This is a genomic window from Pseudomonas arsenicoxydans (assembly GCF_006438915.1).
Taxonomy (GTDB): domain Bacteria; phylum Pseudomonadota; class Gammaproteobacteria; order Pseudomonadales; family Pseudomonadaceae; genus Aquipseudomonas; species Aquipseudomonas arsenicoxydans_A.
The window spans coordinates 337,522-668,610 of record NZ_RCZE01000002.1 but is presented as its reverse complement, the minus strand read 5'-3'; the positions used below and the strand labels follow the sequence as shown (position 1 = coordinate 668,610).

Sequence of the window (331,089 nt, the reverse complement as noted above, 5' to 3'; positions counted from 1 at the left end):
TGCGGATTGATCCGGATTTCAAGGTTGTCTTTAGAAACGTCGATGCCTGCGCAGGAAAACATAGCCAAACCCTCTTACACTCAAAGGTGAGAGCGCTCTGGCTGGGCTCCACGCTTGTAACTGTTCGAGGTAGGCTCGTTCAACTGTTCGGGCTCAATAACCAGAGTGGAGGGGTGAATGGCAGCGTGGGCTCCCACACGTGCTTTAAGCACTCCGGGCGTTCAGCTTGCCACTCACCGCTCTCATCACCAGTCTAATTCCTGCGCAAGACACAAGCGGGCTTGCTCGCGAAGGCGGCTGAACAGTCACCACAAATGCCAGATTTTTATTCAGGCTTCTGATAACTCTCAATCACTTCCTGCGCAGCCCGAAACGCATCAATCGCCGCCGGCGCACCGGCATACACCGCGCAATGCAGCAGCGTTTCACGAATCTCTTCCACGGTGCAGCCGTTGTTCAGAGCGCCACGCACATGGCCTTTCAATTCCTGTGGGCACTTCAGCGCCGTCAGCGCGGCGAGGGTGATCAGGCTGCGGGTTTTCAGTTCCAGGCCCTCGCGGTTCCACACAGCGCCCCAGGCGTGTTCATTGACGAAGTCCTGCAACGGCTGGGTGAACTCGGTGGCATTGCCCAGTGCACGGTCGACGAAAGCGTCGCCCATCACTTGGCGGCGGACTTCAACGCCAGGTTTTTTATTGTCGGTCATGGCACATCCCTCTTGTGGTGTTGGCGACGCCAGGCGAGCAGCGACGTGAGCAGCAGAAACGCCACCAGCGCCGGCAGGACGAAAAACAGCATCAAATGTTCAAGCTTGCCGGCCAGTGGCATGCCGGTGGTGAACGACACCACGTGCAGCCCATACGCCAGGTACAAACACAGGCACAGCAAACCTTCGGCCCGGGTCACCCGGTAGCCGGTGTAGAACAGCGGCAGGCAAAATACCGCGACGCCGAGCATTACCGGCAAGTCGAAATCCAGGGCGTTAGGTGACACCGACAGCGGCGAAGGCGCGATCAACGCCGTCACGCCGAGCACGCCCAACAGGTTGAACAGGTTGCTGCCGATCACGTTGCCCACGGCGATGTCGCGCTGACCGCGCAGGGCGGCGATCAAGGAGGTGGCGAGTTCCGGCAGGGAGGTGCTGATGGCGACGATGGTCAGGCCGATGATTCGTTCCGACAATCCAAGGTCGGTTGCCACTACAACGGCCGCGCCCAGCAGCAGGTGTCCGGCGTAAACCAGCATTGCCAACCCGACCACGATCATCAGCAGGCTGCTGAACCAGGGCGCGGCCTGACTGTGCGGATCACTCGATGGCGGACGGGCCGAGTGCCGCGACTGGCGCAGTAGCAAGCCCAGGTACAGCGCCAGCGCCGCCAGCAGGATCATGCCATCGGTGCGGGTCAGTTGTTCATTCCACGCCAGCACGAACACCAGCAGGCTGGCGCCGATCATCAGCGGAATATCCAGGCGCACCAGTTGCCGCGAAACCCGCAGCGGAATGATCAGCGCCGAGAGCCCGAGGGTGACGAGAATGTTGAAGATGCTGCTGCCGATCACACTGCCGACGGCAATGTCGGCATTGTCCGCCAGGGTGGCTTGCAGGCTGACGGCCATCTGTGGCGCACTGCTGCCGAGGGCGACGATGGTCAGGCCGATGATCAGTGGCCGTACGTGCCATCGGGCCGCGAGGCGCACGGCGGCACGCACCATCAGCTCAGCGCCGAAGATCAGTAGAACCAGGCCGCTGAGCAGTTCTATCACGCTGATCAGGGGTATATCGGCAAGTCCGAAAATGGTCGGTGCTCCGTCTGTCAGTCGTCGAGGGCTTGCACGCGAACCTTGGCGGTACCGCTGCTGATCATGCCCAGGCGTTCGGCGGCTGCATGGGACAGATCGATCAGGCGCCCGCGGGTATGCGGCCCACGGTCGTTGATGCGGACCACGCAAGATTTGTCGTTGTTCAGGTTGGTGACCTTCACCCGCGTGCCGAAAGGCAACTGGCGGTGGGCGGCGGTCATGGAATTCTTGTCGAAATGCTCGCCACTGGCGGTGCGTTTGCCTTGGTGCTTGGCGCCGTAATAGGACGCCGTGCCGGTCTTGTCGTAGCCGTGTGGATCGATGACATCGTTACTGGCGCAACCGGCCAGCAGAGCGAGCAGGGCGCAGGCACCGAGTAGACGCTTCATTTAAGAGTTTCCACAAACAAATGTGGGAGCGGGCTTGCTCGCGAAAGCGGTCTGACAGTAGACATTTATATCGACTGATACGACGCTTTCGCGAGCAAGCCCGCTCCCACAGGGATTTGAGCCAGGCTTTGAAACTGGCTCCATGCTCATCAGCCTTCGAGCTTGCTTTTCAGCAGTTCGTTGACCTGTTGCGGGTTGGCCTTGCCTTTGGAGGCTTTCATGGCCTGGCCGACGAAGAAGCCGAACATCTTGCCGCGTTTGGCTTCGTCTGCCGCACGGTACTGTTCAACCTGTTCGGCGTTGGCCGCGAGCATTTCGTCCAGCACCGCCGAGATCGCACCGGTGTCGGTCACTTGCTTCAGGCCGCGCTTGTCGATGATCTCGTCCGCGCTGCCTTCGCCGCTGGCCATCGCTTCAAACACCACCTTGGCGATCTTGCCGGAGATGGTGTTGTCCTTGATGCGCAGCAGCATGCCGCCCAGTTGCTCGGCTGAAACCGGCGAGTCTTCGATGTCCAGGCCTTGCTTGTTGAGCAGGCTGCCCAACTCGACCATCACCCAGTTCGCCGCCAGTTTGGCGTCGCCGCCGATGCTTGCGACTTTCTCGAAATAATCGGCTTGCTCGCGACTGGTCGCCAACACGCTGGCGTCGTAGACCGACAGACCGAATTGCTCCTGGAAACGCTCGCGCTTTTGCGGTGGCAATTCCGGCAGGGTCGCGCGCACGTCGTCGAGGAACGAGTCTTCGATGACCACGGGCAGCAGGTCCGGATCGGGGAAGTAACGGTAGTCGTTGGCTTCCTCTTTGCTGCGCATCGGACGGGTTTCGTCCTTGTTCGGATCGTACAGGCGGGTCTGCTGGATCACTTTGCCGCCGTCTTCGATCAGCTCGATCTGGCGCTGCACTTCGCTGTTGATCGCTTTTTCGATAAAGCGGAACGAGTTGACGTTCTTGATCTCGCAGCGAGTACCGAACTCAACCTGACCTTTCGGACGGATCGACACGTTGCAGTCGCAACGAAGCGAGCCTTCGGCCATGTTGCCGTCGCAGATGCCGAGGTAACGTACCAGCGCGTGGACGGTCTTGACGTAAGCCACGGCTTCCTTGGCGCTGCGCATGTCCGGCTCGGAGACGATTTCCAGCAGCGGCGTGCCGGCACGGTTCAGGTCGATGCCAGTGGCACCGTTGAACTCTTCGTGCAGGCTTTTACCGGCGTCTTCTTCCAGGTGCGCACGGGTCACGCCGACACGTTTGATCGTGCCGTCTTCCATGGCGATGTCCAGGTGGCCCTTGCCGACGATCGGCAATTCCATCTGGCTGATCTGGTAGCCCTTCGGCAAGTCCGGGTAGAAATAGTTTTTACGGGCGAACACGTTGTGCTGACCGATTTCGGCGTCAATCGCCAGACCGAACATCACCGCCATGCGCACCGCTTCCTGGTTCAGCACCGGCAGCACGCCGGGCATGCCCAGGTCGACGAGGCTGGCCTGGGTGTTCGGCTCGGAACCGAACGTGGTGGAACTACCGGAAAAGATTTTCGACCGGGTGGTGAGCTGGGTATGAATCTCCAGCCCGATCACGACTTCCCATTGCATGTGTGTCTCCTCAGAAGCCGGTTGGGGTGCGGGTGTGCCAGTCAGTGTTTAACTGATACTGGTGCGCAACGTTGAGCAAACGGCCTTCCTGGAAATAGGGAGCGAGCAACTGCACGCCCACCGGCAGACCGTCGACAAAACCGGCGGGCATGGACAAGCCCGGCAGGCCAGCGAGGTTGGCGGTGATGGTGTAGACGTCTTCCAGATAAGCAGCGACCGGGTCGCTGTTCTTGGCGCCGAGCTTCCAGGCCGGGTTCGGCGTGGTTGGGCCGAGGATGATGTCGACCTCTTTGAAGGCAGCCATGAAGTCGTTCTTGATCAAGCGACGGATCTTCTGGGCCTTCAGGTAGTAGGCGTCGTAGTAACCGGCGGACAGCGCGTAGGCACCGACCATGATCCGGCGCTGTACTTCCGGGCCGAACCCTTCGCCACGAGAGCGCTTGTACAGGTCGATCAGGTCTTTCGGGTTCTCGCAGCGATGGCCAAAGCGTACGCCGTCGAAACGCGACAGGTTGGACGAGGCTTCTGCCGGGGCGATCACGTAGTACGCAGGAATCGCGTGCTGCATGTTCGGCAGGCTGATTTCCTTGATCACGGCGCCGAGTTTTTCCAGCTCCTTGACGCTGTTGTGGATCAGCTCGGCAATGCGCGGGTCGAGACCGGCGCTGAAATACTCTTTCGGCACGCCAATGCGCAGACCTTGTAGCGAACCGTTGAGGCTGGCGCTGTAATCAGGCACTGGCTCGTCGATGCTGGTGGAGTCGTTCGGGTCGAAACCGGCCATGCCTTGCAGCAAGATCGCGCAGTCTTCGGCGGTGCGGGCCAGAGGACCGCCCTGATCGAGGCTGGAGGCGTAGGCGATCATGCCCCAGCGCGAAACGCGACCGTACGTCGGTTTCAGGCCGGTGAGGTTGGTCAGTGCGGCGGGCTGCCGGATCGAGCCGCCCGTGTCAGTGCCGGTGGCCGCAGGCAGCAGGCGCGCGGCAACCGCGGCCGCCGAACCGCCTGACGAACCGCCAGGCACGTGTTCCAGGTTCCACGGGTTTTTCACCGGGCCGTAGTAGCTCGACTCGTTGGCCGACCCCATGGCGAATTCGTCCATGTTGGTCTTGCCCAGGGTCACGGTCCCGGCAGCGGCCAGCTTGGCGACGACAGTGGCGTCGTACGGCGCTTTAAAGTTGTCGAGCATCTTCGAGCCGCAGCTGGTGCGGATGCCCTGGGTGCAGAACAGGTCTTTGTGGGCAATCGGCGCGCCGAGCAGGGCGCCGCTCTCACCATTGGCCCGGCGTGCGTCAGCGGCTTTCGCCTGCTGGAGCGCCAGGTCTTCGGTGAGGCTGATGAAACTGTTGAGCTGAGGATCAAGCAGGGCGATACGCGCCAGCAGGGTCTTGGTCAGCTCTTCGGAAGAAAACTTTTTTTCGGCGAGTCCGCGGGCGATCTCGGCCAGAGTCATGTGATGCATTGCAGGCTCTTTCCCTTTAGTCGATGACTTTCGGAACCAGGTACAGGCCGTTTTCGACCGCTGGTGCGATGGACTGATAGGCCTCGCGATGATTGGTCTCGGTCACGACGTCTGCACGCAGGCGCTGGCTGGCTTCCAATGGGTGGGCCAGCGGCTCGATACCGTCGGTATTGACCGCCTGCATTTCGTCGACCAGGCCCAGAATGCTGTTCAGGGCCGAAGTGATGTGTGGAAGATCGGCATCATTAAGGCCCAGGCAGGCCAAATGAGCGATTTTTTCCACGTCGGAGCGTTCAAGCGCCATTGCGATTCTCCAGTGGAATACAGAACGGACGGCGTCCGTGTGTTAGATTGTCGGAACACTACCGCATTTCTACGGTCATAAGGCCGCGATTGTGGGGGTTGGTGCACAGAAAAGCGGCCAATTTAACATATTGGCGCCTTGCCCAAAATCCCTGTCGTTGTTAGAGTTTGCCGCACTTTTTTACCCACGCGTTGCCTAGGGTCCCTTTCCCATGTTCAAGAAACTGCGTGGCATGTTTTCCAGCGATCTTTCCATTGACCTGGGCACTGCCAACACCCTTATTTACGTGCGCGAGCGCGGTATCGTCCTGAATGAGCCATCGGTTGTGGCTATTCGGACACACGGTAACCAGAAAAGTGTCGTAGCTGTCGGCACCGAGGCGAAGCGCATGCTCGGCCGAACGCCGGGCAACATTGCTGCCATTCGTCCGATGAAGGACGGCGTGATTGCCGACTTCAGCGTTTGCGAAAAGATGCTGCAATACTTTATCAACAAGGTTCACGAAAACAGCTTCCTGCAGCCTAGCCCTCGTGTGCTGATCTGCGTTCCGTGCAAATCCACTCAGGTTGAGCGTCGAGCCATCCGTGAATCGGCCCTTGGTGCCGGTGCTCGTGAAGTGTTCCTGATCGAAGAGCCAATGGCTGCTGCGATCGGTGCCGGCCTGCCGGTTGAAGAAGCACGCGGTTCGATGGTGGTCGATATTGGTGGTGGTACTACCGAAATCGCCCTGATCTCCCTGAACGGTGTGGTTTACGCCGAATCCGTACGGGTTGGCGGCGACCGCTTCGACGAAGCAATTATCACCTACGTGCGTCGTAACTACGGCAGCCTGATCGGCGAATCTACCGCCGAGCGCATCAAGCAGGAAATCGGCACAGCCTACCCGGGCGGCGAAGTTCGCGAAGTCGATGTTCGTGGTCGTAACCTGGCCGAAGGCGTTCCACGTGCGTTCACCCTGAACTCCAATGAAGTGCTGGAAGCTCTGCAAGAGTCTCTGGCCACCATCGTTCAGGCTGTGAAAAGCGCACTGGAGCAATCGCCTCCGGAGCTGGCGTCCGATATCGCCGAGCGCGGTCTGGTACTGACCGGTGGTGGCGCCTTGCTGCGTGACCTCGACAAGTTGCTGGCCCAGGAAACAGGTCTACCGGTGATCGTTGCCGAAGACCCGCTGACCTGCGTTGCTCGCGGCGGTGGCCGTGCCTTGGAAATGATGGATAAACACACCATGGACCTGCTCTCCAGCGAATAAGTCGCCGGATTGCCTCTATGCTGTTGAGCGCGCAGGCGGCACTTTGCAGTGCTGCCTGTTGGCGTTTATCTTCTGTCAGTCTGCATCCAGGCCGGTTTGATGCCGTATGAGTAAAGAGAACATTTGCCTGGGAGGAGCGGCTTATTAAACCGCTTTTTTCCAAAGGTCCTTCACTGGGCGTGCGCTTATTGGTGCTGGTCGTGCTTTCGATCGCGCTGATGGTGGTCGATGCCCGCTTCACACTGCTCAAGCCAGTGCGTAGCCAAATGTCGCTGGTGCTGATGCAGTCTTACTGGATCACCGACCTGCCGCAGCGGCTATGGCAGGGTGTGGCCAGCCAATTTGGCAGCCGGACCGAGCTCGTCGCCGAAAACGAAAAACTCAAGACCGAAAACCTGCTGTTGCAGGGGCGCATGCAGAAGCTTGCCGCCCTCACCGAGCAGAACGTTCGGCTGCGCGAGTTGCTCAACTCTTCCGCACTGGTCAACGAGAAGGTCGAAGTGGCCGAGTTGATCGGCATGGACCCGAACCCCTTCACCCATCGCATCATCATCAACAAGGGTGAACGCGACGGTGTGATCCTCGGTCAGCCGGTGCTCGATGCCCGCGGCCTGATGGGACAGGTGGTCGAGTTGATGCCTTACACCTCCCGTGTTTTGCTGCTGACCGACACGACCCACAGCATTCCGGTGCAGGTGAACCGTAACGGGCTGCGGGCGATTGCCAGCGGCACCGGCAACCCGGAGCGCCTTGAACTGCGTCACGTAGCGGACACCGCCGACATCAAGGAAGGTGATCTGCTGGTCAGCTCCGGCCTGGGTCAGCGGTTCCCGGCGGGTTACCCGGTGGCGACGGTCAAGGAAGTGATTCACGATTCCGGCCAGCCATTTGCCATTGTGCGCGCCGTGCCAACCGCTGCGCTGAACCGCAGTCGTTATCTGCTGCTGGTGTTCAGCGATGGCCGCACCGCCGAAGAACGCGCCAACGATGCGGCCCAGGCACAAGAGGCACTGGACCAGCACGGCGGCGGCCCGATCATTCCGGCCACCGTACCGAAACCGGTTCCTGCGGCCGCTGTGGCCCCTGCTGCACCTGTCACCAGCCCGGCGCCCGCTGCACCGGCCCCAGCAACTGCGGCGCCTGCAACCCCGGCCAAACCGGCCAAGCCCGCCGCTGCCAAGCCGCCTGCCGCCAGTAAACCGCCGGCCGCGAAGCCTGCTGCCAAACCGCCTGTCCCCGAACCGGCTGCCACTGGGAGACAAGAATAATGGTCGGCGTCAAAGCCTCCCGAAACGGCTGGATTGTCTGGTTGACGTTCGCTATCGGCCTGTTGCTCAGCGTTTCACCGCTGCCGCAATTCATGGAAATCCTCCGCCCGTTGTGGCTGGCGTTGCTGCTCGCGTTCTGGGCGCTGACCCTGCCGCAAAAAGTCGGCATGGTCACCGCCTGGTGCCTGGGGCTGGCCGAAGATGTGCTGTACGGCACGTTGCTTGGCCAGAATGCGTTGATCCTGACCTTGATCACCTTCCTGGTGCTGTCGCTGCAACAGCGCTTGCGCATGTTTCCGATGTGGCAACAGAGCTTGGTCATCCTGGTGATCTTCGGCCTCGCGCAGCTTGTTCAGTTGTGGCTGAGTGCCTTGACCGGTAACCGGCAGCCAACCTTGGCGCTGGTGCTGCCGGCACTGGTCAGCGCGTTGTTGTGGCCTTGGGTCAGCTACGGTTTGCGTGGGCTGCGTCGGCGCTACAAAATCAATTAATTCGGTCAGGCATTGGCCCGCACTAGACAGGGAGATGTCTTGATGAAACAGCTATACCTCGCCTCAGCCTCGCCGCGTCGGCGTGAACTGCTCACGCAGATCGGCGTGCCGTTCTGCGCCATCAGCGCGGACATCGATGAAACCCCCTTGATTCAAGAATCCCCGTCGGCCTATGTCGAGCGCCTTGCGCGCGGTAAAGCCGAGGCCGGTCGCGGGTTAGTCGTGTCCGACACCGATTTTTGCGTACTGGGCGCCGACACCGCCGTGGTGCTGGAAGGCAAAATTCTTGGCAAACCGGTGGACGAAGCTGACGCGTGCGCCATGCTTATGCTGTTGGCCGGTCGTGAACATGAAGTGCTGACCGCCATCGCCGTACTCGACGCCGAGCGCTGCGAGTCTCGGGTGGTGCGCAGTCTGGTGCGGTTTCGCAACATCAGTCGCGAAGAAGCGGCAGCCTACTGGGTCAGCCGCGAGCCTCGCGACAAGGCGGGTGGCTACGGCATTCAGGGCCTGGGTGCAGTCTTTGTTGCTGGGCTCAACGGCAGTTATTCGGCGGTGGTCGGGTTGCCGCTGTGCGAAACCGCAGAACTGCTCGGCCATTTCGGCATACCCTGTTGGCAAACACTTAACGCGCGCTGAGCGTCGTACTGACAAGATGCAGCCATTATCGTGAACATGCCTGAACGAGACCCTGCCATGAGTGAAGAGATTCTGATCAACATCACGCCGATGGAATCGCGCGTGGCGGTGGTCGAAAACGGTGTTCTGCAAGAGGTCCACGTCGAGCGTACGCAAAAGCGCGGGATCGTCGGCAACATCTATAAAGGCAAGGTCGTACGGGTTTTGCCAGGCATGCAGGCGGCGTTCGTCGACATCGGCCTGGACCGTGCGGCATTCATTCACGCCTCGGAAATTTCCCTGCGCGAAGGTCCTGCGGTCGAAAGCATCAGCGCTCTGGTCCATGAAGGCCAGAGCCTGGTGGTCCAGGTCACCAAGGACCCGATCGGTTCCAAAGGCGCACGCCTGACGACGCAGCTGTCGATTCCATCGCGCTATCTGGTGTACATGCCGCGCACGGCTCACGTCGGTATTTCACTGAAGATCGAAGATGAGGCCGAGCGCGAGCGCCTCAAGCAAGTGGTCACCGATTGTGTGGCCAAAGAAGGCATCAAGGAGGCCGGCGGTTTCATTTTGCGCACCGCTGCCGAAGGGGCGGGCGCCGATGAGATCCTCATGGACATCCGCTACCTGCGCCGTCTCTGGGACCAGATCAACGAACAGATCAAAACCATCAGCGCACCGAGTGTGATCTACGAAGACCTCGGCCTCGCGTTACGCACCCTGCGTGACCTGGTGAGCCCTAAGATCGAGAAGATCCGCATCGATTCCCGGGAAACCTTCCAGAAAACCACGCAGTTCGTCGCCGAACTGATGCCGGAAATCGCCGATCGTCTGGAGCATTATCCGGGCGAGCGGCCTATTTTCGATTTGTATGGCGTCGAAGACGAAATCCAGAAAGCCCTGGAGCGCAAAGTCCCGCTCAAGTCCGGCGGTTATCTGGTGGTCGATCCGGCGGAAGCCATGAGCACCATCGACGTCAACACCGGGGCCTTCGTCGGCCATCGCAACCTTGAAGAAACCATCTTCAAGACGAACCTTGAAGCCGCCACCGCCATTGCCCGTCAACTGCGCCTGCGCAATCTGGGCGGGATCATCATCATCGACTTCATTGACATGGAAGACGAGGAACACCAGCGCCAGGTATTGCGCACGCTCGAGAAGCAGCTGGAACGCGACCACGCCAAGACCAACATCATCGGCATCACCGAGTTGGGCCTGGTGCAGATGACCCGCAAGCGCACCCGCGAAAGTCTTGAACAAGTGCTGTGCGAACCGTGCAGCAGCTGTCAGGGCCGGGGCAAGTTGAAGACGCCGGAAACGGTCTGCTACGAAATTTTCCGCGAAATCCTCCGCGAAGCGCGCGCCTATCAAGCGGAAGGCTATCGTGTATTGGCGAACCAGAAAGTCGTCGACCGTTTGCTCGACGAAGAGTCAGGCAACGTTGCCGAGCTGGAAGGGTTTATCGGACGCACGATCCGATTCCAGGTGGAAACCATGTATTCCCAGGAACAATACGACGTGGTGTTGCTCTGAATCGCTTTGTTTCAACCTTACTAGAACAGCTGGCCTCAGCTTTTTGCAGTATTTTTGCCATGGGAGCCACCTGACATGGAACGTCTGACACGCATTTTGGTTGCATTGACCCGCTGGGGTCTGGGCCTGTGCGCGTTGGTACTGGTGTTGATGGCGTTGTACGTCAGCCTCGGCCGAGAGCTGACGCCTCTGGTGGCCGAATACCGTGTCGACGTCGAAACCAAAGCCACCGAGGCTTTGGGCATGCCGCTGCAAATCGGCAAGCTGGAAGGCAACTGGAGTGGTTTTGCGCCGATCCTGCTGGCTCATGACGTGACCGTCGGCGAAGGTGCCAATGCCCTGCACCTGGATCAGGTGCGTGCGGTGCCGGACATTTGGGAAAGCCTATTGGCCCGCCAGGTGCGCATCGCTCATCTGGAGTTGAACGGCCTGAAGATCAGCCTCAAGGAAGGCGACGACGGCCAGTGGACGCTGGAAGGTTTGCCGGTGCAGAAGGATCAGCCGCTTGATCCGGAACAACTGCTCAACCGCATGCAAATGGTCCAACAGCTCTCGGTGATCGACAGTCAAGTGACCTTGCAGCCCTTGGACCAACCGCCGCTGACCTTGACCTATGTCGGCTTCAATCTGAAAACCGGTACTTCTCGCCAACGCCTCGATGCGCGAATGACCTTGCCCGATGGCCAGCCAGTGGCCATGAGCCTGCGCACCCGCATCCAGGCCAGTCAGTGGCGGGACGGTGAAGCCGAGGCTTACTTGAGCCTGCCGCAAAGCGACTGGTCGAAATGGCTGCCCGGGCGCCTCACCCAACAATGGAGTTTTTCCGAGATCAAGGCCGGTGGCGAGCTCTGGATCAATTGGGGCAAGGGCGAACTGCAATCCGCGGCCATTCGCTTGAACGCCCCGCAAGTCAAAGGCGCCTACGCCGAACGCAAGCCGATCCAGATCAACAATCTGGCGCTCAATGGCTATTTCCAGCGCAGCACAGAAGGCGTGGTGGTGACGCTGGATTCCCTGGCCATGAACTTCGGCGAGACGCGCTGGGAATCGCATCTGCAACTCACACAAACCTCAGCCACCGACAAGGTCGAAGAACTCTGGCACCTGCAAGCCGACCGCGTCGACCTCACCCCGCTCACGCCGTTGCTGAACGCCCTGGGCCCGCTGCCCGAAGGTGTCGCCACGGCGGTCGAAAAACTCAAGGTGACTGGTGGGCTGCGCAATGTACTGATCGACTTGCGCCCCAATGCCACCGACGACAGCAAGTTCAGCTTCGCCGCGAACCTCGACCGGGTAGGTTTTGATGCCTATCACGGCGCTCCGGCGGCACGAAATGTCAGCGGTAGCATCAGCGGTGACCTCGGCAAGGGTGAATTGCGCATGGACAGCAAGGACTTTGTCCTGCACCTGGCCCCGATTTTTGCCAAGCCATGGCAATACCTCCAGGCCAACGCGACGCTGACCTGGAAGCTCGACAAAGAAGGTTTCACCCTGATCGCGCCGTACCTCAAGGTGCTCGGCGAAGAGGGCAAGATTGCCGGTGACTTCCTGATCCGCCTGCATTTCGATCACACCCAGGAAGACTACATGGACCTGCGGGTCGGCATGGTCGAGGGAGACGGTCGCTACACTGCCAAGTACCTGCCGAGCATGCTCAGCCCGGCGCTCGACGAATGGTTGCGTACGGCCATTCTAAAGGGCGCGGTAGACGAAGGTTTCTTCCAGTATCAGGGCTCGCTGAACCATGGTGCGGCCGATACCGCCCGCAGCATCAGCCTGTTCTTCAAGGTGCACGATGCCGAACTGGCGTTTCAGCCGGGCTGGCCGCATGTCAGCAAGGTCACCGGTGATGTGTTTGTGGAAGACAGTGGCGTGCGGGTTCTGGCTAGCAAGGGCCAGTTGCTCGACACCCAGGTGCGCGACATTTACGTCAATATTCCCCATGTCCCCGATGGCAAAAACGTCCATCTGTTCCTCGACGGTGGATTCGCCGGCGGCTTGGGCGATGGCCTGAAAATTCTGCAGGAAGCGCCGATCGGCACCGCTGAGACGTTCGCCAAATGGGAAGGCGAGGGCGAGCTGCAAGGCAAGTTGAATCTGGATATCCCGCTGGCCAAAGGCGAGCAACCGAAGATTCTCGTCGACTTCAAGACTGCCAAGGCACGCCTGAAACTGGCCGACCCCGCGCTGGAGTTGACGCAACTCAAGGGTGATTTCCGCTTTGACAGCACCAAGGGATTAAGCGGACAGAACATCAGGGCCCGCGCTTTTGACAAGCCTGTCACCGCGCGGATTTTCGCCGATGGCAATGCGGGCAACATCAAGACACGCGTCACGGCTTCCGGTCAGGTCGAGGTCAAGAAACTCACGGACTGGTTGAGCGTTACTCAGCCATTGCCGGTTTCCGGGGTGATCCCGTATCAGTTGCAACTGAACCTGGCTGGCGGCGACAGTCAGTTGATGGTCAATTCCAACCTCAAGGGTGTGAAGGTCGATCTGCCGGCCCCGTTCGGCATGACGGCCGAAGACAGCCGTGACACGACGTTCCGCATGACCCTGCAGGGGCCGGAACGGCGCTACTGGGTCAATTATGGTCAGTTGGCAAACTTCACGTTTGCAGCACCGAGCGGCAATTTTGCCGAAGGCCGCGGTGAGCTGTTCCTCGGTGGTGGCGATGCGATATTGCCCGGCGCCAAAGGCCTGCGGGTACGCGGTGTGCTGTCGGAGCTGGATGTCGGTCCCTGGCAGGACTTGGTGGGCAAGTACGCCGGTCAGGATCCTGGTGGCAGTGCCAAGCAGTTTTTCAGCGGTGCAGACTTACAGATTGGCAAGCTCAGTGCGCTGGGCACGACCCTCGATCAGGCTTCCGTACAGGTGAATCGAAAGCCCGCCAGTTGGGCGTTGCAACTCGATAGCCAGCAGGTCAAGGGCACCGTCGGTGTTCCCGATGCGAAAGCCGCACCGATCACGGTCAATCTGCAATACGTGCGGCTGCCCGCGGCGGATCCCAAGGTGGTGGCCGACGAGAACTCGCCCGATCCACTGGCTACGGTCGACCCGACAAAGATTCCGGCACTGGACATCACCATCAACCAGCTGTTCCTGGGGCCGGATCTGGTGGGCGGTTGGTCGCTCAAAGTCCGTCCGACCGCCAAGGGCATTGCGCTCAACTCCCTGGACATGGGCCTCAAAGGAATTCTGTTACAAGGCAGTGGCGGCTGGGAAGGTGTGCCCGGTAGTTCCAGCAGTTGGTACAAGGGGCGGATCAGCGGCAAGAATCTCGCCGATGTCCTCAAAGGCTGGGGCTTTGCGCCGAGTGTCACGAGTGAGTCATTTCATATGGACGTTGACGGTCGCTGGCCCGGTTCGCCGGCCTGGCTGGCCAGCAAGCGTTTCTCCGGCACCCTTGATGCAACCCTTACCAAGGGCGAAATTGTTGAGGTCGATGCCAGTGCCCAGGCCCTGAAAGTTTTCGGCCTGCTTAATTTCAACTCCATCGGTCGACGTTTGCGCCTGGACTTTTCCGACTTGTTTGGCAAAGGCCTGAGTTATGACCGGGTCAAAGGATTGCTGGTCGGCACCAATGGCGTTTACGTCACCCGTGAACCGATCCGAATGACCGGTCCGTCCACGAACATTGAACTTAATGGCACCTTGAACCTGGTCGGTGACCGGATAGATGCCAAGTTGCTGGTGTCGTTGCCGGTGGCCACTAACTTGCCGATCGCGGCATTGATCGTTGGCGCGCCCGCTGTCGGCGGCGCGCTGTTCCTGATCGACCGACTGATAGGTGACCGCATGTCTCGTTTTGCCAGTGTGCAATACACCGTCAAAGGTCCCTGGAAAGATCCGAAATTCACCTTTGACAAGCCTTTTTGAAAAGCCACGTCTTAGCCGATGGAGTAGCATGACGAAGGTCTCGTAGCAGCCTTCCGCGGTTGCTACAGGTGGCTGACACTTCTCAAGTAAGGAAAGACCATGTCGGTAGCGGTTATTCAAATGGTCAGCCAGAGCGACGTACTGGCCAACCTGACCCAGGCCCGCCGGCTGCTTGAGCAGGCAGCGGCCGGTGGTGCGCAACTCGCCGTATTGCCGGAAAACTTCGCCGCCATGGGCCGCCGCGACATCGCCGACATCGGCCGCGCCGAGGCATTGGGTGACGGCCCGATCCTGCCATGGTTGAAACAGACCGCACTCGACCTCAAGTTATGGATAGTCGCCGGCACATTGCCGTTGCCGCCAGTGGATCAACCGACGGCGAAGGTGCATGCCTGCTCGTTGTTGGTGAATGATCATGGCGAGACGGTAGCGCGCTACGACAAGCTGCACTTGTTCGATGTCGACGTGGCAGATAATCGAGGGCGTTATCGCGAGTCCGATGACTATGCTTATGGCAGTGGGATAGTCGTGGCGGATACGCCGGTCGGTCGAGTCGGCCTGACGGTGTGTTACGACCTGCGCTTCCCGGAGCTGTACAGCGAATTACGTGCTGCCGGGGCGGAGTTGATTACCGCGCCGTCGGCGTTTACGGCGGTGACCGGCGCGGCACATTGGGATGTACTGATTCGCGCCCGGGCCATCGAGACTCAATGTTATGTGCTGGCGGCCGCTCAGGGTGGAACGCATCCGGGGCCGCGAGAAACCTGGGGGCATGCCGCAATCGTCGACCCCTGGGGCCGGGTGCTGGCACAACAGGATCAAGGCGAGGCCGTGCTGCTGGCCGAACGCGATAGCAGCGAACAGGCGTCCATCAGGGCGCGGATGCCGGTGTCCAGTCACCGGCGCTTTTTCTCGCAGGGCGCTCAGCGACCTGCCTCAGAACGATGAATTTAAGGCGTAAAGCATATGAGCGAGTTGTTGTCCTCAGTCAGTGAACACCTCCTGGCGCCCGGCGGCGTAACAATCGAGAGCCTGCAAGGCGTGCTCGGTGATCTGGCCGGCCCGGGCATCGATGCCGCCGACCTGTATTTCCAGGGGCAGATTTCCGAGTCCTGGGCACTGGAAGACGGGATCGTCAAGGAAGGCAGTTTCAACCTCGACCAAGGCGTCGGTGTGCGTGCGCAATCGGGTGAAAAAACCGGTTTTGCCTACAGCAATGCCATCACTCTGGAAGCCCTGGGTGCTGCGGCTCGTGCTGCGCGTTCGATCTCCCGCGCCGGGCAGAACGGCACGGTGCAGGCGTTCACCACCCAGGACGTCGCCCAGTTATACGGACCGGACAACCCGCTGGAAGTGATCTCCCGCGCCGAGAAAGTCGAACTGCTCAAGCGCATCGATGCGGCCACCCGTGCCCTCGATCCACGGATTCAGCAAGTGACCGTGAGCATGGCCGGTGTCTGGGAGCGCATCCTCGTTGCCTCCACCGATGGCAGCCTGGCCGCCGATGTACGGCCGCTGGTGCGCTTCAATGTGAGCGTGATCGTCGAGCAAAACGGTCGCCGCGAGCGCGGTGGTCATGGCGGTGGCGGGCGTACCGATTACCGCTATTTCCTCAGTGATGACCGCGCCATGGGCTACGCCCGTGAAGCGTTGCGTCAGGCACTGGTCAACCTTGAAGCCATTCCGGCGCCGGCCGGCACGTTACCGGTGGTGTTGGGTTCCGGCTGGTCCGGCGTGCTGCTGCACGAAGCCGTCGGCCACGGTCTGGAAGGTGACTTCAACCGCAAGGGCAGTTCGGCCTACAGCGGGCGCATGGGCGAGATGGTTGCCTCCAAGCTGTGCACCATCGTCGATGACGGCACGCTGGCCGGCCGTCGTGGCTCCCTGAGCGTCGACGACGAAGGCACCCCGACCGAGTGCACCACGCTGATCGAAAACGGCGTACTCAAAGGCTACATGCAGGACAAGCTCAACGCGCGGCTGATGGGCGTGGCCCGTACCGGTAACGGTCGCCGCGAATCCTACGCGCACCTGCCGATGCCGCGCATGACCAATACCTACATGCTGGCGGGCGAAAGCGATCCGGCGGAAATCATCGCTTCGGTGAAACGCGGCATCTACTGCGCCAACCTCGGCGGCGGCCAGGTGGACATCACCAGCGGCAAGTTCGTGTTCTCCACCAGCGAGGCGTACCTGATCGAAGACGGCAAGATTACCGCCCCGGTCAAAGGCGCGACGTTGATCGGCAACGGTCCGGAAGCCATGAGCAAGGTGTCGATGGTCGGTAACGATCTGGCGCTGGACAGTGGCGTGGGGACGTGTGGCAAGGATGGGCAGTCGGTGCCGGTGGGTGTCGGCCAGCCAACGCTGAAAATCGATGCGATCACTGTGGGTGGCACAGGATCGTAAGCAGGTAAGTGGCTATTGAAAAAAGTGAAGCTTCGGGTGAGCCGCGTGCGGCTCACCCGAGAAGGGACTTAACGCAGACCGCGTTGAGTCTCGTCCAGCTCACGGATGTACTTGAAGATTTTACGGCTCGATGCCGGTGGCTTGTTGGTCGCCAGTTCGTGCTGGGCCTGACGGATCAGGGAGCGCAATTGCTGACGATCAGCCTCCGGGTAATCGAGCACGAACTTCTCCAGGACTGCATCGTCGCCCGCGATCAAGCGATCGCGCCAGCGTTCCAGGCCATGGAAACGTTCGTTGTACTGCCGGGTGGAGGCATCGAGTTGATCGAGCAACATCAGAATCGCGTCAGTGTCCTGATCGCGCATCAGTTTGCCGATGAACATAAGGTGCCGTTTACGCGCGATATTCGCGGTGTGCTTGGGCGCATCGGCCAGGGCCCGGCGCATAGCGTCGGTCAACGGCAGTTTTGCCAGCAAGTCAGGCTTGAGTGTTGTAAGGCGCTCGCCAAGGTCAACCAGAGCATGAAGCTCGCGTTTAACCTGGGATTTGCTTTTTTCTCCCGTATCGAGGGAGTCGTCGTAAGAATCAACCATGGTGGCCGTCCGCAAAGAAACGCCGCCATGATAACCAGTCGGGGGCCGCTTGTCCGGCCCGGTCGCTCGAAGGCCTTACCGAAAGCAGAATTTGAGTGGAGAACAGCATGAGTGCAGTTGAAAGCGTCGGCCCACAAGCGTTGCCGGCACTGCAAGAACAAGTCGAGCAGATCATCGCTGAAGCCAAGCGCCAGGGTGCCAGTGCCTGTGAAGTGGCGGTGTCGCTGGAGCAGGGTCTGTCCACGTCGGTCCGTCAGCGCGAGGTCGAAACCGTCGAATTCAACCGCGATCAGGGCTTTGGCATTACCTTGTACGTCGGTCAGCGCAAAGGCTCGGCCAGTACCTCGGCGAGTGGCCCTGAGGCCATTCGCGAAACCGTCGCGGCGGCGCTGGCCATCGCCAAGCACACCTCCGAAGACGAAGCCTCGGGCCTGGCTGATGCCGCGCTGATGGCCCGCGACCTGCAGGATTTCGACCTGTTCCACCAATGGGACATCACCCCGGAACAAGCCATCGAACAAGCGCTGGCCTGCGAAGCCGCCGCGTTTGCCACTGACAGCCGGATCAAGAATGCCGATGGCACCACCCTCAGCACCCATCAGGGTTGCCGCGTGTACGGCAACAGCCACGGGTTTATCGGTGGTTACGCATCGACCCGTCACAGCTTGAGCTGCGTGATGATCGCCGAGGCCGATGGCCAGATGCAGCGTGATTACTGGTATGACGTGAACCGTCAGGGCAATTTGCTGGCCGACCCGGTAAGCATCGGCCAGCGTGCTGCGCAACGGGCGGCGAGCCGTTTGGGTGCGCGTCCGGTGCCGACCTGCGAAGTGCCGGTACTGTTTTCCGCCGAGTTGGCGGGTGGTCTGTTCGGCAGCTTCCTGTCGGCGATTTCCGGCGGCAGTCTGTACCGCAAATCCTCGTTCCTCGAAGGCACCCTGGGTCAGAAGCTGTTCCCGGAATGGTTGACCATTGATGAGCGTCCGCACTTGATGCGCGCCATGGGCAGCTCGGCGTTCGATGGCGATGGCCTGGCGACCTACGCCAAACCGTTCGTCGAAAAGGGTGAGTTGGTGTCCTACATCCTCGGCACGTACTCCGGGCGCAAACTCGGCATGCCGAGCACCGCCAATGCCGGCGGCGTGCATAACCTGTTCGTCACCCATGGCGATGAAAATCAGGCGGCGTTGCTGCGTCGCATGGGTCGTGGCCTGCTGGTCACGGAGCTGATGGGCCAGGGCCTGAACATGGTCACCGGCGATTACTCCCGTGGGGCGGCGGGTTACTGGGTCGAGAACGGCGAAATCCAGTTCGCGGTGCAGGAAGTGACCATCGCCGGCAACATGCGCGATATGTTCAAGCAGATCATTGCAGTCGGTAATGACCTGGAGCTGCGCAGCAACATTCGCACCGGTTCAGTGCTGATCGAGCGGATGACGGTGGCGGGTAGCTAAACTTTACCGCTAGACAAAAGGCGCGCCATCCAATCGGGTGGCGCGCCTTTTTTATGCGCCTTGCATCGCCCTTGAATGTTTGGACTTGAAGGCGGGCGGGCTAGCAAAGGGGCATGCGAAGGATTGAGGTTTACTCGCCTTCGTCGAAGAAGTCATTGATCAACTTCACCAGTGCGTCCAGCGCTTCCTGTTCTTGCTCGCCTTCGGTACTCAGGTGGATTGTGGTGCCCTTGCCGGCCGCGAGCATCATCATGGCCATGATGCTTTTACCGTCGACCATCGATTCTGGCGTCCGCCCGGCTCTGATCTGGCACGGATACTGACCCGCCACTCCAACGAATTTTGCAGAAGCACGGGCATGCAGGCCCAGCTTGTTGATGATTTCGATTTCCAGAGCAGGCATCGCGGTGTGAATCCTTTAGCTGAGGTCGCGGTGGCGGACCTGGACGTTCTTCAGGGATTGTTGCAGAACCTGGCCCAGACGTTCGGTCAGGTAGACGGAGCGGTGATGCCCGCCGGTGCAGCCAATGGCGATGGTGACATAAGCACGATTGCTGGCGGCAAAGCGCGGCAACCACTTGAGCAGATACGACGATATGTCCTGGAACATTTCTTCGACGTCCGGTTGAGCGGCCAGGTATTCGGCCACCGGTTGATCGAGCCCGGATTGCGCGCGCAGCTCCGGTTTCCAGTAAGGGTTGGGCAGGCAACGCACGTCGAACACCAGGTCCGCGTCCACCGGCATGCCACGCTTGAATCCGAAAGACTCGACCAGAAATGCAGTACCGGCTTCCGGCTGGTTCAGCAGGCGCAGCTTGATGGTGTCGCGCAACTGGTACAGGTTCAGATTCGTGGTATTGATCTTGAGGTCGGCCAGATCGACGATCGGACCCAGCAGATTGCTTTCGTCCTCGATCGCCTCGGCCAACGAACGGTTGGCGGTGCTCAGCGGGTGACGACGACGGGTTTCGGAAAAGCGCTTGAGCAGGGTTTCTTCGTCGGCGTCCAGGTACAGCACATCGCACTTGATATGCCGGCTACGGACTTCTTCGAGCAGCTCGGGAAAGCGTGACAGGTGGCTCGGCAGGTTGCGCGCATCGATGGACACGGCGACCAGCGGCTGTGCCAGTTCGGTATGAATCAGTGCACGTTCGGCCAATTCCGGCAGCAAGCCGGCGGGCAGGTTGTCGATGCAGTAGTAGCCGTTGTCCTCGAGAACATCGAGTACGGTACTTTTACCTGAGCCGGAACGGCCACTGACGATGATCAAGCGCATGGTTACGGACCGTTTTGCTCGTCCAGGACAACCTGATACAAGGCTTCGTTGCTCGGGGCGCTGCGAAGACGATCGCGGACTTCCTTGCGATCGAGCATGCTGGCGATCTGGCGGAGCAGTTCAAGGTGCGCATCGGTAGCCGCTTGCGGGACCAGCAGTACGAACAGCAGGTCAACCGGAGCGCCGTCGATGGCGTCGAAATCGATAGGGGCGTCGAGGTGCATCAAGGCGCTGATGGGCGACTCGCAACCCTTTAGACGGCAGTGGGGGATGGCGATGCCGTTGCCAAAACCGGTCGAGCCTAGTTTTTCACGGGCAACCAAAGCCTCGAAGACATCTTGCATCTCCAGATCCGGCACTTCCCGGGCAATCAGGTTGGCAATTTGCTCGAGGGCTTTCTTTTTACTGCCGCCCGGCACGTTCACGAGGGAACGGCCGGGGGTCAGGATGTTTTCAAGTCGGATCATGGGTTGGGAGTGTTAACGACCGGTTGCACCCTGGAGGAGGCTCTGGGTCTTTTCCTTATGCTTTTTGAGTTGTTTATCCAGCTTGTCGGTCAGTGAGTCGATCGCCGCGTACATATCGGTATGTTCCGCGTTGGCGACCACTTCACTGCCGGGAATATGCAAGGTGGCTTCAATTTTCTGCTTCAGCTTTTCGACGCACATCGTGACTTGCACGTTGGTGATCTTGTCGAAATGTCCTTCGAGCTTCTTGAGTTTGAGCTCGATGTAGTCGCGCAGAGGTTGGGTCACTTCCAGTTGGTGTCCACTGATGTTGACTTGCATACAGCTTCTCCTTCGTTGCCAGTGCATAAAGCGGTAGATCAGATGATCTACCACTGGAACGCTGTGGCGTGGCTCTACATCAACCGCTTGCGTTCGCTCGAAGGCGCGATCCCTAAGGATTCGCGGTACTTGGCGACGGTGCGGCGAGCCACCTGAATGCCTTGTGCCTCCAGTAAACCAGCGATCTTGCTGTCACTCAACGGCTTTTTCTGATTTTCCGCGGCAACCAGTTTTTTGATGATCGCGCGGATCGCCGTGGACGAGCATTCGCCGCCTTCGGAGGTGCTGACGTGACTGGAGAAAAAGTATTTCAACTCATAAATACCACGAGGGGTATGCATGAATTTTTGCGTGGTCACCCGTGAAATCGTCGATTCGTGCATGCCCACCGCTTCGGCGATGTCATGCAGGACCAGCGGCTTCATGGCTTCGTCGCCGTATTCGAGGAAGCCGCGCTGATGCTCGACGATCTGGGTGGCGACTTTCATCAGGGTTTCATTGCGACTTTGCAGACTCTTGATGAACCAGCGAGCCTCTTGCAATTGATTGCGCATGAAGGTGTTGTCGGCGCTGGTGTCGGCGCGACGAACAAACCCGGCGTATTGGGCGTTGACCCGCAGCCTTGGCACCGACTCCTGGTTCAGTTCCACCAGCCAGCGTTCGTTGTCCTTGCGCACGATCACGTCCGGAACGACGTACTCGGCTTCGCTGGATTCGATCTGCGAGCCTGGGCGCGGGTTGAGGCTCTGGACCAGTTCGATGACCTGGCGCAGTTCATCTTCCTTGAGCTTCATGCGGCGCATCAACTGGCTGTAGTCGCGACTGCCGAGCAAATCGATGTAGTCGGTGACCAGGCGTTTGGCTTCGGCCAGCCAAGGCGTCTTGGCAGGCAATTGGCGCAGTTGCAGCAGCAGGCATTCGCCCAGGTTGCGCGCGCCGATGCCGGCCGGTTCGAATTGCTGGATGCGGTGCAGGACGGCTTCGATTTCGTCCAGTTCGATGTCCAGTTCCGGATCGAAGGCTTCGAGGATCTCCTCGAGGGTTTCATCCAGGTAACCCTGATTGTTGATGCAGTCGATCAGGGTCACGGCGATCAGGCGATCGGTGTCGGACATCGGGGCCAGGTTCAGTTGCCAGAGCAGGTGGCTTTGCAGGCTCTCGCCAGCCGAAGTGCGAGTGGTGAAGTCCCATTCGTCGTCATCGTTGCTCGGCAGGCTGCTGGCGCTGGTCTGGTAGACGTCTTCCCACGCGGTGTCGACGGGCAGTTCATTGGGAATGCGCTCGTTCCAGTCGCCTTCCTCGAGGTTGTCCACCGTCGGGGCAGTTTCCTGGTAGGAGGGTTCCGAAACATCGGCATTGGGTTGCTGTTCGGCTTTGTCGGCCAAGGGGTCGGCGTTGTCGAAGTCGTCGCCTTCTTCCTGGCGTTCGAGCATCGGATTGGACTCCAGGGCCTCCTGGATTTCCTGTTGCAGGTCCAGGGTCGACAATTGGAGCAGGCGGATGGCCTGTTGCAGCTGCGGTGTCATCGTCAGCTGCTGGCCCATTCTCAAGACTAGCGATGGTTTCATGGCAGGGGCTTAACACCTTATTCGCCGGCGCACATGCGCCATCCACTACAGGGCGCCGGAGCGCCAAACATAAGCAAATTATATGCCTGAATCTGAAGTGTTTGCCTAGAGCGCTGTAACAATAAAAACCTGTTGATTTTTATCGTAGAAAGCGCTCAGTCGACTAGTCAGACACCTCAACGCTTACAGGCGGAACTCATGGCCCAGATAGACTTCTTTAACCAGGTCGTTGGCCAGGATAGTGGCGGAGTCGCCTTCGGCGATCAGCTGGCCATCGTTGACGATGTAGGCGGTTTCGCAAATATCCAGGGTTTCACGGACGTTGTGGTCAGTGATCAGCACGCCAATGCCCTTGGCCTTGAGGTGGTAGATGATCTGCTTGATGTCTCCGACCGAAATCGGGTCCACGCCGGCGAAAGGTTCGTCGAGCAGGATGAATTTCGGATTGGTGGCCAGTGCGCGAGCGATTTCCACGCGGCGACGCTCACCACCGGACAGGCTCATGCCGAGGTTGTCGCGGATGTGGCTGATGTGGAATTCCTGCAGCAGGCTTTCCAGCTCTTTGCGACGCCCGGCCTTGTCGAGCTCCTTGCGGGTCTCGAGGATGGCCATGATGTTGTCGGCTACCGAGAGTTTGCGGAAGATCGACGCTTCTTGCGGCAGATAGCCGATACCGGCCTTGGCACGACCGTGCATTGGCTGGTGGCTGACGTCCAGATCATCGATCAGCACGCGGCCCTGATCGGCCTGCACCAGGCCGACAATCATGTAGAAGCAGGTGGTCTTGCCGGCGCCGTTGGGACCCAGCAGGCCGACGATTTGACCGCTGTCGATCGACAGGCTGACGTCGCGCACGACCTGGCGGCTCTTGTAGCTCTTGGCCAGATGCTGAGCTTTCAGAGTTGCCATTACTGGGCCTTCTGCTCGTCGGTTTTCTTCTTCGGCTGGATCACCATGTCAATGCGTGGGCGCGCCTCAGTGACCTTGTTGCCTGTCGCACGGCCAGCGCTGGCAAGCTTCTTGACTGTGTCGTAGACGATTTTCTCGCCCAGGGTGGTGTTGTTGTCTTTGTCGACAACTTTTGCCTTGTCGATCAGCACGACGCGGTTTTGCGCAGCGTGGTACTGGATGGTGACACCCCAGCCCTGGACAGGCTTGGTATCGCCGGCGGTCTGCAGTTGCTCGAAGTAGGCGAGGTTGCCCACCGAGGTCACAACGTCGATCTGACCGTCCGTGGTGCGGGTGATGGTCACGGTATTGCCGGTGACCTTCATCGAGCCCTGGGTAATGATCACGTCACCTTTATAGGTGGCAACGCCATTCTTGTCGTCCAGTTGGGCATCGTCGGCCTGAATGCGGATAGGCTGCTCTTGATCGTTCGGCAGAGCCCAGGCGCTCACGCTTCCCAGTGCTGCGCCCAGACTGAGCAAAATAGGGAGGGTTTTAACGAGCCTCATACTGTCCTCTTACGTTAGATAGCAGGTGTATCCTGCTTTCTTTCAAGTACGCTTTCATTCCGTTGCCTGTCGATACACCGCCAGCGCCGTCGATTCTAACGGGTTGGTCGGTCTGCGCATATTGTTGCTGCGGGAACACAGTCATACGGGTGGTGGTAATCAGGGTCTTGCGGTTTTTTTCGTCGAAACGGGTAATGCGTACCGAATCGATCAGCTCGACCTGGGTCCCGTCCGGATTGACTTCGCCGCGCTCGCTCTGGACGTGCCAGGGAAACTGGGTGCCGCGAAACATGTTCAGGTCAGGATTGGTCAGCAACGTGACTTCGGACGCTTTCAGGTGCTCGACCTTGTCGGACGTCATTTCATACTGCAATTTGCCGTCCGGCAGGTACTGCACGCTGTGGGCGTTGAGTGCGTAGTAGTCGATCGCGCTTTCGTCGACAGCTGCAACTGTCTTGTCGAGGAAGCGCTCCGGGCTGATGTTCCAGTAGCCGACCGCAGCGAACAGCGCCGCGATGCAACTGAACAGCAGGATGTTACGAAACTTTTTGTTCAGCATAATGGGCTCACAGGTACGCGGCGTTGGCCGCATCGAGGCGGCCCTGGGCGCGCAGGATCAATTCGCAGAATTCGCGAGCGGCACCTTCGCCACCACGGGCGACGGTAATGCCATGGGCATTTTCACGCACGAAGCTGGCAGCGTTGGCTACCGCCATGCCCAGGCCGACGCGGCGAATCACCGGCAGGTCCGGCAGGTCGTCACCGAGGTAGGCCACTTGCTCATAGCTTAGGTTGAGTTGGGCCAGAAGTTCGTCCAGCACCACCAGTTTGTCTTCGCGACCTTGATAAAGGTGCGGGATGCCGAGGTTTTTTGCTCGCCGTTCGACCACCGGGGTCTTGCGACCGCTGATGATAGCTGTCTGTACGCCCGCCGCCATCAACATCTTGATGCCTTGACCGTCGAGGGTATTGAACGTCTTGAACTCACTGCCGTCTTCGAGGAAGTACAGGCGCCCGTCAGTCAGCACGCCGTCGACGTCGAACACGGCGAGTTTGATCTGTTTGCCGCGTTGCAGCAGGTCGGAACTCATTACATTACTCCTGCACGCAGCAAGTCGTGCATGTTCAAGGCGCCGACCGGACGGTCTTCGCTGTCGACCACGACCAGCGCGTTGATTTTGTGGTCTTCCATGATTTTCAGAGCCTCGGCGGCGAGCATTTCGGCCCGTGCTGTCTTGCCGTGAGCGGTCATGACCTGGTCGATGGTGGCGCTGTGGATGTCGATGCTGCGATCCAGTGTCCGGCGCAGATCACCGTCAGTGAAGATCCCTGCCAGTTTGCCGTCGGCTTCCAGAATGACGGTCATGCCCAGGCCCTTGCGGGTCATTTCCATCAGCGCGTCCTTGAGCAAGGTGGCGCGTTGAACCTGCGGCAGCTCTTGCCCGGCGTGCATGACGTTTTCCACTTTCAGCAGCAGGCGTCGGCCCAGCGCACCACCGGGGTGGGAAAAGGCGAAGTCTTCAGCCGTAAAACCGCGCGCTTCCAGCAACGCAACGGCCAGGGCGTCGCCCATCACCAAGGCTGCAGTGGTGGAGGAGGTCGGTGCCAGGTTCAGCGGGCAGGCTTCGTGTTCGACGTGAACGTTGAGGTTGACCTCGGCAGCCTTGGCCAGCGGTGAATCCGGGTTGCCGGTCACGCTGATCAACTGAATGCCCAGACGCTTGATCAGGGGCAGCAGGGTGACGATTTCGTTGGTGGAGCCGGAGTTCGACAGGGCCAGGATGATGTCGTCCCGCGTGATCATGCCCATGTCGCCGTGGCTGGCTTCGGCCGGGTGCACGAAAAAAGCCGTGGTGCCGGTGCTGGCCAGGGTCGCGGCGATCTTGTTGCCGATGTGCCCGGATTTACCCATGCCGACTACTACCACGCGGCCTTTGCTGGCCAGAATCATCTCGCAAGCGCGTACGAAATCAGCGTCGATGTGGGGCAGCAAGCCTTCTACGGCTTCCAGTTCGAGGCGGATGGTGCGTTGTGCTGATTGAATCAGGTCGCTGGATTGGCTCATGTCAGAAATCGTATAGCCTGATGAAAAGGCGGCGATTATAGCGGTAATGATCAAAACCCTCACGCTAGTTCGTCACGCTTTGTCATTCCCTGTACCCGAATCCTCTCTAAACGAGGCTTTTTGCCTGTCAAGTTACTGAACATGGTCGGGCTTGGGCCTTGGGCGCCAGACCTTTGCAGTGATATAGTTCGCCGCCAGTTCGGCCTGCCCGGGGAGGTATGTGCTTTCGTCAGAGAGCCAGGCGTCCGAGTGAGAGGCTGCATCGCAAGGAGTTTAGATGAGTGCCGATAACGCCTACGCGGTCGAGCTGAAGGGACTGTCCTTCAAGCGCGGTACGCGCAGCATTTTCAATAACGTCGATATCCGTATCCCGCGCGGGAAAGTCACCGGCATCATGGGGCCTTCCGGGTGTGGCAAAACCACGCTGTTGCGATTGATGGGCGCACAATTGCGTCCATCAAAGGGCGAAGTCTGGGTTAACGGCCAGAACCTGCCCAAGTTGTCGCGCAGTGATCTGTTCGATGCGCGCAAGCACATGGGGGTGTTGTTCCAGAGCGGCGCCCTGTTCACCGACCTCGATGTGTTCGAGAACGTCGCGTTCCCGCTGCGCGTTCATACCGAGCTGCCGGAAGAAATGATCCGCGACATCGTCCTGCTTAAATTGCAGGCCGTGGGCTTGCGTGGCGCCATCGACCTGATGCCTGACGAGTTGTCCGGCGGCATGAAGCGTCGTGTTGCACTGGCCCGGGCGATTGCCCTTGATCCGCAGATCCTCATGTACGACGAGCCCTTTGTTGGCCAGGACCCCATTGCCATGGGCGTACTGGTGCGCTTGATTCGCCTGCTCAACGATGCCCTGGGTATCACCAGTATCGTGGTGTCCCACGATCTGGCCGAAACCGCGAGCATCGCCGATTACATCTATGTCGTCGGCGAAGGTCAGGTGTTGGGGCAGGGGACTCCCGAGGAATTGATGAACTCGCAGGAGCCACGGATCCGTCAATTCATGACCGGCGAACCCGACGGTCCGGTCGCATACCACTTTCCAGCGACGGATTACCGCGCAGATCTTCTGGGGAAGCGTTGATGCGCAAGATTTCATTAATAGAGCGCGTGCGCCGGTTTGGCCATGCCGCCATCGACGTGCTGGCGGTGTTCGGCCGCTCGACGATTTTCCTGTTCCATGCCTTGCTCGGTCGCGGTGGCATTGGTGGTGGCTTTGGCCTACTGATCAAACAGCTGCATTCAGTTGGCGTGATGTCCCTGGTGATCATTGTCGTCTCCGGCGTGTTCATCGGGATGGTGCTGGCGCTGCAAGGCTTCAACATTCTGTCCAGCTACGGCTCGGAACAGGCGGTCGGGCAGATGGTGGCGCTGACGCTACTGCGTGAACTGGGGCCTGTGGTGACGGCATTGCTGTTTGCCGGGCGTGCCGGTTCGGCGCTGACAGCGGAAATCGGCAACATGAAATCCACCGAACAGTTGTCCAGTCTGGAAATGATTGGTGTCGACCCGCTCAAATATATCGTTGCCCCGCGCCTGTGGGCCGGCTTCATTTCCCTGCCGGTGCTGGCGATGATTTTCAGCGTGGTGGGTATCTGGGGCGGTTCGTGGGTGGCCGTCGACTGGCTTGGTGTGTATGAAGGTTCGTACTGGTCAAACATGCAAAACAGCGTGACGTTCACTGATGATGTGCTCAATGGCATCATCAAAAGCATCGTTTTCGCCTTCGTAGTGACCTGGATCGCCGTATTCCAAGGCTATGACTGTGAGCCCACTTCCGAGGGGATCAGTCGTGCCACTACCAAGACCGTGGTGTATGCCTCTTTGGCTGTACTCGGCCTGGACTTTATTCTGACCGCCTTGATGTTTGGAGATTTCTGATGCAAAACCGCACCCTGGAAATCGGTGTCGGCCTTTTCTTGCTGGCTGGCATCCTGGCTTTATTGCTGCTGGCGTTGCGGGTGAGTGGTCTGTCCCCGAGCCCGAACACTGACACTTATAAACTTTATGCGTACTTCGACAATATCGCCGGTTTGACGGTCAGAGCTAAAGTGACCATGGCCGGTGTGACCATCGGCAAGGTCACGGCGATCGATCTGGACCGCGACAGCTTCACCGGCCGGGTGACCATGCAACTGGAAAAGCGCGTAGATAACCTGCCGACTGACTCCACTGCATCTATCCTCACCGCTGGCCTGTTGGGCGAGAAGTACATCGGTATCAGCGTGGGCGGCGAAGAAGCCTTGCTCAAGGATGGTGGGACCATCCACGACACCCAGTCGTCGCTGGTGCTCGAGGACCTGATCGGTAAATTCCTGCTCAATACCGTTAGCAAAGACGCCAAATGAGGAGCTTTTGAATGATCTCTACCTTGCGACGTGGCCTGTTGGTTGTACTCGCGGCACTGCCGTTGATGGCTAACGCCGTGGCGGCGCCTTCCGCGCACGATCTGGTACAGGACACCACCAACCGGATGCTGGCCGATCTGTCGGCTAATAAAGAGAAGTACAAGCAGGACCCGCAGGACTTCTATACGGCGTTGAACACGATCGTCGGGCCTGTAGTGGATGCCGAGGGCATCTCCAAAAGCATCATGACGGTCAAGTATTCGAAGAAAGCCACACCGGCACAGATGAAAACCTTTGAAGAAAACTTCAAGAAGGGCCTGTTCCAGTTTTATGGCAATGCGTTGCTCGAGTACAACAACCAGGGCATCACCGTTGACCCGGCCAAAGACGAATCGGGCGATCGCACCAGCGTTGGCATGACCGTCAAGGGCAGCAATGGCGCGATTTACCCCGTGCAGTACACACTCGAGAAGATCAATGGCGAGTGGAAACTGCGCAACGTAATCATCAACGGCATCAACATCGGCAAGCTGTTCCGTGATCAGTTCGCTGATGCGATGCAGCGCAATGGTAACGACCTGGACAAGACCATCAATGGTTGGGCCGGGGAAGTCGCCAAGGCCAAGGAAAAAGCCCCGGATGCCGCTGGGAAGCAAGCACAATGAGTGTGTCGGCCATTCGCATGAGCGAGTCCGGCGAACTTCGGCTTAGCGGCATGCTGGACTACCGCACCGGCCCGGGTCTGCGCAAGCAGGGGCAGGCGTTGATCAAGTCCAGCACCGCGACTGAACTGGTGGTCGACTGCTCGGCAGTGTTGAAATCGAGCAGCGTCGGCTTGTCGCTGCTGCTGTGCTTCATGCGTGATGCAGAGGCGGCCGGCAAGGCGCTGAGCATCCGCGGGATGCCCGAAGACATGCGTGAAATCGCTCAGGTCAGCGAATTGACCGAGCTGTTGGCGCACCCCTGACCGCATCTATAAAGAAGCCCCCCGTCAGAGTCCTGCTTAGCGGGGTTCGCAGGCGCGGGGCTTTTTTGTATGATGTCCGACCCGTGCGCACAGGGCGCCGATTGAGGTTGAGCATGCAGGCCGTAGAAGTGAAGAGCTTCCTTGAAGGAAAGCTGCCCGGAACGTTGGTAGAAGTTGAGGGCGAAGGCTGCAATTTCCAGCTGAACGTGATTAGCGATGAACTGGCGGCGTTGAGCCCGGTGAAGCGTCAGCAGCAGATCTATGCCCATTTGAACCCATGGATCACCGATGGCAGCATCCATGCGGTCACTATGAAATTTTTCAGCAGCGCGGCCTGGGCCGAGCGCACCTGAGCCCAAGGGCGTCGAGATTCTTATGGATAAATTGATTATTACCGGTGGCGTTCGTCTTGATGGCGAAATCCGCATCTCCGGGGCAAAGAACTCTGCCCTGCCGATCCTGGCTGCCACCCTGCTGTGTGATGGCCCGGTGACCGTGGCCAACCTGCCGCACCTGCACGACATCACCACGATGATCGAGCTGTTCGGTCGCATGGGCATCGAGCCGGTGATCGACGAGAAGCTCAGCGTCGAAATCGACCCGCGCACCATCAAGACCCTGATCGCCCCGTACGAACTGGTTAAAACCATGCGTGCGTCGATCCTGGTGCTGGGCCCAATGGTTGCTCGTTTCGGTGAAGCCGAAGTCGCACTGCCTGGCGGTTGCGCCATCGGTTCGCGTCCGGTTGACCTGCACATCCGCGGCCTCGAAGCCATGGGTGCGGTCATCGACGTCGAAGGCGGCTACATCAAGGCCAAGGCGCCTGAAGGTGGCCTGCGTGGCGCGCACTTCTTCTTCGACACCGTCAGCGTGACCGGTACCGAAAACATCATGATGGCGGCCGCTCTGGCCAAGGGCCGCAGCGTGTTGCAGAACGCCGCTCGCGAACCTGAAGTCATCGACCTGGCGAACTTCTTGATCGCCATGGGTGCCAAGATCACTGGCGCCGGCACTGACACCATCACCATTGATGGCGTTGAGCGTCTGCACCCGACCACCTACAAAGTGATGCCCGACCGCATTGAAACCGGCACCTACCTGGTGGCGGCTGCCGTGACTGGCGGTCGTGTGAAGGTCAAGGACACTGATCCGACCATTCTTGAAGCCGTTCTGGAAAAACTCCGCGAGTCGGGTGCCGAAATCACCTGCGGCGAAGACTGGATCGAGCTGAACATGCACGGCAAGCGGCCAAAAGCCGTCAACGTGCGGACCGCTCCATACCCGGCGTTCCCGACCGACATGCAAGCGCAGTTCATTTCCCTCAACGCCATCGCCGAAGGCACGGGCGCTGTGATCGAGACGATCTTCGAAAACCGCTTCATGCACGTTTACGAACTGCACCGCATGGGCGCCAAGATTCAGGTCGAAGGCAACACGGCCATCGTTACCGGCACCGAGACGCTCAAAGGCGCGCCAGTCATGGCCACCGACCTGCGTGCTTCGGCCAGCCTGGTGATCTCGGCACTGATCGCTGAAGGCGACACCCTGATCGACCGCATCTACCACATCGACCGTGGTTACGAGTGCATCGAAGAGAAACTGCAGATGCTCGGCGCCAAGATCCGCCGCGTACCGGGCTAGTTTCAGCTGCATGGGCATAAGGACATGCCCGTTGAACTGTTTAAGTCGAGCCGGTTTCCGGCTCGATGTGTGTCCGGCGCCGTTTGCGACCGGGCATGAGTACCTTGATAAGGACTGACGTTTCCCATGTTGACCATCGCACTGTCCAAGGGCCGCATCCTTGACGACACCCTGCCGCTTCTGGCTGAAGCGGGCATCGTGCCGACCGAGAATCCGGACAAGAGCCGCAAGCTGATCATTCCCACGACCCAGCCTGACGTACGTCTGCTGATCGTGCGCGCCACCGACGTGCCGACGTATGTCGAGCATGGTGCCGCGGACCTCGGTGTCGCCGGTAAAGATGTGTTGATGGAATATGGCGGCCAGGGCCTGTACGAGCCTCTGGACCTGCGCATTGCCCTCTGCAAGCTGATGACCGCCGGCCGTGTCGGTGATGTCGAGCCCAAGGGCCGCCTGCGGGTCGCCACCAAGTTCGTCAACGTTGCCAAGCGTTACTACGCCGAGCAGGGTCGTCAGGTCGACATCATCAAGCTGTACGGCTCGATGGAGCTGGCGCCGCTGATCGGACTGGCGGACAAGATCATCGACGTGGTCGACACCGGCAACACCCTGCGCGCCAATGGCCTGGAGCCCCAGGATTTCATTGCCGACATCAGCTCCCGGCTGATCGTCAACAAAGCTTCGATGAAAATGCAGCACGCCCGTATCCAGGCGTTGATCGACACCCTGCGCAAGGCAGTGGAGTCTCGACACCGCGGCTGATTCACCTGCGCGACGTCAAGTCGCGCCGTCTATCCGCCTCATAGCCAGAATTCTCAGGTGCCCAAGCGGATCGAATGTTAGCTTCGGGCGCCTGAGTTTTTTGCCATTCCTATGAGGCTCTCGCTATGACCGCACCGACTGCAATTCGCCGACTCAACGCTGCTGACCCGGATTTCGCACATCATCTGGATCATCTGCTGAGCTGGGAAAGTGTGTCTGACGACTCGGTCAATCAGCGGGTGCTGGACATCATCAAAGCCGTGCGCGAGCGTGGCGATGCGGCGCTGGTGGAATTCACCCAGAAGTTCGACGGCCTGCAGGTCGCTTCGATGGCCGACCTGATCCTGCCGCGTGAGCGCCTGGAACTGGCCTTGACACGGATCACCGTGCCGCAACGCGAAGCCCTGGAAAAAGCCGCGTGTCGGGTACGCAGTTACCACGAAAAGCAAAAACAGGATTCCTGGAGCTACACCGAAGCCGACGGCACGGTGCTGGGCCAGAAGGTCACGCCACTGGATCGCGCCGGTCTGTATGTACCAGGCGGTAAAGCGTCGTACCCGTCTTCGGTGCTGATGAACGCGATCCCGGCCAAGGTGGCGGGCGTGACCGAAGTGGTCATGGTGGTGCCGACCCCGCGCGGTGAAATCAACGAACTGGTGCTGGCTGCCGCCTGCATCGCCGGTGTGGACCGGGTGTTTACCATCGGTGGTGCCCAAGCGGTTGCCGCGCTGGCTTACGGCACCGAAAGCGTGCCGAAGGTCGACAAAGTGGTGGGCCCGGGCAACATCTATGTCGCCACCGCCAAACGTCATGTGTTTGGTCAGGTCGGTATCGACATGATCGCCGGCCCGTCCGAGATTCTCGTGGTATGCGACGGCCAGACCGATCCGGACTGGATCGCCATGGACCTGTTCTCCCAGGCCGAGCACGATGAAGACGCCCAGGCGATTCTGGTCAGCCCGGACGCCGAGTTCCTCGACAAGGTCGCCGCGAGCATTGCCAAGCTGCTGCCAACCATGGAGCGTGCCGAGATCATCGAAACTTCGATCAATGGCCGTGGTGCGTTGATCAAGGTCCGCGACATGGAACAAGCCATTGAAGTGGCCAACCGCATCGCGCCGGAGCACCTTGAGTTGTCGGTCGCTGATCCGCAGGCCTGGTTGCCGCAGATCCGTCACGCGGGCGCGATCTTCATGGGCCGTCACACCTCCGAAGCCTTGGGCGACTACTGCGCCGGTCCGAACCACGTGTTGCCGACGTCTGGCACCGCGCGTTTCTCCTCGCCGCTGGGTGTGTACGATTTCCAGAAACGCTCCTCGATCATCTTCTGTTCCGAGCAAGGTGCCTCCGAGTTGGGCAAGACCGCTTCCGTACTGGCCCGTGGCGAGTCGCTGACCGCCCACGCCCGCAGCGCCGAATACCGCATCATCGAAGACAAGCAGGGGAACTGAGCATGAGTAAATTCTGGAGCCCCTTCGTCAAGAGCCTGGTGCCTTACGTGCCGGGCGAGCAGCCGAAATTGACGAAACTGGTGAAGCTCAACACCAACGAAAACCCTTACGGGCCATCGCCTAAAGCCCTGGCCGCGATGCAGACCGAACTGAACGACAATTTGCGTTTGTACCCGGACCCGAACAGCGACTTGCTCAAACAAGCTGTCGCCAGGTACTACGGCGTGCAAGGCAATCAGGTGTTCCTCGGCAACGGTTCCGATGAAGTCCTGGCGCACATCTTCCACGGTTTGCTGCAACACGATCAGCCGCTGCTGTTCCCGGACATCAGCTACAGCTTCTATCCGGTTTACTGCGGGTTGTATGGCATCAAGTTCGATGCCGTACCGCTGGACGAGCAGTTCCAGATCAACCCGGCCGACTACGCCAAACCGAACGGCGGGATCATCTTCCCGAACCCGAACGCACCGACCGGTTGCCTGCTGGCGCTGGACGCCGTTGAGCAGATCCTCAAGGCCAGCCCGGATTCAGTGGTCGTGGTAGATGAGGCCTACATCGACTTCGGCGGTGAGACGGCAATCACGTTGGTGGACCGTTATCCGAACCTGCTTGTAACTCAGACTCTGTCCAAATCCCGTTCACTGGCCGGCCTGCGAGTTGGCCTGGCGGTGGGACATCCGGACTTGATCGAGGCGCTGGAGCGGATCAAGAACAGCTTCAACTCTTATCCGTTGGATCGTCTGGCGATTGTCGGGGCTGCCGCTGCGTTCGAAGATCGCGAGTACTTCGACAAGACCTGTCAGCTTGTAATCGAGAGTCGCGACAAGGTCGTCGGGCAACTGCAGGCGAAGGGATTTGAGGTGTTGCCGTCGGCAGCGAACTTTATTTTTGCCCGTCATCCCCAGCACGATGCAGCAGGGTTGGCGGCGAAGTTGCGTGAGCAAGGCGTGATCGTTCGGCACTTCAAGCAGGAACGGATTGCCCAGTTCCTGCGGATCTCCATCGGCACACCTGAGCAGAATCAGGCGCTGATCGACGGCCTCGGCGACCTCTAAACCACCACCTCGACCCTGTGGGAGCGTGGCTTGCCCGCGATGAACGATAACGCGGTGTACCTGATACACCGCGGTGTTCCCATCGCGGGCAAGCCACGCTCCCACAGTTTTTTGGGATGTCTGCTTACTCTTCTTCTTTCTCTTTGACTGGCGCAGGTGGCGGGCGCAGGCCGATCTCGGCGGTGAGCTTGAGCTCCTTGCCATTGCGCATCACCTGAACCGTGACCTTGTCCGTCGGCTTGATCCGCGCGACCTGGTTCATCGAACGGCGACCATCGCCGGCCGGCTCGCCGTCAATGCTGAGGATCACATCCCCCAGTTGCAGGCCGGCCTTCTGCGCCGGACCGTCACGGAAAATCCCCGCGACCACAATCCCCGGACGTCCCGACAGACCGAAAGACTCCGCCAGTTCCTGGCTCAACGGCTGCACTTCAATGCCCAACCAGCCGCGAATCACCTGGCCGTGTTCGATGATCGACTTCATCACTTCCATCGCCAGCTTGACCGGGATCGCAAAACCGATGCCTTGCGAGCCGCCGGACTTGGAGAAAATCGCGGTGTTGATGCCGGTCAGGTTGCCATTGGCGTCCACCAGCGCACCGCCGGAGTTACCGGGGTTGATCGCGGCGTCGGTCTGGATGAAATCTTCGTAGTTGTTCAGGCCCAGCTGGTTGCGGCCGGTGGCGCTGATGATGCCCATGGTCACGGTCTGGCCGACACCGAACGGGTTGCCGATGGCCAGCGCCACGTCGCCGATGCGGATGTTGTCGGAACGGCCGATGGTGATTGCCGGCAAGGTTTTCAGGTCGATCTTCAATACCGCGAGATCGGTTTCCGGGTCGCTGCCGATCACGCGGGCCAGGGTCTCACGGCCATCCTTGAGCGCCACGACAATCTGGTCTGCACCGGTGGTGACGTGGTTATTGGTCAGGATGTAGCCTTCCGGGCTCATGATCACGCCGGACCCCAGGCTCGATTCCATGCGCTTCTGCTTGGGTGAGTTGTCACCGAAGAAGCGGCGGAATTGCGGGTCTTCGAACAGCGGATGATTCGGTTTGTTGATGACTTTGGTGGTGTACAGGTTGACTACCGCAGGTGCGGCGATAACCACGGCGTCGGCATAGGACACCGGTCCCTGTTGCACGCTGGTGGTTTGCGGCGCTTGCTGCAAGTTCACATCGAGGCTCGGAAGCCCGACCCACTGTGGGTAACGCTGAATTATCAAAAGAGCGATAAGCACGCCGGCCAACAGCGGCCAGCCGGAAAAACGCAGCGCCTTGAGCATTAAGCACTTCCTGAAAGGTTGCAGGCGGTATGAGACCGCCCATAATGTCGCGCATTATACGAGGCCAAGCGCGCCTCTGAACGGGATATTTAGGAGTCTTTTATGGCCGTCGCCCTGAGCACCCTGGTCGAAGAAGCCGACCGTTACCTCTCCAGTGCCAAAATTGCTGATTATTGCCCCAACGGCTTGCAGGTCGAGGGCCGGCCGCAAGTGATGCGCATTGTCAGTGGCGTCACGGCGAGCCAGGCACTGCTGGACGCTGCGGTCGAAGCCGAGGCCGATCTGGTGCTGGTGCATCACGGTTATTTCTGGAAAGGCGAGAACCCGTGCATCACCGGCATGAAGCAGCGTCGATTGAAAACCTTGCTCAAGCACGATATCAGCCTGCTGTCTTATCACTTGCCACTGGACCTGCACCCGGAAGTCGGCAATAACGTGCAACTGGCACGTCAGCTCGACATTACCGTCGAAGGTCCGCTGGATCCGGACAATTCTAAAGTTGTTGGCCTGGTTGGTTCGTTGAGCGAACCGGTGACGCCGCGTGATTTCGCCCGTCGCGTCCAGGAAGTCATGGGCCGCGAGCCGCTGCTGATCGAAGGCAGCGAGATGATTCGCCGGGTCGGTTGGTGCACGGGCGGCGGTCAGGGTTACATCGATCAGGCGGTGTTGGCCGGTGTCGATCTGTATCTCAGTGGTGAAGCCTCGGAGCAGACCTTTCACAGCGCCCGGGAAAACGACATCAGCTTCATCGCCGCCGGCCATCACGCCACCGAGCGTTATGGTGTCCAGGCCTTAGGCGATTATCTGGCGCGCCGGTTTGCCCTCGAACATATCTTCATTGATTGCCCGAATCCGATCTGAGATCCACCACTGATCAAAATGTGGGAGCGGGCTTGCTCGCGAATGCTGGCTCACATTCAACATATTTATCGACTGACACACCGCTTTCGCGAGCAAGCCCGCTCCCACAAGGGGCCGTGTAGCCCAAACGAGGGGGTATATTCATATGCCCTTTCGATCTAGTTGGCGTCCTGATTAGAAGAGGTCGCTGTGCTAGGATTCCTCGCTCGAACACGGCCCGCTGGCCGTCCATAAGATCGTTTTCGTGAGTAGCCATGGTCGACAAACTGACGCATCTGAAACAGCTGGAGGCCGAAAGCATCCACATCATCCGCGAGGTCGCCGCCGAGTTCGATAACCCGGTGATGCTGTACTCCGTCGGTAAAGATTCCGCCGTGATGCTGCACCTTGCGCGCAAGGCATTCTTCCCGGGCAAGCTGCCGTTCCCGGTGATGCACGTTGACACCCGGTGGAAGTTCAAGGAAATGTACGCGTTCCGCGACCGTATGGTTGAAGAACTCGGCCTTGACCTGCTGGTGCACGTCAACCCTGATGGTGTTGCACAGGGCATCAACCCGCTGACCCACGGCAGTGCCAAGCACACCGATATCATGAAAACCGAAGGCCTCAAGCAGGCCCTCGACAAGTATGGTTTCGACGCCGCTTTCGGTGGCGCCCGTCGTGACGAAGAGAAATCCCGCGCCAAAGAACGCGTGTATTCCTTCCGCGACACCAAGCACCGCTGGGACCCGAAAAACCAGCGTCCAGAGCTGTGGAACGTCTACAACGGCAACGTCAACAAGGGCGAATCCATTCGTGTGTTCCCTTTGTCGAACTGGACCGAACTGGACATCTGGCAGTACATCTACCTCGAAGGCATCCCGATTGTGCCGCTGTATTTCGCCGCCGAGCGCGACGTCATCGAGATGAATGGCACCTGGATCATGATCGACGACGAACGCCTGCTCAATCACCTGAGCGATGAAGACAAGGCGCGCATCGTCAAGAAGAAGGTCCGTTTCCGTACGCTGGGTGACTACCCGCTGACCGGTGCGGTCGAGTCCGAGGCTGTCACGCTGACCGACATCATTCAGGAAATGCTCCTGACGCGAACTTCCGAACGCCAGGGCCGGGTCATCGACCACGATGGCGCAGGCTCGATGGAAGAAAAGAAACGTCAGGGTTATTTCTAAGGGGTTGTCATGTCGCACGTATCTGATTTGATCAGCGAGGACATCCTCGCCTACCTGGGCCAGCACGAACGCAAGGAAATGCTGCGCTTTCTGACCTGTGGCAACGTCGACGACGGCAAGAGCACCCTGATCGGGCGCCTGCTGCACGACTCCAAGATGATCTACGAAGATCACCTGGAAGCCATTACCCGCGACTCGAAAAAAGTCGGCACCACCGGCGATGACATCGACCTGGCATTGCTGGTCGACGGCTTGCAGGCCGAGCGTGAGCAGGGCATCACCATCGATGTCGCTTACCGCTATTTCTCCACCGCCAAGCGCAAATTCATCATTGCCGACACCCCCGGCCATGAGCAGTACACCCGCAACATGGCCACCGGTGCTTCTACCTGTGACCTGGCGATCATCCTGATCGACGCCCGTTACGGCGTGCAGACTCAGACCCGTCGCCATAGCTTCATCGCCTCGTTGCTGGGCATCAAACACATCGTGGTGGCCGTCAACAAGATGGACATCAATGGATTTGACCAAAGCGTGTTTGAGTCGATCAAGGCCGATTACCTGAAGTTCGCCGAAGGCATCGCGTTCAAGCCGACCACCATGGCCTTCGTGCCGATGTCGGCGTTGAAAGGCGACAACGTGGTGAACAAGTCCGAGCGCTCGCCGTGGTACACCGGCCAGTCGCTGATGGAAATTCTGGAAACCGTCGAAATCGCCAGCGACCGCAACTACACCGACCTGCGTTTCCCGGTGCAGTACGTCAACCGTCCGAACCTGAACTTCCGTGGTTTTGCCGGCACCCTGGCCAGCGGCATTGTGCACAAGGGCGACGAAGTCGTTGTGCTGCCGTCGGGCAAGAGCAGCCGCGTGAAATCCATCGTCACCTTCGAAGGTGAACTGGAGCACGCAGGTCCGGGTCAGGCTGTGACGCTGACCATGGAAGACGAGATCGACATCTCCCGCGGCGATTTGCTGGTACACGCCGACAACCTGCCGCAAGTGACCGACGCCTTCGACGCCATGCTGGTGTGGATGGCCGAAGAGCCGATGCTGCCGGGCAAGAAATACGACATCAAGCGCGCGACCTCGTATGTGCCGGGTTCGATCACCAGCATCGTCAACCGCGTTGACGTCAACACGCTGGAAGAAGGCCCGGCCAGCGCCTTGCAGTTGAACGAGATCGGTCGGGTCAAGATCAGCCTCGACGCGGCCATCGCGCTGGACGGTTACGCGAGCAACCGCACCACCGGTTCGTTCATCGTCATTGACCGTTTGACCAATGGCACCGTCGCGGCCGGCATGATCATCGCTCAGCCAGTGGCCCATGGCAGCGCTACGCATCATGGCAAACTCGCTCACGTCGCCACCGAAGAACGCGCCCAGCGCTTCGGCCAGCAACCGGCCACCGTGTTATTCAGCGGCCTGTCGGGCGCAGGCAAAAGCACCTTGGCCTACGCGGTTGAACGCAAGCTGTTCGACATGGGCCGCGCAGTGTTTGTGCTTGATGGCCAGAACCTGCGTCACGACCTGAACAAAGGTCTGCCACAGGATCGCGCCGGACGTACCGAGAACTGGCGTCGTGCGGCACACGTTGCGCGTCAGTTCAACGAAGCCGGTTTGCTGACGCTGGCAGCGTTTGTTGCGCCGAGTGCTGAAGGTCGTGAGCAGGCCAGGGAACTGATCGGCAAAGAGCGTTTGCTGACCGTTTACGTCCAGGCCTCGCCGGCGGTCTGTGCCGAGCGTGACCCGCAAGGTCTGTATGCGGCGGCCGGGGATAACATCCCGGGCGATTCCTTCCCGTTCGATGTGCCGTTGGATGCTGACCTTGTGGTCGACACCCAGTCGCTGTCGCTGGAAGAAAGCGTCAAGCAAGTGCTGGATCTGCTGCGTAGCCGCGGCGCGATCTAAGCATTAGCCGCCAATAAAAAACCCGCCGATGAGTGATCATCGGCGGGTTTTTTTGTGTCTGGGAGGACGCCTTCGCGAGCAAGCCCGCTCCCACATTCAATCTCTGGCGTTCGCGAAACCTGTGTTCACTGAAGATCTAATGTGGGAGCGGGCTTGCTCGCGAATAGGCCGGTACAGGCGACTCAAACCTTGGCGGGATACTCCCGATGCATCTGCCCCAGCAACGCATCCTTATCCAGCCACAACTGATTGATCCACCCCTGAAACTGCAACCGATACTCGCCATCCTGGTCGTAGTTCTTGCCGATAAACTGCGGCGGAATCTTCAGCTCCTGAAAATGCACGACCACGTCGTTCACATTCCCGCAGAGCAAATCCCAATACCCCGGACGCCCGCCCGGATAGTGAATCGTCACGTTGACGATGGATTCCAGCTGCTCGCCCATCGCATCCAGCACAAACGCAATGCCACCGGCCTTGGGTTTGAGCAAATACTTGAACGGTGATTTCTGCTGCGCGTGTTTACCTTCGGTGAAGCGAGTGCCCTCAACGAAGTTGAAAATCCCCACCGGGCTGTTGCGAAACTTCGCGCAGGTCTTGCGCGTGGTTTCCAGGTCTTTGCCTTTCTTCTCCGGGTGCTTTTCCAGATACGCCTTGGAATAGCGCTTCATGAACGGAAAGCCCAGCGTCCACCAGGCCAGACCAATCACCGGCACCCAGATCAGCTCCTGTTTCAGAAAAAACTTCAGCGGCTGGATGCGGCGGTTGAGTACGTATTGCAGCACCATGATGTCGACCCAGCTCTGGTGGTTGCTGGTGATCAGGTACGAGTGCTGATAGTCCAGGCCTTCCAGGCCGCTGAGGTGCCAGCGGGTACGGCAGACCAGGTTCATCCACGCTTTGTTGTTGCTGATCCAGGCTTCATGGGTGTGGCTCATCAGCCAGCGTGTGAAGCGTTGGGTGATGGCGAACGGGAGCACCTTGAAAATCGCCACGAAGAACAGAAACGAGCACAGCAGAAGGGTATTGAGGGCCAGCAACAACGAAGCAATCACACCGCGCACGGCGGCAGGCAGGGAATCCAGCATTTAAACATCCATAGGTCGGTTGGCAGCCTGAATCGCGGTCAACGCGATGGTGTAGACGATGTCATCGACTTGCGCGCCGCGCGGCAGGTCGTTCACCGGTTTGCGCAGGCCTTGCAGCATCGGTCCGAGACTCACGCAGTCGGCGCTGCGTTGCACGGCTTTGTGGGTGGTGTTGCCGGTATTCAGGTCGGGGAACACGAACACCGTGGCGCGACCGGCGACCTGGCTATTCGGCGCCAGTTGCTTGGCCACCGTTTCGTTGGCCGCGGCGTCGTATTGCAACGGACCATCGATCAGCAGCGAGTTTTGCTGTTCGTGGGCGAGCAATGTCGCTTCGCGAACTTTCTCGACCTCTTCGCCGCTGGCGGACTCACCGCTGGAATAGCTGATCATCGCCACGCGTGGCGTGATGCCGAACGCGGCCGCCGAGTCGGCGCTTTGCAGGGCGATCTCGGCCAGTTCGCTGGCGCTCGGGTGCGGGTTCATCACGCAATCGCCGTAGACCAGCACTTCTTCCGGAAACAGCATGAAGAACACCGACGACACCAAGGTGCAGCCCGGTGCCGTTTTAATCAGCTGCAGGGCAGGGCGGATGGTGTTGGCGGTGGAGTGGATGACGCCGGAGACGAGGCCATCGACTTCATCCAGCGCCAGCATCATGGTGCCGATCACCACGGTGTCTTCCAGTTGCTGCTCGGCCATCGGCGCGTTGAGACTTTTACTTTTGCGCAGCGCAACCATCGGCTCGACGTAGCGTTCGCGGATCAGATCCGGGTCGAGGATCTCCAGCCCCGGCGGCAGCTCGATGCCTTGAGCGCGAGCCACGGCTTCGACGTCCGCCGGCTTCGCCAGCAACACGCAACGGGCAATGCCACGAGCCTGGCAGATCGCCGCGGCTTGCACGGTCAACGGCTCACTGCCTTCTGGCAGCACGATACGTTTGTTCGCCGCCTGGGCGCGTTGGATCAATTGGTAGCGGAACACAGCGGGCGACAGGCGCATCTCACGCGGGGTGCCGCAGCGCTGGTGCAGCCAGTTGGCATCGAGGTGGCTGGCGACGAAGTCGGTGATGATCTCCGCACGCTCGCGGTCGTCGATGGGGATTTCCTTGTTCAAGCCGTTCAATTGGTTGGCGGTGTCGTAGGAGCCCGTGCTCACCGACAACACCGGCAAACCCGCCTGCAACGCGCCACGGCACAAGTCCATGATGCGCGGGTCGGGCAGGGTGTCGCTGGTCAGCAGCAGGCCGGCCAGCGGCACGCCGTTCATGGCCGCGAGGCTGACGGCGAGGATGATGTCGTCGCGATCACCGGGTGTCACCACCAGCACGCCGGGCTTGAGCAGCTCCACGGTGTTGCGCATGGTGCGGGCGCAGATGATGATGTTGGTCATGCGCCGTGTTTCGTAATCGCCGGCATTGAGGATTTGTGCGCCCATCAGGTCGGCGACGTCACGGGTGCGCGGGGCATTCAATTCCGGCCGGAACGGGATGCAGCCCAGCAAACGGAAATCTCCGCTGCGCAGCAACGGCGAGTGCTCCTTCAAGCGCGAGGCGTAGACGTCCATGCTTTCGTCGGTCTTGACCTTATTGAGGATCACACCGAGGACTTTCGGGTCTTTCGGCCCGCCGAACAGTTGCGCCTGCAATTCCACGCGGCCAGAGAGTTCTGACAGGGCTTCGCTTTCCGGCGCCGAGACCAGAATCACATCGGCATCCAGGCTCTTGGCCAAATGCAGGTTGACCCGTGCTGCGTAGCTGGCGCTGCGGGTCGGGACCATGCCTTCGACGACCAGCACGTCCTTGCCGACAGCGGCTTGCTGATAAAGGGTGATGATTTCTTCGAGCAGTTCATCCAGCTGACCATCGCCGAGCATGCGCTCGACGTGCGCCAGGCCCAGTGGCTGCGGCGGCCGCAAGCCGTGGGTGCGGGCCACCAGTTCGGTGGAACGTTCCGGGCCGGTGTCACCCGGATGGGGCTGGGCAATCGGTTTGAAAAAGCCGACTTTGAGGCCAGCGCGCTCAAGCGTGCGCACCAGCCCGAGGCTGATGGAGGTCAGACCCACACCAAAATCGGTGGGTGCGATAAAAAAAGTTTGCATGCGGATTCTCTAAGGGAGCATGGCAAAGGCGATCGTTTATACCTGACGATCTACCGAAATTCAGTCGCCAAGGTTATCGCTAACCGGGCCTTGTGCGCACCAACCGCAGTCAAAGGGCTGGCCTATTTTTTCAATACGTTGCGCAGGGTCCAGGACCCAGGCACGCGATTGCCACGGTGGCTGGTGGCGCAGGTGCTGGCTGTGGCCACAGGAAAGCTCGGCCACCCAATGACCGTCCTCATCCTGATGGAAGCCTGTGACCGTTGCGCCTGGCGTCGCCAACCTTCCGTCCGGGTTGTGTTCGCTTTCGGGCGATGGCTTCGCTAAACTTGGCCTTTCTTCATTCTTATGCAAAAGGTCTCGCCCCATGCTGATCGCCGCCAATAAGGCTGTCTCCATCGACTATACCCTGACCAACGACGCTGGTGAGGTCATCGACAGCTCCGCCGGTGGCGCGCCGCTGGTCTACCTGCAAGGCGCAGGTAACATCATCCCGGGCCTGGAAAAGGCTCTGGAAGGCAAAGCTGTCGGCGACGAGCTGACCGTAGCCGTTGAACCTGAAGATGCCTACGGCGAGTACGCTGCCGAACTGGTCAGCACCCTGAGCCGCAGCATGTTCGAAGGCGTCGACGAACTGGAAGTGGGCATGCAGTTCCACGCTTCCGCTCCGGATGGCCAAATGCAGATCGTCACCATTCGCGATCTGGACGGCGACGAAGTCACCGTCGACGGCAACCACCCGTTGGCCGGCCAGCGCCTGAATTTCCAGGTCAAGATCATCGACATCCGTGACGCCAGCCAGGAAGAAATCGCTCATGGTCACGTCCATGGCGAAGGTGGCCATCACCACTGATTTTCTGCGCTAAGCTCAGAGAACTGGAGAGGCGCCCGAGGGCGCCTTTTTAGTCGGCGGCTGTCCTTGGGGGCACCGCCAAGTGGCTGTTTCGAGAAGAACACGGGAATTTGGAGTTCGTCATGAGTGCTTTTCACGAGCTTAAGTTGACAGCCCTGGATGGACAGGAGCTACCGCTGGCGCCATTCAAAGGGCAAGTCGTGCTGGTGGTCAACGTCGCCTCCAAATGTGGCTTGACCCCACAGTACGCGGCGCTGGAAAACCTCTACCAGCAATTCAAAGGTAAGGGTTTCAGCGTACTCGGCTTGCCTTGCAATCAGTTTGCCGGGCAGGAGCCGGGTTCCGAGCAGGAAATCCAGGAGTTTTGCAGCCTCAACTATGGCGTGACCTTTCCGTTGTCCAGCAAGCTGGAAGTCAACGGACATGAGCGTCATCAGCTCTACCGCCTGCTGGCGGGCGAGGGCGCGGAATTCCCGGGTGACATTACCTGGAACTTCGAAAAGTTCCTGCTGGGCAAGGACGGTCGTGTGCTGGCGCGGTTTTCCCCGCGTACGGCGCCGGATGATCCAACGATCGTGCATGCGATTGAAAAAGCGCTGAGCTGAACCCCAAAAAATCGCAGCCCTCGGGCTGCGATTTTTTATGCCTGCCTTTTGACCCTTAATCACCCAGATCAATAGTGCTGGGCAGCGCTTTGAACTGCGCATATTATCGCCGTCATAAAATTCCATCCCGTCGATATCGTTTTCGTGGAGTGCCTCATGCCCGTTAAAGCCCTGTTTAAACCGTTCCACCTCGGCACCCTCGAACTGCCGACCCGCGTCGTCATGGCGCCGATGACCCGCTCGTTTTCGCCGGGTGGCGTGCCTAATTCCAAAGTGATCGAGTACTACCGTCGTCGCGCCGCCGCAGGCGTGGGCTTGATCATCACCGAAGGCACCACCATCGGTCACAAGGCGTCGAACGGCTACCCGAACGTGCCGCATTTCTACGGTGAAGCCGCACTGGCCGGCTGGAAGAAAGTCGTCGATGCGGTTCACGCTGAGGGCGGCAAGATCGTTCCACAGCTGTGGCATGTCGGCAGCGTGCGCCGTATCGGCACCGAACCGGATGCGAGCGTCCCGGGTTACGGCCCGTCGGAAAAATTGAAGGACGGTCAGGTCGTGGTTCACGGCATGACTAAACAAGACATCCAGGACGTGATCGCCGCGTTCGCCCAGGCCGCCAAGGATGCCCAGAGCATTGGCATGGACGGCGTTGAAATCCACGGTGCCCACGGTTATCTGGTCGATCAGTTCTTCTGGGAAGGCAGCAACCAGCGCACCGACGAATACGGTGGCGACCTGGCTGGCCGTTCGCGTTTTGCCATTGAGTTGATCCAGGCCGTGCGTGCCGCGGTCGGCGAAGGCTTCCCGATCATCTTCCGTTTCTCGCAGTGGAAACAGCAGGATTACACCGCGCGTCTGGTGCAAACGCCGGAAGCGCTGGGCGAGTTCCTCAAGCCGTTGTCCGACGCCGGCGTGGATATTTTCCACTGCTCGACGCGCCGTTTCTGGGAGCCGGAATTCGATGGCTCCGAACTGAACCTGGCCGGTTGGACTCGCAAGCTCACCGGTAAGCCGACCATCACCGTGGGCAGTGTGGGTCTGGATGGCGAGTTCCTGCAGTTCATGGTCAACACTGACAAGATCGCGCAGCCAGCCAGCCTGGAAAAACTGCTGGAGCGCCTGAACAATGACGAGTTCGACCTGGTGGCGGTAGGGCGTGCGCTGCTGGTGGATCCGGACTGGGCGCAGAAAGTGCGCGACGGGCGTGAGGAAGACATCCTGCCGTTCAGCCGTGAGGCGTTGATGACCTTGGTTTAAATTGTCTGCAAGGTCTTCTTCGCGAGCAAGCCCGCTCCCACATTTGATCGCGTTTCTGCGAAAAAACGCGGTCTAATGTGGGAGCGGGCTTGCTCGCGAAGACGGATTCAATGTCACCATGCAGTCAGGATAAGGTCTGTGCCCCAGGAACCACCACTTCCCCCACACAAGCCCCCCGCAACTGCCCCTCGAACTGCTCGATAATCGCCGCCCAACCCTGCCGGCTAGCATGCTGACGGGCATTCAAGCGCACGCAGCGCAATGTCTCGCGCTCTTCCAGCAGCCACGCTGCCGCGTCGCAAAACGCCTCTTCATCCCCCGGCATCGCCAGCACGCCGTTATAGCCATGTCGGATATGTTGAGCGGCGGCCGCCTGATCGTAAGCCACCACACCCAACCCCGAGGCCAATGCCTCAAGCACCACGTTGCCGAAGGTTTCGGTCATGCTCGGAAACAGGAACACATCACCGGATGCGTAGTGACTGGCCAACGCTTCGCCACGTTGTGAACCGCAGAAAACCGCCTCGGGCAGTTCCTGCTCCAGCACCGCTCGTTGCGGGCCGTCACCGATCACGATCAAACGCAGGTTGCGCTGTGGATAAGTGGCCTTCAGTGCGTCGAAACTGCGCTTGAGCAATCCGAGGTTTTTCTCCGGGGCCAAGCGCCCGACATGAATGATCGCGATGTCGTTCTCGGTCAGTCCCCACTGTTCGCGCAGCGATGCCAGCCTTTTGCTCGGATGAAACAATTGGCTGTCGACCCCCCGGGAGAGCAAGGCCAGGCGTTCGAAGCTGCGACGCTCAAGCTCCATCCGCTGGCTGGGGCTCGGCACCAGGGTCAGAGTCGACCGGTTGTGGAACCAGCGCAGGTAGTGAGTGAGCATTCGCGTCAGCAATCCCAGCCCGTATTGGCTCGAGTACTGCTGAAAGTTGGTGTGAAAACCGCTGACCACCGAAATTCCCAGGCGCCGTGCCGCGCGTAACGCAGACAAGCCCAGTGGCCCTTCGGTTGCGATGTACAGCACGTCCGGTCGATGCCGGGTCCAGCGCCTGAGCAACTTGTGCATCGACGACTGGCCCCATTGCAGGCCGGGATAGCCCGGCAGCGGCCAGCCACGACACAACAGCAAATCATCGTCACCGCTTATCTGCTGATCACACAGTTGGCGTGGCCGGACCAATTCCACCTGGTGCCCGCGCGCGCGCAAACCGTCGCACAAGCGGCCAAGGGTATTGGCCACGCCGTTGATTTCCGGTGGGAAGGTTTCGGTGATCAGAGTGATATGCAGAGCTGTCGTCATGACCTCAGTGTCGGCTGAGGCCATGTCGTCATTGTTGCGTTTCGATGATGGATTTATGACGCGGAGGCCCTTAGGGGCGGCAGATACGGCCAGTCATCAACGTTCCGGTGGCGCGAAGGCAACCGAACGGGTAATCGGTTGCACCTCCTTCATGGTGTTGGCCGCGTGCGGTGATCCCCATGAACGTTGCCCGATGGGTTGCATCCATAGAATCAGATGCGACCAGATTTTCTCAGCTGACAGGTAATCGGGTTCATCGGCCCATATTTGTATGCCTCCCCCTTTCATCGCAGGGTGGACTGAATCGATGATCGTCACGCTTTGACCGGCCTTGTCCATGAAATGGTTGGGGCGCCAGAAATCGTAAAGTCCATAAGGCGAATGCTTGCGATCCACCAGATTGCTCCAGTCGGATCGGATGACAAAGTAGAAGTCGCCGTGGGCATTGAGCACGGTGTACCCGGCATCGATCAGCGCTTGTACGTTTTTCTCACTGCGAACGCTGCCCCAGATACTCCAGCAAAGTATTTCAACGGCGGTATCGACCTGGATCACTTGATTGTCTTGAACGACGGCATCGTTCCATATGCGTGCAGTCTTGCCATTCTCGCGCACGAAACCCGCCAGCTCATTGACGAATTGTCGGACGCCATCGCGCGAGTTGGCGCCTGGTTTTCCCGAAGCCTGCCGTGCGTATTCAGCCAGTTTTGGCGTGTTGTAGGGGGTGATCGGAGCGAGGAAATACTCGTCGGCTTCCAGATTGACATGGGTGCAGTCTGGAAACATGTGGAACACATCCTTGAGGAGCTCTTTGACAAAGCGGCGTGCGGCCGGAAGGCTGAAATCCAGCGCTTTGGGCACAACGGTGCCATCGCTCAGGTGCAGTTGAAATTCGGGCTTGTTGCGCAGTATGAAATTCATATGCCCAGGCGATTCAATCCCGGGAATGACGTTGATGTGGTACGAGGCAGCGGTGTCGAGTATCTCTTTGAGTTCCTCTACGCTCCAGGCATCCGCACTGGATAGGTCTGGATGAGAAGGAAACACGATCCGAACACCCTCATTGTCGGTGAGGTGAAGATACAGCGTGTTGAGCTGGTTCCACGCCATCTCGCGCAGCAGGTTTTTGATCCATTCAGGGCTGTAATACTTGCGCCCGACATCAAGCAGAACGGAGCGCTCGGCATAAGCAGGAGCGTCAATGACCACTCCTGGGGCAAGTGTGGCGCAAACCAGTGCTGCTTTATGCAAGGTCGTCAATGCCCGGGCCATGGCTTCCGGGTTTTTTGCGGTGACGCGAATGGCGTCGGTAATATCGATGCGGTAGGCCTCGTTCAGGCCTTTGGCGGGTATCGGGACTTGCGCCGTATCAGGCGCAGACATATTCAACACGACATCCCCCCGACTCTGCGGCGGACTGCCTGAGGCGAGCATTACGGCGGGTGGTTTGCTGAGACCGGCGGCAACGGCGAGCCCGAATGCCAATCGTGTCGCCAACGGGCGGATGCGCTCATCGTCGATGAGAATACGCGTGCTTTCGTTGAGGGTGCAGGCGACCCCGGCAACAGGCTGTGCATAGCGTACTGCCGGACTCAGGCCGGCCCAGGCAAAGCGCTCGCCGGGAGTATTTCCGGTCGTGTGGATTGTCGTTGCGGCAGAGGCGAGGGGGGGAGCGGGTAATGGCATTGAATAAAATCTCCATAAATTGAGGTCACGTCTCTTCCTTGATGCATGAGAATTCTCATGCAGGTGGACCTCATGATTTATTGGATACGTCATTCCTGATATTGGCTACTGTCAGCAATAGCCGGTTATAAATATTCACCAAGAGATACGGATGTTCAGGCGGTGCTTCGTTCCAGCGTGTCAGCTCCACGCTCCCTCACCCAAAACAATGTTGCCCCCGCCACAGCCGCCGGCATCATCAAAATGTTGACCACCGGAATCAGCAGCACCAGATAGACGATCCCGCCAAAGCTCATGCTCTGCCAGCGCTTCTGCCGCAACCAGGCGAGCATTTCGTTCCAGCCCAGCTTGTGGTTATCCGCGGGGTAGTCGATGTATTGGATCGCCATCATCCACACCCCGAACAGCAGCCACAGCGGCGCGGCGATGATGTTCACCACGGGGATGAAGGAGAGAATGAACAGCCCGAGCGCCCGGGGCAGGAAGTAGCCGAGTTTGCGCATCTCCCGGGACAGGGTGCGCGGGATCATGGCGATCAGTTCGCCCCAGCTGAAGGACGGGAAATCGTCGGTGCCGCGTACCACCACTTCGACTTTCTCCGCGAGGAAGCCGTTGAAGGGGGCGGCGATGACGTTGGCGAGCATGGTGAAGGTGAAAAACACCATCAGCACCACCAGCACCACAAAAATCGGCCAGAGAATGTAACTGAGAAAACTCAGCCAGTCGGGGAGGGTGGGCATCAGCGTATCGACCCACAGACTAAATTGATGGCCGGCCAGGTAAATCAATCCGACGAACAGCACCAGGTTGATGGCCAGCGGCAACAACACGAATAAACGCAGGCTGGGGCTGAGGACCAACTTGAGGCCTTCGCGCAAGTATTGCGGTCCAGACAGGACGGGTGCGGGCATAACGTGCTCCGGGCAGAGGGAAACGCGCCGACCTTACCGGCTTTGCCGAAAGGGCGAAAGCGCGGCAGCGGTATCGACATTCACTGTAACAAAGACGCCTATATAGTCGCCGCAGTGGGATAGAGACCACCTATGAGCTGGATTGTTAATCCGTATTTCCTTAATCTTCGCCCCCTCGATACGCTGCACCCAATCTTTTTGCAGGACTGTCGTACTCAAGCCTTCCCCAAGGTCAACCACGGTCCTTTTTTATTCCCGCCGGCAACCCGGCGTTCCGCGCCCGGTGTCCAGGGCCGGTCAACAGGAGCAGGTCATGTCTGAAGTCCGTCATTCGCGAGTGATTATTCTCGGTTCCGGCCCTGCCGGTTACAGCGCTGCGGTCTATGCCGCCCGTGCCAACCTCAAGCCGTTGTTGATCACCGGCATGCAAGCCGGCGGTCAACTGACCACCACCACCGAAGTCGACAACTGGCCGGGCGACGTCCACGGTCTGACCGGCCCGGCGTTGATGGAACGCATGAAAGAGCACGCCGAGCGTTTTGAAACCGAGATCGTTTTCGATCACATCAATGCCGTGGACTTTGCTTCCAAGCCGTACACCCTGATCGGCGACAGCGCGAAGTACACCTGCGACGCGCTGATCATCGCGACCGGCGCCAGCGCTCGTTACTTGGGCCTGCCGTCCGAAGAAGCGTTCATGGGCAAAGGCGTGTCGGCCTGCGCGACCTGCGACGGTTTCTTCTATCGCAACAAGCCAGTGGCTGTGGTTGGCGGTGGCAACACCGCGGTTGAAGAAGCCCTGTACCTGGCCAACATCGCCAGCAAGGTGACCCTGATCCACCGTCGCGAAACCTTCCGCGCCGAGAAGATCCTGATCGACAAGCTGAATGCCCGGGTTGCCGAAGGCAAGATCGAGCTGAAACTGAACTCGAACCTGGACGAAGTCCTGGGCGACAACATGGGCGTGACCGGTGCTCGCCTGAAGAACAACGACGGCAGCTTCGACGAGCTCAAAGTCGACGGCGTGTTCATCGCCATCGGCCACACCCCGAACACTTCGTTGTTCGAAGGTCAGCTGACGTTGAAAGACGGCTATCTGGTAGTGCAGGGCGGCCGTGAAGGCAACGCCACGGCGACCAGCGTCGAAGGTATCTTTGCCGCCGGTGACGTGGCTGACCACGTTTACCGTCAGGCCATTACCTCGGCCGGCGCTGGCTGCATGGCGGCACTGGACACCGAGCGTTACCTGGACGACCTGCAGAACGCCAAGTTCTGAGATCGTTGAAATGAAAAAACCGGCCTCGGCCGGTTTTTTTTTCCTCGATTTTGGGTTCAGTCCAGTTTTTTCAGGCAGGCCTCAAGGATGTCCAGCCCTTCCTCCAGCACCGAGGCTTCGGTGGTCAGCGGCGCCAGCAGGCGGATGATGTGGCGCGACTTGCCGCTGGGCATCAGCAGCAAGCCTGCCTCCCGGGCTAACGCCAGCAGTTGCGTCAACTGGGCCGGCGCCGGTGTGCCATCGGCATTGGCCAGTTCAATGCCGCGCATCGCGCCAACGCCGGTCAAGCGCCCCAGGTAAGGTGAAAGTTTGCTGTCATGCCAGGCGTGGTAACGGCTGACGATCGCTTCTTCCTGTTGCGCGCCCCAGGCTTGCAGGTTGGCATCCGTCATTTCGTCCAGTGTCGCCAGCCCGGCGGCGCAGGCGATGGGATTGCCCGAGTAAGTCCCGCCCAGACCGCCCTTGGGCAACGTGTCGAGCAATGCCTTGCGCCCGACCACCGCACCCAGCGGCACGCCACCGGCAATGCTTTTGCCCAGCAGGATCAAATCCGGCTCAATGCCCAGCCGCGAAAACGCAAAGCGCTCGCCGGTGCGGCCGAAGCCAGACTGGATTTCATCGACGATCAGCAGGATGTTCTTTTCATCACAGAACGTGCGCAGCGCTTGGGCGAACTCGACGTCCATCGCCAGGAAGCCTGCTTCACCCTGCACCGGTTCAACAATAAAACACGCCACGTCTTCAACGTCGATCTCGACGCTGAACAGTCGGTCCATGGCCTTCAGCGCTTCGGCGCAGGTCACGCCGTTGTCCTTGCTCGGGTAGGGCAAGTGAAACACCGGGCCGGGAAGCACGCCGACTTTCTGTTTGTAGGGGGCGACCTTGCCGTTGAGGTTGAGGGTGGCGAGGGTGCGGCCGTGGAAGGCGCTGTCGAAGGCGATCACGGCGGTGCGGCCGGTGGCGCCACGGACGATCTTCAGGGCGTTTTCCGCCGCTTCCGCGCCGCTGTTGGTGAGCATGCCGCTGACCGGGTAATTCACCGGGATGAACGCGGTCAGGCGTTCCATCAGTTCGAGGTAGGGCACATGCGGGGCGGCGTTGAACGCGTAGTGGGTCAGGCGGGTGGCTTGTTCGCGAATGGCGTCGACGATGCGCGGGTGGCAATGGCCGAGGTTCAGCACGCCGATGCCACCGACGAAGTCGATGTAGCGTTTGCCATCGGTGTCCCAGACCTCGGCATTTTTGCCGTGGCTGAGCGTGACAGGATGAACGATGTTGATCGACCGGCTGATGGATTCGCTGCTCATGGATGACCGACTCTGAAGAAGGGATGCTTCTTTTTATCTAAGCCGTGAGCAGCGGTGCCCGGCAAACGAAATAAAGTCGCCGGGTCAATCTTAAAAGTCGGGATGTGTGCGAACAGGAGATGGGCAGGTGAAGCGCGGCCTGTGGCGAGGGAGCTTGCTCCCGCTGGGTCGCGCAGCGGCCCCAAAAAAAGAGGGACCGCTACGCAGTCCAGCGGGAGCAAGCTCCCTCGCCACAGGTTTCGTATCAGCCGTAAATCAGCGGCGAGTCAGTGGTTGCTGAGTGAACTTCACGCCTGCCAACCCATGGGCAATCAGCGCGCGGATATTGCCGTGGTCGCTGCCTTCAGGCGTTGCCACCACCGAGCGGTAATGCTCGCCAAACGCCAGCAGCGCTTCTTCATCGTTCAGACCTTCCAGCAGCGCCAGACCCAGGGTCTTGCACGAACCTTCGTTCTGACCTGCGGCGTTTTCTACGCCACCGTTGTTGAAGGCTTGGGGCTGATAGTCGTAATTGGCGGCGATGAAGGCCAGGGTGTCGGCAAAGACGTGTTCGCCGCTCTTGAGGCTGGCGCGCAGGGTGTTCAAATCACTCATTGGGTTTTCCTTTGGCGAACGCCGCTTGTTGTTCGGCGCTGGCTTCTTGCTGGTATTGGGCTTTCCATTCGGCGTACGGCATGCCGTAAACCACTTCGCGGGCGTCATCGAGGCTGACGTCGATCTGGCGTTCGTCGGCCGCGGCCTTGTACCACTTGGACAGGCAGTTGCGGCAGAAACCGGAGAGGTTCATCAGGTCAATGTTCTGTACATCCTTGCGGCTGTCCAGATGGGCCACCAGCCGGCGAAAGGCGGCGGCTTCAAGTTCCAGGCGTTGTTGATCGTTCATGGCGGGCTCTGTGCGGTCAAATCGTGACGCGGATGATAAAAGTCTGACGACCAATGCGCCAGACGCGGTCAGCGGCTCGCCGCCAGGGTAATCGACACCGATTCGGCGAATCGCAGGGCGTGAGGTTTATCGACTTCAACCTCGGCGTACAGCACCGACGTGTTGGCCATGACCAGATCGAGGATTTCCTGGGTCAGGCGTTCCAGCAGCGCAAAGCGATTGCCTTCAACATGGGCGATGATTGCCTTGGTGATGGTGCGGTAGTTCAGCGCGTGATCGATGTCGTTATCGCGCACCGCTTCCTGGGCCGCATACAGGATGGTCAGGTTGATCAGTACATCCTGCTTGTTGAGGATTTCATCCTCGTTGATTCCGATGAAGGTCCGCAGGCACAGGTCCTTGACCCGGATGCGTGCCATGCCTGGTTGAAGTTGTGGCATTACGACGTGCTCCGTCCAATCAATTGCAAGAACTCCTGACGGGTGTTGCTCGACTCGCGGAAGGCGCCGAGCATCACCGAGGTGTTCATGGTTGAATTCTGTTTCTCGACACCGCGCATCATCATGCACATGTGTTTGGCTTCGATGACCACCGCGACGCCTGCCGCGCCGGTCACCTGTTGCACCGCATCGGCGATTTGCCGGGTGAGGTTTTCCTGGATTTGCAGGCGACGGGCAAACATGTCCACCAGCCGCGCAATTTTCGACAGGCCCAGCACCTTGCCGGTTGGAATATAAGCCACATGGGCCTTGCCGATGAAGGGCAGCAGGTGATGTTCGCAGAGCGAGTACAGCTCGATGTTGTCGACGATGACCATTTCATCGTTGTCAGAGGCGAACAGCGCGCCGTTGACGATCTCGTCGACACTTTGTTCGTAACCATGGCAGAGGTACTGCATGGCTTTGGCCGCGCGCGCCGGGGTGTCGATCAGGCCTTCGCGATCCGGGTTTTCACCGAGACCGATGAGGATCTCGCGGTAGCTTTGGGACAGCGCGTTCTGGGGCAGGATTAGCGTCATGGAACATCCTCGCGGGGCATCTTATTTGATGTGCCTTCCGCCATTGACGGTCAGGGTGGTGCCGGTGACATAGGGGTTGTCGAGCAAGTAGCGCAGGCTCTGGTAAATCACTTCGCTGCCAGGCTCGATGCCCAGCGCGGACTTGGCCAGCGCCTTGGCGCGGTAAGCCGCGTCGTCCTCGGGGTTGAACATTAGCAGGGCGGGCGCGATACCGTTGACCTTGATTGTCGGCGCGTATTTCGCGGCGAAGGACAGGGTCAGGCTGTCGAGCCCGGCTTTGCTGGCGCAGTAGGCGATGTGCCGGCTGCTGCCCTTGCGGGTCACGTCATCGCTGATGTGCACAATGTCCGCCGGGTGTGAGCGTTGCAGCAAGTCGGCACAGTGCAGGTTGATCAGGTAGGGCGCAAGCATGTGCACGCTGAACATGCGGGTGAAGGCGGCGGCGTCGTTGTCCGGCGTTTCGCTCAGCCATTCGGAGGCGTTGTGGACAATCGCCCGCAGGCTGTCGGTGTGGGTTTTCAGATCGGCAATGAACGCGAGGATTCCAGTCTCAGTGGAAAAATCAGCAAACACTGCGATAGCGCCCAGATCGCGCAATGCCTGGACGCCGGGGCGTTCGCTGCGGTAGCTGAAGATGACCCGATGGCCGTCTTCAATCAAACGCTGCGCACAATGCAGGCCGACACGCTGGCCGGCACCGGTGATGAGGATTGGGGCTGCGGAAGAGGTCATGAACGGCTCGCGTCGCGGTAAGGGCAAAACTATACCAGCGACGGGAGGCGTGTACCTAGGTTGGTGACGGCTTAGCGGTTCTGTGTGGAAGGCTGGACGGTCAATGGTCGTGCCGGCGTGCTGTTCAGCCAGTTGGCCAGCAGACGGGTCGACAAAGGAATGAAGAAGTAGACCATCAACGGCGTCAGGCACAGCGTGCTGACAAGCACCCGTGGCAGCAGGCTCACTTCGTTCAGCAAAGGCCCCAGGACAAAGTTGAACAACAGGGACACCGGAAAGAAAGCCAACCAGATCGCCACGGCCTGTTTCCAGCGTGGCGGGCGCTGACCGACTGCGCCGAACCAGCCTTCGATGCCGCTGACGCGATGTTCCGTCTTGTGGGCAAACAAGTCGCTGCCGCGCGCCAGCCAGGCCGTGCGCGAGGCAGAGTGTTCCCAGGCGTGCATGGTCTGCTCATTGGCAAAGCGGAAAATAATCTGGAATTCGTCATCGTCGGGCGGCGGAGCGAGCACGCCAGAGCCGAGATAACCGGGAAAATCGGTGGCCAGTTGTTCGCCTTCGCGCAACCAGAGCATTAAGTCCTGATAGCGCCCTTCGGCAACGCGGCGCGCAACCATCAGCGTGACGGGTGAGGTAGACATCATGTATCTCCGTAGACGTTTGCGTTACACCGGGTAGGCGTTTCGCCAGGCACAGCACCGGGGTGGTGGGCTGCGACTTGAGACAAGCAAGGATTATTCCTGATTATGAATATTTCACCAGAGGCGTCTGTCTATTATTAACTCCTTGAACAGTCGGGGGGGAGGAGAGTTAAAATGGGATCCAATTTGCTTGTGGACGTCGACGATCCGATGCCTGTCCAGACTGACGCTACTTCTGTCCCGCAATCGAATGTTTCCCTGGATCGGGAAGAACTCTTTCCTATTCGCGAGGTGGCGCGGCTGACAGGTATCAATCCGGTTACGCTGCGGGCCTGGGAGCGGCGTTATGGTCTGATCCAGCCCACGCGCACTGAAAGTGGGCACCGCTTGTACTCGATGGCCGATATCGAGCGCGTTCGCAGCATCCTTGGCTGGGTCGAGCGCGGCGTCGCGGTCAGCAAGGTTGGCAAGATTCTGGCCAAGATCGAACCGCTCAAGACGCTGGCACATATCATCCCCAACGAACTCGTTCACGCTGACTATGAGCAATGGCAGGAACAAGTCCTGGCCGCGGTGAAGGCCTTTGACGAGGTTCAGCTGGAGCAGGTTTATGGGCAGATCTTCTCCAGCTACCCGCTCTCAGTGGTGTTCGAGGACATATTGCTGCCGCTCTGGAAGCAATTGCTGCACCACAATGAAGCCTTCGGCCTGACCAGCAAATGGCTATTTCTGGACGGCTTTCTGCGTTCTCGCGTGTTGCAACGGCTGCTGCTGGTGCGTGTCATGCAGCCGCGTCGGATCATCGTCTGCGCCTTGGCCGACCAGGCCCGTGAACTGGAAATTCTGGTCACCGCGTTGTACTTGAGCAGCGTTGATTCGGCGATTCAGTTGCTGGCGATTGGTCAGCCCTTCGATGAGTTGACTCTGATCTGTGAGCGGGTCAAACCCCAGGCCTTGGTGTTGGTGTCCAATCACGCGCCGACCGCAGAATTGCCTCGGCTGCTAAATCGTCTGGCCATGAGCCTGGATTGTCAGTTGTTGCTCGCCGGTGATGCGTCGGAACTGGCTCAGGAAAGCCTGGCCGGGTCGTCGATCGGTTGTCTGGGGAATCAGGGGACGGTGATGCGCCAGCGTCTGAAACAGTTCCTGGCGGGAAATCTGGATACCTGAGATTCAGGTATGTAGGGCGGGGTGTGTCAGGCGATGTTGCTGAAGGATGTACTGGCGCAGACGTTCGGTTTCATCCTTGTCAGACTGACTCAACTCGTAGGCGTAGAAACCCTGTTCGGTTTCACGCTCAAAGGTGCCGCGCAATGCGATCCGTTCATAGCCTGACGGGCTGAACCACAAGGCGAAATGCTTGGGTGGCTTGGTCTTGTTGCGCACTTCCAGTAATACGCCCTTGAACGACACTTCATGTACAAACATTGTGCCTGGCTGGCCTTTGGCGTTTTCCAGCGCCACCGGCTCTTCAAGGACCAGGCGCCAAGGACGGACCATCGGCCCGTCTTCATAAATGCTTGGCACGCCCAGACGCAAATGCAGCGCATGAAACTCGTCTTCCACCAGGTGCAAGGGGAAGGTCATTTGCTGGTTTTCGAAGTTGGCCTGGATGGTAACTTGCTCATGAGCCGCGAGGCGTGTGAGCAAATCACGTATCTGCGAACCACCGTTGACAAGCAGGCTCGACGTCGCATCCCGCACATTGAGCTGCGGGTTGTGTTGCATGGTCTGGATAAAATCCAGCTCATCCTGAGTGAGGAGTGCGTCGCGCTGCATGGCTTGCTCGAAAGATATAGTTACAAAATCATTGGTGATTGTAGTTAATGACACTTAATTCGCAGTTTTGTTTGCGCCGTTCGTCGCTTTCAGCGCAGATAGTTCGGCGAGCGCCTCGGCCAACTGTGTTTCCAGTTGCGCAACGCGTTGCTGCGCTTTGACTTGCGTGGTGACGTCCTTTTGCACGCCGACGAAATAAGTCTGCCCGTCGCTCGGGTTTTTCACCGTCGACAGTGAGAGTTCATTCCAGAAAGGTGTGCCGTCCTTGCGGTAGTTCCTGAGGATTTCCCGGCAGGATCCCTCGTTGTTCAAGGCCGCGCGAATGATTGGAAGTGCTTCCTGATCCCGGTCGCCCGACTGCAAGAAACGACAATCCTGATAGAGGATTTCTTCGCTGGTGTAACCCGTCAGTCGCTCGAACGCCGGGTTGACGTAAATGAGGATGTTGTCCTGCTCGCCTTCCTTTTCGGCAATCACGATGCCGTCGTTGGAGGCGTTGATCACCATTTGCAGCAGTTGGGCATTGATCATCGGAGAATCCTTTCCGGTGTGAGGGTGTGTTGCATTCTAAAAGAACAATGCAAGTCCTGCTGTTAATATCCGGTCTTTCGCTCAGTTTCAGGATCAGATTGATGAAAGTTGCCATCCTTTCCGGCTCGGTGTACGGCACGGCTGAAGAAGTCGCCCGTCACGCCTCGAATATTTTGAAAGCCGCCGGTTTCGAAACCCTGCACAACTCGCGCGCGTCACTGGCCGATGTCCTGGCTTTCGAACCGCAAGCGTTTCTGGCCGTGACGTCGACCACCGGCATGGGTGAATTGCCCGACAACCTGCAACCGTTGTATTCGATGATTCGCGATCAACTGCCTGCCGCCTGGCGCGGTCTGCCGGGAGCGGTCATCGCCTTGGGTGATGCGAGCTATGGCGATACGTTCTGTGGCGGCGGCGAACAAATGCGCGAATTGTTCGGTGAACTGGGCCTGCGCGAAGCACTGCCGATGCTGCGCCTGGACGCCAGCGAAACAGTGACCCCGGAAACCGATGCCGAGCCGTGGCTGGCGGAATTGGTCAGCGTTTTGCGCTGAAGATGAGGCTCGTCATACTTCTGACGAGCTCGCTGAGTCTGGTCACTGCAGGGTTACTGGCGTCGGTCCTTTGACATGGATCCAGGCTCATTGCGCCACTGACTCGCTAGGCCATCAAGCTGGCTGCCAATGCTACTACACGAAAACCGGGGGCTGACTAGACTGCTATTACGACAGCAAAACAATAAGAACAGGAGGTCTTGCCGTGAATGTTGCCCCCGTCCAGTCACCCCACAGTGTCAAAGGTCAGGTCAGCGCCGCCGAGTGGCAAACCCGCGTCGATCTGGCGGCCTGTTATCGCTTGGTTGCCGCGCATGGCTGGGACGATCTGATCTTTACGCACATCTCGGCCAAAGTGCCGGGCACCGAAGATTTTCTGATCAACCCGTTCGGGCTGATGTTTCACGAAATCACCGCGTCCAGTCTGGTCAAGGTCGATCAGGCTGGCAACAAGCTGATGGACAGTCCTTACGAGATCAACCCGGCGGGCTACACCATTCACAGTGCCGTGCATGAAGTTCGCCACGATGTGGTTTGCGTATTGCACACCCACACCGCTGCCGGCGTCGCGGTTTCGGCGCAAAAGCAGGGCATTCTGCCAATCAGCCAGCAATCCTTGTTTGTCCTGTCCAGCCTGGCTTACCACGCTTACGAAGGCGTTGCGCTGAACCATGAAGAAAAAGCGCGCCTGCAAGCCGACCTTGGTGAAAACAACTTCCTGATGCTGCACAACCACGGTCTGCTGACCTGTGGCGGCACCATCGCCGACACGTTCCTGATGATGTTTACCTTCCAGCGCGCCTGCGATATCCAGGTGCTGGCACAGAATGGCGGCGCCGAATTGATCTCCATCGAACCGCAGATTCTGGCGGGCGCCAAAGCGATGATCGCCGGCGTGACCAAAAGTGCTCAAGGGATGGGTGGCGCGCTGGCCTGGCCGGCGCTGCTACGCAAACTCGATCAACAAGACCCGAGTTATAAACTCTAATGGAACTTGCCGAGATCCCCCTGTGTGTCTGGCGCAAACGCGGCCAGATGTTCGTATTCCGTGGCCAGACCATTCGCTATTGGACGGCGGGGCAGGGTGAGCCGCTGTTGCTCATCCATGGTTTTCCGACCGCCAGTTGGGATTGGCATTACTTGTGGCAACCACTGGCGCAGCGCTATCGGGTGATTGCCTGCGACATGCTCGGCTTTGGTGACTCCGCCAAGCCGGTGGACCACGAATACAGCCTGCTCGAACAGGCCGACTTGCAACAGGCGTTGCTGGCGCATTTGAGTGTCACGCAACCGGTGCACGTACTGGCTCACGACTATGGCGACAGCGTGGCGCAGGAACTGTTGGCCCGGCACTACGAAACCCGCATTCACCTCGCCAGTTGTGTGTTTCTCAACGGTGGCCTGTTTCCCGAAACCCATCGTCCGCTGCTGGCGCAAAAACTGCTGCTCAGCCCCTTGGGCTGGATGATTGGCCGCGCCTTCACGCGTGACGCGCTGGTGAAGAGTTTTCGGCAGATTTTCGGGCGGATGACCCGACCGACTGAAAGTGAAATGGATGATTTCTGGGGGTTGATCGATAGCAATCACGGCCAGCGGATCATGCATAAACTCATCACCTACATTCCCGAACGGCGTGTCCATCGCGATCGATGGGTCAGCGCCATGCAGCGCGGTGAAGTGCCGCTGCGCGTGATTGATGGCGAAGTTGATCCGATTTCCGGTGCGCACATGGTCGCGCGCTATCGGGAGTTGATCCCCAACCCGGACACAGTCCTGCTGGCCGAGATTGGCCATTACCCACAGACCGAAGCCCCGGCGCAGGTGCTCAAGCATTACCTGGATTTTCGTGATCGGCTGATTTTGCCGCCGCGCAGGTTCGCGTACTCCTGATTATCCCCCTGCCTTATCGGGCACCATTCAGCCTCTCCCCTGTTCATTGTGACCAGCAGCGTCGTGCCTGACACTCGGGCTTATTGTCCCTGGCCTGCTGGAGTTCCCCCCCATGAATGAGTCTGTGCGCTTCGAAGATAAAGTCGTGATCGTCACCGGTGCAGGCGGCGGCCTGGGCCGGGCACATGCGCTGCTGTTCGCCAAACAGGGCGCCAAAGTGCTGGTCAACGATCTCGGCGGTTCGGCGCAAGGCGAGGGCGCCAACGCGTCCGCAGCAGACCGTGTGGTAGCCGAGATTCGTGAGGCGGGCGGCATCGCCGAAGCCAACCATGATTCCGTCACCGATGGCGACAAAATCGTCCAGCACGCACTCGACGTTTTCGGCCGTGTCGATGTGGTGGTCAACAATGCCGGAATCCTGCGCGACAAGACTTTCCACAAAATGGACGACGCCGACTGGGACCTGGTTTACCGCGTTCACGTCGAAGGCGCCTACAAAGTCACCCGCGCTGCCTGGCCACATATGCGTGAGCAAAACTATGGCCGCGTGATCTTCACCGCATCGACCTCCGGCATCTACGGCAACTTCGGCCAGTCCAACTACGGCATGGCCAAACTCGGCCTCTATGGCCTGACTCGCACACTGGCCATCGAAGGCCGCAAGAACAACATCCTGGTCAACGCCATCGCGCCGACTGGCGGCACCCGCATGACCGAGGGCCTGATCCCGCCGCAAGTGTTCGAACAGCTCAAACCGGAACTGGTCAGCCCGCTGGTGGTGTATCTGGCCAGTGAAAACTGCAAAGAAACGTCCGGATTGTTTGAAGTCGGTGGCGGCTGGATGGGCAAGGTGCGCTGGGAACGCAGCCTGGGTGCCGGGTTCGATCCGCGGGTGGGCTTTTCACCGGAAGATGTGGCGGCGCAGTGGGAGCAGATTTGTGACTTTGAAGGGGCGGCGCATCCGAAGGACAATATTGAAGCGCTGAAGGAAATGATGGGCAATTTGCAGAAGTTTTCCCTCTGAACGAGATGCACCCCTGCGCAGGGCTTGCCTGAGTCGTGCGTTCTTCCCGCCGGTTCTCATCCTCACAAAACCATCGCCCATAAAAAAGGCCGCTGCAAACGCAGCGGCCAAGTAAGACGTTGGATCAGGAGCTACAAATCAACGTCTGTGTACACGGGGCGATCAATCGAAAATGCGTCGATTCATCTGAATTCTGTCGCCGATGGCGTGGGTTGATCACACCCCATGGCTTCGTGCTGCCCGGCGGATCACCGTGAAAGCCCGGCAAGAATAAGCCGTTGAGCCCTAAGGAAAAATAGCGATTCGCAACATGCAGTGTTGCAGCATGAGTAACAGTCCCGGCACACCACACCCATGCGTCTGACTGATAACCCTCTATCCAGCCCATCCATGCCCCGCGCAAACCCGCGCCCTGTCTGACCATTCATCCTTTAGAGGTACACCGCGAATACCTCCTTGGTGCGCTTATCGCTCCCCGGTTGCGGCAGTAGGGTGGGGCCTTCTGTCACTCACCGGGGAAGACGCATGACAAAAACAACAATGCGCGCCATCTTCAAACCGCACGCGCTGGCCGCTGCGGTGGCCTTGGGTTGCTGTGCCCAGGCGCAGGCTGTTTCATTCAATATCGGCGAGATCGAGGGCACGTTTGACTCCTCGCTGTCCGTCGGCGCGAGTTGGGGCATGCGCGATGCCGAGAAATCTTTGGTGGGCACCGTCAACGGCGGGACCGGGCAGTCGTCGACCGGTGATGACGGGAGGCAGAACTTCGGGAAGGGCGAAACCTTTTCCAAAATCGTCAAAGGCATCCACGACCTCGAATTGAAGTATGGCGACACCGGTGTGTTCGTGCGGGGCAAGTACTGGTACGACTTCGAATTGGAGGACGAAGATCGCCCGTTCAAGCAAATCAGCGACCACGGCCGCAAGGAAGGCGCCAAGTCTGCCGGCGCGCAAATTCTCGACGCTTTCGTTTATCACAACTACGCCATCGCCGACCTGCCGGGCAGCGTGCGCGCCGGTAAGCAGGTGGTGAGCTGGGGCGAAAGTACCTTCATCGGCAACTCGATCAACAGCATCAACCCGATCGACGTTTCTGCATTTCGCCGTCCCGGTGCAGAGATCAAGGAAGGCCTGATTCCGGTGAACATGCTGTACGTCTCCCAAGGCCTGACGGATCAGCTCTCGGTCGACGGGTTCTACCAACTGGAATGGGACCAGACTGTTCTCGATAACTGCGGCACCTTCTTCGCTGTCGACGTGGCGGCGGACGGTTGCAACAACAACTACACCGTCGGCAGCCCGGCGATTGCTCCGCTGGCGCCGCTGGCAGCCGCGTTTGGCCAACCTATCCTGGTGACCCGCGAAGGGGTGGTGGTTCCCCGTGGTGGCGACCGCGATGCTCGGGATTCCGGGCAGTGGGGCACCGCGTTGCGCTGGCTCGGTGATGACACCGAGTACGGCTTGTACTTCATGAACTACCACAGCCGCACACCGACGGTGGGCACCGTCACGGCCGGCGCGTCGACACTGGCGAGCCTGCCGGGCATGGTCGGTATCGCCAACCGCCTGGCACCCGGTAGCGGTGCGGGGCTGGCGCAAAGTGTGATGTTGGGTCGCGGCCAGTATTACCTCGACTACCCCGAAGACATTCGTCTCTACGGCGCGAGCTTCTCCACCACCTTGCCGACCGGCACGGCGTGGAGCGGCGAGATCAGCTATCGCCCGAATGCTCCGGTGCAGGTCAACACCAACGACCTGACCCTGGCCTTGATCAACCCGATTGCCGGCGGTGCCGCCTCGCCCATCGCGACGACGCCTGGCGCCGACAACAAAGGCTACCGTCGCAAGGAAGTCACGCAGATCCAGAGCACCCTGACGCAGTTCTTCGATCAGGTTCTGGGCGCGCAACGACTGACCGTGGTCGGTGAAGCGGCGGTGGTTCACGTCGGTGGGCTGGAGGGGCGCAGCCAACTGCGTTACGGCCGCGACTCGGTCTATGGCCAGTACGGTTTCGGTGGCGACACCGAAGGCTTTGTCACCTCGACCTCGTGGGGCTACCGCGCCCGGGCGATCCTCGATTACGCCGACGTGTTCGCCGGGGTCAACCTCAAACCCAACCTGTCCTGGTCGCATGACGTTGCCGGTTACGGTCCCAACGGGCTGTTCAACGAAGGCGTCAAGGCGGTCAGCGTCGGTGTCGATGCCGACTATCGCAACACCTATACCGCGAGCCTCAGTTACACCGACTTCTTTGGTGGTGACTACAACGTCCTCGAAGACCGCGACTTCGTGGCGCTGAGCTTCGGCGTGAACTTCTGATCTGGCTGAGAAGGATGATTTCAATGCGCAAGATGATTCTGCAATGCGGCGCCCTGGCCCTGAGCTTGCTGGCTGCCAACGTGATGGCGGCGGTGTCGCCGGAAGAAGCGAACAAACTCGGCACCAGCCTCACGCCGCTGGGGGCCGAGAAGGCCGGCAACGCCGACGGCTCGATCCCGGCCTGGACCGGTGGCATTCCAAAAAATGCTGGCGCGGTGGACAGCAAAGGCTTTCTCGCTGACCCGTTCGCCAGCGAAAAACCGCTGTTCGTGATCACCCCGGCAACCGTCGACAAGTACAAGGACAAATTGTCGGAAGGCCAGGTGGCGATGTTCAAGCGCTACCCTCAAACCTACAGGATCCCGGTCTACCCGACCCATCGCACCGTGGGCGTGCCGCCGGAAATCTACGAGTCGGCCAAGCGCAGTGCGCTGAACGTAAGCACCATCAACGACGGTAACGGCCTGGCCGGGTTCACCGGTAACCGCTACTACGCGTTCCCTATTCCCAAGAACGGTGTCGAAGTGATGTGGAACCACATCACCCGTTACCACGGCGGTAACCTCAAACGCATCATCACCCAAGTGACCCCGCAAACGAACGGCAGCTACACGCCGATCCGCTTCGAGGAAGAAATCGCCGTCCCGCAGCTGATGAAGGACCTGGACGCGGACAAATCCGCCAACGTGCTGACCTTCTTCAAACAGTCGGTCACCGCGCCGGCGCGTCTGGCGGGTAACGTGCTGCTGGTGCACGAAACCCTCGATCAGGTGAAGGAACCGCGTCTGGCGTGGATCTACAACGCCGGCCAGCGTCGCGTACGTCGCGCCCCGCAAGTGGCCTATGACGGCCCGGGCACCGCCGCTGACGGTCTGCGCACCTCCGACAACTTCGACATGTTCTCCGGTGCGCCGGATCGCTACGACTGGAAACTGATCGGCAAGAAGGAAATGTACATCCCGTACAACAGCTACAAACTCGACTCGCCGAGCCTCAAGTACGACGACATCGTCAAGGCCGGCCACATCAATCAGGACCTGACCCGTTATGAGCTGCACCGCGTCTGGGAAGTGGTCGGCACGGTCAAGCCAAGCGAGCGTCACATCTACGCCAAGCGCCACATGTACATCGACGAAGACAGCTGGCAAGTGGCATTGGCGGATCACTACGACGGTCGCGGGCAACTGTGGCGAGTGGCCGAAGGGCATGCGCAGTATTACTACGATCACCAGGCTCAGGCGTACACGCTGGAAGCGCTCTACGACATCATTGCCGGCCGGTACATCGCCCTGGGGATGAAGAACGAAGAGAAGCACAGTTTCGAGTTTGGTTTCGACGCCAAGATTGCCGACTACACGCCATCGGCGCTGCGTGCAGAGGGGGTTCGGTAAGGGCTTAACCCACTCACCGTGCAAAAGGCGACCGACGGGTCGCCTTTTTTATGGCTGTCGATCAACGTCCTGAATACTTCTCAACAAGCGGGTTAGACAGGTCTAGGGTGGCCGCACAACTATAAAAAGGCACGCTGCAATGACCGCCATGACCCCGTGTCTGGACCGTTCCGGATTCCTGCCCCGTCTGTCCTCACATCACCTGTCGCGTGAACGCTTGAGCGAGCCGTTGCTGGCGTCGAACGCACGGGTGAAATTGATCTGCGCACCTGCCGGCAGTGGCAAGTCGGCGTTGCTTGCCGACTGTCTGTTGCAAGCGCCGCCGCAGTATCGGGTGTGTTGGTTGCCGTTGTCGGGCACAGCCATGAACGTGGAGGATTTTCGTCAGCGCGTGGCTGAGGCATTGGGATTGGCGTCATCGGAGGAAACCGCGCTGCTCGGCTCGCTGGCTCGTTTGCAATCGCCGACCTGGTTGTTTCTTGACGATTTTTGCCGTGTCCCGAACCCCGAACTCGACCTGCTGCTGGACCGCATGCTGGCTGTCAGCAGCCCGATGTTGACCTGGTGGCTGGGGACTCGCCGTCGCCCGCAATGCAACTGGCCACGGTTGCTGCTCGATGATGAACTGTACGAGTGTGAGCGCTCGACGCTGGCCTTCAAGCAAACTGAAATTGCCTCGCTGTTGCGCCACCTGACGCCGGCCGATGCCAACACCGCCGCCAGCAAGATCATTCAGGGCAGTGGCGGTTGGTGCGCCGGGGTGCGCGTGGCATTGCTGCAAAAATGCGACTGGTCACGCAGCGACACACTTCACGGTCGACCGGACACATTGCTCGATTACCTCGAACACGAACTGTTCACCAGCCTGACCCCTGAGTTGACGGAGGCCTGGCGGGTACTCGCGCATTTGCCTCGCTTCAATGCATGTCTGTGCGATCACCTGTTTGGCGCAGGGGAGGGCGCGCAATGCCTGAAGACGTTGCAGGATCTGGGGTGCTTTATCGAGCCTTGGCAGGACTCGGCCGACTGGCTGCAGATCTTCCCTCCACTCATGCAATTGATGCGTGATGAACAATGGCCGGCCGGACGTTCCTGGCATCGCCGCGCCTGTCAGTGGTTCGCCGCTGAGCAGGACTGGAAAGCGGCGTTCGAACAGGCCTTGCTGGCTGAAGAATCTGAGGTCGCGGTGAGTCTGTTGCAGCACTTCAGTTTCGAGCATTTGTTCGAGGCGCAGACGGTCGTGCTGTTGTTGCGTTTGTATGAGCATCAAGGCGCAGAGCTGATGTTCGGCTCACCGCAATTGGTCGGCTTGATCACCGCGGCATTGTTGTTTGCCGGGCGATTCGAACAAGCCGCCGTTTGCATCGAACAGTTGTCGCGCTTTACCCCGCAACCCTCGGCGGTACAGCAGCGGCAACTGATCGCACGGTGGCAGGCGCAACAGGGTTGGTTGCTGCATTTGCAGGGACGTATGGAAGGCTCGCGTGCGCATTTTCTGGACGCGCTCAGCGAGCTCTGCCCTGACCTGTGGACCGTGCGCTTGATGTGCCTGTCGGGTCTGACGCAACAGGCCCTTCTGCGGGGCGAACTCGATGTGGCGCAGGCGTTGAATCGCGAGGCGCTGTGCCTGGCGCGTGCGCAGGGCTCGCTGGTGTTCGAAGGGCTGCTGGAACTCGATCATGCGCAATTGCTTGAACAGCGTGGCGCTCCCCAGCGTGCCGAAAGCCTGCTCGCGAACATCCATGAATTGCTCAATCAACCCGTCGAGCGACCTGTGCCGTTGCTGGGTCGAATCGCGCTGCGTCGTGGTCGGCTCGCACTCTGCCAGGGCGACGATGAGCGCGCCGAAGTGTTCTTTCAAACCGGCCTGGAACAGTGCTTGTGCAACCACGACAAACGCGTGCTGTACGGCTTTCTGGGTCTTGCGCAACTGGCGGCTAATCAGCGCGACTATGCCCAGGCGTTCGTCTTGCTGCGCGATGCCGAGAGACTGATGCAGCAACGGCATATTCCGGACACGGTCTACCGCAGCGTCCTGCTGCAAGTCAGCAGCCATTTCTGGTTGCAACAGGGACGTGCCGAACGGGTGTGCGAAGCGTTGAGTCGTGTGCTCAAGCACTATCGCGGTCCGCAGGCGCGGCAGGCACCCCCGGCCACGCTTGAGCTGATCCCGCGTATCGAATACCTGTTGATCATCGCAAGGTTTCGGACCGAGCCGGATACGGGCGAGGCGGCGGCACAACTTGAGTCATTGATGAAGCAGGCGCAGACCCAGGGCATGTGGTTGCTCGCGACTGAATTGCAATTGGCCCTGGCTGAAGTGCTGTGGCTCGAAGGCCAAGCCACGAAGGCTATTGATGTATTGCAGGAGGGCTTGCGCAACGTTACACGGTATCAGGCGCATCAAGTACTCAATGAATTGCGCCAGCGTCAGCCGTTATTGTTTGTCGACGAACAGGCTTCTCCAGGGGCGTGTCATCAGCCATGCAGTCGTTTAGATACCGTGGAAACCTTGAGCCAGCGTGAACTGCAAGTATTGAAGCTGGTGGCCCTCGGTCATTCCAATCAGGAGATTGCAGATACGCTGTTTATTTCTTTGCATACGGTCAAAACCCACACCCGGCGTATACATGGAAAGTTGCGGGTCGAAAGACGCACGCAAGCCGTGGCGAAGGCCAAAGCGTTGGGGTTGTGGGGTTGAAACCGAATGTAAGTTAGAGGGCTTGCTTGATAGATAAAATCCACCCGTTACACCGTGTTTGAGTTGTAAATAGTTGGTATTGCTTAAGCGCTTTGGTGGTGCGTGCTCCTTGGATAATTTGACGAGGCAGATTTCCTGGCTTTGTGTTTATTTTCTGAGGGCATTTAGATGAACGTAATGAACAAGTACCTACCTGTTGATAACGGTAACCGTCCGCAATGGCTCGAGCGCGCCAGTAGTCGGGAACAACTTGATTATGGCGAACTGGAGCAACAGTTAATCGCCAGCCAGGCTGAACTGGATAAGCAATTGGGCGCGTATGTCAGTCTGCGGACCTTCGCAAAAAACTTTGCCAGTCAACTGCTACAGCTGGAATTTGGTATCACCCTGGATCCTGACAGTCTGATGACCACCCGCCGTTATCTCTTCGATGTAGCCGGGCGTCGGGTCACCCAGGAGGACAAGCGTTGCCTCACGGATTTGCTACTGTGCGGCCTGCACGATGAAGGTGGGCGGGGATGGGTCACGTTTGTCGGTGAGCATCTACCCTCTGAACTGAACCAGCAATGGTTGGAAAAGGTGCTGACCGACGACGTGCGCGCTGCCTACGGTGTTGAAATTCGGGCTTTGTACCAGCGCAGTGAGGTGCTCGCCGCCATGACGCGCTTCAGCCGGGATGAATTGCTGCTGAGTGCCTTGGGCGCGAAGCTCCGCAGGCATCTGGACGACAGCGATTTTCAGCGGGTTCAACGCGCGGTGAACGGCGATGCGAACCTGATGATTGCGCCATTACAGCTGCGTGACGATACGCGCCCACTCTTGGGATTGGTTGCTGTCGGCAGCCGCACGCCCGGCAACGAGGACTGGCTGCTGTATGCGCCGGATTCGCCTGGCGGGCAGGACTGGTACCCATTGCCATCCCTCAGGCGCCTGAGCCTTGATATCGGCGCCTGGACGGCTACGCCGCAGGGCCGCGATTACCTGCTCTGGCGCTCCCATGCGCTGGATCGCGAGGCCATCAGTGGTTATTTGAAACAAGTCTTCAAACTACCCGGCCTATGGCGTGGCGTGGAGCTAGCCCCTACCCCATACACAGGAACCGAGGTACTAAACCCGCTTGTTTATAATCATCGAGCCTGGTTGGTCGCACAGGAAGAAAGCCACACGCCTTACGGCTATCGCACGGCGACTGATCAGCAGCGCCAGACGTTTACCCGGATCAATTGCGAACTCCGCGCGCTGAAAACGATTGAAGTGCGTGAGGGCGGGTTTGTCAGCTATGAGCGCTTTTGCCATCAATTAATCAAACAACGAATAGAAGCCTACCTTCTGACCTTCGGCGAACCTGTCGAGATCAATCCTGATCATATACACGTGGAAATTACGCCTGAAGAAAAGATGACGCTGACGCAGTTGATTGTTCGCGAAGTGGTTTTTTACGCGGATAATGAAAAGTCCAAATATCCGCGCTTTACTGTGAAGGCTGGCCACCCCTCAATCAGTAATCTCCATATTAACGATCTCGCCCTACACACGAGAGTGTTGCGTCCTGGCGAAAAATACATCGACATGCTGCGCGCACATTATATCGACCGCTCCAAAGGGTATTTCAGGCAACAGTTATACATGGGGATCCTGCAACGCCAGATGCGCGTGTCCATCCTGCAGGCGCTGTTTAAAGGCCGAGTGTCGAAGGAACACTTCGAAGAACTGATGAAGGTTGTCGAGGCGTTCGATCATCCGCAAGCGAGCAGCCCGGTGGGCGAGGCGCCTGACCGGGTGGGTCACAGTGCGCTGTTCAAACTTCATTTAAGGGGGCGACTGGTCGTCGGTGCGTTCGTCTTCAGGCTGCATGTTGCCGGGAAGATTGTGGAGTATCTGTATACCCCGCAGGCTCCGGATGGACGCGAGCTGAGGCCGTTCGAGGACTTCGTGGCCGCGGTGAAAACCCGCGGACTTGGCGACTATTTCTACGAACGGGTATTTGGGAAATACCAGTCGCAAGTCGGTACTTATCTGACGGATCTTGAGCAGCTTGCCAACTTCACCGAGGCGCCGACACTGGAGCGTAATAGTCGGATCACGGATTTGTACTGGTGCTATTACGACGTGTTGACCAAGGTCATTTCTGATGTCGACGAAAAGACCCAAAGCCTTGAAGAGATCATCACCGGCCTTGTGTACAACGCCGTAGTTTCAGCGGTGAGCGTCATCGCCATTGTCTACGCGCCCGTCGGTATCGCATTGAGCGTCGCCTTGCTGACTCAGAATCTGGTGCAAGGTGTTCACGCCTTTACCGAGGGCAATCGGTCCAAGGCCCTGAGTCATTTCAAGGATGCGGTAATTGAGTTGGCAGTCCTGGGCAAGGCAGGTCTGGGAAAGTCGGGGGCCACTGCCGTGCAGAAAACCCTGATTGGATTACTGGGGGATGTGTACACCGTCGAGAAACTGTTTGCCGATGTAACCGGGCAACCCCGATTGCATGAGCGGGCGCTGGAAGTTATTCAGGACATTCTCGACGACCCCGAGAGCATCACCAGCAAAACCACCCTCAGCTAACGGCAATGACGGATCGCCGATGTTGCCTCTGGCTCAGCGACTGACATCGTCGGCTTGATAGCCCATTCGCCAACTCACGGCCCGTGTCGCCGCCAGCAATCGCTGCGCCGCCGGGCCGTTTTCGTCGGCGTGAAACAACGAGGTCGGGCCGACAATGGTCATGACCGCCGCGACGTTTCCGACCGCATTGAAAACAGGGGCGGACAAGGCGTCGACACCGGGCATCAGCAAACCATGCACATGGTGCAAGCCGCGTTCGCGGATCTGTTCGCACAAGCTCGCGTAGGCCTGATCGTCCGCCAAAATGTGATCGGCGGCGTTTTGCAGTTCCTGGTCGCGCAAATCCACCGTTTCGCGCTTGGGCAGAAACGCGCCAAACACCAGACCGGTGGATGAACTGAGCAGCGGCAACACCGAACCCAACTGCGTCACCACCGTCACCGCGCGCACCGCCGGCTCGATATGCACCACGGTCGCCCCCTGATTGCCCCACACCGCCAGAAAGCAGGTTTCATTCAGTTCATCGCGCAGCTCGGCCAGGGGCAGGGCGCCGACTTTCAGCACGTCCATACTGTTGAGTGCTGCGAGCCCCACACGCAAGGCTTCACGGCCGAGGCCGTAATGGTTGGTGGCCGGGTTTTGCTCGGCAAAGCCGCTGGCGATCAGCGCCTGCAAATAGCGGTGAACCTTGCTCGCCGGCATCTGCACGTGTTCGGCCAGGCGCGAAAGCGAAGTCGAGGGCGACAACTCGGCCAAGGCCTTGAGGATGTCAGTGCCGACCTCGGCCGAGCGGACTTTCTGTTTGTCGTTGTTGCGCGGCGTTTCCATGAAGGCGGTCTGATCCCGGGACGAATGGGCGTCTTTATAGCTTGACGGTCAATACCAATCAAATTACGTTATGCGTAATCAGATTACGATAAAAATAACCCCGGCGTGCCGAACCTCTGCAACAGAGTGACAGGCCATCGCCTAGTCCCCGTTCAGGAGGCTCCATGAACCCTGATTCAACCGCGCCAGCACTGGCTTATCAGTCCGGCTTCGGCAACGAATTCAGCAGTGAAGCGTTGCCCGGCGCACTGCCCGTCGGCCAGAACTCCCCGCAAAAAGCCCCGTATGGCCTCTACACCGAATTGTTCTCCGGCACCGCGTTCACCATGCCTCGCAGTGAAGCGCGGCGTACCTGGATGTACCGCATTCAGCCATCGGCCAATCATCCGGCGTTCGTCAAACTGGATCGGCAACTGGCCGGCGGCCCGCTGGGTGAAGTGACCCCCAATCGACTGCGTTGGAACCCATTGGACATCCCGACCGAGCCGACTGATTTCATCGATGGACTGGTGAGCATGGCCGCCAACTCGGGCGCGGAAAAACCGGCCGGGATCAGCATCCATAGCTATCGCGCCAATCGCTCCATGGAGCGCGTGTTCTTCAACGCTGACGGCGAAATGTTGCTGGTGCCTGAGCTTGGCCGTTTGCGCATTGCCACTGAACTTGGCGTGCTGGAGCTGGAGCCGCTGGAGATTGCTGTGCTGCCGCGCGGGCTGAAATTTCGCGTTGAATTGCTTGACCCGCAAGCGCGCGGTTACATCGCCGAAAACCACGGCGCGCCACTGCGCCTGCCGGACCTTGGGCCAATCGGCAGCAACGGTCTGGCTAACGCTCGGGACTTCCTGACGCCGGTTGCGCACTACGAACACCTCAAGCAACCGACCACTCTGGTGCAGAAATTCCTCGGTCAGTTGTGGGGGTGTGAGCTCGATCATTCGCCGCTCAACGTGGTCGCCTGGCATGGCAATAACGTGCCATACAAATATGACCTGCGCCGTTTCAACACCATCGGCACGGTCAGTTTTGATCATCCGGATCCATCGATCTTCACCGTCCTGACTTCGCCCACCAGCGTGCACGGTTTGGCCAACCTGGACTTCGTGATCTTCCCGCCGCGCTGGATGGTCGCCGAGAAAACCTTCCGTCCGCCGTGGTTCCACCGCAACCTGATGAACGAATTCATGGGCCTGATCCAGGGCGCCTACGATGCCAAGGCCGAAGGCTTCGTGCCCGGCGGTGCGTCCTTGCACAGCTGCATGAGCGCTCACGGCCCGGACGGCGAAACCTGCACCAAGGCAATCAATGCTGAGCTGGCGCCGGCGAAAATCGACAACACCATGGCGTTCATGTTCGAGACTAGCCAGGTGCTGCGCCCGAGCCGTTTTGCCCTCGACTGTCCGCAACTGCAAACCAACTACGATGCCTGCTGGGCCACGCTGCCCGCCACTTTCGACCCGACCCGGAGATAACCCATGACTCAGACTTCCATCACTCGTAGCTGGGTTGCCTCCGCCAACGGCCATACCGATTTCCCGCTGCAAAACCTGCCCCTGGGCGTGTTCAGCGTGAACGGTTCGGCCCCGCGTAGCGGCGTGGCGATTGGCGACCATATCTTTGATCTGGAAGCGGCACTGGACGCCGGCCTGTTCGACGGCGCAGCCAAAGCCGCTGTTGAAGCGACCCGTGGCGGTCAGTTGAATGCTTTTTTCGAACTCGGTCGCGACGCTCGTGTTGCCCTGCGTGAACGCTTGATCGAACTGTTCAAGGAAGGCAGCACGCTGCACGGCAAGGTCGAAGCCCAAGGCGCAAAACTGCTGCCATTGGCGGCTCAATGCACGATGCATCTGCCGGCGAAAATCAACGATTACACCGACTTTTATGTAGGCATCGAGCACGCGCAAAACGTCGGCAAACTGTTCCGCCCCGACAACCCGCTGTTGCCGAACTACAAGTACGTGCCGATCGGCTATCACGGTCGCGCCTCGACCATTCGCCCGTCCGGGACTGACGTTCGTCGTCCGAAAGGGCAGACCTTGCCGGCCGGTCAGACCGAGCCAACGTTTGGCCCGTGCGCACGTCTGGATTACGAACTGGAGCTGGGCATCTGGATTGGCCAGGGCAATGAGATGGGCGACTCGATCGCCATCGGTGACGCCGCCGATCACATTGCCGGTTTCTGTCTGCTCAATGATTGGTCGGCGCGTGACATTCAAGCCTGGGAATACCAGCCGTTGGGGCCGTTCCTGTCGAAAAGCTTCATCACCAGCATCTCGCCGTGGGTCGTGACGGCCGAAGCGCTGGAGCCGTTCCGTCGCGCCCAGCCTGCGCGCCCTGAAGGCGATCCGCAGCCGTTGCCGTACCTGCTCGACAAGCGCGATCAAGCCGCTGGCGGTTTCGACATCGAGCTGGAAGTGCTGCTGCTCACCGAAGGCCTGCGCGAGCAAAACCTGCCGGCCCATCGCCTGACGCTCAGCAACACCCAACACATGTACTGGACGGTGGCGCAAATGGTTGCGCACCACAGCGTCAACGGCTGCCAGTTGCAGGCCGGCGACCTGTTCGGTTCGGGCACCTTGTCCGGTCCGCAAAACGGTCAGTTCGGCAGCCTGCTGGAAATCACTGAGGGCGGTAAAAAGCCAATCGAACTGGCGTCGGGCGAGGTGCGTAAATTCCTTGAGGACGGCGACGAGATCATCCTGCGTGCCCGTTGCAACCGTGAGGGTTACGCATCCATCGGCTTCGGCGAATGCCGCGGCAAAGTACTGCCGGCGCGTTAAGAGGATCGGGTCATGGAACTCTATACCTACTACCGTTCGACCTCGTCGTATCGGGTGCGTATCGCGTTGGCGCTCAAGGGCCTGGATTACCAGGCGCTGCCGATCAATTTGATTGCGCCGCCTGTTGGCGAACATCGCCAACCGGCGTACCTGGGCATTAACCCGCAAGGCCGTGTGCCGGCGTTGCGCACGGATGAAGGCGACCTGTTGATTCAGTCGCCAGCGATCATTGAATACCTCGAAGAACGTTATCCACAGGTGCCACTGCTGGCCAAAGACCTTGCCGCCCGCGCGCACGAGCGCGGTGTGGCGGCAGTGATCGGTTGCGATGTGCATCCATTGCACAACGTCAGCGTGCTCAACAAGCTTCGCCAGTTGGGCCATGACGAACCGCAAGTGGTGGAGTGGATCGGGCACTGGATCAGCCAGGGGTTGGCGACGGTGGAGCAGTTGATCGGGGATGAGGGTTATTGCTTTGGCGATGAACCGGGATTGGCGGATGTCTACCTGATCCCTCAACTGTACGCGGCGGAGCGATTCAACATCTCCCTCGAAGCGTATCCGCGGATTCGCCGAGTGGCAGCGTTAGCAGCCACGCATCCAGCGTTCATCAAGGCCCACCCGGCCAACCAGCCAGACACCCCATAAAGCCTCACTCGATCGAAATGTGGGAGCGGGCTTGCTCGCGAAGGCGGTGTGTCAGTCAAGTAGCGGTCGACTGATACACCGCCTTCGCGAGCAGGCTCGCTCCCACATGGGGTCAGTGGACGATCGAGTTGGGCGGCAGGTGCCCCAGGCGTTCTGTCAGGCGAATTCGCTGGATCGGGTCGTCGCTGAGCAACAGTGCATGCTCCAGGTCGAAACGCTCGGCATTCGGGCAGTCCAGGCGTTGATAAAGGCTGGCCCGGGCCAGGTAATCGGCGGCGCTGGCGTTGCCCAGCTCCAGCACACGCTCGGCATCGATCAGGGCGCCGATGTAGTCATCATGGGAGAGGTGCAGTTGACGCAGGTTTCGCGACAGGCGTTGCAGCATCTGCACCGGATCCGCCGTCAGTAAATGTTCGGCACCGAGTTTCATGTTCGGGCCGTACTGGCGTTGCAGAAGCTCCCGGCAGTCATTGGGGTACAACCGGCGGCCGCCACAAGGGTCCAGCAGGTGATCGGCACCCGGAACCCGTAGCAGGAAGTGCCCGGGGAAATTGACCCCCACCAGCGGGATCTCCAGACGCTTGGCCAATTCCAGCGCAATCAACCCAAGGGACAGCGGCTGGCCGCGCCGCAGTTCCAGCACCTTATTGAGCAAGGCCACTTGTGGGCGCAGCGGCGTGAAGTCGTCCTGCGCGAACCCCAGGTCATTCATCCGCCGCAACAACGGTTGGGCCAGTTCGCTGACCGGTAACATCGGCAGGCCGTAGCTGACATGCTGTGTCAGGTCGTTGAAGTCGGCCAGCACGGCCTCGGGATTCAGCCGTGAGTCGTGTTCGACCGCCATCCACAGCGCCGCTTCGAACAGCGCGGGCGGTGAACGTTGCAGGCAATCGAAGAAGCGTTGGCGGGGCGTCATCAAAATCTCCGGCGGATGCCTCGTTTTAGCCCCGTCTCCGACATTCGTCCAGTGCTGCACACATCCGGTTTCAGGTTATGTCCAAAAGCCTGCAAGGTCGTGCCGCTTATTCCGGTGCGCTTCTGCAATTTTTGGGCGCACGCCTATACTGGCGACTACAAGAAGTGATTCGGGAGCCCCACGATGTTCGCTCTCATGCAAAGCACTCGCCTTGAATCGCTGCATCTGAGCGTCGACCCGGTCACCGGGTTGAAGGCGGTCATTGCCATTCATAACAGCCGGCTCGGGCCTGCCCTGGGTGGTTGTCGTTACCTTGCCTACCCCAGCGACGAATCCGCGGTCGAGGATGCCATGCGCCTGGCGCAAGGCATGAGTTACAAGGCGGCACTGGCCGGGCTCGCCCAGGGCGGTGGCGTGGCAGTCATTGTTCGCCCGATCCATGTGGAAAATCGCGCCGCGCTGTTCGAAGCGTTCGGACGCTGTATCGATCAGCTCGACGGCCGCTACATCACCGCCATCGACAGCGGCACCTCGGTGGCGGACATGGATTGCATCGCTCAACAGACCCAACACGTCACCAGCACCACATCGGCAGGCGACCCTGCGCCGCATGCCGCCATGGGCGTGTTCACCGGTATTCGAGCGACCGCGATGGCCCGTCTGGGCAGCGATAACCTGGAAGGCCTGCGGGTGGCCATCCAGGGGTTGGGCAACGTCGGTTATGCGCTCGCCGAACAACTGCACGCAGCGGGCGCGGAACTGCTGGTCAGCGATATCGATCACGGCAAGGTGCAATTGGCGATGGAGCAATTGGGGGCTCACCCGATTGCCAACGAAGCACTGCTCAGTACACCGTGCGACATCCTCGCGCCGTGCGGCCTGGGTGGCGTGCTCAACAGTCACACCGTGACACAACTGCGCTGCTCGGCGGTGGCTGGCTCTGCGAACAACCAATTGACGCACCTGGACGTCGCGGATCAACTGGAGCGGCGGGGCATCTTGTATGCGCCGGACTATGTGATCAATTCCGGGGGGCTGATCTACGTTTCGCTCAAACATCGCGGCGAAGAGCTGACGACCATCACCGCGCACCTGTCGAAAATCGCCTCACGGCTGACCGAAGTCTTCGCCCATGCCCAAGCGGAAAAACGTTCGCCTGCGCGGGTGGCGGACGAGTTGGCAGAGAAAGTGTTGTACCGCTGAGCGATTCTTTTATCCCGGACATGAAAAAGGCCCTGAGTCCTTCGACTCAGGGCCTATTCAATTCGGGCGTTACTTACTTCGGCGTCTTGGTCGCTTTGGCGGGCTTGGCCGGCGCCGGCTCAGCGGTTTCCTCCGACTCGGCAGGTTCAGCCTGTGCAACCACTTCAACCGGTGCATTCAGCAGTTCGGACAACGCATCCGGCTGGCTCTTGAATGCCTTGGCGAACACATCGCGATTCTTCGCCATGTAGATCCCGGCTTCTTCCACTTGCTGTTCGGTCAGGGACGGAACGGCTTTTTGCAACACTTCAGCCAGCAATTCAGCCAGTTCGAGCATTTTGTCATGACGGTCAGCTTCGGCTTTATCCATGAACAAGCGCTCCAGATCTCGGCTGCTGCGGTATACCACTTCGACGGCCATTCACCACCTCACATGCCTTCACATTAGTTGTCTGTTTCGACCACTGTATTTATATACAGCTAAAAGGATAAGCGAATCCCTGCGCTTTGGGTAGTGGCTTTTTAATGTAGACCGAAATTGGCGTTTGTCAGGTGAACCGTGTTGTCCCTAATCGCGAGCAAGCTCCCACAGTGGTTTTTTGAACGCCACAGATCCCCTGTGGGAGCCGGGCTAGCCCGCGATGGCGTCAATGAAGACACCACAAAAGTGTCCAGCAACAACTCGTCAACATCTTACCGAGAGCCACTGGCCTTTTTTCTGCATGCAGAACAACCGTCACGTCAATCCAGCATCATCCGCTCAAACCGAGCTAAGGAAGCATCATCGTGAAAATCAACTGGGCCGAGAACCTGCGGCAGAACGTCCACCAACTGGCCGAGTCACTGGGCAACCTGTTCGTCGAGACGTTCCACTACCTGGCGCTGTTCGCCATCGGTGCCGTGACCGCGTACGCCGCGGTGATGGAATTCCTGCAGATGATCGAAGCCGGGCACATCAAGATCGACGATATCTTGCTGCTGTTCATCTACCTCGAGCTGGGGGCGATGGTCGGGATTTATTTCAAGACCAATCACATGCCAGTGCGATTCCTGATCTACGTGGCGATCACCGCGCTGACGCGGCTGCTGATCTCCAACGTCTCGCACCACAATCCGCCCGATGTCGGCATCATTTACTTGTGCGGCGGGATTCTGCTGCTGGCGTTTTCGATTCTGGTGGTGCGATATGCCTCGTCGCAATTCCCTTCGGTGAAGATCGAGCACCCGCAACGCAAGGCCGGTGCGGGCTCCAGTGAGCATCTCGAAGTGGAGAAGGGCGAGCTTTAAAGCCGAATCGCAGGGCGGGGCTGGCCTTTGACCGAAGGGGGTGGCAGGGAGCGACTGTCGCCGTCGGTCATGGCTTCGAGGATGGTCATGGCACTATGGCCCTGCTCGATGGCGATGCCGAACTGAATGCTTTGCACCAGGCGCTTCAGGCGCTTGGGGTCATTGCGTTGTTCGGCACTGATCATCCGTTTTGCAACCACGCGGCCGCTGTTGGAGAGGGTCAGCATGATGCTGCCGTCCAGACCCTGAATGCTCAGGTTGATCTGGTAATCCGGCGCAAAGGCATCGGTAATGACTTGAAAGGGATTGTCCATGATGCGTCACCGCTTGATTGAACGTGCAGTTGTTGACCGGCCATGTTCGGGTTGGTTCGCACCACCGGACCATCGGCCGATCGCTCGCTGAGGTTTCAAAAGTCCTTTTGCCTCAGAGGTGACGTAGCAAGGGGCATGCCGGAAAAATTGTCGGACAATGATCACGGCAAAAAACAGGCGGGCGCCCCGGAAATCAGGCAGCCCGCGTTCTTTTTGCCTGCCCGTTTCAGGGCATGAATGCGTCGATGACCGCAGACAGTGCAATCAACACTCCACCCAGCTCACCGCCAGGCCTCCCCGTGAAGTCTCTTTGTATTTGTCATGCATGTCGGCGCCGGTATCGCGCATGGTGCGGATCACCCGGTCCAGGGAGATGAAATGTTTGCCGTCGCCGCGCAGGGCCATTTGCGTGGCGTTGATCGCTTTCACCGCGGCAATCGCGTTGCGTTCGATGCACGGCACTTGGACCAGGCCACCGACCGGGTCGCAGGTCAGGCCGAGGTTGTGTTCCAGGCCAATTTCGGCGGCGTTTTCCAGTTGCTCCGGGGTGGCACCGAGCACGTCGGCCAGACCGGCGGCGGCCATCGCGCAGGCCGAACCGACTTCGCCTTGACAGCCGACTTCCGCGCCGGAGATCGAGGCGTTTTTCTTGCACAAAATGCCGACTGCCGCCGCGCCCAGAAAGAACGCGACCACGTCATCGTCTGACGCGTCCGGGTTGAACTTCATGTAGTAATGCAGCACCGCCGGAATGATCCCCGCCGCACCGTTGGTCGGTGCCGTGACCATGCGTCCGCCTGCGGCGTTTTCTTCGTTCACGGCGAGGGCAAACAGGTTGACCCACTCCATGGCCGACAGGGTGGACGTGATGACATTCGGCTTGCCGATTTCCAGCAGGCTGCGGTGCAGTTTCGCCGCACGACGCGGCACGTTCAGGCCACCCGGCAAAATGCCTTCATGACGCAAACCCTGTTCGACACACTCGCGCATCACCGACCAGATGTGCAGCAAGCCCTGGCGGATCTCGGCTTCGCTGCGCCAGGCCAATTCATTGGCCATCATCAATTCGGAAACCCGCAGCCCGTGCTGGTTGCAGAGCCGGAGCAATTCGGCGGCGCTGGAGAAATCGTAGGGCAGCACCACATCGCTGGCAGGCGCAATGCCGGACTCGGCTTGGGCTGCTTCAATGATGAAACCGCCGCCGATCGAGTAGTAAGTCTGTTCATAGAGTTCGCCGGTTTCGCTGAAGGCTGTCAGTGACATCGCGTTGGGGTGGTAGGGCAGGCTCTCGTCCAGCAGCAGGAGATCGCGCTGCCAGTTGAAGGCAATGGTCGTTTTGCCGGCGAGGGACAATTCACCGATTTCGCGCAACGTCTGGATACGGCTGTCGATGGACGTGGGATCGATGCTGTCCGGCCATTCGCCCATCAGGCCCATGACGCAGGCGCGGTCGGTCGCGTGGCCGACGCCGGTGGCGGAAAGGGAGCCATATAAGCGGATTTCTACCCGACGTACGGCGTCCAGCACATGCTGGTCAATCAGCGCCTGGGCGAAGGTTGCGGCGGCGCGCATCGGGCCGACGGTGTGGGAACTGGACGGACCGATGCCGACTTTGAAAAGATCGAAAACACTGATAGCCATGCTAAAGCCTATACACGCAATGGAAGAGAAATCGCTGCCATTTTTGTAGGACAAGCGCAATGTCGGCGATACTGCCAACCTCGGTCCACAGTGACCAACGAAACTTCCTAAGACAGCCTTTAGCAGGACTAAACGATGAGTCGTCAACTGCATGCCCAGACTTACGTCTGGCTGCACGTGTTTTCCTGTGCCGCGCGGCACTTGTCGTTCACCCGTTGCGCTGAAGAACTGCACATCACGCCGGGTGCGGTCAGTCAGCAAATCCGGCAACTGGAAGAGCGTTTGGGTTTCCGTCTGTTTCACCGTCGTGCGCGAGGTGTGGAACTGAGCGCTGAAGGCCAGCGCCTGGCCATTACCGTCAACGAGGCTTATGGCAGCATCGATGCGGAATTGCGCCGACTGGACGCCGGAATGATCAGCGGAACGTTGCGGCTGCGCTCGATTCCGTCATTCCTGAGCAAATGGCTGACCCCTCGTCTGCCACGTTTGCAGCAGCGCTTTCCGGACATCCAGTTGCGCCTGGTGGCCGAGGACAGCAGCGTGCCGCTGCACGAAGGTGATTTCGATCTGGCCATCGACCTGAACGACGGCAGCTACCCCGGCCTGTTATCCACAGCCTTGCTCGACGAGCAGATCTTCCCGGTCTGCGCCCCCGGCCTGCTGCGAGGCCGACCGCCGCTGCATGGCCCGGCGGACCTGGTGCATTTCCCGTTGTTGCACGACATCACGGCCTGGCGCGGCAGCTATGAATATGCGGAATGGGAGTTCTACCTGAATGCCATCGGCTTCGAGGGCGCCGACGTACGGCGCGGGCACACCTTCAATCGCAATCACCTGACCATCGAAGCGGCCATTGCCGGGATGGGCGTGGCGATTGCGCGGCGCACGTTGCTTAACGATGAGCTGGAGCGGGGGACATTGATTGTGCCATTCGGGCTGGCGGTGCCCAATCACAAGCGCTACATGCTGCTGTATGCGCCGGGGGCCTTGAGCCATCCGGGCGTGCGCGCGGTGCATGACTGGCTGGTGGAGGAGGCGGGGATCTTTCGAAGTTTGCACCCGCTGGCAGAGCAGCAAATGTGAGCAATTATGACAAAGAAGCGTGTCGACCCAACTCCTGACCTTAACAGCGCTTTTACCCGTTGTCCGGGTTTTTTTGCGAATCCAAAATTATCTTTTTTTAGGGGTTGAATTGTTCTGCGCGCAGACCGATTGTGTAAGTAAGAGGTCACGGTGATGACGCCCAAGGGCTAGCCGAAAGGCCTCTCGCGAGCTAGCTGAAATAAGGGATGAACTATGCAAATCCAAGTCAACAGCGACAACCATATTCAAAGCAGCATCCGACTGGAGGAGTGGGTACGTACTACCATTGAGAGCACGCTCGAACGTTATGCAGAGGACCTGACCCGCGTTGAGGTCCACCTGTCAGACGAAAACGGCGACAAGCCCGGACCGCACGACATGCGCTGCCAGCTGGAAGCGCGGCCAAAAGGCCACCAACCGATTTCTGTCACTCACAAAGCCGATAACCTGGAACTGGCGATCGACGGTGCGGCCGAAAAACTCGAACATGCGCTGGAACACCTGTTCGGCAAACTGCGAGGCAAACCACGTGCCGCTGTGGTGCCGTTCGAACGAGTTGCAGCCGATGAGCTGCTTGAGGAAGAATTTCTCGAGAACGAGCAAGCCGCGCAAAACGGCTGACAGCTGATTCGATTTTTACCTTTCCACCCCTGAAAACGGGCCTGCTGATGCAGGCCCGTTCTTGTTTCTGGGTCCACAGCCTGCATGGGATCCCTGTGGCGAGGGGGCTTGCTGTGGCGAGGGGGCTTGCCCCCGTTCGGCTGCGAAGCAGTCGCAAAACCTGCTATGAGGTTTTGGCTGACACAACTCATTGGATGGTTCTGGGACCGCTTCGCAGTCCAACGGGGGCAAGCCCCCTCGCCACAGGGGTGTAACCCCTCAGAAATGTCACCGGCCGGCAATCGGATCTCTTTGTGTATGAGAATATTTATCATTACTATTGCGCCCTCGCTGGCCCCATGACTTTCACGCGGCCTTACCGTTTCAAGGTCGCACCATGAAAGACACCACCACCCTCCCACCCGAATCACACGACGAGGAACATCGCGGGGCGCGCGCGCATTTCCTGCAGGTGTTTCTTTCCCAGCGTTCGCAGATGGAAGCCTTGGTGAACCGGCGCGTGGGGTGTCGGGCGACGGCGGCGGATCTGGTGCAGGACTTGTTTCTGCGTTTCTGGCGTCGGCCATTGGTGCAGGTCGAGGAGCTCAGCACTTACCTGCTGCGTAGCGCCGGCAACATCGCCATTGACCATTTGCGCAGCGAAGGCACGCGGGTGCGGGTCAATGAAGGCTGGATGCCGGACGCGCCAGACAGCCACGGCAGTGAGCCGCAAGCCGCCCTGGAAGCCGGCAACGATTTGCGTCACGTCGAAGCGGCGCTGCGTGCCTTGCCGGAGCGCACGCGGCAGATCTTCCTGCTTAACCGCATTCACGGTCGCAAATACGCCGAAATCGCCAAGGCCATGGGCCTGTCCCAAAGCGCCGTGGAAAAACATATGATGCGCGCCCTCGATGCCTGCAAGGCCAGCCTGCGGGAATCGCCCACGCGCACGCCAGGGAAAGCACCGTGAATCAGCTCGATCGCGTCACCCCGACGCCCGCTCAGGAACAGGCCGCCTTCGCGTGGCTGTGCTTGCTGCACGACCAGCCCAGCAGTGGCGATCAACTCACCTTCAGTCATTGGTTGCAGGCTGATCCGGCGCACGCCGAGGCTTATGCACAGGCGCAGGTGCTGTGGGAATTGAGCGAATCGCCGGCGCGAACTTTGGCAGATGAAGACGCTTTCGCCTTGCAGGGATATCTCAATGCCATGAATCAAACGCGCCGCCACAGCGTGCGGCGCTGGTCGGGCGCGCTGGCCATGGCGGCGTGCCTGCTGTTGATGATCAGTCTCGGCGCGGGTTGGCAGCCGGCACGATGGATTGACGACCTGGGGGCGGACTATGTCTCGGCGCCGGGGGAAATCCGCACCGTGACCCTGGCGGATCAGTCGCAAGTCACGCTGGATGCCGACAGCGCCATTGCCGTGGATTTCAGTCGCGGTGAGCGGCACGTCCAGTTGCGGCGCGGCGCCGGGTTTTTCAGCGTGACGCATACGGGCGATCCGTTTGTGGTCGACGCTGAACAGGGCCAGGCGAAAGTGCTGGGCACGCAGTTTGAGGTGCGCCTGCAACCGCAGGGTGCTCAGGTGACGGTGTTGTCCGGACGGGTCGGCGTGACAGCGAAGAAGTACGCCGAGCCACAAATCCTGACCGCCGGCCAGCAAGTGGCCTATGGCGAGGGCACGGCGGAGAAACTGCAGGCTGTCGACAGCGAGACGCAGTTGGCCTGGCGTCAGGGCTGGCTCAATTACTACAAGGCGACGTTGGCGGAGGTGGTGCAAGACCTCGGGCGCTATTACCCGGGGCGGATCGTGTTGCTCAACGATGAACTGGCGGCGCGGCGAATCAGTGGCAGCTTTCCGAGCAAGGATCCTCAGGCTGTACTGAGTTCATTGCAGGGGGTGTTGGGGTTTGAGCAGCACAGTGTTTTTGGGCATCTGATTATTTTGCGTTGAGGCTACTGGCCCCTTCGCGAGCAAGCCCGCTCCCACATTCGACCGAGTTCTCACATAGGAATGCGGTCGAATGTGGGAGCGGGCTTGCTCGCGAAGGCGTCCGATCAGCCAACACATAACCTCAAAACAAAAAATAATTTCAAAATTCTAGTGAGGTAAACCCAACCCCCATTCGTGTAGTGACTGAAACTGCGAGTCATTCGCATCCGTAGCGGTTCTACACAGGTCATGAGCAATGAAGTCCAGGGCAAAATCGGGTTCGGTCAAACAGTGGTTAGGTGCTTCGGCACTGAGTATGTCGGCGCTGGCCTTGCTGCCATCGAGCATCGCCTCGGCGGCTGAAGCCAACAACACGCAACAGCGCGCCCCGTTCAGTTTCGCCATCGTCGCCAAACCGCTGCCCCAGGCCCTGAGCGACTTCAGCCGGGTCACCGGCATTAGCGTGGTCTACACCGATGAAGCGCCGTACGGCCTCACCGCCCCGGCGATCAATGGCCAGTTCAGCGCCGAGCAAGCCATGCAACGATTGCTCAGCGGCTCGGGCTTCACCTTCCGCCGCACCGATGCGCACACCCTGATACTTGAACCCGTGCCCACGGCCGGCACCTTGAACCTGGGCGCGACCACCATCACCTCGGTCGCCGATCAATCCATGAGCTATCAGCCGCCGCCCACCAGTTCAGTGATGCGCTCATCGGCCTTACTCCAGGAAATCCCGCAGACCGTTAACGTCGTCCCGGCCCAGGTCATTCGCGATCAGTTGCCGCGTAATCTGGATGACGCGCTGGCCAACGTCAGCGGCATCACCCAGGGCAACACGCTGGCGAGCACTCAGGATTCGGTGATGACTCGCGGTTTCGGTGACAACCGTAACGGCTCGATCATGCGCGACGGCATGCCGATCGTGCAGGGCCGCGGCATGAATGAAAGTGTCGATCGTGTCGAAGTGCTCAAGGGCCCGGCCTCGCTGCTGTACGGCATTCAGGACCCGGGCGGGGTGGTCAACCTGGTCAGCAAGAAGCCGGAACTTGAGCAATACAATGCCCTGACCCTGCGCGGTTCGACCTATGGCGATGGCAAAAACGGCAGCGGTGGCAGCCTCGACAGCACCGGCGCACTCGGCACCTCCGGCCTCGCTTATCGCATGGTGCTGGACCACGAAGATGAAGATTACTGGCGCAATTTCGGCACCCACCGCGAGTCGCTGGTGGCGCCGTCGCTGGCCTGGTTCGGCGAAAGCACCAAGCTGCTGTTTTCCTACGAACACCGCGAGTTCCTGACCCCGTTCGATCGGGGCACGATCATCGATCCGCGTACCAACCACCCGCTGGACATCTCGCGCAACGAGCGCCTCGACGAGCCGTTCAACAACATGGAAGGCCGTTCGGACCTGTACCACTTCGAGGCCGATCACGAACTCAACGACAACTGGACCGCGCATTTTGGCTACAGCTGGAACCGTGAAACCTACGACGCCAGCCAAGTGCGCGTCACCGCCATCGACACCAAAAAAGGCACGCTGACCCGCAGCATGGACGGCACGCAGAATGCGATCAGCACCGACCGCTTCACCACCGCCAGCCTCGAAGGCAATGTTGAGTTCGCCGGGATGAAACACGACCTGGTGTTCGGTGTCGATGACGAGTACCGCAAGATCTACCGTGAAGACCTGATCCGCCAGAAAAGCCTGAGCACCTTCAGCTACGTCAACCCGGTCTACGGCCGCGAAGTCGCCGGCACCACCGTCAGCCCGGCGGACAGCGCACAAACCGATGAACTGCGCAGCGATTCGATCTTCCTGCAGGACTCGATTCACCTCTCCGATAAGTGGATTTTCGTCGTGGGCGGGCGTTTCCAGGAATACGACCAATACGCCGGCAAAGGCGTGCCGTTCCAGGCCAACACCGACAGCAACGGCCAAAAGTGGGTGCCGCGCGCGGGCCTGGTATATCGCTACACCGATGAACTGTCGTTCTACGGCAGCTACACCGAATCGTTCAAACCCAACTCGACCATCGCGCCCTTGAGCGGCAGCAGCACCGTGCTCGACGGCAGCATCGCGCCGGAAGAAGCCAAGGCCTGGGAAATCGGCGCCAAGTTCGACCTGCCGGGGCGCATCACCGGTGACATCGCGCTGTTCGACATCAAGAAACGCAACGTGCTGGTGGCCAACTCCGAAGGCCCGGTGACGGTCTACAGCGCCGCCGGCGAAGTGCGTTCCCGTGGCCTGGAAGTGGACGTGACCGGCCAGCTGACGGATCGCTGGAGCATGATCGGCAGCTACGCCTACACCGATGCCGAAGTCACCGAAGACCCGGACTACAAAGGCAAGCAGCTGCAAAACGTCGCCAGGAACAGCGGCTCGCTGTCGGCAGTCTATGACTTCGGCACGATCGTCGGTGGCGATCAGTTGCGGGTTGGCGCCGGGGCGCGTTACGTCGGTGAGCGAGCGGGTAACGCCGTGAACGATTTCGACCTGCCGAGCTACACCGTGGCCGATGCGTTCGCCACGTATGACACCCAGGTTGAAGGGCAGCGGGTCAAGTTTCAGTTCAACGTGAAGAACCTGTTTGACCGCACGTACTACACCTCGGCGGCGAGCCGGTTCTTTGTGTCGATGGGGGATTCGCGGCAGATTCTATTGTCGAGCACATTGGAGTTCTGATCGAAGACCGCGTCATCGTTCTTCGCGAGCAAGCCCGCTCCCACATTTGATAGCGTTCCCATATGAGAACTCGGTCAAATGTGGGAGCGGGCTTGCTCGCGAAGGCGGCCTGACAAGCACCGACTATCTTGGGGCTTACCGCAAAAACGCCTGCCGATATTCCCCAGGCGTCCCACCCAACGCCTGCCGGAACCGATTGGTGAAATGACTCGCACTGGCAAACCCGCAGGCCAATGCAATCTCGCCCAACGGCTGTGACGTCGAGCGCAATAACGCCTGCGCCCGGGTCAGCCGGCGAGCTAATACATACTGATGCGGCGGCAAACCAAAGCTCTCGCGAAACATCCGCGCAAAGTGATATTCCGACAGCGCACACAGCGCAGCCAGTTGCCCAAGGCTGATGGCCTCGGCCAACTGGTGATCGATGAACTCCGCCAACTGCCGCCGCTGATGCGCCGCCAATCCACCCTTGAGCCGCAACCCCTCGCGCATGCCGACTTGGCCCAGCAACACGTGGCTGAGCATTTCGTGGGCCAGGCTGCTGGTCAGCAAACGTTCGCCGGGTTCGTCCCAGTTGAGGGTGAGCATCTGCCGAAAGCGCAGGGCTTGCGCCGGGTCGTCGAGGAACGTGGCTTCGCGTAATTGCAGTTCACGCGGTTCGCGGTCCAGCAGCGTGACGCAGCCGAGGGCGAATTGTTCGGGGCTGAAATACACGTGGGCCAGGCGAATGTCGCCGTTGATCACCCAACCGGACTGGTGATCCGCCGGCAGAATGCACAGCTTGTCCGGGCCGCCCTTGGTGCCGGGCTGGTCGCGACGAAACGTGCCGGTGCCGCCGGCGATGTAGCACGACAGCGTGTGATGGCTCGGCGCTTCGTAGTCCTGGGCGTCGTGATGGTTGCTCCACAAGGCTGCAGCCATGCCGTCACCGAGCTCGGCGCTGTGCTCGAGGCGAGCATTGGGCGAGCGGTTGAGGGCTTGAAAGACTTGCAACGTTTCCAGTGCGGGCATGATCGGTTCTCTCCAACGCCTTGCATCCTACTCCGTAGACGTTGGCCTGCCAGCCTCTGCACTGACAAAAGCGCAAGTTTATGCAAGTGCATGCACGTTTGGCGCAGCACACTGGATCCCTAATCAGGCAGTGGTGCTGGCTAGTACGAAATCTGTGGCGAGAGAGCTTTTGTGGCGAGGGGGCTTGCCCCCGCTTGAGTGCGAAGCGCTCACAAGATTCGCAACGAGTGCCAGGATTTTGGGGCCGCTTCGCAGCCCAACGGGGGCAAGCCCCCTCACCACAAAGCGCCTTTGCCACAAAAGATCGCCGTGCCGCCCCATCCAGGAGTGTTTGCCATGAACCTGTCGTTGTACTTGCTGACCGTGCTGATCTGGGGCACCACCTGGATTGCCTTGAAATGGCAATTGGGCGTGGTCGCGATTCCCGTGTCGATCGTCTATCGCTTCGGCCTTGCGGCGCTGGTGTTGTTTGCGCTGCTGCTGTTGAGTCGACGTCTGCAAGTGATGAACCGTCGCGGGCACTTGATCTGTCTGGCGCAGGGACTGTGCCTGTTCTGCGTCAACTTCATGTGTTTCCTGACGGCCAGCCAGTGGATTCCCAGCGGCCTGGTCGCCGTGGTGTTTTCCACCGCCACGTTGTGGAACGCCCTGAATGCGCGGGTGTTCTTCGGCCAGAAAATCGCCCGCAATGTGCTGATGGGCGGGGCGTTAGGCTTGTTCGGGCTTGGCCTGCTGTTCTGGCCTGAGCTGGCGGGCCATACCGCAAGCCCGCAAACCTTGCTCGGCCTGGGCCTGGCGTTGCTCGGAACCCTGTGCTTCTCGGCCGGCAACATGCTGTCGAGCCTGCAACAGAAGGCCGGTCTGAAACCGTTGACCACCAACGCCTGGGGCATGGCCTATGGCGCGGCGATGTTGTCGGTGTGGTGCCTGGTCAAAGGCATTCCGTTCGACATCGAGTGGAGCACGCGCTACATCGGCTCGTTGTTGTACCTGGTCATTCCCGGTTCCGTGATCGGTTTTACCGCTTACCTGACATTGGTCGGCCGCATGGGGCCAGAACGCGCGGCCTATTGCACCGTGTTGTTCCCGGTGGTGGCGTTGAACGTGTCGGCGTTTGTCGAAGGCTATCAATGGACTGCACCGGCCTTGGTGGGCCTGGTGTTGGTGATGCTGGGCAACGTATTGGTGTTTCGTAAACCCAAGCCACCCGTGGTCCGGGCAACCGGCAAACTGGCGTGACGTTCATAAAGATCGAGCGTTCAGCGCTCGATCTTTAACGTTATATAAATTAACAACGGCAACATGAAGTCAACGATGTGCCGGGCCCAGTCCTTGGCGTTCCATGTTTGTGATTTGTCCATGTTGAACCATTCAGCGCCGACAACTTGCAGGCAAACGTAATAGATAAACAGGCCGATCATCAATCCGATGATCGAGCATTTTTTGGCCTCGTGGAATGCCTTGGCTGACGCGTTGATATTTCGAAGCAGGTGATAAGTGCCCATCAGGCAGAACACGGTGTACGTCACCTCGAGGGTGATGATAAGCCAGTAGATACGGTGATGGAGCAGAGGGGAAGTGATTGCCCGGTAGCTGGTGTTTTCGCTGTTCTGCGTGGTGTCCATGCTCAGGATGTGGCCGACATATTCGTAGTTGGTGGCATAGTCCGTAACGTTGCCATACATCACCAACAGTCCAAATAAACTTATATAGGCCATCAGTATTACTTTGCTGTATCTGATGATTTGTGCGGTGTTAAGCGTGTGCAAGGCAAGGGTTCTCCATAACCGTTAGTCCGTGGGGTCGGGCAGTAGTGGAGAGTCTATAGCGGGGTTTTATCTTTCGCCGGTTGACTGAATTGCAAGTTGTGTAGAGGGGCGGGCAGACGATTAAAACCGTCTGCCCGTTTAGTCAGCCTTTCCAGACTTGCGGGTTGACCAGATCCTGCGGGCGCTCGCCCAGCAAGGCGCTGCGCAAGTTGGCCAATGCACGGTTGGCCATGGCTTCACGGGTTTCGTGGGTGGCGGAACCGATGTGCGGCAATGTCACCGCGTTTTTCAGCTGGAACAGCGGCGACTCGGCCAGCGGTTCTTTTTCGTAGACGTCCAGGCCTGCGCCGCGAATGCGGTTGTTTTGCAGCGCTTCGATCAGGGCCGGCTCATCGACCACCGGGCCTCGCGAGATGTTCACCAGAATCGCACTTGGCTTCATCAGTGCCAGTTCACGGTGGCTGATCAGGTGCCTGGTTTTGTCGCTGAGTGGCACCACCAGGCAGACGAAATCGGCTTCGGCCAGCAGTTGATCCAGCGTGCGGAACTGCGCGCCGAACTCTTGTTCCAGCTCGGTCTTGCGGCTGTTGCCGCTGTAAATGATCGGCATGTTGAAGCCCAGGCGACCGCGACGGGCAATGGCCGCGCCGATGTTGCCCATGCCGACGATGCCCAGGGTTTTGCCGTGTACATCGGTGCCGAACAACGGCGCGCCGACGGTGGCTTGCCATTGGCCGGCCTTGGTCCAGGCGTCCAGCTCGGCGACGCGGCGGGCGCTGCTCATCAGCAGGGAAAACGCGAGGTCGGCGGTGCTTTCGGTGAGCACGTCCGGGGTGTTGGTGAGCATGATCCCGCGTTCGTTGAAGTAGGCGACGTCGTAGTTGTCGTAGCCGACCGAGACGCTGGACACCACTTCCAGTTTGGCGGCGTTTTCCAGCTGCGCACGCCCGAGTTTGCGACCGACACCGATCAGGCCGTGGGCGTGGGGCAGGGCTTCGTTGAACTGGGCATTGATGTCGCCGTTTTTCGGGTTCGGCACAATCACGTCGAAGTCTTGTTGCAGGCGTTCAACCATTTCCGGCGTGACGCGGCTGAAGGCGAGGACAGTCTTTTTCATGGGAGGAGGGCTCGTCGGGCGTGGAGAATGCCAAGCACGCTAACATTCTTCCCCGACATTGTGCGAGTCCCCGGGCATCGGATATGCGCTACTTCAAACTGTAGGAGTGAGCCTGCTCACGATGGCGTCCTGAGAGACGACCATTCTCCATCAGATGTACCCAGATCAAACTGTGGGAGCCTGGCTTGCCAGCGATGGCGGCCTGACAGACGACCATTCTCTTCCTCGGTGTACATATCCATTCCTGCGGTAACGGCCACTAATGGTTCCGCCCTTACGGCGTGTCACTTTGGCAAACGCCCCAAAGTAACCAAAGGTCTCGCCCCGAGCGTCCGGCCCCTCGCCTAGGCTCGGCGTTCCTTCGCTCCGGTATCCATCCGGGGACACTGCCCTCCGGTCTGCTTCGCTACGACCTACATGCAGCGTGTTCGACTGCGTCGAACGGCGCTGCGCGCCACTCCCCGGATGAACACCTCCACTCAGCCTTCCGAGGGGGCGGGCAGATCAAAAGCTGCAGGCGAGCTAACGCTCGGCCTGTTGAGTGGTGAGAAGCAACGGCTGTACGCCGATTTATTGTAGGAGCCTGGCTTGCCAGCGATGGCGGCCTGACAGCCGACCATTCTCCATCAGATGTACCCAGATCAAACTGTGGGAGCTGGCTTGCCAGCGATAGCGGCCTAACAGCCAACCAATCCCTAGCAGATGTACCCCATCCAATTGTAGGAGTGAGCCTGCTCGCGATAGCGGACTCACATTCAACAGTGAAGCCGACTGACTCACCGTCATCGCGAGCAGGCTCACTCCTACAGGGGGATGGATTTCTGCCGGGGAGTTAGCGGTGCGTCGTGGGTTTTGGCAGTTCGAGGTTATCCATCATCCGGTTCGCTGCCTGCTCCGCCAGCATGACGATCTGCTTGATCGCCATCGCCTTGTGCCGATGAAATGCCAGCGACCCACAAGACCTACCCATTTCCGTCTGCCCCAACAACCGACAGAACCCGTCGGAAACATTCCCCAAAAATCACCGCGTCTGTAGGAGGGTGAAATCAGTTCAGCAGCCGCCCACCCCGCACCTGTTTCGTTTTCATATACTCCATGCCGGCACCATTCTTGATCTGGCCAGTACTTTCAGTGATTTCGCCGTTAAAACCGAAACTGAATTGGGCATTCAAAATACCGTTAACGCTGTCGAAATCGATATCGATATATCCGACGTCAGGGTTAGAGATAAATGGGCGGAAAGCGTTTCCGTTATTCCATACTCGAGCAAGAAGTGGCGGCGAGATCAAGCCCGTTTTGGTGAAGTCGTAACGTCCATTTTCAATATCGAAGGGGAACTCGAAGTGTACATGGCTGTATATGCCTAACTCAGTTTCCTGTCTGGCAGAAAACAAAACCAACTGCTTATTGGTTACAAATCGAAAAGCAGACGCTTCAAGTGGTCCGATTCCAGAAAGGGGCACAGTAGTTAGGGTGCCAGACACGGCGTTGGGGTTTTCCCATCGATGTTCTTCATTCATTTGCGCGTTCCTTCAGCGTTAATTTAGAGCCTGCATATCAAATTCTCCATCTCCAGGGGTAGGGCGTCTACTGTCATAACTGGCAGGTTTTTATAATGGATTGAAATATAAAAGGCGTTAGATCAGTTGGTTTGACTTTTTATATACTGAGTTTCAGGTGCTTTTGGTGGGAGCTTGCCCGCGATTGCGGCGTTTTGGGCGACATCAATGTCGGCTGACACAGAACTATCGCGAGCAGGCTCGCTCCCCCAGGGGATTGGTTTTTTACTGGGGGCAGCGGTGGGGTGTGGGTTTGGGCAGTTCCAGGTTGTCCATCATCCGGTTCGCGGCCAGTTCGGCGAGCATGACGATTTGCTGGATGGCCATGGCGGTGTTGCGGTGCGGGCCTTCCAGGTAGGCGGCAAAATCGCCGGCCATTACGCTGGCCTGGGCCAGGGACTCGCAGGTGTGGGCCAGCAGGTCTTCGTCTTTGAGGTCCGGTGCAAGGAGAAACATGGTGCTGGGTTTACGGGTGGGCGGTGACTTCAGGGCCGCGGGGTTGAGGTAGTGATTCAGCGCGCGTTCGGCGGCGTCGTGGAATTTTTTGGAATCGACGGATTCGTAAGGGGAAACGTCGTCGGTATCTGGAGGGTTCGGGGTTTCTTTGATCATTCGGGCGTTACTCATTGGCGTATTTATTGGAGCCGCCATTTTTCGCTTCCAGACGAAAGGGTGGCAGCCGTGCGCAGGCTGGAAAACCGGATAAATCCGCCAAAACCCGGCAGACCCGAAGGTCTCCCGCGCACAGCCGCCATAACAAAGAAATGCGTGCAGAAAAAGCGCCGCAGTATGCCATGAGCTGTTGACGTATTTATCAGGTTTCCAGGCCTGATCGCTGAAGTGCCAGCGACAACCAAAGCCTACCCATTTCCCGTCTGACCCAACAACCGACAGAACGCGTCGGAATCCTTCCCCAAAATCAGCGCGTCTGTAGGACCGTGAGATCAGTTCGCCACCCGAACCCCGCCCAAACTCCCGCTCAATTCATACGCCGCCAATTCCGCCTGATGCGCCGCCAGAATCTCCGGCAACGAGCCGCGCAAGTACTCGACCCACGTCTTGATCTTCGCGTCGAGATATTGCCGAGAAGGGTAGATCGCATACAGATTCAGTTCTTGCGAGCGGTAGTTCGGCATCACCCGCACCAGCGAGCCGTTGCGCAAGCCTTCAATCGCCGCATACACCGGCAGCACGCCAACACCCATGCCGCTGGTGATCGCGGTTTTCATCGCGTCCGCCGAGTTCACCAGAAACGGTGAACTGTTGATGGTCACGGTCTCCTGGCCTTCCGGGCCGTCGAAGGCCCATTTCTCCAGCGGGATCACCGGGCTTACCAGGCGCAGGCACATGTGGTTCAGCAAATCGCTGGGCTTTTGCGCGCAACCGTTGGCTTTCACGTACGCCGGCGAGGCGCAGACGATGCTGTAAGTGATGCCCAGCCGCTGAGACACGAAGCCCGAGTCCGGCAGTTCGCTGGCGAGGACGATGGACACGTCGTAGCCCTCGTCGAGCAGGTCCGGCACGCGGTTGGCCATGGTCAGGTCGAAGGTCACGTCCGGGTGCGTCTTGCGATAACGGGCGATGGCGTCGATCACGAAGTGCTGGCCGATGCCGGTCATGGTGTGCACCTTGAGCTGCCCGGCCGGCCGCGCGTGGGCGTCGCTGGCCTCGGCTTCGGCTTCTTCGACGTACGCGAGGATCTGCTCGCAGCGCAACAGGTAGCGCTTGCCGGCTTCGGTCAGGGCGATGCGGCGGGTGGTGCGGTTGAGCAGGCGGGTTTGCAGGTGGGCTTCCAGGTTGGAGACCGCGCGCGAGACGTTGGCGGTGGTGGTGTCCAGTTGCACGGCGGCGGCGGTGAAGCTGCCGGCCTCGGCCACGTAACTGAAGGCGCGCATGTTTTGCAAAGTGTCCATGGGGTGCTCTCAAGGGAGATGGCAAATTGTGACACAAGGTTTCAAGGTCTGAGACCCCGACCAAGGGATTATCGCGCTAACGGTAACAAAGATTCACAAGAATCCCAGCTTATCGCCGTACAGGCCGGCCCCTAGAATTGCGCCACTGTAGGAGCCGGGCTCCTGTGGCGAGGGGGCTTGCCCCCGTTCGGCTGCGAAGCAGTCGTAAAGAAGTCGCCGCATTCTGATTGAAGAACGCAGTGACCGGATTTAGGGTCGCTTCGCAACCCAACGGGGGCAAGCCTCCTCGCCACAAAAGCCCGGCTCCTACAGGATTTCGTACTTCCCCTATTTCAGGAAATCTCAGCAGTGCCGCGTCGCATCAGCAGAGCGCTTCAGACGCTCAGTGTTTTGGCTTTAACCCTGGCAATCAGCGGCTGCATCGGTACCGCAGGCATTGCCCCGCAGGGCAAGGCACTGGAGGCCGATTCCCTGGCCACCGACGAAGCCATTCAACACGCGGCGCAAGACGCGCACTGGCCCACCGCTCAATGGTGGCAGGCCTATGGCGACCCGCAACTGAACCGCTGGATCGACCTCGCCGTGCAAGGCAGCCCGAGCATGGCCATGGCGGCGGCGCGGGTGCGTCAGGCCAAATCGATGGCCGGCATTGCCGAGTCCGCCGAGTCATTGCAGATCAATGGCGAATCCACCCTCAAGCGCCACAACTGGCCCACCGATCAGTTCTACGGGCCGGGCGAGTTGGCCAACACGACCACTTGGGACAACAACGCCGCGCTGGGCTTCCGCTATGCGCTGGACCTCTGGGGCCGCGAAAGCAATGCCACCGAGCGTGCCGTGGACATGGCGCACATGAGCGCCGCCGAAGCGCGTCTGGCGCAGCTCGAATTGCAGAACAACATCGTGCGCGCCTACATCGAACTGTCGTTGCATTACGCCCAGCGCGACATCGTCGAGGCGACGCTGCAGCAGCAACAGCAGATTCTCGACCTCGCACAGAAGCGTCTGAACGGTGGCATCGGCACGCACTTTGAAGTCAGTCAGGCACAAACGCCGTTGCCGGAAACCCATCGCCAGATCGATGCACTGGACGAAGAAATCGCCCTCAGCCGCAACCAGCTCGCGGCCCTCGCCGGCAAGGGGCCGGGCGAGGGCGCGCAATTGCAGCGGCCAACGCTGTCGTTGGGCGCGGCACTGAAACTGCCGTCGTCATTGCCTGCGCAGTTGCTCGGACAACGCCCGGACGTGGTTGCCAGTCGCTGGCAGGTGGCGGCGCAGGCGCGGGGCATCGATGTCGCCCACGCCGGTTTTTATCCCAACGTCGACCTGGTCGGCAGTCTCGGCTACATGGCCACCGGCGGTGGCGCGCTGGAGTTTTTGACCGGCAAGAAACTCAACTACAGCGTTGGCCCCGCGATCTCGTTGCCGATCTTCGATGGCGGGCGTTTGCGCTCGGAGTTGGGCGAAGCGTCGGCGGGGTATGACATCGCCGTCGCCAAGTACAACCAGACGCTGGTCAATGCACTGAAAAGCATCTCCGACCAGTTGATCCGCCGCGAGTCCATGGACAAGCAGCAGGCCTTCGCCGCCGAGTCCGTGGCCACGGCGCAGAAGACCTATGACATTGCAATGATCGCCTATCAACGCGGGCTGACTGACTACCTCAATGTGCTGAACGCGCAGACGTTGTTGTTCAAGCAACAGCAGGTGCAGCAGCAGGTGCAGGCGGCGCGGTTGAGTGCTCATGCCGAACTGGTGACGGCGTTGGGTGGCGGGCTGGGTGCGGGTAATGATGTGCCGACCGCCATACAAACCCAGGCCCCGAAAACCCCGAGCCTCCTCAAGTGACCAAGATCTGTCAGGCACGCCCATATTTGTGGCGAGGGAGCTTGCTCCCGCTTGAGTGCGCAGCACTCACAAAATCAGCAATGGTTGTCAGAATTTTGGGGCCGCTTCGCAGCCCAGCGCGAGCAAGCTCGCTCGCCACAGAATCTCTTTTTCCACACATTCTTCCAGGATGATGATGACGCCCTTGCCCGCACCTTTGCGCTGGCTGTACTCCCTTGAATGGCGCCGGGGCTTGTTCGACTGGGCCCGCAGCGACGGCGTGACCTGGGTCTACATCTTCAAGGTGTTGTTCGCTGCCTTCCTGACCTTGTGGCTGGCGATGCGCCTGGAGTTGCCGCAACCGCGCACGGCGATGATCACCGTGTTCATTGTCATGCAGCCGCAAAGTGGTCAGGTGTTCGCCAAGAGTTTTTACCGCTTTCTCGGCACCTTGACCGGCTCGGCGGTGATGGTCGCGCTGATTGCCTTGTTCGCGCAAAACACTGAACTGTTCCTCGGCTCGCTGGCGATCTGGGTCGGTATCTGCTCGGCGGGTGCGACGCGGTATCGCAACTTTCGCGCCTACGGTTTTGTGTTGGCCGGGTACACCGCGGCGATGGTCGGTTTGCCAGCGCTGGCGCACCCGGACGGCGCGTTCATGGCCGCCGTTTGGCGTGTGCTGGAAATCTCCCTGGGTATTCTCTGCTCGACGCTGGTCAGCGCTGCGATCCTGCCGCAAACCGCCAGCGCGGCGATGCGCAACGCCTTATATCAGCGCTTCGGCGTGTTCGCCTTGTTCGTCACCGATGGCTTGCGCGGTCGCAGCAAACGGGAGGCTTTTGAAGCGAGCAACGTGCGCTTCATCGCTGAGGCGGTGGGGCTGGAAGGCTTGCGCAGCGTGACCGTGTTCGAAGACCCACACATGCGTCGGCGCAACGGTCGGCTCAATCGTTTGAACAGCGAGTTCATGGGCATCACCACCCGCTTCAACGCCTTGCATCAGTTGCTCGAACGCTTGCGCAGCTGCGGTGCCGAGCCTGCGGTCGCTGCGATCAAACCGGGTTTGCAGGACCTGGCGCAAGTGCTCGACGGTTTCAGTGGACGCGCCCTGACCGACGCAGACGCGGCACGTTTGGTCGTCGAGTTGAGCGCTTATAAAGAAGGCTTGCCGGCGCGGGTTCGCCGCTTGCGGGCGACCTTTCAGGAGAGCAACCCGAGCGACGCCGAGCTGCTGGATTTCCACACCGCGTACGAGTTGCTTTATCGCTTCGTCGACGACCTGCACAGTTACGCACAGACCCACGCTTCGCTGGCCGATCACAGCCATGCGCGCGAGCAATGGGACGAGCCGTTCACCCCGCAAACCAACTGGATGGCCTCGGCGGCGTCGGGGATTCGGGCGGCGTTCATTCTGGTGGTGCTCGGCAGCTATTGGGTGGCGACCGCATGGCCCAGCGGCGCGACGATGACCTTGATTGCGGCGGCAACTGTCGGCCTTTCCGCCGCCACGCCGAACCCGAAGCGCATGGCATTTCAGATGGCCTGCGGGACGTTCCTTGGCGCACTGATCGGTTTCGTCGAGATGTTTTTCATCTTCCCGTGGATCGACGGTTTTCCACTGCTGTGCGTGATGCTCGCGCCGGTGATCGTGCTCGGTTCGTTCCTCACGTCACGCCCGCAATACGCCGGTGTCGGCCTCGGCTTGCTGATCTTTTTCAGCACCGGTTCGGTGCCGGACAACCTCACGGTCTACAACCCTTACGCCTTCATCAACGACTACATCGCCATGGTGCTCGGCATGCTGGTGTGCGCGGCGGCCGGGGCGATCATTCTGCCGCCGAACAGCCGCTGGTTGTGGCGACGGCTGGAGCAGGACCTGCGCGGGCAAGTGGTGTACGCGATCAGCGGCAAACTCAAGGGTTTGGCGTCGAGTTTTGAGAGCCGCACGCGGGACTTGCTGCATCAGGCGTACGGCCTCGCGGCGGGACAGCCGCAAGTACAGCGGAACTTGCTGCGCTGGATGTTCGTGGTACTGGAAGTCGGCCACGCGATCATCGAGTTGCGCAAGGAACAGGCGATTCTGCCAGTGCATCCGGCCTACGTCGAATCGCAACCGTGGCGCCAGGCGATCCGCGTGATGGGTCGCTCGCTGGTGCGGCTGTTCCTGCAACCGAGCCAGAACAATCTGGAGCGCAGTTTGATTGCGGTCGACCATGCAATCAGCCGTGTGCAAGCCACCGACGAACCTTTCGCACCGCACTTCGACACCTCGGCCTTGCGCCGGGTGAAGAGCTACCTGCACTTCATTCGCACCTCGTTGCTGGACCCGCAATCACCGCTCGCGGCCTACACGAAAACCGCGCCGCAAGGACTTGAACATGCCTCGTGAAATCGCCTTCCACGGCGTATACATGCCGACCATGACGCTGATGTTTTTCATTGCCGCCGCACTGGCCTGGGCGCTGGACCGGTTCTTGTCCGGGTTCGACCTGTACCGCTTCTTCTGGCACCCGGCGCTGCTGCGCCTGAGCCTGTTTACCTGTCTGTTCGGCGCGCTGGCGCTGACCGTTTACCGTTGACTCTCGATCACTGACTCTCTATCTCTGAAGAAGGCCCTGATGAAAAAGCTTTTCAGCCTGCTCGCCACCCTGCTGGTGCTGGCCCTCGCGCTATGGATCGGCCGGACCTTGTGGGTGCACTACATGGACACCCCGTGGACCCGCGACGGCCGGGTGCGCGCCGACATCATCAACGTCGCCGCCGACGTCACCGGGGAAGTGGTGGACGTGCCGGTGCGCGACAACCAACAAGTGAAGAAGGGCGACTTGCTGATGCAGATCGACCCCGAGCACTACCGCATCGCGGTCAAGCAGGCGCAGTCGCTGGTCGCCTCACGCAAGGCCACGTGGGAGATGCGCAAGGTCAACGCCCGTCGCCGTGCCGACATGGACAACCTGGTAATCTCCAGGGAAAACCGCGACGACGCCAGCAACATCGCCGACTCGGCACTGGCCGATTATCAACACGCTCAGGCGCAACTCGAAGCCGCCGAACTCAACCTCAAACGCACCGAAGTGCGGGCGGCGGTGGACGGGTACGTGACCAACCTCAACGTGCATCGCGGCGACTACGCGCGCATCGGCGAAGCGAAAATGGCCGTGGTCGATATGAACTCGTTCTGGGTCTATGGCTTCTTCGAAGAAACCAAATTGCCGCATGTGCGCGTGGGCGATAAGGCCGACATGCAATTGATGAGCGGCGAGGTGTTGAAGGGGCATGTGGAGAGCATTTCTCGCGGCATCTACGACCGGGATAACCCGCAAAGCCGCGAGCTGATTGCCGATGTGAACCCGACGTTCAACTGGGTACGACTGGCGCAGCGAGTGCCGGTGCGGATTCACATTGATGAAGTGCCGGAGGGTGTGCTGTTGGCGGCGGGGATTACGTGCACGGTGGTGGTTAACTAGGCGTTGGCGAGTAACCCTGTGGCGAGGGAGCTTGCTCCCGTTGGACTGCGCAGCAGTCCCATACTTTTTGGGGCCGCTTCGCAGCCCAGCGGGAGCAAGCTCCCTCGCCACAAGAGCGTTCGAGTCAACCCTTGCAAAACGTCTCATGCAAGTGCCGCCAGATCAGCCTGCCATCGGCGCCTTTCTCAAACACCACGGTCGAACGCCGATCCGAATGCAGCCCGGTGGCATCGGTCTGTTGCTCGCGATAACTCACCACCGCGCCGCCGTCATACAGCGCGATACCGCGTAATTCACTGAGCTCGATCCTGAACCCGAGCTTCTTCCCGCCTGCCATCTGGAACAACTCGCTCAAGGCCTCGAAATCCAGCACCCGGCCCAATGGCGAGATCATGGAAAACTGTGGTGAAAACCGGCTCAGCAGTTGTTCAAGTTCCGAGTCGTCTCGTTCTTCGGCCAGCCATTGTTCGATGGCGACGTGGGCCTGGATGACTTCGTCGAAGTAGTCGGTGTAGTCGGTCATAGTGTTTCCTGAATTTTTTCAATGTTTGTTCTGACGCCTTCGCGAGCAAGCCCGCTCCCACATTTGAAATGCATTTCCCTGTGGGAGCGGGCTTGCTCGCGAAGGGGTCGACCCGGTCTCAGAGCTGCCCACGCAACCCGAACCGCTTCATCAACCCCGATTCCAGCAACCCTTTAGGCAGCAACCCCGCCAACAACGGCAACGCCCGGCTGCCATTGCCCAATCGAATCAAACGTGGCGGCTTGCCCTGCTGCACAGCCTTGAGCAAACCCTCTGCAAACTCCTTGGCAGGCGTCGGCTTGTCCTGAGACGCTTTGGCCCGCGCACGTATGCCTTCGCGCAGGGGAAACCACGGCGATTGTTCGGTGATCAATTGTTCAGCCTCATGACCGGCATTCTTGGCGAAACTCGATTCGATGGCGCCCGGCTGGACTTCCATCACGCGAATACCGAACGGCGCCAGTTCCATGCGCAGCGCATCGCTCAACGCATGAACGGCTGCTTTCGAGGCGCAATAGGCACCGGCGAATGGCGTGACCAAAACCCCCGAAACGCTGCCGATGTTCACCACCAATCCCTTGGCGCGACGCAGCACCGGGAACAGTGCGCGGGTGACGCCGACGACCGAGAACACATTGGTTTCGAATTGCCGCTGCATCGCTGGCACACCGCCGTCGAGCAGCGGCCCCATCGCGCCATAACCGGCGTTGTTAATCAGCACGTCGAGGCCGCCATGTTGCTGATTGATCTGTTCAGCGAGCCGTTCGAGTGCGGCGCCGTCATTGACGTCCAGTTGCACGGGGGTGAAACCGGCGGCGGCTAACGCGGCCACGTCTTCAGCCTTGCGGGCGCTGGCCCAGACTTCGTAGCCGGCATTTTTGAACACCTCGGCGAGGGCGCGGCCAATGCCGCTGGAGCAACCGGTAATCAACGCAACGGGCATGGCGCGGTCCTTGTGCAAAAGTGAGAAAGGGGATCAGTCGGAGAAACTACCTTGCAAATGCTCGGCGCGAAACTCCAGCGTCTGCGGGCGATAACCCGGGCGAAGCGGCGGCAGGGGCAAGCAGTCTTCCCAGTTTGCGCCGGCCTGCAGTTCGCCGGGGCCGCGATAGCGCGGTGCGGCGTATTGATTGTCGGCCAGATTGACCGTATCGCCCGGCGCATAGGCCGCGATGCGCCAGCGCAGCTCGGTCAGTGGCACGTCGTTGCCGTTGTTCATTTTCAGTTGCAGCGGGCGGTCTGCCGGGCATCGTTCGGGCGCATAAGTGATGCGCAATTCAAGGCGCGCCAGTTGTTTGACCTCGCGGTTGTCCAGCCAGATCACCCACGTCGCCACCAGGCCCAAACCGACGGCGGCCGCCACGGACACGGGAAACGCCTTGGACGGGTAGCGCAGCAGCAGGATCAGCCAGGTAATGACCAGCAGGACGCCGATGAACATGTGTGTACGCTCCTTGAACTCATGACCTCCATCCTACCGAAGGGCTGCCGGAATGGACATTCGCCGATCCACCGCGATCACCATTGGTCGGTACTGTAATTTCTGACAGTAGCGATGCCTGACCACGAACGGTTAGATAAGCGCAGGCAAACAGGGACGGACCGGCATGCAGGCCTCACCGTTGGGAATGCACCACAAAACACCCAGAGTGTTCGTCTTCGATCCTCGAGGGCTGCCGATCCGTTCGGTGGATTACTGGCGCGAGGTTGAAGGTGCCCCGGCTCAGGCTCGCATCAACCGCACCTTGCACAATGCCGCCGGGGTGGCGGTAAAACAGTGGGATCCACGGCTCTGGCGGCTACAGCAACAAGATCCTATGACGGCCGCCAATCTCACGACCGTGCATTCGCTGACCGGTCATCCCGTCTGCACGGTCAGTGTCGATGCCGGCTCTCAGACCCACCTTCTCGGTCCGGCCAATGAAGTGCTGCAAGGCTGGGACAGTCGCGCTACCCGACGCGAGATTCGCTACGACGACCGGCTTCGTCCCGTGGCGGTGTTTGAACACGTCGCTACGCAGCCACCCCAATGTGCCGAACGTATGGAATACGGTGGCGCCGATCCGGTTAACCGCGATCATAATCAATGCGGGCAGTTGATTCGTCAGGACAGCCCCGGCGGTACCGTACTGTTTGAGGCGTTTGCGATCACCGGCCAATGCACCCGACGCATTAAGCACTTCACCCTCGACGCCGTTCCACCGGATTGGCCGGAGCCGATAGCCGATCGACAAACACTGCTGGAGCCGGGCGAGGGTGCCGTTTCGGCGTGGCGTTACGGTCCGCTGGGGAATGTGCTGGAAACGGTCGATGCCCGGCAGAATTGCCAGGCCTTCGTCTTCACCCTGGATGGCCGGCTGCACCAAAGCACCTTGAAGCTGGCCGGCAAAACCACTTGGCAAACACTGGTCAGCGAGATCGAGTACAACGCCGACGGACAGCCCCTTAAAGAAGTGGCGGGCAACGACGTACGAACAACGCTCACGTATGGCCCCGAGGATGGCCGGCTGATGGAGCGACGAGCGGATAGTGATCGCAACGATTTGCTGCAACACCTGCTCTACACCTACGACCGAATGGGCAATGTGCTGAGTATCGAAGACAAGGCGTTGCCGGTGCGTTACTTCAACAACCAACGCATCGACCCTCTCAGTCGCTTTATCTACGACAGTCTTTCCCAATTGATCGAAGCCACCGGTTGGGAGGCGGGCGCTCCCAACCAGGGGCCGGAGTCCGTGGGTCGTACTGATCCGGCGGCGGTCAGCAATTACCAGCAGACCTACCGCTACGACGAGGGCGGCAACCTGCGGAAGTTGACGCATGTGGGCACACAAAACCCTGGCCGTGAACTGACCGCCGCGCGTTACAGCAATCGCTGCCTGCCCTGGCGCAACGGTGTGCCACCGACGGAAGAGGACATCGCCGCTGCATTCGATGCCAACGGCAATTTGACGGAGCTGGATCAAGGGCGGTTTCTGACCTGGAATCTGCGTAATGAACTGGCGTCGGTCTGCCCGGTGGAGCGCGATTCCGGGCGCAATGACTGTGAGCACTATCTCTACGATGGCGGCGGTCAACGGTTGCGCAAAATTCGTTCGTTGCAGACCAATGCCCGAACCGTGACCGCCGAAGTGCGTTACTTGCCGGGGCTGGAACTTCGTACCGACAGCGGCACCGGGGAGGTGCTGCACGTCATCACCGCACAGGCCGGCCTCAATACCGTGCGGGTGTTGCATTGGGAAAGCGCTCCACCAACCGGCATCAATGATCAATACCGCTACACCTTGGTCGATCGCCTCAACTCCTGCACCGTGGAACTGACCGACGATGCGCAGATCATCAGCCAGGAAGTCTTCTATCCCTTCGGTGAGACGGCCTGGTACGCCGGCCCGGATGTGATTGACGTCGACTATAAAACCACTCGTTATTCGGGCAAGGAGCGGGATGCGACGAGGCTTTATTACTACGGTTTTCGGTACTACGTGCCGTGGTTGTTCCGTTGGCTGAATCCGGATCCGGCGGGGGATGTGGATGGACTGAATCTGTATTGGATGACCCGAAACAACCCGGTCAGCTTTATTGATGACAGTGGAGCCATTTCGAAAGAGCCCTTGAGTAACGGCCTACGGACACCGGTCATAGCGGTGGGTAATGAGCGCAACGTGCCGGGTGCCAAGCCCGTTGATGCGGGAAAACCTATCCACATGGTGCCATTCACGGGGCAGTCAGCGGATATCCTCAAGGCATTATCGATACCTGAATTTAGCCGTGTGGGGGTTAACACCGACTTGCTGATGTCAACGAAAGTCGCTTATTCACCGCAGGTCAGCTCGCAACTGGTGAATAAAGAAGGCGCCAGTTTTATATTTTCAATGCAGCGGATGACGTATTCCGGCGCGGCGAAGGGTGAGTTCAATGCTCTCAAGGTTGTCGATATCGCTGCCGGTGAAATTCCTGAACAATCCAGCGCAGTCTCCGGCTATTGGGCTGCGCAGGGAGGGTATGTAGACATACCTGTCCATCCCCAAGGCACGGACCCCGAGTTTGTCTTTACGCCGGGTTTCAGTGGTTGTTCGCTGACGGTCGATCAGCTCAACAAGAATGTATTGCGGGTGAGGCACGTAGAGGGTTCAAAAGAAGATGCGCAATACAACACGTTACCTTCCGCTGAGCACGGAATGGGGCTCAGCGCAGCGATGGAATATACCGATTATGGATTTGATGTTGATGAAAACAACAATGTGATCACACAGACAACCGGGTTCGCCTTCATGAGGTACGACCGAAAAATAAAGGCGTGGGACATTCATTATCAAACCCTTCAAGGTGCAGCGACCATCGGAAAGTATTCCCCGGCCGAGCGAGGTTTTTTTGGCGCAGCGAAGTCTTCTGTGAATGTGTTCGAGCGTACCAAGGTCAGAAACACCATGAACAAAAAGGTTGTCACCGCCAGGCAGTAAATCGACGGGACAAAAAAAGCCCCCGCCCAACCCGCTGCGGGAATAGACATTCAAGGATCAGCTGCGATCACCGTTGGTCAGGACTGTAATTTATGACAGTAGCCAGCCCTGAACATGCGGAGTTAGATAAGCGCAGGCAAACAGGGACGAATCGGCATGCAGGCTGCGGCAGTGGGAATGCACTACAACACCCCCCGATTGTTCACCGTCGATCCGCGAGGGCTGCCGGTTCGTTCGGTTGATTATTGGCGCGAAGACGAAAGTGCCACCGCGCTGGCGCGCATCAATCGCACCTCCTACGATGCCGCAGGTTTTGCAAGGAGACAGTGGGATCCGCGGCTGTGGGCGTTGCAAAAGGACGATCCCTCCACTCCTGCCAATCTCACGACCGTGCATTCGCTGACCGGTCATCCCGTCTGCACGGTCAGTGTCGATGCCGGCTCACAGACCCACCTGCTCGGCCCGGCCAATGAAATGCTGCAAGGCTGGGACAGTCGCGCTACCCGACGCGAGATTCGCTACGACGACCGGCTTCGTCCCGTGGTGGTGTTTGAGTACGTCGCCACGCAGCCACCCCGATGTGCCGAACGTATGGAATACGGTGGCGCCGATCCGGTTAACCGCGATCGTAATCAATGCGGGCAGTTGATTCGTCAGGACAGCCCCGGCGGTACCGTACTGTTTGAGGCGTTTGCGATCACCGGCGAATGCACAAAGCACGTTCAACACTTCACGCTGGATGCCGATGCGCCTGACTGGCCCGAGCGGACCGCTGATCGCAATTGTTTGTTGGAGCACGGCGATGGAGCAGTCTCGACGTCGCGATTCGGTCCGCTCGGGAATGTGCTGGAGTCGGTTGATGCCAGGCTGAACTGTCAGACCTTTGGTTTCACCCTTGATGGCCGACTCCGCCACAGTGTCTTGAAACTGGCAGGCAAGCCGTCCGGGCAAACACTGGTGAGTGAAATCGAATACAACGCCCAAGGACAGATCACTCGCGAAGTGGCGGGTAACAACGTACAGACGATCCTCAAGTATTCTGCGGAAGACGGACTTCTGATCGAGCGCCAGGCGCACAGCGAGCACACCGGCTTGCTGCAACATCTGTTCTACACCTACGACCGAATGGGCAATGTGCTGAGTATCGAAGACAAGGCATTGCCGGTGCGTTACTTCAACAACCAGCGTATTGATCCCGTCAGTCGCTTTATCTACGACAGTCTTTCCCAATTGATCGAAGCCACCGGTTGGGAGGCGGGCGCTCCCAGCCAGGGGCCGGAGTCTGTGGGGCGTACTGATCCGGCGGCGGTCAGCAATTACCAGCAAACCTACCGCTACGACGAGGGCGGCAACCTGCGGAAGTTGGCGCATGTGGGCACACAAAACCCGGGCCGTGAACTGACCGCCGCGCGTTACAGCAATCGCTGCCTGCCCTGGCGCAACGGTGTGCCACCGACGGAAGAGGATATCGCTGCTGCATTCGATGCCAGGGGTAATTTGCTGGAGCTGGACCCGGGGCGGTTTCTGACCTGGGATCTGCGCAATCAATTGCAGTCAGTCAGCCCGGTGGAGCGCGATTCCGGGCGCAATGACTGTGAGCACTATCTCTACGATGGCGGCGGTCAACGGGTACGCAAAATCCGTTCGTTGCAGACCAATGCCCGAACCGTGACCGCCGAAGTGCGTTACTTGCCGGGGCTGGAGCTTCGTACCGACAACGGCACCGGGGAGGTGCTGCACGTCATCACCGCACAGGCCGGTCTCAACACCGTGCGGGTGTTGCATTGGGAAAGCGCTCCACCGTCAGGTGTCAACGATCAGTGCCGCTACACCTTGGTCGATCGCCTCAACTCCTGCACCGTGGAACTGACCGACGATGCGCAGATCATCAGCCAGGAAGTCTTCTATCCCTTCGGTGAGACCGCCTGGTTTGCCGGTACGGACGTGATTGACGTCGCCTATAAAACCCTTCGTTATTCGGGCAAGGAGCGGGATGCGACGAGGCTTTATTACTACGGTTTCAGGTACTACGTGCCGTGGTTGTTCCGTTGGCTGAATCCGGATCCGGCGGGGGATGTGGATGGATTGAATTTCTATGCGATGGTCATTAATAACCCAATGACGTTTTCGGATACCAATGGACTCACCCGTATCGGAAACTATGAAGTGAGCGTGGGGCTAAAGGAGAAAGTAGCGCTGAAATTGGCGAAATTGAAGAAGATTAGCGTGCTTGATAACGTGTCCGGGAAATACAAAGATACCGATGAGTTTAAGGTTGTGGAGGTGGAGTCGGATAGCAAATACCTGGTGGGACGTGACGAGGTAAAGGAAAATTTGAAGCGCTACAAGGCTATTTATAGCGTCCGTTCGCAAACTACCTCGCTGATGGAGGAGGGAAAAGTGGAATCTAATGACAGCCTTGGAGAAAGTGTTTCGGGTTACATGTTGCGTAGCGCAAATGACACCTTTGTAGACGACTCGAACACGTTGGACTCACCAAACAGGCATCCTGATATTTCCGTTGAACGACGATTTTTTGTTGTTTTGAAAAGAGCGGATAAGAATAAGTTGCCTGAGCAACGAGAGATATACGGTCTCACCGAGCTGAGTACTTTTACGCAAAAAGGAAAGACTGAGGCAACGGTCGTTCAGACAGTCGTCCACCCTTATACGCAAGGTGCAGAAGAGCAGTCGGGAGGAAAGTCCGGGAACGCCAGCGCAGCGCGAAATCTACCCCATATGCGAGGGATAGGCACGTATTTGACAGTGCAGTCTCTGGCGATAGTGTCGAAAAGGATGAACCTCACAAGAGTTATTACCGAGGCGATCAATCCACGGTCAGCCAAAATCGCACTTAAATTCGGTGCCAAATTGGTCAAGTAAAGAAAAAGCCCCCGCCCAACCCACTGCGGATAGGGAACGCAGCGGGCTGGACGGGGGCTTTTTGTTTTAACGCTTATTGCGCGATGGTTTTCACCGACACGCCGCGTTCGATCGGGGTGGAGCGACCGTAGATATCTTCAAACCGCTCGATATCGTCTTCACCCAGGTAGCTGCCCGATTGCACTTCGATGATCTCGAGTGGAATCTTGCCTGGGTTGCGCAGACGGTGGACCGAGGCGATCGGGATGTAGGTCGACTGGTTTTCGCACAACAGAAACACGTTGTCGTCGCAAGTCACTTCGGCGGTGCCGCTGACCACGATCCAGTGTTCGGCGCGGTGGTGGTGCATTTGCAGTGACAGGCACGCGCCCGGCTTGACCGAGATGTGCTTGACCTGGAAGCGACCGCCCATGTCCACCGAGTCGTAGGAGCCCCACGGACGATAGACTTCGCAGTGGTTCTGGGTTTCGCTGCGACCCTGTTCGTTGAGGGTGTTGACCATTTGTTTCACGCCTTGGACGGCGTCCTTGTGCGCAATCATCATGGCGTCCTTGGTTTCGACCACCACGATGTTCTCCAGGCCGATCACCGACACCAGTTTGCCGTTGCCGTGGATCATGCAGTTCTTGCTGTCCTGAATCACCACGTCGCCTTTGGTGACGTTGCCGTTGGCGTCTTTTTCATTGACTTCCCACAGCGACGCCCAGCACCCGACATCGCTCCAGCCAGCGGTCAGCGGCACGACGCAGGCGCGCTGGGTTTTTTCCATCACCGCGTAGTCGATGGAGTTGTCCGGGCAGCAGGCGAAGGTGGCTTCGTCGAAGGTGATGGTGTCGGCATCTTGCTCGCTGCGTTCGAGGGTCAGCAGGCAGGTGTCGTAGATGTCCGGGTCGTGCTTTTTCAGCTCTTCGAGGAAGCGGCTGGCGCGGAACAGGAACATGCCGCTGTTCCAGAAATAACCACCGGACTCGACATATTCGGTGGCGCGTTTGACGTCAGGTTTTTCGACGAAGTGCGAAACGCGGCTGACGCCTTCGGGCAGCAGCGAATCATTGGTCGACTTGATGTAGCCATAACCGGTTTCCGGTTTGGTGGCCGGCACGCCGAACAGCACCATTTCGCCGTTTTCCGCCGCGACGGTGGCCAGGGCCAGGGCGCGTTGCAGGGCTTTCTGGTCTTCCAGCACGTGGTCGGCCGGCAGCACCAGCATCAACTCGTCGCGACCTTCATTGACCAGCATCATCGCGGTCAGGGCCACGGCCGGCGCGGTATTGCGACCGAACGGTTCCATCAGGATGCGTTGGGCTTCCAGTTTGCGGTTGCTCAACTGCTCGTTGACGATGAAGCGGTGGTCCTTGTTGCACACCACGATCGGGGTGTCCATGCCTTCGAACACCAGGCGCTCCAGGGTTTGCTGGAACAGCGTGTGTTCGCCGGTCAGGGCGAGGAATTGCTTGGGAAACTGTTTACGCGAAAGCGGCCAAAGACGTGAGCCGCTACCACCTGACAAGATCACCGGAATCATGTTGTTACTCCTTTAAAATCGATTGGTTAGAGCTACGAACGTTCTGTCGTTTCACTCTTGTTCTTGTTCCGTGTCCTGACTGAGGGCTCGGTCTAGTGTGGGAGCGGGCTTGCTCGCGAAAGCGGTGGGTCAGTCAACATCATCGTTGAATGTAAAACCGCATTCGCGAGCAAGCCCGCTCCCACAGGGAAGATGTGTCAGTCAGGCAAATTGATTAGCGTGTCGACACCGGGCGTTTTACCCAGACTGGCGACAGGCTGCTGCCGTTGCCGGTGACGTACAGCACCGCCGCTTCACCGCGCTCCAGGGCAACCGGTTTGACGTCGCCGACTTTTTTGTCGCCTTCAAACAGCGCCAGGCTGACCTTTACCGGATTGATCTCACGCTCGCCACGGCCCTTGGCGGCCACGCTTGGCACCACGTCAGTCTTGCCGTCGGCAGTCTTCAGGGTCAGGGCCTTGTCGCTCAGGTTCTGCAGACGCACCAGGGACTTCTGCTTGTTCTTGAACGGTGGTTCTTCGATCAGTTGCGGTGCACCGCTGGCGTTGTTGACCAAGGTGTAATAGTGGTCACCGGCCAGTTTCACCGGCAGGGATTGGCTGCCGACCTTGGCGCTGTAGTCGCCGCCCGGCATGAAGCTGAAGTCGGTGCTGGACAGCGGTGCAACGTCGCTCAGGGCGGTGGTGCCGACGGTGGCGCTGACTTCAGCGTTACCGGCGTTGTAGACCCGTACGAAGCTCGAGCCTTTTGGTGCGGTCGGGCCGTAGAGTGCGGCGTCGCCACCGGCGAAGGCGTTCATCGACAACACGCTGAAGGTCGCGGCCAAAGCAACTGCTTTTACGGAGCGAGCGGCGAGACGGCGAGGAGTAGTAGTGAAAGTCATGGAAGTACCTCTCTCTTTCAGTTTTGCGCCCGGTCGGGCGTCTCGGATTTAGTGTTTGCGGCTACGTTTTGTTGGCGGGCGCCGGCTTCTTTGAGCTCTGCGACCCACTGCGGGTCGGCGTCGCCGATTTCGTTGTTCACAGGCAGATAGCGTTCAGGAAACTCCCAGATCAGCACCTGTGGCGGGCTGTTCTTGAAAGCATCGCTTTTCAGGTAGCTGAGCATTGGCAGGATCGGGCCGTGGCCGTCTTCGGCGTAATTGACCACGTCGCTGCGCAGCGCTTGTTTCAGTGCGCCGACGAAGTTCCAGTTCGGGTTGGCGCTGTAGCTGGTGCCGATCAGCGCCACCGGCACTTCGGTGTTGGCGAACAGGGCGTCGTCACCGGTCGGCTGATCACCAGCCGCCACGGTGTTGCGCTTTTGCAGCGGTTCTTGTGCCGGCATCAGGTTTTCGAACAGCGGGTCCAGCGGCAGGAACAGGCGCAGGTCGCCCTTGTGCGTAACTTTCTCCGCAGGTGTGGTGACGAAGTTTTGCGGCTCGCCGCTCAGCGGGAGTTTGTCGGCGATGGTTTTGGCCAGGGTCTCGGCGGCGACTTGTGCGCCTTCCGGGGTCCAGTGGGTGTCGGTGCGCAGGAACACTTGCTGACCGTTCTGCTTGGCCTTTTGCAACGGGCCGAGCAGGTCGGGGGCGAGGATCTTGTCGGCCGCCACACGAGCGTGGAAGTCCTTGTAGAGGTTGGCGTGAATGCTCGAAGGCTTCACCTCACCCAGGTGTTCCGGGTACAGGCGCGTCTTGGCCGGCACGATCGCCATCACCAGTTGCACACCTTGCTCTTTCAAGGTCTGGCGCACGCCTTCGACCAGCGCATAGTTGCCTTGCAGGTTCAGCTCTTCGTTGACGATCGGGTTGAACTCTTCGTCGCTGTAGAGCCACTGATCGCGGCCGAGCACGACGCCCGGACGACCTTCGTTGAACAGTTTGAAATCCAGCGCGGCCCAGAGGTTGGTGCCCAGGCGCTTGATCGGAAACTCGTCGTCGTAGTGCGTCTCCACGGCTTTAGTCCAGCGGCCGTTGAGCACCGTGGTGTCGGCACTGGTGCTGAAACCAAAGAAGCTGCGCGTGGACCACAGGCCCAAGACCAACAGGGTCAACAGGAACAGGGCGATGTAGAAGATGCGTAATGAGCGGGTCATGGTCAGATCCCTCAGAACTGGAAGTAAAGGAACGGCGAGAAGCTTTGCGCCGAGAGTTTGAAAATCGAAGCGATGAACAGCACCAGTACCAGCGTGCGCATCACGTAACGCGACCAGTCAGCGGTCCAGTAGGCCGGTTGCACGGTGGCTTCAACGCCGACGGTGTAACCCGGTTGGTGGATGCTGGCCGGGTTGTCGCCCGGTACCGCTTTGATCGTTCCAGGGATCGCAGCGGCAGGACCGTCGGTCTCGACGTTGACGGCAGGCTTGGTCTTCTCAGGCGGACGGTTGGTGTAGAAATCACGGATGCCGAAGAACGCCAGCGTCACGTAAGCCACCACCAGTGTCGCTATTTGCAGGCCGGTGAGGCTGGCCTGGTTGAGTTCCGACAGCGACCATTCGCCGAAGCTGAACATCGCGCCGTACATACGGCCGGCGACGTGCAGGTTTTCCGAGCGGAAGATCACCCAGCCCATCACCACCAGCAAGAACGTCAGCGCCCAGCGGATCGGGTTGATGCTGCGCGGCGAGGTGTTCAGGCCCAGCGCTTTTTCAATCGCCAGCCACATGCCGTGCCACGCGCCCCAGACGATGTAGGTGATGTTCGCGCCGTGCCACAGACCACCGAGCAACATGGTCAGGAACAGGTTGCGATAGGTCATCAGCGTGCCTTTGCGGTTACCGCCCAGCGTGATGTACAGGTAGTCACGCAACCAGGTGGAGAGGCTGATGTGCCAGCGACGCCAGAACTCGGTGATCGACTGGCTGATGTACGGCTGCTTGAAGTTTTCCATGAAGCGGAAACCCATCATCAAGCCCAGGCCGATGGCCATGTCGCTGTAGCCGGAGAAGTCGAAATACAGTTGCGCGGTGTAAGCCAGCGCGCCAAGCCAGGCATCGCCCGTGGTCGGGTTTTGCAGCGCGAAGCAATGGTCCGCGACGACGGCGAGGGTGTCGGCGATGAAGACTTTCTTGATGAAACCCTGCATGAACCGCGTGCAGCCCTCGGAGAACTTATCGAGGGTGTGGGTGCGGTTGTTGAACTGGTCGGCGAGGTCGCGGAAACGCAACACCGGGCCGGCAATCAAGTGCGGGAAGATCGCCACGAACGCCGCAAAGTCGATCAGGTTGCGCGTTGCCGGGGTGTCACCACGGTAGACGTCGATGATGTAGCTGATGGACTCGAAGATGTAGAACGAGATCCCGATCGGCAACAGCACGTGGGTCAGGATGAACGGCGACAGGCCAACCGACGTCATCATCGCGTTGATGCTGTCGACGCCGAAGTTGGCGTATTTGAAGTAGCCGAGGATGCACAGGTCGACGGCGACGCCGAGCAGCAGCCAGCGCTGGGCCGGTTTGGTCCTAACACCAGCGGCACCGACTTTGAGGCCAATCCAGTAGTTCCACAGCGTCACGGCGGCGAACAGCGCAAGGAAGTCCACACGCCACCAGGCATAGAACACGTAGCTGGCGATCAGCAGCAGCAGGTTGCGATAGCGTATTCCGCTCAAGTAGTACAAGCCGAGAAAGATCGGCAAGAACAGAAACAGGAACACATTGGATGAAAATACCATCCCGATCTCTCCATGTTTAACCAACAGTCAAGGGCCAACGGCCCCCCCAAACCCCCCACCGAAAACCGGGGGGCATCACACAAAACTCAAACCATGCACTGGCCCATGTGGGAGCGGGCTTGCTCGCGAAAGCGGTGGAACAGTCGACATCATCGGTGAATGTCAGACCGCATTCGCGAGCAAGCCCGCTCCCACATTGGGTATGTGTTTGACTTACGAACCCTTGTTGCCTTTTTCATTGGCCGGGTCGAAGACCTTGGTCAAATCCCCACCGAGGCGGAAGGTCTTGAACGGCTGCATTTTGTGTTTCTGTTGCAGCACATCCGGCGCGCAGGTGTAGAGCGTGCAGAACGGTTCAAGCCAGGCGAATTTCGAGTCGATCTTGAGATCGGTCATGTCCTGTTCCTTGCCGTTCTTCTTCTCGAAGATGTCCGGGTCTTTCACCCCGGCCAGCACCTGATCACCCAGGCGTTTCAGCGCGCCGTTGTTTTCCTGGCGCACGTCCACCCCGTTGACTTGCGCGAAACTGGCGATCATCGCCAAGGGCGGCAAGGCGTAGTTGTGATAGGCGAGGGCGCGTTGCTGGCGCTTGAGTTCGTTGGGCAGGAAACCCTGCGCGTCGACCTGATTGGCGCCGACCTTGTATTCCTTCACGGCCCAGTCAAACAGGTCGCGGCGGTTGGTCGCGACCGACGTCGCCATCACCGACCAGGCAGCCCAGTACGAGTGATTGTTGGTTTGCTCAAGCGGCAGGTTGTCCCAGTCACTGACCACCTGATCGGCCATTTTGCTGAACCAGGCTTCGATCAACTGCGACTCTTGCTGATGGTTGGCCAGCGGATGCGAGTCAGAGAACTTCAGGCGGATGTACGACGACGCCATGCTGCCCAGCGCCCATTTGCGCATGGACTTGCCGGTGTGGTTGAAGTCCTTGGACATCAACGCATCGGCCTTGGCCCAGGCGGTCAGCCAGGTCAGCGTGCATTCGAGTTGTTCCGGGCGACCGTCACGCATGAACTGCATCACGCGCTTGCTGGTGCCGCGTTCGATCTTGGTGATGTCGGCGGTGCTGTCGCGGAAGGCTTTTTCCGATTGCACGTTCAGGGTCGAACGGGCCTTGTCGGAGCCTTCGTATTTGCTGCGAAATTGCAGCGAGCCGGTGTACGGCGTCGGCATTGCATCGCAGCCTTCATTGCTGTCGCCGGTCTTGAGTTTTTCGATCGGCGCGAAGTAACCCTGTGGCGGACGCAGAGGGGCGGCGGCCTGGGTGGCACCGGCAAACATCGCCAGGGTCAGCAACGATGGCGCGAGCAGATTTTTCAACGTTCGGTTTCGCATGGCAGACCTCATTGCCCGGCCTGAGCAGTTCGCTGCTCAGCACTCGGGAACACGTTGCGTTTGCAGATTTTCGCTTCGACTTTTTGCGGCGCGGCACCGGCTTCAGGGCCCTGGACTTCGACGGCCAGCAGATTCTGCGAGGCCCAGTCTTCGTCCGTGCGCAACTCAAAGGCGAAACGCCCGTCGGTGTCGGAGGTTTCCGGTTTGTCGATCTTGATGTCCTCGTGGCGACCGTTCATGTACCAGAGGGTGGCGTGCAGGGTTTTCACCGACGGATCGGCGAAGCGGATGTCGACCTGGTGGCTGCTGTTTTGCAGGTCCAGGTTTTTGCTGTTGACCATCAATTCGTTCTTGCCCGTTTTCAGCGTGGTGCTGCCGGACATTTGTGCATCCTTGCCTTCGCAACCGTTGTCCAGCAGCGCCATCATCTGGCGGTAGATGGTTTCCTGGTCGAGGCGATAGAGCGGCGAAAATTCCCAGATCAGAATCTTTGGCGGCTTGGTCTGGAACTCTTCGCTGCCCAGGTATTGCAGCATCGAACCTTCCAGGCCACCGCCGGGGAACGCCACGTTGAGGATGTCGGCGCCGATGGCCTCTTCGAGGAAACCGGCGAAGTTGTAGTTCTTGCCACTGTGGCTCGTGCCTACCAGGGTGATCTCCGGATTGCCGGCGTCGCTGAACAGATCGCCGTCGGCGGCTTCGCCCTTGGGCTCGGTGGTGAATTGATCCATGTACTGGATCGCGTAGCTGGTGCCACAGAGTTGACCCGCCATGTTGTGCAATGTTCCGGTCTTACCCATGCGACCCGACCTGTGGGTCTCGAATTCACGTTTCGCAATGCCGGCAAACGCTGGAATCTGCTTGACCTTTTCCGCGACGATTTTCGCCGTGCGTTGGGCGCCGTACGGCGTCCAGTGCTGGTCGCCACGGAAGTAGAAATCGTGGGCGGGCAGGGTGTCGGGAAGCGATTCGTTGGTCAGCGGCGACAGGTCCGGGACCACGTAACCCATGGCGGCGAAACGCCCGAGCATGGTCTTGTAGTTTTTCAGTGCCTTGTCGAAATCGTACTGGGCTTTTTCTTCCGGGTTGAGCTTGTTGCGGTTCACCAGGCCACGAGTGGGTTGATAAACAACAACGAGCTCCACGCCTTTGCTCTTGAACGCATCGTGCAGTTCTTTCAGGCGTTTGTAGCCGGCGGGGGAGGTGTCAAATTCGGTGCGCAAGTCTTCTTGCGTACGGAACAGCCAGTCGCCTTGCGCCTGCACCAGGGTGGTGAAGTTCTGCTGATAACGCGTGGTGTAGTTCTTTGCGTCATGGGCTTCGGGGCACAGGTTGCAGCACGGATCAGCCGTGAACTTGGGTGCCTGGGCCTCATCGGCGCGAACACCGCCGCTGGCCGCGAGAATGCCGGCGGTCAGGGCCGACAGGCTGAGTAATTTGATCAAGTGTGGGTGCATAAAATTATCCTCAGTCCCGCATTTCGGTCTGGCGTTCGACAGGGTCGATCAGCACGGCTTTCTGCTGGCGCACCAGCAGGTCGAGAATTTCATCCTGACGCTCGCCCAGAATCCCGCTGAAGCTGATCCCGCTGGATTTGGTCGGGGCGAGCATGGACACGCGATACAACTCGACGCTCAACGGCGAGTCGATGGACAGCGGGCCACTGCCGTTGCCGGCCAGTTCACCGCCGACCACGATCAGCGAGACTTCGGCGTCGAACGGGTCGAGCTTGATGTCGCGGTCGGTGTCGCTCAGGTCTTTGATGTGGCCGTAGACACCGGTCAGGCCGTTGGCCAGGGACAGGTTTTCGTAGAGGCGAATGTTCACGCTGTTACGAATACGTATGCCGTGGCGTTTGTTGCTGATCACCTTGTTGCCGTAGATCAGGTTGTCGGCACTCTCGTAGAGGGTGATGCCGTCGGTGTGGTTCTTGTAGATCTCGTTATAGGCGATCAGGTTGTTCACGCTGTTACGGTCGATTACCAGCCCCGAAAGGTGGTTGTCGTAGCTGCGGTTGTTGAAGATGAAGCTGTCGTTGACCTCACGGGAAATAATGATCCCGTGCTTCTTCTTGGTCCCGTAGACGGTGTTGTCGGCAATGATCAGACCGTGCGAACGGTCGTGCGGGTCGATGCCGTAGACGATGTTGTCTTTGTAGGTATTGCCCTTGACCACGAAGTCGCGGGTTTCGTAGCAGTAGAAGCCGTACCACATGTCCGAGAACTCGGAGCCGACGATCCAGCCAGTTGGTTCCGGGCGCTTCAAGACCTTGGCCATGTTCGGCGTGTACTGGGAAATACTCACGCCGTAGGACTTACTGTTGGCGTAGCCGAAACTGGCGATCTTGCTATTGGCGATGTAGGTCTCGGTGCCACCCCAGGACAGCAGGAACGGACGGAATTCCTTCGGCGAGGTGAACGTCGCCGGGCCGTTGTCCTTCTCGCGCCAGCCGGTGATTTTGGTGTCACGCACAAACAGCTGGCCGTCGTTGACCAGGAACGACCCGGCCTCTTGCGACAGGCGCAACTCCTGGGTCTGTTTGTCGATTTCGAGGATGCCGTGACGGCCGACCACGATCGGCAACTTCGCCAGGAATACGCCCGGCGAGGTTTCGCTGAAGTACTGCTTGGGCAGCTTTTTCGCCAGGTCCTTGAGGTTCATGTAGCCGTCGTCGACAAAGATTGCCTGCGGGATACCGTGCTGACGCACCACCCACTCGGCCATCTTGTTGTCGCCGCCGATGAAGTCCTTCAGGGCGTCTTCCTGCATCATCCGGCGCACGCTGATCTTGCCGGGCTTGGACCGCACGATTTTTGCGGCAATGGCTTCGGCGGTGTAGCCCGAAGTGTCCGGCAGTTTCGGCTTGGCCAGCTCCAGCGGACCGGTCGGCGCGCTGCTGACGGTGTAGGTCTTGGCCTGTTGCAAACCTTTGGCAACGGTCTCCGGTTGCCCTTTCTGCACGGGCACGACCGGTTCCACATTGGCGAAGGCAGCCGCGCTGGCCAGCAGCATCGCGCCGGCCAGCAAGGAGATCGAACCTCGCTTCGAATTGTTCATGTCGGGCACTCCCTTCGCAGTTCGCATCAGAAGCGCCAGATCACGTCGATGAATGCGCGGTGCATGTACGAATCGACTTCCTTGCCGTATGCATCACCCGGCTTGAACACACCACCGCGGAAACGCACGAGGGCCGAAGGCTCGTCGATCGACTGACTCAACGCCGCCGGCAACAGGCCTTGCTTGAAGTACTTGGTGACGACCAGGTCCATCTCTTGACCGAGGTCTTTTTCGCCATCGTTCAGCGGCAGGGACGTGGTGGACAGGATCGCGCCGGTGGCGTCGTCGGTATTGTTCTCGACCGCGTTGATGCCGTTGCTGCCGATCGGCTTGTTGCCGTCGACGCGCCAGAACTTGTGGTAGATCAGGCTGGCGTCATATTCGTCGTTGAGCATCCACGAACCGAACAGGGTCGCGGTCTGCATGTTCTGCATTTCGCCACGGAAGGCTTCGCCGAAACGGGACACCCGCGAGCGCGTACCGGTGTAGTTCGAACGGTTGCTTTCCAGGCCGTTCTGTTCGTACTCGGCGCTGGCGCGGGCATAGGCGGCACCAACTTGCCATTGCGGATCGAGGCGCAGACGCACGCCGACGTCCGTGGCCCAGCCGTTGAGGTCCTGGCCGCGTTTGGCTTCGGTCGGAGGCGTGCCGTTGGCGTTCAGCGGGTTGACCGTGTCGGTGTCGCCGCTCATGCCGGTGATGCTGCCCCAGTAATTGACAGTGTTGGTGTTGCGCCAGTTGTAGGCGTCGCTGTCGGCGGTCAGGCCCAGCCAGGTGAGGTCACCGTTCTGTTGCTTGTCCAGCGAATCGCTGGGCACGCCCGGCTGCGGGTAGTCGAGCTTGCCGTCATCGTGGGCGTGATGAGCGCGAACGCCCGCCCAGTGCCCCGGTGTCCACTGATACTCGGCATCGGCGTAGACGTGCAGGCGATCCTTGTCCTTGGGGGCCAGCTCCGTGAGGTCGGTGCGGTACTCGCTGAAGCGTTCGGCGACACCCATGTTGGCGCGCAACAGGGTGGTGTCGAAAGTCCAGTTCAGGGCTTCGATGTTGGTATCGCGCCATTCGCCATCGGCGTTGTGCAGGCGTTGGCGACCGAGCTTGAGCATCTCGCCCGGATACGGCGTGAGGCCGCTGTAGCCGACCCAGAATTCACGCATCGCCAAGTAGTTTTTCTTGGTCTTGCGATCATCGTTGGTGGTCGGCGTGGTGCCATCGCCGGCGGTCCCTTGCAAGGTGTCCGTTTCGATGATGTCGGTGGCGGTCACGGCTTGGCCCATGGCGTAGGCGCTCCACGCGCCGCTCTCGCCATAGATCCATGGACGCAGGTCGAGGCCGACACCGTTGACGTCGCCGCCGCTCTGGGTGCCGAGGTCGCTGTCGGCTTCGGACTGGCCGGTGATTTTCACGTCAAGGCCGTAGTTCTTGGTTTCGGTCAATGCCGCCAGGGTCGGACACGACCACAACAAGGCGAATGTCAGGCCAATACCGGCCTGAACGAATGGATTCAACTTCATAGGGATTCCTCGCCGTCTTCTTCTTGCAGGGCATGCAGTTCCAGCGTGTTCTGGCTCAAGGACCCACGAACGGCCTGTTCTTGTTTCAACAGGCGTTGGGCCTCGGCGAGCTGGGCAGGCGGCAGTTGTGCTTCGAGTGTTTGCGCAAGCTCGGTGGCTTGCGGGGTGTCTTGAGCTTTGGCCAACTGGCTGAAGACGTAAGCGTTAAGCGGGTTGGGCTTGGTGCCCTTGCCTTGGGAAAACAGCTGGGCGATGGCGAAGTCGGCGCTGTTCTGGCCGTTGCGCGCAGCGGTCAGCAAGTGATCCAGGGCTTTCTGCGAATAGACTTTGCCCAGGTAGCCACGGCGGTAGATCTGGCCGAGGTAGTAATCGGCGGCGACTTCGCGGCCGACGGCTTTCTGGAAATGTTCTTCGGCGACTTTGGCGTCGGCCGGGACCATTTTGCCCTCGTAGTAGAGCTTGCCCAGCAACAGTTCGGCGCGCGGCTGGTCGGCGGCGCGACCGTTGTCCAGGTACTTCATCATCTGGTCGACGTCACCCAGTTCAGGGAAGTCGTAGATCAATTGCGCGAGGGTGACCCACGACGCCGGGTAGCCCGGAGCGATGGGTTCGAGCAGCGACTGCGCGGTTTTCTCGTCAGTCTTGCCCAGAGTCGGATCAGCGAGTACACGGGCAACGCTGTCCACCCGCTGCGCGGAGACGGTGCCGCGAGCGTGCGCAGCTTGCATCTGCTTGATCAGCTCGGCCTGTTGTTCTGGCTTGGCCTGTTTCTGATAAACCGTGGCCAGTTCGACGTAGCAGATGTCGGTGGTGTTCAGCGCGGCTTTGCAGATACTGGCGACTTCGTCCAGGTGCTGGTCGTAAGTGCCTTGGGTGCGATAGAGCAACACTTGCGCCAGACCCGCTTCCGGTTTGCCTTCGGCGCGCCATTGGCTGATCTGCTTCTGCGCATCGATGTTGGGGAAACTGTGTGGGTATTGCAGGTACAGCATGGCCAGCGGGATCAGGGTATTGCCTTCGCCATTGGCCGAGGCTTTTTTCAACAGTCCTTCGGCTTCATGCTGTTCGGCTTCGGTGGAACCCGGCTTGGCCACCAGCAGGCGACCCAGACGAGCTTGAGCGCGCGGCGAGACGTCGGCCGCGGCGCGGTAAGTCGCCTCGGCCTGCTTGATCTGCGCCGGGTCACGGCTGTCGACCTGGATATCGGCCAGGCCTACTTGCGCCTCGCTGTAGCCGAGGTCGGCGAGTTGCTTGTAGTTCTGCTGCGCGAGCGCGGTGTCGCCACGCTTGAGGGCTTCGTTGGCCAGACGCTGGTCGGGCAGGCCGGCGCAACCGGCCAGGCTGACTGCCAGTGCCAGCGAACAGAACGCGTAACCCATGTGGGAGCGGGCTTGCTCGCGAAGCAGGCGCTGCGGTGCATCAGGCAGACCGCGTTGTTCCCTTCGCGAGCAAGCCCGCTCCCACAGGGAACTCGGTGTTTTCAGGAAACTGATAATCGTCACGGGCATGTCCTCGACTTAAAGACCGGCGGCCATGGCTTTGTCGATCAGCCAGTTCAGGTTCGGGCCACGATCGCTATTCACTTCCACCGGGCGACCGGCGAGGCTGCTGTCCAGGGCTTCGTCAGGCTGGATCAGCACGCGGATGTCGGACGACAGGTCGGCGCTTTTCAGGCTGGTGCTGCTGACGATCTTGCCGGTGCGGGTTTTGTCTTCGCCGGCGATCTGGAAGCTGACCGCAGTACCCGGACGCACGTCGCGGAACTGGCGATAAGAGAAGCGCGCTTCGACATTGGCTTCGCTGTTGCGCGGCACCAGTTGGAAGATCACGTCGCCCTTGCTGGCGTACTGACCGTTGGCAACCAGTTGCTGGGCCACGGTGCAATCGCACGGCGAGGTCAGGGTGCCGGTCATTTGCTTGCCAAACAGTTCTTCAACCTTGGCCGGCTGCAGTTGGTCTTCGTCCAGATGCCCTTTGAGCACGTCGAGCATGCTGGTGCTGAACGTGGCGAGCGGGGCGCCTTTGGCGGCCACGCCGTCAGCCTTGATCAGGCTTTGTACAGTGCCGTCGCGTGGCATGGTGATGTTCATGCCCGGCACGCTGACCAGACCGGCCTGCGCATGGCTGACGAAGTACATGCCGTACACCGATTTGAAAACGAAACCGAATGCCGCGAGGCCGACGATGAAAATCCCTAGGCTGAAGGTCACCGCACGCAGACGACCGAACGCGGTCATGCCGTGGCCGCCGTCCTTGACCTTGCGCGCCTTGGTGAAATTGTCGCGCTGCAAGGTCGCCAGCACTTCACCCATGCTGACGATGTCGCCGGCCAGGTGAGAGGTGATCAGGTGGCGCAGGGTCGAGATGTCTTGCGGTTCGAGGTTCTGGAACTGGCAACCGGCACGGCCGGTCTGGCGGTCGAAGGAGCGAACCTGCAACTCCACGTCCATGGCCAGGCCGAGGTTGTCGATGACGAATTGCAGGCGAGCCTTGTACACATCACCGATCTTCAGCGGCAACTGACCGGCGTTGAACGCCAGGCCGCCAGCGGAAAGGTCGATCACACGGGCTTCAACCGGCGTCCGGTCCGGACCGAAGAAACGCAGCTTGGCCGGGATTTTCACTCGGGCGTGTTGGCGCTGGGCTTCGGATTCATGCACTACGTTGGCGTTGACGGCGGTATTCATAGGGGCGATTTCCTTGTTAATTCAATAGGGGCGGGTCAGACCATCATCAGCAGCACGGCGACAAAAATGCTGCCGGCGGAGAAGGTCATGGTCCGAGACGACCAGGTGTTGAACCAACGTTGAAAGCTGGCGAGATCACGGGTCAGAGAAGTGGGCTGGCGAGTCCAGGACTGTTGATCGAGGCGGAAGAACACGTAGATCTTCACCAACGCGCCGACGATCTGGTTGTAATAGAGAATCACTGGGTAAGCCGGGCCGATCCGGTGACCGGAAAGGGACAGCAGCACGGCCAGGATCAGGCGGGTAATGCCGATCCACAGCAGGTAAACCAGGATGAACGCAGTGCCATATTTGAAGCTGGCAATCAGCGCGACCGTCAGGCCCAGCAACGACGTCCACATCGACACACGCTGATCGAACAGGACCACCGAGGTGAATAGACCGAGGCGTTTCATCCCCAGGCCCAAGGCGCGGGAGTTCTGGCGCAGGTTGTTGCCATACCAGCGGAACATCAGCTTGCGGCTGGCCTTGATGAAGCTCTTTTCCGGCGGGTGTTCCACGGTGTTGATCGCGGCGTCCGGCACGTAGAAAGTGTCGTAACCCAGGCGCATCAGGCTGAACCAGCTCGACTTGTCGTCACCGGTCAGGAACTTGAAACGACCCAGGCGCCAATGTTGCAGCGAGTCGCTTTCCACGTCGGCAATGAATTCCGGGTTGGTGACGACCGTGGCACGGAACACCGACATCCGGCCGGTCATGGTTAATACGCGCTTGGACAGGGCCATCGAGCACATGTTGATGTGACGCTGGGCGAAACGCAGCTTGTGCCATTCGCTCATGATGTAGCCGCCGCGCACTTCGCAGAACTCGTTGGTGGTCAGGCCGCCGACGTTGCCGAATAGTTGGAACCACGGCACGGTCTTGCGCACTGTGCCTTCGCCGAGCACGGTGTCGCCATCGATCACGGCGACCACGGCGCGGTCGTCCGGCAAGTGGCGGGAGATGGCGCGGAAACCATAAGCCAGGCCGTCGCGCTTGCCGGTGCCGGGAATGCGCACGAAGTCGAGCTTGACCCGGTCCGGCGGATTCATCCGCGACCAGAGGCTCTTCACCAGCTTCTCATCGGACATTTCCACGATGGAGCAGACCATGGTGGTCGGCAGGCCGCAGTCGATCGCTTCACGAATCACCGAGGCGTAGACCTGCGCGGTGGTCAGCGCGTCGATACGGAAACTGGTGACCATCAAAAACACATGGGACGGGTCTGCCGCTTTGCCCAGCTTGCGCACTTTGCGCCGCAGGTGCGGGTAGACCACGTACAGGAACAGCATGCCGCGCAGAAAGTGCGTGGCGCCCATCGAGTAGCGCCAGATCCCGATGAAGCCGATCAGGAAGATGAAGTCCTTCGACTCGGAGTCGAACGTGGACGCAGGCAACGCCATGGCGATGCCCATCAATAAACTTAGGTAAAACAGCCAACCGGCGGCCTGAAGCAGGCCGTGCTTTAGCCTGTGCATAATCGGAATCCTAAAGTCAGTTGCAAGCCCCGCGCCCCCGTTGGAGCACGGCTTGCCGGCGATGGCGATGTCAAGTACGTCATCGCCGGCAAGCCGTGCTCCAACGGGTGTTTCATCCGCGAAAGCGCGGTTTCAGAGACGGGATTCCGTATTACCAGCAGATGCCTTCGGTGCGGCCGCTGACACTGGTGGCTTTGGTCATGAAGCCCACCAGGTCGACCACTTGCTTGCCGTGCGGGGCGTTCTGCGCCAGGGCGCGGAATTTCTCGTCACGGTTGCCGAGGATGATCACGTCGGAGTTGTTGATCACGTCGTCGAAGTCGGAGTTGAGCAAGGACGAGACGTGAGGGATTTTCGACTCGATGTAATCCTTGTTCGCGCCGTGAACGCGGGCGTATTCGACGTTGCTGTCGTAGATGCTCAGGTCGTAACCCTTGCCGATCAGCATTTCCGCCAGATCCACCAGCGGGCTTTCGCGCAGGTCATCGGTGCCGGCCTTGAAGCTCAGGCCCAGCAGGGCGACTTTGCGTTTGTCGTGGCTGGAAACGATGTCGAAGGCGTTCTGCACCTGTGATTCGTTGCTTCGCATCAGCGAGTTCAACAGCGGTGCTTCCACGTCCAGGGAACCTGCGCGGTAGGTCAGGGCACGCACGTCTTTTGGCAGGCAAGAGCCGCCGAACGCGAAGCCTGGGCGCATGTAGTACTGGGACAGGTTCAGGGTTTTGTCCTGGCAGACCACTTCCATCACTTCACGACCATCGACGCCGACCGCCTTGGCGATGTTGCCGATTTCGTTGGCGAAGGTGACCTTGGTGGCGTGCCACACGTTGCAGGTGTACTTGATCATCTCGGCAACGGCGATGTCCTTGCGGATGATCGGCGCGTCGAGTTCTTCGTACAGCGATTGCAGAACGTCGCCCGACGCTTTGTCGAACTCGCCGATGACGGTCATTGGCGGCAGGTCGTAGTCGGCGATCGCGGTGCTTTCACGCAGGAACTCAGGGTTCACTGCAACGCCGAAGTCGACGCCTGCTTTCTTGCCGGAGCAATCTTCGAGGATCGGGATTACAACGTTGGCCACGGTGCCTGGCAGCACGGTGCTGCGAACCACGATGGTGTGGCGGGTGGTCTTGTCACGCAGGACAAAACCGATTTCGCGGCACACGGCTTCGATGTAGTTCAGTTCCAGGTCGCCGTTTTTCTTGCTTGGCGTACCGACGCAGATCATCGACAGGTCGGTGTCACGAATCGCCTCGGCGAAGTTGGTCGTGCCACGCAGTTTGCCGGTATCGATACCCTTGCGCAGAAGCTCGCCCAGGCCCGGTTCAACAATCGGCGATTTGCCGGCATTGATCATATCGATCTTGTCTTTGGCCACATCGACGCCAACGACGTCATGGCCCCGTGCAGACAGGCAACCGGCACAGACAGCGCCGACGTAACCCAAACCAAATATGCTGATGCGCATCGCAATTACCTCACTGTTATCAAGACTGTATTCACAAGCCATTAGATGGCCGGAGTTAAAGGTGTTTAGCGGTCATAGTGCACTCGAAAGTGCGGCTTACAGGCGCCACAATGCCGTGTGCAGGCATACTGAGTTCCGAGTGTCTAAATAAGTGCACTCAAGATGTGCGCAACTAGGCCTTATTATTATGACGTGCCCTGTTATGCAGCCGGTCCTCTGGCCTGAGGACGCTCGTGCAAGGATCTTGCGCGCTCAATGTCAGGCGATAGGCCTGTAAATCAAGCGGTTGGGTGCTCGGGAGAGCACGTTTATAGGGGCGCTGCCTTGGCCTTGTAGGGGATATTAATGGTGCGTATCTCCTGTCCTTCATGTGTTGCCCAAATAAGCGACTCATGTTCGGAAGTTAATGTGACAACTTCGCTACGTGAATGGCTTGTCTGCGTAAGTTATCTCGTACAAGCACGTTGATAATCGTTACCGGTGGTATGAACTACGCATTTGGACATAGTTCCAGTCCGCCGATCACGAAATCTGAAATTTCTTGAAATATTAAGAAAGATGGCACTACTTTCATATTGATGGCACTTGGTGTTTCACCCTTGATACATAGGGGGCTAACCGAGTTCGATAGTTTTATGCCACTATCGATAAAAATTTTCGGTGCCACTACTGAAAAAAAACACCAAAGTCGAGTGAAACAAAAGTTAGAAAAAATGGTGATGTTTTATTGGCGTCAATAAGTCGACGAAATGGGGTGGGATTGTTCGACGAACGGGCGTCGGCGCACGACGAGGATTAAAAGAGTCGTGCGCCTGTCTGGTGCTTTTATTCGGGAGCGTGATCGCGCAGGAAAACCAGGTTGTCCGGTTTGGACTGTTCGGCGCTGTAGCGGTAACCCTGAACGTCAAATTGCTTGAGGTCGGCAGGGTTGTTGATGCGCTCTTCGATGACGAAGCGGCTCATCATGCCGCGGGCTTTTTTCGCGTAGAAACTGATGATCTTGTACTGGCCGTTCTTCAGGTCCTTGAAGTCGGTATTGATGATGCGCGCGTTCAAGGCGTTGCGTTTGACGGCCGAGAAGTACTCGTTGGACGCCAGGTTCAGCAGCACGTCATCGCCTTGATCGGCCAGCGCTTCGTTCAGCCATTCGCTGATGCGCGTGCCCCAGAAGGCATACAGGTCCTTGCCACGGGCATTCGCCAGTTTGGTGCCCATCTCCAGTCGATACGGTTGCATCAGGTCCAGCGGGCGCAGCAGGCCATACAGGCCGGACAGCATGCGCAAGTGCTGTTGGGCGTAATCGAAATCGGCTTCGCTGAAGGTTTGTGCATTAAGGCCGGTATAGACGTCACCTTTAAAGGCCAGCAGCGCCTGCTTGGCGTTTTCCGGGGTGAACGCCGGTGTCCAGCTGCCGAAGCGCGCGGCGTTAAGGCCGCCGATTTTGTCCGAGACGTGCATCAATTCGCTGATTTGCGCCGGCGTCAGGTCGCGCAGCTGCATGATCAGCTCTTGGGAATGATCGAGGTACTGCGGCTGGGTAAAGCGCTGGGTCGCCGGCGGTGTTTCGTAATCGAGGGTCTTGGCGGGGGAAATCACCATCAGCATGAAGTCGTCTCCTTTAATCGTGGGCGCGATTCTAGGGGGTTGAGCCGGATGACTCCAGCTATCAAGGCGATAGGTGATCGGTGGCGAGGTATTTGACTGAATTGGCTTTTGTGGCGAGGGAGCTTGCTCCCGCTGGGTTGCGCAGCAGCCCTGATACTTTCAACGCATTTCTACAGGTAAATCAGTGGCGCCGATTTGCGACCGTTGCGCGCTCGAGCGGGAGCAAGCTCCCTCGCCACAATGAGTTCTGTGTTGCTGCGGGAGTTGGGGGCTGGATCGGCTATAGTGCGCCGCGGGTTTTGTTATGGAGACATCCCATTGCGTATCGTTTTTCTATTCTCGGCCTGGCTATTGAGCTTTGGCGCCCTGGCGGCGCCCGGTGATCTGGCGACACTGGATCGAAGCACCTGGCCTGAGAAACTCAGCAGCCCGACCCTGTTCGACGTGGCGTCGCGGGCTGAAATCCTCACGTTTGCGCGCGTGCTGCTGGCCAGCGAATCGCTGGATGAGCCCGCCCTGGCACAGCGCCTGGGATTGCGCAAAATCAATTTGGAAGCGGTCAATCAACTGCGCGAGCGCCTGTGGCAGCGCTTGTTGACGAACTACAACTTCGCCCAGCAAAGCTGCGATCAGGATGCGTCTTTCTGTTTCCTGGTCGAAGACATGGAGACCTTGCGCGGGCAAGCCGTCAAGTTCCAGGTCAGCGACGACAGCTACTACATCAAGTGGGCCGAACCGAGCCGGCTGTTCCACGCGCAGTACCTGGACGAGCAACTGCGCAAGGCCGCCCTGTTTCCGCAGACCAGCAGCGAAGTCGATCGTTTTGGCGACTATGAGCGCAACGGCGATGCCATGCATGACCGGCTGTTTTTGCTGACTTTCGACAGCGCCGCCAACATCGCGCCAGACAACACCGGTTGGGCCGCCGAGTACCTGCGCAAGTCGAACATGGGCGGCACGTTCTTCGTCCTCGGCAAGGACATTCAGGCACGTCTGGCCGCCGGCTCGGTGGCCAGCCTGCAAGCCATGTATTCACAGCAATGCATTGGCGTGCAGGGCTGGGAATTTCGCTCGCACAGCCACTGGCAGGATTGGCAGGACTCGGTGCGACGTAGCGTCGAACTGGTCAAGACCAAGTTGCCGGAGAACTACGTGCCACTGTTTCGTCCACCCGATGGTCAACGTCGCTCCGATGCCGAGGGCTTCTTCAATGCTCAGGGCTTGCAGGTGGCGTTGTGGGACATCGATGCCCAGGACGGGGCGGGCAAACTCAAAGGCAACGCGAGCGCACAACGGGTGTTGACGCTGATGCTGCTATGGCGCCATGGCGTGATCAATTTCAATGTGAAGCAGGACGCGGTGAAAACGGCGATGCCTTGGCTCATCACGCAAACGGCGCAAAGCGGGATCGGTTGGGAAGACTGTCAGGACGGTTTTCGCTGAAACGCGCTAATTGGCACAAGTGCCGTAAACATTGGGTTTTGGGCGTTTTTGAGCGGGATTTCGATGCAGGCGGACTTCCGACTTTAACGGGGTAGTGGCAGTCCGCCAAGTGCTATTGGTCATTCTGAAAAATAAACTTCAAAAAAGCGTCAAAGTACTTTTTTCTGTCACACGTTTTGGAGTATTACGAAGACAGACCGCCGAAACCTGCAACACAGGTGGCGTCTTCCAAGACCCGTTTGTTTGCAGTCACTTGACTCTCCGCAGGTGAGATTCGGCAGTCACTTCGAGGCGCAGCACCGCCCAGGTATTGCGTCTACTGGCTCCCACAAAGGTGACCGAGTATGGATGATCACGGACGTAGCTCTTCTTCCAACCAGCCAATCCTTTATGTACTCGATACCAACGTATTGATTCACGATCCAAACGCGCTGCTCAACTTCGAAGAACACCACGTTGCCATCCCGATGACCGTCCTTGAAGAGCTCGACAAGCTCAAGAGCGGGCATCACAGCGTGGCTGCGGAATGCCGTCAGGCCATTCGCCTGATCGACAAGACGCTGGGCGATGCCAGTCCTGAAGATGTAGAGCTGGGTGTGCCGATTCAGCGTGGAAAAAGTGGGCCCAAGGGTTTGCTGTCAATTCTGATGAGCAAACGCACCGAACCGAACATCATTCTTCCCGAACACCTGAACGACAACATCATCATCAACCAGTTGATCGACCTGCATGCGCGCGAGCCCAAGCTGCCTGTCGTGCTGGTCACCAAAGACATCAACATGCGCCTCAAGGCCCGAGCGTGCGGGATTGCGGCCGAGGACTACAGCACCGACCAACTGGTTGACGACGTTTCGTTACTGCCTAACGGCTACCACAACATGACCGGGTCATTCTGGGACCTCGTCAAGAATGTCGAAACCCGCCAGGATCACGGCCGCACCTGGCACCAGGTGAGAATGATCGACAACCTGCCGGCTGTGCACATCAACGAGTTCATCATCGACGAACAGGGCTTTGTCGGCTGGATCAAGGAAATTGACGAAGACAAGCTGCTGATCCTCGACCTGCACCAGGAACCGCTGCTGCATCAGGAGGCCTGGGGCCTGAAACCGCGTGACATCTATCAGAGCCTGGCGCTGTACGCCTTGCTCGATCCGGATATCCACCTGGTCAACCTGTCCGGTGCAGCCGGTTCGGGTAAAACCATCCTGGCACTGGCTGCGGCAATCGAGCAGACCATGGTCAGCAAACGCTATCGCCGGATCATCGCGACCCGTAGCGTGCAGGGCCTGGACCAGGAAATCGGCTTCCTGCCCGGCACCGAAGCAGAAAAAATGGAGCCTTGGCTGGGCGCCATCACCGACAACCTCGAAGCCTTGCACATGGATGATGAAAACACCCATGGCAGCGTCGACTACATCCTCAGCAAAGTGCCGTTGCAGTTCAAATCCCTCAACTACATTCGAGGCCGCAGCTTCCAGCAAAGCCTGATTTTGATCGATGAATGCCAGAACCTGACACCGCACCAGATGAAAACCATCATCACCCGTGCCGGCGCCGGTTCCAAAGTGGTGTGCCTGGGCAACCTGGCACAGATCGACACCCCTTACCTGTCCGCGACCAGCTCCGGGCTGACGTACCTGACCGAACGCTTCAAAGACTTCCCCAACGGTGTGCACATCACCCTGCAAGGGGTGCCTCGTTCGATTCTGGCCGAATACGCCGAATCGCATTTGTAATTGCTTTACCAGAACCGGGCGGCCTCAAAGCCGCCCGGTTTTTTTATATCCAACACAAATCAAATGTGGGAGCGGGCTTGCTCGTGAATGCGGTGTATCAGTCAATACAAATGTCGACTGACACTACGCCTTCGCGAGCAAGCCCGCTCCCACAGGGGATTGTGGTCAAGCAATAATCAAACGTGCGGAAAATTGACCCGCAGGTTTACAATCGACGCTCCTGATAAGGAGTAACCCTGTGCTGACTCATCTCGATTCCCAAGGTCGCGCCAACATGGTCGACGTCACTGAAAAAGCCGTGACGTTCCGTGAAGCGACGGCCCAAGCGCTGGTGCGCATGTTGCCCGACACCCTGAAGATGATCGTCAGCGGCGGTCACCCCAAGGGTGATGTGTTCGCCGTGGCGCGTATCGCCGGCATTCAGGCGGCGAAGAAAACCAGCGATCTGATTCCCCTGTGCCATCCGCTGATGCTGACCGGCGTCAAAGTCGAGCTCAGTGCCGAAGGTGTCGACACCGTGCGCATCGTCGCGCGCTGCAAGTTGTCCGGGCAGACCGGCGTCGAGATGGAAGCGCTGACCGCTGCCAGCGTGGCGGCATTGACCATCTATGACATGTGCAAGGCTGTGGATCGCGGCATGACCATCGAAAGCGTGCGCCTGCTGGAGAAGGTCGGCGGCAAGAGCGGGCATTTCCAGGCGGATCAGCCATGAACGTTACCGTGAAGTTTTTCGCGCGTTACCGTGAAGCGCTTGGCGTGGACTCGGTCAAGGTTGAGGGTGATTTCGCCACGGTCGACGACGTGCGTGCGCTGCTGGCTCAGCGCGATGGTGCCGAGGTGTTGAGCGAACAGAACCTGATGTGCGCGCGCAATGAAGACCTTTGCCAACTCGACGAACCGCTGAGCGATGGCGATGAAGTGGCGTTCTTTCCGACCGTGACCGGGGGCTGATCCATGGTGATTCGCGTGCAGTCCACGGCGTTCGATCCCGGTGCTGAAGTCAACGCCATGCACGCTGCCAATGTCGGCGTGGGCGCGGTAGTAAGTTTTGTCGGCTACGTGCGCGACTTCAATGACGGGCTCGATGTAGCGGGGATGTTTCTTGAGCACTACCCGGGCATGACCGAAAAGGCCCTCGGCAAGATTGCCCTCGAGGCCGAGCAGCGCTGGCCGCTGTTGAAGCTGGAAGTGCTGCACCGCATCGGCGCCCTGGAACCGGGCGAACCGATCGTCTTCGTCGGCGCCGCCAGCGCCCACCGCCAGGCCGCGTTCGATGCCTGCGCCTTTGTCATGGACTACCTGAAAACCCGTGCGCCGTTCTGGAAAAAGGAAAACACCAGCGATGGCCCGCGCTGGGTTGAGGGGCGTGACAGTGATCATGCGGCGGCGGATCGCTGGAAGAAGTAAACACCCTGTTGTTTCTTTGTTGTCGGCAATGCCGCCTTCGCGAGCAAGCCCGCTCCCACATTTAACCGAGTTCTCCCAGAAAAACGCGGTCGAATGTGGGAGCGGGCTTGCTCGCGAAAGGGCCGCCAGCCTCACCGCATAATTTCCCTGACTCACCACCCGACCATCGGCCGGGCATGATCCCGCTCGCCCGATTGACGATTAATACATAAAAGTCCAGTATGGAATTATAAGTACAAAAAAGGTGTTCCCTGTTTCTGCTCTTTCTTCTGTCTTGCCAAACCAACAACAACCCGCGAGAGAACGAACATGAAGAAATTCCCCCTCATTACCGGTCTGGCCCTGAGCCTGTTGGCGTGCAGCAGCGTGTTTGCCGCCGAGAAAGCCCTGCGCATTGGTATCGAAGCCGCTTACCCGCCGTTCGCCTCGAAAACCGACGAGGGCAAGATTGTCGGTTTCGACTACGACATCGGCAACGCCCTGTGCGCGCAAATGAAGGTCGAGTGTGTGTGGGTCGAAGGCGAATTCGACGGTCTGATTCCTTCCCTGAAAGTGAAGAAAATCGACATGGCGCTGTCGTCCATGACCATCAATGAAGACCGCAAGAAGTCAGTGGATTTCACCCACAAGTATTACTTCACTTCGTCGCGCCTGGTGATGAAGGACGGCGCGGTGGTCGATGACCAGTACGCCAGCCTCAAAGGCAAGACCGTTGGCGTGCAGCGCGCGACCACCACCGACCGTTACGCCACCGAGGTGTTCGAACCCAAGGGCATCAACGTCAAGCGCTACGGCAACAACGAAGAAATCTACATGGACCTGGCAGCCGGTCGCCTCGATGCGATTTTTGCTGACACCATTCCGTTGAATGACTTCCTGTCGATGCCGCGTGGCAAGGGCTACGCGTTTGCCGGGCCGGAGCTGAAGGATCCGAAATACGTGGGCGAGGGCGCGGGGATTGCGGTGCGCAAGGGCAACACTGAATTGGTCAGTGAACTGAATGCGGCCATTGATGGCATTCGGGCGAGTGGCGAGTATCAGAAGATTTCGGATAAGTACTTCAAGTCAGACATCTACGGCGACTGATAAATCGCCTTCGCGAGCAAGCCCGCTCCCACACTAGATCTGCGACTTATGGAGATCAAATGTGGGAGCGGGCTTGCTCGCGAAGAGGCCGGATCAAGCAACACAAATCTCAGATCCTAGCCCTTCAATTCCTTCAAATGCTTGTAGACCGTCGCCCGTCCCATGTTCAGCACATTGGCCACGTAGTTCGACGCGCTTTTGCCTTTAAAAGCGCCTTCGGCGTGCAGTGCCAGCACCAGTTCACGTTTGTGGTCGCGTGTCAGCAGGTTCAGGCTCAGTTGCCGTTCACGCAGCCAGGCATGCAGGAAAGTATTGATCCGTTCCTGCCAGTCATCGCGAAAAAGTGAGTCTGGTTGTGGGATCAGCTTGCTCGGCGAGAGGAACAGGTCGAGCGCAGCCTTGGCATTCTCGAACAGCGAGATGTTCAGGTTGACGCACAACACTGCCAGCGGATGACCTTCGCCATCGCGCAATACTGTGCTCAAGCTGCGAATCTTCTGACCATCCCAATTGAGTTTTTCGTACGGCCCGATGTTGGTCTCACTGACATCGTCGCTGAGCATGTCCTCCAGCGCCGCGTCATCGCCGATTTCCCGTTTTGACAGGTTGTTGGCGATGTAGTCGATCTTCTGCGTGCGCAGGTCGTGCAGCACCACCTCGGCATGAGGAAAGAACAGCGTGGCGATGGCATCGGCGATCGCTCGGTAATTGTCCAGCGCCGGGTCTTTTTCAGGTGCGTTCATACAGTGGAGCTCCAGGCAGCGTCAGCGCCCTGTAAAAACGGGCGCTGGAAGTTTGCCGCAATCGTGGCGACACGTCACCTGAACAGGCAATCAGCCGAGGCGGGCGAGGGATAGCATGTCGGCGTTCAGGCCGAAACGCGTGAGTTGCTCGGGCAAGCGTTCACCGCGTACCAGCGCTGCGCTGGCCTGGCCCATGGCCGGCGAAGTCTGGATGCCATAGCCACCCTGTGCCGCCACCCAGAACAGGCCCGGGACCAGCGGATCGAAGCCAGACAGTAAATCGCCGTCGCTGACAAAGCTGCGCAACCCGGCCCAGGTGCGTGTCGGGCGGCGAATGGTCAGGGTGGTGGCCTCTTCGATCTGGTAAATGCCCATGGCGATGTCGAGTTCTTCCGGCTGTACGTCGTGCGGTTCCACTGGGTCGGCGTTGGCCGGCGAGCCGAGGAACATGCCAGCGTCCGGCTTCATGTAGAAGGACTCGTCGAGGCTGACCAGCATCGGCCAATGGTGGATGTCCACACCCTCTGGCCCGGCGAAGATGAAGGCCGCCCGCCGTTTCGGTTGCAGACCCAGCGGTTTGGCGCCGGCCAGTTGACCGATTTTGTCAGCCCAGGCACCGGCAGCATTGATGATGACGGGGGCGCTGAAGGCCTGGCCATTGGTGGTGACTTGCCACACGCCTTCGGCATCGCGGGTCAGGCTTAGCACTTCGGTGTCGGTAATGACTTCGCCTTTGTTGCGTCGGATGCCGCGCAAGTAACCCTGGTGCAGGGCATCGGTGTCGATGTCGCTGGCGGTCGGGTCGTAGATCGCGCCATGGACTTTTTCCCGGCGCAGGATCGGCAGGCGCGCGCAGGCTTCATCGGCGCTGAGCCGTTGCATTTCGGGCACCGTGGCTTTAGCGCTGAGGTACTGATTGTCCAGCTCGGTCGGGTCGCCGGTGAAGTCCACGGTCATCTCGCCGCGCGGTGTCAGTAGCGGGTGTTCGCAGAAGCCGGCAGGCGGCGCGTCGAAAAAGTCGCGACTGGCTTGGGTGAGCGCGCGAACCTGGGGTGTGCCGTAGGCGGCGGTGTAGAGCGCGGCGGAGCGTCCGGTGGAGTGATAAGCCGGATGGGATTCGCGTTCGAGCACAATCACCCTGGCCTGCTGCGACAGCCAAAAACCGGTGGAAGCCCCGGCAATCCCGCCGCCGATGATGATGAAGTCTGCCTGGCTCATAAACGTCTCCTGTGGGGCGCAAATGCCGAAATTGTGGAGATCCCTGTGGGGGCGAGTTGTGGTGAGGGGGCTTGCCCCCGTTGGGTGGCGAAGCCGCCCCAAAGTCAGGCTCCCACAGGGATTGATGGTGTTAGTGCTGCAGTTGGTAGATGGCATTGGCCAATGCGATGTCTTCCAGCCCCAGGCCGATGGAGCGGAAGAACACCGTCCGGTCGTAGTCAGGGCGTTGTACCTTGCCGCTCAGCAGCTCGGGCAGGTCGCCGACTATCAAGCGTTTATCCCAGCCATGTTGCTCGCTCGCAATCAGCATCTCGCCCGCCGAGCCCGGTGTGGTCAGACGGTAATCGCAGAATACTTGCATGTCATTGAGGCTCTGCGGCGGCACTTCGTGGGCGCGTGGGGCGTTGGTGCTGATGGAGGTGATCAGCGCCGGTTTGCTCAAGATAGCCGGGTCGATCACCGGACCCGCGGACGAGGTGCACAACATGATCACGTCGGCGTCCTGAATCGCCGCTTCACGACTGTCGACGATGGTCAGACGAGGATCGAGACGCTGGAGCTGCGCCAATGCTTCGGGATTTTGCTCGCTCAGGCTCGGCGAGTAGAGGCTGATGCTCTGCCAGTCGCGCAGACCCTTGACGTAGTGCAAGTGCGACTGGGCGACTTTGCCGCTGCCGATGATCGCCAGACGTTGCGCGGTTACCGGGGCGAGGGCATCGACTGCCACCGCGGTGGTTGCGGCCGTGCGGGCGGTGGTCAATTCACCTGCATCGCACAGCAACAGCGGCTGGCCGGTCTGCATCGACATCAGCAGCGTCCAGGCCGTCACCAGCGGGCCTAGTTCACGCACGATGTACGGAGAGGTTTTCACCCCGTAGACACCGTCCTGCGCCAGTACCCCGAGGTAATTGATGAAGTCACCGGCACCCTGAGGGAATTCCACCAGTTGCTGCGCCGGTTGCACCGCTTGCCCGGCGGCCAGGTCACGGAACAGCTTGCGCAGGATCTGCGGCACGTCGACCTTCGCCAGCAGTTCGCGGGCCTGAGGCTGGGTGATCACATAAGGCGTACTGGACATGGTCGGCTCCGGAAGCTGCAAGTAAACTAATTTGTCCATTATGGACTTTTAGTTGTGTTGAGCAAGCGCTTGTAAAAAAGCGAGGCGAAAAAAAAGCGCAGTCCGTTTCCGGCTGCGCCTCTTCCTGCAGGTTCCCGGTTACGGGCGTTTGCGCTCAACCGCCCGCAGTAGATGCGTCGGTGGTGTTTCACAGCTGATCTTGCGACCCAGCAACGCCTCGATGGACGGTAACTGGTAAGAGTCATCTTCACCGGCAAAGCTGATGGACACGCCATCAGCCCCGGCGCGACCGGTACGACCGATACGGTGTACGTAGTCGTCCGGAACTTCCGGCAGGGTGAAGTTGATCACGTGGCTGATGCCATCGATGTGAATGCCGCGACCGGCAACATCGGTGGCAACCAGCACGCGAATCTTGCCTTCGCGGAACCCTTCCAGTGTCTTGATGCGCTTGTGTTGCGGCACATCACCGGACAGTTGCGCGGCATTGACGCCATCGCGCACCAGGCGTTCTTCAATGCGGCGCACTTCATCCTTGCGGTTGGCAAACACCATCACCCGCTCCCAACCGTTGTCGTTGACCAGGTTGTAGAGCAGTTTGTATTTGTCGGCACCGGCCACCGCGTAGATGTGCTGCTCGACGTTTTCGCTGGCCACGTTCTGCGACTCGATCTCGACGATCGACGGGTCGGTGGTCCATTGCTTGGCGAGGTTCATCACGTCTTCGGTGAAGGTCGCGGAGAACAGCAGTGTCTGACGCTCGTTCTTCGGCGGCGTCTGGCGAATGATCTGACGCACTTGTGGGATGAAACCCATGTCGAGCATCCGGTCGGCTTCGTCCAGCACCATCACTTCGACCATGTCCAGGTGCACGTCGCCGCGCTGGTTGAAGTCGAGCAGGCGGCCCGGGGTGGCCACGAGGATGTCGCAGTGGCGGGCTTCGAGGTGCTTGAGCTGCTTGTCGAAGTCCATGCCGCCGACAAACGTCATGACGTTGAGGCCGGTGTATTTGGTCAGGTCGGCTGCATCCTTGGCGATCTGCACCACCAGTTCGCGGGTTGGCGCGATGATCAGTGCCCGCGGTTCACCCATGTAGCGCTCTTTCGGCGGCGGGGTTTCCAGCAGTTGGGTGATGATCGAAATCAGGAACGCGGCGGTTTTGCCGGTGCCGGTCTGGGCGCGACCGATGGCGTCTTTGCCCGCCAGGGTGAAGCCCAGCACTTGCGCCTGGATCGGCGTGCAGTACGGGAAGCCCAGGTCCTGGATGGCGTGCATCAGTTCGGGGGCGAGTTTGAAGTCGTGGAAGCGGGTTTTGCCTTCCAGGGGTTCGACAGCGAAGTCTTCGAGTTTCCAGGGGATAACCGGCGCTTTTGGCTTCGGTTCACGACGTGGTTTTGCAGGTTTTGGGGCTTCGCTGAGCGGTTGTTCCGCTGCGATGACCTCGACAGGAGGGGCGGCCGGTGTGGTCACGGGCTCGTGTTTCGGTGCCGCTACGGCAGCGGTCCGGCCAGGCTGATGACCGTCGGTGCGGTGGCTGGGGATGTGAGACGGAGCGCTGGCGACTGGGGCGAGCTGCTCAGCCTCGCTTTTACCGAACATCTTTTTGAGTGCTTTGAGCACGGTCATCTCATCAATTGGTTAAGGAATGTACGCCGGCCAGTGTAATGCAAGAAACGGGCGCGGCGTAGCGGGATGATCAAAGGAAGGCTTTTAACGCAGGCGCTCGGCGAGCCAGGTGCCGATATCGCGAATTTCTTCGGGTAACACTTCGTGGCCCATTGGGTATTCCTGCCATGTCACGGTGACACCACGCTGCTTTAAATGCTCATACGCAGAGCGGCCCATGGCGTTTTGCACCACGTCATCGTACTGGCCGTGCAAAGACAGCACGGGAATACGCTGCTGGCTGGCGGAAAGCTCAAGTGCATCGCTGAACGTCGGCGCGTAGGTGGAGAGGGCAAGTACGCCACCCAGCGCCCCCTGCCACTTCAGGAAAGCGGTGTGTAACACCACGGCGCCGCCCTGTGAAAAGCCTGCGAGAAAAATCCGCGAGGCGTCTATTCCAACGGCTCGCTGCACTTCGATCAATTTAATGACCCGCTGCGCTGACTCTTCCAGCTGCTCGCGGTTGATCGCGCGCGCCGGACTCATGGCCAATATGTCGTACCAGCTCGGCATCTCGTAGCCACCATTAATGGTGACGGCGCAGGTGGGTGCCTGGGGCAGAACGAAGCGGGTGGTCAGCAGGCTTTCCTGCAGTGCTTCGGCCACCGGCAGGAAGTCGTAACGGTCGGCGCCCAGGCCGTGCAGCCAGATAACGCAAGCGTCTACGGGCTTTACGGGTTCAAGAATCAGGGGCTCGGTCATGGCTGCTCCATTGTTGTGCGTGCGCTCTCATTGGGTGCGAGACCTGAGTGCGCTTCAGGTTGATCAGTTAAGAAGATGTCGCAAGGCTACAAGTTTTGCTATTGACCTGTCGCGCAAACGGTTCAGCGAGCGGTCTGGTACGGGCTTTGCTATGGGAAAGCGGTGCAACCCATCTCGCCCCTTGCGGTAACACTATCAGTGTACTGCTGACGGCGGGATAGCAAAGAATCCGGTGATGGATGTTCGCCAGTGGCCGTTACGGGCTTCGCGAACGTGAAAGGGCTACAGCCCGTTCGGCCGATTGGTGAGAAGTGAGTTATCCATGATGTGGATTTTCTCCTACTAGACTCATAGCGCAGGTCCTACGTCGGTTGACCCCAAAAAAAGCCAACTCGGGTCGATTACGCCTCAAAAGGGTGCGGCAGGACTCAAGCTCCGACACAACAAGAGCAAAACTGGAGGTTTGAATGAAGATGTTGAAATCCACCCTGGCTATCGTGACTGCAGCCGCAGTACTCGGTATCAGTGGGTTCGCTCAGGCGGGTGCAACCCTGGATGCAGTGCAGAAAAAAGGTTTCGTACAGTGCGGTGTCAGTGATGGTCTGCCGGGCTTCTCGGTTCCGGACTCCACTGGCAAGATCGTTGGTATCGATGCTGACTACTGCCGCGCCGTGGCTGCTGCAGTGTTTGGCGATGCAAACAAAGTCAAATTCAGCCAGTTGAATGCCAAGGAGCGTTTCACCGCTCTGCAATCCGGCGAAATCGACATGCTGTCGCGCAACTCCACCATGACCAGCTCCCGTGACGCGGGCATGGGCCTGAAGTTTCCTGGTTTCATCACTTACTACGACGGCGTGGGCTTCCTGGCCAACAGCAAGCTGGGCGTGAAAAGTGCCAAGGAACTGGACGGTGCAACCATCTGCATTCAAGCCGGTACCACCACCGAGCTGAACGTGTCCGACTACTTCCGTGCCAACAACCTGAAGTACACCCCGATCACTTTCGACACCTCCGATGAAAGCGCCAAGTCGCTGGAATCCGGTCGTTGCGACGTGCTGACCTCCGACAAATCCCAGCTCTACGCACAGCGCAGCAAGCTGGCTTCGCCGAAAGACTACGTGGTTCTGCCGGAAACCATTTCCAAAGAACCTCTGGGTCCAGTCGTGCGTAACGGCGATGACGAGTGGCTGGCCATCGTTCGTTGGGTTGGCTACGCCATGCTCAACGCCGAAGAGGCGGGCGTGACGTCCAAAAACGTGGTTGAACAAGCCAAGTCGACTAAAAACCCTGACGTTGCCCGTCTGCTCGGCGCTGATGGTGAGTACGGCAAGGACCTGAAACTGCCGAAGGACTGGGTCGTCAAGATCGTCAGCCAGGTCGGCAACTACGGTGAAGTCTTCGAGAAAAACCTCGGCAAGAGCACTCCGCTGGAAATCGACCGTGGCATGAACGCCCTGTGGACCAACGGCGGCATTCAATACGCACCACCAGTGCGCTGATGGTTCTATCACCCGGTGGGCCAACCACCGGGTGATGTTCTGTTCCATTACATCCGGGGCACTTCATGCAAAATTCAATCGGCGCACCAAAGCAGAGGCTCAGCCTCAGCGATCCCAAAGTGCGTGCGTGGCTGTTTCAGATCATCACCATTGTGGCGGTGGTCTCGATGGGCTGGTATCTGTTCGATAACACGCAGACCAACCTTCAACACCGGGGTATTACCTCCGGTTTCAGTTTTCTGGAGCGCAGTGCCGGTTTCGGCATCGCTCAACACCTGATCGACTACACCGAATCGGACAGCTATGCCCGGGTGTTTGTCATCGGCCTGCTCAACACGCTGCTGGTGACCTTCATTGGCGTGATCCTGGCGACGATCCTCGGGTTCATTGTCGGCGTGTCACGACTGTCGAAGAACTGGATCATCAGCAAACTGGCGACTGTTTATGTGGAAGTCTTCCGCAACATTCCGCCGCTGCTACAAATCCTGTTCTGGTACTTCGCGGTATTCCTGACCATGCCGGGGCCGCGCAACAGCCATAACTTCGGCGATACCTTTTTCGTCAGCAGCCGTGGCCTGAACATGCCGGCCGCGTTGACGGCGGACGGGTTCTGGCCGTTTGTGGCGAGCATTGTCGTGGCCATTGTCGCCATCGTGCTGATGAACCGCTGGGCCACCAAACGCTTCGAAGAGACCGGCGTCCCGTTCCACAAGTTCTGGGTTGGCCTGGCGCTATTCCTGGTGATCCCGGCGCTGTGCGCCTTGATCTTCGGCGCGCCACTGCACTGGGAATTGCCGGAGCTCAAGGGCTTCAACTTCGTTGGTGGCTGGGTGCTGATCCCGGAACTGCTGGCATTGACCCTGGCCCTGACGGTGTACACCGCGGCGTTCATCGCCGAGATCGTACGTTCGGGCATCAAGTCGGTCAGCCACGGCCAGACCGAAGCGGCGCACTCGCTCGGGCTACGCAACGGTCCGACCTTGCGCAAGGTGATCATCCCGCAAGCCCTGCGCGTGATCATTCCACCGCTCACCAGCCAATACCTGAACCTGGCGAAGAACTCCTCGCTGGCGGCCGGTATCGGTTACCCGGAAATGGTGTCGTTGTTTGCCGGTACGGTGCTGAACCAGACCGGGCAGGCGATCGAAGTGATTGCGATCACCATGAGCGTGTACCTGGCGATCAGTATCAGCATTTCCCTGCTGATGAACTGGTACAACAAGCGCATTGCGCTGATCGAGCGGTAAGGAATAGCGCATGAGTACTCATACTTTCAAACCTGACATGCCTCCACCGAGCAGTAGCATCGGTGTGATTGCATGGATGCGCGCGAACATGTTCTCCAGCTGGCTCAATACCCTGCTGACCCTGTTCGCGTTCTATCTGATTTACCTGGTGGTGCCGCCGATCCTGCATTGGGCGATCCTGGACGCCAACTGGGTCGGCACCACGCGCGCCGACTGCACGAAGGAGGGCGCCTGCTGGGTGTTCATCCAGCAGCGTTTCGGCCAGTTCATGTACGGCTACTACCCGCCGGAACTGCGCTGGCGCGTCGACCTGACCGTGTGGCTGGCGGTCATCGGTATCGCACCGTTATTCATCTCGCGCTTTCACCGCAAAGCGGTGTACGGCCTGAGCTTCCTGGTGCTGTACCCGATCATTGCCTACTTCCTGTTGCATGGCGGCGTCTTCGGCCTGACCAGCGTGGCAACCAGCCAATGGGGCGGCTTGATGCTGACCCTGGTGATCGCCACCGTCGGTATCGCTGGTGCTTTGCCGCTGGGTATCGTCCTGGCGCTGGGGCGTCGTTCGAACATGCCGGCGATTCGGGTGGTCTGCGTGACCTTCATCGAATTCTGGCGCGGCGTGCCGTTGATCACGGTGCTGTTTATGTCGTCGGTGATGCTGCCGTTGTTCCTGCCCGAAGGCATGAGCTTCGACAAGCTGCTGCGGGCACTGATCGGCGTAATCCTGTTCCAGTCGGCCTACGTCGCTGAAGTGGTGCGCGGTGGTCTGCAAGCGATTCCAAAAGGTCAGTACGAAGCGGCTGCCGCGATGGGTCTCGGTTACTGGCGCAGCATGGGCCTGGTGATCCTGCCGCAAGCCCTGAAGCTGGTCATCCCCGGCATCGTCAACACCTTCATTGCGCTGTTCAAGGACACCAGCCTGGTGATCATCATCGGCCTGTTCGACCTGCTCAACAGTGTCAAACAAGCCGCCGCCGACCCGAAATGGTTGGGCATGGCCACTGAAGGTTATGTGTTCGCGGCCCTGGTGTTCTGGATTTTCTGTTTTGGTATGTCGCGCTATTCCATGCATCTGGAACGCAAGCTCGACACTGGCCACAAGCGTTAGGAGTTCTGTAATGAGCGAAGCAATCAAAAAGCCTGTGAGCCCTGAAGGCATTATTCAGATGCAGGGCGTGAACAAGTGGTACGGCCAGTTTCACGTATTGAAAGACATCAACCTGAACGTGAAACAGGGCGAGCGTATCGTGTTGTGTGGCCCTTCGGGTTCCGGCAAATCCACCACGATCCGTTGCCTCAATCGTCTGGAAGAACACCAGCAGGGTCGCATCGTGGTCGATGGCGTGGAACTGACCAACGACCTCAAGCAGATCGAATCGGTGCGCCGTGAAGTCGGCATGGTGTTCCAGCACTTCAACCTGTTTCCGCACCTGACCATCCTGCAGAACTGCACCCTGGCGCCAATGTGGGTGCGCAAAATGCCCAAGCGCCAGGCCGAGGAAATCGCCATGCATTACCTGGAGCGCGTACGCATTCCGGAGCAGGCGCACAAATTCCCGGGGCAACTGTCCGGTGGCCAGCAACAGCGTGTAGCGATTGCCCGCGCGCTGTGCATGAAACCGAAAATCATGTTGTTCGACGAACCGACTTCGGCACTCGACCCCGAGATGGTGAAAGAGGTGCTGGACACCATGATCGGTCTGGCTGAAGACGGCATGACCATGCTCTGCGTAACCCACGAAATGGGCTTCGCCCGTACCGTGGCCAACCGTGTGATCTTCATGGACAAGGGCGAGATCGTCGAACAGGCTGCGCCGAACGACTTCTTCGATAATCCGCAGAATGAGCGAACCAAGATGTTCCTGAGCCAGATCCTGCATTGATCCAAGCCAGGCAGTGAAATAAACCCGGACAGTGTTCCGGGTTTATTTTTGCCTGGGATTTGAGGATCAGGACGCCAGTGCGGCTTGGGTCAAAGGGTCATCGCCAGGGAGGTGCTGCGTTCGATCGGCGTCAACAGCCTGTGTTTATCGTCAGGCGTTTTGATGGGCTGATACACGTTCATAGGCGAGAATCGCCGCAGCGAGATCCTCAATGGACGCGCCTACGGATTTGAACAGGGTCATGGCGCTGTCAGGATTCTCCAGTTGCGCTCGACCTCTGTGGGTGCCTGCGCACAGCTCAGTGAATTCAGCCAGGATGTCGCTGGTGGTCAGCTTGCCATTGCTCATCGGAATGATGAGGTCGCCAGATTCCGCCAAAGCACCGGCGCGGGTGTCGACGAAGACGTCGCAACGTTGAACGGCGACATCATCGGCTTCGCGCATGGTAGGCGTAAAACTGCCAATCAGATCCAAATGAACGCCCGGTTGTAGCCAATCCCCGTAAATCAGCGGTTCGGTGGAGAGCGTGGCGCAACTGATAATGTCGGCATTGGCGGTCGCCTGCTCCAGCTGATCCAGGCTGATGGCGTTCGCCTGCAGGCCGGTGCTGCGAAGTTCTTCGGCAAATTTTTGCGCCGAAGCCAAGGACAGATCCGTTACCGTGACCTGTGTGATATTGCGAACCGAGCAATGGGCGGGTACCAGATAGCGTGCCATGCGCCCACTACCGACCATCAACAGTCGACTGGCATCAGGACGCGACAAATATCGGGAAGCCAATGCGGACGCTGCGGCAGTGCGGCGCGCGGTCAGTTCATTTCCTTCAAGCTGGGCCAGCGGCTGGCCTGTCTTGCCACAGCTGAGCAGATAGTTGCTGCTCAAGGCCGGCAGGCCTGAAGCGTTGTTGCCTGGAAACACATTGACCTGCTTCACCCCAAGGTATTGCCCTTCAATCCAGGCTGGCATCAACAACATCATCGCGGCGGGCGCATCCGGCAAGTCAATACGATGGTGATGACGCACTGGCGAATGCACAGGCTGAGTGAAGATGTGCGACAACGAATCGATCAAAGCGGGCCAAGGGAGGGCAGCGGCGACTTTCTGAGCGTCTAAATACATGGGTGATGTCTCGACAGGTTTGGTTGTAATGACTCATGCCGTGGGAGCGGAGCGGCAGTGAGTCGGTTGTTCTCAGGGCAATAAGTTGTATGGGACAAGCGCAACAGCGCTTGTCCGCAATAGAGAGGCGTCTTGAACGTTGATGATCAGACGCCTCCGTCAGAGGGCACTGATGGCCGATTATTGTTTGCGTGCTTGTTCTCGGATTTGCGTCAGGCTCATCCGTGGTGTCAGGGCCTCAGGATCGATCCTGACTTCAATCAAGGAAGCGCCGGATGCTTTCACGCAGCGTTCGAACGCGGGTGCGAACTCGTCGGTGTGGGTGACGACTTCGCCGTGGAGCCCATAGGCCTGTGCAAGTGCTGAGAAATCCGGGTTATGCAATTCGGTTCCTGAAACCCGTCCAGGATAGTTGCGTTCCTGGTGCATTCTGATGGTTCCGTACATACCGTTATTGATCACAATAAAGATCACGTTGGCGCCATATTGTGCGGCGGTTGCTATTTCCTGGCCGTTCATCAAGAAACAGCCATCCCCGGAAAATGAAACCACCAGTCGATCCGGGCAAGTCAGTTTTGCCGCCACCGCAGCGGGTACGCCATAACCCATAGAGCCATTGGTAGGTCCTAGCTGAGTGCGGTAATGGCGGAACTGATAAAAGCGTTGGAGCCATACGGCATAGTTGCCAGCGCCGTTGGTAAGGATGGCGTCATCGGGAAGGCGCCGATTTAGCCAGTTTATGATTTCGGCCAGTTGAACATCGCCAGGGGAGGTAGGGCACTGGAGGTTGCGTTGATAGTTTTCATTCAGTGAGCGCGTCCATTCACTGTGTCGTTCAGACGTGTCGGGCTTCAGCTTCGCTGCCCCTGTTGCGAAACTCGACATACTGCTGTTGATCGCCAGTGTGGGCTGGTACACCCGCCCCAGTTCCTCAATACCCTGGTGTACGTGGATCAGGCTTTGTTTGGGGACGGGGATGTCCAATGCCGCGTATCCACCCGTCGATACTTCCCCCATTCGAGAACCCACAACCAGCAGAAGATCAGCGTCTTTCACTGCTGCGCTGAGTTGGGCGGACGCTGCGAACCCAAGGTCGCCGGCGTAGTTGGGGTGACGATTGTCGAACAGGTCCTGGCAACGGAAGGAGGCCGCCACCGGGAGGTTCTGCTGTTCAGCAAAACACTGGATGTTGTGCACGGACTCGGTATCCCAACCACTGCCTCCCAACACCATCAATGGACGTTCGGCTTGCTGAAGCAGTTGCTCCATCTCGGCCATTTGTTCGACTGCCGGTGTCATGACGACTCGCTTGAACGGCCCGGCATCACTGACTTCCACCCTCTCGGTCAGCATGTCTTCTGGCAGGGCGACCACTACAGGCCCGGGTCTGCCATTGACCGCTCGATGGAACGCCTGACTTATCAGCTCGGGAATCCTGCGGGTGTCCTCTATTTGCACGACCCATTTCGCGAGGGGGCCAAACATCTGGCGGAAATCAACTTCCTGAAACGCTTCGCGATACTGTTGATCGCGAGCGACTTGGCCGATGAACAGAATCATGGGAGATGAGTCTTGAAACGCGGTGTGAACGCCAATAGAGGCGTTTGTAGCGCCCGGGCCTCGGGTCACGAAGCAGATGCCCGGCTCTCCGGTCAGCTTGCCATAGGCTTCTGCCATATAGGCTGCACCGCCTTCCTGGCGGCAGACGACCAAGTCGATTTCTTCGCGCACGTCATGCAGAGCATCAAGGACTGCCAGATAACTTTCGCCAGGCACGCAAAAGGCTCTTTTGACGCCATGGATGCGCAACGCATCCACCAAAATCTGACCTCCGCTACGACGAGAAATGTTTTTATTCATTGTTATCTCCTGAGTCGAATGGGGTGATGTGAGCGTTGAGTCGTTCAATGGCAGGCAGGTGCCGACCCGATCAATTTAGAAGAGCAACGGCAAAGCGCTGTTTGCCGTTGTGCAGCCTTCCACTAGACGAGGGGAGGGACCACCAGAATAGTTGAGCATTCGAGCAAGGAGCGGCGTTGGGTATCGGCATACAGAGTGAGCTCGTTGATCACCTTGCAACCCAAGTCCTTCTCAAACTCCTCCTGGTTGGAGCTGCCGGCGTAATGATTTTGCGATTCATCACCCAGGTTGGACTGAAAGATCCCCGCTGCGCTGACAGGGAGGAAGTCTTCATACACCAGCGGCTCGTATTGAATATGTCCTTGAGCAATCAGTTCTTCCCGAGAATTTGGCCGGTAGGCATTGCTACGCGATGCAATGCCCAGCGGTGACGGGAAGTAACGGAAATAGACCAGGCCCTGCTTGCGCAGATCGGCGTAGTTATCCGGGAATTCCTTGAAGTGCTGCTCCAGCAGCGCAGAGTAGCGTTCAGCGTTGGCTTCGTTGGGGAACTCACCCAATTCGTCCCGAGCGGCATTTAGCAGGGTGTCATACAAGGCGCGACCTTTTGGTGTCAGCGCTGCCCCGCGCTGTTCGATCTCACCAAAACGAGCGGTATGGCTACCGCAAGCGTTGTTATTTTGATCGGTGAAAGCAACGGTCTCCTGAAGCGCTTTGAAGCTGGTTTGGCGCAGCAGGATAGGGCACTCGCGACGCGGGGGGCCTTCGATGACCGCTTTTGGCGTGATGCCTTTATCGGGCATGCCCAACTGAATCTGGTCGATGTCCAGCGTCCGAGGGGTGAGATGGTTGATATGCGGGCCTTTGAACGCCACAACGTCGGCGATCAGTCGATGCTGGTCGTGCAGGCGCTTATATTCTTCAGCGGTCACCGTCGCCTCCCGGTGCCAGCGGAACGTCTCCAAGGCCTGCTGAATAAAGTCCTCGGCATCCTCGGAATCAAGGGCGCCATTGGCTTCGAATTTCTCGATCAGCTTCAAAGCTTTCGGTGTGAAGATCTGACGTTTTTTCAGGATCGTCTGCACCAGATGCCGCAGTTCCTGGTTATCGATCAGGTCCAGGCGAAGCAGGGAGGTGAAGACGCGAAATGGGCTGGCCTGCAGCGATTTCTCATGCACGGCGCGAAATGCCGTGGAGTGCACTGGGACGCCGGCGGTGGTGAGGTCGTAGTATCCCACCGGTTGCATGCCCATTACGGCAAATAGCCGAGCAATTGTTGCCAGCTCCTCTGGCGTGCCGACGCGGATGGCGCCGTGGCGCTCCATGTCTAAACGCTCAATCTCGCCAGTACGGTTCAGATAATCCGCAACAGTTTTGTTCGACGTCAACACCTGTTGGTTGGTCTGCGAGACCAGTTCCATGAGCGTGCCGTAGAGCGGTACCTCGTCCTTGTACATGTCGGACATGGCGCGAGAAAACCGGGTGCGAATTTCGTCCGGACTGACGAAACCTGGGGTGTTCATCAAAAGAACTCCTTGCTGGATATCTACGTGTGACATGGGCTTTCGAGCTCGAAACAGTGAGTGCATATCAGAAATTTTTGCGCACTATTGGGGTGCTGTACAAACGAAGAATCCTCAGCACTTCATTCCTTGAACTAATGAATTTAAGTAGAAGATCAACAGGAGGCTATAAGGGCCTGATAGTGGCGCGTGTAACCGTCGGCGGCTCAGCATAAGCATTCCTGTCGCTAATGAAGTCAGGAGTTAAATGCAGGGCCGTCGTGCAATCATTGCAACGTGAGGGTGCGGGTTTGAAGGGCTGCGATTGAGAAGCGCCTCCCCGCTGTTTCAGGATTTCATATGGGCGAGTAGTACTTGAAGAGGATGATTGATTTGTTCGCCCCCAAATCGCTTTACTTGGCTGCGGCAAGAATAGCCGTTGGCCAGAAGCGTACCGTTGCCTGTGTGTTGTTCAACAATCGGTTGCCAGGATATTCCGTAGATTTTCTTTGAGGTCTCGTAGTTTCTATCTTCATGGCCATAGGTGCCGGACATTCCACAGCAACCTGTGGCTACGACAGTGAGTTTCAAACCGAACTTTTCAAATACCGGCTGCCACAGTGCAGTGCTTGCAGGCGTATTTGTTTTTTCGGTGCAATGAGCCATCAACTTGTAGGGAGGCGGGGACGGGGCGCGGTTGTTTATGACCGGCGATCCAACCTCGAAAATTTTGGCCAGCCATTCCTGTGGCAGAAAGACCATGGGGCAGGGGCTATCAGCCGACAGTTTCGAATACTCCTGGCGGTACACGAGTGTCATCGCCGGATCCAGTCCTACCAATGGAATCCCGAAATTGCCGAGTTCACTCAGCTTGGCTGAGCTTTTTCGCGCTGTTTTTTCGAACGCGCCCAGAAAACCCAATACTTGGAGCGGCTTTCCGTTTGGGGAAAATGGCGCCAGGTAAATGTGGTAACCAATCCTGGAAATCAGCTCGATCCAGTCGGACACCACTTGGGTCTCGAAATATCGGGTAAAGGCGTCCTGCACCAGGATAACGCTGCGCTTGCGCTCGCTATCGGAGAGTGAGGACAGTATTTGAGGCGTAGCAACTTTAACCTTGGCTTTTTTGAGTGCGGCAGAGAGGCTGATGTTGCTGAGCAATGGGCTATCGACCATCCCACCGTATTTCTTCAGGAACAGGCTGATTGGCTTCGCACTCATAAGGGCGTTATAGAGCCAAGGCACTCTTGCAAAATACGGGATCGTGAACTCCAGTGAGCCAATCAAGTAGTCCTTGAGAGGGCGGAAGAAGCGGGTATGGTAAAGCTCCAAAAAGCGCGATCGGAACTCGGGTACGTTGACCTTTACAGGGCACTGCCCGGCGCAAGACTTACAGGCCAGACAACCCGACATTGCGTCGAAAACCTGATGAGAAAAGTCCTTATCGGAGTTTCGCGATGTCAGGCTGACCTTCAGCTTTCTAAACAGGCTGGTGAAAGCGTTTGTATCCCTGGCACGCTGCGCAACGCCAAGAACGTCAATGCCGGCATTGCCCTGGATTCTCAGCCATTCACGAATCAGGGATGCGCGCCCTTTTGGTGAATGGACCCGTTCCCGCGTGGCTTTCCAGGATGGGCACATTGCATCATTTGGATCGAAGTTGTAGCAGGCGCCGTTGCCGTTGCAATGCACGGCACTCTCAAAGCTTTGCCAGACGCGCTCGTCGATTTGCCGGTCGTACTCACCTCGCATGGGCACTTCATCAACTTTCAGCAGGTGTTCATCGCTATTCAGGGGTGTCGCGATTTTTCCTGGATTGAGTTGATTGTGCGGGTCGAAGGCTGCCTTTAACTGTTGCAGCGCCGGGTAGAGTTTGCCAAAGAATTTGGGCGCATATTCAGACCGAACACCTTTACCGTGCTCACCCCACAACAAACCACCGTACTTGTGGGTCAGTTGCGCCACACCGTCAGAAACAGTTCGAACAAGGGAGGCCTGGATCGGGTCTTTCATATCGAGAGCGGGTCGTACATGGAGTACACCGGCATCGACATGACCGAACATTCCATATTGCAGGTTGTGTGAATCGAGCAGTGCCCGAAACTCGGCAATGAAGTCCGGCAAATGCTCTGGTGGTACTGCAGTGTCCTCTACAAAGGGTTGAGGACGAACCTCACCTTTGACGTTACCAAGCAGTCCGACTGCCCGCTTGCGCATCGAGTAAACCCGAGAAATGGCCTGCGCTCCTTTGGCCAGCGTGTGTCCAATACGCTCAACACTTTTGTCGGACGATAGATGTGCAAGGAATGCGTTGACGATGACGTCCAGCGCTGCGAGATCATCGCCACTGAATTCGATCAGATTGATGCCTAGCGTTGGGCGGCTCTCGTTATGAGGAAAATATTCGGCCACGTCATGCCAAACAATGTCCTGCATTGCCAAGCCCAATACTTTGGAATCGACGGTCTCAATCGATAGTGGTTTGAGTGCCATCAACGCACGAGCATCTTGCAAGGCTTCCATGAAGCTTGCGTACGAAACGTTGATCAATACGGAATGCTTCGGGATCGGCAAAACGTTGAGTTTGGCCTCTACAACGAAGCCGAGCGATCCTTCAGAGCCGCATAAAATGTTGTTCAGGTTGACCTGGCCACGCTCGTCACGGATGTGCGCCAAATCATAGCCAGTCAAGCATCGATTGAGCTTTGGGAAGGTCTGGTCAATCAGCTCTCGGTGTTCTGCGTGAATGGCTGTTACGCATCGATGCACCTCACCGATAATCCCCTGTTCAGCGCTGAACTGTTGCAACTCGATGTCATTGAGTGGCCTGCTATTCAGCGGATGGCCACCCATGAGAATGCTCTTGAGCTCCAGGACATGGTCTCTGGTTTTGCCATACGTGCAGCTGCCTTGCCCGCTGGCATCGGTGTTGATCATGCCGCCGATGGTGGCTCTGTTGGAGGTCGAAAGCTCCGGGGCAAAGAACAGACCATGTGGCTTCAATGCCGCATTGAGCTGGTCTTTGACAACACCCGCCTGGACGCGAACCCAACGTTCTTCGACGTTGATTTCAATGATCCGGTTTAGATGTTTTGACAGATCCACGACCAGGCCGTGCGTTAACGATTGCCCATTGGTGCCAGTACCGCCGCCGCGCGGGGTAATAACGATTTGCCGAAATTCTTTCTGTACAACAAGTCGAGTCAGTATCTGGATGTCATCGACATCGCGGGGAAACAGCGCCGCTTGTGGCAGGCGCTGATAGATCGAGTTGTCGGTCGCGAGTACCGTGCAGTTGGCATGGTCAGGGGTAATTTCTCCCTTGAATCCTTGCGCACTGAGTGCCTCTAGAAAAGTACGGTAGAGCTTGGTCAGTTCTACCGGTGCAGCAATCTGGGCGATCATGTGTTTAGCGAATTCCAGCCAGGCAGCTCTCGAAAATATCGAGACCTTCATTCAAGATTTCGGGTTCGATAGTCAGCGGGGGCAGCAGTCGAATGATGTGACGGGACTTCCCGCTAGGCATCAACAGCAGACCGTTTTTTCTGGCGCTCTCAAGTAGCTGAGCAAGTACTGAAGTCGCTGGCGATCCTTCAGGTGTCATCAGCTCAATACCTCTCATGGCACCTACACCGGTCAATTTTCCGAGGTAGGGAGAGAGCTTGTTTTGCTGCCATGCCTGATACCGGCTGACGATGGCCTTCTCCTGAATTTCGCCCCAGCAAGAAAGGTTGGCGTCGGTCATTTCATCCAGCGTGGCAAGCGCCGCTGCGCAAGCAATCGGGTTGCCCGAGTAAGTACCTCCCAAACCACCTTTGGGCAGCGTGTCGAGCAACGGTTTTTTGCCCACCACCGCGCCGAGGGGCAGGCCGCCAGCGATGCTTTTACCCAGCAGTATCAAATCCGGTTCGATGCCCAGACGTGTGAACGCAAAGCGCTCACCGGTGCGACCGAACCCTGACTGGATTTCATCGACAATCAGCAAGATGCCGTTTTCGTCGCAGAACTTGCGCAATGCTTGGGCGAATTGAGGGTCGAGGGCGAGGAAGCCACCTTCGCCTTGTACCGGTTCCAGAATGAAACAAGCGATTTCATTTACGTCAATCTCGACGCTAAACAGGCGATCCATTGCTTTGAGTGCTTCTTGCGTCGTAACGCCAGTGTCCTTGCTAGGGTAGGGCAGGTGATAAACAGGGCCAGGCAAGTTGCCTACTCGCTGCTTGTACGGCGCCACTTTGCCGTTGAGATTCAGGGTGGCCAGGGTTCGCCCATGAAAGCCACCATCGAAGGCGATGACTGCGGTACGACCTGTCGCAGCGCGTACGATTTTCAGCGCATTCTCTGCGGCCTCGGCGCCGCTGTTGGTCAGCATGCCACTGACCGGATAGGAAACTGGAATGAACTTGGCCAGTCGATCCATCAGTTGCTTATAGGGCGCATGAGGGGCCGCATTAAAGGCGTAATGCGTCAGTTTGGAGGCCTGATTGCACACGGCTTCAACCACTCGAGGATGGCAATGACCCAGGTTCAAAACGCCAATCCCGCCGACGAAATCGATGAAGCGTTTGCCTTCCGTGTCCCACACTTGAGCGTTGCTGCCGTGGCTCAACGTGATGGGATGGACGACGGCGATAGACTCGCTGATGGAGGACTGTGTCATGACGGCACGTTCTCCATAACTTGAGCTGACACGTTTCCATTACCGTTTTTCTTGCGTTGTGAAACGCAAGATTCCCCGCGGAAGGGGGATGCCCATTGGTAGTTGTTTGTGGAACGCATTGGCATTTTTGTGTCCTGGCTGCATAGATATATTTTCTATGTAAGCGAGGAATGCAGGGTCGCGACAAGCGAAAAGAAATTACAGCTTCATTCCTTAAACTCTTAAAGCACTCATAGTTCGTGTTTTCCGAGCTTCGCTTGTTGCAGTATCCATTCAACAAAATTACCCACCTTCGGTATTTCTGCCGCGTGCTCTGCGCAGGCCATGAAATGTGATCCAGTGCTACGCACAGAGTAGTCCCAGGCAACCGCCAATTTCTTCTCGGCAATCTCGTCTTCGACCAGGAATTTCGGGACCAGGGCGACCCCGCAGCCTGCCTGGGCTGCGCGTATGCACATGTAAAACGTGTCGAAGCGTGGGCCGTGATAGCTGTTTTCCGTGTGCAAATCCTGTTCGAGAAACCATTCATGCCAGGCTTCCGGGCGAGACGTGCATTGCAGGAGAACAAGGTCAGTCAGGTCGGCGGCACTCTTGATTGATCTGTTGGCAAGAACATCCGGAGAGCAAACGGGTACCACGTCTTCTTCGAAAAGCTTGGTGCAGATGGCTCCTGGCCAGGAGCCCTGACCGAAGAAGAAGACCACGTCAGCCTTTGCCTTGAGCAGATCAAAGGGCTCCAGTTCGCTGCGGATGTCCAGGTGGATGTTGGGGAACCGCTTACCGAAACCTTTTAAATTAGGGATCAGCCAGCGTGCGCCAAAGGTGGGCTGGGTGGCCACTCGCAGGACTTCGGTTTCGCCACCATAGGAAAGAATGTACCGGCTCGATATATCAACCTGGGTCAATATTTTATCGACCTCAGCGAGATACAGCTCTCCCGCAGGTGTCAGCTGCAGCCGTCGGCGTATTCGATGAAAGAGATGATGACGCAGCATTTCCTCCAACTGGGCGACCTGTTTGCTCACGGCGCTCTGTGTCAGGTGGAGCTCTTCGGCGGCGCGAGTAAAACTCAAATGACGAGCCGCTGCTTCGAAGCACTGAAGGGCTGCCATGGAGGGAGCAAGGCGTTTGTACATGTCTCTCACTCTACTGACGGCTAATCAACGTCATTCATTGGGGGAATGATGTGCTGAGGAAACGTCGTTTGTTGATCCGTGGGTTCAGATTAATAATGACCCAGATCAATAATTTCAACCACCATCAGAGTCAGGAGAAAAAAATGGTTGATGGACTGCTTAAAGGCCTTGGCGTTTCTGAGGCTGCTTTCACGAATGGCGGCTATCCCATTCATACCCCTATCGATGGTAGTCAGATTGCTTCTGTAACTTTAGAGAGCAAAGCAACCGTTGCGCAGAAGATTGATCTCGCTCATCAGGCCTTTTTGGCCTGGCGCGACGTACCAGCCCCACGTCGTGGTGAACTGGTCCGTGTGTTCGGTGAAGTCCTGCGTAAAAACAAAGAGCAGCTAGGCGAACTGGTGTCGGTAGAGACCGGCAAAATTTTCCAGGAAGGCCTGGGCGAAGTTCAAGAGATGATCGATATCTGCGACTTCGCTGTCGGACTGTCTCGCCAATTGTATGGTTTGACTATTGCGTCTGAGCGCCCGGGTCACCACATGCGTGAAACGTGGCAGCCACTCGGTGTTGTAGGGGTTATCAGTGCCTTTAACTTCCCGGCCGCCGTATGGGCCTGGAACACCACCCTGGCCCTGGTTTGCGGTAACTCCGTGCTGTGGAAACCGTCTGAAAAAACACCACTGACGGCACTGGCGTGTCAGGCATTGTTTGAACAGGCAATAAAAATCTTTGGTAGCGCTCCTGAAGGGCTTAGCCAACTGATCATCGGTGATCGTGAGGCGGGCGAGGTGCTTGTCGACGATCCGCGTATTCCTTTGATTAGTGCTACCGGTAGTACTCGTATGGGCCGTGAAGTGGGTCCGCGTGTAGCTGCTCGTTTTGGTCGTACTATCCTGGAGCTCGGCGGCAATAACGCGATGATCCTGGCGCCAAGTGCTGACCTCGATTTGGCTGTACGTGGCATCCTGTTCAGCGCCGTTGGTACGGCCGGTCAGCGTTGCACTACGCTGCGCCGCTTGATCGTGCATCGTTCGATCAAAGATGAAGTTGTCGCTCGAGTGAAAGCTGCATACGCGAAGGTGCGTATCGGTGATCCACGCAAGGACAATCTGATCGGACCGCTGATTGACAAACAGGCTTTCGAATCGATGCAAGGTGCTCTGAGCAAGGCACGTGACGAAGGTGGTCAGGTGTTTGGTGGTGAGCGTCAATTGAAGGAACAGTACCCAAACGCTTATTACGTTGCGCCGGCCATTGTTGAGATGCCTGGCCAATCCGAAGTCGTTCGTCATGAAACTTTCGCACCGATTTTGTACGTGTTGACCTATGACGATTTCGAGCAAGCGCTGCGCCTGAACAACGAAGTGCCTCAGGGGCTGTCGTCCTGCATTTTCACCCTGGACGTACGAGAAGCCGAGCGTTTCCAAAGCGCATCCGGCAGCGACTGCGGCATTGCCAACGTCAACATCGGCACCAGCGGCGCCGAAATCGGCGGGGCATTCGGTGGCGAGAAGGAAACGGGTGGCGGACGCGAATCCGGTTCCGACTCCTGGAAGGCTTACATGCGTCGTCAGACTAATACAGTGAACTATTCCCGCGAGCTGCCTCTGGCTCAGGGCATTGTATTCGATTGATGAAGTCGCTCCCTGTATCGGTTTTTTCGATGCGGGGAGTGCCGTCTTCGGGCGCAAAATTATTCGCTGAAGGATTTAAAACAGCAGTGATAGGTCGGCGCTCACCGAGTGCTCGCCTGAATGAAGTAATTGGCTGACAAGCAGTAGTAATAATAAAAGGCCAACGCCATGTTTGTGATACTTGAATCTTTCATCCTGTTTGTAAGAGGGGCTCAACTTTGAACACTGAAAAAGTGACGAAGGCCAGTACTCCATTCTGGATGACAGTCGCTATGCTGTTGGTCACCTCCCTGATTTTAATAGTGCCGTTGTATTGTGTCGGCATTTACACTTCGTCAGTTCTGCTGGCGTTTGGCATCTTGCTCGTAACTGTTATATCCCTGGGCGCTGTTTATGGGGTCGGTCAGTCGCTGATCCGCTCTTCCTTCGAATCCACGACGCTCATATCCAATGTTTGGATGATGAGTGAGTGTTATGAGTTCGCCCTTCCTGAACCCTTGGTTCTATAAACATATGTGTTCCACTGCGGTTTGGCGGTCGAGAGGTTGATGTATATGGTTGAGTTACGTAGAGAGTGTCTCTGGGAGCATATAACGCCGAAACAGGTGTCGACTGTTGCTCTGAAAAGCACTGTCAAAGTCGACGTCTGTATTATTGGCGGCGGTATAACCGGGCTCTCTGCTGCATTGAACTTGCTTGAGAAAGGCAAGAGTGTGGCGCTGCTTGAGGCGCATCAGATCGGTCACGGCGGTTCAGGGCGTAACGTAGGGTTGGTGAATGCGGGAACCTGGATCCGCCCTGACGATGTTGAGTCCACTTTGGGAACCAAAGCAGGTAGCCGTCTTAACAAGGTTCTGGGGGAAGCCCCGAGTCAGGTTTTTTCGACGATCAAAAGACTGGGCATCGAGTGCCAGGCTCGTAACGATGGCACGCTTCATATGGCTCATAACGCCTCAGGCGCTGCCGACTTACAAGCTCGCCATGACCAGTGGAAGCGGCGAGGCGCCGATGTCGAGTTGCTCAGCGGAGCCCGATGCCAGGAATATTGTGGCACCGATAGAATTTCATCGGCCTTGCTGGATCGTCGAGCTGGAACGATCAATCCAATGGGTTACACCACGGGTCTGGCTGACGCAGTCAAGCGCCTGGGTGGACGGTTGTTTGAGCATTCACCCGTCACCCAATTGGAAAAACAGGGGCGAGGTTGGCTGGTTAAGTCCACTGAGGGTGCGGTGAGCTGTGACAAGGTCGTCATATCGACAGGTGCCTACACCGAAGGTGATTGGTCCGAACTGCAAAAGAATTATTTCCGCGGTTATTACTATCAAGTGGCGTCGACGCCTTTGGTAGGGGCTGCGGCCGACAATGTCTTGAAGCATGGCCAAGGCTCTTGGGACACCCGTATGGTGTTGAGCAGTATTCGTCGAGATGCGGAGGGCCGGTTGTTGCTCGGCAGTATGGGGCGAACAGACAACAAGCCAGCCTGGTTCATTAAAAGTTGGGCCGACCGAATTCAGAGCCACTATTTTCCAACGTTGGGCAAGATTGAGTGGGAGATGCATTGGACCGGATGCATTGACTTCACTCCCGATCACTTGATGCGTTTGTTTGAACCGGCTGCCGGGATTGTTGCAGTGACAGGTTATAACGGGCGCGGAAACACCACGGGTACCGTCATTGGTAAGGCATTGGCCGATTACTTGATGAATGATAAACCGGATGACTTGCCGTTACCGTTCACCCCCATGAAGCCGCTTTATACGGCTGGTTTGCGAAGTGCTCTCTATGAAGGCGGATTCTCCCTTTATCATGCTGGTCAGTGCATGAGAGTAATACTTTAAAGCAGGGTGAATGTCATTTGAGTTATTCGCTGTGCTCGTGATCGAGTGCGGTTGTGGTGGGTTGTATTGCCTGTGGTTCAGTATTTTTTGCGACTGTTTGATGTTGAAAACAGTGATGTAACTAATGAGATTGATGTTTTTCGTTAAAACAAGAAGAGAGGAAGACATGAAAACCAATAATTTTAAAATCAAGGCTCTCGGCTTGGCGCTTACAGCCGCCATGGGACTTTCGACTCAAGTCTATGCCGACATTAAAATCGGCGTGGCCGGCCCCCACACTGGCGCTAACGCCACCTACGGGGATCAACTCTGGAGAGGCGCTTCCCAAGCCGCAGAGGACATCAACGCCAAGGGTGGCATCAACGGTGAAAAAATCGTCTTGGTGAAAGGTGATGATGCTTGTGAGCCCAAGCAAGCGATCGCTGTCGCTAACCGCCTGGTTGATTCCGATAAGGTCAGCGCAGTCATTGGCCACTTCTGTTCTTCTTCCAGCATTCCGGCAACCGAAATCTATGAGGAAGCCGGCGTCATCTCGATCACCCCGGGTTCTACCAATCCCAAGTTGACAGATCGCGGCTACAGCACTGTTTTCCGGATATGTGGTCGTGACGATCAACAGGGCATTGTCGCGGGTAACTACATTGTTGATGTCTTGAAAGCCACCAAGGTCGCAATCATTCACGACAAAGATACGTACGGTCAGGGCGTGGCCCAGGCCACTCGTGATCAGTTGCACGCACGTGGTGTCCAGGAGGTGATTTTTGAGGGGCTGACGCGCGGCGAGAAAGATTTCAATTCGCTGGTATCGAAGATCGGCGCCTCAGGCGCTGACGTGGTCTATTTCGGTGGTCTTCATTCCGAAGCAGGCCCTTTGGTTCGACAAATGCGTGAGCAGGGTCTGAAGGCAAAGTTCGTCTCTGACGATGGCATCGTGACCGACGAACTGGTGACCACAGCAGGTGGAGCACAGTACACCGATGGCGTCCTGATGAGCTTTGTGGTCGATCCTCGCGGCCTTCCGCAAGGGCAGGAGGTGGTCAAACATTTCCGCGACAAAGGTTACGAGCCGGAAGGTTACACACTGTTTTCTTATGCTGCTCTGCAGACACTGGCTGCTGCCTATAAAGCCACCGGCGGTACCGATAACGAGAAAGCCGGCGCTTGGATTAAATCCCATCCTGTGGACACGGTAATGGGCAGTAAAGAATGGGATGAGAAGGGCGATCTGAAAACCTCCCCTTATGTCATGTATCGCTGGGATGCCGCCGGTAAATATAAGCAGATTTGATTTATCAAGTCGCTCAATGCCCATGCCGTTATCGGTATGGGTTGAACTACTTTAACTAGGAGAGTCAATGTGGACGCTCTGTTCCTCCAACAAATGGTCAATGGATTGACGTTGGGGTCGGTTTACGGACTGATCGCAATTGGTTATACCATGGTGTATGGAATCATCGGCATGATTAACTTCGCGCATGGCGAGGTTTATATGATTTCCGCTTACCTTTCTGCTATTACGTTGGCTCTCTTGGCATTTTTTGGTCTGCATTCGTTTCCGCTGTTAATACTCGGCACACTCATCATAACTGTCGCTATTACGTGTGCCTATGGTTGGGTCATTGAGCGCGTGGCCTATAAACCGCTGCGCAACTCAACTCGCCTTGCACCACTGATATCTGCCATCGGGATTTCATTGATTCTGCAAAACTATGTCCAGCTAACCCAGGGCGCTCGACAGCAAGGTATTCCAACCCTGTTGGAAGGTGCTGCACGTTTGGATTTTGCCGGTGGTTTCGTTCAAATCACTTACACAAAAATTTTTATTTTGTTGGCTTCCTTTATAGGCATGGGCGTGTTGACTTACATCATCAAGTGCACCCGCTTGGGGAGAATGTGCCGAGCGACACAGCAAGATCGCAAGATGGCATCGATATTGGGCATCAATACAGATCGGGTTATTTCCTATGTGTTTGTTATTGGTGCAGCCATGGCTGCTTTGGCAGGCGTTCTGATTACAATGAACTACGGTACCTTTGATTTTTATGCAGGGTTCATCATTGGTATTAAGGCTTTCACGGCGGCCGTATTAGGGGGTATCGGTTCATTACCGGGTGCGATGCTGGGTGGGCTCATTCTCGGTATTGCGGAAGCTCAATTTTCGAGTGTCATAAACTCGGATTACAAAGACGTGTTTTCGTTTGCGTTGCTCGTAGTAATTTTGATCTTCCGTCCGCAAGGCCTCTTGGGGCGTCCAAAAGTAACGAAGGTGTAACATGAGTGCTCAATCGTCATCTATCGACTTGAAAAAAAGTCTCCTGGATACGTTGCTTGCGGGATTGCTGGCGTTAGTTATATTCGGGCCAATTGTTGGCGTCGTTCTGGATGGCTACAGCTTCAATTTCCATGCTGATCGTGTTGTTTGGTCTGTTGCTGTGGTGATGGCGGGACGCTTCCTCGTCAGTGCTTTTTTGCAAACATCTCATGGTAAAAAATTCAGTTCACGTTTTGATTTGACCGGTAGTGGGGTGACTGTGCTCCCGCCTGGCTATAAATCGAATATGCGCTGGATTCTGCTTCTGGTTGTATTAGTTGCCGCAGTTCTACCGTTTGTGGCGAATAAGTACATTCTCACTGTGGTCATCCTCGGGCTCATTTATGTGCTTCTTGGGTTGGGACTAAACATTGTTGTTGGTTTGGCCGGCTTGCTCGATCTGGGGTATGTGGCCTTTTATGCAATCGGTGCCTATGGCTTGGCCCTCGGATACGAACATCTGGGGTTGGGATTTTGGTCGGCGATTCCATTGGCAGCTCTGTTAGCGGCTTTTGCGGGTGCGATTTTGGGTTTTCCGGTCTTGCGCATGCATGGTGACTACCTGGCAATCGTGACCTTGGGGTTCGGGGAGATCATTCGACTGGTGCTGAATAACTGGTCGTCCCTCACCGGTGGCCCTAATGGCATGGCTGTACCTTCGCCTACTTTTCTAGGACTGGAATTCGGGCGCAAGGCCAAGGACGGTGGTATTCCGTTTCATGAGTTCTTCGGAATCGCCTATAACCCTAATTTGAAATACATCTTCATATACACCGTCCTTTTCATCGTAGTGATGACGGTGCTTTATCTAAAACATCGCCTGACTCGCATGCCTCTGGGCCGCGCCTGGGAAGCCCTTCGCGAAGATGAAATCGCGTGCAGGGCCATGGGACTCAATCATGTGTTGGTGAAACTGTCGGCCTTCATGATTGGTGCGTCGACCGCGGGTATTGCTGGCGTTTTCTTCGCCAGTTACCAGGGGTTCGTTAACCCGACATCCTTCACCTTCTTTGAATCCGCACTGATCCTGGCAATTGTCGTGTTGGGTGGGATGGGCTCAACCGTCGGGGTAGTGATTGCAGCCTTCGTGCTCACGGTAGTACCGGAGCTGCTGCGTAATTTTGCCGACTACCGCGTGCTGCTCTTTGGGGTACTGATGGTGGTGATGATGATTTGGAAGCCGCGAGGATTGATCCGTATCAACCGGATTGGTATTGCAGTTCCGGAAGGGGTCGCGAAATGAAAGACGCCATTCTGCGTGTAGAAAATCTCATGATGCACTTCGGTGGTATCAAGGCCCTGAAGGACGTTAATCTCGAGGTCGAGCGGTCTTCCATTACCGCATTGATAGGCCCCAACGGTGCCGGCAAGACTACCGTTTTCAACTGCCTGACTGGTTTCTACAAACCCTCGGGGGGGCGGATCCAGCTCAATACGCGTAAGCGCGATACCAACATCATCAAGATCCTCGGCGAGCCATTTCAGATGACGGATTTCGTCAATCCGTTGAAATTTGCTTCTCGGCTCTGGTTCAAGATGTTCGGCGGCACGCACTTGGTGAATCGTGCCGGGTTGGCGCGCACCTTTCAGAACATTCGACTGTTCAAAGAAATGTCAGTGATTGAGAACTTGTTGGTGGTTCAGCACATGGAGGCCAATCGCAATTTGTTGGCGGGTGCGTTCAATACGCCAGGTTACCGCCGCACCGAAAAGGAACTGATCAAGAACGCATTTCGCTGGCTGGAGTTCGTCGATCTTGGCGAATTTGCAAATCGCCTGGCAGGTGAGTTGTCCTACGGGCAGCAGCGTCGTCTTGAGATTGCCCGTGCGATGTGCACTAACCCGGAGTTGGTGTGTCTCGATGAACCCGCCGCGGGTTTGAACCCGGCAGAAACGCTGAAGCTCACCACCATTATTCGGGACTTGCGCGATATTCATGGTGTCACTGTGCTGCTGATCGAGCACGATATGGGCATGGTCATGAGCATCTCCGATCACATCATTGTGCTTGAACACGGTGACGTTATTGCCCGGGGTGGGCCCGAGCATATCCGTTCCAACGAACGTGTCATTGCCGCTTACCTGGGTGCCACTGATGAGAAGGAGGTCGCATGAAGGTGCCAATCCTGGAGTTACGCAATGTCGACGTTTTTTATGGGCCTATTCAGGCACTGCGTGATGTCTCGCTAGAGATCCATGAAGGCGAAACGGTCTCGCTGATCGGTGCAAACGGCGCCGGCAAGTCAACGCTCCTGATGTCCATTTTCGGCCAACCCCGTGCTGGCGGCGGGGAGATTCTTTACCGAGGGGAGGACATCAGCAAGAAGTCATCTCACTACATCGCCTCCAATGGCATTGCCCAGTCGCCAGAAGGGCGCCGGGTCTTTCCGGATATGACGGTTGAAGAGAATCTGTTGATGGGAACCATCCCCATCGGCATGACGCACGCCGAGGAAGACTTGCAGCGGATGTTCGAGCTCTTTCCGCGTCTGAAGGAACGGCGAAATCAGCGGGCAATGACGATGTCTGGTGGTGAGCAACAGATGCTCGCTATTGCGCGTGCCCTGATGAGCCGTCCCAAGATTCTGTTGCTGGATGAGCCTAGCCTTGGATTGGCGCCGATAGTCGTCAAGCATATCTTCCAGACCCTTCGCGAACTGGCTAAAGGGGGGATGACGATTTTCCTGGTTGAGCAAAATGCCAATCATGCGCTCAAGCTCAGTGACCGGGCCTATGTCATGGTCAACGGGCAGATTCGCATGTCAGGCACTGGCCGGGAGCTTCTAGAGGATCCGCAAGTGCGAGAGGCCTATCTCGGCGGGCACTGATCCTCAACCAAGCCGCTCTCGGCGGATGCTGAGGGCGGTATCCCGATTCTTCCCATCCCGCCGCATTTCACCCCGAACCTTTGCCTCCTCTAAAACCCTGGCCCGTTGCCCACCCGGACGAATCTGACAAACATGTCAGAAAATTCATCCTATGATTGGATGAAAGGGCGAATTCCATGTCAGACATTTCTCCATTGACCAAGCGATCCTTGGTCGACCAAGCGCTGGATCAGCTACGTCTGCGCATCACGCAAGGCATCTGGGTCGTCGGCCAACGTTTACCTACCGAGCCAGAACTGGCGACCGAACTGGGCATCAGCCGCAACACCGTGCGGGAAGCCATGCGCGTGTTGGCGTTTTCCGGATTGATCGAAATCCGTCAGGGTGACGGCAGCTACCTGCGGGCCGTCATCGATCCGCTGGACACCATGAAGGCGTTGTCGCGCTGCTCCCACGAGCAGGCCCGTGAGACGCGGCACATCCTTGAAGTCGAAGCCATCGGCCTCGCGGCACTGCGCCGAACAGACGAAGACCTGGTGGCCTTGCGCGAAGCGCTCGGTGTCAGCGGCAGCCACTACCACGGCGATCTCGACAGCTACATCGCCTGCGACCTGGTGTTCCACCGCCGTCTGGTGGACGCCGCGCACAACCCGACGCTCAGCGAGTTGTATCGCTATTTTTCCAGCGTCATCGGCGCACAGTTGCGCCAGACCCTGAACATCACCCCGCGACGCCAGGAAGTGTTCGACCTGCACATCGAACTGCTGGACGCCGTCGAGCAACGCGACCCGGAACGGGCCAAAGCCCTGTCGAGGCAGTTGATCAATGAACCTTGAAACCGAGAAATCCATGTCCAGTAGTGATAGCCATCTCACGCAACCCAAGCGCACGGCGGAGCTCGAAGAGTTGCTGATCGACGCCGAGGCCGATGACGAACACGTCCAGCAAACTCCCCCGATCCTGCGCCGACCATGGCTGTTACTACTGGGCTTGATCCTGGTGGCGTTGAACTTGCGTCCAGCGCTGTCGAGCATGGCACCCATGCTCAGCGAGGTGTCGAAGACCCTTGGGTTGTCGGCGGCCAAGGCCGGTTTGCTGACGACATTGCCGGTGCTCTGCCTCGGCCTTTTCGCCCCTCTGGCACCGGTGCTGGCGCGACGTTTTGGCGCCGAGCGAGTGGTGTTGGGGATTCTGCTGACACTGGCGGGCGGGATCATTCTGCGCAGTTCATTTGGCGAGATCGGCTTGTTTGCCGGTAGCGTGCTGGCGGGGGCGAGCATCGGTGTGATCGGTGTGTTGTTGCCGGGCATCGTCAAGCGCGACTTCCCGAAACAGGCCGGGGCCATGACCGGTGTCTACACCATGGCGTTGTGCCTGGGCGCCGCGATGGCCGCCGGCGCCACCGTGCCGTTGAGTGAGCATTTCGACCAGAGCTGGGCCATGGGCCTGGGCTTCTGGGTGCTGCCGGCGCTGGTCGCGGCGATCTTCTGGCTGCCGCAAGTGGGTGGCCAGAAGCACGGCGCACACAACGTCGCGTATCGGGTTCGCGGACTGTTGCGTGATCCGCTGGCCTGGCAAGTGACGTTGTACATGGGCCTGCAATCGTCCCTGGCGTACATCGTATTCGGCTGGTTGCCGTCGATCCTGATCGGTCGCGGGCTGACACCGACCCAGGCCGGTCTGGTGCTGTCAGGATCGGTGATCGTCCAGTTGGCCAGTTCTCTCGCGGCGCCTTGGCTGGCAACGCGCGGCAAGGATCAGCGACTGGCCATTGTAGTGGTGATGCTGATGACCCTCGGCGGTCTGTTCGGCTGTCTCTACGCTCCGATTGAAGGCCTGTGGGGCTGGGCGATTCTGCTCGGCCTGGGGCAGGGCGCTACGTTCAGCCTGGCGTTGACCCTGATCGTGCTGCGCTCGCGGGATTCGCATGTCGCGGCCAACCTGTCGAGCATGGCCCAGGGGTTCGGTTACACCCTGGCATCGATGGGGCCGTTCGCGGTCGGTATCGTGCATGACTGGACCGGCGGCTGGACGGCGCTGGGCTGGATCTTCGGTGTCATTGGTCTCGGTGCAATCGTCGCCGGCCTCGGCGCCGGGCGTTCGCTGTACGTGCAGGTGGTCAGCGAAAAGGTCTGAGCTACAGGTAAACAACTTCCAGGGTCGCCGAACCGTCGAGTTGCACCTCGCTGCTCAGGTCCAGCTCGGAGGTGGGCGCGATGACCGTTTCGACCGTCACCCGGCTGGTCAGGTTGCGGATGGCTATCGGACCGGCGCTGCTGCCTGCGCTGTCGGTAAAGCCGAGATAGCTTCGGGAGCCAATCGGGATGGCCTGGCTGTTCGACGAACTCCAGGCTTTGCCGCCCGTGGTGGAGTCGGTTCTATAGACCTGCGTCAGGTCGTCCACCACCGTGCTGGCCGGATCGAAATTCAGCGAATACAAGCCGATTTTATTGTTGCTGTGGTCGTGGTTCAGGCCGTAGTAAATCTCGCTGTTGACGATGGCCGAGCCGTCGCGATTGTCGCGCATCAGCAGGGCAAAACGCGTGGGCGCATTGCACTGAATGTCGAGGTCGAGTGTCTGGTCGCGCAGTCGTGTGCGTTTGTCGATGCTGAGGTCTTGCCGGGAGATTTTTCCGTAGTCGACGAGGCCGCTGTTGGACAGCATCGGGGTGCAGGCGAGTGGGGTGATGAGGCCAGTGACCGTCAGTTCTGTCGACGAGGCGGCGAAGGTGAGCGGCGCCGTCAGGACGATGAACGTCATGGTCAGAGCGTGTGGAATTTTTGTCATGGAACAGTTTCGCTTTGTCGGGTGAGCGGAATCAGTCCTTGCCCGAAGCAGGACCTCGGGCAAGGTGCACGGCTTACAGGTACTTCATTTCAAATGTGGCTGAACCGTCGATAGCAACATCGTCGGTTAAGGTGAGGCTGTCGGCGCGGGCAATGACGGTTTGAACCGTCAGTTCCACAGTGAGGTCCTTCACGGCGATTGGAATGAGAGTGCCAACAACGCTTGTCGATGTGAGGCTTTTCTTAAGAATCTGATAGATGCGGTGCCAACTCGCACCGTTATCAATCGATCTGATCGAGTGTGCAGGCTGTCCGTCCGCAAGCGCGCTTCGGATCAATGGCGTGAAGTAACCAATTTTTTCATTATTGCTGGTCAGGCCCAATCCGAAATACAAGTCGGACGATGATGTCCCGGCTTTGTTATCTATACCGTTTAGTGCAAATAGAGTTGACGCATCACACGCAACCGTCAATTGCATCGGTTGTCTGCCGACTACTGTGTACTGTGTTGGATTGAGGTCTTTTACCTCCACCTTGCCGACGTCGACCAGTCCCCCGTCGGACAACGAAGGGGTACAAGCATTTGGGGTGATAAGACCCGTCACCGTCAAATCAGTGCTTGAGGCCGCCAGTGCATAAGGCGCAACGCCAATCAGCGCAGTGGCGGAGAGTGCTGCAAAGTACTTTTTAATCATTGTTTACTCACTTCTCAGGTTGTGCCCTGTCTGCCCCGAGACGCTCGAGTGCGCCCAGGATCCAGCAGGAACGGGTTGGGTGTTACAGGTAAATAATCTCGATCGTCCCCGCGCCATCGAGCTCGATGGCGCTGCTCAGGTCGAGGCTATTGGTGGGGGCGATGACGGCGTCGACGGTCACCGTGGTGCTGAGGTTCTGGATCAGCACCGGGCCGGCGCCGCTGCCGGCGTTGTCGGTGAACGCCAGATAACGGCTTTTGCCGATGGCGACCGGGTTGGCGCTGCCGGTGCTCCAGGCCGTGCCGGCGGTGCTGGACTCGGTTCGATAAAGGCGGGCGAAGCTGTCGGCATGGGCGTCGGCCGGGTCCACGAGCAGTGAAAAACGGCCAATCCTGTTGCCGCGGCTGTCCTTGCCCAGGCCGTAGTCGATCTCGCTGTCGAGCGTCGCCGAGCCTGAGCGGTTGTCATGCATGATCAAGGCGAAGGACGTCGGCGCGTCGCAGCCGACCATCAGCGTCAACGACTTGGGCGGCAGGTGTGTGTCCTTGTCTGCGTGCAGGTCTTTTTTCGACAGGGTGCCGAAGTCGACCACACCACCGTTGGACAGCACCGGTTCGCAGGCCGCCGGAGCGAAGCGGGCACGCAAGGTCGCCTCGCGGGTGAGTCCGGCGGCGTCGAATACCCCGAAGGCTTCCCAGGTCACCGCGTCACGCACCTGCATGCCTTGCTCTTGAACCCAGGCCGTCAGCTCAAGCTGCGCCGAGAAACTGCGACCCTGCACCGGCACGCCGGCCTGCACCGGGACGACCCCGTACTCGGGTCGCCAGATCAGGCTCGACGCCGATTCTGCCGGCGGTTGTCCGACCCCGGCAATCAACCCGATATCGACCGATTGGCCATCGAGCACGGCATCGCGAATTCGCATCTGATAGCTGCCGCGTTCAGCAAAGTGAAAGCGTCCGGCGGTCGCGGCCATCGCCCGGTAGAACAGGCTCATGTCGATGGGCTGCGCACAGCTCAGGGTCAGGCTGAGCTGGCGTTCACCGAGGTTGCGCTCCGGTGCGGCATCGGGCCGTATCGCCCGGTTCATCAGCCCGTAATCGAGCACCGACTGGCTCAGGTTGAAATGGCAGTCGTCCATGGACGCCTTGGCCTGCGGGATGAATCCGCTCAATGCCAGGGGCGCGAGGGTCAGCAGCAGATAGCGAGACAGGGTCATGCAGTCATCCTCAGAGTGGTTGGCACTTGGCAGGGGCGGTTTCGTAGTACGCGTCGGCGTCGGCGTCGGTGGGCAGTTCGAAGCGCAGTTCGCAGCGCTCGAGCCCCGGCGCGCTTATCCACAACGCGCGGCGGTCGAGAACGTTGGGCAAAAACACCAGGCCGCCGTCCTGCACCAGGGTCACGAACTCGCCATCCGCGGTGTTCACGGAGGCACCGCGCGGCAGGGGCGTGCCGTTGGCGGTGGTGGCCTTGAGCAAGGCCCGTCGGGTCAGCGTGATGCCGAATTCAACGTTGTCGACGGCGCCGCGACCGGCCGAAATCACCGCCAGCCCGTTGTGAATGTCGGCGTTGCGGGGCAGGGTTTTGGTGTCGACTTCCACCGGGCTTTTGCCGTAAGCCGTCACTTGCGGGATCACCGCCTGACCTTGCCAGTCGGTCCACACCGGACCGCTGGGCGTCGACACTTTGATGGAAGCCATGTCACCGACCGACAGCAACGCAAAGGTGTCGCTCACCGGGTACGGCGACAGCGTCACGCCACCGCCGTGCAGCACTGCGCCACCGCGAGCGCTGGCCTGGTAGCTGGAGCGCTCGGCATCGGCGCGGGTGTAATTGAGATCGAGCTGGGTGTAGCGCGGCAGCAGCGAAACACCGGCCGTGGATTGCACCTGTTTGTTGTGCGTATCGTGTTCGACGCCAACCCGGTAACCCAGTTGATCGTTGACCCGTTCACTCAAGCCCACGCCGCTGCGCAATTCGCCGGCGGAACTGCGTACCCAGCTGCGTGCCCGGCGGTTTTCGCCCAGCGGAATGCTGAGGTTCAGGTAGACGCTGTCATCGTTGCCGTTCGAACCGCTGAGCTGCCATTCGGCGGTCGCCGAGATGGACATGCCAGCGATGTTGGTGCCCCAGGAAGCGAGGGCGCGGCTGCTGCTTTGACCGTCGAACGAACTGGACCGGCTGAAGCCGCTGCTGAAGGCGCCTAGCCATGGATGCGACCATGACAGGGCCGCGCTTTGCTGATCGCGGTAAAGGGATTGGCTGTTGTCGGACGTGTTGGCGAACACCGCATCTTCCAGTTCCCGGTAGCCCGGGGTTCGGTAAGAACTGCCGGCATTGAGCGCCCACTGCTCGTTCAAGCGATGCGAGACGCTCAGGTCAGCTTGAAGCCCCTGACTGGCTTGTCTGCCGCTGGCGTCCGCGCCGGTCAGCGTGGCTTGCAGCTGGGTGACAGGCGAGGGCAACAGGCCGACGCCGGCACCCGCCGCGCGATAGTCGGCGGCACCGGTGAGGCCGGCGCTGAGCAACACTTGCGGGGTGAGTGCACCGCTCCAGCCGCCGCTGATGACCCAGGGATCGCCACCCTGCACGTCACCGACATTGCGCAACTGACCGGCGCCCAGCGAATATCCGGGCGCTGGCAAGCCGACCCCTAACATCGTGGCCGGCACGGTAAAACGGCGCTCGCTGCCATCGGTCTCCTTGATCGTGACTTCCACGTCGGAGCGCGTGTTGAGCCGCCGTACGTTGGTGAGCGCGAACGGGCCGGCGGGTACCACCGTGGAATGGATCAGTGAACCGTTTTGCCGGACCTCGACTTGGGCCTGACTGTTGGCGATCCCTTCAATGACCGCGCTTTGCCCTTCGACCTGCAGTGCTTGTTCATTCAGCACTTGCATGCCGGTGATCTGCGCACCGGCAAGCACTGGGTTGTAGAGGTTGATCTGACCCCCCTGCAGCACCGCTTCCTGGCTGGCGAAAGTACGCTGGGCGTATGCCGCAATATGAGTCGTTGTGGACACGTCGTCCTGCCAGGTCTGCACCTGACGGCTGCGCACGATCCAGTCACCGGCATTGAGGCCGAGTTCGGTGTTGGCCGAGGCGAATCGGCTGGTGCTGTCGGCAGAACGACTGTGCAAACCGGTGACGTCGTAGTTGATCAAACCGGCGACACCACCGGTTTGATAGCCGGAAAAATCCCGGGCACTGGGGCGTATCGCGTCGGTGGGCACAATCAACGACAGGGTAAGGCTCGCGGGATCGGGTTCGATGACGGTCTGCGAAGCGCTGCCAAGAAAATCGTGGCAGGGGCCATCGTCCAGCAAATGATCGGGCACCTTCAGGTTCGCTGCATCGAGCAGCGCGCGATCGAAGCACAACGCACCTTCGCGATCGAACGTGATATCGGCCCGGCCATGACGCTGGCCGTTGACGATGAGCGTGACCGGGTGGCGGCCGGCCGTGAACTGCGGCGCCTGCATCAGCAACGTCGCCAGCGCCGGATCGATGCCGCGCTGCAGTAACGTGTCTTTGTCGAACGAGGCGGACATCGACACTTCACCGTAGGCGTCGAGCATCATCAGCGCGTTGCTCAGCAGTAACGCCAATGTGCTTCGTTGCCATGGATGAGGGAGAGCGCCGTCCCTTATAACGGGCACGGCTTCGCCATCACGGTAATTCGATACTGTGTTCATCGGGATCACTTGGGTTATTGCTGCGTGCGGTTACAGGCGCGGCTGTGGCAACGGCCAAGTGGTCGTCGCCTTGAAACATTGGCGCTCATCGTTCCTTGATGACGCCGTCAGGGTGGTTCAGGACTGGATGGGCGCCTCGTAATGCGGCACTGCAAAGCCGTAGACCGTCGCCGGTTGGAAACGCACCCGCGTGGCGGCACCCTCGACGACCTTGATACTGATGTGCTCACCGGGCAGCACATAGGTTTTCGGCAGCATCGCGTTGCCCGCCGCTGGTAACAATTGCACTTCCTGGCCCAGACGCACCACATAAGGCGTGTCGTTGCGCACGGTCAGTTGACCGTCCTTCAGCGACCATTGCAGGTCGGTCCATGGCGTGCGATTGGGGGCCAGGCCTTTGGGGTGCAGGATCACCGGCAAATTCTGCCGCACAGTCACGCCGACCCGTGCCTGACCGGCCTCGGTGGGGGCTTTGCCCTGGGGGATGCCTTCGAAGATCACCCGCTTCAAACGCTGAGTGAGCAGAGGTTTTTCCGTTTGCAGAATGAACCGCACCAATTGGGTTTTGCCCGCCTCGACGCGCGACAGTGGTGGCGTGACGAACACCAGGGACTCACGGTCTTCGGCAATGTCTTCGAGGGTGACGTGCATCAACGCCAGGTTGGTGTCGGTGTTGGTCACGGACACGGACACTTCGCCGTCGGCCTCGTTGACGATGACCACCGAAGTGTTCGGCACCATGCCGTCGGCCTCGGCGTGTGCGGTCAGCAGCAGGGCGAATGCGCCGATGACCGAATGGAACAGATGACGGGTGACTTTGGAAAACATCGTCATGACGTGTCTCGTTGAATGTTCGAAAAAATGGAACCGGGCACACCGGTCGATCAGTAGTTCAGTTGCACGGTGATGTGCCCGTCGATGGGGATTTCATCGGTCAGCGTCAGATCATTTGCGCGCACGATGGTGGTGAACGCCGTGAGCCGTGCGCTCAAATCCATGATGGCGATCGGAGTGCCGAGGTCGTTCAATGCCGCGAACGCGGTGCGGCCAGCGTGTCCCAGGTAGGAGGACACTCGCCAGGTGGCTCCGTCGTTGAGGGAAACGATGGTCTTCACCGCCACTCCATCGGCCACCGTATCGAACAGGCGCAGTGCAACGCTGCCCAGCTTCTGGTCGTCATTGATGACGCCCAGCCCGTGACTATTGGGGTGGAAGGCGGAAGTGCCTGAGCGGTTGTCGATCGTCGTCAGGGTAAACGGGGTGGCGCCACCGCAATTCACCTGCAGATACAGCGTGCCGTTTTCCAGGGCCGTGGGCTGGTCCGGTCTCAGGTCTTTCACCGACACTTTGCCGTGGTCTACGATGCCGCCGCCGGACAGGCTGGGTGTGCAGGCGCTCGGGGTGATCAGGCCGGTGACACTCAACTCTGTGCTGCTGGAGGCGAAGGCCACGGGGGCGCAGGCGATCAACAGTGGAGCCAATAGAGCGAAGGAGCATCTTTCCATGATGGGTCGTCCTTTGAGTGGGCGGGCAACGCCCTGTGTCGGGCGTGCCCGTTGATGACGGTGGGTTACAGGTACTTGATCTGGAGGGTTGCTGAGCCGTCGAGTGTGACTTCATCGGTCAGGGTCAGGCTGTTGGTGGGGGCGATGCCGGTACGCACACGTAAATCAAGGCTCAAATCCTTCATCGCGATTGGCGCAATGTCGGCACCCAGGGCACCGACACTCCAGATGTTGTTGACCCCCCAGAATGCTGTCGCCCCTTCCTTGAGCCAGGTCTCGCCGCCATCAGTGGAGAGAATGGCTTGAGCGTGGGTGCCGTCCGCCATCACATTGCGTGGAATAACGCGAAAGTTGCCCAGTTTTTCGTTGGTATTGATCAGCCCCAGGCCAAAGTAAGTGCCCGCAGTGCCTGTGCCTGCACGGTTATCAATCGGGTTTATGGCAAACGACGTGGCCGCATCGCAGCTCACTGTCATTTGCATGACTATTTCAGGCAAGTAAGTGTGTTTGTCGGGATTGAGGTCTTGTACGGAAAACTTGCCGTGATCGGCGATGCCGCCACCGGCCAATACTGGCGTACATGCATTCGGAGTGATCAGGCCTTTCACCGTCAGGTCCGTGCTGGAGGCGGCAAAAGCGGAGGAGGCACCGGTCAGCAGCAAAGCTGCGGTCAGGAGGGATAAACGGTTGTTCATGTGCTGGCTCTTCCTTGATGAAAGATTGTTGGGTATTTGCCCTGTACGGACAGGGCGCAATCTATCGGTCGAAGTAGCTTGGCGGAATGCAACTAATACGAAAACGGAGGGGCTGGTGTATGAAAGCGCGTTGCGGGCTACAAATCGCTCTACTGCATCGCGTTATCTGTAGTCCTTCTGTGTGGCCGATGTAGCTTGAAAATGTAGGGCGATTCTTTTTGTTGCATAGGAGAAAGACCAGTCCCCCGATTACATTGGGTGAGGTGGTTCTACGCTCGGGAAAGGGCGTTGTGGTAAGGCCCGGACAGCGCTATTTTTCGCGCATTCCGGCCACCCAACAGGATAAATCCGACAATGCGCGTAATCATTGCTGACGACCATCCGGTCGTTCGTATCGGCATGCGAATGCTCGTCGATCTGAACCGGACATGTGTGGTGGTAGGGGAGGCGGATGGTCCCGACAGTCTGTTGAGTCTGCTGTGCACGACGTCTTGTGATCTGTTGATCACCGACTTTTGCATGCCGGGCAACTTGCAGGCCGATGGGCTGAAAATGCTGAGCCGGGTGCGACGTGGCTACCCGACGATGCCGATCATTGTGGTCACGATGTTTGCCAGCGTCACCACGCTGAGGGCGGCATTCGCGCTGGGCGTGGTGGCGATCATCGACAAAGGCGCGTCGGCAAAGGAACTGCCCCTGGCGATCAAATCGGTGGGTGAAGGGCGCCGTTATATCAGCGAATCGTTGCGCCCCGCGCTGCTTCAGGCAGACGCGCAGGGGCAGTCGAGTTCCGCTGTGCTTTCCGCAAAAGAGCACGAGGTGGTCAGAATGCTCGCCAGTGGCATGACCGTCAGTGAGATCGCTGGTCACTTCAAACGCAGCGTTTCGACCATCAGCAAACAGAAAAGCATGGCGATGCAGCGGCTGGGCATTTCCACGGATGTGGACCTTTTTGCCTATGCCCGTGAGAGTGGCATGGTGCATTAGGTTCGCAATGCACTCGGGCAGTCCCGCAATATTCCCGCCACGAATGCCCATGGTCTTGCCCCTGTTTGCAGACTATCGTGCAGGCAATCCTTCAAACGTCCGGAGTCTGCCCATGAGTGAAGTCCACAGCGCATTGATCACCCGGTTCTACCAGGCTTTCCAGCGTCTGGATGCCGAGGCCATGAGCGCCTGCTACACCGACGACGTGGTGTTCAGTGATCCGGCATTCGGCGAACTGCGCGGTCGTGATGCCGGCGACATGTGGCGCATGCTCACCACTCGGGCCAAGGACTTTTCCCTGACCTTCGACAACGTGCGGGCCGACGAGCGCACCGGTGGCGCGCACTGGGTCGCGACGTATCTGTTCAGCCAGACCGGCAACATTGTGGTCAACGACATTCAGGCACGCTTCGTGTTTCGCGACGGCAAGATTTGCGAGCACCACGATAGCTTCGACCTGTGGGCCTGGTCGCGGCAGGCGCTGGGTTTCAAAGGGCTGATTCTGGGCTGGACGCCTCTGGTCAGAAACGCCGTTCGTGCTCAAGCCCTCAAGGGGCTGAAGGCATTTCAGGCCAGTCGCTGATAAGATCGCGGCTTGTTTCCTACAAGCCAAGATCGTCACGTGAGCACCCTCAGCGAATCTTCCGACATTGCCGCCGAACCGGTGCTGCCCGTTAGCAAACCCTGGTTCGTCTACCTCGTTCGCGTGGCCAATGGTTCGCTTTACTGCGGCATCAGCGACGACCCTGTGCGACGCTTCGCCACTCACCAGAGCGGCAAGGGCGCCCGGTTTTTCCTCTCCAGCCCTGCCGTGGCGCTGGTCTACACAGAAGTCTGTCGCGATAAAAGCGAAGCGCTACGGCAGGAACGGCTGATCAAAAAACTCAGGAAAAGCGCCAAGGAATGTCTGGTCGCGAGCGCCGCTGTGGGTTTATCAACCTGATTGATAAGTGCCTATCAGGCAGATCTGTAGGCCGCTTGTCGATTGCGCGCTAAGCTGCGGATCCCTTATCCGTGCGGCGGAGCCGAGCATGTCCGAGTTAATTCTGCATCATTACCCGACGTCCCCTTTTGCCGAAAAGGCCCGCCTGCTGTTGGGCTTCAAGGGGTTGTCCTGGCGCTCGGTGAACATCTCGCCGGTGATGCCAAAACCCGATCTTACTGCGCTGACCGGTGGCTACCGCCGGACGCCGGTGTTGCAGATTGGCGCGGATATCTATTGCGATACATCGTTGATCGCTCGTCGTCTAGAGCAGGAAAAAGCCCTGCCGGCGTTCTTCCCGGAAGGTCAGGAAATGATCACTGCCAGCTTTGCAACCTGGGCTGATTCAGTGGTTTTCCAGCATGCAGTCAGCCTGGTCTTTCAGCCGGAATCGATAGCAGTACGCTTCGGCAAGTTGCCGCCGGAAGCGATCAAGGCATTCCTCGCCGACCGCGCCGGGTTGTTCAGCGGTGGCAGCGCTTCCAGGCTGTCCGCCGAGCAGGCGAAACATCAATGGCCGACGATCATGGCGCGGCTGGAGCAACAGCTGCAGCGCGAGCAGGGTGATTTCCTGTTTGGCGAACCGTCGATTGCCGACTTTGCCCTGGCCCATTCCCTGTGGTTCCTCAAGGCGACGCCGGTCACTTCCCCGCTGGTTGATGTTTATCCCGCTGTGTCGGCCTGGTTTGGGCGGGTGACCGGATTCGGGCATGGTGCGTCCAGCGAGATGACATCCGTCGAGGCGCTGGAGGTAGCGCGCAATGCCACGCCAGCAGCGTTGCCGGATGAGCAGTTCGAAGAACCGAACGGGTTTGAACCTGGCCAGCAGGTGAAGATCGCCGCCATCGATTACGGCGTTGATCCGGTGGTGGGGGAGTTGCTGTTTGCGGGCAGCGAGGAATTGATCCTGCGCCGTGAAGACGAACGTGGCGGCGTGGTGCATGTGCACTTTCCGCGCTTTGGGTTTCGCATCGAAAAACACTGAACCCCCCTTCTTCCCTGTGGCGAGGGGGCTTGCCCCCGTTCGGCTGCGCAGCAGTCGTAAATCCTAATGGTGAGGTTTAGCCATTGGAATGCTGGGGCCGCTTCGCAGCCCAACGGGGCGATGCGGCGTTCCGACAAGCCCCCCTCGCCACAGGGATTGGGTAAGTTATTTCAGGGCGGCGAGGATAGCGTCCGGGTCATACCCGCGAATCAGTGTCCCGTTCACATCGATAATCGGGATCCCGCCACCACCCAACGCCTCATACGCCGTGCGCGCCTGGGCATCTTTCTCGATATCGAATTCCTTGTACGCAATGCCGTTCTGATCGAGAAAACGCCGGGTCAGTTTGCAGTAACCGCACCAGTCGGTGGCATAGAGCACGACGTTGGCCTTGGCCTGAGTCTGCTCCGACACCACTTGCGAAGGGTTGAACACCCGCTCGATCTTGCCCCAGTTCTGGTAAACGACGACCACCAGCAGGATCAGCAGGAATTTCTTCAGGATGGCGTTCAGCATCAATTGCGTCGCTTGAGCTGGTCGGTCAACTGAGTCGGCAGGCCCTTGATGATCAGCGTGCCGGCTTCTTCGTCGTACTCGATCTTCGAGCCCAACAGGTGTGCTTCAAAGCTGATGGACAAGCCTTCCGCGCGGCCGGTGAAGCGGCGGAATTGATTCAGGGTGCGTTTATCTGCCGGAATCTCCGGCGACAGACCGTAATCCTTGTTGCGGATGTGATCGTAGAACGCTTTCGGGCGTTCTTCGTCGATCAGCTCCGAGAGTTCTTCCAGGCCCATCGGTTCGCCGAGCTTGGCCTGGCTGCTGGCGTAGTCGACCAGAGTCTTGGTCTTTTCGCGGGCGGACTCTTCCGGCAAATCTTCGCTTTCCACGAAGTCACTGAACGCCTTGAGCAGGGTGCGGGTTTCGCCCGGGCCGTCGACGCCTTCCTGGCAGCCGATAAAGTCGCGGAAATATTCCGAAACCTTTTTCCCGTTCTTGCCTTTGATGAACGAAATGTACTGCTTGGACTGTTTGTTGTTCTGCCACTCGGACACGTTGATCCGCGCGGCCAGGTGCAATTGGCCCAGGTCCAGGTGGCGGGACGGGGTCACGTCCAGCTGATCGGTCACTGCAACGCCTTCACTGTGGTGTAGCAGCGCGATCGCCAGGTAATCGGTCATGCCTTGCTGGTAATGCGCGAACAGCACGTGGCCGCCCACTGAGAGGTTCGACTCTTCCATCAGCTTTTGCAGATGTTCCACCGCCACCCGGCTGAACGCCGTGAAGTCCTTGCCACCCTCGAAGTATTCCTTCAGCCAGCCGCTGAACGGGTGCGCGCCGGATTCGGCATGGAAGAAACCCCAGGCCTTGCCTTGTTTGGCGTTATAGCTCTCGTTGAGGTCGGCAAGCATGTTCTCGATCGCGCTCGACTCGGCAAGTTCAGAGTCGCGGGCGTGAAGAACTGCTGGTGTGCCGTCGGGTTTTTTGTCGATCAGGTGGACGATGCAATGACGGATCGGCATGGGCTTCTCGGCTGATTGAAGAGAGGAGGGCGTGCTCCCCGAAAAAGTGCCAAGTGTACCGCAACCACTGGTTTTGGCGCGGCATGAAGGGCAAATCCGGGGCGACCGGCGGCGCTTATGGGTTTTTTTCCCGTTTTAGAGCAATAAAGCTGACCAAATGGGTAGCTAGAGGCGGATATTTCCCCGTCTCTGTGCTAGTTTTGCCCCGTCTTGCGCGAAGTAACTGCGTTAAGCGTGCATTCAGCATTTGTCAGGTCGAACCAAACCCTGATTTCGGTATCTATAACCCCGATCCAGTGGTTATTGGCCGAGGGTGCCAGATCCAGAAGATCGGGCTCGATGGCTGACACTGCACTCTGCAATCCATATGAATTTGATAGGGAAGGAACACTACATGGCTCTTACTAAAGACCAACTGATCGCCGACATCGCTGAAGCTATCGACGCGCCAAAAACCACCGCGCGTAACGCTCTGGACCAACTGGGCCAAATCGTTGCTGATCAGCTGGAAAACGGCGGCGAAATCACTCTGCCAGGTATCGGCAAACTGAAAGTGACTGAGCGTCCTGCCCGTACTGGCCGTAACCCTTCGACTGGCGCTGCCATCGAAATCGCTGCCAAGAAAGTTATCAAGCTGGTTGTGGCCAAAGGCCTGACCGACGCTGTTAACAAGTAAGACGCAGTAAAAAAAGCCGTGCTCCGGAGCAATCCGGGCACGGCTTTTTTGTGTCTGCGATTTGCCACCAGCACCGCTAAACCAATGTAGGAGCGGGCTTGCTCGCGAATGCGGTGGGTCAGTCACCATTAAAGTCGACTGACCTACCGCATTCGCGAGCAAGCCCGCTCCCACATTTGATTTGTATCGGTCAGGTAATCAGCTTTTTTTAACCCAGCGCTCGCGCCAGACCTGCTGCTCGGACTTGGTCTGGAAGGTCCAGGCAACGAAGCGGCTCTGCTTCTGACCCTGGGACATTTCCACCACCTGGCTTTCCAGGACGCCGGCCTTTTTCAAAGCTGTCTGGATCGCAGGCAGGTTAGAGGCCTTCGAGACCAGCGTGCTGAACCACAACACTTTGTGCTGAAAGCTCGCACTTTCGGCGATCAATTGCGTCACAAACCGCGCTTCGCCACCTTCACACCACAGCTCAGCCGATTGACCGCCGAAGTTCAGCACCGGCAATTTACGTTTTGGGTCGGCACGGCCCAGCGCACGCCATTTACGTTCGCTGCCCTTGGTCGCTTCGTCCATCGAGGCGTGGAACGGCGGGTTGCACATGGTCAGGTCAAAGCGTTCACCCGGCTCCAGCAGGCCCAGCAGGATGTGCTTGGGATTGCTTTGCTGGCGCAACTGAATGGCTTTGTTCAGACCGTTGGACTGCACGATGGCTTTGGCGGCGGCGACAGCCGTCGGGTCGATTTCCGAACCGAGGAAGTGCCAGCGGTAGTCGCTGTAGCCGATCAACGGATAGACGCAGTTGGCGCCCATGCCGATGTCGAGCACCTTGACCGGCGCACCGCGCGGGATTTCGCCGTCGTTGACGCTGGCCAACAGGTCTGCGAGGAAGTGCACGTAGTCGGCACGACCCGGAACCGGTGGGCACAGGTAATCGGCCGGGATGTCCCAATGCGCGATGCCGTAAAACGACTTGAGCAACGCCCGGTTGAACACGCGCACCGCGTCCGGGCTGGCGAAGTCGATGCTTTCCTTGCCGTACGGGTTGATGATCACGAACTTTGCCAGTTCTGGCGTGGTTTTGATCAGCGCCGGGAAGTCGTAACGACCCTGATGGCGATTGCGCGGGTGCAGGCTGGCTTTTTCACGCGGCTCCACGGCTTTGGCCGGGGTGGCGGAATCAGGCTTCTTGCGCGCAGGGCGGGGTGTGCGGGGGGCGTTCATGGGCGTGGTCGATTCGGGTATGGCTGAAAGTGGCGGGCATTGTCCCACATCGGCTCGGTATTGATGACAAAAGTGCGGACAACGCCGATCAAATGTGGGAGCGGGCTTGCTCGCGAAGGCGGCGTAACATTCAACATTGATGTCGACTGACACCCCGCCTTCGCGAGCAAGCCCGCTCCCACATTGGATTTTCGGTGTATAGGAGACAGTTGCAGGCACAAAAAAGGGAGGCCGTTGCGGGCCTCCCTCTTTCATCACGCTTTGCCGTTACAAACTGGCAATCCGCGCATGCTGCTCGGCCAGCTTGCCCAAGGCCTGTTCGGCTTCGGCCAGTTTGGCGCGTTCTTTCTCGATGACTTCAGCCGGGGCCTTGTCGACGAAACCGGCGTTGGACAACTTGCCACCCACGCGCTGGACTTCACCCTGCAAACGCAGGATTTCCTTGTCCAGACGCGCCAGTTCGGCGTCCTTGTCGATCAGACCAGCCATCGGTACCAGCACTTCCATCTCGCCAACCAGTGCGGTGGCGGACAGCGGTGCTTCTTCGCCGGCAGCCAATACCGTGATCGATTCCAGGCGAGCCAGCTTCTTCAGCAGGGCTTCGTTCTCGGTGAGGCGGCGCTGGTCTTCGGCGCTGACATTCTTCAGGTAGATCGGCAGCGGTTTGCCAGGACCAATGTTCATTTCGCCACGGATGTTGCGCGTGCCGAGCATCAGTTCCTTGAGCCATTCGATGTCGTCTTCGGCAGCCGGATCGATGCGCTCTTCGTTAGCCACTGGCCACGCTTGCAGCATGATCGTCTTGCCCTGAATACCGGCCAACGGCGCGATGCGCTGCCAGATTTCTTCGGTGATGAACGGCATGAACGGGTGCGCCAGACGCAACGCCACTTCCAGGACGCGAACCAGCGTACGGCGGGTGCCGCGCTGACGCTCGACCGGGGCGTTTTCGTCCCACAGCACAGGCTTGGACAGTTCCAGGTACCAGTCGCAATACTGGTTCCAGATGAACTCGTACAAGGCTTGTGCCGCCAGGTCGAAACGGAACTGGTCGAGTTGACGGGTCACTTCGGCTTCGGTGCGTTGCAGCTGCGAGATGATCCAGCGATCCGCCAGGGACAGCTCGTAGGCTTCACCGTTCTGGCCGCAGTCTTCGCCCTTGTCCAGAACATAACGCGCGGCGTTCCAGATCTTGTTGCAGAAGTTGCGATAGCCTTCGACGCGGCCCATGTCGAACTTGATGTCACGGCCAGTGGACGCCAGCGAGCAGAAGGTGAAGCGCAGTGCGTCGGTACCATAGCTGGCGATGCCGTCAGCGAACTCGTCGCGGGTCTGCTTCTCGATCTTCTTCGCCAGTTTCGGCTGCATCAGGCCGGAGGTGCGTTTCTGCACCAGGTCTTCCAGTTCGATGCCGTCGATGATGTCCAGCGGGTCCAGGACGTTGCCTTTGGACTTGGACATTTTCTGGCCTTGGCCATCACGCACCAGGCCATGCACATAAACGGTCTTGAACGGAACCTGCGGCGTGCCGTCTTCGTTTTTCACCAGGTGCATGGTGAGCATGATCATCCGGGCAACCCAGAAGAAAATGATGTCGAAGCCGGTCACCAGCACATCGGTGGAGTGGAATTTCTTGAGGAATTCGGTCTGCTCAGGCCAGCCGAGCGTGGAGAAGGTCCACAGGCCCGAACTGAACCAGGTGTCGAGAACGTCGTTGTCCTGTTGCAGCGCAATGTCCGGACCGAGATTGTTCTTGGCGCGCACTTCAGCTTCGTCGCGACCGACGTAGACTTTGCCCGACTCGTCGTACCAGGCCGGAATCCGGTGGCCCCACCACAATTGACGGCTGATGCACCAATCCTGGATGTCGCGCATCCACGAGAAGTACATGTTTTCGTATTGCTTAGGCACGAACTGGATGCGACCGTCTTCAACGGCGGCAATGGCAGGCTCGGCCAACGGCTTGGTCGACACGTACCACTGGTCGGTCAGCCACGGCTCGATGATCGTGCCAGAGCGGTCGCCTTTAGGCACTTTCAGCGCGTGATCATTGACGCTGACCAGCAGGCCGGCGGCGTCGAATGCAGCAACGATTTGCTTGCGGGCTTCGAAACGGTCGAGGCCGGCGTATTCGGCCGGGATCTTGCCATCGATGCTTTCGTTCAGCGTGCCGTCCAGGTTGAACACCTGACAGGCCGGCAGTACGGCGGCGTTCTTGTCGAAGATGTTCAGCAGCGGCAGGTTGTGGCGCTTGCCGACTTCGTAGTCGTTGAAATCGTGGGCCGGGGTGATTTTCACGCAGCCGGTGCCGAATTCAGGGTCGCAGTAATCGTCGGCGATGATCGGGATGCGGCGGCCGACCAGCGGCAGCTCGACGAATTTGCCGATCAGGGCTTTGTAGCGTTCATCGTTCGGGTTAACCGCGACGGCGGAGTCGCCGAGCATGGTTTCCGGGCGAGTGGTCGCGACGATCAGGTAATCATTGCCTTCCGCGGTTTTGACGCCGTCGGCCAGCGGGTACTTCAGGTTCCACAGGAAACCTTTCTCGTCGTGGTTTTCCACTTCGAGGTCGGAAATCGCCGTGTGCAACTTGGTGTCCCAGTTGACCAGACGCTTGCCGCGGTAGATCAGGCCATCTTCATGCAGGCGCACGAAGGCTTCTTTCACCGATTCCGAGAGGCCGTCATCCATGGTGAAGCGCTCGCGGCTCCAGTCGACGGACGAGCCGAGGCGACGGATCTGACGGCTGATGTTGCCGCCGGATTCATCCTTCCATTCCCAGATTTTCTCGAGAAACTTCTCGCGACCCAGGTCGTGGCGGCTCTGGCCTTTGGCTTCAAGTTGACGCTCCACCAGCATCTGCGTGGCGATACCGGCATGGTCGGTGCCCGGCTGCCACAGGGTGTTGCGACCCTGCATGCGGCGGAAACGGATCAGGGCGTCCATGATCGCATTGTTGAAACCGTGGCCCATGTGCAGGCTGCCGGTGACGTTCGGCGGCGGGATCATGATGGTGTAGGACTCGCCCGCGCCTTGCGGGGCGAAGTAATTCTCAGACTCCCAGGTGTTGTACCAGGAAGTTTCAATGGCGTGCGGCTGGTAGGTCTTATCCATGCGCGGCGGGACCCTATTGGCATTTATTCAGGAAAAGCCGGCAAGTATAGCGGGGCATGGGGCGTAGGGCGAGTTGATCGCGGGATGAACCTGACCATCAGCAACACCATAGATCCAATGTGGGAGCGGGCTTGCTCGCGAATACGGTCTTCCAGTCAGCAACGATGTTGAATGTGAAACCGCTTTCGCGAGCAAGCCCGCTCCCACATTGGAATGGTGGTGTTATTCGTATTGGCTGAGCAGCCGTTCCATCCGCGCTTCAAGCCGACGCTTGATCTCGGTTTCAATGTGCGGGGCGAAGTCGTCGATCACGTCTTGCATGATCAGCATCGCTGCAGCGCGCAGTTCGCTGTCCAGATGCAACAGGGCGTCGGGGCCTTTGCCGGTGTTCGGCGTCGGTTGCGCAGCAGGGGCGGGCGGTGGTGTCGGTTCGACGGGCTGCGGCGCATTGCCGACAGATTCGAACAACATGGGAATCTGTTCCTGATCACCGTCGATGACCGTGTCGGTCAGCAGTGGTGGTTGCAGGTTGTCATCGCCGAGCAATTGGCGGATCGACTCGAGGTCGTCCAGCAGGTGCGCGGACTTTTGCTGCGGTTTCGGAGTGTCCATCGGAATGCTCAGAGTCGCTGTAAACGGTGGTCTTGCAGAGGATAGCCCTGTTCGCGGTAGAAACGGAAACTCTCCCGCGCAGCCGCACGTATCGTCGGATCTTCCACCACCACTTCCGCCACACGGGCGAATTTGTTGGCGAATACCGGCGCTTTCAGGTCGAGATTGACCAGCAGATCCTGGTGCTGACCGCAGTCATCACCCAACCCCAGCACAATCAAACCGTCCGGTTCACTGTCGGCAGGACCATGAGGGACGAAGCTTTCGCCCTTGAAGGCCCACAAGCGGGCATCGAGATCCTCGCGCTGAGCGGCATCGCTGCAATGCAGGTAAATGCGGTGGCCCATGCGCCAGGCTTTTTCGGTGAGCTTGCAGGCGAAATCCAGCCGTGCCGAAGGATCGGCGCTGGGCAGGATATAGAAGTCGACTTTGGTCATTGCGGTTCCTGAGCCAAGCACGGCGTCACCTGAAAGTGACGCCGCCCCGGGTCAACGGTTTCAGGCTTTGGCGCGGTCCAGCAGGTATTGGGTCAGCAATGGAACCGGACGGCCAGTGGCGCCCTTGTCCTTGCCACCGCTGGTCCATGCGGTGCCGGCGATGTCCAGGTGCGCCCAGTTCAGGTTCTTGGTGAAGCGCGACAGGAAGCAGGCAGCGGTGATGGTCCCGGCTTTCGGCCCGCCAATGTTGGCGATGTCGGCGAACGGGCTGTCCAGTTGCTCCTGGTACTCATCGAACAGCGGCAGTTGCCAGGCGCGGTCGTCAGCCGTCTGGCCGGCGCTCAGCAGTTGGCCGATCAATTCGTCGTTGTTGCCCAGCAGGCCCGAGGTGTGGGCGCCCAGGGCAACCACGCAAGCACCGGTCAGGGTCGCGATGTCGATCACGGCTTGCGGCTTGAAGCGTTCCGAGTAGGTCAGGGCATCGCACAGCACCAAGCGGCCTTCAGCGTCAGTGTTGAGGATTTCCACAGTCTGGCCGCTCATGGTGGTGACGATGTCGCCCGGGCGCGAAGCGTTGCCGCTCGGCATGTTCTCGGCGCACGCCAGGATGCACACCAGGTTGATCGGCAGTTTCAGCTCAAGCACGGCACGCAGGGTGCCGAACACGCTGGCAGCGCCGCCCATGTCGTACTTCATTTCATCCATGCCCAGGCCCGGCTTCAGGCTGATGCCGCCGGTGTCAAAGGTGATGCCTTTGCCGACCAGGGCGTACGGCTTCTCGGATTTCTTGCCGCCGTTGTACTGCATGACGATCAGGCGCGGAGGCTGGGCGCTGCCCTGGCCCACGGCGTAGAACGAACCCATGCCCAGTTCCTTGATCTTCTTCTCATCAAGGACTTCAACTTTCAGGGTTTTGAATTCTTTGCCAAGGTTCTTGGCTTGCTCGCCAAGGAACGTCGGGTGGCAGATGTTCGGCGGCAGGTTGCCCAGGTTACGGGTGAAAGCCATGCCGTTGGCGATAGCGGTGGCGTGGGCCACGGCGCGCTCGACTTCAGCCTGTGCAGCCTTGATGGTCAGCAGGGTGACTTTCTTCAGGGCGCGTGGTTCGGCTTTCTGGCTCTTGAACTGGTCGAAGGTGTATTCGCCGTCCACCAGGGTTTCAGCCAGCAGGCGGGTCTTGCCATAGCTGTCGCGGCCCTTGACCATGATTTCGTCCAGCGCCAGCACGGCGTCGGTGCCGCCCAGGCCTTTCAGGGTGTTGAGTACGCCGGCAATGATTTTGCGGAACGGGCGGTCGCCCAGCTCTTCGTCCTTGCCCACGCCTACCAGCAGAACACGGTCCGCCTTTAGATTCGGCAGGCTGTGCAGCAACAGGCTCTGGCCAACTTTGCCAGCGAGGTCGCCGCGCTTGAGCACAGCGCTGATGGCGCCGCCAGTCAGTTCGTCCAGCTGTTTGGCCACGGCGCCGAGCTTGCGGCCTTCACCGACGGCGACGACCAGCGTGGCGGTCTTCAACGTTTCTGGGCTAACGCTTTTTACAACCAGTTCCATGTCCGGGTCCCTGAATAATGGTCAACGTGCGTGGGCAAAACGGCGACGCACAGACGCTTGCTTATATAGATGGAAAGACGCAGGTCACGGCCCGCGACAAAGGCCGCAGTTTGAACCTCGCTCCCTGCGCCTGACAACCCTCGGTTGTACGATCTTCAACGCATTAAGCGCCAGCTTGAGCATGCGCAGTGACAGGCGCACTCAATCACAGGATAATGCGCCATCTTTTTCGGCGGCTCTGCCCTGCGGGCTGTCTGATACGTTTGCTTGTTTGGCCGCCTTAGCCTGACAACCCTGGAGTGTCTGGTTTGATTGTCTTCCGTTATCTGTCCCGCGAAGTCCTGTTGACCTTGAGCGCTGTCAGCGCCGTGCTGCTAGTCATCATCATGAGCGGTCGCTTCATCAAATACCTCGCTCAGGCGGCCTCGGGCCTGCTGGATCCGGGCTCGCTATTCCTGATCATGGGCTTCCGCCTGCCGGGCTTCCTGCAGCTGATCCTGCCGCTAGGCCTGTTTCTCGGGATCCTGCTGGCGTACGGCCGCCTGTACCTCGAAAGCGAAATGACCGTGCTGTCGGCCACCGGCATGAGCCAGCAGCGTCTGTTTGTCATTACCCTGTTTCCGGCCACGCTGGTGGCGCTGGTCGTGGCCTGGTTGAGCCTGAGCCTGGCGCCACAAGGTGCCAATCAGTTCCAGCTGCTGCTGAACAAACAGGATGCGCTGACCGAGTTCGACACCCTCGAACCTGGTCGCTTCCAGGCCCTGCGTGACGGAACTCGGGTGACCTATACCGAGCAGCTGACCGATGATCGCGTCAATCTGGCGGGTGTGTTCATTTCGCAAAAGAACACCAGCTCCGACCAGAATGATCGCGGGATTTCCGTGCTGGTGGCCGAGAAGGGGCGCCAGGAAATCCGCCCGGACGGCAACCGCTACCTGATTCTCGACAACGGCTATCGCTACGACGGTAATCCGGGGCAGGCCGACTATCGCGCGATCAAGTACGACGAGTACGGCGTATTGCTGCCCAAACCGGACGTCAGTGACGAAGTGACTGATCGTGATGCAATGACCACCCGCGCCTTGATCGGCAGCGAAGACACGCGCCTGCGCGCGGAACTGCAATGGCGTCTGTCCCTGCCGCTGCTGGTGTTCATCGTGACCTTGATGGCGGTGCCGCTGTCACGGGTCAACCCACGCCAGGGGCGTTTCCTCAAGCTGTTGCCGGCGATTCTTCTCTACATGGCTTACCTGACTATTCTGATTGCCGCCCGCGGTGCTCTCGACAAGGGCAAGATCCCGCCTGCCTTGGGGTTATGGTGGGTTCACGGGTTGTTCCTGATCATCGGTCTCGGGCTGCTTTACTGGGAGCCGTTGCGCTTGAAGATGGCGAGTCGCCGTAGCGCGCTGGAGGTGGCTCGTGGTTAAGCTCGATCGCTACATTGGTAGCAGCGTGTTCATGGCAATCCTGGCCGTACTGGGGATCATTCTCGGCTTGGCGACGCTGTTCGCCTTCATAGATGAGATGGGGGAAATCAGCGATACCTACACGTTGCTGGACGCAACCAGCTACATCTTGCTGACGGCGCCACGCCGTCTTTACGACATGTTGCCAATGGCGGCACTGATCGGGTGCCTGATTGGCCTCGGCAGTCTGGCCAGCAACAGTGAGTTGACCATCATGCGCGCCGCTGGCGTGTCGATCGGTCGGATCGTCTGGGCGGTCATGAAGCCGATGCTGATCCTGATGGTCGTGGGTGTAGTGATCGGGGAATACGTTGCGCCTGCTACCGAGGTCACGGCGCAGGCCAATCGCTCGCTCGCCCAGGGCAGCGGTGATGCGCAAAGCGCCAAACACGGCTTGTGGCACCGCCAGGGTGACGAGTTCATCCACGTCAACTCCGTGCAACCCAACGGTGTTCTGTACGGCGTGACTCGTTATCGCTTCGATAAAGAACGGCACATGTTGTCGGCAAGCTTCGCCAAGCGTGGCGAATTCGACAAGGATCACTGGCAACTCAGCGATGTCACGACCACGGTGTTCCACGACAAGAGCACTGAAGTGGTTACCACCCCCGTCGAGCGCTGGGAAATTGCCCTTAGTCCTCAATTGCTGGACACCGTGGTCATGGCGCCCGAGTCGCTGTCGATCAGCGGGTTGTGGGGTTACATCCACTATCTGGCGGATCAGGGCCTGAGCAATGGCCGCTACTGGCTGGCTTTTTGGGTCAAGGTGTTGCAGCCCCTGGTGACGGCGGCGCTGGTACTGATGGCGATTTCCTTCATCTTCGGTCCTCTGCGTTCGGTGACCCTCGGCCAGCGTGTGTTCACCGGCGTTCTGGTGGGCTTCACCTTCCGTATTGTCCAGGATTTGCTGGGGCCTTCGAGCCTGGTGTTCGGTTTCTCTCCTCTGTTTGCGGTGCTGATTCCGGCCGGTGTCTGTGCCTTGGCCGGTGTCTGGTTGTTGCGCCGGGCCGGTTGATCGAGGTTTTTTCCTGACATCGTCGCCATCTGAAACGCCCCTGTCGCAAGACCGGGGCGTTTTTGTACATGCCGTCTGACCTGCGAACGTGACGCTTGCGCCGTGGATCAGGTACAATTCCCGGCTATTTTTCGGCGGGCTATGCCTGCAGCCTTTTTGAGTGTTGATCCGTGAGTGATTTGAGTCATATCCGCAATTTCTCCATCATCGCCCACATTGACCATGGCAAGTCGACGCTGGCTGATCGATTCATCCAGATGTGCGGCGGCCTTGCCGAGCGCGAAATGGAAGCCCAGGTGCTGGACTCCATGGACCTGGAGCGTGAACGCGGGATCACCATCAAGGCCCACAGCGTCACCCTTTATTACACCGCTCGCGATGGCATCAAGTACCAGTTGAACTTCATTGACACCCCCGGCCACGTTGACTTCACCTATGAAGTCAGCCGGTCGCTGGCGGCCTGTGAAGGTGCGTTGCTGGTGGTCGATGCCGGTCAGGGCGTTGAAGCGCAGTCGGTTGCCAACTGCTACACGGCGATCGAGCAGGGCCTGGAAGTCATGCCGGTCCTGAACAAGATCGACCTGCCACAGGCCGATCCGGACCGCGTCAAAGAAGAAATCGAAAAAATCATCGGTATCGATGCCACCGATGCGGTCGAGTGCTCGGCCAAGACCGGTCTGGGCGTCGACGAGGTGCTCGAGCGTCTGGTCGCCACTATTCCGCCGCCGACCGGCAACTATGAAGATCCGCTTCAAGCGTTGATCATCGACTCCTGGTTCGACAACTACCTGGGCGTTGTTTCCCTGGTACGCGTACGCCACGGTCGTGTGAAGAAGGGCGACAAGATCCTGGTCAAATCCACCGGCAAGATCCATCTTGTGGACAGCGTCGGTGTTTTCAACCCGAAACACACCCCAACCGTTGACCTGAAGGCCGGTGAAGTGGGCTTCATCATTGCCAGCATCAAGGACATTCACGGTGCGCCAGTGGGCGACACCCTGACCTTGAGCTCGACGCCAGACGTCGACGTGCTGCCAGGTTTCAAACGCATTCAGCCGCAGGTCTACGCCGGCCTGTTCCCGGTCAGCTCCGACGACTTCGAAGATTTCCGTGAAGCCCTGCAAAAGCTCACGCTCAACGACTCGTCCCTGCAGTACACCCCGGAAAGCTCCGACGCGCTGGGCTTCGGCTTCCGTTGCGGGTTCCTCGGCATGCTGCACATGGAAATCATCCAGGAGCGCCTGGAGCGCGAGTACGACCTGGACCTGATCACCACGGCGCCGACGGTAATTTTCGAGCTGTTGCTGAAAACCGGTGAAACGATTTACGTCGATAACCCGTCGAAGCTTCCGGACCTGTCCTCGATCGAAGACATGCGTGAGCCGATCGTGCGGGCCAACATTCTTGTGCCGCAAGAACACCTGGGCAACGTCATTACCCTGTGTATCGAAAAACGTGGCGTGCAACACGACATGTTATTCCTCGGTTCCCAGGTCCAGGTGACCTACGATTTGCCGATGAACGAAGTGGTCCTGGACTTCTTCGATCGTCTGAAGTCGACCAGCCGCGGTTATGCGTCGCTGGATTACCATTTCGATCGTTATCAATCGGCTAGTCTGGTGAAACTGGATGTGCTGATCAACGGTGACAAGGTCGACGCCCTGGCGCTGATCGTGCACAAGGATAACGCGCACTACAAAGGTCGCCAGTTGACCGAGAAGATGAAAGAACTGATTCCGCGCCAGATGTTCGACGTCGCGATCCAGGCCGCCATTGGCGGGCAGATCATTGCGCGAACCTCCGTCAAGGCACTCAGAAAGAACGTATTGGCCAAATGCTACGGCGGTGACGTTAGCCGTAAGAAGAAACTGCTTGAAAAGCAAAAGGCCGGTAAAAAACGCATGAAGCAAGTCGGCAACGTGGAAATTCCACAAGAAGCCTTCCTTGCAGTGCTCAGGTTGGATAGTTAGGTCCTATGTCACTAAATTTCCCGCTGTTGCTGGTCATCGCCGTGTTCGTCTGCGGCCTGTTGGCGTTGCTCGATCTGGTTTTTCTGGCGCCGCGTCGGCGTGCTGCCATTGCCTCCTATCAGGGCAGCGTCAGCCAGCCTGATGGGGTGGTGATCGAGAAACTGAACAAAGAGCCGCTGCTGGTCGAATACGGCAAGTCGTTCTTCCCGGTGTTGTTCATCGTGCTGGTCCTGCGTTCGTTCCTGGTGGAACCGTTCCAGATTCCGTCCGGCTCGATGAAACCAACCCTGGACGTGGGCGACTTCATTCTGGTGAACAAGTTTTCTTACGGGATCCGCCTGCCGGTGATCGACAAGAAAGTCATCGAAGTCGGTGATCCGCAGCGCGGCGATGTGATGGTGTTCCGTTACCCGAGCGATCCGAACGTCAACTACATCAAGCGTGTAGTGGGCCTGCCGGGCGACACGATTCGCTACACCGCGGACAAGCGTCTGTTCGTCAACGGTGAGTCGATCGCCGAGCAGCTGGTCGGCTCCGAGCCGGGCACGCTGGGCAGCGCTGAGCTCTACAAGGAAAAACTCGGCGTTGCTGAGCACCTGATCCGCAAGGAAATGAGCCGTTATCGCGCCACGCCGGACCATTCGTGGACCGTGCCCGCCGGGCACTATTTCATGATGGGCGACAACCGCGACAACTCCAACGACAGTCGCTACTGGGATGATCCAAGTATTCCCAAGGATCTGCTGGGCATGGTTCCCGACAAGAATATCGTCGGCAAGGCCTTCGCAGTCTGGATGAGCTGGCCGGAACCTAAACTCAGTCACCTGCCGAATTTCTCGCGGGTTGGCCTGATCAAGTAATCACACACGGCGCTGTTGAACACAGCGCCGAATGCTTTTCTGGAGTCGGCACAATCGGCCCCGGCAGCATGAAGCCAATGATATTCAGGACGTTATTTTTGAACACAGCGTTAATTGTCCCAGGCCTGCGCCGTATCACGGCGATGGCGGTGGAAACCAACCACGAACTCAGCGTGGGTAAACCGTGAGCGTCTCCTTAAGTCGTCTAGAGCGTCAGCTCGGCTACACCTTCAAGGACCAGGAACTGATGGTTCTGGCCCTGACTCACCGCAGCTTTGCCGGGCGTAACAACGAACGTCTGGAGTTCCTCGGTGATGCCATCCTTAACTTCGTCGCTGGCGAGGCGCTGTTCGATCGCTTCCCGCTGGCCCGCGAAGGCCAGTTGTCGCGTTTGCGCGCACGCCTGGTGAAAGGTGAGACGCTGGCCGTACTGGCTCGCGGTTTCGATCTGGGCGACTACCTGCGCCTGGGCTCCGGTGAACTGAAAAGCGGCGGCTTCCGTCGCGAGTCGATTCTGGCCGATGCCCTGGAAGCGCTGATCGGTGCGATCTACCTCGACGCCGGCATGGACATGGCGCGCGAGCGTGTGTTGGCCTGGCTGGCCGGTGAGTTCGAAGGCCTGACACTGGTCGACACCAATAAAGATCCAAAAACCCGCCTGCAGGAATTCCTGCAATCGCGTGGTTGTGAGCTGCCACGTTACGAAGTGGTGGATATCCAGGGTGAGCCGCATTGCCGGACGTTCTTCGTCGAATGTGAAATCACCTTACTGAATGAAAAAAGCCGAGGTCAGGGTGTGAGTCGTCGTATTGCCGAACAGGTAGCGGCCGCCGCAGCACTGATTGCCCTGGGTGTGGAGAATGGCAATGACTGATACAAACGCAACTCGCTGTGGCTATGTTGCCATCGTCGGCCGTCCCAACGTGGGCAAGTCCACGCTGCTGAACCACATCCTGGGTCAGAAGCTGGCGATCACCTCGCGCAAGCCGCAAACCACCCGCCACAACATGCTCGGCATCAAGACCGAAGGTGCCGTGCAGGCGATCTACGTCGACACCCCAGGCATGCACAAGGGTGGCGAAAAGGCGCTGAACCGCTACATGAACAAGACCGCTTCAGCGGCGTTGAAAGACGTCGACGTGGTGATCTTCGTGGTTGACCGCACCAAGTGGACCGACGAAGACCAGATGGTCCTCGAGCGCGTCCAGTACGTGACCGGTCCGCTGATCGTGGCGCTGAACAAGACCGACCGCATCGAAGACAAAGCCGAGCTGATGCCGCACCTGAGCTGGTTGCAGGAACAGCTGCCGAACGCGCAGATCATGCCGATCTCGGCCCAGCACGGGCACAACCTCGAAGCGCTGGAGCGTGTGATCGCCGGTTACCTGCCGGAAAACGATCACTTCTTCCCGGAAGACCAGATCACCGACCGCAGCAGCCGCTTCCTCGCCGCTGAACTGGTGCGCGAGAAAATCATGCGCCAGATGGGCGCCGAGCTGCCGTACCAGATCACCGTGGAAATCGAAGAGTTCAAGCAGCAGGGCAAAACCCTGCACATTCACGCTTTGATCCTCGTTGAACGTGACGGTCAGAAGAAAATCATCATTGGTGACAAGGGTGAGCGTATCAAGCGTATCGGCACCGAGGCGCGCAAGGACATGGAGCTGCTGTTCGACTCCAAGATCATGCTCAACCTCTGGGTGAAAGTGAAAGGCGGCTGGTCCGATGACGAGCGCGCGTTGCGTTCGCTGGGTTACGGCGACCTGTAATCGCTTAACTCCGGATACACAAAGATCGAATGTGGGAGCGGGCTTGCTCGCGAATGCGATGTGACAGACAACGAAGATGTTGAATGTTAAGCCGCCTTCGCGAGCAAGCCCGCTCCCACATTGGTTAGCGCTGTTTTCACTGGCTGTATTCTCCCTCTAGAGATACTCGACGCCCATGTCCCAAACCCCACCCATCGGCCAACCCGCCTACGTGCTCCACTCCCGCGCCTACCGCGAAAACAGTGCGTTGGTGGACTTCCTCACGCCGCAAGGTCGGCTGCGGGCGGTGTTGCGCAGTGCGCGGGGCAAGGCGGGGACGTTGGCGCGGCCGTTCGTGCCGCTGGAAGTCGAGTTTCGCGGACGTGGCGAGCTGAAGAACGTCGGGCGGATGGAGGCCGCCGGTGTTTCAACCTGGCTTAGCGGTGAGGCGTTGTTTAGCGGCCTCTACCTCAATGAACTGTTGATCCGACTATTGCCCTCCGAAGACCCCCACCCGGGGGTATTCGATCACTACGCCGCGACCCTGCTCGCGCTGGCCGAAGGCCGTCCGTTGGAGCCGTTGTTGCGCTCTTTCGAATGGCGCCTGCTGGATGATCTCGGTTACGGATTTGCACTGACCACGGACATCCACGGCGAGCCCGTTGCCCCGGACGGTCTCTACCGCCTACAGGTGGATGCGGGTCTGGAGCAGGTCTATCTGCTGCAACCCGGTTTGTTCAATGGCACCGAACTGTTGGCCATGGCCGATGCCGACTGGACCGCGCCCGGCGCGCTGTCCGCTGCCAAGCGTCTGATGCGCCAAGCGTTGGCGGTTCATCTGGGCGGTCGTCCACTGGTCAGCCGCGAGCTGTTTCGCAAGCCGTAGTCTCCCCGTATGCTGTGCGCCGAATCTTTAAATTCAGGAGCGCTTCCGTGACCACCAGCAATCGCATTCTTCTTGGCGTGAACATCGACCACGTTGCCACCCTCCGTCAGGCCCGGGGCACTCGCTATCCGGATCCGGTCAAGGCGGCACTGGACGCGGAAGAGGCGGGCGCTGACGGCATCACCGTGCATTTGCGCGAAGACCGCCGGCACATCCAGGAACGCGACGTTCTGCTGCTCAAGGACGTGCTGCAAACCCGCATGAACTTTGAGATGGGCGTCACCGAAGAAATGATGCTGTTCGCCGAGCACATTCGTCCGGCGCACATTTGCCTGGTCCCGGAAACCCGCCAGGAACTGACCACTGAAGGTGGTTTGGACGTGGCAGGGCAAGAAGCTCGGATCAAAGCTGCCGTGGATCGCTTGTCGAAGATCGGCTGCGAAGTGTCGTTGTTCATCGACGCTGATGAGCGCCAGATTGAAGCCTCCCGTCGCGTGGGTGCGCCGGCGATCGAACTGCACACCGGGCGTTACGCCGATGCCGAGACGCCGACTGACGTGGCAGAAGAGCTCAAGCGCGTGGCAGACGGCGTGGCCTTTGGCCTTGCTCAAGGGTTGATCGTCAACGCCGGGCACGGTTTGCACTACCACAACGTAGAAGCCGTGGCGGCGATCAAAGGCATCAACGAGCTGAACATTGGCCACGCGCTGGTGGCGCATGCTTTGTTTGTTGGCTTCAAGTCGGCGGTATCTGAAATGAAAGCGCTGATCCTGGCCGCCGCAAAAGCCTAAGCCAAACAAAAAATCAAAATGTGGGAGCGGCGGTGCGACGATTCGACTTGCTCGCGAAAGCGGTGTGACAGTCGACATAAACGTTGAATGTTGAACCGCATTCGCGAGCAAGCCCTCTCCCACATTTGATCTGTGATGTCAGTGTTAGAGCGGCGAGGGTTCTTGAGCCGGCTTGGTCTTGTCGATCCCCGGCACATGCAGATTGCCTTCCGCCACCTGGTCACCCTCAAGCTGTGGCTGCGTGACCCACGTCAGGATGTCGTAATAACGACGGATGTTCGCCACGAAATGCACCGGCTCGCCGCCCCGGGCGTAGCCATAGCGCGTCTTGCTGTACCACTTTTTCTCTGACAGGCGCGGCAGGATTTTCTTCACGTCCAGCCACTTGTCCGGGTTCAGCCCTTCCTTCGCCGCCAGTTTTCGCGCGTCATCCAGGTGACCACTGCCAACGTTGTAAGCCGCCAGGGCAAACCAGGTGCGGTCTGGCTCCTGAATCGATTCGTCCAGCTGATCCTTCATATACGCCAGGTACTTGGCGCCGCCCATGATGCTCTGCTTGGGGTCGAGGCGGTTGGACACGCCCATGGCTTGCGCGGTGTTCTGGGTCAGCATCATCAGGCCGCGCACGCCGGTCTTGGACGTGACCGCCGGTTGCCACAACGACTCCTGATAACCGATTGCGGCCAGCAGGCGCCAGTCGACCTGTTCCTTCTTGGCGTAAGCCTTGAAGTGCTGTTCGTACTTGGGCAGCCGCTGCTGCAAATGCTGGGCAAACGTGGTGGCGCCCATGTAGCCGAGGACGTCGACATGTCCGTAATAGCGATCCTTGAGGCGCTGCAGGGTGCCGTTTTTCTGCACCTTGTCGAGGTAGGCGTTGATTTCGTTGAGCAGGCTGTTGTCTTCGCCCGCGGCCACGGCCCAGCTCTGGTTGCTGGCGTCACCGAGGTCAAAGGCGACCCGTATGTTGGTGAAGTACACCTGGTTCATCGCGACTTCGTTGGAGTCGACCAGGGTCAGGTCGATCTGGCCTTCATCGACCATGCGCAGCAGGTCGACGACTTCAACCGCGTCGGATTCTTCGTATTCAATGCCGGGGTATTTCTTTTTCAGCTCTGCCAGCTGTTCGGCGTGGGTGCTGCCCTTGAGCACCATGATCTTCTTGCCGACCAGGTCGCCCGCATCGGTTGGCCGTGACTGGCCGTTGCGGTAGATGATCTGTGGGGTGACTTCCAGGTAGGAGTGGGAAAACCGCACCTGCTTTTTACGTTCCTCGCTGCTGACCAGACCGGCAGCAGCCAGCACCGGGCCGTTAGGCTTGCCCACCTGATTGAACAGGTCGTCGAGGTTGTCGGCGGTCTCGATCTTGAGTTCCACCCCCAGATCGTCGGCGAAGCGCTTCACCAGCTCGTATTCGAAGCCGGTTTCACCGTTACGATCCTGAAAGTAGGTGGCGGGGCTGTTCCGGGTAACCACCCGCAGCACGCCATCCTCCTTTACGCGCTCCAGCGTGTTGGGTTTATCAACACAGCCACTGAGCATCAGGAAGAGTCCGGTTGCGATCAGCCATTTGGCGTACCGCGGACGCAAAGCCGTTGGGGAAAACATCTGCGCAGTATACGCAAAGGACCACGGCCGCCATATCTCGACAGAGAAGGGCTTGTCTGCTAGGCAATTGAAAACCGCTCCGGAGCCCGCAGGAATGGGCCCGAACAGGATTTTGTGACAGAAAAAATAACCCTTTTTGAGCGCCATTCTCAGGCCCGGATCCCCAGTCCGACACTTGGGTGTAGCCGCCTGTACCGTTTCGGGTGATGTCGCGGGCGGTTTAGGCTAGAATGCACGGCCTCAAAGCACACCCCTCCCGAGGCTGTCCCGAAGATGTTGATCCTGCGCGGCGCTCCTGCCCTTTCTGCCTTTCGCCACAGCAAACTCCTTGAGCAACTGAGCCAGAAGGTCCCGGCTGTCAGCGGCCTGTATGCTGAATTCGCTCACTTCGCCGAAGTGACCGGCGTCCTGACCGGCGACGAACAGCAGGTGCTCGCGCGCCTTCTGAAGTACGGCCCAAGTGTTCCGGTACAAGAGCCGACCGGTCGTCTGTTTCTGGTGTTGCCGCGTTTCGGCACCATCTCGCCGTGGTCCAGTAAAGCCAGCGACATCGCTCGCAACTGCGGCCTGAGCAAGATCCAGCGCCTGGAGCGCGGCATCGCGTTCTACGTGGCCGGCCAGTTCAGCGACGCCGAAGCACAGCTGATTGAAGGCGCCCTGCACGACCGCATGACGCAAATCGTTCTGGCCAACCTCGAACAGGCCGCCGGCCTGTTCAGCCACGCCGAACCGAAGCCGCTGACCGCGATCGACGTGCTGGGTGGCGGCCGTGCCGCGCTGGAAAAAGCCAACACCGAGCTGGGCCTGGCCCTGGCCGAAGACGAAATCGACTACCTGGTCAACGCCTTCGTCGGCCTCAAGCGCAACCCGCACGACATTGAACTGATGATGTTCGCGCAGGCGAACTCCGAGCACTGCCGTCACAAGATCTTCAACGCCAGTTGGGACATCGACGGTCAGAGCCAGGAAAAAAGCCTGTTCGGCATGATCAAGAACACCTACGTGATGCACAGCGAAGGCGTTCTGTCGGCTTATAAGGACAACGCCTCGGTGATCGTCGGCAACGTCGCCGGCCGTTTCTTCCCGGACCCTGAAACCCGTCAGTACGGCGCGGTGCAGGAACCGGTGCACATCCTGATGAAAGTCGAAACCCACAACCACCCGACCGCGATTGCCCCGTTCCCGGGCGCATCCACCGGCAGTGGCGGTGAGATTCGTGACGAAGGCGCGACTGGCCGTGGCGCCAAGCCAAAGGCCGGCCTGACCGGTTTCACCGTGTCCAACCTGCAAATCCCGGGCTTCGAACAGCCGTGGGAAGTGCCGTACGGCAAGCCTGAGCGCATCGTGACCGCGCTGGACATCATGATCGAAGGCCCACTGGGTGGCGCCGCGTTCAACAACGAATTCGGTCGTCCGGCCCTGACCGGTTATTTCCGTACCTTCGAACAGTCGATCACCACCCCGCGTGGCGACGAAGTTCGCGGTTACCACAAGCCGATCATGCTGGCCGGCGGCATGGGTAACATCCGTGCCGAACACGTACAGAAAGGCGAGATCACCGTTGGCTCCAAGCTGATCGTGCTCGGCGGCCCGGCGATGCTGATCGGTCTGGGCGGCGGTGCTGCTTCCTCCATGGCCACCGGCACCAGCTCGGCTGACCTGGACTTCGCTTCCGTGCAGCGCGAAAACCCTGAGATGGAACGCCGCTGCCAGGAAGTCATTGACCGTTGCTGGCAGTTGGGTGACAAAAACCCGATCAGCTTCATCCATGACGTCGGCGCGGGCGGTCTGTCCAACGCCTTCCCGGAACTGGTCAACGACGGCAACCGCGGTGGCCGCTTCGAACTGCGCAACATTCCAAACGACGAGCCGGGCATGGCCCCGCACGAAATCTGGAGTAACGAATCCCAGGAACGCTATGTGTTGGCGGTCGGCCCGGCCGATTTCGAACGCTTCCAGGCGATCTGCGAACGTGAGCGCTGCCCGTTCGCCGTCGTTGGCGAAGCCACTGCCGAGCCGCAACTGACCGTCACCGACAGTCACTTCGGCAACAGCCCGGTGGACATGCCACTCGAAGTGCTGCTGGGCAAAGCCCCGCGCATGCACCGTTCGGCCGTTCGCGAAAACGAACTGGGTGACGATTTCGATCCGTCGACGCTTGAGATTGCAGACTGCGTAGAGCGCGTCCTGCATCACCCGGCCGTGGCGAGCAAAAGCTTCCTGATCACCATCGGCGACCGCACCATCACCGGCCTCGTGGCCCGTGACCAAATGGTCGGCCCGTGGCAGGTTCCGGTGGCCGACGTTGCCGTCACCGCCACCAGCTTCGACGTCTACACCGGTGAAGCCATGGCGATGGGCGAGCGCACTCCGCTGGCGCTGCTGGACGCTCCGGCGTCGGGCCGCATGGCCATCGGCGAAACCCTGACCAACATTGCCGCTTCGCGCATCAACAAGATCTCCGACATCAAACTGTCGGCGAACTGGATGTCCGCTGCCGGCCACCCGGGTGAAGACGCGCGTCTGTACGACACCGTGAAAGCGGTCGGCATGGAGCTGTGCCCTGAGCTGGGCATCACCATTCCGGTGGGCAAGGACTCCATGTCCATGGCCACACGCTGGAGCGACGAAGGCGTCGACAAGACCGTCACGTCGCCAATGTCCCTGATCGTGACCGGTTTCGCGCCAGTGGCTGACATCCGTCAGACCCTGACCCCGGAACTGCGCATGAACAAGGGCACCACCGACCTGATCCTGATCGATCTGGGCCGTGGCCAGAACCGCATGGGCGCCTCGATCCTGGCCCAGGTGCACGGCAAGCTCGGCTCGCAAGCGCCGGACGTTGACGATTCCGAAGACCTCAAGGCCTTCTTCGCCGTGATCCAGGGCCTGAATGCCGACGGTCACCTGCTGGCGTACCACGACCGTTCCGACGGTGGTCTGCTGACCAGCGTGGTGGAAATGGCCTTCGCCGGCCATTGCGGTCTGAGCCTGAACCTCGATGGCCTGGCAGAAACTTCCGCCGACATCGCGGCGATCCTGTTCAACGAAGAATTGGGTGCCGTAATCCAGGTTCGTCAGGACGCCACTCCGGACATTCTCGCGCAGTTCAGCGCGGCCGGTCTGGGCGACTGCGTGTCGGTGATCGGTCAGCCGATGAACAATGGCCAGATCAACATCACCTTCAACGGCGAAACCGTGTTTGAGGGTCAGCGTCGTCTGCTGCAACGTCAGTGGGCCGAAACCAGCTATCAGATCCAGCGTCTGCGTGATAACGCCGACTGCGCCGAACAAGAGTTCGACGTGCTGCTGGAAGAAGACAACCCGGGCCTGAGCGTCAAGCTCAGCTTCGACGTCAATCAGGACGTCGCCGCGCCTTACATCAAAAAAGGCATTCGCCCACAGGTTGCCGTACTGCGTGAGCAGGGCGTCAACGGTCAGGTGGAAATGGCTGCCGCCTTCGACCGCGCCGGTTTCAACGCAATCGACGTGCACATGAGCGATATTCTGGCCGGCCGTGTCGACCTGAACGAGTTCAAAGGCCTGGTGGCGTGTGGTGGTTTCTCCTACGGCGACGTTCTCGGTGCCGGCGAAGGCTGGGCCAAGTCCGCGCTGTTCAACAGCCGCGCTCGCGATGCGTTCCAGGGTTTCTTTGAACGTACCGACAGCTTCACCCTCGGCGTGTGCAACGGTTGCCAGATGATGTCCAACCTGCACGAGCTGATCCCGGGCAGCGAATTCTGGCCACACTTCGTACGCAACCGCTCCGAGCAGTTTGAAGCGCGCGTGGCGATGGTTCAGGTCCAGGAGTCGAACTCGATCTTCCTGCAGGGCATGGCCGGTTCGCGCATGCCGATCGCCATCGCTCACGGTGAAGGCCATGCCGAGTTCGCCAGCGAAGAAGCGTTGCTGGAAGCGGATCTGTCGGGTTGCGTGGCGATGCGTTTCGTCGACAACCACGGCAAGGTCACCGAAAAATACCCGGCCAACCCGAACGGCTCGCCGCGCGGGATCACCGGATTGACCAGCCGCGACGGTCGCGTAACGATCATGATGCCGCACCCGGAGCGTGTGTTCCGCGCGGTGCAGAACTCGTGGCGTTCGGAAGAGTGGACCGAAGACGCACCCTGGATGCGTATGTTCCGTAATGCTCGCGTCTGGGTGAACTAAGCGTCGTGTACAAGCTGAGTTTTTTTGTTCCGGCCAGTCATGTGGAACAGGTCAAGAGTGCCGTTTTTGCCGCCGGTGGCGGACGGATCGGTGCTTATGACCATTGCGCGTGGCAGGTGCTCGGTCTTGGTCAGTTTCGCCCGTTGGATGGCAGTCAGCCGTTTATTGGGGAAGCGGGGCAGGTTGAGCAGGTTGAGGAATGGAAGGTTGAGCTGGTGGTCAGCGATGAGTTGATTCGGGCGGTGGTGGTGGCTTTGAAAGAGAGCCATCCCTATGAGACGCCGGCCTATGAGGTGTGGCGGTTGGAGGATTTTTGATCTTCTGGCTGCTGAAATGAGGAACCCGCTGATGAAGATCAGCGGGTTTTTTATTGTTCGAGATTTGAACTGATGTACACAGCTCCGACTGTGGAGCTGGCTAGAAGGTAATGACGGCCGGATCTCCGTCCATTTTCATCGATGTGTGGATACCCATTCTTGCGGCAATGGCTACGTCGCTTGAGGAAAAATCAGACAGCCTTTTCAGGTTGTCCGTCGGAAGTGCCAAGTCCAGCCTTTGTCCATCACAAACACTTCAATCCACTTGAGGTTCAAAGATGGAATTGCCGGACATAATTACTCCCAGGATTAATTCGAACAGCTCGCTTGGGCAGGCGCTGATTTCGATGTTCAAATCCGTCGAATTAGAACTAGTCGCTGAGTGCGCAGAGCCAGGGGCGTTCAAGATAATCGTGTTCGGAGGGTGCGCAGTTCACCTCTACACCCATCACCGCGTGTCAACTGATGTTGACGCTGAGATCTATTATGCAAACCTCCCACAGGGTCTTCACCTACAGACCTTGCTCGCAGAAGTACCTGAACAATTCGTTGATGAGCAATCCGGTCGGTTGATGGAGCTGAACTACGACCTTCAATACAACACCAGCTTCGGTCCCATTCATGAAGACTACTGGGAGCGTAGTCTTCCCCTTGCAGATTTCTCCTTAGCGTCACCGCTGCATGTCCATATTGCTGCTCCTGTGGACATTGCAATATCCAAACTGGGTAGAGCGACAGAGCAGGATGTTGGCGACGTCATAGCGCTGCTCCGTGCGGGTTTCGTACTGACGACGGAACTCCGTCGTCTGGCAATGCAGGCAATTGATGTATATGTTGGCAACAAAGAGCCACCCACCACCGTTCTCACCAATATCTTGCAAGATTACCTGGAGACTACAGATGGCGACGCCACATAGCGGCCACGTCCTCTCATCCGCTTTGGACACCTTGGTCAAAAAACCTTTGAATCAAGCAGACGACGCTGCGCTGGTCAACGCTGCCAAAGCTGTTTGGTACTCTGGTTTGAATCTTGAGAGTGAAGTAACTGCTTTTTTGAACTGCCACACTGATGAGGTAGAAGTTCGGCGTGCAGGCTATTTACTCGAACGGTTTACTCGTTTTGCGTGCGTGTCCGATAGCCGCGTGTTGGAAACCCTCAATGCTCTTGAGCTTTTTGCGTACTCGACTTCCAAGCAAGGGGAGGCGCCCTATGCAGTCGTACCCCTTCGTAGGCGCCGTGATGTACTTGCCGTTTCTTGGGGGCTGAATGAAGGCCTCGGCCTGAAGGCTCAAGCTCTCATGCCATTCCAGACTCGGCATTACGAGGCAGAGCAGCGCGCAACGTCTGCTTGAGCCTAAGTGGGCGGCATCCCGATCTGCTGGGGTAGTTGAAATGAACAAGCCCGCAGGGCCGGTCATGGTCTGCGGGTGTTGAGTCCCAGGCGTTACTTAGGGCCTCATCGCGAGCAAGCTCGCGATGACGGACTGCCAGGCGCCATCGATTCAGACCTTCGCACTCACCTCACTACGATTCACCAACACCTCCAGCGCATTACTCAAACTCGATGCCTTGTCACCAATCAGCAGGTGCCAAACACCACCTTCCAGCTGACTAACACCCTGACACCCAAGCGCCTTCAAATCACATTCTGACAACGCCTTGCCATCCGCCAGCACCAACCGAATCCGGGTCATGGCGATGCAGTCCATCTGCAATACATTGTCTCCGCCGCCCAAGGCATTCAGCCATTGCTGCGCCTCTGAAGTCGCCACAGCAGCGGGTGCAGGGGCATCGATAACAGCAGGAGGAGAGGACACAATCGCCCGCCCCAGTGCCGGCATTGCCAGGCGAATCTCATCAGCAATGCTGTCCGCCATCGGCCCGACCACCACCTGCAAACTCCCACCTTTACCTGGACGCACAACCGCCATCGCCCCCAGCGCTTTCAACTCGGCATCGTTGGCCTTGCTGCGATCCACCATGTCCAGGCGCAACCGCGTGGTGCATGCACCCACGGTGATCAAGTTGGCCGCACCGCCCAGTGCCTTGATGTAGGCCCCGGCGCGTTCATTTTCCGCGACGACAACCTTCTCACCAGAAACAACCTCTTCACGCCCCGGCGTCTTGAGGTTGAAACGACGGATACAGAAATCAAACACCACGTAGTAGATCACCGCATACGCCAACCCCACCGGAATCACCAACCAGCCATTGGTGGATTTTCCCCAGCCAAGAATCATGTCGATGAAGCCGCCAGAGAACGTGAACCCAAGGTGGATGTTCAGCGCGTTGGTGATCGCCATCGACAACCCCGTCAACAGCGCATGCAGCAAATACAGAAATGGTGCGAGGAACATGAAGGCGAATTCGATCGGCTCGGTCACGCCGGTCAGAAACGATGTCAGGGCCATCGACAGGAAGATCCCGCCCATGACCTTGCGCCGTTCCGGCAGCGCGTTGCGGTACATCGCCAGGCAGGCGGCCGGCAGGCCGAAAATCATCATCGGGAACATGCCGGTCATGAACTGGCCGCCTTTCGGGTCACCGGCGAAGTAGCGTGACAGGTCGCCAGTGACCATGGCGCCCGTGGTCGGGTCGGTGAAGTTGCCGAAGACGAACCACGCCATGTTGTTGAGGATGTGGTGCAGGCCGGTGACGATCAGCAGGCGGTTGAACACGCCGAAGACGAAAGCGCCGAAGCTGCCGCTCTCCATCATCAAGGTGCCGAAGCTGTTGATGCCTTGCTGGATCGGGGGCCAGATCAAGCCGAAGATCACCCCCAGGCCGACAGCGGCAAACCCGGTGACAATCGGCACAAAGCGCCGACCGCCAAAGAACGCCAAGTACTCCGGCAGCTTGATGTCTTTGAAGCGGTTGTACAGCGCGCCGGCCATCAAGCCACTGACGATCCCGGCGAGCATGCCCATGTTGATGCTTGCATCCAGCACCTTGAGGGTGGAGATCATCACCAGGTAACCAATCACCCCGGCAAGGCCTGCGGTGCCGTTGTTGTCCTTGGCGAACCCAACCGCAATGCCGATGGCGAAGATCATCGCCAGGTTGGCGAAGATCACCTGGCCGGCGTCGTGGATGATCGCGATGTTCAGCAAATCGGTGTCGCCCAGGCGCAGCAGCAATCCGGCAATCGGCAGGATCGCGATCGGCAGCATCAGTGCGCGGCCGAGGCGTTGCAGGCCTTCGATGAAGTATTGGTACATGGCGTAGCTCCCTGGATTCTTGTTGTAGTTGTTCAGCTCAGAGGCCAATGCTGATGACAGGCGTGACGCACTGCGCCGGCGCTGCTCAGCTTGAGCAGGCCGTGGCTGATGCGTCGGCATTGCGCGGCGTCGAGGTGGCGCACGCGGTCTTTGATTTCGCCGATTTGCACCGGGCTCACCGATAACTCGCTGACGCCCAGGCCGATCAACACAGGCGTCGCCAGCGGGTCGGAGGCGAGTGCACCGCAGACGCCAACCCAGCGGTTATGCACCGCCGCACCCGCGCAGGTTTGGGCGATCAATCGCAGCAGCGCCGGGTGCATGGCGTCGACGCGTGAAGCGAGGCCCGCGTGGTCGCGGTCCATGGCCAGGGTGTATTGCGACAAGTCGTTGGTGCCGATGGACAGAAAGTCTGCGTGTTCGGCCAAGTGCTCGGCCATTAATGCGGCGGCCGGAACTTCGATCATCACGCCCAACTCCGGGCGTTCACTCACGCCGAGTTCAGAGCACAACGCCTCGAGGCGCTTGCGAATGTGCAGCAGTTCGTCGACCTCGGTGACCATCGGCAAAAGAATCCGGCAGCGCGACAGCGGGCTGACGTGCAGCAGTGCGCGCAGTTGCTGATCGAGCAGTTCCGGGCGCACTTGAGCCAGGCGAATGCCGCGCAAGCCAAGCACCGGATTGGCCTCGGCCGGCAGGGGCAGGTAGTCGAGTTGCTTGTCGCCGCCGACGTCGATGGTGCGGATGATCACCGATTTGTCGCCCATCGCATCGAGCACGGCCTGGTAGGCGAGGCGCTGTTCCTGTTCATCCGGCGCGGTGTTGCGATCCACGAACAGAAACTCGGTGCGCAGCAGACCGATGCCATCGGCGCCGTTAGCCAGCGCGTCGACCGCTTCAGCGCTGGAGGCGACATTGGCGGCCACCTCGATGTGCAAGCCATCGAGTGTCAGTGCGCGGGTGTGTGCTTGAGATTGTTGAAGCGCGCGACGTTTCTGTTGATCGAGTTGCGCCTGATGCACATTGGCCAGGCGTTCGGCGGTCGGTGCCAGTTCGAGACGACCACCATCAGCGTCCAGCACCACCGATTGACCTTGCTCAAGGTTCAGCAGCGTCGAACCCAGTGCAACCATGCAAGGCAAGCCTTTGCCGCGCGCCAGAATCGCCACGTGGGACGTCGCTCCGCCCTCGGCCATGCACAACCCGGCGACACCTTGCTGGCTGAGTTGCAACAGGTCGGACGGGGTCAGTTCCTGCGCCGCGACAATGGCGCCCGCCGGCACGTCGTAATGCCAGGCTTCGCCGAGCAAGGCGCGCAACACGCGTTGTTTGAGGTCGCGCAGATCATTGGCGCGCTCGGCCAGCAACGGGCTGCCGAGTTGTTGCAGGACTTCGCACTGGGCGTCGATTGATTGGCTCCAGGCGTGGGTCGCGGCGATGCCTTGGTCGATGGACACGTTCGCAGCGACCAGCAGTGCCGGATCTTCCAGCAGCGCCAAGTGCGCTGCAAAAATCGCTTCTTCGTCGGTGTTCTTGTGCTTTTTGGCCTGGGCCAGGGTGTGGGCGATTTCGCTGCGCACGAGGGTCAGCGCGGTATCGAGCGCATGCCGTTGTTGCTCGGAATCATGACCGCCGGCATCAACCGGCAGGCTGATGGCGTTCAATCGAAACAGTGGCCCACCCAATAGGCCCGGCGCGGCACAAACACCGTGCAACACTCCCGCTTCGGCGGGGCGATTGCGTTGGGCAATCGGCGTTGGCGCGGCGGCGTGGGTGTCCTCAGCCAGGGCGGTGGACAGTGTGGTCAACAAAGCTTGCAACGCCGCTTCGGCGTCCGCGCCCTGGCAACTGACTTGAACTTCGTCCTGCTCGCCGATCGCCAGGCCCATTAATCCGATCAAGCTGTCACAGGTCGCCGATTTACCGCCGAAATGCAGCTGCGATTTGCTTTTGAAACCTTGCGCGGTCTGACGAATCAGCGCCGCAGGGCGCGCGTGTAAACCGCCGCGAAAGGCGACGTGAACATGTCCGTGAACTTCGATACCCGAGGCGTCGGTTTCGACCTGCGCGCCGGTCGCCTGTCGGCGAATAATGTGCAGCAACGGCTCGCCGACCTTGACCGATTTGAGGGTGATCGGCCGCGCTTGAAAATCCCCGCTATTGGTCAGGATCATCAGGCTGACCAGGCTTTTGCACTGCTGCGCAACCTTGTCCAGGTCATAGCGCAACAGCGGCTGGCCATTGCTTACCCGCGCGCCTTCCTTGACCAGCATCGAGAAGCCTTCGCCCTGCAACTCGACTGTGTCGAGGCCCAGATGCAGCAGCAGTTCGGCGCCGTTGTCGGCGCGCAAGGTAATCGCGTGCCCGGTTCTGGCGACGTGGACGATGACGCCGGCGCAAGGGGCATGAAGGGTGTCGTTCAGTGGGTCGATGGCGATCCCGTCGCCCATGGCGCCGCTGGCGAACACCGGGTCCGGGACCTTGGCGAGCGTGAGCACCGGGCCGCTGAGCGGGGCGCTGAGGGTCAGCTCTTTATTGTTGTTATGCATGGCTCGGTCTCATGAATAAATAATGACGATTCGGATCAATGGGTGCGCGTGACTTTGCTCAGATGACGCGGTTGGTCCGGGTCCATGCCACGGGCCACAGCCAAGCCGGCGGCCATGACGTAGAAACTCTGGATCGCCAGGATCGGATCAAGGGCCGGGTGTGCGGCGCGGGTCAGGGTGAGGTCGCGTTCGGCAATGTCATCGGGCGCGGCCAGCAATACGCGGGCACCGCGTTGACGCATGTCGGCGGCCAGGCTCAACAGGCCGGACTGCTCGGCACCGCGTGGGGCGAAGATCAGCAGTGGATAATTTTCGTCGATCAAGGCCATCGGGCCGTGGCGGACTTCGGCGCTGCTGAACGCTTCCGCCTGAATCGCCGAGGTTTCCTTGAATTTCAGCGCCGCTTCCTGGGCGATGGCGAACCCGGCGCCGCGACCGATCACCATCAGGCGTTGGCAATCGCGTAGGGCGTCGATGGCCACGCTCCAATCCTGTTGCGCGGCGTCACGCAGACCTTCCGGCAGGGCGTTGCCGGCTTCGAGCATTTCCAGGTCTTCGTTCCAGTGCGCGATCAGACGGGCGCTGGCGCTGAGCGTGGCGATAAAACTCTTGGTCGCGGCGACACTGCTTTCGGTGCCTGCCAACAACGGCAGGCTGAATTCACATGCCGCCTCCAGTGGTGAACCTTCGGCATTGACCATGGAAATGCTCAAGGCGCCACGCTTGCGCAGCAGGCGCAGGCTGTTCACCAGATCCGGACTTTGCCCGGACTGCGAGAAGGCAAACGCCACCTGGCCGCTGACCTTTAATGGCGCTTGCTGCATGGTCACCACCGACATCGGCAACGACGCCACCGGAATGCCCAGCAGTTGCATGGTCAGGTAGGCGAAGTAACTGGCGGCATGGTCGGAGCTGCCACGGGCGACAGTCATCACCACTTGCGGTGGCTGGCGGCGCAGGCGTCCGGCGATCTCGATCATCGGCGGATCGAGCTTTTGCAATTGGGCCTGCACGGCCTCGAACGAGGACAGCGCCTCTTCAAGCATTTTTGAAGTCAATGTCTTCTCCTTCGACCATGACGGCGGTCAGTGTGAGAGAGCGATCCAGCCGCACGCAGTCGGCCCAGCTGCCCGGTGTGAGGCGCCCGCGTTCTTCAAGGCCGAGGTAATCGGCGGGGAATTGCGAAAGACGTTGCGAGGCCTCGGCAATCGGCAAACCGATCTTCACCAGATTGCGCAACGCTTGATCCATGGTCAGGGTGCTGCCGGCCAGCGTGCCGTCGGGCAAGCGCACGCCGCCCAGGCATTTGGTCACGGTGTGGCTGCCGAGCTTGTACTCACCGTCGGGCATGCCGGCGGCGGCGGTGGAGTCGGTGACGCAGTACAGGCACGGGATCGCGCGCAGGGCCACGCGGATGGCGCCGGGGTGTACGTGCAGCAGGTCCGGAATCAGCTCGGCGTATTTGGCGTGGGCCAGTGCTGCGCCGACGATGCCCGGCTCGCGATGATGCAGCGGGCTCATGGCGTTGTAGAGGTGAGTGAAACTGCTTGCACCGGCCGCCAGCGCCGCGACGCCTTCCTCGTAGCTGCCGAGGGTATGGCCGATCTGCATGCGCACGCCGCGAGCGCTGAGGGTGCGGATCAAGGCATCATGGCCGGCGATTTCCGGGGCGATGGTGATCACACGGATCGGCGCCAGCGCCAGGTATTCCTCGACTTCGGCCATCAACGCGGTGTGCGCGAAGTTCGGTTGTGCGCCGAGTTTGCCGGGGTTGATGTACGGGCCTTCGAGGTGCACGCCGAGTACCCGGGCGCTGCCTTTGGGGCGGGTCTCGCAGAACTCGCCGACCGCTTTGAGTACGCTGGAAATCTCTTCGCTCGGCGCGGTCATGGTGGTCGCCAGCAGCGACGTCGTACCGAAGCGCACGTGGGTTCGGGTGATGGTCTCGAAGGCCGTTGCGCCTTCCATGATGTCTTTGCCACCGCCGCCGTGAACGTGCAGGTCGATGAAACCCGGCAGCAGATAAGGCAGGTCATTGTCCGCCGGATCGCAGGGCACGCCTTCGATCGACACGACTTTGCCGTGTTCGTGAATCAGCCGGCCGCGAACCCAGCCGTGGGCGGTGAGGATGTTGTCTTCGGTCATGATCGTTTTCCTGGTGCTTAGCGGCGAAGCTCTGCAACAAAGTCGTAGTAGTCGTTGCGGCAATAGGTGTCGGTGACTTCGATGGGCGTGTTGTCTTCCAGATAACCGACCCGGGTCATCAGCAACATGGCGGTGCCGGGGGCGATGCCGACCAGGGCGGCGAACTCGTCCGAGGCGTTGATCGCCTGGATGTGTTGCAGTGCGCGCACGACCGGTTTGCCGATGCCGTCGAGGTATTCGTAGAGGGAGTCGCCCACGGCTTGCGGCTTGGGAATGATCGAGGCGGGCAGGGTGCTCATCTCGATCGCCATCACGGTGTCGTCGGCTTTGCGCAGGCGTTTGAGCCTCGCGACCTTGTCGTTCGGCGAGAGGCCGAGGCGGATCAATTCTTCGTGGGTTGGCGGGGTGATTTCCCGTTCCAGCCATTGCGACCCCGGAACGAAGCCCTTGAGTCGCAGCATTTCGCTGAAGCCCGAGAGGCGCGACAGCGGTTGTTCCAGACGTGGGGTGATGAACGTGCCGGAACCCTGGTTGCGGCGAATCAGGCCTTGATCGAATAACACCTCTAACGCCTTGCGTGCGGTGACACGGGAGATGCCGAGCGTTTCGCTGAGGCTGCGCTCTGACGGCATGGCTTGTTCAGCCTTCCACTGGCCGGCATGGATGGCCGCTTCCAGATTGCGCGCCAGTTGCAGGTACAACGGCGTGGGTTGGGTGTCGTCGGGGCGCAGGGCCTGGAGATCGTTCATGTCAGAAGTCCGGGGCGGATATTGGAATGTTGTCGCCCGTGAATGGTCTGAAATTAATACCACTTGAATACCATGTCAATGCCAGTGCTTTGTGGTGGGCGTGGGAAAGCCAGCTCCGTTGGGGGAGTCGTAAGGCGTTTGATTTGAAGTGGTATTAGAGGCGGGGGTGTTGGAAGCAAAGATCGCAGGTTGCGACAGCGTCTAAAGGTGGGAAAGGTATCTGCACTACGGACGTTGCTGCGGGCTGCAATTTTTTTGAATTTATTTTTTGGAGGTCGACCGAAGGTAGCGACTGAAGACAAAATTCGGGGCGACGCGACGCCCCTGTGGCGAGGGAGCTTGCTCCCGTTGGGGCGCGAAGCGGCCCTGAAATCAGTGAGTACGGTACCGGATCAAAGTGGGGTGGGGCTGCTACGCAGCCCAGCGGGAGCGAGCTCCCTCGCCACAGTTACGGGCGGATTTCGATCATCGTGCCGTCCGGCACCAGGCTCCAGACTTCGCGCATGTCCATGTTGCGCATGGCGATGCAGCCGTCGGTCCAGTCCAGGGTGTGGAACAGGTCTTCAGGGGTATCTTCCGTGTCCGGGGTGCCGTGGATCATGATCATGCCACCGGGATCGACACCTTCTCGCCGCGAACGGGCGGAGTCGCTGATGTTCGGGTAGGAGATGTGCATGGCCAGGTTGAAGCGGTCGCTGACCTTGCGCCAGTCCACCCAGTAGAAACCTTCAGGCGTGCGTTTGTCGCCCTCCATCAGCTTCGGCCCTTTGGGGTGTTTGCCCAGGGAAATGCGATAGGTCTTGAGCGGCTTGCCGTCATTGATCAATTGCAATTGGTGGGCGGACTTGAGAATCAGGACTTTTTCGATGGCTTTGCCGTCCAGGGTTTCCACGACGGAAGCCTGTGACATAGCGACGAACGACAAGCAAAACACGGCAAGCAACCAGCGCATTGAAACGATATCCCTAGAGGTGTCGGCTATTTTAATTATGGATGTTTTAAGTGATGGCAAGCTGAGCAAGCGGCGGGATCGACTCGGACCGCACAGGGTAATCCTCGGTCCGCCGGTCAGCGAAGAAGCATTCTAAGGTACGGCCCACGGTGCGGAAAGCCAGCTCGGACCAAGGGATGTCGGCTTCTTCGAAAAGCTGCACTTCCAGGCTCTCGGGACCGGCTGAAAAGTCCAGGTCCGCCAGCTCCGCACGAAAGAACACATGCACCTGGCTGATGTGCGGCACATCGATCAGCGTATAGATGCTCAGGTTGCGTACCCGGGCGCAGGCTTCTTCGGCTGTCTCGCGAATGGCCGCCTGCTCGATGGTTTCACCGTTTTCCATGAAACCGGCCGGCAGGGTCCAGTAACCGAGCCGTGGCTCGATGGCGCGTCGACACAGCAACACTTTCGAACCCCAGGTCGCGACACAGCCGGCGACGATATTGGGGTTCTGGTAATGAATCGTATCGCAGCTGTCACAGACAAATCGCAGGCGCGAATCGCCTTCGGGAATGCGCTGGGACACCGGGTTGCCGCACTGACTGCAAAATTTCATGCTTGGGTTCCTGAATGCTGCGCCTATCTTGGCGTGCGGCGGTGTCTGTCGGCAAGTTGTCGTTTAGCGACATGCAGTGGTTATGGGGTTGGGCGGTCGGTTCGATTGGTGCATGATGCGGGGTAAGGCACAGATCGAGAGCACTCATGCTGGACGAGCTACTTCATCGGGTAAGCAACCACACGCCGACAACGCTGGAAACCGATAAACGTTTCCCCGAAGCTGCGGTCCTGGTGCCCATCACCCGCAGTGATGCACCTGAACTTTTGCTGACCCTGCGCGCCAGCGGGCTCTCGACCCATGGCGGGGAAGTCGCCTTCCCCGGCGGTCGCCGCGACCCCGAAGACCCCGACCTGATTTTCACCGCGCTACGTGAGGCCGAAGAAGAAATCGGCCTGCCGCCGGGCCTGGTTGAAGTCATCGGCCCGCTCAGCCCGCTGATCTCCCTGCACGGCATCAAGGTCACGCCCTATGTCGGCGTGATCCCGGACTTCGTCGAATACCGGGCCAATGATGCCGAAATCGCCGCCGTCTTCAGCGTGCCGCTCGAATTCTTCCGCAAAGACCCGCGCGAACACACCCACCGCATCGATTACCAGGGCCGTAGCTGGTACGTGCCGAGTTATCGTTATGGCGAATACAAGATCTGGGGCCTGACGGCGATTATGATCGTCGAGTTGATCAACCTGCTCTATGACGCCAAAATCAGCCTGCATCAACCTCCCAAGAGTTTTATCAACACCTGAAGCCATCGTTCGTATGGCGTGAACCGAGCCTGCCTGGCCTTGAGGACAACAAGATGAAATATCGCCTGGGCGACGCCCGCGTCGAAACCCATCCGCAGAGCTGGGTCGCACCCAATGCCGTGCTGGTGGGCAAGGTCAAACTGGAAGAAGGCGCCAACGTCTGGTTCAACGCCGTGCTGCGCGGCGACAACGAACTGATCCTGATCGGCAAGAACAGTAACGTTCAGGACGGCACCGTGATGCACACCGACATGGGCTATCCGCTGACCATTGGCACCGGCGTGACCATTGGCCACAACGCCATGCTGCATGGTTGCACCGTGGGCGATTACAGTTTGATCGGTATTAATGCGGTGATTCTGAACGGTGCGAAGATTGGCAAGAACTGCATCATCGGCGCCAATTCGCTAATCGGCGAAGGAAAGGAAATCCCGGACGGTTCGCTGGTCATGGGCTCGCCGGGCAAAGTGGTGCGGGAATTGACCGAGCCGCAGAAAAAGATGCTGGAGGCCAGCGCTGCCCACTATGTTCATAACTCGCAGCGCTACGCCCGCGATCTGGTCGAGCAGGAAGAATGAGCGCTACAGAACGACCGGTGCTCTCGCCCTGCGTGAATATTTGCGCGTTGGACGACGATGACATCTGCACCGGGTGCCAGCGCACGGTGGAAGAGATCACCCGCTGGAGCCGGATGACCAACGACGAGCGCCGCGCGGTGTTGGGGTTGTGTCATGAGCGGGCCAAATCCAGCGGCCTGGTCTGGATGTTGCCCTCAAAACCCGATTCCTGAGCCGAAGGTGCTTATGTGGCGAGGGAGCTTGCTCCCGCTGGGCTGCGAAGCAGACCCAAAACCGACAAATAGACTTCATCTGACACACCGAGTCTGCTGATTTCAGGGCCGCTTCGCAGCCCAACGGGAGCAAGCTCCCTCGCCACAGTTATCGGCGTGCGCTGGATCTAGTACCCTGTGCGCCAAATTGACAGGTATCCCCACGCCCCATGCTCTTCCTGATCGCCTACATCAGCAGCGTTGTGCTGATCAACTACGCCTTTTCCACCGCCCCGCACCTGGACATCATCTGGTCAGCGTGGGGTGGTCTGGTGTTCATATTGCGCGACATGGTGCAAACCCGCTTCGGTCACGGCGCCATTGCCGCGATGCTGGCCGCGCTGGTGCTGTCCTACGTCACTTCCGATCCGTCCATCGCATTGGCCAGCGCCACGGCGTTCGCGGTGTCCGAGTGCATCGACTGGCTGGTGTTCAGCATCACCAAGCGCCCGTTGCACGATCGTCTGTGGATAAGTTCGGCGCTGAGCATTCCTCTCGATACCTTCATCTTCTTCGGCATGATCGACGCCTTCACCCCGGGCGTGATCCTCACCGCCATGGGCTCGAAGTTCGCCGGCGTGACCGCCGTGTGGCTGATCATGGCCTGGCGCTTGCGCAAACAGGCCGTCGTCAGCTGAAGCCAAACCCTGCGGTTCATGTAAAATGCCGCGCTTTCTCCCCATGGGAAGCGCGCATGTAGCCTGTACGGCCAGTTCGTTAGTTCAAGTTCGGATGCAGGAAGTCCATAGCCAAGGTGCTGTGACGAGTCATAGCTTGCTATGGCGAGGAACAGCAACGCAGGAAATGGGCTTCCTGCGCCGAAATTGACTAACAGAACTGGCCACACAGGCTACTTTCGTCGCGTCCCTCGATGATCCGCTTCTTGAGGACCTGAGATGACCCGTATCGGAACTCCATTGTCGCCAACCGCGACCCGCGTATTGCTGTGTGGCTGTGGTGAGTTGGGCAAGGAAGTGGTGATCGAACTGCAACGCCTGGGCGTTGAAGTGATTGCCGTCGACCGTTACGCCAACGCGCCGGCCATGCAAGTTGCCCATCGCAGCCACGTGATCAACATGCTCGACGGCGCCGCCCTGCGTGCCGTGATCGAAGCCGAGAAGCCGCACTTCATCGTGCCGGAAATCGAAGCCATCGCCACCGCCACCCTGGTCGAACTGGAAGCCGAAGGCTTCACCGTGATCCCGACCGCGCGCGCTGCACAGCTGACCATGAACCGCGAAGGCATCCGTCGCCTGGCCGCTGAAGAGCTGGACCTGCCGACGTCGCCGTACCACTTCGCCGACACCTTCGAGGACTACAGCAAAGCGGTTGAAGACCTCGGTTTCCCGTGTGTGGTCAAGCCAGTGATGAGTTCGTCGGGCAAGGGCCAGAGCCTGTTGCGCAGCGCCGATGACGTCAAAACCGCGTGGGACTACGCACAAGAAGGCGGTCGCGCCGGCAAAGGTCGCGTGATCGTGGAAGGCTTTATCGACTTCGACTACGAAATCACCCTGCTTACCGTACGCCATGTGGGTGGCACCACGTTCTGCGCGCCGGTCGGTCACCGTCAGGAGAAGGGCGACTATCAGGAATCCTGGCAGCCGCAAGCCATGAGCCCGGTTGCTCTGGCTGAGTCCGAGCGCGTGGCCAAAGCGGTCACCGAAGCCTTGGGTGGTCGTGGTCTGTTTGGCGTTGAATTGTTTATCAAAGGGGATCAGGTGTGGTTCAGCGAAGTTTCGCCGCGTCCGCATGACACGGGCCTGGTGACCCTGATTTCTCAGGACCTGTCGCAATTTGCACTGCATGCGCGGGCGATTCTGGGCCTGCCGATCCCGTTGATCCGTCAGTTCGGGCCTTCGGCTTCGGCGGTGATTCTGGTGGAAGGGCAGTCGACCCAGACCGCTTTCGCTAACCTGGGTGCTGCGTTGAGCGAGCCGGACACGGCGTTGCGTCTATTCGGCAAGCCTGAAGTGAATGGTCAGCGCCGGATGGGTGTGGCGTTGGCGCGGGATGAGTCGATTGAATTGGCTCGGGCTAAAGCGACCCGTGCTGCTCAGGCTGTTGTAGTCGAGCTGTAAGCGAGGCGCGGCCTTCGCGAGCAAGCCCGCTCCCACATTTGATTATCGGCGAGCACAGATTTTGTGTTCACCAAAGATTAAGTGTGGGAGCGGGCTTGCTCGCGAAGGCGGTCTATCAGGCCACCCGATTCAGATCGTTATGCCGCGTCTCCTTCAGGCACAACACCGCAATCAAGCTCAGCACCGCCGCCCCCGACACATACCCTCCGACATAACTCAATCCACCCATGGCCACTAGTTTCTGCGCAAAGAACGGCGCCGCTGAGGCCCCGACGATCCCGCCCAGGTTGTAGGCCGCCGAGGCACCGGTATAGCGAACGTGAGTCGGGAACAGCTCCGGCAGCAACGCACCCATCGGCGCAAACGTCACGCCCATCAGAAACAGTTCGATGCACAGGAACAGCGCCACACCCCAGGTCGTGCCGTGAGTCAGCAGCGGTTCCATCAAGAACCCGGACAGTATCGCCAACACGCCACCGATGATCAGTACCGGTTTACGTCCGTAACGGTCGCTGGCCCATGCCGACAGCGGCGTTGCGGCGGCCATGAACAGCACGGCGAAGCACAGCAGGGCGAGGAAGGTTTCCCGGGTATAACCGAGAGTCGACACGCCATAACTCAGCGAAAACACCGTCGAGATGTAGAACAGCGCGTAGCACACCACCATCGACCCGGCGCCCAGCAGCATCGGTGCCCAGTATTGGCTGAGCAGCTCGATCAGCGGGATTTTCACCCGTTCCTCACGGGCCATGGCATTGGCGAACACCGGGGTTTCGTGGAGCTTGAGGCGCACGTACAACCCGACCATCACCAGTGCGGCGCTGAGCAGGAATGGAATTCGCCAGCCCCACGAGCGGAATTGTTCGTCATTCAGGGTCATGGCCAGGGTCAGGAACAGACCGTTTGCTGCCAGAAAACCAATCGAAGGGCCAAGCTGCGGGAACATGCCGAACCAGGCGCGTTTGCCCTTGGGCGCATTCTCCGTCGCCAGCAACGCCGCGCCGCCCCATTCGCCGCCCAACCCCAGGCCCTGGCCAAAGCGCAGCACGCACAGCAGGATCGGCGCCCAGGCGCCAATGCTGTCGTAACCCGGCAACACGCCGATCAACGTGGTGCAGACGCCCATCAGCAGCAGCGAGGCCACGAGGGTCGATTTGCGCCCGATACGGTCACCGAAATGGCCGAACAACGCTGAGCCCAGTGGTCGCGCAAGAAAGGCGATGCCGAAGGTGAGGAACGCCGACAGCATCTGGGCGGTGCCGGAGGTCTGCGGAAAGAATACCGGCCCGATCACCAGTGCAGCGGCAGTGGCGTAGACGTAGAAGTCGTAAAACTCGATGGCGGTGCCGATGAAACTCGCGGTGGCCACGCGGGTGGCGGAGTTCGTCGGTTGCGCAGGCGTGGTTTCGGTATAAGTCGTGCTGGTCGTCATGCGGTTATCCCTGACAGTCATGTGCCCCAGTGGAGCGAATTATTATGGTCGAACACCCAGGGATGTGGGTTTTATTGCGGAGTGCGGGTAGCACGGGGGTGGGGCGGGGCTTGGGTAAGCGTCCCGATTATAGGAAGGCGCCTAACGATTCAACAAGGGCCTTGGCGCGGACATTGTGGCGAGGGGGCTTGCCCCCGTTCGGGCGCGCAGCGGCCGCAAATGGTTGGATGCGTTCTTTCAGCAATAATCGAAGCGTTTTTGATCGGGACCGCTTCGCAGTCCAGCGGGAGCAAGTTCCCTCGCCACAGGGCATGTGTCGGCTTTAGATGGGGGCTGGCACCGAGCTGGTATGCCAGATCAGCACCCGTGTGACGCGGTTATCTTCGGTTTCCAGAATCTCCAGCCGGTAGCGCCCGATCTTCAGGCAGACCGCGCTGTCCGGAATGGTTTCCAGGGCTTCGGTCACCAACCCGTTAAGGGTTTTCGGGCCGTCGCTAGGAAGATGCCAGCCCAGGCTCTTGTTCAGATCGCGAATCGACGCCGCACCATCGATCACCAGGCGCCCGTCGGCGAGGGGATGGATGTGCGGATTGTCCAGGCTGTGCTGGCTTTCGAACTCGCCGACGATTTCTTCCAGAATGTCTTCCAGGGTGACGATGCCGAGTACTTCGCCGTACTCGTCCACCACCATGCCCAAGCGCCGCTGCTGCTTGTGGAAATTCAGCAGCTGCAGTTGCAGCGGCGTGCTTTCCGGGACGAAATAAGGATCATGGCTGGCCGCCATCAGCGCCTCCATGGTCAGGCTGGCATCCGGCAGCAAATGACGAATGTGCCGGGTATTGAGCACCGCTTCGACCTGGTTGATGTCGCTGTGGAACACCGGCAGGCGCGTGCGCTTGTTGTGGCGCAATTGCTCGATGATTTCTTCAATCGGGTCATCGAGGTTGATGCCGTCGACGTCACTGCGCGGCACCAGAATGTCGTTGACTGTAATGTTGTCCAGTGCGTGGATGCCGGACAGCGGGTGCGGGCGGCAGACACTGTGGTCGTGATCGTCGTGCCGATCCCCCGGCATTTCGTCTTCGCTCTGCTGCACCACTTTGGCTTTGCGGGCGAACGGTCGCATCAGCAACTGGCTAAGGCCATTGAGCAGCCAGGCGGCCGGGTAGATGATTTTCAGTGGAACACCGAGCAAGGTGTTGCCCAGGTTCAGCACGGCGTCAGGGTAGCGAGTGGCGAAGGTGCGCGGCAGGTAGTCGGCGAATATCAGCAGTGCGGCGCCAGCGCCGATGCAGGCAGCCCACGGACCATTGGCCGACCAGGTGAAGATCGCCAGCAAGGTGCTGATGACCATGACCAGCGCCCGGCACAAGGTATTGCAGAAGATCAGGCTGTTGAGCGGGAAGCTCAGCTTCGCCACCGGTTTGTCGCTCGAACGCGAGGCGGTGCGCTGGGCCAGCAAATGCTGTTGTGCCACTTCAATGGCGGTAAACAGCCCCGACCATAAAATCAGCAGGACCAATACCGCGAGCATCGGCCCTATGGGCAAGTCGTCCATTAATGCCGCTCGTCAGATATGCAGGATGTATTCACGAACCAGCTTGCTGCCGAAATACGCCAGCATCAGCAGGCAGAAACCGGCGAGGGTCCAGCGAATCGCCTTGTGTCCACGCCAGCCGAGGCGGTTACGGCCCCACAACAGCACGCTGAAGACAATCCAGGCCAGGCACGCCAGCAACGTTTTATGCACCAGATGCTGGGCGAACAGGTTGTCGACAAACAGCCAGCCGGAGATCAATGACAACGATAGCAGGGTCCAGCCGGCCCACAGGAAACCGAACAACAGGCTTTCCATGGTTTGCAGCGGCGGGAAGTTCTTGATCAGTCCTGACGGATGCTTGTGCTTGAGCTGGTGGTCTTGAACCAGCAGCAGCAACGCCTGGAACACCGCGATGGTGAACATGCCGTAAGCGAGGATCGACAAGAGGATATGGGCGAGGATGCCCGGTTCTTCGTCGATGACCTGCACGGTGCCGGCCGGGGCGAACTGCGCCAGCAGCACGGTCGCGGCCCCCAGTGGGAACAGCAATACGAGCAGGTTTTCCACCGGGATCCGCGAGCAGGCCAGCAGCGTCAGTGCAATGACCGCGGCGGCGATCAGGCTGGCGGCGCTGAAAAAGTCCAGGCCCAGGCCAATCGGCGTCAGGAGGTGGGTGAGCAGGCTGGCGCTGTGGGCCAGTACGGCCAGCACTCCGAGCGTGACCAGCAGGCGCTTGTTCGCCTTGGCGCCGGTGGCCAGACGAGAGCCCTGATAAAGAGTCGCAGCGGCATATAAGCAGGCGGCGGCGAGGGTGGTAAGCAAACTGGGTGACAAGGGGAGCATAAATCCTGTTAGGCAAGCCCGAAAGGCGCTGAGTTTGGCATAGAACCCCCGTCGCACGAAAGTGTGAGGTGTCCGCCAGACGCAGTCTTCGCTATAATCCGCGACCTGCCCACGCCGCAGGCTCGCCGAGCACATGTTTATTCCGGTCTGGGCCGCCATTATCCCGGTCTACACAGGGCCTGAAAGGATCGCGCAATGTTTGAAAACTTAACCGACCGTCTCTCGCAGACGCTGCGCCATGTCACCGGCAAGGCCAAGCTGACCGAGGACAACATCAAAGACACCTTGCGCGAAGTGCGCATGGCGTTGCTCGAAGCCGACGTCGCCTTGCCAGTGGTCAAAGACTTCGTCAATTCGGTCAAGGAGCGCGCTGTCGGCACCGAGGTGTCGCGCAGCCTGACGCCGGGCCAGGCCTTTGTGAAGATCGTCCAGGCCGAGCTCGAAAGCCTGATGGGCGCGGCCAACGAAGACCTGAACCTGAGCGCCGTTCCACCTGCCGTGATCCTGATGGCCGGTTTGCAGGGTGCGGGTAAAACCACCACCGCCGGCAAGCTGGCGCGCTTCCTTAAAGAGCGCAAGAAGAAATCGGTCATGGTCGTGTCCGCGGACGTTTACCGTCCAGCGGCGATCAAACAGCTGGAAATGCTTGCCGGTGAAGTCGGTGTGACCTTCTTCCCGTCCGACCTGAGCCAGAAGCCGGTGGACATCGCGCAAGCGGCTATAAAAGAAGCAAAGCTTAAGTTTATTGATGTGGTCATCGTCGATACCGCCGGTCGACTGCACATCGACGAAGAGATGATGGGCGAGATCAAGGCGCTGCACGCCGCGATCAACCCGGTCGAAACCCTGTTCGTGGTTGACGCCATGACCGGCCAGGACGCCGCCAACACCGCCAAGGCGTTTGGTGATGCACTGCCGCTGACCGGCGTGATCCTGACCAAGGTCGACGGCGATGCCCGTGGCGGTGCCGCCCTGTCGGTTCGCGCCATCACCGGCAAACCGATCAAGTTCATCGGTATGGGCGAGAAGAGCGACGCGCTCGATCCGTTCCACCCTGAGCGTATTGCTTCGCGCATCCTCGGCATGGGCGACGTGCTCAGCCTGATCGAACAGGCCGAAGCGACCCTCGACAAGGACAAGGCCGACAAACTGGCCAAGAAACTGAAGAAGGGCAAGGGCTTCGACCTCGAAGACTTCCGCGATCAGTTGCAACAAATGAAGAACATGGGCGGCCTCGGTGGCCTCATGGACAAACTGCCGAACATCGGCGGTGTGAACCTGGCGCAGATGGGCAATGCCCAGGGCGCCGCAGAAAAGCAATTCAAGCAGATGGAAGCCATCATCAACTCCATGACCCCGGCCGAGCGCCGCGACCCTGATGTGATCAGTGGTTCGCGCAAGCGCCGGATTGCCATGGGTTCCGGCACTCAGGTGCAGGACATTGGTCGCTTGATCAAGCAACACAAGCAGATGCAGAAGATGATGAAGAAATTCTCCGTCAAAGGCGGAATGGCCAAAATGATGCGCGGCATGGGCGGTATGTTGCCCGGCGGCGGCATGCCAAAGATGTAAAGAATTCGCGCAAGGGCTTGCTCTTGCGCACCCCACACGGAAGTGGGATCTCCAGCAAACCCGCACTTGGCGGGAGCTGACTGGCCGTTTTCAACGACGGCTCTATAGCAAATCTGGATGGCGTCCGATAGGCCGCCGGAAAAAGACATTTGCAAAAGTCCGGATATTCCTTAGAATATGCGGCCTTTCGGGCACCTATGCCCGCTGTGCCTTTAGATTTGCAGCACCGACTACAGGAACGATGTTCACATGCTAACAATCCGTCTTGCCCTTGGCGGCTCCAAAAAGCGCCCGTTTTACCACTTGACCGTAACCGACAGCCGCAACCCGCGCGACGGTTCGCACAAGGAACAGGTTGGTTTCTTCAACCCTGTTGCTCGTGGTCAAGAAGTCCGTCTGTCCGTGAACCAAGAGCGCGTAGCCTACTGGCTGAGCGTTGGTGCACAACCTTCTGAGCGTGTTGCTCAGTTGTTGAAGGACTCGGCTAAGGCTGCGGCCTGAGCAATATGAACGCGACGCCAGCTGTTGCTGATGATTTGATCGTTATCGGCAAAATTTATTCGGTTCATGGCGTTCGCGGCGAAGTGAAGGTGTATTCCTTTACTGATCCGACAGAAAACCTGTTGCAGTACAAAACCTGGACGCTCAAGCGCGAGGGTAATGTGAAGCAGGTTGAGCTGGTCAGCGGACGTGGGAACGACAAGTTCCTGGTCGCGAAGCTCAAGGGTCTTGATGATCGTGAAGAAGCTCGTCTTCTGGCCGGTTACGAGATCTGTGTGCCGCGCAACCTGTTCCCTGAATTGACCGACGGCGAGTACTACTGGTACCAGCTGGAAGGTCTGAAGGTTGTTGATCAACTCGGGCAATTGCTCGGGAAAATCGATCATCTTCTGGAAACCGGCGCCAATGATGTAATGGTGGTCAAGCCTTGCGCTGGCAGCCTGGATGATCGCGAACGCCTGTTGCCCTATACGGAGCAATGCGTGTTGGCAGTCGACCTGGCGGCAGGCGAGATGAAGGTGGAATGGGATGCGGACTTCTAAGCGTGGCTAACTTGCGCGTAGAAGTGATCAGTTTGTTTCCCGAGATGTTCTCCGCCATCAGCGAGTACGGCATCACCAGTCGGGCGGTGAAACAGGGGCTCTTGCAGCTCACCTGTTGGAACCCGCGAGACTACACGACGGATCGACATCACACTGTGGATGATCGCCCATTTGGCGGTGGTCCGGGCATGGTGATGAAGATCAAGCCCCTGGAAGATGCTCTGGTTCAGGCCAAGGCAGCAGCCGGGGAGGCGGCGAAGGTAATTTACCTGTCCCCCCAAGGCCGTCAACTGACTCAGTCGGCGGTGCGCGAGTTGGCGAATCTGGATGCATTGATCCTGATTGCCGGTCGCTATGAAGGCATTGACGAGCGATTTATTGAAGCTCATGTCGATGAAGAGTGGTCGATTGGCGACTACGTACTGTCTGGCGGCGAGCTGCCGGCGATGGTCCTGATCGATGCGGTTACACGACTGCTGCCTGGAGCTTTAGGGCATGCGGACTCCGCCGAGGAAGATTCCTTTACGGATGGTTTGCTGGATTGCCCGCACTACACCCGACCGGAGGTGTATGCGGATCAGCGTGTTCCCGACGTGTTGCTTAGTGGCAATCACGCGCATATCCGGCGTTGGCGTTTACAGCAGTCCCTTGGTAGGACCTTTGAACGACGCGCCGATCTTCTGGAAAGCCGCTCGCTTTCTGGAGAAGAGAAGAAGCTGCTCGAGGAATACATCCGCGAGCGGGACGATAGTTAACAACGTATCGATGGTAGATCCGACGATTTACCTTAGGAGCACAGCATGACTAACAAAATCATCCTTGCACTCGAAGCAGAGCAGATGACCAAAGAGATCCCTACCTTTGCCCCGGGCGACACCATTGTCGTTCAGGTGAAAGTGAAGGAAGGCGACCGTTCGCGTCTGCAAGCGTTCGAAGGTGTTGTTATCGCCAAGCGTAACCGCGGCGTAAACAGTGCATTCACCGTTCGTAAAATCTCCAACGGTGTTGGCGTAGAGCGTACTTTCCAGACCTACAGTCCGCAAATCGACAGCATGGCCGTTAAACGTCGCGGTGACGTACGTAAAGCCAAGCTGTACTACCTGCGTGACCTGTCCGGTAAAGCAGCTCGCATCAAGGAAAAACTGGCTTAAGTCCAGCTTCCGATGCAGAAAAAAGCAGCCTTCGGGCTGCTTTTTTGTTGCCTGCGATTTACGCCGCCGCGCTATCTTCAGGCTGAATCAATGCCAACACCGTCCACCCCGCCGAAGGCCTGAGCGCACTGTCCGGCGTCACCACATGCACCCAGCCACTGTCATCGCGAGCAAACAACAACGTCGCTCGCTCTCCATGCAACGCCTGATAATCCTCCCAGCCAAATCCCTCGGTCAGATGCGTGCTGTACAGCTCCGCCCCCTGATGCAGCTGATTGGCCAGTTTTACGTAAGTTAACTCCTCATTGCCCAGCAAACGCCCGCGATGTTCATGGCTGGCGCGATGCTTGTCGGTGCGTCGGCTCTCCTGGCCGCTGGCCAGCCCGAACAGGCGTTGATGACCAAAGTCATGGCGAAAGCGCATCGACGCCAGTGTGTTCAGTTCACCGGACGGCGACAGCGTCAGCAAATGTCCCAGCCCCACCAGGTCCAGGTGCGCATCCGCATGCTGCGACGCCGGATTGCCGAAGTACGTCGGCAAACCGTCCATGCGTGCCGCCCGAATATTCTCCCAGCTCGAGTCTGTCAGCAGCACCCGACTGCCCAGTTGCTGCAAGGCTTTGCCCAAGGTTCGCGCCGGAGCGTTGGCCCCGACGATCAGGAAACCGCTGGGCGCCGGTTCAGCCACTTTCAGCAACTGCGCCAAGGGCCGCGCCGTGGCACTTTGCAGCACCACGGTGCCTATGATCACGGCAAACGTCAGCGGCACCAGCAGCAACGCACCCTGGTGACCGGCCTCGTGCAGGCGAATCGCGAAAATCGCTGACACGGCCGCCGCGACGATCCCGCGCGGGGCTATCCACGACAGCAGTGCCCGTTCGCGCCAGCTCAAATTCGAACCCAGGGTAGACAGCATCACGTTCAAGGGGCGGGCGATAAATTGAATGATCAGCAGCAGAATCAGCACCAGCGGCCCGAGGCCGATCATAGCGTTCAGATCGAGGCGCGCCGCCAGCAAGATGAACAGCCCCGAAATCAGGAGCACGCTGAGGTTTTCCTTGAAGTGCAGGATATGTCGCACATCCACGCCTTTCATGTTGGCCAGCCACATGCCCATCAAGGTCACGGCCAGCAGACCGGATTCGTGCATCACCTCGTTGGCGGTGATGAAAATACCCAGCACCGCGGCCAGCGCGGCCAGGTTGTGCAGGTACTCCGGCAGCCACTGGCGCCGAATGATCATGCCGAGCATCCAGCCACCGGCAATCCCGAATACGCTGCCGCACAGAATCACACCGCCGAAGGTCAGCAGGCTATGGCTCAAGCCTTCACCCGCTGCACTGGCGATGATGAAGCTGTAGACCACCACAGCGAGCAGGGCGCCAATCGGGTCGATGACGATGCCTTCCCAGCGCAGGATGTTGGCGATCGAGGCTTTCGGTCGCACCACGCGCAACATCGGCACGATCACCGTGGGGCCGGTGACCAGCGTCAGGCTGCCGAACAGGATGGCGAGCAACCAGTCGAAACCCAGCAGGTAATGGGTAGCGACGGCGATGACCACCCAGGTCGAGAGCGCGCCGAGGGTGACCAGTCGATGCACCACGCTGCCAATCTCGCGCCATTCCGACAGATGCAGCGTCAGGCTGCCTTCAAACAGGATCAGTGCCACCGCCAGCGACACCAGCGGCATCAATAGCGGCCCGAACATGGCTTGCGGGTCGAGCCAGCCCAGAATCGGCCCCACCAGAATGCCGGTCAGCAGCAGGAAAAGAATTGCCGGCAATTTCAGGCGCCACGCCAGCCACTGACAACCCAGCGCCGCTGCACCGATACCGCCAATTGCCAACAGAATCTGCTGTTCGTTCATTGAAGCTCCTGTTCCTTGAAGTAGCGGGCTATGAAAGACTAGCGGCCATTAATTCCGTTCACCCTTTTTCGCATGCCGTCTCAAGACGGCGTGTCTAGAGCGATCATGCCTGCTATCGATCATCCCCTGATAGACCAATTCCTCGACGCCCTGTGGCTGGAGAAAGGTCTCTCCGACAACACCCGCGACGCCTATCGCAGTGACCTGGCCCTGTTCAACGGCTGGCTGCAGGAGAAGGGACTGGAGTTGGTCAATGCCGGTCGCGAGTTGATCCTCGATCACCTGGCCTGGCGTCTGGAGCAGAACTACAAACCCCGTTCCACCGCGCGATTCCTCTCGGGTGTGCGTGGCTTTTATCGCTACCTGCTGCGGGAAAAGTTGATTGCCGTCGACCCGACCTTGCGTGTTGATATGCCTCAGTTGGGTAGGCCTTTGCCTAAATCCCTGTCGGAAGCCGACGTCGAAGCCTTGCTCAAGGCGCCTGATCTCAGCGAAGCCATCGGCCAGCGAGACCGCGCCATGCTTGAAGTGCTTTACGCCTGTGGCTTGCGCGTGACTGAGCTGATCAGCCTGACGCTGGAGCAGGTCAACTTGCGCCAGGGTGTGCTCAGGGTGATGGGCAAGGGCAGCAAGGAGCGACTGGTGCCGATGGGGGAGGAGGCGATTGTCTGGGTCGAGCGTTACATGCGTGATGGTCGCCAGGAACTGCTTGGCGGCCGCCCCAGCGATGTCATGTTTCCCAGCCAGCGCGGCGAGCAGATGACCCGCCAGACCTTCTGGCACCGCATCAAGCACCAGGCCAAGGTCGCCGGGATCGGCAAGTCGCTGTCGCCCCATACCTTGCGCCACGCCTTCGCCACGCACTTGCTCAACCACGGCGCTGATTTGCGGGTGGTGCAAATGCTGCTTGGCCATAGCGATTTGTCGACGACCCAGATCTACACCCACGTCGCCCGCGCGCGCTTGCAAGACCTGCACGCCAAACATCACCCGCGGGGTTGATGAGTATTCATGGATGAATAGCACTTGTGGCGAGGGAGCTTGCTCCCGCTTGAGTGCGCAGCACTCACAAAATCTTCGCCGTTCGTAGGATTTTGGGTCCGCTTCGCAGCCCAGCGGGAGCAAGCTCCCTCGCCACAATGTCTTGTGTCAGCTCCATTCGGCCACAACGACCTTATGTGGTAGGCTTTGCCGGTTTGCACGATGGGCGGTTATGACCCGGTGTTTCGGCACGGGCGTTCTGATCGTCCCATTTGTCCGCCTTCAGGAGTTCTCATGCGTCTGACCCAGATTTTCGCCGCCGCCGCCATTGCGTTGGTCAGCACCTTTGCCGTCGCCGATGACGCGGCCGACAAAGCCATTCGTAAAAGCCTGGAAAACCTCCAGCTCGACGTGCCCGTCGAAACCATCACCGCCAGCCCGCTGCCCGGGATGTACGAAGTCAAACTCAAGGGCAGCCGCGTGCTGTACGCCAGTGCCGACGGCCAGTATGTCGTTCAGGGCTATCTGTTCCAGCTCAAGGATGGCAAGCCGGTCAACCTGACCGAGAAAACCGAACGCCTGGGCATTTCCAAACTGGTCAACGAGATACCGGTCGCGGAAACCGTGGTTTACCCGGCCATCGGCGAAACCAAATCGCACATCACCGTGTTCACCGACACGACGTGCCCGTACTGCCACAAACTGCATGCCGAAGTGCCTGAGCTGAACAAGCGCGGCATCGAAGTGCGCTACGTCGCGTTCCCGCGCCAGGGCTTGGGCTCGCCGGGTGACGAGCAGCTGCAAGCGGTCTGGTGCTCGAAAGACAAGAAAGCAGCCATGGATAAAATGGTCGACGGCAAGGAAATCAAGGCCGCCAAGTGCGATAACCCGGTTTCCAAGCAGTTCGCCCTCGGTCAGTCGATCGGCGTGAACGGCACACCGGCCATCGTTTTGGCCGATGGTCAGGTCATTCCGGGCTACCAGCCTGCGCCACAAGTCGCCAAACTGGCACTGGGCGCGAAGTAAATTCGCATCGTCACGGTCAGCCATTGACGATCGTGGTCCGGCAGCGTTATCGCCGGGCCATTAATAGAGAACCGCGAGTACGCGGTTGTTTTCACGGCCGACCTTGAGTCGGCCGTTTTATGGGGAGTTCACAGTGAAACCGGTCAAAGTAGGCATCTGTGGGTTAGGAACCGTCGGTGGCGGTACCTTCAACGTACTTCAGCGCAACGCCGAGGAAATTGCTCGTCGTGCCGGGCGTGGAATCGAAGTGGCACAAATTGCCATGCGCACGCCAAAGCCTCAGTTCCAGACGACCGGTATTGCGATTACCAACGATGTCTTCGAAGTGGCCACGAACCCTGAGATCGACATCGTTATAGAGCTGATGGGCGGCTACACCGTTGCCCGCGAGCTGGTACTCAAGGCCATCGAGAATGGCAAGCATGTGGTCACCGCGAACAAGGCATTGATTGCCGTTCACGGTAATGAAATTTTCGCCAAGGCTCGTGAGAAAGGCGTGATCGTGGCGTTCGAAGCGGCTGTGGCCGGTGGCATTCCGGTGATCAAGGCGATCCGTGAAGGCCTGTCCGCCAACCGCATCAATTGGGTTGCCGGCATCATCAACGGCACCGGCAACTTCATTCTCACCGAAATGCGTGAGAAAGGTCGCACCTTCGAAGACGTGCTGGCCGAGGCGCAGGCCTTGGGCTACGCCGAAGCCGATCCGACCTTCGACGTTGAAGGCATCGACGCCGCCCACAAGCTGACGATCCTGGCGTCCATCGCGTTCGGTATCCCGCTGCAGTTCGACAAGGCCTACACGGAAGGCATCACCAAGCTGACCACCGCTGACGTGAACTACGCCGAAGCGCTGGGCTACCGCATCAAGCACCTCGGCGTGGCTCGCAGTACTGCGGCCGGTATCGAATTACGCGTACACCCGACGCTGATTCCGGCTGATCGTTTGATCGCCAACGTCAACGGCGTGATGAACGCGGTGATGGTCAACGGCGATGCGGCCGGTTCGACGCTGTTCTACGGCGCTGGCGCTGGCATGGAGCCAACCGCTTCGTCGGTGATCGCCGACCTGGTGGACGTGGTTCGCGCCATGACCTGCGACCCGGAAAACCGCGTACCGCACCTGGCCTTCCAGCCGGATTCGCTGTCGGCGCACCCGATCCTGCCGATCGAAGCCTGCGAAAGCGCCTACTACCTGCGCATTCAGGCCAAGGACCATCCGGGCGTATTGGCCCAGGTGGCAAGCATCCTGTCGGAGCGCGGCATCAACATCGAATCGATCATGCAGAAAGAAGTCGAAGAGCATGACGGTCTGGTGCCGATGATCCTGCTGACGCACCGTGTGCTGGAACAGCACATGAACGACGCGATTGCCGCGCTGGAAGCGTTGACCGGCGTGGTCGGTCCGGTTGTACGGATCCGCGTCGAGCACCTGAACTAAGCCGTTATCGTTCACTGGGCCTGCGTGCGGGCCCGGGTTTGCGAACACTGTCTATTGGAGCCAGTCATGCGTTATATCAGTACCCGCGGCCAGGCACCGGCCCTGAATTTCGAAGACGTCCTGCTGGCCGGTCTCGCCACCGACGGCGGTCTGTACGTCCCGGAAAACCTGCCACGTTTCACCCAGGAAGAAATCGCTTCGTGGGCCGGCCTGCCGTACCACGAACTGGCCTTCCGGGTCATGCGCCCATTTGTGACGGGCAGCATCCCTGATGCCGATTTCAAAAAGATTCTTGAAGAAACCTACGGTGTGTTCTCGCACAACGCCGTAGCGCCACTGCGCCAATTGAACGGCAACGAATGGGTGCTTGAGCTGTTCCACGGTCCGACCCTGGCGTTTAAAGACTTCGCCCTGCAACTGCTCGGTCGTTTGCTCGACTACGTGCTGGAAAAGCGCGGTGAGCGCGTGGTGATTGTCGGCGCTACGTCCGGCGACACCGGTTCGGCCGCCATCGAAGGCTGCAAGCACTGCGAAAACGTCGACATCTTCATCCTGCACCCGCACAACCGTGTGTCCGAAGTGCAGCGTCGTCAGATGACTACCATCTTCGGCGAGAACATCCACAACATCGCCATCGAAGGCAACTTCGACGACTGCCAGGAAATGGTCAAGGCGAGCTTCGCCGACCAGAGCTTCCTCAAAGGCACGCGCCTGGTCGCGGTGAACTCGATCAACTGGGCGCGGATCATGGCCCAGATCGTTTACTACTTCCACGCCTCGCTGCAATTGGGTGGCCCGGCGCGTTCGGTGTCGTTCTCGGTGCCGACCGGCAACTTCGGCGACATCTTCGCCGGTTACCTGGCGCGCAACATGGGCTTGCCGATCAATCAGTTGATCGTCGCCACCAACCGCAACGACATCCTGCATCGCTTCATGAGCGGCAACCAGTACGTCAAGGAAACCCTGCACGCCACGCTGTCGCCATCGATGGACATCATGGTGTCTTCGAACTTCGAGCGCCTGCTGTTCGACCTCCACGGTCGCAACGGCGCAGCGATTGCCGGGCTGATGGACAGCTTCAAGCAGGGTGGCGGTTTCAGCGTCGAACAGGAACGCTGGACCGAAGCCCGCAAGCTGTTCGATTCCCTGGCCGTGGATGACGCACAGACCTGCGAAACCATCGCCGAAGTGTACGAACAAACCGGCGAGCTGCTGGACCCGCACACGGCCATCGGCGTGAAGGCTGCGCGCGAGTGCCGTCGCAGTCTGGACATTCCAATGGTTATCCTCGGTACGGCCCATCCGGTCAAATTCCCGGATGCCGTGCAGAAAGCCGGTGTAGGAAAAGCGCTTGAACTCCCTACACATCTTTCTGATTTGTTTGAGAGAGATGAGCGTTGCACCGTGTTGCCAAACGACCTGAAAGCCGTGCAGGCCTTTGTCAGTCAGCATGGCAACCGTGGCAAGCCGTTGTAACCGGTAAAAGCTGTCACATTTTGAAGCCCGTCTCCTGACGGGCTTTCTCATTTCTGCGTGCCACACTTGTTGCGTTTTCGCCCCATGAAGGACGGGCGAGCTGATCGCGAAGGAAGTGGTAATGCAGTTTTTCATAAGACTCAAACCAGCGATGTGCTGGATGTTTTTAGTCGGTGTCATGGGCTTTGCCCCAGTGCCGCTGGCGGCGCAATTGGTGACATCCACTGCGCAGGAGACGGTTGTTGACGTGGCAATCGAACTCTCCGCCGAAGAGTTGCGGTGGATTGCCGAGCATCCGCAAGTCATCGTTGCATCCGTGCAGTACCCGTTGTATCTGTTCAAGGATGAGCACGGTCAATGGAGCGGTTTGAACAACGATCTGCTCAATCGCATCAGTGCCATGACGGGCTTGAATTTTGTTCACGAAGAATCGTTTTCCACTGATCAGATGCTCGGGCGTCTGGAAAGCGGCGCGGCGGACATGAGCACGACACTGGCGGTGAATGACGAGCGCAAAGGGTTTCTGGATTTCAGTCATGCATTCGGTGGTGCTGGCTGGGTGTTTGTCGGGCGCGCAGAAGAGCCGGTCGTGCAGTCCCTCGATCAGTTGTCGAACCGAGTCCTGGTGTTGCCGACCCGGCATGCACTCGAAGGTACGATTCGCCACGACTATCCGGCGATCGAACTGCGCTCGGTCAAAACCTATCCCGAAGCCAGGGCGTTGGTTGAAGGTGGTGAAGCCTTCGCCACCATCGAAAATGAAATCGGGGCGCAGCTTTATCCGCTGGGGCGACTCAAGGTCGGGCATGCCGTGGAGGGCAAATGGGAGGCTGATCATTTGGCGGTACGCAAAGGTCAGTCGCCGTTGCTGAGTATCCTCAACAAGGCGCTTGAGGCCTTTCCACCCGCCGAGTTGCGTGCCATTCGCTTGAAGTGGCTCAGCGGAATCGGCTCAATGAAGTCTCCCTCCCTCTGGCAGCGCCTTACCCATTGGGGGTGTTGGGGAATGGTTTTCATCAGCCTTTTCGGTCTGCTTTCATTGTTCTGGAACAGACGCCTCGCCAGCTTGAACCAGCAACACCTGAACGATGAGAAAAACCTCAACGATCAACTCGCCTTCCAGCACGCCTTGATGGATGCCATGCCCGATCCGGTGTTTGTGCGTGATCTGCAAGGGCGTTTGATCATGTGCAACAAAAGTTATGAAGAGAGTCTGGCGACCCGTTTCGACCAGATTCAGGGGCGACAGTTGATCGAACTCGATCTCCTGCCCAAAGCGACGGCAGAGAGCTTGCATGCTGAGTTCATCACCCAATTGAATACACGCAAGCCCCGGTTCATTGAACGTCAATTGGAGTTCAATAACGGTGTCAGGGATATCTATCAGTGGACGGTGCCGTTCTACAGCGCCGATGGGCAATTGCGCGGTTTGCTGGGAGGCTGGACGGATAGAGACCGACAGCGGGGCGAGTGATGCGACTGTTTTTTCCCTGTCATCTTTGCCGTGCATGCTCTATCAACCAGAGGCGCCGACGCGCCTGCACCTGGAAATCCAGAACTTTCTTCTCGGGCCAGTGGTCATTTACTGTAAGCACGCCCCAGGCACTTTGTTTTCGGACTATTGAGTGGTGATCGAGATGGAAAGTATCAGTCTATTGCTCGGTGAGGCGCTGAGCCCGTATCAGGTCACGCTGACCCCGTCGGGTGCCCATGGCGAATGCCTGGTGACGTTGAAGAATGCGACGGGCGCGATGGTGGTGGAACGCGTCTTCAATCAGGCTCAGTTGACCGACAAGCGTCTGCTGACCGATGTCGTCGACGGTTTGCACCGCGACGTGCTCATCGCCGAAGGACGGCTGGAGCCCTGTGTCATCGCGGCGTTGCGTAATGCAGCCCAGGAAAAAATGCTGGCTCGCAGAAATTGACGTGATTGTTGTGGGAACCTTCCTGCGCTTAGGTCAGTCAGACCATGTAACAGCAGGATCAAGCATTGTGCTCCGGTGCTTGTAGCTTGCTGCTACGGGTCTTTATGTAGGCCACGTTTAGCCCCGAGTCGTCTCCCCACTTCTCGGGGTTTCTTTTTGCCCGCAATTTGTCAGTGCTCGGCCTGATGCTCGAAAAACGCCTTGGTTTCTGTCAGGTAATCCTTTCGCCTTTCGGGATCGAGCCAGTCGGCGTACAGCTGATCCAGCCGCTCATGAGGCAGTGTGCGCAATAGCTGGTTTATTTCGCTGATCGCCTTTCTGCCCTGGGCTGTATTGGAGCAACCAATGTGCCCGGACAGGAATTTGCCCGTGCCCTTGATCGGAAAAAACTCCAGCTCGTCATCGGACATGTGTTCTTGACGAGCCAGGTAGCGAATTTCTGGCCAGTAGCCCAGCACCACCTGCAATCGTCCCAGACGTTGCATCTGCAACAGACTGCCGAGCGCATCGTTACCGTAGTGAGGCATCAGAGCACCGACCGGTGCCTGTTTTAGCAATGCATCGAGGACTTGCCCGTAACTGCGCTCGGCCACCACACCGACTTTCTTGCCACTGCCGGCCAGCAACGCTGCCAGATCGACTTCACCGTCGATCAAAAAGGGTTCCAGCACTGATCGATCTTCCTTGCGGACGACAAGGCCATTGCTCACGGCGCGGAAGGCAGGAATCGAAAACGCGATCGACTGTTCCCGCTCCTTGGTCCAGACCAGCGAGGGATCGCAGGTAAACGACGGTTCGTGAAGCATCTGCATGCCGCGGGCGCGGTTGATCCGCATCAGGGTGTGCTCGTACTGCGGCATGCCGGCGATCAACAGCGGCAGCATCTGATCGATGATCCCCTGACCTTTTTTCGGCCCCTCGAAGATCATCGTTGGTGGTAAATCGCGCAACAACCAGATCAGCGTCTCTTTGGCGTGCGCCGAAATCGGTGAGGCCAACCCGACCAAAAGCCCGAAAGCCGCCACTGCGCACCCGTTGCGGGGGGCATGGAGGGCTGATGAAAACAGGCGCTTCAGTTTAGATGGCCCCGTCTTCACGCAGCTTTGCGATCTGTTCCATGTCGTAACCAAGATCGTTCAGTACCTGCGCATTGTGTTCGCCCAACTGCGGCCCGACCCATTCCGAAGTGCCGGGTGTCTCTGAGAGTTTCGGCACAATGCCCGGCATCTTGAAATCTTTACCGTCCGGAAGCTTGGCCTGCAGGAACATTTCCCGGGCCAGGTACTGCGGATCGCTGAACATGTCTTCGGCACTGAAGATTCGGCTGGCCGGTACGTCAGCCTGATTCAGCCGTTCGATCACCGTGTCCAGTGGCAGTGAATTGACCCAGCGATCGATCACGCCGTAGATCTCGTCGCGACGGCTGTCGCGGCCATCGTTGCTGGCCAGTGCCGGATCGTTGGCCAGGTCGTCGCGACCGATGATCAGCATGAACCGCTTGAAGATCGCATCGCCATTGGCGCCGATCTGCACATGCTTGCCGTCGGCGCTGGTGTGGATCGAGGAAGGCGTGATGCCCGGCATGATGTTGCCGGTGCGTTCGCGAATGAAACCAAACACATCGAACTCCGGCACCATGCTTTCCATCATGGCGAAGATCGCTTCGTAGAGCGCCACGTCGACCACTTGGCCGAGTCCGCCGTTCACTTCTCGATGACGCAGGGCCATCAGCGCGCCGATCACGCCCCAGAGCGCTGCAATCGAGTCGCCGATGGAAATCCCGGTGCGCACCGGCGGGCGGTCCTCGAAACCGGTGATGTAGCGCAGGCCGCCCATGGATTCACCGACCGCGCCGAAACCTGGCTGGTCTTTCATCGGCCCGGTCTGACCAAAACCGGAGAGACGCACCATCACCAGTTTCGGGTTCAATGCGTGCAGGACGTCCCAGCCCAGGCCAAGTTTTTCCAGCACTCCGGGGCGAAAATTCTCGATCAGGATGTCCGCTTCAGCGAGCAGTTTTTTCAGAATCGCCAGGCCGTCCGGGTGTTTCAGGTTCAGGGTCAGCGACTTTTTGTTGCGCGCCTGGACGAACCACCACAGCGAAGTGCCTTCGTACAGTTTTCGCCATTTGCGCAATGGATCGCCGCCGTCGGGGGATTCGATCTTGATCACGTCGGCGCCAAACTCACCGCAAATGCGCGAGGCAAACGGCCCCGCGATCAACGTACCCAATTCGATGACTTTCAGACCTGAGAGCGGTTTTCCGGTGAGCGGCATGCGGGATCCTGTAGGACAAAGGCTGAGCAGAGATAGCGTTTTAACATAGCCGAACGTCAGACCACCAAGCTCAATTGCCTTGAATTCGTTGATTGCCTGCAGCATCGGTTAGACTTGCCGCCTTTCCTCGTATCAAGAAGCCCGTTCATGGCCCAGCCGTCCACGACCTACAAGTTTGAACTGAACCTCACCGACCTCGACCGCAGCATCTACGAGACCGTGAAGCAGACCATCGCCCGTCACCCTTCGGAAACCGAAGAGCGCATGACCGTGCGGCTGTTGGCCTACGCCTTCTGGTACAACGAGCAGCTGTCATTCGGTCGTGGTCTGTCAGACGTGGATGAACCTGCCCTGTGGGAAAAAAGTCTGGACGACCGCGTCCTGCACTGGATCGAAGTCGGCCAGCCAGACGCCGATCGCCTGACCTGGTGCTCGCGTCGCACCGAACGCACCAGCCTGTTGGCGTACGGCAGCCTGCGCGTCTGGGAAACCAAAGTGATCCCCGCGATCAAAAACCTGAAGAATGTGCACATTGCCGCCGTGCCTCAGGAAATCCTGGAAACCCTGGCCAAAGACATGCCACGGGTGATCAAGTGGGACGTGATGATCAGCGAAGGGACGATTTTTGTTACCGACGACCGTGGTCAGCATGAAGTCCAGTTGCAATGGCTGCAAGGTGAGCGCGGCTAATCCTGCGCTGGCAACAGACCAATCCCACGTATTCAAGAGAAGCTTCCGTCACCCCATGCGCATCGAACCTCGCCTGTTGCCCGACACCCTGCCATTTCTCGGTGATCTGCCGCCGCTGCTGACCCGTCTGTACGCGGCGCGGGGTGTGCTGAGCGAGGCTGAACTGGACAAGAGCCTCGCGCGGCTGATTCCATTCCAGCAGCTCAAAGGCATCGATGCCGCCGTGGATTTGCTGGTGACGGCGCTGGAACAGCGCCAGCGCATTCTGATCGTCGGTGACTTTGACGCCGATGGTGCAACGGCCAGTACCGTGGGGGTGTTGGGCTTGCGCCTGCTGGGCGCGGCTCACGTCGACTATCTGGTGCCGAACCGGTTTGAGTACGGCTACGGCCTGACGCCGGAAATCGTTGAAGTGGCGCTGACCAGAACGCCGCAATTGCTGATCACCGTGGACAACGGTATTTCCAGTGTCGAAGGCGTGGCAGCGGCGAAAAAGGCCGGCCTCAACGTGCTGGTCACCGACCACCACTTGCCCGGCGATGAACTGCCGCTGGCCGATGCCATCGTCAATCCGAACCAGCCAGGGTGCGATTTCCCGAGCAAGGCACTGGCCGGTGTCGGCGTTATTTTCTATGTGCTGATGGCGCTTCGCGCGCGTCTGCGCAGCCTCGGCTGGTACGAGAGCAAGCCACAACCGAACATTGGTGAATTGCTGGACCTGGTGGCGCTGGGCAGCGTCGCCGACGTGGTGCCACTGGATGCCAACAACCGGATTCTGGTCCATCAAGGTCTGGAGCGGATTCGTGCCGGGCGTGCGCGGCCGGGGATCAAGGCGATTCTCGAAGTCGCCAAGCGTGAGCCGGCGCGCATCACCTCTACCGATCTGGGTTTCATTGTCGGCCCGCGCCTTAACGCGGCGGGGCGGCTGGACGACATGAGCCTGGGCATCGAATGCCTGCTCACCGACGACGCGGGGCTGGCGCGGGAAATGGCCGTGCAACTCGACGGCATGAACCAGGACCGCAAATCCATCGAACAGGGCATGCAGCGTGAAGCGCTGGCGCAACTGAAGGATTTGCCGGTCGAGTCGATGCCATTCGGTTTGTGCCTGTTCGATCCCGAGTGGCACCAGGGTGTCATCGGCATCCTTGCTTCGCGGATGAAAGAGCGCTATTTCCGCCCGACCATCGCCTTTGCCGATGCCGGCGATGGTTTGCTCAAGGGCTCGGGGCGTTCGGTTCAGGGTTTCCACATTCGCGACGCGCTGAGCGTGGTGGCGGCGCAGCATCCCAACCTGATCAGCAAATACGGCGGCCACGCCATGGCGGCAGGGCTGACGTTGCCGGAAGCGAATTTCCCGCTGTTTGCCGAGGCCTTTGATGCGGAAGTGCGTCGGCAATTGCGCGAAGAAGACCTGACTGGGCGTCTACTGTCGGACGGCACGCTGGCGGTCGAAGAATTCCACCTCGAACTGGCGCGAGCCCTGCGTCATGCCGGTCCTTGGGGGCAGCACTTCCCTGAGCCGCTGTTCCATGGCGTGTTCCAACTGGTTGAGCAGCGCGTCGTCGGTGAACGGCACCTGAAAGTGGTACTGAAAAGCGAATGCGGCTCGGTGAAACTGGACGGTATTGCCTTTGGTATCGACCGCGATATCTGGCCGAACCCGACCATCAAGTGGGTGGAACTGGCCTACAAACTCGACCTCAACGAGTTTCGCGGTAATGAGACTGTGCAGCTGATGATCGCCCACATCGAACCGCGTTGACCTATCGCGGGCAAGCCTTGCTCCTACAGATTGCGCCCAACCTGTAGGAGCATGGCTTGCCAGCGATAGCGATATCCCTGACGCCAAATATCCCAGGAACCCTCCCTCATCCCCCGATGTCGACTAGGCTCTAAGCACTGCTTGATTATCCTTGTGACGTCTTGTCGAATTTTTTGCCCGCGGGGGCGGGTGCTGCGCCTTTTTCCTGTCACTCGTCGACTTTTCAAACAGAACCCTGGAGCCTGCCCACTGATTCGAGAGGTGCCCCATGAGTCTGCTGCTTGAACCCTATACCTTGCGTCAATTGACCCTGCTCAACCGTATCGCGGTCTCCCCGATGTGCCAGTACTCCAGCGTCGATGGGCTGGCCAATGACTGGCACCTTGTCCACCTCGGCAGTCGTGCGGTCGGCGGCGCCGGCCTGGTGTTTACCGAAGCCACGGCGGTCGCCGCCGACGGGCGAATCACCGCCCAGGACCTCGGCCTGTGGGCTGACGAACAGATTGAACCCCTGCAACGCATTACTCGCTTCATCGCCGCTCAGGGCGCTGTGGCCGGCATCCAGTTGGCACACGCCGGGCGCAAGGCCAGCACTCATCGGCCGTGGCTCGGCAAACATGGCAGCGTTAAACCCGAAGACGGCGGCTGGGTGCCGGTCGGCCCGTCGACGATTGCTTTTGACCCGCAGCACACTCACCCACGGCAACTCGAAGAAAGCGAAATCGCTGAGGTCGTCCAGGCGTTTGTTGCTGCTGCCCAGCGTGCCCTGACGGCCGGGTTCAAAGTGGTCGAAATCCACGCCGCCCACGGTTACCTGTTACATCAATTTCTTTCGCCTCTGAGCAATCAGCGGCGCGATCAATATGGCGGTTCGTTCGAGAACCGCATCCGGCTGGTGCTGCAAGTCACTGAAGCGGTGCGTGCGGTGTGGCCTGAGGAGTTGCCGTTGTTCGTGCGGGTGTCGGCCACCGATTGGGTGGAAGATGGCTGGAACCCGGACGAAACCGTGGAGCTGGCGCGTCGCCTGAAAGCGTTGGGCGTAGACCTTATCGACGTTTCCTCGGGCGGTACGGCGGCCAATGCCGAAATTCCTACTGGCCCCGGTTATCAAACACGCTTCGCCGAGCGCGTGCGCAAGGAGTCGGGCATTGCCACCGGCACGGTCGGCATGATCACCGAGCCGGCTCAGGCTGAACACATCTTGCGCACCTGCCAGGCGGACATCATCTTCCTGGCGCGAGAACTGCTGCGCGATCCGTATTGGCCGCTGCATGCCGATGATGATCTGGGCGGGCGTAAGGCTGTCTGGCCCGCGCAGTATCAGCGGGCGACGCACCGGGATCAGCCGATACATGAGTCGGATTTGCGAGACTGAGTGAGGCTGAGAAAACAAAAAGCCCCGATTGTTGTGATCGGGGCTTTTGTCTTTCTGTGCAGGTATTTTTGTTGTCTGTCAGGCCGCCTTCGCGAGCAAGCCCGCTCCCACATTCGATCTCCGCTGGACACAGATTATGTGTATGACCAAGTTCAAATGTGGGAGCGGGCTTGCTCGCGAAGGGGCCAGCCCATACACCCAATTACCCTCAGGTGTACTTACGCTTATCCGGCGCCGGCGGAAAATACTGATACAACCAGGTCTCACTCAACGTCCGGTCATTGGTCCGGATGAACAATCGCAGCTCCACCGGCTCCACGCTGTCGTTGGTCGGGTACCAGTCAAAGGTAATGCGGTAACCCTTGATGTCATCCAGCACCAACACGTTGAAATCCTTCACCTGCCCGTTCGAGCACGTCACCACCGGCTCGATCCCGGCGCCTTCCGGCAAGCGATCCAGACCGCCACCGGTGAAGTCCACGGCAAAGCGCCGCGCCCACACCTCTGGGTAGTGCTCGCCCGGCGCCCAGCCCTCGGTGAAGCCGCCCATGCCCGAACGGGTCGCGTTGACCCGCGCCAGCGGCGTGCCGACCGGTGGCAGCGCGCTCCAGTAGAGCTTGTAGCCGTAATTCAGGGAATCACCGGCCGCGACCGGTTTTTTGGGGGTCCAGAACGCGACGATGTTATCCAGCGTTTCGCCGGTCGTAGGTATTTCCAACAGATCGATAGAGCCTTCGCCCCACGCCGTTGTCGGTTCTACCCACAGGCTCGGACGCTTGCTGTACCAATCGACGGTGTCCTGATAGCTGGCGAACTCATGGTCGGTCTGCACCAGGCCGAAACCTTTCGGATCGGTGTCGGCGAAGGCATTGAATTGCAGGGTCGCCGGGTTGTTCAGCGGGCGGCAGATCCACTCGCCGTTGCCGCGCCACATTGCCAGGCGATCCGAGTCGTGGATCTGCGGGTGAATGGTGTCGCACATGCGCCGCTCATGGGTGCCGCAGCTGAACATGCTGGTCATCGGCGCGACACCCAGTTGCTCGATGGCGGTACGCGCGTTGATGTGGGCATCGACGGCCATGACTACCTGACTGGCCTGGCAATCGATGTCGAATCGGTAAGCACCGGTGGCGCTCGGCGAATCCAGCAGTGCGTAGACCACGAAACGCGTGCTGTCCTTGTCCGGAGTCTCGAACCAGAACTTGGTGAAGTCCGGAAATTCCTCGCGCTTCTTGGCATACGTATCAATCGCCAGCCCGCGCGCTGACAGACCGTACTGGCCGGTGGCGTCGACCGCACGGAAATAACTCGCGCCGAGGAAAGACAACACGTCATGGCGGTCCAACTCCGGGGCCTTGAACAGCTTGAACCCGGAAAATCCCAGGTCGCCCGTCAGCTGCTGGGTATCGACCGTGGTTTTTTCATAGTTGAAGAGGGAAGGGTGGAAATGCACCTCCCGCGCCTGACGCGTCTTGGGATCGACGCTGTACATGCGCACCGGCTGCTTGAACCCCATGCCGACGTGGAAAAACTGCACGTCCAGCTGACCGTTCAAGTCCTTCCACAGCGAGTGATTGGCGTCATAGCGAATGGCATTGAAGTTCTGCGGCGTCATGGTCGCCAGCGTCGGCGGCAACACCTGCTTGGTGTCCTGATAACGGCTGCCGGCGAGCTGTTTGGCCTGAATCTTCAGCGCTTCAAAATCGAACGCCTGGGCCTCGCCATCCGCCGTACCATTGCCCGCCCAGGCACGGGCGGCCAGCAGACCGGTGGCCGACAAACCGGTGTAGGCCGCGATGGCCATGGACGCTTTGAGCAAATTCCTGCGATGCATAAGTACAACCTGTCGTGAGCAATCCCGCGCCGTTCCTGGCACGTGCTGGATCAAAAATTACGGTTCGGACATGCCTTCGACCAAACGCAACGGACTTTAAACAGATGCCAAATAGCTTAAACCGTTCGGTTGTAGACAAAAATTCATAGACAGCACTTTGGCAGAGCGGCAATGAAACAAGAAATTTCGGTTAACTTTTCCGACAGTACTTTCTGATTTATAGGGCATTTCTGCTTTTTTTGACTAATTACTCTAAAAACCGCTTTTCAGCGCCGGGAATGTTCCTATTCTGTGCTCATGACCGGCTTCAGCCCTTAAGGCCGGCGACAAACAAAAAGGAGAGGGCGATGCGGTTTTTGAAGTTTTCTCGGACGTATAAAAGGACATCGTCGATGACAAAAGTACAAGGCATCACCGAAATGTTGGGAATCCTTCCTTGCCTGGCAAGCGGCCGGCGAAGGCGCCGTCTCAGCCCGGACGAAATGAAGTTGTTGGAACGGTATCGAGAGCTGTCGGAGAGCGACCGGATTGCGATGCGGTATCTGGTGGATGCGATGCGGACTGTTTCGCGGTTTTAAGGGTTGGAGATTAAGTCTTGTTGGAAAGCCAAGGGGCGGACTGTGAAGTCTGCCCCTTTTTCATCTTTTACCCTGCCTTCAACTGCAAGTGCCCATGATCTTGAATGGTCGTTGTGCTTGCATCAGTTCAGGCATGTCCCGCCATTTGATCCAGGCTTGATGCTGCCAGTGCAAAAGCGGTACGGAGATTCCGGCCCACTGCAATGAACTCAGACTTGGAATGTTATCCACAGCCACTGTCGACTCACGCAGGGTAGGTATGACTTCGTTGCTTAGCCATTGGCGCAGGTTTCGGTTTTCCGGGACGAAATGGTGGACCAGCAGGGCGTACATTCCTGATTCGCTGACCATCAGCGATTCGGCGGTTTTGCCGTCCTTCAGCAACCAGACGTATCGGCGTTGATCGGGGTCGAGCTTGAGGGTGAGGCGTTGATCCAGAGGGCGGCCCATCAAGCGACCGAGGTCCTGGACGCAGAACCAGGCTTGATTGTCCTGCATGAAGGCATGGAGGAAGCGGTTGTGACGGGTAAAGACGGCAGGGATGAAATGAGGATGGGTTTCAGACGGATTTAGCGTGTAATTAAGCATTTTTTCGACTCCATGTTGAAAAAAAGAGCCGCCACTAATCCTTCGACAGATTATGGGTGGCGGACCGTGCGGCGTTCGAAGTCGGGACATTCTCGATCAACATGTAAGCCAAGAGGCCCGCGCCACACGGCCCACCATAAAACGAAACTGAAAGGCAAAAATTGCCCCAGTTCATATGGGGGCGCGGATGCGCCATGTTGATAGTGTTCCGGCTTCGACCCCGGGTCGCTGATTTGGCAGCGACGGAATAAAGCCTATCTCTCAGGCGCTCGCGCGCCAAGTCTACTCTGGCGCCGCGTGTTGTAGGAATTGGAGCTTTTGCTGGAAGGTTCGGTCTGTAGGAATTTCCTGTTTTTGCATGCAGCGTCAGCGCCACAAGGCGTTCGACTGGAATCGCTGTTTTTCATTGCCTATGGTCAAAAAGCGCCAAGGAAATTTCGGGCTTAACGGACAGGCCAATTTACGTCACGGCATTAACTTGGAAATGAGATAGATGACAACTGTATTTATTGCGGGCTCTATTAATATCAAGAACCTTGATCCGAAGGTTAAAGAGCGCATCAATAATATTGTTGAATCAGAGTTTGATGTTGTGGTTGGCGACGCAGGCGGAGCCGATACATCTATTCAAGAATATTTGTTAAGCCTGCCTCGATCTAAAACTACTATTTATTGCAGCGGAGGGTTCCGCGAAATAACCTTGGAGAATGGCCGGCTAGAACGGTGGAGACCAAGCACTCCAAAGGGTCGAGGGCTTTTTTTACGGCGAAGGACGTTGTCATGGCCGAAGCAGCGGATTACGGCTTAATGATATGGGATGCCAAAAGCACTGGAACATTGAGTAACGTTATTGAACTGTTGTCTAGAAAGAAAAAGTCGCTCGTTTTTGTTAATAAAGAAAAGGCCTTCAAGGTAGTCGGTAATGTGAGCCAGCTTGAGGAGCTTATTGCGTTTATGTCGGATCACGCTAAACAGAAGGCAAATGAGAAAATCAAGCTTTTTGATCGTATATCTTTGCTGAGGCACGATCAAACTGAGCTGTTGCTTTGATGGTTTTTCGCTTATTTCAAAAGCAGTCACTAACTCCCCTTTCTCCTTGAGTGTGAGAAAGGGGATATTCAGCGCTGGCAACACTAACGGTGCCGAGTGGGCAAAAAACCTTACCGACTAACCTTCCAAGCATCCCCCGCAGGCGCAGTCCCGTGGTCATACGGCTTGGCCATCCACATGTACAACAACCCCAACCCAATCACGATCGCGGTGCTCAGCACCATGGCGTAGTTGATGTACCACGCCGCGTCCGGCGTGCGTGGCCAGGCCATGTTGATGATGGCGCCGACGCCGTAGACCAGCGCGCCGATGTTGACCAGCCAGCCCCAGGCACCGAGGGTGAATTTACCGCTCGGTTTCCAGCCTTTCATGCGGGCATAGAGGGCCCCGAGGACGATCATCTGGAAGGCTAGGTAGATGCCGATCGCCGCGAAGCTGACGATGGTTGCCACCGCATCCTGCAGGAAGAAGCCGAGGATGATGATCAGCGCCGGCAGGACGCCGGAGACGAACAGTGCCGCGACTGGTACCTGAGTGGTTGGTGAGATTTTCTTCAGCAGGGAGCTGCCGATGACCATTTCATCGCGAGCGTAGGAATACAGCAGACGACTCGCCGCCGCTTGCAGGCTGATGACGCAGGAGATGAAGGAAATCATCACCACGCCCATCACCACTTTCGAACCGACCGGGCCGAAGGCGTTGTTGAGGATGGTGGTGACCGGGTCCTTGTCGGTGCCGTTGATCACGGCTTGCATGTCCGGCAAGGCGAGGATCAGCGCCAGGCAGGCGAACATCGCGGCGATGCCGCCGATGTAGATGGTCATGCGCATGGCCACCGGGATTTTTTTGCTCGGGTTCGGGGTTTCTTCGGCCACATCGCCGCAGGCCTCGAAGCCGTAGTACAGGAACATCCCCGCCAGCGAAGCGGTGAGGAAGGCTGGCAAGTACGAGCCGTCGACGCTGATGTCGAAGGTGTTGAACAACACGCTGAGCGGTTGATGACGCTCGAACACCAGCAGGTAGACGCCGACGATCACCGCACCGACCAGTTCGCACAGGAAGCCGAACATGGCGATGCGTGCCAGCACCTTGGTGCCGCTGAGGTTGACCAGGGTGGCGAACAGCGTCAGGAACAGGGCGATGACGATGTTGGTGTTGTTGCTCGGTTCGAAGCCCATCATGGCGGCCAGGTACGGACCGGCACCCACGGCGACGGCGGCAATGGTGACGCACAGGGCGATGGAGTAGATCCAGCCGACCATCCACGCCCAGCGTTTGCCCACCAAGCGACGGGCCCACGGGTAGACGCCACCGGAAATCGGGAACTGCGACACCACTTCACCGAAGATCAGGCACACCAGCAACTGGCCGCAACCGACCAGCAAGTAGGCCCAGAACATTGGTGGCCCGCCCGCGGCGAGGCACAGGCCGAAGAGGGTATAAACCCCTACGACCGGCGAAAGGTAAGTGAAGCCCAGGGCGAAGTTTTCCCACAAGCTCATGCTGCGATTGAAGTTCGACGTGTAACCCAGTTTGCGTAACTGCTCGGCGTCGCTGTCGGCGACGGCTGCAGCGAGTTCGGGTGTTGTACTCATAGTGTGTCAGCTCCGGAAAATCGGCAGATTTCGGATGTCCGAAACCGTGGCGGGGCCGTGAGGCGCTGCCCGGATCGGTGGTTATTGTTGTGTTTGTCTGGATTTGAACCCTGGTGGTACGTAATACCGGTTTCGACCTTGAAACCGAGGTGACGCCTTCGCGAGCAAGCCCGCTCCCACAGGGGAATGCGGTCAAATGTGGGAGCGGTCTTGCTCGCGAAGCTTTTAGTGCTTGAACATCACATGCCGAACGACGGTGTAGTCCTCCAGCCCGTACATCGACATGTCCTTCCCGTAACCAGACAGTTTCTGACCGCCATGCGGCATTTCGCTGACCAGCATGAAGTGCGTGTTCACCCACGTGCAGCCGTACTGCAAGCGAGCAGACATCCGATGCGCGCGACCGACGTCCGCGGTCCAGACCGACGACGCCAGGCCGTAATCCGAATCGTTGGCCCAGCCCAACACCTGCGCCTCATCAGTGAACTGGGTCACCGACACCACCGGCCCGAACACTTCGCGGCGAACGATTTCGTCATCCTGCTGCGCATCGGCCAACACGGTCGGTTCGAAGAAGAACCCGTTGCCGTCCACCGCCTTGCCACCGGTGATCAAGCGAATGTGCGGTTGCGCGATGGCGCGTTCGACAAACCCGGCCACACGGTCGCGGTGTTGTGCGGTGATCAGCGGCCCCAGTTCGGTCGACGGATCATCCTGTAAACCGTACTTGATGCTGCTGACCGCCTCGCCGAGTTTCTCGACGAATTTTTCATAGATGCCTGCCTGCGCATAGATGCGGCACGCGGCGGTGCAGTCCTGACCAGCGTTGTAGAAACCGAAGGTGCGGATGCCTTCCACGGCGGCGTCGATGTCGGCGTCGTCGAAGATGATCACCGGGGCTTTGCCACCCAGTTCCATGTGCATGCGTTTGACGCTGTCGGCGGTGCTGGAAATGATGTTCGAGCCGGTGGCAATCGAGCCGGTCAGCGACACCATGCGTACTTTCGGGTGGGTGACCAAAGGACTGCCCACGCTAGGACCACGACCAAACACCAGGTTGAGTACGCCGGCCGGGAAGATGTCCGACGCCAGTTCCGCCAGACGCAGGGCAGTCAGCGGGGTTTGTTCCGACGGCTTGAGCACCACGGTATTACCGGCGGCCAGGGCCGGGGCGATTTTCCAGGCGACCATCATCAGTGGGTAGTTCCACGGCGCGATGGAGGCGATTACACCGACCGGGTCACGGCGGATCATCGAGGTGTGGCCCGGCAGGTATTCACCGCCCGCCGAACCGCTCATGCAACGGCTGGCGCCAGCGAAGAATCGGAACACGTCGGCAATCGCCGGGATCTCGTCGTTCAGCGCGGCGCTGTAAGGTTTGCCGCAGTTATCGGATTCGAGTTTTGCCAGTTCTTCGCCGTGGGCTTCGATGGCGTCGGCGAGTTTAAGCAGCAGCAGCGAGCGATCTTTCGGCGGGGTCTGCGACCAGCTGTCGAAGGCCGCATCGGCGGCGCGCACGGCGGCATCGACCTGGGCTTCGCTCGCTTCATTGATCTCCACCAATACACGACCGAGGGCCGGGTTGAACACGGGTTGGGCGGGGCCTTCGCCGTCGAGCAGTTGGCCGTTGATCAAGAGTTTGGTTTGCATGGTTCTGTCCTCTTCGGAACTGTTGTTTTTCTTCTGTGGGAACCGGATCAAATGTGGGAGCGGGCTTGCTCGCGAAAGCGGTGTGTCAGTCACCATCAATGTTGAATGTGATGGCCTCTTCGCGAGCAAGCCCGCTCCCACATTAAATTCGGTTTCCACAGTGAGTAAGGGTTGTTATTTATTTCCCGCCGCTACCGGCAACGCTTTCGCCACCCCGGGTCAGGTAATAAGCGCCAAGGATCGGCAGCATGGTCACCATCATCACCAGCATCGCGACGACGTTGGTCACCGGCACGTCCCGTGGGCGGCTGAGCTGGTTGAGCAGCCACAGCGGCAGGGTGCGTTCATGGCCGGCGGTGAAGGTGGTGACGATGATTTCGTCGAACGACAGGGCAAACGCGAGCATGCCGCCGGCCAGCAACGCCGAGCCGAGGTTCGGCAGGACGATGTAACGGAAGGTCTGCCAGCCATCGGCACCGAGGTCCATCGAGGCTTCGATCAAACTGTGCGAAGTGCGGCGCAAACGGGCGATGACGTTGTTGTAGACGATCACCACGCAGAAGGTTGCGTGGCCGATGATGATGGTGAACATCCCCGGCTCGATCCCCAATGTCTTGAAGGTTGCCAGCAACGCGATCCCGGTGATGATCCCCGGCAACGCAATCGGCAGGATCAGCATCAGCGAGATCCCTTGCTTGCCGAAGAAATCCCGGCGGTACAACGCCGCGGAAGCGAGGGTGCCAAGGACCATGGCAATCAAGGTCGCGACGGAGGCAATCTGCAGCGAGAGCTTGATCGCTTCCAGTACGTCCGGCCGCGAAAACGCCACGCTGATCCACTTCAGGGTGAAGCCCTTGGGTGGAAAGCTGAACGCTGCGTCTTCAGTGTTGAAGGCGTAGAGGAAGATGATCAGGATCGGAAAGTGCAGAAACACCAACCCGCCCCAGGCTGCGATTTTCAGACCCAAAGAGGCTTTGTCAGAGTGCATCGAAGGCCCCCAGTCGTTTGACGATAGTCAGGTAAATGGCGATCAACACAATCGGCACCAGCGTGAAAGCCGCGGCCATCGGCATGTTGCCGATCGCGCCTTGCTGGGCGTACACCATGCTGCCGACGAAGTAGCCCGGCGGGCCGACCAGTTGCGGCACGATGAAGTCGCCCAGGGTCAGGGAAAAGGTGAAGATCGAACCGGCCGCGATGCCCGGAATCGACAGCGGCAGAATCACTTGCATGAACGTCTGGCGCGGCTTGGCGCCCAGGTCGGCCGATGCTTGCAGCAAGGATGGCGGCAGACGCTCCAGCGAGGCCTGGATCGGCAGAATCATGAACGGCAGCCAGATGTAGACGAACACCATGAAGCGGCCCAGGTGCGAGGTCGACAAGGTGCTGCCGCCCACGCCCGGAATGCCCAGCACAAACTGCAAAACCGGCTCCAGCCCCAAGTGCTGAACGAACCACTGCGCGACGCCGCCCTTGGCCAGCAACAGGGTCCAGGCGTACGCCTTGACGATGTAACTGGCCCACATCGGCATCATCACCGCGATGTAGAAAAACGCCTTGGTCTTGCCGGTGGTGTAGCGCGCCATGTAGTAGGCAATCGGGAACGCGACGATGGCGCTGGCGATGGACACGACGACGGCCATGCTCAAGGTGCGCAGGATGATGTCGAAGTTCGATGGCTGGAACAGTGCCGCGAAGTTCGCCAGGGTCAGGTCGGGTGTGACCGCCATGGTGAAGTCATCGAAGGTGTAGAAACCTTGCCACAGCAGCACCAGCAACGAGCCGAGATAAATCGCGCCGAACCACAGCAGCGGCGGTACCAGCAGCATCGACAGATACAGGTTCGGTCGGCGATACAGCAGGTTGGAAAACCTGCGCAACGGCGAACCGCGCGCCGGGGTTTGAGGGATAGCCACGGTGTTCATCTCACACCCCGCCGACAACGGTGTCGTGCAGCGGGATCATCGCTTCCCGTGCCCAGCGAGCGCTGATGCGTTGCCCGGTCTGGTGTTGGGCGCTGATGTCCAGCCATTGGTTGTTGGCCTGGCTGATGTTCAGGGTCTGGCCGTTTTCCAGTTTCATCTCGTAGCGCGTGGCGCTGCCCTGATACTGGATGTCGTGGAGCAAACCGCTGACTTCGATCTCGTGGCTGGCCAGCGGACCTTCGGCAAATCGCACGTGTTCCGGGCGAATCGAAAACGGCTGCGGATTGCCGCTCAACTGCTTTGCCAGATCGCCGCGAATCACGTTCGAGGTGCCGACGAATTCCGCGACAAAAGTCGTTGCCGGTTTCATGTAGAGGTTGCGCGGCGTGTCGACTTGCTCGATGCGCCCCTTGTTGAACACGGCCACGCGGTCAGACATTGACAGCGCTTCGGTCTGGTCGTGGGTGACGAAGATGAAGGTGATGCCGAGTTGGCGTTGCAGTTTCTTCAGCTCGCTTTGCATCTGCTCGCGCAGCTTCAAGTCGAGGGCGCCCAGAGGCTCGTCAAGCAGCAACACGCGCGGGCGATTGACCAAGGCTCGGGCCAGGGCGACACGCTGGCGCTGACCGCCGGACAGTTGCACCGGTTTGCGCTCTCCGTAACCGCCGAGGGCGACCATGTCGAGGGCTTCTTCGGCGCGTTTCTGGCGCTCGGCTTTGCCAACCCCTTTGACTTTCAAACCGTAGGCGACGTTGTCGAGGACGTTCATGTGCGGAAACAGGGCGTAGTCCTGAAACACGGTGTTGACGTCACGCTCATACGGCGGCAGCCCGGCGGCTTCTTCGCCATGAATGCGGATCGAGCCTGCGCTTGGTTGTTCGAAACCGGCGATCAGGCGCAAACAGGTAGTTTTGCCCGAGCCGGAAGGGCCCAGCATGGAGAAAAACTCGCCGTCCTGGATGTCGATGGAAACCCGGTCTACGGCTTTCACTTCGCCGAAGAGTCGGGAAACGTTGGTGAACTGGACTGCAAGCGTCATGGTGCGGTGCTCCAAAAAGGCGAGGGCCGTCGCAGCGGCCCTGCCTGGACTTCTGAAAAATCTGAATCGAATACGATCTGCCAGTGATGGAGATCGAATGTGGGAGCGGGCTTGCTCGCGAATGCGGTGTGCCAGGCAGCATCAATGTTGAATGTGATGGCCTCTTCGCGAGCAAGCCCGCTCCCACAAGGGGACGGTGTCACGTCAAAGACTAGCGGCCGCCCATGATCGCGATGTAGTCCTGGGTCCAGCGGCTGTATGGCACGAACTTGCCGCCTTCAGCTTGCGGGGTTTTCCAGAAGGCGATTTTCTCGAACTGGTCGAAACCGTTGGTCTTGCAGCCCTCGGCGCCGAGCAATTCGCTGCCGGTGCACGCCGCAGGCACCGCTGGCAACGAACCAAACCACGCCGCCACGTCACCCTGGACTTTCGGGTTCAACGACCAGTCCATCCACTTGTAAGCGCAGTTCGGGTGCTTGGCTTCGGCGTGCAACATAGTGGTGTCGGCCCAACCGGTGGCGCCTTCTTTCGGGATGGTCGAAGCAATCGGCTGCTTCTCGTTCATCAGGCCGTTGACCTGATACGGCCAGGCACCGGAGGCAACCACGCCTTCGTTTTTGAAGTCACTCATCTGCACGGTGGTGTCATGCCAGTAGCGGTGGATCAGCGGCTGCTGGGCGCGCAGTAGATCGAGCACGGCTTTGTACTGGGCTTCGGTCAGTTCATACGGGTTCTGGATACCCAATTCCGGCTTGGCGGTTTTCAGGTACAGCGCGGCGTCGGCGATGTAGATCGGGCCGTCATAGGCCTGCACGCGCCCCTTGTTCGGCTTGCCGTCCGGCAGGTTTTCGGCGTTGAACAGCACGCCCCAACTGGTTGGCGCGGTCTTGAACACGTTGGTGTTGTACATCAACACGTTCGGGCCCCACTGATACGGGGTGCCATATACCTGCTTGTTGACCACGTACCACGGCGCATCTTTGAGGCGCGGGTCGATGTTTTTCCAGTTCGGGATCAACGCTGTGTTGATCGGTTGTACGCGCTTGCCACCGATCAACCGCAGCGAGGCATCGCCCGACGCGGTCACCAAATCGTAGCCACCCTTGGCCATCAGGCTGACCATTTCATCGGAAGTGGCCGCAGTCTTCACGTTCACCTTGCAGCCGGTTTCCTTCTCGAAACCGGTCACCCAGTCGTAGGCCTTGTCGCTTTCGCCACGTTCGATGTAGCCCGGCCAAGCCACAATATCCAGCTGACCTTCGCCGGCACCGACCGCTTTCAGCGGTTCGGCGGCCTGGAGGCTGGCACTCGCCAGCAGCGCGGTGGTGATTGCACTGAACAGTGCGGTCTTGTGCACGAACATGGGAATTCCCTCTTCTTTAATTATGGTCGGGGCAGTTGTGAACGTGGTGAAGCATGCCGTTAGCGGCTTGTTATTAGCGTAGTCAGAGATGCTGGCCGTGGCGCGCCATGATGTGCCGCACCACGCTGTAGTCCTGAAGCGAATCGCTGGATAGGTCTTTGCCGTAGCCCGAACGTTTCAGGCCGCCATGGGGCATTTCGCTGACCAGCATAAAATGGCTGTTGATCCAGGTGCAGCCGTACTGCAAGCGCGCCGCGACCTGCATCGCCTTGTCCAGGTTCTGAGTCCAGACCGACGAGGCAAGGCCGTATTCAGAGTCGTTGGCCCAATCCACGGCTTGTTCGAGCTCGTCGAAGCGGGTCACGGTGACCACCGGCCCGAACACTTCGCGCTGGACGATCTCATCGCTCTGTTTGCAACCGGCCAGCAAGGTCGGCTGGTAATAGAAGCCGGCGCCAGAGTGCACCGCAGCGCCAGTCACGCGTTCGATGTGCGGCTGGCCGAGGGCGCGTTCGACGAAACTGGCCACGCGATCACGCTGGCGAGTGCTGATCAGCGGGCCGATTTCGTTGTCGGCATCGCGTTTACCGGCGAAACGCAGGCTGCTGACCGCCGCGCCAAGCTCGGCCACCAAACGGTCATGAATCCCGGCCTGTGCATAAATCCGGCACGCGGCGGTGCAATCCTGACCGGCGTTGTAATAACCGTAGGTGCGCACGCCTTCGACGACCGCCTGAATGTCCGCATCGTTGCAGACGATCACCGGCGCTTTGCCACCGAGCTCGAGGTGGGTGCGTTTCAAGGTTTTGGCGGCGGCCTGAAGGATTTTTTGCCCGGTGACGATATCGCCGGTCAACGACACCATGCGCACTTTAGGATGACTGACTAAATGGCTGCCGACGCCTTCACCGCCGCCACAGACAATGTTGATCACGCCGCGTGGCAGAATCTCCGCCAGCGCTGGCGCCAGGGCCAGGATCGACAGCGGCGTGTGTTCGGATGGCTTGAACACCAGCGTGTTGCCGGCGGCGAGGGCCGGGGCGATTTTCCACGCGGCCATCATGATCGGGTAGTTCCACGGCGCGATGGACGCGACGACCCCGATAGGATCGCGGCGCACCATGCTGGTGTAGCCCGGCAGGTATTCGCCGCTGAGCTGGCCGGTCTGGCAACGCACGGCGCCAGCGAAGAAGCGGAACACGTCTACCGTCGCACTCAAGTCGTCCTGACGGGCCAGGTGCAATGGCTTGCCGCAGTTCAGCGATTCGAGGCGGGCGAGGAGGTCGGCTTGTTTTTCGATGGCGTTGGCGATGTCCAGCAACAAGCTTGAACGCTGCTGCGGTGTGGTCCGCGACCAACTGGCAAATGCGTGGTGGGCGGCGAGAATCGCGGCTTCGACTTGCTCGGTGCTGGCTTCGGCGATGTGGGTCAGCACTTCCCCGGTGGCGGGGTTGAGGATCGGTTCGACAAAACCCTGGCCTGCGACCAATTCGCCATCGATCAACAACGCGGTAAACAACGGGGTCTGCGCGCCAGCCATTTTGCGGGTTCTCTTTTCTTGTGTGGCCATGCTGCTCCCTGTGACTGGGGCCCGGCCGTCTTATATAGATGCAGCAAGACTAGTGCGCGGACCCGAGGTCGACAAATACTAAATACTGAAGGCTGCGTTCGATTAAATAGATGGCTTGCGGCCACCGTGGGGTTGCTCGCGGGCGACGGTCAAGAACGGGTCGACCAACGCCGGGCGCGCGGTACCGCGGCGCCAGGCCAGGCCAACGTCCAGGGTCTGGCTCAGGTCGGCAATCGGTCGGGCTTCGATGATGTCGCCCTCCAGGGACCATGGGCGATAGGTCATGTCGGGCTGGATCGACACGCCCAATCCTGCGGCGACCAGACTTCGGACCGCCTCCGTTGAAGCCGTCCGCAGTGTGATGCGCGGTTGCAAGGAGGCCGCCGACCACATCCGCTGGGCGTTGCGGTCCATTTCATCGACGTTCAACTGAATCAACGGTTCCCGGGCCACGTCGGCGAGGTTGATGCTGTCGTGTTCCAGCAGCGGGTGTTGGGCCGGCAACCACAGGCGATGAGGCGAATGAGTCAGCACTTCAGTCTGCAAGGCGTGACGATCTTCGAGGTTGGACAGGATCAGCACGCCGACATCGATTTCGCCGCTGACCAGCAAATGCTCGATGTAGGGCCGCTCGTCTTCCATCACCCGGATCTCGACATTGGGGTAGGCGCGCTGGAAACGGGTGAGTAAATCCGCCAGGTAGTAACCGGCAACGAGGCTGGTCACACCGATGATCAACTGGCCGGCAACCTGGTCGGTGCTTTGTTGCAGGCTGCGTTTGGCGTTGTCCACGGTGGCCAGAATCAAGTGCGCCTGGCGCAGGAATTGGTGGCCCTGGTGGGTCAGGCTCATGCCCTTGGCGTGTCGGTTAAACAGGCCGACGCCGATCTCCTCTTCCAGTTGCTGGATGGCCAGGGTCAATGTCGATTGGGAGATGAACGCGGTTTGCGCGGCGGCGGAGATCGAACCGGTCTCGGCCACGGCGATGAAGTGACGGATCTGACGCAAGGTCATCATGGGGAATTACCCGGTGGGCGGTTTTTATAGATTTGCTGGAGTGTATATCTTTTTAATCGAAGGGCCCGTGGGCGTTACAAGAGAGCAGCAACATCTGGAAGCACACTCTCCGAGAGACGCCCGGCACTTTCGATCTAGGCTGGTGGCCGGTTACCCCTTTCGTGGAGGCGACAAAATGAATACGCGTGGTTTGCTCGATCAACTGCTCAAGTCCGGTCAGGATCTGTTGCAGAACAAGGCCGGTGGCAATCAGAACAAGGCGTCCAGCGGTGGCCTCAGCGGTTTACTCTCGGGCGCGAGTGGCGGCGCTTTGGCGGCGGGCGCCATGGGCCTGTTGCTCGGCAGCAAAAAGGCCCGCAGCGTCGGCGGCAAAGTCGCCCTCTATGGCGGCCTCGCCGCATTAGGGGTAGTTGCCTACAAAGCCTTTGGCAATTGGCAGGCTCAGCAAGGCTCGGCGCCGAACACTGAACCGCAAACCCTCGATCGCTTGCCCCCGGCGCAAGTCGAGCTGCACAGCCAGGCGATTCTCAAGGCGTTGGTCGCTGCCGCCAAAGCCGATGGCCACGTTGATGATCGCGAGCGCGCGTTGATCGAAGGCGAATTCACCAAGCTCGACAACGATCAGGAGTTGCAGCAGTGGCTACATGCCGAACTCGGCAAACCACTGGACCCGACCGAAGTTGCCCGGGCTGCCAGCACGCCGGAAATGGCCGCCGAAATGTACATCGCCAGCGTGATGATGGTGGATGAGCAGAGCTTCATGGAGAAGTCCTACCTGGATGAACTGGCACGGCAATTGAAACTGGAGCCTGGGTTGAAGGCGGAGTTGGAGAAACAGGTGCGTCAGGCTTCCCTGTAAGTCCTGGATTGAGAACCGCCGCACACCGTCTTATAAATGAAACACCGCCCTCGGCTATACTCCCCAGCATTTGAACCGCCCCGAGGACTGACTGTGAAGAACTGGACGTTGCGCCAACGCATCTTGGCGAGTTTTGCGGTGATCATCGCCATCATGCTGTTGATGGTTGTCGTCTCGTATTCGCGGCTGTTGAAAATCGAGGCCAGCGAAGCCAGCGTTCGTGATGACGCGCTGCCCGGGGTGTATTACAGCTCGATGATTCGCGGCGCCTGGTCCGAAAGTTTTCTCCAGACCCAGGAGCTCCTGGGCTTGAAGCAAGGGCAGGGCATCAGCGCTGGGGATGTCGAAGATTACAAAAATTTCGAAGCGAAGCTGCAAGAGGAGATGAACAGCTACCGCACAACCATCACCACGGAGGAAGACAAGGTTGAGTACGCTGTGTTTGAAAAGCTCCACACGGACTACAACAAGGCACTGACGAACGTGCTCGATTTGTACAAGGGCAATCAGGTTGCGGAGGCCATCAAGCAATTCAATGATCAGCTGATTCCAGCCTGGAGCGCCGGTCGCGCGAAGCTCAATGACATCATTCACGAAAACAAAGTGGTGGCCGACCAGGACATCGCGAACATCGACGACGCCGTGTTGACCGCCAAAATCATCATGGGCGTTTCCTTGCTGGTCGCTGTACTGGCAGCCGGCCTCTGCGGTCTGCTGTTGATGCGCGCGATCATGGCGCCGATGAACCGTATCGTGAAAATCCTCGAAATCATGCGCACAGGTGATCTCAGTAGCCGGTTGAATCTGGAGCGCAAAGACGAGTTCAACGCCGTTGAAACCGGCTTCAACGACATGATGACCGAGCTCACCTCGCTCGTATCTCAAGCCCAACGCTCGTCGGTGCAGGTCACCACTTCGGTCACCGAGATCGCCGCCACCTCTAAGCAGCAGCAAGCCACCGCCACCGAAACCGCAGCCACCACCACCGAAATCGGCGCGACGTCCCGTGAAATCGCGGCCACTTCCCGTGATCTGGTGCGCACCATGACTGAAGTGTCCACCGCGGCTGACCAGGCCTCGGTGCTCGCCGGTTCCGGTCAGCAAGGCTTGGCGCGCATGGAGGACACCATGCACTCGGTGATGGGGGCGGCGGATCTGGTCAACGCCAAACTGGCGATCCTCAACGAGAAGGCCGGCAACATCAATCAAGTGGTCGTGACCATCGTCAAGGTGGCCGACCAGACCAACCTGCTGTCGCTGAACGCCGCCATCGAGGCCGAGAAGGCCGGTGAATACGGTCGCGGTTTCGCCGTGGTTGCCACTGAAGTGCGACGTCTGGCGGACCAGACTGCCGTTGCCACTTACGACATTGAGCAGATGGTGCGGGAGATCCAGTCGGCCGTGTCGGCCGGGGTCATGGGCATGGACAAGTTCTCCGAAGAAGTGCGCCGAGGCATGTCCGAAGTGCAGCAGGTTGGCGAGCAGCTGTCGCAGATCATCCACCAGGTACAGGCGCTGGCGCCGCGAGTGTTGATGGTCAACGAAGGCATGCAGGCCCAGGCCACCGGCGCCGAGCAGATCAACCACGCGCTGGTGCAGTTGGGCGATGCCAGCAGCCAGACCGTCGAGTCATTGCGTCAGGCCAGTTTTGCCATCGACGAGCTGAGCCAGGTGGCCGTCGGCCTGCGCAGTGGCGTTTCGCGATTCAAAGTCTGATGAGCGAACTCGCGGCCAAACGCGGCGCCGGGGTGCCGGTCAAGCAATCGTTGTTCCTGGTGTTTCGCATCGGCAGCGAGCGCTATGCCTTGCAGGCCATCGAGGTGGCGGAGGTGTTGCCGCGTCTGCCGTTGAAGCCGATTGCCCAGTCGCCGCACTGGATCGCCGGGGTATTTGCGTATCGCGGCACGGTGGTGCCGGTGATCGACCTCAGTGCGCTGACCTTCGGTCAACCGGCTCAGGCCCGCACCAGCACGCGGTTGGTGCTGGTCAATTACCGCCCAAATGAATCAACCCCGACGCAATGGCTGGGGCTGATTCTGGAGCAGGCGACGGACACGCTGCGTTGCAACCCTGCGGACTTTAAACCCTATGGCCTGGACAATCGTCAGGCGCCGTACTTGGGGCCGGTGCGCGAAGATGCGCAAGGTTTGCTGCAATGGGTGCGGGTCGCCGATTTGCTCGATAATCAGGTGCGCGCCCTGTTGTTCCCGTCGCCGCCACTCGATCCGGCGCTGCTTGAGGAGCGGCCATGAGCAGCGATCAACGATTTTTCGATTTCCTCAAGGAGCGCATCGGCCTCGACGTGACGTCGGTTGGCCCGGCGATCATCGAGCGCGCGGTGCGCCAGCGCAGCATTGCCTCTCATGCGCTGACGGCTGACGAATATTGGCACACGCTGCTAGGCTCGCAGGATGAGCAGCAGGCGCTGATCGAAGCAGTGATCGTGCCAGAGACTTGGTTTTTCCGTTACCCGGAATCGTTCGCGACGCTAGCGAAACTGGCCAGCAAACGCCTGGCCGAGATCAACAACATGCGCGCGCTGCGGATTCTCAGCCTGCCGTGTTCCACCGGTGAAGAACCGTATTCCATCGCCATGGCGTTGCTCGATGCCGGGCTCAAGCCGCATCAATTCAAGGTGGAAGGCATGGACGTCAGCCCGTTGTCGGTGGAAAAAGCCCGGCGCGCGCTGTACGGCAAAAACTCGTTTCGCGGTCAGGACATTGCCTTTCGTGACCGGCATTTCAGCGCCGAAGGCGACGTCTATCGCCTCAGTGATCGCGTGTTGGAACAGGTGCGTTTGCAGGTTGGCAACCTGCTCGATCCGGCGTTGTTGGCGAGCGAGCCGCCGTATGATTTTGTGTTCTGTCGCAACTTGCTGATCTATTTCGATCAGCCGACTCAGCAGCAAGTATTTGAAGTGCTGAAGCGCCTGACCCATGTCGACGGTGTGCTGTTTATCGGCCCGGCCGAGGGTGGTTTGCTGGGGCGATTTGGCATGCGTTCGATTGGCATTGCGCAGTCGTTTGCGTTCAGCCGTCAGCGTGTGCCGGAGCCTGAACCGTTTCCTGTGTTCGTGCCGGCCCCGCTGCCGATGCGCCAACCGACGCACAGCGCGCCACCGGCTCCGGTGCGCAATCGACCGTTTGCCACCGTGACACCGTCACGCGCCACGACGAAAGCCTCGGACGCCGCGGCCTTGCTGGCGAACATAGCCGTGCTGGCCAACGAAGGCAAAAGTGTTGAAGCGCGCATCGCGTGCGAACAGTATTTGCGCGGCCACGAACCTGTCGCCCAGGTGTTTTATTGGCTGGGACTGCTCAGTGATGTCAGCGGCAACGCCTTTGAAGCCCAGGGTTTTTATCGCAAGGCGTTGTACCTTGAACCGCAACATCCCGACGCGTTGATGCACCTGGCAGCCTTGCTGCAATCTCAGGGCGATGCGGCGGGTGCCAGACGATTGCAAGACCGCGCCGCCCGCAGCGCACGCGCCGACAGTGAGCGTAAACGATGAACGCCTCCGACACCTTGAACGTCACCCACGAAGATGCCCAGGCCATCGACGATTGCTGGAACCGTATCGGCATCCACGGCGACAAGTCCTGCCCGCTGCTGACCGAGCACATTCACTGCCGCAACTGTGCGGTTTACTCGGCGGCCGCTACACGCTTGCTCGATCGCTACGCGTTGCAGCAGGACGACCGCGTGCAACACTCGGCGACGGTCGAAACGGACATAAAAACCCGTTCGCTGCTGATGTTCCGGCTCGGCGAAGAATGGATGGCGCTGGCCACTCGCAGCCTTGTGGAAGTGGCGCCGTTGCAAGCCATTCACTCCCTGCCGCATCAGCGTTCCCGGGCCTTGCTCGGCGTGGCGAATGTGCGCGGCGCATTGGTCGCGTGCCTTTCACTGGTGGAATTGCTCGGGCTCGACGTCACCAATAATGTAGTGTCCGGCGCGCGGGTCATGCCGCGCCTGTTGATCATCGCCGCGCACGGTGGGCCGGTGGTGGTGCCGGTGGACGAGGTCGACGGGATTCATGCCATCGACGAGCGCATTCTCGAGGCCGCCTCACAATCGGGCACCCAGGCCAGCGGCAAGTACACCCGAGGCGTGTTGCCCTTCAAAGGTCGTAGTTTGCGTTGGCTGGATGAAGAACAATTGCTGTCCGCTGTGACCCGGAGCCTCACATGACCCCCGAACAAATGCGCGACGCCTCGTTGCTGGAGCTGTTCAGCCTTGAAGCCGAGGCCCAGACCCAGGTGCTGAGCGCAGGCCTGTTGGCCTTGGAGCGCAATCCGACCCAGGCCGATCAACTCGAATCCTGCATGCGCGCGGCGCATTCGCTCAAGGGCGCGGCCCGGATCGTCGGTGTCGACGCCGGGGTCAGCGTCGCGCATGTGATGGAAGACTGTCTGGTCAGTGCTCAGGAAGGGCGCCTGTACCTGAGTCCCGAGCACATCGATGCATTGTTGCAAGGCACCGACCTGCTGATGCGCATCGCCACGCCTGACAACAATCCCGACGCCGGGGACATTGAGGGTTACGTCGCTCTGATGGCGCGGTTGCTGGATCCGCTGGCGCTTGCCGCACCGATCAGCACACCCATCGCGCCGTTCATGACGGAGTCTTCGGCGCAGGTGCCTGAGGTCGAACTGCCCGTTCCAGTTGTCGAGCCGATACCGGCAACACCTGTTGAACCTGCACGCCAGACCAAACGCACCACCGAAAACGGTGAGCGCGTACTGCGCGTGACGGCCGAACGCTTGAACAGCCTGCTCGACCTGTCGAGCAAATCCCTGGTGGAAACCCAGCGCCTCAAGCCGCATCTGGCGACCATGCAACGCCTCAAGCGCATGCAGAATAACGGTCTGCGGGCCCTGGAAAACCTCAACGTCCATCTCAAGGATCACACCCTGAGTCTGGAAGCCCAGGAAGCGCTCGAAGATGCGCGGCGGTTGCTGGCGGAATCCCAGCAATTGCTGGTCGAGAAAAACGCCGAGCTGGATGAATTTGCCTGGCATGCCAGTCAGCGCGCGCAGGTGTTGTACGACACCGCGCTGGCCTGTCGCATGCGCCCGTTTGCCGATGTGTTAACCGGGCAGGTGCGTATGGTGCGTGATCTGGGCCGGGACCTGGGCAAACAGGTACGACTTGAAATCGAAGGCGAGAAAACCCAGGTTGACCGCGACGTCCTGGAAAAACTCGAAGCGCCGCTGACGCACTTGCTGCGCAACGCCGTGGATCATGGCATCGAATCCCCGGAGCAGCGGCTGCTGGCCGGTAAACCGGCGGAAGGTGTAATTCGCCTGCGCGCCTCGCATCAGGCCGGACTGCTGGTATTGGAATTGAGTGATGACGGCCATGGCGTCGATCTGGAAAAGGTCCGCCGCACCGTCATCGAGCGGCAGTTATCCCCAGCGCAAACCGCCGCTCAACTCAGCGAACAAGAGCTGCTGACGTTTTTATTCTTGCCGGGTTTCAGCCTGCGCGGCACGGTCACCGAAGTGTCGGGGCGCGGCGTGGGGCTGGATGCGGTGCAGCACATGGTCCGCCAATTGCGCGGTGCGGTGGTGCTGGAGCAGACGGCGGGCGAGGGCAGTCGTTTCCACCTTGAAGTGCCGCTGACGCTGTCGGTGGTCCGCAGCCTGGTGGTGGAGGTCGGTGAGGAGGCCTATGCGTTTCCGCTGGCCCACATCGAACGCATGTGCGACCTCGAGCCGCAAGACATTGTGCAGGTCGAAGGGCGTCAGCACTTCTGGCACGAAGGGCGGCATGTCGGGTTGGTGGCGGCCAGTCAACTGTTGCAGCGCCCGATCAACCCGAATAACCAGCAAACCCTCAAGGTCGTGGTCATCCGCGAGCGCGATGCGATTTATGGCGTAGCGGTCGAGCGTTTTGTCGGCGAGCGGACCTTGGTCGTATTGCCGCTGGACGAACGTCTGGGCAAGGTGCAGGACATCTCCGCCGGGGCGTTGCTCGACGACGGTTCAGTGGTGCTGATCGTCGATGTCGAAGACATGCTGCGCTCGGTGGATAAACTGCTCAATACCGGGCGCCTGGAGCGCATTGCCCGCCACAGCAATCAGCCGGTCGAAGCGGCGCGCAAGCGGATACTGGTGGTCGACGATTCGCTGACGGTTCGCGAGCTGCAACGCAAGCTGCTGCTCAATCGCGGCTACGAGGTGGCGGTGGCGGTCGACGGTATGGATGGTTGGAACGCCTTGCGTTCGGAGGATTTCGATCTGCTGATTACTGACATTGATATGCCGCGCATGGACGGTATCGAATTGGTGTCGTTGTTGCGCCGCGACACTCGCCTGCAATCGCTGCCGGTGATGGTGGTGTCGTACAAGGACCGTGAAGAGGACCGCCGTCGTGGACTGGACGCCGGGGCCGACTATTATCTAGCCAAAGCCAGTTTTCATGACGATGCCCTGCTTGATGCAGTGGCTGAGCTCATCGGAGGAGCACGGGCATGAAAATCGCAATCGTCAACGACATGCCCATGGCGGTGGAGGCCTTGCGCCGCGCCCTGGCGTTTGAGCCGGCGCACCAGGTCATCTGGGTCGCCAGTGATGGCAAGGAAGCGGTGCAAAAGTGCGCCGAACAGACACCGGACCTGATCCTGATGGATTTGATCATGCCGGTGATGGACGGGGTCGAGGCCACTCGGCGGATCATGGCCGAAACGCCGTGCGCCATTGTGATCGTCACCGTCGATCGCCAGCAGAACGTGCACCGGGTATTCGAGGCCATGGGCCATGGCGCGCTGGATGTGGTCGACACCCCGGCGCTCGGTGCCGGCAACGCCCAGGAAGCGGCGGCGCCGTTGTTGCGCAAGATCATGAACATTGGCTGGCTGATCGGCGAGCGCGGTAATCAGGAACGCTCGGTGCCGAGCCCGCTGCGCAGTTGCGCCTCGCGCCAACGGCTGATCGCCATCGGTTCATCCGCCGGCGGCCCGGCAGCACTGGAAATCCTGCTCAAGGGCTTGCCGCGAGATTTTCCGGCGGCCATCGTGCTGGTCCAACATGTCGACCAGGTGTTCGCCGCCGGCATGGCCGAATGGCTCGGCAGCGCCAGCGGCTTGAACGTGCGTCTGGCCGTTGAGGGCGAAGCGCCTCAGGCGGGTACGGTGTTGCTCGCCGGCACCAATCACCATATCCGATTGTTGAAAAACGGCACGCTGGCCTACACGGCCGAACCGGTCAATGAAATCTACCGGCCCTCGATCGATGTGTTTTTCGAGAGCGTGGCCAATTACTGGAACGGCGACGCCGTAGGGGTTTTGTTGACGGGCATGGGGCGCGATGGTGCGCAGGGGCTTAAACTCATGCGCCAACAAGGTTACCTGACCATCGCTCAGGACCAGAAAAGCAGTGCGGTATACGGAATGCCCAAAGCGGCCGCGGCCATCGACGCCGCCATGGAAATTCGCCCGCTGGACAAGATAGCGCCACGATTGCTGGAGATATTCGCGAAATGACCGCCATTAGCAGCAATCCTGGCCCAGGTAGTACTCAGGTGACCGCCCATGAATGACTTACAGCTCGACGACTTCAAAACCACCGACGAAAACGCCGCCATGGTGTTGTTGGTGGACGATCAGGCGATGATCGGTGAAGCGGTGCGCCGGGGGTTGTCGACCGAAGACAATATCGACTTCCACTTCTGCGCCGACCCGCACCAGGCCATCGCGCAGGCGATCCGCATCAAGCCGACGGTGATTCTTCAGGACCTGGTAATGCCCGGTCTGGACGGCTTGAGCCTAGTGCGCGAGTACCGCAATCATCCGGCGACCAAGGACATTCCGATCATTGTCCTGTCAACCAAGGAAGACCCGCTGATCAAGAGCGCGGCGTTTGCGGCCGGGGCCAATGATTATCTGGTCAAGCTGCCGGACAACATCGAGCTGGTCGCGCGGATTCGCTATCACTCTCGCTCCTACATGACGCTGTTGCAGCGCGATGCGGCGTACCGCGCGTTGCGGGTCAGCCAGCAGCAATTGCTCGACACCAATCTGGTGCTGCAGCGGCTGATGAACTCCGATGGCCTGACCGGGCTGTCGAACCGTCGGCATTTCGATGAATACCTGGAGCTGGAATGGCGCCGTTCGCTGCGTGACCAGAGTCAGCTGTCGCTGCTGATGATCGATGTGGATTATTTCAAAGACTTTAACGATAGCTTCGGTCATCTGGAGGGCGATGAAGCCTTGCGCAAGGTGGCCACGGCGATTCGCGAGGCGAGCGCTCGCCCGTCCGACCTGCCGGCCCGTTATGGTGGCGAGGAGTTTGCGTTGGTGCTGCCCAATACCACGCCGGGCGGTGCACGCCTGGTGGCGGAAAAACTGCGCCAGACCGTGGCGGCGCTGAAGATCCCGCATATTTCACCGGCCGAAGGCTCCAGCCTGACCATCAGCATTGGCCTCTCCACCATGGTCCCGCAACCGGGCAGCGATTGCCGCCAGTTGATCTCGGCGGCGGACAAGGGGCTGTACCTGGCGAAGAACAATGGGCGTAATCAGGTTGGGATCGAGTAGTTTTCCTGCCTGACGGGACCCTGTGGCGAGGGAGCTTGCTCCCGCTGGACTGCGCAGCAGTCCCATTTGTTGGGCGCGCTTCGCGCCCCAGCGGGAGCAAGCTCCCTCGCCACACCAAAACCATTCACCCCTAAGCCGCCAGGCGGACTGCCGTTTCAGGCCGTTTGCCGTTATACTCGCCGGCTTTCAAAAGTTCGCCAACGAGTGCTGCCCGCCATGGAAATCAACCCGATCCTTAACAGTATCAAGGACCTGTCCGAGCGCTCCGAAACTATTCGGGGGTATCTTTGACTACGATCAAAAGCATGAGCGTCTGACTGAAGTCAATCGCGAGCTTGAAGATCCGTCTGTCTGGAACAACCCGTCGTACGCTCAGGAACTGGGCCGCGAGCGGTCCCTGCTGGCGCAGATCGTCGAAACCCTCGACGAAATGCACTCCGGCCTGGCCGACGCCAAAGACCTGCTGCTGATGTCCGCCGAAGAAGAAGACCAGGCCGCCGTCGATGACGTCGCTGCCGAAGTCGAGCGCCTGCGCGAGTCGCTGGAAAAACTCGAATTCCGCCGCATGTTCAGCGGTGAAATGGATGCCAACAACGCCTACCTGGACATCCAGGCCGGCTCCGGCGGCACCGAGGCCCAGGACTGGGCCAACATCCTGCTGCGCATGTACCTGCGCTGGGCTGACAAGCGCGGTTTCGACGCGACCATCATGGAACTGTCCGCCGGTGAAGTCGCCGGGATCAAGGGCGCCACCGTGCACATCAAGGGTGAATACGCCTTTGGCTGGTTGCGCACCGAGATCGGCGTGCACCGTCTGGTGCGCAAAAGCCCGTTCGACTCCGGCAACCGTCGCCACACCTCGTTCTCGGCCGTGTTCGTGTCGCCGGAAATCGATGACAACATCGAAATCGACATCAACCCGTCGGACCTGCGCATTGACACCTACCGCTCCTCCGGTGCCGGTGGTCAGCACGTAAACACCACCGACTCGGCCGTACGTATTACGCACGTACCGACCAACACCGTGGTCAGCTGCCAGAACGAACGCTCCCAGCACGCCAACAAAGACACCGCGATGAAAATGTTGCGGGCGCGCTTGTACGAGCAGGAAGTGCAAAAACGCAACGCCGCCTCCCAGGCCCTGGAAGACACCAAGTCCGACATCGGCTGGGGTCACCAGATCCGCTCGTATGTACTCGATGCGTCGCGAATCAAGGATTTGCGCACTAACATCGAACGCAGCGACTGCGACAAGGTGCTCGACGGCGACATCGACGAATACCTGGTGGCCAGCCTGAAACAAGGCTTGTAACCCGATCCCCCTGTAGGAGCCGGCTTGCTGGCGATCCCCGGCCAACGGCCGGGGACAATGAACCTGATGGAATATTTAAAGACATGAGCGACCTAGAACTCGACCCGCAAGCCCTGCAACAGGAAGAAAACTCCCTGATCGCCCTGCGCAAGGAAAAGCTTGCTGCCGAGCGCGCCAAGGGCAATGCCTTCCCGAACGACTTCCGCCGCGACAACTACTGCAATGACTTGCAGAAACAGTACGCGGACAAGACCAAGGAAGAGCTGGCAGAGGCTGCAATCCCGGTCAAGGTTGCCGGTCGCATCATGCTCAACCGTGGCTCGTTCATGGTGATCCAGGACATGACCGGTCGCATCCAGGTCTACGTCAACCGTAAAACCCTGTCCGAAGACACCCTGGCCGCGGTGAAAACCTGGGACATGGGCGACATCATTGCCGCCGAAGGCACCCTGGCGCGTTCCGGCAAGGGCGACCTGTACGTCGAAATGACCACCGTACGCCTGCTGACCAAGTCGCTGCGCCCGCTGCCGGACAAGCACCACGGCCTGACCGACACCGAACAGCGCTACCGTCAGCGTTACGTTGACCTGATCGTCAACGAAGAAGTGCGCCAGACGTTCCGCGTCCGTTCGCAAGTCATCGCGCACATCCGCAGCTTCCTGATGCAGCGTGACTTCCTCGAAGTTGAAACGCCGATGCTGCAAACCATCCCGGGTGGCGCAGCGGCCAAGCCGTTCGAGACTCACCACAACGCGCTGGACATGGAAATGTTCCTGCGTATCGCGCCTGAGTTGTACCTCAAGCGTTTGGTGGTTGGCGGTTTCGAGAAAGTGTTCGAGATCAACCGCAACTTCCGTAACGAGGGCGTTTCGACTCGTCACAACCCTGAGTTCACCATGTTGGAGTTCTACCAGGCGTACGCCGACTACGAAGACAACATGGACCTGACCGAAGAACTGTTCCGCGAACTGGCGCAGCTGGTTCTGGGCAGCACCGACGTGCCTTACGGCGACAAAGTGTTCCACTTCGGCGAACCGTTCGTGCGTCTGTCGGTGTTCGACTCGATCCTCAAGTACAACCCTGAGCTGACCGCAGACGACCTGACCGATATCGACAAAGCGCGTGCCATCGCCAAGAAGGCCGGCGCCAAGGTGCTGGGCTTCGAAGGTCTGGGCAAACTGCAGGTGATGATTTTCGAAGAGCTGGTCGAGCACAAGCTGGAACAGCCGCACTTCATTACCCAGTACCCGTTCGAAGTGTCGCCGCTGGCCCGTCGCAACGATGACAACCCGAACGTCACCGACCGTTTCGAACTGTTCATCGGCGGCCGTGAAATCGCCAACGCCTACTCCGAGTTGAACGACGCGGAAGACCAGGCCGAGCGCTTCATGGCTCAGGTCGCGGACAAGGACGCGGGCGACGACGAAGCCATGCATTACGACGCCGACTTCGTTCGTGCGCTGGAATACGGCATGCCGCCAACCGCCGGTGAAGGTATCGGTATCGACCGTCTGGTGATGCTGCTGACCAACTCCCCGTCGATCCGCGACGTGATCCTGTTCCCGCACATGCGGCCGCAAGCGTAAGTGTTTCAATTAAAAAGCCGCCTTTTCAGGCGGCTTTTTATTGCCTGTCTGGTACAAACGTATCAATTTGTTGCTTTCATCTGAGAGGAAAGACCTGTCGTGAATCGTGCAATGGCTCAAGAAGGTGCAGCGGGTATCGCCACTGCGGTCGCTGAAAGTGTTCAGTACCAGGGCCGCAAGGCCAGCCGACAGGGCAGCGAGCAGCGTCGACAGGACATTCTCGATGCGGCGATGCGCATTGTCGTGCGCGATGGCGTGCGGGCCGTACGCCACCGTGCGGTGGCGGCCGAGGCCGGTGTGCCGTTGTCGGCCACTACCTACTATTTCAAGGACATCGATGACTTGCTCACCGATACCTTCGCCCAATACGTGGAACGCAGCGCGGCGTTCATGGCCAAGTTGTGGGTGAACAACGAAGGCTTGCTGCGCGAGATGGTGGTCAGCGGCGATGGCAGCCCCGAGGCGCGCTCGCAGTTGGCGGACGACATTGCACGGTTGATGACGGACTATGTTCACCGGCAATTGATCAACCGTCGCGAACACTTGATGGCTGAACAGGCGTTCCGTCAGGAGGCCCTGTTGAACCCGCGTCTGGCGGAACTGGTGCGCTCGCATCAGCAAATTCTTCTCCAGGGCACCTGCCAGCTTTTCGAAGTGTTGGGTTCGCGTGAGCCCCAAGAGGATGCCAAAGTGTTGACGGCGATTATCGGACGGATGGAATATCAGGGCCTGCTCAACGACACCGAGCCTGCGGGTGAAGAAGAAATGCTTGGTATCCTCAATCGCTACATGCACTTGGTACTCGCGTCGGTGTAACCCCCAGTGGGACTGCGATCCTGTGGGAGCGGGCTTGCTCGCGAATGCGGTTGAACATTCAGCATCTGTGTTGACTGGTACACCGCATTCGCGAGCAAGCCCGCTCCCACATTAAGACAGTGTTCACTTGGGACCGTGTGTTCATAGGGAGTGTTGAATGAAAGCCTGGCGCGTCATCGTGATCGCCTTGTCGTTCCTGCTGCTCAGTGGCTGTCTGGTGACCTTCAAGGAGCCGCTGCCCGCCAGCGACCCCGCGCCCAAAGGTTTGCTCGGCAAATGGACCAGCACCAACGCCTGGGGCGAGCCGATGAACCTGGAGCTGACGCGTATCGGCGACCATCGCTATCAGGCAGTCAGCTACTTCAAGGCCAAACCCGGCGAACGCGAAGCCTATCCCTTCACCGTCTCGCGCCATGGCAGCCGCTGGTACCTGTCGGCGAAGGTGCCCGCCAAGTACGGCGGCCATTTCACCATTGCCGGTTTCGAGCTCACGGACAAACACGAATTGGTGGTCTACAACCTCGACCCCGAGCAGATCAACCAGGCCCTCGGACAAAAAGTCCTGAGCGGCGAAGGCTTCCAGACCGACGACGGCGACGGCGTATTGGTCGACAACGCAATGGATCAAGTCTTCACCTACCTCGACGATCCGGCCAATTCCGATGTCTTCGTCGAAGCGGTGCGATATCAGCGCCAGGCCAAAAGCAAATAGACTCAGCACATAACGGTTTTTCTACAGGAGTTTCGGGTGGACGATTACCAGCAGACGATACGCATTTTGTCCGATCGCATTGTGCTGGCGCAGACGCCGATTCGCGTCCTCGATGCGGTCAAGTGGGACGACAACATCCGCAAGGGATTCCTCAAGGCCAAGGGCAAGGAAATGCCGGCGGTGGACCGCGATTACTACCTCAACCGCCCACTGTCCTTTGACTCCAGCAAAGTGAAATTGGAATTCCAGAACATCGAGCGCGACATCACCCGTCAACTCGGCCAGTTCAACCCGGTCGGCCAGATCATGCGCCGCATGTGCAAGGAATACCGGATGGTGGTGCGCATGCTGGAAGCGCGCGGCACCGAGGATTTCGGCCTGATCTCGCAAGAGTTGTATGGCGCTGCATCCGACGCGTTCCATGCCGGCGACCCGACCCTGGCTGACCTGGGGCTGATGCTGTCCGATTACCTGAACAACATCGACGGCCGTGGCGATCTCAAGGATGAGCCAAAAATCCTCACGGCCAAGGAAGCCGTGCACCTGCTGCAAACCCGCTTGAACAAGGTGTTTGGCGAGGCTGAAGAAACCATTCGGGTGTTCGAGTCCGACGGGATCGTCGCCGATGCGGCGGCCGGCGCCGACTACATCAAGATTCGCGCCGATGCGATGTTCAACGACCGTGACGTGCGTGCCCTGGAAGTCCACGAAGGGCTGGTGCATGTCGGCACCACGCTCAACGGGTTGAACCAGCCGATCTGCACCTTCCTGTCCAAGGGCCCGCCGTCGTCGACAGTGACCCAGGAAGGCCTGGCGATCCTGATGGAAATCATCACCTTTGCCTCCTACCCGAGTCGCCTGCGCAAACTCACCAACCGCACCCGCGCCATTCACATGGTGGAGGAGGGCGCAGACTTCCTGCAGATCTACGAGTTCTTCCGCGAGCAAGGTTTCGAAATGGCGGAAAGCTACGGCAACGCCAGCCGGGTGTTCCGTGGTTCGGTGCCCAACGGCCTGCCATTTACCAAAGACTTGTCCTACCTCAAGGGCTTCATCATGGTTTACAACTACATTCAGTTGGCCGTGCGCAAAGGCAAGCTTGAGCAGATCCCGCTGCTGTTTTGCGGCAAGACCACGCTGGAAGACATGCGCACGCTGCGCCAGTTGGTGGATGAAGGGTTGGTGGTGCCGCCGAAGTATTTGCCGGATCAGTTCCGTGATTTGAACGCGCTGTCGGCATGGATGTGCTTCTCCAACTTCCTCAATCACCTGAGCCTGGACCGGATTGAAGCGGATTACTCCAACATCCTCTAACGATCACACGGTCAAAATGTGGGAGCGGGCTTGCTCGCGAAAGCGGTCTGATATTCAACATTTTAGTTGTCTGACACACCGCCTTCGCGAGCAAGCCCGCTCCCACATTTGATCTATATTTCAATCCATTTTTGCGAGGTTTCAACGGATGAGATTCCTCGGCATGGTTTGCCTGCTTCTGACCTTGAGCGGTTGCAGCTCCCTGCTGTTCTACCCCGACCCCGGCCAGGTGTTCACCCCGGAAAAAGCTCATCTCGAATACCGCACCGTCACCCTCGTCACCGCCGACGGCCTCAAGCTCAACGCCTGGTGGTTACCCGCGAAAAAAGGTGTCGACGTCAAAGGCACGGTGCTGCACCTGCACGGCAACGGCGGCAACCTGCCGATGCACCTGGGCGGGAGCTGGTGGCTGCCCAAGGAAGGCTATCAAGTGCTGCTGATCGACTATCGCGGCTACGGTTTATCCGAAGGGAAACCGAGCCTGCCGGCGATCTATCAGGACATCGACGCCGCGTTCAAATGGCTCGATCAGGCCCCCGAGGTCAAAGGCAAACCGCTGATCCTGCTCGGCCAAAGCCTCGGTGGCTCGATGGCCGTGCACTACCTGGTTCAACACCCCGAGCGAGAGAAACAGCTCACCGCCCTGATCCTCGACGGAGCGCCCGCCAGCTATCGCAGTGTCGGCCAGTTTGCCTTGAGCAACTCGTGGCTGACCTGGCCGTTCCAGGTGCCGTTGTCCTGGCTGGTGCCGGATAGCGACAGCGCGATCAACTCGATGCCGCAGCTCAAAAGCGTGCCGAAACTGCTCTACCACAGCATCGACGATCCGATCGTGCCCCTTTCCAACGGCATCCGTCTGTATCAAGCTGCGCCGCCGCCGCGCGTGCTGCAACTGACCCGAGGCGGTCATGTGCAGACCTTCGCCGATCCGGTCTGGCGAAAAGTCATGTTGCGTTATCTCGACGATCCGCAGCATTTCAACGGCCTGCGCCGCCTGGGTGAAATCCCCAATTACCCGGCCCCCCCGAATTCAGAAGATGAACCACCAGAGAGTCCGCAATGAGTGAAGAACGTAACGCCATCCCGCTGATCATCACCGGTATCTGCAGCATCCTCGGCACTGTGGGTGCCTTGTGGTTCTACGGTTACCTGCATTTCGCCAAGCCGGAGGATGCGTTGCTGCTCAACGAATTCACCATGCTCAAGACCGTACCGGGCGAGGACTACAAAGTCTCCCTGGAGCCCGCCGCGCAAGTGGCGCAGTGCATTGATGGCGTGTTGGTGATGTTTGATACCGAGCAAAAAGGCCTGACCGGTGTCTTGGTCGACAGCAAGAAAAAAGCGGTGCGTTGCATGGGGCAAGAAACGCCGCAAAAATTACAACCGTAGTGCACTTCTATTTGCAACCGGGATCATCTGTGAAAGCGAGTGATCGCCAGATACAAGAAGGCCCGTCTGACTTGGTCGGACGGGCCTTCTTGTTTGGGACTTCACGAACCCTGTACTTATTGAAGAGCTAACTGTTTTTACAGAATGCGAAAACAAAGCACTGGGTCTCATTAGCGTTAATTTTTTGAACCTGTTTCTGTTGACCCGTAGGCTTCGAACCCGACGGTCATGGTGCCTTTTCCTGATATGACCGCTTGTATTCGGTGGCTTCCTTCTTGCAAATCTATGGCGGAGGAAACGGACCATTGTCCTTGTGCGTCGGTAACAGTGGCGACAATAAGTTCTCCATACTGGTCGATCACTGCTACAGGCGTGTGAGCGAACAAGGATAAGCCGGAATAGATTGGACGGGGACCGGTAGTAGACCCATTTTTTGGAGTTCTTATAAAGAAAGGTGTGAAAAGCATGGCTTTATCTGTAACGGGTTCCAACTGTCCTCCGGCGACCAATATTTCGCCAGTTTGGAGCTGAGTTGCTGAGACACCGAGACCGCGGGGGTACAGAACGTGAGTCTCTTCAATAGGTTCAAACTCTCCCGTCTCTGGATCAAAGAGCTCAACTTCACGAGTAGGGCCAATTACATCATTGGCGCCGCCAATGAAAAGTATTTTGCCGTCTTTCATCCTGGTTGCCGTAGTGGCGGCGTGCCCCGTTTGCATGGACATCACCCTCCAGCTACCTGTCTCAGGATTATAGAATTCGGCCGTACCTTCGAGGTTGGTTATCCCCCCAGCAACCATTATGTGACCACTTGGCAGCAGGAACGCACTGCATCTAACGCGGGCGTGCAGCATAGGCGCTATAGGCGTCCACACTCCGGTCTCCAGATCCAGCTCCTCCACCGAATTCGTCTTTCCCCCCGCGTCGGAATTGCCACCGGCGACCAACACTTTGCCGTCTCCCATAAGGGTCATTGAGAAAGTGTTCCGGCCAACGTTCATGTCAGCGATTCGCTCCCAGACGCGAGACTTCGGGTCGTAGATTTCCACCGCTTTGACGAATCCAATGGCCACATCGTACCCACCAGCGAGTAGCACTCTTCCATCAGGTAGGGATATCGATGCGCAAGTTGCACCATGTTGAGCGTTCAACACACCGGTGTTCGTCCATGCGTCAGTCTTCGGGTCGTAGATTTCCGACACGTCAATGCCGTGCGTATGGCCCGCGCCTGCGGTCACTAACACTGTTCCATCCGTCAGCAAGATCGCCTGGGCTCCATAGCGGCCAGTGTTCATATCAGCGACTTGCGTCCACCGGGCAGTCTCTGGGTCGTAGATTTCCACTGAGTTGTAGATTATCGAACCCCCGAATTCGTGGTCGGCGCCTGCAGCAACCAGCACTTTTCCATCTTGCAGCAGGGTCGCGGAAAAATCCTGGCGGGCCTGATTCAATGAACCGGTAAGTGACCAGGAACTTGTGGCCGGTATCCTGGTTTCTGTTCCTTCACTTGAGATTAATGTCATGGTTGTCGCTTCCTTCGCAAAGTTGTCGAAGGAATAGCAAACCCCATACATCGGGTCTTTTTCTACTGTCAAAAATGACAGTTTCGACCGTCGGTCATTGTATCCGAGTGCAAAAAAGCCCCGCCTGATCTGATCAGGCCGGGCTTTGTGGTTACCGCGTGACGCTTAGTTCGAGCTGACAGCCGAACGCGGAATCACCGGCTGGTTGTCATTGGAAATGGTCACTTCAACCCGACGATTCTGTGCCCGGCCCGACACGCTGGAATTCTCCGCGACCGGATATTCCTTGCCATAACCCTGAGCAACGATGCGCGCTGGATCAACGCCCATCTTCACCAGCGCCGTGCGCACGGAACCAGCTCGACGCTCCGACAACGACTGGTTATGGCCCTCGGTGCCGGTGCTGTCGGTGTAACCCTCGACGATCACTTTGCGATCCGGATTTTCCGAGAGGAACTGCGCCAGTTTGTTGATGTTCGCCATACCGCTTGACTTCAGGTCAGCGCGATCGGTGGCAAACAACACATCACCAAACGTCACCAAGGTGCCGCGATCGGTTTGCTTGGCGTTCAGGCTGTTCTGCAGTTGTTTGATCTGTGCATCGCGCGCATCCAGACGCGCCTGGGCACGTTGTGCCGAGACGTTTTTCAGGTTGGCTTCGGCGGTGCGCAGGGCGATGGTCTGCTTGGCCACTTCAACGCGCTGAGTGGTCAGGTAAGCCAGTTGATCGACCTTGGCCGGGTCTTGCTTGTCGCGATACGCCTGATCGGCTTTGTCCAGGTAATCACTGGCGTCTTTGGTTTCCAGTGCCGCGACTTTGCTCGCTTGCGGGTTGGCTTGCAGGCCGCTGTAGTTGGTGCGCGCCTGTTCCAGGTTCGCGTTAGGCGGGGTGGAGCAGGCGGCCAGGGCAACGCTGACGGCGAGGAGAGCGGGGATCATCAATTGTGTACGCATAATCATTCGTCCTTTTAATCGGTAAGAGCTTCAGGTCCGGGGTCTGGATGCGCGCTTACTGCACGGTGCGCTGACTTTCCTGACGCAGTTCCTGAACACCTTGCTGAGAGTCCTTCAGTGTCTGTTGAGCTTTCATCGCCTGAGCCTTGCGTTCCGCCACACGAGCGTCCCATTCGGCTTGTTCGGCGAGCATCCGCGCCTCGTCATACTTTTTGTCGTGCATGGCGATTTCGGCTTGTTTGAATTTGTCCTGCGCGGACTTCATTTCCACGGCCGCAAACTCGGTGCCGCCAGCACTGACCGCGTCATTGACGGCGGATTGGGTGACCGCGTATTGCTCGGTCGGCGGATGACCGGCGCAACCGGCCAGAATGAAACTGCTGCCGATGGCCAGGGCAGCCAGTTTCAGGCCACGCAAGTGAGTGGATGAGGTGGTTTTCATGGTCTTCAACTCCATTGGGATAACTCCTGTAAAACTTCAAAATCCATCCTGGTATGGAGCCGTAACCGACTGACTAAATGCGCGATATGAAACGACCGTACCAGGCGTGGTTACTGGGTACGACCGTAGGCATTTTTTAAAAGTTCAGAGAAATTCACGCAGCCTGCGAAAAACCACGAAAGGCTCTAAATCGGGAACTTTGGCGGCGATAGGTGGTATTCCTGGGCTTTTTTTTGCTCAGGCACACACGATTTTGATGGATATTATTTCCCCTGTAGGAGTGAGCCTGCTCGCGATAGCGGTCTGCCATTCGACACTTTTGTCGTCTGACACACCGCTATCGCGAGCAGGCTCACTCCTACAGTTTTACATCGGCAGGATCAGTGTTTTTGCTTCTCGCTACCGGTCGCTAAATCGTGCAAATGACGCCGCGACAACGCGAGAAAACGCGGTGTAGGACCGACGTCTTCGTACAGCGGATCACCTTCTTCGTCAGTCGCCACAACGGTTGAGCCCTTCACGTAGGGAAAGCTTTTCTCCAGCTCTTCCAAGGCGGCACCGATCAGCTCGCCGAGCAGCTCTTCAGGTTGGCGTTTGGGGTACATTTCGGTAATGGCCGCCAGCCGTGCGGCGGCTTCCACGTCCAGGTGAATCGTGTAGCCCGTCTCGGTCAGGCGACCCTTGGCGTTTTCTTCCCAATGCTGGGCAAGCTCGCGAATTTTCATAGTGACCTCAATGCGTTCCTGCTCGTGGCAGGCCGTGACAGTGTCCGGCAATGGCCGGCGAAAGCCGTTGTGCGGCTTCCTCTTCAGACTAGCTTCTGCGCGCCGGGTTTAAAGTCCCTTCGTCGTTTGCTTGTAAGAACGGCTTTACGGCGGCACTCTTGGGGTCAAAGCATGATGTTCATGGCCGCCCGGATTTTTTGCTGGAGAACTGCTGATGACCGATATTGATGCACGCTTGCGCGAAGACGTTCACCTGTTGGGGGAGTTGCTGGGCAACACCATTCGTGAACAGTACGGCGATGGGTTTCTCGACAAGATCGAGCAGATCCGCAAGGGCGCCAAGGCCGATCGACGCGGCTCGATGGACGCCGAACTGAGCGCCAGCCTCAACCAATTGAGCGAGGACGAGTTGCTGCCGGTGGCGCGGGCGTTCAACCAGTTTCTCAACCTGGCCAACATCGCCGAGCAATATCAGCTGATTCACCGCCGCGAAGCCTCGCAGCCCGCGCCGTTCGAGGCGCGCGTGTTGCCGGAACTGCTCGCTCGCCTGCGCGCCGAAGGCCACAGCGCCGACGCGCTGGCCCGGCAATTGGGGCGACTGGAGATCGAGCTGGTGCTGACCGCGCACCCGACCGAAGTGGCGCGCCGCACGTTGATCCAGAAGTACGACGCGATTGCCGCGCAACTGGCGGCGCAAGACCACCGTGACCTGACCCCGGCTGAACGCGAGCAAATCCAGGCGAAATTACAGCGCCTGATCGCCGAAGCCTGGCACACCGAAGAAATTCGCCGCACTCGCCCGACACCTGTCGATGAAGCCAAATGGGGCTTCGCGGTGATCGAGCATTCGCTGTGGCAGGCGATCCCCAATTACCTGCGCAAGGCCGATAAAGCCCTGTTTGACGCAACCGGCCTGCACCTGCCACTGGAGGCCGCGCCGATTCGGTTCGCCTCGTGGATGGGCGGCGATCGCGACGGCAACCCCAACGTGACCGCGGCCGTGACTCGTGAAGTGTTGCTGCTGGCGCGCTGGATGGCCGCCGATTTGTACGTGCGCGACATCGATCATCTGGCGGCGGAATTATCGATGCAACAGGCTAGCGAGGCCTTGAAAGCCAAGGCTGGGGACAGCGCCGAACCGTATCGCGCGGTGCTGAAACAACTGCGTGAACGTCTGCGGGCGACGCGTAATTGGGCGCACGCATCCTTGACGATGACCACCCCGGCGCCGGCCGATGTGCTGCAAAACAACCGCGACTTGCTCGATCCGCTGGAGCTCTGCTACCAGTCGCTGCATGAGTGCGGCATGGGCGTGATCGCCGACGGCCCGTTGCTCGATTGCCTGCGGCGGGCGGTGACTTTCGGTCTGTTCCTGGTGCGCCTCGATGTGCGTCAGGATTCCTCGCGGCATACCGCCGCCATGACCGAAATCACCGATTACCTGGGCCTCGGTCGCTACGAAGACTGGAGCGAGGAGGAGCGCATCGCCTTCCTGATGCGCGAGCAGAACAACCGGCGACCGTTGCTGCCGGCGTATTTCAAACCGTCGGCCGACACCGCCGAAGTGCTGGCGACCTGCCGGGAAATCGCCGCCGCCCCTGGCGCTTCACTGGGCTCATATGTGATCTCCATGGCCGGTGCCGCCTCCGACGTGCTCGCCGTGCAACTGCTGCTCAAAGAGGCTGGCGTACTGCGGCCGATGCGTGTGGTGCCGCTGTTCGAAACCCTCGCGGACCTCGACAACGCCGGCCCGGTGATCGAAAAGCTGTTGCTGCTGCCCGGCTATCGTTCGCGCTTGCAGGGGCCGCAGGAAGTGATGATCGGCTACTCCGACTCGGCCAAGGATGCCGGCACGACAGCGGCGGCCTGGGCGCAGTATCGGGCGCAGGAACGCTTGGTCGACATCTGCCGCGAGCAGCAAGTGGAGCTGCTGTTGTTCCACGGTCGCGGTGGCACCGTAGGGCGTGGCGGCGGTCCGGCGCACGCGGCGATTCTGTCGCAGCCGCCGGGTTCGGTCGCCGGGCGTTTCCGCACCACTGAGCAAGGGGAAATGATTCGTTTCAAATTCGGCCTGCCGGACATCGCCGAGCAAAACCTTAATCTGTACCTGGCCGCGGTGCTGGAAGCGACCTTGCTGCCACCGCCGCCACCAGAGCCCGCGTGGCGGCATTTGATGGACGAATTGGCCGCCGATGGGGTCAAGGCCTACCGCGCCGTGGTGCGTGAGAACCCGCAATTCGTCGAGTATTTCCGCCAGTCAACGCCGGAACAGGAACTGGGGCGCTTGCCGCTGGGCAGTCGTCCGGCCAAGCGCCGCGCCGGCGGGATCGAGAGCCTGCGCGCGATTCCGTGGATCTTCGGCTGGACGCAAACGCGCCTGATGTTGCCGGCCTGGCTGGGTTGGGAGGCTGCGTTGAGCAAGGCTCTGGAACGCGGTGAAGGCGAACTCCTGGGGCAGATGCGCGAGCAATGGCCGTTCTTCCGCACGCGCATCGACATGCTGGAAATGGTCCTGGCCAAAGCGGACGCTGACATCGCCCAATCCTACGATGAGCGTCTGGTCGAGCCGGATTTGCTTCCTTTAGGTGTGCACTTACGCGACCTATTGTCGCAGGCGTGCGCCGTGGTCCTTGGATTGACTGGTCAGTCGCAGCTACTGGCACATAGCCCGGAGACCCTTGAATTCATCCGGTTGCGCAACACCTACCTCGACCCGCTTCATCTATTGCAGGCGGAGTTGCTGGCGCGTTCGCGACAACAGGATGTCGCGCAGGGTAGCCCGGTAGAACAGGCGTTGCTGGTGTCTGTGGCGGGGATTGCCGCCGGTTTGCGAAATACCGGCTAAGGTTTTTGCTGTGGGGCAAGGCACTCGGCGCGGGCGTCGGGTGCCTGTGGGCGAAGGCCGGAAAAGGTCGGTCAGGCGACAGTTAATGATGGGGTTGCGACTTGGGGCACTCCATCAAAAGGTCACGTCAGGCAGCGGTTTCTCCGACTTTCGGCGGCTTGTGTGGTCCGGGCCTGCTGTGTATCTTGGTCAGCCTCTGGCCGTTTGGGCGGCCACGACCCTATTTTTGAGATTGGCCCCACGAGGCGAATCTGACGTTATCCATATAAAAAATTGAGGAGCACATCGATGCGCGTCATTCTGCTGGGAGCTCCCGGGGCCGGTAAAGGTACTCAGGCTAAGTTCATCACCGAGAAATTCGGCATTCCGCAAATCTCCACTGGCGACATGTTGCGTGCAGCCGTCAAGGCCGGCACCGAGTTGGGCCTGATCGCCAAGAGCGTCATGGACAGCGGCGGTCTGGTCTCCGATGACCTGATCATCAACCTGGTCAAGGAACGCATCAGCCAGGCCGATTGCGCCAACGGTTTCCTGTTCGACGGTTTCCCGCGCACCATTCCTCAGGCTGAAGCCCTGGTGAAGGCCGGCGTCGAGCTGGACCACGTGCTGGAGATCGACGTCAAAGACGAAGACATCGTCCAGCGTATCGCCGGTCGTCGTGTTCACGAGGCAAGCGGCCGCGTGTACCACATCGTCTACAACCCGCCGAAAATTGCCGGTAAAGACGACATCACCGGCGACGAGCTGGTACAGCGCAAAGACGACACCGAAGAAACCGTGCGTCATCGCCTGTCGGTCTACCACGCCCAGACCGAGCCTCTGGTGAAGTTTTACCAGGAGCTGTCCGCCGCTCAAGGCAAACCGAAGTACAGCCACGTCGAAGGTGTTGGCTCGGTTGAAGCAATCACCGGCAAAGTGCTTGAAGCACTGAGCTAAAAAACGCTTCATCTTCTACGGCCCGCTTGCGGGCCGTAGTTGTTTATACTGGCGCACTTTTTCTGACCTCTCTTACGGAAACATCGATGAGCACCTTGCTGGCCCTGGACACCGCGACTGAAGCTTGCTCCGTTGCCTTGCTGCATGACGGCAAAGTCACGAGCCATTACGAGGTGATCCCGCGCCTGCATGCGCAGAAGCTATTGCCGATGATCCAGCAATTGCTCGCTGATGCCGGAACCACACTGCAAGCGGTCGATGCCATCGCGTTTGGTCGTGGGCCGGGTGCGTTTACTGGCGTACGGATCGCCATTGGTGTGGTCCAGGGCCTGGCGTTTGCGCTGGATCGCCCGGTGTTGCCGGTGTCGAACCTGGCGGTGCTGGCGCAACGTGCGTATCGGGAGCACGGGGTGAGCCAGGTGGCGTCGGCTATTGATGCTCGGATGGATGAAGTGTATTGGGGCTGCTACCGCGAAACGGCGGGGGAGATGCTCCTGGTGGGCAATGAAGCCGTGTTGTCGCCGGAAGTGGCGGCGTTGCCGGCGGATGCCAGCGGCGTGTGGTTTGGTGCGGGCACGGGTTGGGGGTATGCCGAGCGCATTGCCGTGAACCTGACCGGGCATGATGCCGGTATGTTGCCGCATGCCGAAGACCTGCTGACGCTCGCGCGGTTTGCCTGGGCACGGGGTGAGGCGATTGTGGCGGATGAGGCTCAACCGGTTTATCTGCGCGATAAAGTGGCGACGCCGAAAGCCCGGTAATCCAGAGGGCTTTTGTGGCGAGGGGGCAAGCCCCCTCGCCACAATAGATGCTCCACTGCCTGCCAATCGTCGATTTATACCCCCGGCTTTTAAACCTTTTCCCGATTCTGTGTTCTAGTTATCACCAAGCGGTTTGCGAAGCGGCCATTGCGCCACTAAACTGCCATCATTGATACCGGACATGTACTCATGCGTATAGACGGCCTTTCCTCTCAGTCCTACCCCATCAAGCGCAAGGCTCGCAAAGGCCCTGTGGCGGAAGACGATTACGTCGATATCGACGGTGAGCTGGAAATCCCCTCGGAAGAGCAAATGGCTGCCCGTGCCGCCAAAGCCTCGGCGCAACGCCTGAGCAATCTGCCGGCGCGTCAGCAAGACATGATCTACCACCGCGCCATGAGCAAAAGCGTCGCCACCGCGCTCGCCAGCTATCTGAGCACGGCCACTTTTGTCGATTGGGATACGGATGTGCTGGGCCTCGACCTGTACATCTGATGCGGCTGCCTTACTACCTCGGCTGCCCGTCCTGGAGTGAAAACGCCTGGCGCGATTACCTCTACCCGCCAGACGCGAAATCCTCCGAATTTCTAACGCTCTATACCCAAGTATTCAATGCCGTAGAAGGCAATACGACCTTCTACGCGAGCCCGGCTGCCACCACTGTCGAGCGGTGGGCCGAGGCCATGCCCGAGCACTTTCGTTTCACCGCCAAGTTTCCAGGCGATATCAGCCACGGCGGTGACCTGCGCGAGCAACTGACCGCCGCCGAAACCTTCGTGCAATTGCTCAGCCCCTTGGGTGAGCGGGTTTCGCCGTTGTGGCTGCAATTGTCGAAAAGCTTCACGCCGCAGCGATTGCCCGAATTGGCCGCGTTCATTGATGCGCTGCAACGACCGCTGGCCGTCGAAGTGCGACACGATGCGTTCTTCGCCAAGGGTGATGCCGAGCGCATGCTCAATCGCCTGCTGCTGGATCGCGGTGTCGAACGCATCTGCCTGGATCCGCGTGCGCTGTTCAGCTGCACGTCGACCGATCCCTCGGTGCTCCACGCCCAATCGAAAAAGCCCAAAGTGCCGCCACGCCCGGCGGCATTCACCCAGTTCCCGCAGGTGCGTTTCATCGGCCATCCACAGCTGGAAGCCAACGATCCGTTTCTGCTGCCATGGGTCGAAAAAATCGCCGCGTGGATCGAAGAGGGGCGTACGCCCTACATCTTCCTGCACACCGCCGATAACTTGCTGGCCGCCAAACTCGCGCAACGTTTTCACGCGCAACTGATGCTGCGTTTGCCTGGCCTGCCGCCGCTGCCTGAGCTATACAGAGAACCCGCAGCGGAGCAACTTGGCTTGCTCTGAGGCGGATTCTTTCCCCTTTTCAGGAGCCTGCCCAATGGATGCGCAAACCCTTCGAGCCCAGGCGTTCAAAGCATTGCACGAACGCGACGGGGCTTTTGTCATTCCCAACCCGTGGGACGCCGGCTCGGCGAAGATGCTCGCCAGCCTCGGTTTTGAGGCGCTGGCAACCACCAGTGCCGGCTACGCCTTTTCCAATGCACGCCCCGATGGCGCGTTGAGCCTCGACGATACGCTGGCGAATGTACGGGCGATTGTCGCGGCCACTGATCTGCCGGTGGCGGTGGATCTGGAAAACGGTTTTGCCGATGACCCCGCCGAGTGCGCCCAGAGCATTTTGCGCGCGGCGGAGGCCGGTGCGGTTGGCGGTTCTATCGAAGATGCCACGGGCCGTGAAGCGGCGCCGATCTACTGCTTCGAGCATGCCGTGGCGCGGGTTGAAGCGGCGGTGGCGGTAGCGCGCAGTTTGCCGTTCCCCTTCATGCTGACTGCGCGCGCGGAGAATTTCCTGCACGGCAATCCCGATCTCGCCGACACCCTTCGCCGCTTGCAGGCGTTCGCCGAAGCGGGCGCAGACGTGCTCTACGCGCCGGGACTGCGCAGCGCTGAAGACGTGTTGGCGGTGGTCCGTGCGGTGGCGCCAAAACCGGTCAATGTGTTGATGTCCGGCGGGCTCAAGTTGACGGTCGAGCAGTTGAGCGAAATGGGCGTCAAGCGCATCAGCGTTGGATCGGCACTCGCGCTGGCGGCGTATGGCGAGTTTTTCCGTGCGGCTGAAGAAATCAAGACTTCGGGCACGTTCGGATTTACCTCGCGCTCCATGCCGTACGCGAAGGCTAACCAACTGTTCAAAGGTTGAGGCTGCGGTTTTTCTGAGAGCCTGTTATTGAAGGTCAGGCGGCGATGCGCAGGTTTTGCAGAACGATCGGGCGAGCCCAGCCGTTATCGAAATCGAGTTGTTTCTGTTGTTCCACCAGTTCATCTGGGGAGAACGGCGGGAACGGCTTGTCCAGCAGGTCCATTTCAAATTCGGCGATGGGCAGGTGCAGCGGACGCGGTTGTGGCGCCGGGCCGGCTTCCGGCACGGGTTGACCGGCGGTGAGCACGATAGGGCGAACCCAGCCGCTTTCGAAGTCCTGTTGTTTCTGCTGAGCGACGATTTCTTCCCGCGGGAACGGTGGGGCCGGTTTGTCGGCCAGGTCCATTTCGAACTCGGCAATCGGCAAAAACAGTGGCTCCGGTGGGCGGACCACGGTATCCGTCACGTTGCATTCGCGCTGGGAGACGATGTGTGCCAGCAGATCGCTGCCGACGGTGGGCTCGACCGGGCTGTCGAGATCGACCGGTGGAAACTTGAGCGACTCGGGAACCCCATCACCCGGCTGATCGGCCAACGCCCGGGCAAAAAAATCTTGCCACAGGTGACTGACACCGCCCAACGCCTGGGTGTTTCGCAGGTTGTAATCGCCGTAGGGCGAGATAAAACCTGTGATTGTGGGTTGAAAGTCTGACATTTCTCTCGGTCGACGCTCAGCTCTGGCAAAATGCCCGTTAGTTTTGTTATCGGCCGTTTTTGCCGATCATTAATTTTTTGAGCGTGTTTTCCGATGATTGATCAACCGGCGGTTTGCCGCATCCATGTCGAGGCCCTGGGCACGACCTTTCAGCCCCAGGCCGAGCAATGGGCCGAGCGCCTGGGCTTGCCGTTGCAGGTGGATGACGGCGACTTTGCCTTGCAGGTCGGTGAGGAGGGTTTACAGCTGCAACAGCTCGGGGCGGATGCGCCGGGGCCGGTGCGGGTGGACTTCGTCGAAGGCGGGGCGGCGCATCGCCGGTTGTTCGGTGGCGGCACGGGGCAGATGATCGCCAAGGCTGTTGGCATTGCGCAGGGCGTGCGTCCGCGTGTTCTGGATGCCACGGCGGGGTTGGGCAAGGATGCGTTCGTGCTGGCGAGCCTGGGCTGCGAGATGAGCCTGATCGAGCGTCAGCCGCTGATCGGCGCCTTGCTGGAGGATGGTCTGGCGCGGGGCGCTGAAGATTTCGACGTGGCGCCCATCGTCGCGCGCATGCGTTTGCTCAAGGGCAACTCGATTGAAGTGATGCGCAATTGGGAAGGTGAGCCGCCGCAGGTGATCTACCTCGACCCGATGTTTCCCCATCGCGAGAAAACCGCGTTGGTGAAGAAAGAAATGCGCTTGTTCCGGCCGTTGGTGGGGGATGACCCGGATGCGCCAGCGTTGCTGGAAGCCGCATTGGCATTGGCCAGTCACCGGGTGGTGGTCAAGCGGCCGCGCAAGGCACCGTGTATTGCCGGGCCCAAGCCGAGTCATGCGCTGGACGGGAAATCCAGCCGGTATGACATTTATCCGAAGAAAGCGCTCAAACCCTGATACCGAGTTGCCTGCTTCGCGAGCAAGCCCGCTCCCACATTCAACCGCATTCCCATGAGGGGACTCGATCAAATGTGGGAGCGGGCTTGCTCGCGAAGGGGCCAGTGCAGGCGGTCGAATCCTGTCAGGCTGTCTAGGGCCGATAAGCCCGCATAAACAACTCCACCACTTCCTGCACATGTTCCTCGGCCGCCTCCCCGGTCACTGGCCCGCCGCAGCCATACAGCAACCGAAAATTGCCCCCGCCCTTGAGCAAGCAGAAGAAATGCTCAGCCGCATTACGCGGTTTTTCAATGCTCAACACACCGCTTTGATCCACCTGGGTCAGCAACCGCTCCATGCCATCGAGCATGCGTTGCGGGCCGGCTTCGAAAAAGATCAGCGAGAGTTTCGGGTCCTGGCTGCCGAGGGTGATCATCAAGCGGTGCAGGTTCACCGATTCGTCGCTGTTGATCAGCTGATGAAAGCCGTGTGCGATGTTCAGCAGCACGGTTTCTACCGCAACCCCATCCGCCAGTTCGAAAAACAGCGGTGGCAGTTGCTCTTCGCACTTGGCGACCACGGCAGCGGAGAACAGCGTCTCCTTGTCGTTGAAGTGGCTATAGACAGTCAGCTTGGACACGCCAGCCTCCGCCGCCACGGCATCCATGCTGGTGTTCGCGTAACCCTTGCTCACAAACAGAATTTTCGCCGCATCGAGGATGGCCTGGCGCTTGGCCAGATCCTTGGGGCGGCCCGGACCGTTGGGTGCTGAAAGATTGTTCGGCATATTCGCTTTTATTACTGGACTGGTGAGTTTGCTATTAATAACATACTCGCCAGTATAATTATTCCAAGCACCATTAGCGAAAGGTCGTTCACCATGTTCCGCTATGCCTTGCCCCTCGCGTTGCCAGCAACTCTGGCGTTTTTATTGACTGCGTGTGGTCACGAAGAGGCGCCTCAAGTCACCCTTCGCCCGGCCATGGTGGTGCAGCCAGAGCCTTCGGCGCAGGCGATGGAAAGCTATCCCGGTGAAGTGCGGGCGCGGTATGAGCCGGACCTGGCGTTTCGCATTGGTGGCAAAGTCAGCCGACGACTGGTCGAGGAAGGGCAGCGCGTCAAGGCTGACCAGCCTCTGGCGGAGCTCGACCCACAAGACGTACGCCTGCAACTGGAAGCCACCCGCGCCCAGGTCGCCGCCGCCGAGGCCAATCTCAGCCTGGTGCGCGCCGAGCGGGATCGCTACAAGACCCTGATGGACCGTCAGATGGTCAGCCATTCGCAATACGACAATGCGGAAAACCTTTACCGATCCGGTGAAGCCCGCCTCAAGCAAATCAAAGCTGAATTCAATGTCTCGACCAATCAGGCGAGCTACGCGGTACTGCGCGCGCCTCAGGATGGCGTCGTGTCCAAGCGGGCCGTGGAAGTCGGGCAAGTGGTGGCAGCCGGGCAAACCGTTTTCACCATTGCCACCGATGGCGAGCGTGAGGTGTTGATCAGCCTGCCGGAGCAGAGTTTCGGCCGCTTCAAGGTGGGTCAGCCGGTATCGGTAGAACTCTGGACCCAACCTGATCAACGCTTCGCCGGCCGCATCCGCGAACTGTCGCCTGCCGCCGATCCAAAATCGCGCACCTTCGCCGCCCGCATCGCGTTCACCGCCGGCAAAGTCCCGGCGGAGCTCGGCCAAAGCGCCCGGGTGTTCATCCAGACGGCGGAAACCATTGCACTGTCGGTGCCGTTATCAGCCGTCACCGCGGAAAACGGTGCGACCTACGTGTGGGTGCTCGGCGCCAACAACACCTTGAAAAAAGCCCCGGTGCGGGTCGGTCCGTTCGGCGAGAAAACCGTACCAGTGCTCGAAGGCCTTAACGCCAGCGACTGGGTGGTGGCCGCCGGTGTTCATGTGCTGCATGACGGGCAACAAGTGCGTCCGGTGGATCGCTCCAACCGCGTGGTCAATCTGGCGGACAAGGAGTAATTCCCGATGCGCTTCAACCTTTCCGAATGGGCGCTGCGTAATCGCCAGATCGTACTGTTCCTGATGCTCTTGCTGGCCGTCGTCGGTGCGCTTTCCTACACCAAACTCGGACAGAGCGAAGACCCGCCGTTTACCTTCAAGGCCATGGTGATTCGCACCAACTGGCCGGGGGCCACGGCCCAGGAAGTGTCGCGCCAGGTCACCGAACGCATCGAGAAGAAACTCATGGAAACCGGCGAGTACGAGCGCATCGTCTCGTTCTCCCGTCCGGGTGAATCCCAGGTGACGTTTATCGCGCGCGATGCCATGGATTCGAAGGAAATCCCCGAGCTCTGGTATCAGGTCCGCAAGAAGATCAGCGACATCCGCCATACCTTGCCACCGGGCATTCAGGGGCCGTTTTTCAACGATGAGTTCGGCACCACTTTCGGCAACATCTACGCCCTGACCGGCGACGGTTTTGATTACGCGGTGTTGAAGGACTACGCCGACCGCATCCAGATCCAGCTGCAACGGGTCAAGGATGTGGGCAAGGTTGATCTGCTCGGACTGCAGGACGAGAAAATCTGGATCGAGCTGTCCAACGTCAAACTCGCCACTCTTGGCCTGCCGTTGGCCGCCGTGCAACAAGCGCTTGAAGAGCAGAACGCGGTGTCGACGGCCGGGTTCTTCGAAACCACCAGTGAGCGATTGCAGCTACGGGTCTCGGGGAATTTTCAGACCGTCGATGAGATCAAGAACTTCCCGATCCGCGTTGGTGATCGTACGTTCCGCATTTCCGATGTGGCCGACGTTCGCCGTGGTTTTAACGATCCTCCTGCACCGCGTATGCGCTTCATGGCCGAAAACGCTATCGGTCTGGCCGTGGCGATGAAGGACGGCGGCGACATCCTGGTGCTGGGCAAGGCGCTGGAAGTCGAGTTCGACCGCATCCAGAACAACCTCCCGGCCGGCATGCAATTGCGCAAGGTGTCGGATCAGCCCGCCGCAGTGAAAACCAGCGTCGGCGAATTCGTTCAGGTGCTGGTGGAGGCCTTGGCGATTGTGTTGCTGGTGAGCTTCTTCTCACTGGGCATGCGCACCGGCATGGTGGTGGCGCTGGCGATTCCGCTGGTGCTGGCGATGACGTTTGCCTGCATGTATTACCTCGGCATCGGCCTGCACAAGATTTCCCTCGGCGCGTTGGTGCTGGCGCTGGGGTTGCTGGTGGATGACGCGATCATCGCCGTGGAAATGATGGCGATCAAAATGGAGCAGGGCTTCGACCGCGTCAAGGCGGCCAGTTATGCCTGGACCAGCACGGCATTCCCGATGCTCACCGGTACGTTGATCACCGCCGCCGGCTTCCTGCCGATTGCCACCGCGCAATCGAGCACCGGCGAATACACCCGCTCGATCTTCCAGGTGGTGACCATCGCGTTGCTGGCCTCATGGGTGGCCGCGGTGGTGTTTGTGCCGTACCTGGGGGAAAAACTCCTGCCGGACCTGGCGAAAATTCATGCGGCGAAACACGGCACGGATCAGCCCGACCCTTACGGCACGCCGTTCTATCAGCGGGTCAGACGTCTGGTGGAATGGTGCGTACGGCGACGCAAAACGGTGATCGTGCTGACGATCCTGATGTTTGTTGCTTCAGTGATGTTATTCCGCTTCGTGCCGCAACAGTTCTTCCCGGCGTCGGGTCGGCTGGAGCTGATGATCGATTTGAAACTGGCCGAAGGCGCGTCCTTGAGCAACACCGCCGACGAAGTCAAACGCCTGGAAGCCATGCTGAAGGATCGCGCCGGTATCGACAATTACGTGGCCTACGTCGGCACCGGCTCACCGCGTTTCTACCTGCCACTGGATCAACAACTGCCAGCGGCAAGCTTCGCCCAGGTAGTGGTCCTGGCCAAGACCATCGAGGATCGCGAAAGCCTGCGCACGTGGCTGATCGAAACCCTCAACGAACAATTCCCGGCCTTGCGGGGGCGTGTCACGCGTCTTGAAAACGGACCGCCAGTGGGCTATCCGGTGCAGTTCCGGGTGACCGGTGAGCACATCGACGAAGTCCGCGCGCTGGCACGTAAAGTGGCGGCCAAGGTTCGCGAGAATCCGCACGTGGCCAACGTCCACCTGGATTGGGAAGAACCGAGCAAAGTGGTGTACCTGAACGTCGATCAGGACCGCGCCCGAGCCTTGGGCGTGAGCACGGCGAACTTGTCGAAGTTCCTTCAAAGTTCCCTGACCGGTTCCAGCGTCAGCCAGTACCGCGAAGACAATGAGTTGATCGAAATCCTGCTGCGCGGCACCTTGCACGAACGCACCGAGCTGTCGTTGCTGCCAAGCCTGGCCGTGCCGACCGACAACGGTCGCAGCGTGGCGCTGTCGCAGATCGCGACGCTGGAATACGGCTTCGAAGAAGGCATCATCTGGCACCGTAATCGCCTGCCAAACGTCACCGTTCGTGCCGACATCTACGGCAAGGAGCAACCCGCCACGCTGGTGCAGCAGATCATGCCGACACTTGATCCGATTCGCGCCGAATTGCCAGACGGCTACTTGCTGGACGTCGGCGGCACAGTCGAAGATTCCGCCCGCGGGCAGAACTCGGTGAAGGCCGGTGTGCCGCTGTTCATCGTGGTGGTGTTGACGTTGCTGATGCTGCAACTGCGCAGCTTCTCGCGCACGGTGATGGTGTTCCTCACCGCGCCGCTGGGGCTGATCGGCGTGACCTTGTTCCTGTTGGTGTTCCGGCAACCGTTCGGTTTTGTCGCGATGCTGGGGACCATCGCGCTGTCCGGGATGATCATGCGTAACTCGGTGATTCTGGTGGACCAGATCGAGCAAGACATCTTGGCAGGCCTCAAGCCCTGGCAGGCGATCATCGAGGCGACCGTGCGCCGCTTCCGCCCGATTGTATTGACCGCGCTGGCCGCGGTGCTGGCGATGATTCCGTTGTCTCGCAGCGTGTTCTTCGGGCCGATGGCGGTGGCGATCATGGGCGGGTTAATTGTGGCAACGGCGTTGACGTTGTTGTTCTTGCCGGCGTTGTATGCGGCTTGGTTCCGGGTGAAGAAAGAGCCGGTCTGACTTCCTACATGTATTTCAGAATCCTCCGATATTGAGTCAGAGGACTCTGAATGCCGTACTCATGTCTCAGTTTTACGAGTTTTGAGACAGTCGTCATGAAGAAGCCACCGGTTGTAACGGGCAGGACCGATCCGGTGTTCGACCTGTTGATGAAATCCCCCCACAAGGAACGCCTCCCGGATTACCTGGCCCTGCTGAAACCGCTGGATGATCAGGGGCGTTACCTCCCATTTGATGAATTGCGTTACCGCTGGGCGTCGGGGCTGGATTCAAGAGTGTGCTGGGCCTTGGTCAAAAAGGCCCGGACAGCACAGTATTCCTGCCTTCTGCCCTTGGGCGAGCCGGCCCAGTGGGGCAACTTCGTGCTGACGCCATTGGCGCAGAAAGCCATTTCGGCAGTCGATCGGCAAACCACCACCGCCGCACTGGAATACATGACCAGCCAGATCGGTGAGCGTGCGCATTTCAGCTATCTGCTCAATGACCTGATCGAAGACGAAGCCATCAGCAGCAGCCAACTCGAAGGCGCTGCAACCACCACGCGGGTGGCCAAGGACATGCTCAAGCGCCATCGCCTGCCGCGAACGCCCGACGAGCGAATGGTCATTGGCAACTACCAGATGATGAACTTTGCCTGGGAACAGCGTTATGAACTGCTGAGTGTGGAGCTCATCACAGCGATGCATCGTGTTGGCGTCGAGGGTATTGATGACGCGCAGTATTCGCCGGGCGAATTCAGAGGCAACGATGATGTGGTGGTGCAGGACGGCGAGGGCAACACCGTGCATACACCGCCGCCCGCCGCGGGGCTGGTGTCACGCTTGCAGGTGCTGTCGAAGTGGATCAATCAGTCCCACGACGATATCAATCGTGAGGACTACCTCCATCCGCTGGTGAAAGGCATCGCGCTGCATTTTGCCTTGGGTTACGAGCATCCTTTCCGCGATGGCAATGGTCGTGTCGCGCGGGCACTGTTTTACTGGTTCATGTTCAAGAATGACTTCTCGGCGTTTCGCTACATTGCGATCAGCGTATTGCTGCGCAACGCACCCTTGAAATACGGGCGTTCGTATTTGAACACCGAGGCCGATGAACTGGACCTGACCTACTTCATCGATTTCCAGTGTTCGGTGATCCTGCGGGCCGTCAGTGGTTTTATCGAGGTCTATCGGAACAGACTGACCCAGGGCGCACCCGTGGCCTCATCCATCATGGAGGCCGTTTAAATAAAAAGCCCGCTGAACCCGTAAAGGTCAGCGGGCTTTTTAATGGGGTTCAGTCGCTCGGAATTACAACGTGCCAAACACCTTCTTCGCCAGACTGGTCGCAGCCGCCGCAGGGTTCTGTCGGATGGTTTCTTCCTGTTTGCCGATCATCTCGAACAAACCGTTCAGGGCCTGTTCGGTGACATAGCTTTCGACGTTGGCATTCTTGGTATCCAGCACACCCATGGTCGCTGCCTGACCGGCGAACGTGTTGTATTGCTTGGCCAGGCCGACCTGATCAGTGGCCTGCTTCACAATCGGCAGGAACTTGACTCGGATCTGTTCGCGACTGGTTTTGTTCAGGTATTGAGTGGCCGAGTCGTTGCCGCCGCTGAGGATGGCCTTGGCATCTTCCACACTCATTTTCTTCACCGCGTCTACGAGGATTGGCTGAGCCTGGGTCACGGCAGTTTCAGCCGCCTTGTTCATGCTGGCTTCCAGTTCGTCGACCTGATCGCCCATGCCGAATTGCTTCATCTTGCCGGCGACCTTACCGAGTTTGCCCGGCAAACCGATTTTCACCTCAGGGTTGTTGCTGAAGCCACCCGGTGTACCGAGTTGTTTGACCGCCAGTTGCGCACCTTGGGTCAGGGCATCCTTGAGGCCCCCCGTGGCGTCTTTTTGCGACAGGTCGCTGAGTGACAGCGCCAGTGCGCTGGCAGAGATCATCAAGCCTGCGCAGAGGCCGGCGAAGCGAAGGGTAGGGCGGAACATGACAGCTTCCTTGTTCGGATTGAGGAGGAACGGATGCTGACAGCCGTTTCGCCGGTTTATTGTGGGCGTGAAGGTTATCAGGCTTTGCTGAAGGGTTTTAATACAACAGAGCCGGGATAGACTTCGATTGAATTTCGGTATTCATTTTCAGTCGCCGTCAGGGTATAGCGTTTACCCGGCACAACAGTGTCCGGATCGTACTCCAGATAAAACGCCTCTGCCATTTGTTCACTGACATGCACTTGAGTCAGTTGCACCGTCGCGTTGTCGTATTCATGGGCAACGATGGTCACTGCGTGTTCGGGTTCTACCGCTTGAGGTTCTTGCGCCTGGATGTAGAGGCGACCGATCGGGCTCAGGTGCAGTATTTGGCGGTGAGGGGTACGGTGGACAACGATGAAGTGGTCCAGGTCAATCAGCAGTGGCACACCGTTGTGGGTCATGCTGACATTCACACGGTATTTGACGCTGACATCGGAATAACGGTGTGCAAATGAAAAGTTCCAGCGACCGCTGTACAGCATCGGATTACGCGATTGCGCTACTTTAATGGGAGACTGAGTATTTGCCGTATAAACGCTGATATAAGTCTCGGCCTCGCCGTCGGTGGGAGGCATAAAGTCTTCAGGCAAACTAAATGTAAGGGTGATGTAGTGGCTGGTGTTATCTACTGAGTTCATCGCGATATCCATATCGTGGCGGGTTAATTGGAGTGATCCATTAATCCATAATCGGACAACTATAAGAACGTCCCTGTTCTTTTAGTTGTTGTCAGAAAGTTACTGGCAATAACTAAGCCTGATCCGCCGCATCTTCACTGCGATGCAACGCCACCTGACGGATCGACAAGCGGATCTCCGCCGGCAACACCCGTTTGGCCGCGCCTTCGGCCAGTTCGCCGAGCAATTCGTGATAGCTCAACTTGCCGGCTTCGTCGCGCTTGAGCACGTCGAGGTCCAACATCGTTTGAATGAAATGACGGAACAGGCTCTTGTCGAAGAATTCCGGGGCATTCAGGCCATGGAGGATCGACAGGCGCTGGGCCATGACCGTGCACAAGTCTTCCAGCTCCTCGGCGCTGATACTGTTCTGGCCGCTGTTGAGCAGCAAAGAGACGGTCATGTAGAAGCGCTGCAAGGTCTGGGCGATGCTCTTCGACAGTAAGGTCAGCAGCACGAAATGCCGCGAGCTTGGCGCCGGACGCAGGTAAACGTTGTTTTCAAAGCGCAGCAGGCCTTGCTCGACGAACGCTTCCAGCCATTGGTCGATCACGGTGTCGAGTTCATCCATGGACCAGCGAATGAACAGTTCCGATTGCAGGTACGGATACAACGCGCGGGTGTAGCGCAGGATCTGGTCGCGGTTCATGCGCGAAGCGCTTTGGAAGAAACTTGCGAGCAGCGCCGGCAAGGCAAAAATGTGCAGCACGTTGTTGCGGTAGTACGTCATCAGGACGGCGTTCTGCTCGTCCAGGTAAAGAATCTTGCCCAGCGCATCGCTCTGCTCGGACAACAGGTCCATGTCCTTCACATGCTCGATCAGTGCACGACCGTCACCTTCCGGCAGCGTGGTGTGCGGTGAATACGGAACCTTGCGCAGCAGCGCCAGATATAGATCGAGCACCCGCGCCATGGCGCGATCATCCAGCGCCAGACGGCTGGTGGACAGCAGCGCCAGGGCCACCAGGTTGACCGGGTTGATCGCGGCCGCTTCGTTCAAATGCTGTGCGACTTTTTCGCCGAGGCGGTTAGTTGTTTCGTTGAGCCAGGCCGGTTTGAATTGCGGGCCGAGTTCCTGTTGGCGCCAGTCCGGCTGTTCGCTGTCGAGGAACTCCGCCAGTTTGATCGGCTCGCCGAAGTTCACCGCCACCTGGCCGAAGCGCTGCTTGAGCGCGCCGATGACTTTGAAAATGTCGAAAATCGACTCTTTCTTTTTCGTGGCGCCACGCAGTTCGCCGAGGTAGGTCCGGCCTTCCAATACGCGCTCGTAACCGATGTACACCGGCACAAACACGATGGGCACGCGCGATGAACGCAGGAAGCTGCGCAGGGTAATGGCCAGCATCCCGGTTTTCGGTTGCAGCATGCGGCCGGTGCGCGAACGTCCGCCCTCGACGAAGTATTCGACCGGGAAGCCTTTGGTGAACAGGGTGTGCAGGTATTCGTTGAACACCGAGGTGTACAGCGGGTTGCCCTTGAAGGTACGGCGCATGAAGAATGCACCGCCGCGACGCAGCAGGCCGCCGATCCCCGGCATGTTGAGGTTGATCCCGGCGGCGATGTGCGGCGGGGTCAGGCCGTTGCGAAACAGCAGATAGGACAGCAGCAGGTAGTCGATGTGGCTGCGGTGGCAGGGTACGTAGATCACTTCGTAACCCGGGGCGACGTTTTGCACGCCTTCGATGTTGTTGACCTTGATGCCGTCGTAGATCTTGTTCCAGAACCAGCTCAGCACCACTTCCATAAAACGGATCGCGGTGTAGGTGTAGTCGGAGGCGATCTCGTTGCCGTAGCGCAGGGCCTGGGCCTTGGCTTTCTCCGGGGCGATGTTTTCGCGCTCGGCTTCGTCGAGGATCGCTTGTTTGACCAGCGGCTGGTTGAGCAAACCCTTGACCAGATTGCGTCGGTGGGAAATGTCCGGGCCGATGACGGCGGCTTTGAGGTTGCGGAAGTGTACCCGCAGGATCCGTTGGGCCATGCGCACGGTGCGCTCGTGTCCCTTGTTGTGATCGATCAGTTCACGCAAGTGGATCGGTGCGGAGAACTGCACGCGGGTCTTGCGTCCCAGCACGATGATGCTGAGCAAGCGGCGCAGACGCCCGGTCACCGCCCAGCTGTCGGCGAAGAGCAATTTCCACGGGCTCGATTCGCTGTCCGGCGACTGGCCCCAGAACACGCTGACCGGAATGATCTGCGCATCTTCGGCGGCATTCTGGCTCAGGGCGCTGACCAGGCGGGTCAAGGTGGGCGGCGCGCCGCGTTTGTCCTGGCGGCCAAGCCAGTCGGGCTCGGGTGTCAGGTAAAAGAACGCGGCGGGTTCCAACAGATTACCCACTGAAACCGGCAACACCGGGCGGGGCAGGCCGGCCTTGCTGCATTCGGTGTCGACCACGGCGAGGTCGGTCAGTGATGGATTTTGCAGGACGTAGAACACCGGGCGACTGCGGTCGAGGTTGAGGGTGAACGACGACTGATTGATCGTCTCCGAGCGAACCCAGAGATACAACAGTCGGCGCAGGGTGCCAAACACAAGACGGCGGAACGGGGAACGGGTCATACGGCTTCTGCGTGAGTGGTTAAAACCGAGCGATTGCTAGGGCGGTCGATAGTGTGCCGTATTCACCGAAAATCGGCAAAAAAGCGCCTAAGTAAAGTGAGTTGAGAGTTTTGACGGCTGTCATATACTCGGCCGTTCAAAATAAAAACAAGGGGGGTACTGATTCATGGCTACGCGCGAAACCGGCAACGTGAAGTGGTTCAACGACGCCAAGGGCTACGGCTTTATTCAACGCGAGGATGGGGTGGACGTGTTCGTGCATTACCGCGCGATTCGCGGCGAAGGGCACCGTTCGCTGGCTGAAGGTCAGCAGGTTGAATATGCCGTGGTGACAGGCGAGAAAGGCTTGCAGGCTGAGGATGTGGTGGGGCTCTAAACCCACTGTTCAGATCACACAAAATCAATGTGGGCGGGCTTGCTCGCGAATGCGGTGTGTCAGTCCAGGTTTATGTCGACTGATACACCGCATTCGCGAGCAAGCCCGCTCCCACATTTGATCAGCGTCGTTTTTTAAACAGTTTTCCAGGTGATTTCTTCTTCACCATCAGCGCTGATGCGCATCCAGCGATCCGCTGTCTCTTCACCTTCTTCTTCGATCCACGTCCCCGGCGCGCAACGCACTTCGACGTTCAGCGCGGCAAAGGCTGCGCGGGCGCAGGCGATGTCGTCTTCCCATGGGGTCTGGTCGCTGTCCAGGAACAAGCTGTTCCACTTGCCTACGGCTTTCGGCAGCCAGGTGACAGGCACGTTGCCGGCCTTGCACTTGTACGTCTGGCCCTTCTGAACCCAGTCGGTGCACGGGCCCAAAGCAGTGCCGAGCCAGGCCGCGATGGCCTTGTAGTCGACGTCGGCGTCTTTCAGGTAAATCTCGATATCGGGTTGGCGCATGGATGTCCTCACTGCGGTCTGAAAAATCCATTCGCGGATTTAGCCGGCCTCAAGCCATTGCTCAAGACCAAAAAATTAAGGGTTATTGAAGAACGAAGTAATCGTAGCGCATCGACACAGTGACCTCGAACGGCTCGGCCTGTTCGATGACCGCTGCGCGGCGTTCGGCACTGGCGCGCCAACCGTGAGGCGTCATGGCCAACAGGTTCGCGCGATCCTGACCCTCTGCGAGCGTCAGTCTGAATTCCAGGGTTTCACTGTGCGCCAATGCCATGCCGTCCGGCACCAGGGCCAGGTGCTTGTCGTCGGTGTATTCGCGGACTTCGTCGTACAGCCGCTCGCGCAATTCCATTAAATGGCCGCTGGTCGGCCCGACTTTCATCAAGCCGCCACCGGGGCTGAGCAGGCGTTTGGCTTCTTCCCAATCCAATGGGCTGAAGACGCTGGCGAGAAACTGACAACTGCCCGAGGCCAACGGCACCCGCGCCATGCTGGCGATCAACCAGGTCAGCTGCGGGTTGCGTTTGCAGGCGCGTTTGACCGCTTCACGGGAGATGTCCAGCGCGTAACCGTCGGCGTTGGGCAAGGCCTCGGCGATTTGCGCGGTGTAGTAACCCTCGCCACAGCCGATGTCGAGCCAGCGTTGCGGCGCGTATTGCGCCGCCAGTTCCGCCAGACGCTTGGCCACCGGCGCGTAATGGCCTGCGTTCAAGAAATCGCGGCGGGCCTCGACCATGGCCAGGTTATCCCCAGGGTCGCGGCTGTTTTTGTGCTGCACTGGCAGCAGGTTCAGGTAACCCTGGCGCGCGCGGTCGAAACGATGCCCAGCGGGGCAGGCCACGCCGTTTTCCACCGCGTTCAGCGGTTCACTGCAGATCGGGCAAGCGAGCATCAGGCGAGCAACTTGATCAGGGTCTGGTAGTAGATTTCGGTCAGCACGTCGAGGTCGGCGGCCAGTACACGCTCGTTGACCTGGTGGATCGTTGCGTTAACCGGACCGAGTTCAACTACCTGCGTGCCCATGGTCGCGATGAAGCGCCCGTCGGAGGTGCCACCGCTGGTGGAGGCCTTGGTGTCGCGACCGGTGATGTCCTTGATGCTCGACGCCACGGCATCCAGCAACGCACCCGGCTCGGTCAGGAACGGCAGACCGGACAACGCCCAGTCGATGTGCCAGTCCAAGCCATGCTTGTCGACAATGTCGGCGACGCGTTTTTGCAGGCCTTCAACCGTGGATTCGGTGGAGAAACGGAAGTTGAACACCGCCACCAGGTCGCCCGGGATCACGTTGGTCGCGCCGGTACCGGAGTTGACGTTGGAGATCTGGAAACTGGTCGGCGGGAAGAAATCATTGCCGTGGTCCCAATGCTCGGCGGCCAGTTCGGCCAGGGCCGGGGCGGCGAGGTGAATCGGGTTCTTGGCGAGGTGCGGATAGGCCACGTGGCCCTGTACACCGCGAACGGTCAGCTTGGCGCCGAGGGAGCCGCGACGGCCGTTCTTGACCACGTCGCCTACCAAGGTGGTGCTCGACGGTTCGCCGACGATGCACCAGTCCAGACGCTCCTTACGGGCGGCAAGGCGTTCGATCACAGCTTTGGTGCCGTGGTGAGCCGGGCCTTCTTCGTCGCTGGTGATCAGGAAAGCGACCTTGCCCTTGTGATCCGGGTAGTCGGCGACAAAGCGCTCGGCGGCCACGGTCATCGACGCCAGGCTGCCTTTCATGTCTGCTGCGCCACGGCCGCAGAGCATGCCGTGTTCGTCGATCAGTGCGTTGAACGGGTCGATCTGCCAGGCCGTCACCGGACCGGTCGGCACCACGTCGGTGTGACCGGCGAAGCACAGCACCGGGCCGTCGTGTTTACCGTGGGTCGCCCAGAAGTTATCCACATCTTCGATGCGCATTGGTTCCAGCATGAAACCGGCATCGCCCAGGCGCTGCATCATCTGCTTCTGGCAATCGGCGTCGACCGGCGTCACGGACGGACGGCGGATCAGGTCGATGGCGAGTTGAAGGGTCGGCGAAAGGTCGGCGTGGGCCGTCATGGAAAACTCCGGAAGCTAATTGTGTAGGAACAAAGCTTGCTCGCGATGAACGATGATGAGGTCTTTCTGTTACACCGAGTGGCATCAATCGCGAGCAAGCTTTGCTCCTACAGGAATTGGTGCTGGGCGCGCAAAATGGCGGTTATCTTAAAGCAAAACGGCGGCCATTGGCCGCCGTTTAGTGCATCTCTACGGATTTAGACGGCCGGTGCTGGCTCAGGCTCGGCTACCGGTTTCGGCAGCGAAGACAGGAACGCCATGATCAGCGCCGCCAGGTATGGCAGCGATTGCACCAGCAACATGGTCACCCAGAAGCGCATGTCGTTGCTCGGCAAGCCGTTGACCAGGAAGATCCCCAGCGCCGCGCCCCACAACAGCAGCATGATGAACATCTCTTCACGCGCCTCCGAAATCGCCACCCAGAAGCCGTGGTTATCGGCGTTTTTCGGCGTGCGGAAGAACGGAATGCTGCTGGTGAAGAAGCCGTACAGCACCGCTTTGGCGATGGTGTGCGACAACGCCAGTCCGGCCAGTGCTGCACAGAACGCATCTTTGAGGTTCACGCCGACGGCGCGGCGATACAGGAAGATGATCTTGCCGACCTTGAACACGAACAGCGCCAACGGCGGGATCGCGAAAATCAGCAACGGCGGATCGACCCGCTGCGGCACGATGATCATCGCCGCCGACCACAACAACGCGCCGACGGTGAAGAAGATGTTCATGCCATCCGCGACCCACGGCAACCAGCCCGCGAGGAAGTGGTAACGCTGGCCACGGGTCAGTTCGGTGTCCTTGCCGCGCAGCAGGCTGGCGGTGTGACGTTTGATGATCTGAATCGCCCCGTAGGCCCAGCGGAAACGCTGTTTCTTGAAGTCGATAAAGGTATCGGGCATCAGGCCTTTGCCGTAGCTGGTGTGGTAATACGCCGCCGACAGGCCTTTTTCGAACACGCGCAAACCCAACTCGGCGTCTTCACAGATGCACCAGTCGGCCCAGCCAAGTTCTTCCAAAACAGAGCGACGGGTCATGGTCATGGTGCCGTGCTGGATGATCGCGTCACGGTCGTTACGGGTGACCATGCCGATGTGGAAGAAGCCTTTGTATTCCGCGTAGCAGAGCTTTTTGAAGGTGCTTTCGTTCTGATCGCGGTAATCCTGCGGCGACTGCACCACCGCGATTTTCGGATCGGCGAAGTGCGGCACCATGTGCTTGAGCCAGTTCGGGTCGACGCAATAGTCCGAGTCGATCACCGCGATCACTTCGGCATCCTTGGCGGTGTGCGGGATCAGATAATTCAGCGCGCCGCCCTTGAAGCCGGCCAGCGGGGCAACGTGGAAGAACTTGAAGCGCGGGCCGAGGGTTTCGCAGTAATCGCGCACCGGTTCCCAGACCGCCGGGTCCTTGGTGTTGTTGTCGATGATCAGGACTTCGAAGTCCGGGTAGTCGAGGTTGGCCAGGGCGTTGAGGGTCTGTTTGACCATCTCCGGCGGCTCGTTGTAGCAGGGCACGTGGATCGAGACTTTCGGTCTGTAGTCCGAATCGCCCACCACCGGCAGGAATTCACGACGACGCTTGTGGGTCCAGACTGCTTCGGCCAGTTCATGCGCCTCGGTCAGCAGAACAATAAAGACCCCGAGCGCACCGAGCGCCAAGAGGAATCCGACTGTCAGGCTGAACCAGGTGCTGTATTGCTGGCTGTAGTCGTAACCGATCCACACCAACACCGAACCGCACAGAAACGCGATGAAGGTCAGGAAGGTACGGCCACGCTGGCGCAGGGCCGAGCCGTCGATCATCAGTAGGGTCAGGGACAGCAACGCCAATACGGCCGAGCCGATCGCCAGCACCCGCCATTGCGGGATCGCGACCACCGGGCCTTCGAAGTTGAATTTCTGCTGGCGCGCGGCGTTGAACACGCCCCAATAGGCGCCCACCGACCCTTCGTCGCTGGCCTTCCACGGCTGGTCAAACGCTTCGATCACGAAGTAGTTGAAGCCCTGGCGGTTGAGTTTGTTGACCAGGGTGCGCAGGTAGATCGCCTGATCTGCCGGGCTGGCATCGGTGCCGCCACGCATACGGCCGTTGCTCGGCCAGCCAACCTCCGAGAGCAGCAGCGGTTTTTTCGGGAACAATTTTTTCAGGTCGCGGGCGCGGTCGAGGACGAACTGACCGGCCTTGTCCACCGGGATGAATTCCCAGTAAGGCAGAACGTGGGCGGCGATCAGGTCGACGTGCTTGGCCAGTTCCGGGTGTTCTTCCCAGACGTGCCACTGCTCGGACGTGGTCACCGGCACCTTCACGGCGGCGCGGACGCGATCGAGGATCACGCTCAGTTCGGCGGCGGTAATTTCCTTACGGAAGATCGCCTCGTTGCCTACAACCACGCGAACCACGCTGCGCGAGGTGTTGGCAATTTCGATGGCGCGGGTGATTTCGCGCTCATTGCGCTCCTGGTCCGGGCTGATCCAGATCCCCAGGGTCACGCGCAGGCCGAATTCCTCGGCGAGCTTGGGAATGTCTTCCAGGGTGCCGTCGACCGAGTAAGTACGGATGTTGTCCGTCAGCTTGCTCATGATCTCCAGGTCGCGACGCATTTGATCGTCGGTCGGGTACTGCTCTTTCTGCGGGTACTGGCCTTGCTGAAACGGCGAGTACGAAAAGCCGGAGATCTGTTCAGGCCAGTTGGGGGCGGTGACTGGGCGGTTGATCAGCGCCCAGAAGCCGGTAAACAAGGCTGCGATGGCGAGCACCACGACCAGGTTGAGTCCAAATTTGCGGGATGACATAGCTATTTCAGGTTCCAAAGACTGTGGAACGAAGGAACGGTTGGCGGTCGCCAAGGGGCGCGCATCCTACACCGGGCATTCTCTTTTCGTACAGCGGACAGGGAATTGCCGGACATTGGGCAATTTGCTTTCACATAAGTTCTTACACTTGTAGCCGGAAGGTTAAAAGTTCTCGCGCAGTGGCCCTATAATGCGCGCCGGTTTTTGGGGTATTGGTCATGAGCACAGAAGATCCGCGGTTTGCAGGCATCGCCCGTTTGTATGGCATCGAGGGGCTGGAGCGCCTGCGCGCGGCGCATGTGGCGATCGTTGGCGTCGGTGGCGTCGGTTCCTGGGCGGCGGAAGCCATCGCCCGGTGTGGCGTGGGCGAGATTTCGCTGTTTGACCTCGACGACGTCTGCGTCAGTAACGCCAATCGTCAGTTACACGCTCTGGACAGCACCGTCGGCAAGCCCAAGGTCGAAGTGATGGCCGAGCGCCTGCGCGGGATCAACCCGGACTGCACGGTGCACGCGGTGGCGGATTTTGTCACCCGCGAGACCATGGCCGAGTACATCACGCCGAACATTGACTGCGTGATCGACTGCATCGACAGCGTTAACGCCAAGGCGGCGCTTATTGCGTGGTGCAAGCGGCGCAAGATCCAGATCATTACCACTGGCGGTGCGGGTGGTCAGATTGATCCGACGCTGATTCAAGTGTGCGACTTGAACCGCACGTTCAATGACCCGCTGGCGTCGAAAGTGCGCTCGACCTTGCGTCGCGACTACGGCTTCTCTCGCACCGTGACTCGCCATTACAGCGTGCCGTGTGTATTTTCCACTGAACAACTGCGCTACCCGAAACCGGATGGCAGCATCTGTTTGCAGAAGAGTTTTGTCGGCGATGGCGTGAAGCTGGACTGCGCGGGCGGGTTTGGTGCGGTGATGATGGTGACGGCGACGTTCGGGATGGTGGCGGCGACCAAGGCTGTGGACAAGATTGTGGCGGGTGTTCGGCGGCCTTCGGATCGGGTCAAGCCTGAGGTTTGATGGGTGTGGTTGATGGCCCCTTCGCGAGCAAGCCCGCTCCCACACTTCGACCGGGTTCTCTCAGGGGAATGCGGTCGAAGTGTGGGAGCGGGCTTGCTCGCGAAGGCGATTAGCCAGCCAACTCGTTCATCCGCTGGAGCACGGCATTCAGGCCATTACTGCGCGAGGGCGACAGTTGCCGCGAAAGCCCAAGCTGATCGAACCACCCCGGCAAATCCACCTGTCGCAACTCAGCCGCCGACAACCCGTTGACCCGCGCCAGCAGCAACGCTACCAAGCCGCGAATCAACCGCGCATCGCTGCTCGCCGCAAACTGCCAATGGCCATCCTGCAACGCAGCCACCAACCAGACCTGGCTTTCACAGCCATGCACCCGGTTGGCATCCACCTTATCCACATCACTCAGTGCAGGCAGGCGATCGCCCCATTGCATCAGCAATCGCGCACGCTGTTCCCAGCCGGCAGCGTTCTGGAACGTCTCCAGCGCCGTCACCGCATCGGCAGGCAGACTCATCGCAACAGCTCCAGGGCCTGATCCAGCGCTTCAAAGAACCGCTCCAGGTCTTCGGAGTCGTTGTACAGCGCCAATGACACCCGAATCGCCCCGGCCAGTTCGAAGCTTTTGAGCAGCGGCATCGCGCAGTGATGCCCGGCGCGAACGGCAATCCCCTGTTCGGTCAGCAAATGCGCCAGATCCGAGTTATGCACACCCTCGACGACAAAACTCGCCAGGGCCAGTTGCGGTTTGCCCAGCAACCGAATGCCGTTTCGGGCCTCAAGCCCCTTCAGCAAATAATCATGCAGTGCGGCTTCATGGGCGTTAACGGCGTCTTGATCGAGCCCGGTGAGGTAATCCAGCGTCGCGCCCAGACCAATCACAGCGGCAATTGGCGGCGTTCCGGCCTCGAAACCCAGCGGGGCAGGGCGGAAGCGTGCGTGGTGGTAATCCGCATCCAGCACCATTTCACCGCCGAATTGCCAGTGACGCAGTTGCTTGAGCGCTTCGTTGCGGCCGAACAGCACGCCGAGGCCATCGGGGCCGTAGAGCTTGTGGCTGGAAAACACATAGAAGTCGCAACCCAGCGCCTGCACATCGTGCCGGCCATGCACCACGCCTTGAGCGCCGTCGACCACGGTCAATGCATCGTACGCCTTGGCCATCGCCAATAAGGCCGGCAGCGGTTGCCAGACGCCGAGCACGTTGGACAGCTGACTGACCGCCAACAAACGGGTTTGCGGACCCATCAACTGTGCAGCGGCATCCAGATCGATCAAGCCGTTTGCATCCAGCGGCAGGATCACCAGTTTCAGCTCGCGCCGCTGCGCCAGTTGCTGCCACGGCAGCAGATTGGCGTGATGCTCCAGGGCGCTGATGACGATCTCATCGCCCGGATTGAAAAGATGCTCCAGGCCATAGGCCAGGAGGTTCAGCGCAGAGGTCGCGCCGTGGGTAAAGATGATCTGCCCGCTATCGCCGGCGTTCAACCATTGGGCGACTTTGCTGCGGCTGGCCTCGAACGCCTGGGTGGCGTGGGCGCCGGGCAAGTGTTGCGCCCGATGTACATTGGCTGCGCCGTTAGCGTAGTAATGCGTCAGGGCATCCAGCAGGGCTTGAGGCTTTTGCGTGGTGGCGGCGTTGTCCAGATAGGTCTGGTCTTGCCGTTGCAGAGCGGCGATGGCCGGAAAATCGGCGCGCCAGGGAGAGGGGATCATCATGTTATTCGGCCCTGGTAAACATGGGCGGGTGTACGCCAAACCCGTAGGAGCAAAGCTTGTGTGGCGAGGGAGCTTGCTCCCGCTGGGGCGCGAAGCGGCCCCAAAAGCTTTGCGACTGCTTCGCAGCCGAGCGGGAGCAAGCTCCCTCGCCACACAAGCCCGCTCCCACAGGTGCCTGCGGCACTTAGTTGTGAGCGTGCAGCGCTTCGTTCAGTTCGATGGCCGATTTGTGGGTTTTGCATTCCACGGCACCGGTCTCCGAATTGCGACGGAACAACAGGTCAGGTTGACCTGCCAGTTCACGCGCCTTGACGACTTTGACCAGTTTGTTGTGCTCGTCCAGCAGCGCCACTTTGGTGCCAGCGGTCACGTACAGGCCCGACTCAACGGTGTTGCGGTCGCCCAGCGGGATGCCGATACCGGCGTTCGCGCCGATCAGGCAGCCTTCGCCGACCTTGATCACAATGTTGCCGCCACCCGACAGGGTGCCCATGGTCGAGCAACCGCCGCCCAGGTCCGAACCCTTGCCGACAAACACGCCAGCCGACACACGGCCTTCGATCATGCCCGGGCCTTCGGTGCCTGCGTTGAAGTTGACGAAACCTTCGTGCATCACGGTGGTGCCTTCGCCCACGTAAGCGCCCAGACGAATACGCGCCGCGTCAGCGATACGCACGCCGGCCGGTACCACGTAGTCGGTCATTTTCGGGAACTTGTCCACCGAGAACACTTCCAGCAGCTCGCCACGCAGGCGGGCTTCCAGTTGATGCTCAGCCAGTTCGGACAGGTCGATGGCGCCCTGGCTGGTCCAGGCCACGTTCGGCAGCAGCGGGAACACACCGGCCAGGTTCAGGCCGTGCGGCTTGACCAGGCGATGAGACAGCAGGTGCAGCTTGAGGTAAGCCTCTGGCGTGGAGGTCAGTTGAGCGTCTTCGGCCAGGATGGTCGCGACCAGCGGCTTGTGGCTCTCGGCCAGACGGGTCAACAGCGCGGCTTGTGCAGCGTCGACACCTTTCAGCGCTTCAGCCAGTTGCGACGCCTGAGCGGTGCTGAAAGCGATGGCCTGATTGCCTTCGGTGTAACCCAGAATCGGTGCGATGGCGGCAATGACTTCAGCCGATGGATGCAGGACAGGGGCGGCGTAGAACACTTCCAGCCATGCGCCTTGACGGTTTTGAGTGCCGACACCAAAGGCCAGGCTGAACAGGGAATTGGACATGTGAATACCTCTACAAAATTGAACGGGCTGCTTACTTGAGCGCTGCCGCGTAGATATCTGGCTTGAAGCCAATCAGGGTTCGGTCACCGAGATCAAGCACTGGGCGCTTGATCATCGAGGGTTGTGCGAGCATCAGTTCGATGGCTTTGCGCTGGTCGAGATCGGCTTTGCGTTCGTCGTCGAGCTTGCGAAAGGTCGTGCCTGCACGGTTCAACACCACTTGCCAGCCGTGCTCGTCGCACCATTGGGTCAGGTGTTCACGGTCGATTCCGGCCGTTTTGTAATCATGAAAGTCATAGCTGACAGCGTGTTCATCGAGCCAGGTGCGCGCCTTTTTCATGGTGTCGCAGGCTTTGATGCCGAAAAGGTGCAACGTTTTGCTTGAAACGGTCAAGGAATTGCCCCCTTTGCAGGTGCTGGAAAAAAAAGGTGACGGATTATGCCATGACCCTTGAGTTAAAACCCAAAACCCTGTGGGCGCGAGCTTGCTGCCGCAGAGTAGTATTGGTCGGTCGCGGCAGCGTACGACATTGGTGCAACGGCCAGCCGGCAGTCTAAGCGGCTAATATGGCACTTCAATGCTGTCGATTGCCTGGGAACCCGCGCTTTATGCAAACCGCCTACACCGTCCTGATCCTATTGATGCTGGTCGGCGTTTCACGCCTGATCGGGCGGCTGCTACCGCTGCCATTGCCTCTGGTACAGATTGGCGCGGGTGCGTTGCTGGCTTGGCCGACACTGGGTCTGCATGTGGCCCTGGATCCCGAACTGTTCCTCTTCCTGTTTCTGCCGCCGCTGTTGTTTTCCGATGGCTGGCGGATGCCCAAGCGTGAACTTTGGCGCCTGCGCGGGCCGATCCTGACACTGGCGGTGGGGTTGGTGCTGTTCACCGTGGTCGGCGCCGGCTATTTCATTCATTGGTTGTTACCCGGCATTCCGTTACCGGTGGCGTTTGCCTTGGCGGCGGTGTTGTCGCCCACGGATGCCGTGGCCGTCTCGGCAATCTCCCGGGATCGTCTGCCGACGCCGCTGATGCACATGTTGCAGGGGGAGGCGTTGATGAACGATGCCTCAGGCCTGGTGACGTTCAAATTCGCGTTGGCGGCAGCGGTGACGGGCGTTTTCTCGCTGGCCAACGCCAGCGTGACCTTCGTGTTGGTGGCGGTTGGCGGCCTGGCCGTCGGCGTCGCATTGAGTTGGCTGGTGGGACGTTTGCGCTCATGGATGATCGCTCGCGGCTGGGATGATCCTGCGACTCATGTGGTGTTCATGTTGCTGCTGCCGTTCGCCGCTTATGTGGTGGCTGAACGTCTCGGTGCATCCGGCATTTTGTCCGCCGTGGCGGCGGGGATGATGCAGAGCTGGCTCGATCTGCTTCCGCGCCAGACCAGCACCCGATTGCTCAATCGCAGCGTCTGGTCGCTGTTGGAGTTTGCCTTCAACGGGTTGATCTTCCTGCTGCTGGGCTTGCAACTGCCGGACATCATCAAGGCCGTGGCCAGCCATGAAACATCATTGTGGCCGACGCTGCTCTACCGTTGTCTGGATGTGCTCGCCATCTTTCTGGTGTTGCTGGTGTTGCGCTTCGTCTGGGTGCAGAGCATCTGGCGCTTGTCTGTTCTGTTGCGACGCTGGCGCGGCAGGGGCGAAATGACACAAGTGCCGACCGCGCGTTCCTGCTGGTTGCTGACGGTCGGCGGAGTGCGCGGGGCCGTGACGCTGGCGGGCATACTGTCGGTACCATTGCTGTTGGAAGGCAATGCGTTTCCCGAGCGCGATCTGCTGATCTTCATCGCCGCCGGCGTGATTCTGCTGTCGCTGATTGCCGCGTGCATCGCCTTGCCCCTGTTGCTGCGCGGCATCGAGAAAAGTCCCGACGACAAGCGCCGCAATGAAGTACGTGACGCCTGGCGCAAGACCGCTGAAGCGGCAATCCATGCACTGGAAATCGAAGAGATCAATCCGCAGGACGCCGCGCAGGCAGCACTGGCTACCGAACTGAAGGCGCGGATCATGTCCGAGTATCGGCATCAGCTGGATGTGTTCAACGATTCGGCGGAAGCCCAGGCGCTGGCGTTTCAGATGGACTTGCTGGAGCGGCGGTTGCGCTTGAAGGCGCTGCGTGCGCAGCGCCTGGAGTTGTATAGCCTCAGCCGCCATCACCAGATCGGTGATGACGTGCTGCGAGAGGTGCTGGGGGAACTGGATTTGAGTGAGGCCAATCTGGGATCGGTCAAGTAGGCTTTCATGGCGAATGGTAGCGTCACCAGAAGATGCTTAGTCTGTGCGTTCGCTGGACTTAGTCAGCGTCGATCGATGGCTATTTTGGGTAGGCTTTGCGCATAACTCGCCTGTCCAGCATGCTGATTTTGGTGTTGATACCCACTTCCCAATCCCCTGTCGTCAGTTCGTTCGGAACGGGGTAATGCATGATCGAATCCTTGTCGTAGCTGCCCCATAGATGGTCGCTGCCTCCAAGAGGCGTCAGGACGTAAAGATCCGTGTCTTGCTCGGTCCACCCAAAGTGGGTTTTATAAAATTCGTAAACCTTCGGCTTGTCCCAGGGAATGTTCGCTTTTGGATGCTGCTGCTCGTGCTGCAGACCCAATGCGTGACCGAACTCATGCAGTACGGTTGCTTCAAATTCTGGATGGTCGATTTCAATATTCAAATTCAGCGTTGGTACATGTTGTTCGTACAACAACGCATCAGTGCCTACTGCGGAGTCGTTTGTCGCGCTGGATGTTGAAATCCTGATCTCGCTTTCACCGTGGTCAACAAATTCGAAATGCACGTTCACAGAGGGTTGCCATTGCTTGATCAACGCTTGGATGGCAAGCCGTTTCATTTGAGTCGGCGTATCCACGAACGCGATTCTTAACGTCCGGCCATTGCCCCAGAATTTGCTCCAGGTGCCAATGGCGCGCTTGGAACGTCGGCCCGTGGAAGAGCGTTGGGCGTTGTCGGGGTTTTCCAGGATGGCTGCGTCGTAAGAGGCAAGTTCATCAATAGCGCGGATCATTTTGCAGGGAGTAATAATGTTCATAATTGATTGGCTTATAGTGTGCGTGTAGTCGTGTTGATATCGGCAGTGCTCGTCCGTTTGTTTTCAATGACGATGCTCCTGTTCTCGATCGTTAAAAAGAATAAAGTTTTAGCGCTTGGGGTAGAGCAGTTTCATTAAACGCTTGTCTTTTTTACTGATCTTTCGGTTGATTGGATTTTCCCAGTCACCCAGTGTCAGGGTGTTCGCCACGGGATGGTGCATGATCGACTTTCTGTCGTAGGGCGTATAAATCGCGTCGATGGTATCGAAGGGCTGAAACAGGTTCCTGTCGACTTGTTCCTTGGTCAATGGGTTCATTTCCCGATTCTGGTAGAACTCATAAACTTTCGGTTTATCCCAGGGGATAGTGGCCTCAGGGTGTTGGTGTTCATGCATGGCGCCTAAAGCATGTCCAAACTCATGAGTCACGATCACGTCGAAGTCTGCATCTTCAGGTTTGACACCCAGGTCCATGGTCTGCCAGTCAGGATGAATCAACAGCGCATCGGTGCCGAGCATTGAACTGTTGGCATTGTTTTTCGTTGCGATCCGGATATCCCCTTCAAGTCCATCGACAAAATCGAAGCTCAGATTGATATAGGGCAGCCATTGGCTGGCGGCGTCGATGACCTTCTGTTTGTGCGCATCATCAGGGTCGTCGATGAAGGCGATTTTGAGCGTTCGTCCGTTAGCCCAAAGCTTTGAGTAATTGATCAGCGAGCGCTTGCGGCGAGTACTGCTGGAGGTGTTTGCGTTTGCGGGATTTTCGTTGATGGCAGCATCATAGGATTGCTGATCATCAGGCCATTGAATAAGAGAACAGTTTTCAATGCAATTCATTCGTTACTTCTTCCGTGAAGTGGATGTAATGTCTTATTTGGGAGCACAGTTATGTGCTGCATGAGAGTAAGGGGAACGCAGCAGTGTGGTGAGTTTTAATAGTGAACGAAATGTAACTGACTTTATAAGAGTGCCTGCACTGCGTTGCACAGTGCAGGCAGGCATATTTACTTATTGCGGATAATAAAGTCGCGAATTCTCTTCGCTGCTTCTACACACTCAGCCAACGGCGCAACCAATGCCATGCGCACGCGCCCGGCGCCCGGATTGAAGCCATCAACTTCGCGAGACAGATAAGAGCCCGGCACCACAGTCACATGTTCTTGCACAAACAGATCACGGCAAAACGCTTCATCGTCGCCTTCAACGTTCGGCCACAGGTAGAACCCGCCATCCGGACGCTGCACATCCATCACCGGGCCAAGGATTTCCAGCACCGCATCGTATTTCTCGCGATACAGCGCACGATTGGCACGCACATGCACTTCGTCGTTCCATGCCGCAACGCTGGCCAACTGGGTCTGAACCGGCATTGCGCAGCCATGGTAGGTGCGATAGAGCAGAAAGCCCTTGAGGATCTCGGCATCACCGGCCACAAAGCCCGAACGCAGGCCTGGCAGGTTGGAGCGCTTGGACAGGCTGTGAAACACCACGCAACGCTTGAAATCCTTGCGACCCAGTTCGACGCAGGCGCTGAGCAAGCCGGCCGGCGGTGTTTGCTCGTCGAAATACAGTTCGCTGTAGCACTCGTCCGCCGCGATAACGAAGTCGTATTCGTCGGCCAAGGCGATCAGCTTCTTCAAGGTATCGACCGGGATCAGTGCGCCAGTCGGGTTGCCTGGGGAACACAAGAACAGGATCTGGCAGCGCTTCCAAATGTCTGGCGATACGGCATCGAAATCCGGGTTGAAACCGTTTTCGTCCAGGCACGGCAGGTAGTGCGGCTTGGCCCCGGCGAGGAACGCCGCGCCTTCATAGATCTGATAGAACGGATTCGGGCTGACCACCAAGGCGTCGTCGCCACGGTTGACCACGGTCTGGGTGAAGGCGAATAGCGCTTCACGGGTGCCATTGACCGGCAGCACGTTGCGCGCCGGGTCGAGCCAGCCGCTCGGGACGCTGAAACGGCGTTCACACCAGGCGGCAATGGCTTCACGCAGGGCCGGGATGCCGAGGGTGGTCGGGTACACCGCCATCTGGTCCAGGTTGCTGGTCAGCGCTTCGGCGACAAAGCTTGGCGAACGGTGCTTTGGCTCGCCGATCGACAACGCAATGGCGCGCTTGTCCGGGCTTGGCGTGACGCTGCCGAGCAGAGCGCGGAGCTTCTCGAACGGGTAGGGCTGCAACTGGTTCAGAGCGTTGTTCATCGGTAGATCTCGTTCGGTGTGGGAGCTGGCTTTTGTAGGCGTCGGGTTTGCCCGCGATGCAGGCGCCTCGGTTTGTCAGGTGCGCCGAGGTGATGCTATCGCGGGCAAGCCCGACTCCTACATAAGCGCTTTCCCACAGGGAAAGTTGGTTTATTCAGATGCTAATGCGGGAAATTTTGATATCGGGTTCGTGGCCGACGCTCAGCTGTTCAACGATTGCATCCTGCAAGCGGCTGCACAGCAGCGGGTCCGACAATTGCTGGTTGTTTGCGTCGGTAATGAAGAACACGTCCTCCACACGCTCGCCCAGCGTGGCAATCTTGGCGTTTTGCAGCGACAGGTCGAACTCCAGGAAGATCGTACCGATCCGTGCCAGCAGGCCCGGGCGATCGGGAGCCGTGAGTTCCAGTACGGTCACGGGGCGTTGGGCGTCGTTGTGGATCGTCACTTGCGGCGCGAAGGCGAAATGCTTGAGTTGGCGCGGCACCCGGCGCTGGATGATGGTCGGGTAGTCGTCCGGGTTGCGCAGGGCTTCGGTCAGGCCGTCGCGGATCTGTTTGACCCGCGCCGGGTTATCGCCAATCGAGTCGCCGTCCGTGTCGAGCACGATGTAGGTGTCGAGGGTGAACTGGCTGCTGGAGGTGATGACTCGGGCGTCGTGAATGTTCAGGTTGAGCTGGTCCATTGCGGCCACGGTCACGGCGAAGAAATCGTGTTGGTCCGGCGCATAGATGAAGATCTGCGTGCCGCCCTCGAACTCGCGCTGAGTGGTTTCCTTGATCAGCACCAGCGGCCCGCCGTCAGCCGGCTGCTGGAGAATCGCGTCGCTGTGCCAGGCCACGTCGCCGGCGGTGTGACGCAAGAAGTAGTCATCGCCGAGCTGCGCCCACAGCTGTTCGACGTCGTCCGGGTCGGTGCCGCCGCGCACGAGGATGTCCAATGCCGCGCTCTGGGTCTGGCGGATCTGCTCTTCGCGATCGACCGGGTTTTCCAGGCCGCGGCGCAAAGCGCGCTTGGTCTCTGTATAGAGCTGGCGCAACAGGCTGGCGCGCCAGGAATTCCACAGCGTCGGGTTGGTGGCGTTGATGTCGGCGACAGTCAGCACGTACAGGTAATCGAGGCGGGTTTCGTCGCCGACGGCCTGGGCGAAATCGTGGATCACCTGCGGGTCGGACAAGTCCTTGCGCTGGGCCGTGGTCGACATCACCAGGTGGTTTTGCACCAGCCAGACGATCAGGCGACTGTCCCATACCGGCAGCTGATGGCGCTGGCAAAAGGCTTCGGCATCCACCGCGCCGATTTCCGAGTGGTCGCCATGCCGGCCCTTGCCGATGTCGTGGTAAAGCCCGGCCATATAGATCAGCTCGGGCTTGGGCAGCTTGCCCATGAGCTTGGCGGCCAGCGGGAATTTTTCCGACACTTGTGAGTACTGCAACTTACGCAAGTGTTTAATCAGGTTCAGGGTGTGCGCATCGACCGTATAGATGTGGAACAGGTCGTGTTGCATCTGGCCGACGATGAAGCCGAACTCCGGCAAATAGCGCCCGAGGATGCCGTAACGATTCATCCGGCGCAGGTTGCGGTGGATGCCGATCTTGCACTTGAACAGCTCGATAAACAGGCTGGTATTGCGAATGTCGTTACGGAACTCGTCGTCGATCAGGTGCCGATGTTCGCGCAGCAGGCGGATGGTATCGGCGCGAACACCTTTGATTTCCGGCTGCTGTGCCATCAGCACGAAGATTTCGAGCATGGCGAACGGCGTGCGACGGAACACGTTGTCGTTGCGCGCTTCGATGTAGCCGTCGTGCAACTGGAACCGCGAATTGATCGGTTGCGGTGGCGCTTCGTCTTCCGGGGCGAGAATGACTTCTTCGAAGTGCTGGATGATCAGGTCGCTGAGCTGGGCGATGCTCATGACCACCCGGTAATACTGCTGCATGAAGTTTTCGATGGCTTGCTTGGCGTCATCGCCGACAAACCCCAGCAGTCCGGCAATCGAGCGCTGATGATCGAACAGCAAGCGATCCTCGGAGCGACCAGCGAGCATGTGCAGCGCGTAACGGACTTTCCAGAGGAACTCCTGGGAAGAGGCCAGCAGGGCGTTTTCGCTCTCTACCAGAAAGCCTTCGCCGGCCAGTGCACGCAGGTTCAGGGTGCCGTATTCGCGACGGGCCACCCATAGAATCGTCTGGATATCGCGCAGGCCGCCGGGCGAGCCTTTGACGTTGGGTTCCAGGTTGTATTCGGTGTCGTTGTATTTGTGGTGACGGGCCTTCTGCTCGGCGCGCTTGGCCAGAAAGAATTCCTTGCTTGGCCACATATGCGCAGTGCTGGTGACATCCAGCATGCGCTGGCGCAGGCGCTCGGGACCGCAGATGGTGCGGCTTTCCATCAAGTTGGTGACGACCGTCAGGTCTGCGCGGGCTTCAACGGCGCATTCATCCACCGAACGAACGCTCTGACCGACTTCCAGGCCGATGTCCCACAACAGCGTCAGAAAACGCTCGATGGAATCGCGGAAAACTTCGTGATCGGCGCTGTCCAGCAGGATCAGCAGATCGATGTCGGAATAGGGGTGCAACTCACCACGACCATAGCCGCCGACCGCGACGAGCGCGATGTCGGCGTCTTCACTCCAGTTGAACTGCTCCCAGGCCTTTTGCAGGATGTTATCGACGAACCAGGCGCGATCCTCGATCAGCCGGCGAATGTCGCGGCCGCTGCGAAAGCGCCCGTCGAGCACCTCGCGGGCCTGGCGAATCGCCTTCTTGAAGGCCGCGATCGGGCTTGCCTTCAGGGCCAGTTCAGCCTGGAACTGGCCGCGGTCGAAGAGTTCGGGATCCACCTGCGGCATCGATTGGCTTTCCTGTCTATCTATAAGGCTGAGAGCGGTGCGGTGCGGATCAGGCCGAAACGCGCGCGATGGTGTCGTCGGCGCGCAGGGTGAAGATCTCGTAACCGGTGTCGGTGACCAGCAGGGTGTGCTCCCACTGGGCCGACAACTTGCGGTCCTTGGTGATTGCGGTCCAGCCATCGCCCAACACCTTGGTGTCGGCCTTGCCCTGGTTGATCATCGGCTCGATGGTGAAGGTCATGCCCGCTTTCAGCTCCATGCCGGTGCCGGCGCGGCCGTAATGCAGGATCTGCGGCTCTTCGTGGAACACTTTGCCGATACCGTGACCGCAGAACTCGCGAACCACCGAGAAGCCGTTCTTTTCCGCGTGCTTCTGGATGATTTCGCCGATGTCGCCGAGGCGGCAGCCAGGTTTGACGATTTCAATCGCCTTGTACATGCATTCCTGGGTCACTTGCGACAGGCGCTCGGCCCAGACCGGCACGGTGCCGACGTGGAACATGCGGCTGGTGTCGCCGTGGTAACCGTCCTTGATGACGGTGACGTCGATGTTCAGGGTGTCGCCATCTTTCAACGGCTTCTCGTTCGGAATGCCGTGGCAGACCACGTGGTTGATCGAGGTGCAGATCGACTTCGGGTAGCCTTTATAGTTGAGCGGGGCAGGAATGGCTTTCTGCTCGTTGACGATGTAGTCGTGGCAGATGCGGTCCAGCTCTTCGGTGGTGATGCCCGGTTTGACATGTTCGGCAATCATTTCCAGCACATCGGCGGCCAGTTTGCCGGCGATGCGCATTTTTGCGATGTCCTCTGGGGTTTTGAGGGTGACGGTCATACAGGCTCTCTCTGCGCTCGATGGCGCTTGTCGAAACGAAATGGGCGGTGTGCGATTGATCTTCGCGGCCCTGAAAAACCCGATTCTATCAGACGATCAACGCAAATCTGAGCCTCTGTGCGTCGCATCTCTCTATAGATAGGCGCATTCTTGAACGATTCCACGGGGCAATTGAGGGCTCGCGTCAGGATTTGAGAATCCGGGTTCCGTTTTTTTCAGCCTTGTGGTATAAAATGCGCCGCTTTCCGGGGATACCCCGAAAGGCTTAAATCCACACACGTGTCGACACGATGACCTGGGTGCCTTCAGCTGATGCTGCTGGTTGGTCATTGGGATACGTGGAGGCCAAACCCGACTTATTAAGGAACTATCATGTCCCAAGTCAACATGCGCGATATGCTGAAGGCCGGTGTGCACTTCGGTCACCAAACCCGTTACTGGAACCCGAAAATGGGTAAGTACATTTTCGGCGCGCGTAACAAGATTCACATCATCAACCTTGAAAAAACCCTGCCAATGTTCAACGAAGCTCTGACTTTCGTAGAGCGCCTGGCCCAGGGCAAAAACAAGATTCTGTTCGTCGGTACCAAGCGTTCCGCTGGCAAGATCGTTGCTGAAGAAGCAGCACGTTGCGGTTCGCCGTACGTCGATCACCGCTGGTTGGGCGGCATGCTGACCAACTTCAAAACCATCCGTGCTTCCATCAAGCGTCTGCGTGACCTTGAAGTGCAAGCCGAAGACGGTACTTTCGCCAAGCTGACCAAGAAAGAGGCGCTGATGCGCACTCGCGACCTGGAAAAGCTGGATCGTTCCCTGGGTGGTATCAAGGACATGGGCGGTCTGCCAGACGCTCTGTTCGTTATCGACGTTGATCACGAGCGCATCGCGATCACCGAAGCCAACAAGCTGGGCATCCCGGTTATCGGCGTAGTCGATACCAACAGCAGCCCGGAAGGCGTTGACTACATCATCCCAGGCAACGATGACGCAATCCGCGCTATCCAGCTGTACATGGGTTCGATGGCTGACGCTGTAATCCGCGGTCGCAACCACGTTGCTGGCGGCACCGAGCAGTTCGTTGAAGAAGCTCCGGTAGCAGCAGCTGAGTAATTGACGCCTTGGCGTTGACTCAGTAAGCAAAAAGGGGGCTTGGCCCCCTTTTTGCCACCTCGAAAACCGTTTGTCGGCCCCGCACTGGCAGAGCTGTAACGTGCAGCGGCTTACAACGGTGGTTCGGGAAGAATTGATCGCCCGTTCGATCGGGTGGAATGGTTGAAAACCTATCCAAGAGGATTTTGAAAATGGCAGCAATTACTGCAGCGTTGGTTAAAGAACTGCGTGAGCGTACCGGCGAAGGCATGATGGATTGCAAGAAAGCCCTGGAAAAGGCTGACGGCGACATCGAAAAAGCCATTGATGACATGCGTGCTTCCGGCGCAATCAAGGCTGCCAAGAAAGCAGGCAACGTGGCTGCTGAAGGCGCTATCGCTCTGAAAGAAGACGGCAAATCTGCTGTTCTGCTGGAAGTGAACTCGCAGACTGACTTCCTGGCCCTGCAGGACGACTTCAAGGCATTTGTTGCTGCTAGCGTTGAAAAAGCGTTCGCCGACAAACTGACTGACGTCGCTCCGCTGATCGCCGCTCAAGAAGCTGATCGCCTGGTACTGGTTGGCAAGGTTGGCGAAAACGTCAACATCCGTCGCCTGGCACGCGTTGAAGGTGATGTTGTTGGTGGTTACCTGCACGGCAACAAGATCGGTGTTGCAGTTGTCCTGAAAGGCGGCAACGTTGAACTGGCCAAAGACATCGCTATGCACGTAGCGGCCAGCAACCCAGAGTTCCTGCTGCCTTCGGAAGTTTCTGCCGAAGCGATCGAGCGTGAAAAAGCTGTGTTCCTGCAGCTGAACGAAGAAAAAATCAAAGGCAAGCCAGAAAATATTGTTGAAAATATGGTCAAAGGCCGTATCAGCAAGTTCCTGGCTGAGGCTTCCCTGGTTGAGCAGGCGTTCGTCAAGAACCCTGAAATCAAGGTTGGCGAACTGGCCAAGAAAGCCGGTGCTGAAATCGTTTCTTTCACCTACTTCAAAGTAGGCGAAGGCATCGAGAAGCCAGTAGACAACTTCGCTGAAGAAGTTGCTGCCCAGCTGGCTGCTGCCAAGTCGTAAGACGGTTTTTTTAACTGTCGCCCTGAAGAGGCTGCCCGCTTACGCGCGCAGCCTCTTTTCAGATGGGCCGCCAATTTTTAATTGGTTTCCCGTTGGAACTGGCTTACAAAGCCATGTTCCGATGGCGCTGAAGCAGCGCCAAGCTAGAGTGAACGCAGCTGTAAACAGCTCGCAAAGAATTTTTTAAAATACGCCGCAGGAGAGATTCGCAATGGCTCAGCAGGGCAGTGGTTATCAGGCTCGCTATAAACGCATTCTACTCAAGCTTAGCGGCGAGGCCCTGATGGGCTCGGAAGAGTTCGGGATCGATCCGAAAGTTCTGGATCGCATGGCGCTGGAAGTCGGCCAACTGGTCGGTATCGGCGTTCAGGTCGGTCTGGTGATCGGTGGTGGCAACCTGTTCCGCGGTGCAGCGCTGAGCGCGGCCGGCATGGATCGGGTGACGGGCGACCACATGGGCATGCTGGCCACTGTGATGAACGCCCTGGCCATGCGCGATGCGCTGGAACGTGCCAATATCTCGGCCATCGTGATGTCGGCCATTTCCATGGTAGGCGTGACCGATCACTATGATCGTCGCAAAGCCATGCGCCACCTGAACGCCAAGGAAGTCGTGATTTTTGCGGCGGGTACCGGTAATCCATTCTTCACCACGGATTCGGCGGCCTGCTTGCGTGCAATCGAAATCGATGCCGATGTCGTGCTCAAGGCCACCAAGGTCGATGGCGTCTACACCGCTGACCCATTCAAAGACCCGCATGCCGAGAAGTTCGATCATCTGACTTACGATGAAGTGCTGGATCGCAAGCTGGGCGTGATGGATCTGACGGCCATTTGCCTGTGCCGCGACCACAAGATGCCGTTGCGCGTCTTTAACATGAACAAGCCCGGCGCCCTGCTGAATATCGTGCATGGCGGCGCTGAAGGGACCCTGATCGAGGAAGGCCAACAATGATCAACGAAATCAAGAAAGACGCTCAAGAGCGCATGCAGAAATCCCTGGACTCTCTGAACCATGCATTTGGTCAGATTCGTACCGGCAAGGCCCACCCAAGCATTCTGGGTAGCGTGATGGTGCCGTACTACGGCACGGACACTTCCATTACCCAGGTGGCCAACATCACGGTAAAAGACTCCCGGACCCTGCAGGTCGTCGCGTTCGAGCGCAACATGCTCGCGGCCGTTGACAAGGCAATCCAGAGTGCAGGCCTGAACCTCAACCCGACCAACCTGGGTGAGTTGCTGCTGATTTCCATGCCTGCACTGACTGAAGAAACCCGCAAGGGCTTCACCAAGCAGGCGCGCAGTGCAGCTGAAGATGCGCGTGTTGCCGTGCGGAACATTCGTCGCGATGCCCTGGGTGACCTTAAGAAACTGGTCAAGGACAAGGAGATAAGCGAAGACGAAGAGCGTCGTGCTGTCGCTGATATCGATAAATTGACCAAAGATGCCGAGGCCCAGATCACAAAGGCCACGGAAGACAAAGAAAAGGACCTGATGGCCGTATAAGGGGTCAGGACGTTTTCATGGAAAAGACCAAGCAGACTGCGCCGTCCGCGGTGCCGCGCCATGTCGCGATCATCATGGATGGTAATAATCGCTGGGCGAAGAAGCGCTTTATGCCGGGTGTCGCCGGGCATAAAGCGGGCGTTGATGCGGTTCGTGCAGTGATCGAAGTGTGCGCTGAAGCCGGGGTCGAGGTGCTGACCCTGTTTGCCTTCTCCAGTGAAAACTGGCAGCGCCCTGCAGATGAAGTCAGTGCCTTGATGGATTTGTTCTTCAAGGCGTTGCGTCGCGAGGCCAAGCGCCTCAATGACAACAACATCAGTCTGCGCATCATCGGTGATCGCTCACGCTTTCATCCCGAGCTTCAGGCTGCCATGCGTGAAGCTGAGGCGATGACTGCCGGTGCCAACCGCTTTATCCTGCAGATCGCCGCCAATTACGGCGGTCAGTGGGACATTGCGCAGGCCGCTCAGCGCCTGGCGCGGGAAGTTCAGGCCGGGCATCTGCGTCCGGAAGACATCACCCCTGAGTTGCTGCAAACCTGTCTGGCCACCGGCGATCTGCCGTTGCCGGATTTGTGCATTCGTACCGGTGGCGAACACCGCATCAGCAACTTCCTGCTGTGGCAACTGGCTTACGCCGAGTTGTACTTCTCCGACCTGTTCTGGCCGGACTTCAAACACGACGCCATGCGAAATGCGCTGGCCGATTTCGCTTCTCGCCAGCGCCGCTTCGGTAAAACGAGCGAGCAGGTCGAGGCTGGAGCCCGGGTTTAATGCTTAAACAACGAATCATCACCGCACTGATCCTGCTACCGATCGCTTTGTGCGGGTTTTTCCTGCTCGAGGGTTCCGGCTTTGCGCTGTTCATCGGGCTGGTCGTGTCGCTCGGTGCTTGGGAGTGGGCGCGACTGGCCGGTTTTACCGCCCAGCCGATTCGCGTTGCCTATGCCGCAGTGGTCGCGTTGATGCTGTTTGTCATGCATATCCTGCCGGGGCTTGCGCCTTGGGTGCTGGGCGCTTCGGTGCTCTGGTGGGGCGTGGCGACGTATCTGGTGCTGACCTATCCACGTTCCAGTGAACACTGGGCCAGTGCCGCCTGCAAGCTGGTGATCGGTTTACTGATTCTGTTGCCGGCCTGGCAAGGTCTGGTCCAGATCAAACAGGAGCCCTTGGGGAACTGGCTGATCATGGCCGTGATGGTGCTGGTCTGGGGGGCTGATATCGGCGCGTACTTCTCCGGTCGTGCCTTCGGCAAGCGCAAGCTTGCGCCACAGGTCAGTCCCGGCAAGAGCTGGGAAGGCGTTTACGGTGGCCTGGTGCTCAGCCTGGTCATCACGGCGATCGTCGGCCTGGCGCGCGACTGGAGTTTCGCCCAGGTGCTGATGGGGTTGATTGGCGCGGCAGTGATTGTTTTCATTTCGGTGGTGGGCGACCTCACCGAAAGCATGTTCAAGCGTCAATCGGGCATCAAGGACAGCAGTAACCTGCTGCCGGGGCATGGCGGCGTGCTGGATCGAATCGACAGCCTGACGGCTGCGATCCCAGTGTTCGCCGTACTGTTGTGGATGGCTGCACCGTGAGCCGCCCTCAACAGATTACTGTGCTGGGGGCGACCGGTTCGATTGGTCTGAGCACTCTCGATGTGATTGCTCGTCATCCGTCGCGTTATCAGGTGTTCGCCTTGAGCGGGTTCACTCGCCTCAGTGAGTTGTTGGCATTGTGCGTGCGTCATACGCCGCGCTTTGCGGTCGTGCCGCAAGCCGACGCTGCCCGAACCCTGCAGGACGACTTGCGCGCGGCCGGCCTGTCGACCCGTGTGTTGGTAGGGGAGGAAGGGCTGTGTCAGGTTGCTTCCGATCCTGAAGTCGATGCCGTCATGGCGGCCATCGTTGGCGCGGCGGGCTTGCGTCCGACGCTGGCGGCGGTCGAGGCGGGCAAAAAGATTCTGCTGGCGAACAAGGAGGCGCTGGTCATGTCCGGCGCCCTGTTCATGCAAGCCGTGCGCAAAAGCGGCTCGGTGCTGCTGCCGATCGACAGCGAGCACAACGCGATTTTCCAATGCATGCCGCAGGATTTCGCTCGTGGTCTGGGTGTGGTTGGCGTGCGTCGGATTCTTCTCACAGCCTCTGGCGGTCCGTTCCGACAGACACCTTTGGCTGAACTGGCGCATGTTACCCCCGACCAGGCGTGCGCTCATCCAAACTGGTCCATGGGTCGCAAGATTTCGGTCGATTCGGCCAGCATGATGAACAAGGGGCTCGAGTTAATTGAGGCCTGCTGGCTGTTCGATGCCAAACCGTCGCAGGTCGAAGTGGTGATTCACCCTCAGAGCGTGATTCATTCTCTGGTCGACTACGTCGATGGCTCGGTGTTGGCCCAGTTGGGTAATCCGGACATGCGCACACCAATCGCCAATGCCCTGGCCTGGCCTGAGCGTATCGACTCGGGCGTGGCGCCGCTGGACCTGTTTGCCATTGCGCGCCTGGACTTCCATGCGCCCGATGAAGAACGTTTCCCTTGTCTGCGCCTGGCGCGGCAGGCTGCCGAAGCCGGTAATAGCGCACCGGCGATGCTTAATGCGGCGAATGAAGTGGCTGTCGCGGCGTTTCTCGACGGGCGGGTTCGCTACCCGGAAATCGCGAGTATCATCGAGGAAGTGTTGAACCTCGAGCCGGTAGTGGCGGTAGATGATCTCGAGGCCGTGTTCACGGCTGACGCGAAAGCGCGAGTACTGGCCGGACAATGGTTGAGTCGTCACGGGCGGTAAGTGCTGCAGTACGTTGGTCCATGCAGCACCGGATAGGATTGCGGAGAAAGTAGATGAGCGCGCTCTATATGATTGTCGGCACCCTGGTGGCTTTGGGCGTGCTGGTTACCTTCCACGAATTCGGCCATTTCTGGGTCGCGCGTCGCTGTGGGGTCAAAGTGCTGCGTTTCTCCGTAGGCTTCGGCATGCCGTTGCTGCGCTGGCACGACAAGAAAGGCACGGAGTTCGTAGTGGCCGCCATCCCGTTGGGCGGCTACGTGAAAATGCTCGATGAGCGTGAAGGCGAAGTGCCGGCCGATCAGCTCGATCATTCTTTTAATCGCAAATCTGTCCGCCAGCGTATCGCAATCGTGGCTGCCGGCCCGATTGCAAACTTTTTGCTGGCCATGGTGTTTTTCTGGGTCTTGGCAATGCTCGGCAGCGAGCAGGTGCGGCCAGTCATCGGCGCGGTCGAGTCCGGCAGCATTGCCGCCAAGGCCGGTTTGACTGCGGGTCAGGAAATTGTTGCCATCGATGGCGAGCCAACGACTGGCTGGGCGTCAGTGAATCTGCAACTGGTTCGTCGTCTTGGCGAGAGCGGTTCACTTCAATTGTTGGTGCGTGAGCAGGGCTCCACCACGGACTCTCCTCGTGAGCTGATGCTGGATAAGTGGCTCAAGGGCGCTGACGAGCCGGATCCGATCCGTTCTCTGGGTATTCGTCCTTGGCGTCCGGCGTTGCCGCCCGTGTTGGCCGAACTCGATCCGAAAGGACCGGCGCAGGCGGCGGGCCTGAAGACTGGTGATCGCTTGCTGGCTCTGGATGGAAGGGCGCTGGACGACTGGCAGCAAGTGGTCGACACCGTCCGTATGCATCCGGATACCAAAATCATGCTGCGCGTCGAGCGCGATGGTGCTCAAATCGACGTCCCTGTGACGCTGGCCGCTCGCGGCGAGAGCAAGGCGCCCACCGGTTATATGGGGGCAGGAGTGAAAGCGGTCGATTGGCCACCAGAGATGATTCGCGAAGTCAGTTACGGTCCTGTGGCCGCGATTGGGGAGGGTGCCCGACGCACCTGGACCATGAGTGTGCTGACCCTCGATTCGCTCAAGAAAATGTTGTTCGGTGAGCTCTCGGTAAAAAACTTGAGTGGACCGATAACCATTGCTAAAGTGGCGGGCGCTTCTGCCCAGTCGGGCGTTGCTGATTTCCTGAATTTCCTTGCTTATCTGAGTATTAGCCTGGGAGTTCTGAATTTGTTGCCCATTCCTGTACTGGATGGGGGGCATTTGTTGTTTTATCTGATCGAGTGGGCGCGTGGTCGTCCCTTGTCGGATCGGGTGCAGGGTTGGGGGATACAGATCGGTATCAGTTTGGTGGTCGGGGTGATGTTGCTTGCTCTGGTCAATGATTTGGGCCGTCTGTAACACTTCGCTGAATTGCGAATCTGCCGCATTTTGCGGCAGTTTGTTTATTGCCAGTTGGAATAAGAAAGGACTTCATGAAACGTCTGCTGCTAACTGCGGTTCTCACCGTATTGATGATCGCCGAAGTTCACGCCGAGTCCTTCACTATCTCTGATATTCGCGTCAATGGCCTCCAGCGGGTCTCCGCGGGTAGCGTCTTTGGTGCTTTGCCGTTGAACGTCGGCGAACAGGCGGACGATCGTCGCCTGGTGGAATCCACTCGTGCTTTGTTCAAAACCGGGTTCTTTCAAGATATCCAGCTGGGCCGCGATGGCAACGTCCTGGTCATCACGGTAGTCGAGCGCCCATCGGTCGCCAGTATCGAGATCGAGGGTAACAAGGCGATCTCCACTGAAGACCTGATGAAGGGCCTCAAACAATCCGGTCTGGCCGAAGGCGAGATCTTTCAGCGTGCCACGCTCGAAGGTGTGCGTAACGAACTGCAGCGCCAATACGTCGCTCAGGGTCGCTACTCGGCCACCGTCGATACCGAAGTGGTACCGCAGCCACGTAACCGCGTCGGCTTGAAGGTCAACATCAACGAAGGCACTGTCGCTGCTATCCAGCACATCAACGTGGTGGGTAACACCGTCTTCCCTGACGAAGACCTGATCGACCTGTTCGAATTGAAGACCACCAACTGGCTGTCTTTCTTCAAGAACGACGACAAGTACGCCCGTGAAAAACTCTCCGGTGACCTGGAGCGTCTGCGCTCCTACTACCTGGACCGTGGCTATATCAATATGGATATCGCTTCGACCCAGGTGTCGATTACTCCGGACAAGAAACACGTCTACATCACCGTCAACGTCAACGAGGGTGAGAAGTACACCGTTCGTGACGTCAAGCTGAGCGGCGACCTGAAAGTCCCTGAAGACCAGGTCAAGTCCCTGCTGCTGGTTCAGAAGGGACAGGTGTTCTCGCGCAAGCTGATGACCACCACCTCGGAATTGATCACTCGCCGCCTGGGTAACGAGGGTTACACCTTCGCCAACGTCAGCGGCGTGCCTCAGCCTCATGATGAAGATCACACCGTTGACATCACCTTCGCTGTCGATCCGGGCAAACGTGCGTACGTTAACCGTATCAACTTCCGTGGCAACACCAAGTCGGAAGACGAAGTGCTGCGCCGTGAAATGCGTCAGATGGAAGGTGGCTGGGCTTCGACCTACCTGATCGATCAATCCAAGACCCGTCTAGAACGTCTGGGCTTCTTCAAGGAAGTGAACGTCGAAACGCCTGCTGTACCGGGCGTCGATGACCAGGTTGACGTGAACTACAGTGTTGAAGAGCAGGCTTCCGGTTCGATCACTGCCAGTATTGGTTTCGCTCAAAGTGCCGGCCTGATCCTCGGTGGTTCGATCACCCAGAACAACTTCCTGGGTACTGGTAACAAAGTCAGCATCGGCCTGACCAAAAGCCAATACCAGACCCGCTACAACTTCGGTTATGTCGACCCGTACTGGACTGCTGACGGTGTGAGCCTGGGTTACAACGCGTTCTATCGCACCACCGACTACAAAGACCTTGATGTCAACGTAGCAAGCTATGCCGTAGACAGCCTGGGTGCTGGCGTGAGCGTCGGTTATCCGATCAGCGAGACATCGCGTCTGACCTTCGGCCTGACTGCACAGCAAGACAAGATCAAGACCGGTCAATACACCGTCGACGAGATTTTCGACTTTGTTAACCGTGACGGTGATCAGTACCTGAACGTCAAGGCGTCGGCTGGCTGGTCCGAGTCCACCCTGAACAAAGGCGTATTGGCGACCCGTGGACATTCCCAAAGCCTGACCGCGGAAGCCACTGTGCCGGGCAGCGACCTGTCATTCTTCAAGCTCGATTACCGTGGCCAGTTGTTCCAGCCATTGTCTGAAAACTACACCATGCGCCTGCACACCGAATTGGGTTATGGCGATGGTTACGGTTCGACCGATGGCTTGCCATTCTATGAAAACTACTATGCTGGTGGTTTCAACTCGGTTCGTGGCTTCAAGGACAGTACGCTGGGCCCGCGCAGTACGCCTAGCCGTGGTCAGCCTGTTACGGGTAACAACGGCACGCTTGCCGACCCGGACCAGGATCCACTGCCGTTCGGTGGTAACGTCCTGATTCAAGGTGGCGCAGAGATTCTGTTCCCGCTGCCGTTCGTCAAGGATCAACGTTCGCTGCGTACCTCGGTATTCTGGGATGTGGGTAACGTGTTCGACTCCAAGTGCACGCAGACCACCAACACCAATCCTGCGTCGAAGTCCAATACGCAGTGCAACGAGGTCAGCTTCAGCAACATGGCCAGTTCCGTCGGTGTAGGTGTGACATGGGTCACTGCGCTGGGTCCGCTGAGTTTCGCGCTGGCGATGCCAGTAAAAGAACCGGATAACGCTGAAACTCAAGTGTTCCAATTCTCTCTTGGTCAGACGTTCTAAGCGTCTGCCTCAAAATAATGACAATGGATTTTGTAGGGGTGCATCGTGCGTAAGTTGACTCAATTGGTTCTCCTCGCCACCGTACTGGTCGCAGGCCCGGCTTTTGCCGACATGAAAATCGCCGTCCTGAACTATCAGATGGCCCTGCTGGAATCCGACGCGGCCAAGAAGTACGCCGTGGATGCCGAGAAGAAGTTCGGCCCGCAACTGACCAAGCTCAAGACACTGGAAAGCAGTGCCAAAGGCATTCAGGACCGTCTGATGGCCGGTGGCGACAAGATGCAGCAAGGCGAGCGTGAGCGTCTTGAACTGGAATTCAAGCAAAAGGCACGTGACTTCCAGTTCCAGTCCAAGGAGCTGAACGAAGCCAAAGCGGTTGCCGACCGTGAAATGCTGAAGCAGCTCAAGCCGAAACTGGACAGCGCTGTGGAAGAAGTCATCAAGAAAGGTGCTTTTGACCTGGTCTTCGAGCGTGGCGCAGTGATTGATGTCAAACCTCAGTACGACATCACTCGCCAGGTTATCGAGCGCATGAATCAGCTGAAGTAACTATGACAGCGACTATAAAGCTCGGCCAATTGGCCGAGTTCCTCGGCGCCACGCTACGTGGCGACCCGGAGAAAGAAATCACTGGGCTAGCCACTTTGCAAGAGGCTGGCCCATCTCAGTTGAGCTTTCTCGCAAACCCTCAATACCGTAAATACCTGGCAGACAGCCGGGCCGCAGCCCTGTTGCTGAAGGCTGCTGATGCCGAAGGTTTTGCCGGTAACGCACTGGTGGTGCCTGATCCGTATCTGGCCTACGCGCGTATTTCCCACCTGTTCGATCCAAAACCGAAAGCAGCTGCCGGTATTCATCCGACAGCCGTTGTGGCCGAGGACGCGGTGGTTGACCCGGCTGCGAGTATTGGTGCTTTTGCGGTGATTGAAAGCGCGGCACGCATTGCTGCTGGCGTGACTATCGGTGCGCATTGCTTCATCGGCGCCCGTTGCGAAATCGGCGAAGGCGGCTGGCTGGCCCCGCGGGTCACGCTGTATCACGACGTGCGCATCGGCAAGCGTGTGGTGATTCAGTCGGGTGCCGTACTCGGTGGTGAAGGCTTCGGCTTTGCCAACGAGAAAGGTGTCTGGCAGAAAATTGCCCAGATCGGTGGTGTGCTGGTCGGCGATGATGTGGAGATTGGCGTGAATACCGCTATCGACCGCGGCGCATTGGCCGATACCGTTCTCGGTAACGGCGTGAAGCTCGACAACCAGATCCAGATCGCGCACAACGTTCAGGTCGGTGATCACACCGCCATGGCAGCCTGTGTCGGGATCTCCGGCAGCACCAAAATCGGCAAGCACTGCATGCTCGCTGGCGGTGTTGGGCTGGTGGGACATATCGAAATTTGCGACAACGTTTTCATCACAGGGATGACCATGGTGACCCACTCGATTACCGAAAAGGGTTCCTATTCTTCCGGTACGGCCATGCAGCCAGCAGCCGAATGGCGCAAAAGCGCGGCTCGCATCCGTCAGCTCGATGACATCGCGCGGCGTCTGCGACAGCTGGAAAAGCGTGTAGGGGAAGTGACCCCTGACGGTAATGCTTCATCAGATGGCTGATACCATTTCCATATCAAGTGTGCACAGCCGTTAGACTGCCTGCTTGATTTGCTAGAGGGGCGCGCGTCAGTCGCCCGCTCCCAATCTTTACATAGGCTTCCCCCCGAAATGATGGACATCAACGAGATTCGCGAATACCTGCCTCACCGTTACCCGTTCCTGCTGGTGGACCGGGTCGTGGATCTGGATGTGGAAGGCAAGCGCATTCGCGCCTACAAGAATGTCAGCATCAACGAACCGTTCTTCAATGGTCACTTCCCTGCGCATCCAATCATGCCGGGCGTACTGATCATCGAGGCGATGGCTCAGGCTGCCGGGATCCTTGGTTTCAAAATGCTCGACGTGAAACCAGCGGACGGCACCCTTTACTACTTCGTGGGCTCCGACAAGTTGCGCTTCCGTCAGCCTGTACTGCCGGGCGATCAGTTGATCCTTGAAGCCAAGTTCCTGAGCTGCAAGCGTCAGATCTGGAAGTTCGAATGCCAGGCTTCGGTCGACGGCAAGCCAGTCTGCTCCGCAGAAATCATCTGCGCGGAACGCAAACTATGAGTTTGATTGACCCTCGCGCAATCATCGATCCGACGGCCATTCTGGCCGACGACGTCGAGGTCGGCCCGTGGTCGATCGTCGGCGCAGGTGTGGAAATCGGCGAGGGAACAGTGATCGGGCCGCACGTGATTCTCAAAGGCCCGACCCGAATCGGTAAGCACAACCGCATCTACCAGTTTTCGTCGGTAGGTGAGGACACGCCCGATCTGAAGTACAAAGGTGAAGAAACCCGTCTGGTCATCGGTGACCACAACGTCATCCGTGAAGGCGTGACGATTCACCGCGGGACCGTACAGGACCGTTCGGAAACGACCCTGGGCGATCACAATCTGATCATGGCCTATGCCCACATCGGTCATGACAGCGTCATCGGCAACCACTGCATCCTGGTCAACAACACGGCGTTGGCCGGCCATGTGCACGTTGAAGACTGGGCGATCCTCTCCGGTTTTACCCTGGTTCACCAGTATTGCCACATTGGCGCCCACAGTTTTTCCGGCATGGGCACGGCCATCGGCAAGGACGTTCCAGCGTATGTCACAGTGTTTGGCAACCCTGCCGAAGCGCGCAGCATGAACTTCGAAGGCATGCGTCGTCGTGGTTTCAGCGAAGACGCGATCCACGCGCTGCGTCGTGCCTACAAGGTGGTTTATCGCCAAGGCCTGACGGTCGAGCAAGCGCTCATCGAGCTGGCCGAACCCTCGGACCAGTTCCCGGAAGTCGCGGTGTTCCGTGACTCCATCCAGTCTTCGACTCGCGGCATCACCCGTTAATCATGGCTAATCTGCGTATCGCGCTGGTAGCGGGTGAGGCTTCCGGTGACATTCTGGGCGCGGGCCTCATGCGCGCACTCAAGGCTCAGCATCCGGCGGTGGAGTTCATCGGTGTCGGTGGTCCGCTGATGCAAGCCGAGGGGCTGACCTCGTATTTCCCGATGGAACGTCTTTCGGTCATGGGCCTGGTGGAAGTGCTGGGCCGATTGCGCGAGTTGATGGCGCGGCGCAAGAAGCTGATCGCCGACCTGATCGCCGAGAAGCCGGACGTGTTCATCGGTATCGATGCCCCGGACTTCAATCTCAATATCGAACTCAAGCTGCGTCAGGCCGGAATCAAGACCGTGCATTACGTCAGCCCGTCGGTGTGGGCGTGGCGGCAGAAGCGCGTGCTGAAGATTCGCGAAGGCTGCGACCTGATGCTGACGCTGTTCCCGTTCGAAGCGAAATTTTACGAAGAGAAGGGTGTGCCGGTGCGCTTTGTCGGGCACTCCCTGGCCGATGCGATTCCGCTTGAGGCTGATCGCGCTGCCGCGCGGGCTGAACTTGATTTGCCGGACGGTCCGCTGGTTGCACTGATGCCCGGCAGTCGTGGCGGTGAAGTGGGCCGGCTCGGTGCATTGTTCCTCGACACCGCCCAGCGTCTGCGTGCCCTGCGTCCTGGCGTGCGCTTCGTCATGCCGTGCGCCAGCCCCGAACGCCGCGCACAGCTTGAAGAACTGCTGGCCGGTCGCGATCTGCCGCTGACCTTGCTCGATGGCAAATCCCATCTGGCCCTCGCAGCCTGTGATGCAGTGCTTATCGCTTCCGGTACGGCGACCCTTGAAGCGTTGCTGTACAAGCGGCCGATGGTGGTGGCGTATCGACTGGCGCCCCTGACGTTCTGGATTCTCAAGCGGATGGTGAAAAGTCCATACGTGTCCTTGCCGAACCTGCTGGCCCAGCGCCTGTTGGTGCCCGAGTTGCTGCAGGACGACGCAACGGTCGAAGCACTTGCTCAAACGCTTTCACCCTTGATCGAAGGTGGCGAGGAACAGACTCGCGGCTTTGACGAAATTCACCGTACCTTGCGTCTGGATGCCTCCAATCAGGCGGCGGATGCAGTACTGAACCTGATCGGCAAAACACAATGAGCAAAACCAGCATTCAGATGGGCCTGGACTTCACCCTGGTCGCCGAAGTCGAAGACCTCGTGGCCGGTGTCGACGAAGTCGGTCGCGGCCCACTCTGCGGTGCCGTGGTCACGGCAGCGGTGATCCTTGATCCAAACCGGCCGATCCTCGGTCTCAACGATTCAAAGAAACTTACCGAAGCCCGCCGCGAAAAGCTCTACGACGAAATCTGCGAAAAAGCCCTGAGCTGGTGCATCGCCCGGGCCGAAGTTGAAGAAATCGACGAACTGAACATTCTGCACGCCACCATGCTGGCGATGCAGCGCGCGGTCGAAGGTCTGCACATCCAGCCGAAACTGGCGATGATCGACGGCAATCGTTGCCCGAAGTTGTCGATGCGCGCCGAAGCAGTGGTGCAGGGCGACGGCAAGGTTCCGGCGATTGCCGCGGCATCGATTCTGGCCAAGGTCAGCCGCGATCGCGAGATGGCGGCATTCGAACTGATTTACCCGGGTTACGGCATTGGTGGCCACAAAGGCTACCCAACGCCCGTTCATCTGGAAGCGCTAGCTCGCCTGGGGCCGACGCCGATTCACCGCCGCTCGTTCGCCCCGGTACGCCTAGCGTACGAGGCGCGGGAAAGTCTGATCGAGAGTTAGTCGCAAGGCTGATGTTTTTGCCAAGGCCCGGTACAATCCGGGCCTTGTTGTCTTCACGTTTCTAGACAGGATCACTATGCCGGCTTCATTCGTTCACCTACGCCTGCACACTGAATATTCCCTGGTCGACGGTCTGGTGCGGATCAAACCGCTGGTCAAGACCCTGGTCGGCATGAACATGCCTGCCGTAGCGGTCACCGACCAGAACAACATGTGTTCCCTGGTCAAATTCTACAAAGCCGCCATGGGTGCCGGGATCAAGCCGATCTGCGGCGCTGACTTGTGGCTGTCGAACAAGGATCCGGACAACGCCCTGAGCCGGATCAGCCTGCTGGCCATGAACGCTGTCGGCTATCGCAACCTGACCGAACTGATTTCCCGTGGCTTCATCGACGGCCAGCGCAATGGCTCGGTGATCATCGAACGCGAATGGGTCGCCGAAGCCAGCGAAGGCTTGATCATGCTGTCGGCAGCGAAAGAGGGCGAGATCGGCCTGGCCATGCTCAGTGGCAACCCGGCCGAGGCAGAAAACCTCGCTCGCGAATGGATGGCGGTGTTCCCGGATCGTTTCTACCTGGAAATCCAGCGCACCAGTCGCCCCAACGACGAAGAACAGCTGCACGGCGCCGTGGCCCTGGCCGAAAAAATCGGTGCGCCGCTGGTCGCGACCAACGACGTGCGCTTCATCAAGCAGGAAGACTTCGCCGCTCACGAAACTCGCGTTTGCATCGGTGAGGGCCGCGCCCTCGACGATCCGCGGCGTTCGAAGAATTACAGCGATCAGCAATACCTCAAAAGCGCCGAGGAAATGGCCGAGTTGTTCAGTGACCTCCCCGAGGCACTGGAAAACACCGTCGAGATCGCCAAGCGCTGCAACATCGAAGTGAAGCTCGGCAAACACTTCCTGCCCAACTTCCCGATTCCCGATGGCATGACCATCGACGAATATTTCCGCAAGGTGTCCTTCGATGGTCTGGAAGATCGCCTGACCGTTCTGCTGCCCAAGGACACCACGCAAGACTATGAGGCCAAGCGTCAGGTCTACGTCGACCGGCTGAATTTCGAGCTGGATATCATCATCCAGATGGGGTTCCCCGGTTACTTCCTGATCGTGATGGACTTTATCCAGTGGGCCAAGAGCAACGGCGTGCCGGTAGGCCCGGGCCGGGGGTCGGGTGCCGGGTCCCTGGTGGCCTACGTACAGAAAATCACCGACCTCGATCCACTGGAATATGACCTGCTGTTCGAACGTTTCCTTAACCCGGAACGGGTATCGATGCCCGACTTCGACGTCGACTTCTGCATGGACGGTCGCGATCGGGTAATTGAATACGTGGCCGAGAAATACGGTCGCAACGCGGTAAGCCAGATCATCACCTTCGGTTCCATGGCGGCCAAGGCTGTGGTTCGGGACGTGGCGCGGGTGCAGGGCAAGTCCTACGGCCTGGCGGATCGTCTGTCGAAGATGATTCCGTTCGAAGTCGGCATGACCCTGGAAAAGGCTTATGAGCAGGAAGAGATCCTGCGTGACTTCATCAAGGTCGATGAAGAAGCCGCCGAAATCTGGGAAATGGCGCGCAAGCTTGAAGGCGTTGTGCGTAACGTCGGTAAACACGCCGGTGGTGTGGTTATTGCGCCGACCAAACTGACCGACTTCTCGCCGATTTATTGCGACGAGGCCGGTGACGGCCTGGTGACCCAGTTCGACAAGGATGACGTTGAGGCCGCCGGTCTGGTGAAGTTCGACTTCCTCGGTCTGCGAACCCTGACGGTTATCGACTGGGCGCTGAAAACCATCAACCGCGACCGCGCCAAGGTCGATCAGCCGCCGCTGGACATCGCGTTCATTCCGCTGGACGACAAGCCGACCTATACGCTGCTGCAAAAAGCCGAAACCACGGCGGTGTTCCAGCTTGAATCCCGCGGCATGAAGGAGCTGATCAAGAAGCTCAAGCCCGACTGCCTGGAAGACTTGATCGCACTGGTGGCCCTGTTCCGTCCAGGCCCGTTGCAATCGGGCATGGTGGACGACTTCATCAACCGTAAGCACGGTCGCGCCGAACTCGCGTACCCGCACTCGGATTACCAGTACGAAGGCCTCAAGCCGGTACTGGCACCGACTTACGGCATCATCCTGTATCAGGAGCAGGTGATGCAGATTGCTCAGGTCATGGCCGGTTACACCCTCGGTGGTGCGGACATGTTGCGTCGCGCCATGGGTAAGAAAAAACCCGAAGAAATGGCCAAGCAGCGCGGCGGCTTCATTGAAGGTTGCGCGTCCAACAATATCGATGCCGACCTTGCCGGTAACATTTTCGACCTGGTAGAGAAATTCGCCGGTTACGGCTTCAACAAATCCCACTCCGCGGCGTACGGCCTGGTGTCGTACCAGACCGCGTGGCTGAAAACGCATTACCCCGCGCCGTTCATGGCGGCGGTGCTGTCGGCGGACATGCACAACACCGACAAGGTCGTGACCTTGATCGAGGAAATTCGCAGCATGAAGCTGCGTCTCGACGCGCCGGATGTGAATGCCTCCGAGTTCAAGTTCACGGTGAATGACGAAGGCCGGATCATTTACGGCCTCGGTGCGATCAAGGGTGTGGGTGAAGGCCCGGTGGAAGCGATCACCGAGGCACGCCAGGACGGGCCGTTCAAGGATCTGTTCGATTTCTGCGCCCGTGTCGATCTCAAGCGTATTAACAAGCGGACGCTGGACGGTTTGATCCGCAGCGGTGCGCTGGATCGTCTGGGGCCTTATTTCCATGACGAACCGAAAGCCTATCAAGCGAGCATCGACCAGAACCGCGCGGTGCTGCTGGCGGCAATGGAAGGGGCGATCAAGGCGGCCGAACAAACTGCACGCACCCAGGACAGTGGCCATGCCGACCTGTTTGGCGGGCTGTTCGTCGAGGAAGATGCAGACGTCTACGCCAGCCATCGCAAGGCCAAGGAGCTGACGCTCAAGGAACGGCTGAAGGGAGAGAAAGACACCCTGGGCCTGTACCTGACCGGTCACCCGATTGACGAATACGAAGGTGAAATCCGTCGTTTTGCCCGTCAGCGCATCATCGACCTGAAGCCGGCACGCGATACCCAGACCGTCGCTGGCATGATCATCGCCCTGCGCGTGATGAAAAACAAAAAGGGCGACAAGATGGGCTTCATCACCCTCGATGACCGCTCCGGACGGATCGAGGCGTCGCTGTTTGCCGAGGCATTCCATACCGCGCAGTCGTTGTTGCAGACGGATGCGATGGTGGTGGTCGAAGGCGAGGTCAGCAATGACGACTTCTCGGGTGGCCTGAAGCTGCGGGTCAAGCGCGTGATGAGCATGGAAGATGCGCGTACCAACCTTGCCGAAAGCCTGCGCCTGAAGCTGCAGACCAAGGATTTGAAGGGCGATCAGCTGCGCTGGCTGGGTGAATTGTTCAAACGTCACCGCGGCGCGTGCCCGATCACCATGGAGTACACGAGCCCCGATGCAAAGGCCTTGCTGCAGTTTGGCGAGACCTGGCGAATCGATCCGGCGGATGCGTTGATTCAAGCCCTGCGTGACCAGTTCGGGCGAGACAACGTCTTCCTCCAATACCGTTGACGGTCAGGTGCCTTCTGTACTCCCTGATCTCGACCTGAATTTTTAATCTCGACCTGAACGCGCCTCTCCCTTAAGGTAGGGCGCGAATAGACAACCGGCCGGCCCAAGCTCTCTTGGACGTCGACCCAAGACGGACGCCTATGAACCCGAATTTTCTAGATTTCGAACAGCCGATCGCCGACCTGCAAGCCAAGATCGAAGAGTTGCGCTTGGTCGGTAACGACAATTCGCTGAATATCGGCGATGAGATCTCCCGCCTGCAGGACAAAAGCAGCACGCTGACCGAAGACATCTTCGGCAAGCTGACCAGCTGGCAGATCGCACGTCTGGCGCGTCACCCGAAACGTCCTTATACCCTGGACTACATCGAACACATCTTCACCGAGTTCGACGAGCTGCACGGTGACCGTCACTTCTCTGATGACGCTGCCATCGTCGGCGGCATTGCCCGTCTGGACGACCAGCCGGTGATGATCATCGGTCACCAGAAAGGCCGTGAAGTGCGCGAGAAAGTTCGCCGCAACTTCGGCATGCCGCGTCCGGAAGGCTACCGCAAAGCGTGCCGCCTGATGGAAATGGCCGAACGCTTCAAGATGCCGATCCTGACCTTTATCGACACCCCGGGCGCCTACCCTGGTATCGACGCTGAAGAGCGTAACCAGAGCGAAGCGATCGCCTGGAACCTGCGTGTCATGTCGCGTCTGAAAACCCCAATCATCGCCACCGTGATCGGTGAAGGTGGTTCCGGTGGTGCGTTGGCGATTGGCGTTTGCGATCAGTTGAACATGCTGCAGTACTCGACCTACGCGGTGATTTCGCCGGAAGGTTGCGCTTCGATTCTGTGGAAAACCGCCGAGAAAGCGCCGGACGCCGCTGAAGCCATGGGCATTACCGCCGAGCGCCTGAAAGGCTTGGGTATTGTGGACAAGGTGATCGGCGAGCCATTGGGCGGCGCACACCGTGACCCGGCTGCAGCGGCTGCCTCGATCCGCGCCGAGCTGAGCTCGCAACTGGCGATGCTGAAAAAGTTCGACAACGATGCGCTGCTGGCCCGTCGTTACGCGCGACTGATGAGCTACGGTCTCTGATCTGACCTCGGCCTCAATGTGGGAGCGGGCTTGCTCGCGAAGACGGTTTGTCAGTCAACGATGATGTTGAATGTGATGGCCTCTTCGCGAGCAAGCCCGCTCCCACATTTGATTTGTGCAAAGGGAAAGTTATGGACCGGCTCACGGTTGATTTGCCCATCAGGCTTTTGCTGAATCTGAAACCGTGGCGCAACGCTACGGCCTGGCGCATCGCTTTCAGTGGTGGGCTCGACTCCACCGTCCTCCTGCACCTGCTTGCCCACCTCGCAAAAGCTCAATCCGTGCCCGCGCTCAGCGCCATCCATGTCCATCACGGCCTTCAGCCTGCGGCTGATGCGTGGCCGGCACACTGCCGATCCGTCTGTGATGCCTTGGGTGTACCGCTACAGGTGGTTCACGTTCAGGTTCAGCCTGGCGCCAGCCTTGAGCGTGCCGCCCGGGATGCGCGCTATGGCGTATTCGTTGAAGCCACTCAGGCCAATGAACTGCTGCTGACCGCCCAGCACCGTGACGATCAGGCGGAAACCCTGTTGTTTCGGCTGTTGCGCGGGGCCGGGGTGAGAGGTTTGTCGGGGATGCCGAGCACTCGTCCGTTGGGCCGGGGCCATCTGCTGCGACCGTTGCTGGACGTCAGTCGCGCCGAACTTGAAGCCTATGCCGCAGAACATCAACTGAGCTGGATCGAAGACCCTTCGAACCAGGATCGGCAGTTTTCGCGCAACTACTTGCGGCATCAGGTGTTCCCGGTATTGACCGAGCGCTGGCCGCAAGCGATGGCGACCATGGCTCGCAGCGCCGCGCACTTGAGCGAAGCGCAGGCCTTGCTGGATGAGCTGGCGCAAATCGATCTGGTCGAAGCGACGACGGTCAATGATTTCGACTGGCTGGGCGTGCCCTCTCTGGAGCTCGCTCCTCTTTTACAACGATCCGCCGCTCGCCAACGCAATGCGCTAAGCCATTGGCTCGCAGCGCTGACCCGTTTGCCGGACAGCGACCATTGGTCGGGTTGGGAAAATTTGCGCGACGCCACCGGTGATGCGCGTCCGGTCTGGCGGCTGGCGGATGGCGAAATGCATCGCTCGGCGGGGCGTATCTGGTGGCTGTCGGGCTGTTGGCTGCGCAATCCGCCGCCTGCCGTGCAATGGACCGATCCCTCGCAGTCGCTGACGTTACCGAAAAATGGAGTGCTCACGCTCACCGGGCGAACCCCCGATGGCCCGCTGCAAATCCGCTATCGTGAGGGAGGTGAGGTCATGCATTTGCCTGAGCGCGGCCACCGCGACCTCAAGCGTTTGCTCAATGAACGCGGGGTTCCAGGCTTCGCCCGTGGCAGATTGCCGCTGCTCTTTCGCGGCGAGCAATTGCTGGCAGTGGCCAATGTACAGGGCTTGAATGGCAGTGGGCAGGAAGGGTGGCATTTGCATTGGCAGCCACCGGGCGAAGATCAAGGTTTGAGCTGAAAGGGGCTTTCCGGTAGACTACGCTCCCTTCTTGATACAACTTCTGTGGATTCGCCTGAATTGCAGGAGTTGCCGATTACCAAGCAGTCTTTGCTGGGCGATTCCAAAAAATGTGTAGCGAGCAACGTACCGGTGTTTCATCTGCCGGTCTGTCCCAACGCGGCGGTTTTTTTGAAAGGTGCACTGTGATTAATGCAGGTGATCGGGGGCTTCGGCCTTCCTTCGCTTTCCCCGGCGGCTCGGACCGCTTTAACGCAGACTTCTAGGGTTTTTCATGACGCGCTACATATTCGTCACGGGCGGTGTTGTTTCTTCATTGGGGAAAGGCATCGCATCGGCTTCATTGGCGGCCATCCTGGAGGCGCGGGGACTTAAGGTCACCATGCTGAAGCTGGACCCGTACATCAACGTTGACCCGGGCACCATGAGCCCGTTCCAGCACGGTGAAGTGTTCGTCACCCACGACGGCGCCGAGACCGACCTGGACCTGGGCCACTACGAGCGGTTCATCCGCACGACCATGACCCAGAACAACAACTTCACCACCGGCCGTGTCTACGAACACGTGCTGCGCAAAGAGCGCCGTGGTGACTACCTGGGTGCAACCATCCAGGTGATTCCGCACATCACCGACGAAATCAAGCGCCGGATCATCAAGGGCGCCGGCGATGCCGACGTGGCGATGGTCGAGATCGGTGGCACCGTGGGTGACATCGAGTCGCAACCGTTCCTGGAAGCGATCCGCCAATTGCGTTTTGAAGTCGGCGCCAAGCGCGCGATGCTGATGCACCTGACACTGGTGCCGTACATCGCCACGGCCGGCGAAACCAAAACCAAGCCGACCCAGCACTCGGTCAAGGAACTGCGTTCCATTGGCCTGCAGCCGGACGTGCTGGTTTGCCGCTCTGATCACCCGATCGACATCTCTTCGCGCCGCAAGATCGCGCAGTTCACCAACGTTGAAGAACGTGCGGTGATCGCGCTGGAAGACGCCGACACCATCTACAAGATCCCGGGCATTCTGCACTCCCAGGGCCTGGATGATTTCGTCGTCGAGCGTTTCGGCCTGCAATGCGGCAGCGCTGACCTGTCCGAGTGGGAAGCGGTGGTTGACGCCAAGCTGAACCCGGAACACGAAGTGACCATCGCGATGGTCGGCAAGTACATGGAACTGCTGGACGCCTACAAGTCGCTGATCGAAGCGATGAGTCACGCCGGCATCAGCAACCGCACCAAGGTCAACCTGCGCTACATCGATTCCGAAGACATCGAAAACCAGGGCACCGCGCTGCTGGAAGGTGTTGACGCGATCCTCGTACCGGGCGGCTTCGGTCTGCGTGGCGTGGAAGGCAAGATCACCGCCGTTCAGTACGCTCGCGAAAACAAGGTTCCGTACCTGGGCATCTGCCTGGGCATGCAAGTGGCCGTGATCGAGTTCGCTCGTAACGTGCTGGGCTGGAAAGACGCCAACTCCACCGAGTTTGATCGTGCCAGCGGCCATCCGGTCGTGGGCCTGATCACCGAGTGGGAAGATGCTACCGGCGCGGTCGAAACCCGTACCGAATCGTCCGACCTGGGTGGCACCATGCGCCTCGGCGCTCAGGACTGCCTGCTGGAGCCGGGTTCGCTGGTGCACGACTGCTACGCCAAAGACGTCATCGTCGAGCGTCACCGTCACCGCTACGAAGTGAACAACAACCTGCTGCCGCAGATCATGGAAGCCGGCCTGAAAATCTCCGGTCGTTCCGGTGATGGCGCGCTCGTTGAAGTGGTCGAAGCCCCGGATCATCCATGGTTCGTCGCTTGCCAGTTCCACCCTGAGTTCACCTCGACGCCACGCGACGGTCACCCGTTGTTCAGCGGTTTCGTTAAAGCTGCATTGATTCAACACCAGAAGAAGGCATAAATCTGATGGCGCAGAAGATCATCCGCGTAGGCGATATCGAGATTGCCAACGACAAGCCAATGGTGCTTTTCGGTGGCATGAACGTGCTGGAAAGCCGCGACATGGCGATGCAGGTCTGCGAAGAGTATGTGAAGGTCACCGAGAAACTCGGTATCCCTTATGTATTCAAGGCCAGCTTCGACAAGGCCAACCGTTCCTCCGTGACCTCCTACCGTGGCCCCGGCCTGGAAGAAGGCATGCGGATTTTCCAGGACATCAAGCAAGCCTTCGGCGTGCCGATCATCACCGACGTCCACGAGCCTGACCAGGCCGCGGTCGTCGCTGAAGTCTGCGACATCATTCAATTGCCGGCCTTCCTGTCGCGCCAGACCGACCTCGTGGTCGCTATGGCCAAGACGGGTGCGGTGATCAACATCAAGAAAGCCCAGTTCCTCGCACCGCACGAGATGAAACACATCCTGAGCAAGTGCGTGGAAGCGGGTAACGATCAGTTGATTCTCTGCGAGCGCGGTTCGAGCTTTGGCTACAACAACCTGGTCGTCGACATGCTCGGCTTCGGCATCATGAAGCAGTTCGAATACCCGGTATTTTTCGACGTGACCCACGCGCTGCAAATGCCCGGTGGTCGTTCCGATTCAGCCGGTGGTCGTCGTGCCCAGGTGACCGATCTGGCCAAGGCAGGCATGAGCCAGTCGCTGGCCGGCCTGTTTCTCGAAGCCCACCCGGACCCGGACAACGCCAAATGCGACGGCCCTTGCGCCTTGCGTCTGGACAAACTGGAGCCATTCCTGGCCCAGCTCAAAGCGTTGGACGAACTGGTGAAGAGTTTTCCGACGGTAGAAACCGCGTAATCCTCAATTCTCCGGTAAAGTACCGCACGATTTGTTGCTCAGGCCCTCGGGCCTGAGCCTTATCGTCCGCAAGTCTGCCCGCTGCACCTCACTTGCCGACGGTAAAAGATTTCCTCTAGCTGCGTCGTTTTCGTCAACTTTGGAGTGTTTACAACAATGGCAAAAATCGTCGACATCAAAGGTCGTGAAGTTCTCGACTCCCGTGGCAATCCCACCGTGGAAGCGGACGTGCTTCTCGATAACGGCATCATCGGCAGCGCCTGCGCGCCGTCCGGTGCTTCCACTGGCTCGCGTGAAGCACTCGAGCTGCGTGATGGCGACAAGAGCCGTTACCTGGGCAAAGGCGTTCTGAAGGCCGTGGCCAACATCAACGGTCCGATCCGTGACCTGTTGAAAGGCATGGACCCAAGCGACCAGAAAGCGCTGGATCACGCGATGATCAAGCTCGACGGTACTGAAAACAAAGGCTCCCTGGGCGCCAACGCGATCCTCGCCGTTTCCCTGGCCGCGGCCAAGGCAGCAGCACAGGACCAGGACCTGCCGCTGTACGCTCACATCGCCAACCTGAACGGCACCCCGGGTGTTTACTCGATGCCGGTTCCGATGATGAACATCATCAACGGTGGCGAGCACGCCGATAACAACGTCGACATCCAGGAATTCATGGTTCAGCCGGTTGGCGCCAAGTCTTTCTCGGAAGGCCTGCGCATGGGCACCGAAATTTTCCATCACCTCAAAGCTGTGCTGAAGGCCCGTGGCCTGAGCACTGCTGTCGGTGACGAAGGTGGTTTCGCGCCGAACCTGGCTTCCAACGAAGACGCTTTGAAAGTGATCTCCGAAGCGGTGGCCAACGCCGGTTACAAGCTGGGCTCCGACGTGACCCTGGCACTGGACTGTGCCGCTAGCGAATTCTACGAAGACGGTAAATACAACCTGTCCGGCGAAGGCCAGGTGTTCACCGCTGAAGGTTTCGCTGACTACCTCAAAGGCCTGACCGAGCGTTATCCGATCATCTCGATCGAAGATGGCCTGGACGAGTCCGACTGGGCTGGCTGGAAAATCCTCACCGACAAAATCGGCGAGAAAGTCCAACTGGTTGGCGACGACCTGTTCGTGACCAACACCAAGATCCTGAAAGAAGGCATCGATAAAAAGATCGCCAACTCGATCCTGATCAAGTTCAACCAGATCGGCACACTGACCGAAACCCTGGAAGCCATCCAGATGGCCAAGGCCGCTGGTTACACCGCCGTGATCTCGCACCGCTCCGGCGAAACCGAAGATTCGACCATCGCCGACCTGGCTGTGGGCACCTCGGCTGGCCAGATCAAGACCGGTTCCCTGTGCCGTTCCGACCGCGTATCCAAGTACAACCAACTGCTGCGTATCGAAGAGCAGTTGAATGGCAAAGCCAAGTACAACGGTCGCGCCGAGTTCCGCGGTTGAGCGATTGCTGGTAAAAAGACACCGGATTGTGTCGGAAAAGTCGCTACAGCGATGAATTTGCCACTAATCTGATGCCTTATAAGCACAAGCCTGGATTTTCCAGGCTTCGTGCTATCAGAAGCTTCAATGTTTTTGCATGGCTGTCTTTTTTCACTGGAAACCTGATATTCGATGCGCAGTCCCAATTGGTTGTTCCTCGTCTTGCTCTTGTTGCTGGCTGGCCTGCAATACCGCCTGTGGGTGGGTAATGGCAGTCTGGCGCAAGTGGCTGAGCTGACTCAGCAGATCAAGGATCAACAGGCCGAGAACGAAGGGTTGCTCGAGCGCAATCGGGTCATGGACGCCGAAGTCGGTGAGTTGAAAAAAGGCATGGAGACCGTTGAAGAGCGGGCTCGCCATGAGTTGGGCATGGTCAAGGACGGTGAAACCCTTTACCAGTTGGCTCGATGAATTCCCCGTTACCGGCCTTCTGGGCCGTGATTCCTGCCGCGGGCGTTGGTGCCCGTATGGCCGCCGACCGTCCCAAGCAATACTTGCAACTGGGCGGGCGCACTATTCTCGAACACAGCCTCGGCTGTTTCCTTGATCATCCTTCCCTGAAAGGGTTAGTGGTCAGTCTTGCTGTTGATGATCCTTATTGGCCGAACCTGGCGTGTGCTGTCGATGCGCGAATTCAGCGGGTTGACGGCGGTGCCGAGCGTTCCGGGTCGGTGCTGAATGCGTTGCTGCATTTGCATGCATTGGGTGCTGATGATGAAGATTGGGTGTTGGTGCACGATGCTGCGCGGCCGAATCTGAGTCGTGCTGATCTGGACAAGTTGCTGAGTGAATTGGCAGATGATCCGGTCGGCGGGTTGCTGGCGGTTCCGGCGCGCGACACGCTCAAGCGGGTCGACAAGCATGGGCGTGTGGTTGAAACCGTGGATCGCAGCGTGATCTGGCAGGCTTATACGCCGCAGATGTTTCGCCTTGGCGCCTTGCATCGGGCGCTGGCTGACAGTCTGGTGGCGGATGCGGTGATCACTGATGAAGCGTCGGCGATGGAGTGGTCAGGTCTGGCGCCGCGTCTGATTGAAGGCCGATCCGATAATCTCAAGGTTACGCGTCCTGAAGATCTTGAATGGTTGCGTCAGCGTTGGGCGAATCGCCGCTGACTGCTGTGGTGTCTGGTAGATTGCTTTCGCGAGCAAGCCCGCTCCCACATTCGACCGCATTCTTTCTGAAGACACTCGGTTAAATGTGGGAGCGGGCTTGCTCGCGAAAGCGGTGGCTCAGTCAACAAAGCTGGCACTGAAACAACTTTAGCTCCGATACTCCGGCCGCTCAGCCAACCCTTCCTTCAAATAATCCACCAGTTTGCGCACCTTCGGCGACAGATGCCGCTGCTGCGGATAAAGCGCCCACACCGCCGTGTTGGGCGGTTGATGCGCATCCAGCAACGAAATCAATGCGCCGCTTTTCAAATGTTCCAGCACGTAATAGTCCGGCAACTGACACAACCCCACGCCCTGCAACGCCGCATCCAGCACCGCTTGCCCACTGTTGCAGCGCCAGTTTCCCTGGACCCGCTGTGAAAATTCCCGCCCGTTCTGTTCCAGTTGCCACATGTCCGAGCTGCCAATGAGGCAGTTGTGGCGGCTCAGTTCCGACAAGCTGTGCGGCCGGCCATAGCGTTCCAGGTAAGACGGCGATGCGCACAGGTACATGCGTCGTGGTGCCAGACGGGTAGCGACCAGCCTTGAGTCTTGCAAACGACCGAGTCGGATCGCCAGATCCAGGCCTTCATGCACCAGGTCCAGCGGACGGTTGCTCAGTTCGATGTCGACACGCAGCTGTGGGTAAAGCCCCATGAAGCGCGTCACCAGCGGCACGATGAAGCGCTCGCCGTACGCCACGGCGCAGGTCATGCGCAGCATGCCTTTGGGTTCGCTGGTCAAATCGCCCACTGCGCGCAAGGCTTCTTCGCGACCGTCTTGCAGGCGTTGGCAATGCTGCAGGAAGGTTTGCCCGGCTTCGGTCAGCGTGACCCGGCGGGTGCTGCGGTAGAGCAAACGCGTTTGCAGGCGCTCTTCAAGGCGTACGATTTGTCGACTGATATGGGAAGAAGAAACCCC

Annotated in this window: 291 protein-coding genes and 2 pseudogenes (1 of these 293 only partly in view); 160 read left to right on the top strand and 133 right to left on the bottom strand. The window is 59.1% G+C overall.

Features of this window, described 5'->3' with window-relative positions; translation table 11 throughout:
- Nucleotides 1–325 precede the first annotated feature (325 nt).
- The 6 genes from EAH78_RS06595 to gatC all read right to left on the bottom strand — a co-directional run bounded on the left by EAH78_RS06595 (nucleotide 326) and on the right by gatC (nucleotide 5,550).
- On the bottom strand, nucleotides 326–706 hold the full coding sequence (locus EAH78_RS06595) for a carboxymuconolactone decarboxylase family protein (RefSeq protein ID WP_027924513.1): 381 nt from the start codon (nucleotides 704–706) through the stop codon (nucleotides 326–328).
- Nucleotides 703–1,764 (bottom strand): calcium/sodium antiporter, encoded by a 1,062-nt coding sequence (locus EAH78_RS06590; RefSeq protein WP_140666798.1) that lies wholly within the window; start codon nucleotides 1,762–1,764, stop codon nucleotides 703–705. The genes EAH78_RS06595 and EAH78_RS06590 overlap by 4 nt, the downstream gene beginning before the upstream one ends.
- A gap of 50 nt (nucleotides 1,765–1,814) precedes the next feature.
- Entirely contained in the window at nucleotides 1,815–2,189 is a 375-nt protein-coding gene (locus EAH78_RS06585; protein WP_140666796.1) for a septal ring lytic transglycosylase RlpA family protein, read from the bottom strand.
- A 149-nt stretch (nucleotides 2,190–2,338) separates the two neighbouring features.
- On the bottom strand, nucleotides 2,339–3,784 hold the full coding sequence (gene gatB / locus EAH78_RS06580; RefSeq protein ID WP_140666794.1) for an Asp-tRNA(Asn)/Glu-tRNA(Gln) amidotransferase subunit GatB: 1,446 nt from the start codon (nucleotides 3,782–3,784) through the stop codon (nucleotides 2,339–2,341).
- Nucleotides 3,785–3,794: 10 nt separating this feature from the next.
- Complete coding sequence (gene gatA, locus EAH78_RS06575; protein WP_140666792.1) at nucleotides 3,795–5,246, bottom strand: Asp-tRNA(Asn)/Glu-tRNA(Gln) amidotransferase subunit GatA; 1,452 nt, start codon at nucleotides 5,244–5,246, stop codon at nucleotides 3,795–3,797.
- 16 nt (nucleotides 5,247–5,262) lie between these two features.
- Complete coding sequence (gatC, locus tag EAH78_RS06570) at nucleotides 5,263–5,550, bottom strand: Asp-tRNA(Asn)/Glu-tRNA(Gln) amidotransferase subunit GatC (RefSeq protein ID WP_007901429.1); 288 nt, start codon at nucleotides 5,548–5,550, stop codon at nucleotides 5,263–5,265.
- A 211-nt stretch (nucleotides 5,551–5,761) separates the two neighbouring features.
- Between gatC and mreB the strand changes: the two genes are divergently transcribed.
- The 8 genes from mreB (at nucleotide 5,762) to tldD (ending at nucleotide 17,000) form a co-directional block, all read left to right on the top strand.
- On the top strand, nucleotides 5,762–6,799 hold the full coding sequence (mreB, locus tag EAH78_RS06565; RefSeq protein ID WP_002555108.1) for a rod shape-determining protein MreB: 1,038 nt from the start codon (nucleotides 5,762–5,764) through the stop codon (nucleotides 6,797–6,799).
- A 143-nt stretch (nucleotides 6,800–6,942) separates the two neighbouring features.
- Nucleotides 6,943–8,067 carry a rod shape-determining protein MreC gene (gene mreC / locus EAH78_RS06560; RefSeq protein ID WP_140666790.1) on the top strand — a complete coding sequence of 375 codons (1,125 nt, stop codon included), beginning with the start codon at nucleotides 6,943–6,945 and terminating at the stop codon, nucleotides 8,065–8,067.
- Nucleotides 8,067–8,558, top strand: a complete 492-nt coding sequence (gene mreD, locus EAH78_RS06555) for a rod shape-determining protein MreD (RefSeq protein ID WP_140666788.1) — start codon at nucleotides 8,067–8,069, stop codon at nucleotides 8,556–8,558. Before mreC ends, mreD begins: the two co-directional genes overlap by 1 nt.
- A 42-nt stretch (nucleotides 8,559–8,600) precedes the next feature.
- Entirely contained in the window at nucleotides 8,601–9,197 is a 597-nt protein-coding gene (locus tag EAH78_RS06550; RefSeq protein WP_140666786.1) for a Maf family protein, read from the top strand.
- 57 nt (nucleotides 9,198–9,254) lie between these two features.
- Entirely contained in the window at nucleotides 9,255–10,712 is a 1,458-nt protein-coding gene (rng, locus tag EAH78_RS06545; protein ID WP_008008603.1) for a ribonuclease G, read from the top strand.
- A gap of 75 nt (nucleotides 10,713–10,787) precedes the next feature.
- Complete coding sequence (locus tag EAH78_RS06540) at nucleotides 10,788–14,591, top strand: YhdP family protein (RefSeq protein WP_140666784.1); 3,804 nt, start codon at nucleotides 10,788–10,790, stop codon at nucleotides 14,589–14,591.
- A 99-nt stretch (nucleotides 14,592–14,690) separates the two neighbouring features.
- Entirely contained in the window at nucleotides 14,691–15,539 is an 849-nt protein-coding gene (locus EAH78_RS06535; protein WP_140666782.1) for a carbon-nitrogen hydrolase family protein, read from the top strand.
- Between the two features lie 18 nt (nucleotides 15,540–15,557).
- Nucleotides 15,558–17,000 (top strand): metalloprotease TldD, encoded by a 1,443-nt coding sequence (gene tldD, locus EAH78_RS06530; RefSeq protein WP_123435310.1) that lies wholly within the window; start codon nucleotides 15,558–15,560, stop codon nucleotides 16,998–17,000.
- A 68-nt stretch (nucleotides 17,001–17,068) separates the two neighbouring features.
- On the opposite strand, the gene yjgA is transcribed toward tldD, so the two are convergent.
- Nucleotides 17,069–17,593 (bottom strand): ribosome biogenesis factor YjgA, encoded by a 525-nt coding sequence (gene yjgA / locus EAH78_RS06525; protein WP_054049927.1) that lies wholly within the window; start codon nucleotides 17,591–17,593, stop codon nucleotides 17,069–17,071.
- Nucleotides 17,594–17,700: 107 nt separating this feature from the next.
- Here yjgA and pmbA point away from each other — a divergent pair, with 107 nt between their 5' ends.
- Nucleotides 17,701–19,047, top strand: coding sequence for a metalloprotease PmbA (pmbA, locus tag EAH78_RS06520; RefSeq protein WP_140666780.1), 1,347 nt, complete (start codon nucleotides 17,701–17,703; stop codon nucleotides 19,045–19,047).
- Nucleotides 19,048–19,177: 130 nt separating this feature from the next.
- On the opposite strand, the gene EAH78_RS06515 is transcribed toward pmbA, so the two are convergent.
- The 10 genes from EAH78_RS06515 to EAH78_RS06470 all read right to left on the bottom strand — a co-directional run bounded on the left by EAH78_RS06515 (nucleotide 19,178) and on the right by EAH78_RS06470 (nucleotide 26,201).
- Nucleotides 19,178–19,450 (bottom strand): HPr family phosphocarrier protein, encoded by a 273-nt coding sequence (locus EAH78_RS06515; RefSeq protein WP_140666778.1) that lies wholly within the window; start codon nucleotides 19,448–19,450, stop codon nucleotides 19,178–19,180.
- Between the two features lie 15 nt (nucleotides 19,451–19,465).
- The gene (rapZ, locus tag EAH78_RS06510; RefSeq protein ID WP_140666776.1) at nucleotides 19,466–20,323 is read right to left on the bottom strand and encodes an RNase adapter RapZ; all 858 of its coding nucleotides are present in this window, start codon (nucleotides 20,321–20,323) and stop codon (nucleotides 19,466–19,468) included.
- 2 nt (nucleotides 20,324–20,325) lie between these two features.
- Nucleotides 20,326–20,790 carry a PTS IIA-like nitrogen regulatory protein PtsN gene (ptsN, locus tag EAH78_RS06505; RefSeq protein WP_140666774.1) on the bottom strand — a complete coding sequence of 155 codons (465 nt, stop codon included), beginning with the start codon at nucleotides 20,788–20,790 and terminating at the stop codon, nucleotides 20,326–20,328.
- Nucleotides 20,791–20,802: 12 nt separating this feature from the next.
- The gene (gene hpf / locus EAH78_RS06500; protein ID WP_140666772.1) at nucleotides 20,803–21,111 is read right to left on the bottom strand and encodes a ribosome hibernation-promoting factor, HPF/YfiA family; all 309 of its coding nucleotides are present in this window, start codon (nucleotides 21,109–21,111) and stop codon (nucleotides 20,803–20,805) included.
- A 74-nt stretch (nucleotides 21,112–21,185) separates the two neighbouring features.
- Nucleotides 21,186–22,679: an RNA polymerase factor sigma-54 gene (locus EAH78_RS06495; protein WP_032828652.1), complete on the bottom strand. Its 1,494-nt coding sequence runs from the start codon at nucleotides 22,677–22,679 to the stop codon at nucleotides 21,186–21,188.
- Between the two features lie 183 nt (nucleotides 22,680–22,862).
- Complete coding sequence (gene lptB, locus EAH78_RS06490) at nucleotides 22,863–23,588, bottom strand: LPS export ABC transporter ATP-binding protein (RefSeq protein WP_027924532.1); 726 nt, start codon at nucleotides 23,586–23,588, stop codon at nucleotides 22,863–22,865.
- The gene (gene lptA, locus EAH78_RS06485; protein WP_140666770.1) at nucleotides 23,588–24,136 is read right to left on the bottom strand and encodes a lipopolysaccharide transport periplasmic protein LptA; all 549 of its coding nucleotides are present in this window, start codon (nucleotides 24,134–24,136) and stop codon (nucleotides 23,588–23,590) included. Before lptA ends, lptB begins: the two co-directional genes overlap by 1 nt.
- Nucleotides 24,123–24,695 carry an LPS export ABC transporter periplasmic protein LptC gene (gene lptC, locus EAH78_RS06480; protein WP_140666768.1) on the bottom strand — a complete coding sequence of 191 codons (573 nt, stop codon included), beginning with the start codon at nucleotides 24,693–24,695 and terminating at the stop codon, nucleotides 24,123–24,125. Before lptC ends, lptA begins: the two co-directional genes overlap by 14 nt.
- Before the next feature lie 7 nt (nucleotides 24,696–24,702).
- Complete coding sequence (locus EAH78_RS06475) at nucleotides 24,703–25,227, bottom strand: KdsC family phosphatase (RefSeq protein WP_027924535.1); 525 nt, start codon at nucleotides 25,225–25,227, stop codon at nucleotides 24,703–24,705.
- Nucleotides 25,227–26,201, bottom strand: a complete 975-nt coding sequence (locus EAH78_RS06470; RefSeq protein ID WP_140666766.1) for a KpsF/GutQ family sugar-phosphate isomerase — start codon at nucleotides 26,199–26,201, stop codon at nucleotides 25,227–25,229. Before EAH78_RS06470 ends, EAH78_RS06475 begins: the two co-directional genes overlap by 1 nt.
- A 277-nt stretch (nucleotides 26,202–26,478) precedes the next feature.
- Here EAH78_RS06470 and EAH78_RS06465 point away from each other — a divergent pair, with 277 nt between their 5' ends.
- The 10 genes from EAH78_RS06465 (at nucleotide 26,479) to hisC (ending at nucleotide 34,428) form a co-directional block, all read left to right on the top strand.
- Nucleotides 26,479–27,288, top strand: coding sequence for an ATP-binding cassette domain-containing protein (locus EAH78_RS06465; RefSeq protein ID WP_109787873.1), 810 nt, complete (start codon nucleotides 26,479–26,481; stop codon nucleotides 27,286–27,288).
- Nucleotides 27,288–28,085 (top strand): lipid asymmetry maintenance ABC transporter permease subunit MlaE, encoded by a 798-nt coding sequence (gene mlaE / locus EAH78_RS06460; RefSeq protein WP_140666764.1) that lies wholly within the window; start codon nucleotides 27,288–27,290, stop codon nucleotides 28,083–28,085. The genes EAH78_RS06465 and mlaE overlap by 1 nt, the downstream gene beginning before the upstream one ends.
- On the top strand, nucleotides 28,085–28,552 hold the full coding sequence (gene mlaD / locus EAH78_RS06455) for an outer membrane lipid asymmetry maintenance protein MlaD (protein WP_140666762.1): 468 nt from the start codon (nucleotides 28,085–28,087) through the stop codon (nucleotides 28,550–28,552). Before mlaE ends, mlaD begins: the two co-directional genes overlap by 1 nt.
- A gap of 11 nt (nucleotides 28,553–28,563) precedes the next feature.
- Complete coding sequence (locus tag EAH78_RS06450) at nucleotides 28,564–29,217, top strand: MlaC/ttg2D family ABC transporter substrate-binding protein (protein WP_140666760.1); 654 nt, start codon at nucleotides 28,564–28,566, stop codon at nucleotides 29,215–29,217.
- Nucleotides 29,214–29,519, top strand: a complete 306-nt coding sequence (locus EAH78_RS06445; protein ID WP_123435320.1) for an STAS domain-containing protein — start codon at nucleotides 29,214–29,216, stop codon at nucleotides 29,517–29,519. The genes EAH78_RS06450 and EAH78_RS06445 overlap by 4 nt, the downstream gene beginning before the upstream one ends.
- 113 nt (nucleotides 29,520–29,632) lie before the next feature.
- Nucleotides 29,633–29,872 carry a BolA family protein gene (locus EAH78_RS06440; RefSeq protein ID WP_007912386.1) on the top strand — a complete coding sequence of 80 codons (240 nt, stop codon included), beginning with the start codon at nucleotides 29,633–29,635 and terminating at the stop codon, nucleotides 29,870–29,872.
- Nucleotides 29,873–29,894: 22 nt separating this feature from the next.
- On the top strand, nucleotides 29,895–31,160 hold the full coding sequence (gene murA / locus EAH78_RS06435; RefSeq protein WP_027924542.1) for a UDP-N-acetylglucosamine 1-carboxyvinyltransferase: 1,266 nt from the start codon (nucleotides 29,895–29,897) through the stop codon (nucleotides 31,158–31,160).
- A 126-nt stretch (nucleotides 31,161–31,286) separates the two neighbouring features.
- Nucleotides 31,287–31,922: an ATP phosphoribosyltransferase gene (gene hisG / locus EAH78_RS06430; RefSeq protein ID WP_007942738.1), complete on the top strand. Its 636-nt coding sequence runs from the start codon at nucleotides 31,287–31,289 to the stop codon at nucleotides 31,920–31,922.
- Between the two features lie 125 nt (nucleotides 31,923–32,047).
- Nucleotides 32,048–33,373, top strand: coding sequence for a histidinol dehydrogenase (gene hisD, locus EAH78_RS06425; protein ID WP_140666758.1), 1,326 nt, complete (start codon nucleotides 32,048–32,050; stop codon nucleotides 33,371–33,373).
- Nucleotides 33,374–33,375: 2 nt separating this feature from the next.
- Nucleotides 33,376–34,428 carry a histidinol-phosphate transaminase gene (gene hisC / locus EAH78_RS06420; protein WP_123435322.1) on the top strand — a complete coding sequence of 351 codons (1,053 nt, stop codon included), beginning with the start codon at nucleotides 33,376–33,378 and terminating at the stop codon, nucleotides 34,426–34,428.
- A gap of 124 nt (nucleotides 34,429–34,552) precedes the next feature.
- Here hisC and algW read toward each other — a convergent pair whose 3' ends face one another.
- On the bottom strand, nucleotides 34,553–35,713 hold the full coding sequence (gene algW, locus EAH78_RS06415) for a Do family serine endopeptidase AlgW (protein ID WP_027924545.1): 1,161 nt from the start codon (nucleotides 35,711–35,713) through the stop codon (nucleotides 34,553–34,555).
- A 102-nt stretch (nucleotides 35,714–35,815) separates the two neighbouring features.
- Here algW and EAH78_RS06410 point away from each other — a divergent pair, with 102 nt between their 5' ends.
- From EAH78_RS06410 to cysN, 3 genes are all read left to right on the top strand, one after another.
- Entirely contained in the window at nucleotides 35,816–36,574 is a 759-nt protein-coding gene (locus EAH78_RS06410; protein ID WP_140666756.1) for a Nif3-like dinuclear metal center hexameric protein, read from the top strand.
- Between the two features lie 254 nt (nucleotides 36,575–36,828).
- Nucleotides 36,829–37,746 carry a sulfate adenylyltransferase subunit CysD gene (cysD, locus tag EAH78_RS06400; RefSeq protein WP_027924547.1) on the top strand — a complete coding sequence of 306 codons (918 nt, stop codon included), beginning with the start codon at nucleotides 36,829–36,831 and terminating at the stop codon, nucleotides 37,744–37,746.
- A 9-nt stretch (nucleotides 37,747–37,755) separates the two neighbouring features.
- Nucleotides 37,756–39,654, top strand: coding sequence for a sulfate adenylyltransferase subunit CysN (cysN, locus tag EAH78_RS06395; RefSeq protein WP_140666752.1), 1,899 nt, complete (start codon nucleotides 37,756–37,758; stop codon nucleotides 39,652–39,654).
- A 182-nt stretch (nucleotides 39,655–39,836) separates the two neighbouring features.
- On the opposite strand, the gene EAH78_RS06390 is transcribed toward cysN, so the two are convergent.
- From EAH78_RS06390 to EAH78_RS06380, 3 genes are read right to left on the bottom strand one after another with little or no spacing between them, the layout of a single operon-like run.
- The gene (locus tag EAH78_RS06390) at nucleotides 39,837–40,742 is read right to left on the bottom strand and encodes an acyltransferase (protein WP_140666750.1); all 906 of its coding nucleotides are present in this window, start codon (nucleotides 40,740–40,742) and stop codon (nucleotides 39,837–39,839) included.
- Nucleotides 40,743–42,842 (bottom strand): phosphate acetyltransferase, encoded by a 2,100-nt coding sequence (gene pta, locus EAH78_RS06385; RefSeq protein ID WP_140666748.1) that lies wholly within the window; start codon nucleotides 42,840–42,842, stop codon nucleotides 40,743–40,745.
- 60 nt (nucleotides 42,843–42,902) lie between these two features.
- Nucleotides 42,903–43,241, bottom strand: coding sequence for a DUF3565 domain-containing protein (locus EAH78_RS06380; RefSeq protein WP_140666746.1), 339 nt, complete (start codon nucleotides 43,239–43,241; stop codon nucleotides 42,903–42,905).
- On the opposite strand from EAH78_RS06380, the gene EAH78_RS06375 reads away from it, so the two are divergent.
- The 3 genes from EAH78_RS06375 to EAH78_RS06365 all read left to right on the top strand — a co-directional run bounded on the left by EAH78_RS06375 (nucleotide 43,210) and on the right by EAH78_RS06365 (nucleotide 45,560).
- The gene (locus EAH78_RS06375) at nucleotides 43,210–43,695 is read left to right on the top strand and encodes an FKBP-type peptidyl-prolyl cis-trans isomerase (RefSeq protein ID WP_140666744.1); all 486 of its coding nucleotides are present in this window, start codon (nucleotides 43,210–43,212) and stop codon (nucleotides 43,693–43,695) included. The genes EAH78_RS06380 and EAH78_RS06375 overlap by 32 nt on opposite strands.
- Before the next feature lie 122 nt (nucleotides 43,696–43,817).
- Complete coding sequence (locus EAH78_RS06370; protein WP_140666742.1) at nucleotides 43,818–44,300, top strand: glutathione peroxidase; 483 nt, start codon at nucleotides 43,818–43,820, stop codon at nucleotides 44,298–44,300.
- Nucleotides 44,301–44,456: 156 nt separating this feature from the next.
- A complete protein-coding gene (locus EAH78_RS06365) occupies nucleotides 44,457–45,560 on the top strand; it encodes an NADH:flavin oxidoreductase (RefSeq protein ID WP_140666740.1) in 1,104 nt (367 codons plus the stop codon).
- A gap of 124 nt (nucleotides 45,561–45,684) precedes the next feature.
- Here EAH78_RS06365 and EAH78_RS06360 read toward each other — a convergent pair whose 3' ends face one another.
- The 3 genes from EAH78_RS06360 to cysZ all read right to left on the bottom strand — a co-directional run bounded on the left by EAH78_RS06360 (nucleotide 45,685) and on the right by cysZ (nucleotide 49,457).
- A complete protein-coding gene (locus EAH78_RS06360; RefSeq protein WP_140666738.1) occupies nucleotides 45,685–46,884 on the bottom strand; it encodes a glycosyltransferase family 4 protein in 1,200 nt (399 codons plus the stop codon).
- A gap of 72 nt (nucleotides 46,885–46,956) precedes the next feature.
- Entirely contained in the window at nucleotides 46,957–48,546 is a 1,590-nt protein-coding gene (locus EAH78_RS06355; RefSeq protein ID WP_140666736.1) for a beta-N-acetylhexosaminidase, read from the bottom strand.
- 155 nt (nucleotides 48,547–48,701) lie between these two features.
- Nucleotides 48,702–49,457, bottom strand: coding sequence for a sulfate transporter CysZ (cysZ, locus tag EAH78_RS06350; protein ID WP_140666734.1), 756 nt, complete (start codon nucleotides 49,455–49,457; stop codon nucleotides 48,702–48,704).
- 313 nt (nucleotides 49,458–49,770) lie between these two features.
- Between cysZ and trxB the strand changes: the two genes are divergently transcribed.
- Nucleotides 49,771–50,733: a thioredoxin-disulfide reductase gene (gene trxB, locus EAH78_RS06340; RefSeq protein ID WP_140666732.1), complete on the top strand. Its 963-nt coding sequence runs from the start codon at nucleotides 49,771–49,773 to the stop codon at nucleotides 50,731–50,733.
- 56 nt (nucleotides 50,734–50,789) lie between these two features.
- Here trxB and EAH78_RS06335 read toward each other — a convergent pair whose 3' ends face one another.
- From EAH78_RS06335 to EAH78_RS06305, 7 genes are all read right to left on the bottom strand, one after another.
- A complete protein-coding gene (locus tag EAH78_RS06335) occupies nucleotides 50,790–52,040 on the bottom strand; it encodes a 2-aminoadipate transaminase (protein ID WP_140666730.1) in 1,251 nt (416 codons plus the stop codon).
- Nucleotides 52,041–52,295: 255 nt separating this feature from the next.
- Nucleotides 52,296–52,634 carry a HopJ type III effector protein gene (locus EAH78_RS06330; RefSeq protein ID WP_140666728.1) on the bottom strand — a complete coding sequence of 113 codons (339 nt, stop codon included), beginning with the start codon at nucleotides 52,632–52,634 and terminating at the stop codon, nucleotides 52,296–52,298.
- A complete protein-coding gene (locus EAH78_RS06325; protein WP_140666726.1) occupies nucleotides 52,627–52,923 on the bottom strand; it encodes a DUF1244 domain-containing protein in 297 nt (98 codons plus the stop codon). Before EAH78_RS06325 ends, EAH78_RS06330 begins: the two co-directional genes overlap by 8 nt.
- A 68-nt stretch (nucleotides 52,924–52,991) precedes the next feature.
- Nucleotides 52,992–53,363, bottom strand: a complete 372-nt coding sequence (folX, locus tag EAH78_RS06320; protein ID WP_008000591.1) for a dihydroneopterin triphosphate 2'-epimerase — start codon at nucleotides 53,361–53,363, stop codon at nucleotides 52,992–52,994.
- On the bottom strand, nucleotides 53,363–53,941 hold the full coding sequence (gene folE, locus EAH78_RS06315) for a GTP cyclohydrolase I FolE (RefSeq protein WP_140666725.1): 579 nt from the start codon (nucleotides 53,939–53,941) through the stop codon (nucleotides 53,363–53,365). The genes folX and folE overlap by 1 nt, the downstream gene beginning before the upstream one ends.
- Nucleotides 53,942–53,962: 21 nt before the next feature.
- Nucleotides 53,963–54,673 (bottom strand): dihydromonapterin reductase, encoded by a 711-nt coding sequence (folM, locus tag EAH78_RS06310; RefSeq protein ID WP_140666723.1) that lies wholly within the window; start codon nucleotides 54,671–54,673, stop codon nucleotides 53,963–53,965.
- 71 nt (nucleotides 54,674–54,744) lie between these two features.
- On the bottom strand, nucleotides 54,745–55,314 hold the full coding sequence (locus EAH78_RS06305) for an antibiotic biosynthesis monooxygenase (RefSeq protein WP_140666721.1): 570 nt from the start codon (nucleotides 55,312–55,314) through the stop codon (nucleotides 54,745–54,747).
- Between the two features lie 174 nt (nucleotides 55,315–55,488).
- On the opposite strand from EAH78_RS06305, the gene EAH78_RS06300 reads away from it, so the two are divergent.
- Complete coding sequence (locus EAH78_RS06300) at nucleotides 55,489–56,484, top strand: MerR family transcriptional regulator (RefSeq protein ID WP_140666719.1); 996 nt, start codon at nucleotides 55,489–55,491, stop codon at nucleotides 56,482–56,484.
- Between the two features lie 3 nt (nucleotides 56,485–56,487).
- On the opposite strand, the gene EAH78_RS06295 is transcribed toward EAH78_RS06300, so the two are convergent.
- Nucleotides 56,488–57,093, bottom strand: a complete 606-nt coding sequence (locus EAH78_RS06295) for a hypothetical protein (protein ID WP_140666717.1) — start codon at nucleotides 57,091–57,093, stop codon at nucleotides 56,488–56,490.
- Nucleotides 57,094–57,147: 54 nt separating this feature from the next.
- Nucleotides 57,148–57,624: a PAS domain-containing protein gene (locus tag EAH78_RS06290; protein ID WP_140666715.1), complete on the bottom strand. Its 477-nt coding sequence runs from the start codon at nucleotides 57,622–57,624 to the stop codon at nucleotides 57,148–57,150.
- 101 nt (nucleotides 57,625–57,725) lie between these two features.
- On the opposite strand from EAH78_RS06290, the gene EAH78_RS06285 reads away from it, so the two are divergent.
- The 8 genes from EAH78_RS06285 to EAH78_RS06250 all read left to right on the top strand — a co-directional run bounded on the left by EAH78_RS06285 (nucleotide 57,726) and on the right by EAH78_RS06250 (nucleotide 70,062).
- A complete protein-coding gene (locus EAH78_RS06285) occupies nucleotides 57,726–58,178 on the top strand; it encodes a flavodoxin (RefSeq protein WP_140666713.1) in 453 nt (150 codons plus the stop codon).
- A gap of 205 nt (nucleotides 58,179–58,383) precedes the next feature.
- Nucleotides 58,384–59,166, top strand: coding sequence for a class II aldolase/adducin family protein (locus tag EAH78_RS06280; RefSeq protein WP_140666711.1), 783 nt, complete (start codon nucleotides 58,384–58,386; stop codon nucleotides 59,164–59,166).
- Nucleotides 59,166–60,068 (top strand): alpha/beta fold hydrolase, encoded by a 903-nt coding sequence (locus tag EAH78_RS06275; protein WP_140666709.1) that lies wholly within the window; start codon nucleotides 59,166–59,168, stop codon nucleotides 60,066–60,068. Before EAH78_RS06280 ends, EAH78_RS06275 begins: the two co-directional genes overlap by 1 nt.
- Before the next feature lie 112 nt (nucleotides 60,069–60,180).
- Entirely contained in the window at nucleotides 60,181–61,092 is a 912-nt protein-coding gene (locus tag EAH78_RS06270; RefSeq protein WP_140666707.1) for an SDR family oxidoreductase, read from the top strand.
- Between the two features lie 525 nt (nucleotides 61,093–61,617).
- The gene (locus tag EAH78_RS06265; RefSeq protein ID WP_140666705.1) at nucleotides 61,618–63,411 is read left to right on the top strand and encodes a DUF1302 domain-containing protein; all 1,794 of its coding nucleotides are present in this window, start codon (nucleotides 61,618–61,620) and stop codon (nucleotides 63,409–63,411) included.
- 23 nt (nucleotides 63,412–63,434) lie between these two features.
- On the top strand, nucleotides 63,435–64,802 hold the full coding sequence (locus EAH78_RS06260) for a DUF1329 domain-containing protein (RefSeq protein ID WP_140666703.1): 1,368 nt from the start codon (nucleotides 63,435–63,437) through the stop codon (nucleotides 64,800–64,802).
- Nucleotides 64,803–64,941: 139 nt separating this feature from the next.
- Entirely contained in the window at nucleotides 64,942–67,503 is a 2,562-nt protein-coding gene (locus EAH78_RS06255; RefSeq protein ID WP_140666701.1) for a LuxR C-terminal-related transcriptional regulator, read from the top strand.
- 168 nt (nucleotides 67,504–67,671) lie between these two features.
- Nucleotides 67,672–70,062: a dermonecrotic toxin domain-containing protein gene (locus EAH78_RS06250; protein ID WP_140666699.1), complete on the top strand. Its 2,391-nt coding sequence runs from the start codon at nucleotides 67,672–67,674 to the stop codon at nucleotides 70,060–70,062.
- A 33-nt stretch (nucleotides 70,063–70,095) separates the two neighbouring features.
- Here the strand turns inward: EAH78_RS06250 and EAH78_RS06245 are convergent, their stop codons facing one another.
- Entirely contained in the window at nucleotides 70,096–70,890 is a 795-nt protein-coding gene (locus tag EAH78_RS06245) for an IclR family transcriptional regulator (protein WP_140666697.1), read from the bottom strand.
- A 164-nt stretch (nucleotides 70,891–71,054) separates the two neighbouring features.
- Here EAH78_RS06245 and hmgA point away from each other — a divergent pair, with 164 nt between their 5' ends.
- From hmgA to maiA, 3 genes are read left to right on the top strand one after another with little or no spacing between them, the layout of a single operon-like run.
- On the top strand, nucleotides 71,055–72,359 hold the full coding sequence (gene hmgA / locus EAH78_RS06240) for a homogentisate 1,2-dioxygenase (RefSeq protein ID WP_140666695.1): 1,305 nt from the start codon (nucleotides 71,055–71,057) through the stop codon (nucleotides 72,357–72,359).
- 3 nt (nucleotides 72,360–72,362) lie between these two features.
- On the top strand, nucleotides 72,363–73,667 hold the full coding sequence (fahA, locus tag EAH78_RS06235; RefSeq protein WP_140666693.1) for a fumarylacetoacetase: 1,305 nt from the start codon (nucleotides 72,363–72,365) through the stop codon (nucleotides 73,665–73,667).
- A gap of 12 nt (nucleotides 73,668–73,679) precedes the next feature.
- Complete coding sequence (gene maiA, locus EAH78_RS06230; RefSeq protein ID WP_140666691.1) at nucleotides 73,680–74,315, top strand: maleylacetoacetate isomerase; 636 nt, start codon at nucleotides 73,680–73,682, stop codon at nucleotides 74,313–74,315.
- Between the two features lie 112 nt (nucleotides 74,316–74,427).
- On the opposite strand, the gene EAH78_RS06225 is transcribed toward maiA, so the two are convergent.
- Nucleotides 74,428–75,231, bottom strand: a complete 804-nt coding sequence (locus EAH78_RS06225) for a SirB1 family protein (protein ID WP_140666689.1) — start codon at nucleotides 75,229–75,231, stop codon at nucleotides 74,428–74,430.
- A 183-nt stretch (nucleotides 75,232–75,414) separates the two neighbouring features.
- On the opposite strand from EAH78_RS06225, the gene EAH78_RS06220 reads away from it, so the two are divergent.
- Nucleotides 75,415–76,434, top strand: a complete 1,020-nt coding sequence (locus EAH78_RS06220) for a Glu/Leu/Phe/Val dehydrogenase family protein (RefSeq protein ID WP_140666686.1) — start codon at nucleotides 75,415–75,417, stop codon at nucleotides 76,432–76,434.
- A gap of 181 nt (nucleotides 76,435–76,615) precedes the next feature.
- Here EAH78_RS06220 and EAH78_RS06215 read toward each other — a convergent pair.
- Nucleotides 76,616–76,855, bottom strand: a pseudogene (locus tag EAH78_RS06215) (YebG family protein); the annotation flags it as partial.
- Between the two features lie 365 nt (nucleotides 76,856–77,220).
- Here EAH78_RS06215 and EAH78_RS06210 point away from each other — a divergent pair.
- Entirely contained in the window at nucleotides 77,221–77,721 is a 501-nt protein-coding gene (locus tag EAH78_RS06210) for a phosphate-starvation-inducible protein PsiE (protein WP_140666684.1), read from the top strand.
- Here the strand turns inward: EAH78_RS06210 and EAH78_RS06205 are convergent.
- Complete coding sequence (locus EAH78_RS06205) at nucleotides 77,718–78,035, bottom strand: DUF3509 domain-containing protein (protein ID WP_140666683.1); 318 nt, start codon at nucleotides 78,033–78,035, stop codon at nucleotides 77,718–77,720. The two genes, EAH78_RS06210 and EAH78_RS06205, sit on opposite strands and share 4 nt — an antisense overlap.
- 264 nt (nucleotides 78,036–78,299) lie before the next feature.
- Nucleotides 78,300–79,676, bottom strand: a complete 1,377-nt coding sequence (locus EAH78_RS06200) for an L-serine ammonia-lyase (protein WP_140666682.1) — start codon at nucleotides 79,674–79,676, stop codon at nucleotides 78,300–78,302.
- A gap of 135 nt (nucleotides 79,677–79,811) precedes the next feature.
- On the opposite strand from EAH78_RS06200, the gene EAH78_RS06195 reads away from it, so the two are divergent.
- The 5 genes from EAH78_RS06195 (at nucleotide 79,812) to EAH78_RS06175 (ending at nucleotide 85,980) form a co-directional block, all read left to right on the top strand.
- Nucleotides 79,812–80,759: a LysR substrate-binding domain-containing protein gene (locus EAH78_RS06195; RefSeq protein ID WP_140666681.1), complete on the top strand. Its 948-nt coding sequence runs from the start codon at nucleotides 79,812–79,814 to the stop codon at nucleotides 80,757–80,759.
- Nucleotides 80,760–80,972: 213 nt separating this feature from the next.
- Nucleotides 80,973–81,380: an HPF/RaiA family ribosome-associated protein gene (locus EAH78_RS06190; protein WP_123435361.1), complete on the top strand. Its 408-nt coding sequence runs from the start codon at nucleotides 80,973–80,975 to the stop codon at nucleotides 81,378–81,380.
- A gap of 376 nt (nucleotides 81,381–81,756) precedes the next feature.
- A complete protein-coding gene (locus tag EAH78_RS06185; protein WP_140666680.1) occupies nucleotides 81,757–82,329 on the top strand; it encodes an RNA polymerase sigma factor in 573 nt (190 codons plus the stop codon).
- A complete protein-coding gene (locus tag EAH78_RS06180) occupies nucleotides 82,326–83,315 on the top strand; it encodes a FecR family protein (protein ID WP_140666679.1) in 990 nt (329 codons plus the stop codon). The genes EAH78_RS06185 and EAH78_RS06180 overlap by 4 nt, the downstream gene beginning before the upstream one ends.
- 235 nt (nucleotides 83,316–83,550) lie before the next feature.
- The gene (locus tag EAH78_RS06175; RefSeq protein ID WP_140666678.1) at nucleotides 83,551–85,980 is read left to right on the top strand and encodes a TonB-dependent siderophore receptor; all 2,430 of its coding nucleotides are present in this window, start codon (nucleotides 83,551–83,553) and stop codon (nucleotides 85,978–85,980) included.
- A gap of 135 nt (nucleotides 85,981–86,115) precedes the next feature.
- Here the strand turns inward: EAH78_RS06175 and EAH78_RS06170 are convergent, their stop codons facing one another.
- The gene (locus EAH78_RS06170) at nucleotides 86,116–86,991 is read right to left on the bottom strand and encodes a helix-turn-helix domain-containing protein (protein ID WP_140666677.1); all 876 of its coding nucleotides are present in this window, start codon (nucleotides 86,989–86,991) and stop codon (nucleotides 86,116–86,118) included.
- A gap of 336 nt (nucleotides 86,992–87,327) precedes the next feature.
- Between EAH78_RS06170 and EAH78_RS06165 the strand changes: the two genes are divergently transcribed.
- Nucleotides 87,328–88,230, top strand: coding sequence for a DMT family transporter (locus tag EAH78_RS06165; RefSeq protein WP_140666676.1), 903 nt, complete (start codon nucleotides 87,328–87,330; stop codon nucleotides 88,228–88,230).
- Nucleotides 88,231–88,250: 20 nt separating this feature from the next.
- Here EAH78_RS06165 and EAH78_RS06160 read toward each other — a convergent pair whose 3' ends face one another.
- From EAH78_RS06160 to EAH78_RS06140, 6 genes and pseudogenes are all read right to left on the bottom strand, one after another.
- A complete protein-coding gene (locus EAH78_RS06160; RefSeq protein WP_140666675.1) occupies nucleotides 88,251–88,760 on the bottom strand; it encodes a DUF2165 family protein in 510 nt (169 codons plus the stop codon).
- Nucleotides 88,761–88,902: 142 nt separating this feature from the next.
- Nucleotides 88,903–89,877: a 2-hydroxyacid dehydrogenase gene (locus tag EAH78_RS06155; RefSeq protein WP_140666673.1), complete on the bottom strand. Its 975-nt coding sequence runs from the start codon at nucleotides 89,875–89,877 to the stop codon at nucleotides 88,903–88,905.
- 832 nt (nucleotides 89,878–90,709) lie between these two features.
- A pseudogene (locus tag EAH78_RS32110) lies at nucleotides 90,710–90,817 on the bottom strand (DUF6124 family protein); the annotation flags it as partial.
- A gap of 106 nt (nucleotides 90,818–90,923) precedes the next feature.
- Nucleotides 90,924–91,397, bottom strand: a complete 474-nt coding sequence (locus EAH78_RS06150; RefSeq protein WP_140666671.1) for a hypothetical protein — start codon at nucleotides 91,395–91,397, stop codon at nucleotides 90,924–90,926.
- Between the two features lie 264 nt (nucleotides 91,398–91,661).
- Nucleotides 91,662–92,048, bottom strand: coding sequence for a DUF6124 family protein (locus EAH78_RS06145; RefSeq protein ID WP_140666669.1), 387 nt, complete (start codon nucleotides 92,046–92,048; stop codon nucleotides 91,662–91,664).
- Between the two features lie 332 nt (nucleotides 92,049–92,380).
- A complete protein-coding gene (locus tag EAH78_RS06140) occupies nucleotides 92,381–93,349 on the bottom strand; it encodes a LysR family transcriptional regulator (protein ID WP_140666667.1) in 969 nt (322 codons plus the stop codon).
- Between the two features lie 348 nt (nucleotides 93,350–93,697).
- On the opposite strand from EAH78_RS06140, the gene EAH78_RS06135 reads away from it, so the two are divergent.
- The 4 genes from EAH78_RS06135 (at nucleotide 93,698) to EAH78_RS06115 (ending at nucleotide 98,643) form a co-directional block, all read left to right on the top strand.
- Nucleotides 93,698–95,197 carry an efflux transporter outer membrane subunit gene (locus tag EAH78_RS06135; RefSeq protein WP_140666665.1) on the top strand — a complete coding sequence of 500 codons (1,500 nt, stop codon included), beginning with the start codon at nucleotides 93,698–93,700 and terminating at the stop codon, nucleotides 95,195–95,197.
- A 175-nt stretch (nucleotides 95,198–95,372) separates the two neighbouring features.
- The gene (locus EAH78_RS06125) at nucleotides 95,373–97,565 is read left to right on the top strand and encodes an FUSC family protein (RefSeq protein WP_140666663.1); all 2,193 of its coding nucleotides are present in this window, start codon (nucleotides 95,373–95,375) and stop codon (nucleotides 97,563–97,565) included.
- A complete protein-coding gene (locus tag EAH78_RS06120) occupies nucleotides 97,555–97,755 on the top strand; it encodes a DUF1656 domain-containing protein (protein WP_007896379.1) in 201 nt (66 codons plus the stop codon). Before EAH78_RS06125 ends, EAH78_RS06120 begins: the two co-directional genes overlap by 11 nt.
- A 39-nt stretch (nucleotides 97,756–97,794) precedes the next feature.
- Complete coding sequence (locus EAH78_RS06115; RefSeq protein ID WP_123435375.1) at nucleotides 97,795–98,643, top strand: efflux RND transporter periplasmic adaptor subunit; 849 nt, start codon at nucleotides 97,795–97,797, stop codon at nucleotides 98,641–98,643.
- Nucleotides 98,644–98,767: 124 nt separating this feature from the next.
- Here EAH78_RS06115 and EAH78_RS06110 read toward each other — a convergent pair whose 3' ends face one another.
- The 3 genes from EAH78_RS06110 to EAH78_RS06100 form a co-directional block, all read right to left on the bottom strand.
- Entirely contained in the window at nucleotides 98,768–99,166 is a 399-nt protein-coding gene (locus EAH78_RS06110) for a DUF4440 domain-containing protein (protein WP_140666661.1), read from the bottom strand.
- Nucleotides 99,167–99,284: 118 nt separating this feature from the next.
- Nucleotides 99,285–100,109, bottom strand: a complete 825-nt coding sequence (locus tag EAH78_RS06105) for an SDR family oxidoreductase (RefSeq protein WP_140666659.1) — start codon at nucleotides 100,107–100,109, stop codon at nucleotides 99,285–99,287.
- Nucleotides 100,110–100,142: 33 nt separating this feature from the next.
- Nucleotides 100,143–100,607, bottom strand: coding sequence for a multidrug transporter (locus tag EAH78_RS06100; RefSeq protein ID WP_140666657.1), 465 nt, complete (start codon nucleotides 100,605–100,607; stop codon nucleotides 100,143–100,145).
- Nucleotides 100,608–100,773: 166 nt separating this feature from the next.
- Here EAH78_RS06100 and EAH78_RS06095 point away from each other — a divergent pair, with 166 nt between their 5' ends.
- Both EAH78_RS06095 and EAH78_RS06090 read left to right on the top strand, forming a co-directional pair.
- Nucleotides 100,774–103,626, top strand: coding sequence for an RHS repeat-associated core domain-containing protein (locus EAH78_RS06095; protein ID WP_240051846.1), 2,853 nt, complete (start codon nucleotides 100,774–100,776; stop codon nucleotides 103,624–103,626).
- A gap of 156 nt (nucleotides 103,627–103,782) precedes the next feature.
- Complete coding sequence (locus EAH78_RS06090) at nucleotides 103,783–106,509, top strand: RHS repeat domain-containing protein (protein WP_240051845.1); 2,727 nt, start codon at nucleotides 103,783–103,785, stop codon at nucleotides 106,507–106,509.
- 73 nt (nucleotides 106,510–106,582) lie between these two features.
- Here the strand turns inward: EAH78_RS06090 and EAH78_RS06085 are convergent, their stop codons facing one another.
- The 13 genes from EAH78_RS06085 to yaaA all read right to left on the bottom strand — a co-directional run bounded on the left by EAH78_RS06085 (nucleotide 106,583) and on the right by yaaA (nucleotide 124,873).
- A complete protein-coding gene (locus EAH78_RS06085; RefSeq protein WP_140666655.1) occupies nucleotides 106,583–108,034 on the bottom strand; it encodes a mannose-1-phosphate guanylyltransferase/mannose-6-phosphate isomerase in 1,452 nt (483 codons plus the stop codon).
- 214 nt (nucleotides 108,035–108,248) lie between these two features.
- Nucleotides 108,249–108,917 (bottom strand): alginate O-acetyltransferase AlgF, encoded by a 669-nt coding sequence (locus EAH78_RS06080; RefSeq protein WP_140666653.1) that lies wholly within the window; start codon nucleotides 108,915–108,917, stop codon nucleotides 108,249–108,251.
- A gap of 17 nt (nucleotides 108,918–108,934) precedes the next feature.
- A complete protein-coding gene (locus tag EAH78_RS06075; RefSeq protein WP_140666651.1) occupies nucleotides 108,935–110,110 on the bottom strand; it encodes an alginate O-acetyltransferase in 1,176 nt (391 codons plus the stop codon).
- An 11-nt stretch (nucleotides 110,111–110,121) separates the two neighbouring features.
- The gene (locus tag EAH78_RS06070; protein WP_140666649.1) at nucleotides 110,122–111,687 is read right to left on the bottom strand and encodes an MBOAT family O-acyltransferase; all 1,566 of its coding nucleotides are present in this window, start codon (nucleotides 111,685–111,687) and stop codon (nucleotides 110,122–110,124) included.
- A gap of 213 nt (nucleotides 111,688–111,900) precedes the next feature.
- Nucleotides 111,901–113,025: a mannuronate-specific alginate lyase gene (locus EAH78_RS06060; protein WP_140666647.1), complete on the bottom strand. Its 1,125-nt coding sequence runs from the start codon at nucleotides 113,023–113,025 to the stop codon at nucleotides 111,901–111,903.
- Nucleotides 113,026–113,033: 8 nt separating this feature from the next.
- On the bottom strand, nucleotides 113,034–114,482 hold the full coding sequence (locus tag EAH78_RS06055; protein ID WP_140666645.1) for an alginate O-acetyltransferase: 1,449 nt from the start codon (nucleotides 114,480–114,482) through the stop codon (nucleotides 113,034–113,036).
- A 10-nt stretch (nucleotides 114,483–114,492) separates the two neighbouring features.
- Nucleotides 114,493–116,082 (bottom strand): mannuronan 5-epimerase AlgG, encoded by a 1,590-nt coding sequence (algG, locus tag EAH78_RS06050; protein ID WP_140666643.1) that lies wholly within the window; start codon nucleotides 116,080–116,082, stop codon nucleotides 114,493–114,495.
- A 26-nt stretch (nucleotides 116,083–116,108) separates the two neighbouring features.
- The gene (locus EAH78_RS06045; RefSeq protein WP_140666641.1) at nucleotides 116,109–117,596 is read right to left on the bottom strand and encodes an alginate export family protein; all 1,488 of its coding nucleotides are present in this window, start codon (nucleotides 117,594–117,596) and stop codon (nucleotides 116,109–116,111) included.
- Nucleotides 117,593–119,104: an alginate biosynthesis TPR repeat lipoprotein AlgK gene (gene algK / locus EAH78_RS06040; protein WP_140666639.1), complete on the bottom strand. Its 1,512-nt coding sequence runs from the start codon at nucleotides 119,102–119,104 to the stop codon at nucleotides 117,593–117,595. The genes EAH78_RS06045 and algK overlap by 4 nt, the downstream gene beginning before the upstream one ends.
- Before the next feature lie 9 nt (nucleotides 119,105–119,113).
- Nucleotides 119,114–120,283 carry an alginate biosynthesis protein Alg44 gene (locus EAH78_RS06035; RefSeq protein ID WP_140666637.1) on the bottom strand — a complete coding sequence of 390 codons (1,170 nt, stop codon included), beginning with the start codon at nucleotides 120,281–120,283 and terminating at the stop codon, nucleotides 119,114–119,116.
- Nucleotides 120,284–120,318: 35 nt separating this feature from the next.
- A complete protein-coding gene (gene alg8, locus EAH78_RS06030) occupies nucleotides 120,319–121,800 on the bottom strand; it encodes a mannuronan synthase (RefSeq protein WP_140666635.1) in 1,482 nt (493 codons plus the stop codon).
- Nucleotides 121,801–121,951: 151 nt separating this feature from the next.
- Nucleotides 121,952–123,268: a nucleotide sugar dehydrogenase gene (locus tag EAH78_RS06025; RefSeq protein WP_007942268.1), complete on the bottom strand. Its 1,317-nt coding sequence runs from the start codon at nucleotides 123,266–123,268 to the stop codon at nucleotides 121,952–121,954.
- A gap of 825 nt (nucleotides 123,269–124,093) precedes the next feature.
- Complete coding sequence (gene yaaA / locus EAH78_RS06020; RefSeq protein ID WP_027924847.1) at nucleotides 124,094–124,873, bottom strand: peroxide stress protein YaaA; 780 nt, start codon at nucleotides 124,871–124,873, stop codon at nucleotides 124,094–124,096.
- A gap of 318 nt (nucleotides 124,874–125,191) precedes the next feature.
- Here yaaA and EAH78_RS06015 point away from each other — a divergent pair, with 318 nt between their 5' ends.
- The 6 genes from EAH78_RS06015 to EAH78_RS05985 all read left to right on the top strand — a co-directional run bounded on the left by EAH78_RS06015 (nucleotide 125,192) and on the right by EAH78_RS05985 (nucleotide 130,548).
- Nucleotides 125,192–126,316, top strand: a complete 1,125-nt coding sequence (locus tag EAH78_RS06015) for a polysaccharide deacetylase family protein (RefSeq protein WP_140666633.1) — start codon at nucleotides 125,192–125,194, stop codon at nucleotides 126,314–126,316.
- A gap of 344 nt (nucleotides 126,317–126,660) precedes the next feature.
- Nucleotides 126,661–128,055: a PhoH family protein gene (locus EAH78_RS06010; RefSeq protein ID WP_140666631.1), complete on the top strand. Its 1,395-nt coding sequence runs from the start codon at nucleotides 126,661–126,663 to the stop codon at nucleotides 128,053–128,055.
- 238 nt (nucleotides 128,056–128,293) lie between these two features.
- Nucleotides 128,294–128,767 carry a cyclic pyranopterin monophosphate synthase MoaC gene (gene moaC / locus EAH78_RS06005; protein WP_140666629.1) on the top strand — a complete coding sequence of 158 codons (474 nt, stop codon included), beginning with the start codon at nucleotides 128,294–128,296 and terminating at the stop codon, nucleotides 128,765–128,767.
- Nucleotides 128,764–129,006, top strand: coding sequence for a molybdopterin converting factor subunit 1 (moaD, locus tag EAH78_RS06000; protein ID WP_007896406.1), 243 nt, complete (start codon nucleotides 128,764–128,766; stop codon nucleotides 129,004–129,006). Before moaC ends, moaD begins: the two co-directional genes overlap by 4 nt.
- Nucleotides 129,007–129,009: 3 nt before the next feature.
- Nucleotides 129,010–129,462 carry a molybdopterin synthase catalytic subunit MoaE gene (gene moaE / locus EAH78_RS05995; RefSeq protein ID WP_140666627.1) on the top strand — a complete coding sequence of 151 codons (453 nt, stop codon included), beginning with the start codon at nucleotides 129,010–129,012 and terminating at the stop codon, nucleotides 129,460–129,462.
- 309 nt (nucleotides 129,463–129,771) lie between these two features.
- Nucleotides 129,772–130,548, top strand: coding sequence for an ABC transporter substrate-binding protein (locus tag EAH78_RS05985; RefSeq protein ID WP_140666623.1), 777 nt, complete (start codon nucleotides 129,772–129,774; stop codon nucleotides 130,546–130,548).
- A gap of 116 nt (nucleotides 130,549–130,664) precedes the next feature.
- On the opposite strand, the gene EAH78_RS05980 is transcribed toward EAH78_RS05985, so the two are convergent.
- From EAH78_RS05980 to EAH78_RS05960, 5 genes are all read right to left on the bottom strand, one after another.
- Nucleotides 130,665–131,291 carry a helix-turn-helix transcriptional regulator gene (locus EAH78_RS05980; protein WP_123433588.1) on the bottom strand — a complete coding sequence of 209 codons (627 nt, stop codon included), beginning with the start codon at nucleotides 131,289–131,291 and terminating at the stop codon, nucleotides 130,665–130,667.
- Between the two features lie 90 nt (nucleotides 131,292–131,381).
- Nucleotides 131,382–132,509 (bottom strand): NAD(P)/FAD-dependent oxidoreductase, encoded by a 1,128-nt coding sequence (locus tag EAH78_RS05975; RefSeq protein WP_140666621.1) that lies wholly within the window; start codon nucleotides 132,507–132,509, stop codon nucleotides 131,382–131,384.
- A 130-nt stretch (nucleotides 132,510–132,639) separates the two neighbouring features.
- Nucleotides 132,640–133,587, bottom strand: a complete 948-nt coding sequence (locus EAH78_RS05970) for an ornithine cyclodeaminase family protein (RefSeq protein ID WP_193560067.1) — start codon at nucleotides 133,585–133,587, stop codon at nucleotides 132,640–132,642.
- 138 nt (nucleotides 133,588–133,725) lie between these two features.
- Entirely contained in the window at nucleotides 133,726–135,213 is a 1,488-nt protein-coding gene (gene rhlB, locus EAH78_RS05965) for an ATP-dependent RNA helicase RhlB (protein ID WP_140666617.1), read from the bottom strand.
- A gap of 84 nt (nucleotides 135,214–135,297) precedes the next feature.
- Nucleotides 135,298–135,954 carry an alpha/beta hydrolase gene (locus EAH78_RS05960; protein ID WP_140666615.1) on the bottom strand — a complete coding sequence of 219 codons (657 nt, stop codon included), beginning with the start codon at nucleotides 135,952–135,954 and terminating at the stop codon, nucleotides 135,298–135,300.
- Nucleotides 135,955–136,421: 467 nt separating this feature from the next.
- On the opposite strand from EAH78_RS05960, the gene EAH78_RS05955 reads away from it, so the two are divergent.
- From EAH78_RS05955 to EAH78_RS05940, 4 genes are all read left to right on the top strand, one after another.
- A complete protein-coding gene (locus EAH78_RS05955; protein WP_123433592.1) occupies nucleotides 136,422–137,453 on the top strand; it encodes an amino acid ABC transporter substrate-binding protein in 1,032 nt (343 codons plus the stop codon).
- A 65-nt stretch (nucleotides 137,454–137,518) separates the two neighbouring features.
- The gene (locus EAH78_RS05950) at nucleotides 137,519–138,700 is read left to right on the top strand and encodes an amino acid ABC transporter permease (RefSeq protein WP_140666613.1); all 1,182 of its coding nucleotides are present in this window, start codon (nucleotides 137,519–137,521) and stop codon (nucleotides 138,698–138,700) included.
- Nucleotides 138,701–138,710: 10 nt separating this feature from the next.
- Nucleotides 138,711–139,808: an amino acid ABC transporter permease gene (locus tag EAH78_RS05945; protein WP_140666611.1), complete on the top strand. Its 1,098-nt coding sequence runs from the start codon at nucleotides 138,711–138,713 to the stop codon at nucleotides 139,806–139,808.
- A 10-nt stretch (nucleotides 139,809–139,818) separates the two neighbouring features.
- On the top strand, nucleotides 139,819–140,583 hold the full coding sequence (locus EAH78_RS05940) for an amino acid ABC transporter ATP-binding protein (protein ID WP_007944823.1): 765 nt from the start codon (nucleotides 139,819–139,821) through the stop codon (nucleotides 140,581–140,583).
- Between the two features lie 150 nt (nucleotides 140,584–140,733).
- On the opposite strand, the gene EAH78_RS05935 is transcribed toward EAH78_RS05940, so the two are convergent.
- The 6 genes from EAH78_RS05935 to EAH78_RS05910 all read right to left on the bottom strand — a co-directional run bounded on the left by EAH78_RS05935 (nucleotide 140,734) and on the right by EAH78_RS05910 (nucleotide 150,860).
- On the bottom strand, nucleotides 140,734–141,702 hold the full coding sequence (locus EAH78_RS05935; protein WP_140666609.1) for an ornithine cyclodeaminase family protein: 969 nt from the start codon (nucleotides 141,700–141,702) through the stop codon (nucleotides 140,734–140,736).
- A gap of 180 nt (nucleotides 141,703–141,882) precedes the next feature.
- On the bottom strand, nucleotides 141,883–143,562 hold the full coding sequence (locus tag EAH78_RS05930) for a thiamine pyrophosphate-binding protein (RefSeq protein WP_140666607.1): 1,680 nt from the start codon (nucleotides 143,560–143,562) through the stop codon (nucleotides 141,883–141,885).
- A 122-nt stretch (nucleotides 143,563–143,684) separates the two neighbouring features.
- Nucleotides 143,685–145,085 carry a 2-oxoadipate dioxygenase/decarboxylase HglS gene (hglS, locus tag EAH78_RS05925; RefSeq protein ID WP_140666605.1) on the bottom strand — a complete coding sequence of 467 codons (1,401 nt, stop codon included), beginning with the start codon at nucleotides 145,083–145,085 and terminating at the stop codon, nucleotides 143,685–143,687.
- A 327-nt stretch (nucleotides 145,086–145,412) separates the two neighbouring features.
- Nucleotides 145,413–148,469, bottom strand: a complete 3,057-nt coding sequence (ydiJ, locus tag EAH78_RS05920) for a D-2-hydroxyglutarate dehydrogenase YdiJ (RefSeq protein WP_140666603.1) — start codon at nucleotides 148,467–148,469, stop codon at nucleotides 145,413–145,415.
- 4 nt (nucleotides 148,470–148,473) lie between these two features.
- On the bottom strand, nucleotides 148,474–149,724 hold the full coding sequence (locus EAH78_RS05915) for a 2-aminoadipate transaminase (RefSeq protein ID WP_140666601.1): 1,251 nt from the start codon (nucleotides 149,722–149,724) through the stop codon (nucleotides 148,474–148,476).
- 230 nt (nucleotides 149,725–149,954) lie between these two features.
- Nucleotides 149,955–150,860, bottom strand: a complete 906-nt coding sequence (locus EAH78_RS05910) for a LysR substrate-binding domain-containing protein (RefSeq protein ID WP_140666599.1) — start codon at nucleotides 150,858–150,860, stop codon at nucleotides 149,955–149,957.
- A 143-nt stretch (nucleotides 150,861–151,003) separates the two neighbouring features.
- Here EAH78_RS05910 and amaB point away from each other — a divergent pair, with 143 nt between their 5' ends.
- The 9 genes from amaB (at nucleotide 151,004) to EAH78_RS05865 (ending at nucleotide 161,610) form a co-directional block, all read left to right on the top strand.
- Nucleotides 151,004–152,494, top strand: coding sequence for an L-piperidine-6-carboxylate dehydrogenase (gene amaB, locus EAH78_RS05905; RefSeq protein WP_140666816.1), 1,491 nt, complete (start codon nucleotides 151,004–151,006; stop codon nucleotides 152,492–152,494).
- Between the two features lie 554 nt (nucleotides 152,495–153,048).
- Nucleotides 153,049–154,335: an L-pipecolate oxidase gene (gene amaA, locus EAH78_RS05900; protein ID WP_140666597.1), complete on the top strand. Its 1,287-nt coding sequence runs from the start codon at nucleotides 153,049–153,051 to the stop codon at nucleotides 154,333–154,335.
- Between the two features lie 166 nt (nucleotides 154,336–154,501).
- On the top strand, nucleotides 154,502–155,623 hold the full coding sequence (locus EAH78_RS05895; RefSeq protein ID WP_140666595.1) for an ABC transporter substrate-binding protein: 1,122 nt from the start codon (nucleotides 154,502–154,504) through the stop codon (nucleotides 155,621–155,623).
- A gap of 69 nt (nucleotides 155,624–155,692) precedes the next feature.
- Complete coding sequence (locus tag EAH78_RS05890) at nucleotides 155,693–156,607, top strand: ABC transporter permease subunit (protein ID WP_140666593.1); 915 nt, start codon at nucleotides 155,693–155,695, stop codon at nucleotides 156,605–156,607.
- A gap of 1 nt (nucleotide 156,608) precedes the next feature.
- Entirely contained in the window at nucleotides 156,609–157,889 is a 1,281-nt protein-coding gene (gene livM / locus EAH78_RS05885; RefSeq protein WP_140666591.1) for a high-affinity branched-chain amino acid ABC transporter permease LivM, read from the top strand.
- Nucleotides 157,886–158,761 carry an ABC transporter ATP-binding protein gene (locus tag EAH78_RS05880; protein ID WP_140666589.1) on the top strand — a complete coding sequence of 292 codons (876 nt, stop codon included), beginning with the start codon at nucleotides 157,886–157,888 and terminating at the stop codon, nucleotides 158,759–158,761. The genes livM and EAH78_RS05880 overlap by 4 nt, the downstream gene beginning before the upstream one ends.
- Nucleotides 158,758–159,474 (top strand): ABC transporter ATP-binding protein, encoded by a 717-nt coding sequence (locus EAH78_RS05875; RefSeq protein WP_140666587.1) that lies wholly within the window; start codon nucleotides 158,758–158,760, stop codon nucleotides 159,472–159,474. Before EAH78_RS05880 ends, EAH78_RS05875 begins: the two co-directional genes overlap by 4 nt.
- Nucleotides 159,475–159,650: 176 nt before the next feature.
- Entirely contained in the window at nucleotides 159,651–160,310 is a 660-nt protein-coding gene (locus EAH78_RS05870; protein ID WP_140666585.1) for a FadR/GntR family transcriptional regulator, read from the top strand.
- Nucleotides 160,300–161,610, top strand: coding sequence for a CynX/NimT family MFS transporter (locus tag EAH78_RS05865; protein WP_140666583.1), 1,311 nt, complete (start codon nucleotides 160,300–160,302; stop codon nucleotides 161,608–161,610). The genes EAH78_RS05870 and EAH78_RS05865 overlap by 11 nt, the downstream gene beginning before the upstream one ends.
- 1 nt (nucleotide 161,611) lies before the next feature.
- On the opposite strand, the gene EAH78_RS05860 is transcribed toward EAH78_RS05865, so the two are convergent.
- From EAH78_RS05860 to EAH78_RS05830, 7 genes are all read right to left on the bottom strand, one after another.
- Nucleotides 161,612–162,262, bottom strand: coding sequence for a DUF1120 domain-containing protein (locus EAH78_RS05860; RefSeq protein WP_140666581.1), 651 nt, complete (start codon nucleotides 162,260–162,262; stop codon nucleotides 161,612–161,614).
- A gap of 73 nt (nucleotides 162,263–162,335) precedes the next feature.
- On the bottom strand, nucleotides 162,336–162,956 hold the full coding sequence (locus EAH78_RS05855; RefSeq protein WP_140666579.1) for a DUF1120 domain-containing protein: 621 nt from the start codon (nucleotides 162,954–162,956) through the stop codon (nucleotides 162,336–162,338).
- Between the two features lie 82 nt (nucleotides 162,957–163,038).
- A complete protein-coding gene (locus EAH78_RS05850; protein ID WP_140666577.1) occupies nucleotides 163,039–164,175 on the bottom strand; it encodes a DUF1120 domain-containing protein in 1,137 nt (378 codons plus the stop codon).
- A 10-nt stretch (nucleotides 164,176–164,185) separates the two neighbouring features.
- Nucleotides 164,186–166,651, bottom strand: a complete 2,466-nt coding sequence (locus EAH78_RS05845) for a fimbria/pilus outer membrane usher protein (protein ID WP_140666575.1) — start codon at nucleotides 166,649–166,651, stop codon at nucleotides 164,186–164,188.
- A gap of 117 nt (nucleotides 166,652–166,768) precedes the next feature.
- Nucleotides 166,769–167,485: a fimbria/pilus chaperone family protein gene (locus tag EAH78_RS05840; protein ID WP_140666573.1), complete on the bottom strand. Its 717-nt coding sequence runs from the start codon at nucleotides 167,483–167,485 to the stop codon at nucleotides 166,769–166,771.
- A gap of 50 nt (nucleotides 167,486–167,535) precedes the next feature.
- On the bottom strand, nucleotides 167,536–168,156 hold the full coding sequence (locus tag EAH78_RS05835) for a DUF1120 domain-containing protein (RefSeq protein ID WP_140666571.1): 621 nt from the start codon (nucleotides 168,154–168,156) through the stop codon (nucleotides 167,536–167,538).
- 65 nt (nucleotides 168,157–168,221) lie between these two features.
- Nucleotides 168,222–168,851: a DUF1120 domain-containing protein gene (locus EAH78_RS05830; RefSeq protein WP_140666569.1), complete on the bottom strand. Its 630-nt coding sequence runs from the start codon at nucleotides 168,849–168,851 to the stop codon at nucleotides 168,222–168,224.
- A gap of 354 nt (nucleotides 168,852–169,205) precedes the next feature.
- Here EAH78_RS05830 and EAH78_RS05825 point away from each other — a divergent pair, with 354 nt between their 5' ends.
- The 4 genes from EAH78_RS05825 to EAH78_RS05810 all read left to right on the top strand — a co-directional run bounded on the left by EAH78_RS05825 (nucleotide 169,206) and on the right by EAH78_RS05810 (nucleotide 171,805).
- Nucleotides 169,206–169,838: a response regulator transcription factor gene (locus EAH78_RS05825; protein ID WP_140666567.1), complete on the top strand. Its 633-nt coding sequence runs from the start codon at nucleotides 169,206–169,208 to the stop codon at nucleotides 169,836–169,838.
- Nucleotides 169,839–169,950: 112 nt separating this feature from the next.
- Nucleotides 169,951–170,421, top strand: a complete 471-nt coding sequence (locus EAH78_RS05820; protein ID WP_140666565.1) for a nuclear transport factor 2 family protein — start codon at nucleotides 169,951–169,953, stop codon at nucleotides 170,419–170,421.
- 39 nt (nucleotides 170,422–170,460) lie between these two features.
- Nucleotides 170,461–170,781 carry a GIY-YIG nuclease family protein gene (locus EAH78_RS05815; protein WP_140666563.1) on the top strand — a complete coding sequence of 107 codons (321 nt, stop codon included), beginning with the start codon at nucleotides 170,461–170,463 and terminating at the stop codon, nucleotides 170,779–170,781.
- 88 nt (nucleotides 170,782–170,869) lie between these two features.
- Entirely contained in the window at nucleotides 170,870–171,805 is a 936-nt protein-coding gene (locus EAH78_RS05810) for a glutathione S-transferase family protein (RefSeq protein ID WP_140666561.1), read from the top strand.
- Between the two features lie 165 nt (nucleotides 171,806–171,970).
- On the opposite strand, the gene EAH78_RS05805 is transcribed toward EAH78_RS05810, so the two are convergent.
- Entirely contained in the window at nucleotides 171,971–172,321 is a 351-nt protein-coding gene (locus EAH78_RS05805; RefSeq protein WP_140666559.1) for a glutaredoxin family protein, read from the bottom strand.
- Nucleotides 172,321–173,325: a nucleoid-associated protein YejK gene (gene yejK, locus EAH78_RS05800; RefSeq protein WP_007944833.1), complete on the bottom strand. Its 1,005-nt coding sequence runs from the start codon at nucleotides 173,323–173,325 to the stop codon at nucleotides 172,321–172,323. Before yejK ends, EAH78_RS05805 begins: the two co-directional genes overlap by 1 nt.
- Nucleotides 173,326–173,719: 394 nt before the next feature.
- Here yejK and EAH78_RS05795 point away from each other — a divergent pair, with 394 nt between their 5' ends.
- Entirely contained in the window at nucleotides 173,720–174,001 is a 282-nt protein-coding gene (locus EAH78_RS05795; RefSeq protein ID WP_007905514.1) for an HU family DNA-binding protein, read from the top strand.
- A 198-nt stretch (nucleotides 174,002–174,199) separates the two neighbouring features.
- Here the strand turns inward: EAH78_RS05795 and rlmF are convergent, their stop codons facing one another.
- The 5 genes from rlmF to EAH78_RS05765 form a co-directional block, all read right to left on the bottom strand.
- A complete protein-coding gene (gene rlmF, locus EAH78_RS05790) occupies nucleotides 174,200–175,222 on the bottom strand; it encodes a 23S rRNA (adenine(1618)-N(6))-methyltransferase RlmF (RefSeq protein WP_140666557.1) in 1,023 nt (340 codons plus the stop codon).
- Nucleotides 175,223–175,489: 267 nt separating this feature from the next.
- Nucleotides 175,490–178,336 (bottom strand): valine--tRNA ligase, encoded by a 2,847-nt coding sequence (locus EAH78_RS05780; protein ID WP_140666555.1) that lies wholly within the window; start codon nucleotides 178,334–178,336, stop codon nucleotides 175,490–175,492.
- 222 nt (nucleotides 178,337–178,558) lie between these two features.
- On the bottom strand, nucleotides 178,559–178,948 hold the full coding sequence (locus EAH78_RS05775; RefSeq protein ID WP_140666553.1) for a DNA polymerase III subunit chi: 390 nt from the start codon (nucleotides 178,946–178,948) through the stop codon (nucleotides 178,559–178,561).
- A gap of 8 nt (nucleotides 178,949–178,956) precedes the next feature.
- Nucleotides 178,957–179,385 carry a DNA polymerase III subunit chi gene (locus EAH78_RS05770; protein WP_140666551.1) on the bottom strand — a complete coding sequence of 143 codons (429 nt, stop codon included), beginning with the start codon at nucleotides 179,383–179,385 and terminating at the stop codon, nucleotides 178,957–178,959.
- Nucleotides 179,386–179,445: 60 nt separating this feature from the next.
- Complete coding sequence (locus EAH78_RS05765; protein ID WP_140666549.1) at nucleotides 179,446–180,936, bottom strand: leucyl aminopeptidase; 1,491 nt, start codon at nucleotides 180,934–180,936, stop codon at nucleotides 179,446–179,448.
- 308 nt (nucleotides 180,937–181,244) lie between these two features.
- On the opposite strand from EAH78_RS05765, the gene lptF reads away from it, so the two are divergent.
- The 8 genes from lptF to pdxJ all read left to right on the top strand — a co-directional run bounded on the left by lptF (nucleotide 181,245) and on the right by pdxJ (nucleotide 189,672).
- The gene (lptF, locus tag EAH78_RS05760) at nucleotides 181,245–182,363 is read left to right on the top strand and encodes an LPS export ABC transporter permease LptF (protein ID WP_140666547.1); all 1,119 of its coding nucleotides are present in this window, start codon (nucleotides 181,245–181,247) and stop codon (nucleotides 182,361–182,363) included.
- Nucleotides 182,356–183,417 (top strand): LPS export ABC transporter permease LptG, encoded by a 1,062-nt coding sequence (gene lptG / locus EAH78_RS05755; protein ID WP_140666545.1) that lies wholly within the window; start codon nucleotides 182,356–182,358, stop codon nucleotides 183,415–183,417. Before lptF ends, lptG begins: the two co-directional genes overlap by 8 nt.
- A 170-nt stretch (nucleotides 183,418–183,587) precedes the next feature.
- Entirely contained in the window at nucleotides 183,588–185,387 is a 1,800-nt protein-coding gene (lepA, locus tag EAH78_RS05750) for a translation elongation factor 4 (protein WP_140666543.1), read from the top strand.
- Between the two features lie 5 nt (nucleotides 185,388–185,392).
- A complete protein-coding gene (gene lepB, locus EAH78_RS05745) occupies nucleotides 185,393–186,247 on the top strand; it encodes a signal peptidase I (RefSeq protein WP_027924884.1) in 855 nt (284 codons plus the stop codon).
- A gap of 184 nt (nucleotides 186,248–186,431) precedes the next feature.
- The gene (rnc, locus tag EAH78_RS05740; protein ID WP_027924885.1) at nucleotides 186,432–187,121 is read left to right on the top strand and encodes a ribonuclease III; all 690 of its coding nucleotides are present in this window, start codon (nucleotides 186,432–186,434) and stop codon (nucleotides 187,119–187,121) included.
- On the top strand, nucleotides 187,114–188,016 hold the full coding sequence (era, locus tag EAH78_RS05735) for a GTPase Era (RefSeq protein WP_027924886.1): 903 nt from the start codon (nucleotides 187,114–187,116) through the stop codon (nucleotides 188,014–188,016). Before rnc ends, era begins: the two co-directional genes overlap by 8 nt.
- 175 nt (nucleotides 188,017–188,191) lie before the next feature.
- Nucleotides 188,192–188,881 carry a DNA repair protein RecO gene (gene recO, locus EAH78_RS05730; RefSeq protein WP_140666541.1) on the top strand — a complete coding sequence of 230 codons (690 nt, stop codon included), beginning with the start codon at nucleotides 188,192–188,194 and terminating at the stop codon, nucleotides 188,879–188,881.
- 47 nt (nucleotides 188,882–188,928) lie between these two features.
- Nucleotides 188,929–189,672, top strand: a complete 744-nt coding sequence (gene pdxJ, locus EAH78_RS05725) for a pyridoxine 5'-phosphate synthase (protein WP_027924888.1) — start codon at nucleotides 188,929–188,931, stop codon at nucleotides 189,670–189,672.
- Nucleotides 189,673–189,816: 144 nt separating this feature from the next.
- On the opposite strand, the gene mltF is transcribed toward pdxJ, so the two are convergent.
- Nucleotides 189,817–191,277, bottom strand: a complete 1,461-nt coding sequence (gene mltF, locus EAH78_RS05720) for a membrane-bound lytic murein transglycosylase MltF (protein WP_140666539.1) — start codon at nucleotides 191,275–191,277, stop codon at nucleotides 189,817–189,819.
- Nucleotides 191,278–191,550: 273 nt separating this feature from the next.
- On the opposite strand from mltF, the gene purL reads away from it, so the two are divergent.
- The 4 genes from purL (at nucleotide 191,551) to EAH78_RS05700 (ending at nucleotide 197,117) form a co-directional block, all read left to right on the top strand.
- On the top strand, nucleotides 191,551–195,447 hold the full coding sequence (gene purL, locus EAH78_RS05715; RefSeq protein WP_140666537.1) for a phosphoribosylformylglycinamidine synthase: 3,897 nt from the start codon (nucleotides 191,551–191,553) through the stop codon (nucleotides 195,445–195,447).
- Between the two features lie 5 nt (nucleotides 195,448–195,452).
- Entirely contained in the window at nucleotides 195,453–195,764 is a 312-nt protein-coding gene (locus EAH78_RS05710) for a YqfO family protein (protein ID WP_059181570.1), read from the top strand.
- Nucleotides 195,765–196,042: 278 nt separating this feature from the next.
- Complete coding sequence (locus tag EAH78_RS05705; RefSeq protein ID WP_193560066.1) at nucleotides 196,043–196,681, top strand: DUF6036 family nucleotidyltransferase; 639 nt, start codon at nucleotides 196,043–196,045, stop codon at nucleotides 196,679–196,681.
- Nucleotides 196,665–197,117 carry a hypothetical protein gene (locus tag EAH78_RS05700; protein ID WP_140666535.1) on the top strand — a complete coding sequence of 151 codons (453 nt, stop codon included), beginning with the start codon at nucleotides 196,665–196,667 and terminating at the stop codon, nucleotides 197,115–197,117. Before EAH78_RS05705 ends, EAH78_RS05700 begins: the two co-directional genes overlap by 17 nt.
- A gap of 150 nt (nucleotides 197,118–197,267) precedes the next feature.
- On the opposite strand, the gene nagE is transcribed toward EAH78_RS05700, so the two are convergent.
- The 7 genes from nagE to EAH78_RS05665 form a co-directional block, all read right to left on the bottom strand.
- A complete protein-coding gene (nagE, locus tag EAH78_RS05695; protein WP_140666533.1) occupies nucleotides 197,268–198,983 on the bottom strand; it encodes an N-acetylglucosamine-specific PTS transporter subunit IIBC in 1,716 nt (571 codons plus the stop codon).
- Nucleotides 198,984–199,015: 32 nt separating this feature from the next.
- Nucleotides 199,016–201,532, bottom strand: coding sequence for a phosphoenolpyruvate--protein phosphotransferase (ptsP, locus tag EAH78_RS05690; protein ID WP_140666531.1), 2,517 nt, complete (start codon nucleotides 201,530–201,532; stop codon nucleotides 199,016–199,018).
- A gap of 35 nt (nucleotides 201,533–201,567) precedes the next feature.
- On the bottom strand, nucleotides 201,568–202,590 hold the full coding sequence (locus tag EAH78_RS05685) for an SIS domain-containing protein (RefSeq protein ID WP_140666529.1): 1,023 nt from the start codon (nucleotides 202,588–202,590) through the stop codon (nucleotides 201,568–201,570).
- Nucleotides 202,571–203,677, bottom strand: coding sequence for an N-acetylglucosamine-6-phosphate deacetylase (gene nagA / locus EAH78_RS05680; RefSeq protein WP_140666527.1), 1,107 nt, complete (start codon nucleotides 203,675–203,677; stop codon nucleotides 202,571–202,573). The genes EAH78_RS05685 and nagA overlap by 20 nt, the downstream gene beginning before the upstream one ends.
- A gap of 17 nt (nucleotides 203,678–203,694) precedes the next feature.
- Entirely contained in the window at nucleotides 203,695–204,426 is a 732-nt protein-coding gene (locus EAH78_RS05675) for a GntR family transcriptional regulator (protein ID WP_140666525.1), read from the bottom strand.
- Nucleotides 204,427–204,874: 448 nt separating this feature from the next.
- Complete coding sequence (locus EAH78_RS05670) at nucleotides 204,875–205,378, bottom strand: L,D-transpeptidase family protein (protein WP_140666523.1); 504 nt, start codon at nucleotides 205,376–205,378, stop codon at nucleotides 204,875–204,877.
- Between the two features lie 46 nt (nucleotides 205,379–205,424).
- Nucleotides 205,425–205,976 carry an NUDIX hydrolase gene (locus EAH78_RS05665; RefSeq protein ID WP_140666521.1) on the bottom strand — a complete coding sequence of 184 codons (552 nt, stop codon included), beginning with the start codon at nucleotides 205,974–205,976 and terminating at the stop codon, nucleotides 205,425–205,427.
- 146 nt (nucleotides 205,977–206,122) lie between these two features.
- Here EAH78_RS05665 and EAH78_RS05660 point away from each other — a divergent pair, with 146 nt between their 5' ends.
- The 5 genes from EAH78_RS05660 to purT all read left to right on the top strand — a co-directional run bounded on the left by EAH78_RS05660 (nucleotide 206,123) and on the right by purT (nucleotide 209,629).
- Complete coding sequence (locus EAH78_RS05660; RefSeq protein ID WP_140666519.1) at nucleotides 206,123–206,722, top strand: CoA pyrophosphatase; 600 nt, start codon at nucleotides 206,123–206,125, stop codon at nucleotides 206,720–206,722.
- Between the two features lie 53 nt (nucleotides 206,723–206,775).
- Complete coding sequence (locus EAH78_RS05655) at nucleotides 206,776–207,300, top strand: gamma carbonic anhydrase family protein (RefSeq protein WP_007954617.1); 525 nt, start codon at nucleotides 206,776–206,778, stop codon at nucleotides 207,298–207,300.
- On the top strand, nucleotides 207,297–207,512 hold the full coding sequence (locus EAH78_RS05650) for a DUF1289 domain-containing protein (RefSeq protein ID WP_140666517.1): 216 nt from the start codon (nucleotides 207,297–207,299) through the stop codon (nucleotides 207,510–207,512). The genes EAH78_RS05655 and EAH78_RS05650 overlap by 4 nt, the downstream gene beginning before the upstream one ends.
- A gap of 209 nt (nucleotides 207,513–207,721) precedes the next feature.
- Nucleotides 207,722–208,189, top strand: coding sequence for a VUT family protein (locus tag EAH78_RS05645; RefSeq protein WP_059406335.1), 468 nt, complete (start codon nucleotides 207,722–207,724; stop codon nucleotides 208,187–208,189).
- 258 nt (nucleotides 208,190–208,447) lie between these two features.
- Nucleotides 208,448–209,629: a formate-dependent phosphoribosylglycinamide formyltransferase gene (purT, locus tag EAH78_RS05640; RefSeq protein WP_140666515.1), complete on the top strand. Its 1,182-nt coding sequence runs from the start codon at nucleotides 208,448–208,450 to the stop codon at nucleotides 209,627–209,629.
- A 115-nt stretch (nucleotides 209,630–209,744) separates the two neighbouring features.
- Here the strand turns inward: purT and EAH78_RS05635 are convergent, their stop codons facing one another.
- From EAH78_RS05635 to EAH78_RS05625, 3 genes are all read right to left on the bottom strand, one after another.
- The gene (locus tag EAH78_RS05635; protein ID WP_140666513.1) at nucleotides 209,745–211,061 is read right to left on the bottom strand and encodes an MFS transporter; all 1,317 of its coding nucleotides are present in this window, start codon (nucleotides 211,059–211,061) and stop codon (nucleotides 209,745–209,747) included.
- A gap of 322 nt (nucleotides 211,062–211,383) precedes the next feature.
- The gene (locus tag EAH78_RS05630; protein WP_140666511.1) at nucleotides 211,384–212,619 is read right to left on the bottom strand and encodes a transporter associated domain-containing protein; all 1,236 of its coding nucleotides are present in this window, start codon (nucleotides 212,617–212,619) and stop codon (nucleotides 211,384–211,386) included.
- 12 nt (nucleotides 212,620–212,631) lie between these two features.
- On the bottom strand, nucleotides 212,632–213,444 hold the full coding sequence (locus tag EAH78_RS05625; RefSeq protein WP_140666509.1) for a cytochrome C assembly family protein: 813 nt from the start codon (nucleotides 213,442–213,444) through the stop codon (nucleotides 212,632–212,634).
- Between the two features lie 195 nt (nucleotides 213,445–213,639).
- Here EAH78_RS05625 and ffh point away from each other — a divergent pair, with 195 nt between their 5' ends.
- From ffh to rplS, 5 genes are all read left to right on the top strand, one after another.
- Complete coding sequence (gene ffh / locus EAH78_RS05620; protein ID WP_140666507.1) at nucleotides 213,640–215,016, top strand: signal recognition particle protein; 1,377 nt, start codon at nucleotides 213,640–213,642, stop codon at nucleotides 215,014–215,016.
- 249 nt (nucleotides 215,017–215,265) lie between these two features.
- Entirely contained in the window at nucleotides 215,266–215,517 is a 252-nt protein-coding gene (gene rpsP / locus EAH78_RS05615) for a 30S ribosomal protein S16 (protein WP_045059142.1), read from the top strand.
- Between the two features lie 5 nt (nucleotides 215,518–215,522).
- Nucleotides 215,523–216,059, top strand: a complete 537-nt coding sequence (rimM, locus tag EAH78_RS05610; protein ID WP_140666505.1) for a ribosome maturation factor RimM — start codon at nucleotides 215,523–215,525, stop codon at nucleotides 216,057–216,059.
- Nucleotides 216,041–216,814: a tRNA (guanosine(37)-N1)-methyltransferase TrmD gene (gene trmD / locus EAH78_RS05605; RefSeq protein WP_154503229.1), complete on the top strand. Its 774-nt coding sequence runs from the start codon at nucleotides 216,041–216,043 to the stop codon at nucleotides 216,812–216,814. The genes rimM and trmD overlap by 19 nt, the downstream gene beginning before the upstream one ends.
- Before the next feature lie 45 nt (nucleotides 216,815–216,859).
- A complete protein-coding gene (gene rplS / locus EAH78_RS05600) occupies nucleotides 216,860–217,210 on the top strand; it encodes a 50S ribosomal protein L19 (protein WP_003175895.1) in 351 nt (116 codons plus the stop codon).
- A 58-nt stretch (nucleotides 217,211–217,268) separates the two neighbouring features.
- Here rplS and EAH78_RS05595 read toward each other — a convergent pair whose 3' ends face one another.
- Nucleotides 217,269–219,080 carry a cation:proton antiporter gene (locus EAH78_RS05595; RefSeq protein WP_140666503.1) on the bottom strand — a complete coding sequence of 604 codons (1,812 nt, stop codon included), beginning with the start codon at nucleotides 219,078–219,080 and terminating at the stop codon, nucleotides 217,269–217,271.
- A 105-nt stretch (nucleotides 219,081–219,185) separates the two neighbouring features.
- Here EAH78_RS05595 and xerD point away from each other — a divergent pair, with 105 nt between their 5' ends.
- From xerD to EAH78_RS05565, 6 genes are all read left to right on the top strand, one after another.
- Nucleotides 219,186–220,082 (top strand): site-specific tyrosine recombinase XerD, encoded by an 897-nt coding sequence (xerD, locus tag EAH78_RS05590; protein ID WP_140666501.1) that lies wholly within the window; start codon nucleotides 219,186–219,188, stop codon nucleotides 220,080–220,082.
- Between the two features lie 273 nt (nucleotides 220,083–220,355).
- The gene (gene dsbC / locus EAH78_RS05585) at nucleotides 220,356–221,087 is read left to right on the top strand and encodes a bifunctional protein-disulfide isomerase/oxidoreductase DsbC (RefSeq protein WP_140666499.1); all 732 of its coding nucleotides are present in this window, start codon (nucleotides 220,356–220,358) and stop codon (nucleotides 221,085–221,087) included.
- 133 nt (nucleotides 221,088–221,220) lie between these two features.
- Nucleotides 221,221–222,525, top strand: a complete 1,305-nt coding sequence (locus tag EAH78_RS05580) for a homoserine dehydrogenase (protein WP_140666497.1) — start codon at nucleotides 221,221–221,223, stop codon at nucleotides 222,523–222,525.
- A gap of 66 nt (nucleotides 222,526–222,591) precedes the next feature.
- Nucleotides 222,592–224,001 carry a threonine synthase gene (gene thrC, locus EAH78_RS05575; protein WP_140666495.1) on the top strand — a complete coding sequence of 470 codons (1,410 nt, stop codon included), beginning with the start codon at nucleotides 222,592–222,594 and terminating at the stop codon, nucleotides 223,999–224,001.
- Nucleotides 224,002–224,122: 121 nt separating this feature from the next.
- Nucleotides 224,123–225,475: a transporter substrate-binding domain-containing protein gene (locus EAH78_RS05570; RefSeq protein WP_140666493.1), complete on the top strand. Its 1,353-nt coding sequence runs from the start codon at nucleotides 224,123–224,125 to the stop codon at nucleotides 225,473–225,475.
- A gap of 163 nt (nucleotides 225,476–225,638) precedes the next feature.
- Nucleotides 225,639–225,926 carry a DUF3509 domain-containing protein gene (locus EAH78_RS05565; protein ID WP_140666491.1) on the top strand — a complete coding sequence of 96 codons (288 nt, stop codon included), beginning with the start codon at nucleotides 225,639–225,641 and terminating at the stop codon, nucleotides 225,924–225,926.
- A 170-nt stretch (nucleotides 225,927–226,096) separates the two neighbouring features.
- Here the strand turns inward: EAH78_RS05565 and EAH78_RS05560 are convergent, their stop codons facing one another.
- Both EAH78_RS05560 and EAH78_RS05555 read right to left on the bottom strand, forming a co-directional pair.
- Nucleotides 226,097–227,023, bottom strand: a complete 927-nt coding sequence (locus EAH78_RS05560; RefSeq protein WP_140666489.1) for a TIGR02285 family protein — start codon at nucleotides 227,021–227,023, stop codon at nucleotides 226,097–226,099.
- Entirely contained in the window at nucleotides 227,004–228,203 is a 1,200-nt protein-coding gene (locus tag EAH78_RS05555; RefSeq protein WP_140666487.1) for a CaiB/BaiF CoA transferase family protein, read from the bottom strand. The genes EAH78_RS05560 and EAH78_RS05555 overlap by 20 nt, the downstream gene beginning before the upstream one ends.
- A gap of 147 nt (nucleotides 228,204–228,350) precedes the next feature.
- Between EAH78_RS05555 and EAH78_RS05550 the strand changes: the two genes are divergently transcribed.
- From EAH78_RS05550 to EAH78_RS05540, 3 genes are all read left to right on the top strand, one after another.
- Nucleotides 228,351–228,893, top strand: a complete 543-nt coding sequence (locus EAH78_RS05550; protein ID WP_027924916.1) for a YaeQ family protein — start codon at nucleotides 228,351–228,353, stop codon at nucleotides 228,891–228,893.
- A gap of 55 nt (nucleotides 228,894–228,948) precedes the next feature.
- Nucleotides 228,949–230,658: a single-stranded-DNA-specific exonuclease RecJ gene (recJ, locus tag EAH78_RS05545; RefSeq protein ID WP_140666485.1), complete on the top strand. Its 1,710-nt coding sequence runs from the start codon at nucleotides 228,949–228,951 to the stop codon at nucleotides 230,656–230,658.
- A 268-nt stretch (nucleotides 230,659–230,926) separates the two neighbouring features.
- Nucleotides 230,927–232,033 (top strand): NADH:flavin oxidoreductase/NADH oxidase, encoded by a 1,107-nt coding sequence (locus EAH78_RS05540; RefSeq protein ID WP_140666483.1) that lies wholly within the window; start codon nucleotides 230,927–230,929, stop codon nucleotides 232,031–232,033.
- 208 nt (nucleotides 232,034–232,241) lie between these two features.
- Here EAH78_RS05540 and EAH78_RS05535 read toward each other — a convergent pair whose 3' ends face one another.
- The gene (locus EAH78_RS05535; RefSeq protein ID WP_140666481.1) at nucleotides 232,242–233,867 is read right to left on the bottom strand and encodes a glucan biosynthesis protein D; all 1,626 of its coding nucleotides are present in this window, start codon (nucleotides 233,865–233,867) and stop codon (nucleotides 232,242–232,244) included.
- 392 nt (nucleotides 233,868–234,259) lie between these two features.
- On the opposite strand from EAH78_RS05535, the gene EAH78_RS05530 reads away from it, so the two are divergent.
- Nucleotides 234,260–234,445 carry a hypothetical protein gene (locus tag EAH78_RS05530; protein ID WP_027924920.1) on the top strand — a complete coding sequence of 62 codons (186 nt, stop codon included), beginning with the start codon at nucleotides 234,260–234,262 and terminating at the stop codon, nucleotides 234,443–234,445.
- Between the two features lie 78 nt (nucleotides 234,446–234,523).
- Here EAH78_RS05530 and EAH78_RS05525 read toward each other — a convergent pair whose 3' ends face one another.
- Nucleotides 234,524–235,033: a BRO-N domain-containing protein gene (locus EAH78_RS05525; RefSeq protein ID WP_140666479.1), complete on the bottom strand. Its 510-nt coding sequence runs from the start codon at nucleotides 235,031–235,033 to the stop codon at nucleotides 234,524–234,526.
- Between the two features lie 780 nt (nucleotides 235,034–235,813).
- On the opposite strand from EAH78_RS05525, the gene EAH78_RS32570 reads away from it, so the two are divergent.
- Nucleotides 235,814–236,083 (top strand): hypothetical protein, encoded by a 270-nt coding sequence (locus tag EAH78_RS32570; protein ID WP_240051844.1) that lies wholly within the window; start codon nucleotides 235,814–235,816, stop codon nucleotides 236,081–236,083.
- A gap of 110 nt (nucleotides 236,084–236,193) precedes the next feature.
- Here the strand turns inward: EAH78_RS32570 and EAH78_RS05515 are convergent, their stop codons facing one another.
- The 8 genes from EAH78_RS05515 to EAH78_RS05480 form a co-directional block, all read right to left on the bottom strand.
- On the bottom strand, nucleotides 236,194–237,678 hold the full coding sequence (locus tag EAH78_RS05515) for an APC family permease (RefSeq protein WP_140666477.1): 1,485 nt from the start codon (nucleotides 237,676–237,678) through the stop codon (nucleotides 236,194–236,196).
- Nucleotides 237,679–237,903: 225 nt separating this feature from the next.
- Entirely contained in the window at nucleotides 237,904–239,328 is a 1,425-nt protein-coding gene (locus EAH78_RS05510; RefSeq protein WP_140666475.1) for a gamma-aminobutyraldehyde dehydrogenase, read from the bottom strand.
- Between the two features lie 178 nt (nucleotides 239,329–239,506).
- Nucleotides 239,507–240,316, bottom strand: a complete 810-nt coding sequence (locus EAH78_RS05505; RefSeq protein ID WP_140666473.1) for an ABC transporter permease — start codon at nucleotides 240,314–240,316, stop codon at nucleotides 239,507–239,509.
- Nucleotides 240,306–241,253, bottom strand: a complete 948-nt coding sequence (locus tag EAH78_RS05500; protein ID WP_140666471.1) for an ABC transporter permease — start codon at nucleotides 241,251–241,253, stop codon at nucleotides 240,306–240,308. Before EAH78_RS05500 ends, EAH78_RS05505 begins: the two co-directional genes overlap by 11 nt.
- 1 nt (nucleotide 241,254) lies before the next feature.
- Nucleotides 241,255–242,292 (bottom strand): ABC transporter ATP-binding protein, encoded by a 1,038-nt coding sequence (locus EAH78_RS05495; RefSeq protein ID WP_140666469.1) that lies wholly within the window; start codon nucleotides 242,290–242,292, stop codon nucleotides 241,255–241,257.
- 211 nt (nucleotides 242,293–242,503) lie between these two features.
- On the bottom strand, nucleotides 242,504–243,655 hold the full coding sequence (gene ydcS, locus EAH78_RS05490; RefSeq protein ID WP_140666453.1) for a putative ABC transporter substrate-binding protein YdcS: 1,152 nt from the start codon (nucleotides 243,653–243,655) through the stop codon (nucleotides 242,504–242,506).
- 82 nt (nucleotides 243,656–243,737) lie between these two features.
- Nucleotides 243,738–245,225 (bottom strand): gamma-aminobutyraldehyde dehydrogenase, encoded by a 1,488-nt coding sequence (locus EAH78_RS05485; protein WP_140666451.1) that lies wholly within the window; start codon nucleotides 245,223–245,225, stop codon nucleotides 243,738–243,740.
- A gap of 102 nt (nucleotides 245,226–245,327) precedes the next feature.
- A complete protein-coding gene (locus tag EAH78_RS05480; protein WP_027924928.1) occupies nucleotides 245,328–246,242 on the bottom strand; it encodes a LysR family transcriptional regulator in 915 nt (304 codons plus the stop codon).
- Nucleotides 246,243–246,417: 175 nt separating this feature from the next.
- Here EAH78_RS05480 and EAH78_RS05475 point away from each other — a divergent pair, with 175 nt between their 5' ends.
- From EAH78_RS05475 to EAH78_RS05390, 15 genes are all read left to right on the top strand, one after another.
- Complete coding sequence (locus EAH78_RS05475; protein ID WP_140666449.1) at nucleotides 246,418–247,101, top strand: tellurite resistance TerB family protein; 684 nt, start codon at nucleotides 246,418–246,420, stop codon at nucleotides 247,099–247,101.
- 93 nt (nucleotides 247,102–247,194) lie between these two features.
- On the top strand, nucleotides 247,195–248,817 hold the full coding sequence (locus EAH78_RS05470) for a methyl-accepting chemotaxis protein (RefSeq protein WP_140666447.1): 1,623 nt from the start codon (nucleotides 247,195–247,197) through the stop codon (nucleotides 248,815–248,817).
- Nucleotides 248,817–249,353 (top strand): chemotaxis protein CheW, encoded by a 537-nt coding sequence (locus EAH78_RS05465; RefSeq protein ID WP_140666445.1) that lies wholly within the window; start codon nucleotides 248,817–248,819, stop codon nucleotides 249,351–249,353. Before EAH78_RS05470 ends, EAH78_RS05465 begins: the two co-directional genes overlap by 1 nt.
- A complete protein-coding gene (locus EAH78_RS05460) occupies nucleotides 249,350–250,612 on the top strand; it encodes a CheR family methyltransferase (RefSeq protein WP_140666443.1) in 1,263 nt (420 codons plus the stop codon). The genes EAH78_RS05465 and EAH78_RS05460 overlap by 4 nt, the downstream gene beginning before the upstream one ends.
- Nucleotides 250,609–251,292 (top strand): chemotaxis protein CheW, encoded by a 684-nt coding sequence (locus tag EAH78_RS05455; RefSeq protein ID WP_140666441.1) that lies wholly within the window; start codon nucleotides 250,609–250,611, stop codon nucleotides 251,290–251,292. Before EAH78_RS05460 ends, EAH78_RS05455 begins: the two co-directional genes overlap by 4 nt.
- Nucleotides 251,289–253,580 carry a hybrid sensor histidine kinase/response regulator gene (locus EAH78_RS05450; RefSeq protein WP_140666440.1) on the top strand — a complete coding sequence of 764 codons (2,292 nt, stop codon included), beginning with the start codon at nucleotides 251,289–251,291 and terminating at the stop codon, nucleotides 253,578–253,580. The genes EAH78_RS05455 and EAH78_RS05450 overlap by 4 nt, the downstream gene beginning before the upstream one ends.
- Nucleotides 253,577–254,587 (top strand): chemotaxis response regulator protein-glutamate methylesterase, encoded by a 1,011-nt coding sequence (locus EAH78_RS05445; RefSeq protein ID WP_140666438.1) that lies wholly within the window; start codon nucleotides 253,577–253,579, stop codon nucleotides 254,585–254,587. The genes EAH78_RS05450 and EAH78_RS05445 overlap by 4 nt, the downstream gene beginning before the upstream one ends.
- 48 nt (nucleotides 254,588–254,635) lie before the next feature.
- Nucleotides 254,636–255,640 (top strand): diguanylate cyclase domain-containing protein, encoded by a 1,005-nt coding sequence (locus tag EAH78_RS05440; protein ID WP_140666436.1) that lies wholly within the window; start codon nucleotides 254,636–254,638, stop codon nucleotides 255,638–255,640.
- Between the two features lie 216 nt (nucleotides 255,641–255,856).
- Nucleotides 255,857–256,952 (top strand): peptide chain release factor 2 gene (prfB, locus tag EAH78_RS05430; protein ID WP_095920368.1). Its coding sequence is split into 2 segments (ribosomal slippage): nucleotides 255,857–255,928 and nucleotides 255,930–256,952, totalling 1,095 coding nucleotides; the frame shifts between segments, so codons are not numbered across the junction.
- 83 nt (nucleotides 256,953–257,035) lie between these two features.
- Entirely contained in the window at nucleotides 257,036–258,538 is a 1,503-nt protein-coding gene (gene lysS, locus EAH78_RS05425) for a lysine--tRNA ligase (RefSeq protein WP_140666434.1), read from the top strand.
- A 99-nt stretch (nucleotides 258,539–258,637) separates the two neighbouring features.
- Nucleotides 258,638–259,354 carry a TetR/AcrR family transcriptional regulator gene (locus tag EAH78_RS05420; RefSeq protein WP_170219101.1) on the top strand — a complete coding sequence of 239 codons (717 nt, stop codon included), beginning with the start codon at nucleotides 258,638–258,640 and terminating at the stop codon, nucleotides 259,352–259,354.
- 157 nt (nucleotides 259,355–259,511) lie between these two features.
- The gene (locus tag EAH78_RS05410; RefSeq protein WP_140666432.1) at nucleotides 259,512–260,066 is read left to right on the top strand and encodes a hypothetical protein; all 555 of its coding nucleotides are present in this window, start codon (nucleotides 259,512–259,514) and stop codon (nucleotides 260,064–260,066) included.
- Nucleotides 260,067–260,102: 36 nt separating this feature from the next.
- Nucleotides 260,103–261,380: a flavohemoglobin expression-modulating QEGLA motif protein gene (locus EAH78_RS05405; RefSeq protein ID WP_140666430.1), complete on the top strand. Its 1,278-nt coding sequence runs from the start codon at nucleotides 260,103–260,105 to the stop codon at nucleotides 261,378–261,380.
- 148 nt (nucleotides 261,381–261,528) lie between these two features.
- The gene (locus tag EAH78_RS05395) at nucleotides 261,529–262,443 is read left to right on the top strand and encodes an alpha/beta hydrolase (protein ID WP_140666428.1); all 915 of its coding nucleotides are present in this window, start codon (nucleotides 261,529–261,531) and stop codon (nucleotides 262,441–262,443) included.
- Complete coding sequence (locus tag EAH78_RS05390) at nucleotides 262,440–262,769, top strand: hypothetical protein (protein ID WP_140666426.1); 330 nt, start codon at nucleotides 262,440–262,442, stop codon at nucleotides 262,767–262,769. Before EAH78_RS05395 ends, EAH78_RS05390 begins: the two co-directional genes overlap by 4 nt.
- A 176-nt stretch (nucleotides 262,770–262,945) precedes the next feature.
- Here the strand turns inward: EAH78_RS05390 and EAH78_RS05385 are convergent, their stop codons facing one another.
- The 4 genes from EAH78_RS05385 to EAH78_RS05370 form a co-directional block, all read right to left on the bottom strand.
- Complete coding sequence (locus EAH78_RS05385; RefSeq protein ID WP_161599669.1) at nucleotides 262,946–264,292, bottom strand: Kelch repeat-containing protein; 1,347 nt, start codon at nucleotides 264,290–264,292, stop codon at nucleotides 262,946–262,948.
- A gap of 165 nt (nucleotides 264,293–264,457) precedes the next feature.
- Entirely contained in the window at nucleotides 264,458–265,246 is a 789-nt protein-coding gene (locus EAH78_RS05380) for an OmpA family protein (RefSeq protein ID WP_140666422.1), read from the bottom strand.
- A gap of 55 nt (nucleotides 265,247–265,301) precedes the next feature.
- Nucleotides 265,302–265,703 carry a DUF4398 domain-containing protein gene (locus EAH78_RS05375; RefSeq protein WP_140666419.1) on the bottom strand — a complete coding sequence of 134 codons (402 nt, stop codon included), beginning with the start codon at nucleotides 265,701–265,703 and terminating at the stop codon, nucleotides 265,302–265,304.
- Nucleotides 265,704–266,068: 365 nt separating this feature from the next.
- Nucleotides 266,069–266,413, bottom strand: coding sequence for a pilin assembly protein (locus EAH78_RS05370; RefSeq protein WP_140666417.1), 345 nt, complete (start codon nucleotides 266,411–266,413; stop codon nucleotides 266,069–266,071).
- A 214-nt stretch (nucleotides 266,414–266,627) separates the two neighbouring features.
- On the opposite strand from EAH78_RS05370, the gene ppc reads away from it, so the two are divergent.
- The 6 genes from ppc to EAH78_RS05340 all read left to right on the top strand — a co-directional run bounded on the left by ppc (nucleotide 266,628) and on the right by EAH78_RS05340 (nucleotide 273,166).
- Complete coding sequence (ppc, locus tag EAH78_RS05365) at nucleotides 266,628–269,258, top strand: phosphoenolpyruvate carboxylase (protein ID WP_140666415.1); 2,631 nt, start codon at nucleotides 266,628–266,630, stop codon at nucleotides 269,256–269,258.
- A gap of 288 nt (nucleotides 269,259–269,546) precedes the next feature.
- Nucleotides 269,547–270,194, top strand: a complete 648-nt coding sequence (gene adk / locus EAH78_RS05360; protein ID WP_027924949.1) for an adenylate kinase — start codon at nucleotides 269,547–269,549, stop codon at nucleotides 270,192–270,194.
- Nucleotides 270,195–270,280: 86 nt separating this feature from the next.
- Nucleotides 270,281–270,955, top strand: a complete 675-nt coding sequence (tsaB, locus tag EAH78_RS05355; RefSeq protein WP_140666413.1) for a tRNA (adenosine(37)-N6)-threonylcarbamoyltransferase complex dimerization subunit type 1 TsaB — start codon at nucleotides 270,281–270,283, stop codon at nucleotides 270,953–270,955.
- A gap of 189 nt (nucleotides 270,956–271,144) precedes the next feature.
- Complete coding sequence (locus EAH78_RS05350; protein WP_123433679.1) at nucleotides 271,145–271,450, top strand: hypothetical protein; 306 nt, start codon at nucleotides 271,145–271,147, stop codon at nucleotides 271,448–271,450.
- Nucleotides 271,450–272,310, top strand: a complete 861-nt coding sequence (locus tag EAH78_RS05345) for a DUF72 domain-containing protein (protein WP_140666410.1) — start codon at nucleotides 271,450–271,452, stop codon at nucleotides 272,308–272,310. The genes EAH78_RS05350 and EAH78_RS05345 overlap by 1 nt, the downstream gene beginning before the upstream one ends.
- A 34-nt stretch (nucleotides 272,311–272,344) precedes the next feature.
- The gene (locus EAH78_RS05340) at nucleotides 272,345–273,166 is read left to right on the top strand and encodes an isocitrate lyase/PEP mutase family protein (protein WP_140666403.1); all 822 of its coding nucleotides are present in this window, start codon (nucleotides 272,345–272,347) and stop codon (nucleotides 273,164–273,166) included.
- Nucleotides 273,167–273,200: 34 nt separating this feature from the next.
- Here the strand turns inward: EAH78_RS05340 and EAH78_RS05335 are convergent, their stop codons facing one another.
- Nucleotides 273,201–273,821, bottom strand: a complete 621-nt coding sequence (locus tag EAH78_RS05335) for an energy transducer TonB (RefSeq protein WP_140666398.1) — start codon at nucleotides 273,819–273,821, stop codon at nucleotides 273,201–273,203.
- A 93-nt stretch (nucleotides 273,822–273,914) separates the two neighbouring features.
- Here EAH78_RS05335 and EAH78_RS05330 point away from each other — a divergent pair, with 93 nt between their 5' ends.
- The gene (locus EAH78_RS05330; RefSeq protein ID WP_140666395.1) at nucleotides 273,915–274,697 is read left to right on the top strand and encodes a class I SAM-dependent methyltransferase; all 783 of its coding nucleotides are present in this window, start codon (nucleotides 273,915–273,917) and stop codon (nucleotides 274,695–274,697) included.
- 133 nt (nucleotides 274,698–274,830) lie between these two features.
- Here the strand turns inward: EAH78_RS05330 and EAH78_RS05325 are convergent, their stop codons facing one another.
- Entirely contained in the window at nucleotides 274,831–275,466 is a 636-nt protein-coding gene (locus tag EAH78_RS05325; protein WP_140666394.1) for a TetR/AcrR family transcriptional regulator, read from the bottom strand.
- Nucleotides 275,467–275,559: 93 nt separating this feature from the next.
- Here EAH78_RS05325 and EAH78_RS05320 point away from each other — a divergent pair, with 93 nt between their 5' ends.
- From EAH78_RS05320 to EAH78_RS05310, 3 genes are all read left to right on the top strand, one after another.
- Nucleotides 275,560–276,660, top strand: a complete 1,101-nt coding sequence (locus EAH78_RS05320; RefSeq protein WP_140666392.1) for an efflux RND transporter periplasmic adaptor subunit — start codon at nucleotides 275,560–275,562, stop codon at nucleotides 276,658–276,660.
- Between the two features lie 6 nt (nucleotides 276,661–276,666).
- The gene (locus EAH78_RS05315) at nucleotides 276,667–279,732 is read left to right on the top strand and encodes an efflux RND transporter permease subunit (RefSeq protein ID WP_140666390.1); all 3,066 of its coding nucleotides are present in this window, start codon (nucleotides 276,667–276,669) and stop codon (nucleotides 279,730–279,732) included.
- Nucleotides 279,733–279,827: 95 nt separating this feature from the next.
- Entirely contained in the window at nucleotides 279,828–280,958 is a 1,131-nt protein-coding gene (locus EAH78_RS05310; RefSeq protein ID WP_140666389.1) for a Fic family protein, read from the top strand.
- Nucleotides 280,959–281,021: 63 nt separating this feature from the next.
- Here EAH78_RS05310 and EAH78_RS05305 read toward each other — a convergent pair whose 3' ends face one another.
- The 3 genes from EAH78_RS05305 to plsB form a co-directional block, all read right to left on the bottom strand.
- Nucleotides 281,022–281,711, bottom strand: coding sequence for a DUF4197 domain-containing protein (locus tag EAH78_RS05305; RefSeq protein WP_140666387.1), 690 nt, complete (start codon nucleotides 281,709–281,711; stop codon nucleotides 281,022–281,024).
- A gap of 77 nt (nucleotides 281,712–281,788) precedes the next feature.
- Nucleotides 281,789–282,391, bottom strand: coding sequence for a hypothetical protein (locus EAH78_RS05300; RefSeq protein WP_140666385.1), 603 nt, complete (start codon nucleotides 282,389–282,391; stop codon nucleotides 281,789–281,791).
- A gap of 112 nt (nucleotides 282,392–282,503) precedes the next feature.
- Nucleotides 282,504–284,987, bottom strand: coding sequence for a glycerol-3-phosphate 1-O-acyltransferase PlsB (gene plsB, locus EAH78_RS05295; RefSeq protein WP_140666383.1), 2,484 nt, complete (start codon nucleotides 284,985–284,987; stop codon nucleotides 282,504–282,506).
- 166 nt (nucleotides 284,988–285,153) lie between these two features.
- Here plsB and EAH78_RS05290 point away from each other — a divergent pair, with 166 nt between their 5' ends.
- Nucleotides 285,154–285,363, top strand: a complete 210-nt coding sequence (locus tag EAH78_RS05290) for a cold-shock protein (RefSeq protein ID WP_010462862.1) — start codon at nucleotides 285,154–285,156, stop codon at nucleotides 285,361–285,363.
- Nucleotides 285,364–285,497: 134 nt separating this feature from the next.
- Here the strand turns inward: EAH78_RS05290 and EAH78_RS05285 are convergent, their stop codons facing one another.
- From EAH78_RS05285 to EAH78_RS05270, 4 genes are all read right to left on the bottom strand, one after another.
- On the bottom strand, nucleotides 285,498–285,875 hold the full coding sequence (locus EAH78_RS05285) for a hypothetical protein (RefSeq protein WP_140666381.1): 378 nt from the start codon (nucleotides 285,873–285,875) through the stop codon (nucleotides 285,498–285,500).
- 82 nt (nucleotides 285,876–285,957) lie between these two features.
- Nucleotides 285,958–286,767, bottom strand: a complete 810-nt coding sequence (locus tag EAH78_RS05280; RefSeq protein WP_140666379.1) for a putative RNA methyltransferase — start codon at nucleotides 286,765–286,767, stop codon at nucleotides 285,958–285,960.
- On the bottom strand, nucleotides 286,767–287,918 hold the full coding sequence (gene dapE, locus EAH78_RS05275; protein ID WP_140666377.1) for a succinyl-diaminopimelate desuccinylase: 1,152 nt from the start codon (nucleotides 287,916–287,918) through the stop codon (nucleotides 286,767–286,769). The genes EAH78_RS05280 and dapE overlap by 1 nt, the downstream gene beginning before the upstream one ends.
- 197 nt (nucleotides 287,919–288,115) lie before the next feature.
- Entirely contained in the window at nucleotides 288,116–290,707 is a 2,592-nt protein-coding gene (locus EAH78_RS05270) for a glycosyltransferase (protein WP_140666375.1), read from the bottom strand.
- 218 nt (nucleotides 290,708–290,925) lie between these two features.
- Here EAH78_RS05270 and tcdA point away from each other — a divergent pair, with 218 nt between their 5' ends.
- Nucleotides 290,926–291,738, top strand: coding sequence for a tRNA cyclic N6-threonylcarbamoyladenosine(37) synthase TcdA (gene tcdA, locus EAH78_RS05265; RefSeq protein ID WP_170219100.1), 813 nt, complete (start codon nucleotides 290,926–290,928; stop codon nucleotides 291,736–291,738).
- A 109-nt stretch (nucleotides 291,739–291,847) separates the two neighbouring features.
- Here the strand turns inward: tcdA and EAH78_RS05260 are convergent, their stop codons facing one another.
- The 4 genes from EAH78_RS05260 to EAH78_RS05245 all read right to left on the bottom strand — a co-directional run bounded on the left by EAH78_RS05260 (nucleotide 291,848) and on the right by EAH78_RS05245 (nucleotide 295,067).
- The gene (locus tag EAH78_RS05260; RefSeq protein WP_140666371.1) at nucleotides 291,848–292,252 is read right to left on the bottom strand and encodes a SufE family protein; all 405 of its coding nucleotides are present in this window, start codon (nucleotides 292,250–292,252) and stop codon (nucleotides 291,848–291,850) included.
- Complete coding sequence (locus EAH78_RS05255; protein WP_140666369.1) at nucleotides 292,249–293,454, bottom strand: aminotransferase class V-fold PLP-dependent enzyme; 1,206 nt, start codon at nucleotides 293,452–293,454, stop codon at nucleotides 292,249–292,251. Before EAH78_RS05255 ends, EAH78_RS05260 begins: the two co-directional genes overlap by 4 nt.
- Before the next feature lie 184 nt (nucleotides 293,455–293,638).
- On the bottom strand, nucleotides 293,639–294,673 hold the full coding sequence (gene dapD, locus EAH78_RS05250; protein ID WP_140666368.1) for a 2,3,4,5-tetrahydropyridine-2,6-dicarboxylate N-succinyltransferase: 1,035 nt from the start codon (nucleotides 294,671–294,673) through the stop codon (nucleotides 293,639–293,641).
- Between the two features lie 31 nt (nucleotides 294,674–294,704).
- Nucleotides 294,705–295,067, bottom strand: coding sequence for an ArsC family reductase (locus EAH78_RS05245; RefSeq protein WP_064676097.1), 363 nt, complete (start codon nucleotides 295,065–295,067; stop codon nucleotides 294,705–294,707).
- A gap of 215 nt (nucleotides 295,068–295,282) precedes the next feature.
- Between EAH78_RS05245 and EAH78_RS05240 the strand changes: the two genes are divergently transcribed.
- Nucleotides 295,283–296,914, top strand: a complete 1,632-nt coding sequence (locus EAH78_RS05240) for a Na+/H+ antiporter (RefSeq protein WP_140666366.1) — start codon at nucleotides 295,283–295,285, stop codon at nucleotides 296,912–296,914.
- A 79-nt stretch (nucleotides 296,915–296,993) separates the two neighbouring features.
- Here the strand turns inward: EAH78_RS05240 and EAH78_RS05235 are convergent, their stop codons facing one another.
- The 5 genes from EAH78_RS05235 to map all read right to left on the bottom strand — a co-directional run bounded on the left by EAH78_RS05235 (nucleotide 296,994) and on the right by map (nucleotide 303,615).
- Nucleotides 296,994–297,719, bottom strand: coding sequence for a M12 family metallopeptidase (locus tag EAH78_RS05235; protein ID WP_140666364.1), 726 nt, complete (start codon nucleotides 297,717–297,719; stop codon nucleotides 296,994–296,996).
- Between the two features lie 108 nt (nucleotides 297,720–297,827).
- A complete protein-coding gene (locus tag EAH78_RS05230) occupies nucleotides 297,828–298,559 on the bottom strand; it encodes a M12 family metallopeptidase (protein WP_140666362.1) in 732 nt (243 codons plus the stop codon).
- Between the two features lie 167 nt (nucleotides 298,560–298,726).
- On the bottom strand, nucleotides 298,727–299,926 hold the full coding sequence (dapC, locus tag EAH78_RS05225) for a succinyldiaminopimelate transaminase (RefSeq protein WP_140666360.1): 1,200 nt from the start codon (nucleotides 299,924–299,926) through the stop codon (nucleotides 298,727–298,729).
- Between the two features lie 154 nt (nucleotides 299,927–300,080).
- Nucleotides 300,081–302,783, bottom strand: coding sequence for a [protein-PII] uridylyltransferase (locus EAH78_RS05220; protein WP_140666358.1), 2,703 nt, complete (start codon nucleotides 302,781–302,783; stop codon nucleotides 300,081–300,083).
- Nucleotides 302,784–302,832: 49 nt separating this feature from the next.
- Complete coding sequence (map, locus tag EAH78_RS05215) at nucleotides 302,833–303,615, bottom strand: type I methionyl aminopeptidase (protein WP_140666356.1); 783 nt, start codon at nucleotides 303,613–303,615, stop codon at nucleotides 302,833–302,835.
- A gap of 372 nt (nucleotides 303,616–303,987) precedes the next feature.
- Here map and rpsB point away from each other — a divergent pair, with 372 nt between their 5' ends.
- From rpsB to ispD, 23 genes are all read left to right on the top strand, one after another.
- Entirely contained in the window at nucleotides 303,988–304,725 is a 738-nt protein-coding gene (rpsB, locus tag EAH78_RS05210) for a 30S ribosomal protein S2 (protein ID WP_003219330.1), read from the top strand.
- Between the two features lie 191 nt (nucleotides 304,726–304,916).
- Nucleotides 304,917–305,780: a translation elongation factor Ts gene (gene tsf, locus EAH78_RS05205; protein WP_140666354.1), complete on the top strand. Its 864-nt coding sequence runs from the start codon at nucleotides 304,917–304,919 to the stop codon at nucleotides 305,778–305,780.
- A gap of 211 nt (nucleotides 305,781–305,991) precedes the next feature.
- The gene (gene pyrH, locus EAH78_RS05200) at nucleotides 305,992–306,735 is read left to right on the top strand and encodes a UMP kinase (RefSeq protein ID WP_003172271.1); all 744 of its coding nucleotides are present in this window, start codon (nucleotides 305,992–305,994) and stop codon (nucleotides 306,733–306,735) included.
- Nucleotides 306,732–307,289, top strand: a complete 558-nt coding sequence (frr, locus tag EAH78_RS05195; RefSeq protein ID WP_140666352.1) for a ribosome recycling factor — start codon at nucleotides 306,732–306,734, stop codon at nucleotides 307,287–307,289. The genes pyrH and frr overlap by 4 nt, the downstream gene beginning before the upstream one ends.
- Before the next feature lie 17 nt (nucleotides 307,290–307,306).
- A complete protein-coding gene (gene uppS, locus EAH78_RS05190) occupies nucleotides 307,307–308,062 on the top strand; it encodes a polyprenyl diphosphate synthase (protein ID WP_140666350.1) in 756 nt (251 codons plus the stop codon).
- Nucleotides 308,062–308,868 carry a phosphatidate cytidylyltransferase gene (locus EAH78_RS05185; RefSeq protein ID WP_140666348.1) on the top strand — a complete coding sequence of 269 codons (807 nt, stop codon included), beginning with the start codon at nucleotides 308,062–308,064 and terminating at the stop codon, nucleotides 308,866–308,868. The genes uppS and EAH78_RS05185 overlap by 1 nt, the downstream gene beginning before the upstream one ends.
- Nucleotides 308,865–310,055: a 1-deoxy-D-xylulose-5-phosphate reductoisomerase gene (ispC, locus tag EAH78_RS05180; RefSeq protein ID WP_123433702.1), complete on the top strand. Its 1,191-nt coding sequence runs from the start codon at nucleotides 308,865–308,867 to the stop codon at nucleotides 310,053–310,055. Before EAH78_RS05185 ends, ispC begins: the two co-directional genes overlap by 4 nt.
- A gap of 53 nt (nucleotides 310,056–310,108) precedes the next feature.
- Nucleotides 310,109–311,461, top strand: a complete 1,353-nt coding sequence (gene rseP / locus EAH78_RS05175) for a sigma E protease regulator RseP (RefSeq protein ID WP_140666346.1) — start codon at nucleotides 310,109–310,111, stop codon at nucleotides 311,459–311,461.
- Nucleotides 311,462–311,535: 74 nt separating this feature from the next.
- Nucleotides 311,536–313,926 (top strand): outer membrane protein assembly factor BamA, encoded by a 2,391-nt coding sequence (gene bamA, locus EAH78_RS05170; RefSeq protein ID WP_140666344.1) that lies wholly within the window; start codon nucleotides 311,536–311,538, stop codon nucleotides 313,924–313,926.
- 45 nt (nucleotides 313,927–313,971) lie between these two features.
- Nucleotides 313,972–314,475: an OmpH family outer membrane protein gene (locus EAH78_RS05165; RefSeq protein WP_008028980.1), complete on the top strand. Its 504-nt coding sequence runs from the start codon at nucleotides 313,972–313,974 to the stop codon at nucleotides 314,473–314,475.
- Nucleotides 314,476–314,477: 2 nt separating this feature from the next.
- A complete protein-coding gene (gene lpxD, locus EAH78_RS05160) occupies nucleotides 314,478–315,533 on the top strand; it encodes a UDP-3-O-(3-hydroxymyristoyl)glucosamine N-acyltransferase (protein WP_140666342.1) in 1,056 nt (351 codons plus the stop codon).
- Between the two features lie 108 nt (nucleotides 315,534–315,641).
- A complete protein-coding gene (fabZ, locus tag EAH78_RS05155; protein WP_007907157.1) occupies nucleotides 315,642–316,082 on the top strand; it encodes a 3-hydroxyacyl-ACP dehydratase FabZ in 441 nt (146 codons plus the stop codon).
- Nucleotides 316,079–316,855 (top strand): acyl-ACP--UDP-N-acetylglucosamine O-acyltransferase, encoded by a 777-nt coding sequence (gene lpxA / locus EAH78_RS05150; RefSeq protein WP_140666340.1) that lies wholly within the window; start codon nucleotides 316,079–316,081, stop codon nucleotides 316,853–316,855. The genes fabZ and lpxA overlap by 4 nt, the downstream gene beginning before the upstream one ends.
- A 2-nt stretch (nucleotides 316,856–316,857) precedes the next feature.
- Complete coding sequence (gene lpxB / locus EAH78_RS05145; RefSeq protein WP_140666339.1) at nucleotides 316,858–317,988, top strand: lipid-A-disaccharide synthase; 1,131 nt, start codon at nucleotides 316,858–316,860, stop codon at nucleotides 317,986–317,988.
- 11 nt (nucleotides 317,989–317,999) lie between these two features.
- The gene (gene rnhB, locus EAH78_RS05140) at nucleotides 318,000–318,626 is read left to right on the top strand and encodes a ribonuclease HII (protein WP_170219102.1); all 627 of its coding nucleotides are present in this window, start codon (nucleotides 318,000–318,002) and stop codon (nucleotides 318,624–318,626) included.
- Between the two features lie 76 nt (nucleotides 318,627–318,702).
- Nucleotides 318,703–322,224, top strand: a complete 3,522-nt coding sequence (gene dnaE / locus EAH78_RS05135; RefSeq protein ID WP_140666335.1) for a DNA polymerase III subunit alpha — start codon at nucleotides 318,703–318,705, stop codon at nucleotides 322,222–322,224.
- Nucleotides 322,225–322,364: 140 nt separating this feature from the next.
- Nucleotides 322,365–323,312, top strand: a complete 948-nt coding sequence (locus EAH78_RS05130; protein WP_140666333.1) for an acetyl-CoA carboxylase carboxyltransferase subunit alpha — start codon at nucleotides 322,365–322,367, stop codon at nucleotides 323,310–323,312.
- 131 nt (nucleotides 323,313–323,443) lie between these two features.
- Complete coding sequence (gene tilS, locus EAH78_RS05120; RefSeq protein WP_140666331.1) at nucleotides 323,444–324,772, top strand: tRNA lysidine(34) synthetase TilS; 1,329 nt, start codon at nucleotides 323,444–323,446, stop codon at nucleotides 324,770–324,772.
- A gap of 274 nt (nucleotides 324,773–325,046) precedes the next feature.
- Nucleotides 325,047–326,678 carry a CTP synthase gene (locus tag EAH78_RS05115; protein ID WP_046029209.1) on the top strand — a complete coding sequence of 544 codons (1,632 nt, stop codon included), beginning with the start codon at nucleotides 325,047–325,049 and terminating at the stop codon, nucleotides 326,676–326,678.
- Between the two features lie 5 nt (nucleotides 326,679–326,683).
- Nucleotides 326,684–327,529 (top strand): 3-deoxy-8-phosphooctulonate synthase, encoded by an 846-nt coding sequence (kdsA, locus tag EAH78_RS05110; RefSeq protein WP_007949350.1) that lies wholly within the window; start codon nucleotides 326,684–326,686, stop codon nucleotides 327,527–327,529.
- 156 nt (nucleotides 327,530–327,685) lie between these two features.
- The gene (gene eno / locus EAH78_RS05105; RefSeq protein ID WP_140666329.1) at nucleotides 327,686–328,975 is read left to right on the top strand and encodes a phosphopyruvate hydratase; all 1,290 of its coding nucleotides are present in this window, start codon (nucleotides 327,686–327,688) and stop codon (nucleotides 328,973–328,975) included.
- A 171-nt stretch (nucleotides 328,976–329,146) separates the two neighbouring features.
- Nucleotides 329,147–329,425 (top strand): cell division protein FtsB, encoded by a 279-nt coding sequence (gene ftsB, locus EAH78_RS05100; RefSeq protein WP_027924988.1) that lies wholly within the window; start codon nucleotides 329,147–329,149, stop codon nucleotides 329,423–329,425.
- Nucleotides 329,422–330,129, top strand: a complete 708-nt coding sequence (gene ispD / locus EAH78_RS05095) for a 2-C-methyl-D-erythritol 4-phosphate cytidylyltransferase (protein WP_140666327.1) — start codon at nucleotides 329,422–329,424, stop codon at nucleotides 330,127–330,129. Before ftsB ends, ispD begins: the two co-directional genes overlap by 4 nt.
- A gap of 147 nt (nucleotides 330,130–330,276) precedes the next feature.
- Here the strand turns inward: ispD and EAH78_RS05090 are convergent, their stop codons facing one another.
- Nucleotides 330,277–331,089 carry the 3' portion of a LysR substrate-binding domain-containing protein gene (locus EAH78_RS05090; protein WP_140666325.1) on the bottom strand. The gene runs 84 nt beyond the window's last position, so 813 of the gene's 897 nt are visible here — the last part of the coding sequence; its start codon lies beyond the right edge, outside the window — the gene reads right to left on this strand; the stop codon is at nucleotides 330,277–330,279.

Coding starts and splice junctions, on each gene's coding strand:
- EAH78_RS06595 (WP_027924513.1), bottom strand. CDS start 706: ATGACCGACAATAAAAAACCTGGCGTTGAAGTCCGCCGCCAAGTGATG.
- EAH78_RS06585 (WP_140666796.1), bottom strand. CDS start 2,189: ATGAAGCGTCTACTCGGTGCCTGCGCCCTGCTCGCTCTGCTGGCCGGT.
- gatB (WP_140666794.1), bottom strand. CDS start 3,784: ATGCAATGGGAAGTCGTGATCGGGCTGGAGATTCATACCCAGCTCACC.
- gatA (WP_140666792.1), bottom strand. CDS start 5,246: ATGCATCACATGACTCTGGCCGAGATCGCCCGCGGACTCGCCGAAAAA.
- gatC (WP_007901429.1), bottom strand. CDS start 5,550: ATGGCGCTTGAACGCTCCGACGTGGAAAAAATCGCTCATTTGGCCTGC.
- mreB (WP_002555108.1), top strand. CDS start 5,762: ATGTTCAAGAAACTGCGTGGCATGTTTTCCAGCGATCTTTCCATTGAC.
- mreD (WP_140666788.1), top strand. CDS start 8,067: ATGGTCGGCGTCAAAGCCTCCCGAAACGGCTGGATTGTCTGGTTGACG.
- EAH78_RS06550 (WP_140666786.1), top strand. CDS start 8,601: ATGAAACAGCTATACCTCGCCTCAGCCTCGCCGCGTCGGCGTGAACTG.
- rng (WP_008008603.1), top strand. CDS start 9,255: ATGAGTGAAGAGATTCTGATCAACATCACGCCGATGGAATCGCGCGTG.
- EAH78_RS06540 (WP_140666784.1), top strand. CDS start 10,788: ATGGAACGTCTGACACGCATTTTGGTTGCATTGACCCGCTGGGGTCTG.
- EAH78_RS06535 (WP_140666782.1), top strand. CDS start 14,691: ATGTCGGTAGCGGTTATTCAAATGGTCAGCCAGAGCGACGTACTGGCC.
- tldD (WP_123435310.1), top strand. CDS start 15,558: ATGAGCGAGTTGTTGTCCTCAGTCAGTGAACACCTCCTGGCGCCCGGC.
- yjgA (WP_054049927.1), bottom strand. CDS start 17,593: ATGGTTGATTCTTACGACGACTCCCTCGATACGGGAGAAAAAAGCAAA.
- pmbA (WP_140666780.1), top strand. CDS start 17,701: ATGAGTGCAGTTGAAAGCGTCGGCCCACAAGCGTTGCCGGCACTGCAA.
- EAH78_RS06515 (WP_140666778.1), bottom strand. CDS start 19,450: ATGCCTGCTCTGGAAATCGAAATCATCAACAAGCTGGGCCTGCATGCC.
- rapZ (WP_140666776.1), bottom strand. CDS start 20,323: ATGCGCTTGATCATCGTCAGTGGCCGTTCCGGCTCAGGTAAAAGTACC.
- ptsN (WP_140666774.1), bottom strand. CDS start 20,790: ATGATCCGACTTGAAAACATCCTGACCCCCGGCCGTTCCCTCGTGAAC.
- hpf (WP_140666772.1), bottom strand. CDS start 21,111: ATGCAAGTCAACATCAGTGGACACCAACTGGAAGTGACCCAACCTCTG.
- EAH78_RS06495 (WP_032828652.1), bottom strand. CDS start 22,679: ATGAAACCATCGCTAGTCTTGAGAATGGGCCAGCAGCTGACGATGACA.
- lptB (WP_027924532.1), bottom strand. CDS start 23,588: ATGGCAACTCTGAAAGCTCAGCATCTGGCCAAGAGCTACAAGAGCCGC.
- lptA (WP_140666770.1), bottom strand. CDS start 24,136: ATGAGGCTCGTTAAAACCCTCCCTATTTTGCTCAGTCTGGGCGCAGCA.
- lptC (WP_140666768.1), bottom strand. CDS start 24,695: ATGCTGAACAAAAAGTTTCGTAACATCCTGCTGTTCAGTTGCATCGCG.
- EAH78_RS06475 (WP_027924535.1), bottom strand. CDS start 25,227: ATGAGTTCCGACCTGCTGCAACGCGGCAAACAGATCAAACTCGCCGTG.
- EAH78_RS06470 (WP_140666766.1), bottom strand. CDS start 26,201: ATGAGCCAATCCAGCGACCTGATTCAATCAGCACAACGCACCATCCGC.
- EAH78_RS06465 (WP_109787873.1), top strand. CDS start 26,479: ATGAGTGCCGATAACGCCTACGCGGTCGAGCTGAAGGGACTGTCCTTC.
- mlaE (WP_140666764.1), top strand. CDS start 27,288: ATGCGCAAGATTTCATTAATAGAGCGCGTGCGCCGGTTTGGCCATGCC.
- mlaD (WP_140666762.1), top strand. CDS start 28,085: ATGCAAAACCGCACCCTGGAAATCGGTGTCGGCCTTTTCTTGCTGGCT.
- EAH78_RS06450 (WP_140666760.1), top strand. CDS start 28,564: ATGATCTCTACCTTGCGACGTGGCCTGTTGGTTGTACTCGCGGCACTG.
- EAH78_RS06445 (WP_123435320.1), top strand. CDS start 29,214: ATGAGTGTGTCGGCCATTCGCATGAGCGAGTCCGGCGAACTTCGGCTT.
- EAH78_RS06440 (WP_007912386.1), top strand. CDS start 29,633: ATGCAGGCCGTAGAAGTGAAGAGCTTCCTTGAAGGAAAGCTGCCCGGA.
- murA (WP_027924542.1), top strand. CDS start 29,895: ATGGATAAATTGATTATTACCGGTGGCGTTCGTCTTGATGGCGAAATC.
- hisG (WP_007942738.1), top strand. CDS start 31,287: ATGTTGACCATCGCACTGTCCAAGGGCCGCATCCTTGACGACACCCTG.
- hisD (WP_140666758.1), top strand. CDS start 32,048: ATGACCGCACCGACTGCAATTCGCCGACTCAACGCTGCTGACCCGGAT.
- hisC (WP_123435322.1), top strand. CDS start 33,376: ATGAGTAAATTCTGGAGCCCCTTCGTCAAGAGCCTGGTGCCTTACGTG.
- algW (WP_027924545.1), bottom strand. CDS start 35,713: ATGCTCAAGGCGCTGCGTTTTTCCGGCTGGCCGCTGTTGGCCGGCGTG.
- EAH78_RS06410 (WP_140666756.1), top strand. CDS start 35,816: ATGGCCGTCGCCCTGAGCACCCTGGTCGAAGAAGCCGACCGTTACCTC.
- cysD (WP_027924547.1), top strand. CDS start 36,829: ATGGTCGACAAACTGACGCATCTGAAACAGCTGGAGGCCGAAAGCATC.
- cysN (WP_140666752.1), top strand. CDS start 37,756: ATGTCGCACGTATCTGATTTGATCAGCGAGGACATCCTCGCCTACCTG.
- EAH78_RS06390 (WP_140666750.1), bottom strand. CDS start 40,742: ATGCTGGATTCCCTGCCTGCCGCCGTGCGCGGTGTGATTGCTTCGTTG.
- pta (WP_140666748.1), bottom strand. CDS start 42,842: ATGCAAACTTTTTTTATCGCACCCACCGATTTTGGTGTGGGTCTGACC.
- EAH78_RS06375 (WP_140666744.1), top strand. CDS start 43,210: ATGCTGATCGCCGCCAATAAGGCTGTCTCCATCGACTATACCCTGACC.
- EAH78_RS06380 (WP_140666746.1), bottom strand. CDS start 43,241: ATGGAGACAGCCTTATTGGCGGCGATCAGCATGGGGCGAGACCTTTTG.
- EAH78_RS06370 (WP_140666742.1), top strand. CDS start 43,818: ATGAGTGCTTTTCACGAGCTTAAGTTGACAGCCCTGGATGGACAGGAG.
- EAH78_RS06365 (WP_140666740.1), top strand. CDS start 44,457: ATGCCCGTTAAAGCCCTGTTTAAACCGTTCCACCTCGGCACCCTCGAA.
- EAH78_RS06360 (WP_140666738.1), bottom strand. CDS start 46,884: ATGGCCTCAGCCGACACTGAGGTCATGACGACAGCTCTGCATATCACT.
- EAH78_RS06355 (WP_140666736.1), bottom strand. CDS start 48,546: ATGCCATTACCCGCTCCCCCCCTCGCCTCTGCCGCAACGACAATCCAC.
- cysZ (WP_140666734.1), bottom strand. CDS start 49,457: ATGCCCGCACCCGTCCTGTCTGGACCGCAATACTTGCGCGAAGGCCTC.
- trxB (WP_140666732.1), top strand. CDS start 49,771: ATGTCTGAAGTCCGTCATTCGCGAGTGATTATTCTCGGTTCCGGCCCT.
- EAH78_RS06335 (WP_140666730.1), bottom strand. CDS start 52,040: ATGAGCAGCGAATCCATCAGCCGGTCGATCAACATCGTTCATCCTGTC.
- EAH78_RS06330 (WP_140666728.1), bottom strand. CDS start 52,634: ATGAGTGATTTGAACACCCTGCGCGCCAGCCTCAAGAGCGGCGAACAC.
- EAH78_RS06325 (WP_140666726.1), bottom strand. CDS start 52,923: ATGAACGATCAACAACGCCTGGAACTTGAAGCCGCCGCCTTTCGCCGG.
- folX (WP_008000591.1), bottom strand. CDS start 53,363: ATGCCACAACTTCAACCAGGCATGGCACGCATCCGGGTCAAGGACCTG.
- folE (WP_140666725.1), bottom strand. CDS start 53,941: ATGACGCTAATCCTGCCCCAGAACGCGCTGTCCCAAAGCTACCGCGAG.
- folM (WP_140666723.1), bottom strand. CDS start 54,673: ATGACCTCTTCCGCAGCCCCAATCCTCATCACCGGTGCCGGCCAGCGT.
- EAH78_RS06305 (WP_140666721.1), bottom strand. CDS start 55,314: ATGTCTACCTCACCCGTCACGCTGATGGTTGCGCGCCGCGTTGCCGAA.
- EAH78_RS06300 (WP_140666719.1), top strand. CDS start 55,489: ATGGGATCCAATTTGCTTGTGGACGTCGACGATCCGATGCCTGTCCAG.
- EAH78_RS06295 (WP_140666717.1), bottom strand. CDS start 57,093: ATGCAGCGCGACGCACTCCTCACTCAGGATGAGCTGGATTTTATCCAG.
- EAH78_RS06290 (WP_140666715.1), bottom strand. CDS start 57,624: ATGATCAATGCCCAACTGCTGCAAATGGTGATCAACGCCTCCAACGAC.
- EAH78_RS06285 (WP_140666713.1), top strand. CDS start 57,726: ATGAAAGTTGCCATCCTTTCCGGCTCGGTGTACGGCACGGCTGAAGAA.
- EAH78_RS06275 (WP_140666709.1), top strand. CDS start 59,166: ATGGAACTTGCCGAGATCCCCCTGTGTGTCTGGCGCAAACGCGGCCAG.
- EAH78_RS06270 (WP_140666707.1), top strand. CDS start 60,181: ATGAATGAGTCTGTGCGCTTCGAAGATAAAGTCGTGATCGTCACCGGT.
- EAH78_RS06265 (WP_140666705.1), top strand. CDS start 61,618: ATGACAAAAACAACAATGCGCGCCATCTTCAAACCGCACGCGCTGGCC.
- EAH78_RS06260 (WP_140666703.1), top strand. CDS start 63,435: ATGCGCAAGATGATTCTGCAATGCGGCGCCCTGGCCCTGAGCTTGCTG.
- EAH78_RS06255 (WP_140666701.1), top strand. CDS start 64,942: ATGACCGCCATGACCCCGTGTCTGGACCGTTCCGGATTCCTGCCCCGT.
- EAH78_RS06250 (WP_140666699.1), top strand. CDS start 67,672: ATGAACGTAATGAACAAGTACCTACCTGTTGATAACGGTAACCGTCCG.
- EAH78_RS06245 (WP_140666697.1), bottom strand. CDS start 70,890: ATGGAAACGCCGCGCAACAACGACAAACAGAAAGTCCGCTCGGCCGAG.
- hmgA (WP_140666695.1), top strand. CDS start 71,055: ATGAACCCTGATTCAACCGCGCCAGCACTGGCTTATCAGTCCGGCTTC.
- fahA (WP_140666693.1), top strand. CDS start 72,363: ATGACTCAGACTTCCATCACTCGTAGCTGGGTTGCCTCCGCCAACGGC.
- maiA (WP_140666691.1), top strand. CDS start 73,680: ATGGAACTCTATACCTACTACCGTTCGACCTCGTCGTATCGGGTGCGT.
- EAH78_RS06225 (WP_140666689.1), bottom strand. CDS start 75,231: ATGACGCCCCGCCAACGCTTCTTCGATTGCCTGCAACGTTCACCGCCC.
- EAH78_RS06220 (WP_140666686.1), top strand. CDS start 75,415: ATGTTCGCTCTCATGCAAAGCACTCGCCTTGAATCGCTGCATCTGAGC.
- EAH78_RS06205 (WP_140666683.1), bottom strand. CDS start 78,035: ATGGACAATCCCTTTCAAGTCATTACCGATGCCTTTGCGCCGGATTAC.
- EAH78_RS06200 (WP_140666682.1), bottom strand. CDS start 79,676: ATGGCTATCAGTGTTTTCGATCTTTTCAAAGTCGGCATCGGTCCGTCC.
- EAH78_RS06195 (WP_140666681.1), top strand. CDS start 79,812: ATGAGTCGTCAACTGCATGCCCAGACTTACGTCTGGCTGCACGTGTTT.
- EAH78_RS06190 (WP_123435361.1), top strand. CDS start 80,973: ATGCAAATCCAAGTCAACAGCGACAACCATATTCAAAGCAGCATCCGA.
- EAH78_RS06185 (WP_140666680.1), top strand. CDS start 81,757: ATGAAAGACACCACCACCCTCCCACCCGAATCACACGACGAGGAACAT.
- EAH78_RS06175 (WP_140666678.1), top strand. CDS start 83,551: ATGAAGTCCAGGGCAAAATCGGGTTCGGTCAAACAGTGGTTAGGTGCT.
- EAH78_RS06170 (WP_140666677.1), bottom strand. CDS start 86,991: ATGCCCGCACTGGAAACGTTGCAAGTCTTTCAAGCCCTCAACCGCTCG.
- EAH78_RS06165 (WP_140666676.1), top strand. CDS start 87,328: ATGAACCTGTCGTTGTACTTGCTGACCGTGCTGATCTGGGGCACCACC.
- EAH78_RS06155 (WP_140666673.1), bottom strand. CDS start 89,877: ATGAAAAAGACTGTCCTCGCCTTCAGCCGCGTCACGCCGGAAATGGTT.
- EAH78_RS06150 (WP_140666671.1), bottom strand. CDS start 91,397: ATGAATGAAGAACATCGATGGGAAAACCCCAACGCCGTGTCTGGCACC.
- EAH78_RS06145 (WP_140666669.1), bottom strand. CDS start 92,048: ATGATCAAAGAAACCCCGAACCCTCCAGATACCGACGACGTTTCCCCT.
- EAH78_RS06140 (WP_140666667.1), bottom strand. CDS start 93,349: ATGGACACTTTGCAAAACATGCGCGCCTTCAGTTACGTGGCCGAGGCC.
- EAH78_RS06125 (WP_140666663.1), top strand. CDS start 95,373: ATGACGCCCTTGCCCGCACCTTTGCGCTGGCTGTACTCCCTTGAATGG.
- EAH78_RS06120 (WP_007896379.1), top strand. CDS start 97,555: ATGCCTCGTGAAATCGCCTTCCACGGCGTATACATGCCGACCATGACG.
- EAH78_RS06115 (WP_123435375.1), top strand. CDS start 97,795: ATGAAAAAGCTTTTCAGCCTGCTCGCCACCCTGCTGGTGCTGGCCCTC.
- EAH78_RS06110 (WP_140666661.1), bottom strand. CDS start 99,166: ATGACCGACTACACCGACTACTTCGACGAAGTCATCCAGGCCCACGTC.
- EAH78_RS06105 (WP_140666659.1), bottom strand. CDS start 100,109: ATGCCCGTTGCGTTGATTACCGGTTGCTCCAGCGGCATTGGCCGCGCC.
- EAH78_RS06100 (WP_140666657.1), bottom strand. CDS start 100,607: ATGTTCATCGGCGTCCTGCTGGTCATTACCTGGCTGATCCTGCTGCTG.
- EAH78_RS06095 (WP_240051846.1), top strand. CDS start 100,774: ATGCAGGCCTCACCGTTGGGAATGCACCACAAAACACCCAGAGTGTTC.
- EAH78_RS06090 (WP_240051845.1), top strand. CDS start 103,783: ATGCAGGCTGCGGCAGTGGGAATGCACTACAACACCCCCCGATTGTTC.
- EAH78_RS06085 (WP_140666655.1), bottom strand. CDS start 108,034: ATGATTCCGGTGATCTTGTCAGGTGGTAGCGGCTCACGTCTTTGGCCG.
- EAH78_RS06080 (WP_140666653.1), bottom strand. CDS start 108,917: ATGACTTTCACTACTACTCCTCGCCGTCTCGCCGCTCGCTCCGTAAAA.
- EAH78_RS06075 (WP_140666651.1), bottom strand. CDS start 110,110: ATGACCCGCTCATTACGCATCTTCTACATCGCCCTGTTCCTGTTGACC.
- EAH78_RS06070 (WP_140666649.1), bottom strand. CDS start 111,687: ATGGTATTTTCATCCAATGTGTTCCTGTTTCTGTTCTTGCCGATCTTT.
- EAH78_RS06060 (WP_140666647.1), bottom strand. CDS start 113,025: ATGCGAAACCGAACGTTGAAAAATCTGCTCGCGCCATCGTTGCTGACC.
- EAH78_RS06055 (WP_140666645.1), bottom strand. CDS start 114,482: ATGCACCCACACTTGATCAAATTACTCAGCCTGTCGGCCCTGACCGCC.
- algG (WP_140666643.1), bottom strand. CDS start 116,082: ATGAACAATTCGAAGCGAGGTTCGATCTCCTTGCTGGCCGGCGCGATG.
- EAH78_RS06045 (WP_140666641.1), bottom strand. CDS start 117,596: ATGAAGTTGAATCCATTCGTTCAGGCCGGTATTGGCCTGACATTCGCC.
- algK (WP_140666639.1), bottom strand. CDS start 119,104: ATGCCCGTGACGATTATCAGTTTCCTGAAAACACCGAGTTCCCTGTGG.
- EAH78_RS06035 (WP_140666637.1), bottom strand. CDS start 120,283: ATGAATACCGCCGTCAACGCCAACGTAGTGCATGAATCCGAAGCCCAG.
- alg8 (WP_140666635.1), bottom strand. CDS start 121,800: ATGCACAGGCTAAAGCACGGCCTGCTTCAGGCCGCCGGTTGGCTGTTT.
- EAH78_RS06025 (WP_007942268.1), bottom strand. CDS start 123,268: ATGCGCATCAGCATATTTGGTTTGGGTTACGTCGGCGCTGTCTGTGCC.
- yaaA (WP_027924847.1), bottom strand. CDS start 124,873: ATGCTGATGGTGATTTCCCCCGCCAAGACCCTCGATTACGAAACACCG.
- EAH78_RS06010 (WP_140666631.1), top strand. CDS start 126,661: ATGGATGATCACGGACGTAGCTCTTCTTCCAACCAGCCAATCCTTTAT.
- moaD (WP_007896406.1), top strand. CDS start 128,764: ATGAACGTTACCGTGAAGTTTTTCGCGCGTTACCGTGAAGCGCTTGGC.
- moaE (WP_140666627.1), top strand. CDS start 129,010: ATGGTGATTCGCGTGCAGTCCACGGCGTTCGATCCCGGTGCTGAAGTC.
- EAH78_RS05985 (WP_140666623.1), top strand. CDS start 129,772: ATGAAGAAATTCCCCCTCATTACCGGTCTGGCCCTGAGCCTGTTGGCG.
- EAH78_RS05980 (WP_123433588.1), bottom strand. CDS start 131,291: ATGAACGCACCTGAAAAAGACCCGGCGCTGGACAATTACCGAGCGATC.
- EAH78_RS05975 (WP_140666621.1), bottom strand. CDS start 132,509: ATGAGCCAGGCAGACTTCATCATCATCGGCGGCGGGATTGCCGGGGCT.
- EAH78_RS05970 (WP_193560067.1), bottom strand. CDS start 133,587: ATGTCCAGTACGCCTTATGTGATCACCCAGCCTCAGGCCCGCGAACTG.
- rhlB (WP_140666617.1), bottom strand. CDS start 135,213: ATGACCGTGCTCAAAGCACTCAAAAAGATGTTCGGTAAAAGCGAGGCT.
- EAH78_RS05960 (WP_140666615.1), bottom strand. CDS start 135,954: ATGACCGAGCCCCTGATTCTTGAACCCGTAAAGCCCGTAGACGCTTGC.
- EAH78_RS05955 (WP_123433592.1), top strand. CDS start 136,422: ATGAAGATGTTGAAATCCACCCTGGCTATCGTGACTGCAGCCGCAGTA.
- EAH78_RS05950 (WP_140666613.1), top strand. CDS start 137,519: ATGCAAAATTCAATCGGCGCACCAAAGCAGAGGCTCAGCCTCAGCGAT.
- EAH78_RS05945 (WP_140666611.1), top strand. CDS start 138,711: ATGAGTACTCATACTTTCAAACCTGACATGCCTCCACCGAGCAGTAGC.
- EAH78_RS05940 (WP_007944823.1), top strand. CDS start 139,819: ATGAGCGAAGCAATCAAAAAGCCTGTGAGCCCTGAAGGCATTATTCAG.
- EAH78_RS05935 (WP_140666609.1), bottom strand. CDS start 141,702: ATGTATTTAGACGCTCAGAAAGTCGCCGCTGCCCTCCCTTGGCCCGCT.
- EAH78_RS05930 (WP_140666607.1), bottom strand. CDS start 143,562: ATGAATAAAAACATTTCTCGTCGTAGCGGAGGTCAGATTTTGGTGGAT.
- hglS (WP_140666605.1), bottom strand. CDS start 145,085: ATGAACACCCCAGGTTTCGTCAGTCCGGACGAAATTCGCACCCGGTTT.
- ydiJ (WP_140666603.1), bottom strand. CDS start 148,469: ATGATCGCCCAGATTGCTGCACCGGTAGAACTGACCAAGCTCTACCGT.
- EAH78_RS05915 (WP_140666601.1), bottom strand. CDS start 149,724: ATGACACAGTCCTCCATCAGCGAGTCTATCGCCGTCGTCCATCCCATC.
- EAH78_RS05910 (WP_140666599.1), bottom strand. CDS start 150,860: ATGTACAAACGCCTTGCTCCCTCCATGGCAGCCCTTCAGTGCTTCGAA.
- amaB (WP_140666816.1), top strand. CDS start 151,004: ATGGTTGATGGACTGCTTAAAGGCCTTGGCGTTTCTGAGGCTGCTTTC.
- amaA (WP_140666597.1), top strand. CDS start 153,049: ATGGTTGAGTTACGTAGAGAGTGTCTCTGGGAGCATATAACGCCGAAA.
- EAH78_RS05895 (WP_140666595.1), top strand. CDS start 154,502: ATGAAAACCAATAATTTTAAAATCAAGGCTCTCGGCTTGGCGCTTACA.
- livM (WP_140666591.1), top strand. CDS start 156,609: ATGAGTGCTCAATCGTCATCTATCGACTTGAAAAAAAGTCTCCTGGAT.
- EAH78_RS05880 (WP_140666589.1), top strand. CDS start 157,886: ATGAAAGACGCCATTCTGCGTGTAGAAAATCTCATGATGCACTTCGGT.
- EAH78_RS05875 (WP_140666587.1), top strand. CDS start 158,758: ATGAAGGTGCCAATCCTGGAGTTACGCAATGTCGACGTTTTTTATGGG.
- EAH78_RS05870 (WP_140666585.1), top strand. CDS start 159,651: ATGTCAGACATTTCTCCATTGACCAAGCGATCCTTGGTCGACCAAGCG.
- EAH78_RS05865 (WP_140666583.1), top strand. CDS start 160,300: ATGAACCTTGAAACCGAGAAATCCATGTCCAGTAGTGATAGCCATCTC.
- EAH78_RS05860 (WP_140666581.1), bottom strand. CDS start 162,262: ATGACAAAAATTCCACACGCTCTGACCATGACGTTCATCGTCCTGACG.
- EAH78_RS05855 (WP_140666579.1), bottom strand. CDS start 162,956: ATGATTAAAAAGTACTTTGCAGCACTCTCCGCCACTGCGCTGATTGGC.
- EAH78_RS05850 (WP_140666577.1), bottom strand. CDS start 164,175: ATGACCCTGTCTCGCTATCTGCTGCTGACCCTCGCGCCCCTGGCATTG.
- EAH78_RS05845 (WP_140666575.1), bottom strand. CDS start 166,651: ATGAACACAGTATCGAATTACCGTGATGGCGAAGCCGTGCCCGTTATA.
- EAH78_RS05840 (WP_140666573.1), bottom strand. CDS start 167,485: ATGACGATGTTTTCCAAAGTCACCCGTCATCTGTTCCATTCGGTCATC.
- EAH78_RS05835 (WP_140666571.1), bottom strand. CDS start 168,156: ATGGAAAGATGCTCCTTCGCTCTATTGGCTCCACTGTTGATCGCCTGC.
- EAH78_RS05830 (WP_140666569.1), bottom strand. CDS start 168,851: ATGAACAACCGTTTATCCCTCCTGACCGCAGCTTTGCTGCTGACCGGT.
- EAH78_RS05825 (WP_140666567.1), top strand. CDS start 169,206: ATGCGCGTAATCATTGCTGACGACCATCCGGTCGTTCGTATCGGCATG.
- EAH78_RS05820 (WP_140666565.1), top strand. CDS start 169,951: ATGAGTGAAGTCCACAGCGCATTGATCACCCGGTTCTACCAGGCTTTC.
- EAH78_RS05810 (WP_140666561.1), top strand. CDS start 170,870: ATGTCCGAGTTAATTCTGCATCATTACCCGACGTCCCCTTTTGCCGAA.
- EAH78_RS05805 (WP_140666559.1), bottom strand. CDS start 172,321: ATGCTGAACGCCATCCTGAAGAAATTCCTGCTGATCCTGCTGGTGGTC.
- yejK (WP_007944833.1), bottom strand. CDS start 173,325: ATGCCGATCCGTCATTGCATCGTCCACCTGATCGACAAAAAACCCGAC.
- EAH78_RS05795 (WP_007905514.1), top strand. CDS start 173,720: ATGGCTCTTACTAAAGACCAACTGATCGCCGACATCGCTGAAGCTATC.
- rlmF (WP_140666557.1), bottom strand. CDS start 175,222: ATGAACGCCCCCCGCACACCCCGCCCTGCGCGCAAGAAGCCTGATTCC.
- EAH78_RS05780 (WP_140666555.1), bottom strand. CDS start 178,336: ATGGATAAGACCTACCAGCCGCACGCCATTGAAACTTCCTGGTACAAC.
- EAH78_RS05775 (WP_140666553.1), bottom strand. CDS start 178,948: ATGGACACTCCGAAACCGCAGCAAAAGTCCGCGCACCTGCTGGACGAC.
- EAH78_RS05770 (WP_140666551.1), bottom strand. CDS start 179,385: ATGACCAAAGTCGACTTCTATATCCTGCCCAGCGCCGATCCTTCGGCA.
- EAH78_RS05765 (WP_140666549.1), bottom strand. CDS start 180,936: ATGGAACTGGTTGTAAAAAGCGTTAGCCCAGAAACGTTGAAGACCGCC.
- lepB (WP_027924884.1), top strand. CDS start 185,393: ATGTCACTAAATTTCCCGCTGTTGCTGGTCATCGCCGTGTTCGTCTGC.
- era (WP_027924886.1), top strand. CDS start 187,114: ATGACTGATACAAACGCAACTCGCTGTGGCTATGTTGCCATCGTCGGC.
- recO (WP_140666541.1), top strand. CDS start 188,192: ATGTCCCAAACCCCACCCATCGGCCAACCCGCCTACGTGCTCCACTCC.
- mltF (WP_140666539.1), bottom strand. CDS start 191,277: ATGTTTTCCCCAACGGCTTTGCGTCCGCGGTACGCCAAATGGCTGATC.
- purL (WP_140666537.1), top strand. CDS start 191,551: ATGTTGATCCTGCGCGGCGCTCCTGCCCTTTCTGCCTTTCGCCACAGC.
- EAH78_RS05705 (WP_193560066.1), top strand. CDS start 196,043: ATGGAATTGCCGGACATAATTACTCCCAGGATTAATTCGAACAGCTCG.
- EAH78_RS05700 (WP_140666535.1), top strand. CDS start 196,665: ATGGCGACGCCACATAGCGGCCACGTCCTCTCATCCGCTTTGGACACC.
- nagE (WP_140666533.1), bottom strand. CDS start 198,983: ATGTACCAATACTTCATCGAAGGCCTGCAACGCCTCGGCCGCGCACTG.
- ptsP (WP_140666531.1), bottom strand. CDS start 201,532: ATGCATAACAACAATAAAGAGCTGACCCTCAGCGCCCCGCTCAGCGGC.
- nagA (WP_140666527.1), bottom strand. CDS start 203,677: ATGACCGAAGACAACATCCTCACCGCCCACGGCTGGGTTCGCGGCCGG.
- EAH78_RS05675 (WP_140666525.1), bottom strand. CDS start 204,426: ATGAACGATCTCCAGGCCCTGCGCCCCGACGACACCCAACCCACGCCG.
- EAH78_RS05670 (WP_140666523.1), bottom strand. CDS start 205,378: ATGCGCTGGTTGCTTGCCGTGTTTTGCTTGTCGTTCGTCGCTATGTCA.
- EAH78_RS05665 (WP_140666521.1), bottom strand. CDS start 205,976: ATGAAATTTTGCAGTCAGTGCGGCAACCCGGTGTCCCAGCGCATTCCC.
- EAH78_RS05660 (WP_140666519.1), top strand. CDS start 206,123: ATGCTGGACGAGCTACTTCATCGGGTAAGCAACCACACGCCGACAACG.
- EAH78_RS05655 (WP_007954617.1), top strand. CDS start 206,776: ATGAAATATCGCCTGGGCGACGCCCGCGTCGAAACCCATCCGCAGAGC.
- EAH78_RS05650 (WP_140666517.1), top strand. CDS start 207,297: ATGAGCGCTACAGAACGACCGGTGCTCTCGCCCTGCGTGAATATTTGC.
- EAH78_RS05645 (WP_059406335.1), top strand. CDS start 207,722: ATGCTCTTCCTGATCGCCTACATCAGCAGCGTTGTGCTGATCAACTAC.
- purT (WP_140666515.1), top strand. CDS start 208,448: ATGACCCGTATCGGAACTCCATTGTCGCCAACCGCGACCCGCGTATTG.
- EAH78_RS05635 (WP_140666513.1), bottom strand. CDS start 211,061: ATGACGACCAGCACGACTTATACCGAAACCACGCCTGCGCAACCGACG.
- EAH78_RS05630 (WP_140666511.1), bottom strand. CDS start 212,619: ATGGACGACTTGCCCATAGGGCCGATGCTCGCGGTATTGGTCCTGCTG.
- EAH78_RS05625 (WP_140666509.1), bottom strand. CDS start 213,444: ATGCTCCCCTTGTCACCCAGTTTGCTTACCACCCTCGCCGCCGCCTGC.
- ffh (WP_140666507.1), top strand. CDS start 213,640: ATGTTTGAAAACTTAACCGACCGTCTCTCGCAGACGCTGCGCCATGTC.
- rpsP (WP_045059142.1), top strand. CDS start 215,266: ATGCTAACAATCCGTCTTGCCCTTGGCGGCTCCAAAAAGCGCCCGTTT.
- rimM (WP_140666505.1), top strand. CDS start 215,523: ATGAACGCGACGCCAGCTGTTGCTGATGATTTGATCGTTATCGGCAAA.
- trmD (WP_154503229.1), top strand. CDS start 216,041: ATGGGATGCGGACTTCTAAGCGTGGCTAACTTGCGCGTAGAAGTGATC.
- rplS (WP_003175895.1), top strand. CDS start 216,860: ATGACTAACAAAATCATCCTTGCACTCGAAGCAGAGCAGATGACCAAA.
- EAH78_RS05595 (WP_140666503.1), bottom strand. CDS start 219,080: ATGAACGAACAGCAGATTCTGTTGGCAATTGGCGGTATCGGTGCAGCG.
- xerD (WP_140666501.1), top strand. CDS start 219,186: ATGCCTGCTATCGATCATCCCCTGATAGACCAATTCCTCGACGCCCTG.
- dsbC (WP_140666499.1), top strand. CDS start 220,356: ATGCGTCTGACCCAGATTTTCGCCGCCGCCGCCATTGCGTTGGTCAGC.
- thrC (WP_140666495.1), top strand. CDS start 222,592: ATGCGTTATATCAGTACCCGCGGCCAGGCACCGGCCCTGAATTTCGAA.
- EAH78_RS05570 (WP_140666493.1), top strand. CDS start 224,123: ATGCAGTTTTTCATAAGACTCAAACCAGCGATGTGCTGGATGTTTTTA.
- EAH78_RS05565 (WP_140666491.1), top strand. CDS start 225,639: ATGGAAAGTATCAGTCTATTGCTCGGTGAGGCGCTGAGCCCGTATCAG.
- EAH78_RS05555 (WP_140666487.1), bottom strand. CDS start 228,203: ATGCCGCTCACCGGAAAACCGCTCTCAGGTCTGAAAGTCATCGAATTG.
- EAH78_RS05550 (WP_027924916.1), top strand. CDS start 228,351: ATGGCCCAGCCGTCCACGACCTACAAGTTTGAACTGAACCTCACCGAC.
- recJ (WP_140666485.1), top strand. CDS start 228,949: ATGCGCATCGAACCTCGCCTGTTGCCCGACACCCTGCCATTTCTCGGT.
- EAH78_RS05540 (WP_140666483.1), top strand. CDS start 230,927: ATGAGTCTGCTGCTTGAACCCTATACCTTGCGTCAATTGACCCTGCTC.
- EAH78_RS05535 (WP_140666481.1), bottom strand. CDS start 233,867: ATGCATCGCAGGAATTTGCTCAAAGCGTCCATGGCCATCGCGGCCTAC.
- EAH78_RS05530 (WP_027924920.1), top strand. CDS start 234,260: ATGACAAAAGTACAAGGCATCACCGAAATGTTGGGAATCCTTCCTTGC.
- EAH78_RS05525 (WP_140666479.1), bottom strand. CDS start 235,033: ATGCTTAATTACACGCTAAATCCGTCTGAAACCCATCCTCATTTCATC.
- EAH78_RS32570 (WP_240051844.1), top strand. CDS start 235,814: ATGGCCGAAGCAGCGGATTACGGCTTAATGATATGGGATGCCAAAAGC.
- EAH78_RS05515 (WP_140666477.1), bottom strand. CDS start 237,678: ATGAGTACAACACCCGAACTCGCTGCAGCCGTCGCCGACAGCGACGCC.
- EAH78_RS05510 (WP_140666475.1), bottom strand. CDS start 239,328: ATGCAAACCAAACTCTTGATCAACGGCCAACTGCTCGACGGCGAAGGC.
- EAH78_RS05505 (WP_140666473.1), bottom strand. CDS start 240,316: ATGCACTCTGACAAAGCCTCTTTGGGTCTGAAAATCGCAGCCTGGGGC.
- EAH78_RS05500 (WP_140666471.1), bottom strand. CDS start 241,253: ATGAACACCGTGGCTATCCCTCAAACCCCGGCGCGCGGTTCGCCGTTG.
- EAH78_RS05495 (WP_140666469.1), bottom strand. CDS start 242,292: ATGACGCTTGCAGTCCAGTTCACCAACGTTTCCCGACTCTTCGGCGAA.
- ydcS (WP_140666453.1), bottom strand. CDS start 243,655: ATGTTCGTGCACAAGACCGCACTGTTCAGTGCAATCACCACCGCGCTG.
- EAH78_RS05485 (WP_140666451.1), bottom strand. CDS start 245,225: ATGGCCACACAAGAAAAGAGAACCCGCAAAATGGCTGGCGCGCAGACC.
- EAH78_RS05480 (WP_027924928.1), bottom strand. CDS start 246,242: ATGATGACCTTGCGTCAGATCCGTCACTTCATCGCCGTGGCCGAGACC.
- EAH78_RS05475 (WP_140666449.1), top strand. CDS start 246,418: ATGAATACGCGTGGTTTGCTCGATCAACTGCTCAAGTCCGGTCAGGAT.
- EAH78_RS05465 (WP_140666445.1), top strand. CDS start 248,817: ATGAGCGAACTCGCGGCCAAACGCGGCGCCGGGGTGCCGGTCAAGCAA.
- EAH78_RS05460 (WP_140666443.1), top strand. CDS start 249,350: ATGAGCAGCGATCAACGATTTTTCGATTTCCTCAAGGAGCGCATCGGC.
- EAH78_RS05455 (WP_140666441.1), top strand. CDS start 250,609: ATGAACGCCTCCGACACCTTGAACGTCACCCACGAAGATGCCCAGGCC.
- EAH78_RS05450 (WP_140666440.1), top strand. CDS start 251,289: ATGACCCCCGAACAAATGCGCGACGCCTCGTTGCTGGAGCTGTTCAGC.
- EAH78_RS05445 (WP_140666438.1), top strand. CDS start 253,577: ATGAAAATCGCAATCGTCAACGACATGCCCATGGCGGTGGAGGCCTTG.
- EAH78_RS05440 (WP_140666436.1), top strand. CDS start 254,636: ATGAATGACTTACAGCTCGACGACTTCAAAACCACCGACGAAAACGCC.
- lysS (WP_140666434.1), top strand. CDS start 257,036: ATGAGCGACCTAGAACTCGACCCGCAAGCCCTGCAACAGGAAGAAAAC.
- EAH78_RS05410 (WP_140666432.1), top strand. CDS start 259,512: ATGAAAGCCTGGCGCGTCATCGTGATCGCCTTGTCGTTCCTGCTGCTC.
- EAH78_RS05395 (WP_140666428.1), top strand. CDS start 261,529: ATGAGATTCCTCGGCATGGTTTGCCTGCTTCTGACCTTGAGCGGTTGC.
- EAH78_RS05390 (WP_140666426.1), top strand. CDS start 262,440: ATGAGTGAAGAACGTAACGCCATCCCGCTGATCATCACCGGTATCTGC.
- EAH78_RS05385 (WP_161599669.1), bottom strand. CDS start 264,292: ATGACATTAATCTCAAGTGAAGGAACAGAAACCAGGATACCGGCCACA.
- EAH78_RS05380 (WP_140666422.1), bottom strand. CDS start 265,246: ATGCGTACACAATTGATGATCCCCGCTCTCCTCGCCGTCAGCGTTGCC.
- EAH78_RS05375 (WP_140666419.1), bottom strand. CDS start 265,703: ATGGAGTTGAAGACCATGAAAACCACCTCATCCACTCACTTGCGTGGC.
- EAH78_RS05370 (WP_140666417.1), bottom strand. CDS start 266,413: ATGAAAATTCGCGAGCTTGCCCAGCATTGGGAAGAAAACGCCAAGGGT.
- ppc (WP_140666415.1), top strand. CDS start 266,628: ATGACCGATATTGATGCACGCTTGCGCGAAGACGTTCACCTGTTGGGG.
- adk (WP_027924949.1), top strand. CDS start 269,547: ATGCGCGTCATTCTGCTGGGAGCTCCCGGGGCCGGTAAAGGTACTCAG.
- tsaB (WP_140666413.1), top strand. CDS start 270,281: ATGAGCACCTTGCTGGCCCTGGACACCGCGACTGAAGCTTGCTCCGTT.
- EAH78_RS05350 (WP_123433679.1), top strand. CDS start 271,145: ATGCGTATAGACGGCCTTTCCTCTCAGTCCTACCCCATCAAGCGCAAG.
- EAH78_RS05345 (WP_140666410.1), top strand. CDS start 271,450: ATGCGGCTGCCTTACTACCTCGGCTGCCCGTCCTGGAGTGAAAACGCC.
- EAH78_RS05340 (WP_140666403.1), top strand. CDS start 272,345: ATGGATGCGCAAACCCTTCGAGCCCAGGCGTTCAAAGCATTGCACGAA.
- EAH78_RS05335 (WP_140666398.1), bottom strand. CDS start 273,821: ATGTCAGACTTTCAACCCACAATCACAGGTTTTATCTCGCCCTACGGC.
- EAH78_RS05330 (WP_140666395.1), top strand. CDS start 273,915: ATGATTGATCAACCGGCGGTTTGCCGCATCCATGTCGAGGCCCTGGGC.
- EAH78_RS05325 (WP_140666394.1), bottom strand. CDS start 275,466: ATGCCGAACAATCTTTCAGCACCCAACGGTCCGGGCCGCCCCAAGGAT.
- EAH78_RS05320 (WP_140666392.1), top strand. CDS start 275,560: ATGTTCCGCTATGCCTTGCCCCTCGCGTTGCCAGCAACTCTGGCGTTT.
- EAH78_RS05315 (WP_140666390.1), top strand. CDS start 276,667: ATGCGCTTCAACCTTTCCGAATGGGCGCTGCGTAATCGCCAGATCGTA.
- EAH78_RS05310 (WP_140666389.1), top strand. CDS start 279,828: ATGAAGAAGCCACCGGTTGTAACGGGCAGGACCGATCCGGTGTTCGAC.
- EAH78_RS05305 (WP_140666387.1), bottom strand. CDS start 281,711: ATGTTCCGCCCTACCCTTCGCTTCGCCGGCCTCTGCGCAGGCTTGATG.
- EAH78_RS05300 (WP_140666385.1), bottom strand. CDS start 282,391: ATGAACTCAGTAGATAACACCAGCCACTACATCACCCTTACATTTAGT.
- plsB (WP_140666383.1), bottom strand. CDS start 284,987: ATGACCCGTTCCCCGTTCCGCCGTCTTGTGTTTGGCACCCTGCGCCGA.
- EAH78_RS05290 (WP_010462862.1), top strand. CDS start 285,154: ATGGCTACGCGCGAAACCGGCAACGTGAAGTGGTTCAACGACGCCAAG.
- EAH78_RS05285 (WP_140666381.1), bottom strand. CDS start 285,875: ATGCGCCAACCCGATATCGAGATTTACCTGAAAGACGCCGACGTCGAC.
- EAH78_RS05280 (WP_140666379.1), bottom strand. CDS start 286,767: ATGCTCGCTTGCCCGATCTGCAGTGAACCGCTGAACGCGGTGGAAAAC.
- dapE (WP_140666377.1), bottom strand. CDS start 287,918: ATGACGGCCCACGCCGACCTTTCGCCGACCCTTCAACTCGCCATCGAC.
- EAH78_RS05270 (WP_140666375.1), bottom strand. CDS start 290,707: ATGTCATCCCGCAAATTTGGACTCAACCTGGTCGTGGTGCTCGCCATC.
- tcdA (WP_170219100.1), top strand. CDS start 290,926: ATGAGCACAGAAGATCCGCGGTTTGCAGGCATCGCCCGTTTGTATGGC.
- EAH78_RS05260 (WP_140666371.1), bottom strand. CDS start 292,252: ATGAGTCTGCCTGCCGATGCGGTGACGGCGCTGGAGACGTTCCAGAAC.
- EAH78_RS05255 (WP_140666369.1), bottom strand. CDS start 293,454: ATGATGATCCCCTCTCCCTGGCGCGCCGATTTTCCGGCCATCGCCGCT.
- dapD (WP_140666368.1), bottom strand. CDS start 294,673: ATGTCCAATTCCCTGTTCAGCCTGGCCTTTGGTGTCGGCACTCAAAAC.
- EAH78_RS05240 (WP_140666366.1), top strand. CDS start 295,283: ATGCAAACCGCCTACACCGTCCTGATCCTATTGATGCTGGTCGGCGTT.
- EAH78_RS05235 (WP_140666364.1), bottom strand. CDS start 297,719: ATGAACATTATTACTCCCTGCAAAATGATCCGCGCTATTGATGAACTT.
- EAH78_RS05230 (WP_140666362.1), bottom strand. CDS start 298,559: ATGAATTGCATTGAAAACTGTTCTCTTATTCAATGGCCTGATGATCAG.
- dapC (WP_140666360.1), bottom strand. CDS start 299,926: ATGAACAACGCTCTGAACCAGTTGCAGCCCTACCCGTTCGAGAAGCTC.
- EAH78_RS05220 (WP_140666358.1), bottom strand. CDS start 302,783: ATGCCGCAGGTGGATCCCGAACTCTTCGACCGCGGCCAGTTCCAGGCT.
- map (WP_140666356.1), bottom strand. CDS start 303,615: ATGACCGTCACCCTCAAAACCCCAGAGGACATCGCAAAAATGCGCATC.
- rpsB (WP_003219330.1), top strand. CDS start 303,988: ATGTCCCAAGTCAACATGCGCGATATGCTGAAGGCCGGTGTGCACTTC.
- tsf (WP_140666354.1), top strand. CDS start 304,917: ATGGCAGCAATTACTGCAGCGTTGGTTAAAGAACTGCGTGAGCGTACC.
- pyrH (WP_003172271.1), top strand. CDS start 305,992: ATGGCTCAGCAGGGCAGTGGTTATCAGGCTCGCTATAAACGCATTCTA.
- frr (WP_140666352.1), top strand. CDS start 306,732: ATGATCAACGAAATCAAGAAAGACGCTCAAGAGCGCATGCAGAAATCC.
- uppS (WP_140666350.1), top strand. CDS start 307,307: ATGGAAAAGACCAAGCAGACTGCGCCGTCCGCGGTGCCGCGCCATGTC.
- EAH78_RS05185 (WP_140666348.1), top strand. CDS start 308,062: ATGCTTAAACAACGAATCATCACCGCACTGATCCTGCTACCGATCGCT.
- rseP (WP_140666346.1), top strand. CDS start 310,109: ATGAGCGCGCTCTATATGATTGTCGGCACCCTGGTGGCTTTGGGCGTG.
- bamA (WP_140666344.1), top strand. CDS start 311,536: ATGAAACGTCTGCTGCTAACTGCGGTTCTCACCGTATTGATGATCGCC.
- lpxD (WP_140666342.1), top strand. CDS start 314,478: ATGACAGCGACTATAAAGCTCGGCCAATTGGCCGAGTTCCTCGGCGCC.
- fabZ (WP_007907157.1), top strand. CDS start 315,642: ATGATGGACATCAACGAGATTCGCGAATACCTGCCTCACCGTTACCCG.
- lpxA (WP_140666340.1), top strand. CDS start 316,079: ATGAGTTTGATTGACCCTCGCGCAATCATCGATCCGACGGCCATTCTG.
- lpxB (WP_140666339.1), top strand. CDS start 316,858: ATGGCTAATCTGCGTATCGCGCTGGTAGCGGGTGAGGCTTCCGGTGAC.
- dnaE (WP_140666335.1), top strand. CDS start 318,703: ATGCCGGCTTCATTCGTTCACCTACGCCTGCACACTGAATATTCCCTG.
- EAH78_RS05130 (WP_140666333.1), top strand. CDS start 322,365: ATGAACCCGAATTTTCTAGATTTCGAACAGCCGATCGCCGACCTGCAA.
- tilS (WP_140666331.1), top strand. CDS start 323,444: ATGGACCGGCTCACGGTTGATTTGCCCATCAGGCTTTTGCTGAATCTG.
- EAH78_RS05115 (WP_046029209.1), top strand. CDS start 325,047: ATGACGCGCTACATATTCGTCACGGGCGGTGTTGTTTCTTCATTGGGG.
- kdsA (WP_007949350.1), top strand. CDS start 326,684: ATGGCGCAGAAGATCATCCGCGTAGGCGATATCGAGATTGCCAACGAC.
- eno (WP_140666329.1), top strand. CDS start 327,686: ATGGCAAAAATCGTCGACATCAAAGGTCGTGAAGTTCTCGACTCCCGT.
- ftsB (WP_027924988.1), top strand. CDS start 329,147: ATGCGCAGTCCCAATTGGTTGTTCCTCGTCTTGCTCTTGTTGCTGGCT.
- ispD (WP_140666327.1), top strand. CDS start 329,422: ATGAATTCCCCGTTACCGGCCTTCTGGGCCGTGATTCCTGCCGCGGGC.